Here is a 458,863-nt window from a genome sequence, read left to right as displayed (position 1 = left end):
CACTTTGCGGCCACGCCGGCGATGCCGAGCTACCTGGTCGCCGTCGCAGTGGGCCGCTTCGACGTGCTGGAGGGCCGCGCCGCCGGGGTGCCGCTGCGCATCCTCACCGCGCCCGGCAAGCGCGAGCTGGGCCGCTACGCGCTGCAGGTCACCGAGCAGGTGCTGCCGGCCTACAGCCGCTACTTCGGCCAGCCCTACGCGCTGCCGCGGCTGGACCAGCTGGCCGTGCCCGGCACGCGCCGCGGCGCGATGGAGGACTGGGGCCTGATCTCTTACGCCGAGAACCTGCTCCTGTTCGACCCCGCGCGCAGCAGCGCCAACACGCAGCGCTGGATCTACAACATCGTCGCGCACGAGGTCTCGCACCAGTGGTTCGGCAACCTGGTGACCGCCGCCTCCTGGAGCGAGATCTGGCTCAACGAGGCCTTTGCCACCTGGATGGCCGCCAAGGTGACCGACCGCTTCAACCCCGCCTGGCAGGTGCGGCTGAACGACCGCCTGGAGATCGACGAGTCGATGGGCACCGATGCCACCGACGCCACGCGGGCGATCCGCTCCGGCCCGGTGGGCGAGCAGCAGGTCGACGACGTGTTCGACGACATCACCTACACCAAGGGCGGCGCGGTGCTGGGCATGCTGGAGCAGTGGCTGGGGGAGGAGCGCTTCCAGCACGGGTTGGCGTCCTACATGCGCGAGCGGCGCCTGTCCAACGCCACCGCGGGCGACCTGTGGTTCCACATCGGCCGCGCGGCCGGGCGGGATGTGGCCGGCGTGGCGAGCAGCTGGACCGATCAACCCGGCTTCCCGCTCGTGCACATCGAGACCCGCTGCGAGGCCGGGCGCACCGTGGTGGACCTGCGTCAGCAGCGCTTTCGCCAGGAGGGTCGGCAGGACGATCGGCAGAACGGTGCGGCCGACGCGTCATCCGGCGGCACAGGCCCACGCTGGCAGATCCCGCTGCGGCTGGCGCGCGGTGGCGAGCTGCACCAGCACCTGCTGCGCGGCGAGCACGAGCAGCTCACGCTGAAGGGCTGCCGCCCCGAGCCGCTGATCGCCAACGCCGACGGGGTGGGCTACTACCGCGTCGCCTACGACCCGGCGCAGCGCGCCGAGCTGCTGCGCCGCCTACCCGGCCTGGCGCCGGCCGACCGGCTGGTGTTGTTCACCGACACCGCGGCGCTGGCCCAGACCGGCCGGGTGCCGATGACTGAGCTGGTGCAGGCGCTGGGCCGCGTGCCCCAGGCCGCCGAGCCCGGCCGCGCCGCCCTGTGGCGGCTCGCGGCCGACCAGTTCACCAACCTGGACCACACCCTGGCCGGCAGCCCGGCCCAGGCGGCGCTGCGCGCGGCGGCCGGCCGGCTGATCGGCGCGGAGCTGCAGCGCCTGGGCTGGGGCCCGCGTGCCGGCGAGGAGGCCGAGACCGAGGCGCTGCGGGCCGACCTGATCGGCGTGCTCGGCCGCCTGGGCGACGGCGCCACCATCACCCAGGCACGCCGCCTGCTGGCGCAGAGTGAGTCGAGCGGCCAGCCGCTGCCGGCCTCGCTGCGCAGCGCGGTCATCCGCAGCGCCGCGGCCGGGGCCGGGACCGCGGCCGGGGCAGGAGACGCCGAACTCGCCGCCCTGCGCCAGCAGCTCCTGCAGGCCACCAGCGAGGAAGACCGCTGGATCCTGCTCGGCGCGCTGACCACCGGGCGCAGCGCAGCCGAGGCCACCGCGCTGCTCGACTGGGCCCTGCAGGCCGAGCTGCCGACCAACGTGGCCGGGGCCTTCCCGCGCCGGCTGGCGATGCACTCCGGCCAGGCCGCCGCGGCCTACGCCCACGTGCTGACCCACTGGGCGGCCTGGGAGCGGCTGGCCGGCCCGCGCGAGCGGCGCTCCCTGCTGCCCGACATCGCCTACGTGGCGGCGGACGCCTCCCTGGCCGACCGCCTGCTCGCCGACCAAGTCCGCCTGCTCGGCTCCGGCGAGGCCGATGGCTCCACCCCCGCCGCCCGCGCCGCCGCACAGATCCGCCACCGCGCCGCGCTGCGCAGCCGGGAGGCGCAGGCGCTCACGGAGGCGTTCGAGCGCCTGGCGCGCTGAGCCAGCGCTCGCTGCGCCGGCTCAATACACCTCAGGCACGTACATCTCCGCCGGCACCGGCTGGCGGATGTACTCGGCGTTGCGTACGCGTTCGGGCAGCACCACCGGCGCGTGCTCCACGTCGTGGTAGTCGAACTGCTCCAGCAGGTGGTGGATGCAGTTCAGGCGGGCGCGCTTCTTGTCGACCGCCTGCACCACCCACCAGGGGGCTTCGGGGATGTGGGTGCGCTCCAGCATCGCCTCCTTGGCCTTGGTGTAGTCCTCCCAGCGGCGGCGGCTTTCCAGATCCATGGGGCTGAGCTTCCACTGCTTGAGCGGGTCGTGGATGCGGCTGAGGAAGCGCAGGTGCTGCTCGTCGTCGGTGATCGAGAACCAGTACTTGATCAGCTTGATGCCCGAGCGCACCAGCATGCGCTCGAACTCGGGCACGGAGCGGAAGAACTCCTCCACGTCCTCGTCGGAGCAGAAGTCCATCACCCGCTCGACGCCGGCGCGGTTGTACCAGCTGCGGTCGAACAGCACCATCTCGCCCGCGGCGGGCAGGTGCGGCACGTAGCGCTGGAAGTACCACTGGGTGCGCTCGCGGCTGTTGGGCGCGGGCAGGGCCACGGTGCGGCACACACGCGGGTTCAGGCGCTGGGTGATGCGCTTGATGGCGCCGCCCTTGCCGGCGGCGTCGCGGCCCTCGAAGAGGATCACCACCTTCTGGCCGGTGTGGGCCACCCAGTCCTGCAGCTCGACCAGCTCGGCCTGCAGGCGGAACAGCTCGCGGAAGTAGCGCAGCCGGGCCTCGCGCACCTCGTCGCCGCGCACGGCGTCCTCGCCGGCGAGCACGTCCTCGGCGGTGCGGTCCTCGATTTCGAGTTCGAGTTCCTCGTCGTAGCCGTCGATCAGGTCGGCGCGCAGGCGGCGCAGCAGCTCGTCGTTGGCGTCGGGCGTATCGGTGGGGGCGTTGCGGTGGTTGCGGTGGTTGCGGTTATGGCGGTTGTCGCGGTCGGTCATGGTGCGGCCAGGCGCTGCATCGGCACCGGGTGAGTGGAGGCCTTGGCAGCTTCGATGACGAACATGTCCGTTTGATGACAGGGTGGTCAGGGGCCGCGTCAGCGCCGTGCGCGCGGCGGTGCCAGCTCCGCCAGCCGCAGCAGGTCCTGCTGCACCGCCCTGCGGGCCTGCTCGATGCGCGCGGCCAGCCAGCCGAGCGCGAACCAGGCGGCGGGCTCGTCAGGCAGGCGAGCCTGGTAGCGGTCACGGGCGACGAAGAGGTCGTTCAGCTCGCCCATGCGGTCCTGCAGGGCGGCGAGCCCGGCCAGGTAGCGCGCCGTGCCACGGCGGCGCAGCAGGGGCGCGAGGAACTCGACCGCGTAGCGCTGCCGCTTGACGCGCTTGCGCAGCGCGTGCACCGCCGGTTCGTCCAGTTCGTCGAAGGCCCGCGCCTCGGCGGTGAGGCGCTGGTGCCAGCGTGCCAGCCGGCGCTCGGCGTGCCGGTGCAGCGCGGGTGAGGCCAGCGCCGGGGAGGGCCGGGCCGCCTCGCCCGCAGGCGCAGCGGCTTGACCCGGTTCGGCCTGCGTCGCGCTGGGCAGCAGCCAGCGCCAGGCCATCCACTGGCGCAGCGTGTGTTGCATCGCCTCGCTGCGCAGCAGGGCGGCCGGGTCGTTCACGCTCGTGGCGGCCAGCCAGGCCACCGGAGGGGCGCCGGCGCGGGCCAGGTCGGCGATGACGCCGCTGTCCAGCACGTCGGTATCGCGGCAGGCGCCCAGGTCGGTGAACAGGGCCTTCAGGCCGTCCAGGTCAGCCTCAACGGGCTGCGGTGCCCAGCCCGCGAAGCAGCGCAGGCCGCTGCGCAGGCGGCGGATGCCCACGCGCAGCTGGTGCACATGCTCGGCCCGCAGCGCCGGGTCACCGTCCAGCAGGCCGATCGCGTTGTGGGCGATCTGCGCCACGCATTCATCGATCACCGCGGCGAGCGCCTGCAAGGCATCGGCCGACGCGTCATAGGCCGGCGCCAGCGACTTGCGCAGTGCAGGCTGCGGCTGGCCGAGCGACCGCCGCGCGCCGCGCTCGGCCAGATCGAGGTTGAGGTCGACACTCACGATCGGGCCCTGCGCCAGCGGGCCGCCGCAGCGGGAACCGGAAGAATTCTGAGCATCATCGTTCGATCGGGTCACTGGCCGATCATGCTCTCCCGCATGCGGTGGCTGACCGCACCGCGCTGGCCAGCGGTGTCAGTGCCTGCGGCGGGGGGCTCCCGCAGACCGGGGAGACGACCTCGGCGGTGAGGCTATGCAGGCGTCTTGACCGTGACGGGACAGTTCGATGTCGCCGTCGTCAGTTCATCTTCCCGCCGGGCTGCGCCACGATCACCGGCTCGATGTGGAACAGCGTGGCCGTGTCGGGCCGCACCGTCACCTTGACCCAGTGGATCGAGGGGCTGCCAAAGGTCTGCAGCCGGGTGAAGTTGCCGAGCTGCCGGCCCGGGGCGTGCAGCGGCTTGTCGACCTTGAAGTAGTGCGTGTCGCCGTGCACGAAGAGCACCTGGCCCGCAAAGGCCTCGGTCTGCTTCGCCACCGCCGCCATGAAGGCGCGGTAGCCGCTGACCTCGGGCGCGCGGCTCTCGTCGACCTCCTCGGTTTCCGGCAGGTCGAAGCCCGGGTCGGCCTGCAGCACGATCACGACGCCCTGGGCACGGGCCTCGCGCGCCTTCTGGAAGCTTTGCTCCAGCCAGGCGATGTTGGCCGCGTCGCGCTCGCGGTGCTCGGCGTTGGCGGCCTCGCACTGCGCCGGGGTGCGCGCGCTCTTGCGGCTGCAGTCCTTGGCGTCGAGGACCAGGTTGTTGTTGCTGCCCGGCACGTTCAGGCCGACGAAGAGCACCGGGCCGCGGCTGAAGCGCAGGTTCTCGACGTAGGGCTGGCCGGCGCTGCCCTGGCGCTCCAGCGCCATCGTGCTGCGGCCCAGGCTGTCCAGGGTCGGGGCGCAGGTGGGCCAGGCGCTCCAGCGCGTCGTAGCCGCCGTTGTTCAGGCGGTGGCAGTCGGTCCACTCGTTGTCGCCGGGCAGGTAGACCACCGGCCGGTCGAGGCGGGCGAACATCTGCAGTGCCTCGGTGTAGACGTTGTCGGTGCAGCGCGAGCTGCCGTCCTTGATGTCGCCGTCGTAGATCGAGAAGGCGATGTCCGACTGGTTGAGGCTGCGCAGCAGCGCCGGCATCCTGGGCGCGTCACCGGCCTTCTGGTAGGGCATGTCGCCCCAGAGGCCGAAGGAGTAGCTCTGTGCGGAGGCCTGCGGAGCCGAGGTGGCGCAGCCTGCCAGGCCCACCACGGCGGACAGGAGCAGGCCATGCAGCAGGGCGAAGGGCTTGGAGAAAGGTGTGGTCATGTCGGAGGGGCCTGGAGGGGGCGCGCGGGCGGGAACACCGGAGTGCTCCTCGCCGCGCCCTGTCGACAGTGGATCAGAAGTTGTAGCGGATGCCCAGGCCGAAGGCGCGCGGGTCATCACCGGCCTTGGCGACCGCCGGGAAGTTGTCCGCGGCGGTGAAGGTGCCCTTGGCGTTCGTGTCGTTGGACAGGCGGCTGTAGTAGGTGTAGACCGTGATGGCCTTGTCGAAGGCGTAGTCGGCTTCCAGGGCCAAGCCCTTGACGCCGTCCTTGGCGCCGTCCGAGGACTCGCCCGAAGCGCCGATGCTGGCCTTGAAGGTGAGCGCGTCCAGGCCATAGGCACCGGTCAGCAGCAGGTTGGTGGTCTTCTTGCCGCGGCTGTTGTCCAGGCGGCTGGCCTCGATGCCGGCCGTCAGGGTCTGCCACTTGACGCCGAACGCGGCCTTGACCGCCTTCATCGAGGCGCCGTCGGCCGTGGCCGTCGGGGCGATGTAGTTGGACTGCTGCTGCGCCGCCAGGCCGGCGTTGAACAGGCCGTCGTTGTACTCGACCGACACGCCCCACATGTTCTTGGCGTACTCGGGCACGCCGGCGGCGGCGGCGGCCTTGCCTTCATCCGGGGAGAAGGCCAGCTTGCCGACGGTGTTGAAGAACTTCGGGCTGGTGTAGAGCAGCACGTTGGTCTTGCGGGTGTGCACGTTGTCGAAGTTGGCGTTGCCGATGGCCACGCGCGAGGCCTTGCCGTGCACGATCACTTCTTCCAGGTCGCCTTCGGCCCACAGCGTGTAGGCGCCGCCGCCGAGGGTCTTGAGCGGCATGTCGTGCGTACCCACGATCACCGTGCCGCCGACGTTGCTCTTCAGGCCGACGAAGCTGTTGCGGCTGGCCAGCGTCTTGCTCTGGGCGGTGTCGTCCGGAGCGACGCCGGTTTCGATCTGGAACACGCCGCTGAGCGCGTCATTGAGCTTGTGCTCGCCGCGGATGCCCAGGCGCGAGGCGAAGTTCTGCACCGCGGTGCGCGAGACCGAGCCGTTGCTGTTGTCTTCCAGCGCCAGATCCACGCGGCCGTACCAGGTGAACTCGGTGGACTGGGCCAGGGCGGAAGTGGCGAGGGTCGAGCCGGCGATGGCCAGCAGGGCCGCGGCGGCCTTCGAAGAGCGGCGAGCGATGAACGTCATGTTCTTGGCTTTCATGGAGGTTGATGCACTCGGCCGGGCATGCCTGGCCGATGCCCGGCAGGTTAGGAACGCCGGGTTGTGACTTCGTGACAGGCCTGCGGGTCAACCCGGAGTGCGGTGCGGCTGCAACGTCACGGGCTTGTCACGAAATGCACTCCCACTGCACGCCTGCCCCCGTTTCCCGCCCCGACCCCGCCCCGATCCTCGCCAAGCCCTCCTGCTGCCCGACCGACCGATGAGTGATGACGCCGCCGCCCGCGCTCCAGCCTCCCCCGCCGCTGCGAGCCTTGCCCTGCCCTACGGGTCCGACGAGTACGGCCTGATCTGCGGCTACCACTTCCTGCCCGGCGAGGCCGCCTCGGAGCTGGCCTCGGCCGAGCGGGCCCTGCCGCTGCTGCGGGACCCGGGTACCGGCTTCGTCTGGCTGCATCTGAATGTCGGTCACGCCGCGGCACAGCGCTGGCTGCGCAGCCACGCCGGCCTGACCGACAACTTCTACGAGGCGCTGCACCAGGGCTCGCGCTCCACCCGCATCGAGCGCGACGAGGACACGCTCTTTGCGGTGATGAACGACGTCACCTTCGACTTCACCTTCGACGCCAGCGACGTGGCCACCCTCTGGGTCGCCGTGCGCCCCGGCCTGGTGGTCACGGCCCGGCGGCACCCGCTGCGCTCGGTGGACCGGCTGCGCCTGGCGGTCAAGCGCGGCGAGCCGCTCGGCTCCAGCGTGGCGCTGCTCGACCACCTGCTGGGCGACCAGGCCGACGAGCTGCAGCGCATCGTGCGCCTGGCCACCGACCGCATCGACGACATCGAGGACGCCGTGCTGGCCGGCCAGCACGCCAGCCACACCGCCGAGCTGGCGCAGCTGCGCCGCCTGATGGTGCGCCTGCAGCGCCTGCTGGCGCCCGAGCCCAGCGCGCTGCAGCGCACCCTGTCCAAGCCGCCGGGCTGGGTCGCGGCCGACGACGTGGCACACCTGCACCGCGCCAGCGAGGAGTTCTCGCTCGTGCTGCGCGACATCGCCGCGCTGCAGGAGCGCATCAAGCTCATGCAGGACGAGTCCTCCTCCCGGGTGGCGGAAGAGAACAACCGCAGCCTGTTCATGCTGACGATGGTCACCGTGCTGGCGCTGCCGATCAACCTGGTCTCCGGCCTGTTCGGCATGAACGTGGGCGGCGTGCCCTGGAACGAGCACCCGCACGGCTTCTGGATCACCGCCAGCCTGATCGCCTCGCTGACCGCCCTGATCGCCACGATCGCGCTGCGCCGCATCAAGGCACCCCGCACCTGACCCGCGCTGTTTATCCGGCCCCCGGCAAAGCGCGTCCTGTGGCTATCATCGGCGCGCAAGGATGCGTCCTCCGTCGGCGTGGCGTCGGCGCAGGTGGTCCCTCGGTCCGGAGCGTGGGATGTCCGACGTCTTCATCAGTTACTCAAGCCTCGACCGCGAGGCGGCCCAGCGCTTCGCCCAGGCGCTGGAAGACAGCGGTGTGAGTGTCTGGTGGGACCGCGACATTCCCGCGGGCCGGGACTACCAGGAAGTCATCGAGGAGCAGATCTCCCTGGCGCGGTGCGTGCTCGTGCTGTGGACACGTGAATCGGTCCAGTCGCGCTGGGTGCGCACCGAGGCGTCCGATGCCCATGAGCGCGAGATCATGCTGCCCGTGCTGCTGGATCGTGTGCCGATCCCGTTTGCCTTCCGGCTCATCCAGGCCGAGGACTTCACGGCCTGGGATGGCCGCACCGATACCGAGCCCTTCCAGCGCCTGATGCTGCAGGTCAGCGAAATGGTGCGGCGCGGGCCGCGGCGCCGGGCCGATGCGGCCGCTGCCGGATCGCCCGCAGCGGCGACGCCACGCATTCAGCCGACGCGTTTTCGATCCCCGCCGCCTGGCGGCATCGCCACCATCGCGGTGCTGGCGGCGATGTGGATCGCTGCGGTGTACACGCAGACCTTCAAGGGGCCGCTGGCCGTTGCGGTCGGTGCCGCGATCGCGGTGCTGCTGCTGTTCAGCCTGGCCGAAGGCGACATCAGCCCACGCATGCGCTCGCTGGCGCAGCAGTGGCTGCTGCCGCGCCAGGGGGCGCCGCGTGTGCGCACGGCCGAGGCGTTCAACAACCTGTTCGAGGCGGTGTTCGGCTACGACCATTTCTCGGCCTTCTGCTTCGTGCGGGCAGCACTCACATCGATCGCTTCACTGGCACTGGTGCTGGTGCTGGTCCGCACGATGTATGGCGCCAGCGTCGAGTTCACCGCTGGCATCTGGATCAGCCTGGTGATCTTCGGCGGCAGCGTGAACGTGCTGGGCGACTATCTCTGCCTCTACAAGACCCGGCTGCTCCTGCGGGCCTACCGCAAGGGCGCGCCGATCTACCTGCTGGCGCCGCTGGACCTCCCGGTCACGCTCGGGATCTTCGTCGGCACGATCGGGCTGGCCCTGGTCGTGATCTACGCGCTGGCGGTCTCCAATGGCCAGATCCAGACGGGCGGCGAGGGCTTTGTGTCCCTGGTGGGCCGTGAGCTGGCGCTGCTGCTGAAGCAGCCCTACCTGGACCTGTTCGACCCCGCCTCGCCCGACCTGATGCAGCTGGGCCGTCGGCGCCTGCTCTACGCATCGGCCGCGACGACCTTCCTGACCTCCATCTGGCTGTGGGCTGCGCTGATCCTGACGCCGCCGGTGCGAACCCTCATCTGGATGGCCGGCGCAGGCGTGTCGCTGATCGGGAGCATCTTCGACGTGGCCGGTGCCCCGTTCCGGGCCCTTGGCTATCTGTGTGCGACGGGCATCCTGAGCCTGGGTGCGATCGTGTGGGGCGGCGGTCAGGTGTACGCCGCCTGGGTGCAATGGGTGTGACGAGGTGGGGGCGATGGTGAGGTGGCTGCGCTCCGGTCTGAATGCGGCGCTGCGGACTCTGGTCCCCCTGCTGGACCGGGTCCCGGACGAGTACCTCGGCCGCTCGTTCCGGCGGGTCCACTGGGTGGCGGCGCGGGCCGGGTTGCCGCTGCCTGACAAGATCGACCCGCGTCTGGTCCGCGGCGTCATCCGCATCGTGGCCGATGCGGTCGTCCGCACGCCCTTCGGGCAGCCGCTCGACTTTGCGCATCCCCTGCTGGTGACCCTGTCCGGTTCGGCCTATTGCCCGTTCCATTGCGTCAACTGCTATTCGGCTGCAGGCCCCCACCGGGCGGCCGACGGCGCAGTGCCTGGCGTGCCTGCACCCTGGCTCGGCGAACTGGCCCGGTCGGACATCCCCTTCGTCTTCCTCACCGGCGGCGAACCCCTGGCCGACCCGGACATCGAGGCCACGGCCGAGACCCTCCTGGCGGCAGGCAAGTGGGTCTACGTCTCCTCGAACGCCTCGATTGCCCGGCTGATGGCGCTCAACCGGCGCTACCCGCACAGCCTGTTCTTCTACCTCCCCCTGTGGGGAACGCCGGCGCGGCATGACGAGTTGCGTGGCGAGGGGTCGTACCGGCGCCTGCGCGACAACCTGCGGCTGCTGAACGAAGCGGGCCTGGCAGGCAACCTGCTCGTGGTGATGTCGAGCACCGACCTCGGCGTGATCGACACCGCTGCCGAGCTGGCCGCACGCCATCGGATCACGCTGGTGAGGATCAACCGCAAGGTCGAGGTGGGCCGCGAAGGTGGCGACACCCTGGAGGCCGCGCCGGCCTTCCTGCAGGCCCTGCAGCGCAGCCTCGCGCCGCTGAAGGCACGGGTGGATGCGGTCAGCCTGGACCTGCCCGAAACGCGCCAGGGTGCGCGCCATCCGACGCTGCTGCGCCTGTTGGGCATTGCCGCGCAGCCCGGTTGTGCGGCGGGGCGCTGGATGATGCATGTCGACCACCTGGGGCGGGCCTACCCCTGCTACACCTTCGAAGGTTCGTCGTCGGTCGGGCGAGCTGCGGCACTGGGCTCGCTGCAGCAGCGCTGGCGCGGCCTGCAACAGGACATGGTGCGTCTGGGGCCAGCCCAGGGCTGTGCGGGCGAAGCCCATGCCCGGTTGACGGCGCACCGCGTGATCGCGCTGAGCGCTGCACCGCATGGCCCAGCGCCGCCGGTGCGTGCCGCCGCCCGCCCCGCCTCCACGGACCCGTCGCCACATGACCCGCATGACCCGCATGACCCGCATGACCCGCATGACCCGCATGACCCGCATGACCCGCATGACCCGCATGACCCGCATGACCCGCATGACCCGCATGACCCGCATGACCCGCATGACCCGCATGACCCGCATGACCCGCATGACCCGCATGACCAACTCGACCCCATGCCCCAGTGACCCCATGCCCCCCTGACTTCCCGCCCCTCCCCCCTCCCGACCCCACGACGGGCCCATCCCGACCGGAGCGTTCCATGCCGAGCGACCCAGGACCCTTGCACGAACCACCTGTGCCCGCCGGGGCACCGAGTGCCCAGCCAGCGGACGCGCCGCGCTCGCCCACCGAACCGGCCGCGGGCCCGCGTGCCCGGAAGGAGCAGACCCGTCACCGGGTCGGCTACCGCGTGGCCGCCGGCTTGCTGATCCTGCTCGTCGTGAGTGCGGTGCTGGTGGCGGCCTTGGTGGGCGTTGCCCTGGGCCTGTGCGGGAAGGGGCGGGGCGGCTAGTCGGCGGGGGTGGGCATGCCGGGATGGCGTGCCTTCGGCGCAGGCACCTGGCGGATGAAGGTGCCGATGCGATCGGACAGGACCTGGGCCCGGCGTTCGTCGAGCAGCATCGAGTCGTGCCCGGCCCCCGGCAGCACCAGGTGGGCAGAGGGTGCGATGCCCGTGACATAGCTGGCCTGCAGATGCGTCAGAGCGGCACGCAGGGAGGCTCCGTCCGCCATGTCCAATGGATCGTCCGGGCTGACCACGAGGATCGGCAGCGACCTGAAACGGCGCGCGGCGCGGACGGCGCCTGCGATCGCCGGCCACGCGAGCAGTTCTGCCCGTGCCGAGCGCAGGTGGCCGGGGTCATTGACGAGGTAGGCCGCCTGCTGCTGCGCCGCGGGGGGAAACGATTCGATCAGCGGGCGCTGGATGTCGAACGCGTCCGGTACGCCGGACTGGACCAGCCAGGCCCCCAGTTGCAGCCGCCTCAACATGGCATCGTAGGACGCGGCGAGGGCCGGCAGGACGTCCAGCATGTCGGGGTGCGCCGGGTCGAGCAGCACCAGCGCATGGACATCCGCCGGACGTGCCTCGGCGAAGAGGATGGCAAACAGGGCGCCAAGCGAGTGACCGACGACGACGTAGGGCGGGTGTTCACCGGCGGCCGCCAGCGCCTCGCGCAGGTCGCGTGCGGCGGCGCCCGGCTCGACGGGCGCACGGGACGCCGGGCTCCACCCCAGGCCGGCGCGGTCGTAGGCGCAGACCCGCAGCTGCGCGGACAGCGGGCGCATCACCCGGTCCCAGGTGGCCGCGAAGGCGGCGGCGCCACTCTCCAGCAGGACCGTCGGGCCTCCCGTGCCCTGGCAGTGCAGGTACAGGGCGTGGCCCGCGACCGGAACCCACCGGCCGGGCAGGCCGAGGGCCTCGTGGCGCCGCGCCTGTTGATGCGCGTGGTAGGCATGCCCGCCACCCAGCACGAGAAGCAGGGCGAGCATGAGCAGTGCGGCACTCGATGCCAGGGTTCGCAGGCGCCACATGGAGGCTGGGGTTGTCGAAGAGGGCAGGGGTGCGGCAGCTGTATGGCGGTCGCGGCCTGCCGCAGGTGTGCCAAGCATAGGCAGCCTGGCAGCGCCTTGCCAGCGTCACCAGCACGTCACGAACGCTGCCGACACTGAGGCCACCGCGCCGGCCCGGATGCCGGGGCGGGTCGCCATGCCAGCATCCCCCAAGGTTTCGATCATCCTGCCCACCTGCAACCGCGCCGAGGTGCTCAGCCGCGCGGTGGACAGCGTGCGCCGCCAGACCTGCCTGGACTGGGAGCTGATCGTGGTGGACGATGGCGCCACCGACGGCACCGGCGCCTGGCTCGCCACCCTGCGCGACGAACGCATCCACGTGCTGCGGCAGGCCAACGCGGGGGTCCACCACGCACGCAACGCGGGGCTGCGGGCCGCGCGCGGCGAGTACATCGCCTTCCTGGACGCCGACGACGAGTGGTACCCGCACTTCCTGGCGCTGACCACCGCCTTCCTGGACGCGCACGCGCAGCAGATGTTCGTCACCACCGAGTTCCACAACCACGGCCAGGTCTTCGACCGCGCGGTGGTGCCGGCCATGGCGCGGCAGGCCCGGGCGCTGGGGCTGGGGCTGTACAGCACGGCCCTCCTGCAGCCCCGGGACGACGACGACCTGCGCGTCGACCGCCGGTGCGAGCCGGTCGGCGCCTGGGGCCAGCGCATCGTCCACCGCCTGGGCATGCCGGCGGCGCGGGTCTACCGCGGCTCGATCTTCACGCGCATGCGCTGGGGCGACCTGAACTGGCTGCCGGTCACGCTGCTGCGCCGCGAGGCGCTGGCGACGGTCGGCGAGTTCAGCACCGCCACCCGCAGCGCCGCCGACGTTCGCTTCCTGGCGCTGTTGTGCCAGCACTTCCCCGCGGCCATGATCGCCGTGCCCAGCGCCTGCAAGCACGAGAACGCGGCCGACGGGCGCAGGATGCCGTGCGACCACCTGGCATCGGGCGCCGGGGCGCACCGCTTCGGGGTCAACAAGCTGAAGTACTTCGGCGCGCTGTTCCACGCCAGGGCGGCGCAGGACCCGGAGCTGCAGGTCATCCGCCGGCACCGCCAGGCCAGGCCCGCTGGCGGACAGACGGGCATGACGGGCATGACGGGCATGACGGGCCTGCGGGGCCGGCTTATGAGCGCAGCTCATAAGCTTCTTCGACTTGTCTATTTGGTGCGCCGCACACTTGCGGGCACAGTGGCAAGCTGACGCAAGAAGGAGGGTGCTGCCCTGCGCCCGCGCCGCCCATGAAAACCTCGTTGTTCCCCCGCCGCCTGGCCCTGCCCTTGTGGGGCCTCCTGCTGCTGTGTGGCAGCGCTGCCGTGCAGGCCCAGCCTGCTGCCGCCGGCGTGGCGCCCACCCTGCCCGAGCGCCAGGTGCGCACCTGGGCCGCCACCTGCGCGGCCTGCCATGGCACCGAGGGGCGCGACCAGGGCGCCATCCCCGCCATCGCCGGCCGGGGCGTGGAGACGCTCTACCGCGCGCTGATCGAGTTCAAGGGCGGCCAGCGCCCCGCGGCCACGGTGATGCACCAGCACGCCAAGGGCTACAGCGATGACGAGCTGCGCCGCCTCGCGCAGTACTTCGCCGCCCTGCCGGTGCGTTGAACCCAGGCCTGCCCCATGACGAACCTGACCCCCAAGACGCTGCAACGGCGCCAGTTCCTCACCACCCTGTCCACGGGCCTGGCCGGTGCGGCCTCACTCGGCCTGGGCGGCTGCGCCAGCCTGATCGGCGACAAGCCCATTGGCCGCGTGGTGGTGATCGGCGCCGGCTTCGGCGGCGCCACCGCTGCCAAGTACCTCCGCAAGTGGGAGCCTCGCATCGAGGTGACGCTGGTGGAGCGCCGCGAGCGCTTCGTCTCCTGCCCGATCAGCAACCTGGTGCTGGCGGGCAGCCGGCGCATCGAGGACATCACGCTGCCCTACGACGGGCTGGACAAGTACGGCGTGCGGCGCGTGCATGACGAGGCGACCGCCATCGACCTGGAGAAAAAGCAGGTGCGCCTGGCGCGCGGCGAGCCGCTGCCCTATGACCGGCTGATCGTCGCGCCGGGCATCGACTTCCAGTACGAGGCCATCCCGGGCCTGGCCGCCGCGCACGACGCCGGCCGGGTGCTGCACGCCTGGAAGGCCGGCCCCGAGACCGTGGCGCTGCGCCGCCAGCTGGAGGCGCTGCCCAACGGCGGCGTGTTCGCCCTCTCGATCCCCAAGGCGCCGTACCGCTGCCCGCCCGGGCCCTACGAGCGCGCCAGCGTGATCGCGCAGTACTTCCAGCGCGCCAAGCCCCGCGCCAAGCTGGTGATCCTGGACGGCAACCCGGACATCGTCTCCAAGAAGGGCCTGTTCCTCAAGGCCTGGCAGGAGCTGTACCCCGGCATCATCGAGTACCGCGCCAACAGCGAGGTGATCGAGTTCGACAACCGCGCCCACGTGGCCAAGCTGGAGACCGAGGACTTCAAGGCCGACCTGTTCAACATCATCCCGCCGCAGCAGGCTGGGCGCATCGCGCAGCCGCTGATCTCGGTGAACAACCGCTGGGTGGGGGTGGAGTTCCTGGGCTTCGAGTCGGCCAAGGTGCCGGGCGTGCACGTGATCGGCGATGCCACCGCGTCGGCTCCGGCCATGCCCAAGTCCGGCTTCATGGCCAACAACCACGCCAAGGCGGTGGCCGACGCGGTGATCGCCAGGCTCACCGGCCAGCCGCTCAACGAGTCGCCCATCATCACCAACACCTGCTACAGCTTCGTCTCCGAGACCGAGGCGGTGCACGTCGCCTCGGTGCACAAGTGGGACGCCGCGCAGCGGACCCTGGCCCCGGTCCCGGGCGCTGGCGGGCTGTCGGCCGCACGCAATGCGCTGGAAGCCACCTACGCCCACACCTGGGCGCGCAACATCTGGGCGGACGTGCTGGGCTGACGTGCCAGGCTGACACGGCGGGGGATGAACAGGGCCGGGCGCCTCGGGGTGCCCGGCCCTTCTGCAGCCGTTCCTTGCACTGGAACAAGGTTCTGGGTGGCCGGGTGGGGTGCGTTCATGTGACGTTCATCTGCGCCTCGGTACGATTCTGCAGGTCGTGACCCCGATGGGCGGGGGCACGCATGACCCGTCTACCAGCGCCTGAACCATGTCCCCGCACCTCCCCTGCGTCTCCACCGCCGCACGGCTTCGCCGTGCCGCTCTGGCCGTTGCCCTGCTCGCCCTGCAGACCACCCTCAGCGCCCCAGCGCAGGCGCAGGGTCCGGCTCAGGCACAACCGCCTGCGGCCTCTGGCGCGTCGGCGGCGGCCCCTGGGGCGGCCAAGGCAAGCCCGGCGCGCCGCAGCCCGGACGCTGCCACGCAGCAGACCATGCAGCGCCTGCGTGAGCTGCTGGCTCGCCAGCGCGAGGCGGTCGAGCAGCAGAAGCTGGCCAGCGCCGACTACCGCACGTTGGCCGACCAGGTGGACGCCCAGCTCGACGAGCTGGCCAAGTCCGCCGGCAAGCCGCCGAGCGCGCAGCGCAAGGCCTTCAACGCCATCGTCGAGCGCGACCTGCGCTGGGCCACCGACACCATGCGGCGCTCGCCCAAGCCCGAGGCCCAGCGCACCGGCGCGCTGGCGGCCTTCCAGGCCATGCGCAACTACGGCAACTTCTTCGACCACCCGGGCTGGACCTGGCCCTGAGGCCGGCGGCCCGCAGGCGCTGCCCTTTACGCCGGCTCGACCCCTGCCGCGCAGCCACCCGCCGCCACCGGTGCTTCACCGGGCGGCTGGCGCTGTGCCACGGCCCGGTCGCGGCCCTGTGCCTTGGCCTGGTACAGCGCCTGGTCCGCGCTGGCGTACAGCAGGTCAGGATCCAGGCCCGCCATGCTGCCGCTGCCGTTGCCGTTGCCGTGGTTGCACCACTGCACCCCGAAGCTCGCCGTCACCCGGCCGCAGGGATTGCCCCCATGGGGCAGGTCCAGCGCGCGGATGGCCGTCAGCAGTGACTGCGTGACCGCCAGGGCCTCGTTCGGGCCGTTCGCGGCAAACAGGGCGGCAAACTCCTCGCCGCCGAGCCGGTAGACCTCGCCGCGCGCCCCCAGCGCCGCCGCCACGCCCTGCGCCACCTGCCGCAGCACCTTGTCGCCAGCCTGGTGGCCGTAGACGTCGTTGTAGCGCTTGAAGTGATCCAGGTCGAACATCGCGAGCGCGAACGGCCTGCGCGCCACGCCGCTGCCGAACTCGGCCGCGCAGGCCTCGTTGAAGCGGCGCCGGTTGAACACGCCGGTGAGTTCGTCGGTGACCGCCTGCGTGCACAGGAGCCGGTTGGCGGCCTCCAGGTCGCGTGTGCGTTCGCCCACCTGCCGCTCCAGGCTGTGGGCCAGCGCACGCTCGGCCGCCAGCTTCTGGGCCTTCAGCGCGTTCATCGAATCTGCCAGGCCGAAGGCCAGCAGGACCATCTCGATGAAGGAGCCGATCTGGATGCTGAAGCGGCCCCATTCCCCCATGGAGAGGACCCCGAAGAGCTGGGCGTAGAACAGCAGCAGCGCCGGCACCGGCGCCACGAAGGCCAGGGCCAGGAACACCGCCTCGCGCTGGCCCTGCAGCGCCAGGCGCCAGGCCAGGACCGGGGTGTAGAGCAGCATCGGCGTGCCGATCGCGAAGGCGATGTAGGTGCTCAGCGTGTAGAAATCGGCCAGCGCCAGGGGAATGCAGACGAGGTGGGCCCATGCGGCCAGCCGGTAGGCCCGCAGCGGCCCCTGCAACCCAGGCCTTTCGTGCAGGCGCAGGTAGGCCGGCACGAACCACCAGGCCCCCGCATGCGCCAGTGCCCCGCCAATGAGTGGCAGCTGGTGGTTGAGGATCGGCTGGTCGCGCCAGAACCACTCGAAGCCGATGCCGTGGTACGCCAGGTTCCACAGCAGCAGCCCCGCGGCGTAGATGACGTAGGCCGCGAACTCTGGCCCCCGGGTCGACAGGAAGAGGAACAGGTTGTAGGCCAGCAGCGCCAGCAGCGCGCCGCAGTACAGGGCCATCAGGGCCAGCCGCTGGCGCGCCCGGTCCTGGAAGCGGTCGCGGCTGCCCACCTCCAGCGCCATCGGCTCCGACAGGCCGTCGTGCGACTGGATGCGCACATAGACGTCGCGCTGCTGCCCGGCGGCCAGTGCCAACGGCAGCACCAGCTCCTGCGTATCGATCAGGCGGGTGGACCGGGGTGAACGCTCGCCGCTGTCACGTTCGAGCTCGACGCGCCCGGACGGGTCCGCCACGACCCAGCGCACATGGTCCTGCCGGACCGACCCCAAGGCCAGCACGAACTCACCAGGCCCCGTGCCCCGGTTGGCCAGCCGCAGGCGCAGCCAGAACGCCGACCGGGCGGAGCCGAGCCGGATCGCGTCGCCGCCCGGCTGCGTCCAACCGTCCAGCCGGTGCAGCACCTGGGCCGTGTCGAGCCGGGCATCCGCGTCCTCCAGCACCTGCACCTGCGGGGCGACCACGCGCAGGGGGGCTCCGGGGTGCACTTCAATCGTGTTCACGGTTCTGGCTGCGCTCACCGTGCCGGCGTCGGCCTGTGCCGCCAGGGCCTGCGGCCCCATCAGGCTGCACAGCAGCCCCCACAGCAGCCCCCACATCAGCCGTGCCAGCCAGTCCGGCCAGCCCAGCCGGGCGGTGCCTGCGATCATCCCGGCTGTCCCCAGGCGAGCGGGACTGCACAGGGCGTGAACAGCGTGGACGGGAGACATTGGCCGGATATCGGCGCCGGCAGGCCCGGGCTTGAATTCGCCATTGCGTATCTCGTCGCTGCGCTCCTGGCCCCGAGAATCCCTGCCGCCTGAACCGGCAGCCCTCCCGCCCGGCGCGACAACCTGCCTTGAAGACGATGGCACGAAACCATGCTCTTCCCGTTCCTCATCGGCGTGGCCGCGCGGTTGGGCCTGCTCTGGACCCGCTCCGGACCCTGCGGCGCGAGGCCTTCATCGGCCGTGACCGCCAGGGCAACGCTGGGCTGCGGCGCTGCTGGTGGGGGTGGGCCTGCCAGGAGGAGCACATCAACCCCAAGGCGCAGCCCCTCACCGCCTGCGCCAGCGCCTGGATCCGCTGGTGGTTGGCGGCCACCGCCCCGGCGCGGGCCTGATCCAGCCCGTGCACCCGGCGTCCGACGCCGGACGGGAACCGACCTGCAAGCCCGAACCACCGCCTTGCAGTGATGCAGAGACCGCCTTGCGGTCGTGCAGACCCCGCCGTGTGGGTATGCAGACGGCTCCCTGCAGATCTGCAAGGCCGACCTGCGGGTCTGCAGGCCGCTGCCTGCAGACTGCAACGAGCGGCCTGCAGGCTGCAAAAACCGGCCCAGCCCGCCCGCTGGCGTCGCTGGAGCGGCCATCGGCCTGTTTTGTCAGGCTGAACGGCCCGATCTGCAGGCCGTGACGCGCGACCTGCAAGCCGGCAGGTGGCCATCTGCAGACTGCAGGGCGCCCTCTGCAGACTGCAGGCCGCGATCCGCACGCTGCAACGCGGTACCTGCCGACCGCAACGGGGCACCTGCACACCGCAATGGCGGGCCTGGCCCCATTGACGTGACCGTGCGCTGCGCCCCAGCATCTGCCCTGGCGGGGCTGACGCGCACACCATATGACCACCCTCATCGACATGCCCACGCGCCTGCTCGGCGTGTCGGTGGCCTACGGCCTGGCGCTGGCCGTGCTGCTGTCGCCGGTGGTCGTGCTGCTGTACCGCCGCCGCGTCAGCGCCTGGATGAACCGCCCCGCCGCGGGCCAGCCGCCCCGGGCCCCAGAACCTGTCGTTGAGCCTGTCGCTGAATCGCCCCACCTTGCCTCACTCCCGCTGACCTGGCGCGCCCTGTCGCTGGGCGCAGCAGCCACCCCCGCACCCTCCGCCGCTGGCGTGCAGCGTCGGCGCGTCCTGCGCCGCATCCTCCTGGGCTGGTGCGTCGGCGGCCTTGCCAACGCGGCGCTCATGACGGCGCTGCTCCTGCAGGCGTTTCCGGAGCACGCCTCGGCCAACCTTGCGTGGACGGGCGGGCTCACCTTCTCCCTGCCCGTGCTCGCCAATGCGCTGTTCCTGTCGGACTTCCGGGTGCGCACCCGCGTGGGCCTCTTCCTGGCTGGCGCGGTGGGGCTGTACCTCCTGCTCGGGCTGCGTGGTGACCTGGCCGTCAGCCTCTTCCAGGGCTTCGTCCTCCTGCCCGTGGGGCTGTTGCTGCTGCTCAGCCTGCGCTTCTGGCGTGGCGTGGCGCCGCTGGTCATGCCCATCGCCCTGGCCGCCGGCTGGCTGGCCGTGGCGGCGGTGGAGCTGGCACGCCAGGCCTTTGGCGCCGGGCCCGAGCAGGTCTGGCCCTGGCGCCTGGGCGGCCTGCTGCTGGGCGGCTGGCTGGGCGTGGCCCTGCTGCGCTGGGTGCAGGCCGGCTACGAGCGGCGGCGCCTGAGCGACCAGGAAATCTTCTTCGATGCCTGGTGGCTGCTCTACGTGCTGGTGCAGACCGTGATCCTCGTGCTCATGCGGCGCGACGCCTTTTTCTACCTCGCCCTGCTGGGCTGGCCCCTGGGCATCGCGCTGCGCCGCGGGCTCTGGGCGCTGATGCCCTTGCCCGCGCCGGCCGGCGGGCCCCGGCACCTGCTCCTGCTGCGCGTGTTTGACGACAGCGGCCGCGCCCACCGCCTGCTGGAGCAACTGGAGCAGCACTGGCGCAGCCTGGGCAGCGTGCGCATGATCGCCGGGCGCGACCTGGCGCTGCGCAACCTCAGCCCGGCCGACCTGGCCGCCTTCGTCAGCGGGCGGCTCAAGCAGCGCTTCGTCGGCGACCGCAGCGGCCAGAGCCTCGGCCAGCGCCTGCAGGCCCTGAGCGACACCCCCGACCCGGACGGCCGCTACCGCCTCGAACACTTCTGGTGCCACGCCGACGCCTGGCAGCCCGTGATGCGCGCCCTGGCCGCGCAGAGCCAGGTCGTCCTCATGGACCTGCGCGGCTTCACCCCGCAGCGCCAGGGCTGCCTCATCGAGCTGCAGCACCTGGCCCGCACCGCCGCCCACCGCCGCGTCGTGCTGCTCGCGCAGGACGAAGCCCAGCAGCAGGCGCTGCGCCAACTCTTCGGCGCCCAGGAATCCACCGACTCACCCTGGGCCCTGGTCGCCCTGGATGCCGCCGGCGCGGACCAGGGCCAACGCCTGTTCGACCTGCTGGCCGAACCGCTGCCCGCTGCCGGGCCGGCCGTGCCAGCGCAAGGGCACCTGCGAGGGTGAAGGTGCACGCAGGCGAGGGGGCTGTGCGCTGCCCTTGTGCTGCCCTTGTGCTGCCGCAGGCAACCCGGGCCACGCGATCTCCATACCGCCGCCCTGCTGTGGTGCAATGTCCAGGCCTCGACAGGCAGGGAGAAGCCACCATGCACAAGCCCGTGTCACATCGCAGCGGCCATTGCTGCGATTCCCGCGATTCCAGTGATTCCAGCGATCCCAGTGGTTGCCGCCATGCCGGCCCTCGCCCGCTGCGGGCGCTGGGGTTGCTGGCGGCCTGCGCGGCTGCCGCCCTGCTCGCCGCACCGGCACAGGCCGCCAGCATCTACCTGTGCAAGACGAACGGTGGCGCCACCTTCTGGTCCGCGGCCCACTGCCGCCAGCATGACGCGCTGATCGACCGCATCGAATCCGTGCCAGACGGCCTGCCCTTCGACCAGCAGGTGGCCCTGGCCGAACAGTCCCGCGCGGCCGCGGCCCGCCTCTACCAGGCGCCGGCCCCCTCGGCGCGCACCGCTACCGTCAACGCCCAGGCACCACAGGCCGCCGGCCGGAGCAAGGGCGAGGAATGCAAGGCACTGGACGCCCACATCACCCAGCTCGACGCCCAGGCCCGCCAACCCCAGACCGCCCAGATGCAGGACTGGCTGCGCAGCCAGAAGCAGAAGGCGCGGGACCGGCAGTTTCAGTTGAGGTGTTGAGGGGCTGCCAGGGTGTCAGTGGCCGGCAGGCCACTCCACATGCCGCACCGGCAACTCGTTCAGTAGCTTTCTCAGATGCTGCCAATGCGGCAGATACAAGCCCATCAGGGCTGAAAACTGCTCGTTGTGCGTCGGTTCAAGCAGGTGCACCAACTCATGCGCCACGATGTATTCCAGGCACTCGGGGGGCTTCTTGGCCAGGTCGGTGTTGAGGCGGATGTGGCCTGACTCGGGCGAGCAGCTGCCCCACTTGGTCTTCATCCGCTGCACGAAGACACGGTTCGCCTTCACCTGCAGCAGGGGCTCCCACTTGGCCAGCAGGGCAGGGACCGCCTCGCGCACCTGCTGACGGTACCAGCCGTCCAGTACCTCTTCGCATCGCGCCGCGTCAGAGCCGGGGCGCACCTGCAGGTGCAGCCTGCGCGGGGTCAGGTTCACTGCCGGCGCCGCATCGGCGAAGCTGATCTCCAGCAGATAGCGCTTGCCCCACAGGTAGTGACTTTCCTTGTTCAGGAACTCGCGCGGTGTTTCGCGCTCCTGCGATAGCAGCTTGCGCTGCTGTGAACGGATCCAGGCGAGCTTTGAAATCACGAACAGCCGGATCGTGTCCAGGGCCATGCTCTGCGGCGCGGCCACGCGCACCTTGCCGGCCGGCGGCAGCACACTCAGGTGCACGTGCTTGATCGTCTTGCGGATCACCTCGGCATGCAGATCGCCCAGGTCCAGCACGTCCCGCATCAATATTCCTTCTGGGCGAAGACGATGGGGAACAGCCGGTTCACCTCCGTGATGTCCTTCAGCACGTCGAACATCGCCTGCTTCACCATCTGCTCCTTGGCGACCACGCCGCGCCAGCCGTCAGGACGTCTCGCCTTGATGACCGCGTCAAGTTGCAGTGCAGCAGTCAGCGCCTGATCTGCGGGGGCCAGCGGCCCAGGCGGTTCCTGAGCCACGATCATGCCCGCCAGCGACTTCAGGTTGTTGTACAGGGCCAGCTGCCCGTTCGTCTTCAGCTGCGCGGGTGTGTCGTCGGCTTTGCCGACGCTCACCTTCTTTGCCACGTCGGCGATACGCGCCAGGTAGTCCTCGTACTCGATCGCCCTCTTCTTGCGCAAGCGGATGATTTCCGCCAGCAGCGCCGACATCTTGGCGAAGAAGGCCGGGTCCGTCAGCTGCTCCTTCAGGATCTTGCTGCGGACGTTGTTCTCGATCGTCTCTGCGATCGATTCCCGGTTGCCCCTCAGGCTCTCCAGGCGTTTGGCAATCACGTCGGCGATGCCGGTCTTCACGATCAGGTCCAGCAGGCCGACGTCGTCGAAGGGAGAGATTATTTTCGGTTCCTCGGCCTCGATGTAGGTGTCGATGAGGTGGCGCATGTCCGCCTCGTAGGGCTTCAGGTCCAGAGTCTCGCCCGCCGCGGTGCGTACGATTTCGCGCAGGCTGAGGTAGTGCTTCTGCAGGGCCTTCAGGTGGTCGATCTGCGCGGGCGTGTAGCCGGCCTCCTCCAGCTCGTCGGCCAGGTTGGCATAGGCACGCACCAGGGCCACCACGGCGGTGTAGAGCGCCACGCGGTGGGGCTCGCGCGACTTCAGGTCCACGGCGATCTCGGTGTTGCCGCAAAAGTGGTGGATGTACTGCAGGTCTGCCTTGGGCGGCTCCACCGGTTCACACAGCAGGGCCAGGGCCTCCACCGCGTCGTCCAGGCGCTCCCGGCCGGCTTCGAGGCGGTCCTTGACGAGGATCTCCGGGGCCGCGCCACCGGCGCTGTGGTCCAGTTCGGCGGTGTAGACGGCGATCGCCTTCTCCACCTTCTTGAACAGGTCCTTGTAGTCGACGATGTAGCCGAAGTCCTTGTCCTCGCCGTCCAGCCGGTTGGTGCGGCAGATGGCCTGGAACAGGCCGTGGTCCTGCATCGACTTGTCGATGTAGAGGTAGGTGCAGGGTGGTGCGTCAAAGCCCGTCAGGAGCTTGTCCACCACGATCAGCAGCTTCATCTGGGCGGGCGCCTTGATGAAGCGGCTCTTGGCCTGCTGTTCGTAGACCTCGGTCTTGGTCTTGCCGGGTTCGGCCACCACCTCCTTCAGCAGCTCGTTGTAGGTGTTGTAGATGAACTGCTTGTCGCTTTCGGTGTTGGCGCCGGTTTCCTCCTTGCTCACATCCGCTGCCTGCGGGTTGTAGGACGTGACCACCGCGCAGCGGCCCTTGAATACCGTCTTGCCGAACAGCATGAAGTACTTGCAGGCCTCGTGGATGCTGGATGCCACCAGGATGGCATTGCCGCGCTCGTTGGAGAGGCGCGGCTTCACGGCGAAGTCGAACACGATGTCGGCCACCACCCTGTCCATGCGCGCGCGGGAGCTGAGCACCTTCTGCATCGTGCCCCACTGCTTCTTCAGCTCGTCCTTCTGCCAGGCGTTCAAGCCCTTGGTCTTGGCCTCGAACCATTGATCGACCTCCTCGGGTTGGCCCAGCTTCTGGTCGATGTCACGGGCCTCGTAGACCAGGTCCAGCACCACCTTGTCGTCCACCGCTTCGGCGAACTTGTAGGTGTGGATGTAGCCGCCAAACACCTCCATGCTGGTCCGCGCGTCTGACTTGAGCAGCGGTGTGCCGGTGAAGCCGATGAACACCGCATTGGGCATCATGGCCTTCATCAGCCGGTGCAGCTTGCCGCCCTGGGTGCGGTGGCACTCGTCCACGAACACGTAGATCTCGCCCTGCGTCGGACTGGGCTGCGCAGCCAGGTCGCGCAAGAAGGCTTCAAAGCCGTCCACCCCATCGCCGACACCCTGGCGGCCGAACTTGTGCACCAGCGAGCACAGCAGCCGCGGGTTGGGCTGCGCCAGCTGAGCCATCAGGTCGCGGCCGCTCTGGCTGCGGTGGATGGTCTCGCCTGCGTCCTTGAACACCTGTTCGATCTGGCGGTCCAGCTCGTCGCGGTCGGTGACGATGGCCACGCGCGCCGCTGGCCGGTTCTCCAGGATCCAGCGGGCCAGCAGCACCATCAGGATGCTCTTTCCCGCCCCCTGGGTGTGCCAGATGATGCCGCCGCGCCGCTGCTGCACATGGGCCTGCGCGGCCTTGAGGCCGAAGTACTGGTGCACCCGGGGCAGCTTCTTGATGCCACCGTCAAACAGCACGAAGTCGCGGATCAGCTCCAGCAGCCGCGCCGGGCTGCACAGCTTGGCCAGGTACTTGTCGATCTTGTAGCCGGTGTTGTCGGCCTCGTCTTCCTTCCAGCTCAGGAAGTACTTTTCCTGCGTCTCGATGCTGCCGTAGCGCAGGCCCTCGGAGTCGTTGCCCGCCATCACCAGCTGCACGGTGCTGAAAAACCAGTCGTTGAACTCCGGCTGCTGGTTCGACAGGCACTGGCGGATGCCTTCGCCCAGGCCCACGCGGCTGTTCTTCAACTCCAGCACGCCCACGGCAATGCCGTTGAGGTAGAGCACGAGGTCGGGCCGGCGCTCGTGCCCGCCCTTCAGCGTCACCTCCTCGGCGATGGCGAAATCGTTGTCGCCGGGCTGCTGCCAGTTCACCAGGTGCACGGTCTCGTTCACCTCGCCGGCCGCCACCTTCACCGGGATGCCGTAGCGCAGCAGCTGGTACACCGCCTGGTTGGCCGCATAGAGCGTGCGCCCGTGCAGCAAGGCGTCCGAGCGCAGCTTGTGCAACGCGGCGCTGATGTGTGCGGGGCTGTAGCCGCTGCGGGCCAGGTGGTCCGTCAACAGGCCTTCCTCGATGCAGTGGTTGCCCTCGCGGTTCGACCAGTCGCCCAGGTAGCGGTAGCCCAGCTGTTCAGCGAAGAGCCGGATCACGCGCTCTTGGGTGGCGCGCTCCGGCTTGTTGATGTTCTCGCTCATTCGGCCCTCCCCTGGGCGCGTTCGTCAGGGCTGCGCGGCCGCGCCCTCCTGAAAGGATCTCCACAGCGTCGTGCCCGTGAACCAGGCGGGCAGCGCGGCGGCATGCACCGTCAGTTCGTCGCCATCGCTGATCTCGGCGATCAGCTCGTGCGCATCACCCGAGTTGTCGAACACATAGGCCCGGCTCGCCGCCGAGCAGGCCTCATCGAGCAAGCCGATCGAGCGGACATAGCGGGAGCGGATCAGGTGCTCCGGCACGTCATGGCCACCCTGGCTGACCCGCAGCTTCACGCGGGAGATGTTGATCTCGGGATCATCGGTGGCCACAAAGTACAGGTAGGTGCGATAGCCCTTGTCCCGGGCTTCGCGCATGAAGTCGATCTTGTCGGGCGACGACATCACGGTCTCGAACGTGAAGGTGCTGCCCTGGGCCAGCAGTTCCCGGCGGATGGCGTCGGCCAGCACGGCAGCCACATATGCATTGGCGTGCTCCGGGGCGAGCCGCAGCACGCCGTCGGGCTCGACCACCAACGCCTTTGCCGCCTGGAGCAGGCCGTGCTTGGCCAGCAGCGGCGACGCCGCCAGGTGCGCGCAGAAGCGCTGCTGCAGGTCCTCTGGCTTGGCCGTCAGCTCGAATTCGCCCAGGTCCAGCCCACCGTGTCGGCGCAGCAGCTTCTCGATCTCGTCGGCGTTGACGTAGACACCGATCCACTCCGGGCGCAGCATTTCGTGGATGGTGCTCTTGCCGGACCCATTCGGTCCGGCGAACACGCGCAACCGTGGCTGGGCAGGCGCCGCCGCCGTGCTCACTGGCCGGTGGCCTCGTGGCTGCGCGACTTGCCCACCCGCTTGAGCACCGTGCCGGCGCGCACCGGCGTGCTGGCCGGCAGGGTCTTGAGGACGATCACCACACCGCCCACCTGCCGGGCCACCAATTGGCCGCTGGCGGTCTTCATGACCAGCGTGGCCGTGTCGCTGCTCACCGCGCGCTCATGCGCTGCCCGCCCCGCTCGGCTGGCCAGTTGGGGAATCTGCGACTCGGCAGACTGCATGGACGATTCATCCAGGACAGGGGTGCGGCCCATGGGGCGTGCTCCGGCGGGTTGGCGGGAAGTCAGGCTGGCGAAGCCCCGATTCTGCTACGGAAGGCAACCCCGCATCACGCGGTGCTCGCCCCTGCCCGGTCCGGCGGTCATGCGGCCGGCCCCACCAGCCGGATGCGCCCGCTCAGCAGCGCCTGAGCCATGGCCTGCTTGAGATCGCGTGCTTTGGCAAGCCGAGATTCAAGGGCCGTGATGTCGGCGTCCATGTCGGAGAGAACGTTGGCAATTGCAGTCTGCTCGTCGACTTCGGGGTAGGACACGGGGATATCCAGCAAGGCGCCTTTGGCAATGTTCTTCATGCTGCCACTGGTGCCGGTGGCAACGTCGCCGATGCGGCGCTTGTAGGACGCACTGCTGAGCAGGTAGCCCAGCCAGCGCACACAAACACAACCGGGTGAGCGCATTCGCGTCATCCAGATTCGATCCGGCAGATAGAGACAGTCATGGTCGCGGTCAACATACCCAACCTCGCCCACCAAGTCTGGCGTATTCATCCGGCTGATCAGCAGAGTGTCCTTGCGCAGCGGCGTCGTGGCGCGGGCCAAATCGGCGTGGATGATGGGCTTGCACTCCGAGGGGTCAAACACACCGCCTTTCATGGCAGAGGTCTTCACCACCGAAGGAACGTCGTTGCCTGCCGCGTGTAGATCGGAGTTCACGCTGACGCCGGCGACCAGTTCAGAGATCACTTGGTCGAGTGGCCCTTCCTTCCAAGGTCCTGAAAAGCCGGGCAACCGCCGCTTGCCGGTGAGCAGTTCCTGCATGGCGCCTTGCTTGATCTGGCGCTTCTTGGTCAGCAGTTGCTCCAGCGAGTCGATCAGGGCGTCGGTGTCGGTGAGGGCATCGGCGATTGCCGCATGCTCATCGACATCGATCGGGATGTGCAGGCTGAGGTCCGCTAACGTCCTCTGGTTCAGGTTGATCATCGTTGTGCCTACCGAGGCACTTTCGATCGCACGTACTGCCTGATTGCTTGAAAGCACTCGCTGCAAAAAACGCCCGTCAAGCATCACGCCAGGTCGAACAATCATCGACCCTGTACCGCAAAGCCATCCCTCCTGATCGTCTTGAACGAAGGCGCACCGCCCCATCTCACCTCGGCGTCCAATGACAACGTCGCCGACCTTCAGCCGAAACTCACCAAGGCGCTCTGCTGCTTCCTCGGCAACCGACATCCGCTCAGTTGGCTTGATCCGTCCGTCCTCGATCTGCATAGGGTTGACGACGGAAACACCACCAAACACGTAGTCGGACTTGTGCAGCGCACTTCCAAAGGGGCCAGTCCTAAACGAAGCAACTGCACCCAGTTTGACGTTTTCCCAGTCAGGAAGACCGCGGCCTGTTTGAGCGACAAGGTATCTCGCGCTCGGTTCTCTCACTTCCATGCAAACCCCATCTTCGCCAGATGCCCGGCCACCCGCGCCTCCAGGTCGTCCACCTGCTGCACCAGCTCCGGCATCGTCCGCCCGTACCGCTCGGCCAGTTCCTTGACCCGCCCGGTCAGCGCCTGGCTCACGCGGTCCAGTTCGCCGTGCACGGCGGCGCCCAGCGCAGCCATCCACTTGTGCTCCACCACCAGCGCCTTCACCTCGTCAGGCGTCAGCGCCGGGTAGCGCGCCAGGGCCTTGGCGTCCAGTTCCGCGTCCAGCGTCTTGAGGCGCTTCTTCAGGGCGCTGGCCTGCTCCGACAAGGCCAGCCAACGCTGCAGCACCGCCCGTTCGTCGGCGGCATCCACATCACGCCCGATTTCCTTGATGCGCGACTTCACTTCCTTGTCATTGATCTTGTCGAAGCCAGCGAACACGGCCTCCTCGCCGCTGTGCTCCTCTTCCAGCTCGGTCTGCGCCGCCTGGGTGCCCTCCAGCTCGGCGCTCAGCCGGTCCAGCTCGGCCTGCTCGGTCGCAAAGTGCTGATGCACCAGCAAGCCCTTGGGCACCAGGTCGCAGGCCCAGCCCTTGTCCACGGTCTTGCCCGGTGACCCGTCCTTGTTCTTCCGGGTCTCCAGCACGCGGTAGGTCTGCGCGGCCCAGCCGTCTTCGGCGATCAGGTAGGCGTCGTCCTGCAGCGTCTCGGCCCAGTAGTCCATCAGGTGCTGGTAGACGGCGTAGGGGTCGACCAGGGCTGGGGCGCCTTGGGCTTGTGACGGCTGGTGCCCGTAGTGGGCCAGCAGGCCTTCGGCCAGCTCGCGGATCAGCGCCTTGGGTTGGAGGCCCGGCGCCAGGGCCCTGAGCTGCTGCGCTACCACCGCGCGCCATGCCTCGAAGTGGCGGGCCATGGCCTGGGTGTAGGCCTGGAACTCCGGGTGCTGGTGGATGGTGGGCTTGATGGCCGCGGGCGCCACCGTCAGGTCCAGGTAGCCCGGCCGGCGCGGCTTGAACAAGGCGGCCTGCAACTGCGGGCACACGGCCCAGTAGCGGCCCAGCGCCTGTACGTCGGCGGCGGGAATGCCGCCGTTCAGGTGGGCGTCGATGTCTTGCTGGTCTTCCGGCGTGCTGCTGTCGATGTAGCGCGGCAGGTTGAGGTTGAAGTCGTTCTTCTCGATCTCGTCGAAGCCCACCATGCGGGCGTAGCGCGGGTCGCCGTCGCCCCGCGTGGTGAAGGCATCGACGATGCGGTGGATGTCGCGCTCGCGCAGGCGGTTCTTGGGACCGTCCTTCATATGGCCCTGTGAGGCATCGATCATGAAGATGCCCCTGCGGGCGGCGGCGCCGGCCTTGTCGATCACGATGATGCAGGCCGGGATGCCGGTGCCATAGAACAGGTTGGCCGGCAGGCCGATGAGGGCCTGGATGAGGCCGCGCCGCACCAGGCTCTTGCGGATCTCGGCTTCGGCATTGCCGCGGAACAGCACGCCGTGGGGCAGGATGCAGGCGGCCCGGCCTGTGCTCTTGAGCGAGCGGATGATGTGCAGCAGGTACGCATAGTCGCCCTGCTTGGCCGGTGGCACGCCAAAGCCGTCGAAGCGGCCGAAGGTGTCGGCCTCGGGGCTGAGGCCGGTGCTCCAGCGCTTGTCCGAGAAGGGGGGGTTGGCCACCACGTAGTCAAAGGTCTTGAGCAGGTGTCCCTCCAGAAACTTGGGATGGGCCAGTGTGTTGCCCTGCTCGATCACGGCACCGGGGTTGTGGTGCAGGATCATGTTCATGCGGGCCAGGCCGCTGGTGACCTCTTCCTTCTCCTGTCCGTAGACGCTGACCGGCGTGGGCGCGGCCTCGGCCACCTTCAGCAGCAGCGATCCCGAGCCGCAGGTCGGGTCGTACACCGTGGTGTCGGGGCTGGTCCTGGACTGGGCAATGCCCAGCACCTGGGCCATGACGCGGCTGACCTCGGCCGGGGTGTAGAACTGCCCCTTGCTCTTGCCACTTTCGGTGGCGAAGTGGCGCATCAGGTACTCGTAGGCATCGCCCAGGATGTCATCGCCATCGGCGCGGTGCTGGGAGAAATCCAGGTCTCTGGATTCAAAGATGCCGATCAGGTTGGTGAGCTTCTTGACCTTCTCGTCACCCTGGCCGAGCAGTGCGTCGTCGTTGAAGTCGGCCTTGATGCGCAGTCGGTTGGCCTCTTCCAGCGGGCGGACGATCTTCTTGTTGATCTGGTCACCGATGTCAGGCTTGCCCTTGAGCGCGGCCATGTCGGCAAAGCTCGCGCCCTCCGGGATCTGGATGGGCGCGAACGGCTGGCCGGCGTACTTGTCGCTGATGTACTTGATGAACAGCAGCACCAGCACGTAGTCCTTGTACTGGCTGGCGTCCATGCCGCCGCGCAGCTCGTCGCAGGAGGCCCAGAGCTTGGAATACAGGTCGGATTTCTTGATGGGCATGACGTGAGATGGGTTGCCCGCCGATTTTCGGCCTGATTGCCCTGCGATCTCCGTGCCTGGCCAGCAGACGGGCGACGGCGGCGGCACGGAGGCACCGCGCATCACGTCCGCAGCCCTGCCTGTCGCTCCCCCCCAAAAGTCGGATCCCACCCGCCAACTATTCCCACCCCCATCCCCCTTTCGGGTTGCCCGCGCCCCCTGGCCAGCGGCCCAAGAATGGACCGGCATCAATCGGGATGCGTCTTGACCAAGTGGAGGTTCATCATCATGGTTCAGCCGAAGATCGCTCTTGGCATGGAGCGGCGCAGCGACCCGGATCTGCTGGCCTACGGCGGCGCGGTGGTGGCGGCGTTGAAGGACAACGCCTCGTTCCCGGCGCCCTGGGGAGATTCGACGCCCAGCTGGGAGCAGCTGGATGCGGCGTATCAGGCCTACCGGGAGGCGTATCACGCGGCGTTGACGCATGACACGCAGAAGATCGCCGCGCGCAACGCAGCGCGGCAGGCGTTCACGGAGATGTTGCGCCGGGTGGCGGCGTATGTGGAGTTCCAGGCCAACGGCAGCGTGGCGATGCTGGTCAGCACCGGCTTTGCATTGCGCCAGGAGCAGGCCCGCAGCAGCAGCGGCGCCGTGCCGCCGGGGCCGATGGCGGAGCTGCGGGGGGTGGCGACGGAGCATGGCGGGCGCATCGAGCTGCGTGCCGGCCGCTCCGAAAGGGCAGTGGCCTATGAGGTGCAGACCGCCTCCACCGACCCTGCCAGCACCAACGGCAGCACGGTGTGGTCGCACGCGCAGACGGTGTTCTCGGTGCAGCGCGTGGCGCTGGAGGGGCTGGCGCCAGGCTTCGTGTGGGTGCGCATGCGCGGGGCCAACCACAACGGCTATGGCCCGTGGACGGGTCCGGTGCGGGTGCTGGTGGTGTGATGCGGGTGGTGTGAGGCGGGCCGCAGATTCGCGGCCACGCACCCGCACAGGCACAGGCACAGGCACACGAGCAAGAGGGGGATTCCGTTCAGCCGGGCAGGCTCCTGGCAGGCCGTGTTTGATGCCAGTGTGGCCATGAGATGCATGGGTATGGCCTGCCTGTTCAGCAAGATGGTCTGGAAGAGGAGACGCACAATTGGGCTGTGGCAGAGGGCCGCATCGTCAATTGGCCGAGCCGGGTTCGGCTCTCTTCTTGGTTCGGACCGTGTCTGCATGGCATGAATGCCACCGTCATTTCGCTGCTCTATTTCGCCTTCGGCATCGCGTGGATCCTGCTGTCCGACCGCACGTTGGCGTCGGTCGTCTCCGACCCGCAGAAGCTGACCGAACTCCAGTCGATCAAGGGGCTGGTGTATGTGTTCACAAGCGCGGTGCTGGTCTACGGGTTGACGCGCTGGGCCGAGCGCCGGCGCTCGGCTCTCGAAACGGAGACCCGCCGGCAGCGCGACTTCATGGCGCAGATCCTGGACGTCACCCCGGTGGCGATCTATGCACTGGAGCCGACCGGCCCGCACAGAGATGGGTGGAAGATCACCCTGGTGAGCCACACGGTCGAGCAACTGACCGGGTATACGGTGGAGGAGTGGACGACCCTGCCGGACCTCTGGACCCGCAGCATCCACCCGGAGGATCTTGACCGCGTCCTGCGCGGCCAGCAGGTGCTGAGAGAAACGGGAACCCTGCGCCACGAGTACCGCATCCGACGCGCCGACGGCACCCATTGCTGGATCGACGACAGCGCGGTCATGCGATTCGACCAACAAGGGCAACCGGTGGCGATGACCGGTGCCTGGCTGGACGTGACGGCCAGGCGCGAGGCGCAGGAGCGTGCGCACCTGATCGCGCAGGTCTTCGACCTGAGCCAGGAGGGCATCATGATCACGGATGCCCAGAGGCGACTGGTTTCCGTGAACCGGACGTTCACGGAGGTGACGGGGTACCAGGCCGTTGAGGTGCTGGGCCAGACCCCATCCCTGCTCAGTTCCGGGCGGCATGACGCCGCCTTCTATGCGCAGATGTGGGCTCAGATCGAGTCGACAGGCCGTTGGGAAGGCGAGGTCTGGAACCGCAGGAAGTCGGGGGAGATCTACCCCGAGTGGCTGTCGGTCAGCGCGATCCGGGGCCCGCGGGGTGAGGTGCACCAGTACCTGGGGATCTTCACCGACACCAGCACACACAAGGCCACCGAGGCCCGCATCCAGAAGCTGGTCAACTACGATCCGCTCACCGGCTTGCCCAACCAGCAGCTGCTGGCTGCCCGTGCGGAGCTGAAGCTGTCGGAGGCCGTGCAGACGGGCAAGTCCTTGCTGTTCCTCCATCTCAACGTGGACCGGTTCACCGCGATCAACGAGACGATGGGGCACGCCGCGGGGGACGAGGTCCTTCGGGAAATCGGTCACCGCCTGCAGGCGGTGATCGATCCGACCGCCACGCTGTGCCGTACGGGCGGCGACGATTTCCTGCTGCTCCAACCGGACGTGGACCTCAGTGATGTGGCTCCGCTGGGTGTGAAGCTGATGGACACCCTGGCACTGCCGATGCAGATTGCGGACCGGCAGTTCAGCCTGTCGGCCAGTGTGGGCATCGCGATGTGTCCGGACAACGGATCGACCTACCTGGAACTCCGCCAGGCGGCCGATTCTGCGGTCCATCAGGCCAAGCGCGAAGGTCGCGGGCTGGTGCGCATCGCCTCGCGCGCGCTGCAGGAGCGGGTGCAGACCGATCTGGAACTCGCCAATGACCTGCGCTGGGCCCTGGAGCGCGACGAATTGCTGCTGCACTACCAGCCTCAGTTCGACGCGCACACGGGACGGCTGCTCGGTGCGGAGGCCCTGCTGCGGTGGAATCACCCCAAGCTGGGGTACGTGTCTCCTGCGCGCTTCATCCCGATCGCCGAAGAAGCCGGTTTGATTCCGCCGATCGGCTCCTGGGTGATTCGCCGCGCCGTCCAGCAGACCGTGCAATGGCAGGCGCAGGGGCTTCGAGCGGTTCCGGTCGCGGTGAACCTCTCGGCCATCCAGTTCCGCGACCCGATGCTGATCGCCGAGGTGCACAAGGTCATCACGTCCGCCGGCATGGACCCCTCCATGCTGGAACTCGAACTCACCGAAAGCATCGCGATGGAGGACTCGGAGTTCACCATCGGCACGATCGAGGCCCTCAAGGGCATCGGCGTGCGCCTGTCGATCGACGACTTCGGGACCGGCTACTCCTCGCTCAAGTACCTGCAGCGCTTCTCGGTGGACAAGCTGAAGATCGACCAGTCGTTCGTGCGCGGACTCGGCATGCGCGGGCAGGATGATGCGATCGTCAGCACCATCATCGGCCTGGCCGACAACCTGGGCCTGAAGACCATCGCCGAAGGCGTGGAAACGCCTGAGGAACTCGCCCGGCTGCGCCACATGGGTTGCGCCGAGATCCAGGGCTACCTCACCGGTCGCCCGGTCGACTCGGCGACCTTCGCGGCCGTCCTTCGGGCGGGATGCAGCGCCGTCATCGCGGAGCTGGAGAGCGCCAGCCTTGAGCTGTCACCGTCGCCAGAGTGACCCGTCGGGATTGGGGCGTCCCCGGACCGACCTGCGACGATCGGCCATGGATGGGCAAGGCCAGCCGGACCGCAGCGGCCGGGTCAGCGCTGCTGTCAGCAGCAGGGCCGCCCGCCCGGTGGTGGCGATTGGCCGGGTTCTGCGGCGGTCATCCGGCGACAGGGGCCGGGAGGTTGCTGGCAGCATCGGGATTCACGATGTCACCTCGTGCGCGCTCCGGGCGCGGTCCGCGCGGTGGCGCAGGGTCCTGCCCGCATCGGCGCGTCGGGCCCTGATGCGGCTTCACTGACCTGCCTCTTCTGACCCCGCCATGAGCCCCTTGATCTTGTTGACCTGCTTCCAGATGCTGCTCTACGCCAGCATGTGGGGGCTGGCCTGGGCGGTGATCGGCGACGAGCGGCGCGCCGTTGGCCACTGGCTGGTGTACGCGCTGGGCCTGGCGCTGGGGCTGGCACTGATGTCCCAGCGGCCGGACATGAACGTCTGGCTCACGGAGATTGGCGCCAACGTCGCGCTGCTGCTGGCCTTCATCTGCGCGCAGCGCGGCATGCTGGCCTTCCTGCGGCTGCCCGAGCGCACCGGCGAAATGCTGGTGCTGGTCGCAGTGACGCTGGCCGGCATGATCTGGCTGGGCCCGGTGCCGCAGCCCAGGGGCTGGATCCACCCCGGCTACCTGGTGGCCGCGGCGGTGGGCTGGGTGGTGCTGAGCACGACCTGGCGCGCGCACCGCACGCTGCGTGACCAGTTTGGCCGCACGGTGGCCCGGGTGGTGGCCACGACCAACGGGGTGATCGGCCTGATCAACTGGGTGCGCGTGGTGATCGCGCTGGTGGCACCGCAGAACATCGTGCCGCTGCATGTGCCCAGCGCGCTGAACATGGGGCTGGTCTATATGACGATGGCCGCGGCGGCGAGCTTCAACTTCATGTTTCTCTTCCTGATCGTGCTGCGCCTGCTGCGCCGGCTCACCACGCTGGTGCAGCGCGATGCGCTGACGGGCCTGCTCAACCGGCGGGCGATGGAGCAGCTGCTGGACCGGGCCTGGAGCCGCTGGCGCCGCCTGGCCGAGCCGTTCACGGTCGTGTCGGTCGATCTCGACCATTTCAAGCACATCAACGACACCTGGGGCCACCAGGCCGGCGACGAGGTGCTGAAGGCCGCGGCCGGCCAGCTCGTGGCCCATGTGCGCGAGGTGGATGCGGTGGGGCGCGTTGGCGGCGAGGAGTTCATGGCGGTGCTGGAGGCCTGCGCGTCCGGCGTGTCCACGGTGGCCGCGGAGCGGCTGCGCCAGGCCGTCGCTGCCGAGGCGGTGCAGGTGGAGGCCGGGGTGTCGATTGCCGTCACCGCCAGCGTGGGCGTGGCGACGGTCAGCCCAGGCGACGCGAACGTGGGCGAGATGCTGAAGCGGGCCGATGCCGCGCTGTACCGTGCCAAGCGCGAGGGGCGCAATCGGGTGTGCACGTCAGAGGGCGAGGCGGCGCCGTAGCCCTGGCCAGCGGCTTCAGCCGCGGACGTTCAGCCTCCGGCGATCACCCCGGCGATCACCCTGGCGTTCAGCCGCCGAAGCGCCACTGCAGCGCGAGGGTCCAGGAGCGCGGGGTGCCGGGGGCGACGAACTGTTCGTCGCGCCAGTCGTCCGGTGCCTGCAGCTGGCCGGCGGCGTTGAAGGCGTTTTCACCCAGCAGGCCGCCGGTGGCGTGGCGGCGGTCGAAGGCGTTGTTGACCTTGCCGAGCACGGTCCAGCCGGGAGCGACCTGCCAGCGGGCCTGCAGGTTCAGGATCGCGAAGCCGGCGGTGCGGCCGCTGCCGTGGAAGTCGGCACCGTCGCTCTGGTGGCGGTTGTTCTCGTTGCCGCGCACGTAGAGGCCGGACTGGGCCTGCAGGTTGGCGCCAATTCGCAGGTTCGGCAGGCCGGGCAGGCCGCGCCAGCCGACGTCGAGCTTGAAGACGTTCTCGGGCAGGCCGGGCAGGCGGTCGCCGCTGCGCACCTCGATCTCGTCCTCGCCGGTGCACAGGCTGCTGCTGTTGGCGGTGCTGTTGGCCTGCGCGACCAGGCAGGCGGGGCTGCGGTAGGTGGCGGCCAGGCGGGTGTAGTGCAGCGCCGCATCAAAGGCGCCGCTACGCCCGCTCAGGCCGAGTTCGAGACCCTGGCGGCGGGTCTTGCCGAAGTTGGCGAAGTAGCCGGCGGCGCGGCCGTTGCTGATGAAGAGGATGTCGTCGCGGTTGGTGGTGCTGAACACGCCGGCGTTCCAGCGCCAGCCGGGCAGGGCCTCGCCGCGCAGGCCGGCCTCCAGCGAGCGGGAGATGACCTGCTTGAGCGGCGGGTCGGCCTGCAGGGCGTTGGGGAGGATGCAGGGGTTGTCGGGGTCGGAGCAGCCCAGCTCGATGGGGCTGGGCGCGCGGTTGCCCTGGCTGGCGTTGCCGTAGGCGGTCAGGCCAGGGCTGAGGGCCCAGGTGGCGCCCAGGGCGGGGTTGAAGGCACGGAAGCGGTGGTCGCTGTCCAGCGCGGTGGTGAGGCCGCGCAGGCGCCCTTCGTCCACGGTGGTGACGTGGGTCTGGTTGTAGCGGCCCGAGGCGGTGACCGCCAGGGCGGGCGTGGCCTGCAGGGTGCCGGTGGCATAGACGCTGTGGGTGCGCGAGCGCCCGGCGATGGCGGCGTTGAGCTCTTCGTCCTCCAGGTCGGTGACGGCGCGGCTGGCGTCGAGCACGCCTTCGGCCTCGGTCTGCTCGAAGTGGGTGCGGCTGCGCTCATGCGAGGCACCGACGATGACGAGGCTGTCGGCGCTGCTGCGCTGCCACTGCAGGGTGAGGCCGCTGCTGCGCTGGCTGGCGGCGGTGCGGTTTTCGACGCCGGTCAGGGGGGAGACGCCGTCCCACTCGTCGTTCAGGTCGCCGTTGACGGTGCGGGCCTTGAGCTGGCGGGCGTGCGCCTGGGCCTCCAGGCGCTGGCCGGCGCCCAGGTCGAGGCCGACGCGGCCAGTGAGGCCGGCGAGGCGGTTGCGGGTCTGGTCGGGGCGGGTGTAGATCTGGGCGCGGTCGACGGCGAGCAGGGTCTCGGGCAGCAGGCCGTTGCCGATCAGGTCGTTGTCGGCACCCATGACGCTGAGGGACCCGTCGAGCGGGCCGCTGCGGTGGTCGAGGCGCACGAAGACGTGGCGCAGATCGGAGGGCGAGTGGTCGCGCCAGCCGTCTTCCTGGTAGACGTCGCCGGCCAGGAAGAGGTGGGTGCCTTCGCCCAGCGTCATGCCGTGCGACAGCTCCAGGCTGCGCCGTCCGAAGGCGCCGACGCCCAGCTCGACCTCGCTGCCCGGGTGGGTGTCGCCTCGCTTGGTGGTGAGCGCCAGCGCACCACCCAGGGTGTTGAGCCCGAAGACGGGGTTGGAGCCGGGCATCACCGTGAGGCTGGCCAGGGCGTTGCGCGGCACCAGGTCCCAGTTCACCACGTCGCCAAAGGGCTCGTTGAGCCGCACGCCGTCCAGGAAGACCGACAGGCCCTGCGGCTGGCCCAGCAGCGGGCTGGCGGTGAAGCCGCGGTAGTTGACTTCGAGCTGATAGGGGTTGCCCTGGGTCTCGACCACGCTGACGGAGCCGACCTGGCTGCGCAGCAGGTCCGGCAGGTTCTGTGCAGCGGCCTCGCGCAGGCGCGCGCCGCCGAAGTGCTGGACGTTGCCGGGCAACTTGTCGCGGTCCAGCCCGGTGCCGGGGATGGGGGTGGTGCCGATGATCTCGACGCGTTCGAGCGCGGGCCGGGCCGCATCGGCGGTCGGGGCCGTGGCTGGGGCGGTGGACTGGGCCCCCGCCTGGCCTGCCAGCGCGCAGCAGGCGAGGGTGGCCACCTGTAGGGCCCGCAGGGCGTGCAGGCGAGGGTGGGCGTGTCCGGGAGCGAGGGGGGGGAGCAGGGGCTTCATGGCAACGTCTGGACGAGTGTTGCCAGAACGTTACCGAGCCGCTCGGGGGCCCGACAGGGAAATCTTCCCGGCTGCTGGAAAGCCCCAGGTGCGGCGGCGCCACAGGGAGCGGCGGGCGGCGCTCCCGTCCTGCGTCAGCGGCGCGGGGCGCTCCACACTGGCACAGCGGCAGGGCCGCGGCTGGCGCAGCTCAGCCCAGGCGCTCGTCCAGCGGGGCGGGTGCGGTATCGCCGCTCGGCCCAACGCGGTAGCGCATGCCGGTCTTCAGCCGGGGCGAGCACAGCAGGGTGACGATCTCGGTGGCGGCGGCCTCGGCGTCCATCAGCTGGCCGAGCTGCTGGCGCTGCTCGAAGTCGGCGCGGCCGGGCAGGTCCTGGGCGGGCGCATCGCGCAGTTCCGCCTGCATGTCGGTGTCGAGCGCGCCGGGGTCGACGCTCACGGTGATGAAGGGCTGCGCGCGCTCCTGCTGCTCGTGGGCCAGCACACGCAGGAACTGCTCCATGCCCGCCTTGGCCGCACCGTAGAGCGCCAGGCCGGCGTGCGGGCGCCGCGCTGCACCGCTGGTGATCTGGGCGATCACCTTGCGCGCCGGGCTGGCCTGGAAGTGCGCCAGCACCGCACCCAGCCAAGCCACGGGGGCGACGAGGTTGGCGTTCAGGTTGGCGACGATGGCCGTGGGCCGCTGCCGCTCCACCGGGCCGATGGGCTGCAGCGTGCTGGCGTTGCTGATCACCAGCAGCTCGCCGACGGTGCCCGGGTCGAAGCGGACCAGCGTTGCAGCGATGATGGCGCGCGCCAGCGCCGGGTCCGCCAGGTCGGAGCGTACCGAGTAGCGGTACGGGGCGGCGCGCGAGAACTCCACCACCTGGAAGCCCTCGTCCTGCAGCCGCTCGCACAGGGCCCGCCCCAGGCCGCGCGAGCCGCCGGAAACCAGTGCGAGTCGCAGCGTGCCCGGCGTTGCAGGCGCCAGCGCGGGAGGCTCGGTGTGGGGCATGTGATCAGCCGGGCTCATGGGCAGCCCGTGCATCTCGTGAAGGAAGTCACATTATGTTACGCAAAGCGCCTGAAGACCGGCTGAACCGCCGGCCCTTGCAGAAAACGCTCGACGCCGCCGTCCAGCGCCTGGCGGTAGACCTGCAGGGCCCGCGCCACGGCGTCGATGGTGCGGTCGATGTCGGCCTCCGAATGGGACCAGCTGACCACGAAGGAGGGCGCCAGGATGCCGTGGCGCACCAACTCCTGCATGAACAGGGTGCGCAGCGGCTGGCTGGGCTGGCCCTGGGCGTCGCGGGTGTAGAAGAGCAGGTTGCAGTCGCGGCTGACCACACCCACCTGCCGGCCCAGGCCCAGCGCGGCGCTGGCCTGGGTGACGCCCTCGCGCAGGCGCTGCCCGCGCGCTTGCAGCGTCTCGATGACCGGGTGCTCGCGGTAGAAGCGCATCGTTGCGATGGCGGCAGCCAGCTCGTGGGTCTGCGCGCCGTGGGTGGTGGACAGCAGGAAGACGCGCTCGCGGTCGTGGTCCAGCCCGCCCAGGCGCATCAGCTCGCGCCGGCCGGCCAGCGCCGAGACCGAGAAGCCGTTGGCCAGTGCCTTGCCGTAGGTGGTCAGGTCGGCGGTGACGCCGTACTCGGCCTGTGCGCCGCCCAGGTGCCAGCGAAAGCCCGTGATCATCTCGTCGAACACCAGCAGCGCGCCGTGGGCGTGCACGGTGTCCTTGACCCACTGGAGGTAGCCAACGTCGGGCTCGTCGATGCGGGCGGCCTCCATCACCACGCAGGCGATCTGGCCGGGGTGGTCGGCAAAGAGGGCCTGCAGCGCGGCGCGGTCGTTGTACGGGAAGGCGTGCACCAGCCGGCGCGTGGCGGCCGGGATGCCGGCGTTCATCTCGCTGGTGCCGATGAACCAGTCGCCCGTCGAGAAGAAGGGGTGGTCCGCGCAGATCGCCACGCCGTCGCGCCCGGTGGCGGCGCGCGCCAGGCGCACCGCGCCGTCCACCGCGTGGGAGCCGTCCTTGCAGAACTTGACCATCTCCGCGCCGGGCACGGTGGACAGCAGCGTCTGCGCGCACTCCTGCTCGATGGGCGCGGGGCGGGTGAAGTTGACGCCGTGCTGGAGCTGGCGGGTGACCGCCTCCACCACCGGGGCGAAGGCGTGGCCCAGCGTCACCGCGCGCAGGCCCATGCCGTACTCGATGTACTCCCGCCCGTCGATGTCCCAGGCGTGGCAGCCCTGCCCGCGCACGATGAAGGGCGGCGCGTTGGCGGGGAACTGGTCGTCGCCCTTGGCATAGGTGTGCGCGCCGCCGGGGATCAGCTCATGGGCGCGGCGCTGCAGGCGCTGTGCCAGGTCGGAGGTGGGCAGGGCGGCGGTCATGGGCGGGGTTCCTGTTGCAGGCAAGGGGTCGGTGTTCGGCGGGTGCGGCAGGCGGGGCTCGTCCCAGGTGCTCAGAGCACCGCCTTGCGCAGATGCAGGGCCTCGGCGAAGCCGCTCTCGGCGCGGCACTCGATGCCGCGCAGCGCCATCAGCGCGCGGAAGGTCTCGGCGCGGAACCAGTCCTTGCTGCGCTGGCTGCCGAAGTGCGCCAGCAGGTGCTGCACCTTGCGCTCGGCGATCTCGGCGGGCAGCGGCAGGTAGAGGTTGGGCTGGCCGAGGTCGCCCTCGTACTTGGGGATCTCGTACTCCAGCACGAGCTGGCTGCGCCAGGTCTGCCAGGTCAACTCGGCCACCTGGCGGTGGTCCTGGTGGCGGTCTTCCAGCCGGTGGGTCAGCACCAGGTCGGGTTGCAGGCGCCTGCCCAGGTCCTGGAAGAAGGCCTTGAGGCGCTCGAACTCGGCCGGGAAGTGCGCGTCGCGGAAGTCACCCAGGATGATCTCGTGCCCGGCCGCGCCAGCCAGCAGGGCCTGCGCGCTGCGCCGGGCCTCCTCGGCGCGCGCGCCGCTGGCGCTGAGCACCACCCAGGTCACTTCCAGGCCCGGGACCTCGGCCAGCCAGCGCAGCAGGGCGCCAGCGCAGCCGATCTCGATGTCATCGCTGTGCGCGCCCAGGCAGAGCACGCGCAGTGGCTCGCCCGGGGGGCGCCCCGCGCCGAAGGTCAGCGGCAGCATGGTGGGCTCCCGGGCCGCTCAGGCGCGCTTGCGCGCCGGGCTGCGTGCGGGCGCGGGCTGCGGCGCAGCGGCGGGCTGGGCACCGGGTGTGGTGGTGGGCACGGCGGTGGGCACGGCACTCAGGTGCGTGACCAGGCTGGGCGTCTCGATGATGGTGGTGGGCTGGGTGGCGCCGTCCTCCTGCTGCCAGACCATCCAGGGGCAGTCGCCACGGCCTTCCATGCGGTCGTAGCTGATCTTGTCCTTGAAGGTGTCCATGGCCTGCCAGAAGCCGCGGTAGCGGAAGGTGCCCAGCTTGCGCTCGGCGATCAGGCGCTGGAAGGGGCGCTCGACCAGTTCGTCGCCGTCCTCGATGTGGTCGAAGATCTCCTGGCGCAGGCAGAAAAAGCCGGCGTTGATCCAGAAGCCGGCGTCGGTCATCGGGCCGAAGGAGGTCACCAGGCCGTCGTCGTCGCCGTGCAGGGCGTGGAAGCTCTGCGGCGAGGGCACGGACATGAAGCTGGCCACCGCGCCGGTGCGGCGGAAATCGGCCAGGTGCTGGTCCAGCGGCAGGTCGCTCAGGGCATCGGCGTAGTTGGCGAGGAACTCCTCGTCATCGCCCAGGTACTTGCGCACGCGCTGCAGGCGCTGGCCGATGTTGGCGTGCAGGCCGGTGTCGACGAAGGTGATGCGCCAGTCGGCGATGTCGCTCTTGATGAGGCTGACGGTGCGCCCGCCGTTGCTGAGCACGAAGTCGTTGGACAGCGCCTCGTTGTAGTGCAGGAAGTACTCGCGGATCATGTCGCCGCGGTAGCCCAGTGCGAGGATGAACTCGGTGTGGCCGAAGTGCGCGTAGTAGCGCATCAGGTGCCAGATGATCGGCCGCACGCCGATGTTGACCAGCGGCTTGGGGATGGTGTCCGAGTGCTCGCGCAGGCGCGTGCCCAGGCCGCCGCAGAACAGCACGACTTTCATGGCGAAGTCCCTTCTTCGTTGAATGGCTGAAAGGAGTGGGCGTCGGCCGGCGCCAGCAGCCCGGCCTGCACCAGCGCCGCGGCCGCGCGTGCCAGCAGCGGCAGGGGCAGCCGGGAGCGCCGGGCAACGTCGATCAGGTCATGGTGGCCGTCGCCCTGGTTGAGCAGCCAGAGCAGCGCGTGCTCGAACTGCCCCGGCCCGGCACCGCCGGTGAGCCCGTACAGGCCGCGCTTGCCCAGGCGCGGCTCGCCCTTGGGGCTGAGGTTGCGCCAGGTCTGGTTGGCATCGATCGCGCCGATCAGCCCGGCCAGGCACTGCAGCGAGCCGGCCAGCGCCTCGGGCTGGACGAAGTCCAGGTTGTCGGCCGACGAGTGGTATTCCGGGTAGGCGGCGTTGGGCGAGCGGGTGAGCCGGCCGAACGGCAGGTCGAAGCCCGGCGAGCAGAACTGCCGCTCGTCGTAGCCGTAGGGCTCGAAGTCGATCAGCCGCCCGCCCGCGGCCGGCACGATCAGCTCGGCGGCGCGGTCGGGCAGGGCGTCGCCGCGGCGGCTGCGCTTGTAGGTCAGCGCCCCGCCGTCGCCGAGCAGGCCGATCACCAGTCCGGCGCGGATGCGCGGCAGCTCGGCCTCGTGGCGGGCCAGCCAGGTCAGCGCGCCGATGGTGCCGGGCGCGAAGACGAAGCGCCAGGTGAGCCGCGGCCGCGGACCGGCGAGCAGCTCGCGCGCCAGCGCGGCCGCGGCGGCGATGCCGGTGAGGTTGTCATTGGCCAGCCCGGGGTGGCAGACGTGGGTGTAGACCACCGCCTCGTCGGCCCCGTCGTTCGATTGACCCGGCACGCGGCACTCGGCGTAGGTCAGGTGGCCGGGGGCGAGCGTGCTGTCGATGACGACGTCGAAGGGGCCTTCTCCGCAGGCCGCCAAGGCATCCCGCTGGCGCTGGCTGAGGCAGAAGCCCCAGGTCTCGCGGTAGTAGCTGGTGCGGTAGGGAATCGCGTCGGGCTGATCGGGCAGCGAGTGCAGGTGCGGCTCCAGCTCGGCGCGGGTGAGAAGCGCGCGCAGCGGCGTGGAGTAGCTGACCAGGTGCAGGCTGTGGTCGCGCAGGTCCACCAGCCGGCGGCCGGTGGCGACGTCGGTGATGTGCGCTTCGCGCACGTTCCACTCGTTGGGCACCTCCCAGTCGAACGCCGGGGTGCCGCTGGGCACCTCGTGCCGGGTGAGCGGAATCCAGGCCTCGACGCCATCGAGCGTGCGGCGCACGCCGTCGCCGGTGATGCTGCGCACGAGCGGGAAGAGCTCGCGCATCAGCACTAAGGCATCCGCGGCCACCGCGGCGGCGCGCTCGGACTGCAGCAGCGCTTCAAGCGGCATCACCGCGCCCCCTGCTGCGCCGCAGCCCAGCGCTGCCGATGCCGCTGGACGTCGAAGGCCGGCCATTCGCGGTCCCTGGCGCCGATGCAGCTCACCGGCAGCGGCCAGGCCAGGCCCAGCGCGACGAAGGCCGGGTCGTCGTGGCGGTAGCCGTCGGCCAGCTCGGGCCGGTACGGCTCGTTCATCGAGTAGTGCACCTCGGTGGCATCCACCAGCGTCTGGAAGCCGTGCGCGACGCCGGGCGGGATCCACACCGCGTGGCGCTCATCCGCGTCCAGCACGACGGCGCAGTGCACGCCGAAGCTGGGTGAATCGGGGCGCAGGTCCAGCAGCAGGTCGTGCAGGCGCCCGCGCGCGCAGCGCACCAGCTTGCCCTCGCCGCTGGGCGGCCAGGTGAAGTGCAGGCCGCGCAGCGTGCCCGCGAGCGTGTTGAAGCTGGCGCTGGTCTGCGCCAGCTCGCCTGGCAGGCCGGCGCGGGCGAACTCGTCGCGGCACCAGAGGCGGGCAAAGGCGCCACGTTCGTCCCTGACCGGTTCGGCCTGGACGTGCTTCGCACCGACGACGGGCAGGTCGACGAACTTCATGCGCGACCTTCTGCGGCGCCGATGCGTGCCAGGAAGGCGTCGATCTGCGCCTCGCAGGCCTGGCGGGGCGTGGCACCGCGCTCGACCTGCAGATGCCAGTGGGCCACCCAGTCGAAGGCGGTGGGGGTGTCGAGCGCGCAGCGCCACTTCAGGTGGCGCGCAGCCAGGCTGCAGTCCAGCCGGAGCTCGTGCTCCTCGCGCGGGGTCTCGGCGCTGGCACGGGTCCAGGCCGGCTGCAGCCGCCAGTGCCGCGCGATCAGCTCGGTGACCTGGGCGACGTTGTAGACCTCGTCGGCGCCGGGGCCGAAGTTCCACTGCCCGATCGCCACCTGCGGCGCCAGCGCCAGCCGCTCGGCCAGGCAGAGGTAGCCGTGCAGGCAGTCCAGCACGTGCTGCCAGGGGCGCACGCCGGCGGGATTGCGCAGGGCGACCGGCTCGCCGCGCTGCGCGGCGGCGATCACCGCGGGCACGAGCTGGTGCGGTGTCCAGTCCCCGCCGCCCACCACGTTGCCGGCGCGGGCGGAGGCCACGGCCACGCCGTGCTCGGCCAGGCGTTCGGGCGCGAAGAAGCTGTCGCGGTAGCTCTGCATCACCAGCTCGGCGCAGGCCTTGCTGTTGGAGTAGGGGTCGCGCCCGCCCAGGGTGTCGGTTTCCCGGTAGGGCCAGGGCCACTGCTGGTTCAGGTAGGCCTTGTCGGTGGTGACGTTGACGACCGCGAGCGGCTGCGCCCGTGGTGTGCCGGCCAGCGCGGTGCGGATCGCCTCCAGCACGTGCACCGTGCCGAGCACGTTGGTGCTGTAGTTCTCGACCGGGTCCTGGTAGGCCGCCAGCACCACGGACTGCGCCGCCATGTGCAGCAGCACCTCGGGCTGGAAGGCGCGCATCGCCTCGGTCAGCCGGCCCAGGTCTCGCAGGTCGGCGGTGGTGCTGCTGACCCGCGCACCCGCGTCGGCCAGGTCGTACAGGCTGGGGTTCGTCGGTGGTGCCAAGGCATAGCCGGCCACCTGGGCGCCCAGGCGCTCCAGCAGCAGGCAGAGCCAGGCGCCCTTGAAGCCGGTGTGGCCGGTGACGAAGACGCGCCGGCCGGCCCAGAAGCTGCGGTTCATGCGCTCGCCCTCAGTCCAGGACCTGAACGGTCGGGATCGGCACCACGAAGCGAGCGCCCCACTCGCGGATGTAGCTCGCCTCGGCCGCGATCTCGTTCTTCAGGTTCCAGGGCAGGATCAGCACGTAGTCCGGCCTGGCCTCGCGGATGGCGGCGGGTGGCAGGATCGGGATGTGCGTGCCCGGCGTGTACTTGCCCTGCTTGTAGGGGTTGGCGTCGGTGGTGAAGTCCAGGAAGTCGCTGCGGATGCCGCAGTAGTTCAGCAGGGTGTTGCCCTTGCCGGGGGCGCCGTAGCCCACCACCGTCTTGCCGGCGTTCCGGGCCTCGATCAGGAAGGTGAGCAGCGCGCGCTTGGTGGCCTTCACCTGTTCGCCGAAGCCGGTGTAGCGCGCCAGGCTGCGGTAGCCCAGCGCCAGCTCGCGCTCGCGCAGGTCCTGCACGCTCTGGCGGATCGGGTGCACCGCCTGCGCCTCGTTCGCCGCATGGCGGGCGTAGATGCGCAGCGAGCCGCCGTGCGTGGGCAGTTCTTCCACATCGAAGAGCACCAGGCCGTGGGCCGCGAAAATCTGCTCGACGGTCGAGAACGACAGGTAGCTGAAGTGCTCGTGGTAGATCGTGTCGAACTGGTTGCCCTCGATGAGCCGCTGCAGGTGCGGGAACTCCATCGTGATGACACCCGTGGGGGCCAGCAGGGCGCGCATGCCCTTCACGAAGTCGTTGATGTCCGGCACGTGCGCCAGCACGTTGTTGCCGGCGATCAGGTCGGCCTGGCCATGTTCGGCGGCGATGGCTGTGCCCGTGGACTCGCCGAGGAACTGCACCGTGGTGGGCACGCCGCGCTCGATGGCGACCTTGGCCACGTTGGCTGCGGGCTCCACGCCCAGCACCGGGATGCCGGCGGCCACGAAGTGCTGCAGCAGGTAGCCGTCGTTGCTGGCGATCTCCATCACCTTGTGCGCAGCGCCCAGGCCGAAGCGCTCGATGGCCATGTGCGCATAGCGCCGGCAGTGCTCCACCCAGCTCGACGAGTAGGAGCTGAAGTAGGCGTACTCGCTGAAGATGTGCTCCGGCGCGACGAACTCCTGCAGCTGCACCAGGAAACAGTGCTCGCAGACCTGGGCATGCAGCGGGAAGAAGGGCTCCATGTCGTTGAGCTGATGGGCCGCGATGTGCGTCTGGCACAGCGGGCTCATGCCGAGGTCGACGAAGGTGTGGCGCAGCGGGCTGCCGCAAAAGCGGCAGCTCGGGCCGGTGGTGCCTGGGGAGGTCGTCATGGCGTGCGAAAGAGGTGGATGAACGGGGCCGCCCGCCGGGTCAGGCGGTCTGGCGCCGGGCCTTGTGGGTCAGCAGCTCCCAGAACGGGGTGGCGTGCTGCACTTCCATCACCCGGTGGGCCAGTGGCGCCGGCAGGAAGAGCACGGCGGAGGCCCAGCCGAGCATCAGCGTGCGGTCGAGCGCGCTGTAGCCGGGGCAGGCGCGCAGCGAGTCGCGCATCAGGCGCCAGAGCTGCGTGGCGCTGTCCTTCGGAAAGGGGTGGGCCTGCGGCGCCCAGCGCCAGGAAATGATGCGGTGGCGCACGTGCGAGGGCAGCGTCAGGAAGGGGCCGGGCACGTCGATGCCGGACTTCTCCCGCAGCATGGCGAGCGTCTTGTCGCGTGCGCCGTAGTTGAGGCTGACCTCCGAGGCCATGCTGAGGCTGAAGTTGCCCCGGTAGCCCGGTGCGTTGCTGGCGGCCTTGCGGTGCAGGCGGTACGAGCCCAGCGGGCGTTGGGTATCAACCACGTCGCCATGGAAGGGCGCGGTGACGAAGGGGACCGTGTCGGTGCAGATCGGCCACTCGGTGGGGCAAACCGGGAAGTAGGGGGCCACGGCCGAACGCCGGTACAGGTTGCCGCTGCCCGGCGGGCCGGCGTAGTGGCCGAAGCGGCGGATGATGGGGCGCACGTCGCCGAAGTGCCGCACGGACGGTGTGACCGTACCCATGCTGGCGCCCTCGCCGTTGATGTGGCGCATCGGGAACTGCACCTTGGCCGTGCGCTCGTCGGCCAGGCTCAGGCAGGTGGCGATGCAGTCGTCGTCGAGCAGGTCGTCGGCATCCAGCCAGACGATCCATTCGCCCGTGGCGGCCTCGAAGCCCAGGTTGTAGCCCTGGCCCTGGCCGATGTTGACGGGCTGGCGCACCAGGCGCACGCGCGACTCGTACGTGCGGATGACCTCGGGCGAGGCATCGGTCGAGCCGTTGTCGACCACGATGACCTCGACGTCCCCGTGGGTCTGGCGCAGGGCCGATTCAATCGCCAGGCCGACGAAGCGGGCGTAGTTGTAGTTGAGGACGACGATCGAAACACGACTCATGGATACATCCGGATCCGGCCTTGCCATCTGAGGAACCTCGACCGTCCCCGTCGGCCCCCTGTCGGGGCCTACTCGTGGCGGCGTCTGTCGGGTTATCGGCAGGCGCACGCGGGACTGATCGGCCTGGATGTATCGTAATGTGTCTTTTGTCAGTGAATTGCTACGATCGATCAATTCGGGTCGGTTGACCCGGGTTGTTGCCTGCAAGCGAGGGTGTGCCGACTCCTGCCTCGGGGGGCCGGCCGCGCGGCAGGTGACGCGGCAGGTGAGGCGGCAGGTGACGCAGCGGGCGTCGTGTCACTCGATCGGCGTGAGCTTGGCCACCGCCAGTGCGAGCCACTTCGTGCCGTGGCGGCCGAAGTTGATCTGCGCCCGCGCGTCCTCGCCCTTGCCTTCGAGCGTGAGGATCACGCCCTCGCCGAACTTGTTGTGGAACACGCTCTGCCCGCTGCGCAGGCCGTGGCCGGCAGACTTGGCGGCGGATTGGGACATCGCAGCCGGCACCGGCGCAGCCCAGGCCGGCGGTGGGGCGGCCGGCGGTTGCCACCCTGAGTTGCGGCCCGCGCCCACCACGCCCGACAGCCCGCTGCCGCGCTGCCAGGCCTGCTGGTATTGCTGCGCGTAGCCGGAGCCAAAGCCCTGCTGGCGCGGCGTGATCCACTTCAGCCCGCCCTCGGGCAGCTCTTCCAGGAAGCGGCTCTTGACGTTGTAGCGCGTCTGCCCGTGCAGCATGCGGGTCTGGCAGAAGCTCAGGTAGAGCCGCTGGCGGGCGCGGGTGATCGCCACGTACATCAGCCGGCGCTCCTCCTCCAGCCCGTCGGCGCCGCTGCTGTTGACGGAGGTGACCGCGTTCTCGTGCGGGAACAGGCCTTCTTCCAGCCCGGTGATGAACACGCAGTCGAACTCCAGGCCCTTCGCGGCATGCACCGTCATCAGCTGGATGGCGTCCTGGCCGGCCTGGGCCTGGTTGTCGCCGGCCTCCAGCGAGGCATGGGTCAGGAAGGCCGCCAGCGGCGACATGATCTCGCCGGTCTCGGCGTCGGGCTGCAGGTCCACCGGCGCGGGCGCCTCGGGCTCGCCCGGCCGCGCGGCGGCGATGGTGCCCGGCGCGGTCTCGTCCACCGGCAGCGCCACCGCGTCCTTGCCGAAGCCTTCCTGCGTCACGAAGGCCTCGGCCGCGTTGACCAGTTCCTCCAGGTTCTCGATGCGGTCCTGGCCTTCCTTCTCGGTGCGGTAGAAGGTGACGAGCCCGCTGGTCTCCAGCATCTGCTCGATGATCTCGCGCAGCGTCAGCCCGCGGGTGGCCTCACGCAGGCCGTCCACCAGCTTGGCGAAGCCGCCCAGCTTGCTGCCGGCCGCGCCGCCCACGGCGCCGACACTCTGGTACAGGCTGCGGGCGCTGCTGCGCGCGGCATCCTGCAACTGCTCGACCGAGCGCGCCCCGATGCCACGCGCCGGGAAGTTCACCACCCGCAGGAAGCTGGTGTCGTCGTTGGGGTTCTCGACCAGGCGCAGGTAGGCCAGCGCGTGCTTGATTTCGGCGCGCTCAAAGAAGCGCAGGCCGCCGTAGACACGATACGGCACGCCGGCGTTGAACAGCGCCGACTCGATCACGCGCGACTGCGCGTTGCTGCGGTAGAGCACCGCGATCTCCGAGCGCGCGGTGCCGGCGCGGTGCAGCTGCTGGGCTTCTTCCACCAGCCACTGCGCGTCGGCAAAGTCGCTGGTGGCCTCGTAGACGCGGATGGGCTCCCCCGGCCCCGCCTCGGTGCGCAGCTCCTTGCCCAGGCGGCGGCTGTTGTGGCTGATCAGCGCGTTGGCGGCGTCCAGGATGTGGCCGAAGCTGCGGTAGTTGCGCTCCAGCTTGACGAGGTGGCGCACGCGGAACTCGCGCTCGAAGTCCGCCATGTTGCCCACCTGCGCACCGCGGAAGGCGTAGATGCTCTGGTCGTCGTCGCCCACCGCCAGCACCGCGCTCGGTGAGTCCGTGCCGTGGCCGGCAAAGATCTTCAGCCAGAGGTACTGCAGCTTGTTGGTGTCCTGGAACTCGTCAACCAGGATGTGGCGGAAGCGCTGCTGGTAGTGCTCACGCAGGGCGGCGTGGTCGCGCATGAGCTCGTAGGTGCGCAGCATCAGCTCGCCGAAGTCCACCACGCCCTCACGCTGGCACTGGTCCTCGTAGGCCTGGTAGATCTCGGCCAGCTTCTGCGTCTGGCCGTCGCGGATCTCGATGTCCTTCGGGCGCAGGCCGTCTTCCTTGCTGCCGGCGATGAACCAGGTCACCTGCTTGGGCACGAAGCGCTCCTCGTCCAGGTTCATCGCCTTGATGATGCGCTTGACGGCGCTGAGCTGGTCGCCGCTGTCGAGGATCTGGAAGCTCTGCGGCAGGTTCGCGAGCTTCCAGTGCGCGCGCAGGAAGCGATTGCACAGGCCGTGGAAGGTGCCGATCCACATGCCCCGCACGTTGAAGGGCAGCATCGCGCCCAGGCGCGTGATCATTTCCTTGGCGGCCTTGTTGGTGAAGGTCACCGCCATCAGCCCACCCGGGCTGACCTGGCCGGTGGAGAGCAGCCAGGCGATGCGGGTGGTCAGCACCCGGGTCTTGCCCGAGCCCGCGCCGGCCAGGATCAGCGCCGGCTCGGCCGGCAGGGTCACCGCGGCCAGCTGCTCCGGGTTCAGGTGGGCGAGCAGGCGGTGTTCGGTCGGGCTGGCAGGGTGCGTCATCCGCCGATTCTATTTTTCCGGTCTGCTTTGCCGGTCTGTTTTGCCGGTTTGCTGCGCCGCAGCGAAAAACCGAAAGCCATCCCGAGCCCGGCCGCGTGTTGGCGGCCCGGGGGGATGGCGGTTTGTTTCAGATGGCGCTGGATTTTTCGCGGCGGGCCTGATCAGGCATAGGCGGTGAGCAGTGGCGGGGCCACCGGGCGCGGTGCATAGGCGGGCGACAACCCGTGTGCCAGCAGCATCGAGGCCTGGAAACGGTGCCGGCTGTAGCGCTGCAGCGCGCGCTCGCGGGCGGCGTGGCCCATGCTGCGGCGCAGCTGGGGTGCGTCCACCAGCCGAGCGATGCCCTGCAGCAGGTCCTCGTTGCGCGGGCAGACGAAGCCCGAGAGCTGGTCGATCACCAGCTCGCCGCACACCGGGCCCGGGCGGGCCACGCAGGGCAGGCCCGTGGCCATCGCCTCGATCACGCCGCGGGCGTCGAGCGAATCGCCCTCCGGCGCCACGTACAGCCAGGCGCGCGCCAGCTGGTCGGCGCGCTCGTGGGCGTCGCGGCAGGGCAGCACCTGCACCTGCGCCGCCTTCAGCACCGCCTGCACGGCCTCGTCGGCATCGCCCAGCCAGGCGAACTGCATCGACGGTGCGCTGCCCGCCAGCAGCACGGCGATCTGCGCGTAGCCGGCGGCAAAGGCCACGTCGTCGGCACGCCCGCGGGTCACGATCAGCGGCTGCTCGCCAGCCGTGCGGGTGACGCGGAAGAAGTCGTCGCCCACCGGCTGTGCCAGCACCTCGTCGCGCAGCCGGGCGGGCGTGCTCAGCGGGTCGACGCGGCCGGGCTGCACCAGGTAGGCCGGCGGGGCGTCCGCCGGGGCACGGCCCTGCGCCAGGCGGCTGACCCAATCGGTCAGCACACGCCAGGGCCAGCCGCTGCCAGGATGCTGCGGGGTGTGGAAGAACACGGGGGCCTGTGTGCCGGCATCTTCCATGGCCCGCAGGCCGGCAAAGGCGCCGGCGTGGCCATGCAGGTGCACCGCCAGCACGGGCTCGGTGCGCAGCTCGGTGGCGATGCGCTCGTGCGCCAGGCGGCGCCAGCGCAGCAGCACGCCGTTGGGGGCCGCCAGCACCAGCGGCACGCTGCGCGGCAGCAGCAGGCGGGCGTGCTCGGCATCGGCCGGGTGCAGCAGCACCACGCACTGGCGCACGCCCGCGTCGGACAGCGCCAGCACCGTCGGCCACAGCAGGCCGTGGGCCTCGTCGGAGTCGAGGCGGCCCACGCAGTGCACCACGCGGCCGGCCGAGCCGCTCATCGGCATGGGCCGCTCGGGCCGCACCGCCGGGGTGGCAGGGGGGCTGGCGAGCAGGCTGTCGTCCTCCAGTGGTACCGGGTCGGTGTCGGCCAGTTCGCCGGGGGCGGTGCTGCCTTCGAAGTCCATGCGGTGTGCGCGCAGCAGCTCGTCCAGGGTGGCGTTCAAGGCGGCGTCCCGGGTGTCCAGGGTGGCGGATGCGTGGTCCATGTCGGCTCCCTCAGCGTGCGCCGCTGCCGTGCAGCACCACGTCGACCGTGCGCCAGAGGATCGACAGGCGCATGCGCAGGCTGTCGCTCTCGACGTAGCGGCGGTCCAGCTCGACGCGCTCGTCGTAGCTCACGTCGTTGCGCCCGCTGACCTGCCACAGGCCGGTCATGCCGGGGCGCACGCTCAGGTAGTGCCAGCGCACCCGGCCGTAGCGCGGCAGCTCGGCCACGGTGATCGGTCGCGGGCCGACCAGGCTCATCTCGCCGCGCAGCACGTTGAACAGCTGCGGCAGCTCGTCCAGGCTGGTGCGGCGCAGGAAGTTGCCGATCGGCGTCACGCGCGGGTCGTTCAGCAGCTTGTGGTCGCGTTCCCATTCGGCGCGCGCGGCCTCGTCGCGCTCCAGAAGGTCCTTCAGCATCTGCTCGCTGTTCCGATACATGGAGCGGAACTTCAGGCAGCGGAACAGCCGGCCGTGCTGGCCGACCCGGTAGTGGCCGAACAGGATCGGCGCGCCGTCGCTGCGCCAGATCAGCGCTGTCACCACCAGCATCACCGGGCTGAGCAAGGTCAACAGCACCAGGGCGGCGAGCTGGTCCATCCACAGGCCCAGCCTGTCTGACCACGCCGGGCGGCTCGCCGCCACGTGGCGGCGGAAGTGCCGCGCATCGGCAACGAAGGACTGGACGGGCATCGGGGCAGCGGCGGCGTCAGGTAACGCGTTCATACACTTTCTCTCTGCTTGTTACATTCGATTGCTGATCGGGCGACGCGTGAAGTATTGCCTAACCTGGGAGGATTTCCCTTCGTTTCGGGTGGTTCCTCGGGAAGGCGCTCTTGACGGTCATGCTTATCAGTGGTTGTCAAACCACAGATGCCGCTCATCAGCTCGACGGAACGGATCATGAAGCGGAAATCGACCCGCGTACACAGCCATGCCCCCGTCCCAGGGGGCCACGGGGTGGGCAGGGGGGTGGGGTCCCCAGGCCGCAGGATGGCGCAGATGGGTCGTTCCGAGACCTAATGGCGGCTCTGGCGTCAAGCCTGAGTGCTACAAATGTATCTGGTGGTAACCTGAGATGTGAAAATCGATGGGGCTGCCGATATCCCGTGTGGCTCTGCTGCACCCTCGTCGTCAACCGCCTCCATGACCCCTGCCCGCCTGCTCCTCGTCCTGAAATCCCGCTGGGTGCTCGTGCTGCTCGTGTGGCTGGCCGTGATCGCGCTCGTGGGCCTCGTTACGGCGCTGCAACCCCGGGCCTACACCGCCACGTCGGTGCTGCTGGTGGATGTGAAGGCGGCCGACCCGCTGGGCACCTCGCCCACGCAGCCGGGGCAGGCCGATGCCTACATGGCCGCGCAGATGGACATCATCCTCAGCGAGCGCGTCGCGCGGCAGGTGATCGCCGCGCAGAACCTGGCGGACGGTCCGGCCGGGAACGTCTCTGCGAATGCGGCTGCCAGTGCGGCCGAGAAGCCGTCCGTGCCCGCGCGTGCCACCGACGTGTACCGCCAGCGCTGGCAGTCCGACACGGGCGGGCAGGGCGACTACATCGCCTGGCTGTCCGACGAGCTGCGCAAGAACCTGGAGGTGCGTCCGGCCAAGGAATCCGGCGTGATCCGGATTTTCTACACCGCGCCGGATCGCGAAGAAGCCGCACGCATGGCCAATGCCTATGTGAAGGCCTACAGCGACACCGCGCTGCAGTTGCGCGTCGAGCCCGCGCGCCAGCACAGCAGCTTCTTCGACGAGCGCTCGCGCCAGCTGCGTGAGCGCCTGGAGGCCGCGCAGGCCCGCCTGTCCGACTACCAGCGCAGCAACGGCCTGATCGCGGTGGGCTCCGAGGACCGCCTGGACATCGAGACCACCCGGCTGAACGAGCTTTCCACCCAGCTGACCCAGCTGCAGGGGCTGGCCGGCGAATCCAACAGCCGCCAGGTGCAGGCCCGCTCGGCCGGCGACCGCACGCCCGAGGTGATCGCCAACCCGACCATCGCCGGCCTGAACGCCGAGCTGTCGCGCCAGCAGGCCCGCCTCAGCGAGATGGCCACGCGCCTGGGTGACCAGCACCCCAGCATCGTCGAGCTGCGTGCCAACGTGGCCCAGCTGCGCAACCAGGTCGCGGCCGAGACCCGCCGCGTCACCGCCAGCCTGGGCGTGAACGACGCCGTCAACCAGTCGCGCATCGCACAGGTGCGCACCGCCCTGGACGCGCAGCGTGCCAAGGTGCTGCAGCTCAAGACCATGCGCGACGAAGCCGCCGTGCTGCAGCGCGAAGTGCAGCAGGCCCAGGCCGCCTTCGACTCGCTGGGCGCGCGTGCCACGCAGGCCCTGCTGGAGAGCCAGAGCAACCTGTCGAACGTCTCCGTGCTCAAGACGGCCACGCCGCCGCCCAAGTCCTCGTCGCGTCAGTTCGCCGTCAACCTGCCCGTGGCCGCGCTGCTCGGCCTGGTGCTGGCGGTGGCGGTGGCGATCTGGCGCGAGCTGCATGACCGCCGCCTGCGCACCGCGCGGGACGTGCAGGAGGTGCTGGACCTGCCGCTGCTGGTGGAAATTCCCCGCGCGCGCGGCCCGCGTCCGGCCGGCCAGGTGGGTGCGGCGCCCTGGCTGCAGCGCCTGGGCTACTCCGGCAGCTCTGCTTCCGAAGCGGCCCCGGTGGCGGAGCGGCGCGGATGACCCGGTCCCCCGGCCCTCCCGCCGCAGTGGTCCCGGTGGGCCCCGTGGAACCGGCGGACCCGCTGGATGGGGCACCCCCTCGCCGCTGGCCGGCCCTGCGCTGGTCGCCCACGCTGGGCAAACTGGTCGAGCTGGCCTTCACCCACACCGCGACCTTCGCCTTTCCGCTGGTCTTTGCGGTGGTGTGCGGCCGCACGCTGGGCCTGCACGACTACGGCGTGGTGGCGTTCTACACCGCGCTGGCGGCCTTCCTGGGCATGCTCGTTGAATTCGGCTTCAACTGGTACGGCGTGCGCGAGGTGGCGCCGCACCTGGCGCAGCCGCAGCGCTGCCATCGTGTGCTGGTCAACATCACGGCGGCCAAGCTGACGATCTGGGCGGGGGTCGTCGTGGTCACCAGCGGCGCTTTGCTGGTGCTGCGCGGCGCCCATGAGTGGCCGCTGATGTTGGCCTGGTCCACCTACATGCTGGGCTTTGCCGCTGATCCAGCCTGGTTCCTGCAGGCCCACGAGCGTACCCGTGTGCTGTTGATGGTGGCTACCGTGGTGCGCCTGAGCGGCATGCTCGTGCTGATTGCAGCGGTGACCACCTTTGCCTCCACGGCCAGTGCGCTGTGGTCGTATGCGCTCGTCTCGGTGTCGGCCAGCATCTTGCTGTGGGCCAAGCTGTTTCAGCTGAACCTGGTCCACCGCGCTCGCGTTGAACCACGCTACGTCGCCGAGTTGTTCAGGGGTGCCTGGGCCATCGTCGTCGGCAACCTGAACTCGTCCTTCCTGACCAACGGCGGCGTGGCCCTGCTGGGCTTGCTGGCCGATCCCGCCACGGTGGCCTCTGCCAACCTGGCGCTGCGCGTGCGCATGGCCGCCGAGGGCGCGCTGCTGCCGCTCAACCAGTTGGGCTACGTGCGCCTGTCGGCGCGGGCCCAGGAATCGGTGGCCGCCACCTTCCGCCTGGGCCGCAAGGTGCTGGTGGCGAACCTGGCGTTGGCGGTGCTGTTGTCGATCATCTGCATGCTCGCAGCGCCGATGGTGTCGCAGGTCGTCTTCAAGGAAGAGGTGCCGCTGGCGGTCAGCCTGATCCTGCTGCTGGCGCTGAGCTTGCCCTTGCATTCGGTCGGCGTGCTGTTTGGCGTCCAGAGCCTGGTCGCGCTGGGCCGCGAGGGGCGCTATGCACTGATCCAGATCGGCGCCTCGCTGGTGTTCTGCGTGGTGCTGTTGCTCAACGCGACCCCACAGACCTATGGGTGGGCGGTGCTGGCCGCCGAAGCGACCGCGCTGCTGGCTTCGGCGCTGGCGCTGATGCGCATCGGCGCTAGCGCACCATCAAGAAAGACAGGGCCCGTATGAGCCGGGAAGGTTGTCGCGTGACTCACCAGGCCGTTGAGCTGACGGCGATGCCTTGGTGGTGCTCGCCAAGCGGTGTGACCGTGGGCTTCCTGATGCCGGCCATCTGCTTGATCGCTGCGTCCGCAAACCTCCCTTCTACGGCCCTGTCGATCCGCGGCGTTCGCTTCCTGGACACGAGCTTCATCTTGCTGGGGCTGTTGATGCTGACGCCCATCGCCCTGGGCGGATGGGTGGGCAGCGCCGTGCAACTGGCCCGCCCGAGATCACCCGACGAAGTGAATGTGTCGTCCTGGGACTTTGCCGCCACCTGCCTGGCGCTGGTGGCGCTATTTGGCTATGTGATCTGGTTCCAGAGTTTCCTGCTCAACCCGCTGCTGCTCTGGCAAACGTTGACGGGCGCATGGAAACCATCTCGTGATGAAATTGGCCTGACCGTGGGCCTGAGTTCGCTGGCCAACATGGCCTGCGTGTTCTACGGCATTTACGCCTATCGCCTGGCCGATGGCAACGCCCGCCGAATGCCGCGCCGCATGCACGTGCTGATGGGCATCCTGGTGCCGCTGACGGTGTTTCGCGTGTATGTCTGGTCTGAGCGTCTGTCGTTGATTGAAACCATTGTGCCGTTTGCATTGACGGCCGGGCGGGTGCTCTATACACGGCGCGAAACGGTATGGCGATGGGCGAGGTACCTGGGACCTTATGCCGCTCTGCCGGTGGTGCTGCTGTATTTCGGTGTGTCGGAGTATGCGCGCGCCTGGAGTTCTCCAATCTATCAGGGTAAAACCTCCTTCTGGGAATTCGTGATCGGCCGGTTCGTCAGCTACTACTACACCGCGCTCAACAACGGCGCTGGTGTGGTGGCGACCACGCCGGAAGCGACCTGGCATGCGGAGCACATCCTGGAGTGGGCACATCGTGCCCCCTTCGGACTGGGGGCCGCCTTTTCCGAGTATGTCAGTTTCAGTACCCAAGCGAAGGGTAGTTTCAACTGGTTCCTGCGCATCTACGAGGACGTGGAGTTCAACAGCAACTCCGGGATATACACACCGATTGCCGACCTCGGGCTGCACGGGGCACTGGTTTACATGCTGCTGATCGGGATCATCAGCGGGGTGTGTTTCCGTGCCTACCGGTCCGGGCAGCTGTTCGGGGTGCTGCTGTTTCCGATGTTCTTCATCACGTTTCTGGAGATTTTCCGATATCCCTATCTCGGTGCGCCGCGGGCATTTACTTGGGCCCTGGGAATTGCGTTGGCGTTGGGCATCGTGGCGTTTTGCCCTGTGCACCTTCGACAGGGAAAGGCGGTCCGCGTTGTACCAGGGATCGGGCGTTTGTCTCGAAGGTCTGCTGCTGAATTTTCGGCTGCTTCGGTCAGTGAGGAGGTCTGAGCCATGCTCGTCAGCATCGTCATCAACAACTACAACTACGGCAATTTTGTGGCTCAGGCCATCGAGTCCGCGTTGGCGCAGACGTACCCAGCGGTGGAGGTGGTGGTCGTGGACGACGGTTCGCGCGACGACTCGCTGGCCGTCATCTCCCGCTATGGCGACCGGGTGCTCGTCATCGCCAAGGCCAACGGCGGACAGGGCTCGGCCTACAACATCGGCTTCTTGCGCAGCCACGGCGAATTGGTGATCTTCCTGGACGCCGATGACTGGCTCTACCCGCAGGCGGTGCAGCAGATCGTGGTGGCCTGGCGACCGGGCATGAGCAAGCTGCAGTTCCGGCTCGACATGGTGGGCCGGCAGGGGCAGCCCTTCGGCCGTTGGCTGCCGCGGGACCTGCACGACAGTGAACAGGCGCAGCGGCTGGTGTGCGAATTCGGCACCTATGGCACGCCTCCCGGCTCGGGCAATGCCTTCAGCGCGGCCTACCTGCGCCAGGTCATGCCGATGGATGAGGGCGCCTGGCGCATCGGCGCTGATTCGGTGACGGTGCTGCTTGCCCCTGCTCACGGGCGTGTCGAGTCGATCCAGACGGCGCTGGGGGCGTACCGCATCCACCGAGATCCGAACGATGGTGCGCTGCTCTACAACAACTCGATCAGTGGCCTGGGCGCCGAATATGAGCGCCTGCTGGCGGCCAAGCACATGGTGGTCGAGGGGCTGGAACGTGCCCACCTGGAGCCGCGCCTCCCGCTGCTGTACCTGGCGCCGTGGGAGGCACGCATCCTGGTGATGGGGCGGCGCTTTGGCGATGCAGCCCTGCGGCAGCGCCTGGCGGCGGAGCCGCAAGCCAGGTTGCCCTTCATCCTGCGGTCAATCTGGGCCTGGCCGGTGTCGTCCGTGTGGCGCAAGCTGCTGCTGACCGGCTGGGTATTGGCCGTGTGCGGCTTGCCTGCGCCCATGGCATTGCGGCTGGCGCGCCTGCATCGGCGGGCCTCGGGCCAACCCGTACCGGCCTGAGGCAGGGGCAACGCCATGCTGATCAACGGCAGTTTCCTCACCCACGCCACCACCGAGGCCGACCGCTTTGCGCTGGAGCTGCTGGCCGCGCTGGGCCGGCGCGGCGAGCTGGCGGGTGCGCGCGTGGTGGTGCCTCGCCGTGCCGAGCTGCATGCCGCGGTGCCCCCGGGCCTGCCGGTGGATGAAGCCGGTGCGCGCCTGGGCGTGCTCTGGGAGCAGCTCGACCTGCCCCGGCTGGCCGGCGCTGGCTGGCTGATCAACCTGGGTGGCACCGCGCCGATGGTGCGGCACCGCCAGCTGGTGCTGCTGCCCGACGCCGCGGCAGTGGTCACCTGCCCCGAGGAGTACGGCACCGCGGCCCGCCTGGGCCGGCGCATGATGACCGCCGCGGTGATGCAGCGCTCCGCCTGCGTGGCCACGCTCTCGCGCTTTGGCGCCGATGAAGTGACGCGCCATTTTGGCCAGCGGCCCCGGGGCATCGAGGTGCTGCCGCCCGCGGGCGACCACATCCTGCGCGAGCGGGCCGACCGCTCGGTGTTCGACCGCCTGGACCTGCGCGGTCGGCGCTACTGGCTGGTGGCTGACAGCGCCCGTCCGAGCCGCCACCTGGCGAGCGCGCTGCAGGCGCTGGAGCGCCTGGCCGACCCGCACGTGCTGCTGGTGGCCGCCGTGCGCGAGGGCGAGGCGCCCGCCGCGAAGGGTGTCGATGTGCATGCGCGCCTGCGTCGCACCGGGGCGGTGAGCCCGGCGCAGTGGCGCGCGCTCTTTGAAGGGGCCGCCTGTTTCGTCGATCCGTCCACCTGTGCCGCCAGCGGCATCGCGGTGCTGGAGGCGATGAACTGCGGCTGCCCCACCCTGGCTGCCCAGCAGGGCGCCCTGCCGGAGGTCTGCGCGGACGCCTCGCTCTATTTCGACCCGGCCGATCCGGCCACGCTGGCGGCGCAGTTGCAGCGCCTGCTCGGCTCCAGCCACCTGGCCCACGAGCTGCGTGCCGCTGGGCACGAGCGCGCCCGCCTCCTCAGCTGGGACGCCACCGCCCAGGCCTTTTCCGCGCTGGGACAGCGCCTCGCCGTCTGAACTGCGCGAGGCCGCCCCATGAAGGACCAACCGATGAAACGTGACCTCCCCCTGAGCAGCCTGGAGCCGCCCGAGCCCGCCGATCTGCGCGCGCCCACCGGGATCCCCGCGCCGGCCGAACTGGCCGAACCGACCGACGTGGCCCGCCCGATCGGCGAGATCATCCGCAGCGTGCGGCCGCTGAGCGAGTCCGACGTGGAGCACATCCTGGTGGTGCAAAAGCGCATGGGTCTGCGCTTTGGCGAGGCCGCGGTGGCGCTGGCGCTGGTGTCGCGCAAGGACGTGCTCTGGGCGCTGTCGCAGCAGTTCAGCTACCCCTACCCGCGCGAGCCCGGCATCCTGCAGGCCAGCGAGCTGGTGGTGGCCAGCGACCCCTACGGCGCGCAGGCCGAGGCCTTCCGCGACCTGCGCTCGCAGATCGTTGCGGCGCAGGACGTCACCGAGCGTCGCCCGCTGGCGGTGCTCAGCGCCGAGGGCGGCGATGGCCGCAGCTTCGTGGCCGCCAACCTGGCGATGGCCTTCTGCCAGCTGGGCGAGCGCACCGTGCTGGTGGATGCCAACCTGCGCGAGCCCGGCCTCCACAAGCTGCTGGGCGTGCCCGAGCGGCCCAGCCTGAGCACGCTGCTCTGCGGCGTGCCGATCGCGCGGCCCTTTGACCGCTCGGCGCAGATGCCCAAGCTCTACGTGCTGCAGGCCGGCACGCCGCCGCCCAACCCCCTGGAGCTGCTGGAGCGCCCGCTGTTTGCCCGCCTGCTGGAGAACCTGCAGCGCAACTTCGACCGCGTGATCGTCGACACCCCCGCCGCAGCGGGTGGTGCCGATGCCCGCGTGATTGCCGCCGCCTGCGGCCAGGCCGTGCTGGTGGGCCGCAAGAACCGCAGCGCGGTGCAGCCGCTGCAGCAGCTCAACGCCTGGCTGAACAAGGTGCGGGTCGACGTCGTCGGCGTCATCTTGAACGACCATTGACCACGGGCTACAGACCATGAAGATCGCGTTTGTCACCGAGCTGTTCGCCCCCAGCGTGGGCGGGCAGGAAGTCCGTTTCGAGGAGCTGGGCGCCGAGCTGGTCAAGCGTGGCGTGGAGGTGGACCTCTACACCATCCGCCACGACCTGGACAGCCCGAAGAGCGAAGTGCGCGGCGGCATGCGGGTGCACCGCATCGCCGACTGCGCGGGCTACAAGCACCCGACGCTGCGCCGCCACCCGCAGGGCATCCTTGCCTTCACCTGGGCGCTGTGGCAGCGCCGCGCCGAGCTGGACGCCTGCGACGCGGTGGTGTTCAACATCTGGCCGATCCTGCCGCCGCTGGTGTTGGGCCGCCGCCTGCGCGGCCGTGCGGTGGTGGATGTGTGCGAGACCCGCTCGGGTCGCTTCTGGCACTGGATCTACCAGCGCCTGGCGGGGCTGCCGAACGTGCGGCTGCTGGGCGTGAGCCCCGAGATCGTGCGCCACATGCAGCGGGTGCACGGAACGCGCCCGGAGCGCGCCCACGTGGCCGTGAGCGGCGTGGACCTGGCGGCCGCACCCCAGCCGCCCTTCGGGACGGACGTGAAGGACGCCAAGCAGCTGATGTTCTTCGGCCGGCTGACCGAGCACAAGAACCCGCGCCTGCTGGCCGAGGCCTTCCAGCGCTCGACGCTGCCCTCGCGCGGCTACCGCCTGGTGATCGCCGGCGGCGGGCCGGAGCTGGACGGGCTCAAGCGCGACTTCACCGACCCGTCGATCCGGCTCACCGGCCGCGTCTCCGACGAGGAGAAGTGGCAGCTGCTGCAGCGCTCGGCCCTGCTGGTGCTGCCCTCGCGGCGCGAGGGCTTCCCGCGCGTGGTGGCCGAGGCCGCCTGCGTGGGCACGCCCACGCTGACGCTGGACTACCCCGACAACGGCACCCGCTTCGTGGTGCAGGACTACCAGGTCGGCCGCTCCGTGCCCGCCACCCGCGAGGCGCTGGTCGAGGCGCTGGAGCAGTTTGCCAACGAGCCGCAGGCCTGGGCCGAGCTGGGCGAGGGCGCGCTGCAGCGCGCCCGCGACGAGTTTGGCTGGGAGCCGGTGACCACCCGGCTGCTGGCCTTCCTGCGCCCCGGGCGCACGCCCCCGGCCCAGGCCGCGGGCAGCGTGCAACCGCAGCAGGCCTGACCCGGCTCCCTTGCCGGCGCCGGACCTGGCGCCTTCCAGATTTCATCCAACTCATCAGAGGAAACGAAGAGATGACGACGACCATGAAGAAAGTCCTGCTCACCGGCGGCGCCGGTTTCATCGGCAGCCACGTCGCCGACCTGCTCCTGGCGCGCGGCTGCGAGCTGACCGTGCTGGACAACCTCTCCTTCGGCCGGCGCGAGCATGTGCCCGCCGCGGCGCGCTTCCTGCAGATGGACCTGGCCGACCGCCCGGGCGTGTTCGAGGCCTTCCAGGTGGGCGGCTTCGACACCGTGGTGCACCTGGCGGCGATCCACTTCATTCCCTACTGCAACCAGCACCCGGACCTGGCCTGCCGCACCAACGTGGAAGGCACGCAGAACATCTTTGACGCCGCGCAGGCCAGCGCCACCGTGCAGCGCCTGTTCACCGCCTCCACCGCCGCCGTCTACCCGGACTGCGCCGGCGCGATCGACGAGACCGTGGGCCGCGCGCCGATGGACGTGTACGGCATGACCAAGTCGGCCAACGAGGAGCAGGCCGCCATCCTGGCGCGGCGCAGCGACATCAAGGTGTCGGTGGGCCGCTTCTTCAACGCCGTGGGCGGGCGCGAGACCAACCCGCACCTGGTGCCCGACATCCTGCAGCGCATCCGCCACTCGAACACCATCGAGATCGGCAACACCAGCCCGAAGCGCGACTACATCGACGTGCGCGACATGGCCACCGGCGTGCTGGCCATGCTCGACGGCAATGCCGGCCCGATCGACACCTGCAACATCGGCACCGGCGAGGCCTACGACGTGGTGGAGATCGCCGCCTTCCTGAGCGAGATCCACGGCTCGCCGATCCAGCTGCAGCCCGCCGAGCGGCTGATCCGCAAGGTCGAGCGCCAGAACCTGCAGGCCGACAGCCACCGCCTGCAAAGCCGCTACGGCTGGAAGCCGCAGCACAGCATCCGCGACTCGCTGGGCTACGCCCACAGCTGGTACGTCAACACCTGAGCGAGAGCGCGATGACCGCTGCCCCTGTCTCGATCAACGCGCGCTACCTGCTGCACCCGGTCACGGGCATCCAGCGCTATGCGCGCGAGATCGTCGCCCGCCTGCCCGCGGCCAGCCACCGCCTCGTCGAAGCGCCGCCCTGGGCCAAGGGCGCCAAGGGCCACCTCTGGGAGCAGCTGCCGCTGCGCAGCCAGGCCCGCGGCAGCCTGCTGTGGAACCCCTGCCAGACCGGCCCCGTGGGGCTGGGCCGGCAGGTGGTGACCATCCACGACATGGGCACCTTCGACCACCCCGGCTCGTACTCCGGCGCCTTCGCGGCCTGGTACCGGCACTGCATCGCCTCGGTGGCGGCGGCGGCCGAGCAGGTCATCGCGGTCTCGGAGTTCACGAAGCAGCGCCTGCTGCAGCACGTGAAGATGGACCCGGCGCGCGTCAGCGTCATCCTCGAAGGCGCGGATGCGCGCTTCCGCCGCGCCGATGCCGGCACCGTGACGCAGTTGCGCCGCCGCCTGGGCATCGCCGACGGCCAGCGCATCGTCCTCAGCCTCGGCTCGCTGGAGCCGCGCAAGAACCTGGCGGCGCTGCTGGCGGCCTGGCAGGCCATCGGCAGCGGGCGCCGGCAGGACGCGCTGCTCGTGCTGGTGGGCAAGCAGGGCGACCCGGCGGTGTTCCGCAACCTGGGGGTGGAGGCCGTCCCCGAGCGCGTGCTCTTCACCGGCTACCTGAAGGACGAGGACCTGCCGGCGATGTACTCGGCCGCGCAGGCCTTCGTCTACCCGTCGCTCTACGAGGGCTTCGGCCTGCCGGTGCTGGAGGCCATGTCCTGCGCCACCCCGGTGGTGACCTCCAACGTCTCCTCGCTGCCCGAGGTGATCGGCGACGCCGGCCACCTGGTCGACCCGCACTCGCGCGACGAGCTGGCCGCCGCGCTGCTGCGCTGCCTGGACGACGAGGCCTGGCTGGCCCAGGCCGCGCAGGCCGGCCTGGCGCGCTCGCGCCGCTTCTCCTGGGACGAGGCCGCGCGCCAGACCTGGCAGCTGCTGGCCGCGCACGCCTGATGGCCGAAAGACCCCCGGCTGGAGAAATCTGGCCGGGGGGATCGGCGCGGCGAATTGGCACAGCAAATCAGCACGAAAACAAGGGTGAAGGACGATGTTCCAGACGATCCAGGCCAGCCGGGGGATTGCGGCGCTGCTCGTGGTGCTGTTCCACGTCGGCATCACGCTGTCCAAGGACAAGTACTTTGGTGAGGTTGCCGAAACGATTGATCGCATCTTCTCGTTCGGAGGGCGGGCCGGCGTGGCTTTCTTCTTCGTGCTGAGCGGGTTCATCATCAGCCATGTCCACCATGCCGATCTGGGCCGTCCCGACCGCTTCATGCCCTATTTGCGCAAGCGGATCAAGCGGATCTATCCCATCTATCTCTTCGTGTTCCTGGCCGTGTTCGGTTCCGCGCTGGCGATACCTTCGCTGCGAGATACCGTGCCGCATGATCCGCTGGTCATCCTGAAATCCATCCTGCTGCTGCCGCAGGACAAACTGGTGGTCGGTCGCACCGGTGCGCCGGTGCTGGATGTGGCCTGGACCCTGCAGTACGAAATGGTGTTCTACCTCGCCTTCGGGGCCGCCATCCTGTACCGGCGCCTGTTCTGGCTGGTCGCGGCGCTGTTTGCGGCCAATTACTTCCTGCAGTTCTTTGCCGATCCCTACGAGTTTCCGCGCCGCTTCTTCACCCATCACCTGATCTTTCTCTTCCTGTTCGGTGTGGCGGCGGCGGCGTTGGTGCGCAGCAAATGGGTGGTTCCCCAGCCGGGCGCCGTGGTGCTGGCCGGCACCCTGGCCTTTTGCGGCGTGGCAGCCTGGGCCGTGGTGGTGGTGCCAGGTGAGGGGCAACCGCTGTTTGACATTGGTTATGGCGCGGCGAGTTTCCTGCTCATCGTCGGGCTCACCGCCTGGGAGCGGGCACACCCGCGCGAATTGCCGCAGTGGCGATATGGCGGCCTGGGCGATGCCTCCTACGCGCTGTACCTGATCCACTATCCGCTGGTTTCCGCCCTGTGCAAGATCGCGGTGCGCCTGTTGCCGAAAACGGAGGCCAGCGCCTGGGTCGCCTTTGTGCTGATCGTGGAAATCTGCGTGCTGGCCGGTTTGCTGCTGCACCGCTTTGTAGAAAAGCCGTTGGTCCAGGGGGTCTTCGCTCGCCGCCCTGTCCTGCAAAAACAGGCTGCGTGACACGAAGGGTCCTCAAACTCGGTGGTTGAGGACGGGCTCCCGGCGAGATCAGGGCAAGGTCGTGCAGTCCACACGAGCGCCCGCGGGCACTTCGTCAACCTCGGCGGGCGGACAGCCGGTGCTGGCGCTGGCGCCATTTGCCCCGGCCGTCCCGTTCATCCCGTTTGCGCAGGAGCGCGTGACGCTGTCGGGCGCGTGCAGTTGGACGGGGTCGCCGCTCGTGCGGCGCAGGGTGTTGTTTTCCAGGCGGATGCGTTCGATCAGGCCAGGGGCGCTCTGGGCGCCCACGCGGATGCCACCGGCACCGGTGTTGTCGATCTGGTTGTTGCGCACCAGGACATTGCGCACCCTGAGTCGTTCCGCGACGAAGGGGTCGGCGGCGTCCCCCGGCGGGTTGGCGTAGGCGTGGATCTCGATGCCGGCATGCCCGGTTCGGGCCCGGCGCCTGGCTGGGTCGGCCGCTTGCCCGGCCACCTGGATGTCCCGGATCTGGTTGCCTTCGATCAGCACGTCCCGGGCGCCGGGCGTCTTGTACACGCCCTCCTGCGCGACGATGATGCCGGCCGCCAGTTCGACGCCACGGATCAGGTTGCCCCGCACGGTGATTCGCTCACTGCCGATCACGCCGATGCCGCGGCCCCAGGCGTTGCCGCCCACGGTGTTGGCCTCGATCAGGATGTCCCGGACCTGTCGTTCCGGGTCGGCTTCGAGCCCCTTGCGCAGCCGCGCGAGGCCCTCGTCGCCCAGGTAGGTCACGGTGGCAATCGCATCGTCGCCGGTTTGCGACACCTGGTTGCCGATCACGCGGCCCACGCGTGAGCCGTCGGTGATGTGGATGCCGTCTGCCAGTGTCGCGCGGATGTGGTTCTCAGCGATCGTGAAGTGGCTGGCGTGGTAGACGAAGATGCCCGCCGCCGAAGCGGCGAAGGGGGCACCCGCCTCGGGCTCGATCGTGATGCCCCGCACCAGCACATGGCGCACGGGGGGCGATGCCCGCGTCGGGGCCCGGCCCGGCGCAATCGTGACACGCTCATTGTTCAGCTGGGTGCGGCGATGGTCCGTGGCCGCCGTCAGCGTGAAGCCGAACATGCGCAGGCCGTCGGCTCGCAGGCCAAAGGTCTGGTCAGCAGGGTCGAGTGCATGCACCCGCGCGCCGGGGCCCCATAGCGTGACGCCGGGCACGGTGAACAACCAACTGCGCTTCTGGAGATAGCGCCCGGGTGGGAAAACGATCCAGTCGCCCGGCTGGGCGGCCTGCAGCGCGCGCTCCACGCCGGCGTCGTCCGGCTGGTCGTCGTCCGGTCGCGCACCATACCGCGTCACGTCGATGACCGGGTGGCGCCCCGTGGCCGTGGCGGCCGGCAAGGTGGGCCAGGGGGAGAGGGCGCGGCAATCAACAGCGGGCGGGGCAGGGGCGAGCGGCCAGGCCGTGCCGCTCCAGACTGCGAGGGCGCAGGCCAGCCCGGCAACGCGCCCGGCTCTGCCGGACAGAACCGAATGGCGTCCCGTGCCGGTGGGTCCGGTGCGGGTTGTTTCGGGAAGGGGAAGCTTCATGGCGTTCAGTATCGGCGCGCCGGTCCGGGGATGAACGGCGGCGTAGACTGCGCCGACGCCATGGGGGCGTCCGCCTTGAAACGGTGTTGAGACACACCTGGAGCCTGCCCGATGGACATCTTTGATTACGACAACGTGCTGCTGCTGCCGCGGCGCTGCCGCGTGGACAGCCGCGCCGAGTGCGACCCTTCGGTGGAGTTCGGCGGGCGGTGCTTCCAGCTGCCGGTGGTGCCGGCGAACATGCGCACGGTGGTCGATGAGCCGGTGGCGGCCTGGCTGGCGGCGAACGGTTACTTCTACGTGATGCACCGCTTCGACCTGGACAGCGTGGTCTTCGCCCGCTCGATGCGCGAGCAGGGGCTGTATGTGTCGATCAGCTCGGGGGTGAAGGCGCAGGACCTGGCGGTGATCGACCGGCTGGCGGCCGAGGGCGTGGGGGCGGACTACATCACGATCGACATCGCGCACGGCCACGCCGACAGCGTGCGGCGCACGATCGAGCACATCAAGGCGAAGCTGCCGCAGGCCTTCGTGATCGCCGGCAACGTGGGCACACCCGAGGCGGTGATCGACCTGGAGAACTGGGGCGCGGATGCGACCAAGGTGGGCATCGGGCCGGGCAAGGTCTGCATCACGCGGCTGAAGACGGGCTTTGGCACGGGGGGCTGGCAGCTCTCGGCGCTGAAGTGGTGCGCGCGGGTGGCGACCAAGCCGATCATTGCGGACGGTGGCATCCGCCACCATGGCGACATCGCCAAGAGCGTGCGCTTCGGCGCGGCGATGGTGATGATCGGCTCGCTGTTCGCGGGGCACGAGGAGTCGCCCGGGCGTACGGTGGAGGTCGACGGCCAGCTCTTCAAGGAGTACTACGGCTCGGCCAGCGACTTCAACAAGGGCGAGTACAAGCACGTGGAGGGCAAGCGCATCCTGGAGCCGATCAAGGGGACGCTGGCCGAGACGCTGCGCGAGATGCGCGAGGACCTGCAGAGTTCGATCAGCTACGCGGGCGGGCGGTTGCTGAGCGACCTGCGGCGGGTGAACTACGTGATCCTCGGCGGCGAGAACGCGGGCGAGCATCTGCTGATGTAGTTCCCCAACCCCTCTCTCCCCTCTCCCCCTCTCCCCTCGTGGGAGAGGCCCGGGGTGCGGGCGAATGTGGCCCCGCGACCTTGCTGCTACAGCGTGGTCAGCGGCATGGTGTGCGCAAAGGCGTCGTGCCCGTGGGGGTTCGGGCGGTTGCCATGCAGGTAGCGGGCCACGTCGTCGCAGGCCAGCGGGTAGGCATAGAGATAGCCCTGGGCGATGTCGCAGTGGTGCTCGGTGAGGAAGCGCATCTGCTCGGCGTTCTCCACGCCCTCGGCCACCACGGGCACGCCCAGGCCGTGGGCCAGGGCGATGGTGGCGCGCACGATGGCCGCGCCGTTGGCGTCGGTGGTGATGTCGTGGATGAAGCTGGGGTCGATCTTGATCTGGTCGACCGGGAAGCGCTTGAGGTGCGCCAGCGAGGAGTAGCCGGTGCCGAAGTCGTCCATCGCCACGGCGACGCCGAGCTGGCGCAGCTCGGTGAGCAGGGCCTTGAGCTGGCCGAGGTCGGCCATCGCGGTGCTCTCGGTGACCTCGATCTTGAGCAGGTGCGCCGGGATGTCGGCGTCGGCCAGGGCGTCAGCCACCACTTTCACGAGGTGGCGGTCCAGGCATTGGCGGGCCGAGACGTTCACCGACACGGGCACGAGCGGCACGCCGGCGTCGCGCCAGGCGGCCATCTGGCGGGTGGCCTCGCGGATCACCCAGGCGCCGATGCTCAGGATCAGCCCGGTTTCCTCCGTGACGTTGATGAAGCGCCCGGGCGACCAGAGTTCGCCGTCGGGCTGGCGCCAGCGCAGCAGGGCTTCGAGGCCCACCGGGCTGCCGTCGATCAGGTTGACCTGGGGCTGGTAGTGCAGCACGAAGTCGCCGCCCTCCAGCCCGTGGCGCAGGCGGGTCTCGATCGCCAGCCACTCGCGTGTCCAGGCGGGCATCTCGCTGGCGTAGAACTCGAAGCGCTTGCCGCCGTGCGCCTTGCCGCGGTACATGGCGGTGTCGGCCAGGGCGAGCAGGGTGTCGGCGTCCTTGCCGTCCTGCGGCGCCAGCGCGATGCCGACGCAGCAGCCGCATTCGACCTCGATGCCGTCGAGCTGGAATTCGGCCGCCACGGCGTCGATCAGCTGGCCGGCCAGGGCGGCGGCCACCTCGCGTGAGGGCACGTCCTCCAGCAGCACGACGAATTCGTCGCCACCCCAGCGCGCCACGGTGTCGTGCGCCCGGCTGCAGGCGACCAGGCGGCGCGCCACCTCCTGCAGCACGGCATCGCCCTGGCGGTGGCCGAGGCTGTCGTTGATGCGCTTGAAGCGGTCGAGGTCGACGAAGAGCACGGCCAGCGTGCGCTGGCTGCGTGCCACGCCGGTGAGTGCATGCTGCAGGCGGTCGGTCAGCAGGGTGCGGTTGGGCAGGCCGGTGAGCTTGTCGTGCGTGGCCTCGTGGCGCAGCTGTTCGCCGGCCTGGACCTCGACGGTGACGTCGCTGAGCGCCAGCACCACCTCGGGCTGGGCGCTGACGCGGCGGTGCGGGGCCCCGCCCTTGGCGCTGCGCGCGGGATCGCGGCCGCGTTCCTTGCCACGCTCGCGGCCGCGGCTGCCGAGGTGGGCCGGGCGCACCGGGCTGGCAATCAGGCGCACGAGGCGGGGCTGCGGCGGGGTGTCCAGGCGCAGCGGCTGCTGCAGCTGCACGACCTCGCGGTCCTCCAGGCAGGCGCCCAGCGCGGCTTCGAGCACCTGTGCGTCGCGCGGGGTCAGGTGCAGCAGGGTGCTGACGTGCAGTCCCTGCACCCTCGCCAGGGTGTCGCCCACCAGCCGTTCCGCGCTGGGGTTGAGGTAGCGCACGCGCAGCTGGGCGTCGATCGACAGCACGCTGTCGGTGATGGCGCGCAGCGTTGCGTCGGCCTGGCCCTGGGCGTGGGCGAGGTCGTCGCGCGCGCCCTGCAGCTCGGCGGCCCGCGTGAGCGTGAAGGCGATCACCAGCCCGGCCGTCAGCGCCATGGCGGGCAGCCACACCTGGGTGCCCACCAGCAGCGCGGCGCTGCCCAGCCAGGGCAGGGGCAGGGCCAGCAGCAGGCGCCGCCCGCGCAGGTGGCTGCGGCGCCACTGCAGCAGCAGGGCCAGCAGCAGCATCGGCAGCAGGTTGGCCGCTGCCACGACGGACTCGTCCGCCGGCACGATCAGCTGGCGGTGCTGCAGCGCGTGCAGCAGCTGGGCCTGCCACTGCACGCCGCTCCAGGCGGTGCCGGGGGCCGCGGCGGGGCTGGTCACCGGCTGGTCCAGCCCGTGTGCGGTGACGCCCACCCAGATGATGCGGCCGGACACCGCCGTGGCGGCCAGGGGGTCGCGCAGCAGCTGCAGCGCCGACAGCCGCGGCACCTCGACCTGGTGCAGCGGCTGCAGGCGTTCCTGGTGCCGGCTCCAGGCGGTGGGGTTGCCGCCGGACCGGGTGCAGGGGCTGGTGAGGGTGTTCGGGCGGGTCAGCGGATCCGGGCCGTGGACCTGGCCGGCCGCGCCGGGGTCGGCGACGCGCCACACGGCCAGGGCGAAGGTTTCCCAGCAGCGCTCGCCCAGGCCGGCCTGCAGGTGCAGGCGGCGCACCAGGCCGTCGCCATCGATCTCCGTGTCGACGTGGCCGAGCCCGCCGGCACCGGCCTGCAGCTCGGGCAGGGGCAACCCGGCACGCAGGCCGCGGCCGGCCAGCGGCTCGAAGGGAGCCACCGGCAGCACGACCCGGCCGCTGTGGCGGATCGCCTCGGCCAGGCGCCGGTCATCGGCGAGCGCACCGGCATCGCTGAACAGGATGTCATAGCCGATCGCCCGCGCGCCGCTGGCGGCGAGGCGGTCGATCAGCTCGGCATGCAGTGCGCGGGGCCAGGGCCAGCGGCCGAGGGCCTGCAGGCTGGCTTCGTCGATGGTGACGATGAGCTGTTCGTCGGCCACCACGCTGCGGTCGCGCACGCCCTGGGTGGCACGTGCCGTCAGGTCCCAGGCGAGGCGGTCCAGCCGCTCGAGCAGCGGGCTTGCCGGGCCCAGCAGCAGGGCGATCGAGGCGACGGCCACCCACCAGGGGTGGCGCACGCTCCACAGGCCCAGGCGCTGAATCCACTTCATCGCGGCGGCGCGAAGCGGGCGCAGGCCGGCGCCGGGCCGGCCCCGGTGGGCGGCAGGCTGTTCAGGTCGGTGCGGACGGTCAGGTCCTCGATGCGGTCGCCCAGGCGCCAGCGGCCCACCTCGACGTGGTGGGCCGGGCCCCAGGCCACTGGTCGGCCCGCCACTGGCCAGGAGCCCACGCGCAGGTGGTAGGTGCCGGCGGCGGGGAGCGGGAGGGCGGCCGTCTGGCCATGCCGGGGCTCGTCCAGCAGCAGCTGGGTGAAGGCGGCGTCGCGCGCCACCTGCAGGCGCACCGGGGCGCGCTCCTCGCTGCGCCAGTGCAGCCGGAGCTGGCGGTCGATGTCGATGCCCACCAGGTCGGGCGCGCCCGCGGCCAGTTCCAGCGGCTGCACGGCGCTCCAGGGGCCTTGGTCGTCACCGGCGAGGCTGGCGATGCGCCACTGGTAGCGCCCGGGCATCAGGTCGGGCAGGGCGCAGGCCAGGCCGGCGGCCGTCAGGTCGGCCAGCGGAGCGGCAAAGCCCGCCGGACCGGCGATCTGCACGCGGTACTGCATCGGAGCAGGCGCGGCGCCGGCCTCGACGGCCCCTGCGGCCGGGCGCCAGCGCAGCGTGCCGGACTGGCGCGTGACCGGCGCCAGGCTGCGCGGTGCCTGGGGCTCGGGGGGGGCGGGCTGGGTGTCGAGCAGCAGGGTGGTGTCGGCCTGCAGGCCTTCCAGGCCCTGGGCGTCGATGGCGCGCACGCGCAGCCGGTAGCGCCCGTCACGCAGGGGCGGCAGTGCCTGGCTGGGCGTGGTGCTGACGCGGTCGGCCAGCGTGGTGCCGTCCTCGCGGCCCTCGCCATCCAGTGTCGCGAGTTGTACGCGGTAGGCCTGCGCTCCGGGCAGTGCGGGCCAGTTGAGCGTTGCCGCGGCCTGTTCCCAGCGCGTGGGGATCCCGCCAAGGCGGGGGGCACCCAGCAGGGGGCGGGGCCGCAGCGGGGGCGCCTGGACCGTGGCCATCGACCCGGTGGCGCGCTCCAGCCGGACCTTGCCGCGCGGGTTGCCCAGCTCGACGGCGCCATCGAGCACCTCGCTGCGGGTGCTGTGGGCGTCGGCGGAGATGCGGAAGTCGGTGCCGCGCACGGCCGTGATGGCCGATGGGGTCTGGATCTCGAAGCGCCCGCCTTTGGCGCGCAGGGGATGCACGGCGTTCTCCAGCCGGCCGCGTTGCAGTTCGATGCGCAGCATCAGCGCGCCGTTGCCCACCGTGCCGGCCTGGGCCAGGCGCAACTCGGTGTCACTGCGCACCAGCACCTGCGAGCCGTCGGACAGCTGCAGTGCCGCGCTGGCCTGGGCCTCTGTTTTCAGCCGGGCCCCGGCGCTCAGCCGGGTACCGGCGGTGGCCGCCTGCCAGCCCAGGCCCTGGCCCAGGTCCACCTGCACCTCGCCGGTCAGCGCGCTGATCTGCACCGTGCTGCTGCTCAGCCGCAGCCAGGGGCGCGGGATGCGCAGCGTGCTGCCCGGCGGCAGGCGCCGGTCGTCGGCGATGTGGTTGTGCGCCACCAGGCGCGGCCAGTAGCTCATGTCCAGCAGGAAGCGCTCGGACAGGTTCCAGGGGTTGTCGCCCGTCTGGACGGTGTACAGGTAGTCGTCGGCCGCCTGGGCCGTCGCGCCCGCGGTGAGGTGCATCACCATCAGGAGCAACCAGGCCGGCAACGGCCGGCCACCCAGGCCAGGCACCGCCATCGGTCGGCCGGCACCGGTGGACCGGCAGGAAGCGCCGAGTCGAGTCACAACGGTCATGTTTGTCTTCTCTGCCAGTAGCAGGTGATGGCGATCGCCGGACGTGCCCGCACACGCCCGTGCCCCCGTGGGGCTCTTTGACTTCACGCCGCATCGCAGGCCCCATTCAGGACCGCGCGCCATCCGTTGGCAGCAGGGGCAGCGGGGTGGGTCAGCGGCAAACCGAGCGAGGATAGCCGCGCGGCCCCCTGCCCACCGTGCATGGAGGCATGTCCTGAAACGATAAATTGCAACTTCCCGTCACCCCGGGCGCGTCAAGGGGTGGTCCTGGCTCGCGAGGGGCCGTGCCGCGGTGCGCCAGGGGTGGCGGCACTGTCGCGCGCAGGCGACGCTCTGCGGCGCGCAGGGTCAGGCGGTGAGCCTGACGGCGCGCAGGTCCAGGCCCCCTTCGGGGCGCATGGGTGGGCACCAGAAGGTGGCGCCGCCGACGGGCCGGGTGAACTGGAACAGGGCGTCGACGATGCCGTCCTCGGCACCGGCCATGCGCGCGAGCTGGGCCTCGAAGGCATCCAGCCGGGCGGCAAAGGCGGCGAAGAGCAGGCCGCAGGCGGCGCCCTCGGCCCAGGGCATCGAGCGGCGCAGCACGAAGGCCTCGGGGTCGAAGCTCTCCTGGGCGGTGCGCTGCACGTGGGCGCTGGGCGGGACGTCGTCGAGCTCCTCGTTGTCGCTGCGACGCCGGCCGATGGCGTGGTCCTGCTCGGCGGCGGACATCGCGTCGAAGCGCGCCATCGAGTGCAGCCATTGCTGCACGGCCACGAAGCTGGCGCCGTCCAGCCCCGGCCCCGCGCCCTGCACGAAGGCGGTGGCGGGTGCGGCGTCGCCGCTCGGGTTTTCGGTGCCGTCCTCGTAGCCGGTGAGGTCGCGTCCGCCCTGGTGGCAGAAGGCAGCCAGCTCGTGTCGGGGCTCGAAGGCCATTGCCAGCCGGGCCTGCCAGGCGCGCCCGCGCAGCAGCAGCTCACCGGGCTCGCCGCCGCGCAGCCAGAGCCACAGCGCCGCCGGGCTGGCGGGCAGCTCGACGCGGGCGCCGGCCGGCGCGGTGAAGGGGCGCAGGCCCGGAACCGCCGCACCCAGCGTTGCGATCAGGCCGGCACCCAGGCCGACGACGGTGTCGCGCCCGTCGGCCTGGCCGGCCAACTGCGTGAGCGCGGCGCGCGGGTCCACGCCGGGGTGAAGCTCGAAGCTGAGGTAGCGCGCGTGCGCGGGGACCGGGTCGAGGATGCCGGCCTGGTGCAGGCTCGTGCTCTGGCTCATGCGGGGCTCCACAGGGGGAATGGCGGCGAGTGTACGGAGCCGGGCGGGCTCGGGTGGACAGGCTCCGGTGGTCGGCGAGGGCGGTTGGATCAAGCGGGCTGGTACGCCAGGCGCACGTAGATCGGCGCGAAGGCCTCGGCCTGGGTGATCTCCAGCAGGCGCTCGCGAGCGAGTTCAAGCATGGCGATGAAAGTGACCACCAACACCTGGGCGCCGCGCTCGGGCTCGAACAGCTCCTGGAACTCCACGAAGCGCCGGCCGTGCAGCGTGCGCAGCAGGATGCTCATGTGCTCGCGCACGGAGAGCTGCTCGCGCGAGATGCGGTGGTGCTGGGTCAGCCTGGCGCGCTTGAGCACCTCGGCCCAGGCCTCCTGCAGATCGGCCAGGTGGACGTCCGGGAAGCGCGGCTCCAGCGCCTGCTCCATCGTCACCTGCACGCGCAGGAAGTCGCGCCCCAGTACGGGCAGCGCGTCGAGCTGCGCGGCGGCCAGCTTGATGCGTTCGTACTCCAGCAGCCGGCGCACCAGCTCGGCACGCGGGTCCTCGGCCTCCCGACCCTCGTCGCTCTTGCGCGCGGGCAGCAGCATGCGCGACTTGATCTCGATGAGCATCGCCGCCATCAGCAGGTACTCGGCAGCGAGTTCGAGGTTGCTGCGCCGGATCTGCTCGACGTAGTCGAGGTACTGCCGGGTGACATCCGCCATCGGGATGTCGAGGATGTTGAAGTTCTGCTTGCGGATCAGGTAGAGCAGCAGGTCCAGCGGCCCCTGGAAGGCCTCCAGGAAGACTTCCAGCGCATCGGGCGGGATGTACAGGTCGGTGGGCAGCGCGAACAGCGGCTCGCCGTACAGGCGCGCCACCGCGACGTGGTCAACCACCTCGGGCAGGCCATCGGGCGCCACCGGCACCGCCGGCGGGCTGTCGGGGGCAGCCGCCATCCGGGCAGATCAGGGGGTCAGGCCTTGGTCTGGTAGACGTAGGGCTGCTGGGCGACGACCGCCTCGTCGTAGTCGGCCTGGGCGCTGCGGTCCTGCTCACGGTCCCACAGCAGGGCACGGCCTTCGCGCTGGCGGGCCTCCAGCGTCGGGTCCTTGCGCTTGAGCTCCTCGATGAACTGCGTGGTCTCGGATAGGTAGGGCTTCCAGAAGAGCGGCATGGTGCGGGCCTGAACGGGTTGCGGGAGGATTCGGGGCCTGCGCGGCGCAGGACAGCTCGCCATTTTACGGTGGCGCAGGGCGTGTGCGGGGCCGGCACAATCGCCGCCATGCACGAGATCGAACTCAAGTTCCAGGTGGCGCCGGCGGCGCTGCCCGCGTTGGCGCACTGGCTGCAGGCACGGGGCGCTGGCTGCGTGGCGATGCGGGCGCGCTACTTCGACCACCCGGATCGCCTGCTCGGCCGCGCCGGCTTTGCGCTGCGGCTGCGCCGCGAGGGCGGGCAGTGGGTGCAGACGCTCAAGGGCCGCGGCGATGGCGTGATGCAGCGCCTGGAGCACAACGCCACCGTGGCGGACCCGGGCGGTGCGCAGGCGCCCGCCCTCGACCTGGCCCGCCATGCCGACAGCCCGGCCGGGCAGGCGCTGACCGCGCTGCTGGCGGCGGCGGGCTGCGGTGTCGAGGCGCTGCAGCTGCAGTACGAGACGGACTTCGAGCGCCTGGTCTGGACCGTGCGCCACGATGGCGCCGAGATCGAGGTGGCGCTGGACCGGGGCGTCATCCGGGCCGATGGGCGCGAGCTGCCGATCGCCGAACTGGAGTTCGAGCTGCTGAGTGGCACGCCGGCGGCGCTGCTGGCCTTCGCGCGCGGCTGGGTCGAGCCCTGGGCGCTCTGGCTGGACGTGCGCAGCAAGGCCGAGCGCGGTGACCGCCTGGCCCGCCGTGGCGAGGTGCCGGTGGCCGCGCTGCCAGCGCCCGGCGCGGCGCCCCAGGCCTGGATGGAGGCGCTGCTGGTCAGTGCCGCGCCGCTGATGGCCGGTGAGGCCCGGCGCGAGCACCTGGGCGGGCTGTGCGCCGCGCTTCAAGGGATGGCCGCGACCGAGGGCCCGGGCCGCGTCGGGCTGGCAGGCCTGTACGAGGCGCTGCAGCAGCTCCAGGGTGATTCCGAAGCGCAGGCACAGGCCCTGGTGGCTGCGGGCGAGCGGCTGAGGGCCGCGGCGGTGCAAACACGGCTGCTGGACCTGCTGGCGCAGACCGCCTGAGCCCGGCAGCGTGCCAACGCGGCCCGTCAGATCTGCGGCCAGGTTCCGTCGGCGTCGCTTGACGGGCCTGGGCCCGCGCCGCCCACCGCATCCGCCACCTTGGGCACGATGCAATCCGGCCCCAGCGTGGCCTCGAAGCCCGAGCGACGGATCAGCCCCAGCGGCTGCGGGTTGACCTCGGCCAGCAGCAGCACGATGCCCTGGCGGTGCAGCACGCGATGCAGCTGTTCCAGCGCGTCCAGGCCGGAAGTATCCATCGAGATCATGCGGTGCATCTCCAGCACCAGCACGCGGGTGTCGGGCGCGAGGCGCGCAGGCAGTTCCTCGATCTTGCCCACCGCGCCGAAGAACAGCGAGCCGAACAGCTCGAACACCTGCACGCCTGCCGGCAGGGGGCCCTGCGAGTGTGGCTTGACGGTGAACAGCGCGCTCATGCGCCAGATGAAGAAGGCGCAGGCCAGCAGCAGGCCCACCTCCACCGCGATGGTCAGGTCGAACACCACGGTGAGGAAGAAGGTGCCCAGCATCACCGTGCGGTAGGGCAGCAGGAAGTGCTTGAGGCGGGCGAACTCGCGCCACTCGCCCATGTTCCAGGCCACGAACATCAGGATGCCCGCCAGCGCGGCCAGCGGCACATGCAGCGCCAGCGGCGCGGCCACCAGCACGATGACCAGCAGCGTGGCCGCATGCACCATGCCGGCAACCGGGCTGGCCGCGCCGGCGCGCACGTTGGTGACGGTGCGGGCGATGGTGCCGGTGGCGGGGATGCCGCCGAAGAAGGGCGCCACGAAGTTGGCCACGCCCTGCGCCATCAGCTCCTGATTGGGGTCGTGGCGGGGCAGCTCGGTGAGGTTGTCGGCCACCCGGGCGCACAGCAGCGACTCGATTGCCCCCAGCAGCGCGATGGTGATCGTGGGGATCAGCAGCTGCTTGGCCGTGGCCCAGCTGAACTCCGGCAGCTCGAAGGCCGGCAGGCTCTGCGGGATGCCGCCGAAGCGCGAGCCGATGGTCTCCACCGGCAGGTCGAGCAGGACGGTGGCGAGGGTCGCACCCACCAGGGCGACGATGGTGCCCGGCATGTGCGCCGCCCAGCGCCGCAGGTGCGCCCGGATCCCGACCGGGGCCACGTCCATGCGGTAGGACTTCGGCCACAGCACGACGGTGGCCAGGCAGGCGGCGCCGATGACCACCGCAGCCAGGTTGAGGGTGTGCACGTGGCGCGCCAGCACGGCGATCTGGGTGAAGAAGTCGGCCGGCAGCTTGTCGATCTGCAGGCCGAGGAAGTCCTTCACCTGCGACAGGCCGATCAGCACCGCGATGCCGTTGGTGAAGCCGATCACGATGGACACCGGGATGTAGCGCACCAGCGCGCCCAGCTTGAACAGGCCGAGCAGGAACAGCAGGATCCCCGCCAGCGAGGTGGCAATGAGCAGGTTGGCCAGCCCGTAGCGCTCGACGATGCCGTAGACGATGACGATGAAGGCCCCGGCCGGCCCGCCGATCTGCACGTGCGAGCCCCCGAGGGCGGAGATCAGGAAGCCGGCGATGATCGCCGTGAAGATGCCGGCCTCGGGTTTGACGCCCGAGGCAATCGCGAAGGCCATCGCCAGGGGCAGGGCGACGATGCCCACGGTGAGCCCGGCGCCGAGGTCGGCCAGGAACTGCGGACGGGTGTAGCGGGTCAGCGCGTCAGCAAGACGCGGGCGAAAACGGTGCAGCTGGGTGGGGGACATGGAGGCTCCGGTGGGCAGGGCAGGCGGTAGAGCTGCCTGCCGCCGGAGGGCCGCAGTGGTGGACGCGCACCATGAACCGACGCCGCCTGGACATGGACCAGACCTGCGGATGGCTGAATGCGCTACCCCTTGTCACAGACCCGATTGTGCCTGCGTTGGGACCGCGTTGGGCCTGTTCCGGCCGCTGGGTGCCGATCAAAAGATCGTGTGCAGCCGCCGTTTCACCCGCCCCAGCATCAGGTGGCGTTGAACCTGGGCTGGCGTCAGGGGGGGCGCAGCGCGAGGTGGAGGGCTGCCGGGCTGGCGGGCATGCCGGTCGCGGGTCAATTGCAGCAGGAGGGCCGTCTTGTCCGGCAGGTGCAGCACCTCGGCGGCTTCGTAGCCGGCCTGCCCGCACAGGACGTGCATCGCCTCGTTGCGGATGTCGGGCTCGACGAGGATGCGCTGCACCGCGGGGTCCCGGAACAGGTGGTCCGCCGCCGCGTGCAGCAGGTACCAGGCCACGCAGGAGATACCGCGGGGGCGCTGTTCGTGCGGCGCCACGAGCAGGTGCAGGCCGCGGTCGCTGGCCTGCACGTCGCAGTGCTCGGCCAGCATGTCCAGCAGTGGGTGGTAGCACTCGAGCAGGCACAGCGGCGGTAGCGTGCCACCCAGCCGGCCGATGCGAATGTCCTGGTCGGGCTGGCGGGCCAGCCTTTCGTAGGCCGCACGCGCCTGGGCCAGCGACTGATCCTGCATGCCCCAGTGCCGGGCATAGTCCTGGCGCAACCAGCCATGCACCACCGGCATGTCCCGGTCCACGTCGAGGGGGTGGTACTCGACCGTGCAAGTGCCCGGGTACACGGTCACGAAAACGTCGGCAGGGTCCGCGGGCATGGCGATTTGTCAACTTAAGAAAACCTTAAGTTAGCAGGCCACCCCGTGCCCCGCTCCATGGGCACCCCTGGTGGCGGGGGTGCGGCTCTGGATGTGTGCGATTTTTCGCGTTCTCGGCGCGGGGCGGCCGAGGGCACGGCGCTCCCGTCGAGCGGGAACGCCTCGGCGCCTTCAGCGCACCCGCATGCCGGGCTGCGCGCCGGGGAAGGGCTCCAGCACGAAGATGCCGGGGTTCGCCTTCTCGTCGGCGTGGCTGGCGGCCAGCACCATGCCCTCGCTGAGGCCGAACTTCATCTTGCGCGGCGCCAGATTGGCCACCATCACGGTCAGCTTGCCCTCCAGGTCGGTCGGCTGGTAGGCGCTGGCGATGCCCGAGAAGACGTTGCGCATGCGGCCTTCGCCGGCATCCAGCGTCAGGCGCAGCAGCTTGGTGGAGCCCTCCACCGCCTCGGCCTTGACGATCCGGGCGATGCGCAGGTCGACCTTGGCGAAGTCGTCGATCTTGATTTCGGGGGCGATGTCCTCGCCGCCGGGGATGACCTTCTCGGGTTCCGGGGCGGAGGGCGCCTCGAACAGCGCCTCCAGCAGCTTCGGGTCGACGCGCTGCATCAGGTGCTGGTAGTTGCCGATGGCGTGGGCCCCCAGCGCGCGGTCGGCCGCCTTGAAGTCCAGCGGCTCAATCTGCAGGAAGGCCTCGACCTGCGCGGCCAGCGCTGGCAGCACCGGCTTGAGGTAGATGGTCAGCAGCCGGAAGGCCTCGATGCACACCGAGCACACGTCCTGCAGCACCGCGTCCTGGCCGGCCTGCTTGGCGATCTCCCAGGGCTTGTTGGCGTCGACGTACTCGTTGACCCGATCGGCCAGCGCCATGATCTCGCGCAGCGCCTTGCCGTACTCGCGTGATTCGTACAGCTGCGTCACCGCGTCGCGGTGGGCACGCAGCGTGTCGAGCAGCGTCCGGCCTTCCACGCCCAGGTCGCCCGACAGCCGCCCGCCGAAGCGCCTGGCAATGAAGCCAGCGGCGCGCGAGGCGATGTTGATGTACTTGCCGACCAGGTCTGAGTTGACGCGGGCGATGAAATCGTCCGGGTTGAAATCTACGTCTTCTACATGGCTGTTGAGCTTGGCCGCGATGTAGTAGCGCAGCCACTCGGGGTTCATGCCCAGGCTCAGGTACTTGAGCGGGTCGATCCCGGTGCCGCGGCTCTTGCTCATCTTCTCGCCGCCATTGACCGTGATGAAGCCGTGCACGAAGACGTTGTTGGGCGTCTTGCGGCCAGAGAAGTGCAGCATCGCTGGCCAGAACAGCGTGTGGAAGTAGGTGATGTCCTTGCCGATGAAGTGGTACTGCTCCACCGCCGGGTCGGCGATGAATTCATCGTAGCTGCGCGTCTCGCCGTACTTCGCCCGCGGGCCGCCCTTGTCGAAGTAGTTCTTCAGCGACGCCAAGTAGCCGATCGGCGCGTCCAGCCAGACGTAGAAGTACTTGCCCGGCGCGTCCGGGATCTCGATGCCGAAGTAGGGCGCGTCACGCGAGATGTCCCAGTCGCCCAGCCCGCCCTGGCCGTTCTCGTCCTTGGTGAACCACTCCTTGATCTTGTTGAGCACCTCGGGCTGCAGGCGCTCGGCGTCGTGCGTCCACTGCTGCAGGAAGTCGGCGCAGCGCGCGTCGCTGAGCTTGAAGAAGTAGTGGTCGCTGCTGCGCAGCACCGGCGTGGCACCCGACAGCGCCGAGTACGGGTTCTTCAGCTCGGTGGGCGTGTACACCGCACCGCAGCTCTCGCAGGAGTCGCCGTACTGGTCCTTGGCGCCGCACTTCGGGCACTCGCCCTTGATGAAGCGGTCGGGCAGGAACATGCCCTTGTCCGGGTCGTAGAACTGCTCGATCGAGCGCACGTCGATCAGCTCGTTCTTGCGCAGGCCCAGGTAGATGGCCTGCGCCAGCTCGTGGTTCTCGATGCCGTCGGTCGAGTGCCAGTTGTCGAAGCCGATGTGGAAGCCGTCCAGGTACTCCTTGCGGCCCGCGGCGATGTCCGCCACGAACTGCTGCGGCGTCTTGCCCGCCTTCTCGGCGGCGATCATGATCGGCGCGCCGTGCGCGTCGTCGGCACCGACGAAGTGCACCTGGTGGCCCTGCATGCGCTGGAACCGCACCCAGACGTCGGCCTGGATGTACTCCATGATGTGGCCGATGTGGAACTTGCCGTTCGCGTAGGGCAGGGCGGTGGTGACGAAGAGCTGGCGGGTCATGGTGCGTGTGTCTTGCTGCGGGAGCCGGCCGGCGACGCCGATGGAGCGCCGCAGCGGTGCGGCCCAGGCCGTGAGCGGCCGATTCTAGGTGGCCGGCTGGGGGCATGCCGGCGCAGATGGGGCGGCGGCGGGCCCGACGCTAAACTCCGCGGCTCCATACCCACCCACCTGTCTCACCCACTCGTCGCACACCATGTCGATCACCGAAGCCGCGGTCCGTGCCGCCCTCCAGACCGTCGTCGATCCCAACACCGGACGCGACTTCGTGGCCGGCAAGCAGTTGCGCAACCTGTCGGTCGAAGGTGCCGACGTGGCCTTCGACGTCGAGCTGGGCTACCCCGCCAAGAGCCAGATCCCGGCGCTGCGCCGCCAGCTGATCGACACCGTGCGCCAGATCCCGGGCGTGGGCAACGTCAGCGTGAACGTCACCAGCAAGATCACCGCCCACGCGGTGCAGCGCGGCGTGCAGCTGCTGCCGGGGGTGAAGAACATCGTGGCGGTCGCGTCCGGCAAGGGCGGCGTGGGCAAGAGCACCACCGCCGTCAACCTGGCGCTGGCGCTGGCTGCCGAGGGCGCGACGGTGGGCGTGCTCGACGCCGACATCTACGGCCCCAGCCTGCCGATGATGCTGGGCATCCACGGCCGTCCGGAGAGCCTGGACGGCCAGACCATGGAGCCGATGCAGGGCCATGGGCTGCAGGTGATGTCGATCGGCTTCCTGGTCGACAATGACCAGGCCATGATCTGGCGCGGCCCGATGGCCACCCAGGCGCTGGAGCAGCTGCTGCGCCAGACCAACTGGCGCGATCTGGACTACCTCGTGGTCGACATGCCTCCGGGCACCGGCGACATCCAGCTCACCCTTTCGCAGAAGGTGCCGGTGACCGGCGCGGTGATCGTCACCACGCCGCAGGACATCGCGCTGATCGACGCGCGCAAGGGCCTGTCGATGTTCGAGAAGGTCAGCGTACCGATCGTCGGCCTGGTCGAGAACATGGCGGTGTACTGCTGCCCGAACTGCGGCCACGTCGAGCACATCTTCGGCGCCGAGGGCGGCCGGCGCATGGCCGAGGAGCTCAAGCTGAACTTCCTGGGTGCCCTGCCGCTGAACCGCTCCATCCGCGAGCAGGCCGACCAGGGCTGCCCGACGGTGGCGGCCGAGCCAGAAGGCGAGATCGCCGCGCTCTACAAGGTGGTGGCCCGCCAGGTGGCGGTGAAGATCGCCGAGCAGGGCAAGGACTACTCGTCCAAGTTCCCGACCATCAAGGTGTCGAAGGACACCTGAGCGCCCTGATCCGACCGCTCCCGGCCTGCCCGCCCGGCCAGTGCGCCGGGGGCGGGCGGGGCCGCATCTACTTGCGCACGATGCGGATGCGCTGCCAGTAGGCGCGCTTGACGATCGCCACCAGGCAGGGCCGGCTGAGCGCCGTGGCCGCCATCTGGCCGGGGCCGGGGCGGACCTCGCGTACCGGCCACATCAGCACGCCGGAGTGCAGCGACAGCACCCGCGCGGCGGGCTCCACGCTCACGCCCAGCGTGGGCTGCTGGTTCATCGCGTAGACCAGCACCTGCTCGCGCGACCAGCGGATGGCCCGGCCGGCGGTGCTGGCCTCGTCCTGCTGCAGCGTTTCGGTCCACTCCTGCGGCGAGTCGATCGACAGCACCGCGATCTTCTTGCCGGGCAGCGGGCACTGTGCGTGCGAGCGGGTGGCGAGCACCCGCACCGCCTGCACGTGCGGACGGGCGCCCGGCTCGCGGTCACGACTGGCCTGGCCAGCGGCCGGCGCGTTGGCCGGTGCGGCTGCCAGCGCCAGGGCCGGGGTCAGCAGCGCAGCCCCCGCCAGGCACAGCCCGGAGGCGCCCTGGCGGATCCGGTCGCCGCGTTGATGCGGGGCCTCGTTGCGTCGCGGCGCAGGCCGGCGACGCGCTGCAGCCGGGCAGATCGGGGGGGTCGTGCTCTTCATCGTCAAGATGCGTGGCTCCTCATCGCTGCGTCGTCGGTCGTCGCCAACCGCGCGCGCCGCCCTGGCCGTTCGTGCCCTGGGCCGAGATGCCCGACAGCGGGGCGACCTGGAAATCGAGCCCCGACCGGTTGCCCGTCACCTCGATGCCCTGGCCGTCGATCACTGCCTCCAGCACCGGGTAGCCGCCGCAGGCCTCGCCGCGCTGGCAGAGGTAGCCATCGTTGTCGAGGTCGGTGCCCGCGATGAGGGCCACCGTGCGCTTGGGCACGCCAGCGATGCTCCAGCGGTAGCCGGTCGACGTCGGTGTGGCGGTGGCCTGCAGGTCGCCGATCACATCGCCGGTGGCCGGGTCGACCACCAGCACGTAGACCGGCCCGAAGCCGGCACCCCGGCCACTGGTGGTGGACTTGGTGACGGCCACCGGGACGGCGAGGGTCCGCCCCGAGTTCAGGCTCACGGTGATGGTGAGGTAGTTGCTGCTGGCGGCGAGCTTGGTGCGGTCGACGGTGATCGTGTACTGCCCCAGGCCGGTGCTGCCATCGGTGCCGCTTCGAGTGACCGTCAGTGCCGTGCTGCTGCTGGCGGCGCCAGTGTCCTTCTCGGTGCTGCTGCCGCTGTAGGCGAGACTCAAGGTGGCGGTGGTCTGGAAGCTGCCGAAGTCGAACGACGACGGGGCGGCCACCACCTGGCCAGGCAGCGTCGGGAGCGACGCGCCCCCTGCTGCGACCACGGCCTTGTCCGCATTGATCAATCCGTAGCCATAGGACCGGTCCAGCCCGGCGGTGCCCAGGTCATCGGTCAGGTTGCCGTTGGCTAACAGGGTGTCGATCTGTTGGGGCGTGATGCCCGGGTTCACGTAGCGCATCAACGCCATCACGCCCGCCACGTGCGGCGAGGCCATCGAGGTGCCCTGCAGGAAGCCCAGCGTGTGGATGCGGCTGCCTGCGTTGTCGAACGACGCCATGGTGCTGAACACGCCGTCGGGCTGGCCGTTGCCGGTGGTGGACTGGCCGGTGTTGCCACCCGGGGCGGCGACTTTCACTGCCGTACCGGTGTTCGAGTACGGCGCGATGGCCTTGTTCGCCTGGGTGGCGCTGACGGCGATGACCCCGGCGCAGTTGGCCGGTTGGCCGACCGTTGTCGCACTCTCATTGCCGGCCGCCGCGACAACGATCACCCCTTCGCCGCGCGCGGCGGTGATGGCGTTCTGGAAGGCCGTGGAGCAGCTGCCATTGCCGCCCAGGCTCATGTTGATCACATCGGCCCGCTGGGCTGGTACGAAGCCGGAGCTGTTGTTCAGCCGGGCCGCGTAGAGGATGGCGTTGGCGATGTCCGAGGTGCTGGCGCCCGAGCTGGCGCCGAACACGTTGAGCGGCAGGATCTGGGCCATGGGCGCCACGCCGGCCGCGCCGCCACCGTCGTAGGTGGAGGCGGCGATCGTGCCGGAGACATGGGTGCCGTGGAACACCGAGTTGTCGGAAGCTGTGCTCTGGTCGTCACCCGAGGCGGTGCTGGCGCCGCCGACAAAGCTGCGGCCGTTGGAGTACAGCGCCGGCGCGATGTCCGGGTGGTTGAGCACGACACCCGAATCGATCACCGCCACCACCGGGCGCTGGCTCGGCTGGCTGGCCAGCGCGTTGATGCGGTTGATCGCCTCAGGCAGCTTGATCTGCTCGTAGTGCCACTTCTGGTACGGGTAGTAGCGGTCGTTGGGCGGGAAGGGGCCGATCGGGATGGAGGTGGCTGTCTTCTGCAGGATCCAGTCCGGCTCCACGTAGGCGTAGGCGCCGCTGGCGCGCAGGGCCTTGGCGTAGCGCAGCGTGGTCGCCATCGCCTCGATGCGGGCCGCGGCGGTGTCGCTGCCCACCGTGTTGGCGGAGAGGGCCGACTTGCTGCCGCTGTCCACACCGGAGAGCGCGCTCGATCGCCCGCCGCCGGCCAGCACATCCAGCCCGGCGCGGCGCGCCGTGGCGGAGGTGGGCAGGCGCAGGAACTGCGGGCCCAGGCCGGTCGGGGCTTCCAGCCTGACGCCGGCCTGGCTCAGCTGGCTGCGATGCGCCGCGAGCGCGGTGGTACCCAGGGCCATCGGGCTGCCGCTCTGGTGCTGGCGCGCCAGCAGCGCGCTGGTGCCGAAGGCCGCGGTGGCATTGCCACAGGCACTGCCGCTGCCGGGAGCGCCGATGCGCAGGTTGTAGATGGAGGCGCCCTTGTAGGCGTAGGGGTTGACGTAGTAACTGCCGTTGCGGCTGATCTGCACGCACTCGTAGCGGTTGGTGCCGATGGACGAGCCGGCCTGGACACCGGTGCTGTCATAGACGTACAGGTCGACATCATTGACGGCCGGGTCGGCGGCGAACTCCAGCTCCACGACCTGCCCCGCCACGAGGTCGATCTTGTAGACGTCGTCCTTGTCGTGGAGCAGGGTGTTGTTGGCCTGGCTGTTGTTGCCAACAGGCCCGGTCTGCGCTTCGTTCACGGTGCCCGTCAGCAGCACCGGTGTGGCCAGCACCTGCGCGGTCCCGAGCGTGTCGTTGGGCACGTAGGTGCGGTAGGCGCCCGCCGTGTCCTTCTGCGTCGGGTCGTTCAGGTCCGAATCCACCGCCGAGGTCTCGATCACGCTGATCGAGCCGGACAGGGTGTAGCCGCTGCTGCCGTTGCCCCCGTCGTCATCGCTGCCCCCACCCCCGCCACCGCAGGCGGCGAGCCCCATGGAAACACTCAGACTCAGCGCGAGCGCCCAGGCGCCGCTTCTTGGCAGATGCTGTCTCATGTTGTCGGGTCCCTTCCCTGTCGTTGGTGGACATGGTCCGTGCTCGTTCTCACGAAAATGATAATCGTGAAACGCGATGCAACTGCCCGCCGCTGACAGGGGAGCGACGGTGGCCCGGTGAGAATCCCCTGACGGTACCGCAGACCGTGGGTACACAACCACGCCTGTGGGGATATCACCGACCGACCGGCCCCATGAACCTCCTCGACGCCCTGCGCTACCTCACCGCCCTGGAGCAGCACCGCCACTTCGGCCGGGCGGCGCAGGCCTGCCACATCACGCAGCCGGCGCTGTCCAACGCGCTGCGGGCGCTGGAGGCCGACATGGGCGTGGCGATCGTGCGGCGTGGCCGCAGCTACGAAGGCCTGACGCCCGAGGGGGAGCGCGTACTCGCCAGCGCGCGGCGCATGCTGCACGAGCACGAGCGCCTGCGCCAGGACCTGGCCAGCTCCGCCAGCCAGGCCCGCGGCGTGCTGCACCTGGGCTCGGTGCCCTCGGCGCTGCCGGTGGCGGCGCAGTTCGCGGTCTGGCTGCAGCGCGAGCACCCGGGCGTGAAGGTGCAGCTGCGCTCGCTGAGCTCGCCGGCCATCGACGCCGGGCTGGAGAACCTGACGCTGGACCTGGCGCTGGGCTACATCGACCGGCCAGCCGAAGGCGGGCGGCGGCGCCAGACCTGGCCGCAGTATGAAGAGCACTACTTCGCCGTCCTCGATGCGCTGGGGGCGGAGGAGGCGGTCGAGATGGGGGCGGCCACGCCGCTGCGCTGGGCCGACCTGGCCGGGCGGCGCCTGGTGCTGCTGGCGCCGGAGATGCACCACCGCGCCATCGTCGATGCGGCGCTGCGCGAGGGCGGTGTGCCGGCCGAGGCGGTGCAGGTGGCGGTGGAGACCGACTCGGTGCTGGCACTGGTGGCCGCGGTGCAAGCCGGCGGGCTGGCCTCGGTGCTGCCGGGGGCGCTCGTGCGCAGCCTGCAGCCCGCGGCCGCGCTGGCGGTGCACCCGCTGGAGGCGCCGGCGGTGCGCACCGCGGTGGGCTGGATGGGGCGGCCCAGTGAGCAGACCTCGCGCGTCGTGGCCGCGGCGCTGGCGCTGGCCACCTCCGAGGCCTGGCGTGCCCACCTGCCGCGCCTCAGCGGGGCGCTGCCCTCGCCGTGAGGCGATCAGCTGCGTACTTTGATTCAAAGATTGAATCGAACCCTTTCCCGATTCCATTGGACGCGCCCCCGCCTCCCGGCCGATAGTGCGGGTTCAGGCGCCGACGTTGCGCCGGCCTTGCGTTGACCCTCCTCAGGTGCCGCGCGGGCACACCGCCGAGGAGACCCGTCCGATGAATGCGCCCGACCGGGCCGCCGCTGCCCCATCAGCCGGTGGCCCTGCCCCCCAACTGAACCCCGCCGAGCAGGCGGTGGTCGATGCGGTGCTGGCCGAGCGCCGCCACCTGGCCGGAGCGCTGCTGCCCATCCTGCATGGCATCCAGGACCGTCTGGGCTACGTGCCCCCCGGCGCCCAGCCGGTGATCGCGCGGGCGCTGCAGCTGTCGCGCGCCGAGGTGCATGGCGTCGTCACCTTCTACCACCACTTCCGCAGCGAGCCGGCCGGCCGCCATGTGCTGCAGGTCTGCCGGGCCGAAGCCTGCCAGGCCTGTGGCGGCGAGGCGCTGCTGGCGCAGGCCCGCGAGCGGCTCGGCTGCAGCGAGGCGCAGCCGACCAACGCCGCGCGCAGCCACACGGTGGAGCCCACCTACTGCCTGGGACTGTGCGCTCAGTCGCCCGCGGCGATGCTGGACGGCCGCCTGCACGCCCGCCTGACGCCAGCGCGGCTGGAGGCGCTGCTGGCTGCCACCGGAGAGATCGCATGAGCGCTGCCCTGACCCTCTACGTCCCACGCGACAGCGCCGCCCTCGCGGTAGGGGCGGACGCCGTGGTCGACGCTCTGCGCGCCCAGGCCGCCGCCACCGGCACCGAACTGACCGTGGTGCGCAACGGCTCGCGCGGCCTGCTCTGGCTGGAGGTGCTGCTGGAGGTGGCCACCCCGCAGGGCCGCGTCGCCTACGGCCCGGTGAGCGCCGAGGACGTGCCCACGCTCTGGCCCGTGCTGCTGGCCGATGCGGCGGGGCAAGGCGGCAGCCACCCGCTGCGCCAGGGTGTGACCGAGCAGATCCCCTACCTGGCGCGCCAGGAGCGACTCACCTTTGCCCGCGTCGGCGTGACCGACCCGCTGTCCCTGGGCGACTACGCCGCCCACGAGGGCTGGGCCGGCCTGAAGGCCGCCGTCGCCCAGGACAGCGCGGCCATCCTGCAGGCGGTGACGCACTCCGGCCTGCGCGGCCGGGGCGGCGCGGCCTTTCCGGCCGGCATCAAGTGGCGCACCGTGGCGCAGGCGCCCGGGTCGATCAAGTATGTGGTCTGCAACGCCGACGAGGGCGACTCCGGCACCTTCGCCGACCGCATGGTGATGGAGGGCGACCCCTACCTGCTGATCGAGGGCATGGCGATCGCCGCGCTGGCGGTGGGCGCCGAGCAGGGCTTCATCTACGTGCGCTCCGAGTACCCGCAGGCGGTGGCGGTGCTGGCTGAGGCGATCGAGCGGGCCACGCAGGCCGGCTGGATCGGCGCCAACGTGGCCGGCAGCGGCAAGCGCTTCGACCTGCAGGTGCGCATGGGCGCGGGCTCCTACGTCTGCGGCGAGGAGACCGCGATGCTGGAGAGCCTGGAGGGCCGGCGCGGCATCGTGCGCGCCAAGCCGCCGCTGCCGGCACTGCAGGGGCTGTTCGGCCAGCCGACCGTGATCAACAACGTGCTGACCTTCGCCGCGGTGCCGACGATCCTGGCGCGTGGGGCGGACTTCTATCGCCACTACGGCGTCGGCCGCTCGCACGGCACGCTGCCCTTCCAGCTGGCCGGCAACATCCGCCACGGCGGGCTGGTCGAGAAGGCCTTCGGCCTGACGCTGCGCGAGCTGCTCGATGGTTTCGGCGGCGGCACCCGCAGCGGCCGGCCGATCAAGGCGGTGCAGGTGGGCGGCCCGCTGGGCGCCTACCTGAGCGAGTCGCAGTGGGACGTGCCGCTGGACTACGAGGCCTACGCCGCCATCGGCGCGGTGGTGGGCCACGGTGGCATCGTGGTGCATGACGACACGGCGGATCTGGCCGCACTGGCGCGCTACGCGATGGAGTTCTGCGCGCTCGAGAGCTGCGGCAAGTGCACGCCCTGCCGCATCGGCTCCACCCGGGGCGTGGAGGTGATCGACCGCCTCGTCGCGAACCGAGCGAACCCGCAGGTGCACGAGCAGCAGGTGACGCTGCTGCGCGACCTCTGCGACACGATGCTCGGCGGCAGCCTCTGCGCGATGGGCGGCATGACGCCCTACCCGGTGCTGTCGGCGCTGAACCACTACCCGGCGGATTTCGGCCTGGCCCCGGCACCGGTGGCCAGCGAAACCGCCGCGGCGAACTGAGGAGACCGTGATGAACGCTCCCGCACAACCCATCCACTTTTTCCGCGCCCGGCCCCAGCCGGCGACGCACGCCGAGTGCGACCACGGCACCCCCGCGGTGCTCAGCGACGAGGTGGTCACGCTGACCATCGACGGCTTCGAGGTCAGCGTGCCCAAGGGGACCTCGCTGATGCGCGCGGCCATCGACGCCGGCATCCAGGTGCCCAAGCTCTGCGCCACCGACATGCTCGACCCCTTCGGCTCCTGCCGGCTCTGCCTGGTGGAGATCGAGGGGCGCCGCGGCACGCCGGCCTCCTGCACCACGCCCGCCGAGGCCGGCCTGGTGGTGCGCACCCAGAGCCCCAAGCTGCAGCAGCTGCGCCGCGGCGTGATGGAGCTCTACCTCTCCGACCACCCGCTGGACTGCCTGACCTGCGCCGCCAACGGCGACTGCGAGCTGCAGGACATGGCCGGCGTCGTCGGCCTGCGCAACGTGCGCTACGGCGTGGGCGACCAGGTCGTCGCCGGGCGCAGCGGCCGCCACCACCTGGACAGCCGCAAGGACGAATCCAACCCCTACTTCACCTACGACGCCAGCAAGTGCATCGTCTGCAACCGCTGCGTGCGCGCCTGCGAGGAGGTGCAGGGCACGTTTGCGCTGACGATCAGCGGGCGGGGCTTCGAGTCCCGCGTGTCGCCGGGCATGAGCGAGCCCTTCATGGGCAGTGAGTGCGTCTCCTGTGGCGCCTGCGTGCAGGCCTGCCCGACCGCGACGCTGGTGGAGAAGTCGGTCATCGAGGCCGGCCAGCCCGAACACAGCGTGGTCACCACCTGCGCCTACTGCGGCGTGGGCTGTTCATTCAAAGCGGAAATGAAGGGCACGCAGGTCGTGCGCATGGTGCCCTGGAAGGACGGCCGTGCCAACGAAGGCCACAGCTGCATCAAGGGCCGCTTCGCCTGGGGCTATGCGACCCACAAAGACCGCATCACGAAGCCGATGATCCGCGCCAAGATCACCGACCCCTGGCGCGAGGTCAGCTGGGAGGAGGCGCTGGCGCACGCGGCCGGTGAGTTCCGCCGCATCCAGGCCACCCACGGGCGCGATTCGGTGGGTGGCATCACCTCCAGCCGCTGCACCAACGAGGAAACCTACCTCGTGCAGAAGCTGATCCGCGCGGCCTTCGGCACCAACAACGTCGACACCTGCGCCCGCGTCTGCCACTCGCCCACCGGCTACGGCCTGGGCCAGACCTTCGGCACCTCGGCGGGCACGCAGACCTTCAAGTCGGTCGAGCAGGCCGACGTGGTGATGGTGATCGGCGCCAACCCCAGCGAGGGGCACCCAGTGTTCGCCTCGCGGCTGAAGAAGCGCATCCGGCAGGGGGCCCGGCTCATCGTCGTCGACCCGCGCCGCATCGACCTGGTCGACGCCCCGCACGTGCACGCCGAGCACCACTTGCAGCTGCGCCCGGGCACCAATGTCGCGGTGATCACCGCGCTGGCGCACGTCGTCGTCACCGAGGGGCTGGTCAACGAGGCCTACGTGGCCGAGCGCTGCGACGATGCCAGCTACCGGCAGTGGCGCGAATTCGTCGCCCGGCCGGAGAACTCGCCCGAGGCGCTGGAGGCCGTCAGCGGCGTGCCGGCGGCGACGGTGCGCGGCGCGGCTCGCCTTTACGCGACCGGCGGCAACAGCGCCATCTACTACGGCCTGGGCGTCACCGAACACGCGCAGGGCTCGACGATGGTGATCGGCATCGCCAACCTGGCGATGGCCTGCGGCATGGTCGGGCGCGAGGGCGTGGGCGTGAACCCGCTGCGTGGCCAGAACAACGTGCAGGGCAGCTGCGACATGGGCAGCTTCCCGCACGAGCTGCCGGGCTACCGCCACATCAGCGACACCACCGTGCGCAGTCAGTTCGAAGCCGCCTGGGGCGTGACGCTCAACCCCGAGCCGGGCCTGCGCATCCCCAACATGCTCGACGCCGCGCTGGAGGGCAGCTTCAAGGGCCTGTACGTGCAGGGCGAGGACCCGGCGCAGTCGGATCCCAACACCCAGCACGTCGCGGCCGCGCTGTCGGCGATGGAGTGCGTGGTGGTGCAGGACCTCTTCCTGAACGAGACGGCCAAATACGCCCACGTCTTCCTGCCCGGCGCCAGCTTCCTGGAGAAGGACGGTACCTTCACCAACGCCGAGCGCCGCATCAGCCGCGTGCGCCAAGTCATGCCGCCGCTGGCCGGCAAGGCTGATTGGGAGGTCACCCAGGCGCTGGCCAACGCGCTGGGCTACCCGATGGCCTACCAGCACCCCGAGCAGATCATGGCCGAGATCGCCGCGCTGACGCCCAGCTTCGCGGGCGTGAGCTACGAGAAGATCGAGCGCCTGGGCAGCGTGCAGTGGCCCTGCAACGAGGGCACCGACGAGGCCGGCACCGCGACCATGCACATCGAGCGCTTCGTGCGCGGCAAGGGCCGCTTCTTCCCGACCCAGTACGTGGCCAGCGAGGAGAAGGTGACGCGGCGCTTCCCGCTCATCCTCACCACCGGCCGGGTGCTGAGTCAGTACAACGTCGGCGCCCAGACCCGCCGCACCGAGAACAGCCGCTGGCACGAGGAGGACCGCCTGGAGATCCACCCGCACGACGCCGAGGAGCGCGGCGTGAAGCACGGCGACTGGGTGGGCATCACCAGCCGCGCCGGCGAGACGGTGCTGCGCGCCGACGTCACCGAGCGGGTGCAGCCGGGCGTGGTCTACACCACCTTCCACTTCCCCGAATCGGGCGCCAACGTGATCACCACCGACTCCTCCGACTGGGCCACCAACTGCCCCGAGTACAAGGTGACAGCGGTGCAGGTCAACAAGGTCAGCCAGCTCAGCCACCAGAGCGAGTGGCAGCAGGGCTACGCGCGCTTCAGCCGCACGCAGGAGGCCCTGCTGGCACAGGCCCATCACACGGCGGAGGCGGTGAAATGAGCGCAGTCAGCCACAGCGATCCCCAGACCATCGTCCGCCTGGCCAACCGCATCGGCGAGTTCTTCGCCGCCTACCCCTGCCACGAAGAGGCGGTGGAGGGCGTGGCCAGCCACATCCGCAAGTTCTGGGAGCCCCGCATGCGCCGCCAGCTCTATGCGCACCTGGATGGTGAGGCCAAGGGCGCGGGCCTGAGCGAGCTGCTGCGCGAGACGGCGCTGGCGCGACGTGGGGAGCTGGAGCCGGCGGCGGGGTGACTTTGCGTCACTGACTGATTTCCTGGCCGGCGACACAACGCCCGCAGAGACAACCTCGAAGGCTTCTGGTTTCAAATCACGCCGACCGGTTTCCCGGCCGGCGACACTGCGCTCTTGTGTCCCGGCTGCAGGTCGGATGACACTGTCCTGTCCGCGCAGACGACGACCGGGCGTGAAAAAGCCCGCGCTCGGCGGGCTTGACTGGACCCTGGCGTTATCAGGTGGGCCCGATTCAGGCGGCGCGCTTCAGCGGTGCCGAAAGCAGCGACTCCGCGTCGAAATCGGCGAGTCCGATCTCCTGCAGATCTACGCCCCAGACCTCGGCCTCGGAGCGTGCCGCTTCAATGATCTGGTAGCAGGCCAGCGCGTAGTCGCTGCCCGGGGCTGCGACGCCACGCTCCTTTGCCGTCTCGATGACGGCATTCAGGATGGACGCGTAACGATCGGGGCTCATGCCTTCTTCTCCATGATGACGCTGCGCAATATCTCGATGCAGTCGCGGTGTCGTTGAATGTCTTGCCGCCAGCCTACCACCAGCGCGCTTTGCCGGCGAGGGTCAAACCCATAGAAGTCAGCGGTCTTCGTGAGCGGGTCGGCGATCCATCCTTCGTGCTTTGCGATCTGCCGCTCGAACGATTCGATGCCGTTCGACAACTCCTCGACCGACAGGAGCTTCTGTTGCAGGTACCACCCATGGTGCTTTCCACCTGGCGTCCTTGCAATCTCGTAGGGGGATGGCATGGTCGGCGATTCTGCCGCCTTGACCGAGCGCATGCCCGCCGCCAGGCTCGCCGAGCCGGCGCACCCGGTACGCCTACGGCCGCCCTTCGTTCAGCACGTCATCCAGCCGCGCCCCATCCAGCACCCGCTGCGCCCGCTCGCGCGACCCCACGACACGCGCGCAGCGTTCCCCAAAGGCATGCTGCGCAAGTTTCAATCCACGCCGACCGGTTTCCCGGCCGGCGACCTCCTATTGGTGTTGTTGGCCGCTCAGCGCACCGAGTTTCAATCCACGCCGACCGGTTTCCCGGCCGGCGACGTGATATTTCCAGCCTTGACGGCGTCGATGGCGTCGTTTCAATCCACGCCGACCGGTTTCCCGGCCGGCGACTTGAGCATGTGATGTGAGGTGTGGACAGGCAAAGTTTCAATCCACGCCGACCGGTTTCCCGGCCGGCGACCCAGCCCATCGGAGACGTGCTTGCGCTAGATTCGGTTTCAATCCACGCCGACCGGTTTCCCGGCCGGCGACGCAGCTGCGCGGGTGCTGCCTGCGCGGAGTAGACGTTTCAATCCACGCCGACCGGTTTCCCGGCCGGCGACCCTGAAATGACACCGTATGGTGTAATGCAGGCATGGTTTCAATCCACGCCGACCGGTTTCCCGGCCGGCGACGTGAGCTGGGGCGCGCGCGACCTGCTCACGCTGATGTTTCAATCCACGCCGACCGGTTTCCCGGCCGGCGACCCCCGCAAGCAGGCGGTCGAGGTTCTTGGTCTTGACGTTTCAATCCACGCCGACCGGTTTCCCGGCCGGCGACCTGCCTTCGATCACGCCGGCCGGGTGGGCCTGGCTGTTTCAATCCACGCCGACCGGTTTCCCGGCCGGCGACCGGAAAGGAGCCCATCCCATGGCTGCCACCACCCAGTTTCAATCCACGCCGACCGGTTTCCCGGCCGGCGACCGGCGCGGTAGTATGCGCCCAGGTTGACGTTATTGTTTCAATCCACGCCGACCGGTTTCCCGGCCGGCGACACATTCCTTGCTGCGCATAGGCTCCCGGGCCTGCTGTTTCAATCCACGCCGACCGGTTTCCCGGCCGGCGACTCGATTGACCCGGTTAAGGTTATCCCTCTAGCCGTTTCAATCCACGCCGACCGGTTTCCCGGCCGGCGACTGGATAAATTTAGGACTTACGCAGGGTCACTTCAGCTAGCGCAATGATTCGCCATTTCGACTCAATATGTCAGATGGGTGCCATGCGAATGGTTGGTGACCGAAGTTCCTTCTTGAGGAATTCCGAGAGGATTCCCTTCTTCAGGCTGTAGATGTTTGTCTTCAGCGCTTTGGCCGTCTCGCAGAGGTGGACCCAGGCCAATATCGCGCAGGCGATGTGATTCTTCTGTGACCGGGCCATTCTGCACTGACATTTTTCGATGCCAAGAACCTGCTTGATCTCCCTGTGGTACTGCTCAATCTTCCAGCGCACGGCACACATCTCATGCGTATCGTCCGTCGAATCTTGAGATAGGTCGTTTGTCACAACCCAGTCCGTGCGATTGGTATCAACCACAACCCGGAACAGTTTCAGCTTGATGTCACTGGGAAACTTGAACAGTTTGACGTGTTTGCCATGCACATGTTCTTGGGCACTCCACTGCAGCGTACTGACCGCCTTGTAGGGCTGCTGGCCTTGGCTGTCGTCAACCTTGCGATTGCTCTTGAGCGGGCAGTAGAAGTGCTTGCCCGCCCGGTGGATGTGCTTCATCAGATCCATGGTGGCGTACCAGGAGTCCATCAGCACGGTGCGAAAGGGCAGCTTCTTGTGCGCCATGGCATTGTCGAACATCTCCTGGACATGATCCAGCTTGGACTTGCCGTCTTCGTCAGGCGCATAGATGCGCCAGTCGATGATCCAGTAGTGGCCGGTCTTGATGTTCACGTACAGGCAGTTGACCACCCCAATGCCCTTGATCAGGCCGTGGGCGTTGCCGCTGTACTGTTTGCGCACCAGCTCGATTTTGTGCGAGTGGTTCTTGTCCAGAACGCTGTCATCGAAAACCAGGCAGGCATCGTCGTCAAATTCGATGTTTCGTCGGGCCAGATTCCAGACATCGGCCGGGCTGATATTGGCAGCCTGCAAGTAGCGATTTATGGCGTCATGAGAAAACCTCTGATGGTGATCCGCAAAATAGGTCTGCGTGTAGTTGATTTGTGTGGATATCAGAAATTGGCAGTAGTCTCGGCTCGTGGGTTTCATGGTGAATATATTATCACAAATACCACGAAATCGGCGCCGATATATTAAATAATCTAGTTTGATTTAAACGTTTGCGTAAGTCCTAAAATTATCCGTTTGCACCACGCTGGTGCAGTTTCAATCCACGCCGACCGGTTTCCCGGCCGGCGACGTCAATACCTGTCAAGAGGCAATCCGTGTGCACGTCGTTTCAATCCACGCCGACCGGTTTCCCGGCCGGCGACCCAATTCGACCAATACGTTCATGCGTACTGGGTCGTTTCAATCCACGCCGACCGGTTTCCCGGCCGGCGACAAGCTGCTCAAGTGTCTGTCTGACTGGGGCTCGCTGGTTTCAATCCATGCCGACCGGTTTCCCGGCCGGCGACGGTCGATTGACCCCTAATAGTGCAATCTCGCACGTTTCAATCCACGCCGACCGGTTTCCCGGCCGGCGACGTTGTTGAGGCCCGCAAGGGCGGCCATATCGGCCAGTTTCAATCCACGCCGACCGGTTTCCCGGCCGGCGACCGGTCGAAAAAGTGCGCGTCTACGCCCGACCCGGTGTTTCAATCCACGCCGACCGGTTTCCCGGCTGGCGACGCAATCGGCGCGGTGCCGCTGATGATGGGCTCGGCGTTTCAATCCACGCCGACCGGTTTCCCGGCCGGCGACCAGGCCGACCTGGCGGGCGTCGACGCTGAGGCGGTTTCAATCCACGCCGACCGGTTTCCCGGCCGGCGACGTGGGTCGTGCCCATGGTCAGCCCCGGGTCCACACGTTTCAATCCACGCCGACCGGTTTCCCGGCCGGCGACGCCGGGCCGCCGTGGAAGACGGGGATGCCGATGCTGTTTCAATCCACGCCGACCGGTTTCCCGGCCGGCGACGGGTGGTGTAGTCGTACTGAGCCTCGTAGTCGATGTGGTTTCAATCCACGCCGACCGGTTTCCCGGCCGGCGACTGTCCGCGCACCGGTGTGATCCGGCGCCACCATCTGTTTCAATCCACGCCGACCGGTTTCCCGGCCGGCGACGCATCTGTGCTTGCTGTTGCTTGGGCATTCCATCGTTTCAATCCACGCCGACCGGTTTCCCGGCCGGCGACGTGCCGTGGTGATGGCACACGGACACGCCGGCGTAGTTTCAATCCACGCCGACCGGTTTCCCGGCCGGCGACATCACCGCCTGGGCTGTGCCAGGTCACAGCGAGCGTTTCAATCCACGCCGACCGGTTTCCCGGCCGGCGACCAGATCCAGGACAATGTCCGCCATCGCGTCGACAGTTTCAATCCACGCCGACCGGTTTCCCGGCCGGCGACTGGCCAACAGGATGTCGTGCGCTGGCGCGGAGCGGTTTCAATCCACGCCGACCGGTTTCCCGGCCGGCGACATGTCGATGTTTGCCGTTTCCGGCCGGTCAACATGTTTCAATCCACGCCGACCGGTTTCCCGGCCGGCGACCGCCGATCTGTGGTCGGTGGGTCACCGCGCATAAGTTTCAATCCACGCCGACCGGTTTCCCGGCCGGCGACGGAGCGCGCCATGGCTACCGAGCGCAAGCGTGCAGTTTCAATCCACGCCGACCGGTTTCCCGGCCGGCGACGCCCTCCGTTTCTTCATCAGTTGTTGGTACTTCGCGTTTCAATCCACGCCGACCGGTTTCCCGGCCGGCGACACTGGGAACCTTTGCCACCAACATGCTCACGCCGGTTTCAATCCACGCCGACCGGTTTCCCGGCCGGCGACCCACCTTCTGTCTGCCTTATCTGTATCACTCGCGCGGTTTCAATCCACGCCGACCGGTTTCCCGGCCGGCGACGGCACCTGGTGGGGTAGCAACTCAGTCGTGGTCTCGTTTCAATCCACGCCGACCGGTTTCCCGGCCGGCGACATGCCGTGCCCGGGCCAGTCCGTTGGCGGGGCTGTTTCAATCCACGCCGACCGGTTTCCCGGCCGGCGACCGCCAAAGGCTGGCGCATGCCGCCGAACACTGTGTTTCAATCCACGCCGACCGGTTTCCCGGCCGGCGACCAGAGCCGCAGGCCGGCGCACTGGCAGAGCCTGGGTTTCAATCCACGCCGACCGGTTTCCCGGCCGGCGACGGCAGGCGCTGCGGCAAACATCAGTGGCCTGCAGTTTCAATCCACGCCGACCGGTTTCCCGGCCGGCGACCGCCGCCCGGCTGGCCGTCCACCGATGCGGGCTGGTTTCAATCCACGCCGACCGGTTTCCCGGCCGGCGACCTCACGCATGTCACCGGTGCCGGCCTCGTAGCTGTTTCAATCCACGCCGACCGGTTTCCCGGCCGGCGACCATGGTGTGCAAAGCAGCGGGCTCGGCGTGAGCAAGTTTCAATCCACGCCGACCGGTTTCCCGGCCGGCGACAGGCCTGGGAAGTACATCTCGGGCAGCTGGGCCGAGTTTCAATCCACGCCGACCGGTTTCCCGGCCGGCGACCTGTCGGCGACCTTGGCGCTGATCTCGCCGAATTGTGTTTCAATCCACGCCGACCGGTTTCCCGGCCGGCGACCGGGTCATCCGGTGGAGGACGGAGCCGTGAGCCCAGTTTCAATCCACGCCGACCGGTTTCCCGGCCGGCGACGTGAGGCTCCAGCCGTTGAGGGTGGCCGGCGCGGTGTTTCAATCCACGCCGACCGGTTTCCCGGCCGGCGACGCGGGCATGCCGTTCACGGAAGTCAAGCTGGCTATTGTTTCAATCCACGCCGACCGGTTTCCCGGCCGGCGACTGCGGTCGGTGGTGAGCTCGGCCGATGCGTCGTCGTTTCAATCCACGCCGACCGGTTTCCCGGCCGGCGACCAGGCAGGGGCCAGCGAGGGCAGGCAGGGGCCAGCGTTTCAATCCACGCCGACCGGTTTCCCGGCCGGCGACTGCCAGACAGCGCCTATTGTGCGCAGTGTGGCGTAGTTTCAATCCACGCCGACCGGTTTCCCGGCCGGCGACCTGCGCCAGGAACACGCGGATCACGCGCAGGTGGTTTCAATCCACGCCGACCGGTTTCCCGGCCGGCGACTCTTCCCGCCCGCCAAGTGGGGCAAACTGCGCCAGTTTCAATCCACGCCGACCGGTTTCCCGGCCGGCGACAAGTGCCCAGCGCGGCGGGGCACTTTTCGTCCCAGTTTCAATCCACGCCGACCGGTTTCCCGGCCGGCGACCTGCGCGATGCGCGCGGTAAACCCTTCGATGAGGGCGTTTCAATCCACGCCGACCGGTTTCCCGGCCGGCGACTTGAGCCCGGCGCCGATGAGGTGGGATGGCTCGTTTCAATCCACGCCGACCGGTTTCCCGGCCGGCGACCACCAATCGACAAGGTGTTGTGCCGCGGCAAGGCGTTTCAATCCACGCCGACCGGTTTCCCGGCCGGCGACCCACCACCCGGCGCGGCGTGCCGTAGGCCGGTACGGTGTTTCAATCCACGCCGACCGGTTTCCCGGCCGGCGACTTCCCCGGTCCTTTGCCAGTGGGTGGTGTCGAACAGGTTTCAATCCACGCCGACCGGTTTCCCGGCCGGCGACTGAACAGGTGAAATCTCCCAATCTCTGCCATCCAGTTTCAATCCACGCCGACCGGTTTCCCGGCCGGCGACGACGCGCGCCAGGCAGTTGGTCACGTCATGGTTGTTTCAATCCACGCCGACCGGTTTCCCGGCCGGCGACCTTGCGCCAGCTCCATGACCGCGGCCTCGTGAGGTTTCAATCCACGCCGACCGGTTTCCCGGCCGGCGACAGTTCATGCGGATAACCAACGGTAACACTGCCGCTGTTTCAATCCACGCCGACCGGTTTCCCGGCCGGCGACGGCGCTGATACTTGGCGCGCGGCTTGCGAGACTGCGGTTTCAATCCACGCCGACCGGTTTCCCGGCCGGCGACACATCGTCTGACCTAATTTTACTTGGGGTAGCTGGTTTCAATCCACGCCGACCGGTTTCCCGGCCGGCGACCGAACTCAACGCCCCGATCAATCAAGCGGTTTGTGTTTCAATCCACGCCGACCGGTTTCCCGGCCGGCGACCAGCAGCGCCAGCAAAACAGCCAGCCGTCGGAAAGTTTCAATCCACGCCGACCGGTTTCCCGGCCGGCGACACCAATGGCGGGGGTGGTGGTCAAGGTGCTGTCCGAGTTTCAATCCACGCCGACCGGTTTCCCGGCCGGCGACGTCAGACATTTCGGTAACTCCTGGTTAGTCAGTGTTTCAATCCACGCCGACCGGTTTCCCGGCCGGCGACCATGTCTCCAAAGATAACCCCTTGGCTCATATCAGTTTCAATCCACGCCGACCGGTTTCCCGGCCGGCGACGCCTTGTCGATCAGTGATTGCGTCGTTTCAATCGGTTTCAATCCACGCCGACCGGTTTCCCGGCCGGCGACCAGACGACCCTGATCGAGCAGCTGCGCCACTTCCCGTTTCAATCCACGCCGACCGGTTTCCCGGCCGGCGACGGCGCGGGTTGATGCGGCGAGGAGCAATCTCCTGTTTCAATCCACGCCGACCGGTTTCCCGGCCGGCGACCCGCCCCATCTAAAGTATCGTTTGCCCCAAGGTGGTTTCAATCCACGCCGACCGGTTTCCCGGCCGGCGACGGCCATCCTCGGCACCATCACCAAGCAGCCCTGGGTTTCAATCCACGCCGACCGGTTTCCCGGCCGGCGACCCTGGAGGCGCAGTGGCAGTCGCTGCTGGAGATGGTTTCAATCCACGCCGACCGGTTTCCCGGCCGGCGACCGCCAGCGCCTTCGGGTACAGGCCCGGCCCAAGACCGTTTCAATCCACGCCGACCGGTTTCCCGGCCGGCGACCAGCAGCGACTGCCACTGCGCCTCCAGGCCTTCGGAGTTTCAATCCACGCCGACCGGTTTCCCGGCCGGCGACCCACGTTGCGAGCCGTGTCGTCACCAAGAGGATAGTTTCAATCCACGCCGACCGGTTTCCCGGCCGGCGACCGTAGTCCATCGCGCCCTTGGTGTACGGAGGGTCGAGTTTCAATCCACGCCGACCGGTTTCCCGGCCGGCGACGACCGAGGGCAGCGTGTCGAACGTGCCCGGCCAGGTTTCAATCCACGCCGACCGGTTTCCCGGCCGGCGACGCCGCGCTTCCAACGTGTTGGCGGGCTGGCGAAAACCGGGTGGTTTTCGCGAACCCGGGCGTCTCACGACGCCGGTCGGGTGTCTGGTTGGCGGTGAGGAGCATGGACTCCCTTGCAAATCAGTCACTTGCGCGGCGCGCGAACCTCTGGGGTGGCCTGGCGGTCACTTGGGGTTCGCGCAGAACGGATCATAAGACGAGCGGATCCTCGAAGTCGGTGGCGCGGAAGCGCCCGTGTTCGCGCACTTCGCAGCCCTTGCTGTCGGCCAGGCGGTACAGGCGCAGGCAGTCGCTGTCGAGGTCGATCTCGGCGAGCAGGCGGCGTTCAAGTTGTTCCATCTGGGCCAGGTTGACCTGGCATTCGAAGACGGATTTCTGCACCCGCTGACCGGTGCTTTCGCAGACCTTGGCGACGCGGCGCAGGCGCCGGCGGCCGGCGCGGTCTTCGGTGTTGACGTCGTAGCAGACGATGACGAGCATGGCGGCGTTCTCCCTGGGGCGGTGATGCGGGGCTCCGGCCCGTTCAGCGCGGGGTGAAGGGCACGTAGGTGGGCGCCTCGCCGCGCACGTGGCGCGCGAACAGGCGGGCCTGCACCAGCGGCACGAGGCCCAGCGGCAGGCTTTCGGCCAGCAGGGGGTGGGTGACTTCCTCCTGCTTGCGCTCCTGGTAGGCCACCACCACGGCCTTGCGGGCGTCGCCCTGCAGCAGGACGGCGCCGCCTTCGCGGCAATCGAAGTCACCCGGGCCGACCTGGCCGCGGTTGACCAAAGTGAGCGCCAGCCGGTCGGCCCAGGGGCGGAACTCTTCCATCAGGTCCAGCGCGAGCGCGGCGCGGCCAGGGCGTAGCGCGTGCAGAAAGCCGAGTTGGGGGTCGAGCCCGGCGGCCTCGATGGCGCTGCGGCAGTCGTTCATCCACATGGAGTAGAAGAAGCTGAGCAGGGCGTTCATGCGGTCGCGCGGCGGGCGGCGGCTGCGGCCGTCCATCTGGAAGTGTTCTCGCCGCTCGGGCTTGACGAGCAGGTTGAGGGCCTCGAAGTAGCCGCGTGCGCCTTCGCCCTCCAGGCCGCGCAGGGTGTCCAGGTCGGCTGCCGCAGGCAGGGCGCGCAGGCTGGCAGCCAGGTCCTGGGCGGCGCGCACGAGCCGAGCCCTTTCGGTCTCGTCCTTGGTTTCGCGCGCGCCGCGCATCAGCACCTGGCGCTGGTTGCGCAGCTTGCCGGCGACGATGTTGCGCGCCGCTTCGAGCGTGAAGGCGGCGTTGTCCACCGCATGGTGCTGGGCGCGGCGCAGCAGCACGTTGCCGCTGACGGCGCCTTCCAGCCGGGCCTTGAAGCGGCCGTGGCCATCGAGCAGCACCAGCGCGATGCCCTCGTCGGCCAGCCGGTGCATCAGCGGTGCGCTCATGCCAACGTGACCGAAGCAGACCACCGCCTGCAGGTGGTGCAGCGGCACGCGCAGGCGGGTCTCCCGTTCCTCGTCCACCACGCGCAGGGTGTCGTTGTCCAGCCGCAGGTAGCTCTCGGGCAGGGTGACGTAGAGGGTGTTGAGCAGTTGCATGTTCGGCAGGCTCCGGCTGAGCGATCCGTCAGTCAGTCTTCGGGCAGGAACAGGTCGGCCCGCAGGTCCCGGCTGCCGTGCAGCTGCCGCCAGGCCTCGGGCTGGCAGCGCTCGCGCAGCGAGCAGCCGTGGCAGCGGCGGGTGTCGGTGATGGGGGCGGGCAGGACGCCGCTGGCCAGCATGGCGCGCACGGCGGCGGCGGTGCCGGCCACGGTCTGCTGCAGCGCCGGGGTGATGGGCACGATGCGGCGGCGCTTGGAGGCGGCGTAGTACAGCGCGCCTTCGGGCACGGCGCGGCCGGTCATGGCGGCTAGGCAGAGGGCCTGGGCGGCGAGCTGCACATCGTCCGCCGCGGCGATGTCGGCCGCCTTGTGGCGTGAGCCGTGCTTGTATTCCACCGGGTAGGGCGTGCCGTCGGGTTCGAACTCCACCACGTCGGCCTTGCCGATCAGGTTCAGGCTGTCGTGCCACACCGGCAGGGCACGCTCGACGCGCAGGCCCTTGCGGATCTCCACGCCCGGCTGGTCCACCTGCCGGTGCACTGCCTGGCCGCGCAGGGTGTGCAGGTTGTCGTCAAAGGCCTGCTCCAGGTGGATCAACCCGCACTGGCGCGGGCAGTAGGCCCAGTGCTGCAGGGCGGACAGGGGCAGGGGGTCGAGGTCTTCGGCATTCATGGCAGTGCGGGGCTTCTGGACCTAGACTCTCGGTATGCCTCAAGGATTCGAGATGGAGCCAGGTATGTCATCGACGTTGGAAGAATTGACGGCCCAGGCTTTGGATCTGCCGCCAGAGCAGCGCGCCGTGCTGGCGGAAACGCTGCTGGAGAGCATCGAGCCGGCGCCGCCGCTGAGCCCGGAGTGGGAGGCGGAGATTGCGCAGCGCATCGCCGAGGTGGACCGCGGCGAGGTGACCTGTCGGCCGTGGAGCGAGGTGATGCAGGAGCTGCGGGCCCCATACCGTTGATGCACGGTTGATGCATCTCATCCTCCACCCCGCTGCCGAACAGGAGCTGCGAGACGCATTGGCGCGCAGCGATGCCGAGTTCGGACCGCAGGTGGCGCGCCAACTGCAGCGGCGCATCGAGCAACTCGGTGAGATGCTGATGCGTGACCCGGACCTGGGAACGCCGTCCCTTGCCCGCGCACGCGTGCTGCCGCTGGGGCGCTATCCGTATTCACTGGTGTACCGGGTCGAAGCATCGACCCTGACCGTGCTGGCATTGATGCATCAGAGTCGCAAGCCGGGGTATTGGACCCGCCGCGGTTGACCTGTTGCGGTTTCAGCAGCGCCGCGTCAGTCGGACTCCCGGTGCTGCCTCGACGGTGGCCCCCGCTTCCAACGTCTTACCGTCGAACGTGACGGCGTAGGCGCTGAAATCCCGCGCCGGCGTGCCCGGCGCGGTGGGCGCCACCACCAGTCGGTCGAACAGCGCATGCGCGGGCGCATTGCCCAGTTCGCTGTCGTGCTCGAACACATACAGCCCGCGGGTGCTCATCTGCCCGCGTGCGGCCGAGCGGTCGTGCTCGAACATCTGCTCCAGCGCCTTGAACAGCAGCTCCAGGTCCTCGGCCGTGAAGCTGGTCTGTCGGGCCAGGAAGCTGGAAATGAAGCCGTGCGAGCGGTACAGGCCATAGGGCACGGTGTGTTTGCGGCCCATGGTGCGGTTGTCGCCGCCCTGCTTCTCGGCCTCGGCCTCGGTGGCCACGGCCATGCGGGTGATGGAATGCTCCAGCGCAACGATGGGCTCGATCGAGCGGGCGAAGGTCATTTGCACTGGGCCGCGGACCTGGCCGCAGTTGACGCCCAGGCTCATGACCGCGCCGAAGGTCCGCACGTCGAAGAAGTTGGCGCACATCCATTGGCGGGCCTGCTCGACCGCATCGCCAGCGCCCTTGCGCTTCTTTTCATCGCCCTTTAGCGACTCGGCATTGCCGGTTTCGACATAGGCGCGCTCGTGGGCACGATTGAGAACTGCCTTCTCCTTCACATAGATTTCGTAGGGCGGCTTTTCCTCATGCACGAGGCCGACGTAGTTGCGCACCTTGCGCTTGAGCGCCACGTCGGTCATCAGGCCATGGCCGGTTTCGGCGTCCAGGCGCGGCAGGTTGCCGGCGTCCGGGTCGCCATTGGGGTTGCCGTCCTTCACGTCGAAGAGCAGCACGAAGTCGTAGCGGTGGGCGAGGGTGGTCATGGGGTTCCTCCTGGGTGATGACGGTCAGATCAGGCTGGGTTGCGCGGGCGTGGCCGCAGCGGCAGGCGCATCGACGGCGGGGTCGGCGCCGGCATCGGCGGCCTCGTGCTTGGTGAAGAAGTCCTGGCGCTGGTGGTAGTAGCCCAGGGCGAAGCGGCCCTGCTCGGGCAGCGGCAGGTGCAGCGGGAAGTCGGCGATGCCGCCGGTGATCTCCCCGATCAGCTTCTCGAAGTTCGTGGCCCTGCCGCGATTCGTCAGCTTGGCCAGGTGGTGGTTCTTCAGCCGCAGCAGCGTGGTGAACACCGCCACCGGGGTGCTGGAGGCCGCGCCGTAGTAGCGCTCGCGGATGGTGGCGTTCAGGCCGGGGTTGGCCTCTTCCTGGATCTTCTCCAGCACGGCGAAGAGGCGGCCGAGGCGGTAGGCCGCATTGGGGTTGTCACGGTCGAGCATGGCTTTCGGGTCCTCCTGGGGTGAAAGGGGGTGGCTGCGCAGCAGGCAGGCCTTGATGGCCGCGGCGCGTAGGTGGGTGACGCGCTGCTCGGCCCGGCAGCGCTGCACCGCGGCGTTGAGCCACAGGGCAGGGAAGGGCGTGCCGCTCAGGATGGCGCGCATCACGTCGCCACCCAGGTTGGGCGGGATGTTGTCGGCCTTGCCCTGCAGGGCGACGGCGGTGAGCAGGCGGAACAGCGACGGGTAGGCCGGGTCCTTCGCGCCGCCCGCGATATCCAACTCGTCGAACCAGCGCTGGATGCGCTCGCCCACCTCGGCCAGCGGTGCGGCGTGCCAGAAGCGGATCGAGATGCGCGCCGCGTTGGGCGCCAGGCCCAGCACGAAGAAGCGCCGTTCACCGGCGGTGCCACCGAAGCGCCCGCTGTGCACCGCGCCCAATAGCGCCCGCACCTGCGCGGTGTGGGCGTCCGGGTCGTCGTGTTGGTCGTTGAAGAAGGCGGCGAAGGCGTTCTCGAAGTCGGCGTCCGCCTCCGACTGGGCCCAGAACACCGTGCTGGCGTCGCCCACCTGCATGCGCTGGTGCGAGCCCTTGGTGAGCAGGTAGTTCAGCGCAGTGGTGTAGGCGAAGGCCGCCGCCGGGCTGACCGGGGCGTTGGCGCCCTGCTCCTTGCCGAAGGAGCGGAAGGCGTCGAGGTTGAACGAAACGATGTTGGCGCCCGAGGTCTGCGCGCCCCAGACGCCCTTGATCGCGCTGTGCAGGCGCTCCGGTTCGGCGTTGCCGCCGGTGATCAGGCAAGGCAGGCCTTGCGCCGCTGCGGCCGTCGGTTCGGATGGCGACGCGATGGCGGCGACCACTGCGGGGCGCTGGCAGACCAGATCGACCGCGTCTTCGCTGGCCAGACGGAAGCTCAGCAGCGGGTTCGCTTCGGCGATCTCGGCCCAGGCGGATTGGCCTTGCGCGGCGGCCAGCGGTTCGCTGGAGAGAAAGGCCAGCACAGCTTGCAGGCCGGCATCGTCGGGAGCCCGCTGCGCCACTTCCTCGACGCGGCGGCGAAACGCTGCCGTCTGTTCGGCCACCCGCTCCGGTTTGCCCTTGGTGTCGAAGCCGAGCACGTATTCCGCCGTGTCCCAGAGCAGGTTGGCCGCCACACCCGAGGTCTTCTTGACGCCCTGCGGCACCAGAAAGCGCCTGGCAATCTTCTTCTTGCCCTCCTGCGTCCGGGTGTCGCTGATGCCGATCAGCCGCCCGTCGGCCGCCAGCTCCAGGATGAAGGGAATTTCCTTCTCCTCCAGCCCGGCCGCCGGCAGCCGCCGTGCCGGGTCGGGGTCGCGCATCTTGCGCAGGCAGTACGCGTGCAGCGCCTGAAGGATCATGACCGCACCTCCGCCTTGGTCAGGTCCAGCACCCCGCGCGTGACCTGGGCGCGGAAGAACATCGGCCGCGGGTCGCTGGGGCGGCTGAAGTCCATGTCGTAGAGCATCCAGCCGAAGTCGCCGTCCACCGCAGCCAGCGGCTCCGGCTCGCCGTCGGGCGAGGTCACCAGCCGCACCCGGGCGTCGAATTCACGGCAGCCCAGGTAGGGCTGGTTGACGCACTGGCCCTTGGCCGCACGGCGGGCGAACATCTCGGCGTACTTGGCCGGGTTGTGCAGCGCCTCGCCCTTGACTGGCTCCATGCGGGCATGCAGCCGGTAGGCCACGTCGCGCAGGAAGAGGCCGGCGCGCTGCTGCCGCTCGTCCTCGATGTACAGGCCCAGCTGCCCGCTGCCGGACTGCATCGCGCTGGTCACGTTGCGGGTGGAGACCACCGCGCCCACCTCGTTGCGCCGCACGCTGATCCAGCGCACGGGGGCCAGCACCTCGATGCGCTCCATGCGCCAGCGGATCTCGGGCTTCCAGAGAATGGCCTCGAACACCGCGCGGGCGGCCGAGGGGGTGATGAAGTCGTAGGACACGCGCTCGACCTTCATCTCGGGTCGGGTGAAGCAGGCGTAGTCGCCGCGCACGTCCAGGCAGTGTGATGAAGTCATGCTTACTTCCTTTTCGGCCAAATTCGTTCTGACAGGTTGGTGCCTCTCCCGCGAGCGCCAGGGGGTAGAGTGGGGACTTCGGGGTTCATGCGCACCATCAACCAGTTCACTTAAGGACGTACGCAATGGTCAGCATGGCTGTCACCGCGACAAGGCAGGCGGTGTAGAACCGGTCGGCCGGCTGGTCCTTCATGAGCCGAAGCTCGCGCACAAGGTTGGACAGGAAATCCATGGAGATGCCCCACTGCGTTCTGGATGAGGCGCAGTCTACATCGAAGTTCTAAGTTATTTAGGTGTACCTATATGAACGTGATGGATCATGATCCCTCTGGTGTTACGATTGCGCCATCCCCCAGAAGGGGGTGGGTTGAAACTAAGTGAGGCACGGTGTTCCTCGCATGAAGCGTCGACCGCGAAGGGCTTTGCCCTTCGCGAGTCGTCCTTTCAGATGGCATATGCCGCCGGATCGCCGGGTGCGCCGCCCAGCAGGGCGCCGAGCACCGGGTCGTAGAACACATCGCTGTCGGTCTGCACGTACAGGCCAGGCAGCAGTTCGTGCACGTCGCCGGCGGCAAGCAGGCGTTTCAGATCCTGCTGATAGATCGTCACGCCGTAGCGCTGCAGCCGGCGCATCAGCCAGCGCGAGGGGCCGTCGCGCTCCAGAAGGCCGAGCAGGGCGTTCACGTCGTCGCGGCAGCGCGGGCTGTGCCAGCGCACGAAGACAGTGGCGGCGTCCTTCTCGTCGATGAGGCGGAACTTGTCGGCCGCGCTGCGGAAGTTCATCGCCAGCGCGCCAGCGCGTGGGTCGACTTCCAGGCGCAGCAGTTCGGCGATGCCGTGGCGGTCCAGCTCGGCGCCACCGTACAGTCGGGCGAAGTAGCGCGATACCCGTTCCAGCGCCAGCGGGTCGTCGTCGCCGGTTGGATCCATTCCGTCCCAGACGAGCGTGCAGGCCTGCGCGGCCTGCCGTAGCAGGCCAGGCGGGGGCGCCTTGGGCGGCACGAAGACGTGCACCTCGCCGCGTTCGAGCCGGCCCTCGCGGTTGCAGCGGCCGGCCGCCTGCGCGATGGAGTCCAGCCCGGCCAGCGCGCGGAACACCACCGGGAAGTCCAGGTCGACGCCAGCCTCGACCAGCTGGGTGGAGACCACCCGCACCGGCGTGGCCGGCTCGCCACGGGCCAGGGCCGCGCGCCGCGCCGCGAGTGCGGACTTGATGTCGGCAATGACCTCGCTGCGGTGCTGCGGGCACATCAGCGCCGAGAGGTGCCACAGGCCTTCGCGCCCGGTGGGCAGCTCGCGGGCGAGGCGCTCGTAGAGCTCGCGGGCGTCGGCGCGGCGGCCGACGATGGCCAGCGCGGCGTCGTGGCGGGCGAGGGCCTCGGCGGTGACCTCCCAGCCCTGGGGCTGGGTCAGGCTGGCGGGCAGGCGCACCTGCACGCGCTGCAGGGCGGCATACAGGGCCGGCTCGTCGTCGATGATCGCGGTGACCTCACCGGGTGCGTAGCCGCGCAGGCCGCGCCCGCCGAAATGGCGCTGCTCGGTCAGCGTTGGCTGGGTGGCCGTGCAGAGCACGACGGTGGCACCGTGGTCGCGCACCAGCAGGCGCAGCACGTCCACCACCGGCTGCAGGAAGTCCGCCGGCAGCAACTGGGCCTCGTCGATCACGATCACGGCGCCGCGCAGCGCGTGCAGCTTGCGGCAGCGCGAGGTCCGGCGGGCGAACAGGCTCTCGAAGAGCTGCACGCTGGTGGTGACGACGATGGGCGCATCCCAGTTCTCGCAGGCCAGGCGGGAGCGGGCCGTCTCGGCCGCCTCGCCTGGCTCGGCGGCGTTGCTGTGGTGCTCCAGCACGACGCGATCGGCCACCTCCGCGCCGAGCGGCGCGAAGACTTCGCGGTAGACCTCCGCGGTCTGCTCGATGATGCTGGTGTAGGGGATCACCATCACCACCCGCCGCAGGCCGTGCCGCTGCGCGTGTGTGAGCGCAAAGGCCAGGCTGGCCAGTGTCTTGCCGCCGCCGGTGGGCACAGTCAGCGTGTAGGTGCCAGGCGCACCGGCGGCCTTGGCGCGGCAGGCGGCCAGCACGTCGGCGCGCTGTCGGTTGACGGGGCTGTCGGCCAGCCCGGCAGTCTGCACTGCGGCGGCCTTCTTGGACATGTAGGCATCGAAGGCGGCCAGCAATTCGGCCATTGACGGGGCTGCGGCCTGGCGCGCTGCCGCGGTGCCCGGGTTCATGAAGGCTTCGGTGTCGAGGAAATCGGCGTCGACCAGGGCCGAGAAGAGCATGCGCACCCACAGTGCAAGGCGGCCGGGGATCTCTTCGTGGCCAGTGCCAGGGGTGATCGGCAGCGTCTTCGGGTTCGGCAAGGTCGTTGCGGGCGAGGTGATCGAGGAGGGGGGCTCAGTTCCGAGTGCTTCCTGATACTCGCGCTGCGCCGCCTCATCGGCAAGCCGCCCGGCAAGGCAGCCGACGTCGCTGTGCCAGTCGTCCAGCCCTGCGTGGTGGCCGGCGATCACGTACTGCAACAGGCGGGCGGCCATCAGGCCGACCGGCCCCTGGCGCTCCTTCAGCCAGCGCTCGGCGTGCAGTGCGCCGGCTGCGGAGTGGCTCTTGTCGCTGCCCTGCGGGAGCCGGCCTTCGATGTGCGCCTCGCCCACCAGCCGGATGTAGCGCTGGAAGCCAGACCGGTACTTGCCCAGGTCGTGCCACCGGCCGGCCAGTTCTGCCAGGGCAGTCAGCGCCGGGTCATCGCAGCCTGCCCGGATGGCCTGCGCGGCCAGCCGGGCGACGGCCTGCAGGTGGTCGATCAGCGCATGCGGTGCGCCGCCGCCCAGGGCGCTGTGGGCGATGGGCGTTTGGCCATCGTGCATTTGTTGTTCCTCCCTGATGTGGATTGTTCACATAGGGACGAACGATAGCGATGGAGTGGCTCACTGGATGAGCCCGTTTGAAAGGGTGGTGGCGTGAAAAAGTAACGGTTTGAGTGGGGTCGAGCGCCTCTTGTTCAGTCTGGACCTGCCCGTGGCGCGGCGGCTCAGCAGGCCTCAGCCGGCAATTGCCAGCAGCAGCCGCACCAGCGCTTCTGGCTCGCTGACCATCGGGCAGTGGCCGGTGGCCATCTCGTGCACGGTGAAGCCGCTCAGGCTGCGCGCGCGCTCACGCATCGCCGAAATGGTCGGGTAGGCCGGCTCGTTGCAATCGATGAAGTGGCGCGACAGCTGCGCCCAGCGCTCGCCGTCGTAGTCCAGCGGCTCGCGGTAGGGGCCGTGCGGGTGCGGGCCGAAGGGGTGCGGCACCTGGCGGCGCAGCAGCCAGTCGCGGTCGGCGCCGCTCAAGCCGAAGCCGGCCGGGTCGGGCGGGGGCAGCGCGTAGGCGTTGGCGTTGGCGGCGGCGGTGCGCTCGGCGACCACCTCCGGGCTGTGCTGCTGGCCCCAGCCCTCCCCGGGCAGGGGGATCATCGCGTCCAGGTACACCAGCTGGCGGATCGCCGCGGGGTCGCGCGCCGTCAGGCGGTCGGCCGCGCCGGTCACCACCATGCCGCCGTAGCTGTGGCCGACCAGCACGATGTCGCGCAGCTCCTCGGCCTCGATCAGCCCGACCACGTCGGCGACGTGCGTCTGCAGCGTGATGCTGCCGGCTGGCAGCTGCGTGCGCAGGTGGGCGCGCTCGCCATCGCCGGTCAGCGTGACGGCGTGGACCTCGTGGCCGGCCGCGCGCAGCGGTCCGAGCACGCGGCGCCAGATCCAGGCACCGCCCCAGGCGCCGTGGACGAGGACGATCGGTGCGTGGCTCATGTCGATTTCCTGGGCAGCGTGTGGGGGCCCGATTCTGCCGCCCGCCCTTGGGCCGGGGGCACTGCCAAAATGGACCGATGAGCGCAGCACCGCGAGGACCGGCCGACCAGGCCGCCATGCCGCCGATCGAGGGCACCCGCCGGGCCACGGCCTGGCGCCTGGAGGGCGAGCGTCGCCTTCCGGGCGAGGAGCGGCTGGCCGAGGAGCGGCCGGTGGCGCTGGTCTACAACGGCATCTCGCACGCGGTGATGCTGGCCAGCCCGCTGGACCTGGAGGATTTCGCGCTGGGCTTCTCGCTGTCCGAAGGGATCATCAATTCGGCCGATGACCTGCTCGATTTTGAGGAGCAGGGCGAGGAACAGGTCGAGGACGGGGTGGCGCCGGTGGGCATCACGCTGCAGCTGCGGGTGACGCTGCGCTGCTTCATGCGGCTCAAGGAGCGCCGCCGCACGCTGGCCGGGCGCACCGGCTGCGGGCTGTGCGGCACCGAGAGCCTGGCCGAGGCGGTGCGGCCGGTGCGGCGCGCGGTGCCGGCCGTGCGGGTGGAGGCAACGGCGCTGCAGCGGGCGATGGATGCGCTCGATGCCGCGCAGCGGCTGCAGCGCGCCACTGGGGCCACGCACGCGGCGGGCTGGTTCGACCTCGACGGTCGCTTGTGTCTGGCGCGCGAGGACGTGGGCCGCCACAACGCGCTCGACAAGGTGATCGGTGCGGCGGTGCGCGCAGGGCGGGATCCGGCGCAGGCCTTCGTGGCGGTGACGAGTCGGGCGAGCTACGAGATGGTCTACAAGACCGCGCAGGCCGGCGTCGGGCTGCTGGCGGCGATCTCGGCGCCCACCGCGCTGGCGGTGCAGACCGCCGAGGCGGCCGGCCTGGTGCTGGCCGGTTTCGTGCGCCAGGGGCGGGTGACGGTCTACGCGGGGGCCGAGCGGGTGTCGTCCGCCGGCTGATCGGCGCGCGCCGGCGCGCCAAGCTCAGCGGGGCGTGACGCGCAGCAGCTTGCCGCTGTCGGTCAGCAGCAGCAGTGCGCCGTCGCTGGCCTGGCGCAGGCAGCGCAGGCGCTCGCCCAGGTCGGCCAGCAGCCGCTCGCGGGCCACCTCGCGCGGCGCCTCCGGCGGGCCACCGATCACCACGCGCCAAAGGGCAGCGCCCGCGAGCGACGGGATCAGCGCGCTGACCTGGCCGGGGCCGGTGCCCGGGCTTTGCCAGCCGGCGAACAGGCGGCCGGTGTAGAACAGCAGGTCCGACGGCGCGATCGAGGTCGGCACCCAGGTGGCGACGGGCTCCTCGAACTCCGGCGCATGCCGCCCGCCGCCGACGCGGCAGGCCTCGCCCACCGGCGCGCCGTAGGGACAGCCGTAGCTGCGCAGCGGCCAGCCGTGGTTGCGCCCGGGCCGCACGCGGTTGAGTTCATCGCCGCCCTGCGGGCCGTGTTCGACCAGCCAGAGCTCGCCGGTGGCCGGGTGCAGCGCGGCGCCCTGCGGGTTGCGGTGGCCGTAGCTCCAGATGCCGGGCAGGGCGTGGCCCTCGGAGGCGGGAAATTCGGGGTTGTCGGCAGGAATGCGCCCGTCGCGGTGGATGCGTACGACCTTGCCCAGCGTGGTGGTGAGGTTCTGCGCGAAGGCACGGCCGGGCGCGCGCGGGTCATCGGCCTGGCGGTCACCGACGGTGATGAAGAGCGTGCCGTCCGGGCGGAACACCAATCGGGCGCCGAAGTGGCCGCTGCCGCTGCGCTTGGGCTGCTGGCGCCAGATCACGGCCACGTCGCGCAGCCGATCCCCCGCCAGCCTGCCGCGGGCCACCGCCGTGCCGCTGGTGGCGCCGAAGCCAGCCACGCCGCCATCGCCCGGCTCGCTGTAGGCCCAGTAGATCCAAGGGTCGCGGGTGAAATCCGGGTCCAGCGCCACGTCGAGCAGCCCGCCCTGGCCGCGTGCCGCCACCGGCGGCAACCCGGCCAGCGTGGCGAGCACGTGCCGACCGTCGGCAGTGAGCACGCGCATGCGGCCGGGCTTCTCCGTGACGAGCAGTCGTCCGTCGGGCAGGGTGGCCAGCGCCCAGGGCTGCTCCAGTTCGCGGTTCAGCAGCTCGACCTGCAGGGGCGTGGGCGAGCGGGCCGCGTCCGCCGCATTCGCCGCCGTGGCCGGCCAGGGGGACAGGCCCGCGCAGCCGGCCGCCCCGATCCGGGCGAGTGCGATGCGCCGGGTGCAGCCCGGCTCAGCGGCGAGCGCCGACATAGCGGGTCACCCGCCCTGCGCCCTGGTGGCCGGGGCCTTCGTCGAGCATCACCTCGCCTTCCCAGCCGAGCGTCTCGTCGAGCAGGCCGGCAAAGTCATCGCGCAGGTCGGCCAGGGTGTAGAGCATGTCCACGTCCTTCGGCCCGCCACTGGAGCGGCCGAGCTGGCTGGGGTGGAAGGCTTCCAGGATCAGCCGGCCACCGGGCTTGAGCGCCGCGGCCAGGCGCGGATGGGCCAGGCGCCGCAGCGCCGAGGGCAGGTGGCAGAAGACCAGCACCACGGCGTCGAAGGCGCCTTCGGGGGGCAACCAGCCGCTCAGGTCGGCCCATTGCGTGGTCAGCCGCGCGGCGGTGTCGGGACCCCGCTCGGCGGCCAGCGCCCGCGCCTTGGCCAGGCCGACCTCCGAATAGTCCACCGCCAGCACCGCGTGGCCCTGCTCGGCCAGCCAGACGCCGTTGCGCCCCTCGCCATCGCCCGGCACCAGCACGCGCGCGGCCGCGGGCAGGGCCGCAGCCTGCTCGCGCAGGAAGGCGTTCGGCGCAGTGCCGTACTTGTAGCCGGGTTCGGCGAAGCGTTCGTCCCAGAAATTCGGCATGGGGTCGTCGTGGGGAGGGGTTGACGTGGCGAGCCATGATATCGACGCGCAGGAGTGCCGGTCGGCGCGGGACAATCCGACCCCGTCCCAGTGCAGCTTTCGAATTCCGCACCATGCCCAGCTTCCGTTCCGGTTCCGGCGGCCTCGTCTACTCCACCGACAGCGGCCGCATGTGCCCCACTTGCCGCCGGCCGGTGGCCGACTGTGTCTGCAAGGCGCCGGCAGCCCCTCCGGCGGGTGATGGCGTCGTGCGGGTCTCGCGCGAGACCAAGGGGCGCGGCGGCAAGGCGGTGACGGTCGTGCGTGGCGTGCCGCTGGCGGGCGAGGAGCTGGCGGTGCTGGGCAAGCGCCTGCGCACGGCCTGCGGTGCGGGCGGCACGCTCAAGGACGGCGTGCTCGAGGTGCAGGGCGACCATGCCGAGCGGCTGGTCGCGCTGCTGCAGGCCGAGGGCTACCGGGTCAAGCGCGCCGGGGGCTGACGCGCCCGAGCGGCCCGGGCCCACCCGGCGTCGCCAGGCTCACTGGGCCAGGCCGAGGAAGGAGGCCGGGATGCGGTCGGCGCTGTAGCCGCTGCGGCCGACGGCCGGCAGGTCCAGCCAGGCGTCCGTGGCGCGGCCCCAGCCGTCGTTGGTGACGGTGGAGGTGTCACCGGGGTGGCCGTTGGTGACGCGCAGTTGCGGGTGATCGAAGGGGGCGGCGTGCTTGCGTACGCGCTCGTCGGTCAGGGCCTTGAGGAAGGCGACCAACGATTCCTTCTCGGTGGCGCTCAGGCCCAGCGGCTGGATATCGGCGTCGAGGTTGGCGAGGTTGGCGCGGGCGAAGTTGCCGCCGCGGTTGTAGAACTCGATCACCTGGGCCAGCGTGGCCGTGCCGCCGTTGTGGAAGTAGGGCGCCGTCAGCTCGACGTTGCGCAGGCCCGGCGTCTTGAAGGCGCCCTGCACGGCGATGCGGGTCAGCGACGTCACCAGCTGGTTGGGCAGGGCCTGCTCGTACAGGTTGAACAGCAGGGCCGACTTCTTGGCCAGGCCGGAGAAGGACAGCGGGTTGCCGAAGGGGTCGTTGCCGCCCACGCCGATGTCCTCGGCCGTCGGCGTGACGCCGATGTTGTAGAAGCCCTCGTCGTAGACCGCCACGCCGCCATTGCCCATCGTCATGCGGTTCATGCGGTCGGTGATCAGGCGGCGGTGGATGCTGGCGTTGGTGAAGGCCGCGCCGCCGTGGCAGGAGGCGCACTTGCCCTTGCCGGTGAACACCCCCCAGCCCATGAGCTGCTGGGCCGTCAGTGCGGCGCCGTTGCCCTCGGCAAAGGTGTCGAAGGGGGTCTGGTCAGACACCAGCGTGGCCTGGTACATCTGCAGCGCCAGGCCGAAGAAGAGGCTGAAGTTGGCCTCCATCTGGGTGTAGCTCGCACTGCCGATGGTCACTTTCTTGCTGCCGTTCCACCACTCGGAGCGGAAGGCCTTCTTGACCAGGTCGGCGTAGTTGGCCGAGGCCAGGCCATCGCCGTTGGCCGCGCGCAGGATGGCGAGCACGCTGTCGTCGCTGGCCACCTGCTGGCCGGCGAGGGGGCGCAGCGCGGTCAGCTTGCGGCCCAGGTCGGGGAAGCGCCGCCCGTCGGCACTCATCTCCAGGTTGCTCAGTGGCGGGCCCGAGGCCTGCGAGGCGAGGCTGGAGTCGTTGAGCGTCACCGCCACCGCATTGAGCTGCTCCTTCCAGCCCAGCAGGGTCCAGCTGCGGTCGTTGCGGTAGACGCGCGCGGCGGTATCGCGCTTGCCGAAGGGGTTGACGCCGTTGAAGATCGTCTGCGCCCGGCCGTCCCAGAAGCTGCGCAGGTTGAACACCGCGTTGATCACGCTGGGGGTGTTGCGCGGCTCGACCTGGCGGGTGTTGATCGCGCCGACGTGGAAGACCGGGTCGTAGACGACCTGGCGGGTGTCCTCGGCCTGGCCGGGCACCACGCCGTTGAAACGCTCGCGGAACACGCCCTGCGAGCTGGTCACCGCGGCGAGGCTGCGCAGCACGGCGGAGTCACGGTTGCCGGGGTCGGCGAGCTTGTGGAAGGGGTAGTCGCCCGCGGTGAGTTGGTGGTTCGGCCCGGCGAACGCGAAGCTCGTGCCGTTGGGCCCGCGAGACAGCTGGTTCTTCGAGCGCGGGTCCGCACCGGCATGGAAGTGGCAGGACGCGCAGGCCGTGCGCCCATCACTGCCCACCTGCATGTCCCAGAACAGCGCCTTGCCCAGGGCGATGGCCGAGCTGCGGTCCGCCACGTAGCTGCCGAGGTTGGACGGCTCGGGCCGCGAGGCGCGCGCCAGCGAACTGGGGGTCTGCGCCTGCGCGGACAGTGTGAGCAGGGCGGCGGTGGCGGTGAGGGTCACTGCGCGCCACGCACGGACGTGCAGGGCGGGGGCGTGGTCTCGGGAGCTCGGTTGCATGAAGCCTCTCAGTGAAGGGGTGCTGAGGTGGTTGTGACGAATGTCACAAGACGTTTCTGAATGTAAATTTGAGATTGACGATCGTCAATGTCGCTGCCCGCGGTGGAGAACCTGGGTCGGTATGCCGGACCCCCTTCTCGGTGGGGTTTCAGGCCGGATCCACGTGCCGGATCTGCGAGCGGCGCCGGGTCTGCGCGGCGCTGCATACACTCTCGGCCGCGGTTTCCACTACCTCCGCGGTCTGCGCGGAAGCTGCCTTTGCCGACGCCGCCACCGTCACCGTCACCGTCACCGTCACCGCCTCGATCGCCCCCGTCCACCCGCCAGGTCCATGCGCCGCAAACTGCCCTCCACCGCCGCCCTGGCCGCCTTCGAGGCGGCGGCGCGGCACCAGAGCTTCACCCGTGCGGCCGACGAGCTGGCGCTGACGCAGAGCGCGGTGTGCCGGCAGATCGCGGCGCTGGAGGCCTTCGTCGGCGTGGCGCTGTTCCGGCGCACCCGGCGTGGCGTGGTGCTGACCGATGCCGGTGCGGCCTACAGCCGACGCGTGCGGGCGCGGCTGGAGGAGGTGGAGCGCGACGCGCTGGAGCTGATGACCACCGGCAGCGCCGGCGGCGTGCTGGAGCTGGGCGTGCTGCCCACCTTTGCGGCCAAGTGGTTGCTGCCGCGCCTGCGCGGCTACCTGGCGGCGCACCCGGGCGTGACGGTGAACCTGACGCCGCGCACGCGGCCCTTCCTGTTCGACGAGACGGGGCTCGACGCCACGATCTACGCCGGCGAGGCCGGCTGGCCCGGGACCGAGGCGCATTTCCTGCGGGCCGAGACGCTGATCGCCGTCGGCAGCCCGGCGCTGCGGGCCGAGGCGCTGCGTGGCCGCAGCGAGCCGCTGCAGGCGGGCGACCTGGCGCGCCTGCCACGCCTGCAGATCAGCACCCGGCCGCAGCTGTGGCGCCAGTGGTTCGAGCAGGCCGGCGTGGAGGTGCGCGACGCGATGGCGGGCTCGCGCATGGAGCTGTTCTCGCTGATCAGCGAGGCGGCGGTGCAGGGGCTGGGGGTGGCGCTGCTGCCGCGCTTCCTGGTCGAGGCCGAGCTGGCGCGCGGCTCGCTGGTGCAGCTGGTCGAGATGGAGCTGCCCAGCGACCGGGCCTACTGGCTGATCGTGCCGCAGCGCCGCTCGGCCAACCCGCTGGTGGCGGGTTTCCGGGACTGGCTGGTCGCACAGGCTGCGGCGACGGATGAACCGCTCAGGCCGCCGGCAGGCGCACCGTGAAGCGCGCGCCGCTGCCCTCGCTGGCGGGCCGCACGCTGGCCTGCAGCTCGCCGCCGTAGCGCTCCAGCAGGCCGCGGCTGATCCACAGGCCCAGGCCGTTGCCGTCGCGCTTGGTGGTGAAGAAGGGCTCGAACAGCCGCGCCAGCGTGGCCTCGTCCAGGCCGGGGCCGCTGTCGGTGACGCTGACGATCACGCCGTCGTTGCCACCCTCGTTGCCACCGTCGGCGCAGTCGCCGCTGTGGATCTCGATGCGCCCGCCCTCGGGCATGGCCTGGGCGGCGTTGACGAGCAGGTTGATCAGCACCTGCTGCAGCTCCTGCCGGTTGATGGCCACCTGCCGGGTCGCCTGGTCATGCCGCTCGACGCGGATGTGCTGGCGCTGCAGCAGGTGGTTGACCAGCACCAGGCTGGCGCCGATCACCTCGCGCACGTCCAGCGGCTCGACGTAGCCGGCGAACTCGTTGGGGCGGGCGAACTGCAGCAGCTGGGTGACGATCAGCCGCATGCGCTCGATCTGCTCGTCGATCAGGCGCAACTCGGCCCGGGCCGGTTCGGCCGCTGCGCCCAGCAGCAGTCGCAGCAGGTCCAGGTTGCCCTGGATGACGGCGATGGGGTTGTTGACCTCGTGCGCGATGCTGGCGGTGAGCTGGCCGATGGCGGCGAGCTTCTCGCTGCGCACCAGCTGCTGCTGGGCCGCGCGCAGGCTGGCGTGGCTCACCTCCAGCTCGCGGGTGCGCTCGGCGACCTTGAGGTCCAGCTCCTCGCCCCAGCGTTGCAGTGCCCGCGTCTTGTCGTCGATGACGTCGAGCAGGTGGTCCAGTGTGGTGGCCAGGTGCGTGATCTCCTGCGGCGCCCGCCCGCTCTCGCTCACGCGCCGACCCTCGCCGGGCGCAGTGAACGGCCCGACGCGGGCGGTCAGCTCGCCGTGCTCCACGCGCTGCAGCGTGGCCGTCATGCGCTCCAGGGGGCGGTAGATCAGCCCGGCTGCGCGCAGCGACCACCAGGCCGTCACGATCATCACCGCGAAGAAGATCACCCCGATGCTGGCCAGCACGGCGTACTTGGCCCAGGTGAAGGGCTGCTCCAGGTAGCCCACGTAGAGCATGCCCACGCGAGTGCCCTGCGCATCGGCCAGCGGCAGGTAGGCCGAGACGTACCAGTCCTTGACCACGAAGGCGCGGTCCAGCCAGGTCTCGCCCCGGCCCAGCACCGCCTCGCGCACCGCCACCGACACGCGGGTGCCGATGGCGCGCTGCTCGCCCTCGGTGACCTGGCCGGGGTCGGCAAACAGGCGCACGTTGGTGGTGACGCGCACGTCGTCCAGGAACAGCGTGGCGGTGCCCTGGCTGCCGAAGGGCAGCGAGCCCTCGGGGTAGACGATCTCGTTGATGTGGTCGATGAAGCCCAGGTTGCGGTTGAGCATCACGCCGCCCTGCAGCCAGCCCAGCCGCCGGCCCTGGTCGTCGTGCACCGGCGCCAGGGTGGTCAGCAGCAGGGCGCGGTCTTCCACCGTCCGGGCAGTGGGCGCGGCGTTGCGGGTAGGCACCAGGTGGACGCGGGCCCGCTCGGCCAGGGCCGGGTCCAGGCGCCGCAGCTCGGCGGGGCCGGTCAGGGCGATGCTGGCCAGCGGCCCGCTGCCGTGCTGGGCCGCGTCGGGCGGCAGCAGGCGCAGGAAGTCGAGGCGCTGTGCCTGGCGTTCGGCCTCCAGCAGCGCGGCCAGCTCGGCCGGGCGGCCCAGGGCACGCTGCAGCCGGTGGGAGTGCGCCACCGCCAGCGTGCCGCTGCCCACCTCGGCCTGCACGCGCTCGAAGTAGCCCTGCGCCACCGCCAGATCGCTGCGCACCTTGCCGATGAGCAGGCGGTCGATGGCGGTGTTGCCCCAGAGCAGCAGGATCAGGCCGAGCAGCGGCAGCACGCCCAGCAGGGGCAGCAGGGCCAGTGCGAGCAGGCGCGCCCGCAGCGAGCCACGGGCTGCGGCGAGAGGGGCGAAGCGCTGAAAGGGCACGGTGGATGGCGGTCGCGAGGGGCCGTGGCATTGTCCGCGGCGGCGGACGGCGCGGCTATGCTCGCTGCGCCGGAGGATCCCGCCGATGACTTCACCGATGACCCCAGCCAACCCGTTCCCTGCTTCCTACACCCACGACTACCTGGCCCAACTTGAACGACTGGGCAGCATCGCCAGGTTGCCCAGCGTGAAGGCGCTGCACCTGCCGCCACGCGAGGCCGCCGATGGCGCGCGGGCCGAGGCGCGCGGCGAGTTCTGCGCGCTCGAACTGGCCGACGGCACGCTCGGCCTGGCCTATGTGCTGCTTGACGACACGCATGGCGAGTTGGCCGCTGCAAGCTGGCGCCATGACCTGACCGGCAGCGACGCACTGGACCTCGTGCGCGCCGGCTTTGCCGCGCCGGGAGGCGCGCTGCGCTCGGCCGGCCACGCGGCGGCCGCGGCGCTGACGCGCTGGTGCTTCGACAGCGCCGGCTTCGTGCCGCCGGCCAGCGGCGACTCGGTGGGCGCGCTGCAGGCCGAGCCGGGCGAGCGCGTGGGCATGATCGGCCTGTTCGGCCCGCTCATCGACCGCCTGCTGGCGCGCGGCGTGCAGCTCACCGTGCTGGAACTGCGTGAGGACCTGCTCGACGCCCGCCCCGGCCTGGAGGTGACGCTGGACCCGGCGCGCCTGCGCGGCTGCCAGAAGGTGATCTGCACCAGCACCGTGCTGCTCAACGACACGCTCGATGCCGTGCTGGCCGCCTGCGCCGACGCGCGCTGGCTTGCGATGCTCGGACCCGGCGCAGGCTGCCTGCCCGACGGGCTGTTCGCGCGGGGCGTGACCGCGTTGGGCGGCACCTGGATCACCGACGGTGCGGCCTACGTCGCCGGGCTGGTCGAGGGCCGCGCGGCCGGCGCCGCGGCGCGCAAGTTCACCCTCACGCCAGCCGACTACCCCGGCTTCGACGCCCTGCTCGGGCGACTTTCCCGATCGGCCTGAGCGGACATTGCCGGGTCCTGCCAGGGCCCCAGCGGGCGCCAGTGCCGGAAGCCCGCCGGTGCGTGCGAGACCACCGACGAGGCCGCCACTAGCAGCCAGAACAGCGGCGGGGCCAGCGTGGGCAGGGCAATCATGCCGGCCACGCCGGCCAGCTTGAGCGGGATGAACAGCCCGGCCAGCTCGCCGCGGTGCTTCGGGTTGGACCAGAGTTCGATGCCCCACAGCCCCAGTCCGGTCAGCAGCAGGCCCCAGGCGGCCCAGCCGGGGGGTGTGCTGGCAGACAGTACCGCCACGGCGAGCGGCATCAGCGCGACCAGGTGCAGGGAGCGCAGCCCGACGATGAGCCAGCGCCGGCCAGGGAAGTCACGGCGCGGAGAGTGGGGCGAGTCAGGGCGCGGCATGGGGTGCGGTTGGGGAAGCAGCGGCAGGGCAGGCGGCGCACATTGTCCGCCGAGCCCGGCGCGCTTCAGCCGGCCACCACGCGCACCGTCGGCGGCAGGGGTTCCGGCTCGGAGTCGAAGCGCTCGAAGCCGGTGTAGCAGAGGAAGTGCCGGTTCGCCGCCCGGCCGAACAGCGTCATGCCCAGCCGGCTGGCCAGCTCATGGCCCATCTGCGTGACGCCGTTGCGCGACACCACGATGGGGATGCCCATCTGCGCGGCCTTCAGCACCATCTCGCTGGTCAGCCGCCCTGTGGTGTAGAAGGTCTTGTCACCGCCGCTGACGCCGTTCAGGGCCATCCAGCCGGCGATGGTGTCGATGGCGTTGTGGCGGCCCACGTCCTCGATGAAGATCAGCTGCTCGCAGGCCGGTGAACGCCCGGGGCGGGCGGCACTGAACAGCGCGCAGCCGTGCACCGAGCCGGCGCGGCGGTGGATGTCGTCCTGCCGGCGCATCTGCTCGAGCATGCTGTGCAGGTCGCTCTGGCGGATGCGCGCGCTGGCCGCGTCGGGCAGGCGGATCTGGTCGAGCTGCGCCATCGCGTCGCCGAACACCGTGCCCTGGCCGCAGCCGGTGGTGACCACCCGGCGCGCCGTGCGGGCCTCCAGGTCGGGGATGCCGCCCCGGGTGCGTACCGCGGCCGCATCGACCTCCCAGTCGACCGTGATCGACTCGACCTCGTCGGCCGACGCGATCAGCCGCTGGTTGATCAGGTAGCCGAGCACCAGCAGCTCGGGCGACTCGCCCAGCGTCATCAGCGTGACCAGCTCGCGCTTGTCGACGAAGACCGTCAGCGGCCGCTCGACCGGGATCGCGATGCGACGGCGCTGCCCGTGCTGGTCGAGGATCTCGATCTCGCGGGTCAGGGCGTCCTTGGCCTGGGTCAGGACCGTGGCGGCCTTCGCCGGAGGCCGGTCCCGGGCCGAAGACGGAGCGACGTCGTCGGCACTCCAGAGGGGGGCGCGTTCGCTGACGGGGGCCATGGCGACCTCCTGGGTCAGGGCTTCTTGGCCGGCGCAGGCGCCGCGGCGGTGGCCGTCGCAGCAGCCGGAGCGGAGGCCCCCGAGGCCGCCACCGGCGGCGTGTAGACGAAGGGGCCCGGGTCGGTGCAGGGCGGTGTCGCCACCGCCGGCTTGACGTCCTTGCCCGCCTTCCTGGCAGCGGCCTGGTGCTGCGCCGCGATGCGGTCCTGCGCCTTGCAGAGCTGGAAGTCCGCGGTCTTGTTGCCGTGCGCGGTCTTGGCGGCGGCCTCGGCCGCCTTGGCCTTGGCTTCGTCGCTCGGTGCCGGCAGCTTGGCGATGGCGCTGCTGCCCAGGGCGGCGGCCAGCAGCACGATCAGCGGGAGGGCGATGGGGTGGGGCTTCATCATCGGTTCCTTGCGGGGGCGTCGGATGAGTCGGATGCAGCGGGTCAGGCCCGGCCCTGCGCGGGGGCGCTCGGGCGGGTCGAGGCGGGGGTCGTGTCCGGCTGGCCGGAGCGCTGCGCCGGGATCTTGCCGGCGTCGATGTCGTCCAGCCAGAGCGAGTGGTGCTCGCGGGCCCAGGAGGCGTCCACCCAGCCGGTGCGCATCGCATCCAGCGCGCCGTGGGTGCCGATGGTGCCCATGTAGATGTGGCCCATCAGCATCGCGATCATCACCACCGCGGCACTGGCGTGGATCATGTGGGCGATCTGCATGTCGCCACGCAGGTAGGCCAGGCCGGGCAGGAGCTGGTCCAGCACCAGGCCAGAGGCCACGATGATCAGCCCGGGGATGGTCACGCCCCACCAGAAGATGCCTTTCTCGCCGGCGTTGAAGCGGTGCGACGGGATCTCGTGGTCACCCAGCATGCCGCCGGCCTTGCTCAGCCAGACGAAGTCGGCCTTGCTGGCGATGTTGTCCTTCACGAAGGTGAGGACCACGATCACCAGCGACACCGCGAACAGCGGGCCGACGAAGTTGTGCATCGTCTTGAGCAGCCAGGTCAGCCAGCCGAACAGCGTGCTGCCGATCACCGGCAGCAGGAAGAACTTGCCGAAGGCCATCACGACGCCGGAGATTGCCAGCAGCACGAAGGCCGCGGCGTTGGCGCCGTGGGCGGCGCGCTCGAAGGGGGTGAAGCGCTCCACCTTGCGGCCGGTGTCGCGCACCGGAGAGCCCAGCGGCCCCTTGCGCCAGTAGAAGATGGCGATGGCGAGCAGGACGATCAGCAGGAACGAGCCGCCGTAGGGCAGGATCCAGCGGTTGCGCACCTCGCGCCAGGCCTCGCCGGCGTTGGTCAGGCGCGAGCCGGGGTACTGCACGAAGGGCTGGATCAGCATGCCCTGCTCGGCGCCGGGCAGGCTGCTGTAGCCGGGCTGGCTGCCGCTGTCGCGCGCCGCACGCCAGACCGGCGCGTTGTTGCCGGGCTGGGTCTGGGCGCGCGCGGCGGCGGATTCGTCCGCCTTCGGCTCGGCCGGCGCGACGAAGCCCGCGGGCGCCCCGCCGGTGGTGGTGGCCGCTTCGCGGGTGGCCTTTTCCGGCGTGGTGACCGCCGTGCCGGCGGGCGGGGCGTTCTGGGCCCAGGCCGCGCCTCCGGCCAGCAGGGCGGCAGCGAGCAGGGCGGTGCGGATCAGTCCCGGCATGACAGCTCCTCGGTCGTGCGCTGCGATGGACGGGGGGTGCCGGTCATGGCGCCCGTCCTGTGGTGCGCGTGTACTCGTTCTGGTTGAGCATGCGGCTGCGGATCTGGCTGCGCCAAGCGTCGGCGTCGCCAGCCTTCCAGCCGTTGGCGGTGTAGGGGTCACCGGCGCTGGTGCCCTCCCAGGGCTTGGCGTCGCTGATGCGCCCGCTGGAGATGGTCTGCGCCGGCTCGCCGCAGCCCGCAAGGGCGACCAGTGCCGCCGCCAGGGTCAGGGTCAGCGGCTTCATGACTTGCCCGGCTCCTTGGCGGGTGCGGGGGTGGCGCCACCAGCGGGCTTGCCGTAGGCGGTGCCCCAGCCCCAGACCTCGCTGCCCTTGCCGCGCTGGATCACGCGGGTGCGGAAGATGTCGGCCACGATGTCGCCGTCGCCGCCCAGCAGCGCCTTGGTGGAGCACATCTCGGCGCAGGCGGGCAGCTTGCCTTCGGCCAGGCGGTTGCGGCCGTACTTCTCGAACTCGGCGGCGCTGCCGTTGGCCTCCGGGCCGCCGGCGCAGAAGGTGCACTTGTCCATCTTGCCGCGCAGGCCGAAGGTGCCGTTGCTGGGGAACTGCGGCGCGCCGAACGGGCAGGCGTAGCTGCAATAGCCGCAGCCGATGCACACGTCCTTGTCGTGCAGCACCACGCCCTCGTCGGTGCGGTAGAAGCAGTTGACCGGGCACACCGCCATGCAGGGCGCGTCGCTGCAATGCATGCAGGCCACCGAGATGGACTTCTCGCCCGGCACGCCGTCGTTGAGCGTGACCACGCGGCGGCGGTTCACGCCCCAAGGCAGGTCGTGCTCGGCCTTGCAGGCGGTGACGCAGCCGTTGCACTCGATGCAGCGCTCGGAGTCGCAGATGAACTTCATTCGTGCCATGACAACTCCTCGCGCTTAAGCGGTGGCCTTCTCGACCTGGCAGACGGTGGTCTTGGTCTCTTGCATCATCGTCACGCTGTCGTAGCCGTAGGTGGTGGCGGTGTTGACCGCCTCGCCACGCACCACCGGCTTGGCACCTTCGGGGTAATAGGCCGCCAGGTCGACGCCGCCCCAGCGGCCGGAGAAGTGGAAGGGCAGCCAGACGGTCTCGGCGTCCACCCGCTCGGTCACCAGGGCCTTGACGCGCAGACCCTTGAAATCCGGCACCGCGGCCATCGGCGGGGTCTTGATCCAGACCCAGTCGCCGTTGCGGATGCCCCGGTCGTTGGCGGCCTTGGGGTTGATCTCGACGAACATGTCCTGCTGCAGCTCGGCCAGCCAGGGGTTGGAGCGGGTCTCCTCGCCGCCGCCCTCGTACTCGACCAGCCGGCCGCTGGACATGATCAGCGGGAAGGTCTTGCCGATGTCCTTGTTCTTCTCCTGCACGCTCTTGTAGAGCGTGGGCAGACGCCAGAAGGCCTTCTTGTCGTCGTGGGTGGGGTACTTGGCGACCAGGTCGGCGCGGGTGGAGTACAGCGGCTCGCGGTGCTGCGGGATCGGGTCCGGGAAGTTCCAGACCACCGCGCGCGCCTTGGCGTTGCCGAAGGGGTGGCAGCCGTGCACCTGCATCGCCACGCGGATGATGCCGCCGGAGGGGTCGGTCTTCCAGTTCTTGCCCTCGGCGGCCTTCTGCTCGTCCTCGCTGAGGTCGCCCCACCAGCCGAGCTTCTTGAGCAGCACGTGGTCGAACTCGGGGTAGCCCGTGGTCAGCTCCGCGCCCAGCGAGTGTGAGCCGTCGCCCGCCAGCAGCGAGACGCCCTCGCGCTCCACGCCGAAGTTGGCGCGGAAGTTGCCGCCGCCCTCCATCACGTGGCGGCTGGTGTCATAGAGGTTGGGCGAGCCGGGGTGCCGGAGCTCGGGCGTGCCGTAGCAGGGCCAGGGCAGGCCGAAGTAGTCGCCGTCGAGCTTGTAGCCGGTCTCCTTGTCGATGCCGCCCGTGGCCTTGAGCGTCTTGACGTCGAAGACGTTCATGTTGCGCATGTGCGCCTTCAGCCGCTCCGGGCTCTGGCCGGTGTAGCCGATGGTCCAGACGCACTTGTTGATCTCACGCAGGATCGACTCGACCTCGGGCTCCATGCCGCCCTTGCCCTGGACCATCTTGTAGTTCTTGACCAGCTCCTTGCCGAAGCCGAGCTTCTCGGCCAGCTGGTACATGATCATGTGGTCGGTGCGGCTCTCCCAGAGCGGGTCGATGACCTTCTCGCGCCACTGCAGCGAGCGGTTGGAGGCGGTGCAGGAGCCGCTGGTCTCGAACTGCGTGGCCGCCGGCAGCAGGTAGACCGCGCGGTTGGGGTTCAGGTCGTCCTTGTTGCCCGGCATCGCCGCCATCGCGGCGGTGGCGCTGGGGAAGGGATCGACCACGACCAGCAGGTCGAGCTTGTCCATCGCCTTCTTCATCTCCAGGCCGCGGGTCTGGGAGTTGGGCGCGTGGCCCCAGAAGAACAGGCCGCGCAGGTTGCTGTCCTGGTCGATCAGCTCGTTCTTCTCCAGCACGCCGTCGATCCAGCGCGACACCGTCATGCCGGACTTGGTCATCATCGCGGGCGAGGCGTACTGCTTCTTGATCCACTCGAAGTCGACGCCCCAGGCCTTGGCGAAGTGCTTCCAGGAGCCCTCGGCCAGGCCGTAGTAGCCGGGCAGGGAGTCCGGGTTGGGGCCCACGTCGGTGGCACCCTGCACGTTGTCGTGGCCGCGGAAGATGTTGGTGCCGCCGCCGCTCTTGCCGACGTTGCCCAGAGCCAGCTGCAGCAGGCACGACGCCCGCACGATGGCGTTGCCGATGCTGTGCTGCGTCTGGCCCATGCACCAGACGATGGTGCCGGGGCGGTTCTCGGCCAGGATCTTGGCGACCTTGAAGGCGGTGGCCTCGTTGACGCCGCAGGCCTCCTCGACCTTGTCGGGCGTCCACTTGGCCAGGATCTCCTCCTTGACCTTGTCCATGCCGTAGACGCGGTCCTCCAGGTACTTCCGGTCTTCCCAGCCGTTCTTGAAGATGTGCCACATCACCCCGAACAGGAAGGGGATGTCCGAGCCGGAGCGGATGCGCACGTACTCGTCGGCCTTGGCGGCCGTGCGGGTGAAACGCGGATCCACCACGATCATCTTGCAGCCGTTCTCCTTGGCATGCAGCATGTGCAGCATCGACACCGGGTGGGCTTCCGCCGCGTTGGAGCCGATGTAGATCGCCGCCTTGGCGTTCTGCATGTCGTTGTAGGAGTTGGTCATCGCGCCATACCCCCAGGTATTGGCGACGCCCGCGACGGTGGTGGAGTGGCAGATGCGCGCCTGGTGGTCGGTGTTGTTCGTACCCCAGAACGACACCCACTTGCGCAGCAGGTAGGCCTGCTCGTTGTTGTGCTTGGAGGAGCCGACCACGAAGATCGAGTCCGGGCCGCTGGCCTTGCGCAGCTCCAGCATCTTCCTGGAGATCTCGTCGAGCGCCTGGTCCCAGCTGATGCGCTGGTACTTGCCGTCGACCAGCTTCATCGGCGTGCGCAGGCGGTACTCGCCGTGGCCGTGCTCGCGCACCGCCGCGCCCTTGGCGCAGTGAGCGCCCAGGTTGATGGGCGAGTCGAACACCGGCTCCTGGCGCACCCAGACGCCGTTCTCGACCACTGCGTCGATCGCGCAGCCCACCGAGCAGTGGCCACAGACCGTGCGCTTGACCTCGACCTTCTTGCCCGAGCCGTCGCCCGTCTTGGGTGCATCGGCCGCATCGGCGCGCCGCACCAGCGTGAGCTGGCTGGCGGCCAGGCCAACCCCCACGCCCAGGCCGCTGCGGCGCAGGAAGCTGCGCCGGTCGACGATGGGCACGCTGCGCGCCAATCCGCCCACCAGGCGGTCAACCAGCGGTGAGCCGCCACGGGGGCCCGTGTCGGCGGTTCGGGAGGGGGGGCGTCGGGTCAGCAACATGGCAGGCCTCGTGGTGCGGTGGGCTCGGGGAGGTTCTTCTTCAGACCTTGGCGGTCTGGTAGTAGCGCTGCACGTGCTGCGTCAGCTGGTAACCGCCGCCCTTCTCGGGGGCGGGCCTGGCAGCGACGGGCGCCGGATCGGCGGGGGCGCAGCCGGGCAGCAGCGTGGTGGCCGCGGCGGCGGCGCCCATCGCGCCCAGGCCGGTGAACAGGCGCCGACGACCGGCGGCCGGTTCGCCAGACGGCACGGGGGCAGGGGAAGACGGGGTTCGCGGGCTCATGGGCTGGGCCTCCTGGGCGGTGGGCGGAACGGAGCCGGGGTTGCAGCGGGTGGACAGGAACACAGTTCTGCAACACCGTGCATAAGTGGCAACCCACCGATTAACCGCCCGCGGGCCGGCAGTGAACATCGGGAACTCCCCGGAGGCTTTGACGACAACTTGTCGCGCGGGCGGCGACAAGTTGTCGCTGCGGTCTGGCCACAATGCCTGTCACCCCGGTGGTGACAGCGCCGTGCGGTTGCGCCCGCCCACGACAGATTGCCGACTTGCCGTTCTTGCCATGGACACCACCCTGCCCGCCGAGCCCGCCCCTGTGGCGCGCGAAGAACACTGGCCGCACGCCGCGGTGCTGATCGTCGACGACGAGCCGGGCATGCGCAGCTTCCTGGCCAAGACCCTGGCCACGCGGGTGGGGCAGGTGGAGGTGGCCGGCTCGGCGGAGGCGGCCGACCTGCTGGTGCGGCGCCACCGCTTCGACCTGGTGGTGCTGGACATCTCACTGCCGGGCAAGACCGGCATCACCTGGCTGAAGGAGCTGCGCGCCCAGGGCAACGCCAGCGAGGTGGTGCTGATCACCGCCTTCGCCGACCTGGACACCGCCATCGAGGCGCTGCGCGCCGGGGCGAGCGACTTCATCCTCAAGCCCTTCCGCCTGACGCAGATCCTCAACGCGGTGCAGCAGTGCCTGGAGCGTGCCTTCCTCAAGCGCGAGAACTGGGTGCTGCGCCGCACGCTGTCGCAGTGCACGCCGGCGGCCGACGGGCTGGTGGGCACGTCGATCGTGATCCAGGGGCTGCGTGCGGCGATCCGCCGCGTCGCCGGCGTGGGCAGCACGGTGCTGCTGGCCGGCGAGTCCGGCACGGGCAAGGAGCTGGCGGCGCTGGCACTGCACCGCAACAGCCCGCGCGCGGCGGCGCCCTTCGTGCCGGTGAACTGCGCCACGCTGTCGCCCGACCTGATCGAGGCCGAGCTGTTCGGCCAGGCGCCGGGCCTGCGCGGGCGCGAGATGCCGGGGCGCGACGGCCTGTTCGTCTACGCCCAGGGCGGCACGCTCTTCCTGGACGAGCTCGGCGAGCTACCTGCGCCCCTGCAGGCCACGCTGCTGCGGGTGCTGGAGGAGCGGCGCATCCGCCCGGTGGGCAGCGAGCAGGAGATCCCGGTGGATGTGCGCATCATCGCCGCCACCCACCGCCGCCTGGCCGACGAGGTGGCGGCCGGTCGCTTCCGCAAGGACCTGTACTACCGCCTGCAGGTGGTGGAGATCCACCTGCCGCCGCTGCGCTCGCACAAGGAGGACATCCCGGCCCTGGTGGCGCACTTCGTCGCCACTCTGGCGCCGCAGCTGGGGGTGGCAGCCATCGAGGTGACCGCCGACGAGATGGCCTACCTGCAGCAGTACGACTGGCCCGGCAACGTGCGCGAGCTGCGCAACCTGATCGAGCGCTCGCTCATCCTCGGTGCACTCAACGTCTCGGCGCTCTACCAGGGGCTGCAGCGCCAGGCCCCGGCTGCGGTGGCGCGGCTGCCCGCCACCACCGACCTGCACACGCTGGAGAAGCAGCACATCCAGGCCGTGCTGGCCTCGGTGGAGGGCGACAAGACCCGCGCGGCCCAGCTGCTGGGCATCTCCCGGCGCACGCTGGAGCGGCGCTGCGCGGAGTGGGGGGCGGGCTGATCGCCGTGCGGCTGGCGTGCTAAGGACTTTCCCTTGGCCGGGGGCGCAGGCTGGCCCTGGCGACAACTTGTCGCGGCCGTGCTGGCTAGACTGGCCTGGATATGTCCATCCCTGCAAAACTGTGCCCATGAGCGAGCCGTCCCCTGTCGAGCCGACCTCACTGGAGCCCTCGCGCGGCGACACCCCGATGGGCGATGCGCCGCCGCGCACGCCCGAGCCGCTGCGCGTGGCGGTGCTGATGGAGCGCGAGGCGGCGCCCAACCGCTGGGAGGACTGGCGCTTCCGCGTCGCCGACGTCGAGCTGGACGTTGGCCAGTTCGGTCGCAAGTCCCGTTGCCTGCGCGACGACGGCCGCGTGGCGCTGTTCGCCCACCCGGGCCTGGCGGTGGCGCTCTTTGCGGACGAAGGCGAGGGCTACCACCTCAACCTCACTTCCGGCGCACCGGTGTGGTTCGTGATGTGGCGCGTGCAGGAGGGCGACCCCTCGCAGGCTCGGCCGGAGTGCGTCACCCTGTCCTACAACGAGGCCGGCCGGCTGCTGGACGCGCAGGAGCGGGTGGACAACACGCCGCTGGGCGCCGAGGTGCGCGGCTGGCTGCAGGCCTACACCGACGCCCACTACCGCCCGGAGCCCAAGCAGCGTCGCCGCCCGGCCTCCTTCGTGGCGCCGGGGCAGCGCGCCCGCCGCATGCCCGAACCCGGCGAGAGCCGCTGAGGCGCAGATGGGTGAAGCGGACGGCTTCTTCTCGCGCTGGTCACGCCGCAAGGTGGCGGCCCGGCAGGGCGAGGCGCTGGTCGAGCCGCCGGCGCCGGTGCCCGCGTCCGGCGCGGTGGCCGTGCCGGTGGTCGCGCCGCCGCAGGGGATCGAGCCGACCGCGCCCGCGCCGACGCTCGACGACGTGGCGGCGCTGGAGACCGGGGCCGAGGTGGCCCGCTTCGTCGCCCCCGGCGTGGCCCGCCAGGTGAAGAACGCGGCGCTGAAGAAGCTCTTCGCCGACCCGCATTTCAATGTGATGGACGGGCTGGACGTCTACATCGAGGACTTCGGCCGCCCGGACCCGCTGCCACCCGAGATGCTGCAGTCGATGCTCGACTCCCCCTCCTTCCGCTTCCTGGCGCCGCCGCCGGAACCGGCACCGGCGCCGCAGGAACCAGCGCAGCCGTCTGCCGGCGCCGCGGCCCCCGAACCCCCGGCCGCGCCGCTGCCCGCGGCCGGCCTGCCCCCTTGCCACGACTGCCCTGATCGCCCCGATGAAGACCCTGATCTGCGACTGCAATCGATCGATGCCGTTGACGCCGGCCCTGCTGGGCCAGGTGCGCCAGGCCCTGGCGGCGACGCCGGGCGCATCGGCTGACGGCCTGGAGGCCGCGCACCACCTGCTGTGCCGGCGCGAGGCCGGCGCCTTCCAGCGCGCGGCGCAAGGCGGCGAGCCGCTGCTGGTGGGCTGCACCCAGGAGCAGCGCCTGTTCACCGAGCTGGCGGCGCAGACCGCCGGGGCGCCGGGGCTGCAGGAGCGGCCGATCCACTTCGTCAACCTGCGCGAGACGGCCGGCTGGTCGCGCGACGCGGCACAGGCAGGGCCAAAGCTGGCGGCGCTGATCGCCGCGGCGCAGCGCCCCGAGCCGGAGCCGGTACCGGCGGTGAGCTACCGCAGCGAGGGCCGCTGCCTGGTGATCGGCCCGGCCGAGGCGGCCGAGGTGGCGGCGCGGCAGCTCGCCGGCACGCTGGAGGTGACGCTGCTGGTCGATGCGGCCGGTGGTGGCGGGCTGACGCAATCGCACGACTTCCCGGTGCACGCCGGCACGCTGCGCCGCCTGTCGGGGTGGCTCGGCGCCTTCGAGGCCGAGTGGGAAAGCCGCAACCCGATCGACCTGGACCTGTGCACGCGCTGCAACGCCTGCGTCCGCGCCTGCCCGGAGGGGGCGATCAACCTGGCCTGGCAGGTCGACCTGGCGGCCTGCCGCGGCCACCGCGCCTGCGTGGCGGCCTGCGACAGCGCCGGGGCGATCGACTTCGACCGCGCGCCGCTGATCAGCTCGCAGCGCTTCGACTTGGTGCTGGACCTGCGTGCCAGCCCGGCCTTCACGATGCACCAGCCGCCGCAGGGCTACCTGCATGCCGGCGCGGACCCGCTGCGCCGCGCGATGGCGCTGCTGCAGCTGCGCGACTGGGTGGGCGAGTTCGACAAGCCGCGCTTCGTGTACTACGAGCAGCGCCTGTGTGCCCACAGCCGCAATGAGCAGATCGGTTGCGACGCCTGTGTGGAGGTCTGCTCCACCCGGGCGATCCGCAGCGAGCCTTCGGCCAAGGGGCAGACCCAGGGCGCCGGCGCGGCGCGCGCGCGCGGCCCTGGCTCTGCGGGCCTGCCGCCAGCGTTGGGCGGGCGCATCATGGTCGAGCCGCACCTGTGTGCCGGGTGCGGCGCCTGCACCACCGTCTGCCCGACCGGCGCGCTCAGCTTCCGGGCCCCCAGCGCCGCGGAGCAGGGCCGGCGCTGGCAGGCGATGCTCTCGGCCTACCGCGCGGCCGGAGGGCGCGATGCCGCGCTGCTGCTGCACAGCCAGGAAGGCGGTACACGGCTGATCGACGAACTGGGCCGGGCCGCCCGCCTGGACGCCTCGGTGCACGGCGTGCCGGCGCGGGTGCTGCCGGTGGCGCTGTGGCACACCGCCAGCACCGGGCTGGAGGTCTGGCTGATGGCGTTGGCGCACGGGGCCTCCCAGGTCTGGGTGCTGCTCACCGGCGAGGAGGCGCCACAGTACCGCCAGGCCCTGGGCGAGCAGATGGCCATCGCCCAGGCGGTGGTGTCAGGGCTGGGGTATGCCGGCGAGCACTTCCGGCTGATCGAGGCCCGCGATGCGCGGGACCTGGCGGCGCTGGACGCCGCGCTGCAGGCGCCCTCTGCGCAGGGTGTCGCTGCGCCGACGGCGGTGGTGGCGCAGGCGGACAAGCGCGCCTCGCTGGAGCTGGCGCTGGAGCACCTGATCGCCCAGGTGCCGGTGGTCCCGGCCGGACTGCCAGAGGCCATCGCCCTGCCGGCAGCCGGTGCGCCGCTGGGCACGCTGCGACTGGACCGGCAGCGCTGCACGCTCTGCCTGAGTTGCGTCGGTGCCTGCCCGTCGCAGGCGCTGGCCGACAACCCGGAGCGCCCGCAACTGCGCTTCACCGAGAAGAACTGCGTGCAGTGCGGCCTGTGCGTCAAGACCTGCCCGGAGGACGCCCTGCAGCTCGAACCGCGCCTGTGGCTGGCCGATGGCGCGCGCGCGCGCAAGACCGCCCGGGTGCTGCACGAGGCCGAGCCGGCCCAGTGCGTGCGCTGCGGCAAGCCCTTCGGCACGCTGCAGGCGCTGCAGGCAGTGATGGCGCGCATCGGCCATCATCCTGCCTTCCAGGGCGCCGCGGCCGAACGGCTGAAGATGTGCAGCGACTGCCGGGTGATCGACATGGCCAGCCGGACCCGGGAAGTGCGCATCACCGACCTGTGACCCCGGCTGCAGCCTTCTGTCCCCCGATCCATCCGAGCGCCAGCGCCTTGCCGCGATGACCGACCCTCGCCCCCTGACCTTCCAACCCCCCGGCCAGCGCGCCGCCGACCATGTCGACGATGGCGACGAGCTGGCCCGCGCCGAGCTGTACGGGCTGCTCGCCCGCCTCTGGCAGGCGCCGCCGGACGAGGCCTTGCTGGCCGCACTGCAGGTGGCGGTGACCGAGGCGCCGCAGGCCGGCGCCTGGCTGGAGACGCCCTGGCAGGCGCTGGTCGGGCTGCTGCGGCAGACCCCGCCGGCACAGATCGCTGCAGAGTACGAGGCGCTGTTCGGCGGTGTCGGCCGGCCCGAGGTGTTCCTCTACGCCTCCTACCACCTCGCCGGCCACCTCAACGAGCTGCCGCTGGCGCAACTGCGTGCCGCCCTGGCCGAGCTGGGCCTGGCCCGCGCGGCGGACAGCGGTGAGACGGAGGACCACATCGCCTTCGTCCTGGAGGTGATGCGCTGGCTGATCGCGGGTGACGATGCGGCGCACTGCCACCTTGGCGGGCAGGCGCGTTTCTTCCGTGCACACCTGCAGCCCTGGGCCGGCGCACTGTGCGAGGCGGTGGCCGCGCACCCGGGGGCCCGGGTCTACCGCGCGCTGGCGGACTTCACCAACGCCTTCGTGCAGGTGGAGACCCAGGCCTTTGACCTGGCCGAGTGAGCAGCCGATCAAGGAACGTGGAAGGACGCTTGCGATGATCTCCCGGGACGACATCACCGGCCTCGTGCTGGCCGGCGGCCGAGGCAGCCGCATGGGCGGGGTCGACAAGGGGCTGCAGAACCACCAGGGCATGCCGCTGGCGCTGCACGCGCTGCTGCGCCTGTCGCCCCAGGTGGGCGCGGTGATGCTCAATGCGAACCGCAACCTGGGCGCCTACGAGAGCCTGGGCGCACCTGTCTGGCCGGATGCCCTGGCGGACTATCCGGGGCCGCTGGCCGGCTTCCTCGCCGGGCTGGAGCACTGCGAGACGCCCTACCTGGTCACCGTGCCCTGCGACAGCCCGCGCTTCCCTGCGGACCTGGTGGAGCGCCTGGCGCGGGGCCTGGCCGAGGCGCAGGGCGACATCGCGATGGCCGTGACGCTGGACGAGGCCGGCCAGCGCCAGCGCCAGCCGGTCTTCTGCCTGATGCACACCGGCGTGCTAGACAGCCTGGTGCGCTTCATCCAGGGCGGGCAGCGCCGCATCGACCGCTGGACCGATGGCCAGCGCAGCGTGGAGGTGCTGTTCGACGATGCCGGCGCCTTTGTCAACGCCAACACCCTGCAGGAGTTGCAGGGCCTGCAGCCCGGCGACGGGTGAGTTGGCCGCTGCGTAAGGACCGTCAGGCGCGCGCAGCAAGGTCGTGCAGCACCACCGGGCCGGCACGGCGCTCGATGGCAGCCTGGAGGCCGGGCTTCCAGCCCAGCGCGAAGAGCGCCTCGGCGGTGACGAACATCGGCCCGACGAGCAGGCCGATCAGGTCGTCGACAAAGGCCGGCCGACGGCCTTCATAGTAGTGGCCGACGAACTGGATCAGCCAGCCGAGCGTGAAGCAACCCAGCCCGAGGCCGAGCCAGGTGCCCAGCGAGGCGGCTGCAAGCGGCTGCCCGAGGGCGATCAGTGCGGCGATGCCGGCGCTGACGGTGAACCCCAGCAGCGGCTCGCCCCGGGTCAGGTACCAGAGGCTCACGACCACCCAGACGCACCAAGCGGGCGTCAGCGCCCAGGGCAGGCCCGCATCCAGCGCCAGCGTGGGTCGTGCCAGCAACACGCCAAGGGCGAAAACGATCAGCGGGATGCCCACTTGGTGGGTCGCGATGTTGCGCTGGTCGCGGTGGTACTCGGCGTACTGGGCGAGCAGGTCGGCGGCAGGGCGCAGACAGGAGCGCAAACGTGCCATGGCGGAACTCCGGAAGCTGGCGGCGTGGCAGGCGGTGGGGCCGTCAATACGCAACCGCATACACCCCTGCAGTGTGGACTGGACCACGAACAGCGGCGCAATGCCAGTGTCCGGCGGGTGAGACCGTGCAAAAGCGGGGGATTTGTGCCTGCCGCGGGCTCGACGGCGGCCGCCAGCGTGGCGCGCGCGGCACGAACCTAGAATGCCGGGGCCCCACAGGCGGGCCTTCGCAGGTGCGACGGGCCGGGCGGGGTGCCCTGGAAAGAAAGCGCATGAGCATCAAGAGCGACAAGTGGATCCGCCGCATGGCCGAGCAGCACCAGATGATCGAGCCCTTCGAGCCCGGCCAGGTTCGCTACGCGAGCGACGGCCACAAGATCGTCAGCTATGGCACCAGCAGCTATGGCTACGACATCCGCTGCGCCGACGAGTTCAAGATCTTCACCAACGTGCACTCGACGGTGGTGGATCCGAAGAACTTCGACGAGAAAAGCTTCGTGGACTTCAAGGGCGATGTCTGCATCATCCCGCCCAACAGCTTCGCGCTGGCCCGCACGGTGGAGTACTTCCGGATCCCGCGCAGCGTACTGACGGTCTGCCTGGGCAAGAGCACCTACGCGCGCTGCGGGATCATCGTCAACGTGACGCCCTTCGAGCCGGAATGGGAGGGCTACGTGACGCTGGAGTTCAGCAACACCACGCCGCTGCCGGCCAAGATCTACGCTGGCGAGGGCTGCGCCCAGGTGCTGTTCTTCGAGAGCGACGAGGTCTGCGAGACCAGCTACAAGGACCGTGGCGGCAAATACCAGGGTCAGGTCGGCGTGACCCTGCCGAAGACCTGAACCCTTCGGGTGAACGGGGCGGCGCTGCGCGCAGGTCAGCCCGAAACGGCAGATTTGCGCGCGGCTTGAGCCGGGAGTGGGCCCGGCCGGTTGCCCTTATCAACCCTTCGTTCGCGGGGGGTGCGGCTACGCTCGGTGTCATTGACGATCAGTCCAACTGAACCGAGGTGGCCATGCTGCTCCCACGACCCGAGGTGACCGAACACCTCCCCGACGAACTGCCCACCGAATTCCGCTGCGTCTCGGCCTTTGCGCCGCTGATGTCGGCCTGGCAGCAGGCGCAGGACGCCCGGCGGGCGGTGGAGGACGGCCGGTCCGCCGGGCCGGCTGCACCGCGTCTGGAGCGCGCCGTGCTGGAGCGCTTCCAGCGCCTGATGGCCGCGGAAGGCTGGCCGGTGCAACTGCTGCGCATGGGCCAGGACCGTGCGTACGCACGCGAGCGCATCGCACTGGGCCATGGCAGCAGCTCGTGGCAGCTGCGGCAACTGTCGCTGCAACTCGGCCGCCACTACGGCGATTCGACGGCACTGCACTGACGCTGGATACCCTCCGGCCGGCGCTGTTGCGCGGCAGGGGGATGGCAGAGTTTGTTAGCATGACCGTGTCATTGTTCACGCCTTGCACGGTCTGGAGCACATGACGGGCTGCACCAATCGCCTGCATGCCGGTCCCGTTGGGTCCGGTATCTGACGCGGTGGTCGCCTGTGTGCTCGCATCGCGCCGGCCCGATCGGTCGGCCGCGCGGCCCATCATCGGGCAGCGCCCGTCGCCCAGTGCGAGACGGAAGAAGTTTCATGCGTCATCTCGTTCGCCCCAGTGCCCTCGTGGCCACCTATTTCGACACGCTCGCGCCCAACCAGGTGGCGACGGCGCGCGCGCTGCAGCAGGCGGTGCTTGCGGCGGCGCCGCAGCTGGAGCAGACCGTGAAGTGGGGCAACCTCACTTTCGTGAGCGAGGGGCGCAACCTGCTCGCCATCGTCACGCACAAGGCGCATGCGCACCTGCAGGTATTCAACGGCGCGATGCTGGGTGCGGAGTTCCCCGAGCTGGAGGGCGTGGGCAAGGGCATCCGCCACATGAAGCAGCGCTACAGCCAGCCGGTCGATGATGCGCTGGTGCAGGACATCGTGCGTGCCGCGGTGATGGTCGGCATTTCGCGGCGCGACGACTGACCTGCCCCGCCTCGCCCGATGGCAGGTTGTTGATCGCAATCCGGCTGCATGGCGGCCGCCAAGTGCTGAAGGTGCCAAAAGGCGCAGAAAACAACAACGGCCCGTGAGGGCCGTTGTTGTTGGTGCCGCGCAGTCATCCTGCGCAGCCGTGTTGCGTCATCCGGACCCGGTGTCGAGCCCCGATCGCGGGCCCTTCACCAGTGGATGCTGCCTGAGCCGGGCTGCTGCTCAGTTCTGGTAGGCACTCAGGCTGCGCGCACCAGTGGCGCCGTAGACCGCCGGGCTGCCGCCGGGCATCAGGACGTCCATCGCGCGATCCAGGGCCACCGTGGCGCGAGCCAGTGACTCGCGCTGTGCAGCCACCTGGCCTCCGGCAGTCACCAGCCGCGAGCGCAACGCCGGGGGGACCCCACCGCCCGCCCGGGCTGCGCGGGTAAAGCTGTCCACCGCGCGCTCCAGGGCTCGGTGCAGCGCCTGGGCGTGCGACTCGATGCCGCCGATGTCGCGCCGGCGCAGCGCCTCGCCGAGGTCCCCGAGCTCGGTTTCCACCGCCTGCAACAGGCCTTCGAGCACCGGGTCGTGGCCCTGGGCGGGGAGCCCCCGTTCGGTCGGATCTGTGTTCGGCAACGGTGCGTTCATGGCGGGGGCTCGGTCAGAAGCGGGCAAGGCTGACGCCGCGCACCTGGCTTGTAGCCCGGGCGCGAAAGGTCAGGCAAACGAGATCGGGCAACGCACCCGCAAGGGCAACGCCGCCCTGGCTCAACGAGCGCTGCCGGACTTGCCCAGCACTTCCTGGGCATTGGCGAGCAGCTTGTCGGCGATGGTTTCGGCGTTCACCTTGTAGCTGCCGTCGGCGATCGACTGGCGCACCTGCTCGACCTTGTTGGCGTCGAAGGTGCCGTCGGCACCATCGAGCAGCGCCTTGGCTGCTCCAGACAGGCTCACGGTGGCGCTGGCCTCGCCAGTGCCGCTGGCGTTGCCAGCGGACGAGGTGTTGCTGGTGCGTGCACCGTCGGCAGCGCCGCGCGTGGCGGGCTGGCCCACGGGTGCGACGTTGGGGGAAACTGCCGTGTTGCCGATTTTCATCACGTACTCCTTGGCGCCGATACCGGTCCAGATCTGAGTTCTTGCAAGCGAGGTCTGACAGCGCCGATTGTGCGGCACGGTCCTGCATCGAGGGTGCCGGGGCACCGTCGGCGGCCGTGCAACCGCTTCGGTTCTGTGCGGGTCGGATTGCCAGAACACTGTCCACCCACTTTTCGGAGTCCCTTCGGCGGACTTGAGGGCGCCATTCCCGAATTCGGGGGGGTACGGCGGGGTGAAGCGGCTTCACAGCGGCAGCTCCACGCGGCGCGTGCCCACCGGCATCGCGGTGATGATGCGGCCGCTGTCGGTGCGCAGGCGCACGCTCTGGCCTTCGACGCCATTGCCCAACGCCTGGGCCTCGCCAGACACGGCGTAGCCCTGCCCCTGCGCGACGACGGTGACGGTCTCGCCGGCCTGGAACCACTGGCGCTGGCGCAGCAGGTCGGCGCGCACGGTGGCGCCCGCCGGCAGGGCGACGGCCAGCGTGCGGCCGACCAGGTCGCCCGGCGCGGTGAAGGCTGGGGCCAGTGCCGCGGCCAGGTCCACCTCGGCGAGTTGCAGGTCGGCGGCCGTGAGCGTGCTGCCCGCGGGCTGTGCCGTGGCCAGGACCGCAGCGCGGGCCCAGACCTGTACCGTCAGCGGCAGGTAGACCTGCCAGCGCACTGGTCCGCTCACGCAGCGCAGGGCCACGCGGGTGCGGCCCCAGGCGCGTGCACCGGGGGGAATCTGCGGCTCGATACGGGCGCAGGGCGCCAGCTTCAGACGGGGGTCGAGCGCCCCGGGGATCACCTCGACGCGCGCGCCAGCGGGTACGCGCACGCTCTGCTGCGTCAATGCCAGGGCCTGGGCGATCGAGGCGACGGCTGAGTCCGCCGCCTCGGTGGCGGCTCCGGTCCCCACGCCTCCGGCGTTGGCTGCCAGCACGTGGCCGCCGGAGCCCAGCGCGAGGCTGGCCCCGGCCAGGCACGCCGCCCACGCGGCGGCGCGGCTTTGGCTGCGCGCGGGCGAAGGCAGGGACGGGGTGACCATGGGCCAGGACTCTAGGGCGCGGCTGCGCCCGGGCAAGAGCGGAGATGGGTGGCTGGAAGGGTCCTTTTCACGCTCATGTTCGGGGGCGAGCCGTCCAAGAATGACAGCAAGCCGGGGTCCGGCCGCCCACCGGGCCTGCTGGCCGGGCGCCGACCTCTTCTGCCTCGCCCGCCCCGCCACGGATTGCCCCCATGCTCGACCGTCTTTCCGACCCGCTCGCCTTCCAGTCCGAAGCGCTGGTGCTGCGTGCCGAGCGGCAGCGCCTGCTGGCCAGCAACATCGCCAACGCGGACACGCCAGGCTACGTGGCGCGCGACATGGATTTCGCCACCGCGCTGCGGCAGGCCACCGGCACGCAGGCGTTGCCCCAGTCCATGGCCGCGACGCATGCCGGCCACCTGACACCCAAGACCGGGGCCGCCAGCGAAACCGGGCTGCTCTACGCCTCGGCCAGCCAGACCAACCTGGATCGCAACACCGTCGACATGGACCGCGAGCGCGCGAACTTTGCCGACAACGCCGTGAAGTACGAAGCCACGCTGAGATTCCTGAACGGCAGTGTGAGCACGATGCTCAACGCCATCAAGGGTCAGTGAGGCTGGCGGCCTGACCCGCAAGGAGCCCTGCGATGTCCATGCTCAACATCTTCAGCGTCGCTGGCAGTGCCGTCAGCGCGCAGAGCCAGCGCCTCAACACGGTGGCCACCAACCTGGCCAATGCCGATACCGTGGCCGGCCCCGACGGCCAGAGCTTCAAGGCCCGCCAGGTGCTGTTCCAGACCCAGCCGATGGGCGACCAGGGCGCTGCCGGTGTGCGCGTGGCGCAGGTGCTGGAGGACCAGACGCCCGGGCGGCGCGTGCACGACCCGAAGCACCCGGCGGCGGACGCGGACGGCTACGTCACCTACGCCAACGTCAACGCGGTGGAGGAGATGGTCAACATGATCTCGGCCTCGCGCTCGTACCAGAACAACGTCGAAGTGATGAACACCGCCAAGACCCTGCTGCTCAAGACCCTGCAGATGGGGCAGGGCAGCTGATCAAGCCAAAGGTAGACCCGCATGAGCACCACCTCCGTCTCCGGCAGCAGCGATGCCGCATCCCTGTACCAGCAACTCAACGGCAGCAGCACGACGCAGAGTGCCACCAGCGAGGCGGCCGACCGCTTCCTGAAGCTGCTGGTCACGCAGATGAAGAACCAGGATCCGTTGAGCCCGATGGACAACGCCCAGGTCACCAGCCAGATGGCGCAGATCAACACCGTCTCGGGCATCGAGAAGGTCAACGAGAGCATCCAGTCGATGACCTCGCAGTTCCTGCAGATGCAGGCCCTGCAGAGCGCCTCGCTGGTCGGCAAGGGCGTGCTGGTCTCCGGCAATGCGCTGGCGGTGGAGGAGGGGACGGGCACGGGCCAGGCCGCCTTCGACCTGTCCGGCGCGGCCGATTCGGTCAAGGTCGAGGTGCTCAATGGCGCCGGGCGGGTGGTGGACACGCTGGACCTGGGGGCGGAGACCAGCGGGCGGCATGCCTTCGAGTGGACTGCCCCCGAGGGGCTTGCCGACACCACCGGCCTGCGCTTTCGCGTGGTGGCCACCCGCGGCACCCAGACCGTGACCGCCACGCCGCTGATGCGCGATGCGGTGCAGTCCGTCAGCACCAGCGGCAGCACGCTCACGCTGCAGCTGGCGGGCGGCGGCAGCGTGGCCTACAGCGACGTCAAGGCCTTCTCGAACTGAACGTCCCCCCGGCGACCCGACCGACCCGACTGCCCCGACCTCTCCAGGAGCCGATCCCATGAATTTCCAGCAAGGCCTGTCCGGACTGAACGCTTCCAGCAAGAACCTGGAGGTGATCGGCAACAACATCGCCAACGCCAACACCTACGGCGCCAAGGCCTCGCGGGCCGAATTCGCCGACATGTACGCCACCTCGGTGAACGGCATGATGACGGGCGACATCGGCATCGGCGTGCGGCTGGCCGACGTGGCGCAGCAGTTCAGCCAGGGCTCGATCACCAGCACCAGCAACCCGCTGGACATCGCCATCAACGGCGCGGGCTTCTTCATGGTGCAGGACACCGGCTCGGACGCCGGTGCCGACGCGCTGCCGCTGTACACCCGCAATGGGCAGTTCAAGCTGGACAAGGAAGGCTTCATCACCAGCACCGATGGCGCCAAGCTGCTCGGCTACGCGCTGGATGCCTCCGGTGCGATCGCCACCGGCACGCTCGCGCCGCTGCAACTGCCCACCGGGCTGATCTCGCCGGCGATGTCCACCGGCGTGTCCGCGGAGATCAACCTGGACTCCCGCGGCGACGTGATCACCGCGGCCTTCGACCCGGCCAACACGCAGTCCTACAACAAGGCCACCTCGATGACGGTGTACGACAGCGCCGGCGAGGCGGTCGAGGTGAGCTACTACTTCCGCAAGACCGCCGAGGGCGATCCGTCGGCCACGCCGGCGACCAACGACACCTGGGAGGTCTATGCCACCGCCGACGGCGCCACGCTCGCCGATGCCTCGGGCTCCACGGTGCTGCAGACGCTGACCTTCGACGCCTCCGGCGCGGTCGTTGGCACGCCGCGCTTCAGCCTGAGCATCCCCGCCAGCGGCACCCATACCGCGGTCGACCTCACCTACGACGCCACCGCCGGCACCGGCGGCGTGGACTTCAGCGGCATCACGCAGTACGCCAGCCAGTTCAGCGTCACCGACCTGAACCAGGTCGGCGGGCGCGCGCCCGGACGCATCGCCGACATCAGCGTGGGCCCCGATGGCGTGCTCACCGCCAGCTACACCAATGGCCAGACCGCCGCGGCCGGCCAGATCCCGCTGGCCAACTTCCGCAACCCGCAGGGCCTGCAGCCGCTGGGCGGCAACCTGTGGCGCGCCACGGGCGAGTCCGGCCTGGCCAACGCGGTGGGGGCCCCCCAGTCTGGCAGCCTGGGCTCGTTGCAGGCCGGCGCGCTGGAGGAGTCCAACGTGGACCTGACCTCCGAGCTGGTCAACATGATCACCGCGCAGCGCGTCTACCAGGCCAACGCACAGACCATCAAGACGCAGGACTCGGTGCTGCAGACGCTGGTCTCGCTGCGCTGATGCCGCCGCAGGCCGACCCAGCGACCGACTGACGAGGAGCCGCCATGGACCGCAGGATCTACCTCTCGATGGGTGGCGCCAAGGCGACGATGCAGCGCCAGGAGCTGCTGTCGAACAACCTGGCAAACGTCTCGACCAACGGCTTTCGCGCCGAGATGCAGGCCTTCCGCGCCGTGCCGGTGCGTGGCGACGGTGCGACCACGCGGGCCTATGCGTTGGAGACGACGGTGGGCTACAACCCGGAGGCCGGGGTGGTCAGCGCCACCAGCCGAAACCTGGACGTGGCGATGCGGGGCAACGCCTGGCTGGCGGTGCAGGCGCGCGACGGCACCGAGGCCTACACCCGGGCCGGCTCGCTGGACATTGCCAACGACGGCACCTTGGTCAACCGCAGCGGGCTGAGCGTGCTGGGCGACGGCGGCCCGATCACCGCGCCGGCCAACAGCGAACTGCAGATCGCCAGCGATGGCTCGATCACCGCCCGCGCGCCCAACGGCTCGCTGACCCCCGTGGGGCGGCTCAAGCTGGTGACGCCCGAGGCGCCGCTGCAGCGTGGCGACGACGGGCTGTTCCGCGCCCCGGGCGGCGACCCGCTGCCGGCCGACGCCACCGCGCGGCTGCAGGACGGCGCGCTGGAGGGCTCGAACGTGAGCGCGGTCGAGACCATGGTGGCGATGATTTCCGCGGCGCGCCAGTTCGAGATGCAGATGCGCTCGATGCAGACCGCCGAGAAGGACGAGCAGCAGGCCCAGCAGCTGCTGTCGATGAACTGAGCGCCTTGCTGCGCTGAAAGAGGAGCCCCGCCATGATGCGCGCCCTGTGGATTTCGAAGAGCGGCATGGAGGCCCAGCAGACCCAGCTGGACGTCGTGTCGCACAACCTCGCCAACGTCGCCACCAACGGCTACAAGAAGGAACACGCGGTCTTCGAGGACCTGATGTACCAGACGCTGCGCCAGTCCGGCGCGGCCAGTTCCGACCAGACCCAGCTGCCCACCGGCGTGCAGATCGGCCTGGGCGTGCGCACCGTGGCCACGGCGCGGCAGTTCAGCCAGGGCAACCTGCAGCAGAGCAACAACCCGCTGGACGTGGCGGTCAAGGGCAGCGGCTTCTTCCAGATCCAGATGCCCGACGGCAGCACGGCCTACACGCGCGACGGCTCCTTCCAGCTCAGCGCCAGCGGCCAGCTCGTCACCAACACCGGCTACACGGTGATGCCGGGCATCACGATCCCGCCCAACGCGCAGTCGATCACCGTCGCGGCCGACGGCACGGTCAGCGTGCAACTACCCGGCCAGGCCGCCACCGAGACGCGCGGCCAGTTGCAGATCGCCAACTTCGTCAACCCCGCCGGCCTGGAGGCCAAGGGGGGCAACCTGTATGCGGAGACCGCCGCCTCGGGCACACCCAACACCGGCGCACCGGGCACGGACGGCATGGGCTCGCTCACGCAGGGCTTCATCGAGACCTCCAACGTCAACGTGGTCGAGGAGCTGGTGACGATGATCCAGACCCAGCGCGCCTACGAGCTCAACTCCAAGGCCATCTCGACCTCCGACCAGATGCTGGCGCGCCTGGCGCAGCTGTGAGGGGAGAACGCACCATGACCGACTTTCTTACTTCCGCGTTGCCGTACCGCCGGTGCGCGTGCCTGCTGGCAGCGTCGCTGGGCAGCGCGCTGTCCGGCTGCGCGCTCATGCCCAGCAGCGCCAAGGTGGACATGCCACCGGTCACCACTGCCCGCCCCGTGGTCGTCGCACCTGCGCCGGTCAACAACGGCGCGATCTTCCAGCCGGTGCAGTACCGCCCGCTGTTCGAGGACCACCGCGCCCGTCTGGTGGGCGACACGCTCACGGTGCAGATCGTCGAGAAGGTCAGCGCCAGCGCCACCTCCACCAGCTCGGTGGAGAAGAAGGGCACGGTGGACGGCTCGATCACCGGCTTCCCCTTCCTGAAGGCGCCGCTGCTGGGCAAGCTTGGCGTGGGTGCCTCCAGCGGCAACACCTTTGCCGGCAAGGGCGGCACCGAGAACACCAACAAGTTCGAGGGCACGGTGACCTGCACGGTGATCGAGGTGCTGCCCAACGGCCACCTCGTCATTGCCGGCGAAAAGCAGATCGGCGTGAACGAGAACGTCGACGTGCTGCGCTTTTCCGGCCAGGTCGACCCGCGGGCGGTCCAGCCCGGCAACACGGTGGCCTCGGCGCAGATCGCCAACGTGCGCGTCGAGCAGCGCGGCCGCGGCCAGCAGGCCGACGCCCAGGGAATAGGCTGGCTGGGGCGCTTCTTTTTGAATCTTCTGCCGGTCTGAGGCTGCCCAGAATGGGTCTGACGAAAGAAGGATCAGACCCCCATGGACACGCAGACTGTTTGGTTGCGCCGTGCGATCGCCACGGCATCCCTGCTGGCCAGCGCGGCGCTGTGGTGGCCGCTGGCGGCCGATGCCGCGCGCATCAAGGAAGTGGCCACCGTCCAGGGGGTGCGCAACAACCAGCTGGTCGGCTACGGCCTGGTCGTCGGCCTGGACGGCACCGGTGACCAGACCACCCAGACGCCCTTCACCTCGCAGAGCCTGACGGCGATGCTGCAGCAGCTGGGCGTGACCGTGCCTGCAGGCACGAACATGCAGGTGCGCAACGTCGCGGCGGTGATGGTCACCGCCACGCTGCCGCCGTTTGCGCAGCCGGGCCAGCCGATCGACATCACGGTGGCCTCGCTGGGCAATGCCAAGAGCCTGCGCGGCGGCACGCTCATCGCGACCCCCCTGCGCGGCGCGGACGGTCAGACTTATGCGCTGGCGCAGGGCAATCTGGTCATCGCCGGGGCGGGCGCTGCGGCAGGAGGCTCCAAGGTACAGGTCAACCACCTGTCGGCCGGGCGCATCCCTGGCGGCGCCACGGTGGAGCGCGCCGTCGCCACGCCGCTGGCGCAGGGCGATAGCCTGCAGCTGGATCTCTCCTCGGCCGACTTCGCCACCGCCCGCGCGGTGGCCCGGGCCATCAACGACAAGTTCGGCAAGGGCACCGCGCTGGCCCAGGATGGGCGCGTCGTGAAGGTCAAGATGCCCGCCTCGCCCGACGAGCGCGTGGGCTTCCTGGCCGACATCGAGAACCTGCCGATCGAACTGGCCACGCCGGCCGCGCGGGTGGTGATCAATGCCCGCACCGGCTCGATCGTGGTCAACCAGGCGGTCACGCTCGGGCCCTGCGCGGTGGCGCACGGCAACCTGTCGGTGACGATCAGCTCCACGCCGGTGGTCAGCCAGCCCGCGCCGCTGTCGGGCGGCCAGACCGTGCAGACCGAGAAGGTCGACATCTCGTTGAAGCAGGAGCCCGGCTCGCTGATCCAGCTGCCCGCCGGTGCCAAGCTCACCGAGGTGGTCCGGGCGCTCAACTCGCTGGGCGCCACGCCCGCCGACCTGCTGGCCATCCTGCAGGCGATCAAGGCCGCGGGTGCGCTGCAGGCCGAGATCGAAGTGATCTGAGCGAGGGCGAGCATCGGCCATGGTCGCTTCCACCCAGCAACTCGCCACCGGCGGCGCCGGGCTCGACGCCCTGCGGGCCACGGCACGCAAGGATCCGAAGGGCGCGATCCGCGAAGTGGCCAAGCAGTTCGAGTCGCTGTTCATGCAGGAGCTGATGAAGAGCATGCGCGCCTCGACGATGGCCACCGGCATGCTCGACAACCAGGCCACCGAGATGGCCACCGGCATGCTCGACCAGCAGTACGCCACCCAGCTCGCCGGCATCCCGGGCGGCTTGGCCGATGCGATCGCGCGGCAGTTGGAGCGGCAGATGGGTGTGCCGGCCAGTGGCGCCCGGGGCGGTGCGGGTGGAGGTTCGGGTGCCGTCACCGGCGCGGCGCGCTGGGCGCCGGTGGCATCGGCGGGTGCGGCGGGGGCCTACCAGGCGGTCGCGGTCGGTTCGGGAGCAGCCGCGCCCGAGGCGGCCGGCGCCACGGGGGGCAACGCGGCGCGTTTCGTCGAGCGCCACCGCGCCGCGGCGCAGGCCGTGGCGGCGCAAAGCGGCATCCCGGCCGAGTTCATGCTGGCGCAGTCGGCGCACGAGACCGGCTGGGGCCGGCGCGAGATCCGCGCTGCCGATGGCAGCAACTCACACAACCTTTTCGGCATCAAGGCCGGTGGCAACTGGAACGGCCCGGTGGTGGTCACCACCACCACCGAGGTGATCAACGGCCGGGCGCAGAAGGTGCAGGCCGCATTCCGTGCCTATGGGTCGTATGAGGAGAGCTTCCGGGACTACGCCAAGCTGATTTCCGGCAGTCCGCGCTACGCAGGTGTGATGCAACGCACGGATGACGCCCAGGCCTTTGCCGCCGGACTTCAGCGCGCCGGCTATGCAACCGATCCCGACTACGCCGCCAAGCTCGGCCGGGTGATCCAGACCACCCGCCGCCTCGTCGATCAGGCCGATGCCTCCGCAGCATCGGCCCGGCTCGGCACGTCGGGTGTGACGGCATGACCCCGAACCGGAGCACGCCCGTGTCCACCTTGTCCACTGCCCCGTCGCGCCCCGCGCCCCCGATCCCGTTGCGGCATGGATCCATCCAGCGCACTGGCGCCAGGAGCCGTTCATGAACCCCACCTCGCTGCTCTCGCTGGGTGCCAGCGGGATGATGGCTGCGCAGGCCCAGCTCAGCACGACCGGCCACAACATCGCCAACGCCGGTGTCGATGGCTACTCGCGCCAGTCGGTCAGGGCCGAGACCGCGTCGGGCCTGTACAGCGGCTCGGGCTATTTCGGTCGCGGGGTGGAAGTCCGTACCGTCGAGCGGGAGGTCAACGGCTTCCTGACCGACCAGGTGGCACAGACCCACTCGCAGGCTTCGGCCGACAAGGTGCGCAACCAGATGCTCGGCCAGCTGGAATCAAGCATCGGCACCGGGGAAAACGGGCTGGGCTATACCGCGACGCAGCTGTTCAATGCCTTTGGCGACGTGGCGGCCGAGCCGGCCGATGCCTCGGCGCGCCGGGTGGTGCTGGAGCGCGCCGACGACCTGGCCTCGATGTTCCGCAGCACGGCCCAGAGCATGGCCAGCCTGCAAAGCGGCGTGTCGCTGGACCTGAAGAACAGCGTGGCCGAGGTCAACAACCTCACGCAGCGCATCGCCGACCTGAACGGCCAGGTGGCGGCCACGCGCGGGAACCCGCAAAAGCCCAATGACCTGCTGGACGCCCGCGACCAGCTCATCAAGGAGCTGAGCAGCTACGTGCAGGTCAACCGGGTCGAGCAGGACGACGGCTCGATGAACCTGTTCGTGGGCGGCAGCCAGAGCTTGGTGGTCGGCACGAACGCCTACCAGTTCAAGGCCAGCCCCGACGCCAGCGACACCTCGCTGATGCGGGTGTCGCTCGACGTGGCCGGGGTGTCACGCCAGCTCGACTCCAGCACGCTGGTGGGTGGGCGCATGGCTGGCCTGCTGCAGTTCCAGGACGAGGACCTGGCCGCGGCGAAGACCCACCTGGACACGATGGCGCAGGGCATCACCACCGCCATGAACAACCAGCAGGCAGCGGGCTGGTCGCTCAAGGTGGATGCCAGCGGCCAACCCGTGGCGGGCGCGGCGCTGTTCTCGATCGATTCCCTGGGCGCGTTGAACATGAAGGTCGGTGCCGGACTGAGCACCGACGACATCGCCGCCTCCGCCCAGAGCGCCTCCATCACCTCGCCGCGCAGCAACAACGCCAACGCGCTGGCCATGCAGCAGCTGGGCACCACGGCCACGGTCAGCGGCTCGACGTTCACCGACTATTTCTCGCAGGTCATTGCCGATGTGGGCGTGCGGGTTCAGACCGCCACCTCGCGTGCCGATGTCTCATCCAGCCTCGCCAGCGATGCGCAGCAGCAACTGGGCTCCGTCACCGGGGTGAATCTGGATGAGGAGGCCGCCAAGTTGCTCCATTTCCAGCAGAGCTACCAGGCGGCGGCCAAGGTGCTGCAGGTGGCGCAGAAGGTGTTCGACACGCTGATTTCGCTGGGAAGCTGAGGTGCCCGCCATGTCCATGATCCCGCTTCGATCCACCGTTGACGGCCCTGCGCTGCACGAGGCACCGCGATGAGGGTCTCCACCGCCTACAGCTTCGAGTCTTCGGTGAGCGCCCTGCAGCGCCGCCAGGAAGAGATGTCGCGCGCCCAGCAGCAGATGACCACCGGCAAGCGCGTGGAACGCCCGGGTGACGACCCGACCGCCGCCGCCCAGGTCGAACGTGCGCTGGTCGAGGAGTCCCGCGGGCGCAGCATGCTGCGTACGCTCGATGCCAGCCGCAACGTCATGACGCTGACCGAGTCGGCGCTGGGCGATGCCGGCGATCTGGCGCAGCGGGCACGCGAGGCCCTGGTGGCCGCCGGCAACGGTGGCTACAGCGGCAATGAGCGCCTGACGATGGCCAACCAGCTCAAGGAGCTGCGCAACCAGCTCTTCGCGGTGGCCAACCAGCAGGACGGCGCCGGCAACCTGCTCTTCGGGCGCCAGGGCAACACCTCGGGTCCCTACGTGGACAACGGCAGCAGCGTGACCTCTGCGGCCAACGGTGGCGGGTTGGCCGGCTCGAACGTCGAGAACCTGCCCCTGTCAATCGACGGCCCCCAGGTCTGGCTGCAGGTGGGCAGCGGCAACGGCGTGTTCGAGACCAGCGCCGGTACCACCGCCACGCCCAACACCGGCAGCGGCTGGGTCAGCGCCGGCTCGGTGACCGACCCGTCGGCGTGGAACGCCCTGGCCAGCCACAGCTACTCCGTCGCGTTCACGCAGGATCCGAGCACCGGCGCGCTGAGCTACAGCGTCACCGACGACGCCACCGGCAGCGCGATGGCCGACGCCAACGGCAACACCAGCTTCGCCTACCAGCCGGGCAAGGCCATCACCGTGGTGCCGGGCATCTCGTTTGCGGTCTCCGGCACACCGGATGCGAGCAGCGACAGCTTCCACGTCGGCGAATCGACGCCCGATCTCAATGTCTTCAAAGCGCTGGACCGTGCGGTGGCGGCGCTGTCGAACCCGAATGCCAACAATGGCCAGGTGATGCAGGCGGTCAACGCCGGGATCTCCGACATGGATCAGGTGCTCGGCAGCTTCCAGTCCGCCCGTGCGATGGTGGGTGAGACGCTCAACCGGCTTGACGGGGTCGAGTCCCGCACGGGCGGGCGCATCCTGGCCGCGCAGACCACGCGCTCGAACGTCGAGGACGTCGACATGGTGCAGGCGATCTCCGAGTTCACGAACCGTCAGACCAGCTACCAGGCAGCGTTGCAGTCCTATTCCATGGTGCAGAAGCTCTCGTTGTTCAACTACATCAGCGGCTGATCACGCGCCGTTTCGGGTCAGGCCCCCCGAAGTTCCCGATTTCCAACCAGCACAACAAACACTCATGGACGCCCCCATCCTTGGCCAGGTGGCCCTCAGCTACGCACCGGTGATCGACCGCAAGCGCCAGACGCTGGCGACGCGGTTGTCGGTCTTTCCCATCGTGCCGGGCCAGTGGCTGCCGGTGGCCGAACTGCTCAGTTCGCTCGGCCGCGTGTGGCCGGCGGACGGTCCGAAGGTCGCGCTGTCGATCCGCAGCGAGAGCGTGCTGGCCGAGCTGTTGACGGTGCAGCCGAGCCCCAACCTGCTGATCGAGGTACCGAAGTTCATGGCCTGCGACCCGGTGCACCGGGAGTCGATCATGACGCTGGCCTCCAACGGCAATGGCCTGCTGCTGTCGGGGCGACCCGACCACCCGCTGCCCAAGGACATGCTGGGCTGCTTCAAGTACTCGATCATCGATATCTCCGACGAGCGCCGCAACGATGGCGTGGTGCCTGCCGGCGTGCGCCGCTCCATCGGCTTCTGGCAGGACGGCGTGACCGACCTGGCGCAGATGGAGGCCTCCTTCGACCGGGGTGCCACCGCCGTGATCGGCTGGCCCCTGGCCGAGGTGCCCCGGGCGGATCTGGCGCCGGCGCCTGCTCCGACGTTGCGCGGGCTGCGCGCGCCGGCACGGCGCCCTGCGGCGGAGAGTGGGCGCCCAGAGCTCAGCGCCATCATCGAACTGATCAACCAGGTGGAAGACGAAGTACCCCTGGGCGACCTGGAAGGCACGCTCAAGCGCGACCCGAGCCTTGCCTACAAGTTGATGCGCTACATCAACTCGCCGCTGTTCGGCCTGAGCGTGGAGATCACCTCCTTCAGCCATGCGGTGATGCTGCTGGGCTACCAGCGCCTCAAGCGCTGGCTGGCGCTGCTGCTCGTGACCGCCGGCAACGACCCCGACCAGCGCCCGCTGATGTATGCCGCGGTGCGCCGCGGCCTGATGATGGAGGCGTTGGCGCTGGAACTCGGCGACGAGGACAGCAAGGGCGAGATGTTCATCTGCGGCGTGTTCTCGCTGCTCGACCGCATGATGAAAAAGCCCTTCGAAGAGCTGCTGCACACCATCCCCGTGCCGGACGCCGTCGAGCACGCCCTGCTCGGATCGGGGGGGCCCTACCTGCATGCCCTCCAACTCGCCCGGGCCACCGAGGGCGGCTTTGGCCACGACATCCGCGAGCATGCCGAGGCCACCCTGCTGGAGATGAGGGGGGTCAACCGTGCGTTGCTGCACGCCCTCAGCGGTGCGACGCAGCTGATGTGACCGTGCGGGCCGATGGGCGGCCGCAAGGGGCGAAGCGCTGCATACACTGCACGCTTTATCAGTTCCCCACTGACGGCACCCCGGCCCATGGCCTCACCCGCTCTCACCGACGCGCTGCCGCGCACGCTGTTCGACAGCCTGGTCGAACCCCTGCTGGCGTTTGATGCCTCCGGCCGGCTGCAGTACGCCAACACGGCCGCGCTGCGCAGCCTTCCCTGCGAGCCTGGCATGGTGCTGGCCGATCTCGGGCGGGTGTTCGATCCCGCGTTGGTGGACTGGCTGCACAGTTGCCTGGCAAGCGGCGAGGCATTGGCCGCACCGGCCCTGCTGGCCGCGGCAGGAGGCGCCCTGCCGGTGTTCAGCCGCCTCGATGCGCGACATTGGGTGCTCTGCCTGCCGCTGGATGCGGCCGCGCTGCGGCGGCGCGTCAGCAGCAGCCTGCCGGTGCTGGAGATCGGCGATGCCACGTTGCGCGAACTGCACGGCATGCTCTGGGTGTCGCCCTTTCCGGTGGCATTGCAGGACGAGTCCTTTCGCCTCATCGACGTCAACCAGGCCTACGCCGACCTGTGCGGCTGCACGCGTGCGCAACTCGTCGGCACCGACCCCATCGAGCTGCTGCCCGAGCAGGACCGTGCCGAGGCGCTGCGTGAGCGCGAGCGCCTGCAGCGTGACCCGCACGATCCGCGCGTGCCGGCGCTGGTTGAGCAGCGTCTGCTCGACCAGCACGGCCAGCTGCGCTGGGTGCGCTCGGCGCGCTACCTCACCCTGACGCAGGACCAGCGCCGCCTGCTGATGGTGGTGATGCAGGAGACCACCGTCGAGCACGTGGCGCGCGAGCAGGCCGAGCGTTTCTCGCGCGAGCTGGACCAGTGGTTCGACCTCTCGCCGCTGGGCATGGCGCTGTTCGATGACGGTGGGCTGGTGCTGCGCGCCAACCAGGCCTTCGAGGAACTGGTCGGCGGCGCGCTGGTGGAGCTGCGCGAGGCCAGCCAGGCGGTGCGCGCCGTGCTGCAATGGGGAGATGGCCGCATGGCGGTGGCGCTGGAGCCGGGTGGCGCCTGGGTGGCGTCCGAGGGCCCGCTGCCCCGGCCCGACGGCAGTGCGCGCTGGGTGCGGGCGCTGCTGCGCTGCTACGAGGCGCGTGGCGGACAGCGCCGCACCATGTGCATGCTGGAGGACCGCACCGCCGAGGAGGAGCGCGACATGGCGCGCCTGCAGCTGGGCACGCTGGTGGACACCGCCGGGGTCGGCCTGGCCACCCTGCGCGGGCCCGAGTCCGCCGACCGCGGCAGCCTGGGTGCTCCGTCGGCGGGTGGCGTGCTGCAGGCCTCGGTGCGGCGCGAGCTGGTGGTGCCGGCCTCGCTGCCCGAGTTCGAGCGGCTGCAGCGTGCACTCAAGGCGGGTGAGCGCTGCGAGGCGCGCTACGCCATCCACCACCCCGAGCTGGGGCTGCGCTGGCTGGTCACTCGCATCGAGCCGGGCCGCCTCGCCTCCGGGCGGCCAACCACCTCGGTGGTCACGCGTGACATCACCGACCAGCACCAGGCGCAGGAGCGTGCCGAGCAGTTGCTGGCCGAGCTGTCCACCATCCTGGAGAGCTCGCCGGCGGGCATCGCTTCGATGCGCGGCTACACGCTGATGCACTGCAATCGCCGCTTCGAGCGCATGCTGCGCCTGGGGGCCGGCGCCGGGGTGGGCTCGGACATCCGTGCCCTGCTGGCCACGCACACCAGCGGCATCGTCGCCTCCAACCGGCTTGACGACACGCTCGACCAGGGTGTGCTCTACGAGGCGGAGCTGGAGGTGCCGGGTGACGCCGGACAGGCGCAGTGGTACGCGCTGACGATCCGCCGCACCGGCCCCGGGGGCGGACCTGGCAGTGACACGCCCCAGGCCATCGCGGTGCTCTCGGAGATCACCCGCCTGAAGACCCAGCAGGTGCAGCTGGAAGCCCTGGCGCGCGAGCGCGAGCAGATGGCGCAGGTGCTGGGCCAGCAGGCCGACCGCACGCGGGCGGTGCTGGACTCGGTGCTGGTGGGCATCGTCACCGTCAACGACGCGGGCGTGATTTCCTGGCTGAACCGCTCGGCGCGGCGCATGTTCGGCGGCGACCTGGGCGACTTCCTCGGCCAGCCGATCGACGCGGTGGCCACGCGCGACGAGTACCACCCCTTCCGCCACAGCCTGGAGCTGTTCGACGAGCTGCGCGACGGCGAGGCGGTCAAGTTCGAGTGCCGCGTGCAGGGACGTGACGGACGCACCTTCTGGGTGGTGGGCAATGCGGTGGCGACGGTGGGCGTGAGCGGTGCTCGCGAGCTGACCTACGCGCTCATGGACATCGAGCAGCGCCGCCAAGCCGAGGCGCGCATCGCCGAGGCGCGGGCCTCGCTGCAGCGCATCATCGAAGCCGCGCCGATGGCCATCACGCTCTTCGATGCGACCACGCTGGAGGTGCGGCAGATCAACCGGGTCGCGGCCAAGGTCTGTGGCGTCGAGGCCGAGGTGGCCGTGGGTCGCCTGCCCGAGCAGCTCTACCCCGCACCGATCGCCCAGCGCATGCGCGACGACCTGCGCGCTGCGCTGGGGGTGCCCGACGCGGTGACCCAGCGCGAGTACGTCCTGCCGCGTGAGGACGGTGGCGCGCAGACCTGGGAGGCTCGGTTCCTGCCGCTGGCTCGCGTGGGCGAGCGGGTAGACCAGGTGCTGCTGGTGGCCTCCGACGTGACGGCGCAGCGGGCCGCACAGCGCGCCGAGCTGGCCGCCGCCATCGCCCAGCGCGAGATGCTGGTGCAGGAGGTGCACCACCGCATCAAGAACAACCTGCAGGGCGTGGCCGGGCTGCTGCAGCAGGTGGGGCAGCGCCGCCCCGAGGTGCAGCCCGTGATCACCGAGGTGGTCGGCCAGGTGCAGGCGATCGCCCAGGTGTACGGCCTGCAGGTCGGCCAGGTCGGGCCGCTGGCGGTGCGCAGCGTGGTCGAGGCGATCGCCCAGTCCGTGCAGCGCACCTTCGGTCGGCCGATCGAGCTGACCGTCGAGCCCGGCGCGGAGGGCGCCGCGGTGGACTGGACCCTGCCGGAGGCCGAGTCCATCCCGATCGCGCTGACGCTCAACGAGTTGCTCACCAACGCCATCAAGCACAGCCGCTCGGACATCGCGGTGAGCTGCCGGCTGGTTGGTGAAGCCGAAGGGGTGCGCGTGGAGATCGGCAACGAGGGCCAGCTGCCACCGGACTTCCGCATCGAGAACCGGCCGGCCACCGTCTCCGGCCTGGGACTGGTGCGCGCGCTGCTGCCGCGCCGCCATGCCTCGTTGGGCATCAGCCAGCGCGGTGCCCGGGTGGTGGCCGTGGTGTCGCTGGCGGCGCCGGTGGTGGCGCGGGCCCGCCCGGCCGTGGCGGTCGCAACCGCCGCGGCGGCACTGGCCGGATGACGGGGCCGACCATGGCACAGTGCCGGGCGATGACGACGATGATCGATCGAGCGTCCGATCGACAGGACGGCCGCACCCCGGCAGGCCGATGACAGGCAGGCAGACATGAGCAGTGACTTCCCTTCCCCGCAGATCCCCGCGCCTGGGCCAGCGCCGCGCCGGCGGCTGCTGGTCGTCGACGACGACCGGCTGGTGCTGGCCACGGTCGTGCACGGCCTGACGCACGCCGGCTTCGAGGTGATCGACGCGGACAACGGCGACGACGCCATCCTGCTGGCGCGCCAGCACCGCCCCGAGCTGGCGCTGCTGGACATCCGCATGGACGGGCTGAGCGGCTTCGATGTGGCCGCCTACCTGCGCGACCACCTGCACATCCCGTTCATGTTCCTGTCGGCCTTCAATGACGAGGCCACGCTGGCGCAGATCCGGGCGCTCGGGGCGCTGGCCTACCTGGTCAAGCCACTGGACGTGGCGCAGATCGTGCCGGCGGTCGAGCAGGCCTATGCCGAGGCGCAGGCGCGTGCCCGCAGTGCTCCAGCGCCGTCGACGGCTCGCCCGGAGGCGATCGCGCCATCGACCGTTCCCCCGATCCCGGCCGCCGCGGGCCAGCCCACCGGCGAGGCGGTGTCGGCCGACCCGCTGCGCCAGCCGGTGGCGCTTGCCGTGGGCATCCTCATGCATCGGCTGTCCTTGCCGCGCCAGGCCGCGCTGGAGCGCCTGCAGCGCCTGGCCCGCCAGGAAGGCCGGCCGATCGAGGACAGTGCGGCCGCGATGGTGGCGGCGCTGGAGCAGTTGTCGATGCCCGGGCAGCTCTGACTGTGGCGTGCCCTGCGGTGGCAGGGGCCGTCAGGGCAGCGTGAAGTAGAAGCGCGCGCCGCGGTCGACCTCCGCCTCGGCCCAGATCTGGCCACCATGGCGCTGCACGATGCGGCGCACCGAGGCGAGGCCCACGCCGTGGCCGGTGAACTCGCTGGCGCTGTGCAGGCGCTGGAAGGGGCTGAACAGACGCTCGGCAAAGCGCATGTCGAAGCCGGCGCCGTCGTCACTCACCTCGTAGACCGTCCGCGGCGGGGCGTTGCTGCCTTCTTCCTCCGGCAGCTGGCGCGGCGTGCAGCGCAGCGCGATGTGGGCCACCTCGCGCCGGGCGCTGTACTTCCAGGCGTTGCCGAGCAGGTTCTCCAGCAGGTTGTGCAGCAGGGTGGGGTCTCCCTGTGCGGTCAGCCCGGGCTGGATGGTGAACTCCACCCGCCGTTGCGGCGCCTGCTGCTGCAGTTCCTGGGCGATCTGGCTGGCCATCTGCGACAGCGGCACGGCCTGGCGGGCCAGCGGCTGGGACGACAGGCGCGACAGCGCCAGCAGCGCGTCGATCATGCTGTTCATGCGCGTGGTGGCACCGAGCACACGGTCGAGGTGGTCGTTGCCGATGCGGTCGAGCACCTGGCCGTAGTCCTCGCGCACGATGCGGGTGAAGCCCTCGATCACCCGGATCGGCGCGCGCAGGTCATGCGACACGCTGTAGGCGATCGATTCGCGCTCGTCGAGCAGCGGCGTGGCCGCGCCGTCCGGTGGCAGCCAGGCCACGCAGGCACCATCGGCCAGGGGCAGGCAGCGCGCAGTGGGGCTGGGGCCCCGCGCAGCGTCACCCGAGGCGGGCGTGCCGCCTGCGGAGGGCAGGCAGGACCGGATCGCCGCCTGCGGCCAGCGCGGATGGGCCGCCAGCAACTGGGTGAGTGACTGCAGTCGCTCCTGCAACAGCCCCGGAGGCAGGTCGGCCCAGGCCGGGTCGGCGCCTGGGCCGGGTGCGGCCTCGGCAGCGCGGTGCACGGCGATCACCACCCAGTCACCGGGGGCGGGTTGCAGCAGCAGTGCCACGCCGGGCAGGCGCCGCAGCAGGTCGATCTGCCAGCCCAGTGGGCTGGCAAATCGCTGGGTCGTCGTGGCGATCGGTTGGGCGGAGTGGACGGCTTGGGCCTGCGGTGCGCCAGGGCCGGCCGCCAGGGGCCGCCACGGCGTGTGGTGCAGCGCTGTTCGCAGCGCCAGTGCCACGCCGCCGACCAGCACGGCCGCAGCGAACAGCACCAGCAGGGCCGCGCCACCCGGATTGAGCCGGGGCTCGGGCAGGGCCTGGGGCAGGGCCCAGGCCAGCAGCAGCAGGGCCGCCAGGGCCGCCACTGCACCGGCTGCCAGCGTCAGCGCGGACCGCTCGCCCGCCGCCAGGGCTGGCGCACGCTGAGCCGCCGGCAGGAGGGCAGGGGGCTGGAGATCGGTACCGGCGGACATGCAAATGATTGTAGGGAGCGCCCATCCCGAATCCTGCCGCCGCAGGGCCGGGTGCCGCGCGCACTTGCCCAGTCCGGGCAAATTGCGCGCCTTCCCCGGCCGCGCCCGGGTGCCGGGGCGCGCCGGCCGATGGCAGCACCTATGCTCGCCGCCGTCGGTGTGGGGGTCCGTTGCCTGCGCCTGTTTTCCAAGCTGATGCCGCCCTGTCGATGCCATTTCCTTCCCTGCGATCACCGCGTGGTGGCAGCCTGCCTGACCCCGCTGCCGGGTCGGCCGCGCCTGGCGCAGCGGTTGGCCCGCCCGACCAAGCGTCGACGGAGAGCCCTGCGGCCGCCGCGGCGGTGACGCCGACGGGCGCGCGCCCGGCACCGCTGACGGTGGCGCTGGACCTGGCGCAGCGGCTGCACGCGCGTGGCAGCCTGGCTGGGGCGCTGAGCGAGGCCGCCGCGGACCTGGGGCCCTTTCTGGGTGCGACACGCACCGTGGTGCTGCGGGTGTTCGACTGGCAGGCCGACGGCGTGCTGGTGCAGCCCTGGGCCGACCCGCAGGGGGGGGACGCCGACTGCATCGACCTCGATGCGCTGGTCCTGGCGCGCGCGCAGGAACTGCCGCTTGGTCAGGCGCTGGCCGGGCTGGTGACCAGCTACGGGCCGACCTACATCGACCAGCCGAGCCGCCCCTGGCGCCCGCGCGAGGTGATGCAGGTGCTGGTGCTGCCCGTGCGGCTGGGGCTGCGCGCCGTGGCCGCGCTGGAGTTCCACGACCCGGCGGCGCCGGACGACGTGGCGCGCCAACTGCTGGAGCTGGTGGGCTTGCAGCTCACCCAGGCGGCCCAGCGCGAGGAGGCGCTGCGCACCCAGTGGGTGCATGCCGAGCAGTACGGCCGCCTGGCGATGCTGGCCTCCCGGACCGCCCGCGGCGCGGTGATCACCGACGTGGAGGGCGTCATCGAGTGGGCCCACCCGGCCTTCGCCGAGACCACCGGCCACAGCACGGCGGAGGTGCGGGGGCGACCGCTGTGGGAGGTCCTGGTGCGTGACGTCGACGACGTGCGCCCGGCTCTGCTGCTGCGCGAGCGTTTTCGCAGCGGCGAGGCCTTCCGCATCGAGTTCATGGCGCGGCGCGGCGCCGTCTGCCTGGCACCGGCTGAGGCCTACTGGGTGGAGGTGGACGCCGACCTGGTGGCCGACGAGACGAGCGGGCGGCTGCAGTACGTCTGCCTGTGCCGCGACATCACCGAGCGCCGGCAGCAGCAGCACGGGCTCGATGAGGGCCGTGAGATCCTGGCCGCGCTGACCGACAACCTGCCGATCAGTCTGGTCGCGCTGGATGCGCGCGACCTGCAGGTGATCTCCCTGAACCGCCACGCCGAGCTGGAGTTCGGCGCCGCCGACGAGGCGGTGGCCGGCCGGGCATTGACGCAGGCGCTCGGGCCTGGCCTGGCCGAGCTGATCTCGCCCCAGGTGCGCCAGGCGCTGGGCCGGCGCATGCCGGTGGAGCATGAGTTCGTCTGGGAGTCGGCCGACGGCCGACGCGTGGTGGCCGCGCGCCACGTGGCCGTGGGCGGGGGTGGAGCCGCCGGGCCAGGTGGTGGAGCAGGTGCCGGTGCAGGCGTCGGTGCAGGCGCCGGTGCGCCGCGCATCGTCATCAGCCAGCTGCGCGATGTCACGCAGATGCGTCGCGCCGAGCAGACGCTGCGGGAGTCCGAGCAGCGCTACCGTGAGCTGGTCGAGTCGATCGACGAAGGGGTGTTCGTGATCGACCCCGCGGACGGCTGTTACCACTACCTGAGCCCGCGGGTGCACGACATGCTCGGCATCGACGAGTTTGCCGATGAACTGCCGCCCGGGCCGCAGCTGCCGCACGTGCTGGCTGAGGACCAGGCGCTGCTGGCGGCGCAGGGGCTGCGCGAGCGGCGCGGCGAGCCCTCCGATGTCATGCTGCGCATCCGCCATCCGCTGCACGGGCTGCGCTGGCTGCGTCGGCGGACCCGCACCCGGCCGCTGCCAGACGGGCGCCTGCGCGTCTATGGCCTGCTGGGCGACGTGACCCAGGAGCGCGAGCAGGCGCTGCAATTGCAGGCCGCACGCGACACCGCCGAGGCTGCCAGCCAGGCCAAGGGCCGCTTCCTGGCCACGATGAGCCACGAGATCCGCACGCCCATGAACGGCATCCTCGGGATGACCGAGCTGCTGCTGGGCACGGTGCTCAATGACCGGCAGCGCCGGTTCGCCCAGGCGGTGTACCGCTCCGGCGAGAACCTGCTGGAGATCCTCAATGATGTGCTGGACTTCGCCAAGATCGAGGCCGGCCGGCTGGAGTTGCAGCCGGGTCGATTCGGCCTGCGCAGCGTCGTCGAGGACACGCTGGAGCTGCTCGCCCCGCGTGCCCATGCCAAGCAGCTGGAGCTGAGCTACCGGCACGGCGAGGACGTGCCGGTGCAGGTCGATGCCGATGCACTGCGGCTGCGCCAGGTGCTGACCAACCTGATCGGCAACGCCATCAAGTTCACCGATCACGGCGAGGTGGCGGTGACGCTGGAGGTGGCCGGGGCGGAGGAGTACGGGGACGAGGGCGCCGCGCCGCCCGCGGGTGCCCAGCTGCTGGCCTGCACCGTGCGCGACACCGGCATGGGCATCGCCGCGCAGGAACTGCCGCGCCTGTTCAGCGCCTTCACGCAGGTCCACGACGGCATGGCGCGGCGCCATGGCGGCACCGGCCTGGGCCTGGCGATCTCGCAGCAACTGGTGCAGCTGATGGGGGGCGCTTTCACGGTGCGCAGCACCCCGGGCGAGGGTTCTTCCTTTCGCTTCACCTTCCTGGTCCACGCCGCGCCACCCGACGATGGCCCCACGGCGGCCCGGCCACCGGGCCTGCTGGCCTGGCGCGGGCGGCGGGCACTGGTGGTCGACGATCACCCGGGCGGACGCCAGGCCGTGGCGGCCCTGCTGAGCGAGGTGGGCATGCAGGTCGACCTGGCAGACGGCGGGCAGGCCGCACTGGCCCGCCTCGGCGACATCGCGCCGGGCGAGCCCGCCTATGACCTGGCGGTGTTGGACTGGCACATGCCGCAGCTGGACGGCCCCGGCCTCGGGCGGGTCCTGCGTGAGCACCCCCGCCTGGCGGCGCTGCCCTGGCTGCTCATGACCTCCACCGATGCGGACGATGCGCCGCCGGAGGCGGCCGACGGTGGCTGCCGCGGCCTGCTGCACAAGCCGGTCCGGCAGGCCGAGCTGCATGCGGCCCTGGAGCTGCTGCGCCCGGGTGCGCCGCCACCGGGGCCGCTGCAGCCACGCATCGATGCACGCGTGCTGGTGGTCGAGGACAACGCCGTCAACCAGGAGGTCATGGCGCAGATGCTGCGGCGTTGTGGCGCGACGGTGCAGGTCAGCCGCTGTGCCGTCGACGGGTTGCAGGCGCTGGCACAGGAGACCTTCGACCTCGTGCTGATGGACATCCAGATGCCGGACATGGACGGCATCGAGGCGCTCGGCCGCTTGCGCAGCGGTGCCGGCGTGCCGGCGCCCCGTTGCACCGCAGCGCAGGTGCCGGTGATCGCCGTCACCGCCAATGCCCTGCCGGGCGACGAGGCCCGGTTGATCGGGCTGGGCTTCGATGGCTACCTGTCCAAGCCCTACCGGCTTGATCAGCTGCTCGATGTGCTGCGCCGCGTGTTGCCCGTTCGCGGTGCTGCGCCGGGGGCAAGCGCGCCGCAGGATTCAATGGATCCACCGGTGCCGCCGGTATCGCGGGCAGAAAACGGTGACGGAATTCCGCTCCTGGATCCGGCCGCACTGGAGCGCCTGCGGCAGCTCGACCCGGACGGGCAGAATCACCTCGTGGAACGGGTGATGGCTGCTTTTGATGCATCGGTAGAGCGATTCGTGCCCCAGTTCGTGCAGGCACGGGCCGGGCTGGACGTCGCTGCGCTGCGGCATGTCGTCCACACCCTCAAGTCCTCGTGTGCCAGCACGGGCGCATTGACGCTGGCGGAGCTGTGTGCCCAGTGCGATCGCAACCTGCGGGAGGGCAGGCCCCTCGATCAGCTAGGCGGGTTGCTCGACCAAGTCCAGGCTGAGCTGCTGCGCGTGCAGGGCGGCCTGCGCCAGATGCGCGCGACTGCCCGGTCGCTGGCTCCGGCATGAAGTCTGCAATGTTCGGCCAGAGCGAGGAGGACGACGAGGGGCGCTCGCCGGCCCACATCCTGCTGGTGGACGACGACGAGATCAACCTGCTGCTGACCGCCACGGCCCTGCGCGAGCAGGGCCTGCAGGTCACCGAGGTCACCAGTGGCGAGGCCGCCCTGCGCCTGATGCAACAGTGGACCCCCCAGCTGGTGATCCTGGACGCCCTCATGCCCGGCATGGATGGCTTTGCCACCTGCCGGCAGCTGCGCGGCCTGCCCGGTGGCGAGCTGCTGCCGGTGCTGATGCTCACGGGGCTGGACGACGATGCCTCCATCGAGCGGGCCTACGATGCCGGTGCGAATGATTTCTTCGTCAAGTCCACCCAATGGAGCCTGCTGATCGGCCGTGTGCGCAACCTGTTGCGTGCGGCGCGCGTGCAGCATGAGCTGATGTGCAGCCGGGCCAAGCTGGCCCGCGCGCTGGACCTGGCCCGCATGGGCAGCTTCGACTGGCGGCCCGCGCCGCGTGGCCTGAGGCTGGAGCCCGAGGCCCTGCGCGTGCTGGGCCGCAGCCCGCGCCAGACGCTGGGCCTGCGCCAGATGCTGCGAGCCCTGGTCGGTGCCGAGCGGCATGGCATGGCCGCGCTGCTGCGCGAGGTGCTGCGCCACAGCACCGTGCTGGACACCGATGCCACCGTGGCGCTGCCCGACGGGCGCCGGCGCATCATCCACATTGAGGCCGAGCCGGAGTTCAACGAGCAGGGCAGCCTGTGCGGCTACACGGGCGTGCTGCAGGACGTCACCGACCGCCGCATGATCGAGGACAAGATCAAGCGGCTGGCCAACTTCGATGCCCTCACCGGGCTGCCCAACCGCCGCCAGCTGATCTGGCGGGCTGAACGCGCCCTGGAGCACGCGCGCCACCAGGGCCATGGCTTTGCGCTGTTGCTGATCGACCTGGATCGGTTCAAGGGCATCAACGACACCCTCGGCCACGGTGCCGGGGACGAGCTGCTGGTCGAGATCGGCCGGCGCCTGCGCTCCTGCCTGAACCACAGCGACCAGCTGAGCGACCTGGGGTCCGACATCCACCCACTGCGCAGCCACCGCGTGCTCGAAGCCGTGGGGCGGCTCGGCGGCGACGAATTCGTGGCCCTGCTGCCCGAGGTGGACAGCGAGGCCCAGGCCGAGGCCCTGGCCGAGGCGATGTTGCGTGTGGCGCGTGCGCCGGTGCTGCTGGACGGGCGGGAGTATTTCGTCACCGCCAGCGTCGGCATCTCGCTATACCCGCGCGATGGCCACACGGTGGTGGACCTGCTTCGCAACGCCGACGTGGCGATGTACTCGGTCAAGTCCGCGGGCCGCAATGCGCTGCAGGTCTACCGGCCCCACCTGGCCGGCATGGGGCGCCAGAAGCTGGAGCTGGAAAGCGCCCTGCACAAGGCGCTGGAGCGCGGCGAGCTCGTGCTGCACTACCAGCCCAAGGTGGAGGTGGGCGGCAACCGCGTCACCGGGGTGGAGGCGCTGATGCGCTGGCAGCGCGGCACCGAGCTGGTGCTGCCCTCCGAGTTCATCTCGCTGGCGGAGGAAACCGGCCTGATCGTGCCGATGAGCGAGTGGGCGATCCGCGAGGCGGCGCGCCAGATCCGCAACTGGCGCGACCAGTTCGGGCTGGATCTCAGCGTGGCGATCAACCTGCCCAGCCGGGCCTTCGAGCGCACCGACCTGGTCGACCAGATCCAGCACGCTGCGTTGCTGCATGGCGTGCCGCTGCGCTCGATCGAGCTGGAGATCACCGAGACCGGGCTGATGAAGGACCTGCAGGAGGTCATCCCGGCGCTGCACCGGCTGACGCAAAGCGGTGTGGGCATCTCGATCGATGACTTCGGCACCGGCTACTCGTCGCTGGCCTACCTGACGCAGTTGCCGATCAGCGAGGTGAAGATCGACCGCTCGTTCATCAGCGACCTGGGGATCACTGAGCGCAGTTCGGCCGTGGTCACCGCCATCATCGCGCTGGCTCGCTCGCTGGGCCTGCGCGTCATCGCCGAGGGCGTGGAGAACGACCGCCAGCGCGAGGTGCTGTGCCGGCTCGGTTGCGCGACGATGCAGGGCTTTCTCTTTGCCGAGGCGCTGCCCGCCCAGGACCTGCCGGATTGGCTCAGGCGCGTCCATGCCCCCAAGTGGCCGACCAGCGAGCTGATGGCGCTGGGCTGAATCGGCCGGCGGCCACTTGTCACGTTGTTTCCCGCAGGAAACTGCAGGAATGAGATCCATTGCATGAATGCCGGTTCGGGTGTCATGCGCGCATGCGGAGGGACGCAGCCGGTCACCTACGATAGCGTCACTTTTTGTATCCACCCCTTCGACCGAAAGGCCTGACATGGCGTTTTCCTCTCCAAGCCCGAACCAGCCTGCGTCGTGTGGTGGCCCGCTGGCCGCCGCGTCCCTGAGCCTGCTGTGCCTGGCCCTGCTGGCCCGTACCGCCCATGCCGAGGGCAACCCCTACTACCTGGGGGCCAGCCTGGGGGTGACCTCGGACAGCAACGTGCGGCGTGCCCGTGACGGGCAGGAGACCAGCGACACCGTCACCGCAGGTGGCCTGCGTGCCGGCGTCGACCAGTCGCTGGGCCGCTCGCGCCTGGTGGTCGACCTGTCGGCCGACAGCAAGCGCTACAGCCGCGCGGATGAGTACAACCACACCGCCTACAACCTGCTGGGACGGCTCGACTGGGAAACCATCGAACGCATCTCCGGCACGGCCCTGGTGACCGCCAGCCAGAGCCTGTACCGCGACACCTCGCGGGTCGAGACGGCGCGCAACCTGCTGCGCAGCGAGGGGGCGTCGCTCCAGGCCCGCATCGGCGTGGTCACCCAGTGGAGTTTCGAGGCGGGCCTGGCCGCCAACCGCAATCGTTTCTCTTCCGCCTCGTATCACAGCTCCAACCTCGACCAGACCAGCCTCAGCGGCGGACTGCGCTTCGCCCCCACGCCCGACCTGTCCACCCGCCTGACGCTGCGCCGCACCGACGCGAGCTACCCGCAGTACTCGGCCAGCGGCGCGAACGACGTCACCCGCGACGACATCGAGGTGGGCACGACGCTGCGTGCCAGCGGTGCCAGCACGCTGGATGCGCACCTGGCGCGCACGCAGGAATCCCACTCCCTGGCACTGCAGCGCAGCCGCAGCAGCTGGACCGGTGGCATGGGCTGGACCTGGCAGGCCAGCGGCAAGTCCAACATCGGGCTGCGCATCACCCGCGACAGCACCGTTGGCGCCTATGGCGAGGCCGGCCTGGACTACAACGACGCCAGCGACGCACGCATGCGCGATGCGATCACCCTGCGCAGCCAATGGCAGGCCAGCTCCAAGATCCGCCTCGATGCGATGCTGGCCTACGCCCGGCGCACGCTCGACACGGCGCTCAAGGTGCCAGGCAGCAGCGTCACCCAGACCGCCCGGGACACCACCACCACGGCCTCGCTGGGGCTGAACTACGAAGTCCTGCGCAACGTCGAGCTGGGCTGCGGCGTCAGTTGGGAGAACCGCAGCGTGAGCAACGAGCTGTCCACGCTGACCTACCCGTACAGCGACACGGCCATCAACTGCTACACGCAGGTCTTCCTGCGCTGACCGGCCTGCGCTGACGCAGGACTGGGCGATGCATGGCGCCTGCGGGCAGCGGGGCCCGACGCCGAGGCGGGGGGCATGTGTGCAGCGGCGCCGGCCGTTCTCGCGTCCAATACGGCCATGCACGACACACCTGACATCGACCCGGACACCGACCGCCGCCTGACCGAGCTGGAAATCAAGACCAGCTTTGCCGACGATCTGCTGGAGCAGCTCAACCAGGTGATCGTGCGCCAGCAGCGCGAGATCGACCGGTTGGCGCAGGAGGTGACCGAGCTGCGCCGCCAGGTGGGTGACGGCGCCCCCGCCGTGCCGCGCAGCCTGCGCGACGAGTTGCCGCCGCACTACTGAGGTGGGCGGCCGCCCGCGGTAGTCCGGGCTGCGTGGCGCAATGCCGGTGTTCCCATCCGGTGGCCGTGGTGATCCAATCTACGGTGCGTGATTTCTTCACACATCGTTCCCCACCCTTCACTTCCGCCCGCCATGAGCCCGACGTTGCCTATTCCTCATCCGGTCCGGATCTGCCGGTTCGGCCGCCTAGTCTGGCTGGGCCTGCTGGTGGCCTTGCTGACCGCCTGCGGGGGCTCGGATCCTGGTGACTCCAACTTCGGCACGCCCACGGTGACCGATGTGACGGTGGACCGTGTCAGCCGTGGTCAACTCAGCACCTTCACGGTCACCGGCACGCACCTGACGGCGTCGGTCGACTTCGGCGCGGGCGGCTGTGACGGTATGACGGTCTTGCGTGACAGCACCACGCGTCAGCGTGTCACCTGCACACCCACCGCGGCGCAGAGCGTGCGTTTCACCGCCGCGGCGGCCGGTACCACCTTGTGGGATCGGACCTACACGGGCGCCACGCCGTAGGCGACACCGTCGAGAGACGGTGGTTCAGCCGATCTCGATCGCGATCTTGCCGAACTGCTCGCCAGCGTCGAGCCGGTCCAGTGCGGCATGCAGCTGTGCCAGCGGCCAGCGCGATTCGATCTGCGGCACGAGCAGGCCGCGCTCGCACACGCCCAGCAGGTCGCGGAACTCCCGCAGGTCGCCCAGCGTGGAGCCGAAGATCTGCAGCTGGCGGATGAAGACACGCCGCAGGTCCGCGCCCGGCTGGTCGCCCGAGGTGGCGCCGCAGGTCACGATGCGCCCGCCGCGCACCACCGACTTCAGGGCCGCAGGCCAGGCGGCGGTGCCGATGTTCTCCAGCACCACGTCCACGCCGCGCCCGCCGGTGAGCGCCAGCACGCGCTTGGCCACGTCGTCCTTGGCACTGTTGACCACCTCATCGGCGCCCATCTGCAAGGCGCGCTCCAGCTTGGACTCGTCGCGCGAGGTGACGATCGCGCGCGCTCCGATCATCTTGGCGATCTGCAGCCCGGCCAGCGACACCCCGCCGCCGATGCCGAAGATCAGCACCGTCTCCCAGGGCTGCAGCCGCGCCTTGGTGACCAGCATGCGCCAGGCGGTGAGGTGGTTGACGCCCAGCGCCGCGGCCTGGGCGAAGTCCAGCGCATCGGGAAAGGGCAGGGCGTTCGCGGCCGGCACGACCACGTAGTCGGCCAGCGTGCCGTCGCGGTGCTCGCCCAGCAGCTTCATCGAGGTGCATAACACGCCCTCGCCGCGCAGGCAGAACTCGCAGCGCCCGCAGGTCACGCCGGGGTAGAGCACCACGCGCATGCCGGGCTTGAGCAGCGGGTCGTCGGCATCCGCCTCCTCGACCACGCCCGCGCCGTCGATGCCCATGATCTGCGGCAGGCTGTGGGTGATGCCCGCGCCGCTGTCGCGCATGTAGAGGTCGACGCGGTTGAGCGTGGCGGCGCGCAGGCGCACCAGGACTTCGCCGGGGCGGCGCTGCGGCTTCGGCCGCTCGCCGATCGCGACGACTTCGTTGCCGCCGTGGCCGGTCAGATAGGCTGCTTGCATGGGGCTCCTCGTGGTGGGGCGCCCCGTCGTCCGTTCCTGCCGGGTGCGCAGGAGCGGATTGTTCCCGATCCGGCACGGCCTGGGCCTGGGCCGGTACCGGACGGGCACGTCACACCTGCCGAGCCCAGGGCCCCAGGGTCAGCTGTTCCAGCGTGGCCAGGGTGCGCTCGACCTCCCGGGAGGCGAGCATGGAGCGCTCCACCCAGCCGGCACGCACCGCGCTGGCGTACTGGGCCCGCGCGGCGTCGAAAGGCAGGCGGGCAAAGCGCGCGCCGGCATCCGATGCCTGGGCGGTCCAGTCCAGCCACAGCGGCGTCATTCCGGCGGCGGGCGCCAACGGCAGCGGGAAGGACAGGGCGGGGGTCATGCGACAGGTCATCTCGGGTACCTCACATCGGTGCCGGCCTGGGTCGGGCCGTGCTGGGTGGTCCAGGCAGCCACCGCCGGATTGGCGACGGCCCCAGGGATACAAGCATACTGGGGTTTACCCTGATTATTTCAACCCCAGTGTCCAGTCCCCCTTGTCCGTGTGAGGGCAGGACCTCAATGGAAGGCCTGTGGCTTGTTCACCGCAGACGCTGACGCAGCCGCCGCTTCAGCCCCGGCGCTGGGCCGCGCGCATGGCCAGCTCGATGCGGCTCTCGGCGTGCAGCTTCTCCATGATGCGGCTGACGTAGTTCTTCACCGTGCCCTCGGCCAGGAACACCGTGGCGGCGATCTGCTTGTTGCTGCGGCCCTGGGCGATCAGGTCGAGGATGCGTGCCTCCTTGTCGGTCAGCGGCTCGGCCGGCTCCGGTGCGGCCTGAGGCGCCGGGGCGGCGGTGCGCACCGGCTCCGGCAGGGCGCGCAGCTGCTCCATCACCTTGCGGGCGATCGCCGGGGAGAGGTGGGACTCGCCCCGGTGCACGGCGCGGATGGTGTCGAGCACCTCCTGCTCGCTGGCGTCCTTGAGCAGGTAGGCGTGGGCGCCGGCGCGGATGGCCTCGAACACCAGCTCGTCGTCGTCGTAGGTGGTCAGCACCACGACTCGCGTGCGCGGCAGGCGGGCCGTGATCTCGCGCGTGGCGACCACCCCGCTCACGCGCGGCATCTGCAGGTCCATCACGATGACATCGGGTGCGCTGGTCAGCGCCTGGTCGATGGCTTCCTGGCCGTCGGCGGCCTGACCGACCACCGTGATGCCGGTCTCGGTGGCCAGCATCATGGCCAGGCCGCGGCGGATCAGCGGCTGGTCGTCGACGATCAGCAGCCGCAGCGGGGGCGGGCGGTCGTCGGCGGGGGAGGGTTCGTTCATGCGCTTGGCTCGGCAGTGTGGACGACAGCCTAGCCGAGGTCGCGCGGCAGCGGCAGTGCCGGCCGGCACACCGCGGGCACGGTCACCGGCATGGGCACCGTCTGACCCGGCGGCCTGACTGTGGCAGGCTCGCATCATGTCGAACTGGAAAGAGCGCCTCGATCCGCGCCTGCACGTCACCTCGGCGATCGGCTGGGCGGTCGTGTCGGTGGTCACGCTGGCGGCCCTGGCGGCGGCCAGCCTGGCCGCGTCGCAGGCCGAGCGCCGCGCCCGGGTGGCGGCCGAAGGGCAGCTGGCCGAGTACGCCACGCAGGTGCGCGACGCGCTGTCAATGAACCTCGAGATGCGCAGCCTGGCGCTGCAGGTGGCGGCGGTGCAGATCCGCGCGGTGGCCGAGCGCGACCGCGTCGAGCAGGGCCTGTCGCTGCAAGCGGTGCAGGCGCGCTTTGCCGAGTTTGACGCCCTGGCTGTCACCGATGCGCAGGGGCACGTGACGGCTGCCGCCGGGGGCTGGCAGCGTGGCCTGGACCTCTCCACCGCGCCCTGGTACGCCGCCGCCCGTCACGCGGCGGTGGTGCGTGACCAGGCGGCCGCGCCGGGCGTGGAGCGCCTGGGCGCGTACGAGGATGCGCGCTCGGCTCGGCGCGAGGTGATCTTCGCCGCGCCCCTGGGCCCGGGGGCGGAGGGCGATGGGGCCGTGCTGGCCGCCGTGGTGCCCTGGGCCTGGGTGGAGGGGGTGCTGGCGCACATGCAGCAGCTGCTGGGCGAATCGCGCCAGCTCGAACTCATGCTGGCGGCGCGCGATGGCACGGTGCTGTCCGGGCCCCCGCATTGGCTGGGGCGCAGCGTGGCGGCGCCGGCCGACCTCACCGAAGGCGGCGCCTACCTGGTCGGGCGGCGCACCCAGCTGCGCCTGGCCGACAGCCTGGGGCTGGGCTGGACCGCCGTGGTGCGCCAGCCGGCCGACCAGGCGCTGGCGCCGGTGCGTACCACGCGCCAGGCGGTGTTCCTGATCGTCTTCCTGGCCGGGCTGCTCTCCGCGCTGGCTTCGGTGGCCGCCACGCGGGCTCTGACGCGCCGGCTGGAGGCACTCGCGCGCGACGCCGAGCGGGTGCGCCAGGGCCAGCAGGACACCCTGGCGATACCCCGTGGCGCCGACGAGGTGGCCCGCATCGGCGCCACGCTGGCGCAGGTGGTCGACCGGCTGCAGGCCGAGAAGCGCGCGCTGCAGACCCTCAATGCCGAGCTGGACCGGCGCGTGGCCGAGCGCACCGTGCGCATCGAGCGGCTGGCGGACGAGGCGCGGCTGGCCGCCGTCTCGCGCGAGCGCCTGCGCATCGCCCGCGACCTGCATGACACGCTGGCGCACTCGCTGATGGCGCTGCTCACGCAGATCCGCCTGGTGCGCAAGCTGCGCACGCGGCTGGACGGCGCCGAGCTGGACGCCGAGCTGGCCAGTGCCGAGGCCGTGGCCACCGGCGGCCTGGCCGATGCGCGGGCCGCGATCGCGCAGATGCGCGACAACAGCGTGCGCGAGTCCGGCCTGGGCACCGCGGTGCGTGACCTGGCGCGGCGCGTCGGCCAGCGCAGCGGCCTGCGCTTGAAGCTGACGGTGGATCCCGGCGCCACCACCTGGGTGGACGAGCGCTTCGAGGCGGTGTTTCGCATCGTCGAGGAGGCGCTGCGCAACGTCGAGCGCCACGCGCAGGCGCAGCAAGTCGAGATCCGTCTGGGCACGGCGGCCGGCCCGTCCGGTGTGTCGGCGCTGCGGGCCTGCATCGAAGTGGCCGACGACGGCTGCGGCTTCGACCCCGCCGCGCCGCGGCCGGGGCACTATGGCCTGCGCGGCATGCAGGAGCAGGCCGCGCTGATCGGCGCCGACCTGCGGGTGGACAGCGCGCCGGGGCGGGGCACGCGGGTGCGCATCGAGCTGGAGGGCTGAATCTGCTGCGACCGTACGGACGTGCGGTCAGGGCACTGCGCAGGTCGTGACCACGTCGTGACCAGCCGCACTGGTGCGCTGTGCCGGGTCTGCCTAGATTGGCGGCAGCCCGCCCGGGCAGGATGGTTCCTGCCCGAGGCGACTGCGGCCCACCGCATCGGCGGGCCGATGTCCGAGTTCGCTGGAGATCCGAGCGTGACCCTTTCCAAGACCTTTGTCCTGACCGCCACCCTGGCCGCCCTGTTGGCCGCCTGCAGCAGCGCGCCCGTGGCGCCCGCCGCCCCGGCCGCACCCGCAGCGCCTGCGACGGCGCCGGCCTCTCAGGCCGCGACGCCGACGACACCTGCCACCCCGTCGCCCGCGCCGGCCGCGAAGCCCGTGGCGTCGACGGCGCTGCCCGCCCACCTGGATGCGAAGAGCGAGATCTCGCTGCAGCGCAGCATCTACTTCGACTTCGATGATCAGGTCATCAAGCCCGAGTTCGTGTCGGTGGTCGAGCGCCACGGCAAGTACCTGCTGGCCAACCCGGCCCTGGCGGTGCGCCTGGAGGGCAATGCCGACGAGCGCGGCAGCCCGGAATACAACCTCGCGCTGGGCCAGCGCCGCGCTGAATCGGTGCGCAAGGCGCTGAAGGTGCTGGGCGTCAAGGACGGCCAGATGGAAGCGCTGAGCTGGGGCGAGGAGCGCCCCGCCGCTGCGGGCCACGACGAGGCCGCTTGGTCGAAGAACCGCCGTGTCGACATCCAGTACCCGGCGAAGTGAGTGACTGAACCGGTGGGCGGACCGGGCCGAGCGCGCGCCGCTGGTTCGTTCAGCTTGGCCGGCCCTCTTCTGGCCCGTCGGGTGCTGATGCTTCGAGTTCGCGCAGCTTGCGATAGAGCGTGCGTGGGCTGATGCCCAGGCGCCGCGCCAGAGCGTCCCGGCTGCCCTGGTGCTCGGCCAGGGCGTGGCGAAGCGCCGCATGGCTGGCCTGGCGCAGCGGATCGGCGGGGGGCTCCACCGTTGCCGCCGCGGCCGGCAGCCGCCATGTGCCTGGCAGGTTCACGCCGGGCGGGCGACGCGAGCCCAGCACCAGGGCCTGCTCGACCTGCGCGCGCTCGATGACCGGCCCGTCGGTCAGCAGCGCGGCGCGTTCGAGCACGTTGCGCAGCTCCCGCACGTTGCCGGGGAAGTCGTGCGCCGCCAGGCGTTCCAGCGCAGCGGCGGACAGCGTCGGTGCGCGGCGTGGCGCCACCCGTGCCAGCAGTGCCGTGGCCAGCAGCGGGATGTCGTCGCGCCGCTCGCGCAGCGCCGGCAGCGGGATCGGGAAGGTGCCCAGGCGGTGGAAGAGGTCTTCGCGGAAACGCCCGTCGGCCACCATCGTGTGCAGGTCGCGGTGGGTGGCCGAGACCACCCGCAGGTCCACCCGCCGCAGCTCGGTGCTGCCCACGCGGCGGTAGGTGCCGCTTTCCAGCAGCCGTAGCAGCTTGACCTGCATCGTCAGCGGGATGTCGCCCACCTCGTCCAGGAACAGGGTGCCGCCGCTGGCGGCTTCCACCAGCCCGCTCCTGGCCGCGTAGGCGCCGGTGAACGAGCCCTTCTCGTGGCCGAACAGCTCGCTCTCGAACAGCGACTCGGGCAGGCTCGCGCAGTCCACCACCACCAGCGCCCGGGCCGCGCGTGGGCTGGCCTCGTGCACGGCGCGGGCCACCAGCTCCTTGCCGGTGCCGGATTCGCCCAGTAGCAGCACGCTGGCCTCGGACGGGCCGACCCGCGCCACCAGCTCCAGCATGGCCTGGAACGGGGCCGAGCGGCCGATCAGCCCGTCGGCCGTCGGCACGCCCTGCGCCACGCGCAGCGGCTCCATCTTCTCGATGAACCAGGCCGCCTCGCCGCTGCCATCGCGCAGCGGCACCAGCTCGATGTTCACGTAGGTCTCGCCCTGGGGCGTGTGGTGCAGGTGCAGCACGCGCTCGCGCTGGCCGCTGCGCAGCGAGCGCGCCAGCGGACAGCTCTCGCCCGCCTCGTCGCAGGGCACGGTGAAGTGGTGCGACACCTCGTAGCAGGTCCGCCCCACCACCGAGGCGCCGGGCGCGAACTGCTGCCGGTAGGCCGCATTGGCCGCGGCGATGCGGTAGCGGCGGTCGAACAGGATGTGCGGCTCGGGCAGGTCCTCCAGGTAGGACACCAGCTCAGGCAGCGACGTCGGCGTGGCAGCAGGCGCTTCGTCGGCAGGGCTGGCGAGGCGTTGCTCGGTGGTGTCGGATGGCAGCATGGGCGGACTGTCATGGATGGCAGCTGCTGCCGATTATGGCCGTCAGTGGGCCCTGCGCCGTGGTGCTTTGGCGACACGGCGCAGGGCGTGGGGGTGTGGTTTCCCGGGGGAACGGGCGGCCCCGTGGGGCGCTGACGCCGCTGTGGCGGGATTGGCACGCGTCTTGATATCCATCAGGCTATACTGCCAGCCCTGGCAGCGAAGATCACGACTGCCGCGCCCCTGCCATGAACACGCCCTACGCCTTCATCATCGAACTGGACCAGCCGCTGCCTGCGGCGATCGAATCCCTGCGCACCGCCCTGGCGGCCGAGCAGATGGGCATCGTCAGCGAGGTCGACGTGCAGGCCACGCTGAAGGCCAAGCTCGGGCTGGACAGCCACCCCCAGAAGCTGCTGGGCGTGTGCAGCCCCAAGGTGGCTCACGCGCTGCTGGCGGCCGAGCCCGACATCGGCGCGTTGCTGCCCTGCGGTTGCAGCGTGGCCGAAGCCGCCCCGGGGCACACACGCATCAGCCTGCAGGATCCGCGCGTGATTGCCGCCGCCTCCGGTTCTGCCGACGTGCGTGCCGCCTGCGAACTGGCCCGCGCCGCGCTGCGCCGTGTGGCCGACCGCCTGGCGGCCGAGGCCTGACAATCCAGGCCGCCCCAGCCGACCCCGCCGCCCCTTTTCCGACGTTCAGGATCCTTCATGACCCGTCCCGCCGATCCCTCCCCGCCACCGGACGCCGCCCCCGTCGTCAAGATGGTGTCGCTGTACCAGGCGCAGAAGAAGATCTACGCCAAGGCCATTACCGGGCGTTTCAACAACTGGCGCTGGTTCTTCGTCTGGCTCACCCAGATGATCTTCTACGGACTGCCCTGGCTGATGTGGAACGACCGCCAGGCGCTGCTGTTCGAGCTGATCAGCCGGCGTTTCTACATCTTCGGGCTGGTGTTCTACCCGCAGGACCTGATCTACCTGACGGCGCTGCTGCTGGTGTCGGCCTACGGACTGTTCCTGTTCACCGCGGTGTCCGGGCGGCTGTGGTGCGGCTACGCCTGCCCGCAGACGGTCTACACCGAGATCTTCATGTGGATCGAGCGCAAGTTCGAGGGCGACCGCGTCAAGCGCATGAAGCTCGATGCCGCGCCCTGGAGTGCGGAGAAGGTCTGGCGCACCGGCGGCAAGCACCTGGCCTGGATCGTCGTGGCGCTGTGGACGGGCTTCACCTTCGTGGGCTACTTCACCCCGATCCGCGAGCTGTGGGCCTCGGCGATGACGCTGGGCTTCGGCCCCTGGGAGTGGTTCTGGGTGCTGTTCTACGGCTTTGCCACCTGGGGCAATGCCGGCTTCATGCGCGAGCAGGTCTGCAAGTACATGTGCCCCTACGCGCGCTTCCAGAGCGCGATGTTCGACCGCGACACGCTCATCATCACCTACGACGCCGAGCGTGGTGAGCCGCGCGGCGCGCGCACCAAGAAGATCGACCACAAGGCGAAGGGCCTGGGTGACTGTGTGGACTGCGGCCTGTGCGTGCAGGTCTGCCCCACCGGCATCGACATCCGCAAGGGCCTGCAGTACGAGTGCATCGGCTGCGCCGCCTGCATCGACGCCTGCGACACCGTGATGGACAAGATGGGCTATGCCCGTGGCCTGGTGCGCTACGACACCGAGAACGGCCTGGAGCAGCACCTCTCCCGCTTCGAGGAGATCAAGCGCATCTTCCGCCCGCGCGTGATCATCTACTCGGCCGTGATGGTGGTGATCTGCGTCGGGGTGGGCATCAGCATCGCGATGCGCTCGCCCTTCAAGGCCGACATCGTGCGCGACCGCGCCTCGCTGGCGCGGGTGGTGGAAGACGGCTTCGTCGAGAACGTCTACCGCGTGCAGGTGATGAACGCCACCGAGACGGCGCAGACCTACCGCTTGGCGGTGGACGGGCTGCCGGGGCTGCAGCTGGCCAAGCCGGTGGATGTGACGGTCGGCCCGGCCGAGGCGAAGTGGGTGACCGTGGAGCTGCGCGTGCCGCCGGAGACGGCGGCGGCCACCAAGACCGGGGCGCACGAGATCCACTTCAACGTCGAGCGCCTGGCCACTGCCTCCGACGAGGCGCGCGTGCTGCGCGAGAAATCCACCTTCATGCTGCCGCGCTGAGCGGCCGCCCCGGTGGCCGGCTCGCCGTGCCACCGGGATGGATCAACGGCCTGCACGCTCGGCGTGGCAGGCCGTTTTTTCGTCAGGACCCGATCAGGGAGCCTCGCCTGTGGCGATTCATGCCGCCTCCTTCTCCACGTGCGCCTGCTTGTGGTACAGGAATTCCAGCACCGCCTCGCGCGAAGCCAGGTAGTCGGCGTTGTGCGCCATCTCCAGGCGCTGGCGGAAGGCCTCGCGCACCGGTGGCAGCGGCACCCTGTGCACCTCGCCGATGGTGGCCGCCGGCCCGTTGGTCAGCATCACGATGCGGTCGGACAGCAGCACCGCCTCGTCCACGTCGTGCGTCACCATCATCACGGTGGAGCCGGTGGCCGCGACGATTCGCATCAGCTCGTCCTGCAGCTTGGCGCGCGTGAGCGCATCGAGCGCGCCGAAGGGCTCGTCCATCAGCAGCATTTTCGGCGCCATCGCCAGCGCCCGGGCGATGCCCACGCGCTGCTTCATGCCGCCGGAGATCTCGCCGGGCCGCTTGTCCCTGGCGTGGCTCAGGCCCACCAGGTTGAGCGCCGCCAGCGCCCGCTCCTTGAGCTGCGCCTTCTTCTCGGTGGCGCCGAAGACGCGCTCGACCGCCAACAGGACGTTCTCCAGGCAGGTCATCCAGGGCAGCAGCGAGTGGTTCTGAAACACCACCGCGCGGTCCGGGCCGGGGCCGCGCAGCTCGCGGTCCTCCAGCAGCAGCACGCCGGAGGTGGGCGTGGTCAGCCCCGCCACCAGGTTCAGCAGCGTGGACTTGCCGCAGCCGGAGTGGCCGATCAGGGCGATGAACTCGCCGCGCGCCACATCCAGGCGGACGTTGCGCAGCGCGACGAAGTCGCCCTTCCTGGTCGGGAAGCTCATCCCGACGTCTTCGATGCGCAGGAATCGCGAGGGATTGCTCATGGTGCAGTCTCCAGGTCGGGGGTGGGTCACGAATAGTCGAAGCGGCGGGCGATGCTGATCAGCAGCCATTCCAGCGCCAGGCCCACCGCGCCGATCACGAAGATGGCGATCAGGATGTGGGCCACATTCAAGTTGTTCCACTCGTCCCAGAGCCAGAAGCCGATGCCCTGACCGCCGGTGAGCATCTCCGCGGCGACGATCACCAGCCAGGCCGTACCCACCGCCAGGCGCACGCCGGTCAGCATGTAGGGCAGCACGGCGGGGAAGAGGATCTTGCGCATCACCGTCCACTCCGACAGGTTCAGCACCCGGGCCACGTTGAGGTAGTCCTGCGGCACCTGGCGCACGCCCACCGCGGTGTTGATCACCATCGGCCAGATCGAGCAGATGAAGATGGTCCAGATCGCCGCCGGGTTGGCGGCCTTGAACACCATCAGGCCGATGGGCAGCCAGGCCAGCGGCGAGACCGGGCGCAGCAGGCTGATGATCGGGTCCAGCATCTGGTTCAGGAAGTTGAACCGTCCGATCATGAAGCCCAGCGGGATGCCCACCAGCGCCGCCAGGCCGAAGCCCAGGCCGACGCGCTGCAGCGACGACAGGATGTTCCAGCCGATGCCCTGGTCGTTGGGCCCCTTGACGTAGAAGGGGTCGGCGAACAGATCCACCGCCGAGGCCCAGACCACCACCGGCCCGGGCAGCTGCTTGTCGCCGGTGTGCGACACCAGCTGCCACACCAGCAGCAGGCCCAGGAAGCCGAGCAGCGGCGCCAGCCAGCGCGCCAGCGTGCGGCGGCGCTGCGCCCGGGCCATCGCCGCGGCCTGTTCCTTCTGCTTGACGTCCGGGGCGGTCTCGGCCAACGGTGCCGGCCCGGCCGTCCTGGCGACCGAGGGGTGAGGCGCCGCCACGTTGCTGCGCGGCGCGGGTGCTGCCGGCAGGTCGCCGGGGTTCAGGGGGAAGGTGCTCGCGTTCATGGAGGGCTCCTGCTCGGGTGTGCGCATCGGGACGGGCGGATCAGGCCGCCTTGACCTTGAAGCTGGCGGCGTACTTGGCCGGGCTGCTGCCGTCCCAGACCACGCCGTCGATCATCTTGGAACTGCGCAGGTCGCTCTTGGGCACGCTGATCTTGAGCTGCGCCGCGGCTTCCTTGTAGAGCGCCGTCTTGTTGATGGCCTTGGCCAGGCCGAGGTAGTCCGGATCGGTCTTGAGCAGGCCCCAGCGGCGGTGCTGGGTGAGGAACCACATGCCGTCCGACAGGTAGGGGTAGGTGGCCGCCCCGTCGTTGAAGAACTTCATGTGGTTCGGGTCGTCCCAGGTCCGGCCCAGGCCGTTCTGGTAGCGGCCCAGGATGCGCTGGTTGATCGCGTCCACCGAGGTGTTGACGTAGGACTTCTCGGCGATGGTCTCGGCCATCTTCATCTTGTTCTGCAGGCCCGCGTCGATCCAGCGGCCGGCCTCCAGTATCGCCATGACCACCGCCCGCGCCGTGTTCGGGTACTTGGTGACGAAGTCGTTGGTGGTGCCCAGCACCTTCTCGGGGTGGTCCTTCCAGATGTCCTGGGTGGTCGAGGCGGTGATGCCGATGCCGTCGATGATGGCGCGGTGGTTCCAGGGCTCGCCCACGCAGTAGCCGTCCATGTTGCCCACGCGCATGTTGGCCACCATCTGCGGCGGCGGCACGGTGATCACCTTGGCGTCGGTCATCGGGTTGATGCCGTGCGCGCCCAGCCAGTAGTACAGCCACATCGCGTGGGTGCCGGTCGGGAAGGTCTGCGCAAAGGTGTATTCGCGCTTCTCGGCGGCCATCAGCTTGGCCAGGCTGGCGCCATCCACTGCGCCCTTTTCGGCCAGCTTCTTGCTCAGCGTGATGGCCTGGCCGTTCTGGTTCAGCGTCATCAGCACGGCCATGTCCTTCTTCGGCCCGCCGATGCCCAGGTGCACGCCGTAGACCAGGCCGTAGAGCACGTGCGCGGCGTCCAGCTCGCCGCTGACGAGCTTGTCGCGCACGCCGGCCCATGACGCCTCCTTGGTCGGGATGATCTTGATGCCGTACTTCTTGTCAAAGCCGAGCACCGAGGCCATCACCACCGACGCGCAGTCGGTCAGCGGGATGAAGCCGATGCGCACCTCGGTCTTCTCCGGCCGGTCCGAGCCCTGCGCATGCACCACGGACTGCAGCCCGGGCACGAGGCCTGAGGTGGCGGCTGCCGTGGCCGAGGCGGCTGCGGCCTTGACGATCGTGCGGCGACCCATGTCGACATCCTTGTTGTGAAGCGGATTCATCTGTGCACCCTCGAAGCGGTTGAAGCGAAGCGAGAACAAAAAGAAAACGGCGTCCGCACTGCACCCGGCCAGGGGCCGGGGAGTGGGGACGCCGTCGTCCGGTGGGCTGCACTCCGCCTTGGAGCGCTGCCACTTCAGCGAAAGACCGCCGTTGATCTCTCTGCCTGGGTATAAGCAGGTGCCGTGCCAGCCTGGATTCGCGCTGCATGCACCGTGCTGGGCGCCGCGGGCGGGTGTTCGTGCTGCACTGCACCAGAAGTGGTGATCCGCTGTGCACCGTGGTGCAGTCTGGTGCGCCCGACGCGCCCGGTGCGGCGGCGCTCGCTCTCGGCCCCTCAGCCCAGCAGCGGTGCGAGGTCGAGCAGCCGCTGCGCCACCTCGGCGATCTTGAGCCCGCGGTCCATCGCCGACTTGCGCAGCAGCGCGTAGGCCGCCTCCTCGCCAATGCCCTGGCGCTTCATCAGCAGGCCCTTGGCGCGGTCGATCACCTTGCGGTCGCTCAGCTCGCTGCGTGCGCGGGCCAGCTCCTCGCGCAGCGCGCGGTCCTGCTCGAAGCGGGCGATGGCCACGCGCAGCACGGAGGCCAGCCGCTGCGGTTGCAGCCCGGCCACCACGTAGGCGCTGACGCCCGCGGCCATGGCCTGGCGCATCGGGTCGTCGCGATCGTCCTCGGTGAACACCACCACCGGCCGCGGGCTCTGGCTGCTCAGCGCCGCCAGGTGCTCCAGCGTGTCGCGCGTGGGCGATTCGCTGTCGACGATCACCACGTCCGGGCGCAGCTGCAGCACGCTGTCGTGGATGACCCGGGCGAGGTCGACCACGCCGACCACCTCGTGGCCCTGGCGCACCAGTTCGTCGCGGATCAGGCCGACGCGGCGCGCCCCGTCATCGATCAGCAGGATGCGCAGCGGGCGGGGGTCGGTGGCGAGGGGCATGGCGAGGCCAGGGGCAGCACGGGGCATGGCCCGAGCCACGCAACTCGCGTGCCGGGGCGGTCCCGGCATGGGCCTGATCTGCCGCAAGACCGCGGTGGCCCGCAGCGCCCCTGCACGCCGCAGGGCCGGGTTCCGCGGTAGGCTGCCCAGGGCAGGCCGGACGTGTGCGCCGGTGCACGGAGGATTCGATGATGAGCAAGCAGATGCACCCCTCACGGGCCACGAGGTGGCCGGGCGTTGGCGCGGCGGCGCTGCTCCTGGCTGGCCTGGGGCTGGCCGGCTGTGCGGTGGAGGTGCAGAACACCCGCGCCGCGCAGGAGCTGGCGAAGCAGTCGGAACTGCCCGGCTCGGTCTACACCGGCTGGCGGGTCTACCAGGACCGCTGTGCGGCCTGCCACGGCGCCGACGCCAGCGGCAGCACGAAGGCGCCCGACCTGCGCCAGCGGGTGCGCGATCTCGGTGCGCACCGCTTCGTGGGCCTGGTGCTGACGCGCTACGACTGGAACCAGGTCGAGTCGCTGGGCAATGGCAACAACCGTGGTGGCGATGCGATGGTCGACGACGTGCTGCAGCGCCGCCGTGGCGCCCTGGTGATGCCCGCCTGGCAGGGCGAGCCGCAGGTGCAGGCGCACATCACCGACCTCTACGCCTACCTCTCGGCACGCGCCGAGGGCACCCAGGGGCCGGGGCGGCCGGCCCGATAGCCAGGGGGCGGCCTGCCCGTTCGCCAGGGCGCGGCCGACCCAGGTCAGATCGGCCTGAGGAACAGCCCGATCGTCAGCGCGACGCCGATGCCGACGATGCCCAGGCGCAGCAGCCGCTCGTTGACCCGGTGCAGTGCCCAGGCGCCCAGCAGGCCGCCGGCGATGGCACCGGCACTGAGCGCCAGCGCCTGCGGCCAGTGCACCTCGGGCGAGGCGATGAACAGGGCCACTGCGGAGGCGTTCATCACGCCGGCCAGGGCGTTCTTGGTCGCCCCGGCGTTGCGGGTGGGCAGGCCGGCCATCGTCAGCGCCGCCAGCATCAGGAAGCCGACACCACCGCCGAAGTAGCCGCCGTAGATCGCGATGAAGAACTGCGCCACCCCCGCCGGCAGCGCCCCGAGGTGATGCTCCGGTGACGAGGCCGGTCGCCGCGCGAAGCTGCCCCAGGCGAACACCGCAGTGGCAAACAGCACCAGCCAGGGCACGAGCCGGGCAAACACCGACGAGGGGGTCTTCAGCAACAGCAACCCGCCCAGGGCGCCACCGACCAGGCTGATGACGAGCAGCGCCTTGAAGGACAGCTGGCCCGCACCGCTGACCAGCCGCCGCCCGGCCAGCCCGGAGCTGATCTGCGCCGGGAAGAGCGCCACCGTGGAGGTGATGTTGGCCGCCAGTGGTGACATGCCGGCCAGCATCAACGCGGGCAGCGTGACGAAGGAGCCCCCGCCGGCCAGGGCGTTCTGCAGCCCGGCCCAGAGGCCGGCCAGGAGGATCAGCGCGAGCATCGGCGGTCCCGGTGGCTCGCCGTGGCGGCCGGATTCACCATGACCCGACGTTGGGCAGGTCCTGCCAGGGCTGCTGCGGTGGCAGCGGCTGGCCCTTCTGCAGCAGTTCGACGGAGATCTGGTCGGGCGAGCGCACGAAGGCCATGCGGCCGTCGCGCGGCGGGCGCAGGATCGTCACGCCGTGGGCCTGCAGCTGGGCGCAGGCGGCATAGATGTCGTCGACCTCGTAGGCCAGGTGGCCGAAGTTGCGCCCGCCCGTGTAGGTCTCAGGGTCCCAGTTGTAGGTCAATTCGACCTGGGCGTCGTCATCGCCGGGCGCGGCCAGGAAGACCAGCGTGAAGCGGCCCTGCGGCGACTCGTGGCGGCGCAGCTCGCGCAGGCCCAGCGCCTCGCAGTAGAAGCGCAGCGAGGCGTCGAGGTCGGTGACGCGCACCATCGTGTGGAGGTATTTCATGCGCCGGCACTGTAACTGTGCCGGCCGCAGTGCCGTGCCCGAGCCTGGACGAAGCCCTGTGCGGGCGTCGGATGCTCCAGTCGGGAGGCAATGAATTGGGGTTGGCACCCGCCGGCGAGGCAGCGGGTCCTGGTGGCTGGCTGGCAGCCACGGTGCGGCCGGGGAGCGGCCGCCGGGGATCAGAGCACGCGGATGCGCGATGCCTGCGGGCCCTTCTGGCCCTGGGTCACTTCGAATTCGACGCGCTGGTTTTCCTGCAGCGTCTTGAAGCCGTTGCCCTGGATTTCCTTGAAGTGGGCAAAGAGGTCCTTGCCGCCGTTGTCAGGGGCGATGAAGCCAAAGCCCTTGCCTTCGTTGAACCATTTCACGGTGCCGGTTTCGGTGGTCATGTCGTATTTCCTTGATGGAGTCGTTGAAAAGATGCCCCAGCTGTCGCGGGTGCGGATGAGCAGCTCCCGGATCCGGAGGCTGAATGGGTGAGGGGTGGTGGAGAGGACGGTCTGCATCAGCGCCGATGTCACTGGCGACATCAGCGGCGCTGCGGCGGCCGGGAGGTCGGCGGTGGGCCGCGTCGCTCCAGGTGGCGGAAGGTGATGCGGCCCTTGCTGAGGTCATAGGGCGACAGCTCCAGCGACACGTTGTCGCCCGCCAGGATGCGGATGCGGTGCTTGCGCATCTTGCCGCCGGTGTAGGCGATGAGCTGGTGGCCGTTCTGCAGGGTCACCCTGAAACGCGAGTCCGGCAGGATCTCGTTGACGACACCCTGCATCTCGATGAGTTCTTCCTTGGCCAACGTGGTCACTCCTGATGGATGGATCGGGCGGCCACGGGGGACGCCGCAGCGCCCACCCAGGCCAGGCCCTGGGCCGTGGCGTAGCGCGCAGCTTCGTCACGGGAATCGAAAATGGGCCGCAGCCGCATGACGCGGTCGTGTGTGCCGCTGCCGCGTCCGGAACGGATCGAGACAGACGCCGCATAGCGGTCCCCGCCGTCGAGGCGGGTCAGGGGGGAGATGAGGTACTTCCCGACCTGGAGAGGGGTATGGATAAGAGGGTCCTTCGGACCAGCCACGTTCGCGGGCTGGCCTGGTCTGATTGGCGGGGCGCGTCTTGCGCGCCAACGGCGGGTGAACTCTGTCTGGCGGCTGGAGGGCAGGGGTACTCGCTGCGGTCCAGGGGCAACCAGAACGTGGAGATCGCCGTGGCAATCAGAACATCTGGTGAAGGCAGGAGATCGACTCTTGATCTCAGCGCGGTTGCTGCTGCGTTGTGAGACGCCGCGGCTTGGCAACCGGAAAGAAGCAGGGATCATACCACCTTCTGGCTTCTCGTGCAGGACATTGCGCGCGACGAGGGGCTCTGGCGCGGGTCGATCAGAATCCGAGTCCCTGGTCACCCCGCGTCTTTGCCTCCTGCCGCGCCATGCCTGAATCCGTCCTGCCGGCTTGTCCACAGCCTGGCTTCTTCCTCCCGTGAGCCGGCCCGAGATCCGCGCCGCGCTGGAGGCCGAGCTGTCCGCCACGCCCGAGTACTACGACTTCAAGGTGCTGCGCAGCGATCGTGACGGCCCGCTCTGGCGCGTCACCCTGGAGCCCGGCTACGTCTATGCCGAGGGCCAGCGACCCGGTGCGGCCTCGGCCCAGGCGCTGCTGGACGACAGCCTGGACGGCGCCAGCGCCTGGTGGGGTGCACCGGTCAAGGGCGGTGCCAGCGTGCTGGCCGTGGTGGTGGAGGACGACCTGCTCATCCTGCACCGCGCGAGCAGCGCACCGCCGGGGCCCGATCACCTGATCCGCCTCTACCCGACGCGCTTCCTGACCGCCGTAGCCGATGCCTGGTGGGACACGCCCTGGGCCGAGCAGGCGCTGGCTGGCATGGAGGCGCTTTCCTGTTCGGAGCCCGCCGTGAACGGACCGGTCCTGACCGGCGCGCCCTTTCGCTGGTTGCGCCCGGCGCAGCAGCAGGCGCTCACTTTGGCCCGCCAGCGCAGTGGCTTCCTCTGGGGCCCGCCTGGCACGGGCAAGACCACCACGCTGGGCGTGCTGCTGGCCGAGTACCTGGATGCGCGGCCACAGGCGCGCATGCTGCTGCTCTCCACCACCAACCAGGCGGTGGACCTCGCCACGCTGGCGGTCGACAAGGCGCTGCAGAAGGGCCGGCGCGAGCGCTGGCGCAGCGGCGTGCGGCGCCTGGGCACGCGCTTCAACGCCAGCGCCTACGCCGGGCGCGAGCACCTGATCCCCACCGACGACCAGGATCTGATCGGCCGGCTCGCACGCGCTGAGGCGGCACGCCCCTCCGCGCGCGATGCCGGCGCACTCAAGGCCTGGGCCGACCGCGTCGCCGGGCTGCGCGACGAGCTGCGCAGCGCCTCGCTGCAGGTGCTGCGCCAATGCCGCCTGGCGGCCATGACCACCACCCGCGCGGCCTTCACCCTCGCCACGCTGCGTGAGCTGGAACCCTTCGACCTGCTCGTCTTCGACGAGGCCAGCCAGGTCAGCCTCGCCCATGCGCTGGCACTGATGCCGCTGGGGCGCCAGTGGCTCTTCGCCGGCGATCCCAGCCAGCTCTCGCCGGTGCTCCGTAGCACCGACCGCGGCGCGCGCCGCTGGCTCGGCCGCTCGGCCTTCTCCGCCATGCCACGCCAGGGCGCGGCGGTAGGTCAGTCGGTGGTGCGGCTGGACGAACAGTCCCGCATGGCCGCGCCCATCTGCGCGCTGGTCGGCGACCTCTTCTACGACGGCGAGCTGCGCGTGGCGGCCGATGTGCAGGGCTCGGTGGACTGGCGCACCCGCCGCGAACGCGCGCTGGGCGAGGCGGACGCCCACACCCACGTGCACGTCCACGCCGTGCGCAGCGATGGTGCCTGGTCCGCTACCGAGCGCGGCCCCGTGCGCCGCGAATCGGCCGAGGCGATCGCCGCTGCGGTCGCCGCCGCGCTGGCCTCGGGCGAGTGGCAGCCGCAGGAGCTGATCGTGCTGACCCCCTTCCGCGCCCAGCGCGCGCTGATCCGCCAGTGCCTGCGTGCGCACGGCGTGGACGAGGCGGTGAAGGTCAGCACCGTGCACCGCGCCCAGGGCAGCGAGGCGCCGGTGGTCTTCATTGACCCCGCCGATGGCGCCCAGCCCTTCCTGCAGACCGAGGAGGCGCGGCGGCTGTTCAACGTCGCGCTCAGCCGCGCCCAGGCCAAGGTGCTGCTCTACCTCTCGCCCGCCGACCTGGCCAACCCGGTGCTGGCCGCCATCGTCCAGCGCCAGCGCCTGGCCGGGGATGACCGCGAGGCCATGCCCCTGCTGGAGCTGGCCCGCCAGCCCGACTTCCCCGCCAACGCCCTCGGCCGCCGCGTCCGCGCCGGCCGCCATACCGGCGAGGTCTCACGCATCAGCCCGGACGGCGGGCAGTTCTGGCTGGTCAACGAGCGCTCGGGCGCCGAGCAGTTGATCGATGCGGGGTTCTGGCGTGCCAGGGCGCTGGGGTGAGGGGCTGGGCGGCCTTGCCAGATGCAGTGTCTGTTCAGCTTCGACTTTCGAAGGAAGTGAAGCCATTTCAGCCGCGAATTGGGAGCAGGCGTGCCGGCAAGCCGGGGCACGCCTTTCATGGCCAGCGGTGAGCTTCAGCCATCGGGCGTCCGGCTTCGTGTCGTTCATGTCCGCCACGGGGCGGCAGCGCCACGGCACCGGCGTCGCCCGCCCGCCCGCGCCGTGACCGCCGCCACTCAGCTCAGCGGAACCTGACCTGCACCTTCGGCGTGCCGGGCAGGCCCTGGTAGACCACGTCGACGGTCTGGCCGGGCTTGGGGGGCATCAGCTTGGAAAACGAACCCAGGCTGAGCAGGTCGCCCTTTTTCAGCGTGCGGCCTTCCGCGGCCAGCGCCTGCGTCAGGTAGACCACGGCGTTGAGGGGATGGCCCAGCACGTCGGAGCCGCGGCCACGGTCCAGCTCCGCGCCATTGGCGGAGATGACGATCAGCCCGTCGCGCAGGCCATTGCTGAACTCGGCCGTGCGCTGCACCGGCACCGGCGTGCCCATCACGCCCAGGCGGGCGCCGACGTTCACCGCGCTGAGCACAGCGCCGTTGAGCTTGGCGGGGTTGTCCACCATCAGGTCCGGCAGTTCGATGAAGGGGATCACCGCGTCGATGTGCGCCAGCACGTCCTCGGCGCTGCGGGCCTGGTTGATGCCCACGTCGGCCACGCGCACCAGCAGGTCGGCTTCGAACAGCGGCCGGGTGCCGAAGGCGGCGTCCACCGTGGCGCCGCTGTCGAGCAGCATCGGCGCGTACAGCGCACCCCAGACCGGCGCGGTGGCGTTGAAGCGCTTCTGCACCGCCGGGTTCGTCAGCCCCGCCTTGTAGCCCGCCGGCGGGCCGTACCGGGCCTCCAGCGCGTCGTTCAGGCGGGCACGCGCGCAGGCGGCACCCTTGTCGTCCAGCCCGTCGGGCGTCGGCAGCGCCTTCTTGGCCAGGATCTGCTCCAGCTGCGCCAGCGCCGCTGCGTCGGCCTTGCAGATCCAGTTGCCCTTGTCCGACCCTGGCGTGGCGCAGCCGGCCAGCACCAGCGCCCCCGCCAGACCCGCGGCCCACACCACCTTGTTCATCGTTGCCATGTGTTCTCCAAGGTGTGCGGGATAACCCGCAAATGAAAAAACGACATTCTGGGACTGAAGATGTCGCGCACCTGACCGCGCGGCACCCGCGTGCGCGCCGGGGGCTGCGCGGTGGCGCGCACGCCCTCAGTCCGGTAGCCCATCGAGATTCGCCTGCACCCGCCGCAGAAGCTCCACCAACGGCCGGCGGTCGGCCTCGCTCAGGCCGGCGGTGCCGGCGGCGACCAGCGGGGCGGTGTGCGAGCCTGCCGCTTCCAACAGCGCCAGGCCGGCGGCGCTGACCTGCAGGCGGGTGATGCGGCGGTCCTGCTCGTCGGCCTGGGCGTCGAGCAGGCTGCGCTCGCGCAGGTCGGCCAGGATGCGCGCGACTTGCCCCTTGTCCCGGCCGGAGTGCGCCACCAGGTCGCGCTGCGTGGCCAGCGGGTGGCGGGCAAAGTAGCGCAGGGCGCGGATCTCCATTGGGTTGACCTCGCTGTCGACGACCCGGCCGACCGGCGCGTGCTGCGCAGCGCGGCCGACCTGCATGCCGACTGGCCCAGCTCCGAGGCGGCGCTGGTCAACGCCCTGCGCAGCTTCGTGCTGCCGGCGGGGGAGGGCTTTGCCTGGGTGGCCGCTGAGGCTGGCCAGGCCCGGCGCCTGCGCGAGGTGCTGCTGGAGGAGAAGGGCCACCCGCTGGAGGCCAGCAAGGTCGCCTCCTACTGGAAGTGCGGCGCGGCGGACTTCCACGAGACGCACTGATCCGCACTGATCCGCATCGGTCCGTCAGGGTGGGGGAGGGGGTCGGAGTCGGAGCCGGTCTACCATCGCCCGCATGGAAGAGATCGAATGCATCGTGGCCGGCGCCGGCGTGGTCGGCCTGGCGGTCGCCCGGGCGCTGGCGCTGCGCGGGCTGGACACCATCCTGCTGGAGCGTGAGCTGGCCATCGGCACGGGCACCAGCTCGCGCAACAGCGAGGTGATCCACGCCGGCATCTATTACCCGCAGGGCTCGCTGAAGGCCCGCCTGTGCGTGCGCGGCAAGGCGCTGCTCTATGCCTACTGCGGCGAGCGCGGGCTGCCGCACCGCCGCTGCGGCAAGCTGATCGTGGCCACCTCGGCGGCGCAGGAGGCCGACCTGCTCGCCCTGCAGGGCGCCGGCGCGGCCAACGGCGTGGACGACCTGCTGCTGCTCAGCGCCGACCAGGCCCGCGCCCTGGAGCCCGCGCTGGTCTGCACCGCGGCGCTGGCCAGCCCCAGCACCGGCATCGTCGACAGCCACGCGCTGATGCTGGCGCTGCAGGGCGATTTCGAGTCCGCGGGCGGCATGCTGGCCTTTGGTGCGCCGATCGAGTCCGGCGAGTGCGGGCCGCTGGGCATCACCCTGCAGGTGGGTGGCGAGCAGCCCATGCGCATCCGCACCCGGCTGCTGGTCAATTGCGCCGGCCTGCACGCCCAGGCGCTGGCCGCGGCGCTGCAGGGCCTGCCGCCGCAGGCCGTGCCGCCGCTGCACCTGGCCAAGGGTAACTACTACAGCCTGGCGCGGCGCGCGCCCTTCAACCGGCTGATCTACCCCGTGCCCGAGCCCGGCGGGCTGGGCGTGCACCTGACGCTGGACCTCGCCGGCCAGGCCCGCTTCGGCCCGGACGTGGAGTGGGTGGACCGCCTGCACTACCCGGTGGACCCGCAGCGCAGCGCCGGCTTCTATGCCTCCATCCGCCGCTACTGGCCCGATCTGCCCGACGACGCCCTGCAGCCGGCCTACGCCGGCATCCGTCCCAAGCTCAGCGGCCCGGGCGAGCCGGCGCGCGACTTCGTCATCCAGGGCCCGGCCGAGCATGGTGTGCCGGGCCTGGTGAACCTCTTCGGCATCGAGTCGCCGGGGCTGACGTCCTGCCTGGCGATCGCCGAGGCGGTGGCAGAGGGGGTGCAGTGAGGGGTGGGTCGAACGCCATCGCCGCCATCGCCGCCACCGACGAGCAGCGTGCCATCCTGCGCAGCGACGCGGCACGCCTGCTCATCGAGGCCAATGCCGGCACCGGCAAGACCACCACGCTGTGCATGCGCGCGCTGGACATGGTGCACAGCGGCGCCGACCCGGCGCGCATCCTCATGCTCAGCTACACCGCGCCGGGCAGCTTGGCGATTGCCCGCGCCTTCGAGCGCCTGGGTGCGCCCGCCCGGTTGCGCAAGGCCTTCCGGATCGGCAGCTTCGATGCGCTGTGCAGCGCCCGGCTGAAGGTCTTCGAGGGCGGCGAAACGAGGGCGCTCGAGCACCCCGAGGACCTGCGTGCGGCGGTGCTGGCCGCAGTCGTCACGGCCCGCGAGGCAGCCGAGGCGCGCCACCCCGGCGCGTTCACGCTGCGCGGCGGCGGCGAGCTGGCGGTGGAGTCGCTGCTACGCGCCTTCGAGCACCTCAAGGGCACGCTGGCACTGCACCAGCGCCAGGCCGAGGGCTGGCGGCTCACGCCCGCCTCGGCCGCGGACACCGGCCACGACTACACCACGCTGGCGGTCTTCATGGCCTATGAGCGCTACCGGCTGGTGCAGATCACGCCCGATGGCGAGCGCGTGCGCTTTCGCTACACGGGGGATGCCACCTACGACCTGGCCTGCCTGCTCGACGCCGACGACCCGGCCTACACGTTGGAGACGCACCCGCTGTGCATGGGCGAGCTGCACGGCCTGTTCGTCGACGAGTTCCACGACATGAACCGCGCGATGGCGACGGTGCTGAAGGAGCTGCTGGCGCAGTACCCGCAGCTGCCGCTGGCCGCGGTGGGCGACGTCGACCAGGTCATCCATGCCGCCAGCGGGGCGCAGTCCTGGTTCCTGCGCGAGGGCTTCGACCTCGAATTCGGCCGTGCCGAGCGCTTCCCGCTGACCCAGGCACGCCGTTTCGGCCCGGCGGTGGCCGACGCGCTGGGCCGCTTTGCCGCCAAGCCCTATCCGGCCGACCGGGCGCGGCGAAGCACGCTGCGCAGCGTGGTCTGCGACGGCGCCATCGAGTTGACGGTGCACCTGCGCGAGTTGCTGGCCCAGCGCGCCCAGGCCGTGCCGCCTCGCCCGGCCGCCGGCGTGGCGGTGCTGCTGCGCCATCCGCATGCCGCGCTGGACCTGGAGTACCTGCTGCTGCGCTACCACGTGGACTACAGCACCGTGGGCTTCACCACCTACGCCGCGCGCCCGGAGCTGCTGTTCGTGCGCATGGTCCTGGCCGCCGCGGCCGAAGACGAGCAGGCCTTCACGCCCACCTCGCTGAGCGCGGCCAAGGCCGCGACCTGGGCCTTCATCGGCGGCGCGCTGCCGCGCGACGGCGCTGACGATCCCGAGACCGCCACCACCATCGCCGCCGCGCCGGCAGGCAATTTCCAGCGCCACCTGCTGCCTGTGCTGCTGGAGCGCACTGAGCGCCACGACAGCGCCCGGTGCATCGCCCGGGCCATCGCACTGCTGCGCGAGGGCGGCGTCGCCCAGCTGCACGCGGCCCTGCGCCACCTGCCGGTACGCGAGTTGGCCGCCCAGGTCTATGTGCAGGCCGAGGACGTGCGCAACGCGGTCGACTCGGTGCAGGCCCTGCTGCGCGTGGTGGACACCGACCGGCCGGCCTCGATCGCCGAGCTGCTGCGCGTCATCCGCACCCAGGAGGAGCGTCGCGAGTCCGCCGCGGCCCAAGGCGCAAGCGGGCTGCTGCTGTCCACCATCGAGCAGGCCAAGGGGCTGGAGTACGACCACGTCGTCATCCCCGGCCTGGGCCGCGGCGAGTTTGACGGCGACGACGCCGACGAGCGCAACCTGTTCTACGTCGCCGTCTCGCGCGGGCGTGACACGGTCGAGCTGGTCCACGGGCGCGGGCCGGTCAGCCGCTTCGTGCCGGCGGGGTGAGGCGGGCGCGGCGGCGTCCTTGTCCACAGCATGCCTGCGGTGCAGGTTGCGATTGCGGCGCATCACTCGCCGCCCATCAGGAGCTCCGGCGCGAAGCGATACCCCACGCCATGGATCGAGCGAATCGCGTCCGGGGTCGCGCCGGCGCGTTCGAGTTTGCGGCGCAGGTTCCTGACGTGGCTGTCGGCGGTGTGGTCGCTCAGTGCGCTGGTCGGCGTGCAGGCGGTCGAACAGCTGGTCGCGGGATGAGGCGCCGTCGGGGGCGGTGGCCAGCACGGCGAGGAAGAGCTTCAGGGTGATGCCGGGGGATTTCATTGCAGCGTCGCAGGCCTGGGGCTGGGCAAATATCGGCGCATGCGGCAGTGGCCCTGGCACGTGCGTCGATCAACGGGCGGCGTCGCTGTCGTCCAGGGGCCTCGAGCGGGCTCAAGTGCACATGGGCCCAGGGTTTCTACTGGTTTCTACGCAATTCCTCCACATTCGCACGCCACCATGCTGGCAAGGCGGAGAGGTTCCCGAGCGGTTTCCAGACTCCCGCCCATCCCTGTTGCACTTCCCAAGGAGAAAAGGATGATCCAGGTTTCCCGCGAATGGGCCACCCCCCTGACGATCGGTGTGTTCGCGCTGATGGCCGTCACCGGCCTGCTGATGTTCTTCCACCTTGACAGCTCGCTGCAGAAGACGGTACACGAGTGGGCCGGTTGGGTGGTGGTGGCCGCTGCCGCGCTGCACGTCACCGCCAACTGGCTGGGCTTCAAGCGCTACTTCAAGCCGGGCGCGGGCGCGGCCGCGATGGCCGTGTGTGTGCTGCTCATCGGCGCGTCCTTCGTGCCGCTGGGCGGCAGCGGCGGCGAGCCGATGTCCCCGCCGGCCATCGCGATGCGGGCGATCTCGCAGGCGCCGCTGAAGGCAGTGGCACCGCTGTTCGGCAAGTCCAGCGAGCAGGCGCTGAAGGCCCTGGCCGGCTCCGGCATCGCGCTGGCTGACGAGAATGCCTCGATCGGCAGCGTCACCGGCGGGGACCGTGAGCGCATGGGTGCCGCGCTGAGGGTGCTGGCCCGGCGCCAGTGAGGTCGATTCCGCGGAGGGCGCCTCCGCGGGTTTTCCGCCTGGCCGGGCGAGGCCGGGCGCCTTACCCCGGCTACCCCAGCGGATCCAGCCGCACCAGCGCGAGCGACAGGTTGTCGCCGCCCCCGCGGGCGCGCTGTCGGGCCTTGCTGATCAGCATCTTGCTGGCGTCGCGCGGGCGCAGGGCATTGGTGATGGTGCCCAGCTCACGGGCGGTGAAGTAGTGCCAGAGGCCATCGCTGCAGACCAGCACGGAGTCGCCGACGTCGAGCTGCTCGACGCGTGCCAGCGTCATTGGCGGGTCCTCGTCGGCGCCCAGGCAGCCGGTGAGCAGGTTGGCGTGCGGGTGGTCGTTGGCCTCTTCCTCGGAGAGGTCACCCTGCTCGACCATGCGCTGCACCAGGGAGTGGTCCAGGGTGCGCATCTGCATCTGTGCGCCCTTGAAGACGTAGACGCGCGAGTCGCCAGCGTGGGCGATGTGGCATTCCCGGTTGGGCAGGACCAGGGCGGCGGCGATCGTGCTGTGCGGCTCCTGCTCGGAGGTGATCGCCGTCAGCTTGATCATCAGGTGCGATTCCTGCACCAGCCGACGCAGCAGGTCCGGGGCGTTGTCGCGGCCGGGGGCGAAGCGTTCGAAGAGCTGCCTGGCGATCAGCAGGACCTGGTCGGCGGCCTTGCGGCCACCGCTCTTGCCACCCATGCCGTCGGCGAGGATGGCAAGCAGGCAGCCTGGCACACGCGGGTGGACGAAGACCTCGACCTGGTCCTGCTGGTAAAGCCGGTCGCCTCGGTCGATGCCGGTGGCCGCGGAGAGGCGATAACCCAGGGACTGCGTCGTCATGCCGAAAACTATAATCGCTTCCCTCGGGCAGCCCTGTTGATGATGCACGACTATGGAAGAGAACCTGCGATCTCCGCAGCGCCGCCTGATCGAGTTGCGCATCGAACATGCCGATCTCGACGACATGATCGACCGCCTGGCGCATGCGGTGCCCATCGATGAGCTGGCGATGCGCCGCTTGAAGAAGCGTCGCCTGCTGTTGCGCGACCAGATCGCGCAGCTGGAAAACGACGTCGATCCGCCCGAGCCGGCATGACGCCGCCTGACCAGGGCGAGCCGTTGCTGCCTCCGATCTCCCTGCTGCGCGACGAGGTGGCACTGGCCTTCTCGGACCAGGGGCCGCTGGCGCGGGCCGATGCGCAGTTCCGCCCCCGCGAGGTGCAGAACGACCTGGCCGATGCGGTGGCGCAGGCGTTGGAGTCGCGCTCGGTGCTGGTGGCCGAGGCGGGCACCGGCGTAGGCAAGACCTATGCCTACCTGGTGCCGCTGCTGCTGTCGGGTCTGCGCGCCCTGGTGAGCACCGCCACCAAGAGCCTGCAGGACCAGCTCTTCCTGCGGGATCTGCCGCGGCTGGTGCGGACTTTCCAGCTGCCGGTGCGCATCGCGCTGCTGAAGGGGCGCAGCTCCTACCTCTGCCCCTACCGGCTGGAGCAGGCGCGCCACGACGCCCAGCTGCCCGATCGCCATTCGGTGCGCATGCTTGCCCGAGTGGAGGAATGGTCGCACACGACGCGCACCGGGGACCTCGCCGAGCTGCCGATGCTCGACGAGCGCTCGCCGGTGATCCCGCTGGTGACCTCCAGCCGCGAGAACTGCCTGGGTAGCGACTGCCCGAAGCTGCGCGACTGCCCCGTGATGCTGGCGCGGCGCGAGGCGCTGCAGGCCGATCTCTGCGTGGTCAACCACCACCTCTTCTTCGCCGACCTGATGGTGCGCGACACCGGCATGGCCGAGCTGCTGCCAACGGTGGACGCGGTGGTGTTCGACGAGGCGCACCAGCTCAACGAGGCGGGGGTGCAGTTCCTCGGCCGCTCGCTGGGGTCGGCGCAGCTGCTGGACTTCACCCGCGACCTGCTCGCCGCAGGCCTGGCGCAGGCCCGGGGCCTGCAGGACTGGCAGGCGTTGGCGGGGCAGGTGGAGATGGCGGCGCGCGAGCTGCGCCTGGCCTGCGCCGGCGGTGGGCAGCGGGGTGTGGGGCGGCTGCGCTGGGAGGAGCGGGGGGGCGATGCAGGCTTTGCCGCCGCGCTCGCTGCGGTGGCCGCTGCCTGTGCGGCGACGCGCGCGGCGCTGTCGGCCGTGGCGGACGCCGCGCCCGAGCTGGCCCGGCTGGCCGAGCGGGCCACGACGCTGGGGGCCACGGCGGCAGGCTTTGGCAAGCCGACGGCGCCGGGTTTCGTGCGCTGGATCGACCTGACCTTGCACCAGGCCCGCCTGGCCGAGGCGCCGCTGGACATCCGTGAGGCGCTGCGTGCCGAGGTGGAGGGTGCCAGCCGCGCCTGGATCTTCACCTCCGCCACGCTGGGCGATGACGAGGAGTTGACCTGGTTCACCCGCAGCGCGGGGGTCGAGGACGCGCGCATGCTGCGCGCCGGCAGCCCCTTCGACTACCCCCGCCATGCGCGGCTGCTGGTGCCGGGGCGCTTCCCCCGTCCCAGCGACCCGGGTCACCCGGCAGCGGTGACGCGCCTGGCGGCCCGCTGCGCCCAGGCGCTGGGCGGGCGGACCTTCGTGCTGACCACCACGTTGCGGGCGCTGCAGACCATCGGCCAGGGGCTGCGCGAGCAGCTCGCCCAGGTGGATCCGCCACTGCAGGTCTTCGTGCAGGGCGAGTCGTCCAAGCGGGCGCTGCTGGCGCAGTACCTGGCCGCGCCGCGGGCGGTGCTGGTGGGCTCGCACAGCTTCTGGGAGGGCATCGACGTGCCGGGCGAGGCGCTGCAGTGCGTGGTGATCGACAAGTTGCCCTTCCCACCGCCGAACGACCCGCTGGTGGAAGCACGCTGCCGCGCCATCGAGGCCGAGGGCGGCAATGCCTTTGCCGATCACTCGATCCCCGAGGCGGCGATCGCGCTCAAGCAGGGCGCGGGCCGGCTGATCCGCAGCGAGACCGACCGGGGCCTGCTGGCGGTGTGCGACAGCCGGCTGGTGACGATGGGCTACGGCCAGCGCCTGCTGGCTGCGCTGCCGCCGATGGGCCTGGTGGACAACGAGGCCGAGGCGCTGGACTGGCTCGCCACGCTGCGGGAGCCCGCATAGCGTCAGATCAGAACGGCCACCAGCCCTTCTGTTGCTGCACCTCGTAGCCGCGTTGCAGCCAGGCGCTCTTCGGATAGTTGTTCTTCAGCACGCGCAGGGCGTCATCGCGCAGCTGCGGCAGGCCGAGTTTCTCGTAGCTGGCCACCATCAGGTACAGCGCCTCCTCGGCCGCGGGCACGCCGCGGTAGTCCTGCAGGGCCTGCTGGGCGCGGTTGGCGGCGGCCACGTAGGCGCCGCGCTCGTAGTAGTAGCGCGCCACGTGCACCTCGTAGCCGGCCAGCGTGGCGATGATGTACTTCATGCGCAGCACGGCGTCGGGCGCGTACTTCGACTCCGGAAAGCGCTCGACCAGCTGCTTGAAGGCCGAGTAGGCGTCGCGCGAGGCCTGCTGGTCGCGCTCGGACAGGTCCTGCTTGATCAGGTTGCCGAACAGGCCCAGGTCGTCGTTGAAGTTGATCAGCCCCTGCAGGTACAGCGCGTAGTCGGCCGCCGGGCTGGTGGGGTGCAGCCTGAGGAAGCGCTCGACCACCGACAGCGCGCGCGCCTTCTCCTGCTGCTTGTAGAGCAGGTAGGCCTGCTCCAGCTGGGCCTGCTGGGCCAGCAGCGTGCCAGCGGCCTGACCTTCGAGGCGCTCATAGAGCTTGATGGCGGCGTCGTAGGCGCCGGCGGCGGCCTCCTCGCGGGCCTCTTCGTACAATTTGGCGACGGCCTTGGCATCGTCGCCCTTCTTGGGGTCGGTTGCGCAAGCGCCGAGCAGCGTCGCCAGCAGCGCCGCCATCACCCACGCGGCGGTCCGGGCGGGCAGGCCCGCACTGAGCTTGAACATGTGTTTCCTGTGTCGCAGCCTTGGTTGGCTGCGCCTGTGACCCATCGAGTGAAGGATTATATGAAGCGCAGTGCGCGCGCCGGGGCAGGGCTTCCCGGGAGCGGGGCGGGTGATCGCGCACCCGGGCAGGCGCGTGCCGCCGTCGCCGACGAGGTGGACGGGCTGGATGAGGGTGTGGCCCTTGACGAGGGCGGGGATGAGGATGGCGGAGAGGACTCCCCCGCGGGCGGTGATGCCGGCCTGCCCGGGGCGGCCGATGGCGAGGCGGCGCACGGTGGGGAGCAACGCCAGGCCCGCGTCGAGGTGACCGAGCACGGCCAGCGGCTGGACGGCTGGCTGGTGGCGCTGGCGCCGGAGTTCTCGCGCAGCCACCTGCAGCAACTGATTGCCGATGGCCTGGTGCGCTGCGACGGCCTGGTGCAGACCAAGCCGTCTCGCAAGGTGTCGGTCGGGCAGGTGATCGAGGTGCTGCTGCGGCCCACCGCGCAGAGTACGGCCTTCCAGGCCGAGCCGCTGCCGCTGTCCATCGTGTTCGAGGACGAACACCTGCTGGTGGTCGACAAGCCGGCCGGGCTCGTCGTGCACCCGGCGGCGGGCCACTGGTCCGGCACGCTGCTCAACGGGCTGCTGGCCCACCACGCTGGCGCGGCGCTGCTGCCGCGCGCGGGCATCGTGCACCGGCTGGACAAGGACACCTCCGGCCTGATGGTGGTGGCCAAGACGCTGGTGGCACAGACCGCGCTGGTGCGCGCGATCGCGGCGCACGAGGTGCGGCGCGAGTACCTGGCGCTGGCGCATGGGCGCCATGCCAGCGGCCTGGAGGTGATCGACCGGCCGGTGGGGCGCGACCCGGTGTCGCGTGTGCGCATGGCGGTGCACCCGGCCGGCAAGCCGGCGCGCACCGACGCGCACTGCCTGGCCAGCGTCGAGTTGCCTGCCGGTTCGTTGGCCACCGGCGGTGGTGGCGCATCGGCCGGCGCCTGGGTCAGCGCCTGGTGCTGCCGCCTGCACACCGGGCGCACGCACCAGATCCGCGTGCACCTGGCGGCCATCGGCCACCCGCTGGTGGCCGATGCGCTCTACGGTGGGCGGCCCCAGCTGGGCCTGGCGCGGCAGGCCCTGCACGCGGCGCGACTGTCCTTCGAGCACCCGGTGCTGGGCGGCTGGCGTGTCTTTTCCGCCGCACTGCCCCCCGATCTGGCGACGGCCTGGCAGCAGCTAGGCCCGGCGGTACTGCGCGCTGCCGCTACAATGCTGGAAAAACGTGACGCATGAGGATGTCTGCGCCGGTCAAGCCGATCTGGGCGGGCATTTGAAGACACCGAGGCGCAACCGCTCCTGGTACACACGGCCCGACCGACGGGCACGCAGGGCGGGAGTGCAGATCCCAGCACGCTGGAACCAAGAAACGACGGCCCCTGGCCGACCCGAGGCGGATGGCGCCGGGTGGCAGGTGTCGATGCCGGTGAGCCTGCCATGGCCCGCCGAAGCAATGAGCCGGCTCAGACCTCCGCGTGGCGAGAGGGTCGAGTCCGGTAGGGTGATCGAACCACAGGGACTTGTGCCCTGATTACCGCCTGTCGGCAAGACGGGCTCATCAGACTGACGAACGGATGGACACGAGGGATGCGAAGCGCGTCCTGGAGACCGCGCTCATCTGCGCGCAGCAGCCCTTGCCGCTGCGCGAGATGCGGGCGCTGTTCGATGGCGCGCTGGGTGCGGATACCCTGCGCATGCTGCTCGACGAGTTGGTGCGTGACTGGTCAGGCCGCGGCGTCGAGCTGGTCAATATTGCCTCAGGCTGGCGCTTCCAGAGCCGGCCCGAGATGCGCCTCTTCCTGGACCGGCTGCACCCCGAGAAACCGCCGCGTTACTCGCGGGCGGTGCTGGAGACACTGGCCATCATTGCCTATCGCCAACCGGTCACGCGCGGCGACATCGAGGAGATCCGTGGCGTGACGGTGAGCACCCAGATCGTCAAGCAGTTGGAGGACCGCGGCTGGATCGACGTGATCGGCTACCGCGAGGCCCCGGGCCGCCCGGCGCTGTACGCCACGACACGGCAGTTCCTGGACGACCTCGGGCTGAAGTCGCTGGACCAGCTGCCCGAAATGGCGGCTGCACCGGGCGTGGCGCCCATGTCGGCGCTCGCCAACTTGGCCCAGCGCCTGCCGCAGCAGGCCTCGCTGCTGGACGAGGTGGCGCTCCCGGCTGCCGACGTGCTCGAAGCGCCGGATCGCTCTTCTTCCGCATCACCGGCCGATGAGGCAGGTGATGCCCCCGCCGATGGTTCTGCCATCGACGCTCCCCTTCCCGCCATCCAGGAGCGGCCCGATGCCGCGGCTGGGGGCTCCGTAGCCTGAGGCTGCACGCATGAACGACATGACTTCCGAATCCCAAGACCCGCATCCGCAGGCCGGTGCCGAGGCTCCTGCAGCCGCGCCCGCGCCCAAGCGCCGCCGCACGACCCGCAAGGTTGAACCGACCTCCGAAGCGACCACCGAGGTGGCCGCCGAGCCGGTCGCCGTGGCCGCTGCCGAACCGCAGCCCGTGGCGGTGCCCGAAGTGGCCCCCGAGGCGCCGGTCAAGCCGCGCCGGGCCCGCAAGACGGCGGCCGCCCCGACGGCGGCCGAGGTCGTGGTGGCTCCTGTGGAGGCCCCGATCGCGGCCCCGATCGCGGCCTCGGTTGAGGCGGCCGTGCCGCCGGCCGATGTGGAGCCGGCCGCGCCCGCCAAGCGCGCGCCGCGCAGCCGCAAGAAGGTGGTCGCCGCGGAGGTGTCGACCGATGCGGTGGTGACGGAGGTCGTGGCAGCCGAGCCGGCGCCGGTCGCCGCGCAGGAGGTTCCGGCCGTGGCTGCCGAAGCGGCCCCGGTGGCAGAGGCCGGTGCACGGGCCGAAGGCCAGGGCGACGACCAGGGTGAGGCCCAGGGCGAGCGTCGCCGCGAGCGGGGCCGCCGCCGTGGGCGCCGCGGCGAGGGCGGCGAGCGTGCCGCCGGTGAAGGCGTTGCTGCCGAAGAGGCCGCGCCGGCGATCTTCACGCTCGGTGATGCCCCCGAGGAGGGCGCGTCCGCCGAGCCGGCGCTGCCGCGTGTGGACGCGCAGGCCCGTTTCAGCGACGTTGTCACCGGCAACTACGACAGTGAAGGCGAGGCTGCGCCCGACGAGGATCCGGGCAAGCGCGTGCTGCGCCCCGAGCCCGAGGCGCCCAAGCTGCACAAGGTGCTGGCGCAGGCGGGCATCGGGTCGCGCCGCGACATGGAGCAGCTCATCGAGCAGGGCCAGGTGACGGTCAATGGCGAGGTGGCCCACGTGGGCATGCGCATCGCCCGCGGTGACCAGATCAAGCTGGCCGGCAAGCCGATCAAGGTGCGCATCGCGCCGCCGCCGGCGCGCATCGTGGCGTACCACAAGCCGGTGGGCGAGGTGGTCACCCACCACGATCCGGAGGGCCGCCCGACGGTGTTCCGCCATCTGCCGCGCCTGCCCAACGGCAAGTGGCTGTCGGTGGGCCGGCTGGACATCAACACCGAGGGCCTGCTGCTGTTCACCAACTCGGGTGACCTGGCCAACCAGCTGATGCACCCGCGCTTCGGCGTGGAGCGCGAGTACGCCGTGCGTGTGCTTGGCATGCTCGACGAGGTGGCGCGCGACAAGCTGCTCACCGGGGTCGAGATCGAAGGTCAGGCCGCTGCCTTCAAGTCCATCGAGGATGGTGGCGGCGAAGGGGCCAACCACTGGTACCGCGTCGTCATCACCGAGGGCCGCAACCGCGAGGTGCGCAAGCTCTTCGAAAGCGTGGGCATGGCGGTGAGCCGGCTGATCCGCATCCGCTATGGCACCGTGGTGCTGCCGCGCGGGCTCAAGCGCGGCGTCTGGGTCGAGCTCGATGACGAGGACGTGCGCCAGATCCGCCGCCTGGCCGGCAACGACCAGGGGCCGCGTGGCGAGCAGGGCGCGCGTGGAGAGCCGGGCGGGCGCGGCGAGCGGCCGGAGCGTGGCGAGCGCTCCGACAAGGGCCGCGGGCGCGGTGCCCAGCATGGTGGCGGCGGGCCCAAGGGGGCGCAGCAGGGCCAGCAGGGTGGTGGTGGCCAGGGCGGGCAGGGCGGCCGTGGCCAGGGTCAGGGCCAGCAAGGGCCGGGCAAGCAGCGCGGCAAGGGCCAGGGCCAGGGCAAGTTCGGCGGCGGTAATGGCGGTCAGCCGGGCCAGTTCGAGCGCGATCAGACACGCGATCCGCGCGAGCAAACCCGCGAGCCGCGTGACCAGCGCGAGACCCGCGGCGATGACTACGACGACGACATCCCGCTGCGCATCCCCAACCCGCTGGAGCAGACCTTTGACCGGCGCTTTGCCACCGGCTCCAAGCGCATCGTGTCAGGCTTTGGCCGCCCGTCCGACCAGGACACCCGGTCCGGCCCGGAGCCGCGCCGCAAGGGCGAGCCCAAGCAGCCCGACCCGATGCAGACCTCGGTGGGTTACATCGGGGCCGATGCCTACTTCGGCCGTCCCGGTGGTGGCCAGGGCAAGAACCGCGGCGGCGGCCGTCGGCGCTGATCGGTCCGGGGCCCAGGCTCACCGCATCAGCGCGTGGCGGCGCTCCAGCGTCACCGGACTGACCGGCGCCGCGGGCTAAAATCAACGGCTTTGCCTTGCAAGGCGGCAGGTGCCGCCTTGCTTCATTTTTTCAGGAGCTCTCCATGGCCATCGAACGCACCCTGTCCATCATCAAGCCCGACGCCGTCGCCAAGAACGTCATCGGCCAGATCTACGCCCGCTTTGAAGGCGCCGGCCTGAAGATCGCTGCCGCCAAGCTGGTGCAGCTGTCGCGTGCCGACGCCGAGCAGTTCTACGCCGTGCACAAGGCCCGCCCGTTCTTCAACGACCTGGTGAACTTCATGATCTCCGGCCCGGTGATGATCCAGGTGCTGGAAGGCGAAAACGCCATCCTGAAGAACCGTGAGCTGATGGGCGCCACCGACCCGAAGAAGGCCGACAAGGGCACCATCCGCGCCGACTTTGCCGACTCGATCGACGCCAACGCCGTGCACGGCTCCGACGCGGCTGAAACCGCTGCCGTCGAAGTGGCGTTCTTCTTCCCCGGCATGAACGTCTACAGCCGCTGAATCCCCTGGCCCCTGCGGGCCGCTGATCCAGCGGCGCGGTCGGGGCGCGCAAGTCGTTACAGTGCGCTCCTACCTGCATCCCTGCCCATGACCGCGGTCAACCTCCTCGATTTCGATCTCGACGGCCTCGCCGCCTACTGCGACTCGCTCGGCGAGAAGCGTTTCCGCGCCGTCCAGCTGATGCGCTGGGTCCACCAGCGTGGCGAGGCGGATTTCGACCGCATGAGCGACCTCGCCAAATCGCTGCGCGCCAAGCTGGCCGGCGTGGCCGAGGTCCGCCCGCTGCCCGTGATTTCCGAGCACCGCTCGGCCGACGGCACCGTCAAGTGGCTGTTCGACGTGGGGGCGGGCAACGCCGTCGAGGCGGTGTTCATTCCCGAGGACGACCGCGGCACGCTGTGCGTCTCCTCCCAGGCCGGCTGTGCAGTCGGCTGCCGTTTCTGCTCCACCGGGCACCAGGGCTTCTCCCGCAACCTGACGACAGGCGAAATCCTGGCCCAGCTCTGGCATGCCGAGCGCAGCCTGCGCCGCGCTGGTGCGGCGCGCCCGGGCCCCGATCCGCGCGTCATCACCAACGTGGTGATGATGGGCATGGGTGAGCCACTGCAGAACTACGCCGCGCTCGTGCCGGCGCTGCGCGTGATGCTCGACGACCATGCCTATGGCCTGTCGCGCCGCCGCCTCACCGTGTCCACCTCCGGCATCGTGCCGATGATGGACCGCCTGCGTGAGGACCTGCCGGTGGCGCTGGCCGTGTCGCTGCATGCGCCGGACGACGCGCTGCGCGACCAGCTGGTGCCGATCAACCGCAAGTACCCGCTGGCCGAGTTGCTGGCGGCCTGCCAACGTTACCTGGAGCGCGCGCCGCGCGACTTCATCACCTTCGAGTACTGCATGCTCGACGGCGTCAACGACAGCGATGCCCATGCGCGCGCGCTGCTGGCGCTGGTGTCGGCGCGCGGCCCAGTGGGTCGCCTGCCCTGCAAGTTCAACCTGATTCCCTTCAACCCCTTCCCGCAGTCGGGCCTGCGCCGTTCGCCCAACGAGCGGGTGCAGGCCTTTGCCCAGGTGCTGATGGACGGTGGCATCGTCACGACGGTGCGACGCACGCGCGGAGACGACATCGACGCCGCCTGCGGCCAGCTCGCCGGCGAGGTGCAGGACCGCACCCGCGTGCAGGAACGCCTCCTGGTGCGGGGCCCGCTGCCGCGCGCCGCGGCCGCCCGTGCGCCCAATGCTTGATGCCTGATGCCATGCAGGAAGGAATGTCGATGTCACTGCGCCAGGTTGCCTTGATCCTCTTCGCAGGACGTGCCAGCCGGCTTGTGCTGCCGGCCCTCTGCGCTGCGTCGATGGCCCTGACCGGCTGCGTCGCGATGTCCGAGGGGGGCACCAGTGCGGCGTCGCCAGCCCCCTCGGGTGGCTTGGGCGGCCGTGGCGACCTGGTGACCGCGTCGGACGAGACCGACCTGGCCAAGCGGGCGCGCATCCGGCTGGAGCTGGCCTCGGCCTATTTCAGCCAGGGCCAGACTGCGACCGCGCTGGACGAGGTCAAGCGGGCGCTGGCCATCGATGCGGACAACGCCGGCGCCTACAACCTGCGCGGCCTGATCTACGCCAGCCTGGGCGAGCATGCCCTGGCCGAGGACAGCTTCCGGCGTGCACTCGCCCTGCGCCCGGACGATGCCGATGCGCTGCACAACTATGGCTGGTACCTCTGCCGGCAGCGGCGCTTCCCGGAGGCCCGCAGCCGGTTCGAGGCGGCCCTGGCGGTGCCGCAGTACCGTGAGGCCAGCCGCACCCTGCTGGCGCAGGGCGTGTGCGAGGCCGCAGCCGGCGACCTGGCCACCGCCGAGAGACTGCTGCTGCGCAGCTACGAGATCGATGCGGGCAACCCCTCCACCGCCTTCCAGCTGGCCGAGGTGCTGCTGCGCCGCAACGAGGCGGAGCGGGCGCGTTTCTATGTACAGCGCGTCAACCAGGTGCCCGAGCTGGTGAACGCGCAGACCCTGTGGCTGGCCGCACGCATCGAGCGCCGCCGCGGCAACCTGGCCGGCGCCGAGGAGTGGGGCCAGCAGCTGCGCTCGCGCTACCCGAACGCGCGGGAAACCACCGCGTATGAGCAAGGAAAGTTTGATGACTGACGTCGACCCGACCGCCATCGCTGTAGCGCCCGGACCCGTGTCCGAGCCTGCGGGTGCGTCTGCCGGGACCCTGCTGCGCCTCGCGCGCGAGGCGCAGGGACTGGACCTGGACCAGCTCGCCCTGCTGCTGAAGGTGCCGGTGCGCAAGCTCGAGGCGCTCGAGGCCGACCAGTTCGACCAGCTGCCGGGCACGGCCTTCGTGCGCGGCCTGTCGATGTCGGTGGCCCGCCAGTTGGGCATCGACGCGCAGCCCGTCCTGGCCGCGCTGCCCAGCACCGCCCAGGCGCCGCAGGCGCTGGAGAACGTCTCGCGCGGGTTGGCCACACCGTACCGCGAGCCGATCAGCCGGGTGATGACCGCAGGGGTGTCGAACTGGCTGCGCCCGGCCGTGATCGCGCCGGTGCTGCTGCTGCTGCTGGCCCTGCTGTTCTGGTTCGCGCCGCCGCTGCGCACGATGTTCACCGCGGTGGGGGGCAGCGTGGCCGAAGGGGCGGACGCGGCAGCCAGCACGGCGGCGGACCTGTCTGCCTCCGGCGTGGCGCTGGCGGTGCAGGCGGCCTCGGCAGTGCCGTCGGTGGCCGCGTCGGCGGTTGGCCTGCTGGCGCCGTCGGCGGCGTCCACGGCACCCCCGCCAGTGCCCAGCGCGGTGGTCGACACGGTGCATTCCGCGCCCCAGGACGAGCCCAGCGCCTCGGCGCCCGTGGCGGCAGCGTCCGGCTCGGTGGTGCTGCGCACCACGGCGGAGTCCTGGGTCGAGGTGCGCGACGCCAACGGTGCGGCGCTGCTGTCGCGCATGCTGCTGCCGGGCGAGGCGGTGGGGCTCAATGGGGCGCTGCCGATGAAGCTCAAGATCGGCAACGCCGATGGCACCCGCGTGAGCCTGCACGGCCAGCCGGTGGATCTGCAGCCGTTCACGCGCGACAACGTCGCGCGCCTGGAACTGAAGTGAGGCCCGCGATGGCGGACGAAGCAAGTTTGCAGCCGGCCGAGGCCGCCCCCATCCCGCTCGGCGAGCCGGCCGCGCGCCGCAGCCTGCAGGCCCGCGTGGCCTGGGGCTCGCGCGTGGTGACGGTGGGTGGCGATGCGCCGGTGCGCGTGCAGTCGATGACCAACACCGACACGGTGGACGTGATCGGCACGGCCATTCAGGTCAAGGAGCTGGCGCTGGCGGGCTCCGAGCTGGTGCGCATCACGGTCAACACGCCCGAGGCGGCGCAGGCCGTGCCGGCGATCCGCGAGCAGCTTGACCGCATGGGCGTCGACGTGCCCCTGATCGGCGACTTCCACTACAACGGCCATACGCTGCTGACGCAGCACCCGGAGTGCGCCGCGGCGCTGTCCAAGTACCGCATCAACCCGGGCAACGTCGGCAAGGGTGACAAGCGCGACCGCCAGTTCGGCATGATGATCGAGGCCGCCCTGCGCCACGACAAGCCGGTGCGCATCGGCGTCAACTGGGGCAGCCTGGATCAGGACCTGCTCGCGCGCCTGATGGATCAGAACCACGCCCGCGCCCGGCCCTGGGAGGCCCGTCAGGTGATGTACGAGGCGCTGATCCAGTCGGCCCTCGACTCGGCCGCCTACGCGGTGGAGCTTGGCATGAGCGCGAACCAGGTGCTCATCAGCTGCAAGGTCAGCGGGGTGCAGGATCTGGTCGCGGTGTACCAGGAGTTGAACAAGCGCTGCGACTATCCGCTGCACCTGGGTCTGACCGAGGCCGGCATGGGCACCAAGGGCACCGTGGCCTCGGCGGCGGCGCTGGCGGTGCTGCTGCAGCAGGGCATCGGCGACACCATCCGTGTCAGCCTCACGCCGCAGCCCGGCGAGGCGCGCACGCAGGAGGTGGTGGTGGCGCTGGAGCTGTTGCAGGCGCTGGGCCTGCGCACCTTCGTGCCCAGCGTCACCGCCTGTCCAGGCTGCGGGCGCACCACCAGCACCACCTTCCAGGAGCTGGCCAAGCAGATCGACGACTACTTGCGTGCCAGCATGCCGGTCTGGCGCGCGAAGTACCCGGGCGTCGAGCGCCTCAAGGTCGCGGTGATGGGCTGCATCGTCAACGGCCCCGGGGAGAGCAAGCACGCCGATATCGGCATCAGCCTGCCCGGTACCGGCGAGGCACCGGCCGCGCCCGTCTTCATCGACGGTGAAAAGGCGCTGACGCTGCGTGGCGAGGGCATCGCCACCGAGTTCCAGGCCATCGTCGACCGCTACATCGAGCGGCGCTTCGGCGCGGCCACCGACGCGCATTGAGGTACCGGGCACTGCCGCAGCCTTTGCGGCCGACGCTGCCACCGCCACCTGATGCCACCGAATGACCCGGCCTGCCGCCACGCAGGCCCCTTTGCCGTTTCCGCCATGGCCGAACCCTCCAAATCCGCCGCCCCCGAGAAGCTGCTCGCCGTCAAGGGCATGAACGACATCCTGCCGGCCGGCGTGCCGCGCAAGGAGCGCCTGCCCGACTCCGCGCTGTGGCGCTGGTTCGAAAACACCGTGCAGGCCGTGCTGGCGCGCCACGGCTACCAGTCCCTGATGACGCCCATCGTCGAGCCCACGTCGCTGTTCGTGCGCGGCATCGGCGAGGCCACCGACATCGTCGAGAAGGAGATGTACTCCTGGGAAGACGCGATGAACGGCGACCGCCTGACGCTGCGCCCGGAGATCACCGCCGGCATCGTGCGGGCGATGGTCGAGCACAACGCGCTGTACAACGGCCCCCTGCGCGTGTGGTCGATCGGCCCGGTGTTCCGCCACGAGCGCCCGCAGAAGGGTCGCTACCGACAGTTCCACCAGCTCGATGTCGAGGCGCTGGGCTTCGCCGGCCCGGACGTGGATGCCGAGTTGATCCTGATGCTGCGCCAGCTCTGGCAGGCGCTGGGCCTGAAGGTCGGCAACGGGGCCGACTGCCACGTGCGGCTGGAACTCAACAGCCTGGGCCAGCCGGCCGAGCGCGCCGCGCACCGCGCTGCGCTGATCGCCTACTTCGAGGCCCACGCCGACCAGCTCGACGAGGACGCGCGGCGGCGCCTGCACAGCAACCCGCTGCGCATCCTGGACACCAAGAACCCGGCGATGCAGGCGCTGGTCGAGGCCGCACCGAAGCTGCAGGAACACCTGGGCGACGAGTCGAAGGCGCACCTGGCGGCGGTCTGCGCCGTGCTGGATGCGGCCGGGCTGCCGTACCGCATCAACCCACGCCTGGTGCGCGGCCTGGACTACTACAACCTGACGGTGTTCGAGTGGGTCACCGAGCAACTCGGCTCGCAGGGCACGGTCTGCGGGGGCGGGCGCTACGACGGCCTGTTCGAGCAGCTGGGCGGCAAGCCCACCCCGGCCATCGGCTTCGGCCTGGGCATCGAGCGGCTCCTGCTGCTGTTGCAGGAAATCGCCGTGCCGGTGCCGGGCAGCGGCCCGGACGCCTATGCCATCCTCCCCGACGCGGCGGCGCTGCCGCAGGCGATGGTGCTGCTCGATGCGCTGCGTGCGGCCGGTGTGGCGGTGCAGATGCACGCGGGCGGCGGCTCGTTCAAGTCCCAGTTCAAGAAGGCCGATGCCAGCGGCGCCCGCTGGGCGCTGATTTTCGGCGGCGACGAACTGGCCCAGGGCATGGTGGCGGTCAAGGCGCTGCGCCAGGCGCCCTGCAGCGAGTCCACCGGGCCGCAGCAGACCCTGCACCCGGTGGCCGACCCCGCTGCCTGGGCCGCCCTGCTGCGTGCCTGAGCGGGCGCTGCCACCCTCCTCACCGGGCGCCGCGATAATCGCGCCGCCTCCTTCATTCGCGCGACCCTTTCGCGAGACCTTCCAGCATGGCCACCTCCCTCGATCTCGAAGAACAGGAACAGCTTGACCAGCTCAAGCACTTCTGGCGCACCTACGGCAACCTGATCACCTGGACGATCACGCTCTGCCTGGCCGCCTATGCCGGCTGGATGGGCTGGCAGTGGTGGCAGCGCGACCAGGCCGCCAAGGCCGGCGGCATGTTCGGCGAGCTGGACCGTGCGGTGCAGGTGGGCGACTTGGGCCGCAGTGCCAAGGTCTTCGCCGACCTGCAGGAGCGTTTCCCCTCCACCACCTACGCCGCCCAGGGTGCGCTGCTGACGGCGCGCCTGCAGTTCGACAAGGGCCAGGTGGACGCGGCCCGTGGCACGCTGGGCTGGGCGGCGGAGAAGGGCGTTGACGCCGAGTACCGCACCGTTGCGAAGCTGCGCCTGGCGGGCGTGCTGATGGACCAGAAGAAGTACGACGAGGCCCTGGCCCAATTGGCCGGTGACCTGCCGGAGGCCTTCGCCGCGCTGGCGGCCGATCGCCGTGGCGACATCCGCCTGGCCCAGGGCAAGCGCGACGAGGCCATCGCGGCCTACCAGCAGGCCTTCAAGGCGATGGAGCCGACGGCCGACTACCGCCGCCTCGTCGAGGCCAAGCTGGTCTCGCTGGGGGCCGCGCCGACCGGCGGGGCGTCCGCTGTAGCGGCGGCCAGCGCTGGCGGGACCAAGCCGTGAGCCGCGCGGGCAGCACCGTGGGCGCAGGCGTGATCCGCGCGGCGCTCGGGATGGGCGTGCTGCTGTCGGCCTTCTGGCTCGCCGGCTGCTCGGCCGACAAGCCGCCGCCGACGCCGCTGGAGGCCTACACGCCGCGCATCGCCGGCAAGCAGGTCTGGGAGCGCAGTCTGGGTACGCCCGCACCGCACCTGAGCGTGGCGGTGGTGGAGGGGCGCTTCCTGCTCGCCTCGCGCAGCGGCGAGATCGTCACCCTTGACGCGACCAGCGGTGCCGAACTCAGCCGCGTGAGCATCCGCGGGCGGGTGCTCGCTGGCGTTGGTGCGGACAGCCGCTTTGCGGCCGTGGTGACCGACGCCAACGAGCTGGTGGTGGCCGACGCGAAGCAGGAGCGCTGGCGCATCGCGCTGCCCTCGCCGGTGGTCACCGCACCGTTGGTCGCGGGAGGGCGGGTGTTCCTGCTCGCGGTGGACCGCAGCGTGTCGGCCTACGACGTGCTTGACGGGCGCCGGCTCTGGACCTACGCCCGCCCGGGCGAGCCGCTGGCCCTGAGCCAGCCGGGCGTGCTGCTGCCCTACAAGGACACACTGCTGGTGGGCGTGGGGTCGCGGCTGGTGGGGCTCGATCCGCTGCAGGGCACGGTGCGCAGCGACACGCTGCTGGCCACGCCGCGTGGCACCAATGAGGTGGAGCGGCTGGCCGACCTGGTCGGCCCGGCTGCACGCGCAGGAGAGACGGTCTGCGTGCGCTCCTTCCAGGTGGCGGTGGGCTGCCTGAGTGCCGAGCGCGCCAGCCTGCTGTGGTCGCGCAACCAGGGCGGCTTTCAGGGCCTGGCCGTGGATGCCGACCAGGTCTACACGGCCGACGCCAACGACCGCATCAGCGTCTGGAAGCGCAGCAGCGGCGACCTCGCCTGGACCACCGAGCGCCTGCGCCACCGCGGCCTGAGTGCGCCGCTGGCCGTGGGCAGCACGGTGCTGTTCGGCGATGCCGAGGGCTGGATCCACTTCCTCGGCCGCGAGCGTGGCGAGACGCAACTGCGTCTGCCCACCGACGGCAGCCCCGTCGTCGCGGCGCTGGTGCGCTCTCAGACCACTGTGCTGGCAGTCACCCGCAAGGGCGGTTTGTTTGCCTTCCGGCCGGAGTGAACGCGCCGCTCGCCCGAGCGCGCGCAGCCACACCGGCCCTTTTTCCCGTTCCCTGACTTGCGGACCTGTTGCATGAAACCCGTCATTGCCCTCGTGGGCAGACCCAACGTGGGCAAGTCCACCCTGTTCAACCGCCTGACCGGTACGCGCGACGCCATCGTGGCGGACTACGCCGGCCTGACGCGCGACCGCCACTACGGTGACGGCAAGGTCTCTGGCCACGAGTTCATCGTGATCGACACCGGCGGCTTCGAGCCCGATTCGGACGCTGGCATCTTCCAGGAGATGGCCAAGCAGACCCGCCAGGCGGTGGCCGAGTCGGACGCGGTGATCTTCGTCGTCGACGTGCGTGCCGGCCTGTCGGCGCAGGACCATGACATCGCCCGCTACCTGCGCACCGTGGGCAAGCGCGTGCTGCTGGCGGCCAACAAGGCCGAGGGCATGAAGGACGCGCCGCAACTGGCCGAGTTCCACGAGCTGGGCATCGGCGAGCCGATCGCGATCTCCTCGGCGCACGGCCAGGGGGTGCGCAGCCTCGTCGAGCTGGCGCTGCAGGACTTCACGCCGCCCGAGGACGAGGACGACGAGGACCCCGACGGCGAGCGCGAGAACCGGCCCACCCGCCTGGCGGTGGCCGGGCGCCCGAACGTCGGCAAGTCCACCCTGATCAACGCCTGGCTGGGCGAGGAGCGGCTGGTGGCCTTCGACCTGCCGGGCACCACGCGCGACGCGATCCACGTGCCCTTTGAGCGGGGCGGCAAGCGCTACGAGCTGATCGACACCGCCGGCCTGCGCCGCAAGGGGCGGGTGTTCGAGGCGATCGAGAAGTTCTCGGTGGTCAAGACGCTGCAGGCCATTGCCGACGCCAACGTGGTGCTGCTGCTGATCGACGCGGTCGAGGGCGTGTCCGACCAGGACGCGCACATCGCCGGCTACGCGGTCGAGGCTGGGCGCGCCATCGTGGTGGCGATCAACAAGTGGGATGCGATCGACAGCTACCAGCGCGAGCGGCTGGAGCGGTCGATCGAAAGCCGGCTGGCCTTCCTCAAGTTTGCGCCGGTGCTGCACATCTCGGCCAAGCGGCGCCAGGGCCTGGGGCCGCTGTGGAAGGCAATCGATGATGCCTGGTCCTCGGCTACACGCAAGATGACCACGCCGGTGCTGACGCGGCTGATCATCGAGGCGGTGCAGTTCCAGCAGCCGCAGCGTGCTGGTGCCTTCCGGCCCAAGCTGCGCTACGCCCACCAGGGTGGGCAGAACCCGCCGGTGGTGGTGATCCACGGCAATGCGCTGGAACACGTCACCGACAGCTACAAGCGCTACCTCGAAGGGCGCATCCGCGAGCACTTCAAGCTCACCGGCACACCGCTGCGCATCGAGATGCGCAGCTCCGACAACCCGTTCGCCAAGAAGGACGGCTGAGGACGGCGGAGGTCGGTTTGCCCAATGGGCCCCCGTGCCGGCCGGCCATGCCGGGGTGTGATAACGTGCAGACTCGTGTTTCTACTTCTTCCAACACGGAGAATATCGTGAGCAACAAAGGGCAACTGCTACAAGACCCCTTCCTGAACCTCCTGCGCAAGGAGCATGTGCCGGTGTCGATCTACCTCGTCAACGGCATCAAGCTCCAGGGCCACATCGAGTCTTTTGATCAGTATGTGGTTCTGCTGCGCAACACCGTCACGCAGATGGTCTACAAGCACGCGATCTCCACTGTCGTGCCTGGCCGTCCGGTGAACTTCCACGCCAACGACGCGCAGGACGGCATTTGAGCGCCCTGAGCGCTCCCACACGACGCACGCCACCTTCATCATCTTGACGGAAACGGACGTCTCTTCCACCCCGCGGGCGGTGCTCGTCGGGGTGGATTTCAATTCAGGGTCCTCCTTCGACCCGACGCTCGACGAACTGGCCCTGCTGACCGAGTCAGCCGGCGACCAGCCCGTCGCGCGGATCATCGCCCGTCGCCGTGCGCCGGACCCGGCGCTGTTTGTCGGTTCGGGCAAGGCCGACGAGATCAAGGGCCTGGTCGACCTGTACCAGGCGCACTGCGTCATCTTCGACCAGCCGCTTGGGCCCGCCCAGCAACGCAATCTGGAGCGCCACCTCGGTGTCGAGGTGCTCGACCGCACCGGCCTGATCCTGGAGATCTTCGGTGCCCGGGCGCGCAGCCACGAGGGCAAGCTGCAGGTCGAACTCGCGCGGCTGCAGTACCTCTCCAGCCGCCTGGTGCGGCGCTGGACCCACCTGGAGCGCCAGCGCGGCGGTGTCGGCCACCGCGGCGGCCCGGGCGAGACCCAGCTGGAACTCGACAAGCGCATGATCACCGTGCGCATCAAGTCGGTGAAGGACCGGCTGGAGAAGGTCAAGCGCCAGCGCAACACCCAGCGGCGCGCGCGCGAGCGCCACGGCACCTTCCGCATCTCGCTGGTGGGCTACACCAACGCGGGCAAGAGCACGCTGTTCAATGCGCTGGTGAAGGCGCAGGCCTACGCTGCCGACCAGCTTTTCGCCACGCTGGACACCACCACGCGCCAGCTCTACCTGGAGCAGGCACAGCGCAGTGTGTCGCTGTCGGACACGGTCGGCTTCATCCGCGACCTGCCGCACAGCCTGGTCGAGGCCTTCCAGGCCACGTTGCAGGAAGCGGCCGACGCGGACCTGCTGCTGCATGTGGTCGATGCCGCCAGCCCGCAGTGGCTGGAGCAGATCCACGAGGTGCAGCGCGTGCTGCACGAGATCGGCGCGGGTGGGGTGCGGCAGCTGCTGGTGTTCAACAAGATCGATGCCGTCGAGGAAACGGCGCGTTCGCGCGTGCGGGCCGACCACTACGAAGTCGAGCCTGGCCGGGTCGTGCCGCGCTGCTTCCTCAGTGCGCGCAGCGGCGAAGGACTGGATGCACTGCGCGCGGCGATCACGCAGGAGGTGCTGAGCGCGCTGGCCGATCCGGGCGAAGCCCCGGCCGATCCGCGTTTTTCGCCCGTCGAGGCCCCCCCCATCGATGGCAACGGATAGGTCGCCGGGCGAGGTGGTCACGAAAGCCGCGACAATGCGCCCCGCAATGCCGTCTGATCCGTCTGCTTCGCCATGTGTGGCGGTCCCTTTCAGCGCGAGAATTTCACTTTCGGAATGACACACCCCATGGATGCACGAACCACGCACCCCGGCGCTGCCTGGCGGGCCGCGGCCGGCTCCGGCCTGCGTCTGGTGGCCGGCGCCGCGCGTCTGGCCCTGCTGCCGCGACGTGCGGCCGGCCAGGCCGAGGGCGCGACCTGGATGAGCAATGGCCGCAACGAGGGGCCACCCGACCTGGATGAACTCTGGCGCGACTTCAACAAGAAGCTCGGCGGCCTGTTCAACAACAAGGGTGGCGGCCAGCCGCCGCGCACGCCCGAGGGGGGCTCCGGCGGCGGGGACCCGGGTGGCCCGTCCGACCGGCGCATCGCCGGCATCGGCGGGGGGCTGATCACCGGTGTGGTGGCGCTGCTCTGGTTGGGCAGCGGCTTCTTCATCGTGCAGGAAGGCCAGCAGGCGGCGGTGCAGACCTTCGGCAAGTTCAGCCGCACGGTGGACGCGGGCATCCAGTTCCGCTGGCCCTATCCCTTCCAGTCGCATGAGACGGTCAATGTCACGCAGACGCGTTCCACCGAGGTGGGTCGCAACGCGGTGGTGCAGGCCACCGGCCTGCGCGACTCGTCGATGCTGACGCAGGACGAGAACATCGTCGACATCCGTTTCACCGTGCAGTGGCGGCTGAAGGAGACGCGCGAGTTCCTGTTCGAGAACCGCAACGTCGAGGAGGCCGTCCAGCAGGCGGCGGAGTCGGCGGTGCGCGAGATCGTCGGCCGTTCGTCGATGGACTCGGTGCTCTACGAGCAGCGCGACGCCATCGCGGTGGACCTGGTGAAGTCGATCCAGGCCCAGCTGGACCGGCTCAAGGCCGGCATCCTGGTGGTCAACGTGAACGTTCAGAGCGTGCAGGCGCCCGAGCAAGTCCAGGCGGCCTTTGACGATGCCTTCAAGGCGGGTGCCGATCGCGAGCGCCTGAAGAACGAGGGCCAGGCCTACGCCAACGACATCATTCCGCGTGCACGCGGCACCGCAGCGCGGCTGAAGGAAGAGTCCGAGGGCTACCGTGCCCGCGTGATCGCCCAGGCCGAGGGCGACGCCGAGCGCTTCCGCTCGGTGCTGACCGAGTACCAGAAGGCGCCGGCCGTGACGCGCGACCGCCTCTACATCGACACGATGGCGCAGGTCTACTCCAACGTGAGCAAGGTCTATGTCGACGCGCGCAACGGCAGCAACCTGCTGTACCTGCCGCTGGACAAGCTGATCCAGCAGTCAGGTGCCGGCGCGGTGCCGGTGCCGGCGCCCGCCGCCGCGGCGTCCGAGCCGGCCGCTGCCGGGGGAGCCATTGATGTGCGCTCGCGCGACGGCCAGCGCGGCCGCGACCGCGACAGCCGCTGAGTCCGGGGAGCCAGAGCAACATGAATCGAATCGGTCTGATCGTCGTCGGCATCGTGCTGGTGCTGATGACTGCCATGTCGACCCTCTTCGTGGTCGACCAGCGCAACTTTGCCGTGGTGTATTCGCTGGGCGAGATCAAGGAGGTCATCGCCGAGCCCGGCCTGAAGTTCAAGCTGCCCCCGCCGCTGCAGAATGTCGTGTTCGTCGATCGGCGTACACAGACGCTCGACAGCCCGGAGACGCGGCCCATCTTCACCGCCGAGAAGCAGAGTCTGGTGATCGACTGGCTGATCAAGTGGCGCATCACCGAACCGCGCCAGTTCATCCGCAACACCGGCGTGGACCTGCGCAATGCCGAGGCGCGCCTGTCGCCCATCGTGCAGGCGGCGTTCAACGAGGAAGTCACCAAGCGCACTGTGCGCGCGATGCTCTCCACCGAGCGTGACAAGGTCATGCAGGGTGTGATGCAGCGCCTGGCCGACGATGCCAAGAACTTCGGGATCCAGATCGTCGACGTGCGCATCAAGCGGGTGGACTTCGCCGCGACGATCACCGAGTCGATCTATCGGCGCATGGAGTCCGAGCGCAAGCGGGTGGCCAACGAACTGCGTTCGCAGGGTGGCGCCGACGGCGAGAAGATCCGTGCCGACGCTGAGAAGCAGCGCGAGGTCATCCTCGCCGAGGCCTATCGCGAGGCGCAGAAGGTCAAGGGCGAGGGCGATGCGAAGGCGTCTGCGATCTATGCGGAGTCGTTCGGGCGTGACCCGCAGTTTGCGCAGTTCTACCGCAGCCTCGAGGCCTACCGGTCCACCTTCCGCAGCAAGTCGGACGTGATGGTGCTGGACCCCAGCAGCGACTTCTTCAAGGCCATGCGTGGTGCCAGCGGCGGTGGTGCTGCTGCGGCGAGCCCGCGCGGCAAGTGAGGCGCCTGCCACGATGGGAGAAGCCTTTGTGCTCGCCTGCGGGCTCGTGCTGGTGATCGAGGGGCTGATGCCCTTCGTCAGCCCGGCGCGCTGGCGCCAGGTGTTCGAGCAGGTGCTGCGACTCAGCGACGGACAGATCCGCTTCGTCGGCCTGTGCAGCGTGGCGATCGGTCTGGTGGTCGTCCTGCTCGCGGGCGATTGAGCGCGGCCAGGCTCGCCCGAGGGCGAGCTCCCGTCGGCTCTTCTGCACCGACTGCACCCTTTGCGATTGGCGACGGTCTGCCGGGCCGGGTTCGACGCCTGGGCTCGGTAGAATGCACTTTTTAACACGCTGTCCTTTATGTCTTCTGCTTGGCTCCTGCCCGAGCACATTGCCGATGTGCTGCCGCACGAGGCGCGCCGCATCGAGGAACTGCGCCGCCTGATGCTCGACGCTGCGCGTGGTTTCGGCTACGAGCTGGTCATGCCGCCGTTGTTGGAGCACCTGGAGTCGCTGCTGTCAGGCACCGGACACGAGCTCAATCTCCAGACCTTCAAGCTGGTCGATCAGCTGAGCGGCCGGTCGTTGGGCGTGCGGGCCGACACCACGCCGCAGGTCGCGCGCATCGATGCCCACCTGCTCAATCGCGTGGGCGTGACGCGCCTGTGCTACTGCGGACCGGTCCTGCACACGCTGCCCTCCGGGCTGCATGGCACGCGCGAGCCGCTCCAGTTCGGCGCCGAGCTGTATGGCCACGGTGGGTTGGAGGCCGATCTGGAGGTGCAGGAGCTGGCGATCGACTGCCTGGCCCGCGCCGGGCTGTCCGGCCTGGTGATGGACCTGGCGGATGCGCGGGTGCTGGATGGACTGCTCTCGCATGCGCCGGCAAACCCGGTGCGCCTGGAAGTGATCCAACAGGCCCTGGCAGCCAAGGATGCCAGCACCCTGGCGGCGGCCACCGACGATTTCGCGCCCGAGTTGCGCGACGGGCTGCGCGCCCTGCCTGAGCTCTATGGCGACGACGAGGTGCTGGCCGCTGCGCGCGAGCGCCTGCCGCGTCAGCCGGTGATCAGCGCCGCGCTGGATGATCTGCAGTGGCTGTCCCGCCAGTTGCGCGCGGCCCACCCCGAGGTGCGGGTGGGGTTTGATCTGGCAGACCTGTCGGGCTATGCCTATTACAGCGGCACCCGCTTCGCGCTGTATGCGCCCGGCGGGCGCGACACGTTGGCGCGGGGCGGCCGCTACGACAACGTCGGCGAGGTCTTTGGCCGTCGGCGTCCGGCGGTGGGGTTCAGCCTTGACCTCAAGGCGGTGGTGGAGCACGTGGGCTTCGACGGCCGCCGCGCGGCCATCCGGGCGCCCTGGGGTGAAGATGCCGGCCTGCGTGCCGCCGTGCGCCGCCTGCGTGAGCAGGGCGAGGCGGTGGTCTGTGTCCTGCCCGGGCACGAGCAGGAAGCGGATGAATTCGAGTGCGACCGCGAGTTGGTCGCCGTCAACGGAGCCTGGGTGGTGCGCGCCTGCTGAGCAGGAGTCCACCCCGGTCCAACAACCGAACAACGGAAAACGAGATGAGCAACAGCAGCGCCATGCGCGGACGCAATGTCGTGGTGGTGGGCACCCAGTGGGGTGACGAGGGCAAGGGCAAGCTGGTCGACTGGCTGACCGAAAGCGCCCAGGGCGTGGTGCGCTTCCAGGGCGGCCATAACGCCGGTCACACGCTGGTGATCAACGGCGTGAAGACGGCGCTGCACCTGATCCCCAGCGGCATCATGCGCCCCGGTGTCAAGTGCTACATCGGCAACGGTGTGGTGCTGTCTGCGGCCAAGCTGTTCGAGGAAATCGCCGGGCTGGAGAAGGCGGGTGTCGAAGTGCGCTCGCGCCTGCGCGTGTCGGAGGCCTGTCCGCTGATCCTGCCCTTCCATGCGGCGCTGGACGTGGCCCGCGAGGCCGCGCGCGAGCAGGGTGGCAGCGAGAAGATCGGCACCACGGGCCGGGGCATCGGCCCGGCCTATGAGGACAAGATCGCCCGCCGTGCCCTGCGCGTGCAGGACCTGAAGTATCCCGAGCGCTTTGCCGCCAAGCTCCGCGAGTTGCTGGCGCTGCACAACCACGTGCTGACCAGCTTCCTGGGCTCGAAGGGCTTTGCCTTCCCGGATCCGCTCAAACCCTACATCGCCGACGGCGAGGTGCAATTCCAGCCGGTCTACGACGAGGCCATGCGCCACGCCGAGCTGCTCAGGCCGATGATGGCCGACGTCTCGCGTGAACTCAACGAAGCGCATGTGGCTGGCCAGAACCTGCTGTTCGAGGGTGCCCAGGGGACGCTGCTCGACGTGGATCACGGTACGTATCCCTACGTCACCTCCAGCAACTGCGTGGCCGGCAACGCGGCAGCGGGTGCGGGTGTCGGCCCGGGTCTGCTGCACTATGTGCTGGGCATCACCAAGGCCTACTGCACCCGCGTCGGCGGTGGTCCGTTTCCGACGGAACTGGACTGGGAAGTGCCGGGCACCCCGGGCTACCACATGAGCACCGTGGGCGCGGAGAAGGGCGTGACCACCGGCCGCTCGCGCCGCTGCGGCTGGTTCGATGCCGCCCTGCTCAAGCGTTCGGCCCAGGTCAACGGCCTGTCAGGGCTGTGCATCACCAAGCTGGATGTGCTCGATGGCCTGAGCGAGCTCAAGCTGTGCACCGGGTACCGGCTGGACGGTGAGGTCATCGATCTCCTGCCGATGGGCGCCGACGAGATCGCTCGCTGCGAGCCGGTCTACGAGACCGTGCCGGGCTGGACCGAGACCACCGTCGGGGTGACCGAGCTGGACAAGCTGCCGGCCAATGCACGTCACTACCTGAATCGCATCGAGGAGGTCACGGGCGTGCCGATCCATGTCATTTCGACCAGCCCCGACCGCGATCACACCATCCTGCTGCGCCAGCCCTACCAGGCCTGAGCAGCCGCGAACCATTCGCACTTCTCAACGCAAGGCGGCCAGATGCTCACTGACGACGGCAAACACCTGTACGTGTCCTGGGACGAATACCACCTGCTGATCGAGCGGCTGGCACTCAAGGTGCACAACTCGGGCTGGCAGTTTGACCAGATCCTCTGCCTGGCGCGTGGTGGCATGCGTCCTGGCGATGTGTTGTCGCGGGTGTTTGACAAGCCCCTGGCCATCATGGCGACCAGCTCCTACCGTGCCGAGGTCGGCACGATCCAGGGCAGGCTCGACATGGCCAAGTACATCACCCTGCCGAAGGGTGAACTGGCAGGGCGCGTGCTGCTGGTGGACGATCTCTCGGACTCGGGCGTGACGCTCAAGGCCGTGGTGCAGCGCCTGCGCGCGATGCCCGCGATCGATGAACTGCGCTCCGCGGTGCTGTGGGTCAAGGGCGTGTCGACCTACACGCCGGACTACTACGTCGAGAGCCTGCCGACGAGCCCGTGGATCCATCAGCCTTTCGAGGAATACGACGGCCTGCGCCCGGACGGGCTGGCGCGCAAGCTGGCGGTCTGACGACTGGGCGGTCGCGCTATTGCGGCTGATCGCGTGCGCCATTGACTTGGCGGGGCGCGGTCGGCGGTGATCTCTGGCGACCGCAGGTCTGAGCGTGCGGCGCGGGCGAGCGTCCGGCGCAAATGCCAAGCCCCGGCGTTGACCAAGCACCCAGGTGCGCGCAGAACGCATCAAACCGGCGCTACAAAGACAAAAGGCCAGCACATGCTGACCTTTGTCTTGTTGGTGCCCAGGAGAGGACTCGAACCTCCACGGAGTTACCCGCTAGTACCTGAAACTAGTGCGTCTACCAATTCCGCCACCTGGGCATTGAAATCCTGAATACGAACATGAGCCGGGATTTCAAAGGCTCATGTAAGTTGGTGAATTTCGCGTATGCTGAAATTCGTTGGTGCCCAGGAGAGGACTCGAACCTCCACGGAGTTACCCGCTAGTACCTGAAACTAGTGCGTCTACCAATTCCGCCACCTGGGCTTGCAACCTGTCAACTTACCACCACTTGATCTACATTGCTGTTGATTAGTTGTGGCGATCAGCTGAGAACGAAAGTATAACCTCGTCTTGCAGAACATGGCAAGCGCTAGGCCAACCAAGGATCCACGTTTGAACAACGCCACACTGATGAGTGAAGTCGAGGGTACGGTGCAAGGGCATCGTGATGGACACGGGTTCGTGATCCTGGGGGGGGGGCAGCCCGACATCTACCTCGCCCCGCAGGAGATGCGTGCCGTGCTGCACCGCGACCGCGTGCGTGTGCGTGTGATCCGGATGGACCGCAAGGGCCGCCCCGAGGGGCGTGTGGTCGAGATCCTGGAGCGTCGGCGCTCTCCGATCATCGGTCGCCTGCTGCATGAGGCTGGCATCTGGCTGGTCGCGCCGGAGGACAAGCGCTTCGGGCAGGACATCCTGATCCCCAAGAACGGCACAGCCAACGCCAACGCCGGTCAGGTGGTGGCGGTGGAATTGACCGAGCCCCCTTCGCTGTACTCGCAGCCGGTCGGGCGGGTGACGGAGGTGCTGGGCGATATTGACGATCCCGGCATGGAGATCGAGATCGCGGTGCGCAAGTACGAGGTGCCGCACCGATTCTCCGCCGAGACGCTGGCACAGACGGCCAAGCTTCCGGAGCGGTTGCGCGCGACCGACCTGCGCCACCGTGTCGACCTGCGCGATGTGCCGCTGGTGACCATCGATGGCGAGGACGCGCGCGACTTCGACGATGCGGTGTACTGCGAGCCCGCCAAGGTGGGGCGCGGCAAGGGCTGGCGCCTGCTGGTGGCGATTGCCGATGTGAGCCACTACGTCAAGCCGGGCGAGGCGCTGGACCACGACGCCTACGAGCGGGCCACGTCGGTGTACTTCCCGCGACGCGTCATCCCGATGTTGCCGGAGAAGCTCTCCAACGGCCTGTGCTCTCTGAACCCGGAGGAAGACCGCCTCAGCCTGGTGTGCGACATGCTCGTCAACCCGGCGGGTGAGGTGCATGCCTACCAGTTCTTCCCGGCGGTGATTTCCTCGCACGCCCGCCTGACCTACACCGAGGTGGCCACCGTGCTCGCCAATACGCGGGGGCCGGAGGCCGCCCGGCGTGCCGACCTGCTGCCGCATCTGCTGCATCTGCACGAGGTCTATCGCTGCCTGCTCAAGCAGCGCGCCCAGCGCGGCGCGGTGGACTTCGAGACCACCGAGACGCAGATCGTCTGCGACGAGAACGGCCGCATCGAGAAGATCGTGCCGCGCACACGCACCGATGCGCACCGGCTGATCGAGGAGGCCATGCTGGCCGCCAACGTCTGCGCGGCGGACTTCATCCACGCGGCCAAGCACCCGAGCCTGTTCCGGGTCCACGAGGGGCCGACGCCGGAGAAGCGCACGACGCTGCAGAACTTCCTGCGCACGCTTGGCCTCGGCTTCACGGTCAGCGAGGAGCCCAAGCCGGCCGAAATGCAGGCCATCGCACTGGCCACGCGCGAGCGGCCGGATGCTGCCACGATCCACCAGATGCTGCTGCGCTCGATGCAGCAGGCGCTGTACACGCCGTCCAACAGCGGGCACTTCGGCCTGGCCTATGACGCGTACACCCACTTCACCAGCCCGATCCGGCGCTACCCGGACCTGCTGATCCACCGCGTCATCAAGGCGCTGCTGGGCCGGCACCGCTACCACCTCTCGCTGGAAGGGCTGCCGCCCCCGCCGGTGGGGCGTGGCGGCAAGGTCGCGTCATCGGGGGGGACGGAGTCGGCGGTCTGGGAGGCGGCCGGCGCGCACTGCAGCGCCAATGAGCGGCGTGCCGACGAAGCCTCGCGCGACGTGGAGGCCTGGCTGAAGTGCCGGTTCATGCGCGAGCGATTGGGCGAGGAGTTCCCGGGCACGATCAGCGCGGTGACCAGCTTCGGCCTGTTCGTGCAACTCGACGAGCTCTACGTCGAGGGCCTGGTGCACATCACCGAGCTGGGCGGCGAGTACTACCGCTACGACGAGGCGCGCCAGGAGCTGCGTGGCGAGCGCACCGGCGTGCGCTACGCGGTGGGCGGGCGCATCCGCGTGCAGGTCAGCCGCGTCGACCTTGACGGGCGCAAGATCGACTTCCGCCTGGTGCGCGATGCGTCGCTGGCGTCCCTGGCACCACGGCCCGCCGGGCGCGAGCGCTCCCCGGCGTCGGCACAGGCCGAGCTGGTGGACGTGCAGGCCAGCGACCGTGCCGCGCGCCGCTCGGCGAAGCAGGCCGCCCAGGCTGGTTCGAAGCGGCCTGGCAAGGGTGGTCGCGCGGTGGCGAAGGGCTCGGCCAAGGCGGTTGACAAGGACCGGGCAGCCGCGCCGGCAGCGGTGTCGGCCAACGCCCCCGATGTCGTGATGCCGGCCGAGCCCCTGCGCAAGCCACGTCGCGGGCGCCGCTGAAGCCGTCGCCCGGCGCTGCGGGGCCGGGCGGTCAGGGCGGATCGGCGGGGCTGCCGATCGCTGCCGCCAGCTGGCTGGCCGGCAGGGCGCGGCCATCGGGCTGCAGGCGCTCGGCCAGTTGCCCGTGCCGGAACACCGCCTGGCGTGCGGCGCTCAGCGCAGCGTCGAGGTGGCCGGGCTGCGGGCTCCACAGGCCGGCCAGCCAGCCCGCCAGCACATCGCCGCTGCCGGGCACGGCCAGCGCGGCGTTGCCGGTCGGGTTGATCCAGGGCGTTTGCCCTGGGGCGGCGATCACTGTGCCGGATCCCTTCAGCACGACCACGGCCGCGTAGCGTTCGGCCAGTTGCCGGGCCGCTTCGAGCCGGTCGCGCTGCACGCCCGACACCGAGGGAGCGTGCGGGTCGAGCAGGCGCGCCGCCTCCAGCGGGTGGGGTGTGAGCACCGTGGCCAGGCCCAGCTGGCCGCGTTCGCGCAATGCGTCCTGCCAGGCCGGCTGTGTGGCGATGGCGTTGAGGGCGTCCGCATCCAGCACCAGGCGCACGGCCTGTTCGATCAGCAAGGGCAGCACCTGCGCGATGTCACTGCCACCACCGCAGCCTGCCAGGGCGGTGGTCTGAGGTCCGAGTTGCGCGCCCTCCAGCGGGCCGCCGAACATCAGCTCGGGACTGCTCGTATCCAGCCGCGGGGCCTGCGGATCGAGCAGGTGGACGTAGACGCGCCCGGCGCCGGCGCGCAATGCGGCGCGGCCGGCCAGCAGCGCGGCGCCCGTCATCGAGGCCGCTCCGCCAACGACGCGCACATCGCCGAAGCTGCCCTTGTGCTGAGCATGGCGGCGCTGCAGCGGTGTTGCGGTGCCCGGTTGCGGGGCGTTCAGCCAGGCGACGGGGGGCTTATCGCGCACTGAGACGGCCAGGTCGTCCCACCAGATCCGGCCCGCGGCATCGCGGCCGTGGGCGGTGAACAGCCCGGGTGCCAGGCTCAGCAGCGCCAGGGTGGCGTCCGCCCGGACGCAGGCGGCGCCGGTGGCGATCGCACCGGTATCGGCCGGCAGCCCGGATGGCAGGTCGACCGCCAGTACCTGCGCGCCGCTGCGGTTGATGGCCTCGATCGCCCCGGCGATACGTCCCTCGGCAGGCCTGCCCAGGCCCCGGCCGAGCAGGGCGTCGATGACCAGGTGATCTATGCCAGCGCTGCGTGCGTTCAGCGCGGCGGCAGACGACTCGGACCAGGCCTCGACGCGCACGCCCGCGGCGCGGGCCCGTTGCAGGGATGTGACGGCATCGGCCGGCAGCCTGGCAGCGTCCCCCAGGAACCAGACGCACAGGTCACGGCCGGGTTGCAGCAGGTGCAACGAGGCCTCGAAGCCATCGCCACCGTTGTTGCCCGGGCCGGCCAGCACCGAGACGGTGCCGGCATGGGGGGCGATGGCGGCGGCCAGCCGGGCCACGCCCAGGCCGGCGCGCTGCATCAGGGTGTGGGGCGCCAGCGTGGCGGCGGCGCGGGCCTCCAGCCGCCGCGCCGCGGCACTGTCGTGCAAGGGGAGGGGGGCGGCGGCGGTGGTGGAGCACCACGGCGTCAGCGGCCGGGGGCGCCGGGGAGCGTCTGCCCACGTGCAAGGGAGGACAGTGGGGTCGGAAGGCGCGGTCGTGCGGTTTGCGGGGTGGGGCATGGCGTTGTGCGGCAGTGCCGGCGCATCAGGTGCGAGACGTCTGGGTCTCGCACCAGTGGCGCGGCGTCAGCACGGTCACGCCCCAGGGCCGCATCCGGCGTGCCAGCTTCAGCACGGCTCGGTCGCGGGAGAACAGCCAGGGCACGCTGCGGGCCGAGGCGAGGTCGATGAAGACCTGGTCGTCAGGGTCGCTGCAGCGCGCCTGGCGGTGCGGTGGCAGGGGAGCGGGGGCGGCGGTGGGCGTGGCCCAGGTGGTGGCCATCTCCAGCGCCCGAGCCTCGTGGTGCTGCCAGCGCCGCAGCGCGGGTTCGCTGCGCAGGCGCGACAGCACCTCGACCAGCTCGGCCTGCATCGCGGGCGTGCTGAGCCACTGCAGCCGGCCGTTGATCACGGCCTCGCCGACGGCCAGGCCGTGCGGGTCGGCGAAGACCAACCAGTCCAGGACTACGTTGGTGTCGAGGATGCAGCCAGGCGCCTCCTGGGGGATGGTCGCAAGCGCAACCGGAGCCGCCCTCGCCACGGGAGTGGCCGGCACGGTGGCGATGGCGGCGTCCGGGTTCAGGCGGTGCTCCAGCGGTGGGCGGAGAAGGGGGCGGGGTCGATCGCGCAGGCGCGCCCGGCCAGCTGGTCGGCCAGCAGCCGGGCGGCAGCACAGGCCTGGGTCCAGCCCAGCCCGCCGTGTCCGAGTTGCAGCCACACGCCCGGTGCGGCCGCAGGGCCGATGACCGGTAGACCGTCCGGCAGCATGGGGCGTGCGCCACGCCAGAGCTGTGCTCCCGCGCGCTGGGCGGCGAGCGGGAACCAGCGGTCCAGGGCGGCGTAGAGCGGGTCGTAGGCGGCGTCGGCCACGGCGCCGCTGCCGCCCAGCTCCCAGCCGCCGCAGATGCGCAGGCGCTGCCCGAGGCGGCTGAGGGTCAGGCCGGTGTCGGCCTCGATCACGGCCGAGCGCAGCGCCTGTTCCTGCAGGTCGTCGCGCAGGCGAAAGGTCACGCCCAGGCCCCACACCGGCAGCAGCGGCAGCTTCAGGCCGGCCAGGGCGATCGGCGGCAGGGCCTGGGCGCCGGTGCAGAGCAGCACGGCGTCGACGGTCAGCTCGGCCGGCAACGGGTCGGCCTGGGTGGGCAGGAAGGCCAGCTGCTCCGCGCCGCTGCGCCCCCGCCCCCGCGCGGCCTCGCCGGTGTCGCGGGTGGGCGAGAGCTTCAGCGTCGGGCCTGGTGTGCCGGGCTGGAGGCCGGTGACCTCGGTCTGGAAGTGAAAGCGCACGCCGCCCTCGCGCTGGCAGACCAGGCGCAGCTGGTGGGCGAATTCGCGGCAGTTGCCGACCCCGGAGTCCGGCAGGTAGAGGCCGCCGGCCAGCGGTGTCTCGGTGTTCAGGCCGGGCTCGATGTGCCGGCACTGCAAGGGGTCGAGGGCCTCGACCCGGATGCCGGCCTGCCGCAGCGATTCGAGCAGGGCCCAGCGCGCCTCGCTGTCGCCGGCCTGGCGACGCAGCACCAGCACGCCCTGCGAGCGCTCGTGGCTCAGCTGGTGCTCGCGACTCAGGGCCTGGTGCCGCTCGCGGCCCAGCTCGCCCAGTTGCAGCAGCGAGTGATGCGCCACCGCGGCGCGGCTGGCCTGGCTGCGCTTCCACTGCCGCAGCCACTGCCACTCGGCCGCGTGCCAGCGAGTTCGCCAGCGCAGTCCGTCGGTGCTGCCGGGGCGTGTGGCGGCCCAGCCCCGCGAGCGCGATGGCCTGCCGGGCCAGGCCAGCAGGGCGGGGCTGATGAGCCCGGCATGGGCGAAGCTGGCCTCGGCGGCCACGGCGTCGTTGCGCTCGATGACGATCACCTCGTGGCCATCGTGTGCCAGTTCGTAGGCGGTCGTGATGCCGGCGATCCCGGCACCGATGACGGCGACGCGCATCAGAGCGGCGTCCGCATCGGCAGGTGTCTCGGCGCGTGCTTCAGCTGGAGCGGCCGGCGTCGCGAGCCATCGGGTGCCGCATCGGCAGGGTGGGTGGCTTGGATTGGGGGTACGCGGTCGGTGCGCTTACCGGTTGGGATGAGCGGGATCAAGGCTGATATACTCTTTGGGTTTTTCCGCAGAGACAGGCCGGTCGCCGCCTCCTCCTTGAAGAGGTCTGACATGTCGGCTGTCGATGAAGTGCCCCGTTCCGGGGTTGTTGTCCGCCAGGTGCTTCGAGGCGCCTGCGGCCGGAAGAATGAAGCCCGGATCCGGCTAACTAAAGGTGTTGCACACCGTGGGTTCGATGGGGTGGTGCCGCGCAGCGGCTGACCTGCCTGCATCGCCCTCTCACCCTGTGCGATTCCAGCCGGATTCTAGATCCAACCTTTGGAGTCTCTCGATGTCCTTCACGATGCGCGAAATGCTGGAAGCCGGTGTCCACTTTGGTCACCAGACCCGCTTCTGGAACCCCAAGATGGCCCCGTTCATTTTCGGCCATCGCAACAAGATCCACATCATCAACCTCGAGAAGACGGTTCCGCTCTTCACTGAGGCCACCAAGTTCGCGCGCCAGCTGGCATCCAAGCGCGGCACCGTCCTGTTCGTCGGCACGAAGCGCCAGGCGCGTGACGTGGTCGCCCAGGAAGCCGCCCGTGCCGGCATGCCCTATGTCGACCAGCGCTGGCTGGGCGGCATGCTGACCAACTTCAAGACGGTCAAGGGTTCGCTCAAGAAGCTCAAGGACATGCAGGCCCAGGTCGAGGCCGGCCTGGAGCAGATGAACAAGAAGGAAGGCCTGCTGTTCCAGCGCGAGCTGTCCAAGCTCGAGAAGGACATCGGCGGCATCCAGGACATGGGCGCGCTGCCTGACGCGCTGTTCGTGATCGACGTCGGTTATCACAAGATCGCCGTGGCGGAAGCTCAGAAGCTGGGCATCCCGGTCATCGGCGTGGTGGACACCAACCACTCGCCGGTGGGCATCGACTACGTCATCCCCGGCAACGACGACTCGGCCAAGGCCGTGGCGCTGTACGCCCGGGTGATGGCGGATGCCGTCCTGGAAGGCAAGGCCAACGCGATCAATGACGTGGTCGAGGCCGTGGCTGCGACCGGCGACGAGTTCGTCGAGGTCAGCGACGCCGCCTGAGTCCACGCCCGCGGCTCATGCAAGGGGGCTGCTTCAGCCCCCTTTTTTCAAGACGTTTTGAACACATCCCGGTGGCGACCTGTGCTGCCGCCGGCTGCCAAGGAGAGAACGATGGCTGCGATTACCGCAAAGATGGTTGCCGACCTGCGGGCCAAGACCGATGCCCCGATGATGGAGTGCAAGAAGGCGCTGACCGAGGCCGACGGCGACATGGCCCGTGCCGAAGAGATCCTGCGCGTCAAGCTGGGCAACAAGGCCAGCAAGGCGGCTTCGCGTGTGACGGCCGAGGGCGTGATCGCCGCAGCGGTGGCTGGCGCCACTGGTGCGCTGATCGAAGTCAACTGCGAAACCGATTTCGTCTCCAAGAACGAGACCTTCCTGGCCTTCGTGCAGTCCTGCGCCCAGTTGGTTGCCGAGCACAACCCGGCCGACGTGGCGGCGCTGTCGGCCCTGCCGCTGGCGATGGAGGACTTTGGCCCGACCGTCGAAGAAGTGCGCAAGGGCCTGATCGGCAAGATCGGCGAGAACATGTCGATCCGCCGCTTCAAGCGCTACGCGGGCGGTGGTGACCTGGCCCACTACCTGCACGGCACGCGCATCGGCGTGGTGGTCGAGTACACCGGCAGCGCCGCAGCCGCCAAGGACGCTGCGATGCACATCGCCGCGATGAAGCCGGCCGCGCTGTCGTCGGCCGACGTGCCTGCCGAGCTGGTCGAGAAGGAGCGCAAGATCGCTGCCGAGAAGGCTGCCGAGTCCGGCAAGCCGGCCGAGATCGTCGCCAAGATGGTCGACGGCTCGGTGCAGAAGTTCCTGAAGGAAGTCTCGCTGCTCGACCAGGTCTTCGTGAAGGCCGCCGATGGCAAGCAGACCGTGGGTGCCTACCTGAAGGGGGCCGGTACGGCCGTCAAGGGCTTCACGATGTTCATCGTTGGTGAAGGCATCGAGAAGAAGCAGGACGACTTCGCGGCCGAAGTGGCTGCCCAGGTCGCTGCCGCCAAGGGTCAGTGACCTTCGGCGCCGTGGGTGCAGATCCCGAACTTGGGGTTTGTACCCGTGTGATCGCCTAAACTGCCGCCACGTTGCACTGATCGAGGAACCACGCATGCCGGCCTACAAACGCATCCTGCTGAAGCTTTCCGGAGAGGCCCTGATGGGCGACGATGCCTTCGGCATCAACCGCGCGACGATCGTGCGCATGGTGCGCGAGATCCGGGAAGTCACGGCGCTGGGTGTCGAGGTGGCCGTCGTGATCGGCGGTGGCAACATCTTCCGCGGTGTCGCGGGCGGCTCGGTCGGCATGGACCGGGCCACGGCCGACTACATGGGCATGCTGGCCACGGTGATGAACTCGCTGGCGCTGGCCGACACGATGCGGCTGGAGGGCATGACCGCACGCGTCATGTCTGCCATCAGCATCGACCAGGTGGTCGAGCCCTACGTGCGACCCAAGGCGCTGCAGTACCTCGAAGAGGGCAAGGTGGTGATCTTCGCTGGCGGCACCGGCAACCCCTTCTTCACCACCGACACGGCCGCAGCGCTGCGCGGTGCCGAGGTGGGCGCCGAGATCATGCTCAAGGCCACCAAGGTGGACGGTGTCTACACCGCCGACCCGAAGAAGGATCCCAGCGCCACGCGCTACCCGTCGCTGACCTTCGACGAGGCCATCATCAAGAACCTGGCGGTGCTCGACGCCACGGCCTTCGCGCTGTGCCGCGACCAGAAGCTGCCGCTCAAGGTGTTCTCCATCGTCAAGCCGGGCGCGCTCAAGCGCGTGGTGCTGGGCGAGGACGAAGGCACGCTGGTGCACGTCTGAGGGTCGCTGTCGCGCCCCGGTTCGTCACCGTCCCGCCGCACAACCGCCGCATGAACGCCGCAAGAAACGCCGCATTCCCAGGAGTCAAGCGATGAGCATTGCCGACATCAAGAAGAACGCCGAAGCCAAGATGGCCAAGTCCATCGAGGCCTTCAAGCACGAACTGACCAAGATCCGCACCGGCCGTGCCCACCCGGGCATCCTTGACCAGGTGCATGTGGATTACTACGGCTCACCGGTTCCGATCAGCCAGGTGGCCAACGTCTCCCTGATCGATGCCCGGACCATCAGCGTCCAGCCCTGGGAAAAGGGCATGGGCCAAAAGATCGAGAAGGCCATCCGCGAGTCCGACCTGGGGCTGAACCCGTCGACGATGGGCGACCTGATCCGCGTGCCGATGCCCGCGCTGACCGAGGAGCGCCGCAAGGAGCTGACCAAGGTGGTGCGCCACGCCGGCGAGGAGTCCAAGGTCGCGGTGCGCAACCTGCGTCGTGATGCCAACGAGCACGCCAAGAAGTTGCTCAAGGACAAGCAGATCACCGAGGACGAGGAGCGCCGTTCCATCGACGAAGTGCAGAAGCTCACCGACCGCACCATCGCCGAGATCGACAAGCTGGTGCACGGCAAGGAAGCCGACATCCTCGCGGTCTGACGCCCGCGGTGGTGTGTCCGTCCGAGCGGTTCGCGCGTCGTTTTGCGGGACTGCTCGCCCTGAGTCCGGATCCGAGGAGCGGCCGTGGCTGAGCCCCTGCATCCCGTGCCACGCCACGTGGCCATCGTGATGGATGGCAATGGCCGCTGGGCCAACCGGCGGCTGATGCCGCGCGTGGTCGGGCACAAGTTCGGTGTCGACGCGCTCGTGCGCATCATCCACGCCAGTGCGGCGCGCGGCATCGAGTACCTCACCGTCTTTGCCTTCTCCTCCGAGAACTGGAAGCGGCCCCAGGACGAGGTCTCCGGCCTGATGAACCTGGTCATGGTGGCAGTGTCGAAGTACCTCGCCCGCATGGCCGAGGACGGCGTGCGCATCCGCATCATCGGCGATCGCAGCCACGTGGCCGAGAAGGTGCGGGCGGCCTGGGACCATGCCGAGGCCCGCACTGCGAACAACCGCCGCATCACGGTGTCGGTGGCCTTCAATTACGGCGGGCGCTGGGACGTGGTGCAGGCCTGCCAGCGCGCCATCGCCGAGGGCCTGCGGCCCGAGCAGATCGACGAGGCCGCGCTGTCGAGCCGCATGTCGCTGACCTACGCACCGGACCCGGACCTCTTCATCCGCACCGGCGGCGAGGTGCGCATCTCCAATTTCCTGCTCTGGCAGACTGCGTATTCGGAGCTGTACTTCACCGACTGCCTCTGGCCCGACTTCGACGAGCGGGCCCTCGATGCGGCGTTGGAGGACTATGCCCGGCGCGACCGCCGCTTCGGTCGCGTGAAGACCGACATCGCGCCCAGTGGCGAAGTCGTCTCGCTGCCTGCGGGCAGCTGAACCTGCGCCCTCCGAGACCGGAATCGCCCATGCTCAAACAACGGGTCATCACGGCGCTGCTGCTGATGGCGGTGCTGCTGCCGGCGCTGTTTGCGTCCGCCCCCTGGCCCTTCATGGCCCTGACGCTGGTGATGATCGGCGCAGCGGGCTGGGAATGGTCCCGCCTCAACCATGCACCCGGTGTCGCGGCGCTCGCCTTCGGCGCGCTGGTCGTGGCCGGCGCAGGGGTGGCTTGGTGGCTGGGGTGGGTGGGCCACAGTCCTGCCGGTCTGTGGTGGCTGGCCATGCTGGTGTGGGTGCTGGGCGGCGCCTGGGTGCTGCGCCGTGGCGTGGCCGCCTGGCCGACCGTGCCGCGCGGGCTGCGGCTCGTGGCGGGCCTGCTGCTGCTCTGGCTGGCCTGGCTGGCGATCGCCGAGGCCCGCCTGCGTGGGCTGAACTTCCTGCTTTCGACCTTCTGCCTGGTGTGGGCCGCCGACATCGCCGCCTACTTCGGCGGTCGCGCCTTCGGCCGGCGCAAGCTGGCGCCGGCCATCAGCCCGGGCAAGAGTTGGGCGGGGGTCTACAGCGGCATGATCGGCGTGCTGCTGGTGGCTGCGCTGTGGATGGCCTTCGACCAGCGTGGCCTGGCCGATGGCCCCAGTCTCTACACGCTGCTCTGGCAGCGCTCCGGGCCGCTCGGCCTGGTGATCGGCTGCCTGTTCCTCTCGGCGTTGAGCGTGGTGGGTGACCTGTTCGAGTCGCTGGTCAAGCGTGCTGTCGGCGCCAAGGACAGCTCGGCTCTGCTGCCCGGGCATGGCGGCGTGCTGGACCGCATCGACGCGCTGCTGCCCGTGTGTCCTCTCGCCCTGGCCCTGGTGTGTGCATGAGTGCTTCGTCCGTCACGACCGTGTTGTCCGTTCCCCGCCAGCGCGTGTGCGTGCTGGGTTCCACTGGCTCGATCGGCACCAGCACGCTCGACGTGATCGGCCGCCACCCGGAGCGTTTCGAGGTGTTTGCGCTGTCGGCGCACAGCCGCGTCGACGACCTCGCGGCGCAGTGCCTGCGCTGGCAGCCGCGCTTCGCCGTGCTGCCGGATGTCGCCGCGGCCCGCGACCTCGCCACGCGCCTGCGCAGTGCCGACGTGCGCACCGAGGTGCTGGTGGGTGCCGCGGCGCTGGAAGAAGTGGCTGCTCACCCCGAGGTGGACAGCGTGATGGCGGCCATCGTCGGTGCGGCCGGCCTGGCACCCTGCCTGGCCGCGGCACGTGCCGGCAAGCGGCTGCTGCTGGCCAACAAGGAGGCCCTGGTCGTCGGCGGCGAGCTGTTCATGCGCGCAGTGCGCGAGGGCGGCGCCACGCTGCTGCCGATCGACAGCGAGCACTCGGCGATCTTCCAGTGCCTGCCGGAAGACCGGTCGGCCTGGGCGCAGCGCATCGACCACATCGTGCTGACCGCCTCAGGCGGGCCGTTCCGCCAGCGCGACCCGGCCACGCTGGCCGAGGTGACGCCCGAGCAGGCCTGTGCGCATCCGAACTGGGTGATGGGCCGCAAGATCTCGGTCGACTCGGCCACGATGATGAACAAGGCGCTAGAGGTCATCGAGGCGCGCTGGCTCTTCGACCTGGCGCCGCGCGATGTGCGCGTGCTGCTCCACCCGCAGAGCATCATCCATTCGATGGTGGTCTGCCGCGACGCCTCCGTGCTGGCCCAGCTCGGCACGCCGGACATGCGCGTGCCGATCGCCTACGGGCTGTCCTGGCCGCAGCGCATCGAGTCCGGTGCGGCGCAGCTCGACTTCCTCTCGCTGGCGTCGCTGACCTTCGAGCCGGCCGATGCGCAGCGCTTCCCCGGCCTGCAGCTGGCCTGGCAGGCGCTGGAGGCCCGCCCCGGCACGACCGCGGTGCTCAATGCCGCCAATGAGGTGGCCGTGGCGGCCTTCCTGGAGCGGCGGCTGCGTTTCGACCGGATCCATGCCGTGAACGCCGGCACGCTGGCCCAGCTGGCCGTGCCGGAGGACGCCACGTCGACGCTGGGTGGGCTGCTGGCACTCGATGCCTCGGCGCGTGCGGTGGCCGGTGAACTGGTCGCCCGCGGCGGAGTCTGAGCCCCCATGCCGAATTCGATCCTGGCCTTTCTCGTCACCATCGCCGTCCTCATCGTCGTGCACGAATGGGGGCACTACCGGGTCGCCCGGGCCTGCGGCATCAAGGTGCTGCGCTTTTCGGTCGGATTCGGTCGGCCGATCTGGCGCCGCCAGCGTGGCGAGACCGAGTGGGTCATCGGCGCGCTGCCTTTCGGCGGCTACGTGAAGATGCTCGACGAGCGGGAGGCGCCCGTGCCGCCGCAGGAGCTGCACCGCGCTTTCAACCGCAAGTCGCTGTGGCAGCGCTCCGCGGTGGTGGCCGCCGGGCCGTTGGCCAACCTGCTGCTGGCGGTGCTGCTCTATGCCGCATCCTTCTGGATCGGCACCCAGGAACCACGTGCCCTGCTGGGCACGCCGCTGGCCAGTAGCGTGGCCGAACGCGCCGGGGTGCAGGCCGGCGACTGGGTGCGTGCTGCCCGCACGGGTGAGCCCGGCGAGGCCATGCCCGCCGACTGGACGCCGGTGGCCTCGCTGACCGACCTGCGCTGGCAGGTCACGCGTGCGGCGCTGAACGGCCAGGACATGGAACTGGAAGTCAGCGGCCCCTCCGGCGGTGGGCGCCGGGTGCTGCGGCTGCCGCTGGCCGAGCTGCAGGCAGGCGACGCGGATGCCAAGCTGGTGCGGCGCATCGGCCTGGGTGCGGCCTACGCCGAACCGTTGCTGGGCGAGATCGTTGCCGGTGGCCCGGCAGAGCGGGCCGGCTTGCGGCGTGGCGATGTGGTGCTGCGCGTCGATGGCCGCACCGTGGCGGATGCGGCGGCGCTGCGCGCGCTCATCCGCTCGGCGGTGAACGGGCAGCAGGTGGCTGCACAGCAGTGGGAGCTGCGGCGCGGGGCCGAGCTGCTGACGCTGGTGGTGCAGCCGGTGCGCGTCGAGGAGCGCGGCGAGGTGTTTGGTCGCATCCAGGCCGCCGTGGGCGGCCCGCCGCAGATGGACGAGGTGCGCTACGGCGTCGCTGACGGCCTGCTGCGTGGCTGGGAGCGCACCGTCGAGGTGGCCGGCCTGACGCTCAAGATGTTCGGCCGCATGCTCATCGGCGAGGCCTCGCTGCGCAACATCAGCGGCCCGCTGACCATCGCAGACTTCGCCGGCCAGTCGGTCGAACTGGGGCTGGCCTACTACCTGGGCTTCCTGGCCGTGGTCAGCGTCAGCCTGGGCGTGTTGAACCTGCTGCCGCTGCCGATGCTCGACGGTGGACACCTCCTGTATCATTTGATCGAGGGGCTGACCCGCAAGCCGATTCCCGAGGTCTGGCTGGAGCGGCTGCAACGGGGTGGGCTGGCCGTCATCCTGATGATGATGACCCTCGCTCTCTACAACGACGTGGCCCGCTTGCTGGGCCAGCACTGATCGCATGCATTTCACCGGCCTGCTCCCCGTCCGCCCTGTCGCCATCCTCTCCCGTACCAGCCTGAGCCTCCTGGCCGCCTCGGCGGCCCTGGTGAGCCTGCCGGCCCGGGCGGTCGATCCCTTCGCGATCAAGGACATCCGCATCGAAGGCCTGCAGCGCACCGAGGCGGGCACTGTGTTCGCCTCGCTGCCCTTCCGGGTCGGCGACAACTACAACGATGACAAGGGGGCGGCCGCGCTGCGTGCGCTGTTCGCCACCGGGTTGTTCAAGGACGTGCGCATCGAGGTGGAGGGGCGGGTCGTGGTGGTGGTGGTGCAGGAGCGCGCCATCATCGCCAGCGTCGACTTCACCGGCACCCACGAGTTCGACCGCGACACGCTGATCAAGGCGCTGAAGGACGTCGGCGTCGGCGAGGGCCAGCCCTTCGACCGCGCCCTGGCCGATCGCGCCGAGCAGGAACTCAAGCGCCAGTACCTGACGCGCAGCCTCTATGGCGCCGAGGTGGTGACCACCATCACGCCGATCGAGCGCAACCGGGTCAACGTCACCTTCGCCGTGACCGAGGGCGGCGTTGCCCGCATCGACGAGATCCGCATCACCGGCAACCAGGCCTTTTCGGAGGGCACGCTGCTCGGCGAGATGGACCTGACCACCGGCGGGCTGATGAGCTGGTACACCAAGAGCGACCGCTACTCGCGCGTCAAGCTCAACGCCGACCTGGAGACGCTGCGCGCCTTTTACCTGAACCGGGGCTACCTGGAGTTCAACGTCGAGTCCACGCAGGTGGCGATCTCGGCGGACAAGCAGCGCATCACCGTCACCATCCAGATCAAGGAAGGCCAGCGCTACACCGTCACCGGCGTCAAGCTGGGCGGCGACTACCTCGGCAAGGACGAGGAGTTCAAGTCGCTGGTCAGCATCGAGCCGGGCGAGCCCTACCGGGCCGAGGCGGTGGCGAGCACGCAGAAGGCCTTCACCGACCGTTTCGGCCTGTTCGGCTATGCCTTTGCCCGCATCGAGGCGATCCCGCAGATCGACCGCAACACCGGCCGCGTGGTGGTGCTGCTCAATGCCGATCCGGGCCGGCGCGTCTACGTGCGGCGCATCAACGTCTCGGGCAACACCCGCACCCGCGACGAGGTGGTGCGCCGCGAGTTCCGCCAGTTCGAGTCGGCCTGGTACGACGGCCAGCGCATCAAGCTCTCGCGTGACCGCGTCGACCGGCTGGGCTACTTCAGCGAGGTGGACGTCGAGACCAACGAGGTGCCCGGCGCACTCGACCAGGTCGACCTGACCTTCACCGTCAAGGAAAAACCCACCGGCAGCCTGATGCTCGGGGCCAACTTCTCCAGTGCGGACAAGCTCTCGTTCTCCGCGTCGGTGAAGCAGGACAACGTCTTCGGCTCGGGCAACTACCTGGGCGTGGAGTTCAACACCAGCAAGAGCAACCGCACGCTGGTGTTCTCGACGGTGGATCCCTATTTCACCAACGACGGCGTCTCGCGCGCCTTCGACATCTACTACCGCACCTCCAAGCCGCTCAACAGCCAGGGCGAGTCCTACGAGCTGGCGACCCCGGGCGTGGCGCTGCGCTTCGGCGTGCCCTACTCCGAGTACGACACGGTGTTCGTCGGCATCGGCGCGGAGAGCACGCGCATCAAGTCCGCCAGTGCGCTGCCGGAGAACTACTTTCGCCTGCGCAGCACCTACGGCAACAGCACCAGCGCCGTTCCGCTGACGCTGGGTTGGCAGCGCGACGGCCGCGACAGCGCCCTGGTGCCCAACGCGGGCCGTTACCAGCGAGTCAACCTGGAGTGGGGCATCGCCGGCGACACCCGCTACCTGAAGTCCAACTACCAGTTCCAGCAGTACTTCCCGCTGACCAAGAAGTACACCCTGGGCCTGAACGCCGAGTTCGGCTACGGCAAGGGCCTGTTCGGGCGCGAGTACCCGATCTTCAAGAACTTCTATGGCGGTGGCCTCGGGACGGTGCGGGCCTTCGACCAGAACTCGCTCGGCCCGGTGGACGTCACCGGCGCCTACATCGGCGGCAACCGGCGCATGAACCTGAACGCCGAGTTCTACGTGCCCTTCCCGGGTGTGGGCAACGACCGCACGCTGCGCATCTTCGGCTATGCCGACGCCGGCAACGTGTGGCGCGAAGGCGAGTCGTTGCGCGACAGCGAGGCCAACCCCATCCGCGTGTCCGCTGGCATCGGCCTGTCGTGGGTCTCGCCGGTGGGCCCGCTCAAGCTCAGCTGGGGTGTGCCGGTGCGCTATGCCCGCACGGATAGAATCCAGCGCTTCCAGTTCCAGATCGGTACGGCTTTCTGAGCCCTTTGAGTCTTTCGAGTCCGTTGACCATGACATCCTCTTCTCGTGCGCTGCTCCGTTCGCTGTCCGCCGCTGTGGCGCTGGCGTGCTCGGTGGCCGCCATGGCCCCTGCTGCCATGGCGCAGGAACTGAAAATCGGCTACGTGAACAGCGACCGCGTGCTGCGCGACGCTGTGCCGGCCAAGGCGGCCCAGTCCAAGCTGGAGACCGAGTTCAGCAAGCGCGACAAGGAACTCAACGACGCTGCGCTGCGCCTGAAGGCCGCGGCCGACCGCTTCGAGAAGGAGCAGCCGACGCTGGCCGAGTCCGAGCGCGGCCGCCGGCAGCGTGACCTGGTCGAGCAGGAGCGGGATCTGCAGCGCAAGCGCCGCGAGTTCCAGGAAGACCTCACGCAGCGCAAGAACGAGGAACTGTCCTCGGTGGTCGAGCGCGCCAACCGCGTCATCAAGCAGATCTGGGAGCAGGAGAAGTACGACCTGATCCTGCAGGATGCGGTGTTCGCCAGCGCCCGCGTGGACATCACCGACAAGGTCATCCGCGCGCTGAACGCGGCCTCCGCAGCCAAGTGAGCGCCACCGCGGCAGCCCAGCCGCAGCACCGCGGCACGGTGCTGCCACAGCCCGTGCGGGTCGCCGATCTGGTGGCCGCGCTCGGCGGTGAATTGGTCGGCGATGGCGAGGTGCGCATCCAGCGCATCGCCCCGCTGGACAGCGCGGACGAACAGACCGTGGCCTTCCTGGCCAGTGCGCGCTACCAAGTGCAACTGGGCCAGACGCAGGCCGCCTGCGTGATCGTCGCCCCGGCGATGCGCGAGGCAGCGTCTCAGCGGCCCGCACTGATCGTCACGCCCGACTCCTACCTCTACTTCGCCCGCCTCACGCAGTGGTGGGCGGCGCGCTGCCGACCCGCCGCGCCGAGCGGCATCCACCCCAGTGCGGCCGTCGCAGCAGACGTGCAGGTCGGCCCCGGCGTCCTCATCGGCGCACAGGCGGTGGTCGAGCCCGGCGCAGTGCTGGGCGAGGGCGCGCACATCGGCGCGCTCTGCCACATCGGTGCGGGCGTGGAGATCGGCGCCCACACTCGGTTGGCGCCCAACGTCGTGCTGATGCACGGCACCCGTGTCGGCGCGCGCTGCCTGCTGCACAGCGGCGTGGTGGTCGGTGCGGACGGCTTCGGCTTTGCGCCGAGCGCCGCGGGCTGGGTGAAGATCGAACAGCTGGGCGGCGTGTGGATCGGCGACGACGTCGAGATCGGCGCCAACACCTGCATCGACCGTGGCGCATTGGACGACACGGTGATCGGCTCGGGCGTCAAGCTGGACAACCTGATCCAGATCGCCCACAACGTGCAGATCGGCGAGCGCACCGCGATGGCCGGCTGCGCCGCGGTGGCCGGCAGCACCCGCATCGGCAGCGGCTGCACCATCGGAGGTGCGGCCAACATCGTCGGCCACATCTCGATTGCCGACGGCGTGCACGTCTCGGCCGCCAGCTTGGTGATGAGCTCGCTGACCAAGCCCGGTCACTACACCGGCGTGTACCCGTTGGAGGAACACGCCGATTGGGAAAAGAACGCTGCCACGCTGCGCCGCCTGCATGGCCTGCGTGAGCGCATGCGCAACCTCGAAAAGAAGATCCGCCCATGACTACCGCCTTGGACATCCACCAGGTCCTGAAAAAGCTGCCGCACCGCTATCCCTTCCTGCTGGTCGACCGGGTGGTCGAACTGGAGAAGGGCGTGCGCATCCTGGCGGTCAAGAACGTCACCATCAACGAGCCGCAGTTCACGGGGCACTTCCCGAACCGACCGGTGATGCCCGGCGTGCTGATCCTGGAGGCGCTGGCGCAGGCCGCCGGCCTGCTGTCCTTCGCCACCGAGGACACGGAACTGGACGACAAGACGGTGTTCTACTTCGCCGGCATCGACGGCGCGCGCTTCAAGCGCCCGGTCGAGCCGGGCGACCAGCTGATGCTGGACGTGTCGATCGACCGCGTACGCGCGGGCATCTACAAGTTCAACGCCAGGGCGCTGGTGGGCGGCGACGTGGTCTGCGAGGCCTCGCTGATGTGCACCAAGCGCCGCGTCGAGTAAGGCGGGGCGGCATGGCGCAGATCCACCCGAGCGCGATCGTCGATCCGAAGGCGCAACTCGCCGACAACGTCAGCATCGGCCCCTACGCGATCATCGGCCCCGAGGTGTGCATCGGTGCCGGCACGGTGATCGGCCCGCACTGCGTGGTCGAGGGCCGCACGACGATCGGCTGCGACAACCGCTTCTTCCAGTTCTCGTCGATCGGCGCGATGCCGCAGGACATGAGCCATGGCGGCGAGGTCACCGAGCTGGTGATCGGCGACCGCAACACCGTGCGCGAGTTCTGCACCTTCAACACCGGCACCTTCAAGGAGCAGGGTGTCACCCGCATCGGCAGCGACAACTGGATCATGGCCTACGTGCACCTGGCGCACGACGTGCAGCTGGGCGACCACTGCGTGCTGGCCAACAACGCCACGCTGGCCGGGCATGTACACGTCGGCGACTGGGCGGTGATCGGCGGGCTGACGGGCGTGCACCAGTTCTGCCACGTCGGCGCGCATGCAATGGTGGGCTTCCAGGCCCACGTCGCGCAGGACGTGCCACCCTACATGACGGTGGACGGCCACCCGCTGGCGGCGCGCGCGGTCAACCTCACGGGGCTGAAGCGGCGTGATTTCTCCCCCGAGCGCATCGCGGTGATCCGGCAGATGCACAAGCTGCTGTACCGCTCCTCGCTGCCGCTCGACCAGGCGGTGGCGCAGATCGGTGCGCTGCGCGGCTCGGTCGAAGGCGCCGATGCCGACATTGCCGTGATGCTCGACTTCCTGGCCGCCGCCAAGCGCGGCATCGTGCGCTGAGCCTGCCTGCGATGACCATGGCCGATCCGCGGCTGGCGCTGGTCGCCGGCGAGACCTCCGGTGACTTGCTTGCCAGCCTGCTGCTCGGCGCGTTGCGCGAGCGCTGGCCGGCGCTGAGTGCCCAGGGCATCGGCGGGCCGAAGATGATCGCCCAGGGCTTCGAGAGCTGGTGGCTGCAGGACAAGCTGGCAGTGTTCGGCTACGTCGATGCGCTCAGGCACTACCGCGAGATCGCCGGCATCCGCCGCGAGCTGGGCGACCGCCTGCTGCACGAGCGGCCGGACGCCTTCATCGGTGTCGACGCGCCCGACTTCAACCTCGGCCTGGAGGCGCGCCTGAAGGCCGCCGGGCTGCGCAGCATCCACTTCGTCAGCCCGTCGATCTGGGCCTGGCGCGGCGGGCGCATCGACAAGATCCGCTCTGCGGTGGACCACGTGCTCTGCCTCTTCCCGTTCGAGCCGGAGATCTACCAGCGCGCCGGCATCGCCGCGACCTACGTCGGCCACCCGCTGGCCGATGCCATCCCGCTCGAGGTGCCGCGCGCGGCCGCCCGGGCGAAGCTGGGCCTGGCCGAAGCCGACGAGGTGGTCGCCCTGCTGCCGGGCAGCCGACGCGGCGAGGTGACGCATATCGCGCCGCGCCTGCTTGCCGCAGCGGTGGAGTTGCGCCGCACCCGGCCCCACACCCGCTTCCTGCTGCCGGTGGCGCCGGGCGTGCGCGCGCTGCTGGAGCCGATGCTGGCCCTGCACGCCCCCGACCTGTCAGTGCAATTGCTCGACGGCCAATCCCACGACGCGCTGGCCGCCTGCGACCTGACGCTGATCGCCAGCGGCACCGCGACGCTGGAGGCGGCGCTGTTCAAGCGGCCGATGGTGATCGTCTACCACCTGCACTGGCTGAGCCACCTGATCATGCGGCGCATGGCCTACCTGCCCTGGGTGGGCCTGCCCAACATCCTGGCGCGCGAGTTCATCGTGCCCGAGCTGATCCAGGACGCCGCCACGCCGGTGGCGATCGCATCGGCGGCGCGGGCCTGGCTCGACGACGCCAACCGCTGCGCCCGCGTGGCCGAGCGCTTCTCCGAGCTGCACCACCTGCTGCGCCAGGGCACTGCCCGGCGCGCCACCGATGCCATCGCGCAAGTCCTCGGCCGTTGATCGCCGCGGGGCCTCCGCACGGCCCGGCGAGCAGTTCGCGCTCTCCTTCGGCCACGGGGGCCTGGTCGCCGGGGTGGACGAGGCCGGGCGCGGTCCGCTGGCTGGGCCGGTGGTGGCGGCGGCGGTGATCCTCGATGACCAGCAGCCGGTGGCCGGGCTCGCCGACTCGAAGGTGCTGACCGAACGCCGCCGCGCGCTGCTGTTCGACGAGATCCGTGCCAAGTCCTTGGCCTGCTGCATCGCCGAAGCCAGCGTCGAGGAGATCGACCGCCTGAACATCCTCCAGGCCACGCTGTTGGCGATGCGCCGTGCCGTCGAGGGCCTGCGCCTGCGTCCGGGCCTGGTGCTGGTCGATGGCAACCGCCTGCCGGTGCTGCCGATGCCGGCCGAGGCCATCGTCAAGGGCGATGCCAAGGTGCAGGCGATCTCGGCCGCGTCGATCCTGGCCAAGGTGCACCGCGACCGGCTCTGCCTGCAGCTGCACGAGCGCTTCCCCAGCTACGGCTTCGACGTGCACAAGGGCTACCCGACGCCGGCGCACCTGGCCGCGCTCGGCCAGCACGGCGCCAGCCCGGCCCACCGGCGCTCTTTCGCACCGGTGCGTGCTGCGTTGGACCCGCCGGTGCGTGCAGCGGCGGAGTCCTTGGGGAGCGCGCCATGACCATGCCTGCAGTACGCCCCATCAGCTCGCGCAGCCACGCGCTGGTCAAGGACCTGCGCCGGCTCGCGCAGGACCCGGGCGCCTACCGCAAGCTGGGCCGCATCTGGCTGGAGGGCGACCACCTCTGCAGTGCGCTGCTGGCCCGTGGTGGCGTACCGCTGTGCGCGGTGATCGGTGCCAGCGCCTGGCTGCAGCCGGGCCCACGGACCATTGCCCTGCAGGCGCCGGAGGTCTTCGTGCTCGACGACACCCTGCTCGGCGAGGTCAGCTCGCTGGAGACGCCGGTGTCGCTGGGCTTCCTGCTCGGCCTGCCGGCCGGCGAGGCGGCGCGCCCACTTGCGGGGGCGAGCGCCGTGCTGCTCGACCGGCTGCAGGACCCGGGCAACGTCGGCACCATCCTGCGCAGCGCCGCGGCGCTGGGCGTCCAGCAGGTGCTGGCCCTCAAGGGCACGGCGGCGCTGTGGTCGCCCAAGGTGCTGCGCGCCGGCATGGGCGCGCACTTTGCCCTGCACCTGGTCGAGGGCCTGGTCTCAGACGACCTGGCCGGCCTGGGCGTGCCACTGATCGCCACCAGCTCGCACGCCGAGCACGTCCTGCCGGCGCTGCACCTGCCCGCGCCCTGCGCCTGGGTGTTCGGCCACGAAGGGCAGGGTGTCGACGCCGCCTTGCTGCAGCGCTGCGCACTGACGGTGCGCATCCCGCAGCCGGGCGGCGAGGAGTCCATCAACGTGGCGGCCGCCGCGGCGATCTGCCTGTACGAGTCGGCGCGGCAAAAACTCGGCTGACGGCGCCGATCTGCACGGGCAACTGCCCGCCCCTCGCGTGCAACGGCCTCACCTCATGCCGGCAACTGCCCCGTTGCGGGCGCCGATCCGGCTGCCTTGGATCCTTCAGTTCCTCGAATTCCTGCAGCACCGGCACTTGGGTCGTCGATTCGGTCACCTGATTAGAAACGAAGCTAAGCCATGATCGCCAAGAGCTCTGAGGTTTCCTGTCAATTCCGGTCTGCCACGAATCAACTCTCTCGGGTGATGCAGTCGTTCTGAGGGGCGGGGTTGCATGCAATGGCTGGGTGTATTGCGGGCGCTCGATGACTTTAGTCACTTGCGGCGGCAGCCCCGAGTTTCATGATCGCGTAGAAAGTCGCTGGACTCATTTTCGAGGCTCCGTGCCTAGAAATCTAGGCCCTGCGACCACGATGTGTGTTTGTCGCGTGCTGTTTTGTTTGGGAAGAGGGGCCGACTAGCAACATGTGGACAGATAACTGCAGCTTGTTTCCATGCTGATTCCCAAACCTGCCCGCAGCAGCGTCCTTACGACTGAGGACGCGACGATAACGTTCATTGTGCAATTTCAATCCTGCATTGCGTATCAGGAGACGACCCCATGACGCTCGATATCGGTGGCACTGCCGCTCCACGCTCACCTTTCTTGCCGTTCGACAGCTTCACCGTCGAAGTAGGTTCGGAAGTTCCCGCCGCTGTTCGGTCGGCTGCGCTCGCAACCCGTTCGCCCTTCATGTCGGTCTATGAGGTCCTTGAAGGGGAGAGCCCTTATGAAGACCCGGTGCGTGAAGCCTATGCCGCACTGATTAACGAACTGCACGACGACGAATTCGATGAGGCCCTGTTCGAACTGCAGTGTCATGCCCGGTCAATGCACGATGAGCAACTGGCCGCCGACATGCCGCGCGCCGAAGCCGACCGGTTGGTGATGCAACGCTTTGCGCCGCTGATTCACGAGTTGGAGCATGTAGTCGACAGCGTGGCGCACCGCTTCGGACCGCGCGAAGGGGCTGGCATCGTCGATAACGAGGTCGACTCGTTCCTCGACGAATACACACCTGGATCGAACCTCGCTCCCGAGTTCGAGAATTTCTTTGGTAGCCTAGCCAAGAAGCTCGGGAAAGTTGTCAAGTCGGCTGCTGGCAAGGCTTGGAAGGGCATCAAGCAGATCGGGCTTGGCCCCATCCTTAGAAAGCTGAAGGCGCTGATCAAGCCGTTGCTCAATCGAGTGTTGCAACGAGCCATCGGCTACCTGCCATTGGCTGTTCAACCCGTGGCGCAAAAGCTGGCCGAAAAGCTCGGTTTTGCTGCGCCTAAGTCCGCACCAGTGGCTGTGCCGGCAGCGTTGCAGGCCCCTGCTGCAGCCGACGCGGGGTCACCTGTGCAGGACGTGGCCGGAGCCGAAGGCGTCTCACCGCAGCAAGAGTTCGACCAGCAGATTGCAAGCGCTTTCCTGTCGCAGGACGAAATCGAGCTCGAAATGGAAACAGCCCAAGCGATCGAGACCACATCTGCTTCAGGTGCACCAGTGTTCGCCGAGCTCGACGACGCACGCGCGCAGTTCATCAACGAGTTGAACGACCTTAAGCAAGGCGAAAGCGCGGAGCCCTATGTGCAGAACTTTCTGCCCGCTGTGTTGCCGGCGCTCAAGCTCGGCATCCGGCTGATTGGGCGTCCGCGGGTGATCGGCTTCCTGGCTCCACTGGTCGCCAAACTGATCGCCAACCTCATCGGCCCCGCGCAGGCGCCGGCATTGTCGCGGGCCATGGTCGACGCTGGCTTGAAGCTCATGAACCTGGAGATGTCGGAGTCTGATGAAGCCGAACTCGCGTCGTCAGCGGTGGCCTCGACGGTCGAGGAGATGGTGAGCCGTGTCGCCTCGCTGCCCGATTACGTGCTCGACAACCAAGAGCTGCTGGAAGGCTATGCACTCGAAGCCTTTGAGCAGGCCGCCGCTGCGAACCTGCCGGCGGTGTTCTCCGAAAGCACCTACCGCAAGCGGCCCGAGCTTCTGGAAGGCGGTGTTAACGCCGCCTGGGTGATGTTGCCGCTGCGCGGGCGCAAGCGCTACAAGCGCTGCTCGCAGGTGTTCACGGTGCGCATCTCTCCGTACATGGCGAATGAGGTTGAAAGCTTCGAAGGTGCACCACTGTCCGAATACCTGCAAGACCTGCTTAGCGTGCCTGAAGGCGGCGAAGTTGACGCGCAAGTGCACTTGTACGAGACCCTGCCGGGCACCACGCTCGGTGACATTGCACGTGCGGAGCGGGCAGTAATGGGCCCAGGCCTAAGCGACGAGGTCAACGCGTCGCAGTTGCACCCGCTTACGCCGCAGGCCGCAGCAGTGTTGCTGGGCAAGCCTGGGCTGGGGCGCCTCTCGCCAGCAGCGTCGCCAGGCGGCAGTCTCGCAGCAGGGCAGAGGCTGTTCCACCTCGCGATTCCTGGCAAGCGGCCCCTGTTCGCATCCGGCAGCGGCCACCATCACCGCGCACACCTGCGGCGCCTGCTGCATGTCAGGATCCGCCTCGACGCGCAGCAGGACCAGGTGCGCACCTGCGTATTTTTCAGCGAAGCAACGGCGCAGAAGCTCGCAGTGCGGCTGCGTCAGTCGACCAACCTGGGGCAGCTGGCAGCCGGCTTCCAGCGCGCGATAGCCTCACGGCTGAAGCGCATTTTTTCGGGTGACGCAGACTGTCGCCTTCGGTTGATCCACGCCGGCCAACGCCCAGGGCAATCGGCTGGCGCCGCTTTGAACAACCTGCCGACCGGCGCCTCGCAAGCGTTCGCATCGCAGCTGCAAGGCTGGCTGGTGCAAGGCTTTGCCGAGTTCGTCAAGACGCAAGGCGCACGCTTCGTTGCAGCCACCGAGAACGCAGATGATGGCGTGAGCCTGAGCTTCACCATCGAGCACCCGCCGGGCCTCAAAGAATTGGCGCAAGCAATGGTCGAGCACGGCAGGCCCGGCGCTGTGGCGGTGCCGGCAGCTGCCAGCACACGGCCCACCGTGCGTGTCGACGTCTTCCCGGGCCACCGCTGTGTTTGACCTGCAAAGCGCCGTCGGCTCGCAGACCGATCGTCAGGTGGCCCACTGGGTACTTGCTGCGTGGCGGCTGAACCTGGACGATCTGGCATCACAAGAAGCGTGGAGCCATCTCGAGCAGTACCTCGGCATCTCGCTGCGTCGCCACCTGCAGGGAACGATCGACAGCCTGATGAGCGACGCCCGCGTGCTCACCACAATGAACGACGAAGCGCGGAGCCCCACTGCTCGGGCCGAGGTACGTCACCGGCTGCTGGCGTTTCGCCGCCAATACCTGCGCTCCGAGACCACGCTCGACTTCTTTGCCGACGCGATCGGCGTGCGCACCAACCGTCACATCGCAGGCCTGCTGCGCGCCTGTGACACGCTTGCCCATCGCAGCATGGCCCAGTTGCTCGACCAGCTAGGCAAGACCGCTCCGGTCGCATTGACCTACCTTGACAAGGGACTCGGCGCATCCATCCTGAAAGCCGGCCTGCGGCTGTGGGACGGCGGCAAGGCCTGCCCGGTTGCCGTCATCAAGGTCACGCGCCACAACTTGCTGCGGCCAACTGCACTAATCCACGAGGCCGGGCACCAGGTGGCGCACATCACCCACTGGAACGACGAGCTGACTGCGGTGCTGGCCACCGGCCTGCGTCAGGCCGGCGCCAAGGGCGAGCTGGCCGAGATCTGGGCCGGCTGGGCATCCGAGATCGCGGCCGATGGTTTTGCCTTTGCCCACACAGGCTTCGCCAGTCTCGCCGCCTTGCACGATGTGTTGGCCGGAGACCAGTCAATGGTGTTCCGCTTTTCTCCTGGGGATCCGCACCCCATCAGTTACCTGCGTGTGCTGCTCGGTGCTGCAATGTGCCGCCACTGCTATGGCGAAGGCCCATGGGATGCGCTGGCGCTGTCGTGGACAGACCTGCACCCGCTGCAGAACGCGCCGACCGAAACACGTGCAATCGTGGCTGACTCGATGCCGCTGCTGAATGCTGTAGTTCGCCTGGTGCTGGACGCGCCGATGCGGGCATTTGCTGGCCGACCTCTGCGCGCGCTGATTCCGCCCGAGCGGGTCAGCCCGGCGGCATTGAACGAACTCGACTCGACCATCGGCCCGGCGCTGTTCACCTCGGCCCACTGGCTATGGACCGAGCCATTGCGCATCTTGAGCCTGACCGGCCTGCAGCTTGCCGTGCGCCCGCACGATGTGAAAGCCATCCTGGAAAGGCAGGAGCAAGCAATGTTGCGACTCGGTGGGGCGCTTCAGACCGCCTGAATTTCCTTCGACCGACTTCTTCACAGGAGATCATCCATGCCCAGCCAAAGCCACAGCACTAGCAGCGACACATCCGCGGCGATCGAGAGTATCCAGGTGGCGCAATCGATTGACGCCCCGCCAACGTCAGAGCTGACGAAGGCGCTGATTGACTTGCTACGAAACGTGAACCTCGAAGTCAAGAGCAATGTCGTCCTCAAAGGCAAGGCCGCTGCAGCGGTCAGTCATTACCAGCTCATCGCGGCTGACCTGAAAACTCTGGCTGACAAACCCTAAGAAGACAGCTCGGTCGACGTCAGTACCCGGACCAGCGAACTTGGAAGCCCATGCCCGATAAACGATCGGAGACAACATCATGTTTCGACAATTCGCCACCAACGTCCACCCCGATGTTCTCTTCGAGGCCCATCCCGCCGTTTTAGCCTGGCTGCTCGAAGAGGTATGGCGGCGACGCATTGACGACACTCTAACGAAGTCACTCGGCGACCCTGACCGCCGGAGCAACCTACAGGCAATGCCGTCTCCAACAGGAAAGCCGATTCCGTTGGGCGCGTTAAGTCCGCTCCTCGCCGGGGGGAGCGGATTCCGCTGGGACCACCTCATCTACGCCTACATGGTCGAGAACACGCGCGTGTACGAGATCTTTCGGCGTGTAGTCGATGAACTGCTTCACGGCGAAAAACTTGGTGCCCCCACCGCAGAGGCCCAAGCTTGGTTGCGTAATACCGAAGAGCTGTTCTTCAAGGACGGTGCACCTTTCTTCATCGGCTCCGTTACCAGCCATATCCGCCGCGACCTGCGTGGCAGCCGGCGCAACCCCTACCAGCGCATGTTCGCCATGGAGCTGAACCATGGCACCGACGACGGTAAGCCCTACGAATACGTGCGCGCCGAAGCCGCCAACAACGACTTCGTCTCGACCTTCGAAGAGTTGTTGCGCGAGGCCTGGGTTGGCATGACCTACGTGACGGCAACGTCCAGCAGCAATCCGACCGACCCGTCCAAGATTGCGCTCTTGGCCAGCAAGCTGAAGAACATGCTGCTGTCGCGCCGGCAGAACGGCAACCTAGCGCGTGAAGAGTTCGCTGCGGTGTCGGCAATGGCCTGGTTCCACATGACGCTGGAATACACCAACACCAACGACAACTCGCCCATCGTGAAGTCTCTGCGTGCTGAGGCCAACGGCACCGAGCAGCGCCTGTTCAAGATCGCCGAGCGCGTGGGCTTGCCGGCGCACGGCCTCTCGAAGCACTTCTTCGACATCGCCGATGCCATTTCGCGCATCCTGATCCAGATCGAAACCGGTGACTTTGACGACGAAGCTGCGGTGCCTGCGCTGTATACGCCCGCCGGCGTAGCGACAAGCCCCGAGGCGGCGATGCGCCGAATCATCACTCACTGGACGGCAATCACCGGCCGTGACGTGAAGGCCCGAAAGGTCGCGACGAACTGACGTTGCTCAACCTGCGCAGTTGCTGACCCATCTGCGTGACGGTAGAGGAGACTTCCATGAGAAGCACGGGTGGCGGTTTCGGTTCGCCATTTCTCGATCACGAGGTCAAACCGCCTGGCGACGAAGCACAGCCCGATTGGTCGCCGCAGCTGTCGAAGCTGTTGTTCGAAAGCCCGTTCGCACGGTTGAGCCTGCCGGAGCAGGTGGCCGAGCCGATGGACGAAGCCGAGCAAGAGTGCGAGTGTGACGAATGCTGCGGCGATGCGCATGCAGAGGCAGAACTCGATGGCGACGACGAAGGGGCCTTCACTGGGCCCGCGTTCGAGGCCGAAAACCCACCTGCTCCTTTGAGCGTAGTCGACCGCGCCTGGGTGCTGGACATCGCCCGCTCGGCCATCGAGCGTCTACCTCCGGATGACCGAGAAAGGTATTTGAATACAGTCGATTGGCACAACGTCGCGTTCCCTCAAAAGGGAAAGAAAAATATCGCGGTCGAACTGTTTGCCGCGATGGCGAGGTTGACTCCCGAGCGACGTCCAAATGCGCACGGAAACCCTGATCCTCCCGATCATCCATCTACCAAGAAGGTTCTGAACACAAAGGGAGAACGTCTATTCCCGGAAGCATGTGACGCTTTCGTACGTATGCGAGAGGCGGCGGCGATCGAGGGTGTGAAGCTGATCATATCGTCGTCATATCGCACCAAGGAGCACCAGAAAGACATAGCCGCACGCCAGACCAATCGGCATGCCGCCGGAGGTCTTAGATCGGCACACGTGTACGGCTTGGCCGTCGATTTGGACATGGAGGTAGAGGGGCTCGAACCACTCAGAAACGAGACCCGAACCAATGAAAAGATGGCAATGTTGGTACGCATGTACCGCTCGCCCGTCTACAAGTGGATGATGTTGCGTGCCCGTGAATTCGGCTGGTATCCGTACCGCATGGAACCTTGGCACTGGGAGTATAATCCGTCGAGGGACTTCATGGAGCGGTACGCGGCAATTCATGGTTTGGCGGTGAAATCCAAATCGTCAGCATCCCGAGCCACGACACCGCCTGCCTCGTCACAATCGGCAGAAATGGTGCGATTTGCCCAACGCGTGCTGAGTGCCGCCGAAGGTGAAAGGCTGGCTGACGACGGCGATCTGGGCCGCATGACTCGCGCTGCCCTCGAGCGTTTTCGCACCAAATACCAGTTAGGCGCCGGTTCGGCGTTGGACACGCGCACCGCGCTCGCGCTGGCGCAACGTGCACTCGAGGAAATTGCCCAGTCCTCGATCTTTGCCAGGGTTGGCATCAGGGATTCCAACACCGACCAAGCCGTCGCTGCCTTCCGCGCGCAGCACGGCCTAGGCTTCGGTGGGCTGGTCGACGCCGCGACCCGGCGCGCACTGACCGATGCGCTCGCCGCGCGCCGAACAGTGGCAACACCCTCGTCGACGGAAATCCCTGCTTCGGTGCCAGTGGCCAACGGCGTGGGCGGCAAGCTGTGGACCTTCCACGCACAAACGCTCGCCACCCGCGTGGCGGTGTACAGCCCGCCACACGCAGCCGGGAAGGCGGAGGTCGACGTGCTGGTCTATGCCCACGGCCTGCTCAATGCCTGCAAGCGGCCAAAGAGCCTGCCCGAAGGCATGGTGACCGACAGCCCGTTCGGGCTGGGCGCGATCGTCGACGCGTCGCATCGCCCCATCGTGCTGGTAGTGCCGCTGCTCGACTGGGGCCGCCCCGGCGGCGCCCAGGCCTTCGGCAAGGACCACCCGCGCTGGAATGCACTGGCCCACCCGCAGAACCTGAACGCGCTGGTGGCCGAGGTCATGACGGAGCTGGGCCGAGTACAACCGGGCACGGGCTCTTCGCTGGGCAGCCTGGTGGTCGCTGGCCACTCGCGTGCTTACGATTTCCTGGAGCCACTGGCCGCGCTGCGCGACGACCCGCAGATGCGCCAGGGCGCGTTGGCCAGGCTCAGCGAGGTGTGGGCGTTTGACACCACCTACTCGGGCAGCGTCGACCGCTGGAAGGCATGGTTGGCCGCGCAGCCCGGGCTGCAGGTGCACTTCTTCTACCGACCCGGCACTCGCACCGAGCCGATCGGCTACGGCTTCTACAAGCGGCGCGGCAACCGCCTTTTCGTCACGCAGTGCAAGGAGGGTCACTGCAGCGTGCCCGCCAGGCGCCTGCCCGCGCTTTTGCGTGGCCTGACCTCCGATCATGAGGTGGCCGACGAGTTGGAGTTCGAGGGCGAAGAAGCCTATGCCTTCGACGAAGAAGGCCTGAGCGACGAGCTGGTGTTCGAGGCCGACAGCGAAGACGAGTTCGAAGAATTGCTTCTGTCCGACGACTTTGTCGACGAGGAAGACGAAGAAGGCGACAAGGGCGAATTCGAAGACCTGTTCGACAGCGAGGAAGCCGGCACCGACGAAGAAGTGGAATTCGAGTTCGACGAAGAAGACGCCGCCGAAGCCGAGTCGGAACTCGAAGACGAAGTCTCGGACACGGCACCCTTGCAGTTGCCCAGTGACAGCCCGGTGCCCTTTGCGCCCGAGCCTGCCAGCGGCAGCTACTGGCCTGTGAAGACCCGGCATGAGGATGCGCGTGTGGTGTCATACCAGTCGAAAAAAGGTATAACGGGCCGCAGCGGCCGCATGTTCATGGCCTCGCGCCAAGGCAAGCGCGGCGGCAAGACAGTGGCGCGCCGGCACGTCGGTGTCGACCTGTTCGCCTACCCGAACGACGAGGTCGTGGCCTGTGAGGCCGGCACCATCGTCGCCTTCTCCCATTTCTACAAGGCCAAGTCGAAGCAGGATACCTACAAGCTGATGGTCGAGCACGACGGCTCGAAGGTCGTCGTGAACTACGGCGAGGTGCGCAGCGATTCGCTCAGCGAGCACGGACTGGCCGTGGGATCGCGCGTTGTGGCTGGCCAGCCCATCGCCTTCGTCAGCGATACCGCGATGATCCACTTCGAGACCTATGTGAAAGGCTCGACCACCACCCAACGCTGGTGGAAAGACGACAAGACCGCGCCGGCCTCGCTTCTAAACCCGACGCGCTACCTGCTGTTCCTGCGCGACCACGGCCTAGTGCCGGACAGCGGCACAGTGCCGGCGGCCCCGGCCACGCCAGCGTCCGGCAGGAGTTTGGGCAGCTTCGCCAAGGCCACGGCGGAGATGGTTCGCTTTGCACAGCGCGTGATGAACGCTGTGCAGGCAGCAAAGCTGGCTGACGACGGGCAGTTCGGTCGCATGACGCAGGCGGCGGTCACCAGGTTCCGCGAAGACCACAACCTCGGCCACGGCGGCCTCGATAACGTCACGTTGCTCGCCCTAACCCAGCGCGGTCTCGAAGAACTGGCGCAGCAATCGATGTTCTCGCAACCCGGGCAGTTGGACGACCGCACGAAGCAGGCCTTGGCCGACTTCCGCTCGCGTCATGGCCTCGGTGCCGATGCACGGCTCGACGCTGCCACACGCAGTGCGCTGACGGACGCGCTGGCGCAGCGTGCACGGTGGGCGTCTGCCTCCACACCGACAACGTCATCCAACAGCCATCATCCCGCGCGCCGGAGCGGTGTGACGCCCCCAAGTGACCCAAGCGCCTACCGTCAGTTCCGCCTCACCACATACCACGTAGTCGACCAAGCCGACGAGCCGACGGGCGCGGCACGCATCCCCATTGTTGACATCAAGGGCAACACCCTCGGTGAAGGCGGCCCGGCTTTCTTCGCCAAGCTCTCGCTCGAAGGCACCGGGCGTCTGACCGATGGCCGGCTGGTCAACGTGACGGGAAAGACGGTGGCGGTGCGCCATGCCGACTACGATGACGTGCTGGCGTACCACAACAAGGCCTATGCCAAGGTCAACGAGAAACGTGCCAAGCAGGGACGCAAGCCGGTGTCGACACGGTACTCGGGCATCACTGTCAGCAGTGGTCAGGTGGTGCGCGCCTTCGCCTTTCACGTCGTCGAGCCGGCCATGCGCGGCCTCGGCTACGGCATGGCGCGTGGTGTGGCCTACGAACCATTCCGCACCTTGGCAGCCGACATCGGTACCACCAAATACGCCAACGTCGAGCCGCGCTGGAAAGGTAGGGGCGGACTGGTGCCGCCGGGTACGCAGGTTTACATCAAGGAATACGACGGCTTGCAGATCCCAGGCATCGGCATGCATGACGGCTGGTTCGTCGTCAATGACACCGGCGGTGCGATCTTCGGTGCGCATTTCGACGTGTTCACCGGCACTGAGGCCCTGCGCAGACAGGTAAAGGTGCCGGCTGTCGGGCACGTGTGGTTCGACGGCATCGACAGTCGCATTCCCAAAGGCTACACCTATGGTCTGATCGCGTAGATCACACCGTTTGCAACTGCAGGGCAGAGTCTGCTCTTCGGCAACCAACTCGACGTCCTGCTGCGCGAGGACGACTGCCGGCTCGGCGTCGGCCACGGCGCGCACAACCTAGCCATCCTGCGCCGCATCGTGCTCAACCTCGTCAAGCAGGACAAGGCATCCAAGGCCAGCATCCGCCGTAAGCTCAACCGCCTGCGCTGGAGCCCCGACAGATCAGTAGATCAGCCGGTCCGGCCGGATGTCGCGCAGGATGGTGGTGGCGATCTCCTCGATCGACTTGTGCGTCGACGACAGCCAGGAGATGCTCTCGCGCTTCATCATCTTCTCGGCTTCGGCGATCTCGTAGCGGCAGTTCAGCAGCGAGGCGTACTTGCTGCCCGGGCGGCGCTCGTTGCGGATCTGGCTGAGGCGGTCGGCGTCGATGGTCAGGCCGAAGCACTTGCGCTTGTAGGGCGCGAGCGAGGAGGGGATCGCCCCACGCTCGAAGTCCTCCGGGATCAGCGGGTAGTTGGCCGCCTTGATGCCGTGCTGCATGGCCAGGTAGAGCGAGGTGGGCGTCTTGCCGCTGCGGCTCACGCCCACCAGGATCACGTCGGCTTGCGCCAGGTTGCGCGAGGACTGGCCGTCATCATGGGCGAGCGAGAAGTTGATCGCCTCGATGCGGTCGGTGTACTCCTGGCTCTTGGCCACGTCGGAGAAGCGGCCGACGCGGTGGTTGCTCTTGACGCCCAACTCGGTCTCCAGCGGCTCGACGAAGGTGCGGAACATGTCCATTACCTGGGCGTTGCACTGGGTCTCGATGCGGGTGCGCGCCTCGTCGTTGACCACGGTGATGAAGACGATCGGGCGCTTGCCTTCCTGCATCGCGGTGGCGTTGATCTCCTCGATCACCGTCTGGGCCTTGTCGGCCGAGTCGATGAAGGGCCGCCGCACATGGCGGAACTTGGCGGGGAACTGCGCGAGGATGGAGTTGCCGAAGGTCTCGGCGGTGATGCCGGTGCCATCGGAGACGAAGAACACGGTGCGGTCGGGCATGAGACAGGTCAGGCTGACGCCTTGAAGCTGAAAACTGCCTGACATCATAGGTCGGCACCCCCGTAGAATCGCGCCCATTCGCCTGCCGACCGTCGACGCCCCCTCATGGCTCCCCACCTTCTTGCGCACGATCAACAGCCTACAAAGCGCTGGGGTGGGGTGGTGCTGTCCGCGATGCAGGCCCCGGTTTTGTTACATCACGGAGCTTTGGCATGTCTGACCTCAACCTGGCGACCGCCCTGGTCGTACCCTTTGAAAACCTGAGAATGACCGACGTCGAGACGGTAGGCGGCAAGAACGCCTCCCTCGGCGAAATGATCTCGCAGCTGGCCGCCTCCGGCGTGCGTGTGCCGGGTGGCTTCGCCACCACGGCGAATGCCTTCCGCGAGTTCCTGCAGGCCGGCGGCCTGACCGAGAAGATCAGCGCCCGCCTGGCGGCGTTGGACACGGACGATGTGCGCGCGCTCGCTGCCGCTGGCGCGGAGATCCGCGGCTGGGTGGAGGCGGCGCCTTTCCCGGCCGATCTGGAAGCGGCCATCCGCGCCGAGTTCGCCCGCCTGACCGCGGACAACCCGGGTGCGTCGTTTGCCGTGCGCTCCTCCGCCACCGCGGAAGACCTGCCCGACGCGTCCTTTGCCGGCCAGCAGGAGACCTTCCTGAACGTGGTGGGCATCGAGGACGTGCTGCACAAGATGAAGGAGGTGTTCGCGTCGCTGTACAACGACCGCGCCATCTCCTACCGCGTCCACAAGGGCTTTGCCCACGACGTGGTGGCCCTGTCGGCCGGCGTTCAGCGCATGGTGCGCTCCGACCTGGGCGCAGCCGGCGTGATGTTCACCATCGACACCGAGAGTGGCTTCCAGGACGTGGTCTTCATCACCTCCAGCTACGGCCTGGGTGAGACGGTGGTGCAGGGCGCCGTGAACCCGGACGAGTTCTACGTGCACAAGCCGGCGCTGAAGGCCGGCAAGTTCCCGGTGATCCGCCGCAACCTGGGCTCCAAGCTGCTGCGCATGGAGTTCGCGACGGCCGAGGAGAAGGCAGCCGAACCTGGTCAGGCACGCAAGCTGGTCAAGACCACCGACACGCCGCCCGAGCTGCGCAACCGCTACTCGCTGAGCGACGAGGACGTCATCGAGCTGGCTCGCTACGCGCTGATCATCGAGCAGCACTACGGCCGGCCGATGGACATCGAGTGGGGCAAGGACGGCGGTGACAACCAGCTCTACATCCTGCAGGCGCGGCCTGAGACGGTGAAGAGCCAGGCGGCCAACCAGGTCGAGCACCGCTACAAGCTCAAGGGCCACAGCACGGTGCTGGCCGAGGGCCGCGCGATCGGCCAGAAGATCGGCGCCGGCCCGGTGCGCCTGGTGCATTCGATCGTGGAGATGGAGCGCGTGCAGCCCGGCGACGTGCTGGTCACCGACATGACCGACCCGAACTGGGAGCCGGTGATGAAGCGCGCCAGTGCGATCGTCACCAACCGCGGCGGGCGTACCTGCCACGCGGCGATCATCGCCCGCGAGCTGGGCATTCCTGCCGTGGTGGGCTGCGGCGACGCGACCGAGCACCTCAAGGACGGCCAGCTGGTGACGGTGGCCTGCTCGGAAGGCGATACCGGCTTCATCTACGACGGCCTGCTGGAGATGGAGGTCAGCGAGGTGCAGCGCGGCGAGCTGCCGTATTCGCCGGTGAAGATCATGATGAACGTCGGCAACCCGCAGCTGGCCTTCGACTTCGCGCAGATGCCGAACTCGGGGGTGGGCCTGGCGCGGCTGGAATTCATCATCAACAACAACATCGGTGTGCACCCGAAGGCCATCCTCGACTATCCGAATGTCGATGCCGACCTGAAGAAGGCGGTCGAGTCGGTGGCCCGCGGCCATGCCAGCCCGCGTGCCTTCTATGTCGACAAGCTCACCGAAGGCGTGGCCACCATTGCCGCGGCCTTCTGGCCCAAACCGGTGATCGTGCGCCTGTCGGACTTCAAGAGCAACGAGTACAAGAAGCTCATCGGCGGCAGCCGCTACGAGCCCGAGGAAGAGAACCCGATGCTGGGCTTCCGTGGGGCGTCGCGCTACGTCAGCGAGGCCTTCGGCGAGGCCTTTGCGATGGAGTGCGAGGCCATCAAGCGCGTGCGCGGCGACATGGGCCTGGACAACGTCGAGATCATGGTGCCCTTCGTGCGCACCCTGAAGCAGGCCGAGCGGGTCACCACCATGCTGGCTGAGCACGGCCTGAAGCGCGGGCAGAACGGGCTGCGCGTCATCATGATGTGCGAGATCCCGAGCAACGCCATCCTGGCCGACCAGTTCCTGCAGTACTTCGACGGCATGTCCATCGGCTCGAACGACCTGACCCAGCTCACGCTGGGCCTGGACCGCGACTCCGGCATGGAGATCCTGGCGCAGGACTTCGACGAGCGCGATCCGGCCGTCAAGGCGCTGATCAGCCGGGCGATTGCCGCTTGCCGCGCGCACGGCAAGTACGTGGGTATCTGCGGCCAGGGCCCCAGCGACCATCCGGACTTCGCGCAGTGGCTGGCCGACGAGGGCATCGTGTCGATCTCGCTGAACCCGGACACGGTCATCGCCACCTGGCAGATGCTTGCGACGCGCTGAGCCTGCGTCGCTGCGGCGCCACCTCGGTGTCATTCCCGTGGTACCGAGGCGGCCGAAGCGTGAAAATCTGTGTCAGAGGAGACGCGGATGGACATGCCCGGCGCTGCTGAACGCGCACCGGTCCGGCACGACGGGCCGGCCACTGACCCCAGTGCCATGAGCGGACTGCGCAGTGGGCTGCGCCAGGGCTTCTGGCGCAGTGTGCGCCTGTGGACCGCGCTGGGCGTGGTCGGCTGGCTGGTGCTCACCTGCGGGGTGGTCTGGCTGGCGCGGGACCTGGACCGATGGACCATCGCGCAGGTGCCTGCAGGCTATTGGTGGGCTGCTCAGGGTGCGATCGGGGGCTTCCTGGTGATCATCGTGGTCTATTGCATCGTGATGGAGCGCCTGGAGGCGCAATTCGTGAATCTCGGGGGTGACGACGAGCCGTCCTCCGGATTCCCGTCTGGCGTCGCACCTCTGGCCGAACCTGGCAGTGGCCCGAAGCATGGGTGAGCAGCCCAGCGGCCCGTCCGAGGAGACGCGGGTCTTCACCCGTGTGCTGAATCGGCGCTATTCGGTCTACACCGTCGGTGCGCTGATCTTCATCGCCGCTTTGGCGCTGATGGAGCGCAAGGGCTGGCCGCGCAGCTGGATCGGCGGCACCTTCCTGATCGCCACGGTGGTGGTCTATGCGGCGATCGGGCTGCTGTCGCGCACCACCGAAGAGGCCGAGTACTACGTGGCCGGTCGGCGCGTGCCGGCGATCTTCAACGGCATGGCCACTGCGGCGGACTGGATGTCGGCCGCCTCGTTCATCGGCACGGCCGGCGTGCTCTACCTGCAGGGCTTTGCCGGGCTGGCCTACATCCTGGGCTGGACGGGGGGGTACTGCCTCGTGGCCCTGCTGCTGGCGCCCTACCTGCGGCGCATGGGCTTCTACACCATCCCCGAGTTCCTCGGCGCGCGCTATGGCGGCACGCTGCCGCGGCTGGTGGGTGTCAGCGCCGCGGTGCTGGTGTCCTTCGTCTATGTCGTGGTGCAGATCTACGGCGTCGGGCTGATCACCTCGCACCTGACGGGCTTCAGCTTCGAGATCGGCATCTTCGTCGGCCTGGGCGGCGTGTTGGTCTGCTCCTTCCTCGGCGGGATGCGTGCCGTCACCTGGACCCAGGTGGCACAGTACATCGTGCTGATCCTGGCCTACCTGACGCCGGTGGTGTGGCTGTCGATCAACCAGACCGGCAGTCCCTTTCCGCTGTTCACCTACGGCCAGCAGCTGGAGCAGGTCGGCCGGCGTGAGCAGGAGCTGTTGAACGACCCGCGTGAGCAGGCGGTGATCCAGCAACTGCGGGTGCGTGCCGAGGATGCGCAGCGCAAGCTGGCCGATGTGCGCCAGGCGATGGTCGACGACACCGAGACCATGACCGCCCAGGTGCGCGCGCTGCGCGCCGCCGATGCGCCGCTCGCGCGGGTGCAGCAGGCCGAACGCCGCCTGGCGACACGGCCACAGACCGAAGCCGATGCCAGCGCCGCCTACCGGCAGGAGCGCAACGTGGCGCAGCAGCGCGCCCAGCCGCTGGCCGGCATGCCACCGATGGCGCTGCCCCATGCCTCAGGCGATCCGCAGGGGGACGCTGCGGCCCGCCAGCAGTACGAGTCGACGCGACGCAACTTCCTGGCGCTGGTGATCTGCCTGATGCTGGGCACGGCGGCCATGCCGCACATCCTGACGCGCTACTACACCACGCCGACGGTGCTGGAGGCACGCCGGTCGGTGGCCTGGTCCCTGTTCTTCATCGCCTTGCTCTACATGGCGGCACCGGCCCTCGCGGTGATGGTGAAGTACGAGGTGTTCACCCACCTGGTCGGAACGCCCTTCGACGAGCTGCCGAGCTGGATCCGGCGCTGGTCCAAGCTCGATCCCTCGCTGGTCTCGGTGGAGGACCTCAACGGCGACGGCCTGCTGCAACTGGCCGAGCTGCACCTGGGGACCGACGTGATCGTGCTGGCCGCGCCGGAGATCGGCGGGCTGCCGCTGGTGGTGACCTACCTGGTGGCGGCTGGGGGGCTGGCCGCGGCGCTGTCGACCGCCGATGGGCTGCTGCTGACCATCTCGAACGCGCTGTCCTACGACCTCTACTACGGCATGATCAATCCGCGCGCCCCCGCGCTGCGGCGGGTGATGCTGTCGAAGTTCCTGGTGCTGGTGGTGGCGCTGCTGGCTGCCTTCCTGGCGTCGATGCGGTTTGCCGACATCCTTCAATTCGTCACGGCCGCGTTTTCACTGGCGGCCGCGGCCTTCTTCCCGGCGCTGGTGCTGGGCATCTTCTGGCGCCGCGCCAACCGCATCGGCGCCACGCTGGGCATGTTGTCCGGGCTGGCGGTCTGTGCCTGGTACATGGTGTTCAACCACCCGACGTTGCGCCAGCTCTTCGGCGTGACCCGGCCGCTGCAGGAGTGCCGCTGGTGGGACGTGGATGCGGCGGCGGCCGGTGTGTTCGGCGTGCCCGTCGGGGCGCTGGTGCTGGTCGTTGCCAGCCTGCTCACGCGCCCGCCCGGGCCGGCGCAGGCCAGGGCCGTGGAGCGCATGCGTTATCCGTCCGCCGAGCGGCCGGGGCATTGAGGCGCCAGCTGCCCCGAAGTGAGAGCAAGGTCGGCCTTGCTGCTACAATCGATGGTTTCCCTCTTGCCGCACTTGCGTCAGACGCTGCGAGGCGGCTTCCATGCCTGGAATCCACAAGGAGAGTTCATGCGTCACTACGAAATCGTGCTGCTGGTCCACCCGGACCAGAGCGAACAGGTTCCAGCCATGCTGGAGCGCTACAAGGGTCTGGTCACGGCGGCGGGCGGCAAGGTCCATCGCGTGGAAGACTGGGGCCGCATGCAGCTGGCCTACCTGATCAACAAGCTGGCGAAGGCGCACTACCTGTGCGTCAACATCGAGTGCAGCAAGGAAACCCTGGCTGAAATCGAGACCGGCTTCCGCTTCAACGATGCCGTGCTGCGTCACCTGACGGTGCGCCGCGACAAGGCCGAGACCGGCCCGTCGTCGATGATGAAGCGCGTCGAGAAGGAAGAGGCCCGCAAGTCCTCCCAGCAGCAGGAGGCGAGCGCCTGAGTGTGTGACACGCCCTGCGTCCGACCCGCTGCCAGGACCCGGTCATGAACCGAGTGCTGTTGCAGGCCCAGGTGGTCGAACGTGCGGCCCTGCGCTACACCCCCGCCGGACTGCCGGCCGTCGATGTGCGATTGGCCCATGCCTCGCAGGTCGAACATGCCGGCCAGATGCGCCAGATCTCCTGCGAGATCCACGCAACGGCCGTCGATGGGGTGGCCACGCAGCTGAACCGGATCGCGGTCGGTCAGACCGTCGATGTGGTCGGCTTCCTGGGCAAGCAGCGCAACGGTCGAGGCGTCATGTTGCACATCATCGAGCTCACTCCGCACCCCGCGTCAACAGATTGAATTCAGGAGCATTCCATGCCCCCGCCACGTGGTAAGTTTTCCAAGGACCGCAAGACCATGCGCAACCAACAGTCGCTGCTGTTCAAGCGCAAGCGTTTCTGCCGCTTCACCGTCACCGGCGTCAAGGAGATCGACTACAAGGATCTCGACGTGCTGCGTGACTTCGTCGGCGAGAACGGCAAGATCACCCCGGCGCGCCTGACTGGCACCCGCGCGATCTTCCAGCGTCAGCTGACCACCGCCATCAAGCGTGCCCGCTATCTGGCCATGCTGCCGTACAGCGACCAGCACAAGGTCTGAGGAGAGACGCCATGCAAGTGATCCTGCTTGAAAAGGTTGCCAAGCTCGGCGGTCTCGGTGACGTCGTCAAAGTCAAGGACGGCTACGCCCGCAACTTCCTGATCCCGACCGGTGCCGCACGTCGTGCCACCGAGAAGGCCATCAAGGAGTTCGAGGTTCGCCGCGCCGAGCTCGAAAAGTCCCAGGCCGAAAAGCTGGCTGCAGCCCAGGCTCAGGGTGAGAAGCTCGCGGGCAAGACCGTGACGATCGCCCAGAAGGCGGGCGTCGACGGTCGCCTGTTCGGCTCCGTCACCAACGCCGACATTGCCGAAGGCCTGAAGGGCCTGGGCGTCGAGGCCGTGAAGTCCCAGGTTCGCCTGCCGAACGGCCCGATCAAGGCCGTGGGCGAGCACGAAGTGGCTGTTGCCCTGCACCACGACGTGGTCGTGAACGTCGTCGTGGCGGTGATCGCCCAGGCGGGCTGACCGCAGCGCACTCACCTGCGCAGCACCCACAAGGCCGGCATTGCCGGCCTTGTTCGTTTTGGGCGCACCACTTTTCCACCGTGGCTGCACCGGTTCTCCACGGGCTGTCGACAGGGTTGTCCACAGCGGTCCGCCTTGTGACGGTCGTGGACGGTGCGTTGTCCCGTGGATTTCCACAGCCCTGTGCACAGCTGCCGCGCCGGGCAGCTCCTATGATCGACGCATGTCTGCCCTGTTCTCTGCCACGCCACCGATCCCCGCCCGCGATGACGAGGTCGCGCGGCTGCGCATCCCGCCCCATTCGGTCGAGGCTGAACAGAGCGTGCTGGGTGGCCTGCTGCTGGACAACAGCGCGTCCGATCGTGCTGGCGACCTGCTCAGCGACTCGGACTTCTACCGCTACGAGCACCGGCTGATCTACAGCGCCATGATGGGCTTGATCGGTGCCAACAAGCCGGCCGATGTCATCACTGTCTACGAGCAGTTGCAGAGCCTGGGCAAGGCGGAGGAAGTGGGCGGCCTGGCCTACCTCAACGCCCTGGCGCAGAGCGTGCCGAGTGCGGCCAACCTGCGCCGCTACGCCGAGATCGTGCGCGAGCGGGCGGTGCTGCGCAAGCTGGTGGCGGTGAGCGACGAGATCGCCACCAACGCCTTCAACCCATTGGGGCGGCCTGCCAGCGAGATCCTGGACGAGGCCGAGGGCAAGATCTTCAAGATCGGCGAGGAAGGGTCGCGCAACCGCCAGGGCTTCCACTCGATGGATTCGCTGGTGGTCGAGCTGATCGACCGTGTCCAGGAACTGGCCGAGAACGGCGCGGGCGACGTGACCGGCGTGCCCACCGGCTTCTACGACATGGACCGCATGACGGCGGGCCTGCAGCCGGGCGACCTGATCATCCTGGCCGCGCGTCCCTCGATGGGCAAGACGGCCTTCGCGCTCAACATTGGTGAACACGTGGCCGTCAACGAACAGCTGCCCGTGGTGGTGTTCTCGATGGAAATGGGTGCTTCGCAGCTGGCGTTGCGGATGGTGGGTTCGCTCGGTCGCATCGACCAGCAGCACCTGCGCACCGGTGCGCTGCGCGATGAGGAATGGGGGCGCCTGTCCGAGGCGGTGGACAAGCTGCGCAACGTCAGCCTGTTCATCGACGAGACGCCGGCCTTGAACCCGGCCGAATTGCGCGCGCGCGCGCGTCGCCAGGCGCGCCAGTGCGGCCGGCTCGGCTTGATCATCATCGACTACCTGCAGTTGATGAGTGGCTCGGCCAGTTCCAGCGGTGAAAACCGCGCCACCGAGATCTCGGAGATCTCGCGCGGCCTGAAGGCCCTGGCCAAGGAGCTGCAATGTCCGGTGATCGCGCTGTCGCAGCTGAACCGCTCGGTGGAGCAGCGCACCGACAAGCGCCCCATGATGAGCGACCTGCGGGAATCCGGCGCCATCGAGCAGGATGCCGACGTGATCATGTTCATTTACCGCGACGAGTACTACAACAAGGAATCGAAGGAGCCAGGCGTGGCCGAGATCATCATCGGCAAGCAGCGTAACGGCCCGGTGGGGACCGTGAAGCTGGCGTTCCTGCGCTCGCACACGAAGTTCGAGAACCTGGCGCCCGGCAGTTTCGGCGGCAGTGAATACTGACCGATCGCGGCGGATTTGCGGGTTGGTGCAGGAAATGAAAAGGGGCCCGGCAGGCCCCTTGGTCATTCGGCGGTGGGTTGAACGTCAGTCGCGCTCGCCACCGAAGATGCCCAGCAGCGCCAGCAGGTTCTGGAAGATGTTGTACAGGTCCAGGTAGATGGCCAGCGTGGCGCTGATGTAGTTGGTCTCGCCGCCATCGATCACGCGCTTGATGTCGTAGAGCATGAAGGCCGAGAACAGGCCGATGGCGATCACCGACAGCGTCAGCATCAGCGCGCTGGACTGCATGAACACGTTGATCAGACCGGCCACCAGCAGCACGATGGCGCCGACGAACAGGAACTTGCCCATGCCGCTCAAGTCGCGCTTGATGACGCTGGCCAAGCTGGCCATCGCAAAGAACACACCGGCCGTGCCGCCAAAGGCCAGCATGATCAGCGAGCCGCCGTTCTTGAAGCCCAGCACCATCGCCAGCAGGCGCGACAACATCAGGCCCATGAAGAAGGTGAAGGCCAGCAGCACGCCGACGCCAGCGGCAGAATCCTTGGTCCGCTCGATCGCGAACATGAATCCGAACGCGCCACCCAGGAACAGCATCAGCGACAGGCCGGTGCCCATCGTCGTCATGATGCCGGTGGTGACGCCCACCCAGGCCCCGAGGACCGTGGGCACCAGCGACAGCGCCAGCAGCCAATAGGTGTTGCGCAGCACGCGGTTGCGCTGCGCGGCCAGCGCGCCTGAACCGGAGACACCGGGAAAGGTGTGCAGGCTTTGACTCATGTGCAGATCTCCGTGGAGGATGAAAGGGTGCAGGCTCAGATCCTGCTATCGGATTCTAGTTCCGAGAGGTCTCGTCTGGCCTGAGGGATGTCCTGCCCAGAGCGCGGCGGGCCGCTCATCGGGCGTGCGGCCAGTGGGTCTTTCCCGCCTGACCGCGGGAAGGGGAAACCCGCGGTCGGTTATAATTCGCAGGTTTGCCCATTCACTGCGCCGCCTAGCGAACTCGCCTTCGAATCCACTCGGACTCGACCTGACGGTGTGCCACGGATCCATGGTCCTTGGCACCCGGCCGGCGGTCAGGCCGGGCGCGCCATTACCGGAGTTCCCGTGCTGCCCGTCCTGCCTCCCGCTCTTCTCGCACTCGCAGACGGCACGGTCTTTCAAGGCACTTCGATCGGCGCTGCCGGTCGCACGGTCGGCGAGGTGGTGTTCAACACCGCGCTCACCGGCTACCAGGAAATCCTCACCGACCCGAGCTACTGCCGGCAGATCGTGACGCTCACGTATCCGCACATCGGCAACTACGGCGTCAACGTGCAGGACACCGAAGCCTCGAAGGTCCATGCCGCCGGCCTGATCATCAAGGATCTGCCAGTTCGCTCGTCCAACTTTCGCCAGAGCCAGACTCTCAGCGAGTACCTCGTGGCCGAGGGCACCGTGGCGATCTCGGACCTGGACACCCGCCGCCTGACCCGGATCCTGCGTACCGGTGGCGCACAGAACGGTGCGATCGTGGCCTACCCGGTGGGCACCGAGGTCACCCCCGCGATGAAGGACGAGGCTGTGGCGCTGGCCCGTTCGGCGCCCAGCATGGCTGGCCTCGACCTGGCCCAGGTGGTCACGCGCGACGAGCCCGAGGTCTGGACCGAGACGGAGTGGAAGCTCGCCGGCGCGGACGGCCTGCCCGGCTTCGGCCAGGTGACCGATGCGGCCTTCCACGTGGTGGCCTATGACTTCGGCGTCAAGCGCAACATCCTGCGCATGCTGGCCGAGCGCGGCTGCAAGGTCACCGTCGTGCCGGCCAGGACGCCGGCGGCCGAGGCGCTCAAGCACCGCCCCGATGGCATCTTCCTGTCCAACGGCCCCGGCGACCCGGAGCCCTGCGACTACGCCATCGCCGCTGCCCGCGAGCTGATCGAGACGGGCATCCCGACCTTCGGCATCTGCCTGGGTCACCAGATCATGGCCCTGGCCTCTGGCGCCAGGACCTTCAAGATGAAGTTCGGCCACCACGGGGCGAACCACCCGGTCAAGGATCTGGACAACGGCCGCGTGTCGATCACCAGCCAGAACCACGGCTTCGCGGTGGATGCCGCCACGCTGCCGGCGAACCTGCGTGCCACGCACGTCAGCCTGTTCGACGGCACGCTGCAGGGTCTGGCACGGACCGACAAGCCCGCTTTCTGCTTCCAGGGCCACCCGGAAGCGTCCCCGGGGCCGCACGACATCGCCTACCTGTTCGACCGGTTCACCGACCTGATGGCGCAGGCCAAGGCCTGACACAGACCGGCAACAGACTGGCACGCGGGGCAGCATGTTCGGCATCACCGACCTTGGCACCTACCTGCTCGGCACGATCGCGATCGTGCTGCTGCCGGGACCGAACTCGATGTTCGTGCTCTCGGTGGCGGCGCGCTGCGGCGTGCGCGCGGGCTACGCCGGTGCGGCCGGGGTGTTCGTCGGGGATGCGGTGCTCATGCTGCTGACTGCGCTGGGGGCAGCGTCGCTGTTGCGCGCGGTGCCGGCGCTGTTCATCGTCATCAAGGTGGTGGGTGCGGGCTACCTGACCTGGGTCGGGCTGGGCCTACTGCGCAACGCCTGGCAGCGCTGGCGCGGCGAACTCCCGCCTGCTCATCCCGATGCCGCCGAGGATCTCGCGCGGCCGTTTCGCAAGGCGCTGACGATCAGCCTGCTCAACCCGAAGGCGATCCTGTTCTACGTGTCCTTCTTCATCCAGTTCGTCGATCCGGCCTACGCCTGGCCGGGACTGACCTTCCTGGCCCTCGGGGCCATCGCGCAGATCTGTTCGATGGTCTACCTCTCCGTGCTGATCGTCGCTGGCGCTCGCCTGGCTGCCGCCTTCGTTGCACGGCGCCGCACCGCAAGTGCGGCCACCACGGGCATTGGCGCCCTGTTCCTCGGCTTTGGCGCCAAGCTCGCCACGGCCAGCCTCGGCTGAGCCCCGCCCGATTCAAGATAAAGACAAGACCATGCCCAAGCGTTCCGACCTCAAGAGCATCCTCATCATCGGTGCCGGCCCGATCATCATCGGCCAGGCCTGCGAGTTCGACTATTCCGGCGCCCAGGCCTGCAAGGCGCTGCGCGAGGAGGGCTACAAGGTCATCCTGGTGAACTCGAACCCGGCCACGATCATGACGGACCCGGCCACGGCCGACGTCACCTACATCGAACCCATCACCTGGCAGGTGGTCGAGAAGATCATCGCCAAGGAGCGTCCGGACGCGATCCTGCCGACCATGGGCGGGCAGACCGCATTGAACTGCGCGCTCGACCTGCACAAGCACGGTGTGCTGGCGAAGTACGGCGTCGAGATGATCGGCGCGAACGAGCACGCCATCGAGAAGGCCGAGGACCGCCTGAAGTTCAAGGACGCGATGACCTCCATCGGTCTGGGCTCGGCCAAGTCGGGCATCGCGCATTCGATGGAGGAGGCCTGGGCGGTGCAGAAGTCCATCCAGGCCGAGATTGGCGGCTCGGGCTTCCCGATGGTGATCCGCCCCAGCTTCACGCTGGGCGGCACCGGCGGTGGCATCGCCTACAACCCGGAAGAGTTCGAAGAGATCTGCAAGCGCGGCATCGACCTCTCCCCGACCAACGAGCTGCTGATCGAAGAGTCGCTGATCGGCTGGAAGGAGTACGAGATGGAGGTGGTCCGCGACCGTGCGGACAACTGCATCATCGTCTGCTCGATCGAGAACCTCGACCCGATGGGCATCCACACCGGTGACTCCATCACCGTGGCGCCGGCCCAGACGCTGACGGACCGTGAGTACCAGCTGCTGCGCAATGCCTCGATCGCGATCCTGCGCGAGATCGGCGTGGACACCGGCGGCTCGAACGTGCAGTTCTCGATCAACCCGCGCGACGGCCGCATGGTGGTGATCGAAATGAACCCGCGCGTGTCGCGCTCGTCCGCGCTGGCTTCCAAGGCCACGGGTTTCCCGATCGCCAAGATCGCCGCCAAGCTGGCGGTGGGCTACACGCTCGACGAGCTGAAGAACGACATCACCGGTGGCGCGACCCCGGCGTCCTTCGAGCCCTCGATCGACTACGTCGTCACCAAGATCCCGCGCTTCGCCTTCGAGAAGTTCCCGGCGGCCGACCCGCACCTGACCACGCAGATGAAGTCGGTGGGCGAGGTGATGGCCATGGGCCGCACCTTCCAGGAGTCCTTCCAGAAGGCGCTGCGCGGCCTGGAGACCGGCATCGACGGCCTGACCGAGCGTTCGACCGACCGCGAGGAAATCGTCGAGGAGATCGGCGAGCCCGGTCCGGAGCGCATCCTCTACGTCGGCGACGCCTTCCGCATCGGCATGTCGCTGGACGAGATCTTCGAGGAAACCGCGATCGACCCGTGGTTCCTGGCGCAGATCGAGCAGCTGATCCAGGTGGAGCAGTCGCTCAAGGGGCGCCAGCTCGATGGTCTGACCGCGCAGGAGCTGCGCTTCCTGAAGAAGAAGGGCTTTTCCGATCGCCGCCTGGCCAAGCTGCTGGGCACCGACCAGCACGCCGTGCGTGCACTGCGGCACGCGCTGGGCGTGCGCCCGGTCTACAAGCGGGTGGACACCTGTGCGGCGGAGTTCGCCACCCAGACCGCCTACCTGTACTCCTGTTACGAGGGTGAGGACGGCGAGTGCGAGGCCGCTCCGTCGGACAAGAAGAAGATCATGGTGCTGGGCGGTGGCCCGAACCGCATCGGCCAGGGCATCGAGTTCGATTACTGCTGCGTCCACGCTGCCCTCGCCATGCGCGAGGATGGTTACGAGACCATCATGGTCAACTGCAACCCGGAGACGGTGTCCACCGACTACGACACCAGCGACCGCCTGTACTTCGAGCCGGTGACGCTGGAGGACGTGCTGGAGATCGTTGCCAAGGAGCAGCCGCTGGGCGTGATCGTCCAGTACGGCGGCCAGACGCCGCTGAAGCTGGCGCTGGACCTGGAGCGCAACGGCGTGCCCATCATCGGCACCACGCCGGACTCGATCGACATCGCCGAGGACCGCGAGCGCTTCCAGCAGTTGCTGCACACCCTGGGCCTGAAGCAGCCGCCCAACCGCACCGCGCGCACCGAAGACGCCGCGATGGCGATGGCCCACGAGATCGGCTACCCGCTGGTGGTGCGCCCGAGCTACGTGCTGGGCGGCCGGGCGATGGAAATCGTCCACGGCGACAAGGACCTGGAGCGCTACATGCGCGAGGCGGTGCGCGTCTCCGACAAGTCGCCGGTGCTGCTGGACCGCTTCCTGGACGATGCGGTCGAGGTGGACGTCGACTGCATCAGCGATGGGGTCGACACCATGATCGGCGGCATCATGGAGCACATCGAGCAGGCGGGGGTGCACTCCGGCGACTCGGCCTGCTCACTGCCGCCGTACACCCTGTCGGCCGCGCTGCAGGACGAGCTGCGCCGCCAGACCGCGCTGATGGCCAAGGCGTTGAAGGTGGTCGGCCTGATGAACGTGCAGTTCGCCATCCAGGGCGACGTGACGAAGGGGCTGGACGCCTGCACCGTCTACGTGCTGGAGGTGAATCCGCGTGCCTCGCGCACCGTGCCCTATGTGTCCAAGGCCACCGGCCAGTCGCTGGCCAAGATCGCCGCGCGCTGCATGGCCGGCCAGAAGCTCGCCGAGCAGACCGGCCTGGGCGGCAAGGCGCCGCACGAGGTGGTGCCGCCGTACTTCAGCGTCAAGGAAGCGGTGTTCCCCTTCAACAAGTTCCCGGGTGTGGACCCGATCCTCGGCCCGGAGATGCGCTCCACCGGTGAGGTGATGGGCGTGGGCAGCACCTTTGGCGAGGCGATGCACAAGAGTCAGTTGGGCGCGGGCACGCGCCTGCCGACAAAGGGCAATGTGGTGATCTCGGTGAAGGCCAGCGAGCACGCTCGGGCCGCTGTGGTCGCGAAGACCCTGCATGCGCTGGGGTTCGGCATCGTGGCGACCAAGGGCACTGGCGTGGCCATCGCGGCGGCCGGCGTGCCGGTGAAGTTCGTCAACAAGATCAAGGACGGACGCCCGCACATCGCCGATCTGATCAAGGCCGGTGAGGTGCAGTTGGTCTTCACCACCGTGGACGAGACCCGTACCGCGATCGCCGACTCGCGCTACATCCGCACCGCCGCGCTGGCCAACCGGGTGACCTACTACACCACGATGGCCGGTTGCGAGGCAGCCACCGAGGCGCTCCAGCACCAGGCCGACCTGTCGATGGGGCTGTCGGTGCTCTCCCTGCAGGAATTGCACGCCGAACTGCACTAAACTGCGCGCCGTTCCGATTCCGCCGCCTGCCCCTGCCGTTGTGCCGGGGCAGGCGGCGGCGCTTTTTCCGCACCCGCTTCCTCACCGACGTCTGCACAGACCACGACCATGGCCACCATCCCACTGACCAAGCGCGGCGCCGAGCTGCTCAAGCAGGAGCTGCATCGCCTCAAGACCATCGAGCGTCCGGCGGTGATCAACGCGATCTCCGAGGCGCGTGCCCAGGGCGACCTGTCCGAGAACGCCGAGTACGAGGCGGCCAAGGACAAGCAGGGCTTTGTCGAAGGGCGAATCCTGGAGATCGAAAGCAAGATGTCGATGGCCCAGGTGATCGACCCGGCCACGTTGGATGCCGGTGGCCGGGTGGTGTTCGGCTCCACGGTCGACCTTGAGGACGAGGACAGCGGCGATGCGGTGACTTACCAGATCGTCGGCGACGACGAGGCCGACCTCAAGCTGGGCCTGGTGTCGGTGAGCTCGCCCATCGCCCGCGCACTGATCGGCAAGGAAGTGGGGGACGTGGCCGAGGTACGCGCCCCGGGCGGCATCCGCCGCTACGAGGTGATCGAAGTCCGCTATGCCTGATTGGGTCGCACCGCGCGAGCGGCTGGCCGCGCGGGTGGCAGCCGTGGCGGCCAGCCTGTGGCTGGGGCTGGTGGCGACGCTGGCGCTGGTGGCTGCGCCCACGCTGTTCGCGATGCTGGAGCGGCCGCTGGCCGGGCGCCTGGCGGGGCAAATGTTCCGCATCGAGGCCCATGCCGCGCTGGGCTTCGCGCTGCTGCTGTTCCTGGTCGAGCGTTGGCGCCTGCGTCGCCGCACTGACGGGGCGGCGGTGTCAACCGAGCTGTTGCTGGTTGCCGGTGCGCTGTTCTGCACCGTGCTGGGCTACTTTGGGCTGCAGCCGATGATGGAGTCAGCCAAGGCCGGGGAGCCGGTTTGGCTCGGCTTTGGCGCCCTGCATGGGCTGTCGACGCTTTTCTTCGCCGTGAAAGGGCTGCTGCTGCTGGCGCTGACGTGGCGCCAGGCAGGGCGGTGAAGATTGAGCTTCACCGCAGGAGCGGGCCGCTCAGGTGCCCTGCGAGCGCTTCTTGACGCTCGTGGCGCTGGAGCGCTTCTTCGCACGCTTGACCAGGCCGCCGGCCGTCAGGCGCTGGTTGCCCAGCACGGTGACCTTCTTGACCTGGGCACGCTGTGAGCCGGACTTGGAGAAAGTCAGGATCTTGACCACGCGGGGGCGGGCCGAGCGGCCTTCGGCGGCGGGCGCTTCTGCCGCCCGTTGCTTGGGCAGCGGGCGCCAGAGCACCAGCAGCTTGCCGATGTGCTGGATCGGCGCGGCCCCCAGTTCATTGGCGATCTGGCCGAGCAGCGCCTCGCGGGCCGCGCGGTCATCGCTGAAGACGCGCACCTTGATCAGCCCGTGGGCGTTCAAGGCGGCGTCGATCTCCTTGACGACGGCCGGGGTGAGGCCATCGGCACCGATCATGACGACCGGCTGGAGGTGGTGGGCCGCCGCGCGGTGTTCCTTGCGCTGGGCGGGGGTCAGTTCAATTGCAGGCATGGGCCGTATTATCGTCGCCACATGAAAGTTCAGACCAAGAGCAAGAAAGTCAACAAGGCGTGGCTGCACGACCATGTGACCGATCCCTATGTGCAGCAGGCCCACAAGGAGGGCTATCGCTCGCGCGCCGCCTACAAGCTCAAGGAGATCGACGAGGTCTGTCAGCTGCTGCGGCCCGGTCAGGTGGTGGTGGACCTCGGGGCCGTGCCCGGTGCCTGGAGCCAGTACGTGCGCCGTCGCTTCGCACCGAAGGAGGCGGGGGTGGGCGGCGCCGCGGCCGGGCAGCTCAACGGCACGATCATCGCGTTGGACCTGCTGGAGTTCGAGCCCGTCGAGGGGGTGCAGTTCATCCAGGGCGACTTCCGTGAGGAAGCGGTGCTGGAGCAACTCGTCTCGGCGCTGCAGGGCCGCCCCGTCGACGTGGTGCTTTCCGACATGGCCCCCAACCTGTCCGGCATCGACGTCACCGACTCTGCCCGGGTGGAGCACCTGATCGAGTTGGCGCTGGAATTTGCCCAGGCGCACCTGGTGCCCAAGGGGGCACTGGTGTGCAAGGTCTTCCACGGCAGTGGTTATAGCCAGCTCGTCGAGGCTTTTCGTCGGACCTTTCGCGTGGTGAAGGCGGTGAAGCCGAAGGCGTCGCGGGACCGTTCGTCGGAAACCTTTCTCGTTGGCATCGGTCTCAAGCAGCCTGGGTGAGCCATGCCGGGGCGCACATTCAGGGTCTGGCGGCGTGAAAATGTCCAGCCCCCTGAAAAGGCCATCGGTGGGAGAGGTCGCTGCGATCAGGGTGCGGGGGTTGCGTCGTCTAGAATCGTCCTCATCTACCGCGACGGTTCGCGCTTTTCCGGGGTTGGCCCCGGGCGTTCCCGCAGAGTCCTCCTCCGGAGGATCGATTGAAACAATGAAGGAGCCGCGGTGAACAATCAATGGTTCTCCAAAGTAGCTGTGTGGTTGGTGATCGCCCTGGTGCTGTTCACCGTGTTCAAGCAGTTCGACCGCACGGCGACCGCTGGTAACCAGATCGGGTATTCGGAATTCCTTGAAGAAGTGCGCGCCAAGCGCATTCGCGAGGTGGTGCTCCAGGAGAATCCTGGCGGTGCCGAGATCGAAGCCCTGACCACCGAAGACAAGCGCATTCGCACCACGGCGACCTACCTGGACCGTGGTCTGGTGGGCGACCTGATCAGCAATGGTGTGAAGTTCAAGGTCAAGCCGCGCGAAGAGCCGTCGGTGTTGACCAGCCTGTTGATTTCATGGGGCCCGATGCTGCTGCTGATCGGCGTGTGGGTCTACTTCATGCGCCAGATGCAGGGCGGCGGCAAGGGCGGGGCCTTCAGCTTCGGCAAGTCCAAGGCGCGCATGCTGGACGAGTCCACCAATTCCGTGACATTCGCCGATGTGGCCGGCTGTGACGAGGCCAAGGAAGAGGTCAAGGAACTGGTTGACTTCTTGAAGGATCCGCAGAAGTTCCAGAAGCTGGGCGGCCGCATTCCCCGGGGTGTGCTGTTGGTCGGCCCTCCGGGCACCGGCAAGACGCTGCTGGCGAAGTCGATTGCCGGCGAGGCGAAGGTGCCGTTCTTCTCGATCTCGGGCTCTGACTTCGTGGAGATGTTCGTCGGTGTCGGTGCAGCCCGTGTGCGCGACATGTTCGAGCAGGCCAAGAAGAACTCACCCTGCATCATCTTCATCGATGAAATCGATGCGGTGGGTCGCCATCGCGGCGCCGGCCTGGGCGGTGGCAATGACGAGCGCGAGCAGACGCTGAACCAGATGCTCGTCGAGATGGATGGCTTCGAGACCAATCTCGGCGTCATCGTGATCGCCGCGACCAACCGGCCTGACATCCTGGATCCTGCCCTGCTGCGCCCGGGCCGTTTCGACCGCCAGGTGTACGTGACCCTGCCGGACGTGCGTGGGCGTGAGCAGATCCTCAACGTGCACATGCGCAAGGTGCCGATCGGCCAGGACATCCGTGCCGACATCCTCGCGCGTGGCACGCCCGGGTTCTCCGGTGCCGATCTGGCCAACCTGGTCAACGAGGCCGCCCTCTTTGCAGCCCGCCGGAGTGCGCGGGTGGTGGAGATGGTCGACTTCGAGAAGGCCAAGGACAAGATCATGATGGGCCCCGAGCGCAAGTCCATGGTCATGCCCGAGGAGGAGCGCCGCAACACCGCGTACCACGAAGCAGGCCATGCGCTGGTGGCGCGCCTGCTGCCCAAGACCGATCCGGTCCACAAGGTGACGATCATCCCGCGTGGCCGCGCGTTGGGCGTTACGATGCAGTTGCCCGAAGGTGACCGCTACAGCATGGACAAGGGGCGCATGCTGTCGACGATCTCGGTGCTCTTCGGTGGTCGGATTGCCGAGGAGGTGTTCATGAACCAGATGACCACCGGCGCCAGCAACGACTTCGAACGCGCCACCCAGATTGCCCGCGACATGGTCACCCGTTACGGGATGACCGAGGAGCTTGGCCCGATGGTGTACGCAGAGAACGAGGGTGAGGTCTTCCTCGGCCGTTCCGTCACCAAGCAGGTCAATGTGTCGGAAGAGACGATGCAGAAGGTCGACAAGGAGATCCGGCGGATCATTGACGACCAGTACGCGCTGGCTCGACGGATGATCGAAGAACACCAGGACAAGATGCACGCGATGGCGCATGCCCTGCTGGAGTGGGAAACCATCGACGCCGACCAGATCGACGACATCATGAACGGCCGCCCGCCTCGTCCTCCGAAGGACTGGACGCCGTCTGCGTCCAAGCCGCCCGGCGGCGGATCGACGCCTTCGGTCAGTTCCGGCAGTGCGGCGGCCACGGCCTGACGGCTGTTGACGGCGATCTGACCCAAGTTTGACGGGGCCCTGCGGGCCCCGTTACTTTTTCACACAAAATACCGTTTCTGGATCCGCTGATTTGTGGTTATGAACGGCTGTTGTGGCCAGTGTGATCAAGGGAGCGAACTACGGCGATGTACTGGAAGACCACCCGTTTCGAGATTCCCCTCGACGCCCCTCGCGTGATGGGCATCGTCAATGTGACCCCGGACTCGTTCTCCGATGGTGGACGTGGCGCCCGCGAGGCCATCGCACATGCAGAGGCCCTCCTGCGCGATGGTGCCCACATCCTTGACATCGGTGGCGAATCGAGTCGACCCGGGGCGGCTCCGGTGGGGCTGGAGGAGGAACTCGCGCGTGTGCTGCCCGTGTTGCGCGAGGCGCTTCGGTTGGGCGTACCGGTGTCGGTGGATACCTACAAGGCCGAGGTGATGCGTGCCGCGCTGGACCTCGGCGTTGACATCATCAATGACATTGCCGCGCTGCGGGCGACGGGTGCCGTGGAGGTGGTTGCCTCGCACCCTGCCTGTGGTGTCTGCCTGATGCACATGCGCGGTGAGCCGAGGTCGATGCAGCAGGACACCCACTACGACGATGTCGTGGGTGAGGTGCGCAGTTTCCTGGCGCAGCGCTGCGACCTGCTGCGCGCTGCAGGCGTGGCGCCCGCGCGTATCGTGCTCGACCCGGGCATAGGTTTTGGCAAGAGCGTGGCCGACAACTTTGCCCTCCTGCCCGGCCAGGGCGCCCTGCGCGGCCTGGGCTTTCCGGTGCTGGCCGGCTGGTCGCGAAAGTCGGCGATCGGCTCGGTCACCGGCCGAGCCACTGAGGAGCGGATGGTGGGCAGCGTGGCGGCCGCTCTTGCTGCGGTGCAGTACGGTGCCCGGGTCATTCGTGTGCACGATGTGGCGGCAACGGTCGACGCGCTGGCGGTCTGGCAGGCCGCCGGCTTGCCTGCGGCAACGGCCTGACCTAGCCTCTCGAATTCTCCAGTCCATCAAGCCGGCAATGGGTGTGTCACAACCAATGAGACGCCCCGACAGAACCGGTCCGTACCCACCCGGCGGCCCCTTCAGGGGAGCGGTTCGTCGGATCCCTGCGAGCTAGCATCCAATGAGCAGAAAGTATTTCGGCACCGACGGCATCCGTGGCACCGTGGGCACTGCGCCCATCACGCCAGATTTCGTGCTACGGCTGGGCCACGCCGTCGGCCGGGTCCTGAAGGGCAGTCACGAGCGCCCGGTGGTGGTGATCGGCAAGGACACGCGCATTTCGGGCTACATGCTGGAGTCGGCGCTGGAGGCGGGGCTCAATTCGGCCGGGGCCGATGTGCTGCTCACCGGTCCGGTCCCCACGCCTGCGGTGGCCTACCTGACGCGGGCGCTGCGCCTCAGCCTGGGTGTGGTGATCTCCGCCTCGCACAACCCCTACGAGGACAACGGGATCAAGTTTTTCTCCGCGCGCGGTGAGAAGCTCCCGGACGCCTGGGAGCTGGAAGTCGAGGCGGCGATCGACGCACCGCCGCAGTGGGCCGCGTCCAACGAGATCGGCCGTGCCAAGCGCCTCGAAGATGCGTCGGGTCGCTACATCGAGTTCTGCAAGTCCACCTTCTCGAACGACCTGTCGTTGCGAGGGCTGAAGATCGTCGTCGATGCGGCGCACGGTGCGGCGTATCACGTCGCGCCCGAGGTGTTCCACGAGCTGGGGGCGGATGTCATTCGCATCGGTTGCGAGCCGGACGGTTTCAACATCAATGACGGTGTCGGCGCGACCTCGCCCGAGGCGTTGGTGGCAGCGGTGAAGGCGCACCGGGCCGACTACGGTATCGCGCTTGATGGTGACGCCGACCGCCTCCAGGTGGTTGACGCTTCCGGGCGCCTCTACAACGGCGACGAGTTGCTTTACGTGATGGTGGCCGACCGACTGGCCCAGGGTGAGGCGGTGCCGGGTGCCGTGGGCACGCTGATGACCAACATGGCCATCGAGGTGGCGCTGCAACAGCGCGGGGTCGAGTTCGTTCGAGCCAAGGTGGGCGACCGCTATGTGCTGGAGGAGCTTGCCAAGCGCCGCTGGCAACTGGGCGGGGAGGGCTCCGGGCACCTGCTGGCGCTGGACCGCCACACCACCGGCGACGGCATCGTCAGCGCCCTGCAGGTGCTGCAGGCCCAGCAGCGCAACGGCCGCTCGCTGGCTGAACTGCTCGACGGGGTGTCGCTGTTCCCGCAGACCTTGATCAACGTGCGCCTGCAAGCTGGGCAGGACTGGAAGCGCAACGAACTGCTGGCGCATGAGCAGGAGCGCGTCAGCGCTGAGCTGGGCCAGGACGGGCGCCTGCTCATCCGCCCCTCCGGTACCGAGCCGCTGCTGCGGGTGATGGTGGAGGCGCGTGACGTGCATGTTGCGCGCGCCTGTGCCGAGCGCCTGGCCGAGGCGGCGGTACGCGGCTGAGGCTTGCCGAGGCGACCGGGCGTGAGGTCGATCACGCCTGGCCCGCTGGATGACCGTCAGATGACGTTTTTCCAGCTTTTGTGACGGCCGCCTGCCTTGATGACAAGTGTCATATGGCTGTCACAGGACCTTTCTACAGTGGCATGCATCACGGGTTTCCCCGGATCGCACTCCCTGACGAAAGGTCCTTTCCATGCTGACTTCCTTTGCTCGCTACTCGGTGGCGTTCACCCTCGGTGCGACCTGTGCCGCGGCCATGGCGCAGGACGTGACGGGCGCTGGCGCCACCTTCCCGGCACCGCTTTACGCCAAGTGGGCCGATGCCTACAACAAGGCCACCAGCGCCAAGGTCAATTACCAGTCGGTCGGCTCCGGTGCCGGCATCAAGCAGATCAAGTCCAAGACGGTGGACTTCGGCGCCTCGGACATGCCGCTCAAGGACGATGAGCTGGCCAAGGACGGCCTGCTGCAGTTCCCGACCGTCATCGGCGGCGTGGTGCCGGTGGTGAACATCAAGGGCATCGCCCCGGGCCAGCTCAAGCTGACCGGTCAGGTGCTGGGTGACATCTACCTGGGCAAGATCACCAAGTGGAACGATGCGGCCATCGCTGCACTGAACGCAGGCGTGGCGCTGCCTGATGCGGAGATCTCGGTGGTGCGTCGCGCCGACGGCTCCGGGACCACCTTCATCTTCACGAACTACCTGTCCAAGGTCAACGCCGACTGGAAGGCCAAGGTGGGCGACGGCACCGCGGTCAACTGGCCGACCGGCGCGGGTGGCAAGGGCAACGAGGGCGTTGCTGCCTACGTGCAGCGCCTGCCCAACTCGATCGGCTACCTCGAGTACGCCTACGTCAAGCAGAACAAGCTGACCTACACGCAGTTGAAGAACCGCGACGGTCACTATGTGTCGCCCAGCGACTCGGCCTTCAAGGCGGCCGCGGCTGGCGCGGACTGGAACAAGACTTTCTTCCAGGTGACCACGGAGCAGCCCGGCAAGGATGCCTGGCCGATCAGCAACCCGACCTACATCCTGATGCACAAGGTGCAGGGCAAGCCCGAGCAGGCGGCTGCGTCGCTCAAGTTCTTCGACTGGGCCTTTTCCAACGGCGACAAGCTGGCTGACGACCTGGACTACGTCCCCCTGCCTGACAGCGTGAAGGCGCTGGTGCGCAAGCAGTTCGCCGAGATCAAGGACGGTGCGGGCAAGCCGGTCCGCAACTGACCCGTTCTGGCTGATCTCTGACGTTGCACCGCGCTGCCGACGCCGGCGGCGTGGTGCGGCTCATGCCACGAGGAGACGTGCATGACTGCGACCTTGCCCGCGCCCGGCCTGCCCCATACTGTGCCCATGGAACGATCGATCCCCTCCGGCGGTCCGGCCCCCCGGCGCATGCGTGCGCCCTGGGGCGATCGCTTGTTCTCCATCCTGGCCCATGCGGCGGCCTGGCTGACGCTGTCCCTGCTGGTGGGCATCCTGGTGTCGCTGTTCATCGGCGCATCCCCGGCGATCCGCGAGTATGGATTGAGCTTCCTGTGGCGCAGCGAGTGGGATCCGGTCGGCGAGAAGTTCGGCGGCCTGGTGATGATCTACGGCACGCTGGTCACCTCGGCGATCGCGTTGATCATTGCCGTACCGGTGAGCTTCGGCATCGCGCTGTTCCTGACCGAGTTGTCGCCGCAGTGGCTCAAGCGCCCGTTGGGTGTGGCCGTCGAGCTGCTGGCCGCCGTGCCGTCGATCGTCTACGGCATGTGGGGCCTGCTGGTGTTCGGTCCCATCCTGTCGACCTGGGTGCAACTGCCGCTGCAGGGCCTGTTCAAAGGGGTGCCGGTGCTGGGGGCGTTGTTCGCGGGGCCACCGGTGGGCATCGGCCTGCTGTCAGCGGGCATCATCCTGGCGATCATGATCATCCCGTACATCGCCTCGGTGATGCGCGATGTGTTCGAGGTGACGCCGCCCATGCTCAAGGAGTCCGCCTACGGGCTGGGTTCCACCACCTGGGAGGTGGTGTGGAACATCGTGCTGCCTTACACCAAGGCGGGCGTGGTCGGTGGCGTGATGCTGGGCCTGGGGCGGGCGCTCGGCGAGACGATGGCGGTCACCTTCGTGATCGGCAACATGAACCAGCTCAACTCGATCTCCCTGTTCGAAGCTGCCAACAGCATCACCTCGGCGCTGGCCAACGAGTTCGCCGAAGCGGGTGAAGGCCTGCACCAGGCCTCGCTGATCTACCTGGGTCTGATCTTGTTCTTCATCACCTTTGTCGTGCTGGCGCTGTCCAAGCTGCTGCTGGCGCAGATGAAGAAGGCCGAGGGGAGCCGTTCATGAGTGCCCTGTCCTTCGACGCAGGCCGCCTGGCGGCTCACCGGCGCCGCAAGCGCATCAACGCGCTGGCGCTGAGCCTGTCGCTGGCCGCCATGGCCTTCGGCATCTTCTGGCTGCTGTGGATCCTGTTCGAGACCGTGCGGCTGGGCCTGGATGGACTGGGCCTGCAGGTCTTCACCGAGATGACGCCCGCGCCTCAGGCGGAGGTCGGTGGCCTGGCCAACGCGATCTACGGCTCCTTCCTGATGGTGCTGCTGGCCACGCTGATCGGCACACCGATCGGCGTGATGGCGGGCATCTACCTGGCCGAGTACGGCCAGCGCACCTGGCTGGGTCGGGTGACGCAGTTCATCAACGACATCCTGCTGTCGGCGCCGTCGATCGTCATCGGCCTGTTCATCTACTCGGCCGTGGTGGCGCGCTTCAAGAGTTTCTCGGGTTGGGCCGGCGTGCTGGCGTTGTCGCTGATCGTGATCCCGGTGGTGATCCGCCAGACCGAGAACATGCTCAACCTGGTACCTCACGCGATGCGCGAGGCGGCCTATGCGCTGGGGACGCCGAAGTGGAAGGTGATCCTGTCGATCACGCTCAAGTCGGTGCGTGCCGGCGTGCTCACCGGCGTGTTGCTGGCCGTGGCCCGCATCTCCGGAGAGACGGCGCCGCTGCTGTTCACGGCGCTGTCCAACCAGTTCTGGACGGCCGACCTCTCCCAGCCGATGGCCAGCCTGCCGGTGACGATCTTCAAGTTTGCGATGAGCCCCTATGAGAACTGGCAGAAGCTGGCCTGGGCCGGCGTCTTCCTGATCACGCTGGGCGTGCTCGCGCTGAACATCGTCGCGCGCGTGTTCTTCCGCAACAAACACTGAATCTGAAGGCCTGCCCATGGATGCCAAAGTCGAATGGCCGATGACCGACACGGCCAAGATCTCGGTGCGTGACCTGAACTTCTACTACGGTCGCTTCCACGCCCTCAAGCACATCAACATGGAGATTCCCGACAAGAAGGTCACCGCCTTCATCGGTCCCTCCGGTTGTGGCAAGTCCACGTTGCTGCGCACCTTCAACCGCATGTTCGAGCTCTATCCCGAGCAGCGGGCCGAAGGGCAGATCCTGGTCGATGGCGATAACGTGCTCGACAGCAAGCACGACGTGTCGCTGATCCGCGCCAAGGTCGGCATGGTGTTCCAGAAGCCCACGCCCTTCCCGATGTCGATCTACGACAACATCGCCTTCGGCGTGCGGCTGTTCGAGAACCTCTCGCGCGTCGAGATGGACGAGCGCGTGGAGTGGGCGCTGAAGAAGGCCGCGCTGTGGAACGAGGTCAAGGACAAGCTGGGCCAGAGCGGCTCGGGCCTGTCCGGTGGCCAGCAGCAGCGCCTGTGCATCGCGCGTGGCATCGCGATCAAGCCCGAGGTGCTGCTGCTCGACGAACCCTGCTCGGCGCTGGACCCGATCTCCACCGGCAAGATCGAGGAGTTGATCGACGAGCTGAAGTCGGACTACACCGTGCTCATCGTCACCCACAACATGCAGCAGGCGGCGCGCTGCTCGGACTACACCGCCTACATGTACCTGGGCGATCTGATCGAGTTCGGGCCGACGCGCGAGCTGTTCATGAAGCCGAAGAAGCGCGAGACAGAAGACTACATCACCGGCCGATTCGGATGAGTGTGGACGCTGCAAGAACCGGAGCACAGCCATGACCGAAAAGCACCTCTCTTCCCAGTTCGACGCCGAGCTCAGCGGCGTTTCCTCCCGTGTGCTCGAGATGGGCGGCATGGTCGAGGCGCAGGTGGCCCAGGCCGTCTACGCCCTGACCAACTTCAGCTCGGAGACCGCCGAACAGGTGATGCGCACCGAGGAGCGCGTCAACCAACTGGAAGTCGAGATCGATCGCGACCTGTCGGGCATCATCGCGCGGCGCCAACCCACGGCGCGGGACCTGCGCCTGCTGATCGCCATTTCCAAGACCATCGGCAACCTGGAGCGTGTGGGCGACGAGGCGGCGCGCATCGCGCGTACCGTGGTGCATCTGGTCGGCTCGGGCGTGTCAAGCCGGCTGCGCCTGCCGGTGTCGGACCTGTCCTTCGAGGCCAGCCTGGCCACGGCCTCGCTGCGCCGGGCCCTGGATGCCTTTGCCCGCCTGGATGTGAACCAGGCGCTGCAGGTGATCAAGGAGGACAACGCGATCGACGCCGAGTTCGATGGCCTGATGCGCAAGCTGATCACCTACATGATGGAAGACCCGCGCACCATCTCCGCGTCGATCGACCTGGTGTTCGTCGCCAAGGCCATCGAGCGTGTGGGTGACCACGCCAAGAACCTGGCCGAGCAGATCATTTACATCGTCAAGGGCACGGACGTGCGCCACAACCCGCTCGACGTGGTCGAGTCGGCTGTGAAGTGAAGCGATGGGGAGCAACAGATGAGTTCGATCCTGGTGGTCGAGGATGAGTCGGCGATTGCCGAGCTGATTTCGATCAATTTGCGCCACGCCGGCTTCGAGGTGGTGCTGGCCGCCACAGCAGAGCAGGCCCAGGTGGCGATCGACGGTGTGCTGCCGGACCTGGTGCTGCTCGACTGGATGCTGCCGGGGCAGTCCGGCGTGGCACTGGCGCGCCAATGGCGGTCGGCCGCGCGCACGCGCGATCTGCCCATCATCCTGCTGACGGCGCGTGCCGATGAGGCCGACAAGGTCAACGGGCTGGATGCCGGTGCAGACGACTACCTCACCAAGCCCTTCGGCGTGGGCGAGCTGCTCGCGCGCATCCGTTCGGTGCTGCGGCGGCGCGCACCGCAGGCCCTCGACAGCGCCGTGGAGGTGGCCGGGCTGCGGCTGGACCCCGGCACGCACCGCGTCACCCGGGGTGCCGCCGAGGTGCGTGTGGGGCCGACCGAGTTCCGCCTACTGCATTTCTTCATGACGCACCCCGAGCGGGTGCACAGCCGTGCCCAGTTGCTCGACCGCGTCTGGGGCGACCATGTCTTCATCGAGGAGCGCACGGTGGATGTGCACGTCAAGCGCCTGCGCGAGGCGCTGGCGCCGGTGCAGTGCGCCACGATGATCGAAACGGTACGCGGCGCTGGTTACCGGCTCGCCCAGTCGGGCGCCGTGTCGCACTGAGCCTGCGGTTGCGGTTGATACCCGGGGCCGGCCGCGTGGGCCAACGATGGCCTCTGGCGTGGTCCTGCTGAAAGCGGACGGATGTACTTCATTGTCGGTCGCACGGCGTTCAGCCTGCTGATCACGTCGCTGTGCGCCGTGCTCGGTCATCTGCTGGGGCTGTGGTGGTGGGGGCCCCTGAACTGGGGGGCGTGGATCGGAGCAGGCATCGGCGTGGTGCTGGCCGGGGTGCGTGATGGGCTGCGCGGGCACCGCGTGCTGGAGTGGCTGCGCAGCGGCCACTCCACCGGCGCGCCACGCTACCGCTCGGCCTGGGGGGAACTGGCCTACCGCATCGAGCGGGCCCTGGTGCTGCGTGACAAGGCGCTGACGGGCGAGCAGCAGCGCCTGGCGGAGTTTCTCTCCGCCATCGAGGCCTCGCCCAACGGCGTGCTGATGCTGGACGCCAAGGGCCACATCACCTGGTGCAATTCGGTCGCGGCCGATCACTTCGGGCTCGACCCGGAGCGTGACCGCGGCCAGCGCGTGACCAACCTGGTGCGCATGCCGGCCTTTGTCGAACTGCTTCAGGCGCCTCCGCAGGCCGAGCCGGTGACGCTGCTGTTCCAACCGCTGGGGCTGATGCTGTCGATCCTGGTACGCAGCTACGGCCAGGGCCTGAAGCTGGTGCTGTCGCAGGACGTGACCGAGCGCCACCGTGCAGAGGGCATGCGGCGTGATTTCGTGGCCAATGTGTCCCACGAGATCCGCACGCCGCTGACCGTGCTGGCGGGCTTCGTCGAGACCATGGCCAGTCTGCCGCTGACCGATGCGGAACGCCAGCGTGTGCTTGGGCTGATGACGCAGCAGACGCGTCGCATGCAGACGCTGGTGTCGGACCTGCTCACGCTCGCGCAGCTCGAAGGCAGCCCGCGGCCGATGGCGGACCACTGGGTCGAACTGGCCGACCTGCTGGCGCAGGTGGCCGGTGAAGCACACGGACTGTCGCAGGGGCGGCATCGCCTGGGTTTCCCGGCCGACGAAGAGGTGGCGGGGGTCCAGATCGGGGGTGCACAGAGCGAGCTGCTGTCGGCCATGACGAACCTCGCGACCAACGCGGTGCGCTACACGCCCGAGGGCGGCTCGATCGACATCACCTGGTGTACGCGCGACAGTGGCGAAGGGGTGTACGAGGTGCGCGACACCGGCGTGGGCATCGAGCGCCAGCACCTGCCGCGCCTGACCGAACGCTTCTACCGTGTCGATGGCAGCCGTTCGCGCGAGACGGGGGGCACGGGCCTGGGCCTGTCGATCGTCAAGCACGTCGTGCAGCGGCACGGTGCCCAGCTGGAGGTCGACAGCGAGCCGGGCAAGGGCTCGTCGTTTCGCATCGTCTTTCCGGCGGTGAGGCTGCGTCGCAGCGCCTGATCCGCTCGATACCGGCACGATGCCGGTGCGATGAGCGGCGGTGCTCCTCAGCGGCGGCGGTAGATGAACAGGCCTTCCTGCCGGTCGGTGGGGCGGTGGATGCGCCGCACGAACTGCCACTGCCCGTCCGGCGACGGCCGGTCGGCACCGCTTGGTTGCCCCTGAGGACCCGGTTGGTGCACCAGCATCCACGCGCAGCGCCGGTCGTCGCGGTCCGAGGTGGTGCGCCAGCGGCTGTGCACCGTGAGCGCGGCGAGCTGCGGGCGGCTGAGGTTGACCGTGACGACACAGGCGTCGGCCGGCAGGACGCGCGCGAGCTGCTGCACGGTCGGGCGGTAGCTGCGGGCGTAGTCGAGCATGGGCAGCCAGAGTGTCATCGTCAGCAGCCAGCCCCAGGCCACGCCCCCTGCCGGCAGGATGAGGCTTTTCCACAGGGCCTGGCGGTGATGCCCCGTGCGCCAGCGCACCAGCCAGGCCCAGGCCAGCGTGCCCGCCAGGGCCAGCAGCAGCGCCGGCAGGCTGAATCGAGGCTCGAAGCCCGGCAGCAGCTTGGCGACGTTGGCCGCCGGCTTGGCGGGGTGGCCCGTGTGGACGGCGATGTACATCACCCAGAACGTCAGGCCGGCCGCGGTGAAGAAGAAGACCGAGAACCAGTCGATCGCCGCACTGACACTGCGCTTGAGCGTCGGCAGCGCAAAGGCACCCAGCACCGCCAGGCTGGGCAATGCCAGCATCAGGGCGCGGTCATTGCCACCCATGGCCATGCTGCAGCCCGCTGCGACCCCCGCCAGACACAGCGGAACCGAGAGGTGGCGATGGCCCAGCTGGCGCCGCCATTGCCACAGCGTCCAGGCCGCGAGCGGCCACACCGGCCAGGTGAACCAGGCCAGCAAGCGTGGCAGGGCCAGCGTGGGTACCTCGCCGCTGATGCGCCAGGTCCAGGCGTTCACGGCACAGGCTGTCAAGGCCGCCAGCAGAGCGGCCGCCGCCACCCAGGGGGCGAAGCGGCGCGCGTTCTCGTAGGTGGAACGTAGGCACACCAGGGTCGCCACGGCACCAAACAGAACGGCCGTGGTCGGGGCGGCACTGATCGCCAGTACCGGCAGGGCGGTGAGCACGGCCACACGGCTGCGCCAGCGGCGGAAGGGGCTGGCGGCAAGGCCGTAGAGCACCAGCGTGGTGGCCGCCAGTTGCACGAGTTCCGGGGTGGTTTCGTGGCCGAGCTGCAACAGGCCCAGGCTGCCGATCAGGGCCAGCACGCTGGCATCGGCGATCGCGCGGGCGTAGTCGACCGGTTGGGCTTCACCACCAAAGGCGAAGGCCAGGGGCTGGGCCTTGTCGGTGCGGGCGAGGTGGAAACTGGCGTACCAGGTCAGGGCCAGCGCCGCGGTGAGCAGCAGGGCAAAGGGCAGGCGCGCGGCCAGCACGGGCTCGATCCAGCCGTCGAACAGCAGGATGCTGGCCGTGCCGATCCAGTAGGGCAGCAATCCCCCCTCGGCTGGCAGGCCACCGAGGCTCGGCGCCAGCCAATCGGCATGGCCGCGTGCGAGCGACAGCATGTAGCCCACCGCCGACAGGTCCGCGTTCTTCCAGGGGTCACGCCCGAAGACACCCGGGAGTACATAGGCGGCGCACAGCAGCAGCAGCGCCAGGCGCGGCAGCTGCTTCACCGCCTGTTGCGAGACGAGGGCCGGATTCGGAAGGTTCACGAGGTCCAGGAAGGATCAGGCGCTGTGCGGCCGATGGCACATTGTCGTGCAGCGGTACCAGCCTGGAATCGCAGGCAGGTTTTCAGGCCAGGGGCAGAAAAAAAGGCAGCCCCGGCTGCCTTCCTTGTCGTTCAGGGACCCGCAGGTCACCGGCCTCACTTCTTGATGCCGACCTTGAACTTGTTGCGGAACTTCTCGACGCGGCCGCCCAGGCTGTCCACGCTCTTTTGCGTACCGGTGTAGAACGGGTGCGTCTCGCTGGTGGTTTCCAGCTTGTACAGCGGCAGTTCGCGGCCGTCGTCCATCTTGGTGCTTTCGCGCGTGGGTGCGCAGGAGCGCGTCACGAACTTGAAGCCGTTGGACAGATCCACGAAGCAGACTTCGCGGTAGTTCGGGTGGATGCCTTCTTTCATGGATACCTCGCTGTGTGCCGGGAGCCACGTCCGCGGGATGCGGGCGCACTTGCCGACAGCGGCAAAACGTACATTATAGCTTGGAGTCAGATGCCCGCCACCGATTCCAGGTAGCAGGTACCGACTCCACCCACGGACGCGCGCAACGCGCCCGCTTCGCCAGCAGCGACGGCTCTGCGAGCCGCCACTGTCTGGCTTCAGCCGCCACGCCGCATCAAGTCGAAGAACTCGATGTTGCCCTTGGTGGCCTTCATCTTGTCGAGGATGAACTCCATCGCCTCGATCTCGTCCATCGGGTAGAGCAGCTTGCGCAGGATCCAGGTCTTCTGCAGGATCTCCGGCTTGAGCAGCAGCTCCTCGCGGCGGGTCCCCGACTTGTTCAGCAGGATCGACGGGTAGACGCGCTTCTCGGCCATGCGACGATCCAGGTGGATTTCGCAGTTGCCGGTGCCCTTGAACTCCTCGTAAATGACCTCGTCCATCTTCGAGCCGGTGTCGATCAGCGCCGTGCCGATGATGGTCAGCGAGCCGCCTTCCTCGATGTTGCGCGCCGCGCCGAAGAAGCGCTTGGGGCGCTGTAGCGCGTTGGCGTCCACACCGCCGGTGAGCACCTTGCCGGAGGACGGCAGCACGTTGTTGTAGGCACGTGCCAAGCGGGTGATCGAGTCCAGCAGGATCACCACATCCTTCTTCAGTTCGACCAGGCGCTTGGCGCGCTCGATCACCATCTCGGCGACCTGGACGTGGCGAGCGGCCGGCTCGTCAAAGGTCGAAGAGATGACCTCGCCACGCACCGTGCGGACCATTTCGGTCACTTCCTCGGGGCGCTCGTCCACCAGCAGCACGATCAGGTGCACGTCCGGGTGGTTGGCCACGATGGCGTGCGCCAGATGTTGCATCATCACCGTCTTGCCGCTCTTGGGCGGCGCGACCAACAGGGCGCGCTGGCCTTTGCCGATCGGTGCGATCAGGTCGATGATGCGGCTGGTGATGTTCTCTTCATTGCGGATCTCACGTTCGAGCTTGAACTGTTCCTTGGGGAACAGCGGCGTCAAGTTCTCGAACATGATCTTGTTCTTGCTCTCCTCCGGCGTCATGTCGTTGACGCGGTCCACCTTGACGAGGGCAAAGTAGCGCTCGCCATCCTTGGGCACGCGCACCTCACCCTCGACCATGTCGCCAGTGTGGAGGTTGAAGCGCCTGATCTGGCTGGGCGAGAGGTAGATGTCGTCCGTGCTCGCCAGGAAGCTGGCGTCCAGTGCGCGCAGGAAGCCGAAGCCGTCCGGCAACACCTCAAGCACGCCGTCGCCGAAGATCTGCTCACCCTGCCGGGCGCGCTTCTTCATGATGGCGAACATCAGCTCCTGCTTGCGCATGCGGCTGGCGTTCTCGATCTCGAGCGTTTCAGCCATCTTGACGAGTGCCGAGATGTGCTGTGCCTTCAGTTCGGAAAGATGCATGGGAAGGGCGAACCCTGGAATTCGAGGCTGCGTCTGGCCCTCAACGCATGCCGGAAGGTCGGTCACCTGGGGACCCGAGCGATGCACCTGAGCGGAGGCCGATCAGCTCGGGGTGGCAATGCAAGGTGGGGAAGGTGAGCCGACGCTGTGCGCGATCGTGAGAGGTGAGGGCGCTGCAATGCTTGCGACCCGTTTCACGCTCCTGCGCACAGTGGCTGGAGGCGAAACCAGACAGATTCTGGCTTCGCGAGCACCAATTATAGATTCTGGGAGACGAATTCAGTCAACTGCACCTTGCTCAGTGCACCGACGCGCGTGGCAGCCAGCTGGCCGTTCTTGAAGATCATCAACGTCGGGATGCCGCGGATGCCGAACTGGGCCGGCACAGCACGATTCTCGTCCACGTTCATCTTTGCCACCTGCAACTGATCGCTGAACTGGCTGGCTACATCGTCCAGGAGGGGCGCAATCATCTTGCAGGGGCCGCACCACTCGGCCCAGTAATCGACCAGAACCGGCTTGTCCGACTTGATCACGTCCAATTCGAACGAAGCATCCGAAACGTGTTTGATGAGATCGCTGCTCATGAAAGCTTCCGTGGGTGGCTGAAGGCAGACCGAAGCATCGGCCAATGGCCGTGATTCTGGCACGAAGCCGCCTGGAGCACCGATGGACGGGCGTTACCGGGTGCTGCCGGGTCCGTCGTTGACGACTCGACGTTGTTCCCGCGGAATCGGGCGGGATCGCGCTGCTGTTCGGCAGATCCTGCTTGCGGGGGCGCGGTTCCAATGCGCACGATCGGCCCTGCGTGTGCGCAGAAGGGCCTTCTCCGTCGACCGCCCTGCATGAACGCTTTGCAGCCCTCATCGGCCAGCCAGCCCGGTTTCCCCGCGCAGATCACGCAGCGCCGCTTCGGTCCCTTCGGGCTGAAGCGGTTGCTCGGACGCAGTTCCCTCACGATGGCCTGGCTGGCCGAGGATTCGCGCAGCATGCAGGATGTGCTGCTGATGCTGCCGCGGCGAGCCAGTTCTGCGGGCGCCGAGGGCCTCAAGCGGGCGCTCGATGCGGCGCGACGTGCCGCGCGCATCGACCATCCGCGGCTGCAGGCACCTTCCGAGATCGGGCAGTACGCCGGCTGGCTCTATGTGGCCTGTCAGCCTCGCCAGGGCGCCCAGACATTGGGAGAGTGGTTGAACGGGCGTGCCGAGGTCAACACGGCGCTGGATATCGCCAGTTGGTGCAGTGATGTCCTGGACGGACTGGCTGCGGCGCACGACGCGGGCCTCACGCACGGCGATGTCGGCCTGCACAGCCTGCTGATCGATCGCGCCGGCCGCGTGATCCCCTGGGGCCTGGCAGTGGTGGCGCCGCCACCGCTGACTGAAGGCGGGGTTGCCAGCGAACGGGACGTGCTTGGCGTCGGCCTGCTGATGCATCAGTTGCTCAGCGGCACACCACCGCTGGGAGAGGCCGATTTGCCGTCCGTGCTGGGTCGTCTGGTACGCGAGCCGGTGCGCCTGCCGGCCACGCTGCCCCAGCCGGTACCGGAGGTGCTGGCCGCCATCGTCGATCGGGCGACTGCCACGCAGGCGTCGCGGCGTTACCTGAGTGCGCGCAGTCTCTTTCGCGCCGTTGACGAGTGGCGCCAGAACGCCGCCGAGGGCCGCGCGAACGTGCTTGCCATCCTGTTGGCGCGCTCGCGGGCGGCGGGTCACCTGCCCGCCTTGCCAGGTCTCGCGGCCCGGGTGTCCAAAGTCGTCGGGATGGATTCGGAGCCGCTCCAGTCGGTGGTGGAGCTGATCCTGGAGGATCCGGCCCTGGCGCTGGAGCTGCTGCGGCAGCTCAACACCGCAGCGCAGCGGGCACCGGATGCCGACCCGGTCACCAGCGTGGGGCGTGCCGTGCAGCTCATCGGCCTCCGGGGGGTGCGGCGTGCCGCCGGCGCGCTCAGGCCCTGGCCCGGATTGCTGCCCGCCACCCAGGCGGCGCCTCTACGGGTTGCCCTGCTGCGTGCGCGTCAGGTCAGCTTGCTGGCCCGGCTGCTGGCTCCTGCGGGACTGCCGCTCGACATGGTCTCGCTGGCGGCGCAACTGCAGCAGCTCGGTCGCTTGTTGGTGCTGTACCACTTCCCGGACGAGGCGGCCCAGATCGCCGCACTCATGCGGCCAGCACCACGGGTCGAGGAGGGCGACGAACGGCCTGAGTCCGAGCCTGACGAGGCCCTGGCGGCCCGGCTGGTGATCGGCGTGGAACTGCCCGCATTGGGGCGTGCCGTGCTACGCCAGTGGGGGGCAGACCAGGGGTTGGAGCTGTTGGCAACGCCTCTGGGGCGTGACCAAGCTGTCCGGGTGCCCCAGCATGCACCCGACTGGGTGCGGCTGGTGGCGAGTTGTGCCGGCGAGACGCTCGATGCCTGGCAACGCGTGGGATTGTCGATGGAGCGCGATTTGGAGCACGTCGCTGCTCGCTATGCCAGGACGCTGGATGTCAAGGCCGTCGACCTGCGAAGTGCAGCCGAGCGATCACAGCTGGCAACGCAGAAAGCGCTGAAGCAGGAGGCTGATTCGCCTGGCTCGAGCTTGAGAAGGTGACGAGCCTGAACCCTGGCACTGAGTGCTAACGGTTAGGGCTGCTTCGTTCCCGACCTGACCCGGTTGGCCGCGCCCCCATGCAGGGAGGCCCGTCAACGGCGATTGTAGGCTACCTTGGGCGGTCGGCTGACAAACCCCCTTGATGACAACCCCGGGCACAGGTTGTGTGGCGCTGGTTTTATAGTCTGCTGATCTGCAGTTGCCCAATTGTCTTGTTCGTCCCCGTTCTGGGGACCGTTGTCAGCCCATTGCAGTCGTCGATGAAAAACCAGGACCTCGTCTCGATCGAAGATCCAGAAAAGCTCGTTGCGATCCGAAAGATCCGCCGGCTGATGGATTTCTGGCAGATCAGTCTGCATGAGCTGCGAGGCAAGCCGACCGTGATGCCGCTTGCGAAGGCGGCGCCTGTTCTCCGCTATCGTCATCCCGTCTCTGGACTGACGTGGGACGGCGAGGGTGGGCAGCCCGACTGGCTTCGCGCCGCACTGCTGCGCGAGGGCTACACGGTGGATGAACTTCGCCGTGCCGCGCAGCCGGATGGCGAGGCCTCGACGGTTTCTGTCTGAAGCTGCGCCCGTCCCGCACAGACGTGGCAGCAGTGCCGGGAAAAGCCGCGGAGTGGCCATGATCCTATGCCGGTGAGGCATATCAGGTAGGTTTGACTTTGCCTGGACGGCATTGCTCGGCATCGCCACAATCGCGCCGCCTGCGCTTGGCGTGGGACAGACCCTGTCCGGACTGCGGGAAAGAAGCCACCGGGCGACAACGAGGAGATGACGATGCAAGAACCGATGCCGGATGCGCCCGGTGATGCCTTTGCCGGCTTTGGTCCCGTGGGGCGAGCGCTGGTGTGGCTGTGCAAGCTGGGCTCGGTGCTCGGCGGGCTGATCTTTGTGGCGCTGGTGAATATGTCGATCGTGTCCATCGTCGGTCGCAAGCTGGCTGCCACGCCGGTGCCCGGTGACCTGGAACTGATGCAGATGGGTTCGGCCGTCGGTGCGGCCGCCTTCTTCGCCTACTGCCATCTCACGCGAAATGACGTGAAGGTGGACTTCTTCACACAGAACTGGAACCCGCGCACGGTGGCCTGGCTGGACGCCTTCGGCTCGCTGCTCGTGGCGCTGTTTGGTGTGTTGATCACTTGGCGCACCTGGATCGGCGCGATGAACCTCAAGGAATACGGCGAAACCTCGGCGATCCTGGGTTGGCCGGTGTGGGTGGCCCAGGTGCTGATGGTGCCGGGCTTTGCGCTGTTGGCCGCGGCTGGATTCTACATGTGTTTCCACTTCATCACGCACGTCGGCAAGGGGGCAGTGAAATGAGCGGTATTGCCGTCGGGGGCTTCATCTTCCTGGCTCTCATGGTCCTGTTGGTGGTGCGCGTGCCCATCGGTATTGCGATGTTCATGGCGGGGGCGGGTGGCTACATCTTTCTCAATGGCGGCGAGAGTGCTGGCCTGCTGAACACGCTGAAGAACGCCGCTTATGCCCGGCTGTCGAACTACGACCTGGCGGTGCTGCCGCTGTTCATGCTGATGGGGCAGTTCGCCACCCATGGCGGCCTGAGCCGCAGCCTGTTCCGTTTCGTGAGTGCCTTCCTGGGGCACCGGCGCGGCGGCATTGCGATGGCGGCAGTGGGCGCCTGCGCGGGCTTCGGGGCGATTTGCGGCTCATCTCTTGCTACTGCCGCGACGATGGGCCAGGTGGCCCTGCCTGAGCTCAAGCGTCATGGCTATGCCGGCAGCCTCGCCACCGGGGCCTTGGCCGCAGGTGGCACGCTGGGCATCATGATCCCGCCGTCGGTGCCGCTGGTGATCTATGCCATCCTGACGCAGGAGTCGATCGGCAAGCTCTTCATGGCCGCCGTGCTGCCGGGGATCATCGCGATGGTGGGCTACATGCTCGTCATTCAGATCCTGGTGGCCTGGAAGCCGCACATCGGCCCGGCCGGTGATCGCACGCCCTGGCCGCAGCGCATCAAGGCGCTGATCGAGGTGCTGCCGGTGCTGCTGGTCTTCGTGGTAGTGATCGTGGGCATCTACGGTGGTTGGGCCAACCCCACCGAGGCCGCGGCAATCGGCGCCGCCGCTTGCGGCGTGCTGGCGTTCCTCACCGGCGGCATGCGCCTGAAGGGCTTGATGGACAGCGCGCTGGGCACGGCCCAGGCCACGGCGATGATCTTCCTGGTGCTGATGGGTGCAGACATGCTCAATACCGCACTGGCGCTGTCGCAGATGCCGGCCGAGCTGGCCACCTGGGTGCAGGGCAGCGGCCTGCCGCCGTTGCTGGTGCTCACCGCGATCCTGGTGATCTACATCTTCCTGGGTTGCGTGATGGACTCGCTGGCGATGATCCTGCTGACCATCCCGATCTTCTACCCGATGATCATGGGCCTGGACTTCTGGGGCTTGAACCCGACGGACAAGTCGGTCTGGTTCGGTATCCTGGCGCTGATGGTGGTGGAGATCGGCCTTGTCCACCCTCCCGTGGGGATGAACGTTTACATCATCAACCGCCTCGCGAAGGACGTGCCCCTGACGGACACGTTCAAGGGGGTGGTGCCCTTCCTGCTGTCGGACTTCGTGCGCATCGTGGCGTTGGTGCTCTTCCCGAGCGTCTCGCTGGTGCTCGTCCGGTCTTTCGGCTGACGGATTGCGCGGCAGCATCTCGGCCTCAATCCCGACCTTAGCAATCAGAGATAGGAGACAGACATGACATCGAGGATCGTTCCCAAGCTGGCCGTGGCCGCCGCCCTGGTCGCCAGTGCCTTCGGCGCCCAGGCCCAGCAGGTGGTGCTCAAGGTGCACCACTTCCTGCCCAGCACCTCCAGCTCCCAGGTCAAGCTCATCCAGCCCTGGTGCGACAAGGTGCAGAAGGAGTCCAAGGATCGCCTGAAGTGCCAGATCTATCCTTCGATGCAGCTTGGCGGTACGCCGGCGCAGCTGATGGACCAGGCCCGTGACGGCGTGGCTGACATCGTCTGGTCGGTGCCCACCTACGCGGCGGGCCGGTTCACGAAGTCCGAGGTGTTCGAGCTGCCGTTCATGACCACGACCTCGAAGGGCAGCAGCCAGGCGCTGTACACCTACATCCAGAAGAATGCGCTGGACGAGTTCAAGGGCGTCAAGTTGATCTTCAACCACGTCCACGACGGTACCTTGCTGCACTTTCGTGACAAGAACGTCACCAAGCTGGAAGACTTGAAGGGCCTGAAGATCCGTGCCGCTACGCGCATCAACTCGCAGATGATCGCAGCGATGGGGGCGGTGCCGGTGCAGATGCCGCTGCCGGCGGTGCCCGAGTCGCTCTCCAAGGGCGTGATCGACGGTGCCAGCGTGCCCTGGGAAGGTGCTCCTTCCATCAAGCTGCAGGAGATCGCCAAGTTCGCGCTCGACACCAGCCCCGGCATGCCGCGCATGGCCAACACGATCTTTGCCTTCGCGATGAACTAGGCCAAGTACGACAGCCTGCCGGCGGACCTGAAGAAGGTGATCGACGACAACTCCGGCCTGGCGACCTCCGCCTGGGCGGGTGAGTCGGCGTTCGACGCGATCGTCGGCCCGCACCAGAAGATCGCCCGCGACGCTGGCCAGAAGATCACCTTCATCGACCAGGCCGAGTACCAGCGCTGGGTCAAGGTGACGGAGCAGATCGACGACGAGTGGATCAAGACGGTCACTGCCAAGGGCCAAGACGGCAAGAGGCTGTTCGAGGAAGCCCGTGCGTTGATCAAGCAGTACTCCGCCAAGTAATCGCCTCGCCCGGCCGTCGGCCGGGATCTGAGGGTGCTTGCTTCGAAGCCGCCAGAGACCTTGTCGTCGCCGGCGGCTTCTTGTTTTCGGGCGGCCGCCTGGCCTGCTGAACGTTCAGCGCCCGGGCCGCCGCCGCCAGGCCTTCTCGATTTCCACTGCCGCCATCACGACCGCGGCGCCCAGCACGCAGAGTCCCAATTCGGCCGGGCTCAAGGCCTGGGTGTGGAAGATCGCCTGCAGCGGCGGCAAGTAGATCACCGCCAGTTGCAGCAGCAGCGTGAGCGCCACGGCAGCGGTGAGTGCAAGGTTGCTGCGCAGGCCAAGACGCCACAGCGGCACCGTCTCGGAGCGGATCACCAGCACATGGCCCATCTGGCCCAGGGTGATCGAGGTGAACACCATCGTCTGCCAAGCGGGGTTCTGCTGCGCCAGCGCCCATGCCTGCACGCCCAGGCTGAGGCCGCCCATCAGCAGGCCCACCCACAGCGCGTGCTGCCACAGGCCGTGGGCGAACAGCGTCTCCTGCGGCGGTCGGGGCGGGCGCTGCATGACGCCCGGCTCGGCGGGCTCCTGCGCCAGGGCCAGGCCCGGCAGGCCGTCCGTCACGAGGTTCACCCAGAGGATGTGGATGGGCAGCAGCGGCAGCGGCATGCCCAGCAGCGGGGCCAGGAAGAGCAGCCAGATCTCGGCCGAGTTGCCCGTGAGCGCATAGCGCACGAATTTGCGGATGTTGTCGAAGATGCGCCGGCCCTCGCGCACCGCGGCGACGATGGTGGCGAAGCGGTCGTCCAGGAGCACCAGCGCGGCGGCCTCGCGGGCCACGTCGGTGCCGCTGCGGCCCATGGCCACCCCGATGTCGGCGCGCTGCAACGCGGGCGCGTCATTGACGCCGTCGCCGGTCATCGCCACATAGGCGCCGCTCGACTGCAGCGCATCGACGATGCGCACCTTCTGTGCCGGGTCGACGCGGGCGTAGACGCGGCAGGACGGGGCCATCGCCGCGAGCTGGGTGTCGTCCAGCCGGGCCAGCTCCGGGCCAGTCAGCACCAGCGCCCGGTCATGGGGGGAGGCGGTCCGGTCCTCGACGATGCCCAGCTGGCGGGCGATCGCCAGCGCCGTGGCGGGGTGGTCGCCGGTGATCATCACCGGGGTGATGCCCGCGGCACGGCACTGCGCCACGGCCTGGGCCGCCTCGGGGCGGGGCGGGTCGATCAGGCCGATCAGGCCGAGAAGCTCCAGTTGCGCCTCGGCCTGGTTGCAGTCGAGCTGGCGCAGCGTGTCCAGCGTGGTCTCGGCCGGCCAACGCCGCTGGGCGAAGGCCAGGACACGCAGGCCCTGGCTGGCGAGGCCCTGTGCGAGCGCCATCCAGGCGCCGCGCTGGACGCCAGGCTCCGAAAGCAGGTCTTCAGGCTGGTTGGCGTGGGCGGCGTCGCCTGGCAGCGAGGGAAAGCTGCTGCACAGGGGCAGCACGCCCTCGGGCGCCCCCTTGGTCACCAGCAGCCAGCCGCTGTCGCGGTGGCGCGGGTGCAGCGTGCTCATGCGCTTGCGCTCGGCATCGAAGGGCCATTCGTGCGCGCGGGGCAGGCGTTCGCGCAGTGCCGCCAAGTCGTAACGGCCGGTGGCCGCCGCAGCGGCGACCAGGGCCGTCTCGGTCGGATCGCCGAGCCAGCCCTCCGATTCGGCGACGTCTTTGGCATCGGGGCGAGGATGGGCGTCGCTGCACAGGATCACCGCACGCCACAGTGCCGCTTCGGCGGTGCGCGTGGGCGTGGGGAGGTCGTCGGGCAGCAGGTGGATGCTTGCCACGCGCATGCGGTTCTGCGTCAGGGTGCCGGTCTTGTCCGAGCAGATCGTGCTGACCGAACCCATCGTCTCGACCGCCGGCAGGCGCTTGACCAGCGCGTTGGCCTGCGCCATGCGGCGCGCGCCCAGCGCGAGCAGCACCGCCACCACCGCTGGCAGGGCTTCGGGGATCGCCGCCACGGCCAGTGAGATCGCTGTCAGCGCCATCAGCAGCGGCGGCTCGCCGCGCAGCAGGCCAAAGGCAAATACCACCGCACAGATCACCAGCACCACCAGTGACAGCCGCTTGCCCAGGCCCGACAGGCGCTGCTGCAGCGGCGTGCTGCGCTGATCCGTGCGGTCCAGCAGGACGGCCACCTGGCCCAGCTGGGTGGCCGCACCGGTTGCCACCACCAGCCCCTCGCCGCGGCCCTGCGTGACCAGCGTGCCGCGGAAGGCCAGGTTGAGCCGGTCGCCCACCGGGTGCTCGCCATCGGGGTGTGCCGCCAGGGCCGCGCTGTGCTTGTCCACTGGCACGGATTCACCGGTCAGCGCCGCTTCATCGACGCGCAGCCTGGCGGTGTCGTGCAGGCGCAGGTCGGCCGGCACCAGGTTGCCGGCTTCGATCAGTACCACGTCGCCAGGCACCAGTTCATGGGCGGCCACGGGCTGGGCCTGGCCGTCGCGGCGCACCAGCGCCATGGGCGTGCTCAGGCCGCGCAAGGCGGCCAGGGCCTGGTCGGCCCGGTATTGCTGGAACAGGCCCACCGCGGCATTCAGCAGCACGATCAGCAGGATCACGATCGCGTCGGTGCGCTCACCCATCGCCCAGGCGACCGCGGCAGCGGCGAGCAGGGCCAGGATCATGAAGTCGCCGAAGGCCTCGGCCAGCCGGCGCCACCAGCTCACCGGGCGCGCCTCGGGCAGCTCGTTCGGGCCGTGCAGGGCCCTGCGATCGGCCACTTCCTGCCCGTGCAGGCCGCGGCTGGGGTGTACCTGCAGGTGGGCAGCCACGTCGGCCGAGCTCATCAGGTGAGGCCGGGCTGGCACAAGCGGCGGCACACCGGAGGTGCCGCTGCGGTGGTCGGCGGCTTCTGGCGGTGTATCGGCGGTGGCGGGGCGGGCGGTGGTGGGCGTGGGATCCAGGGCCATGGTCGGCGGGGTTCGGTCGCTGGGCCGCGTGGCGGCCGGGCAGGGTGCTGGAAGTATCCTCGCTGTCCGGTTGGTGTTCAGTCCTGCCTGATCAAGCGTCCTCCCTTTGCTGCAGGCCTGTCACGTTCGGGGCCTCGTCGTGCGGCGCTATGCTCGGTGCCGGGATCACCGCGGGAGCGCATGGCCATGTTCCACGTGTACGGTTTGGCCGGCAGGTCGGCCTGGGTGGGTCAGGATCTGCTGGAGCCTGTGCGCCCGGTGGAGCGCAGTCGAGCGATCGACCCCCCGATGCCGGGCGAGGCGGCGTTGCAACCGTCGGCGCAGCGAATCTCCGCGCTGCATGCCTACGCCGGGGAGAGCGGCGACACGCCCGTACCGCCACGGCGTGTGCGCCTGGCCGGCGAGATCATGGCCCGGCCTGCCATCTGCGTGGGCATCGATGCCCCTCTGGTGGAAATCTGGGGTGAGCTGGAGCGGCGTGCCGTGCGCCAGCTGCTGGTGACCGACGCGCAGGGGGCGTTGGTCGGCCTGGTGTCCCGGCACGATCTGCTCGGTCCCGCCTGGCCCACGCTGCTGGGCGAGCATCTGGCTGGCGTTGCCGCTGGTGCCGATCTGGGCAATGCGCGCCTGCTGGCGGCGATGCAGCGCGGTGTGCAAAGCTGGCGGGAACGGTCCGGCCGCACGGCAGGGCAGTTGCTGCGCAGCCCGATTCCGGCCGCCCAGCCCGACACCGAGCTGCGCCGGATCGCCGCCGTGCTGGTCGACACCGGCCTGCCCGGGGTGCCCGTGGTCGACGCCCAGGGCCATCCCTTGGGCTGGGTCGGCCGGCGCGAGTTGCTGTTCGCCGTGGCCACCGACCCTCCGCTCGATCTCTGGGGCTGAATGCCCTGGGGTGAGAAATCTGCACAGATTGCGGCGCCATTCCCCCTTGAGCGGGCGGGTTGGTGATTGCCAACAAACGTGTGCGCCATGTTGTAATCTGCTGATGCACTGTAAGATTTGTTCAATTCCTGAGATCGAACTTCGCACTTTTGGTGTGGCTCGACCGGAGGCATGCGACTGATGACACGGTGAGGCGGCTCGGGCAGGTCTCCAGACCTGTCGGGGGCGGCGTCGATCCATGGTGGCTGAAGCAGGCCGCTGTGCGGTGGCTCAGGTTGGCGACCAGTTGAAACTATTTGATGCGGATGGCGCTGCGGTGGATTTCACGGCACCGGGCTGCAGGGGCCTGGGCTGTCGTGCCAGGTCGGCCGTCATCCTTGCCGCCACGGCCGTGGGGGCGCCGACGAAGCGATACAAGGCTGACGATGGGTGACTTCGGATCTTGGGTGCGTTGGGCTGGACGCCGGTTGCACACTCTGTGTTTTGCCTCGCGCTGTCTCGTCCTGGCTGCGATGGGCTGGTTGGCCGTGGCGCCCTTCGGGTCGTCGGCCGAGGCCGCGTCTTTCGTGTGGTCGTCGTGGGCTTGCCAGTCTGCGGACTGCACGCAGGTCGGCAGCGTGACCCGCTACAGCAACGTGATCGCCGCCGGCGATCTGGCTGCAACGGGCAACCGCAACCGCGACCTGCTGGTCACGGTCGTGAGCCTGCGTGGCGGCGCGACGGTCAGTCAGGCGCCCAGCTACACCACCGGCGCCAGCTACTTCGAGGGGCAGGTGATGCTGCCCAACCTCGCGAGCAACGCATCCCAGGTGGTGTTCCGGCTGGATTTTGTGACGGTGGGGGGAACGGCCGCGGATCCGATCGATGTGCCGGTGTACTTGCGCAGCATCGACACCGATGGCAACCTGAGTTCGATCACCGGTGGGGTGACGGAGCGCATCGAGTACATGCCGCCATCCGTCACGGTGATTGCCGGGTCCCAGCTCGAGTCGGCGACAGCCTACGACGGCGGTGTGGCTTTCAGAGCAAAGGTGTGTACCACCGCGGACGCCTTGATCGGTTGTTCGGCCGTCGGCAATTACCCGACCTATTCGCTCGCGACCGCCCCCGCATCCGTGGCAGCAGAAGCCAATTACAGCGCCGGGGTCTCGTCAATGACCTTTGCGTTCGGGGGAGAAATCCCTGCGGCCGGTTCGGGTGGGACCGCGTACCTGCCCCGCCTGTTCGGCATGCAGGGCGGCATCCTCGTGGCACCGAACATGACGGCGGCCGTGACGATCGCCCCGACGGTGGCCGGTCCGGGTTCGACCGTGAACGGCAGCTTGGTTTGCACGAACCGGGGAACGTCGGCAGCCACCAGCGCCACCTGCACGGCCAGCGCGCTGGACAGCGCTGGCGCGGCCGTGGCGGTCACGGTCGGCGCCTGCACGGCCAGCAGCGGCAGCGCGGCCAGCCTGCCGGCGAGCGCGACGCTGAGCTGCCCGATCAGCTACACCCAGCCGGGCACGGCCAACAGCGGCACCAACGCGGCGCCCACCGGCGTCACGGTGACCGCGACCACCAGTGCCGCCAACGAACCGGCGGGCAGCACGGCGGACAACAGCGCGACTGACAGCGTGGACACGATCGACGCGATCGACGACACGGCGGTCAGCACCCCGGCGGGCACGGCCACCAGCGTGAGCGTGCTCGGCAACGACCAGGTCGGCACCGTGCTGGCCAGTACCAGCAACGTCACGCTCAGCCAGATCAGCCTGCCGGCAGTGGCCGGCCTGAGCTTCAGCACGACCACCGGCACGATGGCCGTCACGGCCGCGACGCCGGTGGGCAGCTACGTGCTGACCTACCAGATCTGCAGCAACCCGGCGCAGACCCCGGCGGCCTGCGACCAGGCCACGGCGACGATCAACGTCACCGCCGGCCCCAACATGACGACGGTGGTGGCCATCGCCCCGACGATCGCCGGCCCGGGCGCGAGCGTCAGCGGCAACATCACCTGCACCAACAGCGGCGGCGGCGCAGCCACCAGCGCCACCTGCACGGCCAGCGCGCTGGACAGCGCTGGCGCGGCCGTGGCGGTCACGGTCGGCGCCTGCACGGCCAGCAGCGGCAGCGCGGCCAGCCTGCCGGCGAGCGCGACGCTGACCTGCCCGATCAGCTACACCCAGCCCGGCACGGCCAACAGCGGCACCAACGCCGTGCCCACCAGCGTCACGGTGACCGCGACCACCAGTGCCGCCAACGAACCGGCGGGCAGCACGGCAGACAACAGCGCGACCGACAGCGTGGACACGATCGACGCGATCGACGACGCGGCGGTCAGCACCCCGGCGGGCACCGCCACCAGTGTGAGCGTGCTCGGCAACGACCAGGTCGGCACGGCGTTGGCCAACACCGGCAACGTCACGCTCACGCAGGTCAGCCTGCCGAGTGTGACCGGGCTGAGCTTCAACACCGCCACCGGCGTGCTCAGCAGCAGCGCAGCCACCCCGGTGGGCAGCTACGTGCTGACCTACCAGATCTGCAGCAACCCGGCGCAGACCCCGGCGGCCTGCGACCAGGCCACGGCGACGATCAACGTCACCGCCGGCCCCAACATGACGACGGTGGTGGCCATCGCCCCGACGATCGCCGGCCCGGGCGCGAGCGTCAGCGGCAACATCACCTGCACCAACAGCGGCGGCGGCGCAGCCACCAGCGCCACCTGCACGGCCAGCGCGCTGGACAGCACCGGCGCGGCCGTGGCGGTCACGGTCGGCGCCTGCACGGCCAGCAGCGGCAGCGCGGCCAGCCTGCCGGCGAGCGCGACGCTGAGCTGCCCGATCAGCTACACCCAGCCGGGCACGGCCAACAGCGGCACCAACGCGGCGCCCACCAGCGTCACGGTGACGGCCACGACCAGCGCGAGCAACGAGCCCTCAGGCAGCACGGCAGACAACAGCGCGACCGACAGCGTCGAGACCCTCGACGCGATCGACGACGCGGCGGTCAGCACCCCGGCGGGCACGGCCACCAGCGTGAGCGTGCTCGGCAACGACCAGGTCGGCACGGCGCTGGCCAGCACCAGCAATGTGACGCTCAGCCAGATCAGCCTGCCGGCAGTGGCCGGTCTGAGCTTCAGCACGACCACCGGCACGATGGCCGTCACGGCCGCGACGCCGGTGGGCAGCTACGTGCTGACCTACCAGATCTGCAGCAACCCGGCGCAGAGCCCGGCGGCCTGTGACCAGGCCACGGCGACGATCGACGTCACCGCCGGCCCCAACATGACGACGGTGGTGGCCATCGCTCCGAGCGTGGCCGGCCCCGGCGCGAGCGTCAGCGGCAGCATCACCTGCACCAACGCCGGCTCGGCCGCAGCCACCAGCGCCACCTGCACCGCCAGCGCGCAAGACAGCACCGGCGCGGCCGTGGCGGTCACGGTCGGCGCCTGCACCGCTTCGAGCGGCAGCGCAGCCAGCCTGCCGGCGAGCGCCACCCTGAGCTGCCCGATCAGCTACACCCAGCCGGGCACGGCCAACAGCGGCACGAACGCCGTGCCCACCAGCGTCACCGTGACGGCCACCACCAGCGCCGCCAACGAACCGGCGGGCAGCACGGCAGACAACAGCGCGACCGACAGCGTCGAGACCCTCGACGCGATCGACGACGCGGCGGTCAGCACCCCGGCGGGCACGGCCACCAGCGTGAGCGTGCTCGGCAACGACCAGGTCGGCACGGCGCTGGCCAGCACCAGCAACGTCACGCTCAGCCAGATCAGCCTGCCGGCAGTGGCCGGCCTGAGCTTCAACACCGCCACCAGCACGATGGCCGTCACGGCCGCGACGCCGGTGGGCAGCTACGTGCTGACCTACCAGATCTGCAGCAACCCGGCGCAGAGCCCGGCGGCCTGCGACCAAGCCACGGCGACGATCGACGTCACCGCCGGCCCCAACATGACCCCGGTGGTGGCCATCGCTCCGAGCGTGGCCGGCTCGGGCGCGAGCGTCAGCGGCAGCATCACCTGCACCAACGCCGGCTCGGCCGCAGCCACCAGCGCCACCTGCACCGCCAGCGCGCAAGACAGCACCGGCGCCGCCGTGGCGGTCACGGTCGGCGCCTGCACCGCTTCGAGCGGCAGCGCAGCCAGCCTGCCGGCGAGCGCCACCCTGAGCTGCCCGATCAGCTACACCCAGCCGGGCACGGCCAACAGCGGCACGAACGCCGTGCCCACCAGCGTCACCGTGACGGCCACCACCAGCGCCGCCAACGAACCGGCGGGCAGCACGGCAGACAACAGCGCGACCGACAGCGTCGAGACCCTCGACGCGATCGACGACGCGGCGGTCAGCACCCCGGCGGGCACCGCCACCAGCCTGAGCGTGCTCGGCAACGACCAGGTCGGCACGGCGCTGGCCAGCACCAGCAATGTGACGCTCAGCCAGATCAGCCTGCCGGCAGTGACCGGGCTGAGCTTCAACACCGCCACCGGCGTGCTCAGCAGCAGCGCGGCCACGCCGGTGGGCAGCTACGTGCTGACCTACCAGATCTGCAGCAACCCGGCGCAGAGCCCGGCGGCCTGCGACCAGGCCACGGCGACGATCAACGTCACCGCCGGCCCGAACATGACCCCGGTGGTGGCGATCGCTCCGAGCGTGACCGGCCCGGGCGCCAGCGTCAGCGGCAGCATCACCTGCACCAACAGCGGTGGCGGCGCAGCCACCAACGCCACCTGCACCGCCAGCGCGCAAGACAGCACCGGCGCAGCCGTGGCCGTCACGGTCGGAGCCTGCACGGCCAGCAGCGGCAGCGCGGCCAGCCTGCCGGCGAGCGCGACGCTGAGCTGCCCGATCAGCTACACCCAGCCGGGCAGCGCCAACAGCGGGACCAACGCCGTGCCCACCAGCGTCACCGTGACGGCCACCACCAGCGCGGCCAACGAACCGGCGGGCAGCACGGCAGACAACAGCGCGACCGACAGCGTCGAGACCCTCGACGCGATCGACGACGCGGCGGTCAGCACCCCGGCGGGCACCGCCACCAGCCTGAGCGTGCTCGGCAACGACCAGGTCGGCACGGCGCTGGCCAGCACCAGCAATGTGACGCTCAGCCAGATCAGCCTGCCGGCAGTGACCGGGCTGAGCTTCAACACCGCCACCGGCGTGCTCAGCAGCAGCGCGGCCACGCCGGTGGGCAGCTACGTGCTGACCTACCAGATCTGCAGCAACCCGGCGCAGACCCCGGCGGCCTGCGACCAGGCCACGGCGACGATCGACGTCACCGCCGGCCCCAACATGACCCCGGTGGTGGCCATCGCCCCGACGATCGCCGGCCCGGGCGCGAGCGTCAGCGGCAGCATCACCTGCACCAACAGCGGCGGCGGCGCAGCCACGAGCGCCACCTGCACGGCCAGCGCCCTCGACAGCACGGGCGCCAGCGTGGCCGTGACGGTCGGCGCGTGCACCGCATCGAGCGGCAGCGCAGCGAGTCTGCCGGTGAACGCTACCCTGACCTGCCCGATCAGCTACACCCAGCCGGGCACGGCCAACAGCGGCACGAACGCCGTGCCCACCAGCGTCACGGTGACCGCGACCACCAGCGCGGCCAACGAACCGGCGGGCAGCACGGCGGACAACAGCGCGACCGACAGCGTCGAGACCCTCGACGCGATCGACGACGCGGCGGTCAGCACCCCGGCGGGCACCGCCACCAGCCTGAGCGTGCTCGGCAACGACCAGGTCGGCACGGCGCTGGCCAGCACCAGCAATGTGACGCTCAGCCAGATCAGCCTGCCGGCAGTGACCGGGCTGAGCTTCAACACCGCCACCGGCGTGCTCAGCAGCAGCGCGGCCACGCCGGTGGGCAGCTACGTGCTGACCTACCAGATCTGCAGCAACCCGGCGCAGACCCCGGCGGCCTGCGACCAGGCCACGGCGACGATCGACGTCACCGCCGGCCCCAACATGACCCCGGTGGTGGCCATCGCCCCGACGATCGCCGGCCCGGGCGCGAGCGTCAGCGGCAGCATCACCTGCACCAACAGCGGCGGCGGCGCAGCCACGAGCGCCACCTGCACGGCCAGCGCCCTCGACAGCACGGGCGCCAGCGTGGCCGTGACGGTCGGCGCGTGCACCGCATCGAGCGGCAGCGCAGCGAGTCTGCCGGTGAACGCTACCCTGACCTGCCCGATCAGCTACACCCAGCCGGGCACGGCCAACAGCGGCACGAACGCCGTGCCCACCAGCGTCACGGTGACCGCGACCACCAGCGCGGCCAACGAACCGGCGGGCAGCACGGCGGACAACAGCGCGACCGACAGCGTCGAGACCCTCGACGCGATCGACGACGCGGCGGTCAGCACCCCGGCGGGCACCGCCACCAGCCTGAGCGTGCTCGGCAACGACCAGGTCGGCACGGCGCTGGCCAGCACCAGCAATGTGACGCTCAGCCAGATCAGCCTGCCGGCAGTGACCGGGCTGAGCTTCAGCACGACCACCGGCACGATGGCCGTCACGGCCGCGACGCCGGTGGGCAGCTACGTGCTGACCTACCAGATCTGCAGCAACCCGGCGCAGACCCCGGCGGCCTGCGACCAGGCCACGGCGACGATCAACGTCACCGCCGGCCCGAACATGACCCCGGTGGTGGCGATCGCTCCGAGCGTGACCGGCCCGGGCGCCAGCGTCAGCGGCAGCATCACCTGCACCAACAGCGGTGGCGGCGCAGCCACCAACGCCACCTGCACCGCCAGCGCGCAAGACAGCACCGGCGCAGCCGTGGCCGTCACGGTCGGAGCCTGCACGGCCAGCAGCGGCAGCGCGGCCAGCCTGCCGGCGAGCGCGACGCTGACCTGCCCGATCAGCTACACCCAGCCGGGCACGGCCAACAGCGGCACGAACGCCGTGCCCACCAGCGTCACGGTGACCGCGACCACCAGCGCGGCCAACGAACCGGCGGGCAGCACGGCGGACAACAGCGCGACCGACAGCGTCGAGACCCTCGACGCGATCGACGACGCGGCGGTCAGCACCCCGGCGGGCACCGCCACCAGCCTGAGCGTGCTCGGCAACGACCAGGTCGGCACGGCGCTGGCCAGCACCAGCAATGTGACGCTCAGCCAGATCAGCCTGCCGGCAGTGACCGGGCTGAGCTTCAACACCGCCACCGGCGTGCTCAGCAGCAGCGCGGCCACGCCGGTGGGCAGCTACGTGCTGACCTACCAGATCTGCAGCAACCCGGCGCAGACCCCGGCGGCCTGCGACCAGGCCACGGCGACCCTCAACGTGACCTCACCTCCCGACATGGCCGCGGTGATCAGCGGCCTGCCGAGCCAGGTTCGCCCGGGCCAGGTGGTCAACGGCTTGACACTGACCTGCACCAACCTGTCCACGAGCACCAGCGCCACGGCGGCAGTCTGCGCGCTGGGCACGGTGACGGGAGCGACGGCGAGCACGCCGGTGTGCAGCCCGACGCCGGGCGGCAACGTGGCGGCGGGAGCGGCCATCGTCTGCAGCTTCAACCTGACGGTCAACGGCAACCAGGGCGGAGCCGACGAGCCGACCACCAGCGTCAGCGTGGCGGGCAGCACCGGGGCGAGCAACGACAGCAACCCGGCGAACAACAACGCGGCGGCCAGCGCGACGGTCATCGACGCGGTGGACGACAGCGCCGCCCACCCCGGCGGCAGCAAGGGCCAGAGCAGCAACCTGGCGACCAACGACCAGTACCCGTCAGGCAGCGTGTTCAGCATCGTTGCGGGCGGCAGCTGCGCCAACCCGGGCGTGAGCGGCAGCGGCACGGCGACCTACGACGTGCCGAACACCGGCAGCTGCACGGTCAACTACCAGGTCTGCGCCCCGAGCCCGAACCAGGGCACCTGCGACACTGCCACCCTGACCGTCACGGCGCAGAGCGCGGACATGGCCGCGGTGATCAGCGGCCTTCCGAGCCAGGTTCGCCCGGGCCAGGTGGTCAACGGCTTGACACTGACCTGCACCAACCTGTCCACGAGCACCAGCGCCACGGCGGCAGTCTGCGCGCTGGGCACGGTGACGGGAGCGACGGCGAGCACACCGGTGTGCAGCCCGACGCCGGGCGGCAACGTGGCGGCGGGAGCGGCCATCGTCTGCAGCTTCAACCTGACGGTCAACGGCAACCAGGGCGGAGCCGACGAGCCGACCACCAGCGTCGGCGTGGCGGGCAGCACCGGGGCGAGCAACGACAGCAACCCGGCGAACAACAACGCGGCGGCCAGCGCGACGGTCATCGACGCGGTGGACGACAGCGCCGCCCACCCCGGCGGCAGCAAGGGCCAGAGCAGCAACCTGGCGACCAACGACCAGTACCCGTCGGGCAGCGTGTTCAGCGTCGTTGCGGGCGGCAGCTGCGCCAACCCGGGCGTGAGCGGCAGCGGCACGGCGACCTACGACGTGCCGAACACCGGCAGCTGCACGGTCAACTACCAGGTCTGCGCCCCGAGCCCGAACCAGGCCACCTGCGACACCGCCACCCTGATCGTGACGGCGCAGAGCGCGGACATGGCCGCGGCCATCAGCGGCCTGCCGAGCCAGGTTCGCCCGGGCCAGGTGGTCAACGGCGTGACGCTGACCTGCACGAACGTGTCGACGAGCAGCAGCGCCACGGCGGCAGCCTGCGCGCTGGGCACGGTGACGGGAGCGACGGCGAGCACGCCGGTGTGCAGCCCGACGCCGGGCGGCAACGTGGCGGCGGGAGCGGCCATCGTCTGCAGTTTCAACCTGACGATCAACGGCAGCCAGGGCGGGGCCGACGAGCCGACCACCAGCGTCGGCGTGGCGGGCAGCACCGGGGCGAGCAACGACAGCAACCCGGCGAACAACAACGCGGCCGCCAGCGCGACGGTCATCGACGCGGTGGACGACAGCGCCGCCCACCCCGGCGGCAGCAAGGGCCAGAGCAGCAACCTGGCGACCAACGACCAGTACCCGTCGGGCAGCGTGTTCAGCATCGTTGCGGGCGGCAGCTGCGCCAACCCGGGCGTGAGCGGCAGCGGCACGGCGACCTACGACGTACCGGCCAGCGGGACCTGCACGGTCAACTACCAAGTCTGCGCCCCGAGCCCGAACCAGACTACCTGCGACACCGCCACCCTGATCGTGACGGCGCAGAGCGCGGACATGGCCGCGGTGATCAGCGGCCTGCCGGCCGTGCTCAGCCCGGGCCAGGTGGTGGCCGACGTTGCACTCACCTGCCGCAATGCGGCTGGCGGCGCGGCAGCAACGTCGCCGACCTGCGTGCCGAACGCCAGCGTCGGTCGCATCAGCGCGGTCACCTGCGCCCCGGTGGCGCCGGCAACGCTGGCCTCTGGCGAGGCAATTGTCTGCCGCTTCAGCTACACCGCGCCGGGCGTACCGGGCGGGACGGCGGAGGTCGATACCAGCGTCACGCTCACCGGCACCACGGGTGCGCTCAACGATGCCGACCTGGCCAACAACACCGCAACGGCCAGCGCGAAGCTGATCGACGCAGTGGACGACGGCCTGGTCACGGTGGCATCCACCGGCGGCGCGATCGACGTCTGGCCGAACGACCGGGTGGGCGGCGTGGTGGCGAGTGTGCCAGCGGTGACGGCGACGCTCACCGACGCTGGCGGGCTGGTGGGTGTGAGCCTGGACGCCAGCGGGCGCATCCAGGTGCCCGCTGGTACGGCATCGGGCCGCTATGCGCTGAGCTACCGGCTGTGCAGCGTCGAGCTCGCCACGGCCTGCGACACCGCCACCCTCACGGTGCAGGTGCAGGGCGCGCCGGACCTGGTGGTCGCCAAGACGCACAGCCCGGCGGTGTTCACCGAGGGGGGACGTGGGCACCTACACCATCGTGGTGTCCAACCGCGGTGACGCGGCCAGCAGTGCGAGCTACACCGTCGTCGACCGCCTGCCGGCTGGCATGACGGTCGCGGCCGTGCCCACCGGCAGCGGTTGGGACTGCAGCGCGACGCTGCTTGGCAATGCAGTGGCCCGTTGCACCCGCAGCGAAGTGATTGCGGCGGCCAGCGGCGCTGTGGCGACGCGTGCGCCCGACATCACCCTGCTGGTGGACGTGGCCGCGGGCGCCTGCCGCTCGCCCGATGCCAGCGGCACCTGCACGATCGCTGCCGGCACTGCCCTCGTCAACCAGGTCGCGGTGACTGGTGGCGGCGAGCCCGATCTGCCCACGCACACGGGCAACAACGGCGCGACTGACCCGACGCCCGTGCAGCAGGCCGGCGCGGTGAGCGGTCGGGTGTGGATCGACCAGAACCACAACCGCGTATTCGACGGCGGCGACAACGTGCTGGCCGGTATCGTGGTCGAGGTGCTCGATGCCAGCGGCAGGTTGGTGGCCACCACGCGCAGCGCCGCCGATGGCAGCTACCGCGTCGATGGCCTGACGCCTGGCAACGGCTACTCGGTGCGCTTCCGCGATGCGGTGAACGGCGCCTACTACGGCCGGCCGATCTCGGCCGACCCGGCGGGTGGCAACGACCCGAGCGCCGACCCGTCCAGCGGCGTGGTGCCGGGCGGGGTCATCCAGGGCATCACCATCCCGGCGGGTGGACGCACGCGCACCAACCAGAACCTGCCGCTGGATCCGGCCGGCGTGGTCTACGCCGCCGACACGCGCCAGCCGCTGGCCGGTGCGAAGGTGGAACTGCTGACCGCTGCAGGTGCCCTGGTGCCGACCCAGTGCGTGGTAGGGGGTATCAACGCCGTCACCACCACGGTGGGCACAGGTGGCATCGACGGCGGCTACAGCCTGCTGCTGAACTCGCCGGTGCCGGCGGGCTGCCCGGGCACGGCCGAGTACCAGCTGCGGGTGACGCCGCCGGCCGGCTACGCGCTGAGCAGCGAGATCCCGCCCGCAGCGGGTGCACTTGCCATCCCGGGGGGGTGCAGCAATGCGGCATTTGGTGGGGTGTGCACGGTGCAGGCGCAGAACGCTGCACCCACCGGCAGCCAGTCCACGGTGTACTACCTGCGCATGCCGCTGAACCCGACCGCCGGGCCGGACGTGGTGAACAACCACATCCCGCTCGACGCCGCGGTGCGTCCGGCGCTGTTCGTCACCAAGACCGGCGACCGCAGCCGTGCCGAGGTGGGCGACTCGATGCGCTACACCATCACGGTCAAGCGCAGCGACAGTGGCGTGGGCGTGCTCAACACCATCGAGCTGGTCGACACGCTGCCCGCGGGCCTGCGCTACATCGACGGCACCGCGCAGCTCGACGGCGTGACGCTCACCGACCCGACTGGCAAGCCGGGCCCGGTGCTGCGCTTCACGCTCAAGGCGATGGCGCCGGGCGCGCAGCAGGTGCTGAGCTACCGGGTGCGCGTGGGTGTGGGGGCGCAGCAGGGCACCGGCATCAACCGCGCCCGGGCCACCAGCCAGCCGGGCGGCAACTGCACCGCGGCGCGCGGCGAGGTGTGCTCTAACGAGGCGCAGCACCGCGTGCAGGTGACCGGCGGCGTCTTCGCCAACGAGGCCTGCGTGGTCGGCAAGGTCTACAGCGACTGCAACCACAATCACATGCAGGACGCGGAGGAGCCCGGCATCCCCGGCGTGCGCCTGTACCTGCAGGACGGCACCAGCTTCGTCACCGACGTGGAAGGCAAGTACAGCCACTGCGGCCTGCCGCCACGCACCCACGTGCTGGTGGTTGACCAGACCACGCTGCCGCGCGGCAGCCGCCTGGTCACCAGCTCCAGCCGCAACGCGGGCGACGCGGGCAGCCTGTTCCTCGACCTGAAGAACGGCGAGCTGCACCGGGCCGACTTCATCGAGGGCAGCTGCTCGCCCACCGTGACCGAGCAGGTCAAGGCGCGGCGCGCGCGCGGCGACACCGGCGCACTCGACACCGAGAAGCAGGGTGGCCGGGTGCTGAAGTTCGACGGCAAGCGCGTCACCGCGCCGCAGCAGGCGACCGACAGTGCCGACCAGCGTGGCGATGCGGCCGGGCAGGGCGAGCCTGGGGCCGTCAAGCCTCGGCGCGACGGTGGCAAGGCGCCACCGTCCGACCCCGGCCAGACGGCCACCGGCCAGACTCTGAACACCCCGGTGTCGCAGACGCCGACCTCGTCCGGCGCCACCCAGCCGCCGGCCCGTCAACCGTGAACCAGGAGGGCGCAGCATGAGCAAGCACATGTCCCCGTCCTCCCGTGCAGGGCGGACCCGTTCCTTGAATTCGATCCGATCCATCCCGGCCACGCGCCGGCCGGAGGTTGCGCTGCGCCGCCTGGCCTGGGCGGCGGCCTGTGTCTGCGCCGGTACCTGTGCCGGTTGGGCGCCCGCCCTGGCCCAGACCTCCGCGGCGCTGGGCGGCGACGCTGGCAGCCCCGGTAGCCCCGGTAGCCCCGGCCATCGTTACCGTCCCGTGCTGGCCGAACCGGCCGGCACGCCGCCCGCCGCGGTGCTGACCGGCAATTACGCCGGCAACGCCGAGGTCGCGCAGCTGAAGGTGGAGGTGCACGGTGCCGGTGCCCCGGCCGACGGCGTGACGCCGGTGCTCGTGAAGGTCAAGGTGATGGGCCGTGACGGCACGCCGCTGAAGGCGCCGGTGCTGGTTACCATCGAGCACGATGGCGCCGCGCTCGGTGCCCGGCTGCAGATGGCGGGTGCGCCCACCGACGAATTTGGCCCTACGCACAAGGACGCCGACCGGCGCGTGCCCGGCACGCAGCTCAAGGTGGTCGACGGCGAGGCCAGCTTCAGCCTGGTGGCGCCGGCCCAGCCGGGCGACGTCCGCCTGCGCCTCACCGCCGGTGCGGCGACGGTGGACGGCACGATCGAGTTCGCGCCCGACCTGCGCGAGATGGTGGCCGCCGGTTTGATTGAGGGTGTGATCGGCACGACCCGCCGCCGCTACGACAGCGCGGTGGCGCCCGCAAGGCTGGAAGACGGCTTCGAGACCGAGCTGACGCAGTGGAGCCGCCGCTTCGACGACGGGCGCGGCAACGTGGCCGGCCGGGCGGCGCTGTTCCTGAAGGGCAAGATCCGCGGCGATGCGCTGCTGACCCTGGCCTACGACAGCGACAAGGAAACCCGTGCCCGCCTGCTGCGCGACATCCGGCCCGAGGAGTTCTACCCGGTCTATGGCGACAGCGCCGTCAAGGGCTTCGAGGCCAAGAGCTCGTCCAAGCTCTTCGTGCGCATCGACCAGCGGCGCAACTACCTGCTCTACGGCGATTTCGCCACCGGCGATGGCTTTGCCCAGGCCGCCGGCGGCGGCGTGGTGGCGGGCAACCGGCTGCGCCAGTTGGGCGTCTACAACCGCACGGTGACCGGGGTGCGTGGCCACGTCGAGCGCGCCGAGGGCTTCGGCAACGTCTTCATCAGCCGCGACACGCTCAAGCAGGTCGTGGAGGAAGTGGCCGCCAACGGTACCTCCGGGCCCTTTGCGGTCAGCAACACCAGTGCGCTGGAGAACAGCGAGAAGGTGGAGATCGTGGTGCGCGACCGCAACCACCTCAACACCATCCTGTCGGTGACGGCGCTGGCGCGGCTGAACGACTACAGCTTCGAGCCCTTCAGCGGCCGCATCCTGCTGACGCGCCCGCTGGCCAGCATTGACGCCAACGGCAACCCGATCAGCCTGCGCGTCAGCTACGAGGTGGACCAGGGCGGTGAGGCCTTCTGGCTGGCCGGCGCGGACGGCCAGATCAACCTCGGCGAGCGCGCCACGGTGGGTGGCAGCCTGGTGGTGGACCGCAACCCGGCCTCGCCCTTCCGGCTGGCCAGCGTCAACGCGGGCGTGCAGCTGACGCCCAGGACCACGCTGACCGCCGAGCTGGCCTACACCGAGGCCAACCTGGCGGCGCTGGCGCTGGTCGTGCCCTCGCCAGTGACCGCGCCGTTGGACACCACCAACGGGCGGGCGGCCCGGGTGGAACTGAACCACGCGGGCGAGTCCTTCAAGGCGCGTGCCTTCTTCAACCAGGCCGATGCCGAATTTGCCAACCGTGCGGCGGGCGTGCAGCCCGGCACGCGCCAGGGCGGCGCCAGCGCGTCGCTGCCGGTCAGCGAGCGCGTGTCGCTCGAAGCCGAGGCCCAGCGCACCGAGGACCTGACCACCGACGCCAGCCGCAACGGCGTCTCGCTCGGGGCGAAGGTGCAGGTCACGCCGGCCCTGGTCGTCGGTGGCGGCCTGCGGCAGATGCAGGAGCGCGGCCGCCTAGCCGGCTCCACCGCCAGCATCGCCGCCAACCCGGATCCGGGCAGCTACTTCGGTGCCGGCTCGGGCGGCGGTTTCAGCGGCGCCGGCAGCAGCACGTTGATCAACCTGAACAATGCCTCGGCCCTCAGTGCCAGCGTGGCGCCCGGCGCCGTCCCGGACCTGGAGGCGACCACGGCCTTCGTGGGCGCGACCTACCAGGTCAACCCGCAGGTGACGGTCGCGGCGCAGCACGAGGCCTCGATCGACGGCGATTCGCGCCGGCGCAGCGAGCTGCTGGTGGGTCTGCAGGCGGCCGAGCGCACGCGGCTGTATGCGCGCGCCGAGTCGCAGACCGGGCTGGCCTCGCGCTACGCGCTCGACAGCGCCGGCCACAGCAGCGCGGTGGCCTTCGGCATCGACTCCGCCTACATGGAGGGCGGCGCGGTGTTCAGCGAGTACCGCCTGCGCGATGCCAGCGACGGCCGCGGCGCGCAGATCGCCTCCGGCCTGCGCAACGCCTGGCACCTCACGGACGGCGTGCTGCTGCACACCGGCGCCGAGCGGCTGAAGATCCTGACCGGCAGCGGCCAGAACGCCACGGCGCTCACCGGCGGGGTGGACTACACCGCCAGCGAGTGGTGGAAGGCCAGCGCCCGGCTGGAGTGGCGCCGCCTGGACACGCCCGATGGCACCGCCGGCGTCACGCCGCCCAGCGTGCAGGACAGCTGGCTGAGCACCGTCACCGTGGCGCGCAAGCTGGACCGTGACTGGACTGCGCTGGCACGCAACTACTACCTGGCCACCGACAACCATGGTGCCAAGGCCGATGGCTGGCAGGACCGCCTGCAGTTCGGCCTGGCCTGGCGGCCGGTGGACCACAACCGGCTCGATGCGCTCGGCAAGTACGAATACAAGGCCGAAAGCAACATCAACGCCACGGAGGAGTGGCGACGCGTGCACGTGGGCGCCGTGCAGTTCAACGGACACCCGAGTCGCCCTTGGTGGTGGTCCTCCCGGCTGGCAGCCAAGCGCGTGGCCGAGCAGTACCCCAACACCGAAGGCGGCGGCAGTGACCGCTACACCGCTTGGCTGCTGGGCGGCCGGCTGATTTACGACGTCACCGAGAACATCGACCTGGGACTGCAGGCCGCAGTGATGACCGGCCGGGCCAGCGGCCAGGACGGCAGTGCGCGCCAGCACTCGGTCGGCGCCGAGCTTGGCTACCTGCTGCGCAGCAACCTCTGGCTGTCGGCAGGCTACAACGTCACCGGCTTCAGCGACCGCGACCTGTCCAGCGACTACACCGCCCGCGGCGCCTACCTGCGCCTGCGCTTCAAGTTCGACGCCGACCTCTTCGAGGGCAGCAACCCGGCCGTCAACCGCAGCCTGCCGCGCTGAGCCCCGACCCGGAATCCCTCACCATGCGACTCCTCGACGCCACTTCTTCCTTCTCCCTGCGGCCCACCCTGGTCCGCAGGGCCGTCCTGCTCGGACTGACCGCCGCAGGCCTGACAGCGGCCGCGGGGGCGGCCGACCTCTCGAACCGCGGCAGCCAGACCGACGGCAGCGTGGCCGCCGATCACCAGGGCTACCAGAAGCAGCAGGAGGCGATCCGTGCGCTCAACGCCACGGGCAAGCAGCCGCTGCGCAGCTACAGCATCGCCAAGGCGCAGTGCTGGCTGGACGTGAGCTTCCACGAGTACACCCGCAACGACCGCTCGGCCTTCCCGCAGGAGGCGCTGAGGCAGTCCGAGGCCATCACCAGCTACCTGGCCAGCGGCGCCAATCCGCGGGATGCGGCCAACCCTGCCTTCCAGACGCCGCTGGTCAACGATGCGCTCAAGCTGCGTGACGACCTCTGGACCACCACCGGCGCGCTGAAGAAGGGTGCCGGCTGGGCCTGCGTGCAGCAGCAGGTGGCCTGCGCCGAGGTGGAACTGGTGCACGCCGGCAACGAGCAGAACCAGCAGGGCTGGCGGCACGCCAAGCCCTACGTGCAGATCGCCGAGGACCTGGTGGGTGCCGCCAGCGCGGGCGCACTGAGCTGCGACCAGCCCGATCCGCTCGACTTCGAGACCGGCGCGGGCCGTCGTGCCGAGCCGCCGGCACCACCACCTCCTCCCCCGCCGCCTGCCCCGGTGCCGCCCCCGCCGCCGGTGGTGAAGGAGACCATCATCCTCGGCGCCAGCGTGCTCTTCGCCTTCGACCGCCGCAGCGAGGCCGACCTGCTGCCCGGCGGGCGTGGCCAGCTCGACCAGCTCGTGACGCGGCTGAACAAGGTGTACGAGCGCGTCGACCAGATCGAGCTCGTCGGCTACACCGACCGCCTGGGCACCGAGGCCTACAACGCCCAGCTGTCGCAGGACCGCGCCGACGTGATCAAGGCCTACCTGGAGCGCAAGGGTGTCACCACGAAGATCACCGCTGCGGGAAAGGGCTCCGCCGACCCGGTGGTGCAGTGCCCCGGCCAGCGCCAGACCCCGCAGCTCACCGACTGCCTGCAGCCGAACCGCCGCGTGGAGATCGGCATCACGGGCGTGAAGCGCTGACGCTGGACGCCACGCTGGCGGGGACAATCCCGCCATGCGCGCCTTCCATGCCGACCACACGGTGCCTGTGCTGCCGCCGGGCCACCGGTTTCCGATGGACAAGTACCGGCTGCTGCGCGAGGCGGTGGCGCAGCAGCTGCCGCAGCTGCAGTTGCGCGCAGCCGAGCCGGCCAGCGAGGGCGAGCTGGCGCTGGTCCATGCGCCCGAGTACATCGCCGCGGTGCTCGAAGGCTGGCTGACGCCGGCCCAGCTGCGCGAGATCGGCTTTCCCTGGTCGCCCGGCATGGCCGAGCGCGCGCGCCGCTCGGTGGGCGCCACGATCCAGGCCGCCCGTGCCGCGCTCCGTGAGGGCGTGGCGGCCAACCTGGCGGGGGGCACCCACCACGCCAGCGCCGCGGCCGGGGGCGGCTTCTGCGTCTTCAACGACATCGCGGTGGCGGCGCGGCTGATACAGGCCGAGTACTTCCGTGCCGGTCGCGGCGCCCTGCCCGTGGCGGTGATCGACCTGGACGTGCACCAGGGCAACGGCACCGCGGCGATCTTTGCCGACGACCCCAGCGTCTACACCCTGTCGCTGCATGGCGCGAAGAACTTCCCCTTCCGCAAGGTGGCCGGCGACCTGGACGTGGACCTGCCTGATGGCTGCGGCGATGCCGACTACCTCGGCGCGCTGGATGCGGCGCTGGCGCGCCTGTGGGCCGACCACGACGTGCGGCACGGTGGCCCGCCCGGGCTGATCTTCTACCAGGCCGGAGCCGACGTGCTGGCCACCGACCGGCTCGGGCGCCTGGCGCTCACGCCCGCGGGCGTGGCCGAGCGCGACCGGCGCGTGCTGGCGGCCGCGCAGGAGCGCCGCATCCCGCTGGTGCTGACGATGGGTGGCGGCTACGGCGAGCGCATCGAGGACACCGTGGCCGTGCAGTTGCAGACCGTGGAGATCGCCCTGGCCGGCTGGCAGGCCTGCGCGGCGCAGCGCCATGCGCAGGCAAACCCCGGCCCGGTTGGAGCCGCCGAGCGGGAATAATGCACCGTCTGACTCTCACGCCCAGCCGCCGATGACCCGTTCCGCTCCCAGCCCCGCCGACACCGCCGCGGTCGATGCCGCCATCACGTCGCGCCACTCGATGCGCGCCTACCTCGACCGGCCGGTGCCGCGCGAGACCATCGAGGCGATCCTGCAGGTGTCCGCCCGTGCGCCCTCGGGCACCAACACCCAGCCCTGGCAGGTGCACGTGCTGACCGGCGAGGCGCTGCGCGCCTTCAGCGAACGCATCACCGCCGCGCACAACGACCCGGCCGAGGCCGCCCAGCACAGCGAGGAATACCCCTATTACCCGACGCAGTGGCAGTCGCCCTTCATCGACCGGCGCCGCAAGGTCGGCTGGGACCTCTACGGCCTGCTGGGCATCGGCAAGGCCGACCGGGCGCGCATGCACGCGCAGCACGGGCGCAACTACAGCTTCTTCGGCGCGCCGGTGGGTCTGATCTTCACGATCGACCGCGTGATGGCGCAGGGCTCCTGGCTGGACTACGGCATGTTCCTGCAGAACATCATGGTCGCCGCGCGTGCCCGTGGCCTGGACACCTGCCCGCAGGCGGCCTTCACCCAGTACCACCGGCTGATCGCCGAGCAGCTGCAGCTGCCGCCCAACCAGATGGTGGTCTGCGGCATGGCACTCGGCTGGGCCGATCCGGACGCGGTCGAGAACACGCTGGTCACCGATCGTGAGCCGGTGGCCGGCTTCACCCAGTTCCATGGCTGAATCGCACCCGAGCCCCGACAGAACCACGACCGAGGTGCGTACCTTGCTGCTGTCTCGTTCCCGTGCTGCCCGCCTGCTGGGCGCCGCTGCCTTCACGCTGCTGCCACTGGCTGCGCAGGCCGCCGATATCGACGGTGCCCGCCTCGCGGGCTGGTGGAGCCTGCCCTTTGCCGGCGTGTTGCTGTCGATCGCGCTGTTCCCGCTGCTGGCGCCCTTCATATGGCACCACCACTACGGCAAGATCACCGCGGCCTGGTCGCTGGCCTTCCTGCTGCCCTTTGCGGCCCTCTTCGGCCCCGCCGTGGCCGGTGCTGGCCTGGTGCACGCCCTGGTGGCCGAGTACATCCCCTTCATCGTCCTGCTCACGGCGCTGTTCACCGTGGCGGGGGGGATCTACATCCGGGGCAACTTCCATGGCAGCCCGGCCTTCAACAGCCTGCTGATGGCCATTGGCGCGGTGCTGGCCAGCTTCATGGGCACCACCGGCGCGTCGATGTTGATGATCCGCCCCCTCATCCGTGCCAACGACAACCGGCGCCACAACGCCCACGTGGTCGTGTTCTTCATCTTCATCGTGAGCAATGCCGGGGGCTCGCTCACGCCGCTGGGCGACCCGCCGCTGTTCCTGGGCTTCCTGAAGGGCGTGGAGTTCACCTGGACCCTGCGCAATCTCTTCCCTGAAACGCTGTTCCTGATCGGTGCGCTGCTGGCTTTGTTCTTCCTCGTCGACACCTGGTACTACCGCCGTGAAGGGGTCGAGAAGATCGACCCGACCCCGGATACACCCAGCTTCGGCATGGAGGGCAAGGTCAACTTCCTGTTCCTGCTGGGCATCGTGGCGCTGGTGCTCATGTCCGGCACCTGGAAACCGGGCGTCTCCTACGACATCGCCGGCACCCCGGTGGGACTGGAACAGCTGCTGCGCGACGCCGCCCTGCTGGTCATCATCGGCCTGTCGCTGTACCTCACGCCCGTGCGTGCCCGTCAGCAAAACGAGTTCAGCTGGGCGCCCATGGCCGAGGTGGCCAAGCTCTTCGCGGGCATCTTCATCACCATCACGCCCGTGCTGGCGATGCTCAAGGCCGGCACGGCGGGCGCCTTCGCGCCGGTGGTGCAGCTGGTGACCGCACTGGATGGCCAGCCGATCCCGGCGATGTACTTCTGGGCCTCGGGGCTGCTGTCGTCCTTCCTGGACAACGCGCCGACCTACCTGGTGTTCTTCAACCTCGCTGGCGGTGATCCGGCGGTCATGATGACCACGCTCGCGCCGGTGCTGGCCGCCGTGTCCGCCGGCTCGGTCTTCATGGGTGCCAACAGCTACATCGGCAATGCCCCCAACCTGATGGTCAAGGCGATTGCCGAGGAACGTGGCGTGAAGATGCCCAGCTTCTTTGGCTACATGGCCTGGAGCGCGGTGCTGCTGATCCCGCTGTTCGGGTTGATGACGCTGATCTGGTTCCGCTGACCGCGATGACTGCCATGAACGCCATGTCCCCTGTCACCGTGCCGCGGGTGTTGGTGGCCCGCCAGGTCTTCCCCGAGGTGGTGGCTCGGCTGCGACTGCACTTCGATGTGTGCAGCAACGACGACGACGATGCCTGGAGCCGCGCGCAGCTGATCGAGCGGCTGCAGGGCTGCGCCGGCGCGTTCATCACCACCGGTGAGCGCATCGACGCCGCGCTGCTCGACGCCTGCCCGGACCTTCGTGCCGTCTGCACGTTGGCGGTGGGCTACAACAACATCGACGTGGCCGCCTGCACGGCGCGCGGCGTGCTGGTGAGCAACGCGCCCGACGTGCTGACCGAGACCACGGCCGACCTCGGCTTCGCGCTGATGATGGCTGCCGCCCGCCGCATGAGCGAGGCCGAGCGCTCGCTGCGCCGCGGCGAGTGGACGCGCTGGAGCGTCGACCAGTTCTGCGGCCAGGACGTGTTCGGCGCCACGCTGGGCATCCTCGGCATGGGCCGCATCGGCCAGGCGATTGCCCGCCGCGGCGCGTTGGGCTTCGGCATGAAGGTGGTCTATCACAACCGCTCGCGCCTGCCGGACGACCAGGAGGCACCGCTGGGCGCGCGCTGGGTCAGCAAGCTGGAGCTGCTGCGCGAGGCCGACCACCTCGTGCTCGTGCTGCCTTACTCGCCGGCCAGCCACCACGCCATCGGCGCGGCCGAGCTGGCCGAGATGAAGCCCACCGCCACGCTGACCAACATCGCGCGCGGCGGCATCGTCGACGATGCGGCGCTGGCCGTGGCGCTGCGCCAGGGCGTGATCGCCGCGGCTGGCCTTGACGTCTACGAGAACGAGCCGGCGCTGCATCCTGCGCTGCTGGAGCTGCCCAACGTCGTGCTGCTGCCGCACATCGGCAGCGCCAGCCGGCCCACCCGCCTGGCCATGGCGAACCTTGCCGCGGACAACCTCATCGCCGCGCTGACCGGAGGCGCGCCGCCCACGGTGCTGAACCCTGAGGTCCTGCCGCGCGGTTGATTGTTCGGTCGCAAGACCCCTCGCCCGTCAGGTGAGTCTCCCTGGGGCCCAATCACCCTGCGGTTCCCGGCCGTGCGTGGCGCACTGGGCGCCTGCGGCCGGCCGGGCGCAGGAGGTGGTTCACATGACGACCTGGCGCAAACGTGAGGCCGACGAGGTCATTCCGCCCGATGAGGTGGTTCAGCGGCTGTCGGCAGAGCTGCCCGCATGGACCTTCGAGGACGGCTGGATCCGGCGCAAGTACCGCACCCACGGCTGGAAGGGGACACTCATGGTGGTGAACGCCATCGGCCACCTGGCCGAGGCGGCGTGGCATCACCCGGACCTGGTGGTGTCGTACGCCTTCGTGACCGTCAAGCTGATGAACCATGCAGCGCGCGGCATCACGGAGAAGGATTTCGCGCTGGCGCGCAAGATCGATGAGGTCGTGCTCTGGCGCCCGGGGGATGAACCTGGCTCAGCGCTGCCGGGGCCGCCGGACGACCCGCGATTCCGGTACATCAAGCCCGACTGACGGCTTCCCGTGCGACGCCTGCACAGGCGTTGCACAGTGGCTCGGAACACTCTGTCCCGAAACTGAGGAAGCCTGCGGCGGCACCCCGCCCCGGGGCCGGCCCATAGCGAGTGCGACCGGCATCGACCACCCGATCCGCTCTCCGGTCTTTCCCTAGGTTCCACCCACGCCCGGTGGCAGACCGGCCGGTTCTCACGCGCTGCAGCAGAGCTGCGCGGCCACGTCGGGTCCCGGGCAGCCGATCGGGAGGGCAAAAACAAGGGTTTTCACGCCTGCGGGTCGGCGCGGAACATGGTGAGCGCCCCGTTCACCGGCCCTGTGGTCGGGAACGCTTCCCGGCGCGGGCACACGAGTTGCAGTTCACAGCAGGGTGAGCGGGACGCGCCGAGTTACGGTGGTTGCCGGCGGCCTCAGGGTCCCTCCCACGTCCGAAGACCACCTGTGAGCAAGGAGACACATCCGTGAAAAAAGCAGCTCGTGCAAGTCGTGCAAAGAGTCGTTGGCTGATCGGCAGCGCAGGCATGGCACTCCTGGGCGTACCGGCGCTGGCCCTGGCCAATGCCGACGTCGAGAAGAACATCGCCAACGCGAACAACTGGGCGATGCAGGCTGGTGACATGTACAACCAGCGTTACAGCAAGCTCAAGCAGATCAACAAGGGCAACGTCGGCAAGATGCAGGTGGCCTGGACGTTCTCGACCGGCGTGCTGCGCGGCCATGAAGGTTCGCCGCTGGTGATCGACGGGACCATGTTCCTGCACTCGCCCTTCCCGAACAAGGTCTTCGCGATCGACCTCGACACGCAGAAGATCAAGTGGAAGTACGAGCCCAAGCAGGATCCGGCCGTGATCCCGCAGATGTGCTGCGACACGGTGAACCGCGGCCTGGCTTATGCCGAGGGCAAGGTGTTCCTGCAGCAGGCGGACTCCAACCTGGTGGCGCTGGATGCCAAGACGGGCAAGGTGATCTGGTCGGTCAAGAACGGCGACCCGAAGCTGGGCGCGGTCAACACCAATGCGCCGCACGTCTTCAAGGACAAGGTGATCACCGGCATCTCCGGCGGCGAGTGGGGCGTGCGCGGCTTCCTGGCGGCCTACGACATCAACTCCGGCAAGCAGGTCTGGAAGGGCTACTCGGTCGGCCCCGACGCCGAGATGCTGATCGACCCCGACAGGACCACCACCTGGGCCGACGGCAAGGTCACCCCGGTGGGCCGTGACAGCTCGCTCAAGACCTGGCAGGGTGACCAGTGGAAGATCGGCGGCGGCACCACCTGGGGCTGGTACAGCTATGACAAGGGCCTGAATGCGGTGTTCTACGGCACCGGCAACCCCTCCACCTGGAACCCGGCCCAGCGCCCCGGCGACAACAAGTGGACGATGTCGATCTGGTCGCGTGACGTCGACTCGGGCAAGGTCAACTGGGTCTACCAGATGACGCCCTACGACGAGTGGGACTTCGACGGCATCAACGAGATGATCCTGGCCGACATCAACGTCAAGGGCCGTCCGACCAAGGCGCTGGTGCACTTTGACCGCAACGGCTTCGCGTACACCATGGACCGCACCAACGGTGCCCTGCTGGTGGCCGAGAAGTACGACCCGAAGGTGAACTGGGCCACGCACGTGGACATGAAGACCGGTCGCCCGCAGGTGGTCAAGCAGTACTCGACCGCGCAGAACGGCCCGGACGTCAACACCAAGGGCATCTGCCCGGCCGCGCTGGGCTCCAAGGACCAGCAGCCGGCGTCGTTCGACCCCGAGACCAAGCTCTTCTACGTGCCGACCAACCACGTCTGCATGGACTACGAGCCGTTCAAGGTCGAGTACACCGCCGGCCAGCCCTACGTGGGCGCCACCCTGTCGATGTTCCCCGCGCCGAACAGCCATGGTGGCATGGGCAACTACATCACCTGGGATGCCAGCGCTGGCAAGATCGTGCAGTCCAAGGCCGAGAAGTTCTCGGTGTGGAGCGGCTCGCTCAACACCGCGGGCGGGCTGAGCTGCTACGGCACGCTGGAGGGCTACCTGAAGTGCGTGGACAAGAACGACATCAAGAAGGAGTTGTTCAAGTTCAAGACGCCCTCCGGGATCATCGGCAACGTGTTCACCTATGAGCACAAGGGCAAGCAGTACCTGGGCGTGTTCTCGGGCATCGGTGGCTGGGCCGGCATCGGCATGGCCGCTGGCCTGGAGAAGGACCAGGACGGCCTGGGTGCGGTGGGCGGCTACAAGGAGCTGAGCCAGTACACCGAGCTGGGTGGTTCCCTGACCGTGTTTGCACTGCCGAACTGAGCGTCCTGAGGGCCGGGCTGTGCGTCGCCCGGCCCGATGGTCCCGCTCGGCCTCGTGCCTCGGCCTCCCTGTGTTCCGGCCCCCGTGCAGGCGGGGGCTTACCCGGGCTCCAGGGTGAACCCCGACGGCCCGGCCACGGCGCGTGACGTTGTCCGCTGTGAGGCCAGCGTGTCACCGCCACCGATCGACGACCGATGCAGTGGCTATGCGCCCTGGGCGCTGGCCACTGCCTCCTGATTCACCCACCTACTGTTTCGGAAAGACCGGAAGACATGAGATCTGCCACCCTGGTCCTGCCCCTGGTCCTGGCCGCAATGGCGTCCGGCGTCTCGGCGCAAAACAAGGTCGAAACCCCGCTGTACACGGTGGTGGACGGCTACAAGGTGGATGCCAACACGATGAAGGGCTTCCGCACCTGGCGCCAGGCCGCCTGCGACCGCTGCCACGGCGCCAACCAGGAGGGCATGGTCGGCCCCTCGCTGGTCAACAGTCTGAAGGTGCTGACCAAGGATGAGTTCGTCAAGACGGTGCGCGATGGCCGGCTCGACAAGGGCATGCAGAGCTTTGGCGCCAGCCCGGTCGTGATGGACAACATCGACCACCTCTATGCCTACCTCAAGGGTCGCTCCGATGGGGCGATCACCCGCTCGAAGGTGGAAGAGGCCAAGTGATGATGATCCCGCGCCGGTTCGTCGCAACGCTGCGTTTCCTGGTGGGCCTGGCAGGTGCTGCGGCGTTGTCGCTGGCCGCATCGGCCCAGGACGGCGACGCCCGCCGGGCCCTGCGCGTGTGCCAGGACCCGAACAACCTGCCCTTCTCCAACCTGGCCGCCGAGGGCATCGAGAACCGGCTGGCCGAGGTCTTCGGCCGTGCCATGGGCCTGCCGGTGACCTACTACTCCTTCCCGGCGCGCATGGCCTTCATCCGCAACACCCTGCGCTACAAGCTGCCCGGCGAGGACTACCCCTGCGACATCGTGATGGGCGTGCCAGTGGGCTTCGACCAGGTGTCGGTCACCAAGCCCTACTATCGCTCCACCTACGCACTCGTGTATGCGCAGGGGCGGGGGCTGGACGCCGTGAAGTCGGTCGATGACTTCCTGGCGCTGCCGCCCGAGCAGCTGAAGAAGCTGCGCATCGGCCTGTTCGACCGCACGCCGGCCTCGGCCTGGCTGGCAAAACATGGGCTGGTCGACCAGGGTGTGCCCTACCTGATGATGAGCCCCGACCCGGCGCAGTACCCCGGACAGCTGTTGGAGACCGAGCTGGCCGCCGGCAAGATCGACGCGGCCATCGTCTGGGGGCCGATCGCTGGCTTCTTCGCCAAGCGCGTCAAGGAGCCCCTGCTGCAGGTGCTGCCAATGCGCTCCGAGCCGGGCGTGAGGTTCGACTACGCGATGGCGATGGGCGTGCGCCACGGCGAGCGCGAGTGGAAGCAGCAGGTCGAGCAGCTGCTCGACAGCCGCCGCGACGAGATCCAGGCGGTGCTGCGCGAGTACCGCGTGCCGCTGGTGGACGACGCCGGGGCGCCGCTGCGCTGACCGAGGCCATGGAGCTGTGATGACTGCAATGCGTAGGACCTCGTTCCTGGTTTCGGGTGCCGTGTTGGCGGCGCTCCTCGCGGTGCTGCCTGCGGTGGTCGGCGCCCAGGCCATCGATCAGCCGGCCGCGCCGCTGGCGCCGCCTGCCGAGCCGGCAGCCAAGGACTTCTCGACCGCCGAGCGCCTGCTGCTGATGAGCCCGCAGTTCGGCCTGGTCAAGGCCCCGGCGACGCTGCAGTACCGCTTCCGCAAGAGCGGCTCGCTGGAGGAGGGCTTCGAGGACCGGGTGAGCATCCGCCTGCAGCGCCCCGCGGCGGGCAACGCCTGCTGCACCGCCAGCGGCGAGTTCCTCAGTGGCGCGCGCCGGGTGTCGCTGCCCGACATCGAGCAGGCTGAGGGCAACCCGGTGACGCTGTACTTCCTGGAGCACGACATCCGCGACATGAAGGCGCGCACCAAGGGCTCGATCACCTACTTCCGCAAGCGCATCCGCATGGCGCTGTACCAGTCGGCCAGCGTGCGCGACGTGACCGTCACCTACCGCGGCCGGGCGGTGGCGGCCCGCGAGATCCGCATCGAGCCCTACCTGGACGACCCCAACCGGGCGAAGTTCGAGCGCTTCGTGCGCAAGCAATACACCTTCGTGCTGTCGGACGCGGTGGCCGGCGCGGTGGTCTCGATCCGCAGCGTCGTGCCGGCTGAAGCGGGCGAGAAGGGGGCTGCTGCACCGCTGATCGAGGAAGAGCTGCTGATCGACGGCGCTGCCGCCGCCACCCGGGTCACCTCTGCCCTGCGTTGATTGTCCCGAGCCCGTTTGCCCCGAACCTGTTCCCCCATGACCGTCGCCACCGTTTTTCGCACTGCCCGCCGTGCCGTCGTCCGTACGGGGGCGCTGGCCGTGGCGCTGGCCGCCTTGTCGGGCTGTGCTGCCTTGTCTGAATCCCCTGCCGCACCCGCCACGCACCTGGACGGCTACCCCACGGTGGACCGTGTGCTCTACGTGCAGGAGTGCATGCGCAGCCACCCCGGGCCGCACTACGAGATGGTCAACAAGTGCGCCTGCGCGCTGGACCGCCTCGCCCAGGAGGTGCCGTTCAACGACTACGTCGACATGTCGACCGCCGCCAACGCCAGCAGCATCGGTGGCGAGCGGGGCGCCTACATCCGCGAGACCGAGTCGCTGCAGGTGGGGGTGCGGCGCTACCGCGCCCTGCAGGCCAAGGTGAAGAAGGCCTGCTTCGTCACGCCCTGACCTGCCCCTGAATCATTCTCTGAATCGCGCCCCGATCGCGAGCCCCCCCATGCCTGACCACCTGCCTTCCCTGCGCCGCCGAGCCCTGCCGGGGCTGCTGTGGGCCGGTGCAGTCGCGCTGCCCGGGGCCAGCCGGGCCCAGGTGCCCCGCAGCGACCAGCCCGAGACCAGCCCGCGCTGGCAGGCCGTGCGGGCCTCGCTCTGGGGTGAGCGGCCCATCGAGCTGGCCGCGGCCGATCGCCTCGCGCTGAGTGCGCCGGCCCGCGCGCCCGACCCGGCCTTCGTGCCCGTGGCGATGCGCAGCGCCATCGGCATCGCCAGTGCGGGGCTGGGCCGTGACGCCCTGCGCCGGCTGACGCTGGTGATCGACCAGAACCCCTCGCCGATCGCTGCGATGTTCGATCTGCCGCCCGACGGCGCGCTGCCCGACCTCGAAACCCGCGTGCGCGTCGACGAGTACAGCTTCGTGCGCGTGATCGGCGAGACCGCCGACGGGCGCCTGTGGATGGCGCTGCGATTCGTCAAGGCCGCGGGCGGCTGCTCCGCCCCGGCTGGCGGCGACGAGGCCCAGCAGGCCGCGGCGATGGGGCGCATGCTCTTTCGCATCACGCCGGCCCCTGCAGCTACGCCGGCCGGCACGGGTGCAGCGGGGGAACCCGCGACGCTGGACTGGACCGTGCAGCACCCCAACCACTCCGGCATGGCGATGAACCAGCTCACCCGCCAGTACACCCCCGCGCACTACGTGCGCAGCGCGCGGCTCTGGCAGGGCGAGCGGCTGCTGCTGGCGGCCGACCTGGACTTCGCGCTCAGCGAAAACCCCAGCCTGCGGCTGCACTTCGTGCCTCGCGGCACCGAGCCCCTGCGCGCCGAGGTGGTCGACACGCGCGAGCGCCGCTTCAGCGGCAGTGCGGATTGGCCGGGTTCACGCTGAGATGACCGCAACGGGTCACCTCGTCGACTCACAGCCCGTAGCGCGGCTGGCGCGCGCGCCGCTCCGCCATGTCGCGCAGCATGTAGGCCACGCCACGGCGCCAGGACTCGTCGTTGTCGCCGCGGATGTCCACCGACTTGGTCAGCGTCATGCGGTCCTCGCCTCCGGCGGGGTCGACGGCCCAGACCGCCAGGTTGAGGTTCAGGATCAGGTTGCTGACGCGCTGCACCCAGCCCACCCCCACCAGCGGTGCGCTGGCCGCCGCGCCGATGCCCGCCAGGCAGCCGTTGCAGCGGTGCAGGTACTCGTTCTCGGCGCGCGCGCGCTGCAGGGCCTGCTGCGCGGTGGGCCGCGCCGCCAGGTCGACCACGCGGTACAGCCCCCGCTCGGCCAGCCCGTCGGCCATCTGGCGGCTGACCTGCGCCAGACGGGCCTGGTGCACCGGCAGACGGGCCGGGTCGGGCTGGTCGTCGATCAGTTCGAAGCCGACGAAGGCCAGTGCCGGTGGGCCCGATGGATCGGCCTGCGCCCACAGCGCTGGGGCGACGATGCCCAGCGGCAGGGCGGTGATGAGGCGGCGGCGCGCCAGCGCCTGGGCGGAATGGGGGGCCGGGTTGGGCATGGGCGTTTCCTCGCAGTGGGGTCGATCGCCTTCCTGCTGCAAGCCGCGGGCCCGGCAGCGATGGGCGCGCCCTTCGCCTACATCACCAACCAGGGCAGCCACGACGTCAGCGTGATCGACCTGGCCGCCCAGCGCGTGGTGGCCACGGCGGCGGTGGGCGCCTCCCCCGCCGGCGTGGTGGCGGCCGGCGCGCGGGGCGAGGTCTACGTGGCGAACGCCGCGGCACACACTGTCACGGTGATCGACATGCTCACGCAGCAGCCGCGGGGCAGCTTTGCGGCCGGGCAGGGCGCGGTGGGGCTGGACGCCAGCGCCGATGGCCGGCGGCTCTTCGTGGCCGACTGGTTCGGCCAGCGCCTGCGCGTCTACGACACGGCCGGCCGGGCCCAGATCGCCCAGGTGCCGCTGGGCCGCGCGCCCGCCGGTGTGGCGGCGCTGCCGGATGGCTCTGCCGCCTGGGTGGCCGAGCGCGACGAGGACCGTGTCGCGCTGGTCGACGTGGCCACGCAGGCGGTGCTGGCGCGCATCGGCGTGGGCACGCATCCCTTTGCCCTGCTGCTGGACACGCCGCGCCAGCGCCTGTACGTGCTCAACGTCGAGAGCGACGACCTGAGCGTGATCGACACCGCCAGCCGCCGCGTCATCGCCACCCGGCCCACCGGCCGAGCGCCCTACGGTGCCGCGCTGGCCGACGGCGGGCGGCTGCTCTACGTCACCAACCAGCACGCCGACTCGGTGAGCGTGTTCGATGCACAGACGCTGGCGTTGCGCACGACGCTGGAGGGCTTCGGCTACCCCGAGGGCGTCGCGGCGCACGGCGAGTGGGTCTACGTCGTCAACTGGATGGACGACAGCGTCAGCGTGCTCGACGCCGCCAGCGGGCGGCGCCTGGCCGACATTCCCGTGGGGCGCAACCCGCGCGGCTTCGGCGCCTTCATCGCGGCCCCCCTGATTTCCCCGACCCCATGAGGAGCAGCATGAGACGACGAACCCTCCCACTTTTCCCGTTGGCAGCCGGTGCCCTGGTCGCGGCCACGGCGGTCGCGTTGGCGACCTTCGCACCCCCCGTCGCCGCCCACGGCCCGACGCGCCAGAAGGCGGTCGAGACCATCGCCATCGATGCCCCGGCCGCCAAGGTCTGGTCGCTGATCGCCTCCTATGCGGCGCTGAAGGACTGGCACCCCGCCGTCGTGGACAGCCCGGCCGACAAGGGCAACGAGGTCGGCTCGGTGCGGCTGGTGAAGATCAAGGGCGGCGGCGAGCTGGTCGAGACGCTGGAGTCCTACGACGCCGCGCAAATGAAGTACAGCTACCGCGCCAAGAACGGCGGCGCGCTGCCGGTGACCAACTACACCTCGACGATCCGCGTGACCGGCGACGCCAGCAAGAGCCAGGTCGAGTGGCGCGGTGCCTTCTACCGCGGTTTTCCGAACAACGACCCGCCACCGGACCAGAACGACGAGGCCGCGGTGCGTGCCGTGACCGGCGTCTACCAGAGCGGGCTGGCCAACCTGAAAAAGCTGGCTGAGGGCCGCTAGGCGTGACTGCCGCAGCGGATTGCTTCCCAGCGGGCCGCGTCCTGCAGCCGGGCCGCCGCCGTTGGCTCGCCGCGGCGGGTGCGGGCGTGGGTGCATGTATGGCCGCGGGCGTCCTGGGCGGCTGCGGCAGCGTGGCGCTGGTGGGCGGGGCCGCGGCGTCGGCGGCGCCATCGTCATCGTCATCGTCATCGTCATCAGCACCGGTGCCCGATGAGGTCGATCTGCAGCCCGTTGCCCCGGGCGTCTGGATGGCGCGCGGCCGCCCGGGCGAGGTCGACCCGGCCAACCGCGGGCGCATCGGCAACGCTGGCGTCATCGTCGGCGAGCGCGGCGCGCTGGTCATCGACAGCGGCGTGTCCTGGCGCCACGGCCAGGCCCTGCTGGCGGCGGCGCGGCGCGTGTCCTCGCAGCCCGTGCGGCGCCTGCTGCTCACCCACGTGCGGCAGGAGTTCGTCTTCGGTGCCGCGGCCTTCCAGGAAGCCGGTGTGCCGGTGGCGATGCACCCCGCCGCGGCGTCGCTGATGCGTGCGCGCTGCGAGGGCTGCCTGAAGACGCTGCAGCGCGTGCTCGGTGCCGATGAGATGCAGGGCAGCCGGGTGGTGCAGCCCGACGAACCCATCGAGGCCGGCAGCCTGGTGCTGGCCGAGGCCATTGGCCGGCCGCTGCAGCTGCTGACCTTCGGCCCCCAGGCCCACTCCAGCGGCCCGGGCGACGTGGCCCTGCTCGACGGGCCCAGCGGCACGCTCTTCGCCGGTGGCCTGCTCGATGCCGACACCATCCCCGACGTGCAGGACGCCGACTTCGCCGGCTGGCGCGCGGCGCTGGCCGCCCTGCGCGGGCTGCCGCTCCAGCGCATCGTGCCCGGCCACGGGCCGCTTGCACCCGCGGCGCTGATCGGCCGCATCGCGGCCTACCTCGACGCGCTGGAGGCCCGCACCGCCGCGCTGCTGGCGGCCGGCACGCCGCTCAGCGAGGTGGCCGACGCCACCGAGCTGCCCGCCTTTGCCGGCTGGGACCAATACGACACCATCCACCGGCGCAATGCCTCGATCGTGTTCCTGCGCCATGAGCGCGACATGCTGCGCCGCCCGGACAAGGAGGGCCCATGACCCCGCCCCTCGCGGGTGCCGACACCGTGCACCCGGACCGCCGCCGCCTGTTGGCCGCTGCTGCCCTGCTGGCCTGTTCGCCCTGGGCGCCCCGGGCCGCTGCAGCGCCGGGCGGCCTGCCCAGCCAGATCGACCACGACGGCAGCTCGCCCGAATGGGAGCGCCTGCGTGAGCGGCTGTTCGGCGGGCGGCCGCTCGCCACCGGTGCGGCCAGCCAGGTTCAGCTCATCGTGCCGCTGCGGGCGGCCTATGGCGCTTCGGTGCCGGTGAAGATCGTCTCGCGGCTGCCGCAGGCGCCCGATCGCTTCGTGCGCCGCCTGACCCTGCTGGTGGACAAGAACCCCTCGCCGTTGGCCGCCACGCTCGACCTGACACCCGCGCTCGGCCAGGCGGACTTCGAGACCCGCCTGCGCGTGGACGAGTATGGCCACATGCGCGTGATCAGCGAGCTCAGCGACGGCAGCCTGCACCTCGCCTCACGTTACGTGAAGGTCTCCGGCGGCTGCAGCGCCCCGCCCAACCGCGAGACGCAGCACCTGATCGGCCAGACGCGCTTGCGGCTGCCCGAGGGCCTGCGCCCTGCCGGCCAGCCCACCCCGGCCGAGGTCAGCGTGGTGCACCCCAATGACACCGGGTTCGAGTTGAACCAGGTCACGGTGATGTTCATCCCGCCGCACTTCGTGCGCTCGATCCGGGTGCGCTACGACGGCGAGCGCCTGTTCGACGCCGAGGGCGACTTCTCGCTCAGCGAGAACCCCAGCTGGCGCTTCCACTTCCTGCCGCGCCGCTCGGCGGACGGGCGTGCCGAGGGCCGGCTCACCGCCGAGGTGGAGGACAGCAAGGAAGGGCGCTTCCGTGGGGCACTCGATTTGACGGGGCAGCCCGGGGCGGCAGCGTCGTGAGCACCGACGGGTCACCCATCGCGCGGCACCCCCTGCCGCGCATCACCCGTCGGCGCATCCACCGCCGACGCTGGCTGCAGCTCGCCGCGGCCGGGCCGTTTGCGCTCTGGGGCACCCGGGCCGCTGCCGGCCTGCCCGCCGCCTACGAGGCCGTGGTGGTGGAGCCACGCATCGGTACGCCCGGCCCCAACGGCCAACCGGCGCCCTGGGAGTTCGACCTGCGCGGCGCCCAGCAGCGCGCGCGCCGCGAGGGCCGGCACCTGTACGTCTACCTCGGCGCCGGCGACTGCCCCTACTGCCGCCGCTACGAGGCCTTCCTGGCCGCGCACGCGGCCGAGCTGCTGCCGCACTTTCGCGCCCAGTACCTGCTGGTCGACCTGCGCAGCCAGCTCAGCGTGCTGGAGCGCCAGCTGGTGCTGCGCACCGAGGGTGCCCACGGCCCCTATGCCGAGTTCCAGCGCGCCATCGGCGACCAGCGCGCCCGCCTGCTGGTCTACCCCAGCGTGTGGCTGCTCGATGCCAAGACCGGCCTGCCCCTGATGCAGATGCCGGCGGGTGCCGGCACCTTCCAGACCGTGCCCGAGCAGCTGGAGATCCTGCGGCTGGAGCAGTGAGGTCAGGCTGGAAATGGAAAAAACGTGAGATGCTGGTCTAGGGTTTTCCCTTGGTCATGAGATACTCCGTCCCGTCACGGCGACCACATCTGGTCGCCGTTGCGCTTGGTGGCCGCCACCGCAGCCACCGATGCGCCACCCATCGGAGGATCCCATGCACCGCACCTACACCTTTGCCGCCCTGCTGTCGGCCCCGCTCTTTGCCGCCTTCCTGGCCTACGCCGCTCCCGTGGTGGCCGCCACGCCGGCCGCCGCTCCGGCCGTCGCCGACTACACCGTCTTCATCGACCCGCCGACGAACTTCGTCTTCGTCAAGCTGCCCCAGGGCTGGAAGTTCGCCGGCAAGGCCGACGGCGCGTTGCCCACGCCGCTGCCGGGCAACGTCGTGACGCGCCTGCTGCCCGCCGACGCCGAGTGAGCTGACCCGGCCAGCGTGGCGCCGCAGCCGCACCATCCCCGCTGATCCCCGCCGATCCCTGCTGCCACTGCTTCCCGAGCCGCTGGTTCGGAGTAAATTGCCCCCAGGTTCCCAGCGTGGGAGTGCAGCATGAAAGAGGTCACCTGCCTGAAGTGCGGGGCTGTGGCTCAATTCGAGACCCTGACCGAGCAGACGGCCTGCCCCGCCTGCGGGGCCATCTACGCCAAGGTGCTGGGTGCGCTGCGCAAGAAGCGCGAGCAGCAGTCCACCGAGGCTGCCCGGGCGCTGGCGCGACCCCGCGCATCGGCGGCAGCGCCTCCGGTGCCCTCGGCTGCGCACCCACCGCATTCCCCCCATCCGGGCGATCCGCCCGATCAGGCGGATTTGTCGGGGCCCCCCTCCTCGGTGCTGCCACCGTCTGCATGGCCGTCGTCTTCGATGTCACCCCGGGGTGGGCACGGGTCGGTCTTCGCCGCGCCGCCCGGGCGCGTCGCCTCCTGGCCCCTGCGCATCGCCTACGCGGGCACGGTCCTCAGCGTCGTGCTGCCCATCGGCATCGCCTCGTCCAGCTGGGTCAGCCTGGCCACCGGCGGGAACTGGTTCCGGTGGCTGAACGCGGCGGTGCCGATGCTGTTCGTCGCGCTCGCCCTGTACCGGGTGTATCTCGTGCTTCGCTGGTCGGGCACCCTGGCGCTGCCCCATGCCGGGCGCGGGCTGCGCCTGCTGCGCGGCGTCGGTGCCTTCCTGCTCTACGTCGGACTGCTGTTCTGGCTGGTCAGCCTTGCGGCCGGCCCGTTGCTGGCGGCCTACGGGCCCCGCTCTGACCGGATCGGCATCGTCCCCTTCGTCGTGGGCGTGATGCTGGCGCAGCTGGGTAGCCTCGGCATGGTGGGCCTGCTGCTGTTCGAGATGGGCCGCCTGCGTTCCTTCGAACAGCACTGGGACGCTCCGGTCATCGAGGCATCCGCCTGACGCTCGGGCGGGCCGGCGGGTGAGGGACAATCGGCGCATGGGCCAAGCCAGACTCCGCGGTACCCCCGAGCAACGCAAACAGGCCGCCATCGAGCGGCAGTTGTCGCTGCGACCGAAGTACGTCAAGTGCAACCACTGCCAGGCCGAGCTCACCGAGCTGCAGCCCATCGACATCTCGGGCATGAGGGGCATCGAGGCGGCGTTCGCCGCGCACTGCCCACACTGCGAGCACGATACCTTTGCGATCAAGGGCGAGCCCGAGGCGGTGGCCCAGATGCACATGGCGATCGAGGACGCCGCCGGCAGTGAAAGCCTGGCCGGCGTGGTGCCGGCAGCGAACCGCAAGTGAAGCGGCTCCGCACCCGGAGAACTTCGAGCCGTGCTGCCAATCCAACGATGACACCGTGACCACCGCCGCACCGGTGGTGGCTGTTGCGGTGCGGGGCGGCCGCAGGGGTTGCCGAAAATGCAAAATCCCGCCATCAACAGAAAGCGGGGCGCACATGATGAGACGCAGGGTGGCGCAGGGCATGGTGGCCGGGCTGCTGGGACTGGCCGCCGGGGCGGCGCAGGCGGTGACGCTGACGCTGTCCTGCGGCACGGTGGGGCGGGACTTCGAGTTCTGCAAGGCGGCGGCGCAAGCCTGGGCGGCGCGCACGGGCCACACGGTGCGCTTCTTCACCACGCCGCAGTCGTCCACCGACCTGCTGGCGCTGCTGCGACAGATCCTCTCGGCGCGCAGCCCGGACCTGGATGTGATCACCATCGATGTGGTCTGGCCCGGGCTGGTGAAGGCGCACCTGCAGGACCTGCGGCCCTACAGCGGTGGGGCGGAGCAGGCGCACTTTGCCTCGCAGCTGGCGATCGACCGGGATGGCAACCGCCTGCTCGCGATGCCCTGGTATGCCGACGCCGGGCTGCTCTACTACCGGCGCGACCTGCTTGAGAAGTACGACGAGCAGCCGCCGGCCACCTGGGAGGCGCTGGCGGCCACGGCGGCGAGGATCCAGGACGCGGAGCGGCGCGCCGGGCGGCCGGGCATGCAGGGCTGGCTGTTCCAGGGGCGGGCCTATGAGGGCCTGACCTGCAACCTGCTGGAGTGGGTGGCCAGCCACGGCGGCGGGCGCATCGTCGAGGACGATGGGCGGGTGTCGGTCCACAACCCGCGGGCCCAGCAGGCGCTGCGCATGGCGGCATCCTGGGTGGGGCGCATCAGCCCGGCCGGGGTGCTGAACCATGCCGAGGAGGACAGCCGGCGGCTGTTCCAGAACGGCAACGCGCTGTTCATGCGCAACTGGCCCTACGCCTGGGCACTGCTGCAGGCCCCGGGCAGCGCGGTGGCGGGCAAGGTGGGGGTGCAGGTGCTGCCGCGTGGCGAGGGCGCAACCCACGGCGCCGCGGCGCTGGGCGGTTGGCAACTGGCGGTGAGCCGCTACTCGCGCCACCCGCGCGAGGCGGCGGCGCTGGTGATGCACCTGACCAGCCACGAGGTGCAGAAGGAGCGCGCGATCCGCGGTGCCTACCTGCCCACGCAGCCAGCCCTGTACCGGGACCCGCAGGTGCTGGCTGCGGTGCCCTTCTTCGGCAGCCTCTACCCGGTGTTGCAGACGGCCACGCCGCGGCCCGCCACGGTGACCGGCCCGAAGTACGACGCCGTCAGCAGCGCCGTCTGGCAGGCCGGGCATGAGGTGCTGGCCGGCACGACCCCGCCCGAGCAGGCGACCAAGGCGCTGGAGCAGCGGCTGCTGCAGTTGCGCGGGCGGCGCTGGTAGCCCTGGGCGCACCGGGAACCCACCCGCACCGGCACTCGCGCGCACGTCAGGTGCGTCAGGTCAGCCGTGCCACTGGCGGATGCGCTCGGCGGTGACCGGCTCGGGCCGGTGGAAGTGGAAGCCCTGGGCCCACTCGACGCCCTGGGCGGCCAGCAGGTCGGCCACGTCCTGGTTCTCGACCCACTCGGCCACCACCGGCTTGCCGAGCTGGTGGGCCATGTCGACCATCGAGCGCACCAGGGTGGCGTGGGTGGAGTCGCGGTCCATGTCGCGCACGAACTGGCCGTCGATCTTGATGGCGTCGAAGGGCAGCTCGCGCAGGTAGGCGAAGGAGGCGAAGCCGCTGCCGAAGTCATCCAGCACGAAGCGGCAGCCCCGATCGCTGAGGGTGCGCATGAACCCACGCGCCACCGCGACGTTGACGATGGCCTCGGTCTCGGTGAGCTCGAAGCACAGGATGCGGGGCGGCACCGCGTGGGTGTCGAGCAGGGCCAGCACTTCCTCGGCCAGGCCGGGCTCACGCAGGGTGACGGCCGAGAGGTTGAGGTTGATCTGCTCGATGAGGCCATGCAGGTCACGGTGGTGGCCGAGAAAGCGCAGCACCTCGCGCAGCATCCAGCGGTCCAGCTCCTGCACGACGTGGAAGCGCTCGGCCGGCGGGATGAAGGCGCCGGGCAGCACCATCTGCTGGCGCTGCGGGTCCCACAGTCGCAGCAGGGTTTCCAGCCGCAGGCCCTGGCCCGGCTGGCCGGGGGCCGGCGGCTGCAACCGTTGCAGCCGTTGCACATGGACCTGGAAATGCTGCTGCTTGAGGGCGTCCAGCAACACCAGCGGCCAGTTGATCGACTCGCGGTGGTCCTCCACGCCCAGGCCATGGGTGCGCCACAGGCGGCTGCAGCCGTGGCCCTCCTGCTTGGCGAGGTAGACGGTCTCGTCGGCGCGCAGCATGAGCTGCTCGAAGGAGACGATGTCCTCGTCCAGCGGCACCACGCCGATGGTGGCGCTGAGGCTGAAGCTGCGCTGCTCCCATTCGAAGCGGAACGGCGCCAGGTGGGCGTGCAGGCGGCGAGCCAGCGCCAGGCTCTGCTCGGCCAGCTGCTCCTCGCTGACGATGCCGAACTTGTCGCCGCCCAGGCGGGCGAAGAAATCGCGCGGCCCGAGCGCGCCGGCCAGGCAGTCGGCCAGGCTGCGCAGCAGCTCGTCGCCGGCGATGCAGCCGCAGCTCTCGTTGACGAGGCGGAACTGGTCGACGTCGATGAGCAGGAACACCGCCTGCACCCGCTCGCGCTGCACGCGCGCGAGCAGCTCGCTGACGTGGGCGTCCAGCGCATTGCGGTTGTAGAGCCGGGTCACGAAGTCGTGCGTGGCCAGGTAGTTCAGGCGGTCCTGCATGTAGCGGCGCTCGTTGACCTCCTGGCGAAGCTGGTGGTTGGCGAGCGTGAGCTCGGCGGTGCGCTCGCGCACCTTGTCCTCCAGCTGGCGGTTGAGCGCCTGCAGCTCGCGCAGCAGGGCGCGGCGCTCCAGCTGGTGGTGGACCCGCACGCGCACCTCGTCGGGTTGGATCGGCTTGGTGAGGTAGTCCACGCCGCCGGCGCGGAAGCCCTCGGCGACGTCGTCGTGCCGGGCGGTGACGAAGATCACCGGTACCTCGGCGGTGGCGGGATCCGCCTTCAGGCGGCGGCAGGTCTCGAAGCCGTCGATGCCCGGCATCATCACGTCGAGCAGGATCAGGTCGGGCGGCTGGCGGTGCGCCAGCTCCAGCGCCTTCTCGCCCGTGGTGGCCGCGCGGATGCGCGCCTGCAGCCCGGCCAGGCACTCGCTGAGCACGTCGATGTTCTGCGGCGTGTCGTCGACGATGAGCAGGTCGGGCGGCAAGGTCATGGCACGGCTCCAGGGACGGGGGCGGCAAGGCACTGGTCGACCAGCGCTGCCAGGGTGTCGAAATCGTAGTGCCGCACCGCCTGCGCCAGGCGCTGTGCGGTGTCACTGTCCAGGCCGGCCGTCGCCGGGGGCTGGGCGGCCTGCAGCGCTTGCAGGGCCTGCATCGCCTGGCGCACCGCGGCCACGTCGCCCTCGCGGGCGGCGGCGGCGAGTCGCTGCAGGGTCGCGGTCAGGTCGGGCGAGCGGAACGCGGGTACCGCAGCACCGGGGACTGCCGCCCCGGCCTCGGCGGGGGCGGCCTCGGCCTCCACCCAGCGCCCGGGCAGGTGGTGCTGCAGCAGGCGGTAGATCTCCTGCAGGTCGTACGGCTTGCCGACGAAGTCCTGGAAGCCCTCGCCGACGTAGAAGCGCCGCTCGTGCTCCAGGCTGGAGGCCGACACCGCCACCACCGGCAGCGCATGGCCCCAGCGCTGGCGGATCTGGCGCAGCAGGCCCAGCCCGTCGAGCACCGGCATGCGGATGTCGGTGAACACCAGGTCGACCGGCTGTTGCTCTGCCTGCGCCAGCCGTTCCATCTGTGCCAGCGCCTCCTCGCCCTGGCCGGCCTGCAGCACCTGGGCCCCCAGCGCCGTGAGGGTCTGCACGAGGATGTCGCGGCTGGCGGGGTCGTCCTCCACCACCAGCAGGCGGCAGGCGGGCGTGCCCTCGCGCGGCAGCAGGCGCAGGCGCGGTGCCTGGGGGGACGCGGCATCCGCGGGCGCCTCGATGTGCACCAGCGGCAGCGTCAGGCGCACCCGGGTGCCCTGGCCGGGCGTGCTGTCCAGCGTCAGCGTGCCCCCCATGGCGTCGGCCAGGCGGCGCGACAGCGCCAGCCCCAGGCCGGTGCCACCCTGGGCCCGCCCGGAGGCGCCCTGGCGGAAGGGCTCGAAGAGCTCGGCCTGCTCCTCGCGCGTCAGGCCGGGCCCGCTGTCCTCGATCTCGGCCACCCAACCCGCCTTGCCGAGGCCGGCGCGCAGCCGCACCCGGCCTTGCGGCGTGAACTTGATGGCATTGCCCAGCAGGTTCAGCAGCACCTGGCCGAGCTTCTGGCGGTCGGCCTGTACCCAGCAGGGCTGGGGCAGTTCCAGCAGCAGGTCCAGCTGCAGCCCCTTGGACTCGGCGCGCTGGCGCATCAGGCGCGCCAGGTCCTGCAGCTCACGCCCGAGCTCGAAGGCCTCGGGGTTCAGACTGAGATTGCCCGCCTCGATCTTGGACAGGTCCAGCACGTCGTTGATCAGCTGCAGCAGGCGGCGCCCGGCACCATCGATGGCCAGGATGCGCTCGCGCGCCTGCTCGGGCAGCCGGGTGTCCTCGCGCAGCAGCTGCGCATAGCCGATGACCGCGTTCAGTGGCGTGCGGATCTCGTGGCTCATGTTGGCCAGGAACATCGATTTGGCCTGGTTGGCCGCCTCGGCCCGTTCGCGTGCCTCGCGCAGCGCGGCGTCGAGCAGCCCGCGCTCACGCAGTTCCGCGTTCAGGCGCGCATTGCTGTCCGACAGCGCCTGGGTGCGTTCGGCCACCTCGCGGGTCAGGCGCTCGTGCTCGCCGGCCTGGTCCAGGTCGCGGCGGCGGCGCAGCACCGAGATACCGGCCAGCAGGGCCGTGAAGGCCAGGCCGCTGCCGAACACGCCCACCTGCAACATGCTGGGCGTGATCCACCGGTCCATGCCCTGCGGGCGGGTCACCAGGCGCCAGTTGTGATCGGCCACCCGGAGCAGCAGGCGCTCCTCGACCCGCTGTGCCGACCAGCGCTCCGACACCGTCAGGCCGCTGACATGCCCGCCCTGGGTCTGGATGCCCACGATCGTCGTTGGCGACGCGCTCTGCGTGATGCTGTCGGCCGGCTCCTCGGTCCATTGCAGGTTCAGCAAGCGGTGCTGCGCGGCCATGTCGCCACTGCGAAGCAGGGTGGCGAGATCCAGTGTCACGGACACGAGGCCACGCACCCGAGCCGGCTCGTGCGGCGTGGCAGGCTGTGTCGGCTGGGCCGTGGCTGCATCGACCACCGGTCCGTACAGCCGCAGCGTCAGCCACTGCCCGTCCAGCCCGGTGAGCAGGCCGGTGGCACTGATGCGCCCGTGCTGCGCGGCCGAAGCCAACGCCGGCAGCACCAGCGGATCGTCCGCCTCCTGCCGCTGGCCGACCGTGTCCAGCCCCTCCAGCGGCACCGTCCACAGCCGCCCGAAGCGTGGTTCGCCGCCGCCATCGAGCCGCGGCAGCCAGCTCAGGTTGTGCTGCCAGGGGCTGCGCTCATGCATCGAACTGGCGAGCCGGCGGAACTCCTCCAGCGAGACCTGCGTGCGCTGGTGCAGCGCGGCCAGCACCTCCAGGTCACGCTGCGTGAAGTCCAGCTCGTGCTGCAGCGCCGCCGCCAGCTCCCGGCTCTGGGCGCGGAACTGGCTGATGCGCGAGTCGCGCTCCAGGTAGCCGACGATGGCCGTGGTGATCAGCGTGAGCCCGAGCCCGATGCTCACGATCGGGAACGTCAGGCTGGCGATCGGGTCGCGGCGGATGGCGCCGTGCAGCCACACCAGCAGCAGCGGCGTCACCACCAGCATGCCGGCACAGTCCCCCGTCCACCACACCAGCCAGCTGTAGGTCAGGTCCTCCGCAGGCAGCAGGCCTGCCCACTGCAGGTAGGCGCTGCCCAGCGTAGGCGCCACCAGGCAGCTCAAGGCGACGCACAACGTGAACCACAGTGTCTGCTGCGTTGGCGCCTCCTCCAACCGCTCGGGCAGCCCATGCAGCAACCCGGCTGCGAGACCGGCCTGCGCCATCGAGGAGATCGAAAGCAGCAGCGCACCCAGCAGGGCAGGCGTGTGTGAGCCCAATGCGGGCCACAGGAAACCCAGCCAGTTCAGCAGGAACGCCCCGGCAAAGAGCCCAGGCAGCGCCCGCCAGGACCAGAGCAGCAGGGCTCCCAGCGCCAGCCCGGAGGGCGGCCAGATCGCGGTGACGCTCGACGGCCCGATGGACGTCGCCATGCCGGCCCGGGCCGCCAGATAGTAGGCCAGCGCCAGCAGCAGATTGAGCAGAACCCAGCGGACCGTGCTCGGCCCTTGCATGACTTTGAACGGGTCCGTCATGGACCACACCCCGTTGTTGATTTTTCACTTTCGCCCAGTCGGCGAGTGTAGGTCAGCAGGCAATTGACCTGAGAGGGCACGGGGCCCCGGTGAGGGGGCGTGGAGTCCCGTCAGGCGTGGAGGATTTGCCAGCCGCGTGCCAGCGCCTCGCCGCGCAGCCGCTCGTCCGGCCGCACCGCCACCGGCTGCTGCACGGCCTGCAGCAGCGGCAGGTCGCTGGCGGCGTCGCTGTAGAAGGCGCTGAAGGCGCAGTCGGCCAGTCGCGGGGCGGCCTGCCGGGCCAGCCAGCCTTCCACGTGGGCAATCTTGTGCGGGCCCCAGCAGGGGTCGCCGACGATCTCGCCGGTGAGGTGGCCGGCGTCGTCGCGCGCCGATTCGGTGGCAATCAGGTCATGCAGCCCGAACAGGCTGGCGAAGACTTCGCCGATGAAGCGGGTGGTCGCGGTGACCAGCACGCAACGATGCCCGGCGCGGTGGTGGCGGGCCACCAGGGCATGCGAGGCGGCGGGCAGCCGAGGCAACATCGCCGCGGCAAAGCCCTGCGCCAGCCGCTCCAGCTCCACCGGGTCGAGGTGGGCGATCGGTGCGACGGTGGCGCGGTGCAGGCCGCAGATGTCTTGCCGACCGGCGACGTACTCGCGGCAGCAGTCCAGGTGGCGCTGCGGGGCGTCGGCCGGTAGCACGCCCCGGGCGGCCAGCCACTCGGTCCAGGCCATGCCGCTGTCGAAGGGGATCAGCGTGTGGTCCAGGTCGAACAGGGCCAGCTGCATGGGCGGCTCGTGCTGCGGGTTCAGTTCGCCTGGATCGCGGTCTCGGCCACCAGCGGGTCTGCAAGTAGACCCGGGGCCAGTTCGGCGCGCAGCACGCCGCGCAGGGCGTTGCTGACCCAGATCGCCTCGGCGCGCCGCAGGTCGGCCAGGGTCAGGCTGCGCTCGCCGGCCGCCACGAGCGGGTCGGCCAGCAGCTGGGCGCGCATCACGCCAGGCAGGGCGCCGTCGCTCACCGGCGGGGTCCACCAGCGGCCGTCCAGGCGCAGGAAGACGCTGCTGCGCCCGCCCTCCACCAGCCGGCCGTCGCGCGTGAAGAACAGGCTGTCGAAGGCGCCCTGCGCCTCCGCGGCCGTGACGCCCGCATCGTAGTGCGCGCGCAGCGTGGTCTTGAAGGCCGCCAGCGGTGCGGCATCGGGCAGGCGCTGCGGCGAGACGATCAGCCGCACCGGCGCGCCGTGTCCACCGTCGTACGCGCCGTCGCGCTCGGCGGGCAGTGGGGCCAACGGCGCCTGGCGCAGGTTGAGCTGGCCGTCGTGCGCCAGCGCCAGGCGCAGCCGGGTCGGGCCGGTCAGTGCCTGCGTGGCTTCGTCCAGGAGGGCGCGGGCGGCCTCCGCATCGAAGGCAAAGCCCAATTCCTGCGCACTGCGCGCGAGCCGGGCCAGGTGTTCATCCAGCAGGGCGATGCCGTAGTGAGGCTCGCCGCGCATCGTCTCGAACAGCTCGAAGCCCGGGTCCAGCGCGGTGAGGAAGCGCGCCTTCAGCCGGCATTCGGCGCGTTCGTCGGCGGCCACGCTGTCCATCACGATGCCGGCGCCCACGCCCAGCCGCAGGGGGCGCAGGCCAGGGTGCAGGTCGTGGTTCGGCTCGCCCAGCGTCAGGGTGCGGATGGCGACGTTGAGGCAGAAGTCCTCGCAGCGCTGGCTGAGGTCCGCGGCTGCGTCCGCCCATCCGATCGCGCCGCAGTACAGGCCGCGCGGGGTGGACTCCAGCCGCTCGATCCAGTGCATCGTGTGCCGCTTGGGCGCGCCGGTGATCGAGCCGCAGGGGAAGGTGGCGCGCAGCAGCGCGGGCAGGTCCACCGCCGGCTGCAGCCGGGCCATCACGGTGGAGGTCATCTGGAAGACGGTGGCGTAGGGCTCGATCTCGAAGAGCTGGGGTACCTGGACCGAGCCGATTTGCGCGATGCGGCCCAGGTCATTGCGCAGCAGGTCGACGATCATCAGGTTCTCGGCCCGGTTCTTGATGTCGCCGGCCAGCTCGCGGGCGGTTTCGCTGTCGCCCAGCGGGTCTCCGGCCACGCGCCGCGCGGTGCCCTTCATCGGCCGGGCGGTGACGACGCCGGCCTCGTGGCGCAGGAAGAGCTCCGGCGAGCGGCTCAGCACCCAGCGCCGCGCGTCGTCGGCGCGCGCGGGCAGGGCGATCAGCGCACCGTAGGGCACCGGCTGGCGCTCGCGCAGCCGGCGGTACAGCGCCAGCGGCTCGCCCCAGACGTGGCCGTCGAGGCGGTAGGTGTAGTTGACCTGGTAGGTCTCGCCATCGGCGATGGCGGCGTGGATGGCGGCGATGGCCGCATCGAAGGCCGCGTCGTCCACGCTCGGCGTCAGGCCCAGCGTGCCGGCCGGGGCGCCGTCGTCCTGCCCGGCCAGCCAGGCGGTCACCGCCTCGGCCGACAGCCGCTGCAGCCGACGGAACATCAGCACCCGCAGCGCGGCCGGCTCGTCGGCCGGCGGCGGGCGGTGCGCAGCGCCGATCAGCCGCGCGCCCCATTCGTAGTCGGCCAGCAGCACGGCGTGCAGGGGTTCCGGCGCACGGAGATCGGCCTGCACCGCCGCCCAGGTGGCATCCAGGTCGGCCGGGTCGCTGCAGCGGTGCTCGCGCACGAAGCCGGTGTAGAGCCGGCTGGTCGGTGCGGCGTCGCTGGCGCTGGCGTCGTCGAGCAGCGCGAAGGGTTCCTGAAGGCTAGTCATGCAGTCAAATCATCGCCCTGACAAGGGTTGCAGGAACCGGTGCCGGTTCATGCGCCCTTGTCAGGACCAGTCGTTCATGTCGTGCCGGATCGTCTCACGGTTGGCGATCAGCTCGTCGATCGTCGGCTCGTTGGCCAGCGCGCGCTTCAGCGCCAGCTTGGTGGCCTCGTAGTTGGTGCGGTACATGTCCTTCTTGTCGAGGTTCGGGTCCTTGGCGCAGCGCGGGTCGATCCAGACCAGGCTGACGACGCACAGCTCATCCACCATGTCCCGCGGGATGATGCCCTCGATCACGCAGTCCAGCACCGCGTCGGCGGTGGCGCTCTGCACCACGCCGCCGAAGAGGTCGATGTTGGCCATGTCCTTGAGCGTCACCTTCGGCACGGTGATCGTGGCCGGGCGCACCAGCTGGTTGCAGGCGCGGATCGCGAACATCGCGGTGTGGCCCTTGCTCTGCGCCATCATGTTGGCAAAGGCTTGGCCGACCGGGCCGTCGACGCGGCCGATCAGGATCTCGGGCATCGCGTCGGTGAACTGGCCCTCGGCGGCCAGCACGGTGGCTTCGCCAGCGTGGAAGGTGTAGGGCAGGGCGCGGTGGTGGCTGGTCATCGGGTCTCCGGGAAAACAGGTCGTCGGGAAGAAGAAGGAAGGGGTTCAGCGCGGCAGCAGCCACTCACCCTGGCCGTCCACCGCCAGGTCGCCACGCCAGCGCTGCGGGCGGCGGGCGGGCAGGGCGGCGAGCGCGTCGGCGATGGCCTGTCCGGCGAAGTGGCGGGCTCCGAGGCCCGCCAGGTCGCGGGCAAAGAGCTGCCAGAACACGGCGGTGTCGCCCTGGCCGGGCACAAAGGTGGTGGGTGGCGCGGGCGCCGCGTCCGGCTGCAGCCAGACCAGGCTACCGCGGCGCTGGCCGTAGCCGGGGTGAGCGCCGGCGCCCCCGCCCAGCAGCACGCTGCCGGCCACCAGGCGGGAGGCGGCGAAGTCGCCCACGTCCCCGCCGACGATCAGCGTGCCGCGGCGCATGCGGTCGCCCAGCCGGTCGCCCGCCCGGCCGTGGATGCAGATCAGCCCGCCGCGCAGGCCGTCCATGCTGCCCGGCAAGGTGCTGGCGACGAAGTGGCCGGCGTCGCCCTCGATGTGCAGCTCGCCGCCGGCCATCTCCACGCCGGCCAGGTCGCCGGCCGAGCCGCGCACGCGGACCGTGCCGGCGCGCATCGTGCTGCCGAGGTGGTCGCCCACGGGGCCGTCGACGAGGATCTCCCCGCCGGCCAAGCCCCAGCCGAGGTGATCGACGCGGGAGAGGTCGCCGATGAGGTGCAGGGCAGGTTCTTCTGCCTCGAAGGCCTCGATGTGGAAGCATTCGGCCAGCGGCAGCCACTCGCGGCCGTGGGCCACCGGCAGGCGCTCGATCGCCGCGAGGTCCAGCGCGGCCAGCGCGCCGGGCAGCACGCCGCGCAGGTCCAGCCGCAGCGGCAGGCGCTGGCGCAGGGTCAGGCGATGGCCGTTCATGCCGACGCTCCTTCGGTGCTGCCCAGCAACCGCCGCAGCGGGAAGTGGAAGGGCCCCAGCTTGCCGCCGTAGTTGCCGGCGGAGATGCGGATCAAGCCACTGTCGGCGCCGCGTGCGATGACGGCGTTCATGCCCACGCGCATCGCCTCGCCCACGGCGGCCTCGGTCAATCCGTCGATGACGATCTCCATCACGCAGCCGATGCGCTCGTCGAGCTCGCTCTTCAACGCCAGGCCGACCAGCGTGGGGCAGAAGGCGTCGTTGGTGGAGGCCATCAGCGCCGGGTACTTGCTGCCCACCTTGGAGCCGGAGCGCACCACGCCGCCGGGGAAGGGCATCACCACGTCGGGCACGCGGCGCATCGCGGCGACGGCGGCCTCGGCGGCGTCCAGAGCGGCGTCGGTGTCGCGCGCCAGCAGCAGCAGGTTGCCGCCGCCCACGCCCTTGACCACCGCGGTGGTTTCCTGCGCGATGAATTCGCCGTCCATCACCGGCGCGCGCCAGTAGCGCCGCCCGCCGATCACCTTGCTGGTCTGCCAGCCGTCGCCGAAGAAGCGCAGGTTCTTGCCCAGGCCGATGGCTTCGCCTTCGTGAAGGCCCGCGTACACGGCGGTGGTGGGACAGGTCAGCACGCACTGGCCGACGCGGCGCTCCAGCTGCTTGGCCAGCTCCTTGCCGCTCATCGCGAAGATCAGCAGCGCCACGCCGGGGCGGCCGTCGGGCGTCTCGTCGGGGCCCAGTTCGCGCTCGATGCCGGCCTCGCAGCCGCAGGCGATCACCGAGGTGGCGAAGCCGGTGGCCGTCACGCCCGCATGCCGTGCCCACTCCATGCGGTGGGCGGTGACGACGATGCGCGTGGCCTTCATCGGGAAGGCTTCGGCAAAGGTGTCGTCCACCGCGATCCCATTCAGGATCAATGCCTCGTCACTCATGTCGAGGCTCCTTCGAAGCATTCGGTCGGCAGCAACCGGCCGCCACGGCAGCAGGCGCAGAGCTCGTCGTGGCCGATCTCCAGGTGCTGCGGGTGCAGCGAGCCGTTGCGCGCCATGCGCTCGCGCAGCGCCGCGGCGAAGCCCGTGTCGCGCGCGTCGTCGAAGCGCGGCGTCACGAAGTGCGTGCCGCCCACCGGCGTGGCGGTGATGCGCCCGGCGCGGGCCACCACGCGGCCGTCCTTGAAGACCCACTCCGGCGTGGTGAACATGCGCTCGCGGTCGATCGGATCATCTCGGTAGACGGCGATGTCCGCCGCCGCGCCCGGGCCCAGGTGGCCGCGGTCGCTCAGGCCCAGCAGCTTCGCCGGGGCGGCGCGGGTCATCACCGCGATCTCCTGCAGCGTGAGTTCGCGCTTGAGGTCCTTGAGCGCCGAGTTGGCGGCGACGTCGGGGTGCAGGCGGGCGAGCTGTTCCTCGCGGAAGGGGCGGTCCATCAGCAGGCGGATCAGGTGCGGGTAGCTGGTGAAGGGCGCGCCGTTGGGGTGGTCGGTGGTCAGCACCACCTGCCAGGGGTTGCGCACCGACAGGAAGATTTCCAGCCCGATGGCCCACTGCAGCGCGTTGACGTAACTCTTTTCCTGGTAGCGAAAGGGCACCACGCCGCAGCCGGCCTCGCACTCGATGTCCGCGCCGATCCACTTGCGCGGGCTGGCCAGCCCGGCGTTGGCGTGCTGGCGCATCGTGTCGCCCGAGGCGGTGACCGTCTGGCCGAACAGGATCTGGCCGACGTCGATGGACAGCTGCGGCCGCGCGTTCACCGCCTCCACCAGCTGCAGCGCGGCCGAGGAGAACTTCTTCGGTCCTTCCCGGCCGTAGGCGTGGAACTGCACGTGCGTCAGGTGGGCGGGCAGGCCTTCGAGGGCGTCGATGGTGGCCAGGGTGCTGGCGATGTTGCCGGCCACGCCCAGGTTGCTGCCGTGGATGTGCAGCGGGTGCGGCACGCCCAGGTCGGTCAGCCCGCGCGCCAGGGCCTGCACCACCTGCCGGGGCGTGACGCCCCAGTGCACGTGCGACTCGTCCACGTCCAGCCGGCGCTGGTGGTACTTGAAGGCCGAGATGCCGGCCGGGTTGACCACCTTGATGCCCATGGCCTTGCTGGCATGCAGCGTCCAGCCGATCAGGTCGCGGATCTCCTCGGGCGGCGCGCCCTCGGCCAGGCGCTGGAGGAAATACTCGTCGTTGCCCAGCAGCACGTAGGCGCCGTGGTCGAGGATGGGGGTGTCGCCCATCTCCATGTGCGCCTGCCGGGCGTTGGCCGCCAGCATCGCGGGCTCAAAGGCCGCCGTGTAGCCCATCTGCACGTAGCGGTAGCCGGTGGCCAGCGTGCCGGGCGTGGCGTGGCCGCAGGAGATCAGCTCCAGCGGGTTGTCTCCCGGCGTGCAGGGGTTGGCGCCACCCGTCATGCGGTCGCGGTGATCTTCGGGCAGCAGCATCCGGGCCAGGTTCACCTTGCCGCCGCCGATGTGGCTGTGCAGGTCGATGCCGCCGGCCATGACGATGCAGCCGCTGGCGTCGATCACCTCGGCGGGCGGCTCGGCCGGCAAGGGGACGATGCGGCCGCCCTGGATCGCCAGGTCGCGCACCTCGCCGTCGATGCCGTTCGTCGGGTCGTGCAGCCAGCCGCCGCGCAGCAGGGTCCAGGTCATGCCGCCACCTCTGTCACTTCCACCCCATCGAGCCGTTGCAGCTCGGTCCGCAGCGCGTTCACCGTCTCGGCCACCGACGGCAAGGTCGAGTGCCGCAGCGCCTGCAGCGGCAGCATCACCACGCTGTCGCAGCGCACCAGGTGGCCGGCGTGGTCGACGCCCGGCGTGCCGACCGGCAGGAAGACGGTGGCCGACTCGTGCCCCAGCGCATGGGCCAGCGCGGGTGGGCCGAGCAGGATGCGCGGGCGGTCGCCATCGGGCGGGCGCTGGTCCGGGAAAGTGCCCACCCACAGCAGCAGGTCCACCGCGCGGTCGGCCAGCAGGCGCTCGCTGGCCAGGCGCAGCGTGTCGTGCTCCAGACCGCGCGGGCCCACCCGTGTGCGCAACGGCAGGCCCGATAGCCAGGTGTGCACCGCCTGGGCTGTGGCCGCGCCGCCCGCCCCACCGAGCGGGAAGCCGGCGGCCCGGCCGCTGAGGTTCAGCCGGCCGATCAGGCCCTGCAGCCGCTCGATCACCAGCCCGGCCTGAGCGCCGAGCTGGCCTGGCTCCCAGACCAGCACGGCGTAGCGGGCGCTGCGCAGGCGCTCGGCCAGCGCGCGCAGCTGCGCGTCGGCGCAGCGCTGCGGCCGGGTCAGCGCCAGGTGCAGCAGCGCGGCGGTGGCCGGCCCGTCCAGGCCGGGGGCCAGCCATTCGATGTCGGTGCTCCGCCCGTCGACCGTGATCGAGCGCGGCGGATCGACCCCGTCGCCGAGCACGACGATCGCGGGCGGCGTGTCGCGGCCGGCCAGCAGGCGCTCGAACAGCCGCGGCGCGCGCTCGGCCGGCCAGCTGCCCACGCAGACGATCAGGTCGGCGTGGCGGCGCACCTCCGCCAGCGTGGCGGTGTAGCCGCCGCGGTCCTGCTGGGCGCGCAGGGCCTGGGCCAGCGGCTCGCCGCCACAGACGTCCGAGATCGCGCCGACGCGGCTGGCCAGCGGGTAGAGCGCCCGGGCCGCCGCCACGTCCGCCCCCCAGCCCGCCAGCAGCGGCTGACGGGCGGCGTGCAGCCACTCGGCCGCCACGCGCAGGGCCTGCTCGCGCGGCACGGGCTGGCCGTGCAGGCGGGCACTGGTCTCGGCTGGCCCAGCCGCGACCGTCGAAGCGGCCAACCCGGCCTCGGCCTTCGGGCAGCCGGGGGCCGCTGCGCTGCGGTCATCGCAGAGCAGGGGGCAGAAGGGGCAGGTCCAGGGCGCGTCGGCAGCGCCCGGCGCGGTGCGGTCATCGGTCATGGCCCCTGGCGGAGGCAAACGCCATGCCATGGCACGGGCGGGTCAGACCGGGTAAGCGGGGCCCTTCAGGGAGACAGGCTGTTCAGCCCCAGGGGCCCGGGCGCTCGCGCAGCGGCACAGACTGTCGCGCCAGGCCGGCCGATCGGTCCTCGCCGGCGTGGCACGAAACCTGTAACGAGCCGACCATGAGTCTTCGCCCAGATCTTCCTTCAGGGCCGCGCCTGTGCGGGCAGCCGGCCGTCGTGCAGCGCGCTGGCCACCAGCCAGCCGGTGGCGCCGGTGCCGGCGGCGGCACGCAGGTCGTCCGGGTGGCGGATGCCGCCCGAGCCGATGAACTGGCGCTGTGGCGCCAGGCCGTGCAGCGCCGGCAGGGTCTGCAGGTCCGGCCCGGCGTCGCTGCCCACGCGCTCCAGCGTCATCACGATGACGCGCTGTGGCCAGAGGTCGGGGCGCTGCCAGCAGCCGGCACGGTCCAGCGGCTGGCCGGCGCGCCGGTCCAGCGAGAGCAGCGCGCGGGTGCCCAGCGCATCGTCGGCGGTGAAGCAGCCCGCCAGCGCGGCGGCGTCGCGCAGCGCCTCGCTGGCGTAGACGGGGTCGATCGCCTCGCCCGCGGCACCGAGCTCGGCCCAGAGCGCGTGGGCGGCGGCGGCATCGGCCCAGCCGGCATCGAGCCAGAGGCGCACGCCGGGCAGTGCGGCAATCAGCCGGCGCAGCACATCGGTCTGCGCTTCACCGCCGAGCAGGGCGTCCAGGTCGGCGATGTAGAGCCGGTCGCTGCCGGTGTGGTGGCACAGGGCGCGAGCCAGCTCGACCGGGTCGCTGCCGGCGCGCAGCTGCGAGTGCATCGGCGGGTAGTGCTGGCGCTCGCCGCGCACGGCGCGCACGACCTGGCCGCGCATCAGGTCGAGCACGGGGATCACGGGAACCGCAGGGAAGAGGGCGGACATGGCGGTCAGGGCGGTCAAGGAGAGGCGCAATGAGCGCATCGGTGCTGGTGCTGGAGTTCCTCAGCGCGGGCGGCCTGCAGGGCGACCCGGCCGAGGCCGAGCTGATGCCGCTGGGTGTGGCGATGCGCGACGCGATGATGCACGACCTGCTGGCGCTGCCGCCGACGGTGGTTCGATCGGTCGGCGTGGCCGTCTGCGCCGCGGCGCCGCTGCCCGCAGTGCCTGTCGTCGCGTCGCAGGACCCCCGCGTGCGGGCCCTGCAGGCGGCACCCGGCGAGGACCTGCTGGCCTTCCTGGCGGCGCAGGCCCGCGGTTTTGACGCCGCCTGGGTGGTGGCGCCGGAGAGCGGTGGGCTGCTGGCGGCCTGCGAGGCGGCGGTGCGACAGGCGGCCGGGCCACGCGCCTGGCTGGGCAGCAGCGCGTTGGCGTTGGCCACCTCGTCCCTCAAGTCCCGCACGCTGGAGGCGCTGGCGGGGCAGGGCGTGGCCACGCCTTTCGACGCTATGTGGGCGGCGCAGGCGCGGCGCTGGGTGGTCAAGCCCGACGATGGCGCTGGTGCGGTGGCCACGCAGGTGCTGGCGGACCACGCTGCGGCCGAGGCGCTGGCGCAGCGCCGCCGCGCCGCCGGCGAGGCAGTGACGCTGCAGCCCTGGGTGGAGGGCGAGGCGCTCAGCCTGTCGCTGCTCTGTCGTGAGCGCGGCGCCGAGCTGCTGAGCCTGAACCGGCAGCACATCGGCGTGGATGCGGCCGGCCGGGTGGCCTTCGAGGGCGTCGAGCGCCTCTGCACCGACGGCAGCGATCCGCGCTGGCCGCGCCTGCAGTCCCTGGCCGATGCCACCTGGCGGGCCCTGCCCGGGCTGCGCGGCTTCGTCGGCATCGACCTGGTCTGGCACCCGCAGGCCGGGCCGGTGGCCATCGAGGTCAACGCGCGGGTGAGCTGCGCCTACGTGGGGCTGTCGCAGGCGCTGGGGCGCCATGTGGCGGGCGAGATCCTGGCGCTGCGATCCACCGACCCGGTAGCGGTGGCGGTAGCGGCGGAGGCGGCCGATGCGATCGCCTGAGCCCGCAGCAGATGCCGTGATCGGCTGGGACGTTGGTGGCGCCCACCTGAAAGCCTGCCTGCTCGTCGATGGGCAGGTGCAGGACGTTGCTCAGTGGGTCTGCCCGCTCTGGCAGGGTCTGCAGCACCTGGAGGACGGCCTGGCGCAGGCGCGCGCACGCTGGCCCCAGACGCAGGATGCCCAGCATGCGGTGACGATGACCGGCGAGATGACCGACCTGTTCGCCGATCGGGCCGACGGCGTGCAGCGCATCGCCGCCCTGCTGGAGGCACAGTGGCCGGGCCGCGTGCGTCTGTACGCCGGGCCGGGGCAGTGGGTGGCGCCGGTGCAGGCGGGCGCGGCCTGGCCGGAGATCGCCTCGGCCAACTGGCGCGCCACCGCGCAGCATGTAGCGCAGCGCCACGGCCGCGGGCTGCTGGTCGACATCGGCAGCACCACCACCGACCTGATCGCCTTCGACGGCGGCGAGCTGCTCGGCCACAGCCTGAGTGACCGCGACCGCCTGGCCAGCGGCGAGCTGGTCTACCAGGGCGTGGTGCGCACGCCGCTGTGCGCGCTGGTGCAGCGCATCGCCTTGCAGGGCCAGGCGCTGAACGTGATGAACGAGTTCTTCGCCACCGCCGCGGACGTCTATCGCCTCACCGGCGAGCTCGATCCTGACCACGACCTGCACCCCGCTGCGGATGGGGCCGCCAAGACGCCCGCAGCCACCCGTGCCCGGCTGGCGCGCATGGTGGGCTGCGACGTGCGCGATGCCAGCGACGCCGACTGGCTCGCCTTTGCCCGCACCTGGCGTGAGGCCCAGCTGGCGCTGATCGCCACCGAGCTGGCCCGGGTGCTGGACGCCCACCGGCTGGGCCTGCGCGGCGCCGCCGTGGTGGCGGCGGGGGCGGGGGCCTTCCTGCTGCCCGACCTGCTGCAACGCCTGCCGGAGCGGTTCGGTGCCGCCGAAGGGGTTAAACTTGACTATGGTCAAGATGTGGCGTCCATCGGCCGAGGTGATCGCTACGATGCGCTCTTGCGAGGGGCAAGGCTGTGTGCACCCAGCGTGGCGGTGGCCGCGCTGTTCGCCCAGGCGCAGAAGAAGAACCAGAAGGAGCGCGTCTGATGTGGGTGGTCAAGCTCGGTGGGAGCCTGTGCAGCGACGCCGCGCTGCCGCAGTGGCTGGCGCTGCTCACGCAGCTGGGGGGCGGGCGCATCGCGCTGGTCTGTGGCGGCGGCACACTGGCCGACGAGGTGCGTGCGCTGCAGGCCCGCTGGGCCGTGGACGATCTGGCAGCGCACAACATGGCGGTGTTGGCGATGGTGCAGAACGGCTACCTGCTGCACGGCCTGGCGCCGCAGCTGCAGCGGGTGGCGCGCGAGGCGGACATCGCCCCGGTGCTGCGCCGCGGTGGCGTGGCGCTGTGGATGCCGCTGGAGCGCCTGCGTGACCAGGCCGACGCCACCACCAACTGGAGCGTCACCGGCGACAGCATGGCGCTGGCGCTGGCGCAGCGGCTGAACGCCGAGCGGCTGGTGATGGTGAAGGCCTGCGCCGTGGACCCACGGCGCTCGCTGGAGCAGCTGGTGGCCGACGAGGTGCTGGACGCCGCCTTCGCCCGCCTGGCCCGCCGGGCCGGCGTGCCGATCGACCTGCTCAGCGTGGACCAGACCGAGGTCCTGCGCAGCCTGCTGCTGACGGGCGAGCGTGCGGCGCTGCCGGCGCAGGCCGCGGCGGGCGCGGGGCGCTGAGTCTGGCTGCCACTGCGGCAGTGCCGCGTCAGGCGGCCACCGCTTGCGTGGCGGGCTGAGACAGCGCGCCGAGCAACCCGGCCAGCCGGGCGGCATCCAGCCCGAGCCGGCGGTCCCCGGCGCAGACGGCCGAGCGGAAGCCGGTAAAGTCCGGCGCCAGCTGGCGCAGCCGCGGCAGGTCGCCGAGCTGCAGGGCGCCGGCCAGGCCGATGAGGCTGCCGGCCTGGCGCACGCGGGCGATCACCTCGGCCAGCCGGGCGTCGCCGTGGCGCTGCAGCAGCGAGCCGCCGCGCTTGTCGGCGGTGTCGAGCATCACGGCGGCAAAGCCCTGGGCCAGCACCCGCTCCAGCAGCGCATCGTCGATGGCCCGGTCGGCGATCAGCACCGGCACCAGCGGCAGGCCGGCGCGGCGCTGGCGGCCCAGCGCCTCGGCCAGTGCCACGGCGCCGGGGCCGGGCTCGATGCCGACCTTGACGAAGTCCACGCCCGTCGCCGCCACGCGGGCCACCTGCCGCTCGATCAGCGCCAGCGCGTCGGCCGGCCAGTCGCCGATGGTGGCGCTCACGGGGGTGGCGGGCGCAGCGTGGCGCAGCGCCAGCACGATCGGGCCGATCGCCGCCACCGGCAGGCCGCCGAGCGCGCCGTCCGAGGGCTCCTTCAGGTCGATGAAGCCCACGCCCGCACGGGCTGCCTGCAGCGCTTCGTCGAGGTTGCGCACGCTGACCAGGGCGCGCAGGGTGGGGGGCGATGTCGCTGGGGGCGTCGTGACCCTCATGCAGCCACCTGCTGGCGATCGCTCTGATGGTCGTTCTGGGGCTCGTTCTGGTGCGCGCGGTGGTAGGCCACCGCCTCGCACAGCCAGCCCCATGCCTCGTGCTCGGCGGCCGAGGCGGTCCGGTCGATGGCGGTCTGGCCGATCGCCATCTCCTGCTCGATGCGTGCCAGCGGCAGCAGGTGCAGGCGGCTGACCAGCACCGCGCCCTCGATCACCGCAGCCTGGGCCCGGTTGAGGCCAGGGAAGGGCGCGTGGGTGAGGTCCTCGCAGACGTCCAGCGTCAGCACCGGGCGGAGCGGGTCCTCCTGGACGTCGCTGAGTTCCAGCGCGAGGTGGCGCAGCGCCACAGACAGGCGGCGCCCGCGCCCGCCCGCCAGGGCGACGCTGGGCCACTCGCGCCGGCCGGTGACGCAGCCGGCGAAGAGGCGCGTGTCGGTGACGATGTTCAGCACCGCGCGGCGGGTGGCGAGCAGGTTGTCCAGCGTGGTGGAGGGGCGGAAGGGCATCACGACCACCTGGTCGACGGCCTGGTTGCCGCGCTGGGCGCTGCGGTAGCGCACGCCCATCGGCGCGATGTGCAGCACCCCGTCCGGGGACTCGGTGGTGACGAGGGTTTCGTAGATCACGTCATTCGGGGCGGTCATCGGTCGGCCCTCCCGTGGCCGGGGGCGGGGTGGGTTGGAGGCGGCTGGCCGTGCGTGCGGCGCCCGCCCGGCGCGGCACGCGCGTGGTTGGCGCCGGCGGCGGGGCGGACAGGGGGCCGCAAGCGGCGTCGGAGCGGCCGGCGGTGCCGGGCTGGCTTGACGTGGCCACGCCCCAGCCCAGCGGCTGGTCCTGCACGTAGCGCTTGCCCAGCTGCCAGGCGATCTCGGCGCGGGCCAGCTCCACGCCCATGTAGAAGGCGTGGCCGGCGTCGTCGCCCAGGCCCAGCTGCGGCCAGAGCGTGAAGGGGTCGGTGGCGTGGCGCAGGCCGTCGCGGTTGTAGACGTGCAGGCCGTCGGCGGCCACCTGGATGCGGAAGTTGGGGTCGCGCACCTGCGCGGCGGTGGCGGCAATCTCCTCGGGCGAGTCGGGCCAGGGCCGCTTGGCGTGCACCGTCATCAGGCCGTCGCTCAGGCCCTTGGGCAGGGTCTGCAGCTGCACGGCGGCGTGCATCACCCGCCGGGCCAGGTCGGCCTCGCGCACCGCGCGGCGGGCGTGGGCGCTGACCTGGGTGGTGAGGATCGCGGCCACGTCCAGCTCGGCGGCCAAGCCCAGCAGCAGGGCGTTGACGCCGCTGGTGTCGGCCTCGGTCAGCTCGGTGACGTTGCCCACCCCCATCAGGATCGGTGCGTCCGGGAAGGCGTCGCGCAGGCGCTGGTAGCGCACGATCGAGCGCGCCAGGCCGAAGGGCAGCGGGTCCAGGATGGGGTCGGCCAGGAAGGGCTGGCCGCGCCGCTGCAGCTCACGGATGCTGGCGTGCAGCCCGGCCTCGTCGCCCGGCTCGCGGCCGATCAGCACCGGCGTGCAGCCGTCGGGCAGCTCGTCGGCGATCCACAGCAGCCCGGGCGGCAGGCTGAGCAGGTAGTCGGCACCGGCGCGCGCGCCCGCCAGCAGCTCCTCGGCCACCAGGCTGTCGACGCTGACGCGGTGGCCCGCCGCCTTGAGGGCCTGCACGCTGTCCGCCAAGTGCGGGAAGGGCGTGTCCGGCAGGCTGCCCAGGTCGATCACGTCGGCGCCGTCGGCGGTGAGTTCGGCCGCACGCGCCAGGATCTGCGCCACCGTGAGCCGCGGCGCATCGACGATCTCGGCAAAGATCTGCGTGCGGTAGGTGCTCAGGTCCACCGGCTGCGCGGCGCGGCGGAAGTAGGCCGGCAGGTCCTTGAGCTCCTCGGGCCCGCGCTCCACTGGGATGCCGTAGTGGGCCGACAGCGCCGCCAGGTCGCCCTGGCAGCGCCCGGGCACGATGAGGCGCGTGACCGGCGCGGCGGCCTGGACCGGCGCGCTCACGCGGCGGCGGATCAGCTCGGCCGTCATCAGCGCGGCCACCTGCACGCCGATCTCGCGCACTTCCCAGGTGAAGGGCAGCGTGTCCGGGCCTGCATCGAGACCTGCACCGAGGCCTGCATCCAGGCCCTCGAGCACCCGGCGCAGCGCCGGCTCGGCCAGCCGGCCGGTCAGGAAGACGAGGTGATCCACGACAGGGCGAGTTCGTGCAGGCGCTGGTCCAGCGCGGTTTCCAGCTCGGCGAGCGAGGCCACCACGCGGGCGTGGTCGATGCCGCGCAGGCGCTCGACGTTGTCCAGCTCGATGCGGCGCGGGCGCAACGTCACCCAGTCGTGCGGTGCGCGCGTGACCACCACCGGCTCGGTGTCGCAGGCGTAGACGATGCCGGGGATGCCCAGCTTGCCGGCCTGGGCGAACATGTTGGTGGGCAGCGTGTCCGAGAAGCCGTAGGCGCACTTGGCCACCGTGTTGCTGGTGGCCGGCGCGACCACCACGGTGTGATAGACCTCGGTGTAGAGCTGCCCGACCGGCACGGCGCTGGCGGTCTTGTCGCGCAGCACGCGAAAGCGCGTTTTGAGCCGCTCCAGCGGGATCTCGTAGATGCCCAGCACCTCCTCGGCCGCGGCCGAGAGGAAGAGGTCCACCTGCGGCAGCCGCTCGGCCAGTGCCAGCGCTTCATGCAGGCCGTGGCCCGAGCCGGTCAGGCACCAGGCGAAGCGCGAACGCGCCTTGAACTGCCCACCCCGCCGGCCGCCGTGCCGTGGACCGATGCCACCGCCGACGCCACGGCCCCGGTGAGGGACACCGCGCCGCTGGACCTGATCTTCATCGAGGGCTACCACGGTGAGACCGTGATCGGCATCCACCCCAGCGAGCTGCACCTGCCGCAGACCCTCGTGATCGACCTCACCGCCGGCCTGCCGCGTGCGCTGGCCTGCGACTCGGACCAGATCGGCGACACCATCGACTACAGCGTCGTGCGTGAGCGGCTGGACGCCCTGATGCTCGACCACGGCGTGCAGCTGCTGGAGGCGCTGGCCGAGCGCATCGCCCGGCTGCTGCTGATCGACTTCCGCGCTGCCTGGGTGCGCGTGCGCATCGTCAAGCCGCGCAAGTTCGACAACGTGCAGGCCGTCGGCGTGATGATCGAGCGCCGCCGCAGCGACCTGCGCGATGCCCGCCAGCACAGCGCCCGCAGCGCCCAGGTGTTCAACCTGCTCGCCTCGGGCCTGGTGCCCCAGCGAGAGCCCCAGCCAGACGACGCGCACTGACGCGGCCGCCGGCACACGTCGACGCGTGCCGGTACGCTGACGTGACCAGGCGCCGGAATCAGGCGGCGTTCCAAGGCACCAGCGAAAAGGCCCGGGCCACCCCCACTTGGCGGCCCGGGCGTCGGAGAGTCACCCAGGAGTCAATTCATGCAGGGGCTGTGCCCAGCAGCCCCTGCGGCGCGACCCCTCAATGAGCGGCAAAGGGGTGGGCGGAACTGCCCTTCTTGGCCACCACCTCGGCTGCGGTGGGCGAGCCCGCCACGGCGCGCGCCAGCGCCTCCTTGGTGGCGGCGTAGTTGTAGTCCTGGATCTTCGCGTCGTCGGCGGCCAGCCAGTGGATGAACACGCCCACCGAGATGAAGAGGTTGTCCGCCTCGTCGGCCGGGATGGTGCCGTTCTCGACGCTGTCGGCCACCGCCATCGCGACGCCACGCTGCGCCGGGCCGAACATCTGCACCGCCTGTTTGGCGCCCTTGATCGTGACCTTGTTGAACATCACGGTGGCCGGCTTGCACAGCAGGTTCGGTGCGACCACCGCCAGCAGCGAGGTGAAGCCGTCCTTGTTGTTGGTGAGGCAGTTGGCAAACGCGGTTTCCGCCGCGCTGCCGCGCGGCCCGATGATGAGGTCGATGTGCGCGACCTCGTTGCCGTCTCCCACGAGGGATTCGCCGACCATCATGCGATCGATCTTGGCCATGGTTTTTCAGTCTCCAATCAAGGGTTTGTGGTCCGTGCGGTTGCCGCATCGCGGCATGGGTCGCAGCGCAGGCGCGGCGCAGTGCCGCGGCCCCAGGTCTGTCTAATCACGTTCCGTGCCACCTTGGGCGGTGGGCACCGTGCCGGTCAGCAGGGCGGCCATCAGCGTCGCCACGGTCAGGTCGGCGCTGCTTCCGGGGTTCAAACCGGCCGTTTTGAGGGCTTCGTCCCAATGGGTGAAGGCCGCATCGGCCTCCAGCACCACGCCGGCGGCCTGGCGCGCGGCCCAGCCCTGTGCCTCGCGCAGGACAACCTGTGCCACTGCGCTGCCGTGCTTGCGAACAAGGTGTGAATCCTCGCCTGAGCCGAGCCAGGCGAGGTAGACGCGCTGCACCGCCGCCACCTGGGCGCGGCTGGGCTGGGCCGGCCCGCCGGCCGGGGCCGCCAGTGCCCGCCGCCCGGCGCCACCCAGCGCGGCCAGGCCGAGGTCGAAGAGTTCACCGAAGCCGTTGCGGTACTGGCGGGCCAGCCGGTCGCGCCCGGCGGCCAGCGCCATCGCCTCGCGCAGCGTCACGCTGGGGGCATCGCGCACGTCCTGCGTGTCGCTGCGGCCCAGCCCGCCGGGGTTGGCGCGCACGATGGCGCGGAAGGCGGCGGCGGCGTCCTCACGGTCCAGTTCGGCCAGCACTTCGGCGAGTGCAGCGCGCAGAGTGGCTGAGGTGGCTGGGGTCAGGTCTTGTGTCTTGCTGTCTGGTTGTTGCTGTGCGTCAGTCAGCCGCTCGGCTGCGGCCGCCAGTGGCGCGCACAGCAGCAGGATGCCCAGGTTGGTGTTGCAGCCCACGCGCTCCCAGGTGGCGGCCATGGCCGCCTCGATGCGCTCGCCGACGCGGGCCCCGGCGCGGCAGAGCGCTGGGGCCGCGACCGCGGCGCTGTCCAGAAAGGTCTGCGCCTGCATGCCGTGGCCACTCGAATGCCGGCTGACATTGCCGGGCTTGCGCACCGCCACGTCCCAGGCGCAGGCGAGCAGGAAGGCGCGCTCGATGCGCCCCGCCGCGTCCGCGGCCTTCATGCCCGCCGCCCGAGACGGCTCGGCGCTGCCGCGGCCAGCTTGCGGTCGATCAGGTCGTCGACGAGGGCGCGGGCGATGCGAAAGCCCGTCACCTGCTGCAGGCCGCGCCAGGCGGCCACGCCGTTGACTTCGATGATCTGGATGGGCTGCGCTGCCTCCGGCGCGGGCATCAGGTCCACCCCGGCGTAGTCCAGGCCGAGCGCAGCGGTGGCAGCCTCGGCCAGCCCGGCCAGCGCCGGCGTCAGCTCGGCCGGCTCGACGCGTGCGCCCTGGGCGACGTTGTGGATCCAGTGCGTGCTGACGCGGCGCATCGCCGCCACGGCCCGCCCGCCAATCACCAGCACGCGCCAGTCGTGGCCGGGCTCGCCCGTCGCTTGGCTCGGCGGCAGGGGCGCGGGCAAGAAGCGCTGCAGGTAGTGCAGACCGGCCGGGCCGGCCACGCCGCGGGGGCGCTCGGGCAGCGGCTCGAAGGCGCCGTCCACCCGCCCGACCCGCGCCAGCCCCTTGCCCTGCGAGCCGAACAGCGGCTTGCTCACCAGGCCCTGTCCGGCGGCAGCGGCCTTGACCAGCTGGCGGCGTGCGCGCGCCGTGTCCTCGCCCACCCAGGTCGCCGGCGTCGGCAGGCCGGCGCGGTGCAGCAGCCAGGTGGTCATGGCCTTGTCGACGCTGCGCTCGATGGCGCGCGGCTCGTTGTAGACCGGCACGCCCAGCGCCTGTAGCGCATGCAGGATGCTCAGCCGCTTGGTGACCTGCTCGAAGCTGCCGCCGGCGATGCCGCGCACGATCACCGCATCCGGCAGCGTGCGGCCGTAGCCGGGCAGCAGCAGGCCGTGCCAGTGCGCCGAGGTGTCGAACTCGCAGTCCGCCAGATCGACGCAGCGGCCCACGCCGCCGCGCTCGCGCAGCGCGCGCTGCAGCTGGCGCGTGTGCCAGCCGATCTCGTCGGTCATGATGGCCACGCGCAGCCCGCGCGGCGCTGCGGTGTTCGAGCGTATCGAGGCGACGCGGCCTGCGTCATCCAGCGGCAACCGCGGATCCGGCTCTGCCGGTCCGCTGGTTGCGCCCCCCTGGGGGGGAGCGGCGAAGCCGCAACGGGGGGGGGTCATGATCGTCAGGCTTCCTGCTGCCAATGCCGCAGCAGCAGCCCCAGGTCGGTCGCGCCGGCGTGGAAGGTGCTGCCGCTGTCGAGGTGGCTGATCCAGACCTCCGCCGGGGCGAACAGCATCGGGTCGATCTTGTAGAAGTCGAACCCGGCGGCCTGGAAGACCTCGGCAAACGGCCGGCCGTAGTCCGCTGAGGTGGCGGACGGCAGCCGACGGGCCAGCTTGTGCGCCGCCTCCACCGGGCCGCGCACGCTCAGGCGCACTTGGCCGCCGTAGAGGATGGCGTCGTTGGTGCGGCCCATCGCCTGCACGCTGTCGGCGGTGGGGGCCGGCAGCGGGGCGCAGGCCGCGCCGTCGATGAGGTGGGCAAGGTCGAAGCCCGTTTCCTGCGCCAGCGCGTGCGTCTTGTGCAGCGCCACCTCCAGCACCCGCGCCACCACCTGCGTCGTGCCGGCCAGGCTGCGCGTGGGCGTCAGGATCACGGTCAGCCCCTCGGGCGCCAGGCCGCTGTCGCGCAGCACCTTGTCCAGCACCACCGGGGGCGGCGCGCGGTCCACCTCCAGCACCAGCACGCCTTGACCGGCGCTGTGACTGGCGCGGTCGCGGTAGCCCAGCTCCTCGAACAGCGCCTCCTTGCCGGCCAGAGCCCGCACCGGCCCGGAGCCCAGCGCAAAGAATTTCTTGCCGCCGGTCTCCTCCTTGCTGGCCGCCAGGCTCCAGCCGGCGTACTGACTGCCCAGGCAGGCCAGCAGCGGCTGGGCGCTGGCCACGTCGAGCCAGTCCGGCCAGCCGCCTTCGGGCTGGCAGCGCTGGCTCACGCGGCCCAGGCCACCCAGGCAGATCTCGCCGATCAGCCGGCCGGCGGCGACGCTGCCCGGCACGTCGATGCCGGCGTCGATCAGCGTGACGCCGCGCGCATCGCGCTGCACCTGCACGCCGAGCGCATCGGCCTGGTCGATCAGGCGCTGCACCAGCGGGGCGGCGAGGGCGTTGACGCTCAGGGCGCAGTTCGCCAGCGGAGGGGACAGGGGGGTGCTCATGGGGAACTGGTTTCCATCGGAGGTTGGGTGGGCAGGGCCAGGTCGTCCAGCGACTCGTTGCCCAGCAGGTCAGCCAGCGCGGCGTGGCGCTGCGCCAGCGTGGTGGCCACGGCGGCTTCGGTAGGGGCGTGGGCGCACAGCGTGCACAGGGGCTCGCCCGCGGCCACGGTCAGCGGGGCAGCGGGCAGGTCGTGCAGATCCAGCGCCTGGGCTGCGTCGAGCAGGCGCTGCCAGCGCGGGGCGTCGAAGGGGAGGGCGGTGCGGGCGTAGGCGATGGCGCTGCCGCGCACCCTCGCCCCGCGCAGTCGGGCCAGCGCGGCCGGATCGGGCAAGGACCCGGTACAGGCGTCGAGGTGAGCCTGCACCAGGCCGCCGTCCGGGCCGTAGAGCGCTGCGCTGGCGCTCCAGCGTGGGTTGACTTCGAGGATTTGCCAGCCGCCCGGCGTGTCGAGCAGGTCCAGGCTGCACAGGCCCTGCAGGTGGAACTGAAAGGCCAGCGCGTCGAGCCAGCCCTGCCATTGCGCACGCTGCGCCGCAGCCGCGGGTAGCGGGCCGATCACCCCGCCGAAGCGCCAGGGCCGCTCGGGCGTCAGTGCCAGCAGCTGGCGGTTCAGGCCCAGCAGGGCGGCGCGCCGGCCATCGGCGAGGAAGGTGAGCGACATCGGCGTGCCGGCCAGCTCGCGCTGCCAGTAGCGCCGTGGCAGCCTGTCCGCAGCCGGCGCAGTGCGCTGGACCTGCACGCCACCGGCACCGCCGAAGTCCTTGCACAGCCAGCCGGCTGGATCCGCGGGTGCGGCGAAGGAGACGGGGGGGTAGGGCAGCCCCAGCGCATCGAGCGCGGCAAAGAAGCGCTGCGGCTGGCGCAGCACATCGGCGTTGTGCGGCCGGGTGCCGGCAAAGCGCAGGCCGAGGTCAGGGCCCGAGCCCAACTCCCAGCGCGTCAGCCAGGGTCCCAGGGTGGCGCCTTCGGCCGCGAAACCGCTGGTCAGCAGCAGCGGCGTGCCGGGCGGCAGGCGCGCCTCGTGCAGCGCCGCATCCAGGCTGGCCAGGTCGACCTGCCAGGGCTGCGCGGGGTCGAGCCGCAGGCGGTGCCAGTGCGCCGCAGCGGCCCGCGTGTCCAGGTCGCCGAAGGCGTCCAGCGCCGTCACGGCAAAGCCATCCCGCCGGGCCGCCTCGGCTGCGGCACGCACCGACAGGCCGGCGATGGCGATCGGCAGGGACGGCACGGCGCTTGGGGTTCCCGCTCAGGCCGCCGCCGGCGCCGCCAGGATCTGCCGCGCCAGCTCGAAGGCCTCGCGGAAGCTGAGCACCTGCGGCGTACCGGCCTCGTGCATGCGGCGCAGCAACTGCTGCTGGGTCTGGTACTTGACGTTGCCGATTGCCAGCGCGCCGATGCCCACTGCGCCGTTCAGGCCGGCGATGGGCGCGCCGCGGTCCATCACCTCCACACCCGCCACCCCGGCCGGCGGCACCGCGTTCACATCCGCCGCCACGCGCAGGTTGCGCGCGAAGGCCAGGTCCTCGGCGCCCACCGCCTGCACACCCGCCGCGGCGCAGGACAGCAGCACGTCCGCCGTCTCCAGCGAGGCGCGCACGGCGGCCCGGTCACCGCCGCTCACCCCTTCGAGCGTGACGCCAAAGCGCTCGCCGGTCAGCCGCGCCGCCGCCTCCGCCGCATCGATGCCGGTGCGACTGGACAGCGCCACCTGCGCGCCCGCCTGCGCTGCCAGCACGCAGGCGATGCGGCCGACCGGCCCGGTACCGCCCAGCACCACCACGCGCCGCCCGGCCAGCGTGCTGCCGGCGTGCTCGCGCAGGGCGGCCTCCACGCAGGCCACCATCGCCGCCGCGGTGGTGTAGGCGCCGCTGGGGTCGGCCATCAGCGCCACCTGGAAGGGCGCGAACATGGCCCGCTTCGCCTTCTCCAGCATGTCCGCGGCCAGCAGCGCATCGCGCCCGCCGATGAAGATCGCCGTGCGCGCCAGGCCCTTGGGGCTGCGCGAGAAGATCGCGTCCTGCGTCAGCGCGGCCACGCCCTCCAGCGTCACGCCGGTGTAGGGCGCGATCACCTGGTAGCCGGCGTCGGCGGCCATGTTGACGTCGAAGGGGCTCATCTGCGAGCCGGGGGTGAAGAGGTGGAGGATGTAGGGGCGTTCCATGGTCGGGGGGCGTTCGTCTGGTGGAAGGGGGAGGGCGGTGTCGGTGCGGGCGCCGGCGCAGGGATCGGGCCGGGGGTCGTGGTGCTGCCCCGCCGGACCGGGCGAGGGCTTCATTCAGCCCCGCGGCCAGGCCCGCAGCGGGGCCGCGCAGCGCGGCGGTGGCGGGCAGCCGTCGTCGGCTCGCCGGGGGGCGGTGGCGGCAGCGGGATCGCCCGCGGTGTCCTGCATGCGTGCAGGGTGCTCGATCACCCGCGCGCCGCGGTTGAGCGGCTCGACGATGCGCAGCGCCAGCCCCGCATCGACCAGGCCGGCCGCCCGCGCGGCATCGAGCAGCTGCTGTGCCCGTGCCGCCGAGGGCAGCAGCGCAAAGCCGGTCGGCCCCCAGCTGCTCTGGCCGATGCCGGCGCCCAGGTCGGCCGGCGCCAGCCCGGCAGCCGGCTGCTGCGCCTGCCGCTCGATCCAGCGCAGCAGCCGACCCACCGGGCGGCTGACGAAGGCATCGCCGCCCTGCGCCGGCGCAAAGTGATCCCCCAGGATCTGCTGGATGCGGCTGACGCCCTGCGCCGCCGCGGCAAAGCCGGCCCCCGCCGCGCCGGGCAGCACCCGCATCAGCGTCTCATGGCAGATGGCCGCGGCCGCCGCCTGGGGCAGCGGCGCCAGCGCGGCCAGCGCGCTGCGCTCGGCACTGCCGGACAGCCCCTGGCACTGCGGGTCGCTCACCAGCAGCACCCGCCAGCCGGCCGGCAGCGCCAGCCGCGCCAGCAGCGGCGCGGGCGAGCCGTCCGCCAGCGGCCCGCCGTCCAGCAGCAGCCCGCCCTGGTCGAACCCGGCAATGCCCACCCCCGAGCGCAGCCCGCGCCCCAGCCAGGCCGCGAGTGCCACCGTTGGCAGATCCAGCCCATGCCAGCGGGCAAAGGCCCGTCCCACCGCCAGAGCCAGCTGCGTGCCTGAGCCCAGGCCGGCGTGCGGCGCCAGCGTGCACTCCAGCTGCAGGGACATCGGCCGGCCTAGGCCGCTGCGCCGCTGCAGCTCGTGCAGGTGGCGTTCGGCACGTGCCAGATCCTCGGCGGGTACGTCACGCCCGCTGGCGATCACCTGGTTGGCGGGGCCAGTCGCTGCCGTCAGGCTGAGCCGCGTCACCGGTGCCGCGACGGTCAGCCCCAGGCTCCCGAAGGGCCGGCCCAGCGAGCCCGCCGGGTCCAGGAAACCCAGGTGAAGCCGCGCAGGCGCTTCCACCCACACCGTGCGCCCGCACGAATGCCTGGCCGACTCGCCCGGTCGGGCGCCGCTCCCCGGTGTCGGGTAGGGAAGATCGAATTCCATGGAACAGCCTGTCTCCGGAGTCGGTGGTTTTCACTGGAGACAGCAAGGGGCGTTCCAAGGGGGAGCGCATTGGCGGGGCTCGCTGAATGCGGTGGCGCGGCCGATCCCACGTTCAGGCAAGGGTGCGGGTGCCTGGGCGCAGGCGCGTTCGGGTGACACTTTGTCCTTGCCTGGCCCCGCCCGGCCACCTCGTCACCCGACTTGCGCGTTCACGGCGAGGACACGAAGCGCGGCTCGGGCACCGAGCCGGGAACGAGTGAGCCAAAGGCATAGGCCCGCCCGTTGCTGCGCACGATCAGGGAGTGGTCGTTGTAGGCAGCCAGCGATTTCACCCCCGTGATGGCCACGCCCGAGGCATCCAGGACGCGAATCGGATACAGCTGGTTGGCGGTGGAGCCATAGCCGATCTGGCGGCCCCAGTTCGCCCCAACGCCCCACAGACTGCCGTCGCTCTTGAGGAACAGCGTGTGGCTTTCGCCCGCGGCGGCGGCGACCACGCCGGTGAGGAACGTGCTGGCAGACGCCTTCACCTGAACCGCGGTTCGGGATTCCGCGGAGGTGCCCGAGGTGCCGATCCCGAGTTGACCGCGACTGTTGTACCCCCATGCGTAGACGGTGCCGTCAGACTTGATCGCGATCGAGTGGGCATTGCCCGCTACCACGGCCTTCACGCCCGTCAGGCGGGCGCCGGTGCTGGTGAGTACGGGCTTGGCCAGCGATTTCTTGCCGAATGCCGTGCCATTGCCGAGATGTCCCCACTCCTCGAAACCCCAGGACCAGACCGAGCCATCGCTCTTGAGGGCCAGCGAGTGGAAATTGCCGGCGGCAGCCACCTGGGTCACGCCCGTCAGCGGCAGGTTCGAGCTTTCGAACACCGGTTGCGCGAAGAGGGCGTGCTGCGTGATCAGACCGGGACAGAGATTGACGTCAATACCAAGGACGCAGAGGGTGTTATTACCCCACGCCCACACGCTTCCATCGCTCTTTCGTACTGCCACACTGAACTGGTGGCCGCGAGCAAAAGACGAAATACCGGTCAGCGCGCTGCCGTTGCTGTACTTGACGGCGGTTGGATACAGGCGCGTGGTGTCCAGGCCGTCACCCACGCGGCCATTGCCCCAGGCCAGCAATGCGCCTGAGGTGGTCAGGGCCGTGATGCTTTCGAGGCTGCCGAGTGCGGATGCGATCGACTTCAATGGCGTTGAGGACGAAGCCTTCACTCGGGAGATATCGCCAATGCCGAATATGGTTGCGTTGGCACGTTGTGCGGGAACCGGCGAGCCCCAGGACCAGACTGATCCATCTTCACCCACCGCCGTGGACAGCGAGTGTCCCGTGGACGCCGACTTGAACAGCGGCACCACCGTCAACCGTCCGCCGGCGCTGGTGACGGATACGCCTGCCGAAGCAACGACCACGCTATACAGGGCGTTGTCATCGGTCAGGGCGGCGGCCGGCGTGGTGTAGGACGCAGCGGTTGCGCCCGCGATGGCCACGCCGTTGCGGCGCCACTGGTAGGTCAGCGGCGTGGTCGGCGCGGCTGATCTGGCAGCGACGCTGAATGTGACGGTGCGGCCCTGCTGCACGCCCAGGTTGGGTGGTTGGCTGGTGATGGAGGGGGCACCGGCCAGCGCGACTTGGGTCAAGCCCAGGCTGACGACCAGCGCAGTCAATGAGAACGCAGTGCGTTGCATGGAGGAACTCCTTGGTTTGGGAATCAGTGACGTGAATCGATCCGGCTCCGCGCGCTGCGGGCGCATGGGCGCACCCGCACCTGTCCCGGCAACGGGCTGAACAGAGGCTATTCGCGGCGGAACACCGTGCTCACCTCGAACCGGCCCTCGTTGCGCAGTGCCTTCCCGGCGGGCGACAGGGTGACCGCCATGTTGACGTACTGGTTGTCTGTCTTGGCCTCAGGGCGGGCTTGTCGGCGGTGGTCTGCTTGACGACGAGGTACTTGGGTTTGTCAAACGGGTTCATCGGTCTGTCGGCTTATTCATGCGAACATTATACTAACATCTGTATTTAATTGCCAGGTTAATAATCTTCCACAATCAGGGTGCAACAAGCCGCACATAGTTCATGTCGTACCTTAATGTTAAATTCACTGTTCCATCCGAAAAATCAACAAAGTATGCGGCTTGTGAACTTGGGTAGCTTGAGGTCCAACCGCTGAAGGCAGTGTCATCGGTTCCAAACCATCGACGATATGAGATGGACGCACTGTATGCTCCATCATAGTAATATACTGGATCTCGAACTAAACCTTCAGCTTCAGTAGCGGTTGGAAGGCGCCAGCCCGTTCTTCCGCATCGGCTCCCTATTGTTGTGGCAACAGTTGGGGCATCCCATAAATCACCATTATTTAAATTACTGTAGCCGGCACACTTGTACGTGGCCTCAAACGGGCACTGGTGTGATATCCAATTTCCAGTCGCATCGATACCTCGCCGGACATGAGCCTCCCACATCAACCCTGTCGAGTTTTGTCGAACACATGCCCATGACGTGGCATCATCCGCAAGATCTCGCCCCGCATCCGAAACCTTTGTAAGTCCGGTGGTCGGGGTAACTCCAGGCGCTGTGACTACCCCTTGAACCAATCTAACTAGGACTTACGCAGGGTCACTTCAGCTAGCGCAATGATTCGCCATTTCGACTCAATATGTCAGATGGGTGCCATGCGAATGGTTGGTGACCGAAGTTCCTTCTTGAGGAATTCCGAGAGGATTCCCTTCTTCAGGCTGTAGATGTTTGTCTTCAGCGCTTTGGCCGTCTCGCAGAGGTGGACCCAGGCCAATATCGCGCAGGCGATGTGATTCTTCTGTGACCGGGCCATTCTGCACTGACATTTTTCGATGCCAAGAACCTGCTTGATCTCCCTGTGGTACTGCTCAATCTTCCAGCGCACGGCACACATCTCATGCGTATCGTCCGTCGAATCTTGAGATAGGTCGTTTGTCACAACCCAGTCCGTGCGATTGGTATCAACCACAACCCGGAACAGTTTCAGCTTGATGTCACTGGGAAACTTGAACAGTTTGACGTGTTTGCCATGCACATGTTCTTGGGCACTCCACTGCAGCGTACTGACCGCCTTGTAGGGCTGCTGGCCTTGGCTGTCGTCAACCTTGCGATTGCTCTTGAGCGGGCAGTAGAAGTGCTTGCCCGCCCGGTGGATGTGCTTCATCAGATCCATGGTGGCGTACCAGGAGTCCATCAGCACGGTGCGAAAGGGCAGCTTCTTGTGCGCCATGGCATTGTCGAACATCTCCTGGACATGATCCAGCTTGGACTTGCCGTCTTCGTCAGGCGCATAGATGCGCCAGTCGATGATCCAGTAGTGGCCGGTCTTGATGTTCACGTACAGGCAGTTGACCACCCCAATGCCCTTGATCAGGCCGTGGGCGTTGCCGCTGTACTGTTTGCGCACCAGCTCGATTTTGTGCGAGTGGTTCTTGTCCAGAACGCTGTCATCGAAAACCAGGCAGGCATCGTCGTCAAATTCGATGTTTCGTCGGGCCAGATTCCAGACATCGGCCGGGCTGATATTGGCAGCCTGCAAGTAGCGATTTATGGCGTCATGAGAAAACCTCTGATGGTGATCCGCAAAATAGGTCTGCGTGTAGTTGATTTGTGTGGATATCAGAAATTGGCAGTAGTCTCGGCTCGTGGGTTTCATGGTGAATATATTATCACAAATACCACGAAATCGGCGCCGATATATTAAATAATCTAGTTTGATTTAAACGTTTGCGTAAGTCCTACTAACATTCATTAAAGCGATATTATTTCCACCATAGGCACGGAGGTTGTACTGGATATTTCCTTCTGGGAAATTTATTGCCCATGCATTAGTGGGATCGTTCGCCAATGGGGACGAAGTCCATCCCAAGATTGCTTTGTCTTCTGTGCCAAACCAAGTCTTCCATGCTACATATGCGTTGCCGGAGTAAGCGGCATCGTTCGTCAATGCCTGACCGTCTGCCAGAGTTGGCAAACGCCATCCGGTCTTGCCGCACAAAGATCCCACTGAGGCTGGTACTGTACTTGCATCATACATGCGACCATCACCAAGGTTAGTGAAGCCGTAACATGTCGCTGCCGCGTTTGCGGGACAAGGGTGCTGAGTTACCCTCATTGTCTGTGTAATATTCGCCTCCCAGATCAATCCAGTGGACCGCTGGCGGACGCAGGCCCAAGTTATGGCATTGTCTGGCAGATCCCGTCCATCGGAAGATATCTTTGTGAAAGCAGATGACGGTAATGGGGCTGTTGACTGAACGGTAAGTTCAACAACTGCGCTGGTTACTGTGCCTGCGCTGTTGGTCAGGACTGAACGGTAACGTCTCCCGCTGTCCGTCATAGCGAGAGCGCTGGTCTTATAAGTTCCTGTGTTTGCCCCGGTGACATTGGTCCAGGTGTTCCCGCCGTCGCTGCTGACCTGCCACTGGATTGCCGGCGTCGGGGTGCCAGTGGCCGCTACCATGAAGGAGGCTTGTGCGCCTGCCGTGACGGTCTGGCTGGTCGGCTGGGTGGTGATGGCCGGGGCTTCAACGGGTTGCGCGGTGACCACCGTGGGATCGGTTCCACCGCCACATGCGACCAGCGCTGCGGCAAGTGCCAATTGAGTAAGCCCCAGATGCAGGCGAGACGAGAACCTGAAACCTGATCCCATGCTTGAACCTCCGATGTGGCACTTCGTGCGGGTGTGCGGGTATCCCACCGCCGTGCGCCGATGTTGGTGAACGCCAAGTTCCGCCGGTGCGACCACGTACCGCATCTGTCGACTAGCCGATCCCGCGCCGATGAGAGTCGGGCTGGGCTCAGTGTGGGAGTTTGTCCCAAGAGTCGTCCTCACCAAACCCTCACGGAGGGTTCATGGCACCATCACGAAACAACTTGAAACAATCGCGACATCCATCACGGATTCACGGCGCACAGGCTGGCCGTTAGCCTTACGCGAAGTGGGGGCACAGGCTGGTGCGAGGTGCCATCAGGCTTTTTGGTGCGGCCGGTGAAGTCAGGAGAGAGGGATGAGGGATGGACGGGGCGGCGCAGATCAGGTTTGCTCACAGCAGAGCAGAGCAGGCTGTTGTCGCTTCGGTGCGGCGGAGTTCGACGAACGGGCGATGACGCTCACGGTCGGTGGGCAGGCGATGCTGGTTGAGCCACTTCCGCTGCGGGTGCTGGCGCTGTTGTTGCGGCAGCCCAACGAGGTAGTGACGCGCCAGGAGCTGCTCGATTCGGTCTGGGAAGGCCGGCCGACGGTGGACAACGTGCTGGCCAACGCGGTCACCAAATTGCGCAAGGCGCTCGGGCCGCAGGGCGGTGCGCGCATTGTCAACGTGCCGCGCATCGGCTATCGGCTGGTCGGTGAGGTGCAGCGTATGCCGGCCGACTGCGTGGATGCCCGCGGCGCCGAGGATGCCGTCCAAGCCATTGCAGGCACGGACCCGGGCGCCTTTCAGGCGGGGATGCCGGTGCCGGGTCGGCCGGGTTTTGAGCTGCTGCGACCGTTGGGTATGGGCGAGCGCCGCCATGTTTGGCTGGCGCGGCAGCGAGATACCGGCCGGGAGCGGGTGTTCAGGTTTGCAACTGACGCCGAGGAATTCCTCTCGCTCAAGCGTGAAGTTGCCCTGCTGCGCGCGCTGCATGGGGAATTGGGCGACCGCCCGGATATCGTCCGGGTGGTGGGCGTGGGGTTTTCAGAGCCGCCGTACCACATGGAATGCGAGTATGGCGGGCTGGATCTGCTGGCCTGGGCCGCCGGGCCTGATGCGCCGCTGCGGGGCATGGCCCGGTCGGATCGGCTCGCGCTGTTTGCAGGGATTGCCGACGCGGTGGCGGCGGCCCATGGCGTGGGGGTGCTGCACAAGGACCTGAAACCGGCCAACGTGCTGGTGCGGCCCGGCCTGGCCGACGGGGCCGGCCCGGCCGATGCGGCTGCGCCGCGCTGGCAGCCCTGCCTGACCGACTTCGGCAGCGCGCATGCGCTGGACGAGGCGCGGTTGAAGGCCAGCGGCATCACGCTGCTGGGGATGACGGTGGCGGAGGGGCAGGAGGGCGCGGCCTCGCCCTGGTCGGGCACGCCGCAGTACTGGGCGCCCGAGATCCTGGCTGGGCAGGGCGCGACGACGCGCAGCGACGTGTATGCGCTGGGGCTGCTGCTGTTTCAGCTGGTGTTGGGTGACCTGCGCCGCCCGCTCAGCACGGGCTGGGAACGGGAGGTCGGCGATGCGCTGCTGTGCGAGGACATTGCTGCCGCCACCGAGGGCGATCCGCAGCGGCGCCTGGCGAGCGCGGGCGAACTGGCCGAGCGGCTGCGGCGGCTGCCGCAGCGGCGAGAGGAGCGCGCGGCGCAGCTGGCGGCGCGGCAGGCGGTGGAGAGCGCGCAGCGTGAGCGCGAGCGCCGCCAGACGCGCCGGCCCTGGCTGGCCGCCGCCGCGGCGCTGCTGCTGCTGGCGCTGGGGGCCGGCGGGTGGCTGTTCGAGCAGAACCGGCGCGCCCTGGCGGAGGCGCGTGTGGAGGCGGCGCGCACGGCGGCGATGCTCGACTTCGTCAGCCGCGATGTGCTGGACAGCGCCGATGTCACCCGCGTTGGCAGCACGCGGCTGCTGACGATGACAGAGGTGGTGGAGCGCGCGGCGCAGAAGCTGGAAGGGCGCTTTGCCGGTCAGCCCGACATCGAGGCGGCACTGCACCGGCGGCTGGGTGACATCCTGGTGCGCAGCCAGGCCAGCACGGCCGCGATGAAGCAGTACGAGCGCGCAGTGGCGCTGTTGGCGCCGCCCGGCGCGGCGGTGGGCAGCCCGGCAGCGAGCCGGGATCTGCCGCTCGCGCTGATCGGCTGGGCCCAGGCCAAGGTGCATTTCTACAAGCCGGATGAGGGCGAGCAGTTGCTGCAACGCGCGCGCGCCGCACTGCCCGCAGGCGAGCTGGAGTCCGTCAACGAGACGGCGCTGCGCTTCCTGGCCGTCCAGGTGGATGTGCTGGCGGCGCGCCAGCGCGGCGCCGAGGCCATTCCCGTGGCGCGTGACCTGCTGCGCCGGGTGGACGCCTGGCCGCAGGCGGCGCTGGCCGATCGGCTGGAGGCCCGCCAGCGGTTGGCTGAGCTGCTGCTGGGTGCCGGCGCCGAGCAGCGCCCGGAGGGCGAGCGGCTGCTCAAGGAGATCACCAGCGCGCCCTACAGTGCGCAGTCGGTGGGTGCGGTCACATTCGCACGCGCCGAGATGGCGCTGGCCAGTTCATTGGCCGGGCAGAACCGCAGTGAGGAGGCGCGCCGGATCCTGCTGCGGGTGCGAGAGGTGCTGACGCAGCTGCTGGGGGATCGGGCGTTGCACGTCGGGCTGGTCAACTTCGAGCTGGCCAACCTCGTCAGCAATGACCCGACGGGCCGCCCGCAGCAGAGCCTGGACTACCTGGGGGCCGCCGAAACCGCCTTCGCCGCGACCCTGGGGCCATCGCACGGCTACACGATCAGTGTGCGCAACAACAAGGCGATCCCGCTGCTGCAGCTCGGCCAGGCCACCGAGGCCCTGGTGATCCTGGACGAGGTGCTGCCCTGGTACGAGAAGCGCAAGCTGGGCGACGCGATCCAGTATTACCGCGCGTGGGCGCTCAATGACCTGGGACGGTGCCGGGAGGCGTTGGCGGCACTGGAGGGCATCGATGTGAATTCGGCCGCCTGGCTGCATGTGGCCTCGGATCCGCACATGGGCTGGAAGGTGAAGTTCGAGCGGGGTCGAGCCCTGGCGGGTACCGGCCAACGTGACCAGGGGCGGCAACTGCTGCGCCAGGCCGATGCCGAGGCCCAGGCCAGCGGTGGCGGGCCGCAGTGGGGCGAGCGCATTCGACGGGCGCTGGCGCGGGCCTGATGTGACTGCGCCTGCATCAACGTTTCCGCCTGCGCCCGCTCCGGCAGCGCCTCACGCACTCAACAGCTTGTGCACCAGCTCCGGCGTGGTCGCCGCCTCGTACTTGCGCATCAGCCGGGCGCGGTAGACGTCCACCGTGCGCGGGCTGATGCCCAGGCGACGGCCGATCAGCTTGCTGGTCAGGCCCTCGATCAGCAGCGCGGCGATTTCGCGCTCACGCGGCGTCAGGTCGGCCTTGAGTTGGCGCAGCGCGGACAGGTCCTCGAAGGCCCAGATGCCTGCGGCATGCGGGTCCCCCGGGTCCAGCGCGCGGCCGGAGACGTGGCACCAGAACAGCTCCTCCTGGCCGCGCGCGTCCAGGCGCTTCATCACCCGCTCGTCGGCGTAGCGGCCGGTGGCGTCCAGGCTGGCGGTGATGCGCTCTCCTGTGCGCTCGAACTCCGCCGCGCTGGGGTAGAGCACCGCAAAGCTCTGGCCGATGAGCTGCTCGCGCTCCACGCCGAACATCTCCAGCACCTGGCGGTTGCAGTCCACCATCAGGCGGTGGCGCGACAGCACCAGGCCGATCGGGGCGAGTTCGAAGGCGGTGCGGTAGTCAAGGTCGAGCATGGGATGAAACCGGGTGTCAGTTCGCATGGACAGGGCGTTGACCGCAGCATCGGGTCCCGGCCTTAATCAATTCTACGTAGCAGCTACTTAACGCGTTACGTAGTACGCTTCGCGCCGTTCCAGAGAACCCGGACCCCGTGTCCTTTGTGTCTTTCTTCCCCCTGCGGAGGCTTCACGCATGAACAAGATCTACCCGAGCGCCGAGGCGGCGCTCAACGGCATCGTCCGCGACGGCCAGCTGATCGCCGTTGGCGGCTTCGGCCTGTGCGGCATCCCTGAGGCGCTCATCGACGCGCTGCAGGCCAGCGGGGTCAAGAACCTCACGGCCATCTCCAACAACGCGGGCGTCGACGGCTTCGGCCTCGGCAAGCTGCTGGCCACGCGGCAGATCAAGAAAATGATCTCCAGCTACGTGGGCGAGAACAAGGAGTTCGAGCGCCAGTACCTCAGCGGCGAGCTGGAGCTGGAGTTCACCCCGCAGGGCACGCTGGCCGAGAAGCTGCGCGCCGGCGGCGCCGGCATCCCGGCCTTCTTCACCAAGACGGGCGTGGGCACCATCGTGGCCGACGGCAAGGAAATCCGCGAGTTCGACGGCGAGAAGTACGTGATGGAGCGCTCGCTGGTGCCCGAGGTGTCGCTGGTCAAGGCGCACATCGCCGACAAGAGCGGCAACCTCATCTTCAACAAGACCGCGCGCAACTTCAACCCGAACGTCGCGCAGGCCGGCCAGATCACCGTCGTCGAGGTCGAGCAGATCGTCGAGACCGGCGCGCTGGACCCCGACCAGATCCACCTGCCCGGCATCTTCGTGCACCGCATCGTGCTGAACACGACGCCGGAAAAGCGCATCGAACAACGCACGGTGCGCAAGGCCTGAGCGGCCCCGACCCCCTTCATCAGGAGATCAAGACATGGCATGGACCCGCGATGAAATGGCCGCCCGCGCTGCACAGGAACTGCGCGACGGCTTCTACGTGAACCTGGGCATCGGCCTGCCCACCCTGGTGGCCAACCACGTGCCCGCCGGCATGGAAGTCTGGCTGCAGAGCGAAAACGGCCTGCTCGGCATCGGCCCCTTCCCGACCGAGGACAAGGTCGACGCCGACCTCATCAACGCCGGCAAGCAGACCGTGACCACGCTGCCCGGCTCGGCCTTCTTCAGCAGCGCGGACAGCTTCGGCATGATCCGCGGCGGCAAGATCAACCTGGCCATCCTGGGCGCGATGCAGGTCAGCGAAAAGGGCGACCTTGCCAACTGGATGATCCCGGGCAAGATGGTCAAAGGCATGGGCGGCGCGATGGACCTCGTCGCCGGCGTCGGCCGCGTGGTGGTGCTGATGGAGCACGTGGCCACCAAGAAGGACGGCAGCAAGGACCTCAAGATCCTCTCCCACTGCACCCTCCCGCTCACCGGCGTGGGCGTGGTCAGCCGCATCATCACCGACCTGGGCGTGCTGGACGTGACGCACCACGGCCTGGAACTCGTCGAACTCGCCCCGGGCGTGACCCGCGACGAGATTCAGGCGGCCACGGGCGTGGCGCTGCATTGAGCGTGCTGATCGCGGGGTGACTCGCGGTTGTGATGCTGAAACGGCACCCTGCGGGGTGCCGTTTTTGTTTGGAGAGGGTGGGGTTCAGCTTCAACCAGTGAGCATCGTTTGTTGGCGACGCATCTCAGAAGCGTTACAAAGTTTAGTAGACACCCGCTGTCTCGGTGCGTAAGCTGAGATGCAGATACTGCATTCGCTCGCGCACTTGATCGTACTGAGTAATGGCTCAGGGCTGGGTGTAGGCAGCATGATCGACATGTGGTTCGGAAGGTCGGAATATTTACGCGAATCCGGTAATCCGAATGCCGCATCGAATCAAGCGCCTAATCTCCCCTAAAAATGCAATTTACTGACGCGTGGAGCCTTCTTCAGTTGGTGACAGTGTGTCTCTATGTATATTGGGTGGCTGTTGCTACCCTACAATTCGGCTAACGCGAGTACCATTTTCATTCTGACGGCCTGAATACTTTACGGCGGAGGTCACGGTGGAGGAAAAAGAAGCACGCAACTATGCCTGGGAGCACTTCAAGCTTCATGCCGCGCAGCGATTCACGACATTCAACTACTTCATCGTTCTTGCTGTCCTGATGACCACGGCACTAGGTACATCCCTAAACAAGGACTTTCACTATCCTGAGCTCGCGTTCTACCTAAGCGTTCTGCTAGTGGTTACTTCTTTCGTTTTTTGGAAGCTTGACCAGCGAGCGAGGCAATTGCTCGAGGTCTCCAAGTCCGCCTTAAAGCACCTTGAGCTTATCTCAGGTCTTGGTGAGTCGGAGTATTGGATGCTCTTTCAAAATGAGGTCAAGTTAACCGAGGCGCGGAAGAAGCAGTCCAGGATTTGGCTGCCCCACCGCTGGCACCTGACTTACCTGCATTGCTTTGGAACACTCTATGCCCTTTTTGCTGTGCTGGGTATCCTCGGTCTTTATGTGTCGTGGCCTCGCCTTCAGGTGGCTCAACACTTTCTCAATACCAGTGTATGCGCGGGGAAGGCGATAGCTGTTACTTAATCATCCGGGATATGAGACCTAGGTACTTAGGTGCTTCCGGTAGGTAATGGATAATTCACCTGAATTTATTAACCCGGCAATTAAATACAAATGTTAGTATAATGTTTGCATGAATAAGCCTACTGACGCCCGTTCACTTTCAGAAGAATCCCTGGAGCTGTTGCGCCGGCAGGCGCACCGGCTGCGTCAGGACGGGCGGGCATGGTCCGAGATTGCTCAGATCGTTGGAGTCCACCAAAGCACGCTCATGAGTTGGGCACGGCGTTTCAATGTGGGCGGTGAAAAGGCACCAACGAATGTGAGTTCGGCGCGGCGCGGGCGCCGTGTGGGTGAAAAGCGCACGATCAGCCTGCTCGATGAGATGGCCCTGCGCGATCAGATCGTCGGGGGCAATCCAGATCAGATGTCGTTGCCGTTCGCGTTGTGGACGCGCAAGGCGGTGCAGGAGGCCATCAAGCTCAAGTTGGGCATCGACATGCCCATTCGCACCGTGGGCGAGTATCTGCGGCGTTGGGGTTTCACGCCTCAGAGGCCCGCCAAACGGGCCGTCGAGCAGCGCAGCGAGCTGGTGCAGCAATGGATGCAGGTGGACTACCCCGCGCTGGTGCGTCGGGCCAAGGCTGAAGCAGGCGAGATCTACTGGGGCGATGAGACGGCCATCCGCCAGGACACCGCCTGGGTGCGCGGCTACGCCCCGGCCGGGCAGACCCCGGTGCTGCGGCATGCCGCGCGCTGGACCAGCATCACCATGATCTCGGCGCTGACCAACCAGGGACTGCTGAAGTTCGCCTTCCACGACGGCGCGATCAACCAGGATCGATTCATCGAGTTCCTCGCTGCGCTCGTGGCCGACAGTGCCGGCAAGAAGGTCTTCCTGATCGTGGACAACCTTCGGGTTCACCGGGCCAAGGCCGTCACGCAATGGCTCGAAGGCAAGGAGAGGCAAATCGAGGTTCATTACTTGCCGCCGTATTCGCCCGAAGCCAATCCCGACGAGATCCTCAACCGCGACTTGAAGACCGAGTTGCGCATGCGCCCGGCGGCCAAGGATTCCGATGAGCTCAAACGTATCGCTGCGGATTTCATGAAGACACTCACAAAACTACCCGGAAAGATCAAACGCTACTTCAGAAGCAAGACCGTTTCATATGCGAGCGTCGCCATGAATTGTTCGTATATTTAATTGCCAGGTTAATAATAGGAATCTACTAGGTAATCAGTATGGCTCTAGAAAACCTCCTCCCGGTTCTCGCAGAACATCTTGGAAAAAAGGTCATCGACCGATTGACTAAGGATCACCCTGCGCAAGGAGGAGTTCGCGCAAGAGAAGACCGTGTGCAGGAAGCGCTTTCCGTCCACTTGCGTTTGGTATCGAACTGGAGCCGACAAGTCCAGTTTTACCGTATGTCTAGCGCGAGGTCGGTCGAGGGCGAAACGGTCCCCCTAACGTTCGCCGGTACGCCACGCCGTTTTCGCAACTCCCAGGCAACTGGCCCGACTCTTTCTGAGAAAGATCTTCTGGGTAAGGAGCATCTGCTAATTCTTGGCCCACCCGGCGCTGGCAAGACTACGACTCTGAAACGTCTTTGCCATGTGTTGCTGTGCGAGGAACCTAATTCGAATAGCGACACATCGCAGGTTCCTATTCTTGTACGTTTGCGAGTGTTCAACGGCACGGAGAGCACCTCATTTCCTTTACTGCGTCATATCGCCCAGGAATTGGGGCTTCAGATTCACGAAGTTGAGGAGCAAGTCAACATGGCGTCACCCGGACGCCCGCCCAAGATGGTGGTGAGGCGGCGGGAGGTTTGCGAAGGACAGTCCATTCCCCGTGCAGTCTCGCAAGCACTCAACGAGTTGCAGGCGACGCTATTCCTAGATGGACTGGACGAAGTCAATACATTGGTCCGCTCTGCAATTGAAGCCGACATCCGGAGCCTCCTCGAAGCAAGTGACGCGTTGCGCGTAGTCATCACCTGCCGAAGCGGAGAGTATCGGACTCCGCTCGGCTATCTTACCGTAGTCGAAGTATGTGAATTGCTGCTCTCAGATATTCAAGGCATGGCTAGAAGCTGGCTCGGACCAAAGGCTGATGAATTTATGCGTCAGGCGCAAAGTCCCTCACTTTTAGAGCTTGCGCAGCGGCCGCTTTTTCTCGCACACATGCTTAATCTCTATCACTTGGGAGGCTATCTGCCGGAGCAGCCATTCGAAATATATGAGATGGTGACGCTCTTGATGATTCGCGAATGGGATCGCGAACGAGAAATCGTCCGTCGCTCTCGCTACGCTGACTTTGGAGCAGAGAAGAAACTTCGGTTTCTTTCGGCCCTTGCTTTTGAATTCACATACTCCAATAAGATCAAGGTATTCTCAGACAAAGACCTAATAAATGCCTACCGGAAGCTCAGGAGGCGTTTCCAACTTCCGGAGGACGAGGCTCAGCTAGTTGCCCAGGAGATAGAGTCACATACCGGACTAGTCGTTGAGGTCGGTCCCAGGCAATACGAGTTTTCGCACCTGACTCTACAGGAGTATCTTGCTGCCGATTACCTTGTTCGATCACCTTTCCCTGAGAAAAAGATCGCGACGTACATTGCGCAATACCCAGCTCCTTTGGCAATCGCCACAGCTTTGTCGACAGAGCCAGCGGCCTGGCTAGCGGGAGTCCTAATGAATCGTTCACTGATCGCAGACGGCAGCAGTGCAAAGATTGCGATCTTTCTCGAGCGACTTCGACGGGAAAATCCAATTTTCGTCCGAAGTGATGCCCTTGGGCTTTGTGTCCTAGGGTTGGCGTTTCTAGCTGCTGACGCTAAGCTTGCTCACGAGCGCGAATCTGTGGAAACACATCTGGCGAAATTGCTTGAGAGCGAGGAAGCTCATAAGTCGTTTGTCGATGTTGCCTGCCGCAGGTACGCATTGACACTTAACGATACCGGCTCAGACTTTATTGCGACCAAACGAGTCGATGTGGATTCTGGAATCGATGACTCGGCATTTGAGGTTGATATTCCGGATACCGGGCGAATCTCCAGAAATTGGTTGGAGAGTAAATTTTTGGGACGGGAACTGCTCTTCAATGGCATTAGAGTCACAATGAGAAGGTAGAGTACTGATGCTAAAATGGTCTACAAGGTGTTCCCGTTTCATGCTTCGGCCAAAGATCTTCTTGATCAAGGTGTCAAGATTGCCTCGGCGGTTTCTTGGGGAGTAATCGATCATCGCCTTCAATGAACTGGACCTCAAACGCATAGAGAAAGCCGCCGAGGCTTTCATGGCGGTGCGGCGCCCGCCGGTGCAGGTGCGCGACCAAGTGGATTTCGAGTGGCGCATTGCCGGGCAGTCTGTCGAGTTGCTGGAGGTTCGGCCCGCGTGGGACCGACCGACAGAAATCATTCGACGGCCGTTTGCCAAGGCGACGTATGTCCGCCGCACGAATCAGTGGCGGGTGTATTGGATGCGCAGCACCCTGAAGTGGCACCCCTACGAGCCGGCGGTGGCGGGCAGCGTTCAGGCGTTCTTCGATCTGGTCACAGAGGACCGGCTGCACTGCTTCTTTGGCTGAGGGGTTGGGGCTCCTGATCGACGCTGCGAAGGTGCGTTGGTGGATCAAGTGAGCTAAACTGGGTGCTCAAGTGAATCAATCACTGGAGCTGCCGATGCCCGTCCTGCCGATGACACCGCCCGACCAGCCGCCGCAGGCCGCCGCGCCCACCGTGCCGCAGGTGATGGAACGCCAGTCGAGCTACCAGGCGTTCGCGGACGCCAGCCGCATCGAGCGCATCGACATGGTCAAGCAGGGCGTGCCGGCGCGGCTGCTGGTGACGCTGGCGGACGACATGCACGTCACGCGGGAGCGGCTGTATGGCTGGCTGGGCCTGGCGCGGGCGACGGCGAACCGCAAGCTCAAGGCCGACGACCGGCTGAGCCAGGACGAGAGCGAGCGGGCGTTGGGCATGGCACGGCTGGTCGGGCAGGTGGAGGCGCTGGTGCGTGAGTCGGGCCAGCCCGAGGGCTTCGACGCGGCGCAGTGGACGGCCGGCTGGCTGCAGCGCCCCAACCCGGCGCTGGCGGGTCGCACGCCCGGCGACTTCATGGACACCGCCGATGGGCGCGACCTGGTGGCCAGCCTGGTCGCGCAGATGCAGAGCGGGGCCTACGCCTGATGACGATGACCGAGCCGCTGCGGCTCTGGCGCATCGGTACCGACACGCCTCACTACGAGGCCCACGACCTGACGGGGCGGGGCGCGGAACGGTCCGGCGGGCGCTGGAACCGGCCGGGCACGGCGCTGGTGTACGCCTCGACCTCCCGGGCGCTGGCCTGCCTGGAAACCGTGGTGCACCTGGGCGCGGACACCCTGCCGCTGAATCGCTACCTGGTCGAGATCATGCTGCCGGCCGAACTGTGGGCCGCAGCGGTCGAGCTGGATGCAGCCACCCGGGTCGGCTGGGACGCCATGCCGGCGGGCAAGGTGTCGCTGGACTGGGGTGCGGCCTGGGTCCGGGCGGGCCGCTCGCTGCTGGCGCGGGTGCCGTCGGTGATCGTGCCTGAGGAAATGAACGTGCTGATCAACCCGGCCCACCCCGACGCGGTCCAGCTGCGGGCGGTGAAGCGGCGCCGGTGGCTGTACGACGCCCGGCTGGGGCGCGGATGAGGTGCTGATCCGGGCGCAGCCCGGCCGACCCCCTCAAGTTCGCCTCGGCAAGGTCGAAACGACGGGATGATCTGGCGACTCGCGGCCCTGGCGTCCAATGGTTCTACACGCTGATGTTTTCACTGGTTATTTGATCTGCGGCGCCAGCGCCGCGCTCGGTGGCACCACGCTGCGCCTGGTGGAGGCGACGGATGACGGCGCACGCGGTGCCCTGCGTGACTGCGGGCTGGGCTTCTGGATCCTGGGCATGGGCCTGTTGCCGGCGGGCCTGGGGCCGCTGGCGAGCCACCCGCTGATGCAGTGGGTGCTCGGCGTGAGTGCGCTGCTGGGCATGCTTTTTGTCGGCAGTGGCCTGGGCAGTCTGCACGGCCGGCGCCTGGCGCCCCAGGGCCTGTTGATGCTGTCGCTGTTGATGGTGCTGCCGCTGACCGTGGCGGCCAACCACGACGCGATGACCTATGGCCGGCTGTTCCCCTACATGTTGCTGCTGGCGTCGGTGGTGATGGTCTGGCAGGGCCGCGACTACCTGTTGCGCCCACGCGGACTGGCCGAGCAGCTGGTGGCGCTGAACTGTGCCGCCTTGCTGGTGACCAGCCTGGCGCGGCTGGTCACGACGATGGCCTATGTCGGACCCGTGCGGCCGGACCTGATGTATGTGCCGGAGCCCTGGAGCACGCTGTACGCGGTACTCTATGGCGTGATGCCGATGTATGTGGCCTGCCTGCTGCTGGTGATCGTGAACGGCCGGCTGCAGCAGAAGCTGCGCGCCCGTGCCGCCGTGGACGAACTCACCGGCATGCTCAACCGCAGGGCGGTGCGCGAGCAGGCGACCGAACTGCTCGACCGCCAGCGCCGCAGCAGGGCGATGACGGCGGTGTTGATGCTCGATCTCGACCGTTTCAAGCTGGTCAACGACGTGCACGGCCACGCCGCTGGCGATGCCGTGTTGCGCCTGGCCAGCCAGGCACTCAAGACCAGCCTGCGGCAGGACGACACGCTGCTGTCGCGCTACGGGGGCGAGGAGTTCGTGGCGCTGGTGCCGGTCGACGACCCCGACGTGGCCCGCCGCGTGGCCGAGCGCCTGCGCGAGGCGGTGGCGGCGGTCGACTGGCATGGCGAGCTGCGGCTGACCCCGGGGGTCACCGTCAGCGTGGGCATGGCCCTGGTGTCTGGCGATGAGGACCTGGACCAGGCGCTGCTGCGAGCCGACGAAGCGCTCTACCGCGCCAAGCGCGACGGGCGCAACCAGTGCCAGGTGGCGCTGGACGCCGCCTGACGCTCGGTGCCGGGGATCTGCCCTCAGGGGCGTCAAGTGCGACGGGGCGCGACGGCGCGACAATCCCTGCCATCACCATGAACCTGCACCGCCTCGACCTCGTCTCGCTGTCGCTGTTCAACCTGGTGGTGCGCACCGGCAGCATCAGCAAGGGTGCCGAGCTGGCGCTGCTGGCGGTGGGGGCGGCCAGCAAGCGCATCTCGGACCTGGAGGCCGCCGTCGGCGTCGAGCTGCTGGAGCGGCACTCGCGCGGCGTCACGCTCACGCCGGCCGGGCAGGCGCTGCACCGCCACGTGCTGCGCATCCTGGCGGACGTGGACCAGCTCAGCGCCGACCTGTCCGACCATGCCGCGGGCATCGTCGGCCTGGTGCGGCTGTGGGCCAACACCTCGGCGGTGACGCAGTTCCTGCCGGCCGACCTGGCGGGCTTCATCGCCGCGCACCCGGGCATCCGCATCGAACTGCACGAGCAGGACAGCACGGACGTGGTGCTGGCGCTGCTGGACGGCCGGGCCGAGCTGGGCATTTTCGCCGAGCGCACGCCCGCCCACGGTCTGCAGACGCTGCTGTACCGGCGTGACCGGCTGGCGCTGGTGGTGCCGCAGGGCCACCCGCTGGCCATGCAGGAGCGCATCGCCTTTGCCGACGCGACCGAGCACGAGTTCGTCAGCCTGACGCCGGGCACTTCGCTGGCGCGCCGGCTGGCCGACGAGTCCCGCGCGCTGGGCCGCTCGCTGCGCCTGCGCATCCACGTGCGCAGCTTCGACGCCATGTGCCAGATGGTGGCCGCCGGCCTGGGCATCGCGGTGCTGCCGGAGCGCGCCATCGAGCCGCACCTGAAGTCGATGGGGCTGGTGCGCATCGCGCTGACCGACGCCTGGGTGGAGCGTGACCTGCTCATCGGGATGCGTGACCGCCAGGCGCTGCCCAGGCCGGCTCGGCTGCTGCTGGAGCACCTCGTCGCACCTTCGGCTGCAGGCTGACCGGCAGGGCAGGTCGGGGTTGGGCAGGCCGGGCGCTTTCGCATTCCACGAAAGCTCGCCTCGCCACACGGGCATTCCGCGGCGGGGCGTTGCTTCCCAGAATGCCACGCCATGGACACCGCCCGGCAGACCCTCTTCGACAAGCTCTGGCAGCGCCACCTGATGGATCAATCCGCCGACGGCGAGGCGCTGCTGTACGTGGACCGCCACCTGGTGTACGAGGTCACCAGCCCGCAGGCCTTCGAGGGGCTGCGCCTGGCCGGGCGCCGGCCCTGGCGAGCCGACACGGTGCTGGCCGCGGCCGATCACAACGTGCCGACCACGCCGAACGAGCGGCGCAGCCTGACGCACATCCCCGACCCGCTCTCGCGCGCCCAGGTGCAGCAGCTGGAGATCAACGCCCGCGAGTTCGGCATCACCGCCTTCAGCCTCGGGCGGCGCGAGCAGGGCATCATCCATGTGATCGGCCCGGAGCAGGGCGCCACCCTGCCGGGCATGACGGTGGTGGCCGGCGACTCGCACACCAGCACGCACGGCGCCTTCGGCGCGCTGGCCTTCGGCGTTGGCACCTCGGACGTCGAGCATGTCCTGGCCACGCAGTGCCTGGCGATGCGGCCGATGCAGCGCATGCTCGTGCAGGTGAACGGCCTGCTGGCGGCGGGCGTCTCGGCCAAGGACCTGATCCTGGAGATCATCCGCCGCCTCGGCACTGCGGGCGGCACCGGCTGTGCGATCGAGTTCGCTGGCGCGGCGATCGAGGCGCTGTCGATGGAAGGCCGCATGACGCTGTGCAACATGGCCATCGAGGCCGGCGCCCGCGTCGGCCTGGTGGCGGTGGACGAGAAGACCATCGCCTACCTCGAAGGTCGCCCCTACGCCCCGCGCGGCGCGCAGTGGGAGGCCGCGGTGGCCTACTGGCGCACGCTGCACTCCGATGCGGGCGCGACCTTCGACCACAGCCTGTTCATCGACGCCGCGGCCGTCGAGCCGATGGCCACCTGGGGCACCAGCCCCGAGCAGGTGCTGCCCATCGGTGGCCGCGTACCGGAGCCGGCGGCCGAGCCCGACCCGGTGCGCCGCGCCGGCATCGAGCGGGCGCTGGCCTACATGGGCCTGCGGCCCGGCACGGCGCTGGACGGGCTGGCGATCGACAAGGTCTTCATCGGCTCCTGCACCAACGCCCGCATCGAGGACCTGCGGGCGGCCGCGGCGGCGATCCGCGGCCGCCGCGTGGCTGCCACCGTGAAGCAGGCGCTGGTGGTGCCGGGTTCCGGCCTGGTCAAGGCGCAGGCCGAGGCCGAGGGGCTGGACCGGCTGTTCATCGCCGCCGGCTTCGAGTGGCGCGAACCGGGCTGCTCGATGTGCCTGGGCATGAACGACGACCGCCTCGCCCCGGGCGAGCGCTGCGCCTCCACCTCCAACCGCAACTTCGAGGGCCGCCAGGGCCCGGGCGGGCGCAGCCACCTGGTCAGCCCGGCGATGGCCGCCGCCGCCGCGATCGCCGGCCGGCTGGTGGATGTTCGGCGTGAGGATGTGCGGCGCGACCTGCCCGGCACCCCCGTCCTTTCTGCGCAGATCCACTGATGCAAGCCTTCACCACCCTGGATGCCGTCGCCGTGCCGCTGGACCGCGCCAACGTCGACACCGACGCGATCATCCCCAAGCAGTTCATGAAGTCGATCGCGCGCACCGGCTTCGGCGACAACCTCTTCGACGAGTGGCGCTACCACGACCGGGGTGAACCCGGCGTGCCGCGCTCGCAGCGCCAGCCGCGCGCCGACTTCCCGCTCAACCAGCCGGCCTTTGCCGGCGCGCAGATCCTGCTGACGCGGGAGAACTTCGGCTGCGGCAGCAGCCGGGAGCACGCGCCCTGGGCGCTGCGCGACTTCGGCATCCGCGCCATCGTGGCGCCGAGCTTTGCCGACATCTTCCACGGCAACTGCTTCAAGAACGGCATCCTGCCCATCGTGCTGGGTGCCGACACGGTGGAGCGGCTCTTTGCCCAGCTGCAACGCCAACCTGGCCAGCGCTGGCAGATCGACCTGGCTGCGCGCCACCTGCAGGCGGGCGCCGAGCGCCTCACGTTCACTGTGGACCCGGAGCGTGCCCACCGCCTGCTCAACGGCCTGGACGACATCGGCCTGACGCTGCAGCGCGCCGAGCGCATCCGCGCCTACGAAGTGCGCCGCCGCAGCCAGGAGCCCTGGCTCTTCCCGGTCCAACCCTGACTGCCTCGACCTGATTTCCTCGAAGGAGACGCCCCATGACCCTGCACCGTTTCACCCGCCGCACCGCCCTGAACCTCGGCCTGTGGGCCACATTCGCCGCTTCCGTCACCGTTGCGACCGCCGTGCAGGCCCAGGACAAGTACCCGTCCAAGCCGGTGACCATCGTCGTGCCGCAGGCCCCGGGCGGCGCCAACGACGCCATCGCCCGCATCGTCGCGCAGAAGCTCACCGAGGCCAGCGGCCAGCAGTTCCTGGTCGACAACCGCCCGGGTGCTGGCGGCAACGTCGGCATGGCAGCGGTCGCCAAGGCCAAGCCGGACGGCTACACCCTGGTGCTCACCGCCGACAGCGCCGCGGTCATCAACCCCTGGCTCTACAAGACCGTGGGCTTCGACACGCTCAGGGACTTCGAGCCGATCAGCCCGGTGGCCACCGCCGGCTACGTGCTGGTGGCCAACAACAGTTTCCCGCCGAAGAACGTGGCCGAGCTGCTGGCCGCGGCCAAGGCCCAGCCGGGCAAGATCGCCATCGCCTCGGCCGGCAACGGCACGCTCAACCACCTGATCGGCGAGATGCTGCAGCGCGCCGCTGGCATCGAGCTGCTGCATGTGCCCTACAAGGGCGCCTCCGCCGCGGTGACCGACCTGGTCGGCGGCCAGGTGCAGGTGAGCGTGCAGAGCCTGCCCTCGTCGATCAGCTTCATCAAGAGCGGCAAGCTCAAGGTGCTGGGCGTGGTCAACCAGCGGCGCGTCGCCGCGCTGCCGGACGTGCCGACCATCGGCGAGACGATCAAGGGCTTCGGCCAGACACCCTGGTATGGCCTGTTCGCTCCGGCGGGCACACCGAAAGCCATCGTCGATCAGCTGCAGGCCGCGGTGGCCAAGGCGGTGGACAGCCCCGACGCCAGGGAGAAGCTCGCGACGGTGGGCTGCGAGCCCTTCAAGAGCTCGAGCCAGGACTTCGCCGCGCTGATCCGTGCCGATCTGCCCAAGTGGGCCAAGATCGTCAAGGACTCGGGCGCGACCATCGATTGAGGAGCCGGCCATGCAAGCACTGCACGGGCTGAAGGTCGTGGAGATGGGCCAGCTGATCGCCGGCCCCTTCGCGGGCAAGACCTTGGGCGACTTCGGCGCCGAGGTGATCAAGATCGAGGCGCCGGGCGCGGGTGACCCTCTGCGCAACTGGCGGCTGCTGCAGGACGGCACCTCCGTGTGGTGGCAGGTGCAGAGCCGCAACAAGCGCAGCATCGCGCTGGACCTGCGTCAGAGCGAGGGCCAGGCGATCGCCAAGCGGCTGATCGCCGAGGCCGATGTGCTGATCGAGAACTTCCGCCCCGGCACGCTGGAGGGCTGGGGCATGTCCTACGAGGAACTCGCCCGCGACAACCCCGGCCTGATCATGCTGCGCATCAGCGGCTACGGCCAGACCGGCCCGTACCGCGACCTGCCTGGCTTCGGCGCCATCGGTGAGGCGATGGGCGGGCTGCGCCACCTGACCGGCGAGCCCGGCCGCGTGCCGGTGCGCTGCGGCATCAGCATCGGCGACACGCTGGCGGCGCTGCACGGCACGATCGGCGTGCTCACCGCGCTCTACCACCGCAAGGTCAATGGCGGGCAGGGGCAGGTGATCGACGTGGCGCTGCACGAGGCGGTGTTCAACGTGATGGAAAGCCTGCTGCCCGAGTACAGCGCCTTCGGCGCGGTGCGCGAGCCGGCCGGCTCCGCGCTGCCCGGCATCGCGCCCAGCAACGCCTACCGCTGCGGCGACGCGGCGGTGGTGCTGATCGCGGGCAATGGCGACAGCATCTTCAAGCGGCTGATGGGCGTGATCGGCCGGCCCGACCTGGCCGACGACCCGGCGCTGGCCGACAACGCCGGGCGCGTGAAGCGCGTGGCCGAGCTGGACGCTGCCATCGAGGCCTGGACCCGCCAGCACCCGGCCACCGATGTGCTGGCGCAGCTCGGCGCCGCCAAGGTGCCGGCCGGGCGGGTCTACACCGCGCAGGACATCGCCGAGGACCCGCACTACCGCGCCCGCGACATGATCCTGAGCCAGACCACGCGCGACGGCCACACGCTGGAGGTGCCAGGCATCGTGCCCAAGCTGCTGGGCACGCCTGGTGCGGTGCGCTCCTCGGCGCCGAAGCTCGGCGACGACACCGACGCGGTGCTCGCCGGCATCGGCTTCAGCAACGAGGACATTGCCGCGCTGCGCGGGCGCAGGGTGGTCGCATGAACGCGCCGGTCTCGCCCGTGTCGCGGGTCTGGAGCGGCGCCGGCCGCCGCGTGCACCTGCAGGAAGTCGGCACCCGCGACGGCCTGCAGGTGGAGGAGCGCTTCGTCCCCACCGCCGACAAGATCGATCTGGTCAACCGCCTCTCGGCCGCCGGCCTGGCCAAGATCGAGGTCACCTCCTTCGTCAGCCCCAAGGCCATCCCGCAGCTGCGCGACGCGGAGATCGTGCTGCGCGAGATCGAGCGCCGCCCCGGCACCGTCTACACCGCGCTGGTGCCCAACGCCCGTGGGGCGGAGCGGGCCATCGAGTCGCGTGCCGACGAGCTCAACCTGGTGATGTCCGCCAGCGAGAGCCACAACCTCGCCAACCTGCGCATGACGCGCGCCCAGTCCTTCGCCGCGCTGGCGCAGACGGCCGCGCTGGCGCGCGCCGCGGGCGTGCGGGTGAACGTCTCGCTGTCCTGCAGCTTCGGCTGCCCGATGGAGGGCGACGTGCCCGAGGCCACCGTGCTGGGCTGGTGCGAGCGCTTCATCACCGAGCTGCGCGCCGACGGCGTGACGCTCTGCGACACCACCGGCATGGCCTGGCCCACCCAGGTGGCGGCGCTGACGGCGGCCTTCCGCGCGCGCTGGCCGGGCAGCGAGCTGACGCTGCACTTCCACAACACCCGCGGCATGGGCCTGGCCAACGTGCTGGCCGGCATCGACGCCGGGGCGGATCGCTTCGATGCCTCCTTCGGTGGCATCGGTGGCTGCCCCTACGCGCCGGGCGCCACCGGCAACGTCTGCACCGAGGAGATTGCTCACGCGCTGGCGCTGATGGGCTACGACACCGGCGTGGACCTGGCGCTGCTGCTCGACGCCGCCCGGTGCCTGCCGGCACTGATCGGCCATGACATCCCCAGCCAGCTCGTCAAGGCCGGCCGGCGGCTGGACCTGCACCCGCGGCCGGCGGACTTCGAGGCGATCAGGGGGAGGGCGCTGGGCCGCTGAGCGCCTGGAGCGCGGCCGGCGTCTGGGCGGCGGCGATGCGCGCGACCATGAAATCCGCGGCGGCGGTGATGTGCTGGCGCGCCAGCGATTCGGCCAGGGCCGCGTCACCACGGGCCACGGCGTCAAGCATCTGCTCGTGCTCGGCCCAGATGTCGCGCGGCTTGTCGTCGCGCAGCAGCACCTGGCCCATCACCCGCTGCATGTAGGTGAGGTGGGGCGCCAGCGTCGGGGCGACCAGGGTGTTGCCGGACAGCTCGTGGATGAAGGCGTGGAACTTCATGTCCGCAGCGATCATGCGCGGCACCTCGCCGGTGGCGACCGCCTTGCGGCCGGCCTCGATCAACGCCGGGCCCTGTCTGGCCGCCTTGGCCGCGCCACGTCGTGCCGCCTCGGCAAAGGCCAGGCCCTCGATGACGGCGCGCATGTCGTACATCTGGCGCACGTAGGACGCGTCCAGCGGCGCCACGATCAGGCGCCGCCCCGGCGCATCGCGCAGCACGCCCTGGCTGAGCAGCAGCGCCAGCGCCTGCTGCACCGGCTGGCGCGACACGCCCAGCGATTCGGCGATGCGCTCCTGCACGACCCGCTCTCCCGGGGCCAGTGCGCCCGAGGCGATCTCCTGCAGGATCGCCTCGCGGACCTGGTCGACGAGGTTGGGCTGGACGGACAGTTGCTTCATGGGCGGGTTCTCGGGCTGTCGCAAACCGCCCCGGTAGGGGTGGTCCGCACGGGTTGATTCTAGGGGTCACCCTCGGAAGGCCGGCTTTGCCCCTGTCCGTTCATCACAACAAATTAGAACTCTGAATTCAGAACGCATTCTGGATAACACTGGGTTCAGAACTCTGAATTCAAAATAAGATGACATCCATCCCGGCGATCACGCATCGCAGGGGGACCGATCCGGCCAGCAGCAACCACCCCCGCAGCGCTCGCCGGTCGACAGCGACCGATGGAGACCCCCCATGTCCATATCCAGCCGCCACAGCAGCCACAGCCGCCCCTGTCACGAATCCAGCCCCTGCGCCTGTTCCTGCGCCGCCGCCCAGGCGGTCAACACCCCGCGCCGCCGGCTCATCCAGATCGCCGCCGCCAGCCTGGCCGCCCCGCTCGGGCTCTCGGCCACCGAGGCCTGGTCCAAGCCGTCCGACGGCGACCGCCTCGTGATGGAAGAGATCGAGGGGGCGCCCGCGCCGCTGCGTCTGACCGATATTCGTCCCGGCAAGCCGGTGCTGGCCTTCCCGTTCGACGCCTCCAGCAAGTCGGTGCGCGACGGCTCGCGCCTGAACAAGGTGGTGCTGATGCGTTTCAACGAGAGCGAGCTGGATGCCGAGACCCGCGCCCGCTCGGCCGGCGGCGTGCTGGCCTTCTCGGCCATCTGCACCCACCAGGGCTGCGACCTGAAGACCTGGTCGAGCAAGGCGCAGCTGCTGGTGTGCTTCTGCCACTCGTCGAAGTTCAACCTGCGCGAGGCCGGCAAGGTCGCCGCGGGCCCCGCCTACCGGCCGCTGCCGATGCTGCCGCTCAAGCTCGACGGCGAGCAGCTCGTGATCGCTGGCGGCTTCACCGCCCCGCCGGGCGGCCAGCTCGCCTGACGCCGACCGTACCGCCCGCTCCCCCTGATTTCCCCCGTCCCGCCGCCGGTCCGGCCGGTGGTGTGGCCGCTGCTTTGCCCCTGCCCTTCTTGCCCCCGCTGCTCCATCCCCGTTCATCCCGAAGAGGAGACACCCCGTGAACCACCGATTCCAGCGCCTTGCCCTGGCCCTCGCGGCCGCTCTGCCCTGCCTGGCCGCCCAGGCCGCGCCCGGCCCCTACACGCCGGTCACCGACGCCCGGCTGGCCAACCCGGAGCCGTCCAACTGGCTGCAGTACCGCGGCAACTACAGCGGCTGGGGCTACAGCGCGCTGGACAAGATCCACGCCGGCAACGTCGGCAAGCTGCAGCTGGCCTGGGCTTTCTCGACCGGCCAGGTCGACGGCCACCAGTCGCCGCCGATCGTCAACAACGGCAGCATGTTCATCACCACGCCGGGCGCGCAGGTGATTGCGCTGGACGCCAAGACCGGTGCCGAGCTCTGGCGCTACAAGAAGGAGCTGCCGCCCGAGCTGATGCAGCTGCACCCGACCAACCGCGGCGTGGCGCTCTACGGCGACAAGGTCTATGTCGCCACCGTCGACTGCCACCTGGTCGCACTCGACGCCAGGACCGGCAAGGTGGTCTGGACCAAGGCGGTCAGTGACTGGAAGGCCATCCACTACATGACCCTGGCGCCGCTGGCCGCCAAGGGCAAGATCATGGTCGGCTCCTCCGGGGGCGAGACGGGCGTGCGCGGCTTCGTCGCCGCCTTCGACGCCGAAACCGGCGCCGAGGCCTGGCGCACCTACACCGTGCCGGCGCCCAACGAACCGGGCGGCCACACCTGGCCGGGCGAGAGCTACAAGAACGGCGGCGGCAGCATCTGGATCACCGGCACCTACGACCCCGAGCGCAACCTGGCCTACTGGGGCACCGGCAACCCCGCCCCCTGGCCCACCGAAGGCCGCAAGGGCGACAACCTCTACACCACCTCCACCATTGCGCTGGACGTGGACAGCGGCAAGATCCGCGGCCACCACCAGTACACGCCCAACGACGCCTGGGACTGGGACGAGGTCAGCGCGCCGGTGCTGATCGACACCGAGGTCAAGGGCCGCAAGGTCAAGGCCGCCGTGCACGCCGGGCGCAACGGCTACCTGTGGATGCTCGAACGCAAGGACGGGCCGATCGATTTCATCGACGCGGTCTCCTACGTCAACAACAACGTCTTCACCCGCATCGACCCGAAGACCGGCCGCCCGACCTACGACGAGAGCAAGCGCCCCGGCCTGGGCAAGGGCATGGTGAGCTTCTGCCCCTCGCTGTGGGGCGGCAAGGACTGGCCGCCCGAGGCCTGGAACCCCAAGACCGGCCTGTTCTACATCCCGGCCAACAACAACCTCTGCGCCGAGATGCCCGAGCCCGAGCCGAGCAAGTACAAGAAGGGCGACCTCTTCATCGGCTACTCGATCGAGGCGGTGCTGGGCAGCCTGCGCTACCAGGGCGGCAACAACGCCGCGGCCCCGAAGACCGTCGGTGAGCTGCAGGCCTGGGACCTGAAGACCGGCAAGCTGGCCTGGGTGACCAAGTTCCCCACCCACCTGTGGGCGCCGCTGCTGACCACCGGCGGCAACCTGATCTTTGCCGGCGGCACCAACGACCGCCTGTTCCGCGCCTTCGACGCCCGCAACGGCAAGGTGCTGTGGGAAGCCCCGACGCCGTCTGGCGTCACCGGCGTACCCAGCACCTTCGAGGTCGACGGCGAGCAGTACGTCGCCGTGCAGTCCGGCTGGGGCGTGGACGCCGCGCGCATGCAGGCCGGCGTCGACACCCTGATGGGCAAGGCCACCGTCGTGCCGCAAGGCGGCACGGTGATGGTCTACAAGCTGAAGTAATTCCCCCCCCCCGTTGCGCCTTCGGCGCTCCCCCCCAGGGGGGCGCCGCCAGTCGACCGGCCAAGCCGGATCGACGGCGGCCGCTGGCTCAGGACAGTGTCTGGCCCCCCGTCCTTTCTCGTTCCTCTGGAGACATGACATGGACAAGTTCGAACGCAACTACATCGACGGCGAATGGGTCAGCCCCGCCTCGGGCCGCACGCTGAAGGTGCTCAACCCCTCGACCCGCGACTTCATCGCCGAGGTGCCGGACTCCGACGCCAGCGATGTGGACCGCGCCGTCGCCGCAGCTCGTGCCGCCCAGCCGGCCTGGGAGAAGCTGCCCGCCATCCAGCGCGCCACGCACCTGCGCAACGTGGCCAACAAGCTGCGCGAGCACCGGACCCGCCTGGCGCGGCGCATCTCGCTGGAGCAGGGCAAGATCCTGCCTCTGGCCGAAGTCGAGATCGACTTCACCGCCAACTACATGGACTACATGGCCGAGTGGGCCCGCCGCATCGAGGGCGAGATCCTCAACAGCGACCGCCCGGGCGAGCAGATCTTCCTGCACCGCCGCCCCATCGGCGTGGTCGCCGGCATCCTGCCCTGGAACTTCCCCTTCTTCCTCATCGCCCGCAAGATGGCCCCGGCACTGGTGGCCGGCAACACCATCGTCATCAAGTCCAGCGAGGAGACCCCGCTCAACGCCTTCGACTTCACCGAGCTGCTGGCCGAGTGCGGCCTGCCCAAGGGCGTGTTCAACCTCGTCACCGGCGGGCGCGCCACCGGCGCGGCGCTGTCGTCGCACCGTGACGTCGGCCTGATCTCCTTCACCGGCCACGTCGGCACCGGCATCAAGATCATGGAGGCGGCGTCGAAGAACCTCACCCGCGTCAACCTCGAACTCGGCGGCAAGGCCCCGGCCATCGTGCTGGACGACGCCGATCTGGAGCTCACCGCCAACGCCCTGTTCAACAGCCGCGTGCTCAACACCGGCCAGGTCTGCAACGCGGCAGAGCGCGTCTACGTGCAGCGCGGCATCGCCGACCGCCTGGCCGACCGCGTCACCCGCCTGATGGCCGAAACCCAGTACGGCAACCCGCTGACCGACCCCGGCCTGCACATGGGCCCGCTGATGAACCAGGCCGGGCTGGACAAGGTGGCCGCGCTGGTCGACGCCGCCAAGGCTCAGGGCGCCCAGGTGCGCACCGGCGGCCGCGTGGCCAACCGCCCGGGCTTCCACTACGAGCCCACCGTGCTGGTCGGCTGCACCGACGCGATGGACGTGATGACCAAGGAAATCTTCGGCCCCGTCCTGCCCATCCGCGTGGTCGACGACCTGGACGAGGCGCTGGCCCTGGCCAACAACTCCGACTACGGCCTGACCTCCTCGGTGTTCACCCAGAACCTCAACGCCGCCATGAAGGCCGCCAACGGCCTGCGCTTCGGCGAGACCTACATCAACCGCGAGCACTTCGAGGCGATGCAGGGCTTCCACGCCGGCCGCCGCAAGAGCGGCATCGGCGGCGCGGACGGCAAGCACGGCCTGTACGAATACATGGAAACGCAGGTGGTGTATTTGCAGACGCAGTGAGCGGGTGAAGCTGCTGCATGGCCGGCCAGTTGGGCCTGCAATAAAGAAAAGGGGCCGCAGGCCCCTTTTCTGCTATATCCCGCTCGATAAGGCGCGCCGGACGAGAATGATATGAGCGAAATAAATTCTCTTGCAACCTATCTGCGCTGTGACGCTCGATTCGAGCTTGGGAATACAACCTCTCGCTCCAGCCAACGCAAGAACCTGATAGTGGTTTGATCCTGTGCATGCCTTAGGATTGCCACAAGCGTCTCGGACTCGATATATTCGCTTGAGAAGGCCCCGATGGTCTTGCTACCCGCTGGATGAATTCGTTGAATGACGATGTAGCGTGGGAGATTGGGAATAATGCGCTTTACGTCTGCATGCCGCAACCATCTCCTGCAGTTGTCATCCTCCAATATATCAATGGGCGCGCCCTTGTACACATAGTAGCGTCCCTCAACTCTGGCATAGGCTCTGGCTTTAATGTGGTAGTATAGGACTTACGCAAACGTTTAAATCAAACTAGATTATTTAATATATCGGCGCCGATTTCGTGGTATTTGTGATAATATATTCACCATGAAACCCACGAGCCGAGACTACTGCCAATTTCTGATATCCACACAAATCAACTACACGCAGACCTATTTTGCGGATCACCATCAGAGGTTTTCTCATGACGCCATAAATCGCTACTTGCAGGCTGCCAATATCAGCCCGGCCGATGTCTGGAATCTGGCCCGACGAAACATCGAATTTGACGACGATGCCTGCCTGGTTTTCGATGACAGCGTTCTGGACAAGAACCACTCGCACAAAATCGAGCTGGTGCGCAAACAGTACAGCGGCAACGCCCACGGCCTGATCAAGGGCATTGGGGTGGTCAACTGCCTGTACGTGAACATCAAGACCGGCCACTACTGGATCATCGACTGGCGCATCTATGCGCCTGACGAAGACGGCAAGTCCAAGCTGGATCATGTCCAGGAGATGTTCGACAATGCCATGGCGCACAAGAAGCTGCCCTTTCGCACCGTGCTGATGGACTCCTGGTACGCCACCATGGATCTGATGAAGCACATCCACCGGGCGGGCAAGCACTTCTACTGCCCGCTCAAGAGCAATCGCAAGGTTGACGACAGCCAAGGCCAGCAGCCCTACAAGGCGGTCAGTACGCTGCAGTGGAGTGCCCAAGAACATGTGCATGGCAAACACGTCAAACTGTTCAAGTTTCCCAGTGACATCAAGCTGAAACTGTTCCGGGTTGTGGTTGATACCAATCGCACGGACTGGGTTGTGACAAACGACCTATCTCAAGATTCGACGGACGATACGCATGAGATGTGTGCCGTGCGCTGGAAGATTGAGCAGTACCACAGGGAGATCAAGCAGGTTCTTGGCATCGAAAAATGTCAGTGCAGAATGGCCCGGTCACAGAAGAATCACATCGCCTGCGCGATATTGGCCTGGGTCCACCTCTGCGAGACGGCCAAAGCGCTGAAGACAAACATCTACAGCCTGAAGAAGGGAATCCTCTCGGAATTCCTCAAGAAGGAACTTCGGTCACCAACCATTCGCATGGCACCCATCTGACATATTGAGTCGAAATGGCGAATCATTGCGCTAGCTGAAGTGACCCTGCGTAAGTCCTATAGTAGAGCCACGCGACGGCATCAAGTATTGGCTTACCGATTAGTCTGCTCATGCAAGCGAAGTCAATTGATACGAGAAATCAAGGGTGCTGGGCCTGCGCCCAACGAATGAAAGGGACATCCCCGTCCCGACCCGGCGCGCTGCGGAATGACCCGAGGCGCGTTGGGAACTGAAGTGACACGATGGGGTTGCGAAATCTCATGTGTTCACCGCTCGAAAGGGGATGTCCATGACCATTGTCTTTCTGGGGATCGACCTCGCCAAGAACGTGTTTGCCCTGCACGGGGTGGACCAATCCGGCCGGGCCGCGCTGGTGCGTCCGCTTGTGCGGCGCGACCAATTGCTGGAGGCGATTGCCAAGTTGCCGCCGTGCACGATCGGCATGGAAGCCTGCTCGGGCGCGCACCACTGGGCCAGATTGTTCGAGCGCTTCGGGCACACGGTTCGCCTGATGGCGCCGAAGTTCGTCGCGCCTTATCGCATGTCGGGACGGCGCGGCAAGAACGACGCAGCCGATGCTGCGGCGATCTGCGAGGCGCTTCAGCGCCCGGCCATGCGCTTTGTGCCGGTGAAGACTGAACTGGCTCAATGCCGGCTGGCGGTGCACACCGTGCGCGAAGGCTGGATGAGGTAGCCTGACTTTTCCGGACACCCACTTGAAGGTGGGAAGCCCGAAGAGGAAGCAATGAGCAATACGACGACATACACCGCGGAGTTCAAGGCCGAGGCGGTGAAGCTGGTGACCGAGCAAGGGTTCAGTCACCAGGAGGCCGCGCAGCGCCTTGGCATACCCAAGGGCTCGCTGAGCAATTGGGTCAGCTTGCAGCGCAGCCGTGGGCGCGGCACCGCGGGCACGGCAATGCCTGGCGAGCTCAGCCGCGAGCAACTGCAAGCCGAGGTGGCACGGCTGCGCCGTGAACTGGCCCGTGCAGAGATGGAGCGAGAGATCGTAAAAAAAGCCGCCGCGTACTTTGCGAAGGAGTCGCTGCAAGGTACGCGTTCATGAAGCAACTGCTGAGCGACCACGACTACCCGGTGCGCCGGGTGTGTGCGGCACTGGAGGTCTCACCCAGCGGCTATTACGAGTGGCTGGCGCGTCCCGCCTCGGCGCGCACGCAGCACGACCAGCGGCTGCAGGTGTCGATTGGCGCCATCCATCAGGCCAGCCGCCACAGCTACGGCACGCGTCGCGTGCACCGCCAGCTGCAGGCTCACACTTCGACTTTCCAAATGACCTGACTGTCGATGAAGCAATCCATTCGCCGCGCAAAGCAGCGCGGTGTGGAGTGAATTCTGAGCACCGCAAGTCGCCGCGGCAAGGGGGGCGTGGCGGCAGCAGGTTCAGGCATCCAACTGGGCGGGTTGGGCGGGGCGACGAACTCCCTGTTTGGTCGCTGGGTCGGGCAAGTGAGTGGCCACGGCCGTGCGACCATCGCCCACGTGAATACGCCCTCGCACTCGCTCCCGCTCCCTCGTCGCTCGATCTGCCCGCGCTGCCTGCGCCCGCAGGCGACCTGCCTGTGCGCGCTTGCCATGCCCACGGCGCACCGCACCGAGGTGCTGGTGCTGCAGCACCCGCAGGAGCAGCGCCAGGCGAAGAACAGTGTGGCGCTGCTGCGGCTATCGCTGTCGAACTGCGAGGTGGTTGTGGGCGAGCGCTTTGCCCCCGAGGCGCTACAGGCCCTGCTGGTCCGCCCCGGGCGGCAGACGCGGCTGCTCTATCCGGACGTGCCGGCGGCGCCAGCGCCCGCCGCCCCGGCAGTGGGGGCGATGGGCGCCGGGGAGCCGCTGCGGCTGGTGGTGATCGACGCGACCTGGCGCAAGAGCCTGCGCATGCTGCTGGAGCACCCGCTGCTGGCGGCGCTGCCGCGCCTGTCGCTGGACGCGCCTGCGCCCACCCGCTACCGCGCGATCCGCGCGGCGCGGCGGGCCGACCAGGTCTCGACGCTGGAGGCCACGGTGCAGGCGCTGGCGCTGCTGGAGGGGCCGGGCTTCGACGCCGAGCGGCTGCTGGAGCGCTTCGGCGAGTTTGTCGCGGGCGTGGCGGCCCGGCAGCGACAATTTGAGCCATGACCGAACCTGCCTCGCCCGCCGCCGCTCAGCCCCGCAACCCTCTGCATGGCCTGACGCTGGAGGCCATCGTCACGGCCCTGCAAGGCGAGTACGGGTGGGACGGGCTGAGTGCGCGGATCCCGTTGCGCTGTTTCGCCTCGGATCCCAGCGTCAAGTCGAGCCTGACCTTCCTGCGCAAGACGCCCTGGGCGCGTGAGAAGGTCGAGGGGCTGTACCTGTTCATGCTGCGGGAGCAGCAGCGCTCGGCGCGTGGCGATCGCTCGCCGCAGCGCTGAGCCGCCGCCAGCCCCTGCCGACCCCAACTGCAGGATCAGAGCCCCAGGTCCAGCAGCGCCTGGCGCATCACTGCGGCGTCAGGGGTCAACCCGGTCCAATGCCGCACGCCGATCACGCCCTGGTTGACCAGCATGCCCAGGCCGTCGGCGGTGCGGCAGCCGCGCTGGCGGGCGGCGCGCAGCAGGTGGGTGAGCGGCGGGTTGTGGATGCCGTCGGCCACGATCATCGACGCGTCCAGGCTGTCGAGGTCCAGGTCGAGCGTGGCGTCGACGTCCGGGTACAGGCCGATCGAGGTGGCGTTGACGACGATGTCGGTGCCGGCCGGAATGGCGTGCTGCGGCCGCCAGGGGCTGTAGAGCGCCGTCGCCGCCGTGCGCTGGTTGAGCAGCTCGGCCAGCTCGCGCCCACGGGCCTCGCCCCGGTTGACCACCTCGATGCGGCGCGCACCGGCCAGCGCCAGCTCCACGCAGACGGCGCGCGCGGCACCCCCCGCGCCGAACACCAGCACCGAGCGGCCGGCGGGGTCGACCTGCTCGCGCAGCGCCTGGACGAAGCCCTGGCCGTCGGTGTTCTCGCCGATCAGCGTGTCGCCGCGGCGCACCACGGTGTTGACCGCGCCGATGATCTCGGCCGACGCGCCCAGCCCGTCCAGGTGGGCAATCACCGCGACCTTGTGCGGAATCGAGCAGTTGAAGCCGCGCCAGCCCATCGCCCGTGCGCCGCGCACCGCATTGCCCAGCGCCTCGGGCGCCACCTCGCAGTTCAGGTAGCGCCAGTTCAGGCCGAGCTGGCGGTAGGCCGCCTCGATCATCACCACCGTCGGGTTCTCGGCGGCGGGCTGGGCGAAGGAGCCGGTGAGCGGCTGCAGGAAGTCGTGCGCCATGGCGATGTCTCCGGGCGATGGGGGCGGCGCCTCTGCGGGCGCTGATCGGTGTGAATCCAGTGTCCCACGCGGGGGCGGCCACGGCGCAGGCGTGGCCACCGATTGATCGCCGCCTGCAACCCGGGCCGCCGCCCGCGGTCCCGCGACAATCGCCCGATGTCCCGCGCCGAACGCCTGCTGGCCCTGCTCGAACTGCTGCGCCGCCACCGCCGCCCGGTCAGCGGCGCGGCGCTGGCCGAGTCGCTGGGCATCAGCCTGCGCACGCTGTACCGCGACATCGCCAGCCTGCAGGCCCAGGGCGCGGCCATCGACGGGGCGCCCGGCTTCGGCTACGTGCTGCAGCCGGGCTTCGTGCTGCCGCCGCTGATGTTCACGCCCGACGAGATCGAGGCGCTGGTGCTGGGCTCGCGCTGGGTGGCCGAGCGCGCCGACCCCCGCCTGGGCGGCGCCGCGCGGCAGGCGCTGGCCAAGATCGCCGCAGTGCTGCCTGCCGAGGCGCGCCAGCTGCTGGACGGCGCCTCGCTGCTGGTCGGCCCGGCGGTGGACGCCGCGCCCGCCTGCGAGCTCTCCGCGGGCGACGCCGACCTGGCTGGCCTGCGTGGGGCGATCCGCGCCGAGCACAAGCTGGCGCTGCGCTACCGCGATGCCCAGGGCCGCGAGACGGCGCGCACCGTTTGGCCCATCGCGCTGGGTTTTTTCGACCGCACGCGCGTGCTGGTGGCCTGGTGCGAGCTGCGCCAGGCGCTGCGCCACTTCCGCACCGACCGCATCACCGCGCTGACGCTCACCGAGCAGCGCTACCCGCGCCGCCGCCAGCTGCTGCTGCGCGAGTGGCGCGAGGCCGAGGGCATCGCGGCGCCGTGAGTCGGCTCTGAACGATTCCCAACCGATGTCGCCTGCTGCCAGAAACTGACAGGGGTTGCGCGGACCATGAAGGCTCTTCCAACCCCGACTTGTTCTGGAGCCCGACATGGCCGACGCCGTCTTCACCCTGCTGCACGTCAGCGACCCCGCCGCCAGCGCCCGCTTCTACGAGGCGCTGCTGGAGCGAGCGCCCATCGAGGCCTCGCCCAGCTTCGCGATGTTCGCCCTCGGCCCCGGCGCGATGCTGGGCCTGTGGCAGCGCGAGGGCGTCGCGCCCGCCTCCGCCGGCTCGCCCGGCTGCAGCGAGCTGGCGCTGGCCGTGGCCGACCGCGCCACGGTCGACGCCCACTACGCCCACTACGGCCGCTGGGTGGCGCTGGGCTGCACCCTGCTGCAGGCGCCGACGGCGATGGACTTCGGCTACACCTGCGTCGTGCAGGACCCCGACGGCCACCGCATCCGCGTCTTCACGCCGGAGGGGACCTAGGATGAAACTATCTTCATGCAGCCGGCGTGAGTTGTACGGCGTAACCGATCTGCTGAAGCCTGCGCACCAGTCGGGTGGCGGTCTTGTGGGCGTCGGCGCGATCGAAGTGGGCGGCGCCGAGGTCATGCCACTCGGTGCCGTCGCGCAGCATGTGCCAAGCCGCGGTGAGCATCGAGGCGGCCACGCCGATGATCGCCTTCTTGGCGCCGCGACGAGCGCGCAGGCGGTGGAACTGCGCCTGCAGGTAGCTGCCCTTGACTTTGATGGCTGCCCAGGCGGCTTGCACGAGGGTGGTCTTGAGCCACCTGCCGCCACGGCGCAAGCGAACGCTGCGACGCTTGCCGGCGCTCTCGTCGTTGCGCGGGCACATGCAGGCCCAGGACAGCAGATGAGCCGGGGTGGCGAAGCGCGACATGTCGATACCGATCTCGGCCACGACCACATGGGCGCTGACCTCGCTGAGGCCCGGCATGGTGCTCAGCAGCTTGGCGGCGTGCCGAAAGGGCGCCAGCCCTTGACCCACCTCCTTCTCGATGGCGGCGATGGCCTGATCCAGCGCATCGATGTGCCCCAGGTGCAGCATGAGCATGAAGCGGTGGTGAGCGCTGACGCGGCCGCGCAGCGCTTCGAGCAACTCGGCACGGCTGGCCTTGACGCGCACGCTGACCAGCGAGACCAGGCGCTCGGGATCGCGCTCGCCGCCGATGAGGGCCTGCAACACGGCCCGGCCGCTCTTGCCCACGATATCGGCCAGCACGACGCCAAGCTTCAAGTTGGCGTCTTCGAGCACCTTCTCGATGCGTTGGACGTGCGCGCTGCGCTCGCGCACGAACTGCTTGCGGGTGCGCGTGAGCGAGCGCAGTTCCTGTACCGCCACCGGCGGCACGAAGCTGGCGCGGATCAGGCCGTGGGCCAGCAAGTCCGCCAGCCACATCGCGTCGTTGACGTCGGTCTTGCGGCCAGGAACGTTCTTCACGTGCGCGGCGTTGGCCAGCACGAGCTCGAAGTGGCCTTCGAGCACGTGCCACACTGGCTTCCAGTACACGCCGGTGGCCTCCATGGCGACTGGCTCGACGCCGAAGGAGTCGAGCCAGTCGCCAAGGGCCAGCAGGCCCGAGGTAGTCGTCTGGAAGGTGCGCACCTCCTGCAAGGGTGGGCCGTCGCGGGCGATGCGCACGCACGCCACCACCGTCTCCTTGTGCACGTCCAGTCCGGCGCAGCGCGGGTAGATCACTTCCATGATCGCCTCCAGTCCGCGGCGACATCGGCATGCGGCCCACGTCATCGAACTCTAGGATGCGTGCTCAGGGGCGCGAAGCCCAAGGCGACAGTGCGGGGTGCTCGTGGAGCCGCGGGTCCAACTGACATACGGGTTCGAGACACCAAGTACGAACCGACCTCTGCGCCGGACGCCGCCACCGCATTACACGCCCGTTTCATGCGTCGCGGGTCGCGCGAAGCGCGGTGGAGCAACTGACATGGAAGACCCGCGCTGCTGGGTGGCCGTGGCCTCGGCCGAGCACGTGCGCCTCGGCCGGCGCGGCGGCTTCATGCAGGTCTGCCACGGCAAGGGCGGCCCGCTGCGCCGCCTGCGGCCGGGGGACCGGGTGGCCTACTACTCGCCCACGGTGCACTTCGGCGCCGCGGACCGGCTGCAGGCCTTCACCGCGCTGGGCCAGATCCAGCCCGGCGAGCCCTACACCTTCGACATGGGCGGCGCCTTCATCCCCTACCGCCGCGACGTCGCCTGGGACGCCGACGCTACCGAGGCCCCCATCGCCCCGCTGCTGCAGCGCCTGTCCTTCACCGCCGGGCGCCGCAGCTGGGGCTACGCCTTCCGTTTCGGGCTGCTCGAGGTGACGGCCGACGACATGGCGCTGATCGCCGGGGCGATGCGGGGTTATCTCTGCGCGACGGGATCTTGGGGGGTAAGTTCAAATTCGACCGAAAAATAATTTACTGCAATACCGTTAGAATTAGTCTAGCTCAACAATAACCCAGAAACTTGACTAACAAGACGGCGCTGCGGCTTCCAGTTTGACGTTCAGTTGCTCGATTTCCTTTGCAAGTTCAGCCAGAGACAGGCCTTTGTCGATGGGAACACGCCGGAACTGACTATCCTCAAATGCGCCGAATCGGGGTTCAGCTTCTTTGAGCCGACTTCGAAGCGCCTGCGCGTCATAGTCATCGTCTACCCACCCTGCATTCCATATTAACCGAAGATTGAACTTCGTCTTGGTCTGATCTGAATATCTAATATTCATGACCAATGGCCACCATGCCCCTCTGAACCGCTCCCATCCAGTCGGACAAACGTCAAGCCAGGCGCGGGCATGCTCAATACTTGATAACGGCAATTTCGGCAGTAGCCTATGAAGCCCCGTCTTCACGTAAGCCATACCTTTGGTCTCACGCAGCAACTCCACAACCCCCTTGTTTTGGAGGGTAAAGAGAAGCGAGGGATTTGGATCCTTTGCTCCGAGCCACTCTTTTTCAATCCTCCCAGCAGATGGTTCGACCAATGCCCTGATCGCATCTGGATGCCGTTGATGAAGAATTGCGGCAAGCTCGATGCATTTCTTGGCTTGGGGAGCCTCCCAGTCACTCTGGCGATTACAGTAGCCCACCACAAGCTTGGCCGCAGCATTGCCCCGCTCAACCTGAAGGAGCGCCCGGCCAGCGGAGGTTTTGAGCCACTCATAGCCCATGTGCAACCACGATTCCGAGCAGGGATGTCCCGCGGATTCCTCAGCGTCAAAATCACGGTCTAGGGCGATAAAAACATGACTGTATCCGCGGAGATGAATATTTTCATCCACCATTTCGTCGAAGCATTTTCGGTATAACTTAAGTTGTGCTTCCCTGTGCGCCGCGCCAGCCTTATTTTCAATCAAGAGAATATACTTATTCTGAGGATCGATGACGAAGAGATCGACACGCTCAGCAGCCTTCATCCCCAGCTCTCGAGCGTAAAATGCGGAGCCGAATCCCGAGGTTCTAATTCGTGAAGGTGGCCAAGCCTTGAAGAATCGCGAGGTGGCACTGCCTTTTTCTAGTCCGCTCTCGCCTCTTGCCACCTTCATCGAGGCTGCAGTTAGCAGATCACGGAGAATTTGATCGCCTTGACCATGCCCCTCCCGAGGGTCAAGCATCCATCCAAGGATGTCCGAGTGCTGGTTTTCACTAAGCGCGATGACGTCGAGCACCTCGTCTCCGGTGCGTTGAAGCTCGCATAACGTCACCATGTCTTCGTCGGCCAAGAGGTGCTCAATCGCTGCCGCAGGATCAATTTTTCCCATGTCTATCCTTCCTTGTATTGATTCGTTGGTGGGGCCGGCATCAAACATTATCCGGATCAGCACAACATCTTCGCCAACGGAATATGGATCTCTTGCAATATAAAAGGCTAAGCCGGATAAGGCTCGAATTCAGGTATAGTAGTTGCATTAAGTGCCAATTTGGCCGACCGTCTGGGCTTGTTCCCACACCTTCTTGAGAAATATCACATGACCGACGCCACTTCGTGCAGGTCCAAGAAGTCGGACGGCTTTTCGTCGTTGCCGAGGACTTCGCCCAACACGTGTTGGATGTGGGTCAGGGGCGTTGCCGGGGCAGGGGGCGGCGAAGATCCTGGAAGGCTGTCGCCCGCCCCCTCGACCCACAGCTACCGGGCGTGGCACGGCAGGGGTGAGAGCCGGGCGGCGCAACGGGCGGGGTGGCAGAATCCAACTATCTATTCAATCATCGATTCAAACTCATGCCGACAGCCGCCGATCACTTGGGAGAACGCGCTCGATCCGCCCTGCGGCGGGGCGTCCGCACAGCGCGGGAGCTGATGGCAGAGCTGGGTGTGAGCCAACCCACCTTGTCACGCGCCCTTCGCACGCTCGAAGCCGACCTCGTGCCGATCGGCGCTGCAAGATCTATTCAATACGCCCTGCGCGACGCGACCCGCCAGGACCTGCAGGTGCGGGTGCATCGGATCTCGGCCGCCGGTCAGTTGGAAGAACTCGGCACGCTCGTGCCCGTGCACCCCGAAGGCTTCGTGCTGCTGCAGGCCGACGGTCGGCGCGTGCACAGTGACGGTCTGCCCTGGTGGCTGTTCGACCTGCGGCCGCAGGGCTACCTGGGCCATGCCTACAACCTGCAGCACGGCGCCCGGCTGGGCCTGCCCACCCGCCTGACGGACTGGAACGACCGCCACGTCCTGTGCGCCCTGCTGCAGCAAGGCGATGACCTGCCGGGCCACCTCCTGCTCGGTGACGCGGCCCGCGATCGCTTTGTCCACGCACCTACTCCCCAGCCGATCGACCTGAGCGGCAAGGCCCAGGCCTATGCCGAGCTGGCGGCGGCGGCGGCGCGGGGCGAACTGCCAGGTTCGTCCGCGGGCGGCGAGCAACCCAAGTTCACCGCCTACGCGCAACGCGAGGAAGGTGCGGCGCACGTCATTGTCAAATTTACCGCCCTCACCGACTCGCCGGTCAGTGAGCGCTGGCGCGACTTGCTGCTGGCCGAGCATCTGGCCCTGGAAGTCCTGCACCACCACGGCGTCGCTGCGGCCCGCTCCGCCCTGCTGGACCAGGGTACTCAGCGTTTTCTGGAAGTCCGCCGCTTTGACCGCGAGGGCCCCCTCGGCCGCAGGGCCTTGTATTCGGTGCAGGCGCTGGCCGCCGAGTTTGTGGGCCTGGCGGGAAACTGGCCCCAGGTGGTGCGCGCACTGGCCCGTGAAGGCGTGGTCGAGCGCCAAGCGGTGGCGCAGGCCGAACTGCTGTGGGCCTTCGGCACGCTGATCGCGAACACCGACATGCATGGAGGGAACCTGTCCTTCCTGGCGGAACAGGGGCAGCCCTTTCAGCTGGCGCCGGCCTACGACATGACCTGCATGGCCTTTGCGCCGACCGCCGGGGGGGATCTGCCAGCTCGGGACCTGAATCCGACCCTCAGCAACGAGGTTCCCGCTTCGGCCTGGCAACGGGCCCTGCCCATGGCCGAAGACTGGCTCGACCGACTGCGCCACAGCACTGCCTTGAGCGCCGGCTTTGCGCCCTGCCTCGACGCCCTGACTGCCCATCTGGACACGGCCCGTACGCGCGTGGCCCGACTGGCGGACGCATCCACTGCAGGCACCGGCCCGTGACGCCGCGCGCCCCGGTCGCCGCCTTGCGCAGCCTCCGGGGTTCTGTGCTCCGCTAGGGGCGCTCGGCGGTGTCGGCCGCAGGCACGTTGCCGTCGGTGGGCACCGCGCGGGCCAGTCGCTGCAAATCCTCATAGGTCGTGCAGGCGCCGCCGCAGAGGACGACCAGCACGTTCGCCGCGTCCCGCAGCAGAGGCACCGCCCGCTGCGTGGCCGCGGCCACCGCCGCGCCGCAGGCCGGCTCGACGATGAGGCGGTGCTCCCGGGCCACATCCAGGCAGGCCTGAACCGCCTCGGCGTCCGACACGGTGACGCTGATCACCTCGTGCTCCCGGGTCCACTGAAAGGCCCGGTCGCTCACACGCCGCGCACCCAGCGAGGTGGCCACGCTGGTGATTCCGTCCAGCGTCACGGGCTGCCCCGCGGCCACCGCGGCGTGCAGCGAAGCGGCGCCAACCGTCTCCACCGCCACCAGCGGCACATCGGCCCAGCCCACCGCGTGCATGCCCTGCAGCACGCCGGCCATCAACCCGCCCCCGCCGACCGACAGCACTACGGCGTCCGGCTTGGGGCCCTGCGCGGCCGCCTCGGTGATGAGGGAGGCATGGCCGTCCCACAGCAGCGGGTCGTCGAAGGGGTGGATGAAGGCGTCGCTGGGCTGGCGCAGCGCCATCAGGTGCTCGTTCGCCTCCATCCAGCTCGCGCCGTGCACCACGACCTGCGCCCCCTGCCGGCGCATCAGCGCCTGGGGCCACTCCAGCGTCGTCTCCGGTACGACGACCAGCACCGGCAGCCCGAGCCGCCGCCCAGCGTGCGCGACCGCCAGGCCCGCATTGCCGCCCGACGACGACAGCAGGCGCCGCGCCCCGCGCTGCGCATGGACCGCGCAGGCGTGCCCGACGCCGCGCAACTTGAACGAGCCGCTGGGCTGCAGCGCCTCCAGCTTCAGCCACAGGCGCGAAGCAGGGGTGCTGAAGGCATCGGATTCGACGAGCGGGGTCTGAATGTGAATGGCCATGGCGGGGATCGTAGCGCCGACGGGGGGGCTCGAACGGTTGAGCCGATGTCGCTTTTTCCCAGACCAGTACAGCAAACAGTCAGCCTCCCTTCCCCAACGGCCCCATCGAACAGAAAGCAAAACCTACCACCAACCCCTAAGCCAACTTCCAATGGACGAAATTATTTTTGGCGCAGAAGCGACGATCACATTGAATGCCGTTTCTTTAATCGAATCCCAAGCCTCTCCCGCAAAATCCCTTACAGAATCCCAAATGCCCTTTTCAGCGCCTCTTCTTGCTTCTTCGCTTACAATTTCTTTTTTTGCTTCTCGTGTGAATGAGTATTTTTTTTCGTTTGGGAGTGCCGCAACGACCAGTTCAACAAGATCTTTTAGATTGTAGAAGCGCCCTTTCTTGGAAACTGCGATGGAAATTACTCTATTCGCAGGAACATCAAAACGCCTAGAGACGTCATTTTCCTTTATTGCAATATTTCCGCATTGCGTGCCACCCGGCATGTATTCTAGATGATCCCAGTCTTCCGTGTCATTGGTCTTGTCGGTTTGGGTTATCACGAATAGAACAGGTGGAGCCTTATCCGTCGAAGAAAACACATCCTTATATGAATCCAAGGCCGATGCATAATTTCGATCATCCGCCTTAATTGCCCAGAGCACCAAATCGAGCTCAGGAACCAAACTCTTATACAAAGCGGTATATTCTTTTTGGTGATCAGGGTCTTCACCTACGCCCGGAACATCGACAAGAATTATCCCACCATCCTCGGAGCCAACGAGAATCTCTTGAGGCTTGCGAGTGCATGCCTCCACATCAGAAATTTTCGCAACTTCTCTCCCAAAAAGTGCATTGCACAAACTAGACTTCCCAACTCCAGAATTTCCAAACACACCAACTTTTGGTGTGTAGGAGCGAATTCTATTTACTCTCTTGGAAATCTCTTGAGTAATTTGCTCTCTTGTCAGATGTGGGTTCATTTATTTATGCTACCGAACGGGTAGACTAAATTTTTATCCTAGGGGATACACCGAGAAAGGAGCGGCCCAGTATTTCATTGACATTTCCATCCCGGAACGAAAGAAGCAAGGACAAAGCTCACAGACTAATCCTCAAAGAGCTTGAACAAGCCATACCCAATCGCCGCAATTGCGGCAACCGGGGCTGCCGCCGTTATAATCGCACCTGCGGCCATGCCTCCGCCGACAACAGACCCGATCGCTGCCATTCCAGACGAAATGGCAGCTCCGCCGGCCAGTCCGGAGGCTCCAGCTGCAGACGCAAGGGCTGCACCAGTTGTCCCCGCTGTGGCAGACATGATCGTTGCAGCAGATCCCCCAATTACAGCAGATGCGGTGCTCGCAGCTGTTCCTACAGTAGCTACTGCCCCGGCTGTCCCGGCAACGGTTGACGGCTTAAGATCATCAGACATTCATACTCTCCTGTTCCTTGCAAAGTCCAATACCTTGGGAGGGCGATGGTCCGAGCCTTCTCTTCGTCAAATGCAACGAAACAGGGTTTCAAGAGTTCCGTCTCTCCCATCGCATCATCTTCGTCCGTAATTGCATGCGATGGAAGGTCGGAACCGTGATATTTCCGCACTATTTAACCGCGCCCCTCCCAATCGGGGGGGACATCTGGAATGGCTTTGCAATGAAAAGGGCCGCGCAAGCACCTCCCGTGCCTGCGCGGCCCCGGATGATCTGAGCGGATCAGCCAGCCGGAACCACCCCCGCCCCCAACCTCGCCACCAAAAAAGCCGACGCCTCCGTGATGTGCCTCCTCGCCAGCGCCTCGGCCCGCTCGCCGTCGCCCGCGCAGATCGCGGCGAGGATGTCCTCGTGTTCGCGCCAGATGTCGGCCGGCTTCTCGTCGCCGCCGAGCACGCCGCCCATCACGCGCTGGGTGTAGGTCAGGTGGGTGGCCAGGGCGGGCGCCACCAGGGTGTTGCCGGAGAGGGCGTAGAGCAGTTCGTGAAAGCGCGTGTCGGCGGCGATCATCTTGGTGACGGAGCCGGCGGCCACGGCGCGGCGGCCGGCGTCGATGAGCGGGGGGCCGAGTTTGGCCGCACGGTCGGCACCGCATTCGGCGGCGCGGCGGGCGGCCAGGCCCTCCAGTACGGCACGCATGGCGTACATGTGGCGGATGTACTCGGCGTCCAGCGGCGCGACGATGAGGCCGCGGCCCGAGGCGTCCTGCAGCACGCCCTGGTTGCGCAGCAGCATCAGGGCCTGCTGCACCGGCTGGCGCGAGACGCCCAGGGCCTGCGCGACCTGCTCCTGGATGACGCGGTCACCGGGTGACAGGCGCCCGGCGGTGATCTCGTCGAGCACGGCCTGCTGGACCTGCTCGACCAGGTTGGGCTGGCTGGCCAGGACTTTCATTCAGGCCTCCACCCGCGCTGTCTGAGGGGCCCGGGCCACCTCGGTCGTTTGGGCCGTTTGGGTTGTTTGGGTCGATTGGGTCGCCTGGGTTGCCAAGCTGATCAGCCGGTCGCGCAGCACGCGGTGCAGGATCTTGCCGGTGGCGGTGCGGGGCATGTCGGCGTCGGCGACGAAGCGGATCGCCTGCGGGCGCTTGAAGCCGGCCATGCGGGAGCGGCACCAGTCGAGCAGCTCGCGCTCGTCGAGCGGCTGGCCGGCGTGCAGCACCGCGACGGCCTCGACCGCCTCGCCCCACTTGTCGTGCGGCACGCCGATCACCGCCACGTCCTGGATCGCCGGGTGGGCGCCGAGGATGCTCTCCACCTCGGAGGGGTAGACGTTCTCGCCGCCGCTGATGATCATGTTGCTCTTGCGGTCCACGAGGGTGATGTAGCCGTCGGCGTCGCGCCGGGCCATGTCGCCGACCGAGCACCACTCGCCGCGGAAGGCTTCGGCCGTCTTCTCCGGGTTCTTCCAGTAGCCGTCGAAGACGTAGGCGGTGCGCGAGAAGAGCTCGCCCACCTCGCCGTCGGGCACCTCCTGGCCGTCGGCGTCGAGCAGGCGGATGGCGCCGGAGCCGGCCCATTCGCGCCCCACCGTGCCCAGGCGCTCGAGCTGCTCTTCCGGGCGCAGCAGCGTCACCCAGCCGGCCTCGGTGCTGCCGTAGAGCTCGTGCAGCTTGCCGTTGCGGAAGAAGTCGAGGATGGCGAGCTTGGTGTCCCTGCGCGCCGGGGCCGAGGAGATCATCAGCTTCTCAACCGCGCTGACGTCGTACTGCGCCTTCACGGCTGGAGGCAGCGCCAGCATCATGATGTAGTGGGTGGGCACCAGCGAGGTGAAGGTGACCTTTTCGCGCGCCAGGGTGGCCAGCAGCGCCTCGGGGTCGAAGCTGCGGCGGTCGTCGATCACGCAGGTGGCGCCCAGGTGCGTGAAGGTGTGGCTGAAGTACAGCGAGTTGGCGTGGCACATCGGCATCACCAGCAGCGCGGTGTCGTCGCGGGTGAAGCGCATCTCCAGCGCGGTGGCCAGGGCGATCAGCGTGCTGCCCTCGTGGCTGCGCATCGCCCCCTTGGGCTTGCCGGTGGTGCCGGAGGTGTACATCAGCGCGCTCATGTCGCCGGGCAGCACCTGCACGGCGGGCTCCAGGTCCGAGGCGGCGGCGATCAGCGCCTCATAGGACTGCCAGCCGGCGGGCGTCTGGGCGCCATCGGCCGCGCCGAAGTGGATCCAGCCGCCAGCGTCGATGGCCGCCAGCTCGGCGCGGATGGGCGCCACGCGCTCGACCAGCTCGTCCTGCACGATGAAGGCGCGCGCCTCGCTGTGGCTGGCGATGTAGGCGATCTCCGGCGCGGTGAGGCGGAAGTTGATCGGCACGGCCACCAGCCCGGCGCGCGCCAGCGCGGTGTACAGCTCCATCCACTCCACGCAGTTGTAGGCCAGCAGGGCGACGCGGTCGCCCTTGTCCAGGCCCTGCGCGCGCAGGCCGTTGGCCAGGCGGGTGGCGCGGTCGTGCCATTGCGCGAAGGTCAGGGCGCGGCGCGAGTCGCGGGCACCGATCTTGTGCGGGTGCAGCCGGGCGTGGGTGGCCACGGCGTCGGCCACGGTGAGCAGGTGGTTCATCGAGGGCTCCAGGGTAGGGCGGGCGGTGCGGGGCGCAGCAGCGCCACGAAGTTGTTGCCTCGATGTTAGAACTCTGAATTCAGAGTTCATATGGGGAATCACCTGATATGGAACTCTGAATTCAGAGTGCGACAATCCTGCATCGCAGGCCGCCCATGGCCTGCTGCCCCGCTTCTGGCGCCTTCTACCGCCTCCTACCGCCTTCCATCCACTCACGCCGCCGCCCCGCAGCGCCATCCCATGACCACTCCCCAGATCTCTGAACGCAGCGCCGCGGCGCTGGTGGCACGCTTCCTGAAGGCGCGCGGCGTGGACCGCGTCTTCGCGCTCTGCGGCGGCCACATCATGCCGATGTGGATGCGCCTGGACGCCGAGGGCATCCGCATCATCGACGTGCGCGACGAGCGCGCCGCCGTCTACATGGCCCACGCCCATGCCGAACTCACCGGCAGCCTGGGCGTCGCGCTGGTCACCGCCGGCCCGGGTGTGACGAATGCGATGACCGGCATTGCCAACGCCTTTGTGGCGCGCGCTCAGGTCCTGGTACTCAGCGGCACGCCGCCGCGCGGCCAGGAGAACCGCGGCGCGCTGCAAGACATGGTGCACACCGACTTCGTGCGCCCGATCACCCGCTACGCCCGCACCGTGCGCGAACCCGACCTGCTGCCCGGCGAGCTGGCTGAGGCGCTGGCCCGCGCCGCTGGCGAAGGCGGCGAGCCCGGCCCGGTGTACCTGGACATCCCGGTGGACACCCAGCGTGCCGAGGTCACGCCCGCAGTGCAGCTGCCCGAGCTCTTTGCACCCCGCCCGCTGCGCCAGATTCAGCCCGACCCGGCCGAGGTGGCCGCCGCCGTCGAGCTGCTCTGGTCGGCCAAGCGCCCGCTGGTGATCTCCGGCCGCGGGGCCAAGGGGGCGGGCCCGGCGCTGCGCCGCCTGCTGGACGCCACCGGCGCGCTCTACCTGGACACCGGCGAAAGCCGCGGCCTCGTGAGCGACGATCACCCCGGCGTGGTCGCGGCGATGCGTGGCTCGGTGATGGCTGAGGCGGACTTGATCGTCACCGTCGGCCGCCGGTTGGACTTCCAGCTCGCCTATGGCTCGCCAGCCATCTTCGGCGACGCGAAGTTCCTGCGCATCGCCGACTGCGCCGCCGAGCTGCGCGACAACCGCCGCGGCGCGGCCGAGGTCTTCGCCAACGTTGCCGCCACGCTGGAGGCCATGCTGGCCCTGGCCGCTGCGGGCAAGCGCGCATCCGCCACCGACCGCGCCTGGGCGCAGACTGTGCGTGCCCAGCACGAGGCCCGCGCCGCCAAGCTGGCCGCCTCGATGGCCCGGGCCGAGCCCGGCAGCGACGGCCTGATGCACCCCAACCGACTGCTCGCCGCCCTGCGCGCGGCACTGCCCGAGGACGCGGTGGTGATCGCCGACGGCGGCGACTTCCTCAGCTTCGCCCGCGTCGGCCTGCCGGCCGCCACCTACCTCGACCCCGGCTCGCTGGGCTGCATCGGCGTGGGCACGCCCTTTGGCGTTGCCGCGGCGCTGGCCTGCCCGGGCCGCACGGTGGTGGTGGCCACGGGCGACGGCGCCTTCGGCTTCAACGCGATGGAGATCGACACCGCTGCCCGGCACCGCGCGCCGGTGCTGATCGTGGTGGCCAACAACGGCAGCTGGGCCATCGAGGTGCGCGACCAGCAGGAGACGCACGGCCGTGTGGTGGGCACGCGGCTGCAGTTCGCCGACCACGCGGCGATGGCACGCGCCTTCGGGCTGCACGGCGAGCGCGTCGAGCGCGCCGAGGACCTGGACGGCGCCATCCGCCGGGCGCTGGGCGCGCTGCGCGAGGGCCGACCTGCGCTGCTTGATGTGTTGGTGACACCCGAAGCGGCCTCCTCGGATGCCAAATCGGGCCTGGCCTGGGTGCCGGACCTGCAGGCCCTCGGCGCCTGGGACGACGCCGAGAAGAACTGGCGCGCTGCCTCCCGAACGAACTGATGCACTGAAAGACTTCCGCATGGACTTCAACCTGTCTCCCGAACTGACCGAGCTGCAGGCGCGCATCCGCCGCTTTGTTGCCGACGAGGTGATCCCGCTGGAGCGCGACCCGCGCTGTGGCGCCCACGGCCCCGACGAGGCGCTGCGCGAGGAGCTGATCGGCCGCGCGCGCCGCGCCGGGCTGCTGTCGCCGCACGTCGCGCCCGCCTATGGCGGCCTGGGCCTGAGCCACTTTGGCCGTTCCATCGCCTTCGAGGAGGCCGGCTATTCGCTGCTCGGCCCGGTGGCGCTGAACGTCTTCGCGCCCGACGAGGGCAACATGCACCTGCTGGAGGAGGTCGCCACCCCGGCCCAGAAGGAGCAGTGGCTGCGCCCGCTGGCCGCCGGCGAGATCCGCTCCTGCTTCTGCATGACCGAGCCGGCGCCCGGCGCGGGCTCGGACCCGTCGATGCTGCAGACCACGGCCACGCCTGACGGCGACGACTACGTCATCTCCGGGCGCAAGTGGTTCATCACTGGCGCGGACGGCGCGCGGCTGGCCATCATCATGGCGATGGTGCCGGGCGTGGGCGCGACGATGTTCCTGTCCGACATGGCGGCGCCCGGCATCGTGCTGGAGCGCAACATGGACACGCTGGACCGCTGCTTCCCGGGCGGCCACGGCGTCGTGCGCTTCGACGGCCTGCGGGTGCCGGCCTCGGCCATCCTGGGCGAGCTGGGCCAGGGCTTCCGTTATGCGCAGGTGCGCCTGTCGCCCGCGCGGCTGACGCACTGCATGCGCTGGCTGGGCGCGGCGCGGCGCGCGCACGACATCGCCACCGACTACGCCCGCCAGCGCCAGGCCTTCGGCCAGGCCATCGGCCGGCACGAGGGTGTGGGCTTCATGCTGGCCGACAACGAGATGGACCTGCACGTCTCGCGCCTGACCATCCTGCACTGCGCCAGCGTGCTGGATGCCGGCCACCTGGCGCTGCACGAATCCAGCCGCGCCAAGGTGATCGTCTCCGAGGCGGTCTGGCGTGTGGCGGACCGCTGCGTGCAGATCCTCGGCGGCCAGGGCACCACCTCCGAGACCGCGGTGGCGCGCATCTTTGCCGACATGCGCGCCTTCCGCATCTATGACGGCCCGAGCGAGGTGCACCGCTGGAGCCTGGCCAAGCACATCCTGCGTGGCGTGAAGCCGCACGCCGCGGCCGGGGGCCACGCATGACGGCGGCCGTCGATTCCATCGTGGACCGCTTCAAGCTTGCCGGCCACGTCGCGCTGATCACCGGCGCCTCCAGCGGGCTGGGCCGGCACTTCGCGCAGACGCTGGCCGAGGCCGGCGCCACCGTGGTGGTCGCTGCACGCCGCGTCGACCGGCTCGACGAGCTGGTTGCGCAGCTGCGCAGCCAGGGGCGCGAGGCCATCGCACTGGCGATGGACGTGAGCGATGCCGCGAGCGTGAAGGCCGGCTTCGACGCGCTGGCCGCCAAGGGGCTGACGGCGGACGTGATCGTGCACAGCGCCGGTGTGGCCGTGTCCCGCCCGCTGCTGGACCAGACCGAGGCGGACTGGGACGGCGTGCTCGACACCAACCTCAAGGGCGCCTGGCTGGTCGCGCAGGAGGGGGCGCGCCGGCTGGTGGCCGCCGGCCTGTCCGGCAGCATCGTGCAGATCGCCTCGATCACCGGCGAGCGGGTGGCCGGCGGCGTGGCGCCTTATTGCGCCTCCAAGGCCGGGCTGATCCACCTGACCAAGGCGCTGGCGCTGGAGCTGGCGCGCCACCACATCCGGGTCAACGCACTGGCGCCGGGCTACATCGCGACCGAGCTGAACCGGGACTTCCTGGCGTCCAGCGCCGGGGAGAAGCTGCGCGCGCGCATCCCGCAGCGGAGCTTCGGCCGCGCCGAGGACCTGGACGGCCCGCTGCTGCTGCTGGCCAGTGAGGCGGGCGCCTTCATCACCGGCGGCGTGCTGGCGGTGGACGGCGGCCACCTGGTGAGCAGCCTGTGAGCGGCGGGATGACTGCGCCCATGAGCACCGCGACATCGGCCCTTCCCGACGCCGCTGCGCTGGCCGACTGGCTGCGCGCCCACGTGCGGCCCTTCCACGGGGGCGTACAGATCGAGCCGCTCACCGGCGGGCAGTCCAACCCCACCTACCGCGTGGAGGCCGGCGACCACCGCTGGGTGCTGCGCCGCAAGCCGCCGGGCGTGCTGCTGGCCTCCGCCCACGCGGTGGAGCGCGAGTACCGCGTGATGCGCGCGCTGGCCGACAGCGCCGTGCCGGTGCCGGCGATGCACGTGCTCTGCGAGGACGCGGCGGTGCTGGGCACGCCCTTTTACGTGATGGACTTCGTCGAGGGCCGGGTCTTCGCCCGCCCGGATCTGCCGGGGCTCACGCCCGCCGAGCGCGCGGCGATCTTCGACGCGATGAACGGCGTCATCGCCGCGCTGCATGCGGTGGACGTGGACGCCGTCGGCCTGGGCGACTACGGCCGGCCGCAGAACTACCTCGCCCGCCAGCTCGACCGCTGGACGAAGCAGTACCGGGCGAGTGAAACCGCTGCCGGTCTCGAACGCCACGAGCCGATGGAGCGGCTGATCGACTGGCTGCAGGCCAACCGCCCGGACGATGAGGCGGTGGCGCTGGTGCACGGCGACTTCCGCATCGACAACCTGATCTTCCACCCCAGCGAGCCGCGCGTGCTGGCGGTGCTGGACTGGGAGCTGTCTACCTTGGGCCATCCGCTGGTGGACTTCGCCTACCACGTGATGACCTGGCGCGTGACGCCCGAGGAGTTCCGCGGCCTGAAGGGGCACGACCTGGCGGCGCTGGGCATCCCCGACGAGGCGGCCTACGTCGCGGCCTATGCGCAGCGCACCGGACGCCCTGGCCGCAGCGGTCTCGATGGCTTGCCGAACTTCGAGTACCACCTGGCCTTCAACATGTTCCGCATGGCCGCGATCCTGCAAGGCATCCTGGCGCGCTCCCGCCAGGGCAGCGCCGCCAGTGCGGATGCCGAGCGCACCGGTCGCCAGGCCCGCCCGATGGCCGAGGCCGGCTGGCGCCTGGTGCAGCAGCTCGAACAGCGCCGGGCGGCCTGAACCGCCGACGCCACCGCATGCTGAAGATCCTCGAAGTCACCTTTCCCTTCTTTGCCCTGGTGCTGTTGGGCTGGTTCGCGGCGCGCCGGCGCTGGATGCCGCTGGAGGCCATACCGGGGTTGAACTACTTCGTGCTCTACCTGGCGCTGCCGGCAATGCTGCTGCGCTTCGCGGCGACCACGCCGATCGCGCGCATGTTCGACCTCAGCCTGTTCGGCACCTGGCTCGCCTGCGCGCTGGCGATGGTGGGGCTGGCGGTGCTGCTGGCGCGCCGCCAGCGCATCGGCTGGAACGATGCGGCCTTTGGCGCCCTGGTGGCCGCCTTCTCCAACTCCGGCTTCATGGGCGTGCCGCTGCTGGTCGACCTGCTCGGCCAGGGCGCCGCGGCGCCAGCCATCGTCACGCTGTCGGTGGACATGGTGATCACCTCGTCACTGTGCATCGCGCTCTCGCGCCTGGGCAGCCACGACTCGCAGGGGGCCGGACGCGCTGCGCTGAACGCGCTCAAGGGCATGCTGGTCAACCCGCTGCCCTGGGCGATCACCGCCGGCTGCCTGATCTCCGCCTGGCAGCTGGCGCTGCCGCATGTGCTGATGAAGCCCGTCGGCCTGCTGGCCGATGCCGCCTCGCCGACGGCGCTGTTCACGCTGGGCGCGGTGCTGGCGCGCTCGCAGCTCCAGGCCCGGGCCGGTGCGGTGGCGGGTGTGGTGGCAGGTGCGATCCGGCGCAGCGACGTCCCGCTCGTGGTCGGCCTCAAGCTGCTCGTCCACCCGTTGCTGGTCTACCTGGCCGGCCGCCTGGTGATCGCGCTCGGCTGGCCGCTCGACCCGCAGGCTGCCGTGGTGCTGGCGCTGGTTGCCGCGCTGCCGAGCGCCAGCAACGTGCCGATGTTGGCCGAGCGCTTCGGTGCCGACGCCGGGCGCATCGCCCGCATCGTCCTGCTGACCACCGCGGTGGCCTTCGGCACCTTCACGGCGACGGTGGCGTTGCTGACATAGCAGGGTAGGGACGGGCGCCGTGCAGGCGTGTTGCTGGAACGACGCGGCCCTGGGCGGCGCCGGCAACGCCTGCCATGATCGCGCCAGCCGGCCGGGCCTGTCGCCCGGCGCCGGACTGGCCGATCCCCACCCCACCCCCGCTGCACAACGATGCTCAACGCCCTCGCCACCATCGCCGTCCTGCACTGGGCCGTGCTGCTCGTGCCGGGTTTCAACTTCGTGCTGATCGGCCAGCTTGCCGCCGGGGGCTCGCGCCGGGCGGCGCTGGCGGCTGTCGTCGGCATGACCTCGGGCACGCTGATGTGGGCCACGCTGGCGGTGGCCGGGGTGGGCGTGGTGTTCACGGCGCACCCGCTGCTGCGGCAGGTGGCGCAGGTGGGCGGCGGGCTGTACCTGCTCTACCTGGCCTGGGGCCTGTTGCGCGCCGGCAAGGTGGCCGATGCGCCGGATCGCTCGGCGATGGACCCCACGGCGGCGCTGCGTGCGGGTTTCGTCACCAGCGCGCTCAACCCCAAGATCGTGCTGTTCTACGGCAGCGTCTTCGCCACCGCTCTGCCGGCCGAGCCGCCGACGGCGCTGGTGCTGGCCGCCGTCGCGCTGGTCTATGCCAACTCCTGGCTGTGGCACCTCTCGCTGGCACTGGCCCTGTCGCAGCCGGCGGTGCAGCGGGCCTACCTTGCCCACCACCGGGCGCTGACGCGGGTGTCGGCGGTGCTGGTCGGGGCCTTCGGCGTGCGCCTCATCGCGGGGGCACTGCAGGAGCTGCGGGCGAGGGCGGGGGTGAGCGAGGCGCAGTGAGCGAGGACGGGTGCGGGGGGCGGTGAGGAGGGCCGGTCGCCACGCCCGCGCCTTCAGGTCACGGGTTCCCGGCCGGTGGATCCTGGAAGCCGCCGGCCCGGTAGGTGATCACCAGGGTGTCGCGCCAGCCGGGGGCGCCGTCGAGCTCGGGCTGGATCGGCGTGGCCTCGTGGATCACGCGGGCGTCGTCGATCAGCAGGGCGCTCCAGGGCTCATCGAGGGTGAAGCGCACGCCGTGCGGGCCGTCGGCGGCAAAGACGCGGCTCTCGCCACCGCGCACGCCGTGGCGGTCCACCAGCAGCACGGCGACGAAGTTGACGCCGTCACGGTGCGCCCCTTCGGGCGTGGGCCGGCCGACGCCGCCGGTGGTGTCGATGCGGAAGGGGTGGACCTCGATGAACCAGCGGCCATCGAAATCGGGCTCGCTGCCGGTCGGGTGGGCGGCGTGGGCGAAGACCTCGCCCAGCGCCGCGGTCAGGCCGGCGAGGGCGGGGGTGTCGGCGAGCCCGGGGCCCAGCGGCTCGAAGTGGCGCAGCATGCCGCCGTGCAGGGCGTTGTAGGTGGTGGGCTGCCAGTGCGGCCGGTGCGGCACCGGCGCCAGCGTGTGGGCGGCGACGTCCTGCACGTAGCTGCCGTGGCGGCGGCGGCGGTAGCGGCCACCGTCCTTGAGGTGCTCGTCGCTGGGCAGCGCCTGCCAGGCCTGGGCCAGGGCCGCGAGCGCCGCGCTCGCCTGCCCGGTCAGGCCGGCAAGGCTGGCGGCGTCGAGCCGGACGAATCCCTGCGCGCGCAGCAGGGCCGCCGCTTTGGCAGCGGAGGGGTGGTGCAGGGGCTCGGGGTGAGGGAAGGCAGTGGCTTGGCTCGGCATGGGGCGTGATTGTGCCGCGGTGCCAGAATGCTCCATCGCAGCCACCAGGCTGCCGTCAGGGAGCGATCCGGGTGCTGAAACTGTTGCTGCTGCTCTTGTCGGGCGCCAAGCTGGGCAAGCTGCTGACCACGGGCGGCACGATGCTGCTGTCGGTGGTGGTGTATGCCTTCGTGTTCGGCTGGAAATACGCCGTCGGCTTCGTCGCGCTGCTGTTCGTGCACGAGGCGGGGCACTACGTGGCGGCAAGGCGGCGCGGGCTGGACGTGGGGGCGCCGACCTTCATCCCCTTCCTGGGCGCCTGGATCGAGCTGAAGGACCAGCCGCACGATGCCGAGACCGAGGCCTACGTCGGCCTGGGCGGGCCGCTGCTGGGCACGGTGGGCGCGATGGTGGTGTGGCTGATGGCGCAGAGCTGGCAGCTGCCCTGGCTGCTGGCGGTGGCCTACTCGGGCTTCTTCCTGAACCTGTTCAACCTGATCCCACTGTCGCCCTTCGATGGCGGGCGCATCACGGCAGTGCTGACGCCGCGCATCTGGCTGGTGGGCGTGCCGGTGCTGGGTGCGCTGTTCTTCTGGCGGCCCAGCCCGATGCTGCTGATCATTGCGCTGCTGGCCGCGCCCCAGGTGTGGAAGGCGATCACCTTCCGCCGCGACAGCCTGGAGGCGCAAACCTATTACGCCGTGGGCGCGGACGTGCGCTGGCGCTACGGGCTGATCTACCTGGCGCTGCTGCTGTTTCTGGCGCTGGCGACCTTCGAGGTGCACGAGCAGCTGCGCGGCCCGGTGCTGTGATCGCGTGACCGCGCAGTCGCGCCGCCGCTGCTCAGGCGCGGCGCGGCCGGACGAGCGCGGCGGCCTGCTTGGCGGTGCGGCGGGCGGCCTCGACATCGGCCGCGCGGGCGAGTGCCACGCCCATGCGGCGCTTGACGAAGCTCTCGGGCTTGCCGAAGAGGCGGACATCCGTGCCGGGCAGGCGCAGCGCCTCGTCCACGCCGTCGAAGACCAGGCCCGCGGCATCGACGCCGCCGTAGATCACCGCGCTGGCGCCCGGGCTCTTCAGGCCCGCGTCCACCGGCAGGCCGAGGATGGCGCGGGCGTGCAGCTCGAACTCGTTCTGCCACTGCGTGGTCATCGTCACCATGCCGGTGTCGTGCGGGCGTGGGCTGACCTCGCTGAACCAGACCTGGTCGCCCTTGACGAACAGTTCCACACCGAACAGGCCCAGGCCGCCCGGGCGGCCGTCCAGGGTCACGCCCAAATCGTCGGTCACGGCCTTGGCGATGCGGCGCGATTCAGCCAGAGCGGCCATACTCATCGGGTGCGGCTGCCAGCTTTCGACGTAGTCGCCGCTGACCTGCACGTGGCCGATGGGGTCGCAGAAGTGGGTCTCCACCTCGCCGTCGTCACCCAAGGCCCGCACGGTCAGCTGGGTGATCTCGTAGTCGAAGTCGATGAAGCCCTCGACGATCACGCGCCCGTGGCTGACGCGCCCGCCGGCCATCGCGTAGTCCCAGGCCTTGGCGACGTCATCCGGGCCGTCGATCTTGCTCTGGCCCTTGCCGGAGCTGCTCATCACCGGCTTGACGATGCAGGGGTAGCCGATGCCCTGGTGCCCATCCGTGCCGTCGATGGCGGCCTGCAGCTCGGCCAGCGAATCGCAGAAGCGGTAGGGGCTGGTGGGCAGGCCGAGCGTCTCGGCCGCCAGGCGGCGGATGCCCTCGCGGTCCATCGTCAGGCGCGCGGCACGGGCGGTGGGGATGACGCGCACGACGCCCTCGGCCTCCAGCGCCTGCAGCACCGGCGTGGCGATGGCCTCGATCTCGGGCACGACCAGCATCGGGCGCTCGGCGCGGATCAGCGCCTCCAGCGCCGCCGGGTCGCTCATGGCGATGGTGCGGGCGTGGTGCGCCACCTGCTGGCCGGGGGCGTGGTCGTAGCGGTCGACGGCGATGGTCTCGATGCCCAGGCGCTGCAGCGCGATCAGGACTTCCTTGCCCAGCTCGCCGCTGCCCAGCAGCATCACGCGGGTGGCGTTCGGGGACAGGGGGGTGCCGAGGGTCGTCATGGCGTTGTCCGTGAAAGGTCAGGGGGGGCAGAGGCGGGCGCTGCCAGGGTCAGCGGTCGTGGCCGGCGCCACGCGGCGGCGCTGCGTGTCAGAGCAGCGGCTGCGGGTCGGTGTCCTCGAAGCGCAGGACTTCGAAGGTCACGGTGGGAGCGTTCAGCACGCCCGGGTTCACGCCCAGGCAGATCACGCCGCGGCCGTGCAGGGTGCAGGAGCCGCGGCGCAGCGTGATGACCTCCGATTGGCGGCCGAAGCGCACGTAGGTGCCGTTGGCGCTCATGTCGGTGAGCTGGAAGGTGCCGCCGTGCCACTCGATGCGCGCATGCAGGCGCGAGACGCGGTTGTCGTCCAGGCAGTAGGTGGCCTCGTGGCTGCGGCCCAGGATCACCGGCAGGTTGCGCACGGTGTGGATGCGCGACACGCCGTCGCAGGACAGGCGGATGCCCTCGGGCACAGCGGCAGGGGCGCTGTCGCCGAACATGGTGGACATCGCGTCGGCGTGGCGCCGCGACTCCAGCCGCCAGGCCTCCACCGGCTCGACGCGGCCGCGCAGGTGCAGCCGCTCCAGGCGGCGGAAGCGCTCGCGCACCTCGGGCGGCAGGGGGGCGCGGGTCTGCGCGGTCACCAGGGTCTCGTTGTCGCCGCAGTGGTCGAGCAGGCGGGCGGCCACGTTCACCGCATCGCCGAAGCAGTCGCCGGCCACCTCGATCATCTCGCCGTGCGCGGCGGCGATCTGGATGCGCATCGCTGGCTGGCGCGAGGGCCGGGCCGCACCCATGATGCGGATCAGCGACTCGTGCACCTCCTCGGCCGCCCGCACGGCGGGCATCGGATCGGGGAAGACGGCCATCAGCCCGTCGCCGAGGGTCTTGATGACCCGTCCACCCTGGCTTTCGACAATGCGGGCCACCACCGCCACGCTGTGGGTGACGACCGACGCCGCCTCGGCATTGCCCAGGCTTTCGTAGAGCGACGTGCTGCCACGCAGATCGGCAAAAAGAACGGTACAAGTGACGGTCTGCGGCATCCGACCATTTTACCGTGCAGCAACGTGACGCAGTCCACGGCCGGAAACCCCAAAAAGACAAGGCCCGGGGGTGCCGGGCCTTGTTTGGGGGTATCTGAACAGGGGGGTGCCCTGAACTGATCAATCAGAGGTTGTCCGCCAACCTCACAGGTTGTCCAGATACGTGCGCAGCTTGTCGCTACGGCTCGGGTGCTTGAGCTTGCGGATCGCCTTGGCCTCGATCTGGCGGATGCGCTCGCGAGTCACGTCAAACTGCTTGCCCACCTCTTCCAGCGTGTGGTCGGTGCTCATCTCGATGCCGAAACGCATGCGCAGCACCTTGGCCTCGCGCGGCGTCAGGCTGTCGAGGATGTCGCGCACCACGTCGCGCAGGCCGGCGTGCATCGCGGCCTCGACCGGCGCCACGTTGTTGCTGTCCTCGATGAAGTCGCCCAGGTGCGAGTCGTCGTCGTCGCCGATCGGCGTCTCCATGGAGATCGGCTCCTTGGCGATCTTCATGATCTTGCGGATCTTGTCCTCGGGCATCTCCATCTTCTCGGCCAGCGAGGGGGCGTCCGGCTCGTAGCCGAACTCCTGCAGGTGCTGGCGCGAGATGCGGTTCATCTTGTTGATCGTCTCGATCATGTGCACCGGGATGCGGATGGTGCGGGCCTGATCGGCGATGGAGCGCGTGATGGCTTGGCGGATCCACCAGGTCGCGTAGGTCGAGAACTTGTAGCCGCGGCGGTATTCGAACTTGTCCACCGCCTTCATCAGTCCGATGTTGCCTTCCTGGATCAGGTCCAGGAACTGCAGGCCGCGGTTGGTGTACTTCTTGGCGATCGAGATCACCAGGCGCAGGTTGGCCTCGATCATCTCCCGCTTGGCTTCGCGCGAGGTGGCCTCGCCCTCGTTCATGCGGCGGTTGATTTCCTTGAGGTCCTCGATGGGCACCACCGCGCGCTTCTGCAGGTCGATCAGCTTCTGCTGCAGTTCCTGCACGGCGGGCAGGTTGCGGCCCAGCACGGCGCTGTAGGGCTTGCCCGCGGCGATTTCGCCCTCGGCCCAGGCCAAGTTCAGGATGTTGGGCGGGAAGACCTTGATGAAGTATTCCTGCTGCATGCCGCAGCGATCCACCACGATCTTGCGCAGCTCACGCTCGTAGCGGCGCACGTCGTCGACCTGCGAGCGCAGCAGGTCGCAGAGCTTCTCGATGGTCTTGACCGTGAAGCGGATGGTCATCAGCTGGCTGCTGATGGCCTTTTGCGCGCTGTTGTAGCCGGCGGACTTGTAGCCGTCGGCCTCCAGCGCCTTCTTCATCTTCTCGAATTCGCCCTGCAGCGCATCGAACTTGGTCAGCGCGTGGTTCTTCAGCTCTTCGAGCTTCTTGGTCAGCGCCTTCGAGCCGCCGTTGCCGTCGTCGTCGTCGCCTTCGTCGAATTCGTCGAAGTCTTCCTCGGCCACGTAGTCGTCGGCCTCTTCCTCGGAGACAAAGCCGTCCACCACGGCGGAGATCTGGTCGGTGCCGGCGCGGATGCGGTTGGCCATCTCCAGGATCTCGGCGATGGTCATCGGCGAGGCGGAAATCGCCAGCATCATGGCCTGCAGGCCACCTTCGATGCGCTTGGCGATCTCGATTTCGCCTTCCCGGGTGAGCAGCTCGACCGTGCCCATCTCGCGCATGTACATGCGCACCGGGTCGGTGGTGCGGCCGAACTCGGAGTCCACCGTGGACAGCGCGGCCTCGGCCTCTTCCTCGGCCTCTTCCTCGGTCGCGGTGCTGGTGTTGTTGCCCGAGATCAGCAGCGTGGCGGCGTCGGGCGCCTGCTCGTAGACCGCGATGCCCATGTCGTTGAGCATCGACACGATGGCTTCCAGGATCTCGGCCTCGACCAGCTTTTCGGGCAGGTGGTCGTTGATCTCCTGGTGCGTGAGGTAGCCACGCGTCTTGCCCATCTTGATGAGGGTCTTCAGCTCCGTGCGGCGCTTGTTGACTTCCTCGTCGGTGAGCGTGGTCTCGTCCAGGCCGAACTCGCGCATCAGCGCGCGCTCCTTGGCGCGGCTGACCTTCATGCGCAGCGGCTTGGCCTTGGGCTTGTCCTCCCCGGTGGCCTCCTCAGCGGCCACTTCGGTGACTTCAACGTCGCCCTCGACCTCGCCTTCGAGGTCCGCCTCGATGTCGCTGAAGTCTTCCTCGACCTCGTCGTCGCCCTTGGGGGCTGCCTTGGCCTCGGGCTTGGCGGCCTCGGCGGTGGTGGCCTTGGGCTTGCGGCCGCGCTTGGCGCCGCCTTCCTCGCCTGCGGCCTTGGGTGCCTTGACGGCCTTGGCCTTGGTGGCCTTGGCGGGCGCGGTCGCCTCGTCGGCGGCGATCGCAGAGGGGTCGTTGTCGGTCACGTCGGTCTTCACGGCGGCGCTCTTCTTCGCGGTCATACGTTTCCTCGGCTGCGGAACGTGATCTGGGGGCTCAGGGCTGAAAATCCAGGCACCCGGTCCAGGCCAGCGCGCGACCTGGTGCCCACCCGGCAACGCACAGCGATGCGGGAGCACAGGCCGGGCACGCGGGCACCCAGGCGGGGAGAGGGATCGTCAGGCGGGCAAGCTGGCGTGGACATGCTTTGGTGCAGCACTGGCGGGGTCGGTGGCCTGTCATGGAACCCTTTTCGAGGGTGGCCGGGTCCGGCAGTCGCTGCTGTCACTCTTGCCGCGTCGGAGCAAACACGGGATTATACCCACCTACCCTAGCTGCTACTTGGATCTGGTGGGTGTTCGTTGTACCCGCAATCGAAGAGCAGTTAGCCGCGAATTGAGGTCTCGGCCTCTTTCCATGTCGTCGGCGGTCGTTGGATTTGACTCCTGCCACAAGGTCCATTCGTCGTCAAGGCTTTGTAGCAGGAGCTTGTCAACGAGATGTTTTAGGTCGATCTCTGGGTCTGAGTCTGGCAATGGGTCAACCATCTCAGACACACGTCGTACAAGCGATTCCAGCTCGGTTCCTGATTCATTGCGCAATGCCTCCAGGATCGATGAAGCAGACACCGCCCCGTGTTCATGGAGTTCCCGCTCAATCACTGCGAAGGCCTGCCCGTGCGGCAAAGGTTGTTCTGCGAGAAGAGCTTGGGCTTCGGCGCTGAGGGTGTCCCATGCGTTACACCGGTGAATCAGCAACCAAACAGCTCGATCCAAGTGAGTCGCTGCTGATGCAAGTTGGCGGCGTGGTGCAGCTGAGCTACTGTCCCATCTGCTGCGATTCCAATCGTCGCGTTTCCAGGGACCGTTGCGTGGCCGTTGGCGTCGTTTCGTATCGTTGTCACCCAGGATGGAGTTGGTGTGGCTTTGGTAGTCGCCCGCGGCAGGACCGGAATAGACTGGCTGCAAATTCCAGTCTGGCGGAACACTGGAAGACAAAGTCGCTGAACTGTGGTGACTGGCAGATGTGTCTCCTCTATGGGCGGCTGGTTCTCCTCGGGGGTTTCGCTTCGTGTGAACCTGCCAATGGGCCAGCAACACTTCCCGGCCGATGCCGCCCTCGCGGGCCACCTCGGCGAGCAGCTGCTCGCGCAGCAGGCCGTCGGGCAATTGCTCCAGCAGCGGGCGGGCCTGCGCCAGCATGCGCGCGCGGCCCTCGGGCGTGGAGAGGTCGCAGCCCTCGCCGGCCACGCCCTGGAACTGGCGCGACAGCGGCAGCGCCTCGGCGATGCAGCGCTCGAAGGCCGGCGCGCCCTGTTCGCGCACGAAGCTGTCGGGGTCGTGCTCGGGCGGCAGGAAGAGGAAGCGGAAGCTGCGCGTGTCGGTGGCGTGCGGCAGCACCGCCTCCAGCGCGCGCCCTGCGGCACGGCGGCCGGCGGCGTCGCCGTCGAAGCTGAACACCACGTTCTCGGTGAAGCGCAGCAGCTTGGCGACGTGGTCGGCGGTGCAGGCCGTGCCCAGCGTGGCCACCGCGTTGGGGAAGCCCAGCTGCGCCAGCGCCACCACGTCCATGTAGCCCTCGGTGACCAGCACGAAGCCGCGCTCGCGGATGCCGGTGCGGGCCTCGAACAGGCCATAGAGCTCGCGGCCTTTGACGAAGACCGGCGTCTCGGGCGAGTTCAGGTACTTCGGCTCGCCCTGGTCGAGGATGCGCCCGCCGAAGCCGATCACCTCGCCCTTGGGGTTGCGGATCGGGAACATCACGCGGTCGCGGAAGCGGTCGTAGCGGCGCTCGGCCTCGCCTTCTTCCTGGCGGTGGATCACCAGGCCGGCCTCGACCAGCAGCGGGTCGTCGTACTGGGCGAAGCAGCTCGCCAGTGCGTGCTGGCCGGCCGGTGCATAGCCCAGCCCGAAACGGGCGGCGACCTCGCCGCTCAGGCCGCGTCGCTTGAGGTAGTCCACCGCCCGCGCGCTGGCCTTGAGCTGCTGGCGGTAGTGCTTTTCGGCCCGGCCGAGCACCTCCGTCAGGGTGAGCTGGCGCTCGCGGGCCTGGGCGGCACGCTCGCGCTCGGCCGGGCTGCGCTCGTCCTCCGGCACCGCCACGCCCAACTCGCCGGCCAGCTCGCTCACAGCCTCGACGAAGCCCAGGCCGCTCTGCTCCATCAGGAAACCGACCGCGTTGCCGTGCGCGCCGCAGCCGAAGCAGTGGTAGGTCTGGCGGCTCGGGCTGACGACGAAGCTGGGCGACTTCTCGCCGTGGAAGGGGCACAGCCCCTTGTAGTTGATGCCCGCTTTCTTGAGCGGCACGACGCGACCCACCACGTCGACGATGTCGGCGCGGGCGAGCAGGTCCTGGATGAAGCCGGGTGGGATCACCCGGGGAGTCTAGTGAGTCCGGCTGGCACCGGGGAAGATCCTGGCAAAAAGGGCGCGGCGGGTCAGGCCCGCTCGCCGCGGCGGCGCGTGCTGCCGCGCGGCAGCACGTGCGCGATCAGCGTCTCGTGGCCCCCGCCAGCGGCCTCGCCGCGGATGCGCTCGACCAGGCGCTGCATCGCGATGGCGCCCACCGCCTCGCTGCCCATGTCGACGGTGGTGAGCGCCGGGCTGGTGTAGCGCGAGTAGATGATGTTGTCGAAGCCGGCCACCGACACGTCGCCGGGCACGTTCAGCCCCAGCACCTGCGCCTGGCTCATCAGGCCGAGCGCGAGCAGGTCGTTGTAGGCCACCACCGCGTCGGGCGGCTCGCTGCACAGCAGCACCGAGGAGGCGATGCGCTCGCCCTCCTCAGGCACCGGGGCCTGCACGTCGTGCAGGCGCAGCTCGACGCCGCTGCCCTCGAAGGCCCGCAGCAGTCCGGCGTGGCGGTCCGCGCTCCAGCGTGCGCCGGAGAAGCCGACGTAGGCGATGCGCCGGTGCCCCAGGTCGCGCAGGTGGCGCCCGAGCATCAGCGCGGCCTCGCTGTTGTCGCTGCCCACGCTGAAGCAGCCGGGGTGGGAGGTGCGCCCGCCGTAGTACACCGCGGGCGGGCCGGCCTGCACCAGCCAGTCGAGCGACGCGTCCGACAACCGGGCGCTGACAACCAGGCCGTCCACGCGGCGGCTGAGTGCCTGCAGCATGGCCAGCTCGGGCATTTCGCCCTCGGCTGCGTCGGTGAACAGCAGGTTGAGGCCGGCCTGGCGGGCCACCCGCGAGGCGCCCTTGACCAGGCTGGTGAAGTGCGGGTTGAGGATGTCGAGGATGACGATGCCGACATTGCCCGTCTGCCCCGTGATCATGCCGCGTGCCAGCGGGTTGGAGACGTAGCCCAGCTCGCGGATCACGGTGGTCAGGCGGTCCTCGACCTCGCGGGTGAAGCGCTGGCCGCCGTTGATGAACTTCGACACCGTCGCGGTCGACACGCCGGCCGCCTGCGCCACGTCACGGATCGTGGCGGCCTTGCGGCGGCGCGTGCCGCCGGGGGCGGTGGGGTCATCGGAGAGGTCTGACATGGGCCGGGGTTGTCCTGACGGTCATCGGTTGCATCGGTGGTAGTTTACTGGATGGAGGGAAACGTTTAACTCCATCAGTTCAGGGATGTGGACTGCTGGTTATCCCTAGTCTTGGATCTGTTGACGGGGTATTCAGTTAAACGTTTAATTCGTTCCGCGCCACCAGTTGTCGTACAACCATCGAAAGAAGGAGACTTCTCATGCACTCAAACGCACGCGCCGCCGCCGTTGCTGCCGCCCTGGCCCTGGGCCTGGCCGCCGCACAGGCCGCCGAGTTCCGCTCAGCCGACATCCACAACTCGGACGACTACCCGACGGTGGCCGCCGTCAAGCACATGAGCCAGCTGCTGGAGCAGAAGAGCGGCGGCAAGTACAAGATCAAGGTCTTCAACAAGGGCGCGCTCGGCAACGAGAAGGAAACGATCGACCAGGTCAAGATCGGCGCGCTGGAGATGGCCCGCGTCAACATCAGCCCGATGAACGGCGTGTGCCAGAAGACGCTGGTGCCGACGATGCCCTTCCTGTTCAGCTCGATCGAGCACATGCGCCGGTCGCTGGACGGCCCGGTGGGCGAAGAGATCCTGAAGTCCTGCGAGGACCAGGGCTTCATCGGGCTGGCGTTCTACGACTCGGGCGCCCGCTCGCTCTACGCCAAGAAGCCGATCAAGACGGTGGCCGACGTCAAGGGCATGAAGGTGCGCGTGCAGCAGTCCGACCTGTGGGTGTCGCTGGTCGGCGCCATGGGCGGCAACGCGACGCCGATGCCCTTCGGTGAGGTCTATACGGGCCTGAAGACCGGCCTGATCGACGCCGCCGAGAACAACATCCCGTCCTACGACAGCGTCAAGCACTACGAGTCGGCCAAGTACTACTCGCGCACCGAGCACTCGATGGCGCCCGAGATGCTGCTGATGTCCAAGATCGTCTGGGACAAGCTGCCCAAGGCCGACCAGGAGATGGTGCGTGCCGCGGCGAAGCAGTCGGTCGCTTTCCAGCGCAAGAAGTGGGACGAGCAGGAGAGCAAGTCGCTCGCCGTGGTCAAGGCCGGTGGCGCCGAGATCATCGAGGTGGACAAGAAGTCCTTCCAGGCGGTGATGGGCCCGGTGTACGACAAGTTCATGACGACGCCGGACCTCAAGCGCCTCGTCAAGGCCGTCCAGGACAGCAAGTAAGCCCGCAACCTTGAAAGGCAAGCGGCCATGTACACCAAGTTCTGTGCGGCCCTGTCCAAGCTCAGCCTCGTGCTGGCGGTGATCGGGCTGATCGCGGTGATCCTGTGCGTGCAGTACCAGGTGATCGGCCGCTACGTCTTCAACGACACGCCCACCTGGGCGGAGGCGCTGGCGATGCTGCTGGTGCTGTTCGTCACGGCCTTCGGGCTGGCGGTGGGCGTGCGCGACGCCGGCCACATCGGGCTGGAGTCGATGGTGGCACTGCTGCCGCAGCGCTGGCGGCGCCGTGTCGAGCTGCTGATCCATGCGCTGGTGGGCCTGTTCGGCGCGCTGATGGTCCAGGGCGGCTGGCTCTGGATGGTCGCCAAGTGGGGCGAGAAGAAGCCGATGCTGCCCGTCCCGGACGGCATCGACTACCTGCCGGTGGTGATCGCCGGCGTGCTGATCGTGCTGTTCTCGATCGAACACATCGTCGCCATCCTGCGCGGCGAGGAAGTGGTGCCGGCATGGAATTGACGGTTCTTGCGGTGAGCTTCACCGCCCTCTTGCTGCTGGGTGTCCCGGTGGCTTTCGCGATCGGCCTGTCCTCGGTCGCCACCATCGTCGCGGCCGGGCTGCCGACGGCCATCGTGTTCCAGAAGATGGTCGGCGGGATGCAGGTGTTCAGCTTCCTGGCCATCCCCTTCTTCGTCTTTGCGGGCGAGCTGATGCTCTACGGCGGCATCGCCGAGCGCATCGTGAAGTTCGCCAACAGCCTGGTCGGCCATGTGAAGGGCGGCCTGGGCATGAGCAACGTGCTGGGCTGCACGATCTTCGGCGGCGTCGCCGGCTCCCCGCTGGCGGACGTGTCGGCGATCGGCTCGGTGATGATCCCGCTGATGAAGAAGGACGGCTACGACCCCGACTACGCCGTCAACGTCACCACGCACGCGGCCCTGGTCGGCGCCATCATGCCGACCTCGCACAACCTCATCATCTTCACGCTGGCGACCTCCGGCATCGCCTCGGTCAGCGTGCTCAGCCTGATGCTCGCGGGCCTGGTCCCGGCGATCATCCTGACGCTGTGCAACCTGGCTGCCGCGTACTGGGTGGCGGTCAAGCGCGGCTACCCGGTGCGACCGGGCGGCTTCGGCGGCTGGTCGCTGGTGCTGGCAGCGTTCCTGGCATCGCTGCCGGGGCTGCTGGTGGTGGTGATCATCCTGGGCGGCATCCTGTCGGGCGCGTTCACGGCGACCGAATCGGCCTCCATCGCGGTGGCCTGGGCGCTGCTGATCACCGTGTTCGTCTACCGCTCGCTGACCTGGCAGAACTTCCTGAAGGCCTGCGCCAAGGCCTGCAAGACCACCGGCGTGGTGCTGCTGTTGATCGGCATCTCGGCCGCGTTCGGCTACTTCATGGCGCTCTACGAGGTGCCGCAGCGCACCGGCGAGCTGATGAAGGCGGTCTCCAGCGAGCCGTGGGTGATCTTCCTGATGATCAACCTGCTGCTGTTCATCCTGGGCACCTTCCTGGACATGGCAGCGACGATCCTGATCTGCACGCCGATCTTCCTGCCCATCGCGATGCAGTACGGCATGGACCCGGTGCAGTTCGGCATCGTGATGCTGATCAACTGTGCGCTCGGCCTGAACACCCCGCCGGTGGGCAGCGTGCAGTTCGTCGGCTGCGCGATCGGCGGTATCTCGGTGGGACAGGTGATGCGGACCATCGCCCCGTTCTACCTCGCGCTCGGTGCCTGCCTGATGCTGGTGACCTACGTGCCGGCCTTCTCGCTGTGGCTGCCCGCGCTGTTCAAGTGACCCGTTGAGGAGCGGCCCTCAACGAGGCCGCTCTCCCCGCTCCCTCCCGATCGACGACGCCGGAACCCGACGCCCGTGCCCTCACCAGGGCGGGCGGCAGGTCGGCTCACCCCTGCACTGGAGACACCCCACATGCCCCCCATCACCCGCCCCATGCGGCACCTGGCCACCCCGGTGGCGCTGGCAGCCGCCCTCGCTGCCCTCGTCGCCGGTTGCGCCAGCACCGGCGCACCGACCGCATCGCTGTCCGCTGCGGTCGATGCGCCCGAGTTGCAGGCGCGCGTCAAGCCCATCCGCACCGCCGCCGACGGCACGCGCTACAAGGACCTGAACGGCAACGGCCGGCTCGACGCCTACGAGGACTGGCGCCGCCCGATCGATGCGCGCATCGACGACCTGGTCGCCCAGATGACGCTGGAGGAGAAGGCCGGCCTGATGCTGATCGACACGCTCAACGGCGGCTGCGGCGGCGCGGCGCCCGACAAGGCGGCCAACTTCGTCAACACGCAGAAGATGCACCGCTTCATCTTCCGCAACGTGGTCAACGCGGTGGGCACCTGTGGCCCGGACCGCGGCTTTCGCGCCGGCTCGCAGCTGACGCCGCAGCAGGCCGCGCAGTACACCAACGCCGTGCAGGCGATGACCGAGGCGACCCGCCTGGGCGTGCCCTCGCTGTTCAAGTCCAACGCGCGCAACCACTTCGAGCGCGATGCGCGCGTGGGCATCAACAACTCCTCGGGCGTGATGACCGAGTTCCCGAAGGAGGCCGGCCTGGCCGCCGCCGCGCTGGGCGACGAGTTCCTGAAGACCGGCCGGGCCACGGTGGGCGACATGGCCGCGGTCAAGCTCTTTGCCCACGTGATGGGCGAGGAGTGGAAGGCCATCGGCCTGCGCGGCATGTACGGCTACATGGCCGACCTGGCCACCGAGCCGCGCTGGTACCGCGTGCACGAGACCTTCAGCGAGGACGCCGACCTGGCGGCGAACATCATGAAGACGCTGGTGGAAAAGCTGCAGGGCGGCCCGCTCAACCCCGCCTCGCCGGTGGCGCTGACGCTCAAGCACTTCCCCGGCGGCGGCCCGCAGGAGCTGGGGCTGGACCCGCACTACGCCTTCGGCAAGAACCAGGTCTACCCGGCGGGCAACTTCGGCTGGCACCTCAAGCCCTTCAAGGCGGCGATCGACGCGGGCGTCTCCTCGGTCATGCCCTACTACGGCGTGCCGATCCAGGTCACGCACGAGGGCGTGACCTATGAGCAGACCGGCATGGCCTTCTCGAAGCAGGTCGTCACCGACCTGCTGCGCGGCAAGCTGGGCTTCCAGGGCTACGTCAACTCCGACACCGGCATCGTCAATGACCGCGCCTGGGGCCTGGAAGGCCGGACGGTGCCCGAGCGCGTCGCCGCGGCGATCAACGGCGGCACCGATACCCTGTCGGGCTACAGCGACGTGAAGACCATCACCGACCTGGTGCAGGCCGGGCTGGTGAGCGAGGCGCGCGTCACCGAGGCGGCCCGGCGGCTGGTCAGGCCGCTGTTCCAGCTGGGCCTGTTCGAGAACCCCTATGTGGACGAGGCGGCGGCCAACGGCATCGTCGGCCGTGAGGTGTACCGCCAGACCGGTTTGGACGTGCAGCGCCGCTCGATCGTGCTGCTCCAGAACCAGGGGCAAAACCAGGGAGCCTCTGGCGCGCGCACCCTGCCGCTGCCGCCGGCCGCGCGCACCTACACGATGGGCCTGGACAGCGCCGACGCACAGAAGTACTTTGCCCAGGTCACCAACGGCGAGGCCGGTGCCGACGGCAAGGCGCTGGCGCGCGATGCAGCTGGCAACGTCGTCGGCCGTCCGTCGGCGGCCGGCTTCGACCGTGCGGTGATCCGGGTGGAGATCGGCAACGCCGGCACCAACGGCTACCGCAGCAAGGACCCGGCCACCGGCGCCAACCCGGCTTTCCTGAACCCGCTGACGGGCAAGCCCTGGGGCGAGCAGGATCCCTGCGTCACCCACCCCGCCGCCAACCCGCAGTGCGTCGACGATGCCTACGTCGGCGGCCCGACGCCCAACGGCCTGGTCTTCGGCGGCGCCTTCCCCTGGGAGGCCAACCACCTGTCGTTCACCACGATGGCAGCGTCCAAGTCCTGGCGCATCTCGCCTTCGCTGGCCGACATCCAGGCGGTGATGAAGGAGATCGGCCCCGAGAAGGTGGTGCTGAGCATCAACTTCCGCCAGCCCTACGTGATCGACGAGGCCAGCGGCCTGCGCCGCGCCGGGGCGATCGTCGCCGGCTTCGGCGTCAGCAACACCGCGCTGCTGGACGTGCTGACCGGGCGCGAGCGGGCCACCGGGCTGCCGGTCAAGCCGCGGGGCAAGCTGCCCTTCGCGCTTGCCAGCCACCTGCAGGCCGTGATCGACAACCAGCCCGATGCACCCGGCTACCCGGCGAAGGACACGCTGTATCCGTTCGGCTTTGGTCTGACCTACTGACCTACTGACCTCTGGCCTTTGAAGGAGAACCCCGTCATGTTGACCTGTCCCGCATCCCCGATCCGATTCAAGCGGCTGCTGCTGACCGGCGCGGCCGGCAACCTCGGCCGCGAACTCCGACCCCGCCTGAAGGCCTACTGCGACACACTGCGCCTGAGCGCCCGGGGAGACACGCTCGGCGTGGCCGGCCCTGGCGAAGAACTCGCCCCGGCCGACCTCGCGGACAAGGCCGCCGTGTTCGCTGCGCTCGAGGGCGTCGAGGCGGTCGTCCACATGGGCGGCGTCTCCACCGAGCAGACCTGGGAGGCCATCCGTGACGGCAACATCACCGGCATGGTCAACCTCTATGAAGCCGCCCGCCACCACGGCACACGCCGCATCGTCTTCGCCAGCTCCAACCACGTCACCGGTTTCTACCGCCAGGACCAGGTCGTCAGCCCGCGCGACCCGGTGCGCCCAGACGGCTTCTACGGGCTGTCGAAGTGCTTCGGCGAGAACCTCGCACAGCTCTACTGGGACCGCTTCGGCATCGAGACGGTGAGCGTGCGCATCGGCTCGTCGTTTGCAGCGCCCAAGGACCGGCGCATGCTCGCCACCTGGATGAGCTTTGACGACACCGAGCGGCTGATCGTCGCCGCGCTCACCGCGCCGGTGGTCGGCCACAGCATCGTCTATGGCATGAGCGACAACGCGACGACCTGGTGGGACAACACGCCGGCGCGCCACCTCGGCTACCGGCCGCAGGACTCGTCGGAGGTCTTCCGCGCCGAGGTCGAGGCGCGCCAGCAGGCGCTGGACCGCGACGATCCGGCGGTCATCTACCAGGGCGGCGCCTTCGTGCGCACCGGGCCGTTCTTCGAGTCATGAGGCCCACCCCCGCAGCGCCTGACGGCGCTCCCCCTCAAGGGGGCGCCACCAGCAGACCGGCGAAGCCGGATCTGCGGTGGCTGCTTGAGTCGGTTTGGGGCCAATTGCTTGGCTGAAAGCGTTGGAGGGGTGTGATGACTCAGGGCAATTTATTCGGTTCGCTGCGCTGCCCCGACCCGGCGGTCGAGGTGCTGCACCCCGACTTCTTGAAGCTGCGCCTGTTCAGCGCCTCGGTCGAGCGCCTGGCCACCGGGCTGCGCTGGGCCGAGGGGCCGGTGTGGTTCGGCGATGGGCGCTACCTGCTGGTGTCGGACATCCCGAACGACCGCATCCTGCGCTGGGACGAGTGCACTGGCCAGCTCAGCGTGTTTCGCCAGCCCTCGAACAACGCCAACGGCCACGCCCGCGACCACCGGGGCCGGCTGATCAGCTGCGAGCACCTGACGCGCCGCGTCACCCGCACCGAGTACGACGGCCGCATCACCGTGCTGGCCGACCGCTTCGATGGCAAGCGGCTGAACTCGCCCAACGACATCGCCTGCACGCGCGACGGCGCCATCTGGTTCACCGACCCGGACTTCGGCATTGGCGGCCATTGGGAGGGCGAGCCCGCCACGCCCGAGCGGCCGCACGGCGTCTACCGCATCGATGCCGCCAGCGGCCGGCTCGACTGCGTGCTCGACGACCTGGCCGGCCCCAACGGCCTGGCCTTCTCGCCCGATGAGCGCACGCTCTACCTCGTTGAAAGCCGCGCCAGGCCGCACCGCAAGGTCTGGGCCTATGACCACGCGAGCGACGGCCGGCTGACGAACCGCCGCCTGCACATCGACGCCGACGGCCCCGGCGCGCTGGACGGCATTGCCTGCGATGCCGCCGGCAACCTCTGGTGCGGTTGGGGCAGTGACGGCTCGCCCGGGGCGGACGCCGAGGCGCTGGACGGCGTGCGGGTGTTCGACCCGAGCGGGCGGCCGATCGGCCACATCCACTTGCCCGAGCGCTGCGCCAACCTCTGCTTCGGCGGCGCCAAGGGCAACCGCCTGTTCATGGCGGTCAGCCATTCGATCTATGCGCTGTACGTGAACACCACCGGCGCCTGAGCGGGCGGGGTCAGTCGCCGACCACCACGCCCTCGCGGCGCGGGTCGGCGGCGCCAAACCAGCCGTCGCCGCGGCGCTGCAGCGCGTGGATGCCGCTGGTCAGCGCCGGCTCGCGCACCTCGTGGCCGCGCGACTTGAGCGCCTCGACCGTGGCCGGCGCAAAGCGCTTTTCCTCCAGCTGGATCGGCCCGCCGGTGCTGCCGAAGTTGGGCAGGTTGGCGGCCTGCTGCACGTCCAGGCCCCAGCGCAGGTGCGCCAGCAGCGTCTTGGCGGTGTAGTGGATGATCATCGCGCCGCCCGGCGAGCCGGCCACCAGCACGAGGCGGCCGCTGTCGCGCTCGAACACCAGCGTCGGGCTCATGCTGGAGCGCGGGCGCTTGCCGGGCTCGACCCGGTTGGCGATCGGCCGCCCGGCCGCATCTGCCGGCTGGAAGGAGAAGTCGGTGAGCTGGTTGTTCAACAGGAAACCGCCAGGCAGGCCGGTGCCGCCGTCGACCAGCAGGCGGGCGCCGAACTGGTCTTCGATCGTGGTGGTCATCGACACCGCCAGGCCCTGCGCATCGACGATGGCCAGGTGCGAGGTGCCGCGCTCGATCTGCTCGGGCTGGCGCGCCCAGGCGAGTGCGCTGCCAGGCGGCACACCGGGCTCGACCTTGCTCATCGCCCGCTCACCGATCAGGCTGGCGCGCTGGCGCAGGTAGCCCGGGTCGAGCAGGTTGGACCAGCTGAGGCCCGGCGCGGGCACGAAGGCCGGGTCGCCGACGTAGCGGGCCCGGTCGGCAAAGGCCAGCCGCGCCGCCTCGCCGTAGCGGTGCAGGAAGTCGGCATCCGCCTCGCCGCTGGGCAGGCGGGCGTCGTTGGCGGCCGCGGTCGGCCTGGCCGGGCCGGCCGCATCGACGATGCCAAGGACCTGCGCCAGCGCCAGGTGGCCGGACGAGGGCGGCGGGAAGCCGCACAGCCGCCAGCGCTGCCACTCGCTGCACAGCGCCTCGCGCAGCTGCGGCCGGTAGTCGGCCAGGTCGCGCTCGGTCAGCCGGCCCGGGTTGGTCGGGTGCTGCTGCACCTTGGCGGCGATGCTGGCGGCGATCGGGCCGCGGTAGAAGGCCTCGGCACCGTCACGCGCGAGCTGGCGGAACACGGCGGCCAGCGCCGGGTTGCGCAGCGTGGTGCCCACCGGCAGGGGTTTGCCGTCGGGCTGGTAGAAGTGGCGGGCGGCGGCCGCATCGAGCCGCAGGTGCTGCTCCTGCGTGAGCAGGCCGTGCAGGCGCGGGCTGACCGCAAAGCCGGCTTCGGCCAGCCGGATCGCCGGCTCGAAGAGCCTGGCCCAGGCGAGCCGGCCGTGCTGCGCGTGGGCCTGCGCCAGCATGCGCAGCACGCCCGGCGCACCGACCGAGCGCCCGCCCACGGCAGCGGCGTGGAAGCCCAGTGGCTTACCGTCCGGCCCCAGGAAGAGCTTGTCGTCCGCGGCAGCGGGCGCTGTTTCACGGCCGTCCCAGGCCTGCACCTGCCGGCCGTCCCAGGTCATCAGGAAGGCGCCGCCGCCAATGCCGCTGGACTGCGGCTCGACCAGGGTCAGCACCATCTGCACGGCGATGGCAGCGTCGATGGCCGAGCCGCCCGCGCGCAGCATCTCGTCACCGGCCTGCGCCGCCAGCGGGTGCGCCGCAGCGACGGCCCGGGTGCGGGTGGCCCAGCCGGGCTTGGCGGTGGTGGCCGTGGCGCCTTCGGGCTGCATCGGTGCAGTCCCTGGCGGGGCGACCGCACACGCGGCCAGCCAGAGCGCGGCCAGGGTGGCCAACCCGGCCTTGACGGCACGTCGCTGCGGCGGAGTCGGCTCGGGGCGGGCCGGCGAGGGGGGCAGGGCGGTCATGGCGGGATCTCCTGGGTGCCGAGAGCAAGCGTGCGATGTTACGCAGCCAACCGCACCCGTGTGCCCGGGCGGACCCGCAGGTCGCCCCTCTGACCCTCTCAGGCCCCGTTTGGCTCAGCGCGGCGCCAGGCGGATCGCGCCGTCCAGGCGGATCACCTCACCGTTGAGCATGTCGTTCTCGACGATCTGCTTGACCAGCTTGGCGTAGTCCGCCGGGGTGCCCAGGCGGCTCGGGAAGGGCACGCCGGCGGCCAGCGCGTCCTGCACCTCCTGCGGCATGCCGAAGAGCATCGGCGTGCCGAAGATGCCCGGGGCGATCGTCATGCAGCGGATGCCGTTGCGCGCCAGGTCACGCGCGATCGGCAGCGTCATGCCGACCACGCCGCCCTTGGAGGCGGAGTAGGCGGCCTGGCCGATCTGGCCGTCGTAGGCCGCCACGCTGGCGGTGTTGATCAGCACGCCGCGCTCGCCGGTGGCCTCGGGCTCGTTGCGGCACATGGCCTCGGAGGCCAGGCGGATCATGTTGAACGTGCCGATCAGGTTGACGGTGATCGTCTTGGCAAACAGGCCCAGCGCATGCGCGCCGTCCTTGCCCACGGTCTTGGCGGCCGGGGCGATGCCGGCGCAGTTGACCAGGCCCATCAGCTTGCCCATGGAGGTGGCCTGGGCGACCACGGCGCGGCCATCCTCCTCATTGGAGACGTCGCAGCGCACGAAGGCGCCGCCAATCTCCGCGGCCACCTGGCGGCCGCGCTCTTCCTGCAGGTCGGCGATCACGACCTTGGCGCCTTCACGCGCCAGCATGCGCGCCGTGCCCTCGCCAAGGCCGGAGGCCGAGCCGGTGACGATGAAAACCTTGCCTGCGATGTCCATGGGGTCTCCTTTGGTGTCCGGAAAGTCAGTTGACGTTGACGTAAACGTCAATCATGACATGAAACAAAGGCCGCTCGCGGCGGCCTCTGCAGTGGGAGGGCAGGGCCTTCGCCGTCGCCGTCAGGCCAGCGCGGTCAACGCGCGTGACGTGATCTCGTCGACCGTGCCGGTGCCGCTGATGGCGCGGTACTTCGGTGCAGCGGCGTCGCCAGTGGCGGCCCAGGCGGAGTAGTAGTCCACCAGCGGGCGGGTCTGGCTCTGGTAGACCTCCAGGCGCTTGCGCACGGTTTCTTCCCGGTCGTCATCGCGCTGGATCAGGTCTTCACCGGTCTCGTCGTCCTTGCCGGCCACCTTGGGCGGGTTGAAGACGACGTGGTAGGTGCGGCCCGACGCCACGTGCACGCGGCGGCCGCTCATGCGTTCGATGATGGCCGAGTCCGGCACGTCGATTTCCAGCACGTAGTCCAGCTTGACGCCGGCGGCCTTCATCGCGTCGGCCTGCGGGATGGTGCGCGGGAAGCCGTCGAACAGGAAGCCGTTGGCGCAGTCGGCCTGCGTGATGCGCTCCTTGACCAGCCCGATGATGATCTCGTCGCTGACCAGGCCGCCGGCGTCCATCACCTTCTTGGCGGCCAGGCCCATCTCGGTACCGGCCTTGACGGCGGCGCGCAGCATGTCGCCGGTCGAGATCTGCGGGATGCCGTACTTCTTGCAGATGAAGGCCGCCTGGGTGCCTTTGCCAGCGCCCGGGGCGCCCAACAGGATCAGTCTCATGGATCTCCTCGGTATCGTCGAATCACTTGCCGAAAACGTGTCGCCACCTTGCCAACGAGGGAGCGCCCTCGAAAGGCGAAACTTATCACGAGCTTAGCCATGGCCCCTGAGCGCTGGCTGACGCTGTGGCGCCAGGCCATCGCGCCAGGATGGAGCAGCCGGCGATGCGCCGCACCGCAAATGCAAGGATCAGGCCTGAGGGCCTTGAGAGGCCTGAGAGGGCGCCGCGCCCATCCTGGCTCAGCCCCAGAGGCGACGCACGCGCTCCAGGTCTTCCGGCGTGTCGACGCCTGGCCCCGGGCGCTCGTCGGTGACGTGCACCGCGATGCGCTCGCCATGCCAGAGCACGCGCAGCTGTTCGAGCGACTCGATGCGCTCCAGTGGGCTCGCCGACAGGCCGGGGAAGCGGCGCAGGAAGGCCGCCGTGTAGCCGTAGATGCCGATGTGGCGCAGCGGCAGCGGGTCGGGCAGGGCGGCGATCGCTTCGAGCTGGCCGCTGGCGGCGGCGGTGTCACCGTCGCTGCGCGGCGCATCGCGCCACCAGGGCAGCGGCGCGCGCGAGAAGTACAGCGCCCGGCCGGCCGCGTCGGTCACCACCTTCACGACGTTGGGGTTGGCGTACTCGGCCAGCGTGTCGATGGCGTGGGCCGCGGTGCTCATCACGCAGTCCGTGCGCAGCGCGATCAGCCGCGCGCAGGCGGTGATCAGACCCGGGTCGATCAGCGGCTCGTCGCCCTGCACGTTGACGACGACGTCGCGCCCCTGCAGGCCGAGCAGCTCGCAGGCCTCGGCCAGCCGGTCGCTGCCGGTGGGGTGGTCGGCGCGGGTGAGCAGGGCGCGGATGCCGTGCGGCACGCAGGCGTCGGCGATCTCCTCGCTGTCGGTGGCCACCACCACCGAGGCGGCGCCACTCAGCAGCGTGCGCTGGGCCACGCGAACCACCATCGGCGCACCGCCGATGTCGGCCAGCGGCTTGCGCGGCAGCCGGGTGGAGGCCAGCCGCGCCGGGATCAGCACCGTGAAGCTCATGACGGATCCGCTGCCGGTGCGGCCAAGGCCTCGGCGGGAGGTGCGTCCAGCGCGCGGGCCTCGCTGTCGAGCATCACGGCGATGCCGTCGCGGATCGGGAAGGCCACGCGGTCGGCGGCGCAGACCAGCTCGTGCGTGGCGTGGTCGTGGGTCAGCGGGCCCTTGCAGAGCGGGCAGACCAGCAATTCCATCAGGCGGGTGTCCATGGGCGGAATGCTAACGCGCCGGCGCGTGGAATCGGCCCGATCAGGCGGATCGGCGTGCGCCGGGCAGCGATTCGAGCTCGTGCAGCAACTCGTCCACCAGAAGCTCGGGCAGTTCGAAGGCCAGCGGGGCCACCCACACGCGCAGGTGGGGCCGCTCGGCCGTGAGGCGCTCCGGGCGCAGCTTGACCGCATCCTTCTCGGTCACGACGACGTCGTGCACCTCGGCGCCCCAGGGCAGCGTGGCGTAGTCGAAGTGATCCGGCAGCGGCTGCGTGTCGAAGGCCAGACCGAGTTCGCGCAGCGCGTCGAAGAAGCGCTGCGGCTGGCCCAGCCCGGCGCTGGCGACCACGCGGCGCGAGCGCAGCTGCGTCAGCGCCGCCGCATCGGGCGCGGCGCCACGCCACCAGTCGGCCAGCGGCAGCAGGCCGCCGAGGTGGCGCGTGGCGCAGTGGCCCGGCAAGTGCGTGCTCGGTCGTGCGGCGTTGTAGAGCAGCCAGTCGCGCCGCGCGCCGCTGGGGGCGTCGATCGGCTCGCGCAGCGGCCCGGCCGGCAGCAGGCGCCCGTTGCCGGCGCCGCGCTCGTCGAAGACGATCACCGCCAGATCGCGCGCCAGGCGCAGGTGCTGCAGACCGTCGTCGCAGACCAGCACATCCACCTCGGGGTGGGCTTGGCGAAGCGCCCGGGCGGCGGCCACGCGGTCGCGCCCCACCCACAGCGGCACGCCGCTGCGCCGTTGCAGCAGCACCGGCTCATCGCCGACCTCCATGGCGCTGCGCTCGGGCGTGACTTCAACGGGGGCACTGGCGCTGCCGCCGTGGCCGCGCGAGACGATGCCCGGGTGCCAGCCAGCCCGGCACAGGGCCTGTACCAGCGCGAGCGTGGTTGGCGTCTTGCCGGCGCCCCCGGCGACGCGGTTGCCGATGACGATCACCGGCACGTCCAGCCGTTCGCTGCGCTTCCAGCCGAGCGCGTACAGGCCGCGGCGCAGCCCCACCAGCCCGGCGTGCAGGGCGCCGAGCGGGCGCAGGACCTGGGCCAGCAGGCCGCCCTCGGTCCAGGACGCCTCGATGCGCTGCGCCCAGCCCTCGCTCATGCGCGGGTGTCCGGCTGACGGCGTTCGGGGCGCAGGTTCAGCGCGCCCCCGAGCGGCTGCTCTGCGTCGCGAAGGTCAGCTGCACCAGGCCGACGCGGCGGGCTGCGTCCATCACGTTGATCACGCTCTGGTGCGCGGCCATCGCGTCGGCAGAGATGATCACCGGGCGGTTCACGTCACCCTGCGCGGCGGCCTGCAGCGCCAGCACCAGGGTGTCGACGCCCGCGCCTTCGACCGGCGCGCGGTTGATGGCGTAGTGGCCGTCGGCCGACACCGCCACCACGATCTCGCGCGGGAGCGTCTCCAGCTTGCGGGTGTCGGCCACCGGCAGGGTGACCTTCAGCTCGTTGAACTTGGAGTAGGTGGTCGACAGCATCAGGAAGATCAGCACGACCAGCAGCACGTCGATGAAGGGGATCAGGTTGATCTCCGGTTCCTCGGCGCGGCGGTGGCGGAAGTTCATCGCCATGGCGGTTCCTCGTGGGCCCGTGCGCGGCTCAGCGGCGCGGGGTGGCGCTCATGCGAAGCAGCTGCGGCAGCAGCGTCTCGGCCGCCTGCTCCAGCTCGACGATGTAGGCGTCGATCTGGCCGCGGAAGTAGCGGTAGAACATCAGCGCCGGGATGGCGATGATCAGGCCGAAGGCGGTGTTGTACAGCGCCACCGAGATGCCGTGAGCGAGTTGCTCGGGGTTGCTGTTGCCGGGCGACTGCGAGCCGAAGATCTCGATCATGCCCACCACCGTGCCCAGCAGGCCCAGCAGCGGCGCGGCCGAGGCCAGCGTGCCCAGGGTGTTCAGGTAGCGCTCCAGCCGGTGCGCTGCGGCGCGGCCAGCGGCCTCGAAGGCGTGGCGCAGCGTGGACTCGTCGGCGCGGGGGTCCTGCGCGGCGGTGCGCACACCCGCGGCCAGCACGCCACCGAGCACCGAGTTGGCTTCGAGCTTGCCGATCACCTCGCTGCTGGGCAGGCCGTGGCGGGTCAGCGTGACCACCTCGCCGAGCAGTGTGGGCGGAGCCACCTTGCGCGGCATCAGGCTCATGATGCGCTCGACGATGATGGTCAGCGCGGCGATGGAGCACAGGATCAGCGGCCAGATCGGCCAGCCAGCGGCTTGTATGATCGAAAACAAGGGGGTCCCCCGAAGCGAGCGGTACGGAGTGCCGCGGCGCGTGCGCGGAGGTCGCGCGCCGGGCGGCGGCTTGCCGGCGCGGATTATGGCCTCAACACCCGGCACCTTCGCCGGGATTGCCAGATCGGGCCAGGCCGTGGCCCCCCGACCGTGGTTGCGAGGCTCGGCGCAGGAGGCCCTTTCTTGAGTGCCCAGGTTGTGGATAACTTTGTGGGCAACGCAGTGCAAAGTGAGTGCTGGCGCGGTCCGGCGCCCGGTGGCGGCCCCGGCGGTGTATTTCTTCACAAATAAAATGCTTATGAATCAAGGACTTGCACGTACGTTCGCGGCTTGGCGGGGCGTTTTGTGCGAATGCGCACAGATCGACACAACTGTGGATGAAGCGCAGTGCATGACCCCGCGGAGGCACCTGCGCTGCAGTGCAGCCAGGGGATGCCCGCATGGATGACGCGAGCCTGCGCTTCGTCCAGCCGCAGGTCTGGGAGGTCGCCGGCCTGGTGCAGGCGGTGGGTGATGCGCTGCAGTCGCGCTTCGGTGCGGTGGCGGTGCGCGGGGAGCTCGCCGGCTTCTCTCGCGCCGCCAGCGGGCATTGCTACTTCACGCTGAAGGCGCCCGATGGCACGGCGGCACTGCGCTGCGCGATGTTCCGCCGTGCCGCCAGCCTGCTCGATTTCATGCCGGCCGACGGCCACGCCGTGGAGGTGCGCGGCAGGCTGGCGCTGTACGAGCCGCGCGGCGAGCTGCAGCTGGTGGTCGAGGCGATGCGCCGGGCCGGTGCCGGTGCACTGATGGAACAGTTCCTGCGCCTGAAGGCGCGGCTGGCAGCCGAGGGCCTGTTCGACGTGGCGCGCAAGCGGCCGCTGCCGGCCTATCCCCGTCGGCTGGGCGTGGTCACCTCGCTGGCCGCTGCGGCACTGCGCGACGTGGCCACCGCGCTGGCGCGGCGCGCGCCGCACGTCGAGCTGATCGTCTACCCGGCGCTGGTGCAGGGCGCCGAGGCGCCAGCGGCATTGGCCGCGGCGATCGCCACCGCCAACCGCCGGGCCGAGGTGGATGCGCTGATCGTCTGCCGCGGCGGCGGCTCCCTGGAGGACCTCTGGGCCTTCAATGACGAGCGCGTGGTGCGGGCGGTGGCGGGCTCCGCGCTGCCGGTGGTGTGCGGCGTCGGCCACGAGACGGATGTGACGCTGGCCGACTTCGCTGCCGACCTGCGCGCGCCCACGCCTACGGCGGCGGCCGAGCTGGCGGCGCCCCAGCGCGAGGGCTGCCTGGCTGCGCTGGTGCACCAGGGCGACCTGATGCGCCAGCGCAGCCTTCGCCGGCTGGACCGGGAGGCGCAGCGCCTGGACCACCTCGCGCTGCGGCTGGCCCGGCCGGGGGACGCGCTGCACCGCCAGCGCCAGCGGCTGGCCCTGCTGGCCCAGCGCCACGTCCAGGCCCTGCCGGCGGCGCTGCGTGCCCAGGCCGATGCGCTGCAGCGGTTGGAGGCGCGCCTGGGGGGCGCCTCCCAGGCGCAGCGCTCGGCACAGGCCCAGCGGCTGGCGCTGGTGGAGGCGCGGCTGCGCTCGCTCGACCCGCAGCAGGTCCTTTCGCGCGGCTATGCCTGGCTGAGCGACGACAGCGGCCGTGCCCTGACCTCGGTGCAGCAGGTGGCAGTCGGCGCGACGGTGCAGGCGCGCCTGCGCGACGGGCGGGTGCAGGCCCGTGTCACCGACGTGGCGCCGCAGGGCGACGCCTGACGTTGCCATGGCAGCCCGGCGCAGGGCCATGGGCCGCCTCCTGCACGATTGAGCGGGCCTACCTACAATCTCCGGCTGCTGTTTCCTCCCTCCGCTGCTGTGCAGCAAAGATCACCCAGAAGGAACCCGACCATGTCGTTCGAACTGCCTGCCCTGCCGTTTGCCACCGATGCGCTGGCGCCCCACATGTCGAAGGAAACCTTCGAGTACCACTACGCCAAGCACCACCAGGCCTACGTCACCAACCTGAACAACCTGGTGCCGGGCACCGATTTCGCCGGCAAGAGCCTGGAAGAGATCGTCAAGAGCGCCAGCGGCGGCATCTACAACAACGCCGCCCAGGTGTGGAACCACACCTTCTTCTGGAACTGCCTGACCCCCAATGGCGGCAGCGCTCCGAGCGGCGCGCTGGCCGCGGCCATCGACGCCAAGTGGGGCAGCTTCGCGGCCTTCCGCGAGGCCTTCGTCAAGAGCGCCGTGGGCAACTTCGGTTCCGGCTGGACCTGGCTGGTCAAGAAGGCCGACGGCTCGGTGGACATCGTCAACATGGGTGCGGCCGGGACCCCGCTGACCACCGCCGACAAGGCCCTGTTCACCGTGGACGTGTGGGAACACGCCTACTACATCGACTACCGCAACCTGCGCCAGAAGTTCGTCGAGACCGTGCTCGACAAGCTGGCCAACTGGTCGTTCGCCGAAGCCAACTTCGCCTGATCGACGCTGGCACGCGGCGGTCCCTGACCGCTGCGGCCGGTGGATGAGAAGAAGCCCCGAACCTTGCGGCCGGGGCTTTTTGTCGTTCTGGGAGCGCCGCGCGGGTCGTTCAGCGCCGCCCTGCTGTGGGCCCTGAACCGGGCCGACCCAGCGCCAGCCACAGTGCCGCGGCGCCGAGCGCGAGGTAGAGCAGCAGGCTCCAGATCTCGAAGGGCACGCCCAGGACCGACACGGCCGCATCGGCGCAGGTGGCGCGCACCTCGAAGACCTCGGGCTGCCAGCGGTCCAGGCCGAGGCTGGAGATGATGCGGTCGGCCAGCGTCAGCGCGCAGGAGGCCGACTTGGCGGCCACCAGGTTCTGGTAGAGCGCCGCGGCGGCGCCGACCAGCGCCAGGCCCACGCCGACCCAGCCCAGCAGCAACTGGGCGATGCGCTGGCTGGGCAGCAGTGCCCCGAGCAGGCCGAACAGCCCGATGGCCAGGAAGATCACCCGCTGGAGCACGCACCAGGGGCAGGGCTCCATGCCGAAGCGGTGCTGCGCCACCAGCGCCATCGCCACCGAGCCGAAGCAGGCCAGCGCGACCAGCGCCCAGAGCGTGCGTGCCGTCAGCAGCGCCAGCAGTCCCCGCACGTTCATGCCACCTCGGCGATCAGCTCGATCTCGACGCAGGCGCCCAGCGGGATCTGCGCCACGCCGAAGGCGCTGCGCGCGTGCGCGCCGCGCTCGGGGCCGAAGACCTCGCCCAGCAGCTGCGAGGCGCCGTTGGTGACCAGGTGCTGCTCGGTGAACTCGCTGGTGCTGTTGACCAGGCTCATCACCTTGACGATGCGCTTGACGTTCTCCAGGTCGCCCACGGCCGCCTGCAGGGTGCCGAGCAGGTCGATCGCCACGGTGCGCGCGGCCTGCTGGCCCTCGGCGGTGGTGACGTCGCGCCCGAGCTGGCCGGCCCAGACCTGGCCGTCGCGCTTGGCGATGTGGCCGGACAGGAAGACGAGGTTGCCGCTGCGCACGAAGGGCACGTAGGCGGCGGCCGGCACGGCCACTGGCGGCAGGCTGATGCCCAGCTCGGCGAGGCGTTGTTGGATGCTCATGGCGGCTCCGGAAAGAGGAAGGGCGGGCGACCGCAGTCGCCAGGTTCGAGGGGGACGGTTGAGAGCGGGCAAGTCCCCCTGAAGGGGGAGGCTGCCGATCGGCGGGAATCCTACACTGGGCCGGGGCGCAGCACCGCTGCCCCAGGGAGGGCGCATACGCACGATGATCGGGCCCGGTCTGCTCCTTGCCACCGGCTCCGGCTGGATGGCCGGTACGGCGCTGCAGACGCTGCAGGCACAGCTCGGCACGGGCGTGCAGCGGCTGGCGGCGCTTGGCGCCGCGCTGCTGCTCGCAGCGGCGGTTGCGGTGGTCGCCGCGGGTGGGGCGGCCCCGCGCTTGGCGCGCGGCGGGCCGGGTGTGGCATGGCGTCGCCGGCAGAGGGTGTCGGCCTGGTTGCTCGCGCTGGCGGCGGGCGTCCTGGCGGGCTGGGCGGTGACGGACGGGCGTGCTGCGGCCCGGCTGGCGCAGGCCCTGGCGCCCGAGCTGGAGGGCGAGGACCTGCAGGTGGTCGGCCTGATCAGCGGCATGCCGGCTCGGCGGGTGGAGGGGCTGCGCTTTCGCTTCGAGATCGAGTCGGCCCGCTGGCGGGGCCGGCCGCTGGCGATCGGGCCGCAGGTGCCGGCGGCGGTCTCGCTGGGCTGGTATGTCCACGCCGGACAGGGCAGCCGCGCCAATGACACGGTTGAAGGGGATGAAGCCGTCGCGGCGCGATGGCCGCTGGCGCAGCTGCCGCAGGCGGGGCAGCGCTGGCGCTTCACGTTGCGGCTGCGCCGCCCGCATGGCAGCCTCAACCCGGATGGCTTCGACTACGAGCTCTGGATGTTCGAGCAGGGCCTGCGTGCCGTGGGCTACGTGCGTGACGCCGCAGGGGCGGGTGCACCCGAGCTGATCGGCGCCAGCGGCCTCGTGCCGATCGAGCTGGCGCGCCAGCGCTGGCGCGACGCGCTGCTGCGCGAGGTGGGTGACCGGCCCGCCGCCGGGGTGCTGGCCGCGCTGGCGGTGGGCGAGCAGGCGGCGATCGAGCGTGCCGACTGGGAGGTGTTCCGCGCCACGGGCGTGGCGCATCTGGTAGCGATCAGCGGGCTGCACGTCACCCTGTTCGCCTGGCTGTGCGCGCGGCTGGTGGGGTGGCTGTGGCGGCGCAGCCGGCGGGCCACGCATTGGCTGCCCAGCCCCCACGCGGCGCGCTGGGGCGGCCTGCTGGCGGCTCTGCTCTATGCGCTGCTCGCCGGCTGGGGCGTGCCGGCGCAGCGCACCGTGGTGATGCTGGCCACCGCCACCGTGCTGCGCGCCGCGGGCTGGCGCTGGCCTGGCTCGCTGGTGCTGTGGTGCACCGCGCTGGTGGTGCTGGCCTTCGACCCCTGGGCCTGGCTGCAGGCGGGCTTCTGGCTGTCGTTTGTCGCCGTGGCGCTGCTGATGAACTCTGACCGCGCCGGGCTGGCCGCCGCGCCGAGCGGTGCGGGTGAGCGCGCGGCCTGGGCGGACCCGCAGGTGCAGGGCGAGCCGGCGCAGGTCACGCAGGCCGGTGCGGCGCTGCCAGCAGCGGCCCGGGGCCGTGGCCGGATCCTGGCAGCCGCGCTGCTCGCCTGGCTGCGCCCGGCGTTGCAGGCCAGCTGGCGCAGCCAGTGGGTGGCCAGCGTCGGGCTGGCGCCCTGGACGCTGCTGTTCTTTCAGCAGCTGTCGCTGGTCGGGCTGCTGGCCAACGCCTGGGCGATCCCGCTGGTGACGCTGCTCATCACCCCGCTGGCGCTGGCCGGGCTGGTCTGGGCACCGCTGTGGTCGCTGGGGGCCTGGTTGGTCGAAGGGATGATGGCGGCGCTGGGGGCGATGGCCGCCTGGCCGGGGGCGAGCTGGTCGGCCCCGGCGGCCCCGTGGTGGTGGCAGGCCGCCGCGTTGGCGGGGGCCCTGCTGCTGGTGCTGCCGCTGCCCTGGCGCCTGCGTGGCCTGGGGCTGGGCCTGCTGGTGCCGATGCTCTGGCCGCCGTTGCCCCGGCCGGCGGCGGGCGAGTTCGAGCTGCTGGCCGCGGACGTGGGGCAGGGCACCGCGGTGCTGCTGCGCACCCGCGGGCACGCGCTGCTCTACGACGCCGGGGCGCGCTACTCGGCCCAGGCCGATGCTGGCTCGCGCGTGCTCGTGCCCCTGTTGCGTGCGCAGGGGGTGCCGCGGCTGGACTTGATGATCCTGTCGCACCGCGACAGTGACCACATCGGCGGTGCCGAGGCGCTGCTGCGCCAGCCTGGTGCATGGCGGGTCAGCAGTTCGCTCGACCTGGGGCACCCGTTGCGCACCGCGGCGGTGCACCAGCCCTGCATGGCCGGGCAGGTGTGGGTTTGGGACGACGTCCGCTTCGAGGTGCTGCACCCTGGCGAGCGAGAATACGAGCGTGCCGACCAGCGTCTCCTGCCCTCCAACGGCCTGTCCTGTGTGCTGCGCGTGCAGGGGCGGCGGGCCACGGTGCTGCTGCCTGGGGACATCGGGCGCGAACAGGAGCGTACGCTGGTGAGCCACCACGCCGCCGGGCTGATCGACCTGCAGGCCGACGTGCTGCTGGTGCCGCACCATGGCAGCCGCACCTCCTCCTCCGACCCCTTCCTCGACGCGGTGCAGCCGCGCATCGCCGTGGCGCAGCTCGGCTGGCACAACCGCTACGGCCACCCCGCCGCCGAGGTGGAGGCCCGCTACCTCGCGCGTGGCATTGGGTGGCTGCGCAGTGACCGCTGCGGCGCCTGGCGCTGGTCGAGTGCCGAAGCCCGAGCTGCCACCGCACCCGTCAACGGGCCTGCTGCCAAGGCCGCTTCGGGACCAGCCACCGGGAGCGGTCACTGCGAGCGCGAGGAGCGCCCCCGCTACTGGCACGCCCCGGCCTGGGGCGATGGCCCTGATCTTGCTAAATACCGTTCATCCAACCCGTCATCCCCATGAAAACGATGTTCGACGAGATGTATGCCGCCTCCGGGGCGGTGCGTGACCACTACGCCGCCTACGACCGCTGGCTGCAGCGCCAGTCCGACGAGGCGATGCGTGCGCGGCGCGATGAATCGGAGATGATCTTCCGCCGTGTCGGCATCACCTTTGCCGTCTATGGTGACAAGGACTCCGGCGAAGGCACCGAGCGCCTGATCCCTTTCGACCTGATCCCGCGCGTGATCCCGGCCAGCGAATGGCGCGAGATGGAGAAGGGCCTGCGCCAGCGCGTGGAGGCGCTCAACCGCTTCATCCACGACGTGTACCACGGTCAGGAGATCATCAAGGCGGGCGTGGTGCCGGCCGAGCAGATCACCCGCAACGCCCAGTTCCGCCCCGAGATGATCGGCGTGGACGTGCCGGGCGGCGTGTACTCGCACATCGCCGGCATCGACATCGTGCGCGCGGCCAACCCGGACGGCTCGGGCACCTACTACGTGCTGGAGGACAACCTGCGCGTGCCCAGCGGCGTGAGCTACATGCTGGAGAACCGCAAGATGATGATGCGGTTGTTCCCGGACCTGTTCGCCGGCCACCGCGTCGCGCCGGTGGCGCACTACCCCGACCTGCTGCTGGAGACGCTGCGCAGCGTCGCGCCCGGCGGCGTCAACGAGCCCACCGTGGTGGTGCTCACGCCGGGCATGTACAACTCGGCCTACTTCGAGCATGCCTTCCTGGCCCAGCAGATGGGTGTGGAGCTGGTCGAGGGGCAGGACCTGTTCGTCAAGGACGGCTTCGTGTTCATGCGCACCACGCGCGGGCCGAAGCGGGTGGACGTCATCTACCGCCGCCTGGACGACGACTTCCTCGACCCGCTGGTGTTCCGCCCGGATTCGACGCTGGGCTGTGCCGGTCTGCTCAGCGCCTACCGCCAGGGCAACGTCACGCTGTGCAACGCAGTGGGCACCGGGGTGGCCGACGACAAGTCGATCTACCCCTACGTGCCGAAGATGATCGAGTTCTACCTCGGCGAGAAGCCCATCCTGAACAACGTGCCGACCTACCTGTGCCGCGTGAAGGAGGACCTGCAGTACGTGCTCGACCACCTGGGCGAGCTGGTGGTCAAGGAAGTGCATGGCGCCGGCGGCTACGGGATGCTGGTCGGCCCGGCCGCAACGAAGGCGGAGATCGAGGCCTTCCGCGCCCAGCTGCTGGCCAACCCGAGCAACTACATCGCGCAGCCCACGCTGAGCCTGTCGACCTGCCCGACCTACGTCGAGTCCGGCATCGCGCCGCGCCACATCGACCTGCGGCCCTTCGTGCTGTCGGGCAAGACCGTGCAGATGGTGCCGGGCGGGCTGACCCGCGTGGCCCTCAAGGAGGGCTCGCTGGTCGTCAACTCCTCGCAGGGCGGGGGCACCAAGGACACGTGGGTGCTGGAGTCCTGATCTCCACCGGTCCCGCAGGCTTTCGCTGACCCCCGCGCGCAACTTTCACACAGGCCTTTCTATGCTGTCCCGCACCGCTGACCACCTTTTCTGGATGTCGCGCTACATGGAGCGCGCCGAGAACACCGCCCGCATGCTCGACGTCAACTACCAGACCTCGCTGCTGCCCCAGTCCACTGCGGTGGCCGAGCAGGGCTGGCGCGGCCTGTTGAGCATCTCCGAGCTGACCAACGACTACGCCAGCCGCTACGGCGCCGTGCATGCCCGCGAGGTGATGGATTTCATGGTGCGCGACGAGCGCAACCCCTCGTCCATCCTGTGCTGCCTGCGCGCCGCGCGCGAGAACGCCCGCGCCGTGCGCGGCGCGCTGACCACCGAGGTCTGGGAGACCACCAACCAGACCTGGCTGGAGTTCAACCGCATGCTGCGCGACGACAGCTTCGAGCGCGACCCAGCGGCCCTGTTCGAGTGGGTCAAGTTCCGCTCGCACCTCTCACGTGGCGTGCAGATCGGCACCATGCTGCAGGACGAAGCCTTCCGCTTCGTGCGCATCGGCACGTTCCTGGAGCGTGGCGACAACACCGCCCGGCTGCTCGACGTGAAGTTCCACGCCGTGGAGAGCGACTTCTACGGCGCTGCCGATGCCCGCGACCAGGAGTACGACTTCTACCACTGGTCCGCGATCCTGCGTTCGGTCTCCGGCTTCGAGGTCTACCGCAAGGTCTATCGCAACGTGATCCAGCCCGAGAAGGTGGCCGAGCTGCTGATCCTGCGCCCGGACATGCCGCGCTCGCTGGCGGCCTGCATCAACGAGGTGATCGCCAACCTGAGCCAGGTCGCCAACGACCAGTCGGGCGAGACGCTGCGCCGCGCCGGCCGGCTGATGGCCGACCTGCAGTACGGCAGCATCGAGGAGATCCTGGCCACCGGCCTGCATGCCTACCTGACGCAGTTCCTCGATCGCATCGCCGACCTGGGCGTGGGCATCAGCCGCGACTTCCTCGTGGCCGTGCATTGACTCCCGACGGGCCGCGAGCACGCCCTCGCGCCTGATCCCCGAGGTGCCCGGCCGCACGGCCCGGTGCCTCGGTCCGCTTTCCATTCAACCAGGGCCACGCCGTGTCCATCCACGTCGCTCTCCACCACGTCACCCATTACAAGTACGACCGTCGCGTCGGCCTGTCGCCGCAGGTCGTGCGCCTGCGCCCGGCGCCGCACTGCCGCACGCCGATCCTGAGCTACTCGCTGCGTGTCGAGCCGGAGGGCCACTTCGTCAACTGGCAGCAGGACCCCTTCTCCAACTACCTGGCCCGGCTGGTCTTCCCGGACCCCACCACCGAGTTCAAGGTCACGGTCGATCTGGTCGCCGAGATGGCGGTCTACAACCCCTTCGACTTCTTCCTGGAGCCGGGCGCGCAGAGCTTCCCCTTCGCCTACGAGGACGGGCTGAAGGAGGAGCTGGCGCCGTATCTGCAGCCGGCGCCCGCCACCCCGGTGCTGCAGGCCTTTCTCGACAGCATCCCGCTGAACGATCAAGGGGAAGTCCGCACCATCGACTTCCTGGTCGGGCTGAACCAGCGCCTGCAGCAGCAGATCGCCTACACGATCCGGCTGGAGCCCGGCGTGCAGACGCCCGAGCAGACGCTCACCAAGGGCAGCGGCTCCTGCCGCGACACCGGCTGGCTGCTGGTCGAGACGCTGCGCCACCTGGGGCTGGCGGCGCGCTTCGTCTCCGGCTACCTGATCCAGCTGAAGCCGGACGTGCAGGCCCTGGACGGCCCGAGTGGCACCGAGGTGGACTTCACCGACCTGCACGCCTGGTGCGAGGTCTACCTGCCCGGCGCCGGCTGGATCGGCCTGGATCCGACCTCCGGGCTGCTCGCCGGCGAAGGCCACATCCCGGTGGCCTGCACGCCCCAGCCCTCCAGCGCCGCGCCGATCAGCGGGGCGGTCGACGAGTGCGAGGTGAGTTTCGGCCACGCGATGGAGATCTCGCGGATCTGGGAATCGCCGCGCGTGACCAAGCCCTACACCGAGGACCAGTGGCGCGACGTGCTGGCGCTGGGCGCGGCGGTGGACCGTGACCTGCTGGCCGGCGACGTGCGCCTGACGATGGGCGGCGAGCCCACCTTCGTCTCGGTGGACGACCGCGACGGCGCCGAGTGGAACACCGACGCGCTGGGACCCACCAAGCGCATCTACGCCCAGGACCTGGTGCAGCGCCTGCGCGACCAGTACGGCGCTGGCGGCTTCCTGCACTACGGCCAGGGTAAGTGGTACCCGGGCGAGCAGCTGCCGCGCTGGGCGCTGTCGATCTACTGGCGCGAGGACGGCCAGCCCTGTTGGCACGATGCATCGCTGTTCGCCGACGAACGCGATCCGCATGCCTACACCACCGAGGACGCGAAGCGCTTCGTCACCCACCTGACGCGCAAGCTCGGCCTGCCCGACGGCACCCTGCAGACCGGCTACGAGGACACCTGGTACTACCTGTGGCGCGAACGCCGCCTGCCGGTGAACGTGGACCCCTTCGACAGCCGGCTGGACGACGAGCTGGAGCGCTCCCGCCTGCGCCGCATCTTCAAGCAGGGCCTGGAGGCCGAGGTCGGCTACGTGCTGCCGCTCAAGCGCGAGCATGACGGGCCGGGCCCCGAGCGCCGGGCCGCCCCAAGCTCGGGGAGCACCCCCTCGGGGGGCGCGAGCGCAGCGAGCGGGGGGCCTGCACTTTCCGGCGGGCGCTGGGTGACCGGCCCCTGGTTCTTCCGCGACGAGCGCATGTACCTCTTCCCCGGCGACTCGCCGATGGGCTACCGCCTGCCGCTGGACTCGCTGCCCTGGGTGGCCGAGGGCGACTACCCCTTCCTGATCGAGCACGACCCGTTCGCGCCGCGCGGCAGCCTGCCCGCCGGTCAGCGCCTGCGCGCCCAGTACGCCTCGCACGCGGCGGGCGGCGGCTTTGCCGAGGGGGGCATGGTGGCGGTGCAGTCCGGGCCGCAGGCGGGCGAATACCTCTTCGGCGCGCCCGGATCGGGCGAGGCCGCCGTGGGTGGCGTGGTGGCAGGGCAGGCGGCAGGCCTGTCCGGCCCGACGGGCCCCGGGGCGACGGCCCGGCCGCTGCGCGCCCTGACGGCCGCGGAGCTGGCGGTGTCCCCGCAGCGTTTCCAATCAGCCTACTGGATCACCCGCACGGCCCTGTGCGTGGAGGTGCGCGACCCGCGCCGGGCCAACGGCCCGAAGGCTGAGAAGGTGGGCGTGGAAAGCGGCGTGATGTATGTCTTCATGCCGCCGCTGTCGCACCTGGAGGACTACCTCGACCTGCTGGCTGCGGTGGAGGCCACCGCGGCCGAGCTGGGCGTGAAGGTGGTGCTGGAGGGCTACCCGCCGCCGCGCGACCCGCGCCTGAAGGTGCTGTCGGTCACCCCGGACCCCGGCGTCATCGAGGTCAACATCCACCCGGCGCACGACTGGCCGGAGCTGGTGCAGCACACCGAGTTCCTCTACGACGCGGCCTGGCAGTCGCGCCTGTCGACCGAGAAGTTCATGCTCGACGGGCGCCACACCGGCACCGGCGGGGGCAACCACATGGTCCTTGGCGGGGCAACGCCGGCGGATTCACCCTTCCTGCGCCGCCCCGACCTGCTGGCCTCGCTGCTGGTGTACTGGCACAACCACCCCAGCCTGAGCTACCTGTTCAGCGGCCTGTTCATCGGCCCGACCAGCCAGGCCCCGCGGGTGGACGAGGCGCGCAACGACCAAGTCTACGAGCTGGAGATCGCGCTGGCGGAGATCGAGCGCAACAAGGCGATCTACGGCGCGGAGATGCCGCCCTGGCTGGTCGACCGCACGCTGCGCAACGTGCTGATCGACGTCACCGGCAACACCCACCGCAGCGAGTTCTGCATCGACAAGCTCTACTCGCCCGACAGCTCGACCGGCCGACTCGGCCTGCTGGAGCTGCGCGCCTTCGAGATGCCGCCGCATGCGCGCATGTCGATCGTGCAGCAGCTGCTGCTGCGCACGCTGATCGCGCGCTTCTGGAAGGAGCCCTACCGCGCCCCGCTGGTGCGCTGGGGCACCGAGCTGCACGACCGCTTCCTGCTGCCGAGCTTCGTGCAGATGGACTTCGACGACGTGATGGAGGACCTGCAGCGCGCCGGCTACGCCTTCGACGCCGCCTGGTTTGCGCCGCACTTCGAGTTCCGCTTCCCGAAGGTGGGCGAGATCACCGCCCGCGGTGTGCACCTGACCCTGCGCAATGCGCTGGAGCCCTGGCACGTGATGGGCGAGGAAGGCTCGCCCGGCGGCACGGTGCGCTACGTCGACTCGTCGGTGGAGCGCATCGAGGTCAAGGTCACCGGCCTGGTGGATCCGCGCCATGTGATCACCGTCAACGGCGTGCCGCTGCCGCTGCAGCCCACCGGCCGCACCGGTGAGTACGTGGCCGGCGTGCGCTACCGCGCCTGGCAGCCGTCCTCCGCGCTGCACCCGACCATTGGCGTGCACGCGCCGCTGACCTTCGACCTGGTGGACCGCTGGATGCAGCGCTCGCTGGGCGGCGGCCAGTACCACGTGGCACACCCGGGCGGGCGCAACTACGACACCTTCCCCGTCAACTCCTACGAGGCCGAGAGCCGCCGGTTGGCGCGCTTCTTCGACCTGGGGCACACGCCGGGCCGGGTCGAGGTGGCCGAGCCCAGGCGCAGCTGGGAATTCCCGTTCACGCTGGACCTGCGCCGCGTCTGACGTGGCCGGCCGGTGGACGGACCCGGCGCGGCCTGGCCTGCCGCATGGCGTGCCGGCCAGTACGTTGGGCGGCCTGCGGCTGCCCCGGATGCCGGGGGCCGGTGTGACAGGGCATGATGGCGGAATGTCTTCCCGCCTGCCCATCGAGGATCCCCACCTGGCTGCCCGTCTGGCGCTGGCGGCGGCCGGGCGTGGCACGGCCGGCCACCACGACGAGCTGCGCGGCGCTCTCACTGGTGTGCTGCCCGGCGGGGCCGGGGCCGGCCTGGCGCCGCTCTGGCAGCGCTTCTTCACCGTGGGCGGCGAGGCCCTCTGGACCGACCTGGGCGCCCGGCTGGAACGCGTGCAGCGGCGCGTGCGCGAGGACGGTGCTACGTACAACATCTACGCTGGCGGCGGCGATGCGGCGCAGCAGTGGCCGCTGGAGCTGCTGCCGCTGCTGATCGGCACGCGCGAGTGGGCCCACATCGAACGCGGCGTGCGCCAGCGTGCCCGCCTGCTCGACGCCACGCTGGCCGACGTCTACGGCCCCCAGCGGCTGATGCGCGACGGCCTGCTGCCGCCCTCGCTGATCTACGGCCACCCGCAGTACCTGCGGCCGATGCACGGCCTGCGCCCGGCCGGTGGCAGCTGGCTGCAGCTGGTGGCGCTGGACCTGGCGCGCGGCCCGGACGGCCACTGGTGGGTGGTCGGCCACCGCACCCAGGCGCCCTCGGGGCTGGGCTACCTGCTGGAGAACCGGCTCATCATTGCCCAGCAGTTCCCGGAGGCCTTCCGTGAGCTGCGCGTGCAGCGCGTGGCGGGTGCCTTCCGGGCCTGGATGGACGGCCTGCTGCGCCACGCCCCGGGCGGAGCGCAGGCCCGCGTGGCGCTGCTGACGCCGGGGCCGCACAACGAGACCTACTTCGAGCACGTCTTCCTGGCCCGCTACCTGGGCGTCACGCTGGTGGAGGGCTCGGACCTCACCGTGCGCGGCCAGCGCCTGTACCTCAAGACCCTGCATGGCCTGGAGCGCGTGCACGTGCTGCTGCGCCGCGTCGACGACGAGTGGCTCGACCCGCTGGAGCTGCGCTCCGATTCCGGCCTGGGCGTGCCCGGCCTGCTGCAGGCCATGCGCGCGGGCGAGGTGCTGGTGGCCAACGCGCCCGGCGCCGGCGTGCTGGAAAGCCCCGGGCTGCACGCCTTCTGGCCCGGCGTGGCCGAGGAGCTGCTCGGCGAGGAGCTGCTGCTGCCGGCCACGACCAGCTGGTGGTGCGGTGAGGACAGCGTCTGGGCCGCGCACCGCGATCGCCTGGCCAGCTTCGTGATCGTGCCGACCTTCCGCGCTGGCGCCGTGACGCGGGACTTCGAGCCGGTGCTGGCCGCCGCGCTGAGCCCGGCCGACCGCGCCGCCTGGGTGGCGCGCATCGACGCCGACCCGGCCGCGCACACGCTGCTGGCGCCGGTGCGGCCCTCGGAGCAGCCGATCTGGCGCGACGGCCGCATCGAGCCGCGCCCGGTGGTGCTGCGCGTCTACGCGATGGCCGACGGCCAGGGCGGCTGGCAGGTGCTGCCTGGCGGGCTGACCCGGGTGGCGGCGCAGCCGGGCGGGGCGCCGGGTGCCGAGGCCGAGCGGCCGGACGGGCAGCAGAACGGACGGCGGGACGGACGGCGAGACGGGCGCGGCGTCGACGCCTACCTCAGCATGCAGCGCGGCAGCGCCAGTACCGACACCTGGGTGCTCACCGACGGCGAGGTCGACGAGACCAGCCTGCTGCCGCGCCCGCTGTCGGCGGAGGAGCTGGCCGGCTCGCGCCGCGTCATCACCAGCCGGGCCGCCGAGAACCTGTTCTGGCTGGGGCGCTACACCGAGCGGGCCGAGAACACCGTGCGGCTGGCCCGGCTCGCGCTGGAGGCGCTGCCCACGGCCAGCGCGCCGGTGCTGGCGGTGCTGCACGGCCTGGCGCTGCGCCACGGGCTGATCGCCGCGGGCGTGCCCTCGCCGGCGCACCCCTCGGCCCAGGCGGCGCGGCTGTTCGAGCGGGCCCTGGTGCGCGCGCTGGGCGATGCGCAGGAGAGCTACAGCCTGGCCTTCAACCTGCGCTCGCTGCGCCAGTGCGCGCAGGCGCTACGCGAGCGGCTCTCGCCCGAGCACTGGACGCTCATCGAGCAGCTCGAAGCCAACTTCAGCACCCGCCTGGGCGAGACGCTGGCCGAGGAGCGCCACGAGCCGCTGTCGGACGTGCTGCAGCTGCTCGGCCGTGCGGCCACCCACCTGGCGGCGATCACCGGCGCCCAGACCGACCGCATGACGCGCGACGACGGCTGGCGCCTGCTCAGCGTGGGCCGGCAGGTCGAGCGGCTCGAAATGCTCGCCCACGCGCTGGCGGCGGGCTTCGAGGCCCGCCTGCACACGCTCGACGACGGCTTTGCGCTGCTGCTCGGCCTGTTCGACTCCACCATCACCTACCGGGCGCAGTTCCAGGCGCGCCGCGAGGTGCTGCCCTTGCTGCACCTGCTGGTGATGGACACCGACAACCCGCGCTCGCTGGCCTGGGTGGCGCGCACCATGCGCGAGCGCCTGCTCAAGCTGGCGCGCCACGACCCAGCCTGGGCCGCCGCGGTGGCCCAGGCCCTGCCTCGGCCGCATGAGTGGTCGCTGGCCGAACTGGGCCGGGCCGGCGCCGACGGGCGGCACGGCGCGCTGCTGGTGGCGCTGCAGGGCTGCGGCCAGGCCACCCGGGGGCTGTCGGACGAACTGAGCCGGCACCTGTTCTCCCACGTGGGCGCGCCCGAGCGCAGCGTCTGGCAATGAGCATCACCCCCCTGGCTCCGGACGGCGCGGGTCTGCCTGCCACCGCCGGCCCCGCCGTCAGCCGGTCCGAGAACAGCGCCGCCGACCGCGCTGTGCCGCGGTTGCTGCGGGTGCAGCACGACACCGTCTACGACTACGATGCACCGGTCGAGTTGGCGCACCACCTGGGCTGGCTGCGTCCGCGCGAGACGCCCCAGCAGCGCATCCGCGGCTGGGCGCTGGCCATCACGCCCCGGCCCGACGTGGATGCCGGCACCGCCGTGCTGTCCGAGCCCGATCTGGCTGCCGCCACGCCGAGCCCCGCCGTGTTACCCACGCGGTCCGAGGGTGGGGTCGACTTGGCCGGTGGTGGGGTCGATGTTGCGGTCGGGGGAGCGGATGCCGTCGACGGCGCAGTCACTGCCGAGGGCGCTCCCTGGGCGGTCGGCCTGCATGGCGTGCACCAGAGCCAGGACGTCTGGGGCAACTGGCGGGCCGGCTTCTTCCATGCCCGGGTGCATGACCGGCTGGAGGTGGTCTCCAGTTTCGTGGCCGAGTTGTCGGCGCCCGTGTCGCTGCGCCCGGCAGCGAGTCCACCCTGGGAGCGCGTGGCCGCCGGGCTGCGCTACCACCCGGGCTCGGCGCACGACGATGCCATCGAGTTCGTGCTGCCGTCGTTCTATGCGCCGCAGGACGGGGCGCTGGCGCGCTTCGCCCGTGAGGTCTTCCGACCCGGCATGCCGTTGCTGGCCGGGGCGCTGGGCCTGATGCAGCTGGTGCACCGGCGCTTCGAGTACCGCCCGGCGGCCACCTCGGTGAGTACCCGCGCGCCGGAGGCCCTGGCGCAGCGCAGCGGCGTCTGCCAGGACTTCGCCCACGTGATGATCGGTGCGATGCGCTCGATCGGCCTGGCCGCGCGTTACGTCAGCGGCTACCTGCTGACGCAGCCACCGCCCGGCCAGCCGCGGCTGATCGGTGCGGACGCCTCGCACGCCTGGGTGCAGGTCTGGTGCCCCCTGCACGGTTGGGTGGCGCTGGACCCGACCAATGCGGTGCAGGCCGGCATCGATCACGTCACGCTGGCCTGGGGGCGCGACTATGCCGACGTGGCGCCGCTGCGCGGCGTGATCCGTGGCGGCGGGCGGGCGCTGCCGCGGGTGGCCGTGACGGTGGAGCCGTTGGGCTGATCGCCGGGGGGTACCGCAGCACCTGGGCGCGGTCAGTGGGATGGTCGGTGACGGGCGAGCAGTGGACGTGGCCCGCTCCTTGCATAGGTGCCCTGGTGAAATTGCAGATTGTTCATCGCACCAGTTACCGCTACAGCCTGCCGTTGCGCCGGGTGGTGCAGACCCTGAGGTTGACACCACGCAGCAGCAGCCGCCAGGCGGTGCTGCAATGGGCCCTGGCCGGCAGCGGCAGCCTGCATCCAGAGGACGACGCCTGGGGCAACCTCGGCCATCTGCACACCGTCGAGCGGGGCGGGCGCCGCCTGCACGCGGAGGCCGCCGGGGTGGTCGAGACCCGCGCCGAGCCGGTCGTCACGGACGGCCCGGACGGGCGTGGCCCGGCGCCCGACTGGTACCGGGAAGCCTCCCCGCTGATCGGCCGCTGGCCGGCCATCGTCGACCTGGCGCTGACCTGCCTGCCTGGCGGCGAGCCGGCCCACCCGGTCGAGCCGCGCCGGGGCATCGAGCGCCTGCTGCGCCTGGCTGAGGCGGTGCAGCACCGGGTGCGCTACCGGCCTGGGACGACCGACGTGCACACCACCGCCGAAGGCGCCTGGCGGGCCGCCGAGGGGGTCTGCCAGGACCAGGCGCAGGTTTTCATCGCCGCTTGCCGGGCCGCGGCGGTACCGGCGCGCTACGTCAGCGGCTACTTCTTCGCAGGCGAGACCGGATCGGGCGGGGCGGACGTGGCCGGTGCGGCCGGTGCTGCCGCACTGGCCAGCCACGCCTGGGCGGAGGTGTGCATCGACCTGCCCGGGCGGCGCTGGCTGGGCGTGGATGTGACGCATGGCTGCCTGGTCGATGCGCGCCACGTCGTGCTGGCGGTCGGCCCCGACTACGCCGCCTGCCCGCCGGTGCGTGGCGTGCGCAGCGGCGGCGGCGCGGAGACGATGGAGGTCAGCCTGCGCATCACGCCGCTGTGAGGTGGGCGCGGTGCCCGTGCAGGTCGGCCAGCACCGCACAGCCGCGCTGCACGGCCGGGCGTGCGGAGACCTCGTCGAACCAAGCGCGCAGGCGTGGATGGTCGGACCAGTCGATGCCGCTTTCCTGGCAGGACCGCAGCCCCGGGTAGACGGCGATGTCGGCGATCGAGTACTCGGCGCCGCCGATGTAGCCGGACTGGGCCAGGCGCTGGTCCACGACGCCGTACAACCGCTTCGCCTCGCTGGTGCAGCGCTCGATCGCGGTGGGCATCTGCGGGGGCGCATGGGCCCTGAGGTGCTGCCCCTGTGCCTGCAGCGGGCCGAGGCTGGTGAGCTGGAACAGCAGCCACTGCAGCACTTCGTACTTGCCGCGCTCGTCGGCGGGCAGGAAGCGGGCGGCCTTGACGGCCAGGTACACCAGGATGGCACCGGACCCGCACAGCGAGATCGGCCGGCCGTCCGGCCCCCGCGGGTCGATCAGGGCCGGCACCTGGCCGCCGGGGCTGGTCGCGAGGAACTGCGGCTGGAACTGGGCCCCGGCGCCGGTGTCCACCGGATGCACCCGATAGGGCAGCCCGCACTCCTCAAGCAGGATGTGGACCTGGTGACTGTCGGGAGTGGCCCAGGAATACAGCTCAATCATGGCGATCGGCGGTCGATAAATGGTCGGGACAGACTACCTGATCCGGACACCGTGCGCCATGCTCGACTCACTGCAACGCTTCCTGAAACGCCCTCTGCAAGTGCCCTTGCGGGGCCGGCAGTCGCCTTCCGACCCCGAATCCACGCTGATCTGTGACTGGGCCCGCCAGCGCGGCGATGAATTCAAGCGGGTGCGCCGCGGCCCGGGGGCGGTGGTGTGCGCGCAGGCGCAGGTCGGGCCGATGCGCATCGAGTGGGGTCCGTCGCAGCGGCATTACATCCGCGGCCACGAGATGCGGGTGCGCATCGATGCGCACCTGGCCGAGCCGATGGAGATGCTGGTGATGTCGCGAGGCCTGGCCGAGTCACTGGAGGCGCAGGCCTTCCAGCAGCTGACCAGCCTGCAGCAGACCGAGATCGGTGACAGCATGCCCGAGGAGGGCCGCTGGCTCTCGATGTTCGAGCGCATCGAGGTGGATGCGGCACCGCCCACCTTTGCGCAGAACTTCGTCGTCGTCTCCAGCTGCGTGCCGCACGCGCGCCACTGGGCCGCCGGCGAGCTGGCGGTGCGGTTGATGCGTGCCCGCGCGCAGTGGCTGGCGCCCCATGCGCCACTGGTGCTGATGACGATGCGCGGGCGCCTGTACCTGCGGACCGAGGCGGGCACCTTCGACGAGACGCTGCTCGACGGCGTGCGCATGCTGGCCGATGCGGCTGCGCTGCGTGCCCGCAAGATCAGCACGCGGGCGGGCCGTGCCGCCAGCGCGGAGGCCCTGGCGGCGCAGACGGCGCATGTCGCGCAGCTGCGCCAGTCGGTGTTGGGCGGCAGGGCGCTGGCCGGCGGCTTGGCGGCCACACCAGTGAGCGAGGCGGCGTCCGGCTCCGCACCCGCGGGTCCGCCGGCCGCGCCTGGGCCGCACCACGACCCCATCGAAGGCATGGCCGCGCACACCCTGCCTGGGCTGGACTTCGACGATTTCAACGACGCTGACGATGCGGACCTGCCGCAGGAGCTGCCGCCGCTGGGCGAGCCCGTGCCGACCGACCTGCAACTTTGACGCGCGACGTTCGAGCCCCATGGCCGTCCATGGCCGCCCGGGCGCGGCTTCTCAGCGTTCCGCGATCGCGGCCAGCTTTTCGCGCGACAGCACGACCAGCCGGGTCGGCTCGATGCGCAGGGCGCCCTCGCGCTCGAAGCCCTTGAGTTCCTGGTTGACCCGCTGGCGTGACGCACCAACCAGCTGCGCCAGGTCCTCCTGCGCCAGCTGCAGGCCGATGCGGATCTCCTCGCCGTTCGTGATGCCGTAGCTGCGCGCCAGCAGCAGCACCTGCTTGGCCAGGCGCGAGGCCAGCGGCTTGGTGTTGAGGTCCTCGAAGACGTTGAACATGAGCCGCAGGCGGCGGCAGTTCAGCCGCAGCAGGGCCTCGGACAGCTCGCTGTGGCGGGCCAGCAGGTCGTTGAAATCGTGCTTGCGCACGATCAGCAGCGTGGTCGGGCCGTGCGTGGTGGCGTCGTGGGTGTGCGGCAGGCCGTCGAACAGCGAGATGTCGCCGAACCAGGTGCCCGGCTCCACGTAGGTCAGCGTGATCTGCTTGCCCGAGATCGACACCGAGCTCACGCGCACGGCCCCACTGGCCACGCCGATCCAGTCCACCGCCGGGGCGCCGCGGGTGCCGATCTGCACACCGTCCGGGTAGCGCCGGATCACGGTGCGCGCCAGGATGTCGTGCCGCAGCGCCGGGGACAGCTTGGAGAACCAGGGGCCGCGGTCGATCTGCTGGCGTTCGTCGGTGGTCAGGACGGGAGTGGTCATGCGGCTCGGTGCCTTCGGCAAGGACGGGGTGGATCAGCGGAACGTGGCGCGGCGCTTCTCGTGCCAGGCGGCCAGCCCCTCAGCGCCGTTGTCGTGGTTGACGTTGGCGACGAAGGCGTCGCGCTCGCGGTCGAGGTGGTCGGCCAGTGCGGGGGACGGCTGGGCGACCAGCTCCTTGACCGACGCGAGCGCGTTGGGCGCCATCGCAGCCAGCTCGTCGGCCAGGGCGAGTGCGGTGGCGAGCGCTTCGCCCGGGGCGCACAGGCGGTTCACCAAGCCACTGCGCTGCAGGTCTTCACCCGTGCGGGTCTTCGCCAGCCAGAGCCATTCCAGCGCCTGCTGACGCGGCAGCCCGGCAGCGAGGTGCCAGCTGGCGCCCCCGTCGGGCGAGAAGCCGATGCGCCCGTAGGCCAGCGTGAACTTGGCTTCGCGCGAGGCGACCAGCAGGTCGCAGGCCAGCGCCAGTGAGCAGCCGGCGCCGGCGGCGGCGCCTTCGACGGCGGCGATCACCGGCTTCGGGCAGGCCCGCAGGGCCTCGATCCAGCGATGCAGGGCATCGACACGCTCGCCCTGCTGCTGGGGCTGGCCGCGTACGGCCTGCAATTGGCCCAGGTTGCCCCCGCCGCTGAAGTGCCCGGCTGCGCCGGTCAGCACGATGGCGCGCACCTGCGGGTCGCCCTCGGCCAAGCCGATCGCCTCAGTGCCGGCGGCGTAGATCTCCGGCGACAGCGCGTTGCGCGCGGCCGGGTCGCTGAGGGTCAGGACCAGGGTGCTGCCCTGGCGGGAGATGAGGAGTTCGGCTGGCATGGCGGGGCTCGGTTCGAGGGGGCGGGTCCAGTCAGGCACAGCGGCACCGGATCACCGATGGCTGGCGGTCGGGCTGGATTGTGCAGCAAAAAAGCACGACCGTTCGTGCTTATTGCGGTGCGACAGAAGGGGTGCCGCGGCGGTGAGGGGCCGGTCACGGCGCATCGGGTCAGGCCACCGGCAAACGCCGCTGCAGCCGCTGCAGCCGCTGCTGCAGTCGCTCCAGCGCGGCCTGCAGGGTCTCGTCGCGCTTGGCGAAGCACAGGCGGGCAATCTGCTGATTGCGGCCATCGGCGTAGAAGGCCGACAGCGGGATGGCTGCGACGCCGACCTCGCGCGTCAGCCAGCGGCAGAAGTCGGCTTCGCCGAGTGCGGCAATGTCGGCATGCAGGCCGCTGTAGTCGACGCACTGGAAGTAGGTGCCTTCGCAGGGCAGCAGGCGCAGCGGCGTGCCGGCCAGGCCGGCGCGGAAGAGGTCGCGCTTGCGCTGGTAGAACGCGGGCAGCTCCAGGTAGGGCGCCGGGTCGGCCATGTAGGCGGCCAGACCGTGCTGCATGGGGCTGTTGACCGTGAAGACGTTGAACTGGTGCACCTTGCGGAACTCCGCCATCAGCGCAGCGGGGGCGGCGGCGAAGCCCACCTTCCAGCCGGTGACGTGGTAGGTCTTGCCGAAGCTGGAGATCAGCACGCTGCGGGCAGCGAGCTCCGGGTGGCGCGCCACGCTCTGGTGCGCCGCGCCGTCGTAGACCATGTGCTCGTAGACCTCGTCGGCGATCAGCAGCACATCGGTGGGGCGCAGCAGCTCGGCCAGCTGCGCCATCTCGGCGGCGCTCCAGACGGTGCCCGTGGGGTTGTGTGGCGTGTTGACGATCAGCGCCCGGGTGCGGGGGGTGATGGCCGCGGCCAGCCGGGCGAAGTCGGGGCGGAAGCTGCCTGCGCTCAGCGGCACGCGCACTGGCGTGGCACCAGCGAGCGTGATCGCCGGCTCGTAGCTGTCGTAGCAGGGCTCCAGGACGATGACCTCGTCACCCGGGTGCACCAGGGCCAGCACGGCGGTGAGGATCGCCTGGGTGGCGCCGGCGGTGACGGTGATCTCGCTGCCCACGTCGTAGCGCTGGCCGTACAGCGCCTCGATCTTGGCGGCGATGGCCTCGCGCAGCACGGGCACGCCGGCCATCGGTGGGTACTGGTTGTGGCCGGCGTCCAGGGCCTGCTTGACCGCGGCCATCAGGCGCGCATCGCCGTCGAAGTCCGGGAAGCCCTGGCCGAGGTTGACCGCGGCGCATTCCTGGGCGAGCGCCGACATCACGGTGAAGATGGTGGTGCCCACCTGCGGCAGGCGGCTGGTGAGCGGGGGCGTGCGCGGCGCGGCAGGGGTGGGCGTCGTGGTCATGGCAGGTAGGCAGGCGGGGGCTGGGATCAGAGCTCGTAGCCGGCGGCGTCCGGGCCAGCCTGCATCGCGCGGGTGACCAGGGCGCGGCTGAGGCGGTCGGACAGCAGCTCGGCGAAGGTGTAGACGAAGTTGCGCAGGTAGGCGCCGCGCTTGAAGGCGATGCGCGCCACGTTGCCGCCGAACAGGTGCCCGACCGGGCGGGCCACCATGTCCGTGCCGCTGGCGAACAGCGGGTCCTCGCGCACCGCCATCTCGGCCACCAGGCCCAGGCCCATGCCCAGGCGCGCGTAGGTCTTGATGACGTCGGAGTCGATCGCCTCCAGCACGAACTGGGGCTTCAGGCCGCGGTGGGCGAAGGCCGCGTCGATGCGCGAGCGGCCGGTGAAGGAGGGGTGGTAGGAGATCAGCGGCTGCGCGGCCAGGTCGTCCAGGCTGAGCCGCTCGACGCCAGCGAGCGGGTGCGCGGCCGGCATCACGGCCACGTGGCGCCATTCGTAGCAGGGCAGGGTGACGAGGTCGTCGTACTCGGCCAGGCGTTCGGTGGCCATGCCGACCTCGGCGGCGTCGTCCAGCACCATGCGCGCGACCTGGTCGGGCGTGCCCTGGTGCAGGCTCACGGCCACCTTCGGGTAGCGCAGGCGCAGCGCGGCCACCGGGGCGGGCAGCACGTAGCGCGCCTGGGTGTGGGTGGCGGCGATCGAGATGGTGCCAGCCTCCTGCAGCGAGTACTCCTCGCCGATGCGCTTGAGGTTGGCCACCTCGCGCAGGATCACCTCGATGCTGCGCAGCACCTGCTCGCCTGGCTCGGTGATGCGCTTGAGGCGCTTGCCGTGGCGGGCGAAGATGTCCACGCCGAGCTCCTCCTCCAGCTCCAGGATGGCCTTGGAGATGCCTGGCTGCGAGGTGTGCAGCGCCTTGGCGGTCTCGGTGAGGTTGAGCTGGCGGCGCGCCGCCTCCTGCACGAAGCGGAACTGGTGCAGGTTCATGGGGCGGTGGACGGGCCGGCAAGCGACTCGGTGGCCAGTGCCAGGGCGGCCGTGGCGAGGGCGCGGTTGACCGCGTCGGACTCGCCGATGGCGCAGGTGCTGCGCAGCTGCAAGCCAGGGTGTTCGGTGCGCAGCCGTTCCATCAGCGCGGGCAGGTCACGCCGCACATGGCCTCCAGCGCCGAGGAACATCGGCACCACGGTGATGGCCTGGCAGCCCTGGCGGACCAGGGCATCGACGGCCTCGGGCAGGCCGGGCTGCATCAGTTCGAGGTAGGCCAGCGCCACCGGCCCGTCGACGTGGTGGGTGCGCATGTGCGCGGCGATGGCTTCGAAGGGCCAGGCCCAGGCCGCGTCGCGGGCGCCGTGGGCGAAGAGCAGGATGCCGTGCATCGGGTTCCTTGAGGGTTCGGTTCGTCGTCCGGGAAGGCGGCTCGGCCGCGGGGCGCCCGGTGCGCGCGTCAGCGGTAGCGCACCAGCCAGCTGAAGGCGCCCAGCGACAGCAGCAGGTAGATTGCACTGGGCACGCTCGCGGCCACCCAGGGGGTCCAGTTCTGCAGCAGGCCCAGATGCCCCATCACATTGTTGAGCAGCACGAAGCTGATGCCCAGCATGATGCCGCCGAAGACCTTCAGGCTGATGCCGCCGCTGCGCCCGTGCAGGTAGGCAAAGGGCAGCGCCAGTGCCAGCATCACCAGGCAGGCGAAGGGGTAGAGCGCGCGCTTCCAAAACTGGATCTCGTAGCGCTGCGCGGCCTGCTCGTGGTCGGCCAGGTGCGTCATGTAGCGCCACAGCGCCGCGGTGGACATGGTGCCCAGCGGCAGCACCGCGGCGGCCAGCACCGAGCGGTTCAGGCTGGATTGCCAGGTGTGGCGCACCAGGCGCTGGTCGGCGTCCAGCCGGGGCGTGGCATCGGGAGCCCAGTGCGAGATCTGCACCTCCTCCAGCGTCCACACGCCGTCGTTGCCCACCGTGGCGCGCGCGGCCGAGGTGCGCGTGAGCAGCTCGCCGCGCGGGCCGAATTCGAAGATGCGCACCTGCGCCACCTCGCCGTCCGAGTGCGCCTCGCCGATGTTGACGGTGAAGCGCCGTTCGCCGTCCGGCCCGCGCACGCTGTCGCGCAGCCACGCCCCGCCGCGCGCGACGTTGAGGTGCCCGTTGCGCGTGGCCTGCATCAGCGTGGCCTGGCGCTCGAACCAGGGGGCCACGACGTCGCCGATGACGAAGGTGAAGGCTACGAAGCCCAGCCCCAGTGCGGTCAGCAGCACCAGCGCGCGCCGCGGGCCGAGCCCGCCGGTGCGCAGGATCGTGAACTCCGACGACTGGGCCAGCCTCGCCAGGGCGTAGATCGCCCCGATCAGCAGCGCGATGGGCAGCAGCTCGTAGACGTGGCCGGGCACCTGCATCAGGCACACCAGCAGCGCGCGGCCGACGCTGTAGCCGTTGCGGCCGATGCGGTCGACCTCGTCCACGAGGTCGAAGAAGAAGAACAGGCCGAGGAAGGCGGCGGCCACGAAACCGGTGGCGCCGAGGATCTCCCGGTACAGCAGGCGGCGGACGGTGCGCATGGACAGGCTCCGGCGGGTGGGGCGTCGGCTCAGCGCGGTGCGGCCGTGCGCCACAGCAGCGGGCGTGCCACGCCCCGGGCACGCCACCACAGCTGCACCAGCGCCAGCACCGCGATGCTGCCGTGCACGGCCAGCAGCGCCGTGCCCAGGCTGAGGCGGCCACCGGCGACCCAGGCCTGGCTGAGGTTGAGCAGGTTGAAATACACCACGAAGCTCAGCAGGGCGTACAACATGGACCAGGAGTTGGCCCGGCGCACGTCACCCGACACCAGGCCGAGCCCCAGGAGGACGAGGTTGATGGCCGCAGCCACCTGGCCGAAGCGGTAGGCCAGTTCGCTGTCGCCCTCGCGGCTGCGCTGCGCCAGCAGCTCCAGCGAGCTGCGCGCCTTGGGGGGCGGGGCGTCGAGCGCGCTGCTGCGTGCCTCGTTCAGGCGCACCTGGTAGCTGTCGAAACGGGAGATGGTGCGCGTGCCGCCGTCCAGGTCCAGGTCGGTGCGCGCACCGTGGCGCAGCGTCAGCTGGCGGGCGTTGTCGCTGGTCACCTCGATGCTGCCGGCCTGTGCGGTGGTGACGGACTCGCGGTCCTCGCGCTGGTCGAGGATGAAGATGTTGCGCCCGGTGCCCTCCTGCGGTGCCTCCTTGTCGATGAAGAAGACGCGCTGGCCGCTGCGTGAGGTCTGGAATTGCCCGGGGGCGACGCGCGACAGATCGGAGCGCTGCTCGTAGCGCTCCCGCAGGCTGGCGATGTTCTGGTTCGCCCAGGGCCACACGGAGAGCACCATCGCAGCGATCAGCAGCAGGATGGGCGCCGCGAAGCGCAGCACCGGGCGCAGGAACCGCCACAGCGACTGGCCGCTGCTGAACCAGATCGCCATCTCGCTGTCACGGTGCTGGCGCGTGAGCGTGGAGACCACCGCCACGAAGATCGAGAGGCTGAGCACCGTGGGCAGGTGGCCGAGCATGACGTAGCCCAGCATCAGGGCCACGTCCTGCGGCGACACGCGCCCGCCCGCCGCCTGGCCGAGGGTGCGGATGAGCATCATCGTCACGACGATCGTCACGACCACCACGACGGTGCCGCCGAAACTGCGGGACAGCTCCTTGCGCAAAGAGGAATCGAATAACATCAGTTCGTTTCAAATGAACTCGGAATTATGGACGCTCAAACCCTCCTGGCCAGTGCCAATCAGTTGCAGGATCAGGTTGCCGATGCGCTGATTCTCGTGCTGCCGGCGCAGCGCGAGGCCTGCGCGGCGGGCGCTGTCTGGCAGGGGTTGCTGGACGACGCGCTGGCCCAGGGCGACCTGGAGCTGAAGGCCGGGCGGGTGCTGTATCTGCACCGGCCTGCCGGCATGAAGGCGGCCCGCCTGGTGCTGGCGGTGACCAGCGACGCGGCGGCGGTGTCGGTGCGGCAGATGGAGCGGGCCGTGGTGGCCGCGATGGGCGCCCTCAAGCAGGGTGGCGCCAGGTCGTTGCTGGTGGCCTGGGGCGGCCAGCAGGCGCTGGGGCCGGATGTCGCCGAGGCGGTGGTGCGGGCGGTACAGGGCCAGCAATACATCTACCGCCACACCAAGCCGAGCGCCGTCGCGCCCACGCGCATCGACAAGTTGCTGCTGGCCTGCGGCAAGGCCGAACAGGCCGGCGTGCGCGAGGCGCTGCGCCGCGGCCAGGCGCTGGCGGTCGGTATCGAGCTGGCGCGCGACTGCGCCAACCGCCCGGGCAACCACTTCACGCCGACCCTGCTGGCGCAGCAGGCACAGGAATTGGCCTCGGCACACGACCTGAAGATCGACGTGCTGGACCGCAAGGCGATCGAGAAGCTTGGCATGGGGGCCTTCCTGGCCGTCGCGAAGGGTTCGGACGAGCCGCCGCAGTTCATCGTGCTGCAGTACCAAGGCGCGGCCAAGAAGGTGGCGCCCCAGGTGCTGGTCGGCAAGGGCATCACCTTCGACAGCGGTGGCATCTCGCTCAAGCCTGCGGCCGAGATGGACGAGATGAAGTTCGACATGGGGGGCGCCGCCAGCGTGCTGGGCGTGTTCCGCGCCGTGGCCGAACTCCGGCCGAAGATCAACCTCATCGGACTGATCCCCACCTGCGAGAACCTGCCCAGCGGCCGGGCGGTCAAGCCGGGCGATGTGGTCACGAGCCTGTCGGGCCAGACCATCGAGATCCTCAACACCGACGCCGAGGGGCGGCTCATCCTCTGTGATGCGCTGACCTACGCCGAGCGCTTCAAGCCCGCCGCGGTGGTGGACATCGCCACCCTGACCGGGGCCTGCGTGATCGCCCTGGGTCACCACCGCAGCGGCCTGTTCAGCAGCGATGACGCCCTGGCAGCCGACCTGCTGGCCGCTGGCGACGCCGCGGCCGACCCGGCCTGGCGCCTGCCGCTGGACGAGGAGTATGACGAGGCCCTCAAGAGCCATTTTGCGGACATGGCGAACGTGGGCCCGCGCGCCGGTGGCGTCATCACCGCGGCGATGTTCCTGAAGCGCTACACCGCCAAGTACCGCTGGGCGCATCTGGACATTGCCGGCACCGCATGGAAGAGCGGTGCTGCCAAGGGAGCCACCGGGCGTCCGGTCGCGCTGCTGACCCACTGGCTGCTGAAGCAGGCGGATCAGACGGCGCAGGAACGCAAGCGAGCCACTTGAGGGGTTCTGCTTGACCGCCGTGGCGTTTCATTTCAACGTGGCCGATCGGCGCGACTACGTCTGCCGACTGCTGCGCAAGGCCTGGCGTGCCGGCGCGCGCGTCGTGGTCACGGGCGACGAGCACACGCTGGACGACCTGAATCGTCAGCTCTGGGTGTTCGAGCCGCTGGAGTTCCTGCCGCACTGGCGAGGCGTCGAGCTGGCGGGCCTGCCTGCCCGGCTGGCGGCCACGCCGCTGCTGCTGCTCGATCGGCCGTCGGCCGAACGCGGTCATGGCGTGCTCGTCAACCTGCGCCAGGACGTGCCGCTGCGCTACGAGGACTTCGCACGCCTGATCGAGGTGGTCAGCCTGGCCGAATCGGACCGCGCTGCTGCGCGCCAGCGCTGGCGGCACTACGCCGGGGCGGGCCTGGGCATCGAGCGCCACGAGGTGGGGGCATGAGGCGGGGCGATCCTGGGGCCTGCCCTGGCTCGCGACCGGCGGGAGTGTTGCGTTGAGTGCACAGGTGCGACCCCGGATCGACGAGGTGCCGACACTCACCGAGGTGATCGGTTTCTCTGAGGCCGCGGCCAGCGCAGCCAGTGCGGCTGGTGCTGTGCCCGTGCCACCCGCGGTGCCGGTGGCGGCGGTGGATGCCAGCGCTGCTGCAGTGTCTGGTGCCAGTTTTGGCGCCGCTCCCGGCAGGGGTGATGCGGCCGACCTGCTGGCTCTGGCGCCCCTGGCCGAGGCCGATGTGCCGGTGGAGGCCTGGCTGGCGGTGGCTGAATCCCAGATCAGCCAGCAGGTGCTCAGCGATGTGCAGCGCCAGGTAGATCGCATGTTCGAGTACCGCGTGCGCGAGGCGCTCGGTCCGGCCTTGGCCCGCCTGACAGATCAGTTTGTCGAGGAAACCCGGCGCGAGTTGAGCCTGACGCTGCGCGACATCGTCAAACGGGCGGTGGCGCAGGAGCTTGCCCGTCTGCGGTTGCGCTGAGACGGGCGCGGATCGGTTTTGACGGTCAAGCTGCTGGCAGCACAAACCCCCGGGTAAATACTGACGGTGCGGGGTCCCGCACAAACGTTGTGCATGGGGTCCTGATTCGGTGAGCGGAATGGCGCCGTGTTTGCCGCGGACAACGCTCGTTCCGGGCCCTGGCACACAGGGTGCTTGCCGAATGGATCGCGCACTGGAATTCGGGTAAGGTGCGCGCACGAGATCATTCTCGGTATGCCCATCCCTTGGTATTTACTGGAGAGTTTCCCCATGCTTCACAAGTTCAGTGTCGTCGTCGGTGCCATCGCCTTCACGGCGGTCGGTTTGGCTTCCGCTCAGGAGGCGGTGGTCAAGATCGGTCATGTGGGCCCGACCAGCGGCGGCATCGCCCACCTGGGCAAGGACAACGAGAACGGCGCCCGCATGGCCATCGATGAACTCAACGCCAAGGGCGTGACGATCGGCGGCAAGAAGGTCAAGTTCGAACTCCTCGCCGAAGACGATGCAGGCGATCCGAAGCAGGGCACCGCTGCGGCCCAGAAGCTGATCGACTCCAAGGTCGTCGGCGTGGTCGGGCATCTGAACTCGGGTACTTCGATCCCGGCGGCCAAGATCTACAGCGACGCCGGCGTGCCGCAAGTGTCGCCGTCGGCCACCAACCCGAAGTTCACCCGCCAGGGTTTCAAGACCACTTTCCGCGTGGTGGCCGATGACGTGCACCTCGGTGGCACGCTGGGCCGCTATGCCGTCAAGGACCTGAAGGGCAAGTCGATCGCCGTGGTCGATGACCGCACCGCGTACGGCCAGGGCGTGGCCGACGAGTTCGAAAAGGGTGTCAAGGGCGGCGGCGGCAAGGTGGTTGCACGTGAGTTCACCAACGACAAGGCGACCGACTTCACCGCGATCTTGACCACCCTGAAGGCCAAGAAGCCTGACGTGATCTTCTTCGGCGGCATGGACGCGGTGGCAGGCCCGATGATTCGTCAGGCCAAGCAACTGGGCATCAAGGCCAAGTTCATGGGGGGCGATGGCATCTGCACGGGTGAATTGCCGAAGCTGGCAGGTGGCGCGATGGAAGACAGCCAGGTCGTCTGTGCTGAGGCCGGTGGCGTCGAAGGCGAACAGAAGAAGGGCATGGAGGACTTCCGCACGAAGTTCAAGGCCAAGTTCAATGCCGACGTGCAGATCTACGCGCCCTATGTGTACGACGCCGTCAACGTGCTGGTGGCCGCGATGGTCAAGGCCAATTCCTCCGAGCCAGCCAAGTACCTGCCGGTGCTGGCCAAGACCAGTGGCTACAAGGGCGTGACGGGCACCATCAGCTTCGACGAGAAGGGCGACATCAAGAACGGTGCCCTGACCCTCTACACCTACAAGGGTGAGAAGCGCGAGCAACTCGCGGTCGTGCGCTGAGTGGTTCTTTGGCCGCACCGGGATGGGTAGGTCGCTGAGGTGGCCAGCTTTTCTGTTATAGTGTGCGGCTTCGGAGAGGTGGATGAGCGGTTTAAGTCGCACGCCTGGAAAGCGTGTGTGGGTTAATAGCCCACCGCGGGTTCGAATCCCGCCCTCTCCGCCAGATGCATGATCAAGGAGCCTTCGGGCTCCTTTTGTCGTTTCTGGGCGGATGATTCTGCTTTTTCTCTCGTTGCTGCACTGGACGTGCAGCCAGGTATTCGATGTTCACGGGCATGAAAAAAGCGCCAGCCTGCTCGGGTGGCGCTTTTATCAGGGGTGAAACCCTCGATCCGGTCAGCGGCTGCTTTCCTTGACGATATACCACTCGCT

Annotated in this window: 387 protein-coding genes, 3 tRNA genes, 1 other RNA gene, 2 pseudogenes and 2 CRISPR repeat arrays (2 of these 395 running past the window's edge); of the genes and pseudogenes, 237 read left to right on the top strand and 156 right to left on the bottom strand. The window is 69.5% G+C overall.

The window, feature by feature from the left end; genetic code table 11:
• On the top strand, positions 1-2,082 hold the 3' portion of the coding sequence (locus NGK70_RS19430) for a M1 family metallopeptidase (RefSeq protein ID WP_251970130.1). The gene continues 633 nt to the left of window position 1, outside the view; the window shows 2,082 of its 2,715 coding nt (coding positions 634-2,715); its start codon lies off the left edge, out of view; the stop codon is at positions 2,080-2,082.
• 21 nt (positions 2,083-2,103) lie between these two features.
• Here the strand turns inward: NGK70_RS19430 and ppk2 are convergent, their stop codons facing one another.
• The 4 genes from ppk2 to NGK70_RS19410 all read right to left on the bottom strand — a co-directional run bounded on the left by ppk2 (position 2,104) and on the right by NGK70_RS19410 (position 6,644).
• A complete protein-coding gene (gene ppk2 / locus NGK70_RS19425) occupies positions 2,104-3,084 on the bottom strand; it encodes a polyphosphate kinase 2 (protein ID WP_251970129.1) in 981 nt (326 codons plus the stop codon).
• Positions 3,085-3,182: 98 nt separating this feature from the next.
• A complete protein-coding gene (locus tag NGK70_RS19420) occupies positions 3,183-4,172 on the bottom strand; it encodes a CHAD domain-containing protein (protein ID WP_251970128.1) in 990 nt (329 codons plus the stop codon).
• Between the two features lie 235 nt (positions 4,173-4,407).
• Entirely contained in the window at positions 4,408-5,019 is a 612-nt protein-coding gene (locus NGK70_RS19415; protein WP_251970127.1) for a hypothetical protein, read from the bottom strand.
• Between the two features lie 506 nt (positions 5,020-5,525).
• On the bottom strand, positions 5,526-6,644 hold the full coding sequence (locus NGK70_RS19410) for a porin (RefSeq protein WP_251970126.1): 1,119 nt from the start codon (positions 6,642-6,644) through the stop codon (positions 5,526-5,528).
• Between the two features lie 220 nt (positions 6,645-6,864).
• Between NGK70_RS19410 and NGK70_RS19405 the strand changes: the two genes are divergently transcribed.
• The 4 genes from NGK70_RS19405 (at position 6,865) to NGK70_RS19390 (ending at position 11,245) form a co-directional block, all read left to right on the top strand.
• Positions 6,865-7,923 (top strand): transporter, encoded by a 1,059-nt coding sequence (locus NGK70_RS19405; protein ID WP_251970125.1) that lies wholly within the window; start codon positions 6,865-6,867, stop codon positions 7,921-7,923.
• 118 nt (positions 7,924-8,041) lie between these two features.
• Positions 8,042-9,487, top strand: coding sequence for a toll/interleukin-1 receptor domain-containing protein (locus tag NGK70_RS19400; protein WP_251970124.1), 1,446 nt, complete (start codon positions 8,042-8,044; stop codon positions 9,485-9,487).
• A gap of 13 nt (positions 9,488-9,500) precedes the next feature.
• The gene (locus tag NGK70_RS19395) at positions 9,501-10,919 is read left to right on the top strand and encodes a radical SAM protein (protein ID WP_251970123.1); all 1,419 of its coding nucleotides are present in this window, start codon (positions 9,501-9,503) and stop codon (positions 10,917-10,919) included.
• A gap of 74 nt (positions 10,920-10,993) precedes the next feature.
• Positions 10,994-11,245: a hypothetical protein gene (locus NGK70_RS19390; RefSeq protein WP_251970122.1), complete on the top strand. Its 252-nt coding sequence runs from the start codon at positions 10,994-10,996 to the stop codon at positions 11,243-11,245.
• On the opposite strand, the gene NGK70_RS19385 is transcribed toward NGK70_RS19390, so the two are convergent.
• Positions 11,242-12,267 (bottom strand): alpha/beta hydrolase, encoded by a 1,026-nt coding sequence (locus NGK70_RS19385; RefSeq protein ID WP_251970121.1) that lies wholly within the window; start codon positions 12,265-12,267, stop codon positions 11,242-11,244. The two genes, NGK70_RS19390 and NGK70_RS19385, sit on opposite strands and share 4 nt — an antisense overlap.
• 175 nt (positions 12,268-12,442) lie before the next feature.
• Here NGK70_RS19385 and NGK70_RS19380 point away from each other — a divergent pair, with 175 nt between their 5' ends.
• From NGK70_RS19380 to NGK70_RS19365, 4 genes are all read left to right on the top strand, one after another.
• On the top strand, positions 12,443-13,504 hold the full coding sequence (locus tag NGK70_RS19380) for a glycosyltransferase family 2 protein (protein ID WP_251970120.1): 1,062 nt from the start codon (positions 12,443-12,445) through the stop codon (positions 13,502-13,504).
• 38 nt (positions 13,505-13,542) lie between these two features.
• A complete protein-coding gene (locus NGK70_RS19375) occupies positions 13,543-13,902 on the top strand; it encodes a c-type cytochrome (protein ID WP_251970119.1) in 360 nt (119 codons plus the stop codon).
• Between the two features lie 15 nt (positions 13,903-13,917).
• Positions 13,918-15,213: an NAD(P)/FAD-dependent oxidoreductase gene (locus tag NGK70_RS19370; protein ID WP_251970118.1), complete on the top strand. Its 1,296-nt coding sequence runs from the start codon at positions 13,918-13,920 to the stop codon at positions 15,211-15,213.
• Between the two features lie 208 nt (positions 15,214-15,421).
• Positions 15,422-15,958, top strand: coding sequence for a hypothetical protein (locus NGK70_RS19365; RefSeq protein WP_251970117.1), 537 nt, complete (start codon positions 15,422-15,424; stop codon positions 15,956-15,958).
• Between the two features lie 26 nt (positions 15,959-15,984).
• Here NGK70_RS19365 and NGK70_RS26510 read toward each other — a convergent pair whose 3' ends face one another.
• On the bottom strand, positions 15,985-17,940 hold the full coding sequence (locus NGK70_RS26510) for a sensor domain-containing diguanylate cyclase (protein WP_310742545.1): 1,956 nt from the start codon (positions 17,938-17,940) through the stop codon (positions 15,985-15,987).
• 197 nt (positions 17,941-18,137) lie between these two features.
• Between NGK70_RS26510 and NGK70_RS19350 the strand changes: the two genes are divergently transcribed.
• From NGK70_RS19350 to NGK70_RS19340, 3 genes are all read left to right on the top strand, one after another.
• Positions 18,138-18,392 carry a hypothetical protein gene (locus NGK70_RS19350; RefSeq protein WP_251970116.1) on the top strand — a complete coding sequence of 85 codons (255 nt, stop codon included), beginning with the start codon at positions 18,138-18,140 and terminating at the stop codon, positions 18,390-18,392.
• Between the two features lie 497 nt (positions 18,393-18,889).
• A complete protein-coding gene (locus NGK70_RS19345; RefSeq protein WP_251970115.1) occupies positions 18,890-20,518 on the top strand; it encodes a hypothetical protein in 1,629 nt (542 codons plus the stop codon).
• Between the two features lie 140 nt (positions 20,519-20,658).
• Positions 20,659-21,210 (top strand): hypothetical protein, encoded by a 552-nt coding sequence (locus tag NGK70_RS19340; RefSeq protein WP_251970114.1) that lies wholly within the window; start codon positions 20,659-20,661, stop codon positions 21,208-21,210.
• A gap of 15 nt (positions 21,211-21,225) precedes the next feature.
• On the opposite strand, the gene NGK70_RS19335 is transcribed toward NGK70_RS19340, so the two are convergent.
• The 6 genes from NGK70_RS19335 to NGK70_RS19310 all read right to left on the bottom strand — a co-directional run bounded on the left by NGK70_RS19335 (position 21,226) and on the right by NGK70_RS19310 (position 29,990).
• A complete protein-coding gene (locus NGK70_RS19335) occupies positions 21,226-21,948 on the bottom strand; it encodes a M48 family metallopeptidase (RefSeq protein WP_251970113.1) in 723 nt (240 codons plus the stop codon).
• Entirely contained in the window at positions 21,948-25,070 is a 3,123-nt protein-coding gene (locus NGK70_RS19330) for a type I restriction endonuclease subunit R (RefSeq protein WP_251970112.1), read from the bottom strand. Before NGK70_RS19330 ends, NGK70_RS19335 begins: the two co-directional genes overlap by 1 nt.
• A gap of 24 nt (positions 25,071-25,094) precedes the next feature.
• A complete protein-coding gene (locus NGK70_RS19325; RefSeq protein ID WP_251970111.1) occupies positions 25,095-25,841 on the bottom strand; it encodes an ATPase in 747 nt (248 codons plus the stop codon).
• A gap of 35 nt (positions 25,842-25,876) precedes the next feature.
• Positions 25,877-26,155, bottom strand: coding sequence for a hypothetical protein (locus NGK70_RS19320; RefSeq protein ID WP_251970110.1), 279 nt, complete (start codon positions 26,153-26,155; stop codon positions 25,877-25,879).
• 107 nt (positions 26,156-26,262) lie between these two features.
• On the bottom strand, positions 26,263-27,558 hold the full coding sequence (locus NGK70_RS19315) for a restriction endonuclease subunit S (RefSeq protein WP_251970109.1): 1,296 nt from the start codon (positions 27,556-27,558) through the stop codon (positions 26,263-26,265).
• Positions 27,549-29,990: a type I restriction-modification system subunit M gene (locus NGK70_RS19310; RefSeq protein ID WP_251970108.1), complete on the bottom strand. Its 2,442-nt coding sequence runs from the start codon at positions 29,988-29,990 to the stop codon at positions 27,549-27,551. Before NGK70_RS19310 ends, NGK70_RS19315 begins: the two co-directional genes overlap by 10 nt.
• 267 nt (positions 29,991-30,257) lie before the next feature.
• Here NGK70_RS19310 and NGK70_RS19305 point away from each other — a divergent pair, with 267 nt between their 5' ends.
• From NGK70_RS19305 to NGK70_RS19295, 3 genes are all read left to right on the top strand, one after another.
• Positions 30,258-30,914: a fibronectin type III domain-containing protein gene (locus tag NGK70_RS19305; protein ID WP_251970107.1), complete on the top strand. Its 657-nt coding sequence runs from the start codon at positions 30,258-30,260 to the stop codon at positions 30,912-30,914.
• Between the two features lie 278 nt (positions 30,915-31,192).
• Entirely contained in the window at positions 31,193-33,520 is a 2,328-nt protein-coding gene (locus NGK70_RS19300) for a sensor domain-containing protein (protein ID WP_251970106.1), read from the top strand.
• A 310-nt stretch (positions 33,521-33,830) separates the two neighbouring features.
• On the top strand, positions 33,831-35,006 hold the full coding sequence (locus NGK70_RS19295; RefSeq protein WP_251970105.1) for a GGDEF domain-containing protein: 1,176 nt from the start codon (positions 33,831-33,833) through the stop codon (positions 35,004-35,006).
• Between the two features lie 67 nt (positions 35,007-35,073).
• On the opposite strand, the gene NGK70_RS19290 is transcribed toward NGK70_RS19295, so the two are convergent.
• The 13 genes and pseudogenes from NGK70_RS19290 to NGK70_RS19230 all read right to left on the bottom strand — a co-directional run.
• Positions 35,074-37,428, bottom strand: coding sequence for a TonB-dependent receptor (locus NGK70_RS19290; protein WP_251970104.1), 2,355 nt, complete (start codon positions 37,426-37,428; stop codon positions 35,074-35,076).
• Between the two features lie 190 nt (positions 37,429-37,618).
• Positions 37,619-38,422 (bottom strand): SDR family NAD(P)-dependent oxidoreductase, encoded by an 804-nt coding sequence (locus tag NGK70_RS19285; RefSeq protein ID WP_251970103.1) that lies wholly within the window; start codon positions 38,420-38,422, stop codon positions 37,619-37,621.
• A gap of 56 nt (positions 38,423-38,478) precedes the next feature.
• Entirely contained in the window at positions 38,479-39,801 is a 1,323-nt protein-coding gene (locus tag NGK70_RS19280; protein ID WP_251970102.1) for a glutamate-1-semialdehyde 2,1-aminomutase, read from the bottom strand.
• 71 nt (positions 39,802-39,872) lie between these two features.
• Positions 39,873-40,532, bottom strand: a complete 660-nt coding sequence (locus NGK70_RS19275; protein WP_251970101.1) for a PIG-L deacetylase family protein — start codon at positions 40,530-40,532, stop codon at positions 39,873-39,875.
• Between the two features lie 18 nt (positions 40,533-40,550).
• Positions 40,551-41,486 (bottom strand): sugar phosphate nucleotidyltransferase, encoded by a 936-nt coding sequence (locus NGK70_RS19270; protein ID WP_251970100.1) that lies wholly within the window; start codon positions 41,484-41,486, stop codon positions 40,551-40,553.
• Positions 41,483-42,853, bottom strand: a complete 1,371-nt coding sequence (locus NGK70_RS19265) for a DUF4910 domain-containing protein (RefSeq protein ID WP_251973833.1) — start codon at positions 42,851-42,853, stop codon at positions 41,483-41,485. The genes NGK70_RS19270 and NGK70_RS19265 overlap by 4 nt, the downstream gene beginning before the upstream one ends.
• Entirely contained in the window at positions 42,853-43,437 is a 585-nt protein-coding gene (locus tag NGK70_RS19260) for a dTDP-4-dehydrorhamnose 3,5-epimerase family protein (RefSeq protein WP_251970099.1), read from the bottom strand. Before NGK70_RS19260 ends, NGK70_RS19265 begins: the two co-directional genes overlap by 1 nt.
• Positions 43,434-44,543, bottom strand: a complete 1,110-nt coding sequence (rfbG, locus tag NGK70_RS19255; protein WP_251970098.1) for a CDP-glucose 4,6-dehydratase — start codon at positions 44,541-44,543, stop codon at positions 43,434-43,436. The genes NGK70_RS19260 and rfbG overlap by 4 nt, the downstream gene beginning before the upstream one ends.
• 10 nt (positions 44,544-44,553) lie before the next feature.
• Positions 44,554-45,816: a class I SAM-dependent methyltransferase gene (locus tag NGK70_RS19250; RefSeq protein WP_251970097.1), complete on the bottom strand. Its 1,263-nt coding sequence runs from the start codon at positions 45,814-45,816 to the stop codon at positions 44,554-44,556.
• 40 nt (positions 45,817-45,856) lie between these two features.
• Positions 45,857-46,897, bottom strand: coding sequence for a glycosyltransferase family 2 protein (locus NGK70_RS19245; protein ID WP_251970096.1), 1,041 nt, complete (start codon positions 46,895-46,897; stop codon positions 45,857-45,859).
• A 297-nt stretch (positions 46,898-47,194) separates the two neighbouring features.
• Entirely contained in the window at positions 47,195-49,621 is a 2,427-nt protein-coding gene (locus tag NGK70_RS19240) for a UvrD-helicase domain-containing protein (RefSeq protein ID WP_251970095.1), read from the bottom strand.
• 161 nt (positions 49,622-49,782) lie between these two features.
• Entirely contained in the window at positions 49,783-51,129 is a 1,347-nt protein-coding gene (locus NGK70_RS19235; protein WP_251970094.1) for a glycosyltransferase, read from the bottom strand.
• Positions 51,130-51,139: 10 nt separating this feature from the next.
• Positions 51,140-51,724, bottom strand: a pseudogene (locus NGK70_RS19230) (sugar transferase); the annotation flags it as partial.
• 549 nt (positions 51,725-52,273) lie between these two features.
• Here NGK70_RS19230 and NGK70_RS19225 point away from each other — a divergent pair.
• From NGK70_RS19225 to NGK70_RS19180, 10 genes are all read left to right on the top strand, one after another.
• Positions 52,274-53,803 carry a GNVR domain-containing protein gene (locus NGK70_RS19225; protein ID WP_251970093.1) on the top strand — a complete coding sequence of 510 codons (1,530 nt, stop codon included), beginning with the start codon at positions 52,274-52,276 and terminating at the stop codon, positions 53,801-53,803.
• Positions 53,800-55,149 (top strand): oligosaccharide flippase family protein, encoded by a 1,350-nt coding sequence (locus tag NGK70_RS19220; RefSeq protein ID WP_251970092.1) that lies wholly within the window; start codon positions 53,800-53,802, stop codon positions 55,147-55,149. Before NGK70_RS19225 ends, NGK70_RS19220 begins: the two co-directional genes overlap by 4 nt.
• A 17-nt stretch (positions 55,150-55,166) precedes the next feature.
• Entirely contained in the window at positions 55,167-56,537 is a 1,371-nt protein-coding gene (locus tag NGK70_RS19215; protein ID WP_251970091.1) for a hypothetical protein, read from the top strand.
• A 3-nt stretch (positions 56,538-56,540) separates the two neighbouring features.
• Complete coding sequence (locus NGK70_RS19210) at positions 56,541-57,554, top strand: glycosyltransferase family 2 protein (RefSeq protein WP_251970090.1); 1,014 nt, start codon at positions 56,541-56,543, stop codon at positions 57,552-57,554.
• Positions 57,555-57,569: 15 nt separating this feature from the next.
• The gene (locus tag NGK70_RS19205; RefSeq protein ID WP_251970089.1) at positions 57,570-58,631 is read left to right on the top strand and encodes a glycosyltransferase family 4 protein; all 1,062 of its coding nucleotides are present in this window, start codon (positions 57,570-57,572) and stop codon (positions 58,629-58,631) included.
• Between the two features lie 33 nt (positions 58,632-58,664).
• The gene (locus NGK70_RS19200) at positions 58,665-59,597 is read left to right on the top strand and encodes a polysaccharide biosynthesis tyrosine autokinase (protein WP_251970088.1); all 933 of its coding nucleotides are present in this window, start codon (positions 58,665-58,667) and stop codon (positions 59,595-59,597) included.
• A 16-nt stretch (positions 59,598-59,613) separates the two neighbouring features.
• A complete protein-coding gene (locus NGK70_RS19195) occupies positions 59,614-60,765 on the top strand; it encodes a glycosyltransferase family 4 protein (protein ID WP_251970087.1) in 1,152 nt (383 codons plus the stop codon).
• Between the two features lie 71 nt (positions 60,766-60,836).
• A complete protein-coding gene (locus NGK70_RS19190) occupies positions 60,837-61,769 on the top strand; it encodes an NAD-dependent epimerase/dehydratase family protein (protein WP_251970086.1) in 933 nt (310 codons plus the stop codon).
• A gap of 11 nt (positions 61,770-61,780) precedes the next feature.
• A complete protein-coding gene (locus NGK70_RS19185; protein ID WP_251970085.1) occupies positions 61,781-62,827 on the top strand; it encodes a glycosyltransferase family 4 protein in 1,047 nt (348 codons plus the stop codon).
• 94 nt (positions 62,828-62,921) lie between these two features.
• Positions 62,922-64,001: an acyltransferase family protein gene (locus NGK70_RS19180; RefSeq protein WP_251970084.1), complete on the top strand. Its 1,080-nt coding sequence runs from the start codon at positions 62,922-62,924 to the stop codon at positions 63,999-64,001.
• A 48-nt stretch (positions 64,002-64,049) separates the two neighbouring features.
• Here the strand turns inward: NGK70_RS19180 and NGK70_RS19175 are convergent, their stop codons facing one another.
• Positions 64,050-65,366: a right-handed parallel beta-helix repeat-containing protein gene (locus NGK70_RS19175; protein ID WP_251970083.1), complete on the bottom strand. Its 1,317-nt coding sequence runs from the start codon at positions 65,364-65,366 to the stop codon at positions 64,050-64,052.
• 300 nt (positions 65,367-65,666) lie between these two features.
• Here NGK70_RS19175 and NGK70_RS19170 point away from each other — a divergent pair, with 300 nt between their 5' ends.
• Positions 65,667-66,644, top strand: a complete 978-nt coding sequence (locus NGK70_RS19170) for a GMP reductase (RefSeq protein ID WP_251970082.1) — start codon at positions 65,667-65,669, stop codon at positions 66,642-66,644.
• Positions 66,645-66,730: 86 nt separating this feature from the next.
• Here NGK70_RS19170 and NGK70_RS19165 read toward each other — a convergent pair whose 3' ends face one another.
• The 5 genes from NGK70_RS19165 to NGK70_RS19145 form a co-directional block, all read right to left on the bottom strand.
• Positions 66,731-69,742, bottom strand: coding sequence for an EAL domain-containing protein (locus tag NGK70_RS19165; protein WP_251970081.1), 3,012 nt, complete (start codon positions 69,740-69,742; stop codon positions 66,731-66,733).
• The gene (locus NGK70_RS19160; RefSeq protein ID WP_251970080.1) at positions 69,739-71,523 is read right to left on the bottom strand and encodes a FecR domain-containing protein; all 1,785 of its coding nucleotides are present in this window, start codon (positions 71,521-71,523) and stop codon (positions 69,739-69,741) included. The genes NGK70_RS19165 and NGK70_RS19160 overlap by 4 nt, the downstream gene beginning before the upstream one ends.
• Positions 71,524-71,871: 348 nt before the next feature.
• Positions 71,872-72,774, bottom strand: a complete 903-nt coding sequence (locus tag NGK70_RS19155) for a Dyp-type peroxidase (RefSeq protein WP_251970079.1) — start codon at positions 72,772-72,774, stop codon at positions 71,872-71,874.
• A gap of 89 nt (positions 72,775-72,863) precedes the next feature.
• Complete coding sequence (locus tag NGK70_RS19150) at positions 72,864-73,712, bottom strand: segregation and condensation protein A (RefSeq protein ID WP_251970078.1); 849 nt, start codon at positions 73,710-73,712, stop codon at positions 72,864-72,866.
• Positions 73,713-73,729: 17 nt separating this feature from the next.
• A complete protein-coding gene (locus NGK70_RS19145) occupies positions 73,730-73,930 on the bottom strand; it encodes a DUF3460 family protein (RefSeq protein WP_251970077.1) in 201 nt (66 codons plus the stop codon).
• Positions 73,931-74,038: 108 nt separating this feature from the next.
• Here NGK70_RS19145 and NGK70_RS19140 point away from each other — a divergent pair, with 108 nt between their 5' ends.
• Positions 74,039-74,971, top strand: coding sequence for a CYTH domain-containing protein (locus NGK70_RS19140; protein WP_251970076.1), 933 nt, complete (start codon positions 74,039-74,041; stop codon positions 74,969-74,971).
• Between the two features lie 26 nt (positions 74,972-74,997).
• Here NGK70_RS19140 and NGK70_RS19135 read toward each other — a convergent pair whose 3' ends face one another.
• From NGK70_RS19135 to metG, 3 genes are all read right to left on the bottom strand, one after another.
• Positions 74,998-76,704, bottom strand: a complete 1,707-nt coding sequence (locus NGK70_RS19135) for a SulP family inorganic anion transporter (protein WP_251970075.1) — start codon at positions 76,702-76,704, stop codon at positions 74,998-75,000.
• Positions 76,705-76,899: 195 nt separating this feature from the next.
• A complete protein-coding gene (locus NGK70_RS19130; protein WP_251970074.1) occupies positions 76,900-77,580 on the bottom strand; it encodes a GNAT family N-acetyltransferase in 681 nt (226 codons plus the stop codon).
• Positions 77,581-77,751: 171 nt separating this feature from the next.
• A complete protein-coding gene (gene metG / locus NGK70_RS19125) occupies positions 77,752-79,830 on the bottom strand; it encodes a methionine--tRNA ligase (RefSeq protein WP_251970073.1) in 2,079 nt (692 codons plus the stop codon).
• A 193-nt stretch (positions 79,831-80,023) separates the two neighbouring features.
• On the opposite strand from metG, the gene apbC reads away from it, so the two are divergent.
• A complete protein-coding gene (gene apbC, locus NGK70_RS19120; protein WP_251970072.1) occupies positions 80,024-81,115 on the top strand; it encodes an iron-sulfur cluster carrier protein ApbC in 1,092 nt (363 codons plus the stop codon).
• A 67-nt stretch (positions 81,116-81,182) separates the two neighbouring features.
• Here the strand turns inward: apbC and NGK70_RS19115 are convergent, their stop codons facing one another.
• Positions 81,183-81,794, bottom strand: coding sequence for a hypothetical protein (locus tag NGK70_RS19115; RefSeq protein ID WP_251970071.1), 612 nt, complete (start codon positions 81,792-81,794; stop codon positions 81,183-81,185).
• Positions 81,795-81,813: 19 nt separating this feature from the next.
• Positions 81,814-84,504 carry a S8 family serine peptidase gene (locus NGK70_RS19110; protein ID WP_251970070.1) on the bottom strand — a complete coding sequence of 897 codons (2,691 nt, stop codon included), beginning with the start codon at positions 84,502-84,504 and terminating at the stop codon, positions 81,814-81,816.
• 254 nt (positions 84,505-84,758) lie between these two features.
• Here NGK70_RS19110 and NGK70_RS19105 point away from each other — a divergent pair, with 254 nt between their 5' ends.
• The 5 genes from NGK70_RS19105 (at position 84,759) to NGK70_RS19085 (ending at position 91,226) form a co-directional block, all read left to right on the top strand.
• Complete coding sequence (locus NGK70_RS19105) at positions 84,759-85,718, top strand: LysR family transcriptional regulator (protein ID WP_251970069.1); 960 nt, start codon at positions 84,759-84,761, stop codon at positions 85,716-85,718.
• A gap of 172 nt (positions 85,719-85,890) precedes the next feature.
• Positions 85,891-86,421, top strand: a complete 531-nt coding sequence (locus NGK70_RS19100) for a formate dehydrogenase subunit gamma (protein WP_251970068.1) — start codon at positions 85,891-85,893, stop codon at positions 86,419-86,421.
• Entirely contained in the window at positions 86,418-88,019 is a 1,602-nt protein-coding gene (locus tag NGK70_RS19095) for a formate dehydrogenase beta subunit (protein WP_251970067.1), read from the top strand. Before NGK70_RS19100 ends, NGK70_RS19095 begins: the two co-directional genes overlap by 4 nt.
• Before the next feature lie 10 nt (positions 88,020-88,029).
• A complete protein-coding gene (gene fdhF, locus NGK70_RS19090; RefSeq protein ID WP_251970066.1) occupies positions 88,030-90,972 on the top strand; it encodes a formate dehydrogenase subunit alpha in 2,943 nt (980 codons plus the stop codon).
• Complete coding sequence (locus NGK70_RS19085; RefSeq protein ID WP_251970065.1) at positions 90,969-91,226, top strand: formate dehydrogenase subunit delta; 258 nt, start codon at positions 90,969-90,971, stop codon at positions 91,224-91,226. The genes fdhF and NGK70_RS19085 overlap by 4 nt, the downstream gene beginning before the upstream one ends.
• A 232-nt stretch (positions 91,227-91,458) precedes the next feature.
• Here the strand turns inward: NGK70_RS19085 and NGK70_RS19080 are convergent, their stop codons facing one another.
• From NGK70_RS19080 to cas4, 6 genes are all read right to left on the bottom strand, one after another.
• Positions 91,459-91,680 (bottom strand): hypothetical protein, encoded by a 222-nt coding sequence (locus NGK70_RS19080; protein ID WP_251970064.1) that lies wholly within the window; start codon positions 91,678-91,680, stop codon positions 91,459-91,461.
• Positions 91,677-92,000 carry a hypothetical protein gene (locus NGK70_RS19075; protein WP_251970063.1) on the bottom strand — a complete coding sequence of 108 codons (324 nt, stop codon included), beginning with the start codon at positions 91,998-92,000 and terminating at the stop codon, positions 91,677-91,679. The genes NGK70_RS19080 and NGK70_RS19075 overlap by 4 nt, the downstream gene beginning before the upstream one ends.
• Before the next feature lie 156 nt (positions 92,001-92,156).
• A CRISPR array of direct repeats spans positions 92,157-93,123; the repeat unit is 37 nt; unit sequence GTTTCAATCCACGCCGACCGGTTTCCCGGCCGGCGAC.
• Between the two features lie 69 nt (positions 93,124-93,192).
• The gene (locus tag NGK70_RS19070) at positions 93,193-94,206 is read right to left on the bottom strand and encodes an IS701 family transposase (protein WP_251969112.1); all 1,014 of its coding nucleotides are present in this window, start codon (positions 94,204-94,206) and stop codon (positions 93,193-93,195) included.
• 113 nt (positions 94,207-94,319) lie between these two features.
• A CRISPR array of direct repeats spans positions 94,320-99,290; the repeat unit is 37 nt; unit sequence GTTTCAATCCACGCCGACCGGTTTCCCGGCCGGCGAC.
• Between the two features lie 188 nt (positions 99,291-99,478).
• Positions 99,479-99,769: a CRISPR-associated endonuclease Cas2 gene (gene cas2 / locus NGK70_RS19065; protein WP_251970062.1), complete on the bottom strand. Its 291-nt coding sequence runs from the start codon at positions 99,767-99,769 to the stop codon at positions 99,479-99,481.
• Positions 99,770-99,812: 43 nt separating this feature from the next.
• Positions 99,813-100,844 carry a type I-C CRISPR-associated endonuclease Cas1c gene (gene cas1c / locus NGK70_RS19060; RefSeq protein WP_251970061.1) on the bottom strand — a complete coding sequence of 344 codons (1,032 nt, stop codon included), beginning with the start codon at positions 100,842-100,844 and terminating at the stop codon, positions 99,813-99,815.
• Positions 100,845-100,876: 32 nt separating this feature from the next.
• The gene (gene cas4, locus NGK70_RS19055) at positions 100,877-101,518 is read right to left on the bottom strand and encodes a CRISPR-associated protein Cas4 (RefSeq protein WP_251970060.1); all 642 of its coding nucleotides are present in this window, start codon (positions 101,516-101,518) and stop codon (positions 100,877-100,879) included.
• A 64-nt stretch (positions 101,519-101,582) separates the two neighbouring features.
• On the opposite strand from cas4, the gene NGK70_RS19050 reads away from it, so the two are divergent.
• Together NGK70_RS19050 and NGK70_RS19045 are read left to right on the top strand one after the other, a co-directional pair.
• On the top strand, positions 101,583-101,807 hold the full coding sequence (locus tag NGK70_RS19050; protein WP_251970059.1) for an addiction module protein: 225 nt from the start codon (positions 101,583-101,585) through the stop codon (positions 101,805-101,807).
• Positions 101,808-101,817: 10 nt separating this feature from the next.
• Positions 101,818-102,111, top strand: a complete 294-nt coding sequence (locus NGK70_RS19045) for a type II toxin-antitoxin system RelE/ParE family toxin (RefSeq protein WP_251970058.1) — start codon at positions 101,818-101,820, stop codon at positions 102,109-102,111.
• 12 nt (positions 102,112-102,123) lie between these two features.
• On the opposite strand, the gene cas7c is transcribed toward NGK70_RS19045, so the two are convergent.
• The 6 genes from cas7c to NGK70_RS19020 all read right to left on the bottom strand — a co-directional run bounded on the left by cas7c (position 102,124) and on the right by NGK70_RS19020 (position 109,310).
• Entirely contained in the window at positions 102,124-103,035 is a 912-nt protein-coding gene (gene cas7c / locus NGK70_RS19040; RefSeq protein WP_251970057.1) for a type I-C CRISPR-associated protein Cas7/Csd2, read from the bottom strand.
• Positions 103,036-103,059: 24 nt separating this feature from the next.
• Positions 103,060-104,859: a type I-C CRISPR-associated protein Cas8c/Csd1 gene (gene cas8c / locus NGK70_RS19035; RefSeq protein ID WP_251970056.1), complete on the bottom strand. Its 1,800-nt coding sequence runs from the start codon at positions 104,857-104,859 to the stop codon at positions 103,060-103,062.
• Positions 104,856-105,515, bottom strand: a complete 660-nt coding sequence (cas5c, locus tag NGK70_RS19030; protein WP_251970055.1) for a type I-C CRISPR-associated protein Cas5c — start codon at positions 105,513-105,515, stop codon at positions 104,856-104,858. Before cas5c ends, cas8c begins: the two co-directional genes overlap by 4 nt.
• Before the next feature lie 106 nt (positions 105,516-105,621).
• Positions 105,622-105,747, bottom strand: coding sequence for a hypothetical protein (locus tag NGK70_RS26390; protein WP_256490692.1), 126 nt, complete (start codon positions 105,745-105,747; stop codon positions 105,622-105,624).
• A gap of 212 nt (positions 105,748-105,959) precedes the next feature.
• Complete coding sequence (locus NGK70_RS19025; RefSeq protein ID WP_251970054.1) at positions 105,960-108,386, bottom strand: CRISPR-associated endonuclease Cas3''; 2,427 nt, start codon at positions 108,384-108,386, stop codon at positions 105,960-105,962.
• 174 nt (positions 108,387-108,560) lie between these two features.
• Positions 108,561-109,310 carry an alpha/beta fold hydrolase gene (locus NGK70_RS19020; RefSeq protein WP_251970053.1) on the bottom strand — a complete coding sequence of 250 codons (750 nt, stop codon included), beginning with the start codon at positions 109,308-109,310 and terminating at the stop codon, positions 108,561-108,563.
• A 77-nt stretch (positions 109,311-109,387) separates the two neighbouring features.
• Here NGK70_RS19020 and fdhD point away from each other — a divergent pair, with 77 nt between their 5' ends.
• On the top strand, positions 109,388-110,260 hold the full coding sequence (gene fdhD, locus NGK70_RS19015; protein WP_251970052.1) for a formate dehydrogenase accessory sulfurtransferase FdhD: 873 nt from the start codon (positions 109,388-109,390) through the stop codon (positions 110,258-110,260).
• A 24-nt stretch (positions 110,261-110,284) separates the two neighbouring features.
• Here fdhD and NGK70_RS19010 read toward each other — a convergent pair whose 3' ends face one another.
• Both NGK70_RS19010 and NGK70_RS19005 read right to left on the bottom strand, forming a co-directional pair.
• Positions 110,285-111,544, bottom strand: coding sequence for a PQQ-dependent sugar dehydrogenase (locus tag NGK70_RS19010; RefSeq protein ID WP_251970051.1), 1,260 nt, complete (start codon positions 111,542-111,544; stop codon positions 110,285-110,287).
• A complete protein-coding gene (locus NGK70_RS19005; RefSeq protein WP_251970050.1) occupies positions 111,525-112,139 on the bottom strand; it encodes an SAM-dependent methyltransferase in 615 nt (204 codons plus the stop codon). Before NGK70_RS19005 ends, NGK70_RS19010 begins: the two co-directional genes overlap by 20 nt.
• 113 nt (positions 112,140-112,252) lie before the next feature.
• Between NGK70_RS19005 and NGK70_RS19000 the strand changes: the two genes are divergently transcribed.
• Positions 112,253-112,618 (top strand): translation initiation factor Sui1, encoded by a 366-nt coding sequence (locus NGK70_RS19000; protein ID WP_251970049.1) that lies wholly within the window; start codon positions 112,253-112,255, stop codon positions 112,616-112,618.
• Positions 112,619-112,657: 39 nt separating this feature from the next.
• Here NGK70_RS19000 and NGK70_RS18995 read toward each other — a convergent pair whose 3' ends face one another.
• A complete protein-coding gene (locus NGK70_RS18995) occupies positions 112,658-114,571 on the bottom strand; it encodes a cytochrome-c peroxidase (protein ID WP_251970048.1) in 1,914 nt (637 codons plus the stop codon).
• Positions 114,572-114,902: 331 nt separating this feature from the next.
• Here NGK70_RS18995 and NGK70_RS18990 point away from each other — a divergent pair, with 331 nt between their 5' ends.
• Positions 114,903-115,841, top strand: coding sequence for a LysR family transcriptional regulator (locus NGK70_RS18990; protein WP_251970047.1), 939 nt, complete (start codon positions 114,903-114,905; stop codon positions 115,839-115,841).
• On the opposite strand, the gene NGK70_RS18985 is transcribed toward NGK70_RS18990, so the two are convergent.
• Positions 115,816-117,846 carry a sensor histidine kinase gene (locus NGK70_RS18985; protein ID WP_251970046.1) on the bottom strand — a complete coding sequence of 677 codons (2,031 nt, stop codon included), beginning with the start codon at positions 117,844-117,846 and terminating at the stop codon, positions 115,816-115,818. The genes NGK70_RS18990 and NGK70_RS18985 overlap by 26 nt on opposite strands.
• Positions 117,847-117,931: 85 nt before the next feature.
• Here NGK70_RS18985 and NGK70_RS18980 point away from each other — a divergent pair, with 85 nt between their 5' ends.
• A complete protein-coding gene (locus tag NGK70_RS18980; protein ID WP_251970045.1) occupies positions 117,932-118,828 on the top strand; it encodes a Rossmann-like domain-containing protein in 897 nt (298 codons plus the stop codon).
• On the opposite strand, the gene NGK70_RS18975 is transcribed toward NGK70_RS18980, so the two are convergent.
• The 8 genes from NGK70_RS18975 to NGK70_RS18940 form a co-directional block, all read right to left on the bottom strand.
• On the bottom strand, positions 118,780-119,229 hold the full coding sequence (locus NGK70_RS18975; RefSeq protein ID WP_251970044.1) for a hypothetical protein: 450 nt from the start codon (positions 119,227-119,229) through the stop codon (positions 118,780-118,782). The genes NGK70_RS18980 and NGK70_RS18975 overlap by 49 nt on opposite strands.
• A gap of 65 nt (positions 119,230-119,294) precedes the next feature.
• Complete coding sequence (locus NGK70_RS18970; RefSeq protein WP_251970043.1) at positions 119,295-120,251, bottom strand: formate dehydrogenase accessory sulfurtransferase FdhD; 957 nt, start codon at positions 120,249-120,251, stop codon at positions 119,295-119,297.
• A gap of 14 nt (positions 120,252-120,265) precedes the next feature.
• Positions 120,266-120,634: a hypothetical protein gene (locus NGK70_RS18965; protein ID WP_251970042.1), complete on the bottom strand. Its 369-nt coding sequence runs from the start codon at positions 120,632-120,634 to the stop codon at positions 120,266-120,268.
• A 44-nt stretch (positions 120,635-120,678) separates the two neighbouring features.
• Complete coding sequence (locus NGK70_RS18960; protein WP_251970041.1) at positions 120,679-121,872, bottom strand: formate dehydrogenase subunit gamma; 1,194 nt, start codon at positions 121,870-121,872, stop codon at positions 120,679-120,681.
• A gap of 43 nt (positions 121,873-121,915) precedes the next feature.
• The gene (locus NGK70_RS18955) at positions 121,916-122,158 is read right to left on the bottom strand and encodes a hypothetical protein (protein WP_251970040.1); all 243 of its coding nucleotides are present in this window, start codon (positions 122,156-122,158) and stop codon (positions 121,916-121,918) included.
• Entirely contained in the window at positions 122,155-122,787 is a 633-nt protein-coding gene (gene fdh3B, locus NGK70_RS18950; protein WP_251970039.1) for a formate dehydrogenase FDH3 subunit beta, read from the bottom strand. The genes NGK70_RS18955 and fdh3B overlap by 4 nt, the downstream gene beginning before the upstream one ends.
• Positions 122,788-122,802: 15 nt before the next feature.
• Positions 122,803-125,799, bottom strand: coding sequence for a formate dehydrogenase subunit alpha (locus NGK70_RS18945; RefSeq protein WP_251970038.1), 2,997 nt, complete (start codon positions 125,797-125,799; stop codon positions 122,803-122,805).
• 40 nt (positions 125,800-125,839) lie between these two features.
• A complete protein-coding gene (locus NGK70_RS18940) occupies positions 125,840-126,079 on the bottom strand; it encodes a formate dehydrogenase (RefSeq protein WP_251970037.1) in 240 nt (79 codons plus the stop codon).
• Positions 126,080-126,359: 280 nt separating this feature from the next.
• Here NGK70_RS18940 and NGK70_RS18935 point away from each other — a divergent pair, with 280 nt between their 5' ends.
• The 6 genes from NGK70_RS18935 to mobA all read left to right on the top strand — a co-directional run bounded on the left by NGK70_RS18935 (position 126,360) and on the right by mobA (position 132,586).
• Positions 126,360-127,754 (top strand): sigma-54-dependent transcriptional regulator, encoded by a 1,395-nt coding sequence (locus NGK70_RS18935; RefSeq protein WP_251970036.1) that lies wholly within the window; start codon positions 126,360-126,362, stop codon positions 127,752-127,754.
• 127 nt (positions 127,755-127,881) lie between these two features.
• Positions 127,882-128,469: a DUF3305 domain-containing protein gene (locus NGK70_RS18930; protein ID WP_428985533.1), complete on the top strand. Its 588-nt coding sequence runs from the start codon at positions 127,882-127,884 to the stop codon at positions 128,467-128,469.
• A gap of 7 nt (positions 128,470-128,476) precedes the next feature.
• Positions 128,477-129,109 carry a DUF3306 domain-containing protein gene (locus NGK70_RS18925; protein ID WP_251970035.1) on the top strand — a complete coding sequence of 211 codons (633 nt, stop codon included), beginning with the start codon at positions 128,477-128,479 and terminating at the stop codon, positions 129,107-129,109.
• Positions 129,006-131,240, top strand: a complete 2,235-nt coding sequence (locus NGK70_RS18920) for a 4Fe-4S binding protein (RefSeq protein WP_251970034.1) — start codon at positions 129,006-129,008, stop codon at positions 131,238-131,240. The genes NGK70_RS18925 and NGK70_RS18920 overlap by 104 nt, the downstream gene beginning before the upstream one ends.
• Positions 131,241-131,295: 55 nt before the next feature.
• Positions 131,296-131,946 (top strand): TorD/DmsD family molecular chaperone, encoded by a 651-nt coding sequence (locus NGK70_RS18915; RefSeq protein WP_251970033.1) that lies wholly within the window; start codon positions 131,296-131,298, stop codon positions 131,944-131,946.
• Positions 131,947-131,980: 34 nt separating this feature from the next.
• Positions 131,981-132,586 carry a molybdenum cofactor guanylyltransferase MobA gene (mobA, locus tag NGK70_RS18910; RefSeq protein WP_251970032.1) on the top strand — a complete coding sequence of 202 codons (606 nt, stop codon included), beginning with the start codon at positions 131,981-131,983 and terminating at the stop codon, positions 132,584-132,586.
• A 22-nt stretch (positions 132,587-132,608) separates the two neighbouring features.
• On the opposite strand, the gene NGK70_RS18905 is transcribed toward mobA, so the two are convergent.
• Positions 132,609-133,166: an Mpo1 family 2-hydroxy fatty acid dioxygenase gene (locus NGK70_RS18905; RefSeq protein ID WP_251970031.1), complete on the bottom strand. Its 558-nt coding sequence runs from the start codon at positions 133,164-133,166 to the stop codon at positions 132,609-132,611.
• Positions 133,167-133,438: 272 nt separating this feature from the next.
• Here NGK70_RS18905 and dcd point away from each other — a divergent pair, with 272 nt between their 5' ends.
• The 3 genes from dcd (at position 133,439) to NGK70_RS18890 (ending at position 135,180) form a co-directional block, all read left to right on the top strand.
• Positions 133,439-134,008, top strand: a complete 570-nt coding sequence (dcd, locus tag NGK70_RS18900; protein ID WP_251970030.1) for a dCTP deaminase — start codon at positions 133,439-133,441, stop codon at positions 134,006-134,008.
• 173 nt (positions 134,009-134,181) lie between these two features.
• Positions 134,182-134,544 carry a hypothetical protein gene (locus NGK70_RS18895; RefSeq protein ID WP_251970029.1) on the top strand — a complete coding sequence of 121 codons (363 nt, stop codon included), beginning with the start codon at positions 134,182-134,184 and terminating at the stop codon, positions 134,542-134,544.
• Positions 134,545-134,802: 258 nt separating this feature from the next.
• The gene (locus tag NGK70_RS18890; RefSeq protein WP_251970028.1) at positions 134,803-135,180 is read left to right on the top strand and encodes a DUF1801 domain-containing protein; all 378 of its coding nucleotides are present in this window, start codon (positions 134,803-134,805) and stop codon (positions 135,178-135,180) included.
• 228 nt (positions 135,181-135,408) lie between these two features.
• Here the strand turns inward: NGK70_RS18890 and NGK70_RS18885 are convergent, their stop codons facing one another.
• The 3 genes from NGK70_RS18885 to flgA all read right to left on the bottom strand — a co-directional run bounded on the left by NGK70_RS18885 (position 135,409) and on the right by flgA (position 137,295).
• Positions 135,409-135,819, bottom strand: a complete 411-nt coding sequence (locus NGK70_RS18885; RefSeq protein ID WP_251970027.1) for a hypothetical protein — start codon at positions 135,817-135,819, stop codon at positions 135,409-135,411.
• Between the two features lie 120 nt (positions 135,820-135,939).
• A complete protein-coding gene (gene flgM / locus NGK70_RS18880; RefSeq protein ID WP_251970026.1) occupies positions 135,940-136,266 on the bottom strand; it encodes a flagellar biosynthesis anti-sigma factor FlgM in 327 nt (108 codons plus the stop codon).
• A 243-nt stretch (positions 136,267-136,509) separates the two neighbouring features.
• The gene (gene flgA, locus NGK70_RS18875; protein ID WP_251970025.1) at positions 136,510-137,295 is read right to left on the bottom strand and encodes a flagellar basal body P-ring formation chaperone FlgA; all 786 of its coding nucleotides are present in this window, start codon (positions 137,293-137,295) and stop codon (positions 136,510-136,512) included.
• Between the two features lie 191 nt (positions 137,296-137,486).
• On the opposite strand from flgA, the gene flgB reads away from it, so the two are divergent.
• The 14 genes from flgB to NGK70_RS18805 all read left to right on the top strand — a co-directional run bounded on the left by flgB (position 137,487) and on the right by NGK70_RS18805 (position 153,272).
• Positions 137,487-137,891, top strand: coding sequence for a flagellar basal body rod protein FlgB (gene flgB, locus NGK70_RS18870; protein ID WP_251970024.1), 405 nt, complete (start codon positions 137,487-137,489; stop codon positions 137,889-137,891).
• Between the two features lie 32 nt (positions 137,892-137,923).
• Positions 137,924-138,334, top strand: a complete 411-nt coding sequence (gene flgC, locus NGK70_RS18865; RefSeq protein WP_251970023.1) for a flagellar basal body rod protein FlgC — start codon at positions 137,924-137,926, stop codon at positions 138,332-138,334.
• A 21-nt stretch (positions 138,335-138,355) separates the two neighbouring features.
• Positions 138,356-139,030: a flagellar hook assembly protein FlgD gene (locus NGK70_RS18860; protein ID WP_251970022.1), complete on the top strand. Its 675-nt coding sequence runs from the start codon at positions 138,356-138,358 to the stop codon at positions 139,028-139,030.
• A 58-nt stretch (positions 139,031-139,088) separates the two neighbouring features.
• The gene (gene flgE, locus NGK70_RS18855) at positions 139,089-140,393 is read left to right on the top strand and encodes a flagellar hook protein FlgE (RefSeq protein WP_251970021.1); all 1,305 of its coding nucleotides are present in this window, start codon (positions 139,089-139,091) and stop codon (positions 140,391-140,393) included.
• A gap of 44 nt (positions 140,394-140,437) precedes the next feature.
• Positions 140,438-141,166, top strand: a complete 729-nt coding sequence (gene flgF, locus NGK70_RS18850) for a flagellar basal-body rod protein FlgF (RefSeq protein ID WP_251970020.1) — start codon at positions 140,438-140,440, stop codon at positions 141,164-141,166.
• A 32-nt stretch (positions 141,167-141,198) separates the two neighbouring features.
• The gene (gene flgG, locus NGK70_RS18845) at positions 141,199-141,981 is read left to right on the top strand and encodes a flagellar basal-body rod protein FlgG (protein WP_251970019.1); all 783 of its coding nucleotides are present in this window, start codon (positions 141,199-141,201) and stop codon (positions 141,979-141,981) included.
• Positions 141,982-141,995: 14 nt separating this feature from the next.
• Positions 141,996-142,703, top strand: coding sequence for a flagellar basal body L-ring protein FlgH (locus tag NGK70_RS18840; RefSeq protein ID WP_251970018.1), 708 nt, complete (start codon positions 141,996-141,998; stop codon positions 142,701-142,703).
• 42 nt (positions 142,704-142,745) lie between these two features.
• On the top strand, positions 142,746-143,876 hold the full coding sequence (locus NGK70_RS18835; RefSeq protein ID WP_251970017.1) for a flagellar basal body P-ring protein FlgI: 1,131 nt from the start codon (positions 142,746-142,748) through the stop codon (positions 143,874-143,876).
• Between the two features lie 19 nt (positions 143,877-143,895).
• Positions 143,896-144,873, top strand: coding sequence for a flagellar assembly peptidoglycan hydrolase FlgJ (gene flgJ, locus NGK70_RS18830; RefSeq protein ID WP_251970016.1), 978 nt, complete (start codon positions 143,896-143,898; stop codon positions 144,871-144,873).
• A gap of 112 nt (positions 144,874-144,985) precedes the next feature.
• Complete coding sequence (gene flgK / locus NGK70_RS18825; RefSeq protein WP_251970015.1) at positions 144,986-146,398, top strand: flagellar hook-associated protein FlgK; 1,413 nt, start codon at positions 144,986-144,988, stop codon at positions 146,396-146,398.
• A gap of 69 nt (positions 146,399-146,467) precedes the next feature.
• A complete protein-coding gene (gene flgL / locus NGK70_RS18820) occupies positions 146,468-147,715 on the top strand; it encodes a flagellar hook-associated protein FlgL (protein ID WP_251970014.1) in 1,248 nt (415 codons plus the stop codon).
• A gap of 64 nt (positions 147,716-147,779) precedes the next feature.
• Entirely contained in the window at positions 147,780-149,024 is a 1,245-nt protein-coding gene (locus NGK70_RS18815) for an EAL and HDOD domain-containing protein (protein ID WP_251970013.1), read from the top strand.
• Positions 149,025-149,111: 87 nt separating this feature from the next.
• On the top strand, positions 149,112-152,456 hold the full coding sequence (locus tag NGK70_RS18810; RefSeq protein WP_251970012.1) for a PAS domain-containing sensor histidine kinase: 3,345 nt from the start codon (positions 149,112-149,114) through the stop codon (positions 152,454-152,456).
• Between the two features lie 105 nt (positions 152,457-152,561).
• Entirely contained in the window at positions 152,562-153,272 is a 711-nt protein-coding gene (locus tag NGK70_RS18805; protein WP_251970011.1) for an ANTAR domain-containing response regulator, read from the top strand.
• 30 nt (positions 153,273-153,302) lie between these two features.
• On the opposite strand, the gene NGK70_RS18800 is transcribed toward NGK70_RS18805, so the two are convergent.
• Entirely contained in the window at positions 153,303-154,736 is a 1,434-nt protein-coding gene (locus tag NGK70_RS18800) for a sensor histidine kinase (RefSeq protein WP_251970010.1), read from the bottom strand.
• 209 nt (positions 154,737-154,945) lie between these two features.
• On the opposite strand from NGK70_RS18800, the gene NGK70_RS18795 reads away from it, so the two are divergent.
• The 5 genes from NGK70_RS18795 (at position 154,946) to NGK70_RS18775 (ending at position 163,360) form a co-directional block, all read left to right on the top strand.
• Entirely contained in the window at positions 154,946-158,881 is a 3,936-nt protein-coding gene (locus NGK70_RS18795; RefSeq protein WP_251970009.1) for a response regulator, read from the top strand.
• Positions 158,878-161,079 carry a putative bifunctional diguanylate cyclase/phosphodiesterase gene (locus tag NGK70_RS18790; protein WP_251970008.1) on the top strand — a complete coding sequence of 734 codons (2,202 nt, stop codon included), beginning with the start codon at positions 158,878-158,880 and terminating at the stop codon, positions 161,077-161,079. Before NGK70_RS18795 ends, NGK70_RS18790 begins: the two co-directional genes overlap by 4 nt.
• Before the next feature lie 166 nt (positions 161,080-161,245).
• Complete coding sequence (locus tag NGK70_RS18785; protein WP_251970007.1) at positions 161,246-162,496, top strand: hypothetical protein; 1,251 nt, start codon at positions 161,246-161,248, stop codon at positions 162,494-162,496.
• Between the two features lie 117 nt (positions 162,497-162,613).
• Complete coding sequence (locus tag NGK70_RS18780; RefSeq protein WP_251970006.1) at positions 162,614-162,844, top strand: SlyX family protein; 231 nt, start codon at positions 162,614-162,616, stop codon at positions 162,842-162,844.
• 132 nt (positions 162,845-162,976) lie between these two features.
• Complete coding sequence (locus tag NGK70_RS18775) at positions 162,977-163,360, top strand: hypothetical protein (protein ID WP_251970005.1); 384 nt, start codon at positions 162,977-162,979, stop codon at positions 163,358-163,360.
• Between the two features lie 24 nt (positions 163,361-163,384).
• Here the strand turns inward: NGK70_RS18775 and NGK70_RS18770 are convergent, their stop codons facing one another.
• From NGK70_RS18770 to NGK70_RS18760, 3 genes are all read right to left on the bottom strand, one after another.
• Complete coding sequence (locus tag NGK70_RS18770) at positions 163,385-164,416, bottom strand: zinc-binding dehydrogenase (RefSeq protein WP_251970004.1); 1,032 nt, start codon at positions 164,414-164,416, stop codon at positions 163,385-163,387.
• A gap of 109 nt (positions 164,417-164,525) precedes the next feature.
• Positions 164,526-164,783, bottom strand: a complete 258-nt coding sequence (locus NGK70_RS18765; protein WP_251970003.1) for a hypothetical protein — start codon at positions 164,781-164,783, stop codon at positions 164,526-164,528.
• Positions 164,784-165,011: 228 nt separating this feature from the next.
• The gene (locus NGK70_RS18760) at positions 165,012-165,710 is read right to left on the bottom strand and encodes a response regulator transcription factor (RefSeq protein ID WP_251970002.1); all 699 of its coding nucleotides are present in this window, start codon (positions 165,708-165,710) and stop codon (positions 165,012-165,014) included.
• A gap of 136 nt (positions 165,711-165,846) precedes the next feature.
• Here NGK70_RS18760 and NGK70_RS18755 point away from each other — a divergent pair, with 136 nt between their 5' ends.
• The gene (locus NGK70_RS18755; RefSeq protein ID WP_251970001.1) at positions 165,847-167,652 is read left to right on the top strand and encodes a sensor histidine kinase; all 1,806 of its coding nucleotides are present in this window, start codon (positions 165,847-165,849) and stop codon (positions 167,650-167,652) included.
• A gap of 195 nt (positions 167,653-167,847) precedes the next feature.
• Positions 167,848-168,414, top strand: coding sequence for a peptidoglycan-associated lipoprotein Pal (pal, locus tag NGK70_RS18750; RefSeq protein ID WP_251970000.1), 567 nt, complete (start codon positions 167,848-167,850; stop codon positions 168,412-168,414).
• 49 nt (positions 168,415-168,463) lie between these two features.
• On the opposite strand, the gene NGK70_RS18745 is transcribed toward pal, so the two are convergent.
• Positions 168,464-169,906 (bottom strand): sigma-54 interaction domain-containing protein, encoded by a 1,443-nt coding sequence (locus NGK70_RS18745; RefSeq protein ID WP_251969999.1) that lies wholly within the window; start codon positions 169,904-169,906, stop codon positions 168,464-168,466.
• Positions 169,907-170,133: 227 nt separating this feature from the next.
• Between NGK70_RS18745 and NGK70_RS18740 the strand changes: the two genes are divergently transcribed.
• Together NGK70_RS18740 and ccoG are read left to right on the top strand one after the other, a co-directional pair.
• Positions 170,134-170,538 carry a DUF302 domain-containing protein gene (locus NGK70_RS18740; RefSeq protein ID WP_251969998.1) on the top strand — a complete coding sequence of 135 codons (405 nt, stop codon included), beginning with the start codon at positions 170,134-170,136 and terminating at the stop codon, positions 170,536-170,538.
• 57 nt (positions 170,539-170,595) lie between these two features.
• Positions 170,596-172,041 carry a cytochrome c oxidase accessory protein CcoG gene (gene ccoG, locus NGK70_RS18735; RefSeq protein WP_251969997.1) on the top strand — a complete coding sequence of 482 codons (1,446 nt, stop codon included), beginning with the start codon at positions 170,596-170,598 and terminating at the stop codon, positions 172,039-172,041.
• A 117-nt stretch (positions 172,042-172,158) separates the two neighbouring features.
• Here the strand turns inward: ccoG and NGK70_RS18730 are convergent, their stop codons facing one another.
• The 4 genes from NGK70_RS18730 to NGK70_RS18715 all read right to left on the bottom strand — a co-directional run bounded on the left by NGK70_RS18730 (position 172,159) and on the right by NGK70_RS18715 (position 176,222).
• A complete protein-coding gene (locus tag NGK70_RS18730; RefSeq protein WP_251969996.1) occupies positions 172,159-172,980 on the bottom strand; it encodes an ABC transporter ATP-binding protein in 822 nt (273 codons plus the stop codon).
• Between the two features lie 26 nt (positions 172,981-173,006).
• Positions 173,007-173,951 (bottom strand): nitrate ABC transporter permease, encoded by a 945-nt coding sequence (gene ntrB, locus NGK70_RS18725; RefSeq protein WP_251969995.1) that lies wholly within the window; start codon positions 173,949-173,951, stop codon positions 173,007-173,009.
• A 40-nt stretch (positions 173,952-173,991) separates the two neighbouring features.
• The gene (locus tag NGK70_RS18720) at positions 173,992-175,260 is read right to left on the bottom strand and encodes a CmpA/NrtA family ABC transporter substrate-binding protein (protein ID WP_251969994.1); all 1,269 of its coding nucleotides are present in this window, start codon (positions 175,258-175,260) and stop codon (positions 173,992-173,994) included.
• Between the two features lie 335 nt (positions 175,261-175,595).
• Positions 175,596-176,222: an ANTAR domain-containing response regulator gene (locus NGK70_RS18715; RefSeq protein ID WP_251969993.1), complete on the bottom strand. Its 627-nt coding sequence runs from the start codon at positions 176,220-176,222 to the stop codon at positions 175,596-175,598.
• A gap of 164 nt (positions 176,223-176,386) precedes the next feature.
• Between NGK70_RS18715 and NGK70_RS18710 the strand changes: the two genes are divergently transcribed.
• Complete coding sequence (locus tag NGK70_RS18710; RefSeq protein WP_251969992.1) at positions 176,387-176,899, top strand: c-type cytochrome; 513 nt, start codon at positions 176,387-176,389, stop codon at positions 176,897-176,899.
• Positions 176,900-176,943: 44 nt separating this feature from the next.
• Here the strand turns inward: NGK70_RS18710 and NGK70_RS18705 are convergent, their stop codons facing one another.
• The 4 genes from NGK70_RS18705 to infA form a co-directional block, all read right to left on the bottom strand.
• Positions 176,944-177,684 (bottom strand): sulfite exporter TauE/SafE family protein, encoded by a 741-nt coding sequence (locus tag NGK70_RS18705; protein ID WP_251969991.1) that lies wholly within the window; start codon positions 177,682-177,684, stop codon positions 176,944-176,946.
• A gap of 34 nt (positions 177,685-177,718) precedes the next feature.
• Entirely contained in the window at positions 177,719-178,138 is a 420-nt protein-coding gene (locus tag NGK70_RS18700) for a VOC family protein (RefSeq protein ID WP_251969990.1), read from the bottom strand.
• 179 nt (positions 178,139-178,317) lie between these two features.
• Positions 178,318-178,527 carry a transcription antiterminator/RNA stability regulator CspE gene (gene cspE, locus NGK70_RS18695; protein ID WP_251973831.1) on the bottom strand — a complete coding sequence of 70 codons (210 nt, stop codon included), beginning with the start codon at positions 178,525-178,527 and terminating at the stop codon, positions 178,318-178,320.
• 140 nt (positions 178,528-178,667) lie between these two features.
• A complete protein-coding gene (gene infA / locus NGK70_RS18690; protein WP_251969989.1) occupies positions 178,668-178,931 on the bottom strand; it encodes a translation initiation factor IF-1 in 264 nt (87 codons plus the stop codon).
• 678 nt (positions 178,932-179,609) lie between these two features.
• On the opposite strand from infA, the gene NGK70_RS18680 reads away from it, so the two are divergent.
• Positions 179,610-181,616: a DEAD/DEAH box helicase gene (locus tag NGK70_RS18680; RefSeq protein ID WP_251969988.1), complete on the top strand. Its 2,007-nt coding sequence runs from the start codon at positions 179,610-179,612 to the stop codon at positions 181,614-181,616.
• A gap of 241 nt (positions 181,617-181,857) precedes the next feature.
• Here the strand turns inward: NGK70_RS18680 and NGK70_RS18675 are convergent, their stop codons facing one another.
• Both NGK70_RS18675 and NGK70_RS18670 read right to left on the bottom strand, forming a co-directional pair.
• On the bottom strand, positions 181,858-182,742 hold the full coding sequence (locus tag NGK70_RS18675; RefSeq protein ID WP_251969987.1) for a 2-keto-4-pentenoate hydratase: 885 nt from the start codon (positions 182,740-182,742) through the stop codon (positions 181,858-181,860).
• Positions 182,743-182,868: 126 nt separating this feature from the next.
• The gene (locus tag NGK70_RS18670; protein WP_251969986.1) at positions 182,869-183,267 is read right to left on the bottom strand and encodes a MarR family winged helix-turn-helix transcriptional regulator; all 399 of its coding nucleotides are present in this window, start codon (positions 183,265-183,267) and stop codon (positions 182,869-182,871) included.
• On the opposite strand from NGK70_RS18670, the gene NGK70_RS18665 reads away from it, so the two are divergent.
• From NGK70_RS18665 to NGK70_RS18655, 3 genes are all read left to right on the top strand, one after another.
• Complete coding sequence (locus tag NGK70_RS18665) at positions 183,241-183,480, top strand: SIP domain-containing protein (RefSeq protein WP_251969985.1); 240 nt, start codon at positions 183,241-183,243, stop codon at positions 183,478-183,480. The genes NGK70_RS18670 and NGK70_RS18665 overlap by 27 nt on opposite strands.
• Positions 183,481-183,553: 73 nt before the next feature.
• Positions 183,554-184,654: an NAD(P)/FAD-dependent oxidoreductase gene (locus NGK70_RS18660; protein WP_251969984.1), complete on the top strand. Its 1,101-nt coding sequence runs from the start codon at positions 183,554-183,556 to the stop codon at positions 184,652-184,654.
• Positions 184,651-186,603: a UvrD-helicase domain-containing protein gene (locus NGK70_RS18655; RefSeq protein WP_251969983.1), complete on the top strand. Its 1,953-nt coding sequence runs from the start codon at positions 184,651-184,653 to the stop codon at positions 186,601-186,603. Before NGK70_RS18660 ends, NGK70_RS18655 begins: the two co-directional genes overlap by 4 nt.
• A gap of 62 nt (positions 186,604-186,665) precedes the next feature.
• Here the strand turns inward: NGK70_RS18655 and NGK70_RS18650 are convergent, their stop codons facing one another.
• Positions 186,666-186,770 carry a helix-turn-helix domain-containing protein gene (locus NGK70_RS18650; RefSeq protein ID WP_251973829.1) on the bottom strand — a complete coding sequence of 35 codons (105 nt, stop codon included), beginning with the start codon at positions 186,768-186,770 and terminating at the stop codon, positions 186,666-186,668.
• 403 nt (positions 186,771-187,173) lie between these two features.
• Here NGK70_RS18650 and NGK70_RS18645 point away from each other — a divergent pair, with 403 nt between their 5' ends.
• The gene (locus NGK70_RS18645; RefSeq protein ID WP_251969982.1) at positions 187,174-187,674 is read left to right on the top strand and encodes a DUF4405 domain-containing protein; all 501 of its coding nucleotides are present in this window, start codon (positions 187,174-187,176) and stop codon (positions 187,672-187,674) included.
• Between the two features lie 70 nt (positions 187,675-187,744).
• Here the strand turns inward: NGK70_RS18645 and NGK70_RS18640 are convergent, their stop codons facing one another.
• A complete protein-coding gene (locus tag NGK70_RS18640) occupies positions 187,745-188,512 on the bottom strand; it encodes a PP2C family protein-serine/threonine phosphatase (RefSeq protein WP_251969981.1) in 768 nt (255 codons plus the stop codon).
• 52 nt (positions 188,513-188,564) lie between these two features.
• Here NGK70_RS18640 and NGK70_RS18635 point away from each other — a divergent pair, with 52 nt between their 5' ends.
• Positions 188,565-188,768, top strand: a complete 204-nt coding sequence (locus NGK70_RS18635; protein ID WP_251969980.1) for a YdcH family protein — start codon at positions 188,565-188,567, stop codon at positions 188,766-188,768.
• On the top strand, positions 188,765-190,765 hold the full coding sequence (gene yoaA / locus NGK70_RS18630; protein ID WP_251969979.1) for a DNA repair helicase YoaA: 2,001 nt from the start codon (positions 188,765-188,767) through the stop codon (positions 190,763-190,765). Before NGK70_RS18635 ends, yoaA begins: the two co-directional genes overlap by 4 nt.
• 7 nt (positions 190,766-190,772) lie before the next feature.
• Here the strand turns inward: yoaA and NGK70_RS18625 are convergent, their stop codons facing one another.
• Positions 190,773-191,591 carry an outer membrane protein assembly factor BamD gene (locus NGK70_RS18625; RefSeq protein WP_251969978.1) on the bottom strand — a complete coding sequence of 273 codons (819 nt, stop codon included), beginning with the start codon at positions 191,589-191,591 and terminating at the stop codon, positions 190,773-190,775.
• Between the two features lie 60 nt (positions 191,592-191,651).
• On the opposite strand from NGK70_RS18625, the gene NGK70_RS18620 reads away from it, so the two are divergent.
• The 20 genes from NGK70_RS18620 (at position 191,652) to NGK70_RS18525 (ending at position 213,381) form a co-directional block, all read left to right on the top strand.
• Complete coding sequence (locus NGK70_RS18620) at positions 191,652-192,866, top strand: RluA family pseudouridine synthase (protein WP_251969977.1); 1,215 nt, start codon at positions 191,652-191,654, stop codon at positions 192,864-192,866.
• Between the two features lie 338 nt (positions 192,867-193,204).
• A complete protein-coding gene (scpB, locus tag NGK70_RS18615; protein WP_251969976.1) occupies positions 193,205-193,954 on the top strand; it encodes an SMC-Scp complex subunit ScpB in 750 nt (249 codons plus the stop codon).
• Between the two features lie 10 nt (positions 193,955-193,964).
• The gene (locus NGK70_RS18610) at positions 193,965-196,142 is read left to right on the top strand and encodes a pseudouridine synthase (RefSeq protein ID WP_251969975.1); all 2,178 of its coding nucleotides are present in this window, start codon (positions 193,965-193,967) and stop codon (positions 196,140-196,142) included.
• A gap of 143 nt (positions 196,143-196,285) precedes the next feature.
• Positions 196,286-196,711, top strand: coding sequence for a nucleoside-diphosphate kinase (gene ndk, locus NGK70_RS18605; protein ID WP_251969974.1), 426 nt, complete (start codon positions 196,286-196,288; stop codon positions 196,709-196,711).
• An 87-nt stretch (positions 196,712-196,798) separates the two neighbouring features.
• Positions 196,799-197,953 carry a dual-specificity RNA methyltransferase RlmN gene (gene rlmN / locus NGK70_RS18600; protein WP_251969973.1) on the top strand — a complete coding sequence of 385 codons (1,155 nt, stop codon included), beginning with the start codon at positions 196,799-196,801 and terminating at the stop codon, positions 197,951-197,953.
• 29 nt (positions 197,954-197,982) lie between these two features.
• Positions 197,983-198,855 (top strand): type IV pilus biogenesis/stability protein PilW, encoded by an 873-nt coding sequence (gene pilW, locus NGK70_RS18595; protein WP_251969972.1) that lies wholly within the window; start codon positions 197,983-197,985, stop codon positions 198,853-198,855.
• On the top strand, positions 198,848-199,804 hold the full coding sequence (locus NGK70_RS18590) for a helix-turn-helix domain-containing protein (protein ID WP_251969971.1): 957 nt from the start codon (positions 198,848-198,850) through the stop codon (positions 199,802-199,804). Before pilW ends, NGK70_RS18590 begins: the two co-directional genes overlap by 8 nt.
• Before the next feature lie 8 nt (positions 199,805-199,812).
• Positions 199,813-201,105, top strand: a complete 1,293-nt coding sequence (ispG, locus tag NGK70_RS18585; RefSeq protein WP_251969970.1) for a flavodoxin-dependent (E)-4-hydroxy-3-methylbut-2-enyl-diphosphate synthase — start codon at positions 199,813-199,815, stop codon at positions 201,103-201,105.
• 105 nt (positions 201,106-201,210) lie between these two features.
• Complete coding sequence (gene hisS, locus NGK70_RS18580; protein WP_251969969.1) at positions 201,211-202,572, top strand: histidine--tRNA ligase; 1,362 nt, start codon at positions 201,211-201,213, stop codon at positions 202,570-202,572.
• Positions 202,573-202,658: 86 nt separating this feature from the next.
• Positions 202,659-203,351: a YfgM family protein gene (locus NGK70_RS18575; protein WP_251969968.1), complete on the top strand. Its 693-nt coding sequence runs from the start codon at positions 202,659-202,661 to the stop codon at positions 203,349-203,351.
• Positions 203,348-204,496, top strand: a complete 1,149-nt coding sequence (locus tag NGK70_RS18570) for an outer membrane protein assembly factor BamB (RefSeq protein ID WP_251969967.1) — start codon at positions 203,348-203,350, stop codon at positions 204,494-204,496. The genes NGK70_RS18575 and NGK70_RS18570 overlap by 4 nt, the downstream gene beginning before the upstream one ends.
• A gap of 72 nt (positions 204,497-204,568) precedes the next feature.
• Positions 204,569-205,918 carry a ribosome biogenesis GTPase Der gene (gene der / locus NGK70_RS18565; protein ID WP_251969966.1) on the top strand — a complete coding sequence of 450 codons (1,350 nt, stop codon included), beginning with the start codon at positions 204,569-204,571 and terminating at the stop codon, positions 205,916-205,918.
• Positions 205,919-206,025: 107 nt separating this feature from the next.
• Positions 206,026-206,268, top strand: a complete 243-nt coding sequence (hfq, locus tag NGK70_RS18560; protein ID WP_428985532.1) for an RNA chaperone Hfq — start codon at positions 206,026-206,028, stop codon at positions 206,266-206,268.
• Positions 206,269-206,311: 43 nt separating this feature from the next.
• A complete protein-coding gene (gene hflX / locus NGK70_RS18555) occupies positions 206,312-207,511 on the top strand; it encodes a GTPase HflX (RefSeq protein WP_251969964.1) in 1,200 nt (399 codons plus the stop codon).
• 261 nt (positions 207,512-207,772) lie between these two features.
• Positions 207,773-208,963, top strand: a complete 1,191-nt coding sequence (gene hflK, locus NGK70_RS18550; RefSeq protein ID WP_251973828.1) for an FtsH protease activity modulator HflK — start codon at positions 207,773-207,775, stop codon at positions 208,961-208,963.
• A 20-nt stretch (positions 208,964-208,983) separates the two neighbouring features.
• Entirely contained in the window at positions 208,984-209,886 is a 903-nt protein-coding gene (hflC, locus tag NGK70_RS18545) for a protease modulator HflC (RefSeq protein WP_251969963.1), read from the top strand.
• Positions 209,887-209,899: 13 nt separating this feature from the next.
• Positions 209,900-210,088, top strand: coding sequence for a DUF2065 domain-containing protein (locus tag NGK70_RS18540; protein WP_251969962.1), 189 nt, complete (start codon positions 209,900-209,902; stop codon positions 210,086-210,088).
• A gap of 138 nt (positions 210,089-210,226) precedes the next feature.
• Entirely contained in the window at positions 210,227-211,390 is a 1,164-nt protein-coding gene (locus NGK70_RS18535; RefSeq protein ID WP_251969961.1) for an ATP phosphoribosyltransferase regulatory subunit, read from the top strand.
• A 44-nt stretch (positions 211,391-211,434) separates the two neighbouring features.
• On the top strand, positions 211,435-212,817 hold the full coding sequence (locus tag NGK70_RS18530) for an adenylosuccinate synthase (RefSeq protein WP_251969960.1): 1,383 nt from the start codon (positions 211,435-211,437) through the stop codon (positions 212,815-212,817).
• A gap of 42 nt (positions 212,818-212,859) precedes the next feature.
• Positions 212,860-213,381: a phosphoribosyltransferase gene (locus NGK70_RS18525; RefSeq protein ID WP_251969959.1), complete on the top strand. Its 522-nt coding sequence runs from the start codon at positions 212,860-212,862 to the stop codon at positions 213,379-213,381.
• A 223-nt stretch (positions 213,382-213,604) separates the two neighbouring features.
• On the opposite strand, the gene NGK70_RS18520 is transcribed toward NGK70_RS18525, so the two are convergent.
• Positions 213,605-213,689: transfer RNA gene (locus NGK70_RS18520), tRNA-Leu, on the bottom strand.
• Positions 213,690-213,770: 81 nt separating this feature from the next.
• Positions 213,771-213,855: transfer RNA gene (locus tag NGK70_RS18515), tRNA-Leu, on the bottom strand.
• Positions 213,856-214,002: 147 nt separating this feature from the next.
• Here NGK70_RS18515 and rnr point away from each other — a divergent pair.
• Positions 214,003-216,279, top strand: a complete 2,277-nt coding sequence (rnr, locus tag NGK70_RS18510) for a ribonuclease R (RefSeq protein ID WP_251973827.1) — start codon at positions 214,003-214,005, stop codon at positions 216,277-216,279.
• 31 nt (positions 216,280-216,310) lie between these two features.
• On the opposite strand, the gene NGK70_RS18505 is transcribed toward rnr, so the two are convergent.
• The 3 genes from NGK70_RS18505 to NGK70_RS18495 form a co-directional block, all read right to left on the bottom strand.
• The gene (locus tag NGK70_RS18505) at positions 216,311-217,816 is read right to left on the bottom strand and encodes an NAD(P)H-hydrate dehydratase (RefSeq protein ID WP_251969958.1); all 1,506 of its coding nucleotides are present in this window, start codon (positions 217,814-217,816) and stop codon (positions 216,311-216,313) included.
• A gap of 157 nt (positions 217,817-217,973) precedes the next feature.
• The gene (locus tag NGK70_RS18500) at positions 217,974-218,483 is read right to left on the bottom strand and encodes a PIN domain-containing protein (RefSeq protein ID WP_251969957.1); all 510 of its coding nucleotides are present in this window, start codon (positions 218,481-218,483) and stop codon (positions 217,974-217,976) included.
• Between the two features lie 23 nt (positions 218,484-218,506).
• Positions 218,507-219,850: an FAD-dependent oxidoreductase gene (locus tag NGK70_RS18495; RefSeq protein WP_251969956.1), complete on the bottom strand. Its 1,344-nt coding sequence runs from the start codon at positions 219,848-219,850 to the stop codon at positions 218,507-218,509.
• A 442-nt stretch (positions 219,851-220,292) separates the two neighbouring features.
• Here NGK70_RS18495 and rpsB point away from each other — a divergent pair, with 442 nt between their 5' ends.
• From rpsB to NGK70_RS18390, 21 genes are all read left to right on the top strand, one after another.
• Positions 220,293-221,039, top strand: coding sequence for a 30S ribosomal protein S2 (rpsB, locus tag NGK70_RS18490; RefSeq protein ID WP_251969955.1), 747 nt, complete (start codon positions 220,293-220,295; stop codon positions 221,037-221,039).
• 111 nt (positions 221,040-221,150) lie between these two features.
• Positions 221,151-222,047 (top strand): translation elongation factor Ts, encoded by an 897-nt coding sequence (gene tsf / locus NGK70_RS18485; RefSeq protein ID WP_251969954.1) that lies wholly within the window; start codon positions 221,151-221,153, stop codon positions 222,045-222,047.
• Positions 222,048-222,141: 94 nt separating this feature from the next.
• Entirely contained in the window at positions 222,142-222,852 is a 711-nt protein-coding gene (gene pyrH, locus NGK70_RS18480; protein WP_251969953.1) for a UMP kinase, read from the top strand.
• 91 nt (positions 222,853-222,943) lie between these two features.
• Positions 222,944-223,504 carry a ribosome recycling factor gene (frr, locus tag NGK70_RS18475; protein ID WP_251969952.1) on the top strand — a complete coding sequence of 187 codons (561 nt, stop codon included), beginning with the start codon at positions 222,944-222,946 and terminating at the stop codon, positions 223,502-223,504.
• Between the two features lie 84 nt (positions 223,505-223,588).
• A complete protein-coding gene (uppS, locus tag NGK70_RS18470; RefSeq protein ID WP_256490690.1) occupies positions 223,589-224,341 on the top strand; it encodes a polyprenyl diphosphate synthase in 753 nt (250 codons plus the stop codon).
• Positions 224,342-224,370: 29 nt separating this feature from the next.
• Positions 224,371-225,207, top strand: a complete 837-nt coding sequence (locus NGK70_RS18465) for a phosphatidate cytidylyltransferase (protein WP_251969951.1) — start codon at positions 224,371-224,373, stop codon at positions 225,205-225,207.
• Positions 225,204-226,424 (top strand): 1-deoxy-D-xylulose-5-phosphate reductoisomerase, encoded by a 1,221-nt coding sequence (ispC, locus tag NGK70_RS18460; protein ID WP_251969950.1) that lies wholly within the window; start codon positions 225,204-225,206, stop codon positions 226,422-226,424. Before NGK70_RS18465 ends, ispC begins: the two co-directional genes overlap by 4 nt.
• Positions 226,425-226,430: 6 nt before the next feature.
• Positions 226,431-227,813, top strand: coding sequence for an RIP metalloprotease RseP (rseP, locus tag NGK70_RS18455; RefSeq protein ID WP_251969949.1), 1,383 nt, complete (start codon positions 226,431-226,433; stop codon positions 227,811-227,813).
• Between the two features lie 4 nt (positions 227,814-227,817).
• Entirely contained in the window at positions 227,818-230,148 is a 2,331-nt protein-coding gene (bamA, locus tag NGK70_RS18450; protein WP_251969948.1) for an outer membrane protein assembly factor BamA, read from the top strand.
• A gap of 29 nt (positions 230,149-230,177) precedes the next feature.
• On the top strand, positions 230,178-230,717 hold the full coding sequence (locus NGK70_RS18445; protein WP_251969947.1) for an OmpH/Skp family outer membrane protein: 540 nt from the start codon (positions 230,178-230,180) through the stop codon (positions 230,715-230,717).
• Positions 230,718-230,770: 53 nt separating this feature from the next.
• Positions 230,771-231,793: a UDP-3-O-(3-hydroxymyristoyl)glucosamine N-acyltransferase gene (lpxD, locus tag NGK70_RS18440; RefSeq protein ID WP_251973825.1), complete on the top strand. Its 1,023-nt coding sequence runs from the start codon at positions 230,771-230,773 to the stop codon at positions 231,791-231,793.
• Entirely contained in the window at positions 231,790-232,239 is a 450-nt protein-coding gene (fabZ, locus tag NGK70_RS18435; RefSeq protein WP_251969946.1) for a 3-hydroxyacyl-ACP dehydratase FabZ, read from the top strand. The genes lpxD and fabZ overlap by 4 nt, the downstream gene beginning before the upstream one ends.
• Before the next feature lie 11 nt (positions 232,240-232,250).
• A complete protein-coding gene (lpxA, locus tag NGK70_RS18430) occupies positions 232,251-233,039 on the top strand; it encodes an acyl-ACP--UDP-N-acetylglucosamine O-acyltransferase (protein WP_251969945.1) in 789 nt (262 codons plus the stop codon).
• Between the two features lie 11 nt (positions 233,040-233,050).
• Positions 233,051-234,196, top strand: coding sequence for a lipid-A-disaccharide synthase (lpxB, locus tag NGK70_RS18425; protein WP_251969944.1), 1,146 nt, complete (start codon positions 233,051-233,053; stop codon positions 234,194-234,196).
• Positions 234,168-234,857, top strand: a complete 690-nt coding sequence (gene rnhB / locus NGK70_RS18420; protein WP_251969943.1) for a ribonuclease HII — start codon at positions 234,168-234,170, stop codon at positions 234,855-234,857. The genes lpxB and rnhB overlap by 29 nt, the downstream gene beginning before the upstream one ends.
• The gene (locus NGK70_RS18415; protein WP_251969942.1) at positions 234,854-235,642 is read left to right on the top strand and encodes a TrmH family RNA methyltransferase; all 789 of its coding nucleotides are present in this window, start codon (positions 234,854-234,856) and stop codon (positions 235,640-235,642) included. Before rnhB ends, NGK70_RS18415 begins: the two co-directional genes overlap by 4 nt.
• 601 nt (positions 235,643-236,243) lie before the next feature.
• Positions 236,244-238,685: a hypothetical protein gene (locus tag NGK70_RS18410; RefSeq protein ID WP_251969941.1), complete on the top strand. Its 2,442-nt coding sequence runs from the start codon at positions 236,244-236,246 to the stop codon at positions 238,683-238,685.
• Positions 238,678-239,943 carry a hypothetical protein gene (locus NGK70_RS18405; protein WP_251969940.1) on the top strand — a complete coding sequence of 422 codons (1,266 nt, stop codon included), beginning with the start codon at positions 238,678-238,680 and terminating at the stop codon, positions 239,941-239,943. The genes NGK70_RS18410 and NGK70_RS18405 overlap by 8 nt, the downstream gene beginning before the upstream one ends.
• A 36-nt stretch (positions 239,944-239,979) precedes the next feature.
• Positions 239,980-240,219, top strand: a complete 240-nt coding sequence (locus NGK70_RS18400; RefSeq protein WP_251969939.1) for a hypothetical protein — start codon at positions 239,980-239,982, stop codon at positions 240,217-240,219.
• A gap of 79 nt (positions 240,220-240,298) precedes the next feature.
• Positions 240,299-241,396 carry a hypothetical protein gene (locus tag NGK70_RS18395; RefSeq protein WP_251969938.1) on the top strand — a complete coding sequence of 366 codons (1,098 nt, stop codon included), beginning with the start codon at positions 240,299-240,301 and terminating at the stop codon, positions 241,394-241,396.
• Positions 241,397-241,452: 56 nt separating this feature from the next.
• Complete coding sequence (locus NGK70_RS18390) at positions 241,453-245,745, top strand: D-alanyl-D-alanine carboxypeptidase family protein (RefSeq protein WP_251969937.1); 4,293 nt, start codon at positions 241,453-241,455, stop codon at positions 245,743-245,745.
• A gap of 213 nt (positions 245,746-245,958) precedes the next feature.
• On the opposite strand, the gene ppsR is transcribed toward NGK70_RS18390, so the two are convergent.
• Positions 245,959-246,780 (bottom strand): posphoenolpyruvate synthetase regulatory kinase/phosphorylase PpsR, encoded by an 822-nt coding sequence (gene ppsR / locus NGK70_RS18385; RefSeq protein ID WP_251969936.1) that lies wholly within the window; start codon positions 246,778-246,780, stop codon positions 245,959-245,961.
• A gap of 212 nt (positions 246,781-246,992) precedes the next feature.
• Between ppsR and ppsA the strand changes: the two genes are divergently transcribed.
• The 8 genes from ppsA (at position 246,993) to dnaB (ending at position 255,251) form a co-directional block, all read left to right on the top strand.
• Positions 246,993-249,401, top strand: coding sequence for a phosphoenolpyruvate synthase (gene ppsA / locus NGK70_RS18380; RefSeq protein ID WP_251969935.1), 2,409 nt, complete (start codon positions 246,993-246,995; stop codon positions 249,399-249,401).
• An 87-nt stretch (positions 249,402-249,488) separates the two neighbouring features.
• Positions 249,489-249,896, top strand: coding sequence for a DUF4212 domain-containing protein (locus tag NGK70_RS18375; RefSeq protein ID WP_251969934.1), 408 nt, complete (start codon positions 249,489-249,491; stop codon positions 249,894-249,896).
• The gene (locus NGK70_RS18370) at positions 249,889-252,006 is read left to right on the top strand and encodes a sodium:solute symporter family protein (protein ID WP_251969933.1); all 2,118 of its coding nucleotides are present in this window, start codon (positions 249,889-249,891) and stop codon (positions 252,004-252,006) included. The genes NGK70_RS18375 and NGK70_RS18370 overlap by 8 nt, the downstream gene beginning before the upstream one ends.
• 126 nt (positions 252,007-252,132) lie before the next feature.
• On the top strand, positions 252,133-252,501 hold the full coding sequence (gene rpsF, locus NGK70_RS18365) for a 30S ribosomal protein S6 (protein ID WP_251969932.1): 369 nt from the start codon (positions 252,133-252,135) through the stop codon (positions 252,499-252,501).
• Between the two features lie 44 nt (positions 252,502-252,545).
• Positions 252,546-252,848, top strand: coding sequence for a primosomal replication protein N (gene priB / locus NGK70_RS18360; RefSeq protein ID WP_251969931.1), 303 nt, complete (start codon positions 252,546-252,548; stop codon positions 252,846-252,848).
• A gap of 15 nt (positions 252,849-252,863) precedes the next feature.
• A complete protein-coding gene (gene rpsR / locus NGK70_RS18355) occupies positions 252,864-253,148 on the top strand; it encodes a 30S ribosomal protein S18 (RefSeq protein WP_251969930.1) in 285 nt (94 codons plus the stop codon).
• A gap of 11 nt (positions 253,149-253,159) precedes the next feature.
• Entirely contained in the window at positions 253,160-253,612 is a 453-nt protein-coding gene (rplI, locus tag NGK70_RS18350) for a 50S ribosomal protein L9 (protein WP_251969929.1), read from the top strand.
• Positions 253,613-253,835: 223 nt separating this feature from the next.
• Positions 253,836-255,251 carry a replicative DNA helicase gene (gene dnaB, locus NGK70_RS18345; RefSeq protein WP_251969928.1) on the top strand — a complete coding sequence of 472 codons (1,416 nt, stop codon included), beginning with the start codon at positions 253,836-253,838 and terminating at the stop codon, positions 255,249-255,251.
• An 84-nt stretch (positions 255,252-255,335) separates the two neighbouring features.
• On the opposite strand, the gene NGK70_RS18340 is transcribed toward dnaB, so the two are convergent.
• Positions 255,336-256,031, bottom strand: coding sequence for a Bax inhibitor-1/YccA family protein (locus NGK70_RS18340; RefSeq protein WP_251969927.1), 696 nt, complete (start codon positions 256,029-256,031; stop codon positions 255,336-255,338).
• A 327-nt stretch (positions 256,032-256,358) separates the two neighbouring features.
• Here NGK70_RS18340 and carA point away from each other — a divergent pair, with 327 nt between their 5' ends.
• The 5 genes from carA (at position 256,359) to NGK70_RS18315 (ending at position 262,565) form a co-directional block, all read left to right on the top strand.
• Positions 256,359-257,531, top strand: a complete 1,173-nt coding sequence (carA, locus tag NGK70_RS18335; protein WP_251969926.1) for a glutamine-hydrolyzing carbamoyl-phosphate synthase small subunit — start codon at positions 256,359-256,361, stop codon at positions 257,529-257,531.
• Between the two features lie 34 nt (positions 257,532-257,565).
• A complete protein-coding gene (leuE, locus tag NGK70_RS18330; RefSeq protein WP_251969925.1) occupies positions 257,566-258,210 on the top strand; it encodes a leucine efflux protein LeuE in 645 nt (214 codons plus the stop codon).
• Between the two features lie 31 nt (positions 258,211-258,241).
• The gene (carB, locus tag NGK70_RS18325; protein ID WP_251969924.1) at positions 258,242-261,529 is read left to right on the top strand and encodes a carbamoyl-phosphate synthase large subunit; all 3,288 of its coding nucleotides are present in this window, start codon (positions 258,242-258,244) and stop codon (positions 261,527-261,529) included.
• 108 nt (positions 261,530-261,637) lie between these two features.
• Positions 261,638-262,114, top strand: coding sequence for a transcription elongation factor GreA (greA, locus tag NGK70_RS18320; RefSeq protein ID WP_251969923.1), 477 nt, complete (start codon positions 261,638-261,640; stop codon positions 262,112-262,114).
• The gene (locus tag NGK70_RS18315) at positions 262,107-262,565 is read left to right on the top strand and encodes a DUF4149 domain-containing protein (RefSeq protein ID WP_251969922.1); all 459 of its coding nucleotides are present in this window, start codon (positions 262,107-262,109) and stop codon (positions 262,563-262,565) included. Before greA ends, NGK70_RS18315 begins: the two co-directional genes overlap by 8 nt.
• Before the next feature lie 30 nt (positions 262,566-262,595).
• Here NGK70_RS18315 and NGK70_RS18310 read toward each other — a convergent pair whose 3' ends face one another.
• Complete coding sequence (locus tag NGK70_RS18310; RefSeq protein ID WP_251969921.1) at positions 262,596-263,087, bottom strand: YhbY family RNA-binding protein; 492 nt, start codon at positions 263,085-263,087, stop codon at positions 262,596-262,598.
• A 21-nt stretch (positions 263,088-263,108) separates the two neighbouring features.
• On the opposite strand from NGK70_RS18310, the gene NGK70_RS18305 reads away from it, so the two are divergent.
• From NGK70_RS18305 to phoR, 11 genes are all read left to right on the top strand, one after another.
• On the top strand, positions 263,109-263,786 hold the full coding sequence (locus NGK70_RS18305; RefSeq protein WP_251969920.1) for an RlmE family RNA methyltransferase: 678 nt from the start codon (positions 263,109-263,111) through the stop codon (positions 263,784-263,786).
• A 219-nt stretch (positions 263,787-264,005) separates the two neighbouring features.
• Positions 264,006-265,913, top strand: a complete 1,908-nt coding sequence (gene ftsH, locus NGK70_RS18300; RefSeq protein ID WP_251969919.1) for an ATP-dependent zinc metalloprotease FtsH — start codon at positions 264,006-264,008, stop codon at positions 265,911-265,913.
• 146 nt (positions 265,914-266,059) lie between these two features.
• Positions 266,060-266,893 carry a dihydropteroate synthase gene (gene folP / locus NGK70_RS18295; protein WP_251969918.1) on the top strand — a complete coding sequence of 278 codons (834 nt, stop codon included), beginning with the start codon at positions 266,060-266,062 and terminating at the stop codon, positions 266,891-266,893.
• Between the two features lie 142 nt (positions 266,894-267,035).
• Positions 267,036-268,370, top strand: a complete 1,335-nt coding sequence (gene glmM / locus NGK70_RS18290) for a phosphoglucosamine mutase (protein ID WP_251969917.1) — start codon at positions 267,036-267,038, stop codon at positions 268,368-268,370.
• Between the two features lie 193 nt (positions 268,371-268,563).
• On the top strand, positions 268,564-269,595 hold the full coding sequence (gene pstS, locus NGK70_RS18285) for a phosphate ABC transporter substrate-binding protein PstS (RefSeq protein ID WP_251969916.1): 1,032 nt from the start codon (positions 268,564-268,566) through the stop codon (positions 269,593-269,595).
• Between the two features lie 126 nt (positions 269,596-269,721).
• The gene (gene pstC / locus NGK70_RS18280) at positions 269,722-270,699 is read left to right on the top strand and encodes a phosphate ABC transporter permease PstC (RefSeq protein ID WP_251969915.1); all 978 of its coding nucleotides are present in this window, start codon (positions 269,722-269,724) and stop codon (positions 270,697-270,699) included.
• On the top strand, positions 270,696-271,562 hold the full coding sequence (gene pstA, locus NGK70_RS18275; RefSeq protein WP_251969914.1) for a phosphate ABC transporter permease PstA: 867 nt from the start codon (positions 270,696-270,698) through the stop codon (positions 271,560-271,562). The genes pstC and pstA overlap by 4 nt, the downstream gene beginning before the upstream one ends.
• Before the next feature lie 16 nt (positions 271,563-271,578).
• On the top strand, positions 271,579-272,364 hold the full coding sequence (pstB, locus tag NGK70_RS18270) for a phosphate ABC transporter ATP-binding protein PstB (RefSeq protein ID WP_251969913.1): 786 nt from the start codon (positions 271,579-271,581) through the stop codon (positions 272,362-272,364).
• 31 nt (positions 272,365-272,395) lie between these two features.
• Entirely contained in the window at positions 272,396-273,103 is a 708-nt protein-coding gene (gene phoU / locus NGK70_RS18265; protein ID WP_251969912.1) for a phosphate signaling complex protein PhoU, read from the top strand.
• Positions 273,104-273,121: 18 nt separating this feature from the next.
• Positions 273,122-273,820: a phosphate regulon transcriptional regulator PhoB gene (gene phoB / locus NGK70_RS18260; protein ID WP_251969911.1), complete on the top strand. Its 699-nt coding sequence runs from the start codon at positions 273,122-273,124 to the stop codon at positions 273,818-273,820.
• Between the two features lie 81 nt (positions 273,821-273,901).
• Complete coding sequence (phoR, locus tag NGK70_RS18255) at positions 273,902-275,227, top strand: phosphate regulon sensor histidine kinase PhoR (RefSeq protein WP_251969910.1); 1,326 nt, start codon at positions 273,902-273,904, stop codon at positions 275,225-275,227.
• 47 nt (positions 275,228-275,274) lie between these two features.
• Here phoR and NGK70_RS18250 read toward each other — a convergent pair whose 3' ends face one another.
• The 4 genes from NGK70_RS18250 to trxA all read right to left on the bottom strand — a co-directional run bounded on the left by NGK70_RS18250 (position 275,275) and on the right by trxA (position 279,396).
• Positions 275,275-276,936, bottom strand: coding sequence for a hypothetical protein (locus tag NGK70_RS18250; RefSeq protein ID WP_251969909.1), 1,662 nt, complete (start codon positions 276,934-276,936; stop codon positions 275,275-275,277).
• Positions 276,937-277,091: 155 nt separating this feature from the next.
• The gene (locus NGK70_RS18245) at positions 277,092-277,349 is read right to left on the bottom strand and encodes a type B 50S ribosomal protein L31 (protein ID WP_251969908.1); all 258 of its coding nucleotides are present in this window, start codon (positions 277,347-277,349) and stop codon (positions 277,092-277,094) included.
• A gap of 197 nt (positions 277,350-277,546) precedes the next feature.
• On the bottom strand, positions 277,547-278,809 hold the full coding sequence (gene rho / locus NGK70_RS18240; RefSeq protein ID WP_251969907.1) for a transcription termination factor Rho: 1,263 nt from the start codon (positions 278,807-278,809) through the stop codon (positions 277,547-277,549).
• Positions 278,810-279,066: 257 nt separating this feature from the next.
• Entirely contained in the window at positions 279,067-279,396 is a 330-nt protein-coding gene (gene trxA / locus NGK70_RS18235; RefSeq protein WP_251969906.1) for a thioredoxin TrxA, read from the bottom strand.
• 258 nt (positions 279,397-279,654) lie between these two features.
• On the opposite strand from trxA, the gene NGK70_RS18230 reads away from it, so the two are divergent.
• On the top strand, positions 279,655-281,400 hold the full coding sequence (locus NGK70_RS18230; protein WP_251969905.1) for a serine/threonine protein kinase: 1,746 nt from the start codon (positions 279,655-279,657) through the stop codon (positions 281,398-281,400).
• Here NGK70_RS18230 and ffs read toward each other — a convergent pair.
• An RNA gene (gene ffs, locus NGK70_RS18225) (signal recognition particle sRNA small type) lies at positions 281,396-281,494 on the bottom strand. The two genes, NGK70_RS18230 and ffs, sit on opposite strands and share 5 nt — an antisense overlap.
• Positions 281,495-281,660: 166 nt before the next feature.
• Between ffs and NGK70_RS18220 the strand changes: the two genes are divergently transcribed.
• The 5 genes from NGK70_RS18220 (at position 281,661) to NGK70_RS18200 (ending at position 285,151) form a co-directional block, all read left to right on the top strand.
• Positions 281,661-281,966 carry an H-NS family nucleoid-associated regulatory protein gene (locus NGK70_RS18220; RefSeq protein WP_251969904.1) on the top strand — a complete coding sequence of 102 codons (306 nt, stop codon included), beginning with the start codon at positions 281,661-281,663 and terminating at the stop codon, positions 281,964-281,966.
• 213 nt (positions 281,967-282,179) lie between these two features.
• Positions 282,180-282,722, top strand: coding sequence for a TRAP transporter small permease (locus NGK70_RS18215; protein ID WP_251969903.1), 543 nt, complete (start codon positions 282,180-282,182; stop codon positions 282,720-282,722).
• Entirely contained in the window at positions 282,719-284,047 is a 1,329-nt protein-coding gene (locus tag NGK70_RS18210) for a TRAP transporter large permease (protein WP_251969902.1), read from the top strand. Before NGK70_RS18215 ends, NGK70_RS18210 begins: the two co-directional genes overlap by 4 nt.
• Positions 284,048-284,110: 63 nt before the next feature.
• A complete protein-coding gene (locus tag NGK70_RS18205; protein ID WP_251969901.1) occupies positions 284,111-284,851 on the top strand; it encodes a TRAP transporter substrate-binding protein in 741 nt (246 codons plus the stop codon).
• A gap of 36 nt (positions 284,852-284,887) precedes the next feature.
• Positions 284,888-285,151 (top strand): type 2 periplasmic-binding domain-containing protein, encoded by a 264-nt coding sequence (locus tag NGK70_RS18200; RefSeq protein WP_251969900.1) that lies wholly within the window; start codon positions 284,888-284,890, stop codon positions 285,149-285,151.
• Between the two features lie 114 nt (positions 285,152-285,265).
• On the opposite strand, the gene NGK70_RS18195 is transcribed toward NGK70_RS18200, so the two are convergent.
• Positions 285,266-288,085: a cation-translocating P-type ATPase gene (locus NGK70_RS18195; protein ID WP_251969899.1), complete on the bottom strand. Its 2,820-nt coding sequence runs from the start codon at positions 288,083-288,085 to the stop codon at positions 285,266-285,268.
• A gap of 186 nt (positions 288,086-288,271) precedes the next feature.
• Between NGK70_RS18195 and NGK70_RS18190 the strand changes: the two genes are divergently transcribed.
• The 16 genes from NGK70_RS18190 (at position 288,272) to NGK70_RS18115 (ending at position 316,443) form a co-directional block, all read left to right on the top strand.
• Positions 288,272-288,967: a CBS domain-containing protein gene (locus tag NGK70_RS18190; protein WP_251969898.1), complete on the top strand. Its 696-nt coding sequence runs from the start codon at positions 288,272-288,274 to the stop codon at positions 288,965-288,967.
• A 617-nt stretch (positions 288,968-289,584) separates the two neighbouring features.
• The gene (locus tag NGK70_RS18185; protein WP_251969897.1) at positions 289,585-298,821 is read left to right on the top strand and encodes a hypothetical protein; all 9,237 of its coding nucleotides are present in this window, start codon (positions 289,585-289,587) and stop codon (positions 298,819-298,821) included.
• Positions 298,784-301,075: an SdrD B-like domain-containing protein gene (locus NGK70_RS18180; RefSeq protein ID WP_251969896.1), complete on the top strand. Its 2,292-nt coding sequence runs from the start codon at positions 298,784-298,786 to the stop codon at positions 301,073-301,075. The genes NGK70_RS18185 and NGK70_RS18180 overlap by 38 nt, the downstream gene beginning before the upstream one ends.
• A gap of 64 nt (positions 301,076-301,139) precedes the next feature.
• Complete coding sequence (locus tag NGK70_RS18175; RefSeq protein WP_251969895.1) at positions 301,140-304,511, top strand: hypothetical protein; 3,372 nt, start codon at positions 301,140-301,142, stop codon at positions 304,509-304,511.
• Between the two features lie 23 nt (positions 304,512-304,534).
• Positions 304,535-305,662 (top strand): OmpA family protein, encoded by a 1,128-nt coding sequence (locus NGK70_RS18170; protein WP_251969894.1) that lies wholly within the window; start codon positions 304,535-304,537, stop codon positions 305,660-305,662.
• Positions 305,663-305,696: 34 nt separating this feature from the next.
• Positions 305,697-306,686: a histone deacetylase family protein gene (locus tag NGK70_RS18165; protein ID WP_251969893.1), complete on the top strand. Its 990-nt coding sequence runs from the start codon at positions 305,697-305,699 to the stop codon at positions 306,684-306,686.
• Between the two features lie 31 nt (positions 306,687-306,717).
• Positions 306,718-307,425: a nitroreductase gene (locus NGK70_RS18160; RefSeq protein WP_251969892.1), complete on the top strand. Its 708-nt coding sequence runs from the start codon at positions 306,718-306,720 to the stop codon at positions 307,423-307,425.
• A gap of 43 nt (positions 307,426-307,468) precedes the next feature.
• Positions 307,469-308,890: a sodium:proton antiporter gene (locus NGK70_RS18155; protein ID WP_428985531.1), complete on the top strand. Its 1,422-nt coding sequence runs from the start codon at positions 307,469-307,471 to the stop codon at positions 308,888-308,890.
• Between the two features lie 23 nt (positions 308,891-308,913).
• Positions 308,914-309,909 (top strand): 2-hydroxyacid dehydrogenase, encoded by a 996-nt coding sequence (locus NGK70_RS18150; protein ID WP_251973823.1) that lies wholly within the window; start codon positions 308,914-308,916, stop codon positions 309,907-309,909.
• A 124-nt stretch (positions 309,910-310,033) separates the two neighbouring features.
• Complete coding sequence (locus NGK70_RS18145; protein ID WP_251969891.1) at positions 310,034-310,423, top strand: 4a-hydroxytetrahydrobiopterin dehydratase; 390 nt, start codon at positions 310,034-310,036, stop codon at positions 310,421-310,423.
• Between the two features lie 521 nt (positions 310,424-310,944).
• The gene (gene xoxF / locus NGK70_RS18140) at positions 310,945-312,717 is read left to right on the top strand and encodes a PQQ-dependent ethylene glycol dehydrogenase XoxF (RefSeq protein WP_251969890.1); all 1,773 of its coding nucleotides are present in this window, start codon (positions 310,945-310,947) and stop codon (positions 312,715-312,717) included.
• Between the two features lie 314 nt (positions 312,718-313,031).
• Positions 313,032-313,388 carry a c-type cytochrome gene (locus NGK70_RS18135; protein WP_251973822.1) on the top strand — a complete coding sequence of 119 codons (357 nt, stop codon included), beginning with the start codon at positions 313,032-313,034 and terminating at the stop codon, positions 313,386-313,388.
• Positions 313,388-314,257 carry a substrate-binding domain-containing protein gene (locus NGK70_RS18130; RefSeq protein ID WP_251969889.1) on the top strand — a complete coding sequence of 290 codons (870 nt, stop codon included), beginning with the start codon at positions 313,388-313,390 and terminating at the stop codon, positions 314,255-314,257. The genes NGK70_RS18135 and NGK70_RS18130 overlap by 1 nt, the downstream gene beginning before the upstream one ends.
• Positions 314,258-314,276: 19 nt before the next feature.
• The gene (locus tag NGK70_RS18125) at positions 314,277-315,056 is read left to right on the top strand and encodes a hypothetical protein (RefSeq protein WP_251969888.1); all 780 of its coding nucleotides are present in this window, start codon (positions 314,277-314,279) and stop codon (positions 315,054-315,056) included.
• A 36-nt stretch (positions 315,057-315,092) separates the two neighbouring features.
• A complete protein-coding gene (locus tag NGK70_RS18120) occupies positions 315,093-315,509 on the top strand; it encodes a hypothetical protein (protein ID WP_251969887.1) in 417 nt (138 codons plus the stop codon).
• Positions 315,510-315,558: 49 nt separating this feature from the next.
• Entirely contained in the window at positions 315,559-316,443 is an 885-nt protein-coding gene (locus NGK70_RS18115; protein ID WP_251969886.1) for a quinoprotein dehydrogenase-associated SoxYZ-like carrier, read from the top strand.
• Positions 316,444-316,471: 28 nt separating this feature from the next.
• Here the strand turns inward: NGK70_RS18115 and NGK70_RS18110 are convergent, their stop codons facing one another.
• On the bottom strand, positions 316,472-317,065 hold the full coding sequence (locus tag NGK70_RS18110) for a DUF3280 domain-containing protein (RefSeq protein WP_251969885.1): 594 nt from the start codon (positions 317,063-317,065) through the stop codon (positions 316,472-316,474).
• 15 nt (positions 317,066-317,080) lie between these two features.
• Here NGK70_RS18110 and NGK70_RS18105 point away from each other — a divergent pair, with 15 nt between their 5' ends.
• The 9 genes from NGK70_RS18105 (at position 317,081) to NGK70_RS18065 (ending at position 324,390) form a co-directional block, all read left to right on the top strand.
• Positions 317,081-318,034, top strand: coding sequence for a YncE family protein (locus NGK70_RS18105; RefSeq protein WP_251969884.1), 954 nt, complete (start codon positions 317,081-317,083; stop codon positions 318,032-318,034).
• An 8-nt stretch (positions 318,035-318,042) separates the two neighbouring features.
• Positions 318,043-318,603, top strand: a complete 561-nt coding sequence (locus NGK70_RS18100; protein ID WP_251969883.1) for an SRPBCC family protein — start codon at positions 318,043-318,045, stop codon at positions 318,601-318,603.
• Positions 318,604-318,701: 98 nt separating this feature from the next.
• Positions 318,702-319,712 carry an MBL fold metallo-hydrolase gene (locus NGK70_RS18095; protein ID WP_251969882.1) on the top strand — a complete coding sequence of 337 codons (1,011 nt, stop codon included), beginning with the start codon at positions 318,702-318,704 and terminating at the stop codon, positions 319,710-319,712.
• Positions 319,709-320,614 carry a quinoprotein dehydrogenase-associated SoxYZ-like carrier gene (locus NGK70_RS18090; RefSeq protein ID WP_251969881.1) on the top strand — a complete coding sequence of 302 codons (906 nt, stop codon included), beginning with the start codon at positions 319,709-319,711 and terminating at the stop codon, positions 320,612-320,614. Before NGK70_RS18095 ends, NGK70_RS18090 begins: the two co-directional genes overlap by 4 nt.
• The gene (locus NGK70_RS18085; protein WP_251969880.1) at positions 320,611-321,228 is read left to right on the top strand and encodes a thioredoxin family protein; all 618 of its coding nucleotides are present in this window, start codon (positions 320,611-320,613) and stop codon (positions 321,226-321,228) included. The genes NGK70_RS18090 and NGK70_RS18085 overlap by 4 nt, the downstream gene beginning before the upstream one ends.
• Before the next feature lie 154 nt (positions 321,229-321,382).
• On the top strand, positions 321,383-321,646 hold the full coding sequence (locus NGK70_RS18080; RefSeq protein ID WP_251969879.1) for a hypothetical protein: 264 nt from the start codon (positions 321,383-321,385) through the stop codon (positions 321,644-321,646).
• A 129-nt stretch (positions 321,647-321,775) separates the two neighbouring features.
• On the top strand, positions 321,776-322,618 hold the full coding sequence (locus NGK70_RS18075; RefSeq protein WP_251969878.1) for a TFIIB-type zinc ribbon-containing protein: 843 nt from the start codon (positions 321,776-321,778) through the stop codon (positions 322,616-322,618).
• A gap of 37 nt (positions 322,619-322,655) precedes the next feature.
• Complete coding sequence (locus NGK70_RS18070) at positions 322,656-322,967, top strand: hypothetical protein (RefSeq protein ID WP_251969877.1); 312 nt, start codon at positions 322,656-322,658, stop codon at positions 322,965-322,967.
• Positions 322,968-323,121: 154 nt separating this feature from the next.
• Entirely contained in the window at positions 323,122-324,390 is a 1,269-nt protein-coding gene (locus NGK70_RS18065) for an ABC transporter substrate-binding protein (protein WP_251969876.1), read from the top strand.
• Between the two features lie 60 nt (positions 324,391-324,450).
• On the opposite strand, the gene NGK70_RS18060 is transcribed toward NGK70_RS18065, so the two are convergent.
• From NGK70_RS18060 to NGK70_RS18015, 10 genes are all read right to left on the bottom strand, one after another.
• Positions 324,451-326,271, bottom strand: a complete 1,821-nt coding sequence (locus tag NGK70_RS18060) for a putative bifunctional diguanylate cyclase/phosphodiesterase (protein ID WP_251969875.1) — start codon at positions 326,269-326,271, stop codon at positions 324,451-324,453.
• Positions 326,268-329,396, bottom strand: a complete 3,129-nt coding sequence (locus NGK70_RS18055; protein WP_251969874.1) for an ATP-binding protein — start codon at positions 329,394-329,396, stop codon at positions 326,268-326,270. The genes NGK70_RS18060 and NGK70_RS18055 overlap by 4 nt, the downstream gene beginning before the upstream one ends.
• A 110-nt stretch (positions 329,397-329,506) precedes the next feature.
• Positions 329,507-330,166: an HAD family hydrolase gene (locus NGK70_RS18050; RefSeq protein WP_251969873.1), complete on the bottom strand. Its 660-nt coding sequence runs from the start codon at positions 330,164-330,166 to the stop codon at positions 329,507-329,509.
• 20 nt (positions 330,167-330,186) lie between these two features.
• The gene (locus NGK70_RS18045) at positions 330,187-332,133 is read right to left on the bottom strand and encodes a chorismate-binding protein (RefSeq protein ID WP_251969872.1); all 1,947 of its coding nucleotides are present in this window, start codon (positions 332,131-332,133) and stop codon (positions 330,187-330,189) included.
• Positions 332,134-332,193: 60 nt separating this feature from the next.
• The gene (gene fae, locus NGK70_RS18040; protein WP_251969871.1) at positions 332,194-332,742 is read right to left on the bottom strand and encodes a formaldehyde-activating enzyme; all 549 of its coding nucleotides are present in this window, start codon (positions 332,740-332,742) and stop codon (positions 332,194-332,196) included.
• A 45-nt stretch (positions 332,743-332,787) separates the two neighbouring features.
• Complete coding sequence (locus NGK70_RS18035) at positions 332,788-333,639, bottom strand: formylmethanofuran dehydrogenase subunit C (protein WP_251969870.1); 852 nt, start codon at positions 333,637-333,639, stop codon at positions 332,788-332,790.
• Complete coding sequence (gene fhcD, locus NGK70_RS18030; protein ID WP_251969869.1) at positions 333,636-334,571, bottom strand: formylmethanofuran--tetrahydromethanopterin N-formyltransferase; 936 nt, start codon at positions 334,569-334,571, stop codon at positions 333,636-333,638. Before fhcD ends, NGK70_RS18035 begins: the two co-directional genes overlap by 4 nt.
• Positions 334,568-336,277, bottom strand: coding sequence for a formylmethanofuran dehydrogenase subunit A (locus NGK70_RS18025; RefSeq protein ID WP_251969868.1), 1,710 nt, complete (start codon positions 336,275-336,277; stop codon positions 334,568-334,570). Before NGK70_RS18025 ends, fhcD begins: the two co-directional genes overlap by 4 nt.
• Positions 336,274-337,545, bottom strand: a complete 1,272-nt coding sequence (locus NGK70_RS18020; RefSeq protein ID WP_251969867.1) for a molybdopterin-binding domain-containing protein — start codon at positions 337,543-337,545, stop codon at positions 336,274-336,276. Before NGK70_RS18020 ends, NGK70_RS18025 begins: the two co-directional genes overlap by 4 nt.
• A 209-nt stretch (positions 337,546-337,754) precedes the next feature.
• Positions 337,755-338,510 carry a HisA/HisF-related TIM barrel protein gene (locus NGK70_RS18015; protein ID WP_310742544.1) on the bottom strand — a complete coding sequence of 252 codons (756 nt, stop codon included), beginning with the start codon at positions 338,508-338,510 and terminating at the stop codon, positions 337,755-337,757.
• Between the two features lie 11 nt (positions 338,511-338,521).
• Between NGK70_RS18015 and NGK70_RS18010 the strand changes: the two genes are divergently transcribed.
• From NGK70_RS18010 to NGK70_RS18000, 3 genes are read left to right on the top strand one after another with little or no spacing between them, the layout of a single operon-like run.
• The gene (locus tag NGK70_RS18010) at positions 338,522-339,553 is read left to right on the top strand and encodes an ATP-grasp domain-containing protein (protein ID WP_251969866.1); all 1,032 of its coding nucleotides are present in this window, start codon (positions 338,522-338,524) and stop codon (positions 339,551-339,553) included.
• On the top strand, positions 339,540-340,661 hold the full coding sequence (locus NGK70_RS18005) for a hydantoinase/oxoprolinase family protein (RefSeq protein ID WP_251969865.1): 1,122 nt from the start codon (positions 339,540-339,542) through the stop codon (positions 340,659-340,661). Before NGK70_RS18010 ends, NGK70_RS18005 begins: the two co-directional genes overlap by 14 nt.
• Positions 340,661-341,287 carry an amino acid kinase family protein gene (locus NGK70_RS18000; protein WP_251969864.1) on the top strand — a complete coding sequence of 209 codons (627 nt, stop codon included), beginning with the start codon at positions 340,661-340,663 and terminating at the stop codon, positions 341,285-341,287. Before NGK70_RS18005 ends, NGK70_RS18000 begins: the two co-directional genes overlap by 1 nt.
• A 28-nt stretch (positions 341,288-341,315) precedes the next feature.
• On the opposite strand, the gene NGK70_RS17995 is transcribed toward NGK70_RS18000, so the two are convergent.
• Genes NGK70_RS17995 through NGK70_RS17980 form a run of 4 tightly spaced genes read right to left on the bottom strand, consistent with a single transcriptional unit; the run spans position 341,316 to position 344,818 of the window.
• Positions 341,316-342,062 (bottom strand): (5-formylfuran-3-yl)methyl phosphate synthase, encoded by a 747-nt coding sequence (locus tag NGK70_RS17995; RefSeq protein ID WP_251969863.1) that lies wholly within the window; start codon positions 342,060-342,062, stop codon positions 341,316-341,318.
• Positions 342,059-342,706 (bottom strand): DUF447 domain-containing protein, encoded by a 648-nt coding sequence (locus tag NGK70_RS17990; RefSeq protein ID WP_251969862.1) that lies wholly within the window; start codon positions 342,704-342,706, stop codon positions 342,059-342,061. The genes NGK70_RS17995 and NGK70_RS17990 overlap by 4 nt, the downstream gene beginning before the upstream one ends.
• Complete coding sequence (locus NGK70_RS17985) at positions 342,690-344,240, bottom strand: DUF6513 domain-containing protein (protein WP_251969861.1); 1,551 nt, start codon at positions 344,238-344,240, stop codon at positions 342,690-342,692. Before NGK70_RS17985 ends, NGK70_RS17990 begins: the two co-directional genes overlap by 17 nt.
• Positions 344,219-344,818: a flavoprotein gene (locus NGK70_RS17980; protein ID WP_251973820.1), complete on the bottom strand. Its 600-nt coding sequence runs from the start codon at positions 344,816-344,818 to the stop codon at positions 344,219-344,221. The genes NGK70_RS17985 and NGK70_RS17980 overlap by 22 nt, the downstream gene beginning before the upstream one ends.
• Before the next feature lie 24 nt (positions 344,819-344,842).
• On the opposite strand from NGK70_RS17980, the gene NGK70_RS17975 reads away from it, so the two are divergent.
• Positions 344,843-345,319 (top strand): dihydroneopterin aldolase, encoded by a 477-nt coding sequence (locus tag NGK70_RS17975; RefSeq protein ID WP_251969860.1) that lies wholly within the window; start codon positions 344,843-344,845, stop codon positions 345,317-345,319.
• Between the two features lie 187 nt (positions 345,320-345,506).
• Here NGK70_RS17975 and fae (NGK70_RS17970) read toward each other — a convergent pair whose 3' ends face one another.
• The 11 genes from fae (NGK70_RS17970) to NGK70_RS26670 form a co-directional block, all read right to left on the bottom strand.
• The gene (fae, locus tag NGK70_RS17970; RefSeq protein ID WP_251969859.1) at positions 345,507-346,016 is read right to left on the bottom strand and encodes a formaldehyde-activating enzyme; all 510 of its coding nucleotides are present in this window, start codon (positions 346,014-346,016) and stop codon (positions 345,507-345,509) included.
• Positions 346,017-346,118: 102 nt separating this feature from the next.
• Entirely contained in the window at positions 346,119-347,084 is a 966-nt protein-coding gene (locus NGK70_RS17965) for a triphosphoribosyl-dephospho-CoA synthase (protein WP_251969858.1), read from the bottom strand.
• A complete protein-coding gene (locus NGK70_RS17960; RefSeq protein ID WP_256490865.1) occupies positions 347,081-348,049 on the bottom strand; it encodes an ATP-grasp domain-containing protein in 969 nt (322 codons plus the stop codon). Before NGK70_RS17960 ends, NGK70_RS17965 begins: the two co-directional genes overlap by 4 nt.
• Positions 348,050-348,195: 146 nt before the next feature.
• Positions 348,196-349,227 carry a methenyltetrahydromethanopterin cyclohydrolase gene (gene mch / locus NGK70_RS17955; RefSeq protein ID WP_251969857.1) on the bottom strand — a complete coding sequence of 344 codons (1,032 nt, stop codon included), beginning with the start codon at positions 349,225-349,227 and terminating at the stop codon, positions 348,196-348,198.
• Positions 349,224-350,453 carry an ATP-grasp domain-containing protein gene (locus NGK70_RS17950; protein WP_251969856.1) on the bottom strand — a complete coding sequence of 410 codons (1,230 nt, stop codon included), beginning with the start codon at positions 350,451-350,453 and terminating at the stop codon, positions 349,224-349,226. The genes mch and NGK70_RS17950 overlap by 4 nt, the downstream gene beginning before the upstream one ends.
• Positions 350,454-350,471: 18 nt before the next feature.
• Positions 350,472-351,386, bottom strand: coding sequence for an NAD(P)-dependent methylenetetrahydromethanopterin dehydrogenase (locus NGK70_RS17945; protein ID WP_251969855.1), 915 nt, complete (start codon positions 351,384-351,386; stop codon positions 350,472-350,474).
• 114 nt (positions 351,387-351,500) lie between these two features.
• The gene (locus NGK70_RS17940) at positions 351,501-352,709 is read right to left on the bottom strand and encodes a beta-ribofuranosylaminobenzene 5'-phosphate synthase family protein (protein ID WP_251969854.1); all 1,209 of its coding nucleotides are present in this window, start codon (positions 352,707-352,709) and stop codon (positions 351,501-351,503) included.
• A 209-nt stretch (positions 352,710-352,918) separates the two neighbouring features.
• Positions 352,919-354,403, bottom strand: a complete 1,485-nt coding sequence (locus tag NGK70_RS17935) for an RCC1 domain-containing protein (protein WP_251969853.1) — start codon at positions 354,401-354,403, stop codon at positions 352,919-352,921.
• Between the two features lie 360 nt (positions 354,404-354,763).
• Positions 354,764-355,312 (bottom strand): Lcl domain-containing protein, encoded by a 549-nt coding sequence (locus tag NGK70_RS26675; RefSeq protein WP_428985530.1) that lies wholly within the window; start codon positions 355,310-355,312, stop codon positions 354,764-354,766.
• A gap of 65 nt (positions 355,313-355,377) precedes the next feature.
• Positions 355,378-356,391 (bottom strand): IS701 family transposase, encoded by a 1,014-nt coding sequence (locus NGK70_RS17930; RefSeq protein WP_251969112.1) that lies wholly within the window; start codon positions 356,389-356,391, stop codon positions 355,378-355,380.
• Positions 356,392-356,454: 63 nt separating this feature from the next.
• Entirely contained in the window at positions 356,455-357,387 is a 933-nt protein-coding gene (locus NGK70_RS26670; protein ID WP_487391326.1) for an Lcl domain-containing protein, read from the bottom strand.
• Positions 357,388-357,841: 454 nt separating this feature from the next.
• Here NGK70_RS26670 and NGK70_RS17925 point away from each other — a divergent pair, with 454 nt between their 5' ends.
• Positions 357,842-360,586 (top strand): protein kinase domain-containing protein, encoded by a 2,745-nt coding sequence (locus NGK70_RS17925; RefSeq protein ID WP_251969852.1) that lies wholly within the window; start codon positions 357,842-357,844, stop codon positions 360,584-360,586.
• 51 nt (positions 360,587-360,637) lie between these two features.
• Here the strand turns inward: NGK70_RS17925 and NGK70_RS17920 are convergent, their stop codons facing one another.
• Positions 360,638-361,195, bottom strand: a complete 558-nt coding sequence (locus NGK70_RS17920; protein ID WP_251969851.1) for a LuxR C-terminal-related transcriptional regulator — start codon at positions 361,193-361,195, stop codon at positions 360,638-360,640.
• Positions 361,196-361,373: 178 nt separating this feature from the next.
• Between NGK70_RS17920 and NGK70_RS17915 the strand changes: the two genes are divergently transcribed.
• The 15 genes from NGK70_RS17915 to NGK70_RS17845 all read left to right on the top strand — a co-directional run bounded on the left by NGK70_RS17915 (position 361,374) and on the right by NGK70_RS17845 (position 376,132).
• Positions 361,374-362,072, top strand: a complete 699-nt coding sequence (locus NGK70_RS17915; protein WP_251969850.1) for a CoA transferase subunit A — start codon at positions 361,374-361,376, stop codon at positions 362,070-362,072.
• Between the two features lie 34 nt (positions 362,073-362,106).
• Positions 362,107-362,745, top strand: coding sequence for a 3-oxoacid CoA-transferase subunit B (locus tag NGK70_RS17910; RefSeq protein ID WP_251969849.1), 639 nt, complete (start codon positions 362,107-362,109; stop codon positions 362,743-362,745).
• Positions 362,746-363,230: 485 nt separating this feature from the next.
• Positions 363,231-363,758: a hypothetical protein gene (locus NGK70_RS17905; RefSeq protein WP_251969848.1), complete on the top strand. Its 528-nt coding sequence runs from the start codon at positions 363,231-363,233 to the stop codon at positions 363,756-363,758.
• 109 nt (positions 363,759-363,867) lie between these two features.
• Positions 363,868-364,941, top strand: a complete 1,074-nt coding sequence (locus NGK70_RS17900) for an IS630 family transposase (protein ID WP_251969847.1) — start codon at positions 363,868-363,870, stop codon at positions 364,939-364,941.
• A gap of 38 nt (positions 364,942-364,979) precedes the next feature.
• On the top strand, positions 364,980-366,869 hold the full coding sequence (locus NGK70_RS17895) for an NACHT domain-containing protein (protein WP_251969846.1): 1,890 nt from the start codon (positions 364,980-364,982) through the stop codon (positions 366,867-366,869).
• A 109-nt stretch (positions 366,870-366,978) separates the two neighbouring features.
• Positions 366,979-367,326 (top strand): DUF3024 domain-containing protein, encoded by a 348-nt coding sequence (locus tag NGK70_RS17890; RefSeq protein ID WP_487391330.1) that lies wholly within the window; start codon positions 366,979-366,981, stop codon positions 367,324-367,326.
• Between the two features lie 94 nt (positions 367,327-367,420).
• Entirely contained in the window at positions 367,421-367,927 is a 507-nt protein-coding gene (parS, locus tag NGK70_RS17885; protein WP_251969844.1) for a type II RES/Xre toxin-antitoxin system antitoxin, read from the top strand.
• Positions 367,928-367,932: 5 nt separating this feature from the next.
• Entirely contained in the window at positions 367,933-368,418 is a 486-nt protein-coding gene (locus NGK70_RS17880; protein WP_251973818.1) for an RES family NAD+ phosphorylase, read from the top strand.
• A 97-nt stretch (positions 368,419-368,515) separates the two neighbouring features.
• Complete coding sequence (locus tag NGK70_RS17875; RefSeq protein ID WP_251969843.1) at positions 368,516-369,694, top strand: GGDEF domain-containing protein; 1,179 nt, start codon at positions 368,516-368,518, stop codon at positions 369,692-369,694.
• Positions 369,695-369,771: 77 nt separating this feature from the next.
• Positions 369,772-370,677 (top strand): LysR substrate-binding domain-containing protein, encoded by a 906-nt coding sequence (locus NGK70_RS17870; protein ID WP_251969842.1) that lies wholly within the window; start codon positions 369,772-369,774, stop codon positions 370,675-370,677.
• Between the two features lie 111 nt (positions 370,678-370,788).
• Positions 370,789-372,261: a 3-isopropylmalate dehydratase large subunit gene (gene leuC, locus NGK70_RS17865; RefSeq protein WP_251969841.1), complete on the top strand. Its 1,473-nt coding sequence runs from the start codon at positions 370,789-370,791 to the stop codon at positions 372,259-372,261.
• On the top strand, positions 372,261-372,905 hold the full coding sequence (gene leuD / locus NGK70_RS17860; protein WP_251969840.1) for a 3-isopropylmalate dehydratase small subunit: 645 nt from the start codon (positions 372,261-372,263) through the stop codon (positions 372,903-372,905). The genes leuC and leuD overlap by 1 nt, the downstream gene beginning before the upstream one ends.
• A gap of 35 nt (positions 372,906-372,940) precedes the next feature.
• On the top strand, positions 372,941-373,939 hold the full coding sequence (locus NGK70_RS17855) for a Bug family tripartite tricarboxylate transporter substrate binding protein (RefSeq protein ID WP_251969839.1): 999 nt from the start codon (positions 372,941-372,943) through the stop codon (positions 373,937-373,939).
• Positions 373,940-373,949: 10 nt separating this feature from the next.
• On the top strand, positions 373,950-375,140 hold the full coding sequence (locus NGK70_RS17850; protein ID WP_251969838.1) for a CaiB/BaiF CoA transferase family protein: 1,191 nt from the start codon (positions 373,950-373,952) through the stop codon (positions 375,138-375,140).
• Entirely contained in the window at positions 375,137-376,132 is a 996-nt protein-coding gene (locus NGK70_RS17845; RefSeq protein WP_251969837.1) for a hydroxymethylglutaryl-CoA lyase, read from the top strand. The genes NGK70_RS17850 and NGK70_RS17845 overlap by 4 nt, the downstream gene beginning before the upstream one ends.
• Here NGK70_RS17845 and NGK70_RS17840 read toward each other — a convergent pair.
• On the bottom strand, positions 376,107-376,811 hold the full coding sequence (locus NGK70_RS17840; RefSeq protein WP_251969836.1) for a GntR family transcriptional regulator: 705 nt from the start codon (positions 376,809-376,811) through the stop codon (positions 376,107-376,109). The genes NGK70_RS17845 and NGK70_RS17840 overlap by 26 nt on opposite strands.
• Positions 376,812-377,094: 283 nt before the next feature.
• Here NGK70_RS17840 and NGK70_RS17835 point away from each other — a divergent pair, with 283 nt between their 5' ends.
• From NGK70_RS17835 to NGK70_RS17795, 9 genes and pseudogenes are all read left to right on the top strand, one after another.
• Positions 377,095-377,724 carry a QcrA and Rieske domain-containing protein gene (locus tag NGK70_RS17835; RefSeq protein WP_251969835.1) on the top strand — a complete coding sequence of 210 codons (630 nt, stop codon included), beginning with the start codon at positions 377,095-377,097 and terminating at the stop codon, positions 377,722-377,724.
• A 136-nt stretch (positions 377,725-377,860) separates the two neighbouring features.
• The gene (locus tag NGK70_RS17830; RefSeq protein ID WP_251969834.1) at positions 377,861-379,600 is read left to right on the top strand and encodes a PQQ-dependent dehydrogenase, methanol/ethanol family; all 1,740 of its coding nucleotides are present in this window, start codon (positions 377,861-377,863) and stop codon (positions 379,598-379,600) included.
• A 139-nt stretch (positions 379,601-379,739) separates the two neighbouring features.
• Positions 379,740-381,173, top strand: a complete 1,434-nt coding sequence (aldA, locus tag NGK70_RS17825) for an aldehyde dehydrogenase (RefSeq protein ID WP_251969833.1) — start codon at positions 379,740-379,742, stop codon at positions 381,171-381,173.
• A gap of 564 nt (positions 381,174-381,737) precedes the next feature.
• Positions 381,738-382,751: an IS701 family transposase gene (locus NGK70_RS17820; protein WP_251969112.1), complete on the top strand. Its 1,014-nt coding sequence runs from the start codon at positions 381,738-381,740 to the stop codon at positions 382,749-382,751.
• A 289-nt stretch (positions 382,752-383,040) separates the two neighbouring features.
• Positions 383,041-383,439 (top strand): annotated as a pseudogene (locus tag NGK70_RS17815) (IS110 family transposase); the annotation flags it as partial.
• A gap of 57 nt (positions 383,440-383,496) precedes the next feature.
• Positions 383,497-383,817 carry a transposase gene (locus tag NGK70_RS17810; RefSeq protein ID WP_251969832.1) on the top strand — a complete coding sequence of 107 codons (321 nt, stop codon included), beginning with the start codon at positions 383,497-383,499 and terminating at the stop codon, positions 383,815-383,817.
• Positions 383,814-384,050 carry a hypothetical protein gene (locus NGK70_RS17805; RefSeq protein WP_251969831.1) on the top strand — a complete coding sequence of 79 codons (237 nt, stop codon included), beginning with the start codon at positions 383,814-383,816 and terminating at the stop codon, positions 384,048-384,050. Before NGK70_RS17810 ends, NGK70_RS17805 begins: the two co-directional genes overlap by 4 nt.
• Positions 384,051-384,218: 168 nt before the next feature.
• The gene (locus NGK70_RS17800; RefSeq protein WP_310742543.1) at positions 384,219-384,884 is read left to right on the top strand and encodes a tRNA-uridine aminocarboxypropyltransferase; all 666 of its coding nucleotides are present in this window, start codon (positions 384,219-384,221) and stop codon (positions 384,882-384,884) included.
• Positions 384,881-385,159, top strand: coding sequence for a VF530 family protein (locus NGK70_RS17795; protein WP_251969829.1), 279 nt, complete (start codon positions 384,881-384,883; stop codon positions 385,157-385,159). The genes NGK70_RS17800 and NGK70_RS17795 overlap by 4 nt, the downstream gene beginning before the upstream one ends.
• A 35-nt stretch (positions 385,160-385,194) precedes the next feature.
• Here the strand turns inward: NGK70_RS17795 and aroE are convergent, their stop codons facing one another.
• Positions 385,195-386,043, bottom strand: coding sequence for a shikimate dehydrogenase (aroE, locus tag NGK70_RS17790; protein ID WP_251969828.1), 849 nt, complete (start codon positions 386,041-386,043; stop codon positions 385,195-385,197).
• Positions 386,044-386,199: 156 nt separating this feature from the next.
• Between aroE and NGK70_RS17785 the strand changes: the two genes are divergently transcribed.
• Positions 386,200-386,907 (top strand): helix-turn-helix transcriptional regulator, encoded by a 708-nt coding sequence (locus tag NGK70_RS17785; protein WP_251969827.1) that lies wholly within the window; start codon positions 386,200-386,202, stop codon positions 386,905-386,907.
• A 106-nt stretch (positions 386,908-387,013) separates the two neighbouring features.
• Positions 387,014-387,394, top strand: a complete 381-nt coding sequence (locus NGK70_RS17780) for a VOC family protein (protein WP_251969826.1) — start codon at positions 387,014-387,016, stop codon at positions 387,392-387,394.
• A 13-nt stretch (positions 387,395-387,407) separates the two neighbouring features.
• On the opposite strand, the gene NGK70_RS17775 is transcribed toward NGK70_RS17780, so the two are convergent.
• Positions 387,408-388,634, bottom strand: a complete 1,227-nt coding sequence (locus tag NGK70_RS17775; protein WP_251969825.1) for an IS110 family RNA-guided transposase — start codon at positions 388,632-388,634, stop codon at positions 387,408-387,410.
• A gap of 238 nt (positions 388,635-388,872) precedes the next feature.
• Here NGK70_RS17775 and NGK70_RS17770 point away from each other — a divergent pair, with 238 nt between their 5' ends.
• Positions 388,873-389,349 (top strand): EVE domain-containing protein, encoded by a 477-nt coding sequence (locus NGK70_RS17770; RefSeq protein ID WP_251969824.1) that lies wholly within the window; start codon positions 388,873-388,875, stop codon positions 389,347-389,349.
• A 54-nt stretch (positions 389,350-389,403) separates the two neighbouring features.
• Here NGK70_RS17770 and NGK70_RS17765 read toward each other — a convergent pair whose 3' ends face one another.
• Complete coding sequence (locus NGK70_RS17765; protein ID WP_251969823.1) at positions 389,404-390,741, bottom strand: PDDEXK-like family protein; 1,338 nt, start codon at positions 390,739-390,741, stop codon at positions 389,404-389,406.
• Positions 390,742-391,151: 410 nt separating this feature from the next.
• Here NGK70_RS17765 and yjjJ point away from each other — a divergent pair, with 410 nt between their 5' ends.
• Positions 391,152-392,531 carry a type II toxin-antitoxin system HipA family toxin YjjJ gene (gene yjjJ / locus NGK70_RS17760; RefSeq protein WP_251969822.1) on the top strand — a complete coding sequence of 460 codons (1,380 nt, stop codon included), beginning with the start codon at positions 391,152-391,154 and terminating at the stop codon, positions 392,529-392,531.
• A 52-nt stretch (positions 392,532-392,583) separates the two neighbouring features.
• Here yjjJ and NGK70_RS17755 read toward each other — a convergent pair whose 3' ends face one another.
• From NGK70_RS17755 to NGK70_RS17740, 4 genes are all read right to left on the bottom strand, one after another.
• Entirely contained in the window at positions 392,584-393,546 is a 963-nt protein-coding gene (locus tag NGK70_RS17755) for a pyridoxal-phosphate dependent enzyme (protein ID WP_251969821.1), read from the bottom strand.
• A gap of 123 nt (positions 393,547-393,669) precedes the next feature.
• Complete coding sequence (locus NGK70_RS17750) at positions 393,670-394,521, bottom strand: GTPase family protein (protein WP_251969820.1); 852 nt, start codon at positions 394,519-394,521, stop codon at positions 393,670-393,672.
• A 732-nt stretch (positions 394,522-395,253) separates the two neighbouring features.
• Complete coding sequence (locus NGK70_RS17745; RefSeq protein WP_251969819.1) at positions 395,254-395,925, bottom strand: GntR family transcriptional regulator; 672 nt, start codon at positions 395,923-395,925, stop codon at positions 395,254-395,256.
• Positions 395,926-397,584, bottom strand: a complete 1,659-nt coding sequence (locus NGK70_RS17740) for an AMP-binding protein (RefSeq protein WP_251969818.1) — start codon at positions 397,582-397,584, stop codon at positions 395,926-395,928. It lies immediately after the preceding gene.
• A gap of 240 nt (positions 397,585-397,824) precedes the next feature.
• On the opposite strand from NGK70_RS17740, the gene NGK70_RS17735 reads away from it, so the two are divergent.
• From NGK70_RS17735 to NGK70_RS17710, 6 genes are all read left to right on the top strand, one after another.
• A complete protein-coding gene (locus NGK70_RS17735) occupies positions 397,825-399,576 on the top strand; it encodes a thiamine pyrophosphate-binding protein (protein WP_251969817.1) in 1,752 nt (583 codons plus the stop codon).
• A gap of 19 nt (positions 399,577-399,595) precedes the next feature.
• On the top strand, positions 399,596-400,786 hold the full coding sequence (locus tag NGK70_RS17730; RefSeq protein WP_251969816.1) for an acyl-CoA dehydrogenase family protein: 1,191 nt from the start codon (positions 399,596-399,598) through the stop codon (positions 400,784-400,786).
• Positions 400,783-401,571, top strand: coding sequence for an SDR family NAD(P)-dependent oxidoreductase (locus NGK70_RS17725; RefSeq protein ID WP_251969815.1), 789 nt, complete (start codon positions 400,783-400,785; stop codon positions 401,569-401,571). The genes NGK70_RS17730 and NGK70_RS17725 overlap by 4 nt, the downstream gene beginning before the upstream one ends.
• A 20-nt stretch (positions 401,572-401,591) precedes the next feature.
• Positions 401,592-402,665, top strand: a complete 1,074-nt coding sequence (locus NGK70_RS17720) for a phosphotransferase (RefSeq protein ID WP_251969814.1) — start codon at positions 401,592-401,594, stop codon at positions 402,663-402,665.
• A 17-nt stretch (positions 402,666-402,682) separates the two neighbouring features.
• Positions 402,683-403,663, top strand: coding sequence for an AEC family transporter (locus NGK70_RS17715; protein ID WP_251969813.1), 981 nt, complete (start codon positions 402,683-402,685; stop codon positions 403,661-403,663).
• 150 nt (positions 403,664-403,813) lie between these two features.
• On the top strand, positions 403,814-404,461 hold the full coding sequence (locus NGK70_RS17710; protein WP_251969812.1) for a LysE family translocator: 648 nt from the start codon (positions 403,814-403,816) through the stop codon (positions 404,459-404,461).
• 58 nt (positions 404,462-404,519) lie between these two features.
• Here the strand turns inward: NGK70_RS17710 and NGK70_RS17705 are convergent, their stop codons facing one another.
• On the bottom strand, positions 404,520-405,326 hold the full coding sequence (locus NGK70_RS17705) for a 2OG-Fe dioxygenase family protein (protein ID WP_251969811.1): 807 nt from the start codon (positions 405,324-405,326) through the stop codon (positions 404,520-404,522).
• Positions 405,327-405,397: 71 nt separating this feature from the next.
• On the opposite strand from NGK70_RS17705, the gene NGK70_RS17700 reads away from it, so the two are divergent.
• Positions 405,398-406,117: a site-2 protease family protein gene (locus NGK70_RS17700; protein WP_251969810.1), complete on the top strand. Its 720-nt coding sequence runs from the start codon at positions 405,398-405,400 to the stop codon at positions 406,115-406,117.
• A gap of 31 nt (positions 406,118-406,148) precedes the next feature.
• Here NGK70_RS17700 and purT read toward each other — a convergent pair whose 3' ends face one another.
• The 5 genes from purT to NGK70_RS17675 all read right to left on the bottom strand — a co-directional run bounded on the left by purT (position 406,149) and on the right by NGK70_RS17675 (position 414,287).
• Positions 406,149-407,390 carry a formate-dependent phosphoribosylglycinamide formyltransferase gene (gene purT, locus NGK70_RS17695; RefSeq protein ID WP_251969809.1) on the bottom strand — a complete coding sequence of 414 codons (1,242 nt, stop codon included), beginning with the start codon at positions 407,388-407,390 and terminating at the stop codon, positions 406,149-406,151.
• Between the two features lie 88 nt (positions 407,391-407,478).
• Complete coding sequence (locus NGK70_RS17690) at positions 407,479-408,414, bottom strand: adenylate/guanylate cyclase domain-containing protein (protein WP_251969808.1); 936 nt, start codon at positions 408,412-408,414, stop codon at positions 407,479-407,481.
• Positions 408,415-408,558: 144 nt separating this feature from the next.
• Positions 408,559-410,823: an RNA polymerase sigma factor RpoD gene (gene rpoD, locus NGK70_RS17685; RefSeq protein WP_251969807.1), complete on the bottom strand. Its 2,265-nt coding sequence runs from the start codon at positions 410,821-410,823 to the stop codon at positions 408,559-408,561.
• A 315-nt stretch (positions 410,824-411,138) separates the two neighbouring features.
• On the bottom strand, positions 411,139-413,175 hold the full coding sequence (gene dnaG / locus NGK70_RS17680; RefSeq protein WP_251969806.1) for a DNA primase: 2,037 nt from the start codon (positions 413,173-413,175) through the stop codon (positions 411,139-411,141).
• A gap of 62 nt (positions 413,176-413,237) precedes the next feature.
• Positions 413,238-414,287 (bottom strand): LacI family DNA-binding transcriptional regulator, encoded by a 1,050-nt coding sequence (locus tag NGK70_RS17675; RefSeq protein WP_251969805.1) that lies wholly within the window; start codon positions 414,285-414,287, stop codon positions 413,238-413,240.
• A gap of 200 nt (positions 414,288-414,487) precedes the next feature.
• On the opposite strand from NGK70_RS17675, the gene NGK70_RS17670 reads away from it, so the two are divergent.
• From NGK70_RS17670 to NGK70_RS17645, 6 genes are all read left to right on the top strand, one after another.
• Positions 414,488-415,459: a TRAP transporter substrate-binding protein gene (locus tag NGK70_RS17670; RefSeq protein WP_251969804.1), complete on the top strand. Its 972-nt coding sequence runs from the start codon at positions 414,488-414,490 to the stop codon at positions 415,457-415,459.
• 27 nt (positions 415,460-415,486) lie between these two features.
• A complete protein-coding gene (locus NGK70_RS17665) occupies positions 415,487-415,975 on the top strand; it encodes a TRAP transporter small permease (protein WP_251969803.1) in 489 nt (162 codons plus the stop codon).
• Positions 415,966-417,258 carry a TRAP transporter large permease gene (locus NGK70_RS17660; protein WP_251969802.1) on the top strand — a complete coding sequence of 431 codons (1,293 nt, stop codon included), beginning with the start codon at positions 415,966-415,968 and terminating at the stop codon, positions 417,256-417,258. Before NGK70_RS17665 ends, NGK70_RS17660 begins: the two co-directional genes overlap by 10 nt.
• Before the next feature lie 132 nt (positions 417,259-417,390).
• A complete protein-coding gene (locus tag NGK70_RS17655) occupies positions 417,391-419,742 on the top strand; it encodes a glycoside hydrolase family 3 protein (protein ID WP_251969801.1) in 2,352 nt (783 codons plus the stop codon).
• Positions 419,743-419,778: 36 nt separating this feature from the next.
• A complete protein-coding gene (locus NGK70_RS17650; protein ID WP_251969800.1) occupies positions 419,779-420,609 on the top strand; it encodes an NAD-dependent epimerase/dehydratase family protein in 831 nt (276 codons plus the stop codon).
• 134 nt (positions 420,610-420,743) lie between these two features.
• Positions 420,744-421,706, top strand: coding sequence for an SMP-30/gluconolactonase/LRE family protein (locus tag NGK70_RS17645; protein ID WP_251969799.1), 963 nt, complete (start codon positions 420,744-420,746; stop codon positions 421,704-421,706).
• 10 nt (positions 421,707-421,716) lie between these two features.
• Here NGK70_RS17645 and NGK70_RS17640 read toward each other — a convergent pair whose 3' ends face one another.
• The 8 genes from NGK70_RS17640 to NGK70_RS17605 form a co-directional block, all read right to left on the bottom strand.
• Entirely contained in the window at positions 421,717-423,576 is a 1,860-nt protein-coding gene (locus NGK70_RS17640) for a gamma-glutamyltransferase family protein (RefSeq protein ID WP_251969798.1), read from the bottom strand.
• 114 nt (positions 423,577-423,690) lie between these two features.
• Entirely contained in the window at positions 423,691-424,449 is a 759-nt protein-coding gene (locus NGK70_RS17635) for a 3-hydroxyacyl-CoA dehydrogenase (protein ID WP_251969797.1), read from the bottom strand.
• Positions 424,450-424,569: 120 nt separating this feature from the next.
• Positions 424,570-425,223: an adenylate kinase gene (adk, locus tag NGK70_RS17630; RefSeq protein ID WP_251969796.1), complete on the bottom strand. Its 654-nt coding sequence runs from the start codon at positions 425,221-425,223 to the stop codon at positions 424,570-424,572.
• 240 nt (positions 425,224-425,463) lie between these two features.
• Entirely contained in the window at positions 425,464-426,252 is a 789-nt protein-coding gene (gene kdsB, locus NGK70_RS17625; RefSeq protein ID WP_251969795.1) for a 3-deoxy-manno-octulosonate cytidylyltransferase, read from the bottom strand.
• Positions 426,249-426,458: a Trm112 family protein gene (locus NGK70_RS17620; RefSeq protein WP_251969794.1), complete on the bottom strand. Its 210-nt coding sequence runs from the start codon at positions 426,456-426,458 to the stop codon at positions 426,249-426,251. The genes kdsB and NGK70_RS17620 overlap by 4 nt, the downstream gene beginning before the upstream one ends.
• Before the next feature lie 40 nt (positions 426,459-426,498).
• Positions 426,499-427,551: a tetraacyldisaccharide 4'-kinase gene (gene lpxK / locus NGK70_RS17615; protein ID WP_251969793.1), complete on the bottom strand. Its 1,053-nt coding sequence runs from the start codon at positions 427,549-427,551 to the stop codon at positions 426,499-426,501.
• A gap of 37 nt (positions 427,552-427,588) precedes the next feature.
• On the bottom strand, positions 427,589-428,014 hold the full coding sequence (locus NGK70_RS17610) for an ExbD/TolR family protein (protein WP_251973817.1): 426 nt from the start codon (positions 428,012-428,014) through the stop codon (positions 427,589-427,591).
• A gap of 34 nt (positions 428,015-428,048) precedes the next feature.
• Positions 428,049-428,678, bottom strand: coding sequence for a MotA/TolQ/ExbB proton channel family protein (locus tag NGK70_RS17605; protein WP_251969792.1), 630 nt, complete (start codon positions 428,676-428,678; stop codon positions 428,049-428,051).
• Between the two features lie 440 nt (positions 428,679-429,118).
• Between NGK70_RS17605 and xseA the strand changes: the two genes are divergently transcribed.
• On the top strand, positions 429,119-430,417 hold the full coding sequence (gene xseA, locus NGK70_RS17600) for an exodeoxyribonuclease VII large subunit (protein ID WP_251969791.1): 1,299 nt from the start codon (positions 429,119-429,121) through the stop codon (positions 430,415-430,417).
• Positions 430,418-430,549: 132 nt separating this feature from the next.
• Entirely contained in the window at positions 430,550-431,131 is a 582-nt protein-coding gene (locus tag NGK70_RS17595; RefSeq protein WP_251969790.1) for a Fe-Mn family superoxide dismutase, read from the top strand.
• A 109-nt stretch (positions 431,132-431,240) separates the two neighbouring features.
• On the opposite strand, the gene NGK70_RS17590 is transcribed toward NGK70_RS17595, so the two are convergent.
• On the bottom strand, positions 431,241-431,768 hold the full coding sequence (locus NGK70_RS17590; RefSeq protein WP_251969789.1) for a disulfide bond formation protein B: 528 nt from the start codon (positions 431,766-431,768) through the stop codon (positions 431,241-431,243).
• Complete coding sequence (locus NGK70_RS17585) at positions 431,765-432,223, bottom strand: RidA family protein (protein WP_251969788.1); 459 nt, start codon at positions 432,221-432,223, stop codon at positions 431,765-431,767. The genes NGK70_RS17590 and NGK70_RS17585 overlap by 4 nt, the downstream gene beginning before the upstream one ends.
• Positions 432,224-432,386: 163 nt before the next feature.
• Between NGK70_RS17585 and NGK70_RS17580 the strand changes: the two genes are divergently transcribed.
• The 7 genes from NGK70_RS17580 (at position 432,387) to NGK70_RS17550 (ending at position 446,241) form a co-directional block, all read left to right on the top strand.
• The gene (locus NGK70_RS17580) at positions 432,387-435,146 is read left to right on the top strand and encodes a DNA internalization-related competence protein ComEC/Rec2 (RefSeq protein ID WP_251969787.1); all 2,760 of its coding nucleotides are present in this window, start codon (positions 432,387-432,389) and stop codon (positions 435,144-435,146) included.
• Entirely contained in the window at positions 435,143-436,576 is a 1,434-nt protein-coding gene (locus NGK70_RS17575; RefSeq protein ID WP_251969786.1) for a circularly permuted type 2 ATP-grasp protein, read from the top strand. The genes NGK70_RS17580 and NGK70_RS17575 overlap by 4 nt, the downstream gene beginning before the upstream one ends.
• A gap of 61 nt (positions 436,577-436,637) precedes the next feature.
• Positions 436,638-437,594, top strand: coding sequence for an alpha-E domain-containing protein (locus NGK70_RS17570; protein ID WP_251969785.1), 957 nt, complete (start codon positions 436,638-436,640; stop codon positions 437,592-437,594).
• 101 nt (positions 437,595-437,695) lie between these two features.
• Entirely contained in the window at positions 437,696-441,319 is a 3,624-nt protein-coding gene (locus NGK70_RS17565; protein WP_251969784.1) for a transglutaminase family protein, read from the top strand.
• A gap of 124 nt (positions 441,320-441,443) precedes the next feature.
• A complete protein-coding gene (locus tag NGK70_RS17560; protein ID WP_251969783.1) occupies positions 441,444-444,113 on the top strand; it encodes a circularly permuted type 2 ATP-grasp protein in 2,670 nt (889 codons plus the stop codon).
• The gene (locus NGK70_RS17555; RefSeq protein ID WP_251969782.1) at positions 444,110-445,279 is read left to right on the top strand and encodes a transglutaminase family protein; all 1,170 of its coding nucleotides are present in this window, start codon (positions 444,110-444,112) and stop codon (positions 445,277-445,279) included. The genes NGK70_RS17560 and NGK70_RS17555 overlap by 4 nt, the downstream gene beginning before the upstream one ends.
• Before the next feature lie 95 nt (positions 445,280-445,374).
• A complete protein-coding gene (locus tag NGK70_RS17550) occupies positions 445,375-446,241 on the top strand; it encodes a transglutaminase-like domain-containing protein (RefSeq protein ID WP_251969781.1) in 867 nt (288 codons plus the stop codon).
• Here NGK70_RS17550 and NGK70_RS17545 read toward each other — a convergent pair.
• Complete coding sequence (locus NGK70_RS17545) at positions 446,228-446,884, bottom strand: glutathione S-transferase family protein (RefSeq protein ID WP_251969780.1); 657 nt, start codon at positions 446,882-446,884, stop codon at positions 446,228-446,230. The two genes, NGK70_RS17550 and NGK70_RS17545, sit on opposite strands and share 14 nt — an antisense overlap.
• A gap of 58 nt (positions 446,885-446,942) precedes the next feature.
• Here NGK70_RS17545 and NGK70_RS17540 point away from each other — a divergent pair, with 58 nt between their 5' ends.
• Positions 446,943-447,941, top strand: a complete 999-nt coding sequence (locus tag NGK70_RS17540) for a hypothetical protein (RefSeq protein ID WP_251969779.1) — start codon at positions 446,943-446,945, stop codon at positions 447,939-447,941.
• Between the two features lie 51 nt (positions 447,942-447,992).
• Here the strand turns inward: NGK70_RS17540 and NGK70_RS17535 are convergent, their stop codons facing one another.
• From NGK70_RS17535 to lptF, 7 genes are all read right to left on the bottom strand, one after another.
• Positions 447,993-448,697, bottom strand: a complete 705-nt coding sequence (locus NGK70_RS17535) for a Crp/Fnr family transcriptional regulator (RefSeq protein ID WP_251969778.1) — start codon at positions 448,695-448,697, stop codon at positions 447,993-447,995.
• 33 nt (positions 448,698-448,730) lie between these two features.
• Positions 448,731-449,504, bottom strand: a complete 774-nt coding sequence (locus NGK70_RS17530; protein WP_251969777.1) for an oxepin-CoA hydrolase, alternative type — start codon at positions 449,502-449,504, stop codon at positions 448,731-448,733.
• 169 nt (positions 449,505-449,673) lie between these two features.
• On the bottom strand, positions 449,674-450,897 hold the full coding sequence (locus tag NGK70_RS17525; RefSeq protein ID WP_251969776.1) for a pyridoxal phosphate-dependent aminotransferase: 1,224 nt from the start codon (positions 450,895-450,897) through the stop codon (positions 449,674-449,676).
• Positions 450,898-450,923: 26 nt separating this feature from the next.
• Positions 450,924-451,883 (bottom strand): CysB family HTH-type transcriptional regulator, encoded by a 960-nt coding sequence (locus NGK70_RS17520; RefSeq protein ID WP_251969775.1) that lies wholly within the window; start codon positions 451,881-451,883, stop codon positions 450,924-450,926.
• Complete coding sequence (locus tag NGK70_RS17515) at positions 451,880-452,275, bottom strand: sirohydrochlorin chelatase (RefSeq protein ID WP_251969774.1); 396 nt, start codon at positions 452,273-452,275, stop codon at positions 451,880-451,882. The genes NGK70_RS17520 and NGK70_RS17515 overlap by 4 nt, the downstream gene beginning before the upstream one ends.
• A 68-nt stretch (positions 452,276-452,343) precedes the next feature.
• Positions 452,344-453,450 (bottom strand): LPS export ABC transporter permease LptG, encoded by a 1,107-nt coding sequence (gene lptG / locus NGK70_RS17510; RefSeq protein WP_251969773.1) that lies wholly within the window; start codon positions 453,448-453,450, stop codon positions 452,344-452,346.
• Positions 453,451-453,479: 29 nt separating this feature from the next.
• Positions 453,480-454,577, bottom strand: coding sequence for an LPS export ABC transporter permease LptF (gene lptF, locus NGK70_RS17505; RefSeq protein WP_251969772.1), 1,098 nt, complete (start codon positions 454,575-454,577; stop codon positions 453,480-453,482).
• A gap of 27 nt (positions 454,578-454,604) precedes the next feature.
• On the opposite strand from lptF, the gene NGK70_RS17500 reads away from it, so the two are divergent.
• From NGK70_RS17500 to NGK70_RS17480, 5 genes are all read left to right on the top strand, one after another.
• Positions 454,605-456,104 carry a leucyl aminopeptidase gene (locus NGK70_RS17500; RefSeq protein WP_251969771.1) on the top strand — a complete coding sequence of 500 codons (1,500 nt, stop codon included), beginning with the start codon at positions 454,605-454,607 and terminating at the stop codon, positions 456,102-456,104.
• Positions 456,105-456,123: 19 nt separating this feature from the next.
• Positions 456,124-456,546, top strand: coding sequence for a DNA polymerase III subunit chi (locus NGK70_RS17495; protein WP_251973816.1), 423 nt, complete (start codon positions 456,124-456,126; stop codon positions 456,544-456,546).
• Between the two features lie 85 nt (positions 456,547-456,631).
• Positions 456,632-457,078: a hypothetical protein gene (locus NGK70_RS17490; protein ID WP_251969770.1), complete on the top strand. Its 447-nt coding sequence runs from the start codon at positions 456,632-456,634 to the stop codon at positions 457,076-457,078.
• 270 nt (positions 457,079-457,348) lie between these two features.
• Positions 457,349-458,491 carry a branched-chain amino acid ABC transporter substrate-binding protein gene (locus NGK70_RS17485; protein WP_251969769.1) on the top strand — a complete coding sequence of 381 codons (1,143 nt, stop codon included), beginning with the start codon at positions 457,349-457,351 and terminating at the stop codon, positions 458,489-458,491.
• Positions 458,492-458,563: 72 nt separating this feature from the next.
• Positions 458,564-458,654, top strand: a tRNA-Ser gene (locus NGK70_RS17480).
• 173 nt (positions 458,655-458,827) lie between these two features.
• Here NGK70_RS17480 and NGK70_RS17475 read toward each other — a convergent pair.
• Positions 458,828-458,863: the end of a TolC family outer membrane protein gene (locus tag NGK70_RS17475; RefSeq protein ID WP_251969768.1), read on the bottom strand. 1,833 nt of this gene lie beyond the right edge of the window; only the last 36 of its 1,869 coding nucleotides appear in the window; its start codon lies off the right edge, out of view; the stop codon is at positions 458,828-458,830.

The sequence above is a fragment of the Sphaerotilus microaerophilus genome (genome assembly GCF_023734135.1).
Lineage (GTDB): Bacteria > Pseudomonadota > Gammaproteobacteria > Burkholderiales > Burkholderiaceae_C > Sphaerotilus > Sphaerotilus microaerophilus.
This window is presented reverse-complemented; position numbering and strand designations above follow the sequence as displayed.

Coding starts and splice junctions, on each gene's coding strand:
- NGK70_RS19130 (WP_251970074.1), bottom strand. CDS start 77,580: ATGCCCGCGGACCCTGCCGACGTTTTCGTGACCGTGTACCCGGGCACT.
- NGK70_RS19235 (WP_251970094.1), bottom strand. CDS start 51,129: ATGGACCACGCATCCGCCACCCTGGACACCCGGGACGCCGCCTTGAAC.
- parS (WP_251969844.1), top strand. CDS start 367,421: ATGCCCGTCCTGCCGATGACACCGCCCGACCAGCCGCCGCAGGCCGCC.
- leuD (WP_251969840.1), top strand. CDS start 372,261: ATGCAAGCCTTCACCACCCTGGATGCCGTCGCCGTGCCGCTGGACCGC.
- flgM (WP_251970026.1), bottom strand. CDS start 136,266: ATGAAAATCGGCAACACGGCAGTTTCCCCCAACGTCGCACCCGTGGGC.
- NGK70_RS17720 (WP_251969814.1), top strand. CDS start 401,592: ATGAGCACCGCGACATCGGCCCTTCCCGACGCCGCTGCGCTGGCCGAC.
- fdh3B (WP_251970039.1), bottom strand. CDS start 122,787: ATGGCACGAATGAAGTTCATCTGCGACTCCGAGCGCTGCATCGAGTGC.
- NGK70_RS18495 (WP_251969956.1), bottom strand. CDS start 219,850: ATGCGCGTCGCCGTCATCGGTGCCGGGATCGCCGGCATCACGACCGCC.
- NGK70_RS18975 (WP_251970044.1), bottom strand. CDS start 119,229: ATGCCGCGCCCTGACTCGCCCCACTCTCCGCGCCGTGACTTCCCTGGC.
- flgA (WP_251970025.1), bottom strand. CDS start 137,295: ATGGTCACCCCGTCCCTGCCTTCGCCCGCGCGCAGCCAAAGCCGCGCC.
- NGK70_RS17555 (WP_251969782.1), top strand. CDS start 444,110: ATGAGCATCACCCCCCTGGCTCCGGACGGCGCGGGTCTGCCTGCCACC.
- NGK70_RS19315 (WP_251970109.1), bottom strand. CDS start 27,558: ATGGAAGTGAGAGAACCGAGCGCGAGATACCTTGTCGCTCAAACAGGC.
- NGK70_RS19155 (WP_251970079.1), bottom strand. CDS start 72,774: ATGAGCCAGAGCACGAGCCTGCACCAGGCCGGCATCCTCGACCCGGTC.
- NGK70_RS17965 (WP_251969858.1), bottom strand. CDS start 347,084: ATGAAGGCCGCGGACGCGGCGGGGCGCATCGAGCGCGCCTTCCTGCTC.
- NGK70_RS26510 (WP_310742545.1), bottom strand. CDS start 17,940: ATGATCGCAGGCACCGCCCGGCTGGGCTGGCCGGACTGGCTGGCACGG.
- NGK70_RS19375 (WP_251970119.1), top strand. CDS start 13,543: ATGAAAACCTCGTTGTTCCCCCGCCGCCTGGCCCTGCCCTTGTGGGGC.
- NGK70_RS17710 (WP_251969812.1), top strand. CDS start 403,814: ATGCTCAACGCCCTCGCCACCATCGCCGTCCTGCACTGGGCCGTGCTG.
- NGK70_RS19150 (WP_251970078.1), bottom strand. CDS start 73,712: ATGGCGGCTGCCCCCGACAGCCCGCCGGCGGTGCCGGTGGCGCCCGAT.
- NGK70_RS19135 (WP_251970075.1), bottom strand. CDS start 76,704: ATGTCCCCCACCCAGCTGCACCGTTTTCGCCCGCGTCTTGCTGACGCG.
- der (WP_251969966.1), top strand. CDS start 204,569: ATGAAACCCGTCATTGCCCTCGTGGGCAGACCCAACGTGGGCAAGTCC.
- NGK70_RS17870 (WP_251969842.1), top strand. CDS start 369,772: ATGAACCTGCACCGCCTCGACCTCGTCTCGCTGTCGCTGTTCAACCTG.
- NGK70_RS18995 (WP_251970048.1), bottom strand. CDS start 114,571: ATGCAACCGAGCTCCCGAGACCACGCCCCCGCCCTGCACGTCCGTGCG.
- adk (WP_251969796.1), bottom strand. CDS start 425,223: ATGAGACTGATCCTGTTGGGCGCCCCGGGCGCTGGCAAAGGCACCCAG.
- NGK70_RS19275 (WP_251970101.1), bottom strand. CDS start 40,532: ATGCTGCCGCTGACCTTCGGCGCGGGGCGCCCCCCGGGCGAGCCACTG.
- NGK70_RS18960 (WP_251970041.1), bottom strand. CDS start 121,872: ATGCCGGGACTGATCCGCACCGCCCTGCTCGCTGCCGCCCTGCTGGCC.
- NGK70_RS18720 (WP_251969994.1), bottom strand. CDS start 175,260: ATGAATCCGCTTCACAACAAGGATGTCGACATGGGTCGCCGCACGATC.
- NGK70_RS17775 (WP_251969825.1), bottom strand. CDS start 388,634: ATGGAAGTGATCTACCCGCGCTGCGCCGGACTGGACGTGCACAAGGAG.
- NGK70_RS18670 (WP_251969986.1), bottom strand. CDS start 183,267: ATGCAGGTCGGCCGCGCTGCGCAGCACGCGCCGGTCGGCCGGGTCGTC.
- NGK70_RS18535 (WP_251969961.1), top strand. CDS start 210,227: ATGTCTTCTGCTTGGCTCCTGCCCGAGCACATTGCCGATGTGCTGCCG.
- lpxA (WP_251969945.1), top strand. CDS start 232,251: ATGGCGCAGATCCACCCGAGCGCGATCGTCGATCCGAAGGCGCAACTC.
- NGK70_RS18370 (WP_251969933.1), top strand. CDS start 249,889: ATGGGTGAGCAGCCCAGCGGCCCGTCCGAGGAGACGCGGGTCTTCACC.
- NGK70_RS18715 (WP_251969993.1), bottom strand. CDS start 176,222: ATGCCCCGTGCTGCCCCTGGCCTCGCCATGCCCCTCGCCACCGACCCC.
- NGK70_RS18765 (WP_251970003.1), bottom strand. CDS start 164,783: ATGACCCCCGCCCTGTCCTTCCCGCTGCCGTTGGCGCCCGCCGCCGGA.
- NGK70_RS19270 (WP_251970100.1), bottom strand. CDS start 41,486: ATGAAAGTCGTGCTGTTCTGCGGCGGCCTGGGCACGCGCCTGCGCGAG.
- rseP (WP_251969949.1), top strand. CDS start 226,431: ATGCCGAATTCGATCCTGGCCTTTCTCGTCACCATCGCCGTCCTCATC.
- metG (WP_251970073.1), bottom strand. CDS start 79,830: ATGACCCGCCAGCTCTTCGTCACCACCGCCCTGCCCTACGCGAACGGC.
- NGK70_RS19160 (WP_251970080.1), bottom strand. CDS start 71,523: ATGACCGTTGTGACTCGACTCGGCGCTTCCTGCCGGTCCACCGGTGCC.
- NGK70_RS18745 (WP_251969999.1), bottom strand. CDS start 169,906: ATGCTGCCATCCGACACCACCGAGCAACGCCTCGCCAGCCCTGCCGAC.
- glmM (WP_251969917.1), top strand. CDS start 267,036: ATGAGCAGAAAGTATTTCGGCACCGACGGCATCCGTGGCACCGTGGGC.
- NGK70_RS17620 (WP_251969794.1), bottom strand. CDS start 426,458: ATGGACACCCGCCTGATGGAATTGCTGGTCTGCCCGCTCTGCAAGGGC.
- NGK70_RS19290 (WP_251970104.1), bottom strand. CDS start 37,428: ATGAAGCCCCTGCTCCCCCCCCTCGCTCCCGGACACGCCCACCCTCGC.
- NGK70_RS19370 (WP_251970118.1), top strand. CDS start 13,918: ATGACGAACCTGACCCCCAAGACGCTGCAACGGCGCCAGTTCCTCACC.
- NGK70_RS18305 (WP_251969920.1), top strand. CDS start 263,109: ATGAAAGTTCAGACCAAGAGCAAGAAAGTCAACAAGGCGTGGCTGCAC.
- NGK70_RS18390 (WP_251969937.1), top strand. CDS start 241,453: ATGAGAAGCACGGGTGGCGGTTTCGGTTCGCCATTTCTCGATCACGAG.
- NGK70_RS17930 (WP_251969112.1), bottom strand. CDS start 356,391: ATGAAACCCACGAGCCGAGACTACTGCCAATTTCTGATATCCACACAA.
- NGK70_RS17485 (WP_251969769.1), top strand. CDS start 457,349: ATGCTTCACAAGTTCAGTGTCGTCGTCGGTGCCATCGCCTTCACGGCG.
- NGK70_RS18740 (WP_251969998.1), top strand. CDS start 170,134: ATGAACACGCCCTACGCCTTCATCATCGAACTGGACCAGCCGCTGCCT.
- NGK70_RS17835 (WP_251969835.1), top strand. CDS start 377,095: ATGTCCATATCCAGCCGCCACAGCAGCCACAGCCGCCCCTGTCACGAA.
- lptG (WP_251969773.1), bottom strand. CDS start 453,450: ATGCGCACCGTCCGCCGCCTGCTGTACCGGGAGATCCTCGGCGCCACC.
- NGK70_RS18170 (WP_251969894.1), top strand. CDS start 304,535: ATGCGACTCCTCGACGCCACTTCTTCCTTCTCCCTGCGGCCCACCCTG.
- rpsB (WP_251969955.1), top strand. CDS start 220,293: ATGTCCTTCACGATGCGCGAAATGCTGGAAGCCGGTGTCCACTTTGGT.
- NGK70_RS17570 (WP_251969785.1), top strand. CDS start 436,638: ATGCTGTCCCGCACCGCTGACCACCTTTTCTGGATGTCGCGCTACATG.
- NGK70_RS19210 (WP_251970090.1), top strand. CDS start 56,541: ATGCTCGTCAGCATCGTCATCAACAACTACAACTACGGCAATTTTGTG.
- NGK70_RS18220 (WP_251969904.1), top strand. CDS start 281,661: ATGAAAAACCAGGACCTCGTCTCGATCGAAGATCCAGAAAAGCTCGTT.
- NGK70_RS18090 (WP_251969881.1), top strand. CDS start 319,709: ATGACCCCGCCCCTCGCGGGTGCCGACACCGTGCACCCGGACCGCCGC.
- flgC (WP_251970023.1), top strand. CDS start 137,924: ATGTCCATGCTCAACATCTTCAGCGTCGCTGGCAGTGCCGTCAGCGCG.
- bamA (WP_251969948.1), top strand. CDS start 227,818: ATGCATTTCACCGGCCTGCTCCCCGTCCGCCCTGTCGCCATCCTCTCC.
- NGK70_RS18150 (WP_251973823.1), top strand. CDS start 308,914: ATGTCCCCTGTCACCGTGCCGCGGGTGTTGGTGGCCCGCCAGGTCTTC.
- NGK70_RS17635 (WP_251969797.1), bottom strand. CDS start 424,449: ATGGACATCGCAGGCAAGGTTTTCATCGTCACCGGCTCGGCCTCCGGC.
- NGK70_RS18700 (WP_251969990.1), bottom strand. CDS start 178,138: ATGAAATACCTCCACACGATGGTGCGCGTCACCGACCTCGACGCCTCG.
- NGK70_RS19365 (WP_251970117.1), top strand. CDS start 15,422: ATGTCCCCGCACCTCCCCTGCGTCTCCACCGCCGCACGGCTTCGCCGT.
- NGK70_RS17750 (WP_251969820.1), bottom strand. CDS start 394,521: ATGAACCCACATCTGACAAGAGAGCAAATTACTCAAGAGATTTCCAAG.
- NGK70_RS19310 (WP_251970108.1), bottom strand. CDS start 29,990: ATGCCCATCAAGAAATCCGACCTGTATTCCAAGCTCTGGGCCTCCTGC.
- NGK70_RS17840 (WP_251969836.1), bottom strand. CDS start 376,811: ATGAAGCAACTGTCCGTCCAGCCCAACCTCGTCGACCAGGTCCGCGAG.
- NGK70_RS18755 (WP_251970001.1), top strand. CDS start 165,847: ATGTCGAACTGGAAAGAGCGCCTCGATCCGCGCCTGCACGTCACCTCG.
- NGK70_RS17535 (WP_251969778.1), bottom strand. CDS start 448,697: ATGACCACTCCCGTCCTGACCACCGACGAACGCCAGCAGATCGACCGC.
- NGK70_RS19080 (WP_251970064.1), bottom strand. CDS start 91,680: ATGAGCCCCGATCGTTACGCGTCCATCCTGAATGCCGTCATCGAGACG.
- NGK70_RS17650 (WP_251969800.1), top strand. CDS start 419,779: ATGTTGACCTGTCCCGCATCCCCGATCCGATTCAAGCGGCTGCTGCTG.
- NGK70_RS19240 (WP_251970095.1), bottom strand. CDS start 49,621: ATGACGCACCCTGCCAGCCCGACCGAACACCGCCTGCTCGCCCACCTG.
- NGK70_RS18645 (WP_251969982.1), top strand. CDS start 187,174: ATGATCCAGGTTTCCCGCGAATGGGCCACCCCCCTGACGATCGGTGTG.
- mch (WP_251969857.1), bottom strand. CDS start 349,227: ATGAGCACCCCCCTGTCCCCTCCGCTGGCGAACTGCGCCCTGAGCGTC.
- NGK70_RS18000 (WP_251969864.1), top strand. CDS start 340,661: ATGTGGGTGGTCAAGCTCGGTGGGAGCCTGTGCAGCGACGCCGCGCTG.
- NGK70_RS18340 (WP_251969927.1), bottom strand. CDS start 256,031: ATGAGTCAAAGCCTGCACACCTTTCCCGGTGTCTCCGGTTCAGGCGCG.
- NGK70_RS19400 (WP_251970124.1), top strand. CDS start 8,042: ATGTCCGACGTCTTCATCAGTTACTCAAGCCTCGACCGCGAGGCGGCC.
- NGK70_RS17560 (WP_251969783.1), top strand. CDS start 441,444: ATGTCTTCCCGCCTGCCCATCGAGGATCCCCACCTGGCTGCCCGTCTG.
- ppk2 (WP_251970129.1), bottom strand. CDS start 3,084: ATGACCGACCGCGACAACCGCCATAACCGCAACCACCGCAACCACCGC.
- NGK70_RS18895 (WP_251970029.1), top strand. CDS start 134,182: ATGCTGCTCCCACGACCCGAGGTGACCGAACACCTCCCCGACGAACTG.
- NGK70_RS18575 (WP_251969968.1), top strand. CDS start 202,659: ATGGCCACCTCCCTCGATCTCGAAGAACAGGAACAGCTTGACCAGCTC.
- NGK70_RS18790 (WP_251970008.1), top strand. CDS start 158,878: ATGAAGTCTGCAATGTTCGGCCAGAGCGAGGAGGACGACGAGGGGCGC.
- NGK70_RS19265 (WP_251973833.1), bottom strand. CDS start 42,853: ATGCCGCTTGAAGCGCTGCTGCAGTCCGAGCGCGCCGCCGCGGTGGCC.
- NGK70_RS19285 (WP_251970103.1), bottom strand. CDS start 38,422: ATGCCCCACACCGAGCCTCCCGCGCTGGCGCCTGCAACGCCGGGCACG.
- NGK70_RS17855 (WP_251969839.1), top strand. CDS start 372,941: ATGACCCTGCACCGTTTCACCCGCCGCACCGCCCTGAACCTCGGCCTG.
- NGK70_RS17545 (WP_251969780.1), bottom strand. CDS start 446,884: ATGATTGAGCTGTATTCCTGGGCCACTCCCGACAGTCACCAGGTCCAC.
- NGK70_RS18125 (WP_251969888.1), top strand. CDS start 314,277: ATGACTGCAATGCGTAGGACCTCGTTCCTGGTTTCGGGTGCCGTGTTG.
- NGK70_RS19025 (WP_251970054.1), bottom strand. CDS start 108,386: ATGCACGATGGCCAAACGCCCATCGCCCACAGCGCCCTGGGCGGCGGC.
- NGK70_RS18205 (WP_251969901.1), top strand. CDS start 284,111: ATGACATCGAGGATCGTTCCCAAGCTGGCCGTGGCCGCCGCCCTGGTC.
- flgL (WP_251970014.1), top strand. CDS start 146,468: ATGAGGGTCTCCACCGCCTACAGCTTCGAGTCTTCGGTGAGCGCCCTG.
- NGK70_RS19180 (WP_251970084.1), top strand. CDS start 62,922: ATGTTCCAGACGATCCAGGCCAGCCGGGGGATTGCGGCGCTGCTCGTG.
- NGK70_RS18710 (WP_251969992.1), top strand. CDS start 176,387: ATGAGCAAGCAGATGCACCCCTCACGGGCCACGAGGTGGCCGGGCGTT.
- NGK70_RS18810 (WP_251970012.1), top strand. CDS start 149,112: ATGGCCTCACCCGCTCTCACCGACGCGCTGCCGCGCACGCTGTTCGAC.
- NGK70_RS17915 (WP_251969850.1), top strand. CDS start 361,374: ATGAACAAGATCTACCCGAGCGCCGAGGCGGCGCTCAACGGCATCGTC.
- NGK70_RS18120 (WP_251969887.1), top strand. CDS start 315,093: ATGACCGTCGCCACCGTTTTTCGCACTGCCCGCCGTGCCGTCGTCCGT.
- NGK70_RS17875 (WP_251969843.1), top strand. CDS start 368,516: ATGGTTCTACACGCTGATGTTTTCACTGGTTATTTGATCTGCGGCGCC.
- NGK70_RS18395 (WP_251969938.1), top strand. CDS start 240,299: ATGTTTCGACAATTCGCCACCAACGTCCACCCCGATGTTCTCTTCGAG.
- NGK70_RS18890 (WP_251970028.1), top strand. CDS start 134,803: ATGCGTCATCTCGTTCGCCCCAGTGCCCTCGTGGCCACCTATTTCGAC.
- NGK70_RS19220 (WP_251970092.1), top strand. CDS start 53,800: ATGACCCGGTCCCCCGGCCCTCCCGCCGCAGTGGTCCCGGTGGGCCCC.
- NGK70_RS18055 (WP_251969874.1), bottom strand. CDS start 329,396: ATGACGGACCCGTTCAAAGTCATGCAAGGGCCGAGCACGGTCCGCTGG.
- NGK70_RS19415 (WP_251970127.1), bottom strand. CDS start 5,019: ATGGCGCTGGAGCGCCAGGGCAGCGCCGGCCAGCCCTACGTCGAGAAC.
- NGK70_RS17575 (WP_251969786.1), top strand. CDS start 435,143: ATGAAAACGATGTTCGACGAGATGTATGCCGCCTCCGGGGCGGTGCGT.
- NGK70_RS18990 (WP_251970047.1), top strand. CDS start 114,903: ATGCGCCGCAAACTGCCCTCCACCGCCGCCCTGGCCGCCTTCGAGGCG.
- NGK70_RS19140 (WP_251970076.1), top strand. CDS start 74,039: ATGCACGAGATCGAACTCAAGTTCCAGGTGGCGCCGGCGGCGCTGCCC.
- NGK70_RS19020 (WP_251970053.1), bottom strand. CDS start 109,310: ATGAGCCACGCACCGATCGTCCTCGTCCACGGCGCCTGGGGCGGTGCC.
- NGK70_RS18195 (WP_251969899.1), bottom strand. CDS start 288,085: ATGGCCCTGGATCCCACGCCCACCACCGCCCGCCCCGCCACCGCCGAT.
- NGK70_RS18525 (WP_251969959.1), top strand. CDS start 212,860: ATGCTCACTGACGACGGCAAACACCTGTACGTGTCCTGGGACGAATAC.
- NGK70_RS18045 (WP_251969872.1), bottom strand. CDS start 332,133: ATGACTAGCCTTCAGGAACCCTTCGCGCTGCTCGACGACGCCAGCGCC.
- NGK70_RS19075 (WP_251970063.1), bottom strand. CDS start 92,000: ATGCGCTCGGTCAAGGCGGCAGAATCGCCGACCATGCCATCCCCCTAC.
- cas5c (WP_251970055.1), bottom strand. CDS start 105,515: ATGACTTCATCACACTGCCTGGACGTGCGCGGCGACTACGCCTGCTTC.
- fdhD (WP_251970052.1), top strand. CDS start 109,388: ATGAGCGCAGCACCGCGAGGACCGGCCGACCAGGCCGCCATGCCGCCG.
- rho (WP_251969907.1), bottom strand. CDS start 278,809: ATGCATCTTTCCGAACTGAAGGCACAGCACATCTCGGCACTCGTCAAG.
- greA (WP_251969923.1), top strand. CDS start 261,638: ATGGCCACCATCCCACTGACCAAGCGCGGCGCCGAGCTGCTCAAGCAG.
- NGK70_RS18065 (WP_251969876.1), top strand. CDS start 323,122: ATGATGAGACGCAGGGTGGCGCAGGGCATGGTGGCCGGGCTGCTGGGA.
- mobA (WP_251970032.1), top strand. CDS start 131,981: ATGATCTCCCGGGACGACATCACCGGCCTCGTGCTGGCCGGCGGCCGA.
- NGK70_RS17690 (WP_251969808.1), bottom strand. CDS start 408,414: ATGCCGCAGACCGTCACTTGTACCGTTCTTTTTGCCGATCTGCGTGGC.
- NGK70_RS19050 (WP_251970059.1), top strand. CDS start 101,583: ATGTCATCGACGTTGGAAGAATTGACGGCCCAGGCTTTGGATCTGCCG.
- ppsR (WP_251969936.1), bottom strand. CDS start 246,780: ATGCCCGACCGCACCGTGTTCTTCGTCTCCGATGGCACCGGCATCACC.
- NGK70_RS18415 (WP_251969942.1), top strand. CDS start 234,854: ATGACCATGCCTGCAGTACGCCCCATCAGCTCGCGCAGCCACGCGCTG.
- NGK70_RS17540 (WP_251969779.1), top strand. CDS start 446,943: ATGCTCGACTCACTGCAACGCTTCCTGAAACGCCCTCTGCAAGTGCCC.
- NGK70_RS17705 (WP_251969811.1), bottom strand. CDS start 405,326: ATGCCGAGCCAAGCCACTGCCTTCCCTCACCCCGAGCCCCTGCACCAC.
- NGK70_RS18215 (WP_251969903.1), top strand. CDS start 282,180: ATGCAAGAACCGATGCCGGATGCGCCCGGTGATGCCTTTGCCGGCTTT.
- NGK70_RS17765 (WP_251969823.1), bottom strand. CDS start 390,741: ATGTTTGATGCCGGCCCCACCAACGAATCAATACAAGGAAGGATAGAC.
- NGK70_RS18050 (WP_251969873.1), bottom strand. CDS start 330,166: ATGCAGCTGGCCCTGTTCGACCTGGACCACACGCTGATCCCCTTCGAC.
- NGK70_RS17585 (WP_251969788.1), bottom strand. CDS start 432,223: ATGAGCATCCAACAACGCCTCGCCGAGCTGGGCATCAGCCTGCCGCCA.
- NGK70_RS18835 (WP_251970017.1), top strand. CDS start 142,746: ATGGACACGCAGACTGTTTGGTTGCGCCGTGCGATCGCCACGGCATCC.
- NGK70_RS18590 (WP_251969971.1), top strand. CDS start 198,848: ATGACTGACGTCGACCCGACCGCCATCGCTGTAGCGCCCGGACCCGTG.
- NGK70_RS19085 (WP_251970065.1), top strand. CDS start 90,969: ATGAGCGCAGTCAGCCACAGCGATCCCCAGACCATCGTCCGCCTGGCC.
- fae (WP_251969871.1), bottom strand. CDS start 332,742: ATGACCAGCCACCACCGCGCCCTGCCCTACACCTTCCACGCTGGCGAA.
- NGK70_RS19190 (WP_251970086.1), top strand. CDS start 60,837: ATGACGACGACCATGAAGAAAGTCCTGCTCACCGGCGGCGCCGGTTTC.
- flgE (WP_251970021.1), top strand. CDS start 139,089: ATGAATTTCCAGCAAGGCCTGTCCGGACTGAACGCTTCCAGCAAGAAC.
- NGK70_RS19165 (WP_251970081.1), bottom strand. CDS start 69,742: ATGAAGTGGATTCAGCGCCTGGGCCTGTGGAGCGTGCGCCACCCCTGG.
- NGK70_RS17520 (WP_251969775.1), bottom strand. CDS start 451,883: ATGAACCTGCACCAGTTCCGCTTCGTGCAGGAGGCGGCGCGCCGCCAG.
- NGK70_RS18145 (WP_251969891.1), top strand. CDS start 310,034: ATGACGACCTGGCGCAAACGTGAGGCCGACGAGGTCATTCCGCCCGAT.
- cas1c (WP_251970061.1), bottom strand. CDS start 100,844: ATGCAACTGCTCAACACCCTCTACGTCACCCTGCCCGAGAGCTACCTG.
- ntrB (WP_251969995.1), bottom strand. CDS start 173,951: ATGAACGCGAGCACCTTCCCCCTGAACCCCGGCGACCTGCCGGCAGCA.
- NGK70_RS18760 (WP_251970002.1), bottom strand. CDS start 165,710: ATGAACGAACCCTCCCCCGCCGACGACCGCCCGCCCCCGCTGCGGCTG.
- NGK70_RS18970 (WP_251970043.1), bottom strand. CDS start 120,251: ATGGCCCCCGTCAGCGAACGCGCCCCCCTCTGGAGTGCCGACGACGTC.
- NGK70_RS19350 (WP_251970116.1), top strand. CDS start 18,138: ATGGCACGAAACCATGCTCTTCCCGTTCCTCATCGGCGTGGCCGCGCG.
- NGK70_RS18935 (WP_251970036.1), top strand. CDS start 126,360: ATGGACACCACCCTGCCCGCCGAGCCCGCCCCTGTGGCGCGCGAAGAA.
- NGK70_RS17755 (WP_251969821.1), bottom strand. CDS start 393,546: ATGGCCATTCACATTCAGACCCCGCTCGTCGAATCCGATGCCTTCAGC.
- NGK70_RS18315 (WP_251969922.1), top strand. CDS start 262,107: ATGCCTGATTGGGTCGCACCGCGCGAGCGGCTGGCCGCGCGGGTGGCA.
- phoR (WP_251969910.1), top strand. CDS start 273,902: ATGTACTTCATTGTCGGTCGCACGGCGTTCAGCCTGCTGATCACGTCG.
- flgF (WP_251970020.1), top strand. CDS start 140,438: ATGGACCGCAGGATCTACCTCTCGATGGGTGGCGCCAAGGCGACGATG.
- fabZ (WP_251969946.1), top strand. CDS start 231,790: ATGACTACCGCCTTGGACATCCACCAGGTCCTGAAAAAGCTGCCGCAC.
- fhcD (WP_251969869.1), bottom strand. CDS start 334,571: ATGAGTGACGAGGCATTGATCCTGAATGGGATCGCGGTGGACGACACC.
- NGK70_RS17795 (WP_251969829.1), top strand. CDS start 384,881: ATGACCGAACCTGCCTCGCCCGCCGCCGCTCAGCCCCGCAACCCTCTG.
- pstA (WP_251969914.1), top strand. CDS start 270,696: ATGAGTGCCCTGTCCTTCGACGCAGGCCGCCTGGCGGCTCACCGGCGC.
- NGK70_RS19410 (WP_251970126.1), bottom strand. CDS start 6,644: ATGAAAGCCAAGAACATGACGTTCATCGCTCGCCGCTCTTCGAAGGCC.
- rpoD (WP_251969807.1), bottom strand. CDS start 410,823: ATGACCGCGAAGAAGAGCGCCGCCGTGAAGACCGACGTGACCGACAAC.
- NGK70_RS17990 (WP_251969862.1), bottom strand. CDS start 342,706: ATGACCGCCCCGAATGACGTGATCTACGAAACCCTCGTCACCACCGAG.
- NGK70_RS19250 (WP_251970097.1), bottom strand. CDS start 45,816: ATGACGACCTCCCCAGGCACCACCGGCCCGAGCTGCCGCTTTTGCGGC.
- NGK70_RS17675 (WP_251969805.1), bottom strand. CDS start 414,287: ATGTCAGACCTCTCCGATGACCCCACCGCCCCCGGCGGCACGCGCCGC.
- NGK70_RS18135 (WP_251973822.1), top strand. CDS start 313,032: ATGGCGTCCGGCGTCTCGGCGCAAAACAAGGTCGAAACCCCGCTGTAC.
- NGK70_RS19380 (WP_251970120.1), top strand. CDS start 12,443: ATGCCAGCATCCCCCAAGGTTTCGATCATCCTGCCCACCTGCAACCGC.
- NGK70_RS17995 (WP_251969863.1), bottom strand. CDS start 342,062: ATGAGGGTCACGACGCCCCCAGCGACATCGCCCCCCACCCTGCGCGCC.
- yoaA (WP_251969979.1), top strand. CDS start 188,765: ATGACGCCGCCTGACCAGGGCGAGCCGTTGCTGCCTCCGATCTCCCTG.
- NGK70_RS18130 (WP_251969889.1), top strand. CDS start 313,388: ATGATGATCCCGCGCCGGTTCGTCGCAACGCTGCGTTTCCTGGTGGGC.
- NGK70_RS19000 (WP_251970049.1), top strand. CDS start 112,253: ATGCCCAGCTTCCGTTCCGGTTCCGGCGGCCTCGTCTACTCCACCGAC.
- NGK70_RS19200 (WP_251970088.1), top strand. CDS start 58,665: ATGAAACGTGACCTCCCCCTGAGCAGCCTGGAGCCGCCCGAGCCCGCC.
- NGK70_RS18795 (WP_251970009.1), top strand. CDS start 154,946: ATGCCATTTCCTTCCCTGCGATCACCGCGTGGTGGCAGCCTGCCTGAC.
- NGK70_RS18940 (WP_251970037.1), bottom strand. CDS start 126,079: ATGAGCCCGCGAACCCCGTCTTCCCCTGCCCCCGTGCCGTCTGGCGAA.
- NGK70_RS18100 (WP_251969883.1), top strand. CDS start 318,043: ATGAGACGACGAACCCTCCCACTTTTCCCGTTGGCAGCCGGTGCCCTG.
- flgK (WP_251970015.1), top strand. CDS start 144,986: ATGAACCCCACCTCGCTGCTCTCGCTGGGTGCCAGCGGGATGATGGCT.
- cas4 (WP_251970060.1), bottom strand. CDS start 101,518: ATGAATGCCGAAGACCTCGACCCCCTGCCCCTGTCCGCCCTGCAGCAC.
- rfbG (WP_251970098.1), bottom strand. CDS start 44,543: ATGAACCGCAGCTTCTGGGCCGGCCGGCGCGTCTTCGTCACCGGCCAC.
- aroE (WP_251969828.1), bottom strand. CDS start 386,043: ATGGCGCACGACTTCCTGCAGCCGCTCACCGGCTCCTTCGCCCAGCCC.
- NGK70_RS17580 (WP_251969787.1), top strand. CDS start 432,387: ATGATCGGGCCCGGTCTGCTCCTTGCCACCGGCTCCGGCTGGATGGCC.
- NGK70_RS19405 (WP_251970125.1), top strand. CDS start 6,865: ATGAGTGATGACGCCGCCGCCCGCGCTCCAGCCTCCCCCGCCGCTGCG.
- NGK70_RS18080 (WP_251969879.1), top strand. CDS start 321,383: ATGCACCGCACCTACACCTTTGCCGCCCTGCTGTCGGCCCCGCTCTTT.
- NGK70_RS19390 (WP_251970122.1), top strand. CDS start 10,994: ATGCCGAGCGACCCAGGACCCTTGCACGAACCACCTGTGCCCGCCGGG.
- carB (WP_251969924.1), top strand. CDS start 258,242: ATGCCCAAGCGTTCCGACCTCAAGAGCATCCTCATCATCGGTGCCGGC.
- NGK70_RS18640 (WP_251969981.1), bottom strand. CDS start 188,512: ATGACGACGCAGTCCCTGGGTTATCGCCTCTCCGCGGCCACCGGCATC.
- NGK70_RS18840 (WP_251970018.1), top strand. CDS start 141,996: ATGACCGACTTTCTTACTTCCGCGTTGCCGTACCGCCGGTGCGCGTGC.
- ispC (WP_251969950.1), top strand. CDS start 225,204: ATGAGTGCTTCGTCCGTCACGACCGTGTTGTCCGTTCCCCGCCAGCGC.
- NGK70_RS17530 (WP_251969777.1), bottom strand. CDS start 449,504: ATGCCAGCCGAACTCCTCATCTCCCGCCAGGGCAGCACCCTGGTCCTG.
- NGK70_RS18465 (WP_251969951.1), top strand. CDS start 224,371: ATGCTCAAACAACGGGTCATCACGGCGCTGCTGCTGATGGCGGTGCTG.
- NGK70_RS17735 (WP_251969817.1), top strand. CDS start 397,825: ATGACCACTCCCCAGATCTCTGAACGCAGCGCCGCGGCGCTGGTGGCA.
- NGK70_RS18165 (WP_251969893.1), top strand. CDS start 305,697: ATGCGCGCCTTCCATGCCGACCACACGGTGCCTGTGCTGCCGCCGGGC.
- fdhF (WP_251970066.1), top strand. CDS start 88,030: ATGAACGCTCCCGCACAACCCATCCACTTTTTCCGCGCCCGGCCCCAG.
- NGK70_RS19205 (WP_251970089.1), top strand. CDS start 57,570: ATGCTGATCAACGGCAGTTTCCTCACCCACGCCACCACCGAGGCCGAC.
- NGK70_RS19170 (WP_251970082.1), top strand. CDS start 65,667: ATGGACATCTTTGATTACGACAACGTGCTGCTGCTGCCGCGGCGCTGC.
- NGK70_RS19280 (WP_251970102.1), bottom strand. CDS start 39,801: ATGACCGCCGCCCTGCCCACCTCCGACCTGGCACAGCGCCTGCAGCGC.
- NGK70_RS17820 (WP_251969112.1), top strand. CDS start 381,738: ATGAAACCCACGAGCCGAGACTACTGCCAATTTCTGATATCCACACAA.
- NGK70_RS19110 (WP_251970070.1), bottom strand. CDS start 84,504: ATGGGGCTCGCCGCCTGCGGTGGCGGGGGTGGGGGCAGCGATGACGAC.
- NGK70_RS18410 (WP_251969941.1), top strand. CDS start 236,244: ATGACGCTCGATATCGGTGGCACTGCCGCTCCACGCTCACCTTTCTTG.
- NGK70_RS17655 (WP_251969801.1), top strand. CDS start 417,391: ATGCCCCCCATCACCCGCCCCATGCGGCACCTGGCCACCCCGGTGGCG.
- NGK70_RS19330 (WP_251970112.1), bottom strand. CDS start 25,070: ATGAGCGAGAACATCAACAAGCCGGAGCGCGCCACCCAAGAGCGCGTG.
- rpsR (WP_251969930.1), top strand. CDS start 252,864: ATGCCCCCGCCACGTGGTAAGTTTTCCAAGGACCGCAAGACCATGCGC.
- ppsA (WP_251969935.1), top strand. CDS start 246,993: ATGTCTGACCTCAACCTGGCGACCGCCCTGGTCGTACCCTTTGAAAAC.
- NGK70_RS18005 (WP_251969865.1), top strand. CDS start 339,540: ATGCGATCGCCTGAGCCCGCAGCAGATGCCGTGATCGGCTGGGACGTT.
- folP (WP_251969918.1), top strand. CDS start 266,060: ATGTACTGGAAGACCACCCGTTTCGAGATTCCCCTCGACGCCCCTCGC.
- kdsB (WP_251969795.1), bottom strand. CDS start 426,252: ATGAGCTTCACGGTGCTGATCCCGGCGCGGCTGGCCTCCACCCGGCTG.
- NGK70_RS18020 (WP_251969867.1), bottom strand. CDS start 337,545: ATGACCGATGACCGCACCGCGCCGGGCGCTGCCGACGCGCCCTGGACC.
- NGK70_RS19145 (WP_251970077.1), bottom strand. CDS start 73,930: ATGCCGCTCTTCTGGAAGCCCTACCTATCCGAGACCACGCAGTTCATC.
- NGK70_RS17725 (WP_251969815.1), top strand. CDS start 400,783: ATGACGGCGGCCGTCGATTCCATCGTGGACCGCTTCAAGCTTGCCGGC.
- NGK70_RS19225 (WP_251970093.1), top strand. CDS start 52,274: ATGACCCCTGCCCGCCTGCTCCTCGTCCTGAAATCCCGCTGGGTGCTC.
- NGK70_RS18785 (WP_251970007.1), top strand. CDS start 161,246: ATGGCGTTTTCCTCTCCAAGCCCGAACCAGCCTGCGTCGTGTGGTGGC.
- NGK70_RS18860 (WP_251970022.1), top strand. CDS start 138,356: ATGAGCACCACCTCCGTCTCCGGCAGCAGCGATGCCGCATCCCTGTAC.
- NGK70_RS18075 (WP_251969878.1), top strand. CDS start 321,776: ATGAAAGAGGTCACCTGCCTGAAGTGCGGGGCTGTGGCTCAATTCGAG.
- xoxF (WP_251969890.1), top strand. CDS start 310,945: ATGGCACTCCTGGGCGTACCGGCGCTGGCCCTGGCCAATGCCGACGTC.
- NGK70_RS17660 (WP_251969802.1), top strand. CDS start 415,966: ATGGAATTGACGGTTCTTGCGGTGAGCTTCACCGCCCTCTTGCTGCTG.
- phoB (WP_251969911.1), top strand. CDS start 273,122: ATGAGTTCGATCCTGGTGGTCGAGGATGAGTCGGCGATTGCCGAGCTG.
- NGK70_RS18445 (WP_251969947.1), top strand. CDS start 230,178: ATGACATCCTCTTCTCGTGCGCTGCTCCGTTCGCTGTCCGCCGCTGTG.
- NGK70_RS19115 (WP_251970071.1), bottom strand. CDS start 81,794: ATGAAGAGCACGACCCCCCCGATCTGCCCGGCTGCAGCGCGTCGCCGG.
- NGK70_RS18625 (WP_251969978.1), bottom strand. CDS start 191,591: ATGTTCAAGCTCAGTGCGGGCCTGCCCGCCCGGACCGCCGCGTGGGTG.
- NGK70_RS18770 (WP_251970004.1), bottom strand. CDS start 164,416: ATGCAAGCAGCCTATCTGACCGGCCACGGCGGCAACGAAGTCGTCGCG.
- NGK70_RS17500 (WP_251969771.1), top strand. CDS start 454,605: ATGGACGCTCAAACCCTCCTGGCCAGTGCCAATCAGTTGCAGGATCAG.
- NGK70_RS18375 (WP_251969934.1), top strand. CDS start 249,489: ATGGACATGCCCGGCGCTGCTGAACGCGCACCGGTCCGGCACGACGGG.
- NGK70_RS18115 (WP_251969886.1), top strand. CDS start 315,559: ATGCCTGACCACCTGCCTTCCCTGCGCCGCCGAGCCCTGCCGGGGCTG.
- NGK70_RS18400 (WP_251969939.1), top strand. CDS start 239,980: ATGCCCAGCCAAAGCCACAGCACTAGCAGCGACACATCCGCGGCGATC.
- NGK70_RS19100 (WP_251970068.1), top strand. CDS start 85,891: ATGAATGCGCCCGACCGGGCCGCCGCTGCCCCATCAGCCGGTGGCCCT.
- NGK70_RS18800 (WP_251970010.1), bottom strand. CDS start 154,736: ATGTCCGCCGGTACCGATCTCCAGCCCCCTGCCCTCCTGCCGGCGGCT.
- NGK70_RS19345 (WP_251970115.1), top strand. CDS start 18,890: ATGACCACCCTCATCGACATGCCCACGCGCCTGCTCGGCGTGTCGGTG.
- NGK70_RS19070 (WP_251969112.1), bottom strand. CDS start 94,206: ATGAAACCCACGAGCCGAGACTACTGCCAATTTCTGATATCCACACAA.
- NGK70_RS18730 (WP_251969996.1), bottom strand. CDS start 172,980: ATGAGCAATCCCTCGCGATTCCTGCGCATCGAAGACGTCGGGATGAGC.
- NGK70_RS17935 (WP_251969853.1), bottom strand. CDS start 354,403: ATGCAACGCACTGCGTTCTCATTGACTGCGCTGGTCGTCAGCCTGGGC.
- xseA (WP_251969791.1), top strand. CDS start 429,119: ATGGATGACGCGAGCCTGCGCTTCGTCCAGCCGCAGGTCTGGGAGGTC.
- NGK70_RS17900 (WP_251969847.1), top strand. CDS start 363,868: ATGAATAAGCCTACTGACGCCCGTTCACTTTCAGAAGAATCCCTGGAG.
- NGK70_RS18955 (WP_251970040.1), bottom strand. CDS start 122,158: ATGAAGCCGCTGACCCTGACCCTGGCGGCGGCACTGGTCGCCCTTGCG.
- rplI (WP_251969929.1), top strand. CDS start 253,160: ATGCAAGTGATCCTGCTTGAAAAGGTTGCCAAGCTCGGCGGTCTCGGT.
- pstC (WP_251969915.1), top strand. CDS start 269,722: ATGGAACGATCGATCCCCTCCGGCGGTCCGGCCCCCCGGCGCATGCGT.
- NGK70_RS18540 (WP_251969962.1), top strand. CDS start 209,900: ATGGGAGAAGCCTTTGTGCTCGCCTGCGGGCTCGTGCTGGTGATCGAG.
- NGK70_RS26390 (WP_256490692.1), bottom strand. CDS start 105,747: ATGGATTTCCTGTCCAACCTTGTGCGCGAGCTTCGGCTCATGAAGGAC.
- NGK70_RS17745 (WP_251969819.1), bottom strand. CDS start 395,925: ATGAAAGTCCTGGCCAGCCAGCCCAACCTGGTCGAGCAGGTCCAGCAG.
- NGK70_RS17525 (WP_251969776.1), bottom strand. CDS start 450,897: ATGACCACGACGCCCACCCCTGCCGCGCCGCGCACGCCCCCGCTCACC.
- NGK70_RS19245 (WP_251970096.1), bottom strand. CDS start 46,897: ATGAGTCGTGTTTCGATCGTCGTCCTCAACTACAACTACGCCCGCTTC.
- NGK70_RS18210 (WP_251969902.1), top strand. CDS start 282,719: ATGAGCGGTATTGCCGTCGGGGGCTTCATCTTCCTGGCTCTCATGGTC.
- NGK70_RS18635 (WP_251969980.1), top strand. CDS start 188,565: ATGGAAGAGAACCTGCGATCTCCGCAGCGCCGCCTGATCGAGTTGCGC.
- pstB (WP_251969913.1), top strand. CDS start 271,579: ATGGATGCCAAAGTCGAATGGCCGATGACCGACACGGCCAAGATCTCG.
- NGK70_RS17665 (WP_251969803.1), top strand. CDS start 415,487: ATGTACACCAAGTTCTGTGCGGCCCTGTCCAAGCTCAGCCTCGTGCTG.
- NGK70_RS19295 (WP_251970105.1), top strand. CDS start 33,831: ATGAGCCCCTTGATCTTGTTGACCTGCTTCCAGATGCTGCTCTACGCC.
- NGK70_RS17515 (WP_251969774.1), bottom strand. CDS start 452,275: ATGCACGGCATCCTGCTCTTCGCCCACGGCGCCCGCGACGCGGCCTGG.
- yjjJ (WP_251969822.1), top strand. CDS start 391,152: ATGCCGACAGCCGCCGATCACTTGGGAGAACGCGCTCGATCCGCCCTG.
- frr (WP_251969952.1), top strand. CDS start 222,944: ATGAGCATTGCCGACATCAAGAAGAACGCCGAAGCCAAGATGGCCAAG.
- NGK70_RS18035 (WP_251969870.1), bottom strand. CDS start 333,639: ATGAACGGCCATCGCCTGACCCTGCGCCAGCGCCTGCCGCTGCGGCTG.
- aldA (WP_251969833.1), top strand. CDS start 379,740: ATGGACAAGTTCGAACGCAACTACATCGACGGCGAATGGGTCAGCCCC.
- NGK70_RS19300 (WP_251970106.1), top strand. CDS start 31,193: ATGAATGCCACCGTCATTTCGCTGCTCTATTTCGCCTTCGGCATCGCG.
- purT (WP_251969809.1), bottom strand. CDS start 407,390: ATGACGACCCTCGGCACCCCCCTGTCCCCGAACGCCACCCGCGTGATG.
- NGK70_RS17730 (WP_251969816.1), top strand. CDS start 399,596: ATGGACTTCAACCTGTCTCCCGAACTGACCGAGCTGCAGGCGCGCATC.
- rpsF (WP_251969932.1), top strand. CDS start 252,133: ATGCGTCACTACGAAATCGTGCTGCTGGTCCACCCGGACCAGAGCGAA.
- NGK70_RS17715 (WP_251969813.1), top strand. CDS start 402,683: ATGCTGAAGATCCTCGAAGTCACCTTTCCCTTCTTTGCCCTGGTGCTG.
- priB (WP_251969931.1), top strand. CDS start 252,546: ATGAACCGAGTGCTGTTGCAGGCCCAGGTGGTCGAACGTGCGGCCCTG.
- NGK70_RS18780 (WP_251970006.1), top strand. CDS start 162,614: ATGCACGACACACCTGACATCGACCCGGACACCGACCGCCGCCTGACC.
- NGK70_RS18965 (WP_251970042.1), bottom strand. CDS start 120,634: ATGAAGCCCCACCCCATCGCCCTCCCGCTGATCGTGCTGCTGGCCGCC.
- cspE (WP_251973831.1), bottom strand. CDS start 178,527: ATGACCACCGAAACCGGCACCGTGAAATGGTTCAACGAAGGCAAGGGC.
- NGK70_RS18160 (WP_251969892.1), top strand. CDS start 306,718: ATGACCCGTTCCGCTCCCAGCCCCGCCGACACCGCCGCGGTCGATGCC.
- NGK70_RS17845 (WP_251969837.1), top strand. CDS start 375,137: ATGAACGCGCCGGTCTCGCCCGTGTCGCGGGTCTGGAGCGGCGCCGGC.
- NGK70_RS19395 (WP_251970123.1), top strand. CDS start 9,501: ATGGTGAGGTGGCTGCGCTCCGGTCTGAATGCGGCGCTGCGGACTCTG.
- rnhB (WP_251969943.1), top strand. CDS start 234,168: ATGCCATCGCGCAAGTCCTCGGCCGTTGATCGCCGCGGGGCCTCCGCA.
- NGK70_RS17895 (WP_251969846.1), top strand. CDS start 364,980: ATGGCTCTAGAAAACCTCCTCCCGGTTCTCGCAGAACATCTTGGAAAA.
- flgG (WP_251970019.1), top strand. CDS start 141,199: ATGATGCGCGCCCTGTGGATTTCGAAGAGCGGCATGGAGGCCCAGCAG.
- hflC (WP_251969963.1), top strand. CDS start 208,984: ATGAATCGAATCGGTCTGATCGTCGTCGGCATCGTGCTGGTGCTGATG.
- leuE (WP_251969925.1), top strand. CDS start 257,566: ATGTTCGGCATCACCGACCTTGGCACCTACCTGCTCGGCACGATCGCG.
- NGK70_RS17610 (WP_251973817.1), bottom strand. CDS start 428,014: ATGAACTTCCGCCACCGCCGCGCCGAGGAACCGGAGATCAACCTGATC.
- apbC (WP_251970072.1), top strand. CDS start 80,024: ATGTCGATCACCGAAGCCGCGGTCCGTGCCGCCCTCCAGACCGTCGTC.
- NGK70_RS19195 (WP_251970087.1), top strand. CDS start 59,614: ATGAAGATCGCGTTTGTCACCGAGCTGTTCGCCCCCAGCGTGGGCGGG.
- NGK70_RS19095 (WP_251970067.1), top strand. CDS start 86,418: ATGAGCGCTGCCCTGACCCTCTACGTCCCACGCGACAGCGCCGCCCTC.
- NGK70_RS17640 (WP_251969798.1), bottom strand. CDS start 423,576: ATGACCGCCCTGCCCCCCTCGCCGGCCCGCCCCGAGCCGACTCCGCCG.
- NGK70_RS17810 (WP_251969832.1), top strand. CDS start 383,497: ATGAGCAATACGACGACATACACCGCGGAGTTCAAGGCCGAGGCGGTG.
- NGK70_RS18915 (WP_251970033.1), top strand. CDS start 131,296: ATGACCGACCCTCGCCCCCTGACCTTCCAACCCCCCGGCCAGCGCGCC.
- scpB (WP_251969976.1), top strand. CDS start 193,205: ATGGACACGAGGGATGCGAAGCGCGTCCTGGAGACCGCGCTCATCTGC.
- pstS (WP_251969916.1), top strand. CDS start 268,564: ATGCTGACTTCCTTTGCTCGCTACTCGGTGGCGTTCACCCTCGGTGCG.
- NGK70_RS18110 (WP_251969885.1), bottom strand. CDS start 317,065: ATGCCCAACCCGGCCCCCCATTCCGCCCAGGCGCTGGCGCGCCGCCGC.
- flgJ (WP_251970016.1), top strand. CDS start 143,896: ATGGTCGCTTCCACCCAGCAACTCGCCACCGGCGGCGCCGGGCTCGAC.
- ndk (WP_251969974.1), top strand. CDS start 196,286: ATGGCCATCGAACGCACCCTGTCCATCATCAAGCCCGACGCCGTCGCC.
- NGK70_RS17940 (WP_251969854.1), bottom strand. CDS start 352,709: ATGGAATTCGATCTTCCCTACCCGACACCGGGGAGCGGCGCCCGACCG.
- lpxB (WP_251969944.1), top strand. CDS start 233,051: ATGACCATGGCCGATCCGCGGCTGGCGCTGGTCGCCGGCGAGACCTCC.
- NGK70_RS17925 (WP_251969852.1), top strand. CDS start 357,842: ATGACGCTCACGGTCGGTGGGCAGGCGATGCTGGTTGAGCCACTTCCG.
- cas2 (WP_251970062.1), bottom strand. CDS start 99,769: ATGCTCGTCATCGTCTGCTACGACGTCAACACCGAAGACCGCGCCGGC.
- trxA (WP_251969906.1), bottom strand. CDS start 279,396: ATGAGCAGCGATCTCATCAAACACGTTTCGGATGCTTCGTTCGAATTG.
- NGK70_RS19105 (WP_251970069.1), top strand. CDS start 84,759: ATGAACCTCCTCGACGCCCTGCGCTACCTCACCGCCCTGGAGCAGCAC.
- NGK70_RS18010 (WP_251969866.1), top strand. CDS start 338,522: ATGAGCGCATCGGTGCTGGTGCTGGAGTTCCTCAGCGCGGGCGGCCTG.
- pyrH (WP_251969953.1), top strand. CDS start 222,142: ATGCCGGCCTACAAACGCATCCTGCTGAAGCTTTCCGGAGAGGCCCTG.
- NGK70_RS17880 (WP_251973818.1), top strand. CDS start 367,933: ATGACCGAGCCGCTGCGGCTCTGGCGCATCGGTACCGACACGCCTCAC.
- NGK70_RS19010 (WP_251970051.1), bottom strand. CDS start 111,544: ATGTCGGCGCTCGCCGCTGAGCCGGGCTGCACCCGGCGCATCGCACTC.
- hflK (WP_251973828.1), top strand. CDS start 207,773: ATGAGCAATGGCCGCAACGAGGGGCCACCCGACCTGGATGAACTCTGG.
- NGK70_RS18905 (WP_251970031.1), bottom strand. CDS start 133,166: ATGGCACGTTTGCGCTCCTGTCTGCGCCCTGCCGCCGACCTGCTCGCC.
- NGK70_RS19045 (WP_251970058.1), top strand. CDS start 101,818: ATGCATCTCATCCTCCACCCCGCTGCCGAACAGGAGCTGCGAGACGCA.
- ispG (WP_251969970.1), top strand. CDS start 199,813: ATGGCGGACGAAGCAAGTTTGCAGCCGGCCGAGGCCGCCCCCATCCCG.
- NGK70_RS17910 (WP_251969849.1), top strand. CDS start 362,107: ATGGCATGGACCCGCGATGAAATGGCCGCCCGCGCTGCACAGGAACTG.
- NGK70_RS19260 (WP_251970099.1), bottom strand. CDS start 43,437: ATGAAGTTCGTCGACCTGCCCGTCGTCGGTGCGAAGCACGTCCAGGCC.
- NGK70_RS18190 (WP_251969898.1), top strand. CDS start 288,272: ATGTTCCACGTGTACGGTTTGGCCGGCAGGTCGGCCTGGGTGGGTCAG.
- flgB (WP_251970024.1), top strand. CDS start 137,487: ATGCTCGACCGTCTTTCCGACCCGCTCGCCTTCCAGTCCGAAGCGCTG.
- NGK70_RS18885 (WP_251970027.1), bottom strand. CDS start 135,819: ATGAACGCACCGTTGCCGAACACAGATCCGACCGAACGGGGGCTCCCC.
- NGK70_RS19005 (WP_251970050.1), bottom strand. CDS start 112,139: ATGCCGAATTTCTGGGACGAACGCTTCGCCGAACCCGGCTACAAGTAC.
- NGK70_RS18805 (WP_251970011.1), top strand. CDS start 152,562: ATGAGCAGTGACTTCCCTTCCCCGCAGATCCCCGCGCCTGGGCCAGCG.
- NGK70_RS18660 (WP_251969984.1), top strand. CDS start 183,554: ATGGAAGAGATCGAATGCATCGTGGCCGGCGCCGGCGTGGTCGGCCTG.
- NGK70_RS18245 (WP_251969908.1), bottom strand. CDS start 277,349: ATGAAAGAAGGCATCCACCCGAACTACCGCGAAGTCTGCTTCGTGGAT.
- NGK70_RS17780 (WP_251969826.1), top strand. CDS start 387,014: ATGGCCGACGCCGTCTTCACCCTGCTGCACGTCAGCGACCCCGCCGCC.
- phoU (WP_251969912.1), top strand. CDS start 272,396: ATGACCGAAAAGCACCTCTCTTCCCAGTTCGACGCCGAGCTCAGCGGC.
- tsf (WP_251969954.1), top strand. CDS start 221,151: ATGGCTGCGATTACCGCAAAGATGGTTGCCGACCTGCGGGCCAAGACC.
- leuC (WP_251969841.1), top strand. CDS start 370,789: ATGGACACCGCCCGGCAGACCCTCTTCGACAAGCTCTGGCAGCGCCAC.
- NGK70_RS18930 (WP_428985533.1), top strand. CDS start 127,882: ATGAGCGAGCCGTCCCCTGTCGAGCCGACCTCACTGGAGCCCTCGCGC.
- NGK70_RS17645 (WP_251969799.1), top strand. CDS start 420,744: ATGACTCAGGGCAATTTATTCGGTTCGCTGCGCTGCCCCGACCCGGCG.
- NGK70_RS17805 (WP_251969831.1), top strand. CDS start 383,814: ATGAAGCAACTGCTGAGCGACCACGACTACCCGGTGCGCCGGGTGTGT.
- NGK70_RS19335 (WP_251970113.1), bottom strand. CDS start 21,948: ATGCGGGACGTGCTGGACCTGGGCGATCTGCATGCCGAGGTGATCCGC.
- NGK70_RS18070 (WP_251969877.1), top strand. CDS start 322,656: ATGGGCCAAGCCAGACTCCGCGGTACCCCCGAGCAACGCAAACAGGCC.
- NGK70_RS18920 (WP_251970034.1), top strand. CDS start 129,006: ATGAAGACCCTGATCTGCGACTGCAATCGATCGATGCCGTTGACGCCG.
- NGK70_RS17770 (WP_251969824.1), top strand. CDS start 388,873: ATGGAAGACCCGCGCTGCTGGGTGGCCGTGGCCTCGGCCGAGCACGTG.
- NGK70_RS18705 (WP_251969991.1), bottom strand. CDS start 177,684: ATGCTCGCGCTGATCCTCCTGGCCGGCCTCTGGGCCGGGCTGCAGAAC.
- NGK70_RS18675 (WP_251969987.1), bottom strand. CDS start 182,742: ATGGCAACGATGAACAAGGTGGTGTGGGCCGCGGGTCTGGCGGGGGCG.
- NGK70_RS18530 (WP_251969960.1), top strand. CDS start 211,435: ATGAGCAACAGCAGCGCCATGCGCGGACGCAATGTCGTGGTGGTGGGC.
- rnr (WP_251973827.1), top strand. CDS start 214,003: ATGAGTGAAGTCGAGGGTACGGTGCAAGGGCATCGTGATGGACACGGG.
- fae (WP_251969859.1), bottom strand. CDS start 346,016: ATGGCCAAGATCGATCGCATGATGGTCGGCGAATCCCTCGTGGGAGAC.
- NGK70_RS18310 (WP_251969921.1), bottom strand. CDS start 263,087: ATGCCTGCAATTGAACTGACCCCCGCCCAGCGCAAGGAACACCGCGCG.
- NGK70_RS18815 (WP_251970013.1), top strand. CDS start 147,780: ATGGACGCCCCCATCCTTGGCCAGGTGGCCCTCAGCTACGCACCGGTG.
- NGK70_RS17590 (WP_251969789.1), bottom strand. CDS start 431,768: ATGAACGTGCGGGGACTGCTGGCGCTGCTGACGGCACGCACGCTCTGG.
- NGK70_RS18095 (WP_251969882.1), top strand. CDS start 318,702: ATGGCCGCGGGCGTCCTGGGCGGCTGCGGCAGCGTGGCGCTGGTGGGC.
- NGK70_RS17850 (WP_251969838.1), top strand. CDS start 373,950: ATGCAAGCACTGCACGGGCTGAAGGTCGTGGAGATGGGCCAGCTGATC.
- NGK70_RS18610 (WP_251969975.1), top strand. CDS start 193,965: ATGAACGACATGACTTCCGAATCCCAAGACCCGCATCCGCAGGCCGGT.
- dnaB (WP_251969928.1), top strand. CDS start 253,836: ATGTCTGCCCTGTTCTCTGCCACGCCACCGATCCCCGCCCGCGATGAC.
- NGK70_RS17595 (WP_251969790.1), top strand. CDS start 430,550: ATGTCGTTCGAACTGCCTGCCCTGCCGTTTGCCACCGATGCGCTGGCG.
- pilW (WP_251969972.1), top strand. CDS start 197,983: ATGTCACTGCGCCAGGTTGCCTTGATCCTCTTCGCAGGACGTGCCAGC.
- NGK70_RS26670 (WP_487391326.1), bottom strand. CDS start 357,387: ATGGGATCAGGTTTCAGGTTCTCGTCTCGCCTGCATCTGGGGCTTACT.
- NGK70_RS18925 (WP_251970035.1), top strand. CDS start 128,477: ATGGGTGAAGCGGACGGCTTCTTCTCGCGCTGGTCACGCCGCAAGGTG.
- NGK70_RS18060 (WP_251969875.1), bottom strand. CDS start 326,271: ATGACCTTGCCGCCCGACCTGCTCATCGTCGACGACACGCCGCAGAAC.
- NGK70_RS17945 (WP_251969855.1), bottom strand. CDS start 351,386: ATGGAACGCCCCTACATCCTCCACCTCTTCACCCCCGGCTCGCAGATG.
- dcd (WP_251970030.1), top strand. CDS start 133,439: ATGAGCATCAAGAGCGACAAGTGGATCCGCCGCATGGCCGAGCAGCAC.
- NGK70_RS19305 (WP_251970107.1), top strand. CDS start 30,258: ATGGTTCAGCCGAAGATCGCTCTTGGCATGGAGCGGCGCAGCGACCCG.
- NGK70_RS18230 (WP_251969905.1), top strand. CDS start 279,655: ATGAACGCTTTGCAGCCCTCATCGGCCAGCCAGCCCGGTTTCCCCGCG.
- NGK70_RS18980 (WP_251970045.1), top strand. CDS start 117,932: ATGACTTCACCGATGACCCCAGCCAACCCGTTCCCTGCTTCCTACACC.
- lpxK (WP_251969793.1), bottom strand. CDS start 427,551: ATGAGCGAGGGCTGGGCGCAGCGCATCGAGGCGTCCTGGACCGAGGGC.
- NGK70_RS19385 (WP_251970121.1), bottom strand. CDS start 12,267: ATGTGGCGCCTGCGAACCCTGGCATCGAGTGCCGCACTGCTCATGCTC.
- NGK70_RS17920 (WP_251969851.1), bottom strand. CDS start 361,195: ATGCTCGACCTTGACTACCGCACCGCCTTCGAACTCGCCCCGATCGGC.
- NGK70_RS17670 (WP_251969804.1), top strand. CDS start 414,488: ATGCACTCAAACGCACGCGCCGCCGCCGTTGCTGCCGCCCTGGCCCTG.
- NGK70_RS19185 (WP_251970085.1), top strand. CDS start 61,781: ATGACCGCTGCCCCTGTCTCGATCAACGCGCGCTACCTGCTGCACCCG.
- NGK70_RS18620 (WP_251969977.1), top strand. CDS start 191,652: ATGAAGCGCAGTGCGCGCGCCGGGGCAGGGCTTCCCGGGAGCGGGGCG.
- hisS (WP_251969969.1), top strand. CDS start 201,211: ATGGCCGAACCCTCCAAATCCGCCGCCCCCGAGAAGCTGCTCGCCGTC.
- ccoG (WP_251969997.1), top strand. CDS start 170,596: ATGACCCGTCCCGCCGATCCCTCCCCGCCACCGGACGCCGCCCCCGTC.
- NGK70_RS17785 (WP_251969827.1), top strand. CDS start 386,200: ATGTCCCGCGCCGAACGCCTGCTGGCCCTGCTCGAACTGCTGCGCCGC.
- NGK70_RS19340 (WP_251970114.1), top strand. CDS start 20,659: ATGCACAAGCCCGTGTCACATCGCAGCGGCCATTGCTGCGATTCCCGC.
- cas7c (WP_251970057.1), bottom strand. CDS start 103,035: ATGACCACCCTCGCCCACCGCTACGACTTCGTGCTGCTCTTCGACGTG.
- NGK70_RS18025 (WP_251969868.1), bottom strand. CDS start 336,277: ATGACCTGGACCCTGCTGCGCGGCGGCTGGCTGCACGACCCGACGAAC.
- NGK70_RS19320 (WP_251970110.1), bottom strand. CDS start 26,155: ATGGGCCGCACCCCTGTCCTGGATGAATCGTCCATGCAGTCTGCCGAG.
- NGK70_RS17740 (WP_251969818.1), bottom strand. CDS start 397,584: ATGAACCACCTGCTCACCGTGGCCGACGCCGTGGCCACCCACGCCCGG.
- rlmN (WP_251969973.1), top strand. CDS start 196,799: ATGACCGCGGTCAACCTCCTCGATTTCGATCTCGACGGCCTCGCCGCC.
- NGK70_RS18945 (WP_251970038.1), bottom strand. CDS start 125,799: ATGTTGCTGACCCGACGCCCCCCCTCCCGAACCGCCGACACGGGCCCC.
- cas8c (WP_251970056.1), bottom strand. CDS start 104,859: ATGATCCTTCAGGCGCTGCACGCGTACTGCCTGCGCAAGATGCGCGAC.
- lptF (WP_251969772.1), bottom strand. CDS start 454,577: ATGTTATTCGATTCCTCTTTGCGCAAGGAGCTGTCCCGCAGTTTCGGC.
- NGK70_RS18775 (WP_251970005.1), top strand. CDS start 162,977: ATGAGCCCGACGTTGCCTATTCCTCATCCGGTCCGGATCTGCCGGTTC.